General features: G+C 54.7%; 384 protein-coding genes, 12 tRNA genes, 6 rRNA genes, 1 pseudogene and 2 riboswitches (2 of these 405 cut by a window edge). Of the genes and pseudogenes, 246 read left to right on the plus strand and 157 right to left on the minus strand.

Annotation, left to right across the window (positions count from 1 at the left end; genetic code table 11):
* The 10 genes from ACRQ84_RS15655 to ACRQ84_RS15700 form a co-directional block, all read right to left on the minus strand.
* Positions 1-857, minus strand: the 5' portion of a protein-coding gene (locus tag ACRQ84_RS15655; protein WP_483816530.1) for an acyltransferase. Its footprint begins 139 nt before the window's first position; the window shows 857 of its 996 coding nt (coding positions 1-857); its start codon is at positions 855-857; the stop codon falls past the left edge of the window.
* A gap of 202 nt (positions 858-1059) precedes the next feature.
* Positions 1060-2175, minus strand: a complete 1116-nt coding sequence (locus tag ACRQ84_RS15660) for a mandelate racemase/muconate lactonizing enzyme family protein (RefSeq protein WP_483816531.1) — start codon at positions 2173-2175, stop codon at positions 1060-1062.
* Between the two features lie 33 nt (positions 2176-2208).
* On the minus strand, positions 2209-2970 hold the full coding sequence (locus tag ACRQ84_RS15665) for a GntR family transcriptional regulator (protein ID WP_483816532.1): 762 nt from the start codon (positions 2968-2970) through the stop codon (positions 2209-2211).
* Positions 2971-2984: 14 nt separating this feature from the next.
* On the minus strand, positions 2985-4361 hold the full coding sequence (locus tag ACRQ84_RS15670; protein WP_483816533.1) for a dihydroorotase: 1377 nt from the start codon (positions 4359-4361) through the stop codon (positions 2985-2987).
* Entirely contained in the window at positions 4361-5284 is a 924-nt protein-coding gene (locus ACRQ84_RS15675; protein WP_483816534.1) for an ABC transporter substrate-binding protein, read from the minus strand. Before ACRQ84_RS15675 ends, ACRQ84_RS15670 begins: the two co-directional genes overlap by 1 nt.
* Complete coding sequence (locus ACRQ84_RS15680; RefSeq protein ID WP_483816535.1) at positions 5284-6336, minus strand: alpha-hydroxy acid oxidase; 1053 nt, start codon at positions 6334-6336, stop codon at positions 5284-5286. Before ACRQ84_RS15680 ends, ACRQ84_RS15675 begins: the two co-directional genes overlap by 1 nt.
* The gene (locus ACRQ84_RS15685; RefSeq protein ID WP_483816536.1) at positions 6323-7849 is read right to left on the minus strand and encodes an amino acid ABC transporter permease/ATP-binding protein; all 1527 of its coding nucleotides are present in this window, start codon (positions 7847-7849) and stop codon (positions 6323-6325) included. The genes ACRQ84_RS15680 and ACRQ84_RS15685 overlap by 14 nt, the downstream gene beginning before the upstream one ends.
* A gap of 64 nt (positions 7850-7913) precedes the next feature.
* Entirely contained in the window at positions 7914-8810 is an 897-nt protein-coding gene (locus ACRQ84_RS15690; RefSeq protein WP_483816537.1) for a transporter substrate-binding domain-containing protein, read from the minus strand.
* Positions 8811-8926: 116 nt separating this feature from the next.
* On the minus strand, positions 8927-9898 hold the full coding sequence (locus tag ACRQ84_RS15695; RefSeq protein ID WP_483816538.1) for a D-2-hydroxyacid dehydrogenase: 972 nt from the start codon (positions 9896-9898) through the stop codon (positions 8927-8929).
* Positions 9898-10290, minus strand: coding sequence for a RidA family protein (locus ACRQ84_RS15700; protein ID WP_064738236.1), 393 nt, complete (start codon positions 10288-10290; stop codon positions 9898-9900). Before ACRQ84_RS15700 ends, ACRQ84_RS15695 begins: the two co-directional genes overlap by 1 nt.
* 347 nt (positions 10291-10637) lie before the next feature.
* Between ACRQ84_RS15700 and glyQ the strand changes: the two genes are divergently transcribed.
* Both glyQ and glyS read left to right on the plus strand, forming a co-directional pair.
* Positions 10638-11549 (plus strand): glycine--tRNA ligase subunit alpha, encoded by a 912-nt coding sequence (gene glyQ, locus ACRQ84_RS15705; protein ID WP_007893431.1) that lies wholly within the window; start codon positions 10638-10640, stop codon positions 11547-11549.
* Positions 11550-11558: 9 nt separating this feature from the next.
* Complete coding sequence (glyS, locus tag ACRQ84_RS15710; RefSeq protein ID WP_064738235.1) at positions 11559-13628, plus strand: glycine--tRNA ligase subunit beta; 2070 nt, start codon at positions 11559-11561, stop codon at positions 13626-13628.
* Positions 13629-13702: 74 nt separating this feature from the next.
* Here glyS and ACRQ84_RS15715 read toward each other — a convergent pair whose 3' ends face one another.
* The 9 genes from ACRQ84_RS15715 to fdnG form a co-directional block, all read right to left on the minus strand.
* Positions 13703-13990 (minus strand): type II toxin-antitoxin system RelE/ParE family toxin, encoded by a 288-nt coding sequence (locus ACRQ84_RS15715; RefSeq protein WP_483816539.1) that lies wholly within the window; start codon positions 13988-13990, stop codon positions 13703-13705.
* On the minus strand, positions 13977-14261 hold the full coding sequence (locus ACRQ84_RS15720) for a type II toxin-antitoxin system ParD family antitoxin (RefSeq protein ID WP_483817941.1): 285 nt from the start codon (positions 14259-14261) through the stop codon (positions 13977-13979). The genes ACRQ84_RS15715 and ACRQ84_RS15720 overlap by 14 nt, the downstream gene beginning before the upstream one ends.
* Positions 14262-14372: 111 nt before the next feature.
* The gene (gene selB / locus ACRQ84_RS15725) at positions 14373-16226 is read right to left on the minus strand and encodes a selenocysteine-specific translation elongation factor (protein WP_483816540.1); all 1854 of its coding nucleotides are present in this window, start codon (positions 16224-16226) and stop codon (positions 14373-14375) included.
* Positions 16223-17602, minus strand: a complete 1380-nt coding sequence (gene selA, locus ACRQ84_RS15730; protein WP_483816541.1) for an L-seryl-tRNA(Sec) selenium transferase — start codon at positions 17600-17602, stop codon at positions 16223-16225. The genes selB and selA overlap by 4 nt, the downstream gene beginning before the upstream one ends.
* An 8-nt stretch (positions 17603-17610) precedes the next feature.
* On the minus strand, positions 17611-18222 hold the full coding sequence (locus tag ACRQ84_RS15735) for a glutathione S-transferase (protein WP_064738231.1): 612 nt from the start codon (positions 18220-18222) through the stop codon (positions 17611-17613).
* A gap of 69 nt (positions 18223-18291) precedes the next feature.
* The gene (gene fdhE / locus ACRQ84_RS15740) at positions 18292-19218 is read right to left on the minus strand and encodes a formate dehydrogenase accessory protein FdhE (RefSeq protein WP_064738230.1); all 927 of its coding nucleotides are present in this window, start codon (positions 19216-19218) and stop codon (positions 18292-18294) included.
* A complete protein-coding gene (fdoI, locus tag ACRQ84_RS15745; RefSeq protein WP_049852352.1) occupies positions 19218-19859 on the minus strand; it encodes a formate dehydrogenase cytochrome b556 subunit in 642 nt (213 codons plus the stop codon). The genes fdhE and fdoI overlap by 1 nt, the downstream gene beginning before the upstream one ends.
* Positions 19859-20758, minus strand: a complete 900-nt coding sequence (gene fdxH / locus ACRQ84_RS15750; protein WP_483816542.1) for a formate dehydrogenase subunit beta — start codon at positions 20756-20758, stop codon at positions 19859-19861. The genes fdoI and fdxH overlap by 1 nt, the downstream gene beginning before the upstream one ends.
* Positions 20759-20769: 11 nt before the next feature.
* Positions 20770-23817, minus strand: coding sequence for a formate dehydrogenase-N subunit alpha (gene fdnG / locus ACRQ84_RS15755; RefSeq protein WP_483816543.1), 3048 nt, complete (start codon positions 23815-23817; stop codon positions 20770-20772).
* A gap of 120 nt (positions 23818-23937) precedes the next feature.
* Between fdnG and fdhD the strand changes: the two genes are divergently transcribed.
* The gene (fdhD, locus tag ACRQ84_RS15760) at positions 23938-24762 is read left to right on the plus strand and encodes a formate dehydrogenase accessory sulfurtransferase FdhD (protein ID WP_483816544.1); all 825 of its coding nucleotides are present in this window, start codon (positions 23938-23940) and stop codon (positions 24760-24762) included.
* On the opposite strand, the gene ACRQ84_RS15765 is transcribed toward fdhD, so the two are convergent.
* Positions 24759-25535: a DeoR/GlpR family DNA-binding transcription regulator gene (locus ACRQ84_RS15765; RefSeq protein ID WP_483816545.1), complete on the minus strand. Its 777-nt coding sequence runs from the start codon at positions 25533-25535 to the stop codon at positions 24759-24761. The genes fdhD and ACRQ84_RS15765 overlap by 4 nt on opposite strands.
* A gap of 174 nt (positions 25536-25709) precedes the next feature.
* On the opposite strand from ACRQ84_RS15765, the gene ACRQ84_RS15770 reads away from it, so the two are divergent.
* The gene (locus ACRQ84_RS15770) at positions 25710-27050 is read left to right on the plus strand and encodes an aspartate aminotransferase family protein (protein WP_483816546.1); all 1341 of its coding nucleotides are present in this window, start codon (positions 25710-25712) and stop codon (positions 27048-27050) included.
* Positions 27051-27130: 80 nt separating this feature from the next.
* Here the strand turns inward: ACRQ84_RS15770 and alsE are convergent, their stop codons facing one another.
* Genes alsE through ACRQ84_RS15790 form a run of 4 tightly spaced genes read right to left on the minus strand, consistent with a single transcriptional unit; the run spans position 27131 to position 29887 of the window.
* Positions 27131-27808 carry a D-allulose 6-phosphate 3-epimerase gene (alsE, locus tag ACRQ84_RS15775; RefSeq protein ID WP_483816547.1) on the minus strand — a complete coding sequence of 226 codons (678 nt, stop codon included), beginning with the start codon at positions 27806-27808 and terminating at the stop codon, positions 27131-27133.
* A 50-nt stretch (positions 27809-27858) separates the two neighbouring features.
* Positions 27859-29118, minus strand: a complete 1260-nt coding sequence (locus ACRQ84_RS15780; protein ID WP_483816548.1) for a PTS ascorbate transporter subunit IIC — start codon at positions 29116-29118, stop codon at positions 27859-27861.
* Between the two features lie 43 nt (positions 29119-29161).
* Positions 29162-29428, minus strand: a complete 267-nt coding sequence (locus ACRQ84_RS15785; RefSeq protein WP_064738222.1) for a PTS sugar transporter subunit IIB — start codon at positions 29426-29428, stop codon at positions 29162-29164.
* A gap of 15 nt (positions 29429-29443) precedes the next feature.
* Positions 29444-29887 carry a PTS sugar transporter subunit IIA gene (locus tag ACRQ84_RS15790; RefSeq protein WP_064738221.1) on the minus strand — a complete coding sequence of 148 codons (444 nt, stop codon included), beginning with the start codon at positions 29885-29887 and terminating at the stop codon, positions 29444-29446.
* Positions 29888-30180: 293 nt separating this feature from the next.
* Here ACRQ84_RS15790 and ACRQ84_RS15795 point away from each other — a divergent pair, with 293 nt between their 5' ends.
* The 3 genes from ACRQ84_RS15795 (at position 30181) to ACRQ84_RS15805 (ending at position 33136) form a co-directional block, all read left to right on the plus strand.
* The gene (locus ACRQ84_RS15795; RefSeq protein ID WP_483816549.1) at positions 30181-31206 is read left to right on the plus strand and encodes a LacI family DNA-binding transcriptional regulator; all 1026 of its coding nucleotides are present in this window, start codon (positions 30181-30183) and stop codon (positions 31204-31206) included.
* A gap of 160 nt (positions 31207-31366) precedes the next feature.
* Complete coding sequence (gene sodA, locus ACRQ84_RS15800; protein WP_007893384.1) at positions 31367-31984, plus strand: superoxide dismutase [Mn]; 618 nt, start codon at positions 31367-31369, stop codon at positions 31982-31984.
* A 189-nt stretch (positions 31985-32173) separates the two neighbouring features.
* Positions 32174-33136, plus strand: a complete 963-nt coding sequence (locus ACRQ84_RS15805) for a VirK/YbjX family protein (RefSeq protein WP_483816550.1) — start codon at positions 32174-32176, stop codon at positions 33134-33136.
* A 7-nt stretch (positions 33137-33143) separates the two neighbouring features.
* Here ACRQ84_RS15805 and ACRQ84_RS15810 read toward each other — a convergent pair whose 3' ends face one another.
* From ACRQ84_RS15810 to ACRQ84_RS15835, 6 genes are all read right to left on the minus strand, one after another.
* Entirely contained in the window at positions 33144-33506 is a 363-nt protein-coding gene (locus tag ACRQ84_RS15810) for a YibL family ribosome-associated protein (RefSeq protein ID WP_483816551.1), read from the minus strand.
* A gap of 321 nt (positions 33507-33827) precedes the next feature.
* Positions 33828-34373, minus strand: coding sequence for a mannitol operon repressor MtlR (gene mtlR, locus ACRQ84_RS15815; protein ID WP_196762310.1), 546 nt, complete (start codon positions 34371-34373; stop codon positions 33828-33830).
* Between the two features lie 60 nt (positions 34374-34433).
* Positions 34434-35582: a mannitol-1-phosphate 5-dehydrogenase gene (mtlD, locus tag ACRQ84_RS15820; RefSeq protein WP_483816552.1), complete on the minus strand. Its 1149-nt coding sequence runs from the start codon at positions 35580-35582 to the stop codon at positions 34434-34436.
* Positions 35583-35676: 94 nt separating this feature from the next.
* Entirely contained in the window at positions 35677-37611 is a 1935-nt protein-coding gene (locus ACRQ84_RS15825) for a PTS mannitol transporter subunit IICBA (RefSeq protein ID WP_483816553.1), read from the minus strand.
* 483 nt (positions 37612-38094) lie between these two features.
* On the minus strand, positions 38095-38808 hold the full coding sequence (locus tag ACRQ84_RS15830; protein WP_064738215.1) for a DUF3053 domain-containing protein: 714 nt from the start codon (positions 38806-38808) through the stop codon (positions 38095-38097).
* 139 nt (positions 38809-38947) lie between these two features.
* Complete coding sequence (locus tag ACRQ84_RS15835; protein WP_483816554.1) at positions 38948-40546, minus strand: gamma-glutamyltransferase family protein; 1599 nt, start codon at positions 40544-40546, stop codon at positions 38948-38950.
* Positions 40547-41036: 490 nt separating this feature from the next.
* Here ACRQ84_RS15835 and ACRQ84_RS15840 point away from each other — a divergent pair, with 490 nt between their 5' ends.
* The gene (locus tag ACRQ84_RS15840; RefSeq protein ID WP_007893362.1) at positions 41037-41333 is read left to right on the plus strand and encodes an HTH-type transcriptional regulator; all 297 of its coding nucleotides are present in this window, start codon (positions 41037-41039) and stop codon (positions 41331-41333) included.
* Between the two features lie 42 nt (positions 41334-41375).
* Here the strand turns inward: ACRQ84_RS15840 and ACRQ84_RS15845 are convergent, their stop codons facing one another.
* Positions 41376-41969, minus strand: coding sequence for an HD domain-containing protein (locus ACRQ84_RS15845; RefSeq protein WP_483816555.1), 594 nt, complete (start codon positions 41967-41969; stop codon positions 41376-41378).
* 62 nt (positions 41970-42031) lie between these two features.
* Between ACRQ84_RS15845 and ACRQ84_RS15850 the strand changes: the two genes are divergently transcribed.
* From ACRQ84_RS15850 to ACRQ84_RS15935, 18 genes are all read left to right on the plus strand, one after another.
* On the plus strand, positions 42032-42496 hold the full coding sequence (locus tag ACRQ84_RS15850) for a MarR family winged helix-turn-helix transcriptional regulator (RefSeq protein ID WP_064738212.1): 465 nt from the start codon (positions 42032-42034) through the stop codon (positions 42494-42496).
* Positions 42497-42597: 101 nt separating this feature from the next.
* A complete protein-coding gene (locus ACRQ84_RS15855) occupies positions 42598-43026 on the plus strand; it encodes an organic hydroperoxide resistance protein (protein WP_064738211.1) in 429 nt (142 codons plus the stop codon).
* A gap of 267 nt (positions 43027-43293) precedes the next feature.
* Entirely contained in the window at positions 43294-44985 is a 1692-nt protein-coding gene (eptB, locus tag ACRQ84_RS15860) for a kdo(2)-lipid A phosphoethanolamine 7''-transferase (protein WP_064738210.1), read from the plus strand.
* A 149-nt stretch (positions 44986-45134) separates the two neighbouring features.
* Positions 45135-45211 (plus strand) — tRNA-Pro (locus ACRQ84_RS15865).
* An 839-nt stretch (positions 45212-46050) separates the two neighbouring features.
* Positions 46051-47661, plus strand: coding sequence for a dipeptide ABC transporter periplasmic-binding protein DppA (dppA, locus tag ACRQ84_RS15870; protein WP_483816556.1), 1611 nt, complete (start codon positions 46051-46053; stop codon positions 47659-47661).
* A gap of 198 nt (positions 47662-47859) precedes the next feature.
* The gene (gene dppB, locus ACRQ84_RS15875) at positions 47860-48879 is read left to right on the plus strand and encodes a dipeptide ABC transporter permease DppB (protein ID WP_064738208.1); all 1020 of its coding nucleotides are present in this window, start codon (positions 47860-47862) and stop codon (positions 48877-48879) included.
* A gap of 9 nt (positions 48880-48888) precedes the next feature.
* A complete protein-coding gene (dppC, locus tag ACRQ84_RS15880; protein WP_061719333.1) occupies positions 48889-49791 on the plus strand; it encodes a dipeptide ABC transporter permease DppC in 903 nt (300 codons plus the stop codon).
* Positions 49792-49803: 12 nt separating this feature from the next.
* Positions 49804-50790 carry a dipeptide ABC transporter ATP-binding protein gene (dppD, locus tag ACRQ84_RS15885; RefSeq protein WP_064738206.1) on the plus strand — a complete coding sequence of 329 codons (987 nt, stop codon included), beginning with the start codon at positions 49804-49806 and terminating at the stop codon, positions 50788-50790.
* Entirely contained in the window at positions 50780-51787 is a 1008-nt protein-coding gene (dppF, locus tag ACRQ84_RS15890) for a dipeptide ABC transporter ATP-binding subunit DppF (RefSeq protein ID WP_064738205.1), read from the plus strand. Before dppD ends, dppF begins: the two co-directional genes overlap by 11 nt.
* 476 nt (positions 51788-52263) lie before the next feature.
* The gene (bcsO, locus tag ACRQ84_RS15895) at positions 52264-52911 is read left to right on the plus strand and encodes a cellulose biosynthesis protein BcsO (protein ID WP_483816557.1); all 648 of its coding nucleotides are present in this window, start codon (positions 52264-52266) and stop codon (positions 52909-52911) included.
* Positions 52902-53702, plus strand: coding sequence for a cellulose biosynthesis protein BcsQ (bcsQ, locus tag ACRQ84_RS15900; protein WP_483816558.1), 801 nt, complete (start codon positions 52902-52904; stop codon positions 53700-53702). The genes bcsO and bcsQ (ACRQ84_RS15900) overlap by 10 nt, the downstream gene beginning before the upstream one ends.
* A gap of 54 nt (positions 53703-53756) precedes the next feature.
* A complete protein-coding gene (gene bcsA, locus ACRQ84_RS15905; protein ID WP_064738202.1) occupies positions 53757-55862 on the plus strand; it encodes a UDP-forming cellulose synthase catalytic subunit in 2106 nt (701 codons plus the stop codon).
* Positions 55859-58324 (plus strand): cellulose biosynthesis cyclic di-GMP-binding regulatory protein BcsB, encoded by a 2466-nt coding sequence (gene bcsB / locus ACRQ84_RS15910; RefSeq protein ID WP_483816559.1) that lies wholly within the window; start codon positions 55859-55861, stop codon positions 58322-58324. Before bcsA (ACRQ84_RS15905) ends, bcsB (ACRQ84_RS15910) begins: the two co-directional genes overlap by 4 nt.
* 11 nt (positions 58325-58335) lie before the next feature.
* Complete coding sequence (locus ACRQ84_RS15915; RefSeq protein ID WP_483816560.1) at positions 58336-62139, plus strand: cellulose biosynthesis protein BcsC; 3804 nt, start codon at positions 58336-58338, stop codon at positions 62137-62139.
* Complete coding sequence (bcsD, locus tag ACRQ84_RS15920; RefSeq protein ID WP_064738199.1) at positions 62139-62585, plus strand: cellulose biosynthesis protein BcsD; 447 nt, start codon at positions 62139-62141, stop codon at positions 62583-62585. The genes ACRQ84_RS15915 and bcsD overlap by 1 nt, the downstream gene beginning before the upstream one ends.
* Positions 62586-62594: 9 nt before the next feature.
* Positions 62595-63599 (plus strand): family 8 glycosyl hydrolase, encoded by a 1005-nt coding sequence (locus tag ACRQ84_RS15925; protein ID WP_483816561.1) that lies wholly within the window; start codon positions 62595-62597, stop codon positions 63597-63599.
* 251 nt (positions 63600-63850) lie between these two features.
* Positions 63851-64144: a BrnT family toxin gene (locus tag ACRQ84_RS15930; RefSeq protein ID WP_064738197.1), complete on the plus strand. Its 294-nt coding sequence runs from the start codon at positions 63851-63853 to the stop codon at positions 64142-64144.
* Positions 64131-64433, plus strand: a complete 303-nt coding sequence (locus ACRQ84_RS15935; RefSeq protein ID WP_064738196.1) for a BrnA antitoxin family protein — start codon at positions 64131-64133, stop codon at positions 64431-64433. The genes ACRQ84_RS15930 and ACRQ84_RS15935 overlap by 14 nt, the downstream gene beginning before the upstream one ends.
* A 17-nt stretch (positions 64434-64450) precedes the next feature.
* Here the strand turns inward: ACRQ84_RS15935 and ACRQ84_RS15940 are convergent, their stop codons facing one another.
* The 5 genes from ACRQ84_RS15940 to bcsR are packed head-to-tail and all read right to left on the minus strand — an operon-like array spanning position 64451 to position 73488.
* Positions 64451-67669: a cellulose synthase subunit BcsC-related outer membrane protein gene (locus tag ACRQ84_RS15940; protein ID WP_483816562.1), complete on the minus strand. Its 3219-nt coding sequence runs from the start codon at positions 67667-67669 to the stop codon at positions 64451-64453.
* Positions 67662-69953 (minus strand): cellulose biosynthesis cyclic di-GMP-binding regulatory protein BcsB, encoded by a 2292-nt coding sequence (gene bcsB, locus ACRQ84_RS15945; RefSeq protein ID WP_483816563.1) that lies wholly within the window; start codon positions 69951-69953, stop codon positions 67662-67664. Before bcsB (ACRQ84_RS15945) ends, ACRQ84_RS15940 begins: the two co-directional genes overlap by 8 nt.
* A gap of 9 nt (positions 69954-69962) precedes the next feature.
* Positions 69963-72566 carry a UDP-forming cellulose synthase catalytic subunit gene (bcsA, locus tag ACRQ84_RS15950; RefSeq protein WP_064738193.1) on the minus strand — a complete coding sequence of 868 codons (2604 nt, stop codon included), beginning with the start codon at positions 72564-72566 and terminating at the stop codon, positions 69963-69965.
* A complete protein-coding gene (gene bcsQ / locus ACRQ84_RS15955) occupies positions 72563-73294 on the minus strand; it encodes a cellulose biosynthesis protein BcsQ (protein ID WP_483816564.1) in 732 nt (243 codons plus the stop codon). The genes bcsA (ACRQ84_RS15950) and bcsQ (ACRQ84_RS15955) overlap by 4 nt, the downstream gene beginning before the upstream one ends.
* On the minus strand, positions 73294-73488 hold the full coding sequence (gene bcsR / locus ACRQ84_RS15960; protein WP_483816565.1) for a cellulose biosynthesis protein BcsR: 195 nt from the start codon (positions 73486-73488) through the stop codon (positions 73294-73296). The genes bcsQ (ACRQ84_RS15955) and bcsR overlap by 1 nt, the downstream gene beginning before the upstream one ends.
* 142 nt (positions 73489-73630) lie before the next feature.
* On the opposite strand from bcsR, the gene bcsE reads away from it, so the two are divergent.
* The 6 genes from bcsE (at position 73631) to ACRQ84_RS15990 (ending at position 82496) form a co-directional block, all read left to right on the plus strand.
* Positions 73631-75181 carry a cellulose biosynthesis protein BcsE gene (bcsE, locus tag ACRQ84_RS15965; RefSeq protein ID WP_483816566.1) on the plus strand — a complete coding sequence of 517 codons (1551 nt, stop codon included), beginning with the start codon at positions 73631-73633 and terminating at the stop codon, positions 75179-75181.
* Entirely contained in the window at positions 75178-75366 is a 189-nt protein-coding gene (locus ACRQ84_RS15970; RefSeq protein ID WP_064738189.1) for a cellulose biosynthesis protein BcsF, read from the plus strand. Before bcsE ends, ACRQ84_RS15970 begins: the two co-directional genes overlap by 4 nt.
* Positions 75359-76990, plus strand: coding sequence for a cellulose biosynthesis protein BcsG (bcsG, locus tag ACRQ84_RS15975; protein ID WP_483816567.1), 1632 nt, complete (start codon positions 75359-75361; stop codon positions 76988-76990). The genes ACRQ84_RS15970 and bcsG overlap by 8 nt, the downstream gene beginning before the upstream one ends.
* A gap of 230 nt (positions 76991-77220) precedes the next feature.
* Positions 77221-79233: a biofilm formation regulator HmsP gene (gene hmsP / locus ACRQ84_RS15980; protein ID WP_483817942.1), complete on the plus strand. Its 2013-nt coding sequence runs from the start codon at positions 77221-77223 to the stop codon at positions 79231-79233.
* Between the two features lie 228 nt (positions 79234-79461).
* On the plus strand, positions 79462-80742 hold the full coding sequence (locus ACRQ84_RS15985) for a dicarboxylate/amino acid:cation symporter (protein ID WP_064738186.1): 1281 nt from the start codon (positions 79462-79464) through the stop codon (positions 80740-80742).
* Positions 80743-80987: 245 nt separating this feature from the next.
* Positions 80988-82496: a M16 family metallopeptidase gene (locus ACRQ84_RS15990; protein ID WP_483816568.1), complete on the plus strand. Its 1509-nt coding sequence runs from the start codon at positions 80988-80990 to the stop codon at positions 82494-82496.
* A 188-nt stretch (positions 82497-82684) separates the two neighbouring features.
* On the opposite strand, the gene ACRQ84_RS15995 is transcribed toward ACRQ84_RS15990, so the two are convergent.
* Positions 82685-83557, minus strand: a complete 873-nt coding sequence (locus ACRQ84_RS15995; protein WP_064738184.1) for an alpha/beta hydrolase — start codon at positions 83555-83557, stop codon at positions 82685-82687.
* A gap of 397 nt (positions 83558-83954) precedes the next feature.
* Positions 83955-84887, minus strand: coding sequence for a 2-dehydro-3-deoxygluconokinase (locus tag ACRQ84_RS16000; RefSeq protein WP_483816569.1), 933 nt, complete (start codon positions 84885-84887; stop codon positions 83955-83957).
* A 282-nt stretch (positions 84888-85169) separates the two neighbouring features.
* Between ACRQ84_RS16000 and pdeH the strand changes: the two genes are divergently transcribed.
* Together pdeH and ACRQ84_RS16010 are read left to right on the plus strand one after the other, a co-directional pair.
* Positions 85170-85943 carry a cyclic-guanylate-specific phosphodiesterase gene (gene pdeH, locus ACRQ84_RS16005; protein ID WP_064738182.1) on the plus strand — a complete coding sequence of 258 codons (774 nt, stop codon included), beginning with the start codon at positions 85170-85172 and terminating at the stop codon, positions 85941-85943.
* 61 nt (positions 85944-86004) lie between these two features.
* Complete coding sequence (locus ACRQ84_RS16010) at positions 86005-88065, plus strand: AsmA family protein (RefSeq protein WP_064738181.1); 2061 nt, start codon at positions 86005-86007, stop codon at positions 88063-88065.
* On the opposite strand, the gene ppiC is transcribed toward ACRQ84_RS16010, so the two are convergent.
* A complete protein-coding gene (gene ppiC, locus ACRQ84_RS16015) occupies positions 88066-88347 on the minus strand; it encodes a peptidylprolyl isomerase PpiC (protein WP_008105734.1) in 282 nt (93 codons plus the stop codon).
* A gap of 72 nt (positions 88348-88419) precedes the next feature.
* On the opposite strand from ppiC, the gene rep reads away from it, so the two are divergent.
* On the plus strand, positions 88420-90441 hold the full coding sequence (gene rep, locus ACRQ84_RS16020) for a DNA helicase Rep (protein WP_061719352.1): 2022 nt from the start codon (positions 88420-88422) through the stop codon (positions 90439-90441).
* A 69-nt stretch (positions 90442-90510) separates the two neighbouring features.
* Here the strand turns inward: rep and ppx are convergent, their stop codons facing one another.
* Together ppx and rhlB are read right to left on the minus strand one after the other, a co-directional pair.
* Positions 90511-91995, minus strand: a complete 1485-nt coding sequence (gene ppx, locus ACRQ84_RS16025) for an exopolyphosphatase (protein ID WP_483816570.1) — start codon at positions 91993-91995, stop codon at positions 90511-90513.
* Between the two features lie 7 nt (positions 91996-92002).
* Positions 92003-93298: an ATP-dependent RNA helicase RhlB gene (gene rhlB, locus ACRQ84_RS16030; protein ID WP_483816571.1), complete on the minus strand. Its 1296-nt coding sequence runs from the start codon at positions 93296-93298 to the stop codon at positions 92003-92005.
* A gap of 117 nt (positions 93299-93415) precedes the next feature.
* Between rhlB and trxA the strand changes: the two genes are divergently transcribed.
* The 18 genes from trxA to ACRQ84_RS16120 all read left to right on the plus strand — a co-directional run bounded on the left by trxA (position 93416) and on the right by ACRQ84_RS16120 (position 109010).
* A complete protein-coding gene (trxA, locus tag ACRQ84_RS16035) occupies positions 93416-93748 on the plus strand; it encodes a thioredoxin TrxA (protein ID WP_008105741.1) in 333 nt (110 codons plus the stop codon).
* A 345-nt stretch (positions 93749-94093) separates the two neighbouring features.
* Positions 94094-95353: a transcription termination factor Rho gene (gene rho, locus ACRQ84_RS16040; RefSeq protein ID WP_008105744.1), complete on the plus strand. Its 1260-nt coding sequence runs from the start codon at positions 94094-94096 to the stop codon at positions 95351-95353.
* A 278-nt stretch (positions 95354-95631) separates the two neighbouring features.
* Positions 95632-96705 carry a UDP-N-acetylglucosamine--undecaprenyl-phosphate N-acetylglucosaminephosphotransferase gene (gene wecA, locus ACRQ84_RS16045; protein ID WP_064738177.1) on the plus strand — a complete coding sequence of 358 codons (1074 nt, stop codon included), beginning with the start codon at positions 95632-95634 and terminating at the stop codon, positions 96703-96705.
* A 34-nt stretch (positions 96706-96739) separates the two neighbouring features.
* A complete protein-coding gene (gene wzzE / locus ACRQ84_RS16050; RefSeq protein WP_064738176.1) occupies positions 96740-97789 on the plus strand; it encodes an ECA polysaccharide chain length modulation protein in 1050 nt (349 codons plus the stop codon).
* Positions 97790-97799: 10 nt separating this feature from the next.
* Positions 97800-98924: a non-hydrolyzing UDP-N-acetylglucosamine 2-epimerase gene (wecB, locus tag ACRQ84_RS16055; RefSeq protein ID WP_064738175.1), complete on the plus strand. Its 1125-nt coding sequence runs from the start codon at positions 97800-97802 to the stop codon at positions 98922-98924.
* Between the two features lie 2 nt (positions 98925-98926).
* Complete coding sequence (gene wecC / locus ACRQ84_RS16060; protein ID WP_483816572.1) at positions 98927-100186, plus strand: UDP-N-acetyl-D-mannosamine dehydrogenase; 1260 nt, start codon at positions 98927-98929, stop codon at positions 100184-100186.
* Complete coding sequence (rfbB, locus tag ACRQ84_RS16065; protein WP_064738173.1) at positions 100183-101259, plus strand: dTDP-glucose 4,6-dehydratase; 1077 nt, start codon at positions 100183-100185, stop codon at positions 101257-101259. Before wecC ends, rfbB begins: the two co-directional genes overlap by 4 nt.
* A 22-nt stretch (positions 101260-101281) precedes the next feature.
* The gene (gene rfbA / locus ACRQ84_RS16070; RefSeq protein ID WP_483816573.1) at positions 101282-102163 is read left to right on the plus strand and encodes a glucose-1-phosphate thymidylyltransferase RfbA; all 882 of its coding nucleotides are present in this window, start codon (positions 101282-101284) and stop codon (positions 102161-102163) included.
* Entirely contained in the window at positions 102141-102839 is a 699-nt protein-coding gene (rffC, locus tag ACRQ84_RS16075; RefSeq protein WP_064738171.1) for a dTDP-4-amino-4,6-dideoxy-D-galactose acyltransferase, read from the plus strand. Before rfbA ends, rffC begins: the two co-directional genes overlap by 23 nt.
* Complete coding sequence (gene rffA / locus ACRQ84_RS16080) at positions 102836-103966, plus strand: dTDP-4-amino-4,6-dideoxygalactose transaminase (protein ID WP_483816574.1); 1131 nt, start codon at positions 102836-102838, stop codon at positions 103964-103966. The genes rffC and rffA overlap by 4 nt, the downstream gene beginning before the upstream one ends.
* Positions 103966-105219 (plus strand): lipid III flippase WzxE, encoded by a 1254-nt coding sequence (gene wzxE, locus ACRQ84_RS16085; protein WP_483816575.1) that lies wholly within the window; start codon positions 103966-103968, stop codon positions 105217-105219. Before rffA ends, wzxE begins: the two co-directional genes overlap by 1 nt.
* Positions 105216-106286 (plus strand): TDP-N-acetylfucosamine:lipid II N-acetylfucosaminyltransferase, encoded by a 1071-nt coding sequence (locus ACRQ84_RS16090; protein WP_483816576.1) that lies wholly within the window; start codon positions 105216-105218, stop codon positions 106284-106286. Before wzxE ends, ACRQ84_RS16090 begins: the two co-directional genes overlap by 4 nt.
* Positions 106283-107626, plus strand: coding sequence for an ECA oligosaccharide polymerase (gene wzyE, locus ACRQ84_RS16095; RefSeq protein WP_483816577.1), 1344 nt, complete (start codon positions 106283-106285; stop codon positions 107624-107626). Before ACRQ84_RS16090 ends, wzyE begins: the two co-directional genes overlap by 4 nt.
* A gap of 29 nt (positions 107627-107655) precedes the next feature.
* A complete protein-coding gene (gene wecG, locus ACRQ84_RS16100) occupies positions 107656-108390 on the plus strand; it encodes a lipopolysaccharide N-acetylmannosaminouronosyltransferase (protein WP_064738166.1) in 735 nt (244 codons plus the stop codon).
* 159 nt (positions 108391-108549) lie between these two features.
* Positions 108550-108626 (plus strand) — tRNA-Arg (locus tag ACRQ84_RS16105).
* A 92-nt stretch (positions 108627-108718) separates the two neighbouring features.
* Positions 108719-108794: transfer RNA gene (locus ACRQ84_RS16110), tRNA-His, on the plus strand.
* Positions 108795-108810: 16 nt separating this feature from the next.
* Positions 108811-108897: transfer RNA gene (locus ACRQ84_RS16115), tRNA-Leu, on the plus strand.
* Positions 108898-108933: 36 nt separating this feature from the next.
* A tRNA-Pro gene (locus ACRQ84_RS16120) sits at positions 108934-109010 on the plus strand.
* A 585-nt stretch (positions 109011-109595) separates the two neighbouring features.
* Here the strand turns inward: ACRQ84_RS16120 and hemY are convergent.
* The 4 genes from hemY to hemC are packed head-to-tail and all read right to left on the minus strand — an operon-like array spanning position 109596 to position 113627.
* Positions 109596-110792 (minus strand): protoheme IX biogenesis protein HemY, encoded by a 1197-nt coding sequence (gene hemY, locus ACRQ84_RS16125; RefSeq protein ID WP_483816578.1) that lies wholly within the window; start codon positions 110790-110792, stop codon positions 109596-109598.
* Positions 110793-110794: 2 nt separating this feature from the next.
* Positions 110795-111925 (minus strand): uroporphyrinogen-III C-methyltransferase, encoded by a 1131-nt coding sequence (hemX, locus tag ACRQ84_RS16130; RefSeq protein ID WP_483816579.1) that lies wholly within the window; start codon positions 111923-111925, stop codon positions 110795-110797.
* 23 nt (positions 111926-111948) lie between these two features.
* Positions 111949-112689 carry a uroporphyrinogen-III synthase gene (gene hemD, locus ACRQ84_RS16135; protein ID WP_483816580.1) on the minus strand — a complete coding sequence of 247 codons (741 nt, stop codon included), beginning with the start codon at positions 112687-112689 and terminating at the stop codon, positions 111949-111951.
* Positions 112686-113627 carry a hydroxymethylbilane synthase gene (gene hemC, locus ACRQ84_RS16140; RefSeq protein ID WP_064738331.1) on the minus strand — a complete coding sequence of 314 codons (942 nt, stop codon included), beginning with the start codon at positions 113625-113627 and terminating at the stop codon, positions 112686-112688. Before hemC ends, hemD begins: the two co-directional genes overlap by 4 nt.
* A 316-nt stretch (positions 113628-113943) precedes the next feature.
* Here hemC and ACRQ84_RS16145 point away from each other — a divergent pair, with 316 nt between their 5' ends.
* The 9 genes from ACRQ84_RS16145 to ACRQ84_RS16185 all read left to right on the plus strand — a co-directional run bounded on the left by ACRQ84_RS16145 (position 113944) and on the right by ACRQ84_RS16185 (position 124854).
* Complete coding sequence (locus ACRQ84_RS16145; protein WP_064738162.1) at positions 113944-116505, plus strand: class I adenylate cyclase; 2562 nt, start codon at positions 113944-113946, stop codon at positions 116503-116505.
* A 133-nt stretch (positions 116506-116638) separates the two neighbouring features.
* A complete protein-coding gene (lptM, locus tag ACRQ84_RS16150) occupies positions 116639-116842 on the plus strand; it encodes an LPS translocon maturation chaperone LptM (RefSeq protein WP_064738161.1) in 204 nt (67 codons plus the stop codon).
* Between the two features lie 29 nt (positions 116843-116871).
* Positions 116872-117696, plus strand: coding sequence for a diaminopimelate epimerase (gene dapF / locus ACRQ84_RS16155; protein ID WP_483816581.1), 825 nt, complete (start codon positions 116872-116874; stop codon positions 117694-117696).
* Positions 117693-118397, plus strand: a complete 705-nt coding sequence (locus ACRQ84_RS16160; RefSeq protein ID WP_064738160.1) for a DUF484 domain-containing protein — start codon at positions 117693-117695, stop codon at positions 118395-118397. Before dapF ends, ACRQ84_RS16160 begins: the two co-directional genes overlap by 4 nt.
* A complete protein-coding gene (gene xerC, locus ACRQ84_RS16165; RefSeq protein ID WP_483816582.1) occupies positions 118394-119302 on the plus strand; it encodes a tyrosine recombinase XerC in 909 nt (302 codons plus the stop codon). Before ACRQ84_RS16160 ends, xerC begins: the two co-directional genes overlap by 4 nt.
* Positions 119302-120018, plus strand: coding sequence for a 5-amino-6-(5-phospho-D-ribitylamino)uracil phosphatase YigB (gene yigB / locus ACRQ84_RS16170; RefSeq protein ID WP_483816583.1), 717 nt, complete (start codon positions 119302-119304; stop codon positions 120016-120018). The genes xerC and yigB overlap by 1 nt, the downstream gene beginning before the upstream one ends.
* 178 nt (positions 120019-120196) lie before the next feature.
* The gene (uvrD, locus tag ACRQ84_RS16175) at positions 120197-122359 is read left to right on the plus strand and encodes a DNA helicase II (RefSeq protein ID WP_483816584.1); all 2163 of its coding nucleotides are present in this window, start codon (positions 120197-120199) and stop codon (positions 122357-122359) included.
* A 311-nt stretch (positions 122360-122670) separates the two neighbouring features.
* Positions 122671-123624, plus strand: coding sequence for a magnesium/cobalt transporter CorA (corA, locus tag ACRQ84_RS16180; RefSeq protein ID WP_483816585.1), 954 nt, complete (start codon positions 122671-122673; stop codon positions 123622-123624).
* Between the two features lie 177 nt (positions 123625-123801).
* Entirely contained in the window at positions 123802-124854 is a 1053-nt protein-coding gene (locus tag ACRQ84_RS16185) for an AbrB family transcriptional regulator (RefSeq protein ID WP_064738156.1), read from the plus strand.
* Here the strand turns inward: ACRQ84_RS16185 and rarD are convergent.
* Both rarD and ACRQ84_RS16195 read right to left on the minus strand, forming a co-directional pair.
* A complete protein-coding gene (gene rarD, locus ACRQ84_RS16190) occupies positions 124825-125724 on the minus strand; it encodes an EamA family transporter RarD (RefSeq protein ID WP_483816586.1) in 900 nt (299 codons plus the stop codon). The genes ACRQ84_RS16185 and rarD overlap by 30 nt on opposite strands.
* 22 nt (positions 125725-125746) lie before the next feature.
* A complete protein-coding gene (locus ACRQ84_RS16195; RefSeq protein ID WP_064738154.1) occupies positions 125747-126217 on the minus strand; it encodes a thioesterase family protein in 471 nt (156 codons plus the stop codon).
* A gap of 164 nt (positions 126218-126381) precedes the next feature.
* Between ACRQ84_RS16195 and pldA the strand changes: the two genes are divergently transcribed.
* Genes pldA through rhtC form a run of 3 tightly spaced genes read left to right on the plus strand, consistent with a single transcriptional unit; the run spans position 126382 to position 129746 of the window.
* A complete protein-coding gene (gene pldA, locus ACRQ84_RS16200; RefSeq protein ID WP_064738153.1) occupies positions 126382-127260 on the plus strand; it encodes a phospholipase A in 879 nt (292 codons plus the stop codon).
* 23 nt (positions 127261-127283) lie between these two features.
* Complete coding sequence (recQ, locus tag ACRQ84_RS16205; RefSeq protein ID WP_064738152.1) at positions 127284-129110, plus strand: ATP-dependent DNA helicase RecQ; 1827 nt, start codon at positions 127284-127286, stop codon at positions 129108-129110.
* Between the two features lie 12 nt (positions 129111-129122).
* Complete coding sequence (rhtC, locus tag ACRQ84_RS16210) at positions 129123-129746, plus strand: threonine export protein RhtC (protein ID WP_064738151.1); 624 nt, start codon at positions 129123-129125, stop codon at positions 129744-129746.
* Positions 129747-129808: 62 nt separating this feature from the next.
* On the opposite strand, the gene rhtB is transcribed toward rhtC, so the two are convergent.
* Positions 129809-130432 carry a homoserine/homoserine lactone efflux protein gene (gene rhtB, locus ACRQ84_RS16215; RefSeq protein ID WP_064738150.1) on the minus strand — a complete coding sequence of 208 codons (624 nt, stop codon included), beginning with the start codon at positions 130430-130432 and terminating at the stop codon, positions 129809-129811.
* A 104-nt stretch (positions 130433-130536) separates the two neighbouring features.
* On the opposite strand from rhtB, the gene pldB reads away from it, so the two are divergent.
* Together pldB and yigL are read left to right on the plus strand one after the other, a co-directional pair.
* Positions 130537-131529: a lysophospholipase L2 gene (pldB, locus tag ACRQ84_RS16220; protein ID WP_483816587.1), complete on the plus strand. Its 993-nt coding sequence runs from the start codon at positions 130537-130539 to the stop codon at positions 131527-131529.
* Between the two features lie 37 nt (positions 131530-131566).
* On the plus strand, positions 131567-132367 hold the full coding sequence (gene yigL / locus ACRQ84_RS16225) for a sugar/pyridoxal phosphate phosphatase YigL (RefSeq protein ID WP_064738148.1): 801 nt from the start codon (positions 131567-131569) through the stop codon (positions 132365-132367).
* Positions 132368-132400: 33 nt separating this feature from the next.
* On the opposite strand, the gene glpT is transcribed toward yigL, so the two are convergent.
* On the minus strand, positions 132401-133741 hold the full coding sequence (gene glpT / locus ACRQ84_RS16230; RefSeq protein ID WP_064738147.1) for a glycerol-3-phosphate transporter: 1341 nt from the start codon (positions 133739-133741) through the stop codon (positions 132401-132403).
* A 337-nt stretch (positions 133742-134078) separates the two neighbouring features.
* Here glpT and ACRQ84_RS16235 point away from each other — a divergent pair, with 337 nt between their 5' ends.
* Positions 134079-134942 (plus strand): carboxylate/amino acid/amine transporter, encoded by an 864-nt coding sequence (locus ACRQ84_RS16235; protein ID WP_064738328.1) that lies wholly within the window; start codon positions 134079-134081, stop codon positions 134940-134942.
* Between the two features lie 134 nt (positions 134943-135076).
* Here the strand turns inward: ACRQ84_RS16235 and ACRQ84_RS16240 are convergent, their stop codons facing one another.
* Both ACRQ84_RS16240 and metR read right to left on the minus strand, forming a co-directional pair.
* Positions 135077-135556: a YehS family protein gene (locus ACRQ84_RS16240; RefSeq protein ID WP_064738146.1), complete on the minus strand. Its 480-nt coding sequence runs from the start codon at positions 135554-135556 to the stop codon at positions 135077-135079.
* 93 nt (positions 135557-135649) lie between these two features.
* Positions 135650-136582 carry an HTH-type transcriptional regulator MetR gene (metR, locus tag ACRQ84_RS16245; protein WP_064738145.1) on the minus strand — a complete coding sequence of 311 codons (933 nt, stop codon included), beginning with the start codon at positions 136580-136582 and terminating at the stop codon, positions 135650-135652.
* A gap of 213 nt (positions 136583-136795) precedes the next feature.
* Here metR and metE point away from each other — a divergent pair, with 213 nt between their 5' ends.
* The gene (metE, locus tag ACRQ84_RS16250) at positions 136796-139066 is read left to right on the plus strand and encodes a 5-methyltetrahydropteroyltriglutamate--homocysteine S-methyltransferase (protein WP_483816588.1); all 2271 of its coding nucleotides are present in this window, start codon (positions 136796-136798) and stop codon (positions 139064-139066) included.
* 41 nt (positions 139067-139107) lie between these two features.
* Here metE and ACRQ84_RS16255 read toward each other — a convergent pair whose 3' ends face one another.
* Positions 139108-139944 (minus strand): dienelactone hydrolase family protein, encoded by an 837-nt coding sequence (locus ACRQ84_RS16255; protein ID WP_483816589.1) that lies wholly within the window; start codon positions 139942-139944, stop codon positions 139108-139110.
* Between the two features lie 304 nt (positions 139945-140248).
* Here ACRQ84_RS16255 and udp point away from each other — a divergent pair, with 304 nt between their 5' ends.
* The 10 genes from udp (at position 140249) to tatD (ending at position 149564) form a co-directional block, all read left to right on the plus strand.
* On the plus strand, positions 140249-141010 hold the full coding sequence (gene udp / locus ACRQ84_RS16260) for a uridine phosphorylase (RefSeq protein WP_483816590.1): 762 nt from the start codon (positions 140249-140251) through the stop codon (positions 141008-141010).
* Between the two features lie 99 nt (positions 141011-141109).
* Positions 141110-142381 carry a tetratricopeptide repeat protein gene (locus tag ACRQ84_RS16265; RefSeq protein ID WP_483816591.1) on the plus strand — a complete coding sequence of 424 codons (1272 nt, stop codon included), beginning with the start codon at positions 141110-141112 and terminating at the stop codon, positions 142379-142381.
* Between the two features lie 68 nt (positions 142382-142449).
* Positions 142450-143961: a DNA recombination protein RmuC gene (gene rmuC / locus ACRQ84_RS16270; RefSeq protein WP_483816592.1), complete on the plus strand. Its 1512-nt coding sequence runs from the start codon at positions 142450-142452 to the stop codon at positions 143959-143961.
* A gap of 75 nt (positions 143962-144036) precedes the next feature.
* Positions 144037-144795 (plus strand): bifunctional demethylmenaquinone methyltransferase/2-methoxy-6-polyprenyl-1,4-benzoquinol methylase UbiE, encoded by a 759-nt coding sequence (ubiE, locus tag ACRQ84_RS16275; protein ID WP_064738138.1) that lies wholly within the window; start codon positions 144037-144039, stop codon positions 144793-144795.
* 6 nt (positions 144796-144801) lie between these two features.
* Complete coding sequence (gene ubiJ, locus ACRQ84_RS16280) at positions 144802-145407, plus strand: ubiquinone biosynthesis protein UbiJ (RefSeq protein WP_483816593.1); 606 nt, start codon at positions 144802-144804, stop codon at positions 145405-145407.
* Positions 145404-147041, plus strand: a complete 1638-nt coding sequence (gene ubiB / locus ACRQ84_RS16285) for a ubiquinone biosynthesis regulatory protein kinase UbiB (protein ID WP_483816594.1) — start codon at positions 145404-145406, stop codon at positions 147039-147041. Before ubiJ ends, ubiB begins: the two co-directional genes overlap by 4 nt.
* A 110-nt stretch (positions 147042-147151) precedes the next feature.
* A complete protein-coding gene (gene tatA, locus ACRQ84_RS16290; RefSeq protein WP_008105810.1) occupies positions 147152-147406 on the plus strand; it encodes a Sec-independent protein translocase subunit TatA in 255 nt (84 codons plus the stop codon).
* 2 nt (positions 147407-147408) lie between these two features.
* Positions 147409-147936 (plus strand): Sec-independent protein translocase protein TatB, encoded by a 528-nt coding sequence (tatB, locus tag ACRQ84_RS16295; RefSeq protein WP_064738135.1) that lies wholly within the window; start codon positions 147409-147411, stop codon positions 147934-147936.
* A 2-nt stretch (positions 147937-147938) separates the two neighbouring features.
* Complete coding sequence (tatC, locus tag ACRQ84_RS16300) at positions 147939-148697, plus strand: Sec-independent protein translocase subunit TatC (RefSeq protein WP_064738134.1); 759 nt, start codon at positions 147939-147941, stop codon at positions 148695-148697.
* A gap of 84 nt (positions 148698-148781) precedes the next feature.
* Positions 148782-149564 (plus strand): 3'-5' ssDNA/RNA exonuclease TatD, encoded by a 783-nt coding sequence (tatD, locus tag ACRQ84_RS16305; RefSeq protein ID WP_064738133.1) that lies wholly within the window; start codon positions 148782-148784, stop codon positions 149562-149564.
* Here tatD and rfaH read toward each other — a convergent pair.
* Positions 149561-150049 (minus strand): transcription/translation regulatory transformer protein RfaH, encoded by a 489-nt coding sequence (gene rfaH, locus ACRQ84_RS16310; RefSeq protein ID WP_008105818.1) that lies wholly within the window; start codon positions 150047-150049, stop codon positions 149561-149563. The two genes, tatD and rfaH, sit on opposite strands and share 4 nt — an antisense overlap.
* Positions 150050-150258: 209 nt before the next feature.
* On the opposite strand from rfaH, the gene pepE reads away from it, so the two are divergent.
* The 3 genes from pepE to fre all read left to right on the plus strand — a co-directional run bounded on the left by pepE (position 150259) and on the right by fre (position 153289).
* Positions 150259-150990, plus strand: a complete 732-nt coding sequence (gene pepE, locus ACRQ84_RS16315; RefSeq protein ID WP_064738132.1) for a dipeptidase PepE — start codon at positions 150259-150261, stop codon at positions 150988-150990.
* Between the two features lie 73 nt (positions 150991-151063).
* Positions 151064-152548 carry a 4-hydroxy-3-polyprenylbenzoate decarboxylase gene (gene ubiD, locus ACRQ84_RS16320; RefSeq protein ID WP_064738131.1) on the plus strand — a complete coding sequence of 495 codons (1485 nt, stop codon included), beginning with the start codon at positions 151064-151066 and terminating at the stop codon, positions 152546-152548.
* 39 nt (positions 152549-152587) lie between these two features.
* Positions 152588-153289 (plus strand): NAD(P)H-flavin reductase, encoded by a 702-nt coding sequence (gene fre, locus ACRQ84_RS16325; RefSeq protein WP_483816595.1) that lies wholly within the window; start codon positions 152588-152590, stop codon positions 153287-153289.
* A gap of 127 nt (positions 153290-153416) precedes the next feature.
* Here fre and fadA read toward each other — a convergent pair whose 3' ends face one another.
* Positions 153417-154580: an acetyl-CoA C-acyltransferase FadA gene (gene fadA / locus ACRQ84_RS16330; RefSeq protein ID WP_483816596.1), complete on the minus strand. Its 1164-nt coding sequence runs from the start codon at positions 154578-154580 to the stop codon at positions 153417-153419.
* 10 nt (positions 154581-154590) lie between these two features.
* Positions 154591-156774: a fatty acid oxidation complex subunit alpha FadB gene (fadB, locus tag ACRQ84_RS16335; protein WP_483816597.1), complete on the minus strand. Its 2184-nt coding sequence runs from the start codon at positions 156772-156774 to the stop codon at positions 154591-154593.
* Positions 156775-156960: 186 nt separating this feature from the next.
* On the opposite strand from fadB, the gene pepQ reads away from it, so the two are divergent.
* The 10 genes from pepQ (at position 156961) to birA (ending at position 168539) form a co-directional block, all read left to right on the plus strand.
* Positions 156961-158292, plus strand: a complete 1332-nt coding sequence (gene pepQ / locus ACRQ84_RS16340; RefSeq protein WP_483816598.1) for a Xaa-Pro dipeptidase — start codon at positions 156961-156963, stop codon at positions 158290-158292.
* Positions 158292-158909, plus strand: a complete 618-nt coding sequence (locus ACRQ84_RS16345; RefSeq protein WP_483816599.1) for an IMPACT family protein — start codon at positions 158292-158294, stop codon at positions 158907-158909. The genes pepQ and ACRQ84_RS16345 overlap by 1 nt, the downstream gene beginning before the upstream one ends.
* A gap of 27 nt (positions 158910-158936) precedes the next feature.
* On the plus strand, positions 158937-160388 hold the full coding sequence (trkH, locus tag ACRQ84_RS16350; protein ID WP_064738125.1) for a Trk system potassium transporter TrkH: 1452 nt from the start codon (positions 158937-158939) through the stop codon (positions 160386-160388).
* Between the two features lie 17 nt (positions 160389-160405).
* Entirely contained in the window at positions 160406-160942 is a 537-nt protein-coding gene (hemG, locus tag ACRQ84_RS16355) for a menaquinone-dependent protoporphyrinogen IX dehydrogenase (RefSeq protein WP_483816600.1), read from the plus strand.
* Positions 160943-161349: 407 nt separating this feature from the next.
* Positions 161350-162892, plus strand: a 16S ribosomal RNA gene (locus ACRQ84_RS16360).
* Positions 162893-162979: 87 nt separating this feature from the next.
* Positions 162980-163054 (plus strand) — tRNA-Glu (locus ACRQ84_RS16365).
* Between the two features lie 213 nt (positions 163055-163267).
* Positions 163268-166175: ribosomal RNA gene (locus tag ACRQ84_RS16370) — 23S ribosomal RNA — on the plus strand.
* 102 nt (positions 166176-166277) lie between these two features.
* Positions 166278-166393, plus strand: a 5S ribosomal RNA gene (gene rrf / locus ACRQ84_RS16375).
* The 16S, 23S and 5S rRNA genes sit together here with 1 tRNA gene alongside, the layout of an rRNA operon.
* A 149-nt stretch (positions 166394-166542) precedes the next feature.
* Positions 166543-167580, plus strand: coding sequence for a UDP-N-acetylmuramate dehydrogenase (murB, locus tag ACRQ84_RS16380; protein WP_483816601.1), 1038 nt, complete (start codon positions 166543-166545; stop codon positions 167578-167580).
* A complete protein-coding gene (gene birA / locus ACRQ84_RS16385; RefSeq protein ID WP_483816602.1) occupies positions 167577-168539 on the plus strand; it encodes a bifunctional biotin--[acetyl-CoA-carboxylase] ligase/biotin operon repressor BirA in 963 nt (320 codons plus the stop codon). The genes murB and birA overlap by 4 nt, the downstream gene beginning before the upstream one ends.
* 61 nt (positions 168540-168600) lie before the next feature.
* Here birA and coaA read toward each other — a convergent pair whose 3' ends face one another.
* Positions 168601-169551 carry a type I pantothenate kinase gene (coaA, locus tag ACRQ84_RS16390; protein WP_064740323.1) on the minus strand — a complete coding sequence of 317 codons (951 nt, stop codon included), beginning with the start codon at positions 169549-169551 and terminating at the stop codon, positions 168601-168603.
* A gap of 202 nt (positions 169552-169753) precedes the next feature.
* Positions 169754-170311, minus strand: a complete 558-nt coding sequence (locus ACRQ84_RS16395; RefSeq protein WP_483816603.1) for a GNAT family N-acetyltransferase — start codon at positions 170309-170311, stop codon at positions 169754-169756.
* 330 nt (positions 170312-170641) lie between these two features.
* On the opposite strand from ACRQ84_RS16395, the gene ACRQ84_RS16400 reads away from it, so the two are divergent.
* The 13 genes from ACRQ84_RS16400 to rpoC all read left to right on the plus strand — a co-directional run bounded on the left by ACRQ84_RS16400 (position 170642) and on the right by rpoC (position 184830).
* Positions 170642-170717: transfer RNA gene (locus ACRQ84_RS16400), tRNA-Thr, on the plus strand.
* A gap of 7 nt (positions 170718-170724) precedes the next feature.
* Positions 170725-170809: transfer RNA gene (locus ACRQ84_RS16405), tRNA-Tyr, on the plus strand.
* Positions 170810-171001: 192 nt separating this feature from the next.
* Positions 171002-171076: transfer RNA gene (locus tag ACRQ84_RS16410), tRNA-Gly, on the plus strand.
* A 5-nt stretch (positions 171077-171081) separates the two neighbouring features.
* Positions 171082-171157, plus strand: a tRNA-Thr gene (locus tag ACRQ84_RS16415).
* 107 nt (positions 171158-171264) lie between these two features.
* Positions 171265-172449 carry an elongation factor Tu gene (gene tuf / locus ACRQ84_RS16420; RefSeq protein ID WP_180822597.1) on the plus strand — a complete coding sequence of 395 codons (1185 nt, stop codon included), beginning with the start codon at positions 171265-171267 and terminating at the stop codon, positions 172447-172449.
* 227 nt (positions 172450-172676) lie between these two features.
* Positions 172677-173060 (plus strand): preprotein translocase subunit SecE, encoded by a 384-nt coding sequence (secE, locus tag ACRQ84_RS16425; RefSeq protein ID WP_064741592.1) that lies wholly within the window; start codon positions 172677-172679, stop codon positions 173058-173060.
* A gap of 1 nt (position 173061) precedes the next feature.
* The gene (gene nusG / locus ACRQ84_RS16430) at positions 173062-173607 is read left to right on the plus strand and encodes a transcription termination/antitermination protein NusG (RefSeq protein WP_007886300.1); all 546 of its coding nucleotides are present in this window, start codon (positions 173062-173064) and stop codon (positions 173605-173607) included.
* A gap of 148 nt (positions 173608-173755) precedes the next feature.
* Positions 173756-174184 carry a 50S ribosomal protein L11 gene (rplK, locus tag ACRQ84_RS16435; protein ID WP_007886298.1) on the plus strand — a complete coding sequence of 143 codons (429 nt, stop codon included), beginning with the start codon at positions 173756-173758 and terminating at the stop codon, positions 174182-174184.
* A gap of 3 nt (positions 174185-174187) precedes the next feature.
* Complete coding sequence (rplA, locus tag ACRQ84_RS16440) at positions 174188-174892, plus strand: 50S ribosomal protein L1 (RefSeq protein ID WP_007886296.1); 705 nt, start codon at positions 174188-174190, stop codon at positions 174890-174892.
* 348 nt (positions 174893-175240) lie between these two features.
* A complete protein-coding gene (gene rplJ, locus ACRQ84_RS16445) occupies positions 175241-175738 on the plus strand; it encodes a 50S ribosomal protein L10 (protein WP_007886294.1) in 498 nt (165 codons plus the stop codon).
* 66 nt (positions 175739-175804) lie between these two features.
* Positions 175805-176167: a 50S ribosomal protein L7/L12 gene (gene rplL, locus ACRQ84_RS16450; protein WP_007886292.1), complete on the plus strand. Its 363-nt coding sequence runs from the start codon at positions 175805-175807 to the stop codon at positions 176165-176167.
* Between the two features lie 332 nt (positions 176168-176499).
* Positions 176500-180528 carry a DNA-directed RNA polymerase subunit beta gene (rpoB, locus tag ACRQ84_RS16455; protein WP_064741593.1) on the plus strand — a complete coding sequence of 1343 codons (4029 nt, stop codon included), beginning with the start codon at positions 176500-176502 and terminating at the stop codon, positions 180526-180528.
* A gap of 78 nt (positions 180529-180606) precedes the next feature.
* Positions 180607-184830: a DNA-directed RNA polymerase subunit beta' gene (rpoC, locus tag ACRQ84_RS16460; RefSeq protein WP_483816604.1), complete on the plus strand. Its 4224-nt coding sequence runs from the start codon at positions 180607-180609 to the stop codon at positions 184828-184830.
* Between the two features lie 64 nt (positions 184831-184894).
* Here rpoC and ACRQ84_RS16465 read toward each other — a convergent pair whose 3' ends face one another.
* Entirely contained in the window at positions 184895-185083 is a 189-nt protein-coding gene (locus ACRQ84_RS16465; RefSeq protein WP_483816605.1) for a DUF1127 domain-containing protein, read from the minus strand.
* A gap of 175 nt (positions 185084-185258) precedes the next feature.
* On the opposite strand from ACRQ84_RS16465, the gene ACRQ84_RS16470 reads away from it, so the two are divergent.
* Positions 185259-186713 (plus strand): aminotransferase-like domain-containing protein, encoded by a 1455-nt coding sequence (locus ACRQ84_RS16470; RefSeq protein WP_064741596.1) that lies wholly within the window; start codon positions 185259-185261, stop codon positions 186711-186713.
* 153 nt (positions 186714-186866) lie between these two features.
* Here the strand turns inward: ACRQ84_RS16470 and thiE are convergent, their stop codons facing one another.
* The 3 genes from thiE to ACRQ84_RS16485 form a co-directional block, all read right to left on the minus strand.
* Positions 186867-187514, minus strand: a complete 648-nt coding sequence (thiE, locus tag ACRQ84_RS16475) for a thiamine phosphate synthase (RefSeq protein WP_483816606.1) — start codon at positions 187512-187514, stop codon at positions 186867-186869.
* On the minus strand, positions 187511-189436 hold the full coding sequence (gene thiC / locus ACRQ84_RS16480) for a phosphomethylpyrimidine synthase ThiC (protein ID WP_483816607.1): 1926 nt from the start codon (positions 189434-189436) through the stop codon (positions 187511-187513). The genes thiE and thiC overlap by 4 nt, the downstream gene beginning before the upstream one ends.
* A gap of 90 nt (positions 189437-189526) precedes the next feature.
* Positions 189527-189627: riboswitch (TPP riboswitch) on the minus strand.
* A 235-nt stretch (positions 189628-189862) separates the two neighbouring features.
* Positions 189863-190369 (minus strand): Rsd/AlgQ family anti-sigma factor, encoded by a 507-nt coding sequence (locus ACRQ84_RS16485; RefSeq protein WP_064741599.1) that lies wholly within the window; start codon positions 190367-190369, stop codon positions 189863-189865.
* Between the two features lie 88 nt (positions 190370-190457).
* Here ACRQ84_RS16485 and nudC point away from each other — a divergent pair, with 88 nt between their 5' ends.
* The 6 genes from nudC (at position 190458) to ACRQ84_RS16515 (ending at position 194857) form a co-directional block, all read left to right on the plus strand.
* Entirely contained in the window at positions 190458-191231 is a 774-nt protein-coding gene (nudC, locus tag ACRQ84_RS16490) for an NAD(+) diphosphatase (protein WP_483816608.1), read from the plus strand.
* 39 nt (positions 191232-191270) lie between these two features.
* On the plus strand, positions 191271-192338 hold the full coding sequence (hemE, locus tag ACRQ84_RS16495) for a uroporphyrinogen decarboxylase (protein ID WP_064741601.1): 1068 nt from the start codon (positions 191271-191273) through the stop codon (positions 192336-192338).
* A 2-nt stretch (positions 192339-192340) separates the two neighbouring features.
* A complete protein-coding gene (gene nfi, locus ACRQ84_RS16500) occupies positions 192341-193009 on the plus strand; it encodes a deoxyribonuclease V (RefSeq protein WP_483816609.1) in 669 nt (222 codons plus the stop codon).
* Between the two features lie 62 nt (positions 193010-193071).
* Complete coding sequence (locus ACRQ84_RS16505; protein ID WP_008108422.1) at positions 193072-193662, plus strand: YjaG family protein; 591 nt, start codon at positions 193072-193074, stop codon at positions 193660-193662.
* Positions 193663-193850: 188 nt separating this feature from the next.
* On the plus strand, positions 193851-194123 hold the full coding sequence (gene hupA / locus ACRQ84_RS16510; protein ID WP_007886275.1) for a nucleoid-associated protein HU-alpha: 273 nt from the start codon (positions 193851-193853) through the stop codon (positions 194121-194123).
* Positions 194124-194191: 68 nt separating this feature from the next.
* Positions 194192-194857, plus strand: a complete 666-nt coding sequence (locus ACRQ84_RS16515) for a DUF1481 domain-containing protein (RefSeq protein WP_483816610.1) — start codon at positions 194192-194194, stop codon at positions 194855-194857.
* A gap of 44 nt (positions 194858-194901) precedes the next feature.
* Here ACRQ84_RS16515 and purD read toward each other — a convergent pair whose 3' ends face one another.
* Both purD and purH read right to left on the minus strand, forming a co-directional pair.
* Positions 194902-196182, minus strand: coding sequence for a phosphoribosylamine--glycine ligase (gene purD, locus ACRQ84_RS16520; RefSeq protein ID WP_064741604.1), 1281 nt, complete (start codon positions 196180-196182; stop codon positions 194902-194904).
* An 18-nt stretch (positions 196183-196200) separates the two neighbouring features.
* Positions 196201-197790 carry a bifunctional phosphoribosylaminoimidazolecarboxamide formyltransferase/IMP cyclohydrolase gene (purH, locus tag ACRQ84_RS16525; protein ID WP_483816611.1) on the minus strand — a complete coding sequence of 530 codons (1590 nt, stop codon included), beginning with the start codon at positions 197788-197790 and terminating at the stop codon, positions 196201-196203.
* 628 nt (positions 197791-198418) lie between these two features.
* On the opposite strand from purH, the gene ACRQ84_RS16530 reads away from it, so the two are divergent.
* The 8 genes from ACRQ84_RS16530 to aceK all read left to right on the plus strand — a co-directional run bounded on the left by ACRQ84_RS16530 (position 198419) and on the right by aceK (position 209744).
* Positions 198419-199961 (plus strand): 16S ribosomal RNA (locus tag ACRQ84_RS16530).
* An 89-nt stretch (positions 199962-200050) separates the two neighbouring features.
* Positions 200051-200126 (plus strand) — tRNA-Glu (locus ACRQ84_RS16535).
* A 214-nt stretch (positions 200127-200340) separates the two neighbouring features.
* Positions 200341-203248: ribosomal RNA gene (locus tag ACRQ84_RS16540) — 23S ribosomal RNA — on the plus strand.
* A gap of 102 nt (positions 203249-203350) precedes the next feature.
* Positions 203351-203466 (plus strand): 5S ribosomal RNA (rrf, locus tag ACRQ84_RS16545).
* Positions 203467-203762: 296 nt separating this feature from the next.
* Entirely contained in the window at positions 203763-204692 is a 930-nt protein-coding gene (metA, locus tag ACRQ84_RS16550) for a homoserine O-acetyltransferase MetA (protein WP_064737966.1), read from the plus strand.
* A 265-nt stretch (positions 204693-204957) separates the two neighbouring features.
* Positions 204958-206556, plus strand: coding sequence for a malate synthase A (gene aceB / locus ACRQ84_RS16555; protein WP_483816612.1), 1599 nt, complete (start codon positions 204958-204960; stop codon positions 206554-206556).
* A 16-nt stretch (positions 206557-206572) separates the two neighbouring features.
* Entirely contained in the window at positions 206573-207874 is a 1302-nt protein-coding gene (gene aceA / locus ACRQ84_RS16560; RefSeq protein WP_483816613.1) for an isocitrate lyase, read from the plus strand.
* Positions 207875-208010: 136 nt separating this feature from the next.
* A complete protein-coding gene (gene aceK, locus ACRQ84_RS16565) occupies positions 208011-209744 on the plus strand; it encodes a bifunctional isocitrate dehydrogenase kinase/phosphatase (RefSeq protein WP_483816614.1) in 1734 nt (577 codons plus the stop codon).
* Here the strand turns inward: aceK and iclR are convergent.
* Positions 209741-210574 carry a glyoxylate bypass operon transcriptional repressor IclR gene (gene iclR / locus ACRQ84_RS16570; protein WP_064737962.1) on the minus strand — a complete coding sequence of 278 codons (834 nt, stop codon included), beginning with the start codon at positions 210572-210574 and terminating at the stop codon, positions 209741-209743. The genes aceK and iclR overlap by 4 nt on opposite strands.
* 215 nt (positions 210575-210789) lie before the next feature.
* Between iclR and metH the strand changes: the two genes are divergently transcribed.
* The gene (metH, locus tag ACRQ84_RS16575) at positions 210790-214455 is read left to right on the plus strand and encodes a methionine synthase (RefSeq protein WP_483817943.1); all 3666 of its coding nucleotides are present in this window, start codon (positions 210790-210792) and stop codon (positions 214453-214455) included.
* A 217-nt stretch (positions 214456-214672) separates the two neighbouring features.
* On the opposite strand, the gene ACRQ84_RS16580 is transcribed toward metH, so the two are convergent.
* The 5 genes from ACRQ84_RS16580 to pgi form a co-directional block, all read right to left on the minus strand.
* Entirely contained in the window at positions 214673-216763 is a 2091-nt protein-coding gene (locus ACRQ84_RS16580; RefSeq protein WP_483816615.1) for a YjbH domain-containing protein, read from the minus strand.
* On the minus strand, positions 216763-217500 hold the full coding sequence (locus tag ACRQ84_RS16585; RefSeq protein ID WP_064737959.1) for a capsule biosynthesis GfcC family protein: 738 nt from the start codon (positions 217498-217500) through the stop codon (positions 216763-216765). Before ACRQ84_RS16585 ends, ACRQ84_RS16580 begins: the two co-directional genes overlap by 1 nt.
* A complete protein-coding gene (locus ACRQ84_RS16590; RefSeq protein ID WP_483816616.1) occupies positions 217497-218144 on the minus strand; it encodes a YjbF family lipoprotein in 648 nt (215 codons plus the stop codon). The genes ACRQ84_RS16585 and ACRQ84_RS16590 overlap by 4 nt, the downstream gene beginning before the upstream one ends.
* A gap of 73 nt (positions 218145-218217) precedes the next feature.
* Complete coding sequence (gene yjbE, locus ACRQ84_RS16595) at positions 218218-218466, minus strand: exopolysaccharide production protein YjbE (RefSeq protein WP_007891326.1); 249 nt, start codon at positions 218464-218466, stop codon at positions 218218-218220.
* 523 nt (positions 218467-218989) lie between these two features.
* The gene (pgi, locus tag ACRQ84_RS16600) at positions 218990-220636 is read right to left on the minus strand and encodes a glucose-6-phosphate isomerase (protein WP_064737957.1); all 1647 of its coding nucleotides are present in this window, start codon (positions 220634-220636) and stop codon (positions 218990-218992) included.
* A 90-nt stretch (positions 220637-220726) separates the two neighbouring features.
* On the opposite strand from pgi, the gene ACRQ84_RS16605 reads away from it, so the two are divergent.
* The 4 genes from ACRQ84_RS16605 (at position 220727) to panS (ending at position 224926) form a co-directional block, all read left to right on the plus strand.
* Entirely contained in the window at positions 220727-220861 is a 135-nt protein-coding gene (locus ACRQ84_RS16605) for a hypothetical protein (RefSeq protein WP_483816617.1), read from the plus strand.
* 347 nt (positions 220862-221208) lie between these two features.
* Positions 221209-221403, plus strand: a riboswitch (Lysine riboswitch).
* A gap of 111 nt (positions 221404-221514) precedes the next feature.
* Positions 221515-222870: a lysine-sensitive aspartokinase 3 gene (lysC, locus tag ACRQ84_RS16610; protein WP_064737956.1), complete on the plus strand. Its 1356-nt coding sequence runs from the start codon at positions 221515-221517 to the stop codon at positions 222868-222870.
* Between the two features lie 264 nt (positions 222871-223134).
* Complete coding sequence (gene aqpZ, locus ACRQ84_RS16615; RefSeq protein ID WP_064737955.1) at positions 223135-223827, plus strand: aquaporin Z; 693 nt, start codon at positions 223135-223137, stop codon at positions 223825-223827.
* A 175-nt stretch (positions 223828-224002) separates the two neighbouring features.
* Positions 224003-224926 carry a ketopantoate/pantoate/pantothenate transporter PanS gene (gene panS, locus ACRQ84_RS16620; protein WP_483816618.1) on the plus strand — a complete coding sequence of 308 codons (924 nt, stop codon included), beginning with the start codon at positions 224003-224005 and terminating at the stop codon, positions 224924-224926.
* A gap of 93 nt (positions 224927-225019) precedes the next feature.
* On the opposite strand, the gene ACRQ84_RS16625 is transcribed toward panS, so the two are convergent.
* Complete coding sequence (locus tag ACRQ84_RS16625; protein ID WP_064737953.1) at positions 225020-225613, minus strand: YhgN family NAAT transporter; 594 nt, start codon at positions 225611-225613, stop codon at positions 225020-225022.
* Positions 225614-225834: 221 nt separating this feature from the next.
* Between ACRQ84_RS16625 and asd the strand changes: the two genes are divergently transcribed.
* From asd to glgP, 6 genes are all read left to right on the plus strand, one after another.
* A complete protein-coding gene (asd, locus tag ACRQ84_RS16630; protein ID WP_483816619.1) occupies positions 225835-226944 on the plus strand; it encodes an aspartate-semialdehyde dehydrogenase in 1110 nt (369 codons plus the stop codon).
* A gap of 357 nt (positions 226945-227301) precedes the next feature.
* Entirely contained in the window at positions 227302-229488 is a 2187-nt protein-coding gene (gene glgB / locus ACRQ84_RS16635) for a 1,4-alpha-glucan branching enzyme (protein WP_483816620.1), read from the plus strand.
* Positions 229488-231467, plus strand: coding sequence for a glycogen debranching protein GlgX (gene glgX / locus ACRQ84_RS16640; RefSeq protein ID WP_483816621.1), 1980 nt, complete (start codon positions 229488-229490; stop codon positions 231465-231467). Before glgB ends, glgX begins: the two co-directional genes overlap by 1 nt.
* Positions 231468-231477: 10 nt before the next feature.
* Positions 231478-232773, plus strand: a complete 1296-nt coding sequence (glgC, locus tag ACRQ84_RS16645) for a glucose-1-phosphate adenylyltransferase (RefSeq protein WP_064737949.1) — start codon at positions 231478-231480, stop codon at positions 232771-232773.
* A gap of 59 nt (positions 232774-232832) precedes the next feature.
* Complete coding sequence (glgA, locus tag ACRQ84_RS16650; protein WP_064737948.1) at positions 232833-234266, plus strand: glycogen synthase GlgA; 1434 nt, start codon at positions 232833-232835, stop codon at positions 234264-234266.
* Positions 234267-234287: 21 nt separating this feature from the next.
* A complete protein-coding gene (glgP, locus tag ACRQ84_RS16655; protein WP_064737947.1) occupies positions 234288-236735 on the plus strand; it encodes a glycogen phosphorylase in 2448 nt (815 codons plus the stop codon).
* Between the two features lie 109 nt (positions 236736-236844).
* Here the strand turns inward: glgP and ACRQ84_RS16660 are convergent, their stop codons facing one another.
* A complete protein-coding gene (locus ACRQ84_RS16660) occupies positions 236845-237402 on the minus strand; it encodes a DcrB family lipoprotein (protein WP_483816622.1) in 558 nt (185 codons plus the stop codon).
* A 273-nt stretch (positions 237403-237675) separates the two neighbouring features.
* Positions 237676-238341, minus strand: a complete 666-nt coding sequence (locus ACRQ84_RS16665; RefSeq protein WP_483817944.1) for a 7-cyano-7-deazaguanine/7-aminomethyl-7-deazaguanine transporter — start codon at positions 238339-238341, stop codon at positions 237676-237678.
* A gap of 193 nt (positions 238342-238534) precedes the next feature.
* Here ACRQ84_RS16665 and tusA point away from each other — a divergent pair, with 193 nt between their 5' ends.
* Positions 238535-238780: a sulfurtransferase TusA gene (tusA, locus tag ACRQ84_RS16670; RefSeq protein WP_483816623.1), complete on the plus strand. Its 246-nt coding sequence runs from the start codon at positions 238535-238537 to the stop codon at positions 238778-238780.
* Here the strand turns inward: tusA and ACRQ84_RS16675 are convergent.
* A complete protein-coding gene (locus tag ACRQ84_RS16675; RefSeq protein ID WP_483816624.1) occupies positions 238777-241053 on the minus strand; it encodes a zinc/cadmium/mercury/lead-transporting ATPase in 2277 nt (758 codons plus the stop codon). The two genes, tusA and ACRQ84_RS16675, sit on opposite strands and share 4 nt — an antisense overlap.
* A 92-nt stretch (positions 241054-241145) precedes the next feature.
* On the minus strand, positions 241146-241775 hold the full coding sequence (locus tag ACRQ84_RS16680) for a lysoplasmalogenase (RefSeq protein ID WP_064737943.1): 630 nt from the start codon (positions 241773-241775) through the stop codon (positions 241146-241148).
* Positions 241776-241939: 164 nt separating this feature from the next.
* On the opposite strand from ACRQ84_RS16680, the gene ACRQ84_RS16685 reads away from it, so the two are divergent.
* Positions 241940-242296 (plus strand): DUF2500 domain-containing protein, encoded by a 357-nt coding sequence (locus ACRQ84_RS16685; RefSeq protein WP_064737942.1) that lies wholly within the window; start codon positions 241940-241942, stop codon positions 242294-242296.
* Between the two features lie 39 nt (positions 242297-242335).
* Here ACRQ84_RS16685 and ACRQ84_RS16690 read toward each other — a convergent pair whose 3' ends face one another.
* Positions 242336-242605 carry a DUF1145 family protein gene (locus ACRQ84_RS16690; protein WP_064737941.1) on the minus strand — a complete coding sequence of 90 codons (270 nt, stop codon included), beginning with the start codon at positions 242603-242605 and terminating at the stop codon, positions 242336-242338.
* Positions 242595-243194 (minus strand): 16S rRNA (guanine(966)-N(2))-methyltransferase, encoded by a 600-nt coding sequence (gene rsmD, locus ACRQ84_RS16695; RefSeq protein WP_483816625.1) that lies wholly within the window; start codon positions 243192-243194, stop codon positions 242595-242597. The genes ACRQ84_RS16690 and rsmD overlap by 11 nt, the downstream gene beginning before the upstream one ends.
* Positions 243195-243426: 232 nt before the next feature.
* Between rsmD and ftsY the strand changes: the two genes are divergently transcribed.
* The 4 genes from ftsY (at position 243427) to rpoH (ending at position 247619) form a co-directional block, all read left to right on the plus strand.
* Positions 243427-244875: a signal recognition particle-docking protein FtsY gene (ftsY, locus tag ACRQ84_RS16700; protein WP_483816626.1), complete on the plus strand. Its 1449-nt coding sequence runs from the start codon at positions 243427-243429 to the stop codon at positions 244873-244875.
* A 5-nt stretch (positions 244876-244880) separates the two neighbouring features.
* Entirely contained in the window at positions 244881-245549 is a 669-nt protein-coding gene (ftsE, locus tag ACRQ84_RS16705; RefSeq protein ID WP_008109888.1) for a cell division ATP-binding protein FtsE, read from the plus strand.
* The gene (ftsX, locus tag ACRQ84_RS16710) at positions 245539-246522 is read left to right on the plus strand and encodes a permease-like cell division protein FtsX (protein WP_064737938.1); all 984 of its coding nucleotides are present in this window, start codon (positions 245539-245541) and stop codon (positions 246520-246522) included. Before ftsE ends, ftsX begins: the two co-directional genes overlap by 11 nt.
* Positions 246523-246761: 239 nt before the next feature.
* A complete protein-coding gene (gene rpoH, locus ACRQ84_RS16715; RefSeq protein WP_064737937.1) occupies positions 246762-247619 on the plus strand; it encodes an RNA polymerase sigma factor RpoH in 858 nt (285 codons plus the stop codon).
* A gap of 156 nt (positions 247620-247775) precedes the next feature.
* On the opposite strand, the gene panM is transcribed toward rpoH, so the two are convergent.
* Positions 247776-248162, minus strand: a complete 387-nt coding sequence (gene panM / locus ACRQ84_RS16720; RefSeq protein WP_483816627.1) for an aspartate 1-decarboxylase autocleavage activator PanM — start codon at positions 248160-248162, stop codon at positions 247776-247778.
* Positions 248163-248564: 402 nt separating this feature from the next.
* Here panM and ACRQ84_RS16725 point away from each other — a divergent pair, with 402 nt between their 5' ends.
* The 10 genes from ACRQ84_RS16725 to ugpQ all read left to right on the plus strand — a co-directional run bounded on the left by ACRQ84_RS16725 (position 248565) and on the right by ugpQ (position 258664).
* Positions 248565-249692 carry a branched-chain amino acid ABC transporter substrate-binding protein gene (locus ACRQ84_RS16725; protein WP_064737935.1) on the plus strand — a complete coding sequence of 376 codons (1128 nt, stop codon included), beginning with the start codon at positions 248565-248567 and terminating at the stop codon, positions 249690-249692.
* Positions 249693-249758: 66 nt separating this feature from the next.
* Positions 249759-250685, plus strand: a complete 927-nt coding sequence (gene livH / locus ACRQ84_RS16730; RefSeq protein WP_483816628.1) for a high-affinity branched-chain amino acid ABC transporter permease LivH — start codon at positions 249759-249761, stop codon at positions 250683-250685.
* Positions 250682-251953 carry a high-affinity branched-chain amino acid ABC transporter permease LivM gene (locus ACRQ84_RS16735; RefSeq protein ID WP_483816629.1) on the plus strand — a complete coding sequence of 424 codons (1272 nt, stop codon included), beginning with the start codon at positions 250682-250684 and terminating at the stop codon, positions 251951-251953. Before livH ends, ACRQ84_RS16735 begins: the two co-directional genes overlap by 4 nt.
* The gene (gene livG, locus ACRQ84_RS16740) at positions 251950-252717 is read left to right on the plus strand and encodes a high-affinity branched-chain amino acid ABC transporter ATP-binding protein LivG (protein WP_455846184.1); all 768 of its coding nucleotides are present in this window, start codon (positions 251950-251952) and stop codon (positions 252715-252717) included. The genes ACRQ84_RS16735 and livG overlap by 4 nt, the downstream gene beginning before the upstream one ends.
* A 1-nt stretch (position 252718) precedes the next feature.
* A complete protein-coding gene (gene livF / locus ACRQ84_RS16745) occupies positions 252719-253432 on the plus strand; it encodes a high-affinity branched-chain amino acid ABC transporter ATP-binding protein LivF (RefSeq protein WP_483816630.1) in 714 nt (237 codons plus the stop codon).
* Between the two features lie 308 nt (positions 253433-253740).
* Entirely contained in the window at positions 253741-255057 is a 1317-nt protein-coding gene (gene ugpB / locus ACRQ84_RS16750) for a sn-glycerol-3-phosphate ABC transporter substrate-binding protein UgpB (RefSeq protein WP_483816631.1), read from the plus strand.
* Between the two features lie 63 nt (positions 255058-255120).
* Positions 255121-256008: a sn-glycerol-3-phosphate ABC transporter permease UgpA gene (gene ugpA / locus ACRQ84_RS16755; protein WP_483816632.1), complete on the plus strand. Its 888-nt coding sequence runs from the start codon at positions 255121-255123 to the stop codon at positions 256006-256008.
* Entirely contained in the window at positions 256005-256850 is an 846-nt protein-coding gene (ugpE, locus tag ACRQ84_RS16760; protein WP_064737930.1) for a sn-glycerol-3-phosphate ABC transporter permease UgpE, read from the plus strand. The genes ugpA and ugpE overlap by 4 nt, the downstream gene beginning before the upstream one ends.
* Entirely contained in the window at positions 256851-257924 is a 1074-nt protein-coding gene (locus tag ACRQ84_RS16765) for a sn-glycerol-3-phosphate import ATP-binding protein UgpC (RefSeq protein WP_483816633.1), read from the plus strand.
* Positions 257921-258664 carry a glycerophosphodiester phosphodiesterase gene (gene ugpQ / locus ACRQ84_RS16770; protein ID WP_483816634.1) on the plus strand — a complete coding sequence of 248 codons (744 nt, stop codon included), beginning with the start codon at positions 257921-257923 and terminating at the stop codon, positions 258662-258664. The genes ACRQ84_RS16765 and ugpQ overlap by 4 nt, the downstream gene beginning before the upstream one ends.
* Here the strand turns inward: ugpQ and ACRQ84_RS16775 are convergent.
* Positions 258661-258945 carry a DUF2756 domain-containing protein gene (locus tag ACRQ84_RS16775; RefSeq protein WP_483816635.1) on the minus strand — a complete coding sequence of 95 codons (285 nt, stop codon included), beginning with the start codon at positions 258943-258945 and terminating at the stop codon, positions 258661-258663. The genes ugpQ and ACRQ84_RS16775 overlap by 4 nt on opposite strands.
* 202 nt (positions 258946-259147) lie before the next feature.
* On the opposite strand from ACRQ84_RS16775, the gene ggt reads away from it, so the two are divergent.
* A complete protein-coding gene (ggt, locus tag ACRQ84_RS16780) occupies positions 259148-260899 on the plus strand; it encodes a gamma-glutamyltransferase (protein ID WP_483816636.1) in 1752 nt (583 codons plus the stop codon).
* Positions 260900-260979: 80 nt separating this feature from the next.
* Here ggt and ACRQ84_RS16785 read toward each other — a convergent pair whose 3' ends face one another.
* Both ACRQ84_RS16785 and ACRQ84_RS16790 read right to left on the minus strand, forming a co-directional pair.
* A complete protein-coding gene (locus ACRQ84_RS16785) occupies positions 260980-261471 on the minus strand; it encodes a GNAT family N-acetyltransferase (RefSeq protein WP_064737925.1) in 492 nt (163 codons plus the stop codon).
* Between the two features lie 227 nt (positions 261472-261698).
* On the minus strand, positions 261699-263270 hold the full coding sequence (locus ACRQ84_RS16790; protein WP_483816637.1) for an AbgT family transporter: 1572 nt from the start codon (positions 263268-263270) through the stop codon (positions 261699-261701).
* 520 nt (positions 263271-263790) lie between these two features.
* On the opposite strand from ACRQ84_RS16790, the gene gntR reads away from it, so the two are divergent.
* The 3 genes from gntR (at position 263791) to gntU (ending at position 266808) form a co-directional block, all read left to right on the plus strand.
* On the plus strand, positions 263791-264786 hold the full coding sequence (gene gntR, locus ACRQ84_RS16795) for a gluconate operon transcriptional repressor GntR (protein WP_064737923.1): 996 nt from the start codon (positions 263791-263793) through the stop codon (positions 264784-264786).
* 142 nt (positions 264787-264928) lie between these two features.
* Positions 264929-265465 carry a gluconokinase gene (gene gntK, locus ACRQ84_RS16800; protein WP_483816638.1) on the plus strand — a complete coding sequence of 179 codons (537 nt, stop codon included), beginning with the start codon at positions 264929-264931 and terminating at the stop codon, positions 265463-265465.
* Between the two features lie 2 nt (positions 265466-265467).
* The gene (gene gntU / locus ACRQ84_RS16805) at positions 265468-266808 is read left to right on the plus strand and encodes a gluconate transporter (protein ID WP_483816639.1); all 1341 of its coding nucleotides are present in this window, start codon (positions 265468-265470) and stop codon (positions 266806-266808) included.
* Between the two features lie 84 nt (positions 266809-266892).
* On the opposite strand, the gene ACRQ84_RS16810 is transcribed toward gntU, so the two are convergent.
* The 6 genes from ACRQ84_RS16810 to ACRQ84_RS16835 all read right to left on the minus strand — a co-directional run bounded on the left by ACRQ84_RS16810 (position 266893) and on the right by ACRQ84_RS16835 (position 273303).
* Positions 266893-268518, minus strand: coding sequence for a Na/Pi cotransporter family protein (locus ACRQ84_RS16810; RefSeq protein WP_483816640.1), 1626 nt, complete (start codon positions 268516-268518; stop codon positions 266893-266895).
* Positions 268519-268628: 110 nt separating this feature from the next.
* Complete coding sequence (locus tag ACRQ84_RS16815; protein WP_483816641.1) at positions 268629-269621, minus strand: ABC transporter ATP-binding protein; 993 nt, start codon at positions 269619-269621, stop codon at positions 268629-268631.
* Positions 269622-269623: 2 nt separating this feature from the next.
* Complete coding sequence (locus tag ACRQ84_RS16820) at positions 269624-270409, minus strand: ABC transporter permease (RefSeq protein WP_009128570.1); 786 nt, start codon at positions 270407-270409, stop codon at positions 269624-269626.
* Between the two features lie 10 nt (positions 270410-270419).
* The gene (locus ACRQ84_RS16825; RefSeq protein WP_483816642.1) at positions 270420-271265 is read right to left on the minus strand and encodes an ABC transporter permease; all 846 of its coding nucleotides are present in this window, start codon (positions 271263-271265) and stop codon (positions 270420-270422) included.
* A complete protein-coding gene (locus ACRQ84_RS16830; protein WP_483816643.1) occupies positions 271265-272074 on the minus strand; it encodes an alkaline phosphatase family protein in 810 nt (269 codons plus the stop codon). The genes ACRQ84_RS16825 and ACRQ84_RS16830 overlap by 1 nt, the downstream gene beginning before the upstream one ends.
* A gap of 167 nt (positions 272075-272241) precedes the next feature.
* Complete coding sequence (locus ACRQ84_RS16835) at positions 272242-273303, minus strand: ABC transporter substrate-binding protein (protein WP_483816644.1); 1062 nt, start codon at positions 273301-273303, stop codon at positions 272242-272244.
* Positions 273304-273528: 225 nt separating this feature from the next.
* Here ACRQ84_RS16835 and ACRQ84_RS16840 point away from each other — a divergent pair, with 225 nt between their 5' ends.
* From ACRQ84_RS16840 to ubiA, 4 genes are all read left to right on the plus strand, one after another.
* Positions 273529-274227, plus strand: coding sequence for a UTRA domain-containing protein (locus ACRQ84_RS16840; protein WP_064737916.1), 699 nt, complete (start codon positions 273529-273531; stop codon positions 274225-274227).
* 70 nt (positions 274228-274297) lie between these two features.
* Complete coding sequence (gene psiE, locus ACRQ84_RS16845) at positions 274298-274708, plus strand: phosphate-starvation-inducible protein PsiE (RefSeq protein WP_008109934.1); 411 nt, start codon at positions 274298-274300, stop codon at positions 274706-274708.
* A 92-nt stretch (positions 274709-274800) separates the two neighbouring features.
* A complete protein-coding gene (gene ubiC / locus ACRQ84_RS16850; RefSeq protein WP_483816645.1) occupies positions 274801-275319 on the plus strand; it encodes a chorismate lyase in 519 nt (172 codons plus the stop codon).
* Between the two features lie 7 nt (positions 275320-275326).
* Complete coding sequence (ubiA, locus tag ACRQ84_RS16855) at positions 275327-276211, plus strand: 4-hydroxybenzoate octaprenyltransferase (protein WP_483816646.1); 885 nt, start codon at positions 275327-275329, stop codon at positions 276209-276211.
* Positions 276212-276256: 45 nt separating this feature from the next.
* Here ubiA and plsB read toward each other — a convergent pair whose 3' ends face one another.
* The gene (gene plsB / locus ACRQ84_RS16860; RefSeq protein ID WP_483816647.1) at positions 276257-278680 is read right to left on the minus strand and encodes a glycerol-3-phosphate 1-O-acyltransferase PlsB; all 2424 of its coding nucleotides are present in this window, start codon (positions 278678-278680) and stop codon (positions 276257-276259) included.
* A 127-nt stretch (positions 278681-278807) separates the two neighbouring features.
* On the opposite strand from plsB, the gene ACRQ84_RS16865 reads away from it, so the two are divergent.
* From ACRQ84_RS16865 to ACRQ84_RS16880, 4 genes are all read left to right on the plus strand, one after another.
* Entirely contained in the window at positions 278808-279176 is a 369-nt protein-coding gene (locus tag ACRQ84_RS16865) for a diacylglycerol kinase (RefSeq protein WP_064737912.1), read from the plus strand.
* A gap of 105 nt (positions 279177-279281) precedes the next feature.
* Positions 279282-279896, plus strand: coding sequence for a transcriptional repressor LexA (lexA, locus tag ACRQ84_RS16870; RefSeq protein WP_008109941.1), 615 nt, complete (start codon positions 279282-279284; stop codon positions 279894-279896).
* Positions 279897-280031: 135 nt separating this feature from the next.
* The gene (gene dinF, locus ACRQ84_RS16875) at positions 280032-281354 is read left to right on the plus strand and encodes an MATE family efflux transporter DinF (protein ID WP_483816648.1); all 1323 of its coding nucleotides are present in this window, start codon (positions 280032-280034) and stop codon (positions 281352-281354) included.
* Positions 281355-281518: 164 nt separating this feature from the next.
* On the plus strand, positions 281519-281731 hold the full coding sequence (locus ACRQ84_RS16880) for a CsbD family protein (protein WP_483816649.1): 213 nt from the start codon (positions 281519-281521) through the stop codon (positions 281729-281731).
* A 73-nt stretch (positions 281732-281804) separates the two neighbouring features.
* Here ACRQ84_RS16880 and zur read toward each other — a convergent pair whose 3' ends face one another.
* Complete coding sequence (gene zur, locus ACRQ84_RS16885) at positions 281805-282326, minus strand: zinc uptake transcriptional repressor Zur (protein WP_064737909.1); 522 nt, start codon at positions 282324-282326, stop codon at positions 281805-281807.
* 450 nt (positions 282327-282776) lie between these two features.
* Between zur and traF the strand changes: the two genes are divergently transcribed.
* The 3 genes from traF (at position 282777) to pspG (ending at position 285603) form a co-directional block, all read left to right on the plus strand.
* On the plus strand, positions 282777-284027 hold the full coding sequence (gene traF, locus ACRQ84_RS16890; protein ID WP_483816650.1) for a conjugal transfer protein TraF: 1251 nt from the start codon (positions 282777-282779) through the stop codon (positions 284025-284027).
* Between the two features lie 97 nt (positions 284028-284124).
* Positions 284125-285123 (plus strand): tRNA dihydrouridine(20/20a) synthase DusA, encoded by a 999-nt coding sequence (dusA, locus tag ACRQ84_RS16895; RefSeq protein WP_483816651.1) that lies wholly within the window; start codon positions 284125-284127, stop codon positions 285121-285123.
* 213 nt (positions 285124-285336) lie between these two features.
* A complete protein-coding gene (pspG, locus tag ACRQ84_RS16900) occupies positions 285337-285603 on the plus strand; it encodes an envelope stress response protein PspG (RefSeq protein WP_483816652.1) in 267 nt (88 codons plus the stop codon).
* Positions 285604-285798: 195 nt separating this feature from the next.
* Here the strand turns inward: pspG and ACRQ84_RS16905 are convergent, their stop codons facing one another.
* Positions 285799-286782, minus strand: coding sequence for a quinone oxidoreductase (locus ACRQ84_RS16905; RefSeq protein WP_064737905.1), 984 nt, complete (start codon positions 286780-286782; stop codon positions 285799-285801).
* A gap of 73 nt (positions 286783-286855) precedes the next feature.
* Here ACRQ84_RS16905 and dnaB point away from each other — a divergent pair, with 73 nt between their 5' ends.
* From dnaB to ACRQ84_RS16940, 7 genes are all read left to right on the plus strand, one after another.
* On the plus strand, positions 286856-288262 hold the full coding sequence (gene dnaB, locus ACRQ84_RS16910; protein WP_064737904.1) for a replicative DNA helicase: 1407 nt from the start codon (positions 286856-286858) through the stop codon (positions 288260-288262).
* 128 nt (positions 288263-288390) lie between these two features.
* The gene (locus tag ACRQ84_RS16915) at positions 288391-288882 is read left to right on the plus strand and encodes an Lrp/AsnC family transcriptional regulator (protein WP_097095220.1); all 492 of its coding nucleotides are present in this window, start codon (positions 288391-288393) and stop codon (positions 288880-288882) included.
* A gap of 228 nt (positions 288883-289110) precedes the next feature.
* Entirely contained in the window at positions 289111-289725 is a 615-nt protein-coding gene (locus ACRQ84_RS16920; RefSeq protein WP_008109953.1) for a YitT family protein, read from the plus strand.
* A 48-nt stretch (positions 289726-289773) separates the two neighbouring features.
* The gene (locus tag ACRQ84_RS16925; protein WP_483816653.1) at positions 289774-290967 is read left to right on the plus strand and encodes an amino acid aminotransferase; all 1194 of its coding nucleotides are present in this window, start codon (positions 289774-289776) and stop codon (positions 290965-290967) included.
* 182 nt (positions 290968-291149) lie between these two features.
* Complete coding sequence (locus ACRQ84_RS16930) at positions 291150-292685, plus strand: catalase (protein ID WP_483816654.1); 1536 nt, start codon at positions 291150-291152, stop codon at positions 292683-292685.
* 108 nt (positions 292686-292793) lie between these two features.
* Positions 292794-293210 carry a secondary thiamine-phosphate synthase enzyme YjbQ gene (locus ACRQ84_RS16935; RefSeq protein WP_064737900.1) on the plus strand — a complete coding sequence of 139 codons (417 nt, stop codon included), beginning with the start codon at positions 292794-292796 and terminating at the stop codon, positions 293208-293210.
* A gap of 3 nt (positions 293211-293213) precedes the next feature.
* Positions 293214-293564 carry an MmcQ/YjbR family DNA-binding protein gene (locus ACRQ84_RS16940; protein ID WP_483816655.1) on the plus strand — a complete coding sequence of 117 codons (351 nt, stop codon included), beginning with the start codon at positions 293214-293216 and terminating at the stop codon, positions 293562-293564.
* Between the two features lie 6 nt (positions 293565-293570).
* Here ACRQ84_RS16940 and ACRQ84_RS16945 read toward each other — a convergent pair whose 3' ends face one another.
* Positions 293571-294635, minus strand: a complete 1065-nt coding sequence (locus ACRQ84_RS16945; protein ID WP_064737898.1) for an NAD(P)-dependent alcohol dehydrogenase — start codon at positions 294633-294635, stop codon at positions 293571-293573.
* Positions 294636-294852: 217 nt separating this feature from the next.
* The gene (uvrA, locus tag ACRQ84_RS16950; RefSeq protein WP_064737897.1) at positions 294853-297681 is read right to left on the minus strand and encodes an excinuclease ABC subunit UvrA; all 2829 of its coding nucleotides are present in this window, start codon (positions 297679-297681) and stop codon (positions 294853-294855) included.
* 223 nt (positions 297682-297904) lie between these two features.
* Between uvrA and ssb1 the strand changes: the two genes are divergently transcribed.
* Positions 297905-298459, plus strand: coding sequence for a single-stranded DNA-binding protein SSB1 (gene ssb1 / locus ACRQ84_RS16955; protein ID WP_061718369.1), 555 nt, complete (start codon positions 297905-297907; stop codon positions 298457-298459).
* An 88-nt stretch (positions 298460-298547) separates the two neighbouring features.
* Here the strand turns inward: ssb1 and ACRQ84_RS16960 are convergent, their stop codons facing one another.
* Positions 298548-299075, minus strand: coding sequence for an isochorismatase family protein (locus ACRQ84_RS16960; protein ID WP_064737896.1), 528 nt, complete (start codon positions 299073-299075; stop codon positions 298548-298550).
* A 122-nt stretch (positions 299076-299197) separates the two neighbouring features.
* Between ACRQ84_RS16960 and ACRQ84_RS16965 the strand changes: the two genes are divergently transcribed.
* Together ACRQ84_RS16965 and ACRQ84_RS16970 are read left to right on the plus strand one after the other, a co-directional pair.
* Complete coding sequence (locus ACRQ84_RS16965; RefSeq protein WP_483816656.1) at positions 299198-300028, plus strand: AraC family transcriptional regulator; 831 nt, start codon at positions 299198-299200, stop codon at positions 300026-300028.
* Between the two features lie 72 nt (positions 300029-300100).
* On the plus strand, positions 300101-301054 hold the full coding sequence (locus ACRQ84_RS16970) for a DMT family transporter (RefSeq protein ID WP_483816657.1): 954 nt from the start codon (positions 300101-300103) through the stop codon (positions 301052-301054).
* Between the two features lie 932 nt (positions 301055-301986).
* On the opposite strand, the gene ACRQ84_RS16975 is transcribed toward ACRQ84_RS16970, so the two are convergent.
* Positions 301987-302382 (minus strand): IS3 family transposase, encoded by a 396-nt coding sequence (locus ACRQ84_RS16975; RefSeq protein ID WP_008109970.1) that lies wholly within the window; start codon positions 302380-302382, stop codon positions 301987-301989.
* Positions 302383-302908: 526 nt separating this feature from the next.
* Between ACRQ84_RS16975 and ACRQ84_RS16980 the strand changes: the two genes are divergently transcribed.
* Both ACRQ84_RS16980 and ACRQ84_RS16985 read left to right on the plus strand, forming a co-directional pair.
* Positions 302909-304165, plus strand: coding sequence for an oligosaccharide flippase family protein (locus tag ACRQ84_RS16980; protein ID WP_064737893.1), 1257 nt, complete (start codon positions 302909-302911; stop codon positions 304163-304165).
* A gap of 8 nt (positions 304166-304173) precedes the next feature.
* Complete coding sequence (locus ACRQ84_RS16985; RefSeq protein ID WP_064737892.1) at positions 304174-305124, plus strand: ATP-grasp fold amidoligase family protein; 951 nt, start codon at positions 304174-304176, stop codon at positions 305122-305124.
* Positions 305125-305181: 57 nt separating this feature from the next.
* Here the strand turns inward: ACRQ84_RS16985 and ACRQ84_RS16990 are convergent, their stop codons facing one another.
* Both ACRQ84_RS16990 and soxS read right to left on the minus strand, forming a co-directional pair.
* The gene (locus tag ACRQ84_RS16990) at positions 305182-305463 is read right to left on the minus strand and encodes a YjcB family protein (RefSeq protein WP_008109973.1); all 282 of its coding nucleotides are present in this window, start codon (positions 305461-305463) and stop codon (positions 305182-305184) included.
* 257 nt (positions 305464-305720) lie between these two features.
* On the minus strand, positions 305721-306152 hold the full coding sequence (soxS, locus tag ACRQ84_RS16995) for a superoxide response transcriptional regulator SoxS (protein WP_483816658.1): 432 nt from the start codon (positions 306150-306152) through the stop codon (positions 305721-305723).
* Between the two features lie 100 nt (positions 306153-306252).
* Between soxS and soxR the strand changes: the two genes are divergently transcribed.
* From soxR to ACRQ84_RS17015, 4 genes are all read left to right on the plus strand, one after another.
* Positions 306253-306729, plus strand: a complete 477-nt coding sequence (gene soxR / locus ACRQ84_RS17000) for a redox-sensitive transcriptional activator SoxR (protein ID WP_064737890.1) — start codon at positions 306253-306255, stop codon at positions 306727-306729.
* 43 nt (positions 306730-306772) lie between these two features.
* Positions 306773-307438 carry a glutathione S-transferase family protein gene (locus ACRQ84_RS17005; RefSeq protein ID WP_064737889.1) on the plus strand — a complete coding sequence of 222 codons (666 nt, stop codon included), beginning with the start codon at positions 306773-306775 and terminating at the stop codon, positions 307436-307438.
* Between the two features lie 551 nt (positions 307439-307989).
* Positions 307990-309339 (plus strand): NCS2 family permease, encoded by a 1350-nt coding sequence (locus ACRQ84_RS17010; RefSeq protein WP_483816659.1) that lies wholly within the window; start codon positions 307990-307992, stop codon positions 309337-309339.
* Between the two features lie 138 nt (positions 309340-309477).
* Positions 309478-311127 carry a Na+/H+ antiporter gene (locus ACRQ84_RS17015; protein WP_483816660.1) on the plus strand — a complete coding sequence of 550 codons (1650 nt, stop codon included), beginning with the start codon at positions 309478-309480 and terminating at the stop codon, positions 311125-311127.
* Positions 311128-311220: 93 nt separating this feature from the next.
* On the opposite strand, the gene ACRQ84_RS17020 is transcribed toward ACRQ84_RS17015, so the two are convergent.
* Entirely contained in the window at positions 311221-312123 is a 903-nt protein-coding gene (locus tag ACRQ84_RS17020; protein ID WP_483816661.1) for a LysR family transcriptional regulator, read from the minus strand.
* A 104-nt stretch (positions 312124-312227) separates the two neighbouring features.
* Here ACRQ84_RS17020 and ACRQ84_RS17025 point away from each other — a divergent pair, with 104 nt between their 5' ends.
* From ACRQ84_RS17025 to ACRQ84_RS17040, 4 genes are all read left to right on the plus strand, one after another.
* Entirely contained in the window at positions 312228-312650 is a 423-nt protein-coding gene (locus ACRQ84_RS17025) for a CidA/LrgA family protein (protein WP_064737885.1), read from the plus strand.
* Complete coding sequence (locus ACRQ84_RS17030) at positions 312643-313338, plus strand: LrgB family protein (RefSeq protein ID WP_064737884.1); 696 nt, start codon at positions 312643-312645, stop codon at positions 313336-313338. Before ACRQ84_RS17025 ends, ACRQ84_RS17030 begins: the two co-directional genes overlap by 8 nt.
* 85 nt (positions 313339-313423) lie before the next feature.
* The gene (locus tag ACRQ84_RS17035; protein ID WP_483816662.1) at positions 313424-313966 is read left to right on the plus strand and encodes a YfaZ family outer membrane protein; all 543 of its coding nucleotides are present in this window, start codon (positions 313424-313426) and stop codon (positions 313964-313966) included.
* 138 nt (positions 313967-314104) lie between these two features.
* Positions 314105-314650, plus strand: a complete 546-nt coding sequence (locus tag ACRQ84_RS17040) for a YfaZ family outer membrane protein (RefSeq protein WP_008109987.1) — start codon at positions 314105-314107, stop codon at positions 314648-314650.
* 174 nt (positions 314651-314824) lie between these two features.
* On the opposite strand, the gene actP is transcribed toward ACRQ84_RS17040, so the two are convergent.
* The 3 genes from actP to acs form a co-directional block, all read right to left on the minus strand.
* Positions 314825-316477, minus strand: coding sequence for a cation/acetate symporter ActP (gene actP / locus ACRQ84_RS17045; RefSeq protein ID WP_064737882.1), 1653 nt, complete (start codon positions 316475-316477; stop codon positions 314825-314827).
* A complete protein-coding gene (locus ACRQ84_RS17050; protein WP_064737881.1) occupies positions 316474-316800 on the minus strand; it encodes a DUF485 domain-containing protein in 327 nt (108 codons plus the stop codon). The genes actP and ACRQ84_RS17050 overlap by 4 nt, the downstream gene beginning before the upstream one ends.
* Before the next feature lie 298 nt (positions 316801-317098).
* The gene (gene acs, locus ACRQ84_RS17055; protein ID WP_483816663.1) at positions 317099-319054 is read right to left on the minus strand and encodes an acetate--CoA ligase; all 1956 of its coding nucleotides are present in this window, start codon (positions 319052-319054) and stop codon (positions 317099-317101) included.
* A 581-nt stretch (positions 319055-319635) separates the two neighbouring features.
* Between acs and gltP the strand changes: the two genes are divergently transcribed.
* The 7 genes from gltP (at position 319636) to ACRQ84_RS17090 (ending at position 333187) form a co-directional block, all read left to right on the plus strand.
* On the plus strand, positions 319636-320937 hold the full coding sequence (gene gltP, locus ACRQ84_RS17060) for a glutamate/aspartate:proton symporter GltP (protein ID WP_483816664.1): 1302 nt from the start codon (positions 319636-319638) through the stop codon (positions 320935-320937).
* Between the two features lie 297 nt (positions 320938-321234).
* Positions 321235-321315: a type II toxin-antitoxin system HicA family toxin gene (locus tag ACRQ84_RS17065; protein WP_483817945.1), complete on the plus strand. Its 81-nt coding sequence runs from the start codon at positions 321235-321237 to the stop codon at positions 321313-321315.
* Positions 321316-321409: 94 nt separating this feature from the next.
* Positions 321410-321814 carry a type II toxin-antitoxin system HicB family antitoxin gene (locus tag ACRQ84_RS17070; protein ID WP_483816665.1) on the plus strand — a complete coding sequence of 135 codons (405 nt, stop codon included), beginning with the start codon at positions 321410-321412 and terminating at the stop codon, positions 321812-321814.
* A gap of 168 nt (positions 321815-321982) precedes the next feature.
* Positions 321983-322894, plus strand: a complete 912-nt coding sequence (gene murQ / locus ACRQ84_RS17075) for an N-acetylmuramic acid 6-phosphate etherase (RefSeq protein ID WP_483816666.1) — start codon at positions 321983-321985, stop codon at positions 322892-322894.
* Entirely contained in the window at positions 322894-324324 is a 1431-nt protein-coding gene (gene murP, locus ACRQ84_RS17080) for a PTS N-acetylmuramic acid transporter subunit IIBC (RefSeq protein WP_483817946.1), read from the plus strand. The genes murQ and murP overlap by 1 nt, the downstream gene beginning before the upstream one ends.
* 908 nt (positions 324325-325232) lie before the next feature.
* Positions 325233-331310 carry an autotransporter outer membrane beta-barrel domain-containing protein gene (locus ACRQ84_RS17085; protein WP_483816667.1) on the plus strand — a complete coding sequence of 2026 codons (6078 nt, stop codon included), beginning with the start codon at positions 325233-325235 and terminating at the stop codon, positions 331308-331310.
* Positions 331311-331642: 332 nt separating this feature from the next.
* Positions 331643-333187, plus strand: coding sequence for a methyl-accepting chemotaxis protein (locus ACRQ84_RS17090; RefSeq protein ID WP_064737873.1), 1545 nt, complete (start codon positions 331643-331645; stop codon positions 333185-333187).
* Positions 333188-333190: 3 nt separating this feature from the next.
* Here the strand turns inward: ACRQ84_RS17090 and ACRQ84_RS17095 are convergent, their stop codons facing one another.
* Positions 333191-334141, minus strand: coding sequence for a cupin domain-containing protein (locus ACRQ84_RS17095; RefSeq protein ID WP_064737872.1), 951 nt, complete (start codon positions 334139-334141; stop codon positions 333191-333193).
* A gap of 103 nt (positions 334142-334244) precedes the next feature.
* Between ACRQ84_RS17095 and ACRQ84_RS17100 the strand changes: the two genes are divergently transcribed.
* The 4 genes from ACRQ84_RS17100 to ACRQ84_RS17115 all read left to right on the plus strand — a co-directional run bounded on the left by ACRQ84_RS17100 (position 334245) and on the right by ACRQ84_RS17115 (position 339011).
* Positions 334245-335432 (plus strand): MFS transporter, encoded by a 1188-nt coding sequence (locus ACRQ84_RS17100; protein WP_483816668.1) that lies wholly within the window; start codon positions 334245-334247, stop codon positions 335430-335432.
* 339 nt (positions 335433-335771) lie between these two features.
* The gene (locus ACRQ84_RS17105; RefSeq protein ID WP_007888545.1) at positions 335772-335981 is read left to right on the plus strand and encodes a YdgH/BhsA/McbA family protein; all 210 of its coding nucleotides are present in this window, start codon (positions 335772-335774) and stop codon (positions 335979-335981) included.
* Between the two features lie 214 nt (positions 335982-336195).
* Positions 336196-337248, plus strand: coding sequence for a 7-bladed beta-propeller protein YncE (locus ACRQ84_RS17110; RefSeq protein WP_483816669.1), 1053 nt, complete (start codon positions 336196-336198; stop codon positions 337246-337248).
* A gap of 122 nt (positions 337249-337370) precedes the next feature.
* Positions 337371-339011, plus strand: a complete 1641-nt coding sequence (locus ACRQ84_RS17115) for a dihydroxyacetone kinase subunit DhaK (protein WP_483816670.1) — start codon at positions 337371-337373, stop codon at positions 339009-339011.
* 166 nt (positions 339012-339177) lie between these two features.
* Here ACRQ84_RS17115 and sbmA read toward each other — a convergent pair whose 3' ends face one another.
* Complete coding sequence (sbmA, locus tag ACRQ84_RS17120; protein ID WP_483816671.1) at positions 339178-340413, minus strand: peptide antibiotic transporter SbmA; 1236 nt, start codon at positions 340411-340413, stop codon at positions 339178-339180.
* Positions 340414-340694: 281 nt separating this feature from the next.
* Here sbmA and ACRQ84_RS17125 point away from each other — a divergent pair, with 281 nt between their 5' ends.
* The 3 genes from ACRQ84_RS17125 to ACRQ84_RS17135 are packed head-to-tail and all read left to right on the plus strand — an operon-like array spanning position 340695 to position 344547.
* On the plus strand, positions 340695-341429 hold the full coding sequence (locus ACRQ84_RS17125) for a gluconate 2-dehydrogenase subunit 3 family protein (RefSeq protein ID WP_064737867.1): 735 nt from the start codon (positions 340695-340697) through the stop codon (positions 341427-341429).
* 2 nt (positions 341430-341431) lie between these two features.
* The gene (locus ACRQ84_RS17130; RefSeq protein WP_064737866.1) at positions 341432-343216 is read left to right on the plus strand and encodes a GMC family oxidoreductase; all 1785 of its coding nucleotides are present in this window, start codon (positions 341432-341434) and stop codon (positions 343214-343216) included.
* Positions 343217-343227: 11 nt separating this feature from the next.
* Positions 343228-344547 (plus strand): c-type cytochrome, encoded by a 1320-nt coding sequence (locus ACRQ84_RS17135; RefSeq protein WP_064737865.1) that lies wholly within the window; start codon positions 343228-343230, stop codon positions 344545-344547.
* A gap of 98 nt (positions 344548-344645) precedes the next feature.
* Here the strand turns inward: ACRQ84_RS17135 and ACRQ84_RS17140 are convergent, their stop codons facing one another.
* From ACRQ84_RS17140 to ACRQ84_RS17155, 4 genes are all read right to left on the minus strand, one after another.
* Positions 344646-346073, minus strand: coding sequence for an MFS transporter (locus ACRQ84_RS17140; protein ID WP_483816672.1), 1428 nt, complete (start codon positions 346071-346073; stop codon positions 344646-344648).
* 190 nt (positions 346074-346263) lie between these two features.
* Positions 346264-347784, minus strand: a complete 1521-nt coding sequence (abgT, locus tag ACRQ84_RS17145; RefSeq protein ID WP_483816673.1) for a p-aminobenzoyl-glutamate transporter — start codon at positions 347782-347784, stop codon at positions 346264-346266.
* A gap of 192 nt (positions 347785-347976) precedes the next feature.
* Positions 347977-349422, minus strand: coding sequence for a M20 family metallopeptidase (locus ACRQ84_RS17150; protein WP_483816674.1), 1446 nt, complete (start codon positions 349420-349422; stop codon positions 347977-347979).
* Positions 349419-350732 (minus strand): amidohydrolase, encoded by a 1314-nt coding sequence (locus ACRQ84_RS17155; RefSeq protein ID WP_064737861.1) that lies wholly within the window; start codon positions 350730-350732, stop codon positions 349419-349421. The genes ACRQ84_RS17150 and ACRQ84_RS17155 overlap by 4 nt, the downstream gene beginning before the upstream one ends.
* A 113-nt stretch (positions 350733-350845) precedes the next feature.
* Here ACRQ84_RS17155 and ACRQ84_RS17160 point away from each other — a divergent pair, with 113 nt between their 5' ends.
* Both ACRQ84_RS17160 and yjdN read left to right on the plus strand, forming a co-directional pair.
* Complete coding sequence (locus ACRQ84_RS17160; RefSeq protein ID WP_064737860.1) at positions 350846-351748, plus strand: LysR family transcriptional regulator; 903 nt, start codon at positions 350846-350848, stop codon at positions 351746-351748.
* Between the two features lie 78 nt (positions 351749-351826).
* Entirely contained in the window at positions 351827-352258 is a 432-nt protein-coding gene (yjdN, locus tag ACRQ84_RS17165) for a VOC family metalloprotein YjdN (RefSeq protein ID WP_483816675.1), read from the plus strand.
* Positions 352259-352475: 217 nt separating this feature from the next.
* On the opposite strand, the gene ACRQ84_RS17170 is transcribed toward yjdN, so the two are convergent.
* The 3 genes from ACRQ84_RS17170 to ACRQ84_RS17180 form a co-directional block, all read right to left on the minus strand.
* Positions 352476-353342, minus strand: coding sequence for a nucleoside-specific channel-forming protein Tsx (locus ACRQ84_RS17170; RefSeq protein WP_064737858.1), 867 nt, complete (start codon positions 353340-353342; stop codon positions 352476-352478).
* Positions 353343-353727: 385 nt separating this feature from the next.
* Entirely contained in the window at positions 353728-355086 is a 1359-nt protein-coding gene (locus ACRQ84_RS17175) for a sensor histidine kinase (protein ID WP_064737857.1), read from the minus strand.
* On the minus strand, positions 355083-355742 hold the full coding sequence (locus ACRQ84_RS17180) for a response regulator (RefSeq protein WP_007888511.1): 660 nt from the start codon (positions 355740-355742) through the stop codon (positions 355083-355085). The genes ACRQ84_RS17175 and ACRQ84_RS17180 overlap by 4 nt, the downstream gene beginning before the upstream one ends.
* Positions 355743-356031: 289 nt before the next feature.
* On the opposite strand from ACRQ84_RS17180, the gene ACRQ84_RS17185 reads away from it, so the two are divergent.
* The 3 genes from ACRQ84_RS17185 to ACRQ84_RS17195 all read left to right on the plus strand — a co-directional run bounded on the left by ACRQ84_RS17185 (position 356032) and on the right by ACRQ84_RS17195 (position 358801).
* Positions 356032-356400, plus strand: coding sequence for a helix-turn-helix domain-containing protein (locus ACRQ84_RS17185; protein ID WP_007888509.1), 369 nt, complete (start codon positions 356032-356034; stop codon positions 356398-356400).
* Positions 356401-356587: 187 nt separating this feature from the next.
* The gene (locus ACRQ84_RS17190) at positions 356588-357478 is read left to right on the plus strand and encodes a LysR family transcriptional regulator (protein WP_064737856.1); all 891 of its coding nucleotides are present in this window, start codon (positions 356588-356590) and stop codon (positions 357476-357478) included.
* Between the two features lie 111 nt (positions 357479-357589).
* Positions 357590-358801 (plus strand): MFS transporter, encoded by a 1212-nt coding sequence (locus ACRQ84_RS17195; RefSeq protein ID WP_483816676.1) that lies wholly within the window; start codon positions 357590-357592, stop codon positions 358799-358801.
* A gap of 169 nt (positions 358802-358970) precedes the next feature.
* On the opposite strand, the gene ACRQ84_RS17200 is transcribed toward ACRQ84_RS17195, so the two are convergent.
* Positions 358971-361361 (minus strand): glucose/quinate/shikimate family membrane-bound PQQ-dependent dehydrogenase, encoded by a 2391-nt coding sequence (locus ACRQ84_RS17200; RefSeq protein WP_483816677.1) that lies wholly within the window; start codon positions 361359-361361, stop codon positions 358971-358973.
* 285 nt (positions 361362-361646) lie between these two features.
* A complete protein-coding gene (locus ACRQ84_RS17205) occupies positions 361647-362246 on the minus strand; it encodes a hypothetical protein (RefSeq protein WP_483816678.1) in 600 nt (199 codons plus the stop codon).
* A 421-nt stretch (positions 362247-362667) separates the two neighbouring features.
* On the opposite strand from ACRQ84_RS17205, the gene ACRQ84_RS17210 reads away from it, so the two are divergent.
* Positions 362668-363906 carry an MFS transporter gene (locus ACRQ84_RS17210; protein ID WP_483816679.1) on the plus strand — a complete coding sequence of 413 codons (1239 nt, stop codon included), beginning with the start codon at positions 362668-362670 and terminating at the stop codon, positions 363904-363906.
* A gap of 128 nt (positions 363907-364034) precedes the next feature.
* Here the strand turns inward: ACRQ84_RS17210 and ACRQ84_RS17215 are convergent, their stop codons facing one another.
* Positions 364035-365195 (minus strand): Gfo/Idh/MocA family protein, encoded by a 1161-nt coding sequence (locus tag ACRQ84_RS17215; protein ID WP_483816680.1) that lies wholly within the window; start codon positions 365193-365195, stop codon positions 364035-364037.
* A gap of 267 nt (positions 365196-365462) precedes the next feature.
* Here ACRQ84_RS17215 and ACRQ84_RS17220 point away from each other — a divergent pair, with 267 nt between their 5' ends.
* Positions 365463-366341, plus strand: a complete 879-nt coding sequence (locus ACRQ84_RS17220; protein WP_483816681.1) for a glucosamine kinase nucleotide-binding domain-containing protein — start codon at positions 365463-365465, stop codon at positions 366339-366341.
* Between the two features lie 18 nt (positions 366342-366359).
* Entirely contained in the window at positions 366360-367481 is a 1122-nt protein-coding gene (locus ACRQ84_RS17225; protein ID WP_064737850.1) for an ROK family transcriptional regulator, read from the plus strand.
* A 169-nt stretch (positions 367482-367650) separates the two neighbouring features.
* Here the strand turns inward: ACRQ84_RS17225 and ACRQ84_RS17230 are convergent, their stop codons facing one another.
* Positions 367651-368742 (minus strand): ABC transporter ATP-binding protein, encoded by a 1092-nt coding sequence (locus ACRQ84_RS17230; RefSeq protein ID WP_483816682.1) that lies wholly within the window; start codon positions 368740-368742, stop codon positions 367651-367653.
* Positions 368743-368755: 13 nt separating this feature from the next.
* The gene (locus ACRQ84_RS17235; RefSeq protein ID WP_064737848.1) at positions 368756-369355 is read right to left on the minus strand and encodes a GNAT family N-acetyltransferase; all 600 of its coding nucleotides are present in this window, start codon (positions 369353-369355) and stop codon (positions 368756-368758) included.
* 530 nt (positions 369356-369885) lie between these two features.
* Here ACRQ84_RS17235 and ACRQ84_RS17240 point away from each other — a divergent pair.
* The 4 genes from ACRQ84_RS17240 to ACRQ84_RS17255 all read left to right on the plus strand — a co-directional run bounded on the left by ACRQ84_RS17240 (position 369886) and on the right by ACRQ84_RS17255 (position 374460).
* On the plus strand, positions 369886-371226 hold the full coding sequence (locus ACRQ84_RS17240) for an ABC transporter substrate-binding protein (protein ID WP_483817947.1): 1341 nt from the start codon (positions 369886-369888) through the stop codon (positions 371224-371226).
* 59 nt (positions 371227-371285) lie between these two features.
* Positions 371286-372158 (plus strand): carbohydrate ABC transporter permease, encoded by an 873-nt coding sequence (locus ACRQ84_RS17245; protein WP_064737847.1) that lies wholly within the window; start codon positions 371286-371288, stop codon positions 372156-372158.
* Entirely contained in the window at positions 372158-372973 is an 816-nt protein-coding gene (locus ACRQ84_RS17250; protein WP_483816683.1) for a carbohydrate ABC transporter permease, read from the plus strand. The genes ACRQ84_RS17245 and ACRQ84_RS17250 overlap by 1 nt, the downstream gene beginning before the upstream one ends.
* Before the next feature lie 158 nt (positions 372974-373131).
* Entirely contained in the window at positions 373132-374460 is a 1329-nt protein-coding gene (locus tag ACRQ84_RS17255) for a glycoside hydrolase family 28 protein (RefSeq protein ID WP_483816684.1), read from the plus strand.
* 192 nt (positions 374461-374652) lie between these two features.
* Here ACRQ84_RS17255 and ACRQ84_RS17260 read toward each other — a convergent pair whose 3' ends face one another.
* Positions 374653-375723: a tartrate dehydrogenase gene (locus ACRQ84_RS17260; protein ID WP_064737844.1), complete on the minus strand. Its 1071-nt coding sequence runs from the start codon at positions 375721-375723 to the stop codon at positions 374653-374655.
* Positions 375724-375807: 84 nt separating this feature from the next.
* Here ACRQ84_RS17260 and ACRQ84_RS17265 point away from each other — a divergent pair, with 84 nt between their 5' ends.
* The 3 genes from ACRQ84_RS17265 (at position 375808) to ACRQ84_RS17275 (ending at position 379131) form a co-directional block, all read left to right on the plus strand.
* Positions 375808-376713: a LysR family transcriptional regulator gene (locus ACRQ84_RS17265; protein ID WP_483816685.1), complete on the plus strand. Its 906-nt coding sequence runs from the start codon at positions 375808-375810 to the stop codon at positions 376711-376713.
* Between the two features lie 201 nt (positions 376714-376914).
* Positions 376915-377883 carry a glycosyltransferase family 8 protein gene (locus ACRQ84_RS17270; RefSeq protein ID WP_483816686.1) on the plus strand — a complete coding sequence of 323 codons (969 nt, stop codon included), beginning with the start codon at positions 376915-376917 and terminating at the stop codon, positions 377881-377883.
* Positions 377884-379131, plus strand: a complete 1248-nt coding sequence (locus ACRQ84_RS17275) for an O-antigen ligase family protein (RefSeq protein WP_483816687.1) — start codon at positions 377884-377886, stop codon at positions 379129-379131.
* A 56-nt stretch (positions 379132-379187) separates the two neighbouring features.
* Here ACRQ84_RS17275 and ACRQ84_RS17280 read toward each other — a convergent pair whose 3' ends face one another.
* The 5 genes and pseudogenes from ACRQ84_RS17280 to ACRQ84_RS17300 form a co-directional block, all read right to left on the minus strand.
* Positions 379188-380123, minus strand: coding sequence for a glycosyltransferase family 2 protein (locus tag ACRQ84_RS17280; RefSeq protein ID WP_483816688.1), 936 nt, complete (start codon positions 380121-380123; stop codon positions 379188-379190).
* Between the two features lie 273 nt (positions 380124-380396).
* Positions 380397-380687, minus strand: coding sequence for a DUF1330 domain-containing protein (locus ACRQ84_RS17285; RefSeq protein WP_483816689.1), 291 nt, complete (start codon positions 380685-380687; stop codon positions 380397-380399).
* Complete coding sequence (yghU, locus tag ACRQ84_RS17290; RefSeq protein ID WP_064737838.1) at positions 380687-381568, minus strand: glutathione-dependent disulfide-bond oxidoreductase; 882 nt, start codon at positions 381566-381568, stop codon at positions 380687-380689. The genes ACRQ84_RS17285 and yghU overlap by 1 nt, the downstream gene beginning before the upstream one ends.
* Before the next feature lie 101 nt (positions 381569-381669).
* A pseudogene (locus tag ACRQ84_RS17295) lies at positions 381670-381819 on the minus strand (transcriptional regulator); the annotation flags it as partial.
* Positions 381820-382078: 259 nt separating this feature from the next.
* Complete coding sequence (locus tag ACRQ84_RS17300; protein ID WP_064737836.1) at positions 382079-382960, minus strand: sugar phosphate isomerase/epimerase family protein; 882 nt, start codon at positions 382958-382960, stop codon at positions 382079-382081.
* Between the two features lie 369 nt (positions 382961-383329).
* On the opposite strand from ACRQ84_RS17300, the gene ACRQ84_RS17305 reads away from it, so the two are divergent.
* From ACRQ84_RS17305 to ACRQ84_RS17315, 3 genes are all read left to right on the plus strand, one after another.
* Positions 383330-384358: a LacI family DNA-binding transcriptional regulator gene (locus ACRQ84_RS17305; protein ID WP_483816690.1), complete on the plus strand. Its 1029-nt coding sequence runs from the start codon at positions 383330-383332 to the stop codon at positions 384356-384358.
* Between the two features lie 216 nt (positions 384359-384574).
* Entirely contained in the window at positions 384575-385498 is a 924-nt protein-coding gene (locus ACRQ84_RS17310; protein WP_483816691.1) for a TIM barrel protein, read from the plus strand.
* Positions 385499-385508: 10 nt separating this feature from the next.
* Positions 385509-386678: a Gfo/Idh/MocA family protein gene (locus ACRQ84_RS17315; RefSeq protein ID WP_483816692.1), complete on the plus strand. Its 1170-nt coding sequence runs from the start codon at positions 385509-385511 to the stop codon at positions 386676-386678.
* A 194-nt stretch (positions 386679-386872) separates the two neighbouring features.
* Here ACRQ84_RS17315 and ACRQ84_RS17320 read toward each other — a convergent pair.
* The 6 genes from ACRQ84_RS17320 to ACRQ84_RS17345 form a co-directional block, all read right to left on the minus strand.
* Positions 386873-386948 (minus strand) — tRNA-Phe (locus tag ACRQ84_RS17320).
* Between the two features lie 108 nt (positions 386949-387056).
* Positions 387057-387635: a division control transcriptional repressor DicD gene (dicD, locus tag ACRQ84_RS17325; protein WP_064737780.1), complete on the minus strand. Its 579-nt coding sequence runs from the start codon at positions 387633-387635 to the stop codon at positions 387057-387059.
* Positions 387636-387701: 66 nt separating this feature from the next.
* Positions 387702-389402 carry a protein-disulfide reductase DsbD gene (locus ACRQ84_RS17330; RefSeq protein ID WP_483816693.1) on the minus strand — a complete coding sequence of 567 codons (1701 nt, stop codon included), beginning with the start codon at positions 389400-389402 and terminating at the stop codon, positions 387702-387704.
* 83 nt (positions 389403-389485) lie between these two features.
* Positions 389486-390787: an anaerobic C4-dicarboxylate transporter gene (locus ACRQ84_RS17335; RefSeq protein WP_064737778.1), complete on the minus strand. Its 1302-nt coding sequence runs from the start codon at positions 390785-390787 to the stop codon at positions 389486-389488.
* A 117-nt stretch (positions 390788-390904) separates the two neighbouring features.
* Positions 390905-392341 (minus strand): aspartate ammonia-lyase, encoded by a 1437-nt coding sequence (gene aspA / locus ACRQ84_RS17340; RefSeq protein ID WP_064737777.1) that lies wholly within the window; start codon positions 392339-392341, stop codon positions 390905-390907.
* A gap of 345 nt (positions 392342-392686) precedes the next feature.
* Positions 392687-393604: a hypothetical protein gene (locus ACRQ84_RS17345; protein WP_483816694.1), complete on the minus strand. Its 918-nt coding sequence runs from the start codon at positions 393602-393604 to the stop codon at positions 392687-392689.
* Positions 393605-393979: 375 nt separating this feature from the next.
* On the opposite strand from ACRQ84_RS17345, the gene ACRQ84_RS17350 reads away from it, so the two are divergent.
* From ACRQ84_RS17350 to ACRQ84_RS17365, 4 genes are all read left to right on the plus strand, one after another.
* Positions 393980-394432: an FxsA family protein gene (locus tag ACRQ84_RS17350; protein WP_064737775.1), complete on the plus strand. Its 453-nt coding sequence runs from the start codon at positions 393980-393982 to the stop codon at positions 394430-394432.
* 193 nt (positions 394433-394625) lie between these two features.
* On the plus strand, positions 394626-394919 hold the full coding sequence (locus ACRQ84_RS17355; protein WP_064737774.1) for a co-chaperone GroES: 294 nt from the start codon (positions 394626-394628) through the stop codon (positions 394917-394919).
* A gap of 46 nt (positions 394920-394965) precedes the next feature.
* Complete coding sequence (groL, locus tag ACRQ84_RS17360) at positions 394966-396618, plus strand: chaperonin GroEL (protein ID WP_064737773.1); 1653 nt, start codon at positions 394966-394968, stop codon at positions 396616-396618.
* 197 nt (positions 396619-396815) lie between these two features.
* Positions 396816-397163, plus strand: a complete 348-nt coding sequence (locus ACRQ84_RS17365; RefSeq protein WP_097095130.1) for a DUF4156 domain-containing protein — start codon at positions 396816-396818, stop codon at positions 397161-397163.
* 38 nt (positions 397164-397201) lie between these two features.
* Here the strand turns inward: ACRQ84_RS17365 and epmB are convergent, their stop codons facing one another.
* Complete coding sequence (gene epmB / locus ACRQ84_RS17370; RefSeq protein WP_483816695.1) at positions 397202-398230, minus strand: EF-P beta-lysylation protein EpmB; 1029 nt, start codon at positions 398228-398230, stop codon at positions 397202-397204.
* A 43-nt stretch (positions 398231-398273) separates the two neighbouring features.
* Between epmB and efp the strand changes: the two genes are divergently transcribed.
* Both efp and ACRQ84_RS17380 read left to right on the plus strand, forming a co-directional pair.
* Positions 398274-398840: an elongation factor P gene (efp, locus tag ACRQ84_RS17375; protein ID WP_084934332.1), complete on the plus strand. Its 567-nt coding sequence runs from the start codon at positions 398274-398276 to the stop codon at positions 398838-398840.
* 143 nt (positions 398841-398983) lie between these two features.
* Positions 398984-399118: an entericidin A/B family lipoprotein gene (locus ACRQ84_RS17380; RefSeq protein WP_007886592.1), complete on the plus strand. Its 135-nt coding sequence runs from the start codon at positions 398984-398986 to the stop codon at positions 399116-399118.
* 39 nt (positions 399119-399157) lie between these two features.
* On the opposite strand, the gene ACRQ84_RS17385 is transcribed toward ACRQ84_RS17380, so the two are convergent.
* Positions 399158-399682: a lipocalin family protein gene (locus tag ACRQ84_RS17385; protein WP_483816696.1), complete on the minus strand. Its 525-nt coding sequence runs from the start codon at positions 399680-399682 to the stop codon at positions 399158-399160.
* Positions 399683-399818: 136 nt separating this feature from the next.
* Between ACRQ84_RS17385 and epmA the strand changes: the two genes are divergently transcribed.
* Entirely contained in the window at positions 399819-400796 is a 978-nt protein-coding gene (epmA, locus tag ACRQ84_RS17390; protein WP_483816697.1) for an elongation factor P--(R)-beta-lysine ligase, read from the plus strand.
* Between the two features lie 23 nt (positions 400797-400819).
* Here the strand turns inward: epmA and degS are convergent, their stop codons facing one another.
* The 3 genes from degS to zapG all read right to left on the minus strand — a co-directional run bounded on the left by degS (position 400820) and on the right by zapG (position 403864).
* On the minus strand, positions 400820-401896 hold the full coding sequence (degS, locus tag ACRQ84_RS17395; RefSeq protein WP_483816698.1) for an outer membrane-stress sensor serine endopeptidase DegS: 1077 nt from the start codon (positions 401894-401896) through the stop codon (positions 400820-400822).
* Between the two features lie 86 nt (positions 401897-401982).
* The gene (gene degQ / locus ACRQ84_RS17400) at positions 401983-403353 is read right to left on the minus strand and encodes a serine endoprotease DegQ (RefSeq protein ID WP_483816699.1); all 1371 of its coding nucleotides are present in this window, start codon (positions 403351-403353) and stop codon (positions 401983-401985) included.
* A 106-nt stretch (positions 403354-403459) separates the two neighbouring features.
* Positions 403460-403864: a Z-ring associated protein ZapG gene (gene zapG, locus ACRQ84_RS17405; protein ID WP_064737767.1), complete on the minus strand. Its 405-nt coding sequence runs from the start codon at positions 403862-403864 to the stop codon at positions 403460-403462.
* Between the two features lie 190 nt (positions 403865-404054).
* Between zapG and zapE the strand changes: the two genes are divergently transcribed.
* From zapE to sspB, 5 genes are all read left to right on the plus strand, one after another.
* On the plus strand, positions 404055-405182 hold the full coding sequence (gene zapE / locus ACRQ84_RS17410; protein ID WP_064737766.1) for a cell division protein ZapE: 1128 nt from the start codon (positions 404055-404057) through the stop codon (positions 405180-405182).
* 238 nt (positions 405183-405420) lie between these two features.
* Positions 405421-405849: a 50S ribosomal protein L13 gene (rplM, locus tag ACRQ84_RS17415; protein WP_007886599.1), complete on the plus strand. Its 429-nt coding sequence runs from the start codon at positions 405421-405423 to the stop codon at positions 405847-405849.
* A gap of 15 nt (positions 405850-405864) precedes the next feature.
* Positions 405865-406257: a 30S ribosomal protein S9 gene (gene rpsI, locus ACRQ84_RS17420; RefSeq protein WP_007886600.1), complete on the plus strand. Its 393-nt coding sequence runs from the start codon at positions 405865-405867 to the stop codon at positions 406255-406257.
* Between the two features lie 329 nt (positions 406258-406586).
* Positions 406587-407228 carry a stringent starvation protein SspA gene (sspA, locus tag ACRQ84_RS17425; protein WP_008104394.1) on the plus strand — a complete coding sequence of 214 codons (642 nt, stop codon included), beginning with the start codon at positions 406587-406589 and terminating at the stop codon, positions 407226-407228.
* A gap of 3 nt (positions 407229-407231) precedes the next feature.
* Positions 407232-407720, plus strand: a complete 489-nt coding sequence (gene sspB / locus ACRQ84_RS17430) for a ClpXP protease specificity-enhancing factor (protein ID WP_064737765.1) — start codon at positions 407232-407234, stop codon at positions 407718-407720.
* 64 nt (positions 407721-407784) lie between these two features.
* Here sspB and ACRQ84_RS17435 read toward each other — a convergent pair whose 3' ends face one another.
* Positions 407785-409533 carry a sulfite reductase subunit alpha gene (locus ACRQ84_RS17435; RefSeq protein ID WP_064737764.1) on the minus strand — a complete coding sequence of 583 codons (1749 nt, stop codon included), beginning with the start codon at positions 409531-409533 and terminating at the stop codon, positions 407785-407787.
* 69 nt (positions 409534-409602) lie between these two features.
* The gene (locus ACRQ84_RS17440; RefSeq protein ID WP_064737763.1) at positions 409603-415134 is read right to left on the minus strand and encodes a glutamate synthase-related protein; all 5532 of its coding nucleotides are present in this window, start codon (positions 415132-415134) and stop codon (positions 409603-409605) included.
* Between the two features lie 900 nt (positions 415135-416034).
* On the opposite strand from ACRQ84_RS17440, the gene arcB reads away from it, so the two are divergent.
* Positions 416035-418389 (plus strand): aerobic respiration two-component sensor histidine kinase ArcB, encoded by a 2355-nt coding sequence (gene arcB, locus ACRQ84_RS17445; RefSeq protein WP_483816700.1) that lies wholly within the window; start codon positions 416035-416037, stop codon positions 418387-418389.
* Between the two features lie 877 nt (positions 418390-419266).
* Positions 419267-419989 (plus strand): monofunctional biosynthetic peptidoglycan transglycosylase, encoded by a 723-nt coding sequence (gene mtgA, locus ACRQ84_RS17450; RefSeq protein WP_483816701.1) that lies wholly within the window; start codon positions 419267-419269, stop codon positions 419987-419989.
* Positions 419990-419994: 5 nt separating this feature from the next.
* Here the strand turns inward: mtgA and npr are convergent, their stop codons facing one another.
* The 11 genes from npr to ACRQ84_RS17505 all read right to left on the minus strand — a co-directional run bounded on the left by npr (position 419995) and on the right by ACRQ84_RS17505 (position 427996).
* Complete coding sequence (npr, locus tag ACRQ84_RS17455; RefSeq protein ID WP_008104379.1) at positions 419995-420267, minus strand: PTS phosphocarrier protein NPr; 273 nt, start codon at positions 420265-420267, stop codon at positions 419995-419997.
* Positions 420264-421118 (minus strand): RNase adapter RapZ, encoded by an 855-nt coding sequence (gene rapZ / locus ACRQ84_RS17460; RefSeq protein WP_064737760.1) that lies wholly within the window; start codon positions 421116-421118, stop codon positions 420264-420266. The genes npr and rapZ overlap by 4 nt, the downstream gene beginning before the upstream one ends.
* Before the next feature lie 51 nt (positions 421119-421169).
* Positions 421170-421652 (minus strand): PTS IIA-like nitrogen regulatory protein PtsN, encoded by a 483-nt coding sequence (gene ptsN, locus ACRQ84_RS17465; protein ID WP_175501705.1) that lies wholly within the window; start codon positions 421650-421652, stop codon positions 421170-421172.
* 160 nt (positions 421653-421812) lie between these two features.
* The gene (hpf, locus tag ACRQ84_RS17470) at positions 421813-422100 is read right to left on the minus strand and encodes a ribosome hibernation promoting factor (protein WP_064737759.1); all 288 of its coding nucleotides are present in this window, start codon (positions 422098-422100) and stop codon (positions 421813-421815) included.
* Between the two features lie 21 nt (positions 422101-422121).
* Positions 422122-423561 carry an RNA polymerase factor sigma-54 gene (gene rpoN, locus ACRQ84_RS17475; RefSeq protein ID WP_483816702.1) on the minus strand — a complete coding sequence of 480 codons (1440 nt, stop codon included), beginning with the start codon at positions 423559-423561 and terminating at the stop codon, positions 422122-422124.
* 48 nt (positions 423562-423609) lie between these two features.
* Positions 423610-424335: an LPS export ABC transporter ATP-binding protein gene (lptB, locus tag ACRQ84_RS17480; RefSeq protein ID WP_007886624.1), complete on the minus strand. Its 726-nt coding sequence runs from the start codon at positions 424333-424335 to the stop codon at positions 423610-423612.
* A gap of 5 nt (positions 424336-424340) precedes the next feature.
* Positions 424341-424895 (minus strand): lipopolysaccharide ABC transporter substrate-binding protein LptA, encoded by a 555-nt coding sequence (gene lptA / locus ACRQ84_RS17485; RefSeq protein WP_064737757.1) that lies wholly within the window; start codon positions 424893-424895, stop codon positions 424341-424343.
* Entirely contained in the window at positions 424870-425442 is a 573-nt protein-coding gene (gene lptC / locus ACRQ84_RS17490; RefSeq protein ID WP_064737756.1) for an LPS export ABC transporter periplasmic protein LptC, read from the minus strand. Before lptC ends, lptA begins: the two co-directional genes overlap by 26 nt.
* Positions 425439-426005 (minus strand): 3-deoxy-manno-octulosonate-8-phosphatase KdsC, encoded by a 567-nt coding sequence (kdsC, locus tag ACRQ84_RS17495; RefSeq protein WP_064737755.1) that lies wholly within the window; start codon positions 426003-426005, stop codon positions 425439-425441. The genes lptC and kdsC overlap by 4 nt, the downstream gene beginning before the upstream one ends.
* Before the next feature lie 13 nt (positions 426006-426018).
* Positions 426019-426999, minus strand: coding sequence for an arabinose-5-phosphate isomerase KdsD (kdsD, locus tag ACRQ84_RS17500; RefSeq protein WP_064737754.1), 981 nt, complete (start codon positions 426997-426999; stop codon positions 426019-426021).
* A gap of 13 nt (positions 427000-427012) precedes the next feature.
* Complete coding sequence (locus tag ACRQ84_RS17505) at positions 427013-427996, minus strand: calcium/sodium antiporter (protein WP_483816703.1); 984 nt, start codon at positions 427994-427996, stop codon at positions 427013-427015.
* A 227-nt stretch (positions 427997-428223) separates the two neighbouring features.
* Between ACRQ84_RS17505 and mlaF the strand changes: the two genes are divergently transcribed.
* The 7 genes from mlaF (at position 428224) to murA (ending at position 433001) form a co-directional block, all read left to right on the plus strand.
* Complete coding sequence (mlaF, locus tag ACRQ84_RS17510) at positions 428224-429039, plus strand: phospholipid ABC transporter ATP-binding protein MlaF (RefSeq protein ID WP_064737752.1); 816 nt, start codon at positions 428224-428226, stop codon at positions 429037-429039.
* Between the two features lie 4 nt (positions 429040-429043).
* Positions 429044-429826: a lipid asymmetry maintenance ABC transporter permease subunit MlaE gene (mlaE, locus tag ACRQ84_RS17515; RefSeq protein ID WP_064737751.1), complete on the plus strand. Its 783-nt coding sequence runs from the start codon at positions 429044-429046 to the stop codon at positions 429824-429826.
* A 4-nt stretch (positions 429827-429830) separates the two neighbouring features.
* Positions 429831-430367: an outer membrane lipid asymmetry maintenance protein MlaD gene (mlaD, locus tag ACRQ84_RS17520; RefSeq protein WP_064737975.1), complete on the plus strand. Its 537-nt coding sequence runs from the start codon at positions 429831-429833 to the stop codon at positions 430365-430367.
* An 18-nt stretch (positions 430368-430385) separates the two neighbouring features.
* Entirely contained in the window at positions 430386-431018 is a 633-nt protein-coding gene (mlaC, locus tag ACRQ84_RS17525; RefSeq protein ID WP_064737750.1) for a phospholipid-binding protein MlaC, read from the plus strand.
* Positions 431018-431323 carry a lipid asymmetry maintenance protein MlaB gene (gene mlaB / locus ACRQ84_RS17530; RefSeq protein ID WP_064737749.1) on the plus strand — a complete coding sequence of 102 codons (306 nt, stop codon included), beginning with the start codon at positions 431018-431020 and terminating at the stop codon, positions 431321-431323. Before mlaC ends, mlaB begins: the two co-directional genes overlap by 1 nt.
* Positions 431324-431437: 114 nt before the next feature.
* Positions 431438-431695: a BolA family iron metabolism protein IbaG gene (ibaG, locus tag ACRQ84_RS17535; protein WP_008104351.1), complete on the plus strand. Its 258-nt coding sequence runs from the start codon at positions 431438-431440 to the stop codon at positions 431693-431695.
* A gap of 46 nt (positions 431696-431741) precedes the next feature.
* On the plus strand, positions 431742-433001 hold the full coding sequence (gene murA, locus ACRQ84_RS17540; RefSeq protein ID WP_064737748.1) for a UDP-N-acetylglucosamine 1-carboxyvinyltransferase: 1260 nt from the start codon (positions 431742-431744) through the stop codon (positions 432999-433001).
* A gap of 67 nt (positions 433002-433068) precedes the next feature.
* Here murA and ACRQ84_RS17545 read toward each other — a convergent pair whose 3' ends face one another.
* Positions 433069-433350: a helix-turn-helix domain-containing protein gene (locus ACRQ84_RS17545; RefSeq protein ID WP_483816704.1), complete on the minus strand. Its 282-nt coding sequence runs from the start codon at positions 433348-433350 to the stop codon at positions 433069-433071.
* Between the two features lie 232 nt (positions 433351-433582).
* Entirely contained in the window at positions 433583-434554 is a 972-nt protein-coding gene (gene ispB / locus ACRQ84_RS17550) for an octaprenyl diphosphate synthase (RefSeq protein WP_064737746.1), read from the minus strand.
* 252 nt (positions 434555-434806) lie between these two features.
* Here ispB and rplU point away from each other — a divergent pair, with 252 nt between their 5' ends.
* The 3 genes from rplU (at position 434807) to cgtA (ending at position 436816) form a co-directional block, all read left to right on the plus strand.
* On the plus strand, positions 434807-435118 hold the full coding sequence (rplU, locus tag ACRQ84_RS17555; RefSeq protein WP_007886644.1) for a 50S ribosomal protein L21: 312 nt from the start codon (positions 434807-434809) through the stop codon (positions 435116-435118).
* Positions 435119-435133: 15 nt separating this feature from the next.
* On the plus strand, positions 435134-435391 hold the full coding sequence (gene rpmA, locus ACRQ84_RS17560) for a 50S ribosomal protein L27 (protein ID WP_007886647.1): 258 nt from the start codon (positions 435134-435136) through the stop codon (positions 435389-435391).
* A gap of 249 nt (positions 435392-435640) precedes the next feature.
* Positions 435641-436816 carry an Obg family GTPase CgtA gene (gene cgtA / locus ACRQ84_RS17565; RefSeq protein ID WP_064737745.1) on the plus strand — a complete coding sequence of 392 codons (1176 nt, stop codon included), beginning with the start codon at positions 435641-435643 and terminating at the stop codon, positions 436814-436816.
* Between the two features lie 42 nt (positions 436817-436858).
* Here the strand turns inward: cgtA and ACRQ84_RS17570 are convergent, their stop codons facing one another.
* Genes ACRQ84_RS17570 through ACRQ84_RS17590 form a run of 5 tightly spaced genes read right to left on the minus strand, consistent with a single transcriptional unit; the run spans position 436859 to position 441712 of the window.
* Positions 436859-437275 (minus strand): hotdog fold thioesterase, encoded by a 417-nt coding sequence (locus ACRQ84_RS17570; RefSeq protein ID WP_483816705.1) that lies wholly within the window; start codon positions 437273-437275, stop codon positions 436859-436861.
* A gap of 3 nt (positions 437276-437278) precedes the next feature.
* Positions 437279-438034, minus strand: a complete 756-nt coding sequence (gene dhbA / locus ACRQ84_RS17575; RefSeq protein ID WP_064737744.1) for a 2,3-dihydro-2,3-dihydroxybenzoate dehydrogenase — start codon at positions 438032-438034, stop codon at positions 437279-437281.
* Positions 438031-438885 (minus strand): isochorismatase family protein, encoded by an 855-nt coding sequence (locus ACRQ84_RS17580; RefSeq protein ID WP_064737743.1) that lies wholly within the window; start codon positions 438883-438885, stop codon positions 438031-438033. Before ACRQ84_RS17580 ends, dhbA begins: the two co-directional genes overlap by 4 nt.
* An 18-nt stretch (positions 438886-438903) precedes the next feature.
* Positions 438904-440520 (minus strand): (2,3-dihydroxybenzoyl)adenylate synthase, encoded by a 1617-nt coding sequence (locus ACRQ84_RS17585; RefSeq protein WP_064737742.1) that lies wholly within the window; start codon positions 440518-440520, stop codon positions 438904-438906.
* A 10-nt stretch (positions 440521-440530) separates the two neighbouring features.
* A complete protein-coding gene (locus ACRQ84_RS17590; protein WP_064737741.1) occupies positions 440531-441712 on the minus strand; it encodes an isochorismate synthase in 1182 nt (393 codons plus the stop codon).
* A gap of 176 nt (positions 441713-441888) precedes the next feature.
* On the opposite strand from ACRQ84_RS17590, the gene fepB reads away from it, so the two are divergent.
* Positions 441889-442854 carry a Fe2+-enterobactin ABC transporter substrate-binding protein gene (gene fepB, locus ACRQ84_RS17595; RefSeq protein WP_483816706.1) on the plus strand — a complete coding sequence of 322 codons (966 nt, stop codon included), beginning with the start codon at positions 441889-441891 and terminating at the stop codon, positions 442852-442854.
* Here the strand turns inward: fepB and entS are convergent.
* Positions 442849-444099 carry an enterobactin transporter EntS gene (gene entS, locus ACRQ84_RS17600; RefSeq protein WP_483816707.1) on the minus strand — a complete coding sequence of 417 codons (1251 nt, stop codon included), beginning with the start codon at positions 444097-444099 and terminating at the stop codon, positions 442849-442851. The two genes, fepB and entS, sit on opposite strands and share 6 nt — an antisense overlap.
* 141 nt (positions 444100-444240) lie before the next feature.
* Here entS and fepD point away from each other — a divergent pair, with 141 nt between their 5' ends.
* From fepD to ACRQ84_RS17615, 3 genes are read left to right on the plus strand one after another with little or no spacing between them, the layout of a single operon-like run.
* Complete coding sequence (gene fepD, locus ACRQ84_RS17605; RefSeq protein ID WP_483816708.1) at positions 444241-445230, plus strand: Fe(3+)-siderophore ABC transporter permease; 990 nt, start codon at positions 444241-444243, stop codon at positions 445228-445230.
* Positions 445227-446210, plus strand: a complete 984-nt coding sequence (fepG, locus tag ACRQ84_RS17610; RefSeq protein ID WP_483816709.1) for an iron-enterobactin ABC transporter permease — start codon at positions 445227-445229, stop codon at positions 446208-446210. Before fepD ends, fepG begins: the two co-directional genes overlap by 4 nt.
* Positions 446207-447004, plus strand: a complete 798-nt coding sequence (locus tag ACRQ84_RS17615) for an ATP-binding cassette domain-containing protein (RefSeq protein WP_483816710.1) — start codon at positions 446207-446209, stop codon at positions 447002-447004. Before fepG ends, ACRQ84_RS17615 begins: the two co-directional genes overlap by 4 nt.
* A gap of 70 nt (positions 447005-447074) precedes the next feature.
* Here ACRQ84_RS17615 and ACRQ84_RS17620 read toward each other — a convergent pair whose 3' ends face one another.
* The gene (locus ACRQ84_RS17620; protein WP_483816711.1) at positions 447075-450986 is read right to left on the minus strand and encodes an enterobactin synthase subunit F; all 3912 of its coding nucleotides are present in this window, start codon (positions 450984-450986) and stop codon (positions 447075-447077) included.
* Complete coding sequence (gene fes / locus ACRQ84_RS17625) at positions 450971-452200, minus strand: enterochelin esterase (protein ID WP_483816712.1); 1230 nt, start codon at positions 452198-452200, stop codon at positions 450971-450973. The genes ACRQ84_RS17620 and fes overlap by 16 nt, the downstream gene beginning before the upstream one ends.
* A 259-nt stretch (positions 452201-452459) precedes the next feature.
* On the opposite strand from fes, the gene ACRQ84_RS17630 reads away from it, so the two are divergent.
* Positions 452460-454730 (plus strand): TonB-dependent siderophore receptor, encoded by a 2271-nt coding sequence (locus ACRQ84_RS17630; RefSeq protein ID WP_483816713.1) that lies wholly within the window; start codon positions 452460-452462, stop codon positions 454728-454730.
* A 6-nt stretch (positions 454731-454736) separates the two neighbouring features.
* On the opposite strand, the gene pmrB is transcribed toward ACRQ84_RS17630, so the two are convergent.
* Genes pmrB through dacB form a run of 3 tightly spaced genes read right to left on the minus strand, consistent with a single transcriptional unit; the run spans position 454737 to position 457890 of the window.
* Complete coding sequence (gene pmrB, locus ACRQ84_RS17635) at positions 454737-455798, minus strand: two-component system sensor histidine kinase PmrB (RefSeq protein ID WP_483816714.1); 1062 nt, start codon at positions 455796-455798, stop codon at positions 454737-454739.
* The gene (gene pmrA / locus ACRQ84_RS17640; RefSeq protein WP_064737731.1) at positions 455795-456457 is read right to left on the minus strand and encodes a two-component system response regulator PmrA; all 663 of its coding nucleotides are present in this window, start codon (positions 456455-456457) and stop codon (positions 455795-455797) included. Before pmrA ends, pmrB begins: the two co-directional genes overlap by 4 nt.
* Positions 456457-457890 carry a serine-type D-Ala-D-Ala carboxypeptidase gene (gene dacB, locus ACRQ84_RS17645; RefSeq protein ID WP_176970222.1) on the minus strand — a complete coding sequence of 478 codons (1434 nt, stop codon included), beginning with the start codon at positions 457888-457890 and terminating at the stop codon, positions 456457-456459. The genes pmrA and dacB overlap by 1 nt, the downstream gene beginning before the upstream one ends.
* A gap of 246 nt (positions 457891-458136) precedes the next feature.
* Here dacB and greA point away from each other — a divergent pair, with 246 nt between their 5' ends.
* Positions 458137-458613 carry a transcription elongation factor GreA gene (gene greA / locus ACRQ84_RS17650; RefSeq protein ID WP_008104312.1) on the plus strand — a complete coding sequence of 159 codons (477 nt, stop codon included), beginning with the start codon at positions 458137-458139 and terminating at the stop codon, positions 458611-458613.
* A 126-nt stretch (positions 458614-458739) separates the two neighbouring features.
* Here the strand turns inward: greA and yhbY are convergent, their stop codons facing one another.
* Positions 458740-459033 carry a ribosome assembly RNA-binding protein YhbY gene (gene yhbY, locus ACRQ84_RS17655; RefSeq protein ID WP_007886683.1) on the minus strand — a complete coding sequence of 98 codons (294 nt, stop codon included), beginning with the start codon at positions 459031-459033 and terminating at the stop codon, positions 458740-458742.
* Between the two features lie 125 nt (positions 459034-459158).
* Here yhbY and rlmE point away from each other — a divergent pair, with 125 nt between their 5' ends.
* A complete protein-coding gene (gene rlmE, locus ACRQ84_RS17660; protein WP_007886684.1) occupies positions 459159-459788 on the plus strand; it encodes a 23S rRNA (uridine(2552)-2'-O)-methyltransferase RlmE in 630 nt (209 codons plus the stop codon).
* A gap of 175 nt (positions 459789-459963) precedes the next feature.
* A protein-coding gene (gene ftsH / locus ACRQ84_RS17665) for an ATP-dependent zinc metalloprotease FtsH (RefSeq protein ID WP_064737730.1) crosses the window boundary here: on the plus strand, positions 459964-461373 show its 5' portion. Its footprint extends 498 nt past the window's final position; only the first 1410 of its 1908 coding nucleotides appear in the window; it begins with the start codon at positions 459964-459966; its stop codon lies beyond the right edge, outside the window.

Here is a 461373-nt window from a genome sequence, read left to right on the forward strand (position 1 = left end):
TGGATGAACAGCGCGTGAAAGCCGTAGATCGGTAGCGAGTAATGAGAAATGGTGGCGAGAATCGGCAGCGCACGCTGATTAAGCGTATTTTTGAACAAGATCAACAGGCTGATAGCAGCGATAAACACCAGCGGCCCGCAATAGAGATACCAGGTATCGTTGAACGCGCCGTTGATTTTCAGCATCTGCTTGGTGCCGAGCGCAATGCCAAGCACACAGGCGAGAAAGCCCAATCCCGCCAGCCAGCTCACGCTACGCCTGTCAGTTTCCATGCAGCCAATCGCACGTCCGAGCAGTGCATACAACAAATAGTAAATGCTGTCGCCGCTAACATACAGGTTCACCGGCAGCCAGTGGAATGGCCCGAGCGATTGGCTCACGGTATTTGGATTCGCCAGCACCGCCAGCACGATTACCAGCATGGCCACATAACGCGGTGCCACGCTTTTTACCTGAATCAGCGGTGATAACAGATAGATGCCGATGATGGCGAAGAAGAACCACAGGTGGTAAAACACCGGTTTTTGCAGCAGCTTGAGCAACGTTCGCCCTTCGCTGATCGGCGTTAGCCAGGTGATATACGCCAGCGCCACCCCGCTATAGAACAGCAGGCACAGCACGATGCGCAGCAGATGACGCCCTTGGGCGCTGCGTTCACCGAAAAACAGGTAACCTGAGATCATAAAGAACAGCGGAACGCAGACGCGTGACGCCGAGTTTAGCAGGTTCGCCACATCCCAGCTCATACCCGATGCAGCCATTGGTCCGGTGATATACCAGGTCGTGGTGTGGATGACGATCACCATCAGGCAGGCAACCGCACGTAAGTTGTCGATCCAGTAAATTTTTTGCTGCATGGCGTCCTCTTGCATTAGCTGCGAAGAAGGGTAGCCAGTGAGCGGCACGGCAACAACCTTTTGCGTTGGAATTCAGATCGCTCTGATGTTTGGTACAGGATTCAGTTACCGCACATGCCGTAGCGGCGCGATTCATCGCGCAATAAATTGCGCCGCTACGATGTGTGCGTCTTGATATATCGGTGTTTTGCCATGACGGACTTTAATCACGCACCAAAAACTTCTCGATCACCGCTTCGTCCGGTTCCACGCCGAGGCCTGGCTCGCTTGGCAGCCACGCGTAACCGTCGGCGATGCGCACCGGATTTTTCGCCAGCGAGCGGCTGATTTCGCCCGGCTCGACGCAATACTCCATCACCAATGCATTCTCAATTGCACACAGGAAATGCAGCGAGGCGGCGGTATTGATGTCGGTAGTGAAGTTGTGATTGCACACCTTGCGTCCGCGGCTGTGCGCGTAGCTGGCAATCTCCATCGCCTGAGTGAAGCCGGTGCGTGTCAGATCAATCTGCACTATGTCGATGCCGCCTTCATCAATCAGGCGCTGGAAGCCGACGACGGAACACTCTTGCTCTCCGGCGGCGATATGCTGCTGGCAGGCGGCGGAAACCTGGCCGTAACCGGCGTAGTTATCGGGATGCAGCGGCTCTTCGATCCAGAACAGATTGAGATGCTCGTAACGCTGACTGCGTCGAACGGTGGTTTTGGCGTCCCACACATGGCCGACATCCAGCATCAGATCCACGTTATCGCCCATCGCTTTACGCAGTGCTTCGAGATAGCGCAGATCCAGCGCTTCGTCGGTGCCAAACGGCTCCCAGCCAAACTTCACGCCGCTATGGCCGGTATCAATGGCGTGTTGCGCGCGAGCAACGGTCTCTTCCACGCTGAACTGAAACATGTTGGAGGAGTAAACGCGCATCTTGTCGCGCAGCGCGCCGCCCAGTAGTTCCACAATCGGCTTGCCGAGCGCTTTGCCTTTGATGTCCCATAACGCAATGTCGATACCGGCCATCGCCTGCAATACCGCGCCGCTGCGTCCGTAATAGATCGTGGCGCGGTGCATTTTCTTCCACAAACGGCCAGTTTCCAGCGGATTTTCGCCCATCAGCAGCGATTTGAGGCCAGTGACCATGGTGTGCGAATAGGGCGCTTCGATAATGGCTTTGGTGACATACGGGCTGCCATCCACTTCGCCCCAGCCGATGATGCCGGCATCGGTGGTGATTTTGATCAGCAGCGCATCCTGAGAACTGTCGGTGCGCTGCTCAATAACGGGCAGGCGCAGGTAAAACGCCTCAACGTTGATGATTTTCATGGTGTTTTCCCTGGTGTAAAGGCAATTCAAAAATTAGCCGAGAGCGGAACGGTGCTGTCGGCGCTGTGTTATCAGGGTTTCGTAATCCACGTCCAGCGCTTGAATGCGGATGTGGTTCTCAACCTCGTCGGTCATTTTGGCGATGTCGCCATCGGCAAAGACATTAATCAGCCGCTGGTGCTCCTCAATGATGTCGCTCATTGATTTGCCCATGGTGGAAAGGCCGAAAATCACCGTCAGCTGACGGGCAATCGACTCCCACAAATTGCTCAGCACCGGGTTGAGCGCAAAGCTGCACAGCGTGCGGTGGAAATCGGTATCGGCGGAGGCAAAGCCGTAAACATCGTCGTTTTGCATCATCGCCTGCATCTGCGCCACGCCTTGATAGAGCTGATTAAGCTGCTCGGTGCTGTTGCGGCCAGCCTCAATCGCGCGGCGACAGGCCAGGGTCTCCAGCGGGATGCGCACATCGATAATCTGCTCCAGCCGCTGATGGGAAATCTCCATCAGGCGGATGCCTTTATACGGCTCGCTGGTGACAATGCCCTGGCTCTCCAGAATGCGCAGCGCTTCACGAATGGGGACGCGGCTCATGCCGAGTTTGGCCACCAACTCCGGTTCAGCAATGCGATCGCCGGGCAGGATCAGGCCGCGTGAGGCGGCGCTGAGAATCGCATCCACCGCGTGATCGACCAGCGTGCGCGGACGCGCCGCATTCCAGCTGTGATCCGTCACCGTTTCCTGCGCCAGTGGGGCGCTGTTTTTACGCGTTGCGCTAGAAGGTTTTCCTGCCATGTTGTTTGTCCTGTTTAAACCTGTCGGGTCACGAACTGACCGAAGCCGGGCTCAACCTGCATCTGGTCATCCTGGAATACCGTGACGCCACGAATCATTGTGCGCACCACTTTACCCTGACAGCGCATCCCTTCAAATGCGCTCCACTTGCCAAGTCCCTGGAAATTTGCGCCGCTCACCGTCCAGCGCTGGCTGGCGTCGTAGAACACTAAATCGGCGTCAAAGCCGGGTGCAATCGCTCCTTTTTTGCCCCACAGCTGGAAAGCTTTGGCCGGGCCACTGGCGGTCATGCGCGCAAACTCGCTGAGCGCCACGCCGCGCTCGATATGGGCCGCGCTGAAGAACATCGGGCTGAGCGTTTCAACGCCGGTCAGGCCCATGCCGGCATCCCAGATGCTGGCTTCACCCGCCTGTTTTTGTGCGGGCGTGTAGGGGCAATGGTCGGAGGCGATCATGTCGACATCGCCGCGCAGCAGCACCTGCCACAGCGCATCCACCACTGGACGCGGGCGGATCGGCGGGCCGCAGCGCGCGTTAGGGCCGATGCGCACCAAATCGTCTTCGTCGAGCAGTAAATAGTGCGGGCAGGTTTCGAAGCTGGCACGCACGCGGTTTTTGGCAGCAACGATGGTTTCCGCCGCGCGCGCCGAACTCACATGCACGATATGGCAGCGTGCGCCGGTCTCTTCGGCGATGGCTAACACGCGTCCCACCGCTTCAATCTCTGCGATTTCCGGTCCTGCCTGCGCGTGAGCGCGGGTATCTTTGCGTCCGGCACGGCGCAGTTCACTACCGGCACCGATCAAAATGTCGTGATTCTCGGCGTGTACGCCAATCAGCCCGTCGAAGGTTGCCAGCTCACGCATCGCGCGCAGCAGGCCGTCATCATCGAGGCGCGGTAAACCTTTCTCGTCGGTGGCTTCACCGTTAGGCGCGCCGCTGCACAGGAAGGCTTTGAACGCCAGCGCACCGGCCTGATCCAGCGCCGCCAGTTCATGCAGGTTGCGGCCATCCAGCCCGGCCCACATGGCGTAATCCACCGAACAGTTGTCAGCCAGCCAGCTTTTTTTGGCGCTGAAGTTAGCCAGCGATGTTGCCGGTGGCAGTGAATGCGGCATCTCGACGATGGTGGTGACGCCGTGCGCCGCCGCACCGCGCGTGCCTTCACGCAGCTCCTGTTCGGGGAAATCGTGTGAGCCGGTGAAATGGGTATGCACATCAATGGCGCCGGGCACGATGATCAAGCCATGCGCATCGATCACCTCGTCAACGCCGTCGGTAAGTGCGCCCGGCGTCAACAAGCCACTGATTTTGCCGTTTTCCAGTAACAGATCGGCGGGGGCCGCGCCGTTTTCGCTGACTACCAAGCCGTTAATAATTAATTGTTTCATCACTCTGCTCCTGCCTGCGTCACCAGCGCCGTATAGGGCAACGGCTGTGAAGGATCGAGCCAACCGATAGCGCCCAATAGCTGGCTGAAATGTTCAAACTCAGCGCGTGGAATCACGCTGTCTGGCGCAAATACATTGGCGTGTTGATAGGCGGCGAGGCCGCGTTCCAGCGCATCACGCGGATAATCGGGATAAAACGCCTGCACTTTTTCTGCCAGTTCGGCGGCATCATGCGTAGCCATCCACGCCAGCGCCTGCGCAATAGCGTGGGAGAAGGCAGCAAAGGCGGCGGCTTTCTCCTGCAGCACATCGGCGCGTGCGATGTAGGCGCTCCACGGCACGTGACCGCATAAGCTGGCGAGGCTGCTGATGCTGCTGAGTTGTCCGGCGGCGATGGCGGGTGCCAGCATATGCATGGCGTGCAGTGCATAATCGGCGTCACCGTTGGCAACGGCGGCGAAATCACGCGCCTGATCGCCGCTGCCCGCGATTAACTCAACATCATCCTGCAAACCGTGGCGCGCCAGCAGCCAGCGGAATGTCAGCGTTGCGGTGCCGACATTGCCGATATCCAGCACGCGTTTGCCGCGCAGGTCGCTGAGCTGAAAATCCGGCTGCGCCTGCGCCGCCGCGAGAAACCACGGGTTGGCGGCGACCGAGGCGCAAAAACACTGCAACTCTGCGCCGTGCTGCTGAAAATGCTTCATGACCACCATCGGACCGCCAAGCGTGAGATCGGCATCGCGGCTTAATACCGCCGGCACTTGTCCACCCTGCACGGTATGTCCGCCCGATTCGCTGGTGGTGAAGATCACCTGCAACTGCTGCGCGGCGAACAGGCCGAGGCTGTGCGCCAGATAGTGAGCGCAGTAATAGATGCGTGATTCGCTGGCATCGCCCTGATTGAAAATTAAGGTCTGCATCAGCTGCGCACCTCAGTGATAAAGCTGCCATTGAGTGCCACCATGTCGCTGACGCCACACCAGTGACCGATGGCTGTGATCTCATTAATCCAGCCGGAAAGCAGATCAAAAACCGCGCTTTCGCCACCGGCGACTAACGCACTGATGATCGGCCGCACGCTGAGTGACAGCGACGCGCCGAGACAGCGCGCCACCACCGCATCGCTGCCGCTGCGTACGCCGCCATCCAGCAGCAGCGGCAGACGCGTCACCGCCTGTAAATCCGGCAGCTGATCAACCGGCGTGGCCCAGCGCGCGCTTTGGCGCAGACCAATATTCGAGGCAATCAAACCGCTAACGCCGTGCTGGGTCGCCTGCGCCGCATCGTCATGATGCAAAACGCCTTTTAGCCACAGCGGCAAGTGGCGATCGGCACAGTGCGCCGCCACCTCAGCAATCTCCTGCCAGCGCCACACCGGCAAAGCCGGCAGTGGCGCAACGCCCGGCTGCGTGCCGCCGATGGTGTGCCAGCCGCGCTGTTTTAATGCGTCGCCGATGGAGAAACCGCCGGGCTGCAATCCGGCCACCGGATGCACCGGTGCCAGCACCGTCAGCACGATATTTTTAAATCCGGCCTGCGCAGCTTGATCGATCAAGGCTTTGATGCGGCCGACATCGCCCGCCGCTCGCAGTTGTAGCCAGCAGCGATCGTACTCCGCGCCAATTTGCTCCAGCGGCGTGACGGTCTCCTCAGAGATCACCAGCGGTAGCTGCAGCCGTTTGCAGGCGCGCGCAATCGGCAGCACACCTTCTTCGTGGAAAATGCGGTCACCGGCAAAGGCGCCGACGCCAATCGGCGCAGACCAGCTTTGCTCATGCAGTGAAATCTGGGTGTTGATGCTTTCATTACCCTGCAACACGCGCGGCAGCAGACGATAGCGGCGCAGCGCTTGCTGGTTGGCATCCGCTTCGTTGCCCTGGGCATCGGCAGGCTGGCCCTGCATGTAGCGGAACAGCGCATCGCCGAGGCGCTCACGCGTGGTCAGTTCAAACGGCAGTTCAGGCGTTGGCATGCTGTACCTCCGCCGCATTTTCATGTTCCAGGAAGGTGGCAAAAGCCGGCGTTTGCGGATTTTGCAGAATCGCCGGTGGACCTTCTTCAATCAGCGCACCGTTTTGCAGGAACACCACGCGATCGGCGACGCCGGCCGCAAAGGCGATGTCGTGGGTGCTGATGATCATGGTGATGCCGGTTTGCGCCAGGCTGCGCATGGTTTGGTTCACTTCGCGCACCAGTTCAGGATCGAGCGCCGAGGTCGGTTCATCAAACAGCAGAATTTGCGGCTCTGCCGCCAGCGCACGCGCAATGCCGACGCGCTGTTTCTGTCCGCCGGACAGTTCATGCGGCAGCGAGGCGGCGAAATCACCGAGTCCTACCATTTTCAACGCGCGCATCGCTTTACCCCGCGCGATCTCCGGCTGCGCGCCCTGTACGCGCAGCAGAATGCTCATCACATTTTCCAGCGCGGTGAGGTGATCGAACAGTGCGAAGTGCTGAAACACGATGCCGATGCCCGATTTAGCACGGTTCAGCGGCAGATGACGTTGCGCCAGCGCGCGACCGTTTTCATCGCTGCCCATGAAATGTCCTTCGGTTTGAATCGTGCCGCTGCTGCGTGGCGTCAGCGCCAGAATCGATTTCAGTAGCGTACTTTTGCCCGAACCGGAGCGACCCAACAGCACCACCACTTCGCCGCGACGTACGGTTAACGACAGTGATTTCAGCACCGCTTTACCCGCGTACTCGACGCACAGCTGATCCACTTCCAGCACCGGCGCGGCGGTTTGCGTGTCCCAGCGCCGTTTCGGCAGCTGCATTGGCATCACGTCCGCCTCCGGCGGCAGTTTCGCCAGGCGCGCGCGTGCCCGGCGCGCACGTTCATCGAGGTTGTAGAACTTCTCCAGCCACCACTGACCGCCCGCCAATAGCGTAGAAAGAATCAGGTAGATGCCGCCCGACGCGACCAGCACCGGAATAAACAGGAAGTTTTGCGACACTATCGCCTGGCCGCGCATCGTCAGCTCATTGACGCCCACCACCGAAGCCAGCGAGGTGGATTTCAGCAGCCCGACGGTTTCATTGCCCATGGTGGGCAGAATGGCGCGCAGCGCCTGCGGAATCACCACGTGAATCATCTCTTTGCTGCGCGAATAACCGAATGCCTGCGCCGCCATGCTCTGATCGCGATCGGTCGCCATAATGCCGCCGCGAATGATTTCGGCGCAGAAGGCGGTTTCATTGATCATCAGGGCGAGCAGCGCGCTGGTGAACGGACTCAAGCGCAGACCAAATTCCGGCAGCACGTTGTACAGCAGAATCAGCTGCAGCAGCACCGGCGTGCCGCGCAGCGTATAGATGTAAATTTTCACCGGCAGGCGAATAAACCAGTGCTTTGAGTTGCTGGCTAACGCCAGGAAAAAACCAATCAAAATGCCGCCCGCCAGCGCGCCAACCAACAGCTGCACGGCGATAACAGCGCCTTCCCACAAGTAGGGGAAAGTCAGGTACTTAAGAAAATCATCCAAGGCGTTATCCTCCTCAGCGCCTCGAGTGCGTTGTTCACTCAAACGAGGCGGCTGAGTTTATGCATTAACCACGCGCTACAACCGGACGTTCGGCAGCGCTGCCCTGGCCCCAGTAATCCAGCAGTTTTTTCTGAGCGCCGCTTTCCTGAATCACCTTCATCGCATCCAGCACCGCAGCGCGCAGCGTGGCGTTGTCTTTGGCGATCGGGAAGCCGACCATGATCGGCAGATCAACGGTGAAGCCGCTCTGGAGGGATTTGTCAGCTTTGGCGATGGCAATCGCTGATCCGGCTTCGGTCAGATAGACGTCGGCACGACCGCTTTTCACCGCCTGGATGCTGTTGTCGGTGTTTTGCACCATCAGCATGCTGACTTCCGGTTTTCCGGCGGCACTGCATTTGGCGCTCTGTTCAGGTACCAGTTTGTTGGCTTCATAGGAACCGGCAGCGGCGGCGACGGTTTTGCCGCACAGGTCGTCAACGCTGTTGATTTTCTTCGGGTTGCCTTGCGCCAGCACCGAGCCATCCTGCACTTGCATCGAGGCGACAAAGGCGATCTGTTTCATGCGCTCTTCGGTGACGTACAGCATCGGGCCGATGTCGGCGCGTCCGCTGGCGATCGAGGTGAGCAGCACGTTGAACGAGCCGCTTTGGTAACTGTGTTTCGCGCCGAGGCAGCTGCTAATGCGCTCGAACAGCGAGGGATCGAGACCTTCAATGATGCTGGGATCTTTTTCCGATGGCGCTTCAAAGCCTTTGGTGTAGCCGCCGAGGCCAACCACCAGATCTTTGCCTTTCAGCGACGGATACTTGGTTTGTAGCGCTTTGCACTGCGCCATGGCGGCAAAGTCGCTGGCGGTGGGCGTAATGGGATCGGTGCTGGCGGCGTGGGCGCTGGAGATGCCCGCCAGTAAGCTGCCGGTGAGACCAGAGATTAACAAAGCAGTGCGTGCAAATTTCATAATAAGGTTTCCCTGATGCTGGTGAATGAGAAAGCGATGACCTTGTGATTTATGAACGTCTTTGGTGCTTTTTTTGGTGGTCGCCATAAATGGCGACCCTACGGAAATGGCGAGGCTCAGTATCCTCTTGCTGCATCAACCTGGTTGCGCAGCGCTTGCCCGTGGCGGAAACGCGTCAGGTTATCGATAAACACCTCAAGACAACCGGCGAGGTAAGCGCTGTGATCGTCGAGGCTGCAGTGTGGTGTCATCACCACGCCAGGCGTGTGCCACAGCGGGTCGTCTGACGGCAACGGCTCCTGCGGATAGACATCCAGCACCGCGCCAGCCAGTTCGCCTGCGTTCAGTTTTTCGCGCATCGCACGGTAATCGAAGACATCAGCGCGACCGACAATCACGATGCCAGCACGCGAGGGCAGCAGATCGAGACGGCGGCGATCGAACAGGTTGTGGGTTTGCGGCGTCAGCGGCAGCGTCGACACCACCACATCAACCTGCGGCAACACATCGTCTAGCGCATCAATCCGGATGCAGCGCGCCACGATGGCATCGCACTGACCGCTGCGCGTCACGCCAATCACGCGATAGCCTTGTGCGGTCAGCAGTTTTGCTGCCGCGCTGCCAATTCCGCCGACGCCCAGCAGTAAAACCGTTTTGCCACGCGCGCAGCCGCCAAATGTTGGACGCCACAGACGCTGCGCCTGATCCTGCAGAAAACCGGGGATGCCGAAGTTAAACATCAGCGCCGCCATTAAAATGAACTCGGCCCCTTTATCGCCGTGCACGCCAGATGCATTGGTCAGCGTTACGCCTTGTGGCCAGCGCGCCAGCCACTGTTCAACGCCAGCGGACATCACTTGCACCCAGCCAAGACGGGGCGTGCTGAACTGATCGAGCGCCAGCTTGCGGCCGCTCCACAGAATGTCGCAGCGGGTGAGAAAGTCGGCGGTCTGTGCCGGATCGCTGTTTTCGCTCAGTGTGAAGTGGCTGCGCAACGGCGGATGCGCGTCCAGCTGCAGTTGCAATTGCTCGATTGAAAGGTGGAGAGCGTGCGGGGCGCTGGCATCATTTTCGATATGAATATGCATCAGCGCATCGCCGTGACTTCCATCTCGACCAGCAGGTCAGGATGGTTGAGCTGAATGCCGACGGTGGCACGTGCCGGGAAGGGAAACTGGAAGAATTCGCTGTAAGCGGCGTTCATCTCGCTGAAAGTGCTGAGATCGGTGAGATAAATGGTGACGCGAACCACGTTGTCGAAGGTCATTTGCGCTTCGCTCAGCAGATCGCCGACGTTTTTCAGCACCTGACGCGTCTGGCTGGCAATGTCGTGGCCAATAATCTCGCCGCTGTAGGGATCAATAGCCACCTGGCCGGAAATAAACAGCATCGGTTCGTGCAACACGGCGGCGGAGAGCGGCGCAGGTCCCATTGGGCGGTCGCTGGCGTTCATTCCTGGGTAACTAAGCGCAATCTTCATGGTGAAATCTCAAGCGAATCTGTTTCACCGCAATTTCGTATACGATCACACGAGTGTCAATGCGCAATTTTTAACCATCGGGTCAAAAAGGTGATGTATATCACGTAATAAGATTCGCTGATATGTCGGTCAAAATAATGAAATTTAAGGTTTTAATGGGATTTTTATTGCAGTGGCGGAGGATGAGTGTGAATCGTATACGATTTTCTTATTGTTCTGTTTTAGCCCGCTAAACCCTGCCGCAATCGCCTGATCGCTGGCCTGGATTTCCGGCTGCACAATCTGCGGTCAAAGGGTATACTGGCGCACTCTTTTTTTAACCGATGCGTATCGCGTGCGAATTCAACATGCAAAAGTTTGATACCAAGACCTTTCAGGGCCTGATCCTGACCTTGCAGGATTACTGGGCGCGCCAGGGCTGCACCATTGTCCAACCGTTGGACATGGAAGTGGGCGCCGGCACCTCACACCCGATGACTTGCCTGCGCGCCTTAGGCCCAGAGCCGATGGCGACCGCCTATGTGCAGCCATCTCGTCGTCCAACTGATGGACGTTACGGTGAAAACCCGAACCGTTTGCAGCACTATTACCAGTTCCAGGTGGTGATTAAGCCGAACCCGGACAACCTTCAGGAGCTATACCTTGGGTCGCTGAAAGAGCTGGGTATGGATCCCACCATCCATGACATTCGCTTTGTCGAAGACAACTGGGAAAACCCAACGCTTGGCGCATGGGGACTCGGTTGGGAAGTGTGGCTGAATGGCATGGAAGTGACGCAGTTCACTTACTTCCAGCAGGTTGGCGGCCTGGAGTGCAAGCCGGTGACCGGTGAGATCACTTACGGCTTAGAGCGCCTGGCGATGTACATTCAGGGCGTCGACAGCGTTTACGATCTGGTGTGGAGCGACGGTCCGTTCGGTAAAACCACTTACGGCGAAGTGTTCCATCAGAACGAAGTGGAACAATCGACCTACAACTTCGAATACGCCGACGTCGACTTCCTCTTCACCTGCTTCGAGCAGTATGAAAAAGAAGCACAGCAGCTGCTGGCGCTGGAGAAACCGCTGCCGCTGCCGGCTTACGAGCGCATTCTGAAAGCGGCGCACAGCTTTAATCTGCTGGACGCACGCAAGGCGATTTCGGTTACCGAACGTCAGCGCTATATCCTGCGTATCCGCACCCTGACGAAAGCCGTGGCGGAAGCCTATTATGCGTCCCGTGAGGCGCTTGGCTTCCCGTTGTGCAATAAAAACAAGTAAGAGGCAGCCATGACCGATAAAACTTTCCTGGTGGAAATTGGCACCGAAGAGTTGCCTCCGAAAGCGCTGCGCAGCCTGGCCGAAGCCTTTGCTGCGCACTTCACCGCTGAACTCGATAGCGCCGGTCTGGCGCACGGCGAAGTGAGCTGGTTTGCTGCTCCGCGCCGTCTGGCGCTGAAAGTCGCCCAGCTGGCTGCCGCGCAGCCGGATCGTGAAGTTGAAAAACGTGGCCCGGCGATTGCCGCCGCGTTTGATGCTGAGGGCAACGCCACCAAAGCGGCCGAAGGTTGGGCGCGGGGTAACGGTATCACCGTTGCTCAGGCTGAACGTCTAAGCACCGACAAAGGCGAATGGCTGGTGCATCGCGCCGCGATCACCGGTGAAAGCGCGCAGGCGCTGCTGCCAGCCATGGTGGCCACCGCGCTGAGCAAGCTGCCGATTCCTAAGCTGATGCGCTGGGGCGCGAGCGACGTGCAGTTTGTGCGTCCGGTGCACACCGTTACGCTGCTGCTGGGTGACGAGCTCATTCCCGCGAAGATTCTCGGAATCACCTCTGATCGCGTGATTCGCGGTCATCGCTTTATGGGCGAGCCAGAGTTCACCATCGACAACGCCGATCAGTATCCGCAGCTGTTGCTGGAACGCGGCAAAGTGATGGCGGATTACGCCGCGCGTAAAGCCAAAATCAAAGCGGATGCGGAAGCAGCGGCACAGCAGATTGGCGGCATCGCCGATCTGAGCGAAAGCCTGCTGGAAGAAGTGACCTCGCTGGTGGAATGGCCGGTGGTGCTGACGGCAAAATTCGAAGAGAAGTTCCTCGCGGTACCGGCTGAAGCGCTGGTTTACACCATGAAAGGTGACCAGAAGTACTTCCCGGTGTATGACGCGGCGGGCAAGCTGCTGCCGAATTTCATCTTCGTCACCAACATCGAATCCAAAGATCCACAGCAGATCATCTCCGGTAACGAGAAGGTGGTGCGTCCGCGTCTGGCGGATGCCGAGTTCTTCTTCAACTCCGATCGCAAAAAGCGTTTGGAAGATAATCTGCCGCGTCTGGAAACCGTACTGTTCCAGAAAGAGCTGGGTACGCTGCGTGACAAAACGGATCGCATTCAGGCGCTGGCTGGCTGGATTGCCGCGCAGATTGGCGCTGATGTGAATCACGCCACCCGCGCGGGCTTGCTGTCGAAATGTGACCTGATGACCAACATGGTCTTCGAGTTTACCGACACGCAGGGCGTGATGGGCATGCACTACGCGCGCCACGATGGCGAAGCGGAAGATGTGGCTGTAGCGCTGAACGAGCAGTATCAGCCGCGCTTTGCCGGTGACGATCTGCCATCGAATCCGGTGGCCTGTGCCGTGGCGATTGCCGACAAGATGGACACCCTCGCGGGTATCTTCGGTATTGGTCAGCATCCGAAAGGCGACAAAGATCCGTTTGCACTGCGCCGTGCCGCGCTGGGTGTGCTGCGCATCATTGTGGAGAAAAACCTGCCGCTCGATCTGCAAACGCTGACCGAAGAAGCGGTGCGCCTGTACGGTAGCAAGCTGAGCAACGCCAAGGTTGTCGATGAAGTGATCGACTTTATGCTGGGCCGTTTCCGTACCTGGTATCAGGAAGAGGGCCACAGCGTTGACACCATTCAGGCGGTGCTGGCGCGTCGTCCAACGCGTCCAGCTGATTTCGATGCGCGCATGAAGGCGGTTTCGCACTTCCGCACGCTGGAAGCCGCAGCCACACTGGCCGCTGCTAACAAACGCGTGTCGAATATCCTGGCGAAGTCGACCGAAACCCTGAATGACAGCGTGCAGGCTTCCCTGCTGAAAGAGAACGAAGAGATCCAACTGGCGACCTTCGTGACCGCGCTGGGCGACAAGCTGCAGCCGTACTTTGCAGAAGGTCGCTATCAGGATGCGCTGGAGGAACTGGCGCAACTGCGTGAAGCGGTGGACAACTTCTTCGATAAAGTGATGGTTAACGCTGACGATCAGGCGGTGCGTATTAACCGTTTGACGCTGCTGGCACAGCTGCGCCAGCTGTTCCTGCAGGTGGCGGACATTTCGCTGCTGCAGTAATTGGCCAGGTCGCCATGAATGGCGACCCTACAAAGGCTTATCAACAAAAGGGACGAGAAATCGTCCCTTTTGTTTTAGAACCATTGTGGAGTTGTCATGTGAAAGAGAGCGTCCTGGGAATGATGCAAAATACGCAGAACCATCACTTTGTCTGGCTCGGTTCGATAAAAAATCACATGCTCGCGATGAGGCATCGCAAAAAATCGCTCGCCTAAATCAACACGTCGGCGACCTAATTCATGCTCTGAGAGCTGGTTGAAACGTTGATAAAGTTTCAATATATATAGTTCGGCTTTCTTCAGGCCAAAGTTCCAATACCCGTACAGCCAGATTGATGCCAGATCGGTTTCAGCTTCCGGCATTACTCTTATCGTCCTTTTCATCTATGCCCACCCTGGCTCTCATTTTTTTAAGGAAAACATCGATATCCAATTCGATAGGCTCTCCACTATCTAAGCCCTCCTGTATCAACTGCTTTAACTTTTCATATTTGGTCGACGCCTGCTTTTCACGCAGCAAACGCAGCGAGTCGCGTACCACTTCGCTTTGCGTACGGTAGTCGCCGGACTCCACCAGAGATTCAACAAACTCGCGCAGTTCATCGCCTAAATCGATCGTCATGGTACGTGCCATCATCATTATCCAATGTAAGAGTATTTCTTACATTCTGGCACTTTTTTGCGCAACAGGGAACGTGCGTTGCAGCGCAGTTACAAGTTGAACTGCGAGGCAACGCGAGAAAATTCAGCGGGAAGAAGCGGGAAACAGGCGCGCGTCGCGCAGCAGATGATCGTTACCCCGGCGACGGGTGAAGCCGCTGCGGTCGAAGAATTCGAGAATTTGTACCGCCACTTTACGGCCGGTTCCCAGCTGATTGCGGAAATCGGCGGCGCTGGTGCTGCCACCTTGCCCGGCACGCTGACGAATCAGATCGGCGAAGATCTGGATCTGGTCGCTGCGATAGTAGCGATCGCGCACGATCGCGGTGATATGTCCGAGGCGTGCCGCGGTAAGCAACAGCGAGCGAATCGCCTGCTCATCCTGCTGCAGCGTCAGCGCGATATCACGCACCCACAGCGGCTGATCGCCAAATAGCGGGCCAACCTGCTGCCACAGTGTTGCTTCCTGCGGGTTAAAGCGCGGTTCGAAATCGGGCAGATGCAGCCAGCCTTGTCGCTGTTGCAGCTGACCTTGCGCCAGCAACTGATCTATCAGTTCTAACACCCATTCAGCAGGCTGATGCGGCATTGCCACACGACGCAGGCGATCGTGGCCAATGCCCGGTACTTCCGGATGCTGCTGATGAAAATGTGCTAAAGACTCCAGCAGCATCTGTTGCCATTGCGCGGCCTGCGCCGGACTCATCAACGCGCTGCCAAGCTGCACTGGCGCGATGTCCTCGATTAACGTGTCCAGCGCTGGCTCGGTGAATTGCCGTGCCCAGCCCAGCTCACGCACCTCGATAGGTTGATATGCCAGATGTGCGCGTAGGCGGGCGTCGTCATCGTCTGCAGCAGCGAGTTGTTGCAGCCAGGCCAGATAATCCGTCTGACGTTTGCCGCGTTTTTTACTGTCGAGCAGCAGCACGCGCGCACCACCCAGCGTTTGCTGCGCGTTGCTGTCGCGAATAATCAGCCGATCGTTTTCAGCGAGCCACAGCGGCTCATTCAGTACTATTTCCGCTATGTCATCCGCCAGCAGCGTGACGCGTCCGGTGACGTGGCTGGCGGCGTGGTGGATATGAATCGGCTGTGATGCGCTTTTCAGCGGCTGCAGCAAACGCAGCGCCACCGTTAAGCGCGTGATGCCTTCCGGTTTTGCCTGAGACAGCAGCCAATCACCGCGCGCGATCTGTGCTTTTTCTACGTCACCGACGATATTTAGCGCAATACGTTCTCCAGCCTGCGCCCGCGTCACCGATTGGTTCTGCGCATGCAGCGCACGCACGCGTAGCGGCAGGTTCAGGCTGCTGAGCCAGAGTGTATCGCCGACGTTCACTTCGCCAGCAAGCGCGGTGCCGGTGACCACTAAGCCAGTCCCTTTCAACGTGAAGGCGCGATCGATGGCGAGGCGGAAACGGTAACGATCGTCGAAAGCAGGCTCTGGCAGGCTGCTGAGATGCAGGCGCAACGCATCAATACCTCGCTGCGTGTGACTGCTGGTGACAAATTGCGGCACCGCCTGCCAGCCAAGTTGCTGCGTGAGCTGCGCCACCTGCTGCTGCACGTCGGCGATGCGCAGCTCATCCACGCGATCGGCTTTGGTCAGCGCTACGCTGAGCGGCGGCTGCCCGGCCAGACTGAGCAGCTGCAGATGTTCACGGGTTTGCGGCATCACGCCGTCGTCGCAGGCCACCACCAACAGCGCATGATGAATGCCGCCGATACCGGCCAGCATGTTGGCGAGAAATTTTTCGTGGCCCGGCACATCGATAAATCCGAGCACGCGACCCTCCGGCTGCGGCCAGTAAGCGTAGCCGAGATCGATGGTCATGCCGCGCCGTTTCTCCTCCGGCAGGCGATCGGCATCGACGCCAGTTAAGGCCTGTAACAGCGCGGTTTTGCCATGATCGACGTGTCCAGCGGTGGCAATAATCATGGTGCTAAGGCCTGAATCAGCGCGGCTTCATCGTCAAGGCAGCGTAAATCCAGCCACAGTTTGCCTTCCTGAATGCGGCCAATCACCGGCCGCGCTAAGTTGCGCCAGCGCTGTGACAAACTGGCAAGCTGGCTGCCGCGACCATCGCGTGGCGCGAAGGTAAGCGCAAAACTGGGAATGCGCTCGACCGGCAGCGATCCGCTACCGATTTGTGATGAACAAGGGGCGATCGCTAGCGAAAAATCGGCGCCATAAGCCTGTTGTAATGCCGGCATCAATCGTTCGGCCTGTTGCTGAATGTCATGGGCGGAACGCGTGAGCAGTTGCAGCGTCGGCAGGGCTTCGCGCAGCGTTTCCGGCTGGCGATAGAGTTGCAGTGTGGCTTCAAGCGCCGCGAGCGTCATTTTATCGACGCGCAGCGCACGCTTAAGCGGATGCGACTGTAGCTGATCAATCAGCGCTTGTTTACCGACGATGATGCCCGCCTGCGGTCCGCCGAGCAGCTTGTCGCCGGAGAAACTCACCAAACTGACGCCTGCGGCAATCAGCTGTTGCGGCATCGGCTCGGCGGGCAGGCCATATTCGGTCATATCGATCAGTGAACCGCTGCCAAGATCGGTGATCACCGGCAATTGATAAGCTTCGCCCAGCTCAACTAACTCCGCTTCTGTTACTGCGTGAGTAAAGCCCTGAATCTGATAATTGCTGGTGTGCACTTTCATCAGTAGGCCGCTGTTTTCGCCTATCGCCGCACGGTAATCTTTCAGGTGGGTGCGATTAGTGGTGCCGACTTCGACCAGTTTACAGCCCGCCTGGCGCATTACGTCGGGAATACGGAAGGCGCCGCCAATCTCTACCAACTCGCCGCGCGAGACAATCACTTCGCGCCCCGGTGCCAGGGCGGCCAGCATCAATAATACTGCGGCGGCGTTATTGTTAACGATGCATACCGCTTCCGCACCGGTTAATTCGCACAGCAGCGCGCTGACGACGCGATCGCGATGGCCGCGCGCTGCATCATCCAGCGCGTATTCCAGCGTCACGGGCTGGCGCAGGCAGTTAACCACGGCATCAATAGCGCGATCGCTCAGCTGTGCGCGACCGAGATTGGTGTGCAGCACGGTGCCGGTGAGATTAAATACCGGACGCAGCGCACTTTGCTGCTGTTGCTGACTGCGGCGCAGCGCTTCATCTGGCCAGCTCGCGTGCCAGGCTGGCAAGGTTTGATGCTGCTGGATGTGCTCGCGCGCTTCCTGCTGCAGGGTGCGCAGCTGGCGCGTGGTAAAAGCGGTGCCGAGATCAGCAAGCAGCGGCTGCAGCGCCGGATCGCGCAGCAGGCTGTCGATAGCGGGTAATTGACTGTACAGGGTTTTCATCGCGTGACTTAGAGAGTGGGCGGAACGGTGCGGGCAAAGCTTTCGCGCGCAAACAGGTTTTCGGCCAGTTTCACCAGCGCCGGGCGATTGACGCACCAGTTTGGCAGCACGCGGCGAAAGTTGAGATAACCAATCATGCAGCCGGTGGCGATATCGGCCAGATTTAGCGTGCCGCTATTCAGCCATTCACCCTGCGCAGCGGCGGTTTCTAATGCATCGAGGCCGCGCTGGATTTTATCGCGATTGCGCAGCAGCACCTCTTCAGACTGCTGATCGCCGGGCCGCATTTGCTCGCGCACGATCATCACTGCGGCATCATTGATGCCGTCGGCCAGTTTTTCCAGCTGGCGGATTTGCAAGGCATGAAGGGCGTCGTTGGGTAGCAGAGCAGGCAGATCGCCGCGCAGTTCAATAACCTGCGCGATGATCGAGGAGTCGAACCATGTCAGCTGATTATCATCAATTAGCGCCGGGACTTTACCCAGCGGATTGTATTGCGGCACGTGACTTTCATCGGTCCACGGCGACTGGTTGATGAATTCAAAAACCAGACCTTTTTCCAGCAAGATCACTGAAATTTTGCGTACAAAAGGGCTGGTGTAGCTGCCAATCAGTTTCATCGTTCGCCTCCGTGTTGAATGAATTCATGAAGAAGGTCGCCATGAATGGCGACCCTACAAACGGAACATTTAATCGCCGGGGAACATAAAGGGATTCAGGCTGCTGCGCGCGAATCCTTCCTGTTCCATGCGGGCATCCAGCACCAGCGACGCCAAATCATCGGCGACCGGCTCCACGGCGGGATCCTTCTCCTGATACAACATCTTCAGGTACGTGCCGCAGTCGCCGCAGCTCTCTGCTTTTACCGCCGCTTTTTCACTGTCCAGCGACCAATAATGCAGATCGCCGGTTTGTTCGCAGTTGGAGCACTTGCTGCGCACCACATACCATTCGCTCTCACACAGATTGCAGTGCAGATAGCGTAATCCCTGCTGGCCCACGCTCATGTGAACCACGCTGGTGACCGGCACGCTGGCGCACACCGGGCAGAACTGACGATGCTCGCCATATTCCGCGCGCGCTTTGCCGGGAATTAATGCTGCCATCTGCGCCCAGTAAATCGACAACGCCGCCCAGATAAAGGGTGATTTATCGCTGCTGACCTGCGCGAAATCGCCTTCCAGTAACGCCTGCGCCATATTTTCTAGCTCGGTGGTGGAGGCTTTTTCCAGATTCTCCAGCACCGCTAGCGCCTGGCCGCTCATCTCCGGCTTCAGCTCGGCGATCAGCGAATGCAACAGACGCTGCCAGTGCGCATCGCGGGGATAAGTGTGGATGTCGAGCGGCGGTTTGCCCTGCTCAGCGCTTTGCGCCAGCCGCTGCTGCAGGTCGAGCTGCAGCGGATGGTCATACAGCACGATCTCCTGCGCTTCGGCAATCACTGCGGCAAAGCGCAGATAATCACCCAGCGGATTCTTCGCGGCCAGATCGCGCAAACGTGCCGCGCGGCGGCTATACAGATTTTTCAACCGGGGGAAAAGTAACGGCGGAACCTGCTCCGCCGTGTGCTTTTCGCCTTTCTCCAGCTGGTCCTGCGGGATGATGCGAATACTCATCAGGGACGTTTTTCCTGTTGTGTTTGGCGTTGGCGCTGCTCGCGATACCAACGTGGGTGATGTTTCTTCGCCCACGCGGCCGGAACCCAGCCCTCAACCATGGCGGTTATCGTGCCTTTTACCCACAACGCGGCGTAAATGTGCACCATAATCACCATGATCAGCGCCACAGCTGAGACCGAATGCACCACTAACGCGATGCGAATCAGCGGAATGGTAAAGGCGCCGGCAAAGTAGGGGCGCCAGATAACAATTCCGCTCACCAGCAGCAAGACTAAGCTGATGATAGCAGCCCAGAACACACACTTCTGCCCGAAGTTGTATTTGCCGGTGTCGCCCACCTCTTCGTTTTGCACGATTTTGTGGATATTTTTCGCCCACACCAGGTCTTCGCGATTGATCAGATTATGTTTCCAATAGCGTAAGAACATGATGATAAAGGCGGCAAACATCACCACACCAACGAACGGGTGCAGGATGCGCGCCAACTGCGGCGTGCCGAGGACGTGCATCAGCCAGTTGAATGACGGGAAAAAGAAACCCAGCCCACTCAGCGCGGCGAAGACAAAACAGAACGCCACAATCCAGTGATTGATGCGTTCCGGTGCGCTGTAGCGCACCAGACGATCGCGTTTTTTCATTATTCGCGCTCCTCTTTTTCGTGCAGATTCTCGTCGTCATCCTCTTCCACCCGGTTCGGCCCCACGCCGACGTAATGGAACACCGAGGCGGCGAAGGTGGCGGCAAAGCCGATGGCGGCCAGCGGTTTCCAGATACCTTTCCAGAACGTCACCGCTGGGCTGATGCTCGGGTTTTCCGGCAAACCGTGATAGAGCTGCGGTTTATCGGCGTGGTGCAGCACGTACATCACGTGCGTGCCGCCCACGCCTGCCGGATCGTACAAGCCCGCATTGGCATAGCCGCGCGTGTTGAGCTCGGCCACGCGTTCACCTGCCAGCGCCTGCATATCGCTTTTGCTGCCGAAGTGAATCGCACCGGTCGGACAGGTTTTCACGCATGCCGGTTCCTGACCCACATTGACACGATCGACGCACAAGGTGCATTTATACACGCGGTTGTCGTCTTTATTCATACGCGGCACGTCGAATGGACAGCCGGCAATGCAGTAGCCGCAACCAATGCACTGTTCTGACTGAAAATCGACGATGCCGTTAGCGTACTGAATGATCGCGCCTTCAGACGGACAGGCTTTCAGACAGCCGGGATCGGCACAGTGCATGCAGCCGTCCTTGCGGATTAGCCACTCTAACTTGCCGTTCTCCTCCACTTCTGAGAAGCGCATCACCGTCCAGGATTTGGCGGTCAAATCGGCGGGGTTGTCGTACACCCCCACGTTATGTCCCACTTCATCGCGGATGTCATTCCACTCCGAACACGCCACCTGACACGCTTTGCAGCCGATGCAGGTGGTCACATCGATCAGTTTTGCCACTTCCTGCTGATGGTTACGCGCCTGCGGGGCAGGCGTGAGTCCATTGGTGGCGGAGCGGCGGATAATGTCTTGAGATTGATAAGCCATATTCGTTCTCCTTACACCTTCTCGACGTTGACCAGGAACGCCTTGAATTCCGGCGTCTGCGTGTTGGCATCACCGACAAATGGCGTCAGGGTGTTGGCGATAAAGCCTTTTTTCGCCACGCCCTGATAACCCCAGTGAATCGGAATGCCGATGGTATCGACAATTTTGCCGTCGACGTTCAGTGGACGGATGCGCTTGGTGACCACCGCTTTGGCTTTGATGTAGCCACGATTGGAGCTCACTTTCACCGTATCGCCTTGGGCGATGCCGAGCTTGTTCGCCAACTTCTCGCCGATCTCGATAAACTGTTCCGGCTGTGCGATGGCGTTAAGCCGCGCGTGCTTGGTCCAGTAATGGAAATGTTCGGTAAGGCGATAGGTGGTGCCGACATACGGGAACTGCTCTGCCTTGCCCATTGAGGCCAAATCATCCTTGAACACGCGCGCCGCCGGGTTAGACACCACGTTTGGATGCAGCGGGTTGGTGCCGATCGGCGTTTCAAACGGCTCGTAGTGTTCCGGGAACGGACCTTCGGCCATTTTGTCGAGTGCAAACAGGCGACCAAGCCCTTCCGGCTGCATGATGAACGGCCCGACATCGCTGCCTGGCGCGGCGGCGCTGTAGTCCGGCACATCCATGCCGCCCCATTTGCTGCCATCCCACTTCAGGATCTGACGTTTCGGATCCCACGGATTACCTTGCGGGTCGGCTGAAGCGCGGTTATAGAGTATGCGGCGGTTGAGCGGCCATGCCCAACTCCAGTTCAGCGTGTTGCCGAGTCCGGTGGGATCGGTGTTATCGCGGCGCGCCATCTGGTTGCCTTCCGGCGTCCAGCTGCCGGCAAAGATCCAGCAGCCGCTACTGGTGCTACCGTCATCTTTCAGATGGGCAAAGGTGCTGAGCTGCTGGCCTTTTTTCACCAGCAGCGTGCCTTTATCATCGAACACGTCCGCCAGCGCTTTGCCGTTGTTCTCCATCGCCACTTCTTCTGGCGCAGGATTGTCTGGCGTTTTGTAGTTCCAGCTCATGTTCAGCACTTGTTCTGGCAGCGCGCCGCCTTCACTGGCGTACATCTTGCGCAGGCGAGAGTAAATGCCGGAAAGAATCTCGCCATCATTCAGCGCTTCACCCGGTGCATCCTGACCTTTCCAGTGCCACTGCAACCAGCGGCCGGAGTTGACGATGGAACCGTTCTCTTCGGCGAAGCAGGTGGATGGCAGGCGGAATACTTCGGTTTGAATCTGCGACGGATCAACATCATTGAATTCGTCGTGATTCTCCCAGAAGGTCGATGTTTCAGTGTTGAGCGGATCGATGGTGACCAGGAATTTTAGCTTCGACAGCGAGGCGATCACTTTGCGCTTGTTCGGGAATGAGGCCACCGGGTTAAAGCCCTGGCACAGATAGCCATTGACCTTGCCTTGCGACATCATCTCGAAGTACTGCAGCACGTCGTAACCTTTATCCCACTTCGGCAACCAGTCGAAGCCCCAGCTGTTTTCCGCCTGAGCTTTGTCGCCGTAGAACGCTTTCATCTGGCTGACAAAGAATTTCGGATAGTTGCTCCAGTAGTTGACCTGGCCTGGCAGCAGCGCTTTAGGCGTGTTAGCGGCCAGATAGGTTTGCAGATCGGCTTGTTTCTCCGATGGCAAGGTCATGTAGCCCGGCAAACTTTGCGACAGCAAGCCGAGATCGGTCAGACCCTGAATATTCGAGTGACCACGCAGCGCATTGATGCCGCCGCCAATCATGCCCATGTTGCCGAGCAGCAGCTGAATCATCGCCATGGTGCGGATGTTCTGCGCGCCTACCGAGTGCTGCGTCCAGCCGAGCGCATACAAGAACGAGGTGGTGCGATCGCGCGCGCTGGTTTCGCCAATCAGTTCGCAAACGTGCAGGAAATCGGCTTTTGGCGTGCCGCAGATACGTTCGACGATTTCCGGCGTGTAGCGGCTGACGTGTTGTTTCAGCAGGTTCCATACGCAGCGCGGATGGGTGAGCGTGGCGTCGCGTTTGGCAAAGCCGTCCGCGTCCAGCTCGTAATTCCAGCTGGTTTTATCGTATTTACGGTTCTCTTCGTCGTAGCCGCTGAACAGACCATCTTCAAAGTGATAATCCTCACGCACAATCAGGCTGGCATTAGTGTACGCCTGCACATATTCATGCTGGATTTTGTCGTTTTGCAGCAGCCACAGCAGTACGCCCGACAGGAAGGTAATGTCGGTGCCCGAGCGAATCGGCGTATAGAAATCAGCTACCGATGCCGTACGCGTGAAGCGCGGATCGATAACAATCAGTTTGGCTTTGTTGTGAATCTTGGCTTCCATCGCCCAGCGGAAACCGACAGGATGCGCTTCAGCCGCGTTCCCGCCCATCACAACGATCAGATTGGCATTACGGATGTCGACCCAGTGATTGGTCATCGCACCGCGACCAAATGTTGGAGCAAGACTTGCTACCGTTGGTCCGTGTCAAACGCGTGCCTGGTTATCAACCGCTAACATGCCGAGCGATCGGGTAAATTTCTGGGTTAAGTAGCCGGTTTCATTGCTGGATGCCGAAGCACACAACATGCCGGTGGAGAGCCAACGGTTTACCGTCACGCCCGCCGCATTTTGCGCGATGAAGTTAGCATCGCGGTCGGCTTTCATCAGTTTGGCGATGCGGTCAAAGGCATCGTCCCAGCTAATGCGCTGCCATTTATTGGAGCCTGGCGCGCGATATTCCGGGAATTGCAGACGGCTATCGCTGTGGATGAAGTCGAGCAGGCCCGCGCCTTTTGGGCACAATGCACCGCGGCTTACCGGATGGTCCGGATCCCCTTCGATGTGAAAAATGGTCTCTTTGGCGTTTTTCGCGCCGTCACCGAGGCTGTACATTAACAAGCCACAGCCGACTGAGCAGTAAGTGCAGGTATTACGGGTTTCGCGGGCACGCAGCAGTTTGTACTGTCGTGTTTCCGCCAATGCCACTTCCGGCGCAAAGCCGAGCAGTGCCGCCGTTGTCCCTGCCATACCGCCAGCGCATACTTTGAAGAATTTTCTTCGGCTGACATTCATGGATTACTATCCTTCTAAATTCTTGCAATATACGGTGCAAGAATGACCCGACTAAACTTGTGACAATAGCGGCCAAATATTACCACAGCTTTAATGTGGTTGTTGTGCGAGACAAAAAAAGTGAAAGCGAATCAGCCAGAATGTAACCAAAATGTGAATAAGATCTCAGGTGCGGTGCAGTCGCAGGTGTGGCAGCGCCGTACTATCGATATCGCCGAAAGCGATTGGCTGGCGCAGGAAGTACCGATAGCGCTGGTCTATAACGGTATTTCGCACGTAGTAATGATGGCGACACCCAACGATCTCGAAGCCTTTGCGCTCGGTTTTTCGCTATCAGAAGGAATTATTGAGCAGCCGAACGAGATTTACGGCATCGATGTGGTGCCAGGCTGTGATGGCATCGAAGTGCAGATTGAGCTCTCCAGCCGCCGCTTTATGGCGCTAAAAGCGCAGCGTCGTGCGATGGCCGGACGCACCGGCTGCGGCGTCTGTGGCGTGGAGCAACTCGATCAAATCGGTAAGCCGCTGCAGCCGCTGCCGTTCACGCAATCCTTTGATTTAGCGCATCTGGACAAAGGCCTGTCGCAGCTGCGTGACTTCCAACCGATCGGCAATCTTACCGGCTGCACGCACGCGGCGGCATGGATGTCGCCCGAGGGCGAATTGCAGGGTGGCTATGAAGATGTCGGACGTCATGTGGCGCTGGATAAACTGCTGGGTAATCGCAGCCAACAAGCGTGGCAGCAGGGCGCGGTGCTGGTTTCCAGCCGCGCCAGCTATGAAATGGTGCAGAAATCCGCCATGTGCGGCGTGGAGATTCTGTTTGCGGTATCCGCTGCGACACAGCTCGCTGTTGAGGTGGCCGAACGTTGCAATCTCACGCTGGTTGGCTTCAGTAAACCGGGCCGCGCCACGGTTTACAGTCATCCGCAGCGTCTAGGTTAAACCACCTGCACCTGCGGCAGCGCCTGTTGCAGTGCTGCCAGCGCGCCGGATTTTGCTGGGCCGCCGTCGCAAATCAGCAGCTCAACTTCCGCAATCGGCGCGTAAACGGTGCGACTCATCACGCCGAGTTTGCTGTGATCCGCCAGTAAAATGGTGCGATTCGCCTGCTGCACCATGGCGCGGGCAATCGCCGCTTCATGAGGATGAAAACTGCTGGCGCCGTTTTTCGCTTCAATACCGACTGGTGAAAGCAATGCCACATCGGCGCGATAACGATAAATCTCTCCAATCGTCATTTCCCCGCGCGTTTGCTGTGCGCCCGCCATCATCATGCCGCCAAGCAAAATCACCTGATTATTTAGCGTCTCATGCTCTTCGGCGCTGCTCAATGCCAGCGCCGCTTGCAGGCTATTGGTGATGATGGTTAAACCCGACATGGTGCGCAGTTCCTCCGCCAGCATCGTCGTGGTGGTACCTGCATCAAGAAACAGTGTTTGGCCCGACTGGAGATGCTGCGCTGCGGCGACGGCAATCGCGCGTTTCTCTTTCGCCTGCGCGTTGCGGCGCACCTGTAACGGCGGCTCCGCCTGGTTATCGACTGCCACTAAACCGCCATGTACACGCCGTGCAAGTCCTTGTGCTTCCAGCTCAATAATGTCGCGCCGAGCGGTTTCGCGTGAGATGCCAAGCTCTTTGATGATGCGTTCGGTGCTGACCTGATGCTGCGTGGTCAGCAGCGCGCGAATGCGGTGTAAGCGGGTTTCCTGCAGCATGACTTTTCCCTGTGACGTGTTCAACCTGGGCCTAAGCTTACCTGAGTGTCATAACATCGTCATGTGTATTTGGTTGTATTTGTGTATTTTGTTGCATTTGTCATTAATGCAGGCATGATATGGGTAAATGGCGATATCGCATGCACCCCTTTCACCTTCGCAACGGGAGTTACCATGGCTACACGTTCTACCATCATGGATACCAACAGTTTTCGTGCTGAGCACGCCGACGGTCTGGATGCGGCAACCCGCAAGCTAACCGATAAGCGCAGCAAAGTGTTGGGCGAGTCGTATCGCCTGTTTTACCGCAAGCCGGTGCATTTAGTGCGCGGCGAAGGGCAATATCTGTGGGATGCTGCCGGTGATAAATATCTTGATGTGTACAACAACGTGGCGAGTATTGGACACTGCCACCCGGCGGTAATTGAGGCGGTGAATCAGCAGATGAAGATGCTGAATACCCACACGCGTTATCTGCATGAGCGTATTCTCGATTATACCGAAGAGCTGCTGGCCACCACGCCGGATGCTATCGATCGCGCCATGTATATGTGCACCGGCTCGGAAGCCAATGATTTGGCGATCCGCGTGGCGCGCGCTTTCAGCGGCGGCACTGGCATTATCGTCTCGCAGGAGGCATATCATGGCACCAGCGATCTCACTTCAGGCGTTTCACCGGCGCTCGGCAGCGGTCAGCCGCTGGCGGCGACCACGCGTCTGGTGTCGCCGCCGGATGCGTATCGCGTCAATGCGCCCGATCTGGGCGAGTGGTTTGCCAATGAAATCCAGAAACAGATCGAAGATATGAAAGCGCACGGCATTAAGTTTGCCGGTTTCCTCGCAGATTCCATCTTCTCTTCCGATGGTGTGTTGCCGAACCCGCGCGGTTTCCTGCAGAAAGCCGTCGATGTGGTACACGCTAACGGCGGTATTTTTATCGCCGATGAAGTGCAGCCGGGCTTTGGTCGTACTGGCGATGCGTTCTGGGGCTTTGCACGTCACGACGTGGTGCCCGATGTGATCACCACCGGCAAACCGATGGGCAACGGCATTCCGGTCTCGGGCCTGCTGGCGAAAAGCGATGTGCTGGCGGCGTTCAGCGATGAAATTCCTTACTTCAACACCTTTGGCGGTAATCCGGTGGCGATGGCTGCAGCGCAGGCGGTGTTAACGGTGATTAAAGAAGAGGGCTTGCAGGAGCACAGCCGCGTGGTGGGTGCTAAGCTGCTGGCCGAATTGCAAAAACTGATGGATCGCCACGCATCGATCGGTGACGTACGTGGTGCGGGTCTGTTTATTGGTTTCGAACTGGTGCAAGACCGCGCCAGCAAAACGCCCGATAAAGCGCTGGCGCTGGATTTGATTGAGAAGCTGCGTGAACACCGCGTGCTGACGTCGGTGGCGGGCCCTTACGGTAACGTGCTGAAACTGCGTCCGCCGTTGGCGTTCCAGGAAGCGGATATCGATTGGCTGGTGGGCGCGCTGGATAAGTCGTTGAGTGAGTTGGGGCGGTAGCTGAGCATAGATTGCGCACATTTTTGTAGCGGCGCGATTTATCGCGCAATAAATTGCGCCGCTACGTTATGTGCTTGTATTTAAACAGCGGTTTCCTCGGCGAAAATGCGCTCCATCTTCTGCCACGCCTGCGCTACATCGTCATGCAGATTAAATAATCCCGATGTCCCGACGATAAATACATCCACGCCCGATGCGGCAATCTGTTTGAAGGTGCGCGCATTGCACGAACCATCAATCTCGGTCAAATAGTGATAACCCTGTTCTTCGCGCATCGCAATCAGCTGGCGTATTTTATTCAGCGTTTCCGGGATAAATTTCTGTCCGGCAAAGCCAGGATCCACTGACATCACCGTCACTTTATCCAGTAAATGTGCATATTCACGAATACTTTCCGCCGATGTGGCCGGATTTAACACCACGCCGCAGCGCCTACCCGCCTCTTTAATCTGCGTCAGCAAGCGAAATATTTTATTATTAGCGGTTTCAGGGTGGAAGCTAATAATATCTGCGCCCGCCTCAATGCACATCGGAATAATATCTTCCGGATGATTCACCATCAAATGCACATCAATCGGCACATCCGTAATTTTACGCAGGTTCTCAATAAAGAACGGCGATAACGTAATGTTTTTAACGTAGCTGCCATCCATAATATCGACATGATAAAAGGCGGCCGTTTTATTCATGGCTTCAACTTGTTCGCGAAAGCGGGTGAGGTCCATACACATTAAGGACGGTGAAAACTTTGCGTTCATTTTTTAATTCCTCATTACTTGCGCAGCGCCAATAAGCGCTGCGCAAGACATCAATGGAAGAACGAAATAATATGGCCGAGCACGATACCGACAATGCCGAAATCGGCGTCACCGAAGGTGGTGGAGGCAAAGCCCAGGTCGCCCATGAGCGGCAGCAATATTGCCGGCAGGAAGGAGATGAGTAGCCCTTGCACAAAGGCGCCGATCACCGCACCACGACGTCCGCCGGTAATGTTGCCGTAAACCCCCGCCGTAGCGCCACAGAAGAAGTGCGGCACTAAGCCCGGAACGATCACGCTCAAACCAAACAGCGGACACAGGAACATGCTGATCAGACCGGCGGAGAAGCTCGACAGGAAGCCGATAATCACCGCGTTTGGCGCAAACGGGAAGACGGTCGGGCAATCCAGCGCCGGTTTGGCGTTGGGCACCAGCTTATCGGCGATGCCTTTAAATGCTGGGACGATCTCCGCAATCACCATGCGCACACCGGCGAGGATGATGTAGACACCCGCGGCAAAGGTAATCGACTGAATGATGGCGAACACAATGTAGTTCTGGCCGCCACTAATGCTTTCGGTGAACGCTTTACCTGCGACTAATACCAGCGCGATAAACAGAATCATCATGGTCAGCGAAATCGCGACCGATGAATCGCGCAGGAAGTTGAGGGTTTTCGGCACCTTCAGCTCTTCAATCGACGGGCTGCCTTTACCGACCACTTTGCCTACTAACGCGGAGAGCAGATAACCGGTTGAGCCAAAGTGGCCGAGTGCCAGATCGTCCGAATTAGTGATTTTGCGGGTGAAGGGCTGCAGAATTGCCGGGCAAACCACCATCATGGTGCCAAGAATCAGTGAACCAATCACCACCAACCAGAAGCCGTGTATGCCACCTACCGACAAAATCACCGCCAGCATCGCCGACATATATAGCGTGTGGTGACCGGTCAGGAAGATGTATTTCAGTGGTGTAATGCGCGCCAGCACAATATTCACCAGCATGCCGAACACCATGATCATGGCCGTTTCGGTGCCATAACTTTTCTGTGCCAGCGCAGCCATCGCATCGGTGTTGGGCACCACGCCCTGAATATTAAACGAGTGCTCAAACAGCTGACTGAAGATGGTCAGCGTGGCCGCAATTAAATTGGCCCCGGCGATGAGAATAACAAAACCCATAATGGTTTTAAGCGTACCGGAAATAACATCAGAAACCGGTTTCTTTTGCAGTAATAAACCAAACAGGGAGAAAAGGCCGACAAGTATAGCGGGTGTTCCAAGAACATCCTTAATTATAAACTGCAGCATAACTTACTCCATAGTGAGTAAAGTTTTTCGGGATGAAGTGTTATTAGATATTTTCAGCCAAAATTTCTTTAATCTTTGCATTATCCAGCAGATTAGTCAGACCAACAACGTTGGCGCTGTGTCCGGCTAATTGATCGGCAATGTCTTTAGCGGCGATAATTAAATCAGCATGCTCAGATTTAGCCGAGGTTAAATCGGTGTGGCCTACTTCAGCTTCTTTACCTAATTCCGCCACAATTTTTTTCACATTCATTTCAACAATGAAGCTGCTACCTAAACCATTTCCACACACAATCAGGACTTTTTTCATCTTAGGGTTCTCGGGTTATTTATTTTGAATGACAGCTTCAATGGCTGACAGGGTAGAAGCCGACAGCAACTGCTGCAGGCGGGATTCGTCGCTGAACACGTCCGCTAATGCGGTAATCATCTGAATATGATCGTCGCCAGATACCGCGCACAGCATAATGACCACATAAACCGGATCGTTCTCATCAGACTGAAAGTTCACGCCATTTTTCACGTGCAGCAGCGACAGGCCATTTTTGCGCGCACCTTGTTCCGGTCGGGCATGAGGCATTGCTAAGCCCGGCGCCAGCACGTAATAGGGTCCAAGCTCGGCATGCGAGGTAAAGATGGCATCAAGATAAGTTGCGCTGATCGCCCCTGCGGCCAGCAGCGGTTCGGCGGATAAGCGCACCGCTTCCTGCCAGTCGCTAACGTGCTCTACGACACGAATATGTTGCGGTGTTAGCCATTGAGTGAGCATCAGTCATTCCTGTTTATTCGTCGATGGAGTGCAATGTAGGTTATTTTCTCAGCGGTTTTCTGTGATGATTGTCGCAAAAGTTAGCGCTAACACTGAGATTGTTAAAAAACGTGTTATCGCTAACATTTTCTTGCGCTGCGTTTGTCATGGCCGCAAACACCTGACATGCTCAATCATTCTGGAAAGAACCGTGGGTAAGGGATGCCCGAATCTGTGGTTTTTCGCATGGCGCGTTAACAGATTTGGTTTTAAGCTGCGTCCTGGCAAAAGTAGCGAGTAATGCAGGAGATCGCATGACAGAAAAAAAACGGCGCAGTACCGGCAAAAGTACCCTGGCCGATGTTGCCCGTTTGGTGGGCGTAAGCACCATGACAGCCTCGCGCGCGTTGCGCATGCCGGAGAAGGTTTCGTCCGAAATTCGCGCCAAAATTGATGCCGCAGTGATTGAGTTGTCCTACGTACCCAACGTGCAGGCCAGCAATCTGGCATCGGCGACATCGCGCCTGATCACCATGGTGGTGCCCTCGTTTGCCACGCCGGGCAGTGCGATTGTGTCGGAAGCGCTGCAAGAGGTGCTACGGCCGCAGGGCTACAACATGATGCTGGCGGAGGCCAATCATTCGGCTGCGGAAGAGAGCGAGCTGATCGAAATGCTGCTCTCCTATAATCCCGCAGCGATGGTGCATTTCAACTTCGATAACGCTGCCGAAGCACATCGCCTGCTGAGCAATTCCGGACTGCCGGTGATGGATATTGGCGGCGTGCATCCGGATTCGGCGGGGATCAGCATTGGTGTCGATTATGCCAAAGCGATTCGCCAGCTGGTGCAGAGTCTGGTCGAACGTGGCTATCGCCATCTCGGTTTGTTATGCACGCAGAGCAATAACACCATCTTCCGCCAGCTGCTAAATGGCTGGCACAGCGGGATGCTGGCGATGAATCAGGCGCCGCATCGCGTAGTGACGTCGCCGAAAATGCCGACCTTTGCCGCCGGGCACAGCTTACTGGCGGAAATTCGGTTAACCTGGCCGGAGCTGGATGTGCTGATTTGCACCAGTGATGAAGTGGCCTGCGGCGCTATCATGGCCTGCCACGCGGCGGGAATTTCGATTCCCAGCCAGTTGGCGATTGCCAGTATCGGCGGCGGCCCGTTAGCCGCGGTATGTTCGCCTCCGCTTACCAGCATTGTGCTGCCGTATGAAGAGATGGGACGCATGGCGGGTAAACGTTTACTGGCTGCGCTTAAGGGCGATGAACCCTCTGCTATCAATGAGCTGCCGGTGCAGCTTAAACTGCGTGCCAGTACGCACAAGGTGTAGCCGTGTGTGCGCACCTTTTCCCAGATTCATCAAATCCTTATCAAATCTAAGGCATTGATAACCCTTTTACGGATCATGTTTTTAACTATAATGATCCGACTGCTTACGCGGCACACCCAGTGAGGTGCTGCTGCAAAACACTAAAATGGAGAGGAAGAACATGAGTTATTCACTGCCATCCCTGCCGTACGCATACGACGCACTGGAACCGCACTTCGACAAGCAGACGATGGAAATCCATCACACTAAACACCACCAGACCTACGTTAACAACGCTAACGCCGCGCTGGAAGGTACCGAATTCGCTAACCTGCCGGTAGAAGAACTGATCACCAAACTGGATCAGCTGCCAGCAGATAAAAAAGGTCCACTGCGTAACAACGCAGGCGGCCACGCTAACCACAGCTTCTTCTGGAAAGGTCTGAAACTGGGCACCTCGCTGCAGGGCGACTTGAAAGCGGCAATCGAAAAAGATTTCGGTAGCGTTGAAGCTTTCCAGGCTGAGTTTGAAAAAGCAGCCACCACTCGTTTCGGTTCAGGCTGGGCGTGGCTGGTTAAGAAAGGCGACAAACTGGCTGTGGTTTCTACCGCAAACCAGGATAGCCCGCTGATGGGCGAAGCGGTTGCAGGCGTTTCAGGCTTCCCGATTATCGGTCTGGACGTGTGGGAACACGCTTACTATCTGAAATATCAGAACAAACGTCCTGATTACATCAAAGCGTTCTGGAACGTTGTGAACTGGGACGAAGCGGCAGCGCGTTTCGCTTCTGCTAAGTAAGTTCAGGCTTAAGCCGCAACGTACACAACCGGTGATCTCTTCACCGGTTTTTTTTCGCCCTTTTTAAACCTTTTTTAAACGACCTGAATATTTCCGCGCACAACTATTTCGCTGAGAAATCTATTAACCTGCCGTTGATAATTTGGGGCATATAGTGACGATAATTTGTCTCGCTAAGCCTAAATAATCATGTCTACTATCATAACTTCTGTGGCGAATGATGATTCGTCAGCTTCGCTGTTTTTACCTTTAATAAGCGGAAAATTCAGGCCGAATAAATTATGGAATAGCGGAAGGTTTCGCGCAAAATTTGCCTTAAGGTCGTTGGTATTTCCAGTTACTACTTTTCATTATCTGCATCAGTTAGCGGAATTATCTGCGTTGCCGCAGCTTTTAACTATGCAGGGTTTACTGCCAGCGAAGCCCCATCGGCCTTATCTGCGTGCGGGATTCAGTGTGGCACAGCGTGCGCAGGCGATCATCGATCACTATACGCTAATGGATCAGCTGGATAACGCGGCGCTGCGTCAGCTGTTGCAGAGTCCGGGCGATAATTTACTGGCTAATTTGAGCGGTAAAAATGACGAGGCGTTTGTGATTCACTGCTGTCCAGGTCGCTTCGACCGTGAAGGTGAAATTACCCTGGAATTGCATTATGAAACGCAATTAATCGCTTCGCTCTCATTCTCGATTATTCAGGAACAGCGGAAACGTACCTTATTAATTGGTGGGTTGCAGGGGCCGCGCAAACATATTTCCAACGATGTTATTCGCGATGCGACTAAAGCGGCACATGGCGTATTCCCGAAACGTCTGCTGATGGAAGCGGTTTTTAATCTGGCGGAGCAGTGTGGTGTTGAGACGATTACCGCCGTTGGTGATACCACACACGTATTCCGCAGCCTGCGTTATCGTCACAGTAAGAGCGATAAGTTTTTTGCCAGCTACAGCGAGTTTTGGTTGTCGCTGGGTGGCGTGGCGCGTGGCGATGAGCTGTTTACGTTGCCATTACGTGCGGAGCGAAAAAATCTGGAAGAGATTGCCAGCAAGAAGCGCGCCGAGTATCGCCGTCGCTATGTCTTGCTGGACAGTCTGAATGAACAAGTTCATCAGGCAGCTGGCATCCTACGCGACGTCTCACACGCCGCGTAAGTAAAGATTAGAACGGCTGCTTCGCGTAGCCGGTCATCACTTTCAGTCCCATCTCACGTCCGAGCGCGGTCATTGGGTGTACCACCACCAGGCCGCGCACGCTTTTCTTGAATGCGCCCATGTTGGCCTGTTCTTTCTTGGTGATTTCGCGGCTAAAGCCCAGCTTCTGCAGCTGTTGCGCTTCTTTACTCAGCTTCTCAGTGCGCACACCGCGCAGGCGCTCAATTTCCAGCTCCAGCTTCTCTTTTTCACGCAGCAGCTCGCCGAGCTTTTCGGCATCGCCAGAGGCTAAAAGTGGGGCTTCTTTGCGATTGAGTGCATCCAGCTGATCGCTCAGAACTTTGATCTCGGCTTTTTCTTGTTCTTTCATTGGGGGAAAACTCGTTAAGGAAAACAGGCAAAGGATACATCAAATTCAGGCAATTTTGCAGCGTGGAGCGTAGGGTGCGCATTCATGCGCACCTGGTCACCATGAATGGCGACCCTACAATGGTTTGGCGAGGTTTTCGTAGGGTGCGCATTCATGCGTACCTGGTCACCATGAATGGCGACCCTACAGTGGTTTGGCGAGGTTTTCGTAGGGGGCGCATTCATGCGCACCTGGTCACCATGAATGGCGACCCTACAGTGGTTTGGCGAGGTTTTCGTAGGGGGCGCATTCATGCGCACTTGGTCACCATGATTGGCGACCCTACACAGCGGGCTTTTTAAACACCTGCTTGTGTGAAATCCGCGAAATGAGCTCGGTGAGCGACAGCACCATGGTGGAACGTACCATCTGCAGATAACGCTGCTGCTGCATTGACCGCAGTTGATCGTCGTCGCGGTTGAAATCCGGCTGCGGCGGCCAGGCAACGACGCAGTGCAGCTCACCAAACGGGCCGAGGATCTCATCGTCGGTAAAACGATAGTCGCTGATGTCGTGATTCAGCTCCTCACGTAGCGCCAGCAGCAGTTCACAGTCTTCGTACTCATGCCGGTTTATTACGCCAAGGCCGTAAATTAACTTGAGACGAACGGAGAGTTCGCCCAGCGGGCCATTACCGAGCAGCAGAGGTTCGACGGCGTATTTAACCGCGTAATCGTCCTTACGAAACACTTGCAGCACCAGCAGGTTAACCGCTTCGGTCAGCAGCTCAACGGCGGCGATCAGGAAGCTTCTCACCGAACGACCGGCGTTCAGGCGCTCAAGCACCCGGTTTTCAAAAGCCTGCTTCTCTTCCATCATTGCCTGCATCGTTCAGCTACCGCCAGCGGGCACGTAAACGTGCCCGAGTTAACCACTAAAGGGCGCGCATTATGCCATAGCGTTGTAAGCGCTCACCACTGAGGTGACCACTTCGCTATTGGCATCCAGGCCAGAAATTTCTGCCAGCGTGGCCTGCGGACCTTTTTCTGCTAGCAGCGCGACCAGCTCCTGCGCCTGCGGATCGGCTTCGCTGCGATAGTGCATCGCGGCGGCAATGCCCTGAACCAGATTGGCGTGCGGCAGCTGATACTCCAGCGTACCTAGCGTGGGTTTGATCAGGCGATCGCCCGCGCTCAGTTTACGCAGCGGCTGACGGCCTACGCGCTCAACGTCATCTTTCAGGTACGGGTTTTCAAAACGGGTGAGGATTTTCTGGATGTAAGCAGCATGTTTATCAGCTTCAAAACCATAACGCTTGATCAGCACCGCGCCACTCTCCTGCATCGCGCCTTGCACCACTGCACGCACTTTTTCATCAAGAATCGCGTCGCGGATGGTCGCGTGGCCGGCAAGCTGGCCGAGATAAGCCGTGATCGCGTGACCGGTATTGAGGGTGAAGAGTTTGCGTTCCACAAAGGCCATCAGGTTGTCGGTCAATTCCATGCCGGGAATGTTCGGCAACTCACCTTTGAATTGAGTTTTATCAACAATCCACTCGCTAAAGGTTTCAACCGTGACTTCCAGCGGATCGGTGGTGCCGGCTTCAGACGGTGGCACGATGCGGTCAACCGCCGAATCAACGAAACCAACATGCTCTTCAACCCATGCGTGATATTGCGCTGGCAGCGCTTTCAGCACGTGCTGTTTCAATTGGCTGGTGCCGCGCACCATATTTTCACAGGCGATGATGTTCAAAGGACGGACATTACCGCTGTCGCTGCGCTTGGCCAGACCTTTGGCGACGCCGCCGGCGATGCGCTCCAAAATCTGCGGGCCCACCGCCGTAGTAACGATATCAACCTCAGCAATCAACGTAACGATGTCATCGCTGGTGCTGTTCACGGCGCTCACGCCTTTTACGATTTCGACTTTCGCCTGCTCGCCAACCACATGAACCGGATACTCATGACGGGCGTTAAGGGCATCAAGTACCACCTGATTGACGTCAGCAAACACCAGCTCGATGCCGGCATCTGCCAGTAACTTACCGATAAAACCGCGACCGATGTTACCTGCTCCAAAATGTAACGCTTTCATAAATTTGACCCATATCAAATGACGAAAGGGCGGGCAAGTCCGCCCCGGAAATGTGGGACGGGCTTACCCGCCCCAGGGAAGGTAAAACGTGGTGTTACGCTTTGACGGTGTTGCCCGAAAGCAGGTCCAACACGTCCTGCACGCTGGTGGTGTTTGCCAGCTTCTCAATCACGCTATCGTCGTCCAGTGCGTTGGTCAGGCTGGTAATCACCTGAATGTGCTCGTTGTTGCGAGCGGCGATACCGATGACCAGACGCGCTACGTCTTCAGCTTCTTCACCAAACTGCACACCGGCTGGATACTGGCAGAACACCACGCCAGTTTTCAGCACGCGATCTTTTGCTTCCACGGTGCCGTGCGGAACAGCGATTGATTCGCCGAGGTAAGTTGGCGTCAGCTTCTCGCGTTCCAGCATCGCTTCCACATATTCCGGCTGAACATAGCCGCCTTTCACCAACTGCTCACCGGCAAAGCGAATCGCTTGCTCTTTATGCGTCGCGCTCAGGCCAAGGAACACGTTGTCTGCGCCCAGTTTGAACAGGTGCGCGTTGCCTTCGTCATAGCTGTCCGCCAGCGTAGTCTTTACCGTTTCACGATGCGCTTCGCTGCGATTGGCGGTAACCAGACGTTCAGTCAGGTTGCTGTACAGCGCGCTATCAAGGAAGTTATTCAGAGAAATGTGCTGCGCATGCGGTGCCTGGCGCATCGCACGTTCAGTCAGATCGCGGTGCGTAATCACCAGGTCTACGTCGCCCGGCAGCGAGTTGATCGCCGTGTTAGTGACAGAGATATTGCTCAGACCTGCGTCCTGCACTTTCTTGCGCAGTACGCCTGCACCCATCGCACTTGACCCCATACCGGCATCACAGGCTACGATGATTTTGCGTACGTGGTTCAGGTCAACGCTCATCGCATCGCCAGCCACCGGGGAACCGGCAACTGCCTGACCTTTTGACTGCGCTTTCATATCTTGCATGCGCTGAGTCGCGGCTTCGATATCGTCATCTTCTTTCACTTTGCTGGTTTTCAACAGCACCGCTGAGACGACGAAGGAGACCGCAAACGCAGCAATGATGGCCGCGATGTTCGCGAAGTAAGCCCCTTTTGGCGTCATCGCCAACACCGCCAGGATCGAACCTGGAGAAGCCGGAGAAACCAGGCCGCCGTTCAGCAGCGTCAGGGTGAACACGCCCGTCATACCGCCGAGGATAACCGCCAGCAACAGACGCGGCGCCATTAGCACGTATGGGAAGTAAATTTCGTGGATACCACCGAGGAAGTGGATGATCGCTGCACCGCCTGCGGACTGTTTGGCGCTACCGCGACCAAATACCATGTAGGCAACCAGCACGCCCATGCCCGGACCTGGGTTGGCTTCAATCAGGAAGAAGATTGATTTGCCCGCCTCGCTCGCCTGCTGGATACCCAGCGGAGAGAAGATACCGTGGTTGATAGCGTTATTGAGGAACAGGATTTTCGCCGGTTCAACAAAGATTGAGGTCAGAGGGAGCAGGTTGTTCTGCACCATCAGATTCACGCCCGCAGCGAGAATGTGCGACAGACCTTCAACCAGTGGACCGATGGCTACGAACGCCAGCAGCGCCAACAGCATACCGATGATACCGGCCGAGAAGTTGTTAACCAGCATCTCGAAGCCGCTTTTGATCTTGCCATCAACCACGCGGTCGAAGGATTTAATCGCCCAGCCGCCCAGCGGACCAGCAATCATCGAACCGAGGAACATCGGCATATCGGCGCCGACGATCACGCCCATGGTAGTGATCGCACCGACCACGCCACCACGATCGCCGCCGACCAGACGTCCACCGGTGAAACCAATCAGCAGCGGCAGCAGGTAAGTGATCATTGGGCCGACGAGCTTCGCCAGCGTTTCGTTTGGAATCCATCCGGTTGGGATGAACAGCGCAGTGATGATACCCCATGCGATAAACGCACCGATGTTAGGCATCACCATATTACTCAGAAAGCGACCAAAGCTCTGAACCTTGACCTTTACTGATGAGGACATAAACCCACCCCTTATTGAGACGCGCTGCAATAAGAGAGCGCGTTTGTTTTTGTTTGAACGTTACGGCGCGGGCCGTGGCATTACTGTATGCACGCGGACTCTAGCACTAGTTTATTACGCTGCGTAGAGCAGCGACTAAGTGTGATGTAGATCACGCCAAGGTGGGGTGTTTGGGGTGCAATAAGGTGACTTTGATCACAAAAAGTGGCTGTAAGAAAGCAACGGTGACGAAAAATCATGCAAAACAGGGTGATGAATGTGACTTAAGTCACCTTTTTAATCGGGTGCTTTGTTGTGTAAGTGTGATCAATGTCACAAACTATTTTTGGTCGAAAATGCGCCAGATCACAATATGCCGCATCAGGAAAATGAGCTGTAAGGAAGTGACGTAATTCCGAAAAGAGACGAACAGAAGAGGAAGCTAAAAGGGCGCTTATGTAGGGTCGCCCTTCATGGCGACCACTAGCAATTGGCTTAACTGTATTACAAACCGCCTTGCACCGCGTTTTGCGCCTGCGTCAGCGCCTGCGCGTTACTGGAGAGATTGCTCATCAACGTGTTGTACTGCGTTGCCTGATCCTGAGTGGGGAACTGCACGCCGCCGTCATTGAAGGTGACGCGAGTGCCTTGCGATTGCAGATAGTCGCCGGTTTGCACTGCGGCCTGGCTCAGCGCTTGCAGCTGTGGCAACAGCGGAATCAGCGTGCTGGCGGGCTGTGTTACCACTTTGGTAAACGCGGCATCGTAGACTTTCTTCAAATCATCCGGCTGCTTCAGCGTGGCTTTGCTGCTATCCGCCTGCATTTTGGCGCTCTGGATCTGCTGCGTCAGCACACTCAGATTGCCGCTGGCCTGGCGCAGGCTATCGCGACGCGTCAGGTAGTCTTGTGGAACGCGAATCGCCGCCAACTCATCGACTACCGGACGCATGCCTTGATCGATTGCCTGATTGGTCTGCTGCGAGAAACCATAAAGGATGGCGTAATCGCTGGCGTAATTACCGAAGGTCTGTTTTTGGTTTTCACTGAGGCTTGGCAGATGTTCGCCGCTGCGCATCACGGTGTTCTGAAGGAAATCAGTGAAAGCTTTACGCTGATCGCCTTCTTTGTCGCCACAGGCCGTAAGTTGCAGCACGACCAATGCACTGACCATCAGCATGCCGGTACGCATCCAGATGCGGGATAATCCTGACGCCATAATTCAACTCCTGTGATAATGGCTCTCTCCCTTCATAATCCAGGCTACTGCTTAAATTATTCGGGATAAAAATTTTTGCGAAAATGGTCCTAAAGAATAGTGCAATGGTCTGGTGTGTACAACGGGCGCACCGGGCAAATTAAAACACCAGCGCCTGGCCATCTTTGCGGCTTTCGGTGGCGGCAATATAGAAGCCTTGCGGATCGCGGACTATCGCCTGCGCACCCCCGAAGTTATAGCCCAGCAGCGGATCTTCGAGTGCTATCTGATGCCCCATTTCACGCAGCTTCGCCAACACGTTGCGGTCGATGCCCGGCTCAACCACCACTGAACGTCCCTGCTCAACGCGCCAACGCGGTGCATCAATGGCCGCCTGCGGGTTTTGCTTATGCTGCATGATGCGCAGCGCCATCTGCAAATGACCTTGCGCCTGCATCGTGCCGCCCATCACGCCAAATGACATCAGCGGCTGGCCGGCACCATCAAGGGAAAATGCTGGGATGATGGTATGGAACGGACGCTTACTGCCCGCCACCACATTGGGATGTTGCGGATCGAGTGAAAAACCGCAGCCACGATTTTGCAGGCTGATGCCGGTGCCCGGCACCACCACGCCAGACCCGAAGCCCATAAAGTTGGACTGTATAAAGGACACCATCATGCCGCTGGCATCAGCGGTGGAGACATAAACCGTGCCGCTCTGCTGCGGTGCACCATAGGTAAAATCACCGGCTTTATCAGGATCGATCAGCTGCGCACGCTGTTTAAGATAGCCATCGCTCAGCAGCAATTCGGCTGGGAACTCAAGGTGATCGTAATCGCTGACGTAGCGATCCAGATCGGCCAGCGCCAGCTTCATCGCTTCAATCGACAAATGCAGCCACGGCACTGAATCCGGCGTATAGCGGCCAATTTCCCACTGTTCGAGAATGCCCAGCGCAATCAAGGTGGCGATACCCTGACCGTTAGGCGGCAGTTCCTGCACCGATCCACCCGCAAACGGTCGCGACAGCAAATCAACCCAGTCAGCGCGATGGTTGTTGAGGTCCGCCATGCTCAGCGCTGCGCCATGCTGCGCAGCAAACGCCACCATCTTTTCAGCAAGATCGCCACGATAGAAGGCTTCTCCGCGCGTCTCGGCGATTTTTTGCAGCGTTTCGGCTTGCGCCGGATTGCAGAATAGTTCGCCGGCACGCGGCGGTCGGCCATTGGGCGCGAAGCACTCGGCGAAGCCGGGTTGATCTTTCAGCTTGTTGTAGCCGCGCTGCCACAGGTGACCAATTAGCGGTGAAACCGGGAAACCCTCACGCGCAAAGTCAATCGCCGGTTGCGCCAGCGTGGTGAGCGGAAGCGTGGCAAAACGTTCGGCCAACGTGACCCACGCCGACACCGCGCCCGGCACGGTGACCGCTTCCCAGCCAATTTCCGGCATGGCATCACGGCCGGCAAAGCGTTCAGGGCTCCATAAAGCAGGGGAGCGACCGGAGGCATTCAGGCCGTGCAGCTGTTTTCCATCCCAGATAATAGCGAAGGCATCGCTGCCTAAACCGTTGCCGGTCGGCTCCAGCACCGTGAGCGCCATGGCGCTGGCAATGGCGGCATCCACCGCATTGCCGCCCTGTTGCAGCATGCGCATGCCGGCTTGTGCCGCCAGCGGCTGTGAAGTGGCTACGGCATTGCGCCCCATCATGGGCACGCGATGTGAGGCATAACTGACCGTCAAATCTAGATCGCTCATAAATTTCTCTTTGCGTCGTGCTGGTGCGTGTGTGCTGCAGCACCGTGCAGCATGCGCGGTGATGTTGGAGAAGAGTTTAATATTAAGTCAGATATTTCATGTGCATATCGAGTTGGCACTTTTTTTGAATAGTATTTACACAATGCAGAGGCAATGTCCGGTTTTTCATTGATTGTTATCGTTGGCAGAGTAGCAAGTGCAGGCAGGTCAATCGCTTAAAGTGATCGAATTTTTTTAGCATAAGTAAGAATAAAAAATAATCAGGAATCAGGCAGCAAAGTCGGAAATCTGACCCATACTTAGAAACCCGAACTATTGTTGCATTGCTCGGACATCTTTTGCAGTGCTCAACAGGCTGTGTCCCGCATCGGTTTGATAATAACTATGCGAAACCGCTTCGGGATACAGCCTGCTCGTCCGGTTTCAGCGCCTGGTGGCGCTTACCTCTCTACTTTCACGTGCTTCATAGTGAGTTTTTAAGGAGTTCTCTATGGAATTTAAAGATCCAATGGTCGAGTTGCTCAGCAGCCTTGAGCAGATTGTTTTGACACGTGATGCTCAGCCTTCCGTATCAGAAATTACACTCAATCAGGCTTCAGTTCCCGAGCCGCAGCGTTTACGCGAGATGACTGGCATGCAGGTGGATGAATTCGCCCGCGTGATGGGGGTGAGCGTCTCGTCAGTTAAAAGCTGGGAGGCGCAACGTACACGTCCTTCCGCTACGGCACGCAAACTGATGAAGCTGTTGCAGGCCAACCCTTATTTAGGGCGTCAACTGCTGGAGTAATCGCTATTTTGGATGCTCCAACCCGCCTATACGGCGGGTTTTTTAATTTATGGCACCATATTTTGCCGCCTGTTTCACGAACCAGCTTTCCGGTACGCTGTGCGGCGGCTGTGCTAACTGCGCCAGCCCTTGTTTGATGGTCTGATCTGCTTGCTGCCACAAATGTCCATCGCCCTCACGCAATAGCTGAATTTGAATCTGTTTTTCTACCAAATACACGCGTGCAAAGTCGGCATCGTACTGCACGATGGCGCGGGTGTTATCAATGATGTCGGCCAGTTTGATGGTTTGCGCCTCGGGCGAGGCATCGGCGGTATGACGGAAATGCGCCAGCTTGCGCGCAGCACGATTTTTCGCCGTGGGCTGTGCGCTGTCGGTAAGCATATCGACCAACTCCGCCACGCGTGGGCCAAAATGGCGTTCGATATCGTCAAGAGTGCTGGGGGTGTCTTCAACCGTGTCATGCAGCCAGGCGGCGGCAATCATCTGTTCATCATCGGTGACGCTACGCACTATCTCGGCGACGGCTGCCGGATGCACAATGTAAGGCTCGTCAGTGTATTTGCGGCGCTGACCCGCAGCAGCATGCGCCTCAGTGGCATAACGGCGCGCTTGCTCTTCCAGTGAATCCCGCATATTTCACTCTCCCAGAGAAAAGTAGCTTGCAATTATCTAGCGCGCTATTTATATTGAAAACCATGAACAGTAATCAAGATGACAAAAAAGTGAAGCAGGCGCCACTTCAGTTAGATCAGCAGCTCTGCTTCGCGCTGTATTCGGCGAATCTCGCGATGCACAAAGTCTACCGCCAGCTGCTATCAAAGCTGGAGATTACTTATCCGCAATATCTGGTGATGCTGGTGCTGTGGAATCAAGACGATGTGACGGTTTCTGAAATTGGCGAGCAGTTGTTCCTTGATTCAGCGACGCTAACGCCGCTGCTGAAACGTCTGGAGATCGCGGGATTATTGCGTCGCCAGCGTTCACGTCAGGATGAGCGTCAGGTGGTGGTAACGCTGACCGATGAAGGCCGTGCGTTGCGCGATAAGGCCGAAACGATTCCAGAAGCCATTCAGTGTGCAACCGCCTGCAATGATGAGGCGCTAGCGTTACTAAAAGGTCAGTTAGACGAGTTGCGCGCAAGTCTGAATAGCGCCAACTAATACGCATTCGGGAAGTCGCTGTCTCGACATCCCATAATAAGAAGTTCAGGTTAGCGCATAATAAGTAGTGCGCGATTATATAGCGAATTAATGAGGTAATGATGTCTTTAGAAAAAGTTGTTTATACTGCAAAAGCTAAAGCTACCGGCGGTCGTGATGGTCGTGCTACTTCCTCTGACAACGTGCTGGATGTGAAACTGGGCGTGCCAAAAGAGATGGGTGGCGCAGGTGGCGAAGTAACCAACCCAGAGCAGCTGTTTGCTGCGGGTTATTCAGCCTGTTTCCTCGGCGCAATGAAGTTTGTGGCTGGCCGCGACAAGATTGCGATGCCAAAAGATGCATGGATTGAAGGCGAAGTCGGCATCGGTCCAATTCCGAACGGTTTTGGCATTGAAGCCAGGTTGAATATCCATCTGCCAGAGATGGACGCAGCTGAAGCGCAGAAGCTGGTTGATGCCGCCCACATCGTCTGCCCATACTCAAACGCGACGCGTGGCAACATTGACGTCACGCTGAACATCATTAACTAATCGTTATTGATGGCAATTTAAGGCTCCTGCGGGAGCCTTTTTTACATCAAAAAAAACGCTTTCCACTTCGATTAGAAAATTTATCTGGTCTTACCATTGGTTAAATGTTCTACTGCTCGGCTTCGCGCCATCGCCCTTTCGCCAGTCGGAATCGTCCCGATCCTGCACGTTGCGTCACGCTTTTTCCGCGGTTTAGCGAACTCTGCTGTCTTTAAACAGTCACATTACGGTTGATACAACGACACCAGGTCGGGAATACATATTTTCATGAATTATATTAAAAGTTTAACGCAGCAAAAGCTTTCTCTGCTGCTTGCGTTATATCTCGGTATCTTACTGAATTTACCGATATTTTATCGCCGCTTTGACGGCTTTTTAACGAAATCAAATATCTCTAATTGGCTCTCTGCAGCAGCGGAAGTGATGGCGGCTGTGCTGCTGACCTTCTTCCTGATGCGTCTGCTGTCGCTAGGTGGGAAATGGGCTTATCGCATTCTCGCCACGCTTACCGTGATTATTTCTGTTGCCGCCGCCTATTACATGGCGTTTTTCAACGTGGTGATTGGTTACGGCATTATCGCCTCGGTGATGACTACCGATATCGATCTTTCCAAAGAAGTGATTGGCCTGCATTTCGTGGTGTGGATGGTGCTGGTTAGTGCGCTACCGCTGCTGCTGATCTGGCGCAATAATCTGAGCCATACGCTCATTGAACAACTTAAAACACCTGGGCAGCGTCTGAAGCCAGTAGCCATCATGCTGCTGAGCGTTGCGTTGGTGTGGCTGCCGATTCGCTACTTTGACAAGTTGCAGAAAGTAAATGAAGAGATCACCAACATAGACTTGCCAAGTTATGGCGGCGTGGTGGCGCACTCCTATCTGCCTTCAAACTGGATCGCCGCACTCGGCCTGTTTGCCTGGACCAAAGTGGATGAAGAGTGGGATGGCAAAGCGCTGCTCGATCCGGCAAAAGAGTTTACTTACGTCGCGCCGCCAGGCATCGACGATACCTATATGGTGTTTGTGATTGGCGAAACCACGCGCTGGGATCATATGGGCATGCTCGGCTACGACCGTGATACCACGCCGAAGCTGTCGAAAGAGAAGAACCTGGTCGCGTTCCGCGGCGAATCTTGTGATACCGCCACCAAGCTGTCGCTGCGCTGCATGTTCGTGCGCGAAGGCGGCACCATGGATAATCCGGGCCGCACCCTGAAAGAACAAAACGTTTTCGCGGTACTGAAGGAACTGGGATTCACCTCAGAATTGTTCGCGATGCAGAGCGAAGTGTGGTTCTACGATAACGCTGACACCAACAACTTCTCGTTCCGTGAGCAGATTGGTTCTGAGAAGCGTAATCAGGGTAAAGCGGTCGATGACATGCTGTTAGTGCCGGAGTTACAGGCATCGTTGCAGCGCTTCCCGAAAGGCAAGCATATGGTGATTCTGCATACCAAAGGCTCGCACTACCTTTACTCGCAACGTTACCCGCGTGATTTCGCACGCTATAAGCCGGAATGCATGGGCGTTGATGAAAAGTGCAGTAAAGCGCAGTTGATTAATGCGTATGACAACTCGATTTTGTACGTTGATACCATGCTGGACAGCGTGCTGGATCAGCTACGTGATAAGAAAGCGATTGTGTTCTATGCCGCCGATCATGGTGAATCGATCAGTGAGAATATGCACTTACACGGTACGCCGCGCGAGATGGCACCGCCGGAACAGTTCCGTGTGCCGATGATGGTGTGGGCGTCTGATAAGTATCTTGAGGACCCCACCAACCGCAGCAATTTCGAACGTTTACAGGCACAACAGCGCGTGGGTAAAACCCATCGTCATGTTGAGCTGTTCGACACCATCATGGGTTGCCTCGGTTATACCTCGCCGGACGGTGGGATTAAAGCTGCCAATAACTGGTGTTCGGCACCTGCGGCCACGCCGGCCAAAACGCTTTGATTTCGTAGAGTCGCCATTTACGGCGACTGTTGCTCTGAACCCATTAAGCCGCAGAAGTTTAAGGCACTGTTTGCTTTCCAGGCGATCAGTTGGGTTTTCAGTAAAAGGCATTGACGCTTTTTTAGCAGCGCAGTAATATGCGCCCCCATCGGCGAGTAGCGCAGCTTGGTAGCGCAACTGGTTTGGGACCAGTGGGTCGGAGGTTCGAATCCTCTCTCGCCGACCATATTTGAAGAAACCTGCTTTTATAAGCAGGTTTTTTTTCGTCTGTAATTTGAGGGATCTGCGCCGATAAAGCGAAGCCAAACGTTCAGGCGATGGGAAGGCGGCTTGGTTAGCAAAGCGTCCGCCGCAGGGATGGGGCGGCCGAGGCTACAGGGACGTATTCACGCCGTCTTTGCGTTCGAGCCGCCTTTCCTGAGCAACGCACCGAGCAAAACGCAAAATCCAAAACGCAAAACGCAAAACTCATCAATTCGCCCATTCTATCCCTTAAAACCTGAATCCCTACCATTATCCCAACTCAATCCTCTGCATCCCACGCCAAATCGAAGCCGCACGCTTATTTCGTGACACATTCTTCTTATGACCGGTTTATGCATCATGCTGATTTCTTATGCCATTTCACTAGCACATTCCGCTGCCTGAACGTCATAACGCACGCATAATCGTTCAGATATTCAACATTTACCAATAAGTTTTGTGTGTTTTTTAGCGGTGATAATCACTGTCATTTGGCTAGATAGCCAGATAATCACGCGGCATTGAGTGCTTTATCACCTTTTTTAATTTTGGCTTACGCCTGGAAGGGTGTTTTTTATCGTTGCTTGCACTTACTCACACTCTGTGTAAATAACCCCACACTGTATTGACGTTCATTGCAACTGTTGACAAATTGATGCGTCAATAAAATGTAGAGACGGACGTGTCTGGTAGATTCCACGGTGCCAGTGCAACAACTATAACCGCTCACATTTTGCTTACGCTTAATTGACCTGCCCGAACCGCATAAAAAAATCAGAGGTCGGGCGACGCACACAACATCACATCACAATGGAGCAAAACATGATCAACTCCCTGGCTAAATCCAGGATGCTGAAGGTCGGTCTCAGCCTGATTGCTATGACCGTTGCCGCTGGTGTCCAGGCGAAAACCCTCGTTTATTGTTCAGAAGGTTCGCCGGAAGGCTTCAACCCGCAGCTCTTCACTTCGGGCACCACCTACGACGCAAGCTCCGTGCCGATCTACAACCGTCTGGTTGAGTTCAAAACCGGTACTACCGAGCTGCAGCCAGGCCTGGCAGAAAAATGGGATGTCAGCGCGGACGGTAAAACTTATACCTTCCACCTGCGTCAGGGCGTGAAGTGGCAAACCACGAAAGATTTCAAGCCAACCCGTACCTTTAATGCCGATGACGTCGTGTTCTCCTTCGAGCGTCAGCTCGACAAAAACAACAAATATCACGGTGTTTCTGGCGGCAGCTACGAATACTTCGAAGGCATGGACATGCCAAAGCTGATCGCCAAAATCGAGAAAGTTGACGATCACACCGTACGCTTCACCTTAACGCGTCCCGAAGCGCCGTTCATCGCTGACCTCGGCATGGACTTCGCCTCCATTCTGTCTAAAGAATATGCGGACAACATGCTGAAAGCGGGCACGCCTGAGAAGCTGGATCTCAATCCAGTGGGCACCGGTCCATTCGTACTGCAGCAGTATCAGAAAGATTCGCGCATTCTGTACAAAGCCAACCCAGACTTCTGGGGCACCAAGGCGAAGATTGATCGCTTAGTGTTCTCCATCACGCCAGATGCTTCTGTGCGTTATGCGAAACTGCAGAAGGGCGAATGCCAGGTGATGCCGTATCCGAACCCGGCCGACATCGCCAGCATGAAGAAAGACGACAAAATTAACCTGATGGAGCAGCCGGGTCTGAACGTCGGTTACCTGTCGTTCAACACCGAGAAAAAACCGCTGGATAATGTGAAAGTGCGTCAGGCACTGACCATGGCGGTAAACAAACAAGCCATTATCGATGCCGTTTATCAGGGTGCTGGCCAGGCCGCGAAAAACCTGATCCCACCAACAATGTGGAGCTACAACGACGACATCAAAGATTACGCTTACGATCCTGAGAAAGCGAAAGCGCTGCTGAAAGAAGCCGGTATGCCGGATGGTTTCTCAATCGACTTGTGGGCAATGCCGGTTCAGCGTCCATACAACCCGAACGCACGTCGCATGGCGGAAATGGTTCAGGCTGACTGGGCGAAAATTGGCGTGAAAGCCAAAATCGTCACCTTCGAATGGGGCGAGTACCTGAAACGTGCGAAAGCCGGTGAACACCAGACCGTTATGATGGGCTGGACCGGTGATAATGGGGATCCGGATAACTTCTTCGCCACGCTGTTCAGCTGTGCAGCGGCGAAAGACGGTTCTAACTACTCACGTTGGTGCTACAAGCCGTTTGAAGATCTGATTCAGCCTGCGCGTGCTGAAGCCGATCACAACAAACGTATTGAACTGTACAAACAGGCTCAGGTAGTGATGCATGACCAGGCTCCGGCGCTGATCATCGCTCACTCAACCGTATACGAGCCAGTGAGCAAGAAAGTCTCTGGTTATGTGGTAGATCCATTAGGTAAACATCACTTCGAAAACGTCGATATCCAGGAATAACCTTTCGGATTATCGCGGTTAGGGCCAGCGTTGCTGGCCCTCGGGCGGCCTCTTCGTCGCCCGCACTCCGCACTTTTTTTCCGGTAAATTCTACTATTGAAGCGCTTCTTGCGTCGCGTCCGCCCATGGCTGGCTGCGAGTGTTGAGCAATGTTGTCCCCGGCGGTAACGCTATGGGAAATGTCAGAGAACCAGGCTTATGCTGCAATTCATACTCCGACGTTTGGGCCTTGTCATCCCAACGTTTATCGGTATCACGTTATTGACCTTCGCGTTTGTCCACCTGATCCCCGGCGATCCGGTACTGATCATGGCCGGTGAACGCGGTATCTCCCCCGAACGTCACGCGCAATTGATGGCGCAGTTTGGCCTCGATCAGCCGATGTGGAAGCAATACATCACTTATATCAATGGCGTATTGCACGGCGATCTTGGCATCTCGCTGAAAAGCCGTATCCCGGTCTGGGACGAATTCGTACCACGCTTTAAAGCCACACTGGAACTGGGCATCTGCGCCATGTTGTTCGCAGTGGCAGTCGGCATTCCGGTCGGCGTGCTGGCGGCGGTAAAACGCGGCTCAATCTTCGATCACACCGCAGTGGGCATCTCGCTGACCGGTTACTCCATGCCGATTTTCTGGTGGGGCATCATGCTGATCATGCTGGTTTCGGTGCAGTGGAACCTCACGCCGGTCTCCGGGCGCGTCAGCGACATCATCTTCCTTGATGATAGCCATCCACTCACCGGCTTCATGCTGATCGATACGCTGCTGTGGGGTGAACCGGGTGATTTCAAAGATGCAGTGATGCACATGATTCTGCCTGCCATTGTGCTCGGCACCATTCCGCTGGCGGTGATTGTGCGTATGACGCGCTCCTCGATGCTGGAAGTGCTGGGCGAGGATTACATCCGCACCGCCCGCGCCAAAGGTCTGACGCGTATGCGTGTGATTGTGGTGCATGCGCTGCGCAATGCCATGCTGCCGGTGGTCACCGTGATTGGCTTGCAGGTCGGTACGCTGCTGGCCGGTGCGATTCTGACCGAAACCATCTTCTCGTGGCCGGGACTCGGCCGCTGGCTGATTGAAGCGCTGCAACGCCGTGACTATCCGGTGGTGCAGGGCGGCGTGCTGCTGGTGGCGATTCTGATCATTGTGGTCAACCTGCTGGTTGATCTGTTGTACGGCGTGGTCAATCCACGTATCCGTCATAAAAAATAAGGGGGAATCATGTCTGCTGTTGATCCCGCAAGCGTAACTGCTGCACCCAAGCCGATGACCCCGTTGCAGGAATTCTGGCACTACTTCAAACGTAACAAAGGCGCGGTGATTGGCCTGGTTTACATCGTTCTGATGCTGTTGATCGCCATCTTTGCCGATGTACTGGCTCCGCACGCACCGGCTGAACAGTTCCGCGATGCCTTGCTGCATCCACCGGTCTGGCAGGAAGGCGGCAGCTGGAGCTATATCCTCGGTACCGATGACGTTGGCCGTGATGTGCTGTCGCGCTTGATGTACGGCGCGCGCCTGTCGCTGCTGGTCGGCTGCATGGTCGTCGTGCTGTCGCTGATTCTTGGCGTGATCTTTGGCCTGATGGCCGGCTACCTCGGCGGCGTGGTCGACGCCATCATCATGCGCGTGGTCGATATTATGCTGGCGCTGCCAAGCCTGCTGCTGGCGTTGGTGCTGGTCGCCATCTTCGGACCGTCGATCGTCAATGCCTCGCTGGCCATCACCTTCGTCGCCTTGCCGCACTACATTCGTCTGACGCGTGCTGCGGTGCTGGTGGAAGTCAACCGCGACTACGTCACCGCGTCGAGCGTGGCGGGTGCTGGTACGCTGCGCCAGATGTTCATCAATATTTTGCCTAACTGCCTGGCACCGCTGATCGTGCAGGCATCATTAGGTTTCTCCAACGCCATCCTCGATATGGCGGCGTTGGGCTTTCTCGGTATGGGGGCGCAGCCGCCAACGCCGGAGTGGGGCACCATGCTCTCCGACGTGTTGCAGTATGCGCAAAGTGCCTGGTGGGTGGTGACATTCCCTGGAGTGACCATTCTGCTAACGGTTCTGGCATTCAACCTCATGGGCGATGGTTTGCGTGATGCACTCGACCCGAAACTCAAGCAGTAAAGAGGCACCGAGATGGCGTTATTAAATGTAGATAAGTTATCGGTGCATTTCGGCGACGAAAAAACACCGTTCCGTGCAGTTGACCGCATCAGCTATCAGGTCGAGCAAGGCCAGGTGGTGGGTATTGTGGGTGAATCCGGTTCCGGTAAATCGGTCAGCTCGCTGGCGATAATGGGTCTGATTGATTATCCCGGCCGCGTGATGGCGGACAAGCTGGAATTCAACGGGCGCGACCTGCAGAAAATCTCCGAAAAAGAGCGCCGCCAACTGGTGGGCGCTGAAGTGGCGATGATCTTCCAGGACCCAATGACCAGCCTCAACCCGTGCTACACCGTTGGTTTCCAGATTATGGAAGCGTTGAAGGTGCATCAGGGCGGCAGCAAACGCACGCGTCGTCAGCGTGCGATTGATCTGCTGGACCAGGTCGGCATCCCCGATGCAGCATCGCGTCTGGATGTCTATCCGCACCAGCTTTCAGGCGGCATGAGCCAGCGCGTGATGATCGCCATGGCGATTGCCTGCAAGCCGAAACTGCTGATTGCCGATGAGCCGACCACCGCGCTCGACGTGACCATTCAGGCGCAAATCATTGAACTGCTGCTGGAGTTGCAAAAGCAGGAGAACATGGCGCTGATCCTGATTACGCACGATCTGGCGCTGGTGGCCGAAGCAGCACAGCACATCATCGTGATGTATGCCGGACAAGTGGTGGAAAGCGGTAAAGCGGTGGATATCTTCAAAGCGCCGCGTCATCCCTACACGCAAGCGCTGCTGCGCGCGCTGCCGGAATTTGCCGCAGACAAAGCGCGTCTGGCGTCACTGCCAGGCGTGGTGCCGGGTAAATACGATCGCCCAATGGGCTGTTTGTTGAATCCGCGCTGTCCGTATGTGACCGATCGCTGCCGCCGCGAAGAGCCGGAGCTGCGCGACATTCCTGGCCGCCAGGCCAAATGTCACTTCCCACTGGATGATGCCGGGAGACCGACTTATGAGTCTTGAGAACGAAAAGCAGGATTACCTGCTACAGGCGATTGACCTGAAAAAACATTACCCGGTGAAGAAAGGTCTGTTTGGTCAGGAACGCCTGGTCAAAGCGCTGGACGGCGTCTCGTTCAACCTCGAACGTGGCAAAACGCTGGCAGTGGTGGGTGAGTCCGGTTGTGGTAAATCCACGCTGGGCCGCTTGCTGACGATGATTGAAACGCCGACCGAAGGCCAGCTGTTCTGGCACGGACAGGACCTGTTAAAACACGATCCGCAGGCGCAGAAACTGCGTCGTCAGAAAATTCAAATCGTGTTCCAGAATCCGTACGGTTCGCTCAATCCGCGTAAGAAAATCAGCCAGATTCTTGAAGAACCGCTGGTGATCAACACCTCGTTGACCAAGGCGGAACGCAAAGAGAAAACGCTGGAAATGATGGCGAAAGTCGGCCTGAAAACCGAGCATTACGATCGCTATCCGCACATGTTTTCGGGCGGCCAGCGTCAGCGTATTGCTATCGCGCGTGGCTTGATGCTCGATCCCGATGTGCTGATTGCCGATGAACCGGTGTCCGCGCTCGACGTCTCGGTGCGTGCGCAGGTGCTAAATCTGATGATGGATTTGCAGCAGGATTTAGGGTTGTCCTACGTCTTTATCTCGCATGATTTGTCCGTGGTGGAGCACATCGCTGATGAGGTGATGGTGATGTATCTCGGCCGTTGTGTAGAGAAGGGCAGTAAAGAGGCGATCTTCAGCAATCCTCGCCACCCTTATACGCAGGCGCTGCTGTCGGCGACGCCACGCCTCAACCCGGACGATCGCCGCGAGCGTATCAAGCTGACGGGCGAACTGCCGAGCCCGCTTAATCCGCCGCCGGGCTGTGCGTTTAACGCGCGCTGCCGCCGCCGTTTTGGTACCTGCGTGCAGCTGCAGCCGAAACTGAAGCAGTATGGCGATCAGCAAATCGCCTGCTTCGCGGTTGATCAGGATGAAAACCAGCCAGTAGGCGTGTAATTAACGCACGCCATTAATGGATAAAGGCTCCTGCGGGAGCCTTTATTTTCTCTTCTTTAATACTTCAGGGAAATTAACGGCCGAAACCCGTTATGTCTTCCTTGGCATAAAAGCATTACGCGCCTGCATCAGTGAACGATTGGTCCTAATCAGGATATAAAGCGTAAAGGCAAATTCTTATTTTTGTAAGGATTGCGTGAGCTTTGCCACGCCGGAATAAAACCAAAATTTGCGCTACTATCGCGTTTTTTCAGTGGGTTAGCCAAAAGCCACCTGCGTGATTATTTCAGTTAATTGATACTAATTAATTTCTGACAATAAATAATTGCACACTTCTTGCATCTCCGCTTTTTCAATCTTAAAGATAGAATTCTTTTGTAGAATGCGATGGTTTAATAATCAGAATTTTCTCACCGTCTTTTAATGTGTGTGATATATTCGCGGAAAATTCCCTCCCGTTTTTACAGGCTCTGATCATGAAGAATTACGACGATCTGCAGCGTTTTAAAGAGAAAACGCAGACGCTTGACATCGCTTTTAAGGATATGTCCGGTCAATCGCAGGAAGCCGATCACAGTCAGTGGGCATTACTGCGCCAATTGACCACCGATCAAGAGCCTGACTTAGGCAGCGGTCAGCGAATCGATATGCTCCAGCCGCATCCCATTAGCGGTGATGAATTTAGCGCACCGCCGGAGCCCGCTCAGGCGGCACCAGCCAGCACGTCGCGCGGATCGATTCTCGACAGTTTAAGCACAGCTGCAGCCGCACCCCCGGCGAGCAGTTCATCGCTGTTTCCACCCGCGAAATCTGCCTCATCGGCTATGCCGTTAGCGCCGAAAGCGACGCGGGTGGAGCGCCAGGCCGCAACTTCACTCTTTCCGCCGGCGAAACCTGCCGCTGTGCCGATTGAGCAACCTGCTACTGTTGCCACGCCTGCGCCGATCGCGCCTGCACCTGCACCAATACCCACCTTTGCTGCACCGGTTGAACCGGCACATGCGGCAGCGTCTGCACCGTCCCGTTTTGGTGCTCTGTTCCGCTCGCGTCCAGCGGAGCCGGCTAACCTTGCCAAAGAAACACCGTTAAAACCGCTATTGGAGAAGATTGCGCTATGCCGTTAGTTTGTGTGTGCTCGCCAAAAGGGGGAGTAGGGAAAACCACCATGGCGGCCAACCTTGCGTGGAGTCTGGCTCGCGCTGGCAGCAAGGTATTGGCAATCGATTTTGATGTTCAGAACGCCCTGCGCCTGCATTTCGGTGTACCGCTGAATGATGGTCGCGGCTTTGTGGCGCGCTCTGAAGATCAGGCCGACTGGAGCCAATCCATTCTGACCACTGGCGGCAATATTTTTGTCATGCCTTATGGCGATGTCACCGAAGCGCAGCGTGAACGATTCGAAGAGAACCTGGTAAAAGATCCGCATTTCCTGAAGCGTGGATTGGACACAGTGCTGAATTATCCTGGACTAGTGATTATTGCCGATTTTCCTCCAGGTCCGGGTCCTGCGCTTAAAGCCATGACTGCACTTGCCGATATGCATTTAGTGGTGATGTTGGCCGATACCGCCTCGGTCTCTTTACTGCCGCAAATAGAAAATGATCGCATGATAGGTCAGCCACTAAATAATAAACATGGTCATTATTTTGTCCTTAATCAGAGCGATAATCGCCGCAATATTAGCCGTGAAGTCACGGAATTTATGCAGCAGCGTCTGGGTGAAAATTTATTAGGCGTGGTACATCGCGATGAAAGCGTCGCGGAAGCCAATGCTTCGCAACAATCTGTTTATGATTTCAGCCCGGCTTCTGCCGCCGCGTTTGATATCGAATTAGTGGCGAAACGCGTAGCTAATATCCTGAATATAACCGTGGGTAACGGTGAAGTTCAGGCACCGATTCGCAGCCATAATTAATAATGAGGCCGTAACCGGCCACATAAAAACAATACAGCTCCTTCAGGGTGAATCATGAGTAAACTCGGATTTTACCTGCTGCTGCTGGTGCTTGCACCGGTAGCAGCGGTAATCGTCATCACGCCTATGGACAGCCAGAAGCAATATATATTTGGCTTAATCAGCATCGGGATGATGTTTTTATTGGGCTTCAGCAAGAGCCGAAAAATAACCGTGGTGATGGTTATCCTTTCTGCGCTGATGTCGACTCGATATATCTGGTGGCGCACCACCGCGACGCTGCAGTTTAATTCAGAGATTGAAGCGATTCTGGGTATCGGCTTATATCTGGCTGAACTCTACGTCTGGCTGATCTTAATTCTCGGCTTCCTGCAAACGACCTGGCCATTAAAACGCACCATCGAACCCTTGCCGGATGATACCCGCCTGTGGCCGACGGTTGACGTCTACGTGCCGACCTACAACGAAAGCCTCGACGTGGTACGTGATACCGTGCTGGCGGCGCAGTGTATCGATTACCCGCGTGACAAGCTGAAGGTCTATTTGCTGGATGACGGCAAACGCAGCGAGTTTGCGGTATTTGCCGCCGATGTGGGTGTGGGTTACATCACCCGTGACGACAATAGTCACGCTAAAGCCGGTAACCTCAACCACGCCATGAAGATCACCAAAGGTGAGCTGATTTGCATCTTCGATTGCGATCACGTGGCCACACGCACTTTCCTGCAGGCAACGGTGGGTCCCTTCCTGAAAGATCCGAAGCTGGCGCTGTTGCAAACCCCGCACTACTTCTATTCACCGGATCCGTTCGAACGTAACCTGCGCGCGGCGCGCAGTATCCCGAATGAAGGTTCGCTGTTCTACGGCCCGGTCCAGCAGGGTAACGATAACTGGAATGCCACCTTCTTCTGCGGCTCCTGTGCGGTGATACGCCGTAGCGCGCTGGAAGAGATTGGTGGTTTTGCCGTGGAAACCGTGACCGAAGATGCACATACCGCACTGAAAATGCAGCGCCTTGGTTGGGGTTCCGCCTTCCTCGCGATTCCGCTGGCCGCTGGTCTGGCAACGGAACGTCTCGGCCTGCACGTAGTGCAGCGTAACCGCTGGGCGCGCGGCATGACGCAGATCTTCCGCGTCGATAACCCGCTGTTTGGTCGTGGTTTGAAGTGGCAGCAACGTTTGTGCTATCTCAACGCCATGCTGCACTTCCAGTTCGGCTTGCCGCGCGTGGCGTTCCTGACGGCACCGCTGGCGTACCTGCTGTTTAACCTGAACATTATTCACTCGTCGGCATCGCTGATTTTCGCCTACGTTTTGCCGCATCTGGTGATGTCGCTTTACGTCAACTCGCGCATGAACGGCAAGTTCCGCTACACCTTCTGGGGCGAAATCTACGAAACCGTGATGTGCTTCCACCTCATTATCCCAACGCTATTGACCATGCTGGCACCCAAGCGCGGAAAATTTAACGTAACGGATAAAGGTGGCTTACTCGATCAGGGGTTCTTCGACTTCCACATTGTGCGTCCACACGTCATTGTCGCGGTGCTGCTGTCGATTGGCATTATCGCTGGCGTGGTGCGCGCCACCGCGCATGACTACTTTGGTGTCGATCCTTACGTTATTGCGCTTAACGTTGGCTGGGCGGTGTTCAGCCTGATTATCCTGATGGCGGCGATTGCCGTGGCGCGTGAAACCAAGCAGGTGCGCAAAACCATCCGTATCGAGGTGCAAATCCCGGCAGTGATTCACTATGCCAGCGGCATCTCTTCACGCACGCAAACCAGCGATCTGTCGATGGGCGGCGCGCAGCTGGATGCGCCGGACAATCGGCACGAGCAGGATGAAATCGAAGAGATCGATCTGCTGCTGAAATCGGGCACCATCACTATTCCGGTCAGTAAAATCTCCGGCGATGAAGAGAGTATTCGTCTGCGCTTTGGCGATATGCCGCTGTCGCGCCGCCGTGAGCTGGTGCGCGTGGTGCTGGCGCGTGCCGATGCGTGGATTCAGCCCGAGTACAAGCAGGACAACCCGCTGGTTTCACTGGGCACCATTATTCGTACCGTATTTGAGCTGTTCTGGCTGACTTGGAAAGATCGCCGTGAGAAGCGTAAGCGTGACAACCCGCCCGCGGTAAAAGAGGACAGCGCTGCATGAAGAATTTGACGCAAACGTTGCTGGCAAGTTCGCTGGCAACGGCGCTGCTGCTCGCGCCAGCGTGGGCCGAAACCCCGCCAGTCACTCAGGATAGCTCTGTACTCTCTGATGTGCCGCCACCGCAAGGCATTGAAAGCGCAGCCGATCAGCAGCTGCAACAGGCGGCAGGCGCTGCTCCGTACGCGCCAGCGGAAACCGCTGCGCCAGCAGAGCCTGAGGCAGCGCCAGAAAGGGTGCTGCCAACGGTTACGCCAACCGCACCGGCGGAAATGCCAGACACCTCTTCTGTGACGCTGCTCAACCAGCCGATCAGCAGCACTGTTTCGGTGGCGCAGATGGGCCAGCCGCGCGGCATTACGCTCACCGGCGGTCAGCTGCAATCCGGCATCGTGTTTACGCTGCCAGGCGATGAAGTGATCACCAACGCGCGCCTCAATCTGTCGTTGCGCGTCTCGGCGGCACTGGCAGCGCGTAACACTTCGCTGCAACTGATGCTCAACGGTCAGCCGCTTGGCACCTTGCCGCTCGGCTCCAGCGACAGCGATGTCAGCGACTACCAGCTGGATATTCCCGCGGCGATGGTGGTGGCGAGTAACAACCTCAGCTTCAAGATTAACGATGCCGATAAGTTGCTGTGTGAGAAAGAGAGCGCGCAGCAGTATCAGGTAACCATTTTGCCCAAAACCACGCTGAGCCTTGAAGGCCAGCAGCTGAACATTGGCACCAGTCTGCGCAACTTCCCGCGTCCGTTTATCGATGCGCAGCGCATGACGCCAGCCAGCGTCACCTTTGGCTTTGCCGCCAATGTCGCGCCGGATAGCATCAGCGCGGCTGTGCTGGTGGCATCGTGGATGGGCATTCAGTCGGATTATCGTGGCATCCGTTTCCCGGTGGTGCGCGGCGATCTGCCTGAACACAACGGCATTCTGATCGGCCATCCGGGCGATAAGATTGGCACCGTGACCTTGCCAGCGACCAACGGTCCGCTGTTGCAGGTGATCGATAATCCCAACAATCCGATCTATAAACTGCTGTTGGTTGTTGGCGCGAACGACGATCAACTGCGTCAGGCCGCCAACCGCTTAACCACGCAGCCGCTGGCCACCGATGCTAACAGCCTCACCGTGCAGCCGCAGCCGATTGGCGTGCGTAAACCTTACGACGCGCCACGCTGGATCAACACCACGCGTCCGGTGCGCCTGAGCGAACTGCTGCGTAAAGATCAGAGCCTAACCACTACCGGCATCTGGCACGATGCGCTGCGCGTTAACTTCCGCGCCGCGCCGGATCTGTTTATGTGGGATGGCGACACCATTCCGGTGGAGCTGCACTATCGCTTCCCATCAGAAAGCTGGATTGACGAAAACAACTCCTTCCTTAACGTGACGATTAACGGCACTTTCCTGCGCAACCTGACGGTTAACAAAGTCGGCTTGCTGGAAAGCGCCTGGCATCGGCTGGGCGGCGATGCGCGTCAGGAGCATTACACCCTGAAGCTTGAGCCGTACCTGATTTACGGTGACAACCAACTGGCGCTTTATTTCAACATCAAACCGAAGGCGGACGCACCGTGCGGCGTGCTGCTGAACAACAACATTAAGAGCCGCATTGAAGAGGATTCGTGGATCGATCTGAGCCATACGCGCCACTTCACCATGCTGCCAAACCTCTCTTACTTTGTCGGCGCCTCGTTCCCATTCTCACGTCTGGCGGACTTCTCGCAAACCACGCTGCTGCTGCCAGAAAAACCGAGTGATGCGGAGATCGCCACGCTGCTGGATATGGCGTCACGCGCCGGTAACGCCACCGGCGTGCCGCTGCTGCAGAACCAGGTGCTGTTTGGCCTGCCGAAGGGCGGCACCCATATGGCGCGTGTGCAGCAGAGCGATTTGCTGGCGGTGAGCACCACGCAGAACAACGACTTCAACCAGACGATGCTGGCCAACACGCCGTATGAAACCAGCGGCAATACGCTGGGCGTGAAAGAGCCGAACACCTGGGACAAGCTGCGCGGCTGGCTGACCGGCGACTGGTATCGTCAGCAATTAGATGCCGATCGTTACTTCTCGTCTAACGAAGCGTGGCGCGGCTTTGTCAGCTATCGCTCACCGTGGAACCCGGATCGTCTGGTGGTGATGACGGTGGCGACCAGCGATCAGCAACTGCTGCGCCTGCATGAAGACCTGAATTCTGCGCGCATCAACGCCGGTATTCGCGGCGATACCGCCATCATCACCGATGAGAACGGCATTCGTAGCTTCCGCGTCGGCCCGCAATTCCCGAGCGGCGAAATGCCGTGGTACATGATGGTGGTGTGGTATGCCAACCAGCACTCGGTGCTGATGGCGTTGGCGGCATTCCTGCTTTCAGCGTTGGTCGGCGGTGGTGCCTGGGTGATGTTGAAACGTCATGCGTGGCGTCGTCTCAACCCAAAAGTTGATAGCAAGTCCGGCAAGAAGTAAGGATTAAAATAATGAAAAAACACCTGTTAAGTGCCGGTATTCGTTCTGCCCTGATTCTGGGTGGGGCACTGACGCTCTCTCAGCCGCTGCTGGCGGCGGAGAGTAGCAATCCTGCGTTGCAGGCGCTGTTCGATCAGGCGGCTTACTGGCATCAGAAAGCGCATGACGATCTGGCAAAAGCGTCGCTGCAGAAAGTGCTGATGGTTGAGCCGAACAACACCCAGGCGCTGTATCTGCTGGCGCTCTATTCGCAGCAGAGCGGTGGCACGGCGGAAGCGGCACAGTGGCGTGCGCGCCTGAGCGCGGCGTCGCCGAACGATCCGCATCTCAGCGAGCTGGACAACGCGCGCCAGCTGCAAACGATCCCGCAGGCGCAGCTGCAGCTGGCACGCCAGCAGGCACGCAGCGGCAACATCGCGGCGTCGCTGCAAACCTGGCGTAATACTTTCAGCGGCAACGAGCCGCCGCCGAGCGTGGCAGCCGAATATTATCTGACCATGGCGGGCGATCGTTCGCTGCTGCCGCAGGCCGTAGAAGCGCTGCGTCAGTTCTCTGCCGATCACCCGCAGGATACCGGCGCCAAACTGGCGCTGGGTAAAGCATTGACCTATCAGGAATCGACACGCCGTCAGGGCATTGATGTGCTCGGTAGTCTGGCTGACGGGAATAAAGAAGCCGACCGATCGTTGCGTCAGGCGCTGCTGTGGCTTGGTCCGCAGGCATCGGATGCGTCACTGTACCAAACCTGGCAACAGCGCCATCCGCAAGACAACGCGGTGCTGGATTACTACCGTAAAAACGTCGGCGGCGCCGAGAAGGGCGCGGGCTTTACCGCGCTTAACAGCGGTGACGTCAGCAACGCGCAAAACAATTTTGAGAAAGTGCTGCAAGCCAACCCGCAAGATGCGGATGCATTAGCCGGTATGGGCTATGTCGCCCAGCGTGCCGGACGTTATGCCGAGGCGGCGGATTACCTGACGCGCGCGGCGCAATTAGGTGGCGATCAGAGCGATACGCGCCAGAAACAGGCCGCCGATGCGCGCTTCTACGCGCAGCTAGCGACCGCGCAGCAGGCGCTGAAAAATGGCGACAGCGCGCAGGCGTTGGCGCTGAGCGAGCCGCTGGCGCAAGCCGAAGGCGAGAAAGGGGTATCTGCCAAACTGTTCCGCGCTGACGTGCAGCGTCGCAGCAATCAGCTCGATCAGGCGGAGCAAACTTACCGCGCCATCCTGCAAAGCGATGCAGACAATCGTAGCGCCAAAGAAGGCCTGTTCTATGTGCTGCGCCAGCAAAACCGGAGCGCTGAAGCGAATACGCTGCTGGCATCACTGCCTGATAGCGTGCGTCAAAGCGTGGCACCACGCGGCAGCAGCACCGATCCGATTCGTGCGCAGGCCAGGCGTGAAGTGGCGGCGGGCAATAACAGCGCGGCGATTGCCACGCTAACCAGCGGCATTCAGCGCTATCCCAATGATGGCTGGCTGCGTCTCGATCTGGCGCGACTCTACCGCGCACAGGGCAATAGCATGATGGCGGCAAATATCATGCAGCCAACCCTGCGTAGCGGCGCCAGCACCACGGAACTCTATGCGGGCGCGTTAAATGCCAGCGAAAGCGGCGCCTGGCAGCAGGCGAGCCAGTTACTGTCGCGCATTCCTAACGGCAGCAAGAACAGTGCTATGCGCGAGCTGGCGCAGCGTGTGAACTTCAATCTGCAGATGGCCACCGCCGATCAGTATCTGGCGCAGGGTTCGAATGCGGCGGCGGCCAACACCTTGCGTGCGCTGGCAGCAACACCGCCAGCTAATCCGGTTGATGCCGGTAATTTGGCAGAAAAGCTGGCGAAAGCGGGCGATCTCACCACTGCGGTTTCCGTGGTGCGCAGCAACCTGCAGCGTGGCGTTCAGGGTAACGCCGGTGATTACGCTGCGCAGGTGGCGGTGCTGAATCAGGCCGGTCTCAACACTGAAGCGCAGAGCTTCCTCAGCAGCCCAGAACTGCAGGCACGCAGCACGCCAACGCAGCTGGCGGGCATTCGCAACGGCTATGTCATTAACGAAGTGGATCGTCTGCGTGAGCAGAAACAGTATGCCGCCGCTTATGACAAGCTGGTGGGCGCGCTACAGCACGATCCGCAGAACCGCGATCTGATGTTCGCCATGGCGCGACTGTATCAGTCCGGCAAGATGAACAAAGAAGCCGGCGTAGTTTACGACTACCTGATGACGCAGGACACCGCGACCCAGGACGCGCGTACCGGTGCTATCAACGTGGCGCTGGCACAGAATGACGTCAACAAAGCCAATACCTTAACGCGCGGCCTGCGCAATGAGCAGTCGCCGGATCGCTTGCTGCTGTTAGCCCGCGTGGCCGAAGCCAACGGCGAACACAGCCAGGCGATGAGCTATTTGCGCACCGCGCGCGGTCAGCTGATTGGTCTGCAAGGCGCAGAAACGGGCAGCGTGCCGAGCGTTGGCGGGTTGGCATTAGCCGACAATCCGTTTATCAATCGCGGCACCTCGCCAGTGGGACGCACGCCATCCAGCTATGGCGCGGTGATGCCGTGGCAGTCGGCACCGGCGGCCACCAGCAGCGCCGCAGGCGTGACGCTAGCGAGCAACACGCCTGCCGTGCAGCAGAGCCAGACGCTGCGCCAAATCGACAACATGATGGATGATCTGCAAGAGAAAACCGGCACCTGGGTGCAGGGGCAAATGCAGGTGCGTGGACGCGATGGCGAATCGGGTTTAAGCAAGCTGACCGAAGCCAAAGCGCCACTGACCTTCTCCACCGTGCCGTTTGGCGAATCGCGTTTCGATTTCACCATGACGCCGATTTCCCTCACCGCAGGCAGCGCGGGTGGCGACGCATGGCGCCGTTTCGGCACCAACGCGCTGGAACAGGGCAAAGTGGTGGCGGCAGGTGGCGCGAAAATTGATGATGTACCTAACTCCTCTACTGATTCGCAATCGGCGACCGGCGTGGAGCTGAACATGGCGCTGAAGGGCGACAGCTACAAAATCGACATCGGCAGCACGCCGCTCGGCCAGGACTTGAGTACGCTGGTGGGCGGCGTGCAGTGGTCGCCGAAGCTGACCGACTTCCTGACGCTGATCCTCACCGGTGAACGCCGCGCGATGACCGACAGCCTGCTGTCGTATGTCGGCGTCGAAGACAAAACCAGCGGTAAACGCTGGGGTCGCGTCACCAAAAACGGCGGTAACGCCTTGCTGAGCTATGACAACGGCGATGCCGGTTTCTACGTCGGCGGCGGGGCGTACAGCTATATCGGCGAAAACGTGGCGAGCAACAACAGCGTGCAGGCCACGGCGGGTGCCTATGTGCGTCCGTATCACCTTGACGATCGCGAGCTGAAAGTCGGCATGAGTTTGTCGTGGATGGATTACTCGAAAAACCTCAGCTACTTCAGCTATGGTCAGGGCGGTTACTTCAGCCCGCAGAACTATGCGTCGGTGTCGTTCCCCATCGAGTTCAGCCGCAAGTTTGACGATCTGAAAGTGAATGTCGGCGGTTCGGTGGGTTATCAATCCTACAGTCAGGATAAGAGCGACTACTTCCCTAACAATCCGTCGTTGCAGGCGCAACTGCAAAGTCTGGCCGATCAAGGCTATGTGCAGAATGCGGTTTACAGCGGCGACAGCAAAAACGGCATTGGCTACAACCTGCATGCCGGTGCGGATTACAAGATTAACAAAGATGTCACCGTGGGCGGTCAGTTAGGCTACGACACCTTTGGCGATTACAACGAAAGCACAGCCAATCTGTACTTCCGTTACCTGTTCGGAGATTACTAATGAGTGAACAAGTGGCAGCACGCGTCAGCCATCCGCATCAGCCGGGCTGGTTTGATCTGGTGAGCGCGATGATTGAAAGCATGCTGGACAACGCGGGCGAGGAAGCAGAAGGCTTCCTCAACGGGGTCGGCGTATCGCTGGCAACGCGCTATCCTTTACCAGAAGCGCGCACCGTGCAGGATCTGGAGCGTGAAATGAATTTGCAACTGGCGCGATTTAACTGGGGCTTTGTGCAATTACAGCCGCAGGAGAATGCCATTCTGATTCAGCACTATGCGTTGCCTCAGGGCGACAGCAATGTGGGTGTTGAACGCTGGCAGCTGGCATTAAGCGCGGTGTTAGCCGGCGTGTATGCGCAGTGGCTGCAGGCACAAGGTGGCAGCGCGACGGTACCGGTAACGCTTGAGAAGAACGACGGCGGCACGCTGCACTATCGATATCAATAGGATGCTGTAATGAGAGTGATGCGGTTTTGGCGTCAATGGATGCTGTGTTTCATGGTGATGTTTTTTAGCGCTCAGGCAGCTGCAGATGGCTGGAGTACTTACAAAAGCCGTTTTATGGACAGCGATGGCCGTATCAGTGATACGGCAAACAACAACGTTAGCCACACCGAAGGCCAGGGCTACGGCATGTTGTTGGCGGTGGCGCATGACGATCGTGCCACCTTCGATCAGCTGTGGCAGTGGACGCGCACCCATCTACGCAATCCGCAGAATGAGCTGTTCTACTGGCGCTACACGCCAGGCGCTGCCGATCCGATTGCCGATAAAAATAACGCGTCCGATGGTGATGTGCTGATTGCCTGGGCGCTGCAACGTGCAGCGCAGAAGTGGGGCGGTGATTACCAACAGGCGTCCGACCGGATTCAGCGTGCGATAGTGAAGCTGAATGTGATCAGCTACGGCGGGCATAAAGTGATGCTGCCGGGCGCGCAGGGTTTCAATAAAACCAGCTATGTGGTGCTCAATCCGTCGTATTTCCTGTTCGAGGCCTGGCGAGAGTTTGCCGAGCACAGCCATCTGCGCATCTGGAATGAGCTGATTGATGACGGCATGGTATTGCTGAGTGATATGCACTTCGGCAAAACCGGCCTGCCGCTCGATTGGGTGGCGCTGAATGCCGATGGTTCGGTGGCACCGGCGGTCGGCTACTCTAACCGCTTCAGCTATGACGCGATCCGTATTCCGCTGAACATCTGGTGGTACGATCCGCAAAGCCTGCGGCTGGTGCCATTCCAGCGCCTGTGGCAAGGTTCGGCGCGCATGACCACGCCCGCCTGGTATGATGTGCTGGGCAACACCCCCGCGCCATACAATATGGAAGGCGGGCTGATCGCGGTGCGCGATTTAACCCTGAATCAAACTCAGTATCTCAACGACAAGCTGGCAGCGGATCAAAACTACTTCTCCGCCAGCCTGCAGCTGCTCACCTGGATGGCGTATCAGGAGAAGCGTTAAGTCTCATCTTTGACCTGGTCGCCATGAATGGCGACCCTACAAAAAACTGCACTTCATCCGTAGGGTCGCCATTCATGGCGACCTATACGCTTTACCGCCATTTATTTCATTTCAAATCTATTACGGCCTTTGTCTGAATCTCATTTCAATGCACGTTTAATCCTTCATTGTAGGGATCTGATCAATGCACGCCCATTAGCGTCTATGCAAATTTGTCATGCTAAAATGTATAGACAAAAGTGTATGGTAAAATGTATACGGAACTTGAATTCGAGTGGGATCTCAGCAAAGCGGAATCGAATTACCGCAAGCATGGCATTCGCTTTGAAATTGCCGTGCGAATATTTGACGATCCTTTTCATTTATCTAATCAGGATCGTTACGAGAATGGCGAGTATCGCTGGCAATCGATAGGTAGTGTTATGGGACACATCGTTATATTGGTGGCACACACGGTCCGTTTTGAGCAGGGCACCGAGATTATGCGAATCATCAGTGCACGTCCTGCCACGCGCAATGAGAGGAGGCGTTATGAGCAAGGTTAGAGTTAAACGTAGCGAATTACCGGCGTTAACCGATAAACATTTATCTGAGCTGGAAGCGCTGAGTCAAAAACCAGATTGCGAGATTGATTGCAGTGAAATTGAGCCTTTAGCCGAAGGGTTTTGGAACACATCTTCCAGCGGGCGATTTTACCGTCCGATTAAAACGCAGGCTTCAGTCAGAATTGATGCAGATGTGCTTGAGTGGTTGAAAGCGCCGGGAAAAGGGTATCAGACGCGTTTAAATGCCATATTGCGGGCAGCTATGCTTCGTGAGTTACAAAGTAAGTAGCAGCCTCACGGCCACTACTATTTAAAATCCGCATACGGCGTGAGCGGCTGCGGAGGCATGTCCATATCGCCGTTCCAGCCGGACATAGAATAGCGCATAAAAATCAAACCGTGGCTCGGGGTGTAATCCTTCGCCTGCTGAATATCCATCGCCAATCCTACTGACCAATGCGGCGTAATGCGGCGCTCCACCAGCGCCTGCAGCGTATAACCAAACCCCCTTCCCGAGCTGCTGTCTGAGGTGGGATTCGACGCCAGCGCAAAGCCCGGATTGACCGGATAACGCTGCTGACCATCGGTATGCGATTGCGACCAGGAAACCGAGCCGCCGAGGTCAAATGACCAGTTGTCGAAGCGCTGGCGATAGGTGACCGGCAGCGACAGCGAGAAATACTGCTGCGGGCTGTAATAGCCGCTCTGGCCGAAGGTATAGTCGCTGAGGTCTTTCTGGTAATGCCACAGCATGCTGTTCAGGCCAACGGTGGCGCGGCGATTGTCTTGATTAATCAGCTTGTAGTAATAACCCGCCATCAGGCGTTCGCGGCTGTTATCCGCGACGTTTTCACCGCTAAGTTGATGCGCACTGAGATCGGCCCACACGCCATGCGCGCCGCCTTGATCATAACTCAGCCCCAGCGCGCCGCCGGTTGCGACCACGCCGCCCCAGGTTTTGCCGCCGTTAGCCGCGGGATCGCGTGCGCCTGCGTACGCCAGCAGCGAGCTGGAGATCGGTCGCCGTGATGCAGTGAACGTCAGGCCAATGTCATTGACGTCGGTTTTCCAGCTGACACCGCCGACCCAGTTGCGGGTCTCAAAGCCGAGCGGCGTAGTGCCGAGATCTGCCGACCAGCGATCGTTATGCCAGCCCACGCCCAGCGCGGTGCCTTCATCACGCTGCGTAAAGTCGCGGCGACAACCGCCGGAATTGTCATCATTACAGCTGCCGAACTGCGCGCTGTGGCTGCCGTTCTCGGTGGAGAAGGTGCCCGCTGAAACCAGCACATGATCTACGCGCACAAAGCTACGCCCATCTGCCAGCGGCGTTTCCGCCTGCATCATGGTGGTGTGTGCGGTGAAATCGGAGGTGCCGCCGTTGCCTTTATTGCGCGAGTAATCCTGCTCGAGGGTGAAAGTGGTGTCTTGCTGGCGATAAAGATCGGCGGCGTCGCTGCGGATGCTGCGTTTTAGCCAGTTATCCTGCACCTGATTGCGGGTTAACGCCGTATAACGATCGCTATCCTGCGGCACATCCGGGCTGATGCCGCTTGCAGCCATCGCCAGCTGATAATCCAGCTGCGCTTGTGCGGATTGGTGCAGCTGGGTTTCCAGCCGCGCCGCGTCGCGGTACACCAGCGCTTTTTCCTGTGATGGGGCTTGTTTCGCCGCTTGGGTTTTCAGCTCAGCAAAAATCTGTTGAGCACGAACTGCATCGCCACTGTTTTGCCAGGCGAGCGCCACGCGCCGACCGCTGTTTACACTTTGCCGTGCCACGCTCGCTGGTAAGGTTTCTAGCGAGCGGCGCGCTTCCGCTGTGCGGTGCAACGCCAACTGTGCTTCGATGCGATCCAGCGCCTCTTCGCCGCGCGCCAATACTTTCTTCTGCTCCAGACGGTTGGCCAACTCATGCATATTGCTGTCCCAGCGCGCGGTGGGCAGGCGATGTAAGGTCGTTAGTGCGGCATCATCGCGGTCGACGGAAGCCAGCCACAACGCAGATGCATACAGCGCTGCCGGTTCATGTGGATGCTGGCGCACCATTGCGTCCATGATCTGCGCACCCTGAGTTTCTTCGCCGCCATTGCGCAGCGCGCCAGCCAGTCGATAAGCCAGCCAGATATCATCGGGATTCGCCTGCGCCAGCTGGCGATATTTCTCCGTAGCCTGATGCCATTGGCCTTGTTGCGCCAGCGCATCGGCTTCGGCCATCAGCGCATCGGTGCGCAGCTGTACCAGACGACTTTTCGCCGTGCTATTGCTGCGATCCAGCCGCAGCGCCTGCTGCCAATAGTTTTCTGCCTGAGCGCTGTTTTTCCGCGCCTGCGCCACATCGCCGAGACCAACTAACGCCCAGCTGTCACGATTATCCAACGCTTGCGCGCCGCGATAATAGCGTTCTGCCGCGGCCATATCGCCGTTTTTCAACGCCGCATCGCCGTTGTTGATGGCCAGCCAATAACGGCTGGTTTGCAGCAGTGACTGCCACTTGCCGATTTGCGTGCTGGCCTGGCCGGCCTGAATCGCCTTCTCCAGCCAGCGAATAGCGGCGGTGCGATTGTTGGCCCGCGCCTGCGCCTGGCCCATCGCGCCCATCAGTTCAGCATCGTTTGGATTGGCTTTTAGCGCCGCATTAAGCGCGGCAATGGCATCCGCGCCGCCGCCGGCATCCACCAGCGCTAAGCCCTGCATACGCTGACGATACGCCGGATCGGCGAGCATTTTTTGCTGACGTGCCAGCTCTTGCTGACCGCGCTGCTGGGCATCGCCTTCGGTAAAGGTTTGCAGATATTGCTGCAGGCTGGCGACACTACGCTCGCTCACCGGCTGATTCTGGATTTGCTGCAGCCACAGCTCGGAGGCGGCATCGCGTCCGCCGTTACGATTCGCGAGACGGCGCAGCTGCGTGAAGGCTTCTCCTGGCTGATTGTTATCAAACGCCATGCGCGCCAGCTGCAGTTCTACGCCGATGTTGCCGGGATAGCGCAGCTCCAGCGCCTGCAACTGTTGATACGCCTGCGGTTGCTGGCCGGGTAGACGCGCCACCAGTCGCCAATACTCCAACTCGGTATTCACATCCGGGAACACGCCGTGGAACAGCGCATCCCACGCGGTTTTGGCGTCGGCGAGGTGTCCGGCAGTGGCCAGTAATCGCGCCTGCTGCAGCTGTTGACGACCTTCCGTGGTCACCAGACGCAATCCGGCTGCGGATTCGTGCGTGGCGGCAGCATTCGATGCCACGCGCTGCAGTTCATCCAGCAGTTTTTGCGCTTTGTCCTGATCGCCCTGACGCAGCGCCATGCGGATTTGCGCCGCCAGCACCTGCGGATTATCCGGATCGATTTTCTCCAGCCGATACAACGATTGCTGCACCAGATCGAGTTTGTTGGTCGATTCGCCGGTGCGAATCTGCATCAGCAGCCACTCAACCGGCGCAACCTGTGGACCGATTGGCGCGGCAATCGAACTTGCCCATGCCCCGAGCGTGCTGCCAATCAGTAATCCCAGCCGCAGCTTATTCATCGTCATCCAGCTCGGCCAGACGGCGACGGCTTACCATGCGCATCAAGCGCCAGGCCATCAGCGCAAACAGCACCACGACAACGACCGCGCAAATCGCCAGCCACACCGGATGCGTCGCCAGCAGATTCCATAAGCGCTCCCACCACGGCAGGTGACCAACGAAATAGGTGTCGCCGACGCGCACGCTGTTCACGCCTGATTCACGGATCACCGTGGCGGAACCGAACACCGCCGCGCGTTTGCCGCTGTCGAGCAGCGCGTTATTCAGCAATTCCCAGCCGCGCGGGCTGTCGGCCAGCAGCGCCACGACGCTACGCTGATCGTTGAACGGCGACTGGAAGCCGATAATGGCGCCCATCGGCCCGCGTGAGCTGATGGTGGTTTGGCTTTCCACTGCGCGTTCGCTGGCGGAAACCGGCACGTTAGCCGCCGCATTTGATCGCGCGGGCATGCTGATCCAACTGCGTGCGGCATCGGCCAGCAGCGGGATCTTCGTATCGTCCTGCAGATCCTGCGGAATGCCGCCGATCATTAGCACATCGGCATCGGTTGCTTTCGCCTTGCTCCAGTCATCGCTCATCTGCACGCGCAACGCGGGATAGCCGGTTTGCGCGCCGATGCTGCCCAGCGCATTCAGCATAGTGGTTACTTCGTCTTTACCCGGCTTCGGCTGCACCAGCACCAGCGTTTGCGCCAGATCGGCGTAGCGGCTGTAAGGGAAACCGGCGTTGGCGAACGCACCCAGCGACGGCATTTCGATGTAATGACGATAGCCGGAGAAATCGATGCTTGAGGTATCGTCGATAACCACGTGATGTCCCACCGCGGTGACGGTTTCGCAGCGGCCATCGGCGGTACCGCCAATAAAGGTGTTGGCGTAATCAAAGTTGAAGCGCAGCTGATTCACGACACCGAGGCGCAGTGCCGGAATGGTCAGCTGACGATTGCTGTCCTGCAAACCCTGCATCAGCGGAATGTGCATCAGCTGTTGAGCGGCGGTATCTTTTTGCGTCAGCGGGTAATCCTGCATGAACTGGTTGTTGAGATGCACCGCCAGGCGCGAACCATCCTGCTGAATCGGCGAGGTATAGCGGTAGCGCAGGTCCATATCAATGCCGCGCGCACGCACCAGGAACAGATCCGGCGGCAGATTCAGCGTCAGGCTAATCGGATTTGGCTGCAAGCCGTCGCCCTGCAGCTGGTTTTGATACTGCGTCAGCTCGGCAAAGGTGGTGCGGCGATCGGTGCGTACCCAGTTTGGCGCATCGTAAGCCTCGCGGGCTGCCAGCAGTTTCACGCTGTCGATGGTTGAGCTGTCGCCGCGCAGCAGTAGCTGACCTTGGGCAATGCCTTCGACGGCGGTCAACAGATCGTTGTCATCCCGACCGAGAATCAGCAGCATCTTCTCGTACGGATTGTCCGGCTGATTCACCATTTCCACCGTCGGTTTCTCCACCGGCGGCAAATCTTTCAGGAAGTCGGGACGATGCGCGTTGGTGGCAAACGCCACCGCATGCTGATCGTTGGGGAGCTGGTTATACAGCACCGGGAAGGATTGTCCGCGCCACTGCGCTTTGCTGCCAAACCAGGAAGCCAGAATCCCGGCCGCACGCTGTTGCAACAAATTGGGTTGCGCATCGAACACCATTGGCAGCTGCAGCGGACGGCTGTCGCGCGTATCAAAGAACGGCTCCGGGAAATGCGACAGATCGTTCTGTAGCGGCAGCTTTTGCAGCGTCAAATCGAGTTGGCTGGCTTTGCCGATATCCAGCCAGATGGTGCTGTTGGCCGGGTTTTCACACACGTTGGCGTAGTGACCAACCAGTTCGAGGCGCACGCGGTTAAAATCGCTAATAAAGCGTGGATCGATGGGAATTTGCGTTTGATTCTCTTTGCCGAGCTGATCGGCGGTGACAGTAACCAATCCCACCAGTTCGTCGTTGAGATAGACCTTGAGCTGCGACAGCGTCGGAATCAGCGCCGGCGAGGGACGATAGCTCAGATTCAGCAGCGCGCGCGTCACCACTTCATCGCTGCGCACGCCGAACTCAATCTGGCTGCTCGGTACGGTACCGCGCAGCGTCATGCTGCCCGGCGGCGGTGCGACCTGGTTAAACACCAGCTGACTATCACGCAGCGGTGCGTTGGCATCGACCAGCGCGTTCATCTCCTGCAGCGGCTGGGGTGCGCTCATCCCCCCATTGGACTGCGGCGCGGCCTGCGCCAGAGATACGCAGCCCAGCAGCAGCGCGGTGAACCAACTCAGTTTTCTCGTCATGGTCATATCGTCAACTTAAGTGAAATCGGTATTGATCGTCGCAGGCTGGCGCGCAATACGCTGCGGCAGCAGCGTCGCCAGCCAGCTCACCAGCGCGGTGAGCGCACGGAATAAACGGCGTAGTGGTGCAGGCCCATACTCGGCCAGACGCAGATAGCCTTTAAAACCCAGCACCATAATGTCGGCCAGACTTTGCACCGGTTTATCTTCCGGGAAGCCGTCCTGCCACAGCGCCCAGGTGTCGGCGCGGGCGAAGGTGCACTGAATAAATTCGATGTGTTGGCGCGTGGTGAGTTGATGCAGGCGAATCCCGGCGCGACGGCCAAACACCCGCTGCACCTGACACGGGAAGCTGAACTCTTGCTGACCACGGCGCAGCAGCAGCGACACAGTTTCGTCTTCTTTCAACGCATCGGCCTCGCGCAACTCAACGCCCACGCCGCCGTCGGAGTAGTCGCGCAGTGTACAGGGCACCATATGTCCATCCTCACGCGCGATGGCGGCGGGCATGGCGATCTCCACACGATGTGCTTCGCGGATTTGACGTGCTTCGACGGAAACCGCCACCGCGCCGCCAAGGATAATCATGTTGTAAAGCACCCAGACCAGGCTGACCCAAATGGTGAGCATTTCGTTGGCCGGACCGTAAGCCATACGCCAGAAGGCCATGCCGATACCGGCAATATTCAGCAACACCAGCATCATGTACGGCTTGGTAATCACCCAGTCAAGATGACGTTCCGCCACCAAACCGCCTTTGGCGGTGACGTTGAACTTGCCTTTGTGCGGATTGAACAGCGCCACCGTAGTGGGCCGCGCGATGTACCACGCCAGCACGGTTTCATACACTTCGCTCCAGAACGAATGACGCCAGCGGCCCTGAATACGTGAGTTGGTCAGGCTGGTGTGCAGCATATGCGGCAGTACGTAGATGGCTATTGCCAGTGCGGGTGCATAGATGATGTAGGCGTGGAACAGCAGAAACGCCAGCGGTGCCAGCAGGAAGATCAGGCGCGGAATCCCGGCGAGAAAGTGCAGCATGGCGTTGGCGTAACACAGGCGCTGCACCAGCTTTAACCCTTTGCCGAACAGCGGGTTATCGAGGCGGAAAATCTGCACCATGCCGCGCGCCCAGCGGATACGCTGGCCAATATGCGCCGATAGACTCTCGGTGGCCAGACCCGCGGCCTGCGGAATGCGAATATACGCTGAGGTGTAACCCTGGCGATGCAGGCGCAGCGAGGTGTGCGCATCTTCGGTGACGGTTTCTACCGCAATGCCGCCGATGTGATCCAGCGCGGTACGGCGCAGCACCGCGCAGGAGCCACAGAAGAACGCCGCATCCCAGGTATCATTGCCATCCTGCACCAGGCCATAAAACAGTGAACCTTCGTTAGGCGTCTGACGGAAGCGACCGAGGTTGCGCTCGAACGGATCGGGCGAGAAGAAGTGGTGCGGCGTTTGCAACATCGCCAGCCGATGATCTTTCAGGAACCAGCCCATCGTCAGCTGCAGGAACGAGCGGGTCGGCACATGGTCACAGTCAAAAATCGTCACATATTCGCTACGGCACACCGCTTTCAGTGCATGGTTGATGTTGCCCGCTTTGGCGTGTTCGTGAGTAGGGCGCACCACATAATTGACGCCAATGCTGGCGGCAAACGCGCGGAACTCCTCGCGTGTGCCATCATCCAGCAGATAAATGTTGAGCTTCTCCTGCGGCCAGTCGATGCCCATCGCCGCATAGAGGGTCGGTTTCACTACGCTGAGCGGTTCGTTGTAGGTCGGCACCAGAATATCGACGCTCGGCCACGCGGTAATGTCCGGTGGCATCGAAACCGGCTGACGATTGAGTGGCCACAGCGTCTGAAAATATCCCAGCACCAACACCGCCCACGCATAGGTTTCGGCACCAATCAGCAGCAGGCCAAACGTCAGGCTGAGCGGATCGTCCCAGTTGAGGGTTTCGGTGTAGCGCCACCACAAATAACGGCAGGAGATAGTCAGCGACAAGACGATCAGCATGATGGTGGACAAGCGGCCCGGCACGCGACGCACCAGCATCGCCAATCCCCATAGCAGCAGCACGAAGACGAATTGCGTGGTGATGCCGAAAGGTTGCGAGATACACAACAGCGCCAACAGGCTGGCGACAATCGCCGCCACGATAAACAGCAGCTGGCGCAACCACGCTGGCAGCGCCTGAATACGTTGTTCGCTGCGCTGAGCAAAACGGGTTTGTTCCAGCCGTGCCGGTAGCGCGCCGAGCCACTGATACAGCGGCTCACGCCAACGCAACAGCGGCTTGACGCTGAAACCTTTGCGCGTGCGCTTATCAAGCGGTAATACCAGCATCAGCCACAGGCTTTGCGTGGCGTAGCGTAGCGCATCCAGCGGGCGCGGGCGCAGCGGCGAAATTTGCGGGTAGTAACGTTGACGATGCTGCAGGATGCGCTGCCAGCTGGGTGTTTCCAGCCGCAACAGCGACCAGGCGAGCACGCACCACATGAGATGTAGCGCGATGGTGAAGCGGCCCGCGCCATGCTGATGCGCCAGCTGAGCGCGGCGCTGTAGCGCCTGCCACGCCTGTGGCATCAGCAGCCAGCGTAATGGATTCACGCTGCGCCTCCCGCCACGTGCAGCAGCAGCCAGTTGGCCAGCGTGTTGATCTCTTCACTGGCCAGCGCATGTGGCCGATATTCGCCCACCGGCTGTTTCATCATTAGCGCTTCCGCCAGCGCTTCATCGCGATGAATCACCTGCGGAATCAGGTTTTTCAGCGAACTTATCCACAGCTGGTGCAGATCCTGCTGTAGCTGGCTGTTGGCGTTGAACTGGTTGATCAGGAACAGCGTGTGCGGGGAAAAGCGGGTGTGATGCAGACGCAACTGACAGTTGGCATCCAGTGTCAGCACCTGCAGCAGACGATCGGCGACGGCAACAACGGATCGCTGCCACGGCAATAGATCCGCGGGGAGGTCAAAAATAATCCAGTCGTAGTGCGCTTTCAGGACCGGCAATGCGTGCAGCAGCGGTGCGGCAAATGCTGCGTCGATAGTGTTGATGCTGGCGCGCTGTTGCGCCGTTAGCGCGCCAAACGGCAGAAAATCCAGCCCCGCTTGATAGCGCTGTGCGCACTGTTGCCACGCGTGTTGTTCACACAGCGCGGGCGCCCAGCCCTGAGGACGATCAAGTGGCATATTAAAATGGGCAGCCAGCTGATTTACCGGGGAAAAATCGATAACCAGCACCGATTGCTGCAGCGCGTTGAGCGCCCAGCCGAGCGCGGCGCTGAGGGCCGTGGCGCCACAGCCGCCGCGTAGTCCTTGAAGGGCAATAACCGGCATTAACGATCACTCTCCTGTGCCGCGCTTATTTCACGCAGCAACGGCCAGCGCGCCATAATGGTATTCAGGCGTGCTTCGCGGGCTATATCGATGTAGCGAAATGCGTTGAGAGAAAAGGCGTCACTCAACGCATTAATATCATCGTGTTCTTCAGCCTTGATTGCGATCGGTGAAAAGGCATTTTCATGTTTCATTACTTTTTTGCCACCCAAATTCGACAACGGATGAATTGTGGTTCTATTTTTTGTAAAGTCGGAGCCAAAATATTATTTCAGCAGTTCCCATCGGCGCCGTCTAGATTAAACTAGCCTGGAATGTATCGATCGTGAATAAAAGATGAAAAATCACTATGCGCTCGGCCTGCAACAGCTTCAGCAGGAATTAAATACCCTGCAGAAACCAGGGTTTTACTGGATTACCAGCCAGCGTCAGGAAGATGCACGAGCACTGCTGCGTCAGGTGGTTAGCCAACAAGATGCCGCTACGCTTGTCAGCGCCGACGAGAAACCGCAGGCGCTGCTAACGCCCGATCCGATTGGCGGTCCGGCGCGCATGCCGTTATTTTCGCTGCCGGCCAATAAAACCAGTTTAAAACGGCTAGAGAGTGATTTTTCCCGCGTGCTGAATAGCCGCAGTGGTTTAGTGCTGTTTTATAGTAATGCCGCGTTGTGGGGGAAATTATCGCAGGATGAGCTGGCTATTTGGCTTAAGCGCATACGCCGTTTGTTAACGCAAAAACAAATCACGCTGTTAATGATCACGTCTGGGACAGCAATTATTCACCTGCGTAATCATCTGCAAGCTTATTTTCGCCAGCTTGATGGTCTCGCACATTTAGAATTTCAGCAGGACAGTTGGCAATATCGAATTAACTGGTGGTACGCCGCCAATAAATTACTGGCCGATCGCGCAATCCGTTTGAGTTATGTCGACAATCAATTTATTGCCGTTAATGAAGCGGAACAACATATTCCATTAAGCCGCAACGATGAAAACCAATTCCTGGCGCATGAAGGTGTGCTGGAAGGTGCGCCACCGCTTTCTGTGCAGTGGCAATTATTTAGTGACAATGAAAGCGTATTTTCGCGCGCCCAGCAGGCGAACGCGGCAACCGTCATCTTTAGCCTGGCCCATAATCAAGACATGAATACGCTAGCGAAGATGGTCCATAGTTTGCGGCGTTCACGCGGTAGTGCGCTAAAGATGGTGGTACGCGAAATGAGTACCACGCTGCGCTACAGTGATGAGCGTTTGCTGCTGGCCTGTGGCGTAAATGCCATCGTGCCGACGGCGGCCAGTTTGTCGCGCTTTCTGACCACGCTGGAGGGAATACAGGGCCAGCAATTCTCGCGGCATGTACCCGCCAATCTCAACGCCCTGATGCAGGCGCTTCAGCCACTGCAGCAGAGAGGTTATTTGCCGCTGGAACCGTTTTGTGCGGCGGTGCAGCAGCTAATGAGCAACACGCTGCTGCCGGAAAATGACAAAGGGTTAATGGTGGCGCTGCGTCCGGTACCGCAACTGAAACCCGAACAGATTCTGACGTTGTGCAAACCACGACGTTTTGGCGATTTGGTGACGCTGGTAAACGACCGCCTCTATCTGTTCCTCTCTTCGTGCCGATTTAATGATTTGGATATCGCGCTCAAATCGATCTTCTCTCTGCCGCACGATGAGCTGTTTAGCAACCGCATTGTCTGGTTTGAAGACAATCAGATCGTTTCGGAGGCGGACAACATTCGCCAACTCACGCCGGTGGTACAGCGTGATGTGCAAGCTGATCCCCTTGTCGCCGCACCTGCCAGCGAGAATGCAGCCGCACCGGCTCGCGGCGCACAAACGCCGCAGCCGATTACCCTCAACCTTGATGGAGTAGGACACTCATGACGTTGATGGATTGGGTACAGGTGGCGATCTTGCTGTTATTGATTTTGCTGCTCCTGAAGTCACTGTTTGGACGCGGGCTCACGCGCAGCAGCACCCATCCGCTGCTGCGTTTGTTGCCGACCCGCGCTTTGAAATCCGAAGGGCTGTGGCAACGTAAAGTGAAAAAAACGGATAAACATGGATAACAGATTCACGATGCACGGTGCCTGGTGGCGCGGCCTTGGTGGTTGGAACTTTTATTTTCTGATCAAGTTTGCGCTGCTGTGGTACGGCTACCTCAATTTTCACGCGCTGAGTAATCTGGTGTTTCTGGCGTGGCTGCTGATCCCGTTGCCGGGCGCGCGGCTGCATCGCCTGCGCCAGTGGATTTCGCTGCCGATGGGCTTTGCGCTGTTCTGGCACGATACCTGGTTGCCGGGCCTCAATTCGATCATGAGCCAGGGCAGCCAGCTGGCGGGCTTCTCGCCCAGCTATCTGCTCGATCTTGCGAATCGCTTTATCAACTGGGAGATGATTGGCGCGGGCTTTGTGCTGCTGGTGCTGTATCTGTTTGTCGCGCAGTGGATTCGCGTCACCGTGTTGGTGTCGCTGATGCTGATCTGGCTCAATGTGCTAACGATCGCCGGACCAGCGATGAATTTATTGCCGAGCAGCGCGGCAACGCCGACGGTGAAGCTCAATGCTACGCCGGCGGCGAAAGCGCCAGATGGCCTCGACCAATCCGCGCCGCCCACCAGCGCCAATCTGACCGCCTGGCTCAACCGTTTTTACGACGCCGAGCGTCAGCGATCTACGCACTTCCCAGACGCATTGCCAGCCGATTCGCAGCCATTCGATATTCTGGTGATCAACATCTGTTCGCTATCATGGTCAGATTTGAATGTTGCGCAGTTGCGTAATCATCCGCTGTTGCAGCACTTCGATATTCTGCTCAACAACTACAACTCCGCTACCGGGTACAGCGGTCCGGCGGGGATTCGTCTGTTGCGCGCCAGCTGCGGCCAGAGTTCGCACAGCGATTTGTATAAAGCCACCGATCAGCGCTGCTATCTGTTTGATAATCTGGCCAGGCTTGGCTTCAGGCAGCAACTGATGATGGATCACACCGGCGTGTTTGGTAACTATCTCAAAGAACTGCGCGAAGAGGGCAATCTGCAAGCACCGCTGATGTCACAGGCCGGCATTGCGCCGGAAGTGACGTCGTTTGATGGCTCGCCGGTATTTAATGATGCGCAACTGATGCAGCGCTGGCTCGACGATCGTAGCAAGAGCAGCGATGCGCGCTCCGCGACCTTCTATAATCTGATTCCGCTGCATGACGGGACGCGCGAGCTGGGCAGCACGCGCAGCGCGGACTGGCAGCCGCGCGCCAAAGTGCTGTTTGATCAGCTCGATGCTTTCCTGACCAATCTGGAGAAATCGGGCCGCCGCGTGATGGTGTTGGTGGTGCCGGAACACGGTGCGGCGCTGCAGGGCGACAAGATGCAGATGTCGGGTTTACGTGACATCCCCAGCCCGGATATCACCCATGTGCCGGTCGGCATCAAGTTTGTTGGCATGAAAGCGCCGCACCAGGGTCAGCCGCTCAGCGTCGAGACGCCAACCAGCCTGATGGCAATCTCTGAAATCGTGTCGCGCGTGGTGGATGGCCAGGTGTTTAACGCGCCGAACGTCAATATGTCGGTGCTGACCGATAATCTGCCGCAGTCGCCGGTGGTGTCGGAGAACGATAACGCGGTGGTGATTATGTATCAGGGCAAGCCGTGGATCCGCCTGAACGGCGGCGATTGGGTGGCGTATCCGCAGTAAGTATCGATTTCAAATTTTTCATCTGCCGTAGCGGCGCAATTTATTGCGCGATAAATCGCGCCGCTACACATCCCTGCACTTTTATCACCTGCATAATTCCGAATCGCTGCGCAAATAACCAAACTTGCCTATTTTTCGCCTTTATCCCGGCGAAAAAAACGCGTGAACTGGGATATACTCGCTGCGAATTTCATCTCATTACACGCCTTTAATGGCCTGGAGAAGTTTTGTTGCGCGTCAGTCGTTCTCTAACGATAAAGCAGATGGCGACGGTGTCCGCCGTGGCGATGGTGACCATCTGCATCTTTATTGTCATCCAGCTCTTTCACTTTGTGCAGCAGCGCAGGATTGACTACGCCCAACAAATGGAAAATGTGGCGCACACCGTGCGTCAGCCGCTCTCCGATGCGGTATTGAAAGCCGATATTCCGCAAGCCGAGCGCATCCTCAATACCCTGAAACCGGCCGGTATTTTATCGCGCGCCGATGTGGTGCTACCGAACGCGTTCCAGGCATTGCACGCCGATTTCGCGCCAGAAAAACCGGTGCCGCGCTGGGTAGCGCGCCTGTTTGAGCTGCCGGTACAAATCACGCTGCCGCTCTATTCGGTGGAGCGATCGGGCTTGCCGAAGCCGATTGCCTATCTGGTGCTGCAGGCTGACTCTTCGCGCGTCTATCAGTTCCTGCTCAGTACGTTGTCGACCATGATCACCACCTATCTGCTGCTGGCGCTGATTCTCTCAATCGCCATTAGTTGGTGTATCAATCGTTTGATTGTGCATCCGCTGCGCGATATCTCGCGTGATTTACAGGAGCTGCCGCCGCAGGCGATTCTGACCCACAAAATGACGCTGCCGAATAACCATCGCGATGATGAAATCGGTATGCTGATTCGCAGCTACAATCGCAATCAGCAGGTGCTGGAGTCAATTCATGACGAAATGAGCCGCATGACGACCCATTTCGCCGTCACGGATCTGCCCAACCGCGCGCTGTTCCTGGCACTCCTCGAACAGCATATGAGCCATCGCCATAATCGTCAGGCGTGGGGCTTGATGGTGATTCGCATTGAGACGCTGCAGGAAGCCAACGGCGTACTGAGCGATGAACAGCGCGATACGCTGATGTTGACGCTGGTTGAGAAGATTCGCAGTACCGTAGACGATCACTCGCTGCTGGCACAAACCGGTCCCAGCGATTTTGCCTTGTTGATGAAGCGCGCGCACAATCCATTCCGTGCCATGCGCCTGGCGCGCAATCTGATGATTCGTATCAATCAGCCCGTTAACCTGCAACAGCTGCAGCTGCGTCCGAATGCCAGTATCGGCCTGGCGTTGCACGAAGAGAACAGCATCTCGGCCAGCGAACAGCTCGATCGCGCGACCTCGGCGATGATGTCGGCGCGCCATCAGGGCAAAAATCAGATTCTGTTCTTCGATCCGGCGCTGACCGAGCGTGCGCAAAAGCGTTTAACGCAGGAGCACGACATCTTGCAAGGCTTGCAGGACGAGCAGTTTGCCCTTTATCTGCAGCCGCAAATCAACATGGAAACCGGCGAGCTGGCCGGTGCCGAAGCGCTACTGCGCATGCGCATGCCGGATGGCAGCTACGGTTTATCGGAAGAGTTTATCGCCAGCGCCGAAGAGATTGGCGTGATTTCGGCGATTGGTCGCTGGGTGTTTGAAGAGGCCTGCCGCATTCTGGCTGGCTGGCAGAAGCAGGGAATTAACATTCCACTCAGCGTTAATATCTCGGCGGTGCAGCTGCGTGATGCCAGCATGGTTAGCCATTTGCAGGGCTTGCTTGAGCGCCATCGCATTGCGCCGGGCAATTTCGTGCTGGAAATCACCGAAACCGCACAGATTGGCGATGCCGAGCAGGCGATTGCGCTGCTGCGTTCGCTGCAGCAAACCGGCGTGGCCGTTGCACTCGACGACTTCGGCATGGGCTACTCCAACCTCAACTATCTGCATCAGTTCAAAGCGCTGCCAGTGAATAAGCTGAAAATGGATCGCAGCTTTGTTGCCGCGCTGCCGGATGATGACACCATGGTGCGCATTGTGGCGGCCATTGCCGACATCATTCACCTCGACGTGATTGCTGAGGGCGTTGAAACCGCCGAGCAGCGCGATTGGCTGCTGGCGCGCGGAATTACTATAGGGCAAGGCTACCTATACGCTGAAGCGCTGCCACTTAACGTCTTCAATCAACGCTGGCTCAAACGCTCGCAACTCCCTGAATAATCACCTTGGTTATTGATTTTCCTTACAAAATTGTAGCGAAGCGCTAAGCTGAAGCGTTTCAGTTCATAGTTAGAGTTTTGTAACTTTTGTAAGGAATGTTAGGGGATATTAATCTTGTTAACAGGGTGTTATTTTCCTCGCCATCGGTAAGGTTTTACGCTTCTGGCGGCTTGCCGCATGCGTTCTCCACAACAATGGCGGTGTAAACCGTCTCACTGGACACCTGTTATGAAAATCTTAAAAAGCCTCTATTTTCAGGTACTGGTTGCCATTGGCATCGGCGTCCTGTTGGGCCATTTCTATCCTGAGTTAGGCGCGCAAATGAAGCCGCTCGGCGATGGTTTCGTTAAGCTGATCAAGATGATCATCGCCCCCGTAATTTTCTGTACGGTGGTGACCGGTATTGCCGGCATGGAGAGCATGAAAGCCGTTGGACGTACCGGCGCAGTGGCGCTGCTGTACTTTGAAGTGGTCAGCACCATCGCGCTGATTATCGGTTTGGTGGTCGTCAATGTGGTGCAGCCAGGCGCGGGCATGAATATCGATCCGGCCACGCTGGATGCCAAAGCGGTCGCGGTTTACGCCCAGCAGGCAGAGCAGCAGGGGATTGTCGCCTTCTTACTGGATGTCATCCCGAATAGTGTGATCGGGGCTTTCGCCAGCGGTAACATTCTGCAAGTGCTGCTGTTCGCCATTCTGTTCGGCTTTGCATTGCATCGTCTTGGCAGTGCGGGCACGGTGATGTTCAACGTTATTGAGAGCTTCTCGAAAGTGATTTTTGGCGTGATCAACATGATCATGCGTCTCGCGCCCATCGGTGCGTTCGGTGCCATGGCCTTTACCATCGGGAAATATGGCGTCGGATCGCTGGTGCAACTCGGTCAGTTGATCATCTGCTTCTATCTCACCTGCGTGCTGTTTGTGGTGGTGGTATTGGGTCTGATCGCCCGTTTTGCTGGCTTCAACATCTTTAAGTTCATTGCTTACATCAAAGAAGAGCTGCTGATTGTACTGGGCACATCGTCATCCGAGTCTGCGCTGCCGCGCATGCTGGATAAGATGGAGAAGGTCGGCTGTAAGAAATCGGTAGTGGGATTGGTGATTCCAACCGGCTATTCGTTCAATCTTGATGGCACCTCGATTTACCTCACCATGGCGGCGGTGTTTATTGCGCAGGCGACCAACGCGCATATGGATGTGTTCCACCAAATCACGCTGTTAGTGGTGCTGCTGCTCTCCTCAAAAGGCGCAGCGGGCGTGACCGGCAGTGGCTTTATCGTGCTGGCGGCAACCTTGTCGGCGGTGGGACATCTGCCGGTCGCTGGGTTGGCGCTGATTCTCGGGATTGACCGCTTTATGTCCGAAGCGCGTGCGCTGACGAATCTGGTGGGTAATGGCGTGGCGACGATCGTGGTGGCGAAGTGGGTCGGTCAGCTGGATGAGAAACAGATGAATGCGACGCTTTCTTCATCGAAAAAGGTGAATAACGCACCAGAAACCGCCGCATAACCTGCTATTTGCGTTAATTTGCCGAGAAATGCCCGCTGTCGCTTGCCCTGACAGCGGGCATTTGCATAATAAACCCCATTGATTTTTTTCCCGATTTTTTACCTCGTTGCGCGACATCCTGACCTTCTTGTGGTCAAAGAGTCTGTTATTAAATAAACGTGGCGGCAGAATGCCGCACCGGTCACCCCAGATGTGACCGAACATGCCGCGCTAACGAGCGTTGATCTGTTTGAGTAGGGGTTCACATGCAGGGCACCAGAATTCGGCTTTTGGTTGGCGGATTGCTTCTGGCAGCGTCCGGTTTTGGCGTGCACGCCGAGACGCTCCAACCCGATCCCGCCTGGCAAGAAGGCAAACTGGACAATGGTTTTAGCTGGCAGCTGCTGACCACGCCACAACGTCCAAGCGATCGTATTGAGCTGCGCCTGATTGTTAACACCGGTTCGCTGGTGGAGAGCGCGCAACAAACCGGCTATAGCCATCTTTTACCGCGTTTAGCGATGGTGCATAACGCCACGCTGGACACCAATCAGCAACGTGCGCTGTGGCAACAAGCCATGGATCCGCAACGTCCGCTGCCGCCCGCCATCTCGTCATACGATTACACCCAATACAACCTGAGCTTGCCGAACAACCGCCCAGATCTGTTAAAAGAAGCACTCAGCTGGCTGGCGGCGACCGCCGGTAAAATGACGATTAATGAGCAGATTGTCTCTACAGCGTTAACGGCCACCGATCCGATTGCGACCTGGCCCGCCAATACGCAGGATGTCTGGTGGCGCTATCGCCTGAAAGGTTCGGCGATGCTGGCGCACGATCCGGGCGAGCAACCGCGCGCGCCAGTTGATATCGCCCAGCTCAACCGCTTCTATCAACAGTGGTACACGCCCGATGGCATGACGCTGTATGTGGTGGGGAATGTCGATAGCCGCAGCATGGCGGAACAGATCAACAAAGCCTTCTCGCCGCTGCAAGGCAAACGTGTAGCGCCAGCCGTGTTACCGACGCTGTCACCGCTGCCGCATCAGCCGGTTAATCTGGTGAATGGTGGCATGAGTCAGGATCGTCTGTCGCTGGTGTGGGACACCGCGTGGCAACCGATTCGTGATTCACAGAATCTGCAGCGTTACTGGCAGAGCGATTTAGCGCGTGAAGCGCTGTTCTGGCACGTGCAGCGCACACTGGCTGATAGTAAAGCGCAAAGCGTGCAGGTTGGCTTCGATTGCCGTGTGCTCTATCAGCGCGCGCAGTGTTCGATCAACATGGACAGCCCAAATGCCTCGTTGCCGCAGAATATGAATCAGGTGGCGAAAGAGCTGGCGGCCGTGCGTGACAAAGGGTTACCGCAGGAAGAATTTGATGCGCTGATGGCGCAGAAGCTGCTGGAACTCAATAAGCTGTTTGCCACTTACGCCCGTACCGACACCGATATTCTGATGGGGCAGCGTCTGCGCTCGCAACAAAACTCGGTTGTAGACATTGCGCCTGAGCAGTATCAGAAGCTGCGTCAGACCTTCCTCAGCGAGATGACGCGTGATCAGCTCAATCAGGAACTGCGCCAGCAATTGTCGCAGGAGCTGACCATGGTGCTGATTCAGCCGCAAGGTGAAGCCGAGACTAACGTGAGAATGCTGCAGGAAGGCTGGGATAAAGTGATGAAGCTTCCTGATGCACCTGCTGCGCCTGCCGCTCCGGATGAAGTAAAACCGGATAACAGTGCAGGCGCGGCGGAACAGGCCCAACCTTCTTCGTGATATCCCCTAAATAATTCGAGTCGCAGTTGCGGCTCGAATTATTGCGTAATGCCCATCGGTTAGTCACATCGCACATTCTGTAGCGGCGCGATTTATCGCGCAATGAATTGCGCCGCTACGATTTATGCGCGCTGCAATGTTGGTTTTCATCCCTTAACTGATGAGCATGACTCGAATTTTGGTGGGGATTACGTTTTGGCTCTAAGCCATTCGGTGACGAGCATCGGCCAGCTGGCGAGCGGTAAATCTGCCACGCCACGAATACCAAATCCGTGGCCGCCTTTCTGATAGAAATGAATCTCTACCGGCACCTTGTGCTCGCGCAGCGCGCTGAAGAACACCATGCTGTTATTCACCGACACCGATTCATCATCGGAGGCGTGAATCAGCAGCGTCGGTGGCGTTTGCGCATGCACGCGCGTCTCCAGTGAATACGCCTCAATCATTTTTTGATCCGGCCACGCGCCGAGCAAGCGGGTGCGTGCGCCTTCATGTGCCAGACCTTCGCGCATGCTGATCACCGGATAGAGTAATACCATCGCATCCGGGCGCGGCGAGAAGCTGTCGGCCTGATCCTGAACCGGATAGAGTTTGTCACCAAAGCGCGTGCCAAGGCTGGCGGCAACGTGTCCGCCCGCCGAGAAGCCCATCATCACGATATATTTGCCGTTCATACCCCGTTGTGCGCGTTCACGCAGCACACGCACCGCACGCTGCGCATCGGCCAGTGGGGCGTCTGGGCCTTCATGGTGTCCGTCATACGGCAGGCGATAGGTCATCACCGCCAGCGTGTAACCCATGGAGGTGAAAAAGGTAGCGAGCGCGCTGCCTTCACGATCGATTAACACGCGTTGATAACCGCCGCCCGGCGCCACCAGCAGCGTAATACCGTTCGAGGTTTCTGGATGCCAGATGGCAATCTCCGGGCAGCGCACGCCGGTGGCTGCGCGATCGTAAGGTTCGTACTCTTTGGCGAGATCGACGATCTGCGGCTGAGCGCGCGAATCGCTCGCGCCTGGCGCATCACCGTGGGGCCAGATATTGATAATTTCTGTGTGCATAAGTCAGTCCTGAGCGAGTCATGTTGTCGTTATTCTTTTCGCGGCCGGAGAAACAGCATCCTGCTGTTATTGATTAAAACATGGTCTTTTTTGACGCTGACGTCCAGCCGAAAACCGCTGATTCCGCCAGTTTCGGACTATGCCTGGCGGCCCCTTTTCGGCCCATAACACGTTGAATTTAAATCGCTATGTTAAGCCAGGTTAAAGCCATTTGGCGGGTGATGTTACAGAAGTGGATGAGCTGGGCGATTAGCAGAAATTGGCAGGAAAAAATGCTGCGTTAAGCCAAACTTTGAGGGTGGGTTTGTTAGCATAGGTAATGAATAGTGCAGGGATTGTAGCGGCGCGATTCATCGCGCAATAAATTGCGCCGCTACGGTTGGTACAGTTTGTTAATTTATTTCGGCATCGCGCTCAGCGGGATAATCGCGCCGCGATGCTGGATCACCGTGCTGGCGGTGAGATGACCGCGTGCGGCGGCATCCTCGGCGCTGCCGCCGGCCAAACGCACCGCCAGATACCCAGCACTGAATGAGTCGCCTGCCGCCGTGGTATCGATCACTTTCTCTTTCGCCAGTTTGATGGCAGCCACTTCTCGCAGCGGTTCATCACCGACCGCCACCAGACAGGAATCAGCGCCGCGTTTGATGGCAATCTCCTGCACGCCGGCTGCGCGTGTGCGAGCAATCACCGCGTCCAGCGGCTGTTCGCCCCACAGCAGATCTTCGTCGTCGAGCGTCAGGAACGCCATGTCGGTATGGCGCAGCATCTCGGCATAGGCTTGCTGAGCGCTGGGTTTATCGGCCCACAGACGCGGACGATAGTTGTTGTCGAAAATCACCTTGCCGCCGTTTTGACGACAGGCGCGGAGCAGCGCCATTAATTTGTCGCGGCTGGCCGCCGGCAGAATCGCCAGGCTGATACCGCTCAAATAGAGATAATCGTAGTGCGCCAGCTGCTGGCAGATCTCATCCGCTTGCGCACTATCCAGCCAGAAACGGGCGGCGGCGTCGTTGCGCCAGTACCAGAAGGTACGCTCGCCATGTTGGTCGGTTTCGATGAAATACAAACCTGGCATTTTATTGTCGAGGCGCTGAATCAGCGCGGTTTGTACTTGTTCCTGCTGCCAGGCTGCGATCATCTGATCGCTGAAACTGTCGGTGCCAAGTGCGGTGACATAATCGACACGCAGTTGCTGACTATCTGACTGACGCGCCAGATAAACCGCCGTGTTTAGCGTATCGCCGCCAAAACCGCGTTTGATATTCTCACCTTTCTCGGACAGCTCAATCATGCATTCGCCAATAATAGCGATTTTCTTCTGCGTCATGGTCTTCGGCCTATAGTGAATTCTGCCTTAGTCTCGCGTCTGGTATGGCAGTCGTCAATGATTTTTAAAACGATGTTTTGATTTAACTTAAGGCTGTAAACGCGCCACACTACGGTGATTTAACGGCCAAAGCGCGGTTTGTTTTGCCGATTAAGCGTGAAGCAGGCTGTTACACTCAACTATTCATGGGACTAACGAGATCGATAAAGTTATCCCTGCGATCGCCGATACTTGCCGCTGAGATGCTATTTGCAGGCACTCAACACCAACCAGGAAAAAACCATGGTGATGAAGAATTTGAGTCATCGGCTGCCTGTTTTAAATGAACTGGAGCAACAACAGGAAACGCGTCTCTTCTGGCAGCAGTGCCAACGATTCTATACTTTCCAGCCGATTTACCAGGTCTCAGGCCGCTTGCTGGCCATTGAATTATTGACAGCGGTGACCCATCCCTCGGCGCCAGAAAAAAGGCTGTCGCCTGAAGACTATTTTGAAGCACTGAATATCGCGCAGCGGCTCGGTGTCGTCGAGGAACAACTGCAACTGCTGATAAAATGGTCACAATTTTTCAATCAGCATCAGCTGGTGGCATCGGTAAATATTGACGGTCCAACGTTGATGGAGATTGAGCAGCATGAGTCGATTCGCTCTCTGATCGCCCAGCTGCCGTGGGTGCGCTTCGAACTGACGGAACATCATGCGCTGCCGCAGGAAGAGATGGTGGCGAAGATGCCAGAACTCGGCCCGCTGTGGCTGGATGATTTTGGCTCCGGCATGGCGAACTTCTCCGCGCTGACCGAACTGCGTTACGACTACATCAAACTGTCCCGCGAGCTGTTTATGCTGCTGCGCGCCAGTGATGAAGGTCGCTCGATGTTTTCAATGCTGCTGGCGTTAATCAACCGTTACTGTAACGGCGTTATCGTGGAAGGCGTAGAAACTGAAGAGGAGTGGCAACAGGTGCGCAGCTCGCCCGCCATGGCGGCGCAGGGCTATTTCTTCTCGCGTCCGGTGCCGTTTAGCGAGCTGGAACGCATGGCACTTGAGCTTCCCTGATCCCGTTCCGCGGCGTCTCGACTATCCTTAGTCAGACGTGGAAGGGCAAGGAGGAAGCAATATGTCACGTACTCGAAAGATCCTGAGCTGGGTGTTCGGGATTTTTTTGTTATTGGTTGTAGTGATTGTGGTGATCATCGCCACCTTTGACTGGAACCGCCTGAAACCAACGATTAATCAAAAAGTTTCAGCCGAGCTGAACCGACCTTTTGCCATTCGCGGCGATCTCGGCGTGGCTTGGGTACGCAATCGCGAAGAGCCCGGCTGGCGCAGTTGGGTGCCGTGGCCGCAGGTGCATGCCGACGATGTGATGCTTGGTAATCCGCCAACCCTTGCTGACGTCACCATGGTGCATTTGCAGCGGGTCGAAGCGACGATTGCGCCGCTGGCGCTGCTGCACAAGCAGATTTACCTGCCATGGATCAAAATGCAAAAGCCGGATGCGCGGCTGGTGCAAACCGCTGACAAAAAGAACAACTGGACCTTCGATTTAGCCAGCAGCGATAGCAGTGATGCCAATGCTGCGCCTTCTGCCTGGTCCTTCCGCCTCGACAACATCCTGTTCGATCAAGGACAAGTGCGCTATCGCGACGCGATCAACAAAGCCGATGTCACGGTAACGATTAATCCGCTGGGCAAACCGGTGCCGTACGCACAGGTTGCGGGTGGTGACGATCAGCAAAAAGGCGCAGGTGATTTTGTCTTTGGCTGGCAGGCGAACGGTACTTACAACAATCAGAAGCTGGATGGCGAGGGTAAAATTGGCGGCATGTTATCGCTGCGCAGTAAAAACACGCCGTTCCCGCTGCAGGTGGATGTACGCAATGGCACCACGCGCGTGCGCATTGATGGCACCTTGCAGGATCCGCTTAATCTTGGTGGGCTGGATGTGCGTCTGCGCTTCGCCGGTGACACGTTGGCCAATCTGTATGGCCTGACTGGCGTGCTGTTGCCCGATACGCCGCCGTATGAAACCGACGGTCATTTGATTGCGCGTTTCAACGAGGAGAAAGGGCCGCTATTCCGTTACGAGAAGTTTAACGGCCACATTGGCGATAGCGATATTCACGGTTCGCTTAGCTATCGTCAGGGCAAACCGCGTCCAACGTTAACCGGTGAACTCACCTCGAATCAGCTGCGTATGGAAGATTTGGGGCCGCTAATTGGCGTCGATTCGGGCAAAGGCAGCGAGAAAACGCAGCAGGCCAAAGCGCAGCGCGGTGACGCAGCATCGCAGCCAGCCGATCGCGTATTGCCGCATGACAAGTTCGATACCAAAAGTTGGGACGTGATGGATGCGGATGTGAAGTTCAGCGGTAAACGCATTGAACACAGTAGCAAGCTGCCGTTAAGCGATCTCTACACGCATCTGCAATTGAAAAAGGGTGACTTACTGCTCGATCCGTTGCGCTTCGGTATGGCGGGCGGCAGCATTAACTCCACTATTCATCTGGAAGGCGATCGCAGCCCAATGCGCGGACGCGCCGATTTGCATGCGCGTAAGCTGCGCCTGCGTCAGTTGTTCCCGGATGTCACCGCGATGCAAAACAGTTTGGGCCAGCTTAACGGCGATGCCACGCTGAGCGGCACCGGCAATTCGGTGGCAGATCTGCTGGGCACCAGCAATGGTGAGCTGAAGTTACTGATGAATGATGGCCTCATCAGCCGCAGCCTGATGGAAATTGCCGGACTGAATGTCGGCAACTATGTGGTGGGTAAACTGTTCGGCGATGATGAGGTGAAAATCAATTGCGCGGCCACCGATCTGAATATCCGTCAGGGCTTAGCGACGCCGAAGCTGTTCCTGCTGGATACCGAGAATGCGGTGATCAATGTGGACGGCAATGTCAACTTCGCTAATGAACGACTGGACTTGTCGATCAATCCGGAGAGTAAAGGGATTCGCATTATCACGCTGCGTTCGCCGCTTTATGTGCGCGGCACCTTTAAAAATCCGGATGCCGGTGTGAAAGCGGGGCCGCTGATTGCGCGCGGAGCCGCAGCGATCGCGCTGGGTGCCGTCGTTGCACCTGCCGCCGCCCTGGTCGCACTGATTTCGCCAAGCGACACTGACGAAAATCAATGCAGTAAGGTACTGCAGCAGATGAAGAATCAGAAGTAATCAGTTACGCCACAACACTTTTATGATGTGGTAACCAAAGGCGGTTTTCACCGGTCCATAAGGCTGTAATAGCGGACAGGAGAAGACCGCCTTATCAAATGCCGGCACCATTTGTCCTTTACGGAACTCCCCCAAATCACCGCCGTTGCGCCCGGATGGGCAAGTGGAATGTTTCTTTGCGAGCTGCTGGAAGTTCGCGCCTTTCTCAAGCTGCGCCAGCAGGGATTTGGCCTGCGCTTCCTCTTTCACGAGGATATGTAAAGCCGCCGCGGTTTTCGCCATGATATCGTCCTAATGTGTATAATCCGCCCATTATACCCTCCTTTCATTTGATTCAACTGAGCGAATTCCGTTATGCGTTTAAACCCCGGCCAACAACGGGCTGTCGAATTTGTCACCGGTCCTTGCCTGGTGCTGGCCGGTGCTGGTTCAGGTAAAACCCGCGTGATTACCAATAAGATCGCCCACCTGATCCGCGAATGCGGCTATCAGGCGCGCCATATCGCCGCCGTGACCTTTACCAATAAAGCCTCGCGCGAGATGAAAGAGCGTGTGGCACAAACGCTGGGACGTAAAGAGGCGCGCGGCCTGATGATTTCAACCTTCCATACGCTGGGGCTTGAGATCATCAAGCGCGAGTACAAAGCGCTGGGAATGAAAGCTAGCTTTTCGCTGTTCGACGATCAGGACCAGCTTGCGCTATTAAAAGACCTGACCAAACAGTGGCTGGAAGAGGACAAAACGCTGTTGCAGCAGCTGATTTCCACCATCTCCAACTGGAAGAACGATCTGGTCGATCCACAGGGCGCGGCAGGCCTGGCGCAATCGCAGCGCGACCAGATTTTTGCGCACTGTTATCAGCTGTATGACCAACACCTGAAATCCTGCAACGTGCTGGATTTCGACGATTTAATTGCGTTGCCAACGCTGTTGCTGCAGCGCAATCAGGAAGTACGTGAACGCTGGCAGCAGCGCATTCGCTATTTGCTGGTGGATGAGTATCAGGACACTAACACCAGCCAATATGAGCTGGTGAAGCTGCTGGTGGGTGCGCGGGCGCGCTTTACCGTGGTCGGCGACGACGATCAGTCAATTTACTCATGGCGAGGTGCGCGTCCGCAAAACCTGGTGCTGTTGCAACAGGATTTCCCGGCGCTGGAAGTGGTGAAGCTGGAGCAAAATTACCGCTCGACGCAGCGCATCCTGAAATCCGCCAACATCCTTATCGCTAACAATCCGCACGTGTTCGAGAAGCGCCTGTTCTCTGAACTGGGGCAGGGTAGCGAGCTGAAAGTACTGAGCGCTAACAACGAAGACCACGAAGCGGAACGCGTGGCGGGCGAACTGATCGCGCATCACTTCATCAATAAAACCGCCTACAAAGATTACGCTATTCTCTATCGCGGCAATCATCAGTCGCGCGTGTTTGAAAAGCAGTTGATGCAGAACCGTATTCCCTATCGCATCTCTGGCGGCACGTCGTTCTTCTCGCGTCCGGAAATCAAAGATTTACTGGCTTACCTGCGCGTGCTGACCAATCAGGAAGATGACAGTGCGTTTCTGCGTATCGTGAATACGCCGCGCCGTGAGATTGGACCGGCCACGCTGCAAAAACTGGGCGAATGGGCCAACCTGCGCAATAAAAGCCTGTATCACGCCAGCTTTGATATGGGGCTGGAGCAAACGCTAAGCGGGCGCGGGCTGGAGCATCTGCAACGCTTTACGCACTGGCTGAATGAGATCGTTCAACTGACCGAGCGTGAGCCGGTTAATGCGGTGCGCGATCTGATTCGTGGCATCGATTACGAAAGCTGGCTGTTTGAAACTTCGCCCAGCCCGAAAGCGGCCGAGATGCGCATGAAAAACGTCAACCTGCTGTTCCAGTGGATGACCGAGATGCTGGAAGGGGATGAGCTGAACGAACCGATGACGCTGGCGCAGGTGGTGACGCGCTTTACGCTGCGCGACATGATGGAGCGCGGTGAGAGCGACGAGGAGCTTGATCAGGTGCAGCTGATGACGTTGCACGCATCGAAAGGGCTGGAGTTCCCGTATGTCTATCTGGTCGGCATGGAAGAGGGTTTGCTGCCGCATCAGAGCAGCATCGATGAGAACAATATCGAAGAAGAGCGTCGTCTGGCCTATGTGGGCATTACGCGTGCGCAGAAAGAGCTGACCTTTACGCTGTGTCGCGAACGCCGCCAGTATGGCGAGCTGATGCGCCCGGAACCGAGTCGCTTCCTGTTGGAACTGCCGCAGGACGATGTGGTGTGGGAGCGTGAGAAAAAAGTGGTGAGTGCAGAAGAGCGCGTGAAGACCGGACAGACGCGCGTTGCCGGGTTAAGAGCGATGCTTGAGAACGCGAAGAAGGGTTGAGGTTGTGGTGGTCGCCATGAATGGCGACCCTACGTTGAGTGTAGGGGCGGCATTTATGCCGCCTGACCATCAGGAAATCGTCAATAACCAGTGCACATACGACTGATAATGACTCTCCTGCTCCAGCAGCTCAGAACGCAGCGGATGCGCTTCGCGCCAACCGGCAGGCAGCGTCAAATGCAGCGCATCATCATCTGCCTGTAAACGCACAGCGGGTAAGGTGTCATCACGACGTCGGCTCGAGAAAATAATCGCTAAGCGCAGCAAACGACTCAAACGTTCGGCCATGCGCGGCGGCACCGCGTTTTGCTGTGTCAGCAATGCGAGATCAATGCTGCCACTTTGGTTCTGCAACAGGCAGGCCAGCATTTTTTTCTGTGCGGGAGTAAAGCCAGGAAGATCAAGATGACGAATCAGATAAGCGGCGTGCTGCGGGGCCTGGCGGAAATCGACGCTCAGGCCAATTTCGTGGATAGAGCAGGCGCTCAGTAGCAGATCGCGACATCGGTTATCCAGCTTCCAGCTGCTGCTGACCTGACGGAAGAAACTCTCCGCCAGCTGGCGTACGCGACTGGCCTGATCAATATCAATGGCAAAACGGCGTTGTACATTTTGCAGCGTGCGGCTGCGGATATCACGATCAACCGGCAGATGCAGCATGCCATACACTAAACCTTCGCGCAGTGCGCCACCGGCCAGCGTCATGCCTTCAATGCTCAGTTCCTCGAAGATGGCGATGAGGATCGATAATCCGCTGGGGAACACTAATGCGCGCTCCAGCGTCAATCCTTCAATTTCCAACTCTTCCAGCTTGCCGCATTGAATCGCGCGCTGTTTCAGCTGTTGCAGCTTGCTCAGGGTGATGCGTTCATCCATACCCTGCGCCATCATAATTTCCTGCAACGCTTGCACGGTGCCTGAAGCACCCACGCAGATCTGCCAGCCTTTTTCACGCAGCGCAGCGGCTACCGGGCGGATCATCGCGCGCGCGGCCTGTTCAGCCTGCTCGAAATTCTCTTTTGCCAAATGACGATCGCTAAAATAGCGTTCAAGCCAGGTTACGCAGCCCATCGACAAGCTAAACAGCGTGGTCGCGTGCGAACCTTCGCCAGTCACCAGTTCGGTGCTACCACCGCCGATATCGACCACTAAACGCTGATCGGAACCGCCGGTTGTGTGCGCAACACCCTGATAAATCAGACGTGCTTCTTCTTCGCCGCTGATAACATTTACCGCGCAGCCAAGAATTTGTTCAGCCGTCGTGAGGAAATCCTGCGCATTGTTCGCAATGCGCAGCGTGGCGGTTGCCACCACGCGGATTTGTTCGGGAGGAATATCCTGTAGCTGTTCAGAGAACAACTTCAGGCATTGCCAGCCACGTTGCATCGCCTCTGCAGAGAGATGATTGGCTTTGTCGAGGCCCGCAGCCAGACGCACTTTGCGTTTAATCCGCGCGACGGTCTGAATACTGCCAGATACCTCGCGCACCACCAACATATGAAAGCTGTTAGAACCTAAATCAATCGCTGCATAAAGTGACGATGCGCTTAGCATGGTGTGCTTAACCCGAACGTTTACGGTTGCTATTGCGCGGCGCGCCGCTCCGACGGTTACTGTTGTTCCCGCCACGGCGTGGGCCGTTTCCTGAACGACTGCGTTGCAGACGTTTCGGCGGTGGCAGCTCGCTCATCAACGCATCGCTGTTGTACTTGCTGACTGGAATACCGTGACCGATATACTCTTCGATCGCCGGCAGGTTCAGCGCGTACTCTTCGCATGCCAGGCTGATTGAATGTCCGCTGGCACCCGCGCGGCCCGTACGACCAATGCGGTGAACGTAGTCTTCGCGATCGTCAGGCAAATCGTAGTTGAACACATGCGTTACCGCAGGAATGTGCAGTCCACGTGCCGCAACGTCGGTGGCAACCAGGATATCCACATCACCTTTGGTGAAATCATCGAGGATACGCAGACGTTTTTTCTGTGCCACATCGCCGGTCAGTAGGCCAACGCGATGACCATCGGCAGCCAGATGGCCCCAAATGTCTTCACAGCGGTGTTTAGTATTGGCAAAGATGATGGCGCGATCCGGCCACTCTTCTTCAATCAGCGTTTGTAGCAAACGCATTTTCTCTTCGTTTGAAGGGTAGAAAAGCTCTTCTTTAATGCGGTGACCGGTTTTCTGCTCGGGTTCCACTTCCACGTATTCGGCGTTGTTCATGTGCTCAAACGCCAGTTCACGCACGCGGTAAGACAAGGTAGCAGAAAACAGCATACTCAGGCGTTGGGTGGCCGGCGGCATGCGGCGGAACAGCCAACGAATATCTTTAATAAAACCGAGATCGAACATGCGATCGGCTTCATCCAGCACAACAACCTGAATCGCGCCCAGATTGACGTGGTTCTGCTTGGCATAGTCGATTAAACGGCCGGTGGTGCCCACCAGAATATCGACGCCATCAGCCAGCACTTTCAGCTGTTTATCGTAGCCGTCGCCACCATATGCAAGGCCCAGCTTTAAGCCAGTGACCTTCGCTAACGGTTCAGCATCGGCATGAATTTGTACGGCGAGCTCACGCGTTGGGGCCATGATCAGCGCACGGGGCTGATTGATCTGGCGGCCTTCTGCGGCAGGATGAGAAAGAAGATAATGAAACGTTGACGTAAGGAACGCCATCGTTTTGCCGGTACCGGTTTGCGCCTGACCCGCAACATCACGCCCTGTAAGCGTAAGAGGCAACGCGAGCGCCTGTATAGGCGTGCAGTGGCTAAAGCCTTTAGTATCAAGGGCTTCTATCACCTGAGGGTGCAGGGCGAAGTCGGAAAACTTCTGTTCAGTTAAGTGTGTTTTGCTCATAGTGTGGTAGAATATCAGCTTACTAGCGCTTTACGAAAGCGTATCCGATGAAATAAAGTCAACCTACGTTGGTATCATTTCCGCCAATTCGCCAGGCGCAATCTTTTGGAGTTAAACATGAGCAGCGATAAGATCGTTCACTTGACCGATGACAGTTTCGACACAGACGTACTGAAAGCAGACGGTGTCACTCTGGTTGATTTCTGGGCTGAATGGTGTGGTCCTTGCAAAATGATCGCCCCAATTCTCGACGAAGTCGCAGAAGAGTACGAAGGTAAACTTACCATCGCTAAGTTGAATATTGATGACAACCCGGGTACTGCGCCAAAATATGGCATCCGCGGTATCCCAACTCTGCTGCTGTTCAAGAACGGCGAAGTGGCAGCAACCAAGGTTGGCGCACTGTCAAAAGGGCAGCTGAAAGAGTTCCTGAACGCCAACCTGGCCTAAGCCCGGCGCGGTGTTTGTTCAGCAGTGGTGAATTTTTTCTCCACTGCTGGACGTCTCACTTTAAGCGTGTTAAGTTGAGTTCACTGCATTACGCTCTTACCTTGTAGTTTGCATCTAAGTTTTCCCTTGTCAGACCCTACTCGCAATGAACGTTATCGTGGTTTGGCAATCTGATGACTAGCACATTCGGCATCATCTTTCGACCGTCTCCTCGTTTCCTATCGCCACATCTGACGATAATCGTCGAGTTGAGTTGAAAAAGAGCCATTAACAGGCATGGAATTTTTGCCATACCACTCACGACAATCATTTCGAGAATTACCCCGAGTTTAAGAACCCATCACTATGAATCTTACCGAATTAAAGAATACGCCGGTTTCTGAGCTGATTACCCTCGGCGAAAATATGGGGCTGGAAAACCAGGCGCGTATGCGCAAGCAGGATATTATTTTCTCTATCCTGAAACAGCACGCAAAAAGCGGCGAAGACATCTTTGGTGATGGTGTGCTAGAGATATTGCAGGACGGATTTGGTTTCCTCCGTTCTGGAGATAGCTCCTACCTCGCCGGTCCCGATGATATCTACGTCTCTCCTAGCCAAATCCGCCGTTTCAACCTCCGCACGGGTGACACCATTTCTGGCAAGATTCGCCCGCCAAAAGAAGGTGAACGCTACTTTGCGCTGTTGAAAGTTAACGAAGTTAACTATGACAAGCCGGAAAACGCACGTAACAAAATTCTGTTTGAAAACCTTACGCCGCTGCACGCCAGCAAGCGTATGCGTATGGAGCGCGGTAATGGCTCGACTGAAGACCTTACTGCACGCGTACTGGATTTGGCTTCACCGATTGGTCGTGGTCAACGTGGTCTGATTGTAGCGCCGCCGAAAGCGGGTAAAACCATGCTGCTGCAGAACATCGCGCAGAGCATCGCTTACAACTATCCAGATTGCCTGCTGATGGTGCTGCTGATCGACGAACGTCCGGAAGAAGTCACCGAGATGCAACGTCTGGTTAAAGGTGAAGTGATCGCTTCGACCTTTGATGAGCCAGCGTCACGTCACGTGCAGGTTGCTGAAATGGTGATCGAGAAGGCTAAGCGCCTGGTTGAGCACAAGAAAGACGTGATCATCTTGCTTGACTCCATTACGCGTCTGGCGCGTGCCTACAACACCGTGGTTCCAGCATCAGGTAAAGTCCTGACCGGTGGTGTGGATGCTAACGCCCTGCATCGTCCGAAGCGTTTCTTCGGTGCGGCACGTAACGTGGAAGAGGGCGGCAGCCTGACCATCATCGCGACCGCGCTGGTTGATACCGGTTCGAAGATGGACGAAGTGATTTACGAAGAGTTTAAAGGTACAGGTAACATGGAATTGCACCTCTCGCGTAAAATCGCCGAGAAGCGTGTATTCCCTGCGATTGATTACAATCGTTCCGGTACGCGTAAAGAAGAGCTGCTCACCACTCAGGAAGAGCTGCAGAAGATGTGGATCCTGCGCAAAATCATCCATCCAATGGGTGAAATTGACGCGATGGAGTTCCTCATCAATAAACTGGCAATGACTAAAACTAACGACGAATTCTTCGATATGATGAAGCGTTCCTAAGTTGCGAAAGGCGAGTCGCTAAGCCAAGCGGTGATTCGCACAATTTGCCAGGAAATATTGCTAACGCCACGTCTTAACGTGGCGTTTTTTATTTATGGGCATTAGGATTAGCGCAGTCAGGAAGCTTTTATAATGACTGTGGCAGAGATTCGTTTGTTTTTTCAGCATTCAGACTTTTCTGCAGCAGAATTCGGAATAGGGATATACGGCAATGGCGGGTGTTTTGCATATTGTTGTCCACGATTTTAGCTGAGAGCATTAACGTGAATTTACTCACTATGAGTACTGAGCTTGGTTTAGTTTTTCTTTTTACTTTAGTGTTCCTATTTTTTGCTCGTAAAGCAGCTAAAAAAATTGGGCTAGTGGACACACCAAACTCCAGAAAACGGCATCATGGCGCCATTCCGTTAGTGGGCGGTATTTCCGTGTATGCGGGAATCTGCTTCGCTTTTGCTATCTCAAACTATTATTTGCCGCATGCGATGCTTTATCTGAGCTGCGCGGGCGTATTGGTGCTGGTTGGCGCATTGGATGATCGCTTTGATATCAGCGTCAAAATCCGCGCGCTGGTGCAGGCAGTTGTTGCCCTTGTCATGATGATCGGCGCCAAACTCTATTTACTCAGTCTGGGCTTTATTATTGGGCCGGTAGAGCTGATCGTCGGTCCCTTTGGTTATGTATTGACGCTTTTTGCCGTGTGGGCAGCGATCAACGCCTTCAACATGGTGGATGGGATTGATGGCCTGCTTGGCGGCCTCTCCAGCGTCACCTTTGCCGCCATCGGCATCATTCTCTATTTCGATGGCCAAACCAGCCTCGCCATGTGGTGCTTTGCGATGATCGCCGCCACCATTCCTTATATCTTGCTCAATCTCGGCTTGATTGGCCGTCGCTACAAAGTGTTTATGGGCGATGCCGGCAGTACCATGATCGGTTTCACCATCATCTGGATTCTGCTGGAAACGACCCAAGGCCTGAGCCATCCGATCACACCTGTCACCGCGCTATGGCTGATCGCTATTCCGCTGATGGACATGGTGGCGATTATGTATCGCCGTTTACGTAAAGGCATGAGCCCGTTTTCCGCTGACCGTCAGCACATTCACCATTTGATCATGCGCGCTGGCTTCACTTCACGTCAGGCATTTCTACTGATTACCGTGGCCGCGGCGATTTTGGCGGGGATTGGTGTGCTCGGTGAATATCTGGCATTTATCCCGGAATGGGTGATGCTGGTGCTGTTCATGATGGCGTTCCTCCTTTACGGCTACTGCCTGAAACACGCCTGGCGCGTGGCGCGCAAAATCCGTCGCATCAAACGTCGCTGGCAAAGCAGTGAAGATAAAAAATAAATTGCCCAGAAAGTACCCTGATAAGGATTTTGTTATGACCTCTGTCGATGTGGAGAACGAGCTGGATATGCGTGGCCTTGGCTGCACGCTCTGGCGTGGTAAACGCTGGATTGTCGGGCTGGCGCTGCTGTTTGCGTTGATTGCCTGGCTGGCGTCGATGCTGATGAAGCAAGCGTGGAGCACGACGGCGGTTACCGATCGTCCAACCGTCAATATGTTGAGTGATTTCTTTGTGCAGCAACAATTCCTCAATAACCTGGATGTACGCACTAACACGCTCAATCTCAGCTCGCCGAAGCCCACCGTGATGGATGAGGTCTATCAGGAGTTCACCATGCAGTTGGCATCCTGGGATACACGTCGTGATTTCTGGCAGCAGACTGAATACTTCAAAAGTCGCAAAAGCGGCAACGCACACAACGATGCGGCGCTGCTGGACGATTTGATCACCAACATCCAGTTCACGGCAGCCGATCCGGCACGCAACATCATGGATAACATCAAGCTGGTTGCTGAAACCGCTGGCGATGCTAACAATTTGCTGCGTCAATATATTGCTTACGCCAGCGAGCGAGCGGCGCGTCACCTCAATGCGGAACTCAACGGGGCCTGGCAGGCGCGTAGTGTGCAGCTGCAATCACAGGTCAATCGTCAGCAGGAAGTGGCTCAGGCGGTGTTTGAACGTCAACGCCAGCGCATTGAACAGGCATTGAAAGTGGCGAGTGAGCAGGGCATCAAAGAGAACCGCGCACCAGCAACCGGCGAGGCGCTGCCAGACAGCGATCGTTTCCTGCTGGGACAGCAAATGCTGCAGGCGCAGCTCGACACCTTACAAGCCAGCGGACCTGCTTATGATTTAAGCTATGATCAAAACAGAGCGATGCTGAGTACGCTGCAGGCCGGGCCGCGTCTGGATAAACAATTCCAGACTTACCGCTACTTGCGCACTCCGGAAGAGCCGGTGTCGCGCGATAGTCCACGCCGCCTGTTTATGATGATCATGTGGGGCGTGATTGGCGCGCTGGTCGGTGCGGGAGTGGCGCTGGTGCGTCGTCCGCGTTCAACGTTAGCAACGAGCCATTAAGAGAAGCCACGTGAAAGTTCTGACCGTATTTGGCACGCGTCCTGAAGCGATCAAAATGGCTCCGCTGGTGCAGGCGCTGGCGCAGGATGCTGCGTTCGAGTCGCGCTTATGCGTCACCGCACAACATCGTGAAATGCTTGATCAGGTGCTGCGTTTATTCCAACTGCAGCCTGATTATGATCTGAATATCATGCGCCCGGAACAAGGGCTGACGGAGATCACCAGCCGCATTCTGCAGGGCATGAAAACCGTACTGGCCGACTTCCAGCCGGATGTCGTGTTGGTGCACGGCGATACCACAACCACTTTGGCGGCTAGCCTGGCGGCGTTTTATCACCAGATTCCGGTCGGGCACGTGGAAGCGGGTCTGCGCACCGGCAACCTGATGTCGCCGTGGCCTGAAGAGGCTAATCGCACGCTCACCGGCCATCTGGCCAGCTATCACTTCACGCCCACGCAAAATTCGCGGCAGAATTTGCTGCGTGAGAACCTGCCGGATGCGCGCATTTTTGTTACTGGCAACACGGTGATTGATGCACTGCTGTGGGTGCGTGATCGCGTGCTGGATGATGCCGATCTCAATGCACGTCTCGCGGCGCGCTATCCCTTCCTCGATGCTGATAAAAAGCTGATTCTGGTCACGGGTCATCGCCGCGAAAGCTTTGGCGACGGCTTCGAACGCATTTGCAGTGCGCTGGCGCAGATTGCGCGCCAGCATCCGCAGGTGCAAATTGTCTATCCTGTGCACCTCAACCCCAACGTCAGCGAGCCGGTTAATCGCATTCTTAGCGGTATCGAAAACATCATCCTGATTGAACCGCAGGAGTATCTGCCGTTTGTCTGGCTGATGAATCGCTCATGGCTGATTCTTACCGATTCCGGCGGCATTCAGGAAGAGGCGCCATCGCTGGGCAAGCCTGTGCTGGTGATGCGTGATACCACCGAGCGACCAGAAGCGGTCGACGCCGGTACGGTGAAACTGGTCGGCACCGATATCAGTAAAATTGTCGCTGAAGTCAGCCTGCTGTTGCAGGACGATGACGCCTGGCAGGCAATGAGCCGCGCGCACAATCCCTATGGCGACGGCCATGCTTGCGCGCGCATCTTGCAGGCCCTAAAACAACACAGAGTATAACCATGCGTTTTGAAACCATTTCCGTCATCGGACTGGGCTACATTGGGCTGCCAACGGCAGCCGTTTTTGCCTCACGGGGAAAAAAAGTTGTTGGTGTGGATATTAATGTCCGCGCCGTCGAAACCATTAATCGCGGCGATATCCACATCGTTGAACCCGAGTTAGGTGATGTGGTGCGCGAAGCGGTGCGTGCCGGTCATCTGCGCGCGACTACGCAAGCCGAAGCCGCCGATGCTTTTCTGATTGCCGTGCCAACGCCATTTATCGGCGATCATCAGCCGGATCTCAGCTATGTGCAGGCCGCAGCGCTGTCGATTGCGCCAGTGTTAAAAGCGGGCGACCTGGTGATCCTCGAATCGACCTCGCCAGTGGGTGCCACCGAGCAAATGGCGGAATGGCTGGCGGCAGCGCGTCCCGATCTGCGTTTTCCGCAGCACGGTGATGCGTGCGATGTGTTTATCGCTTACTGTCCAGAGCGCGTATTGCCCGGCAAAGTGATGGTCGAACTGCTGGAAAACGATCGTGTGATTGGCGGTATGACGCCAGCCTGCTCTGCACGCGCCAGCGAGCTATACCGTATTTTCCTGCGCGGCGAGTGCGTGGAAACCAATGCGCGCACTGCCGAGATGTGCAAACTCACGGAAAACAGCTTCCGCGATGTGAATATTGCCTTTGCGAATGAGCTGTCGCTGATTTGCGCGGCGCAGGGCATTAATGTGTGGGAGCTGATAGCGCTGGCAAATCGCCATCCACGCGTCAATATCCTGCAGCCTGGGCCTGGCGTTGGCGGGCACTGTATCGCCGTGGATCCGTGGTTTATCGTGGCGCAAAACCCCGAGCAGGCGCGACTGATTCGCACTGCGCGTGAGGTGAATGACGCTAAACCCGGCTGGGTACTGGATCAGGTAAAACAGGCGTTAGCAGAATGCCTTACCGCCAGCGGCAAACGCGCCAGTGACGTCACCATTGCCTGCTTTGGTCTGGCATTTAAACCGAATATCGATGATCTGCGCGAAAGCCCGGCGATGAGCGTTGCCCACCGAATTGCCGAGTGGCACAGCGGCGAAACCTGGGTGGTTGAACCGCATGTGGCTGATATCCCGCCGCGTCTGGCCCATGAGGCCACGCTGGTTGCCACCGAAAAGGCGCTGCAACAGGCCGATATTCTTGTGATGTTGGTCGATCACGCCCAGTTCCGCGCAATTGATGCGGCCCAAATTGCCCAACCGTGGATTGTCGATACCAAAGGCGTCTGGCGATGAAACAGTTTCTGGTCACCGGGGGCGCTGGATTTATCGGTTCGGCGCTGGTGCGTTTTCTGCTTGAAAATACCGATCATCGCGTGGTGGTGGTCGATAAGCTGAGCTATGCCGGTAATTTGGCCTCGCTGGCACCGGTGCAACAGAATGCGCGTTTCGCCTTTGAGCAGGTGGATATTTGCCATCGCGCTGAGTTGGACCGCGTAATGACGCAATATCAGCCAGATTGCATTATGCATCTGGCGGCGGAAAGCCATGTTGATCGTTCGATTGATGGTCCTATTGCCTTCATCGAAACCAATATTGTTGGCACCTATCAACTGCTGGAAGCGGCGCGCCATTACTGGAATGGCATGGCTGATGAGCGCAAAAAAGCGTTCATTCTGCATCATATCTCCACCGATGAAGTGTTTGGTGATCTGCACGGTAGCGACGATTACTTTACTGAAAACACGCCGTATGCGCCGAGCAGCCCGTATTCAGCGACCAAAGCCAGCAGCGATCATCTGGTGCGCGCCTGGCTCCGCACCTATGGTTTGCCGGTGATCATCACCAACTGCTCCAATAATTACGGTCCATATCATTTCCCGGAGAAGCTGATCCCGCTCACCATCATCAATGCGCTGGCGGGCAAACCGCTGCCGGTGTATGGCAACGGCAGCCAGATTCGCGACTGGCTGTATGTGGAGGATCACGCACGTGCGCTCTACAGCGTGGTGAGCAGCGGTACAGTGGGTGAAACCTACAACATTGGCGGCCATAACGAACGACGTAATCTTGACGTTGTAGAGACATTATGCGATCTGCTGGATGAACTGGCGCCGCAGCAGCGTGCGCCGCATCTGGCTCGCTATCGTGACTTGATTACCTTTGTCACCGACCGTCCCGGCCACGACCAGCGCTACGCCATCGACGCCAGTAAAATCGCCCGCGAGCTGGGCTGGACACCACAGGAAACCTTTGAGAGCGGTATCCGCAAAACGGTGCAGTGGTATCTGGCGAACCCGCAATGGTGGCAGTCGATTCTTAACGGCAGTTATCGTGGCGAGCGCTTAGGCTTAGCCACGCCGCGCTGAAACCCATGCAGAAGGAGCAGCGATGAAAGGCATCATTTTAGCCGGAGGTTCGGGCACGCGTTTGCATCCGATTACCCGCGCCATCTCGAAACAGCTGTTGCCGGTGTATGACAAGCCGATGATTTACTATCCGTTATCGGTGCTAATGCTGGCAGGGATTCGTGAAATTCTGATCATCACTACGCCGGAAGATCGTGCCCACTTCGAACGCCTGTTGGGCGATGGCAGCGAATTTGGGGTGCAGCTGGCCTATGCCGAGCAGCCCAGTCCGGATGGATTGGCGCAGGCGTTTATGATTGGTGAATCCTTTATCGGTGATGATCACTGTTGTCTGGTACTGGGCGACAATCTTTATTTCGGTCAGGGCTTCAGCCCCAAATTGAAGAAAGTGGCGGCACGCAGTAGCGGTGCAACCGTATTTGCCTATCAGGTAATGGATCCGGAACGTTTTGGCGTGGTGGAGTTTGATGATGACTTCAACGCGCTTTCAATTGAGGAAAAGCCGCAGCAGCCGAAATCGCGCTGGGCGGTGACAGGGCTCTATTTTTACGACAATCGCGTGGTCGAGTTTGCCAAACAGGTTAAACCTTCCGAGCGAGGTGAGCTGGAAATCACCGCCATCAACCAGATGTATCTCGATCAGGGCGAGCTTTCGGTTGAGTTGCTGGGGCGCGGGTTTGCCTGGCTGGATACCGGCACGCATGACAGCCTGATTGAGGCGAGTATGTTTGTGCAAACGGTGGAAAAACGTCAGGGCTTTAAAATTGCCTGTCTTGAAGAGATTGCGTGGCGCAACGGCTGGCTGAGCGATGCTCAGCTGTTAGCCGCAGCACAGGCGCTAACCAAAACCGGCTACGGCCAGTATCTGCTGGATGTCCACAATGCCCGTCCGCGTCAATATTGATCCCCTCACGTGGGAAAATGACTTCTTTGGTCAGCACAGCGCTCGCTTAATGCTGGATGGCGATCTGCCGCTGGCTGAAGCGCTGAAACACCCTTATTCATTGTGGCAAACCAAAGTGCCTGCCGAGCGGGTTGATGTGATCGATGCGCTGAGCCAGCACGGTTTTCAGCTGGTCGAAGGCGAAGCCGATCTCACCCTCAGCATCAAAGATACCGCGCGGCAACCCGGCGTACGTATCGCGCGGGAAGCCCAAATCCCGGCATTACGTGATGCTGCTGCCCAGGCGTTTAGCCAAAGTCGCTTCCGGGCGCCGTGGTTTGATGCGGCAGACAGCGGACGTTTTTACGCACAGTGGATTGAAAATGCGGTGCGCGGCACCTTCGATAATCAATGTCTGGTGGCCTGCGATGAGCAGGGTGCGCTGCAAGGTTTCGTCTCGATGCGCGAAGTGGACGGTGATATGCGTATTGGTCTGCTGGCGGTGTTGCCCACCGCGCAAGGTTGTGGCGTTGGCCAGCGTTTACTGCTCGCTGCCGCTGACTGGGGCCGCGTGCGTCAGCTCGCACATCTGCGCGTGGCCACTCAGCTCAGCAATCTCACGGCGATGCGCCTCTATTTACGCAGCGGTGCGCGGCTGGAAAGCACCGCTTACTGGTTCTACAGGAAAGCCCCATGATCCCATTTAATGCGCCGCCGATTGTCGGCAGTGAAGTTGAGTATATGCAGTCGGCGATGGCCAGCGGCAAGCTGTGCGGCGATGGCGGTTTTACCCGTCGCTGCCAGCAGTGGATGGAGCAGCATTTCGGCAGCAAAAAAGTGCTGCTAACGCCATCATGCACCGCATCATTGGAGATGGCCGCGTTACTGATTGATTTGCAGCCTGGCGATGAAGTGATCATGCCGAGCTATACCTTTGTCTCTACCGCCAACGCTTTTGTGCTGCGCGGCGCGACCATTGTGTTTGTCGATGTGCGTCCCGATACGCTGAATATCGATGAAACGCTGATTGAAGCGGCGATCACAGCAAAAACCCGCGCCATCGTACCGGTGCATTACGCGGGCGTGGCCTGTGAAATGGACAGCATCATGGCGCTGGCGGCGAAGCATCAGCTGTATGTGATCGAAGATGCCGCGCAAGGCGTGATGTCCCAGTACAAAGGGCGTGCGCTCGGCACCATGGGTCATATTGGCTGCTTTAGCTTCCACGAAACCAAAAATTACACCGCCGGCGGCGAAGGCGGCGCAACGCTGATTAATGATGCGAAACTGGTGGAGCGGGCCGAAATCATTCGTGAAAAGGGCACTAACCGCAGTCAGTTTTTCCGTGGTCAGGTTGATAAATATACCTGGCGCGATATTGGCTCCAGCTATTTGATGGCGGATCTGCAAGCGGCCTTTTTATGGGCGCAGCTGGAAGCGGCAGAGCAGATTAATCAGCAACGTCTGCGTTTGTGGCAGCGCTATTACGATGCGCTGCAGCCGCTGGCTGCTGCCGGTCGTATTGAACTGCCAGTGGTGCCAAAAAATTGTCGCCACAATGCGCATATGTTCTACATCAAACTGCGCGACAGCAACGATCGTCAGGCGCTGATCAACTGGATGAAAGAGGCGGAGATCCTCACGGTGTTCCACTACATTCCGCTGCATTCCTCGCCAGCGGGTGAACGCTTTGGGCGCTTACACGGTGATGATGTGTTTACCACGCGTGAAAGTGAGCGTCTGCTGCGCCTGCCGCTGTTCTTCAATTTGTCGGATAACAACCAGCGCACGGTGATCAGTTCGCTGCTGAGTTTCTTTGCCTGATGTCATTAGCAAAAGCGTCAGTCTGGACCGCTTCTTCTACGTTGGTAAAAATCGTTGCCGGTTTGCTGGTGGTGAAATTATTGGCGGTGAGCTTTGGGCCGGAAGGGATTGGGCAAGCGGGTAACTTCCGCCAGTTAATTACTGTACTCGGCGTATTGGCGGGCGCGGGCATATTTAACGGCGTCACCACCTTAGTTGCCCAGCATCAGCAACAGCCGCAACAGTTACGTGCGGTAACCGGCACGGCATCGGCGATGGTGCTGGGCTTTTCAACGCTGTTGGCATTGGTATTTTTGCTGGCGGCAACGCCCATCAGCAAGGCGCTGTTTGGTCATGCGGCATACGCTAACGTGGTGCGTATTGTTGCCTTTCTGCAGCTTGGTATTGCCTGGGCCAACCTGACGCTGGCATTGCTGAAAGGGTTTCGCGATGCACGCGGCAATGCGCTGGCGCTGATTGCCGGCAGTTTGATTGGCGTGCTCGGCTATGTAGTGTGTTGGTGGCTGGGCGGTTATGCCGGTGCGTTAGTGGGTTTGGCGCTGGTGCCGGCGCTGCTGGCGTTTCCGGCATTGCTGATGCTGCGCCGCCATCGCGATCGGCTGCCGTTGAGTTGGCTCACGCCAATATGGCATCCCGACCTGGCACGCAATCTGGCGAAATATACGCTGATGGCGCTGATTACCTCGTTCACCTTGCCGGTAGCGTGGGTGATGATGCGAAATCTGCTGGCTGAGCAACAAGGTTGGGCACAGGTCGGTTTATGGCAGGGCGTGACCAGCATTTCCGATGCGTATTTGCAATTTATCACGGCAACTTTCAGCGTGTGGCTGCTGCCCACGCTGGCGCGGCTGGAGCAGAAGGCGCACATCGCCCGGGAGATTCGTCGTGCGCTGCGCTTTGTGTTACCTATCGTCGCAGCGGCCAGTTTCTGTGTATGGTTGCTGCGCGATGTCGCTATCTGGCTACTGTTTTCACCGCAGTTTAGCGCGATGCGTGATCTCTTCGTCTGGCAGTTGTGCGGTGATGTGTTTAAAGTCGGCGCCTATGTTTTCGGATATCTGGTGATCGCCAAAGCATCACTGCGCTTCTATATTCTGACTGAAATCAGCCAGTTTGCGCTGTTAACCGGTTTTTCCCATTGGTTGATTCCGCTACACGGGACAGCCGGCGCCGCGCAGGCTTACATGGCAACCTACGTTCTCTATTTCGCCCTTTGTTGTGGCGTCTTCATGATTTATTACCGGAAAAAATGACGACTTTTCACGTGTTGGGATCGGATATCCCGCATCACAATCATACGGTGCTGCGCTTTTTTAATGACGTGATGAGCGCCGACATGCCTGGCGATGCGCCACGTCAATTTATGGTGGTTTCCCGCGCGCCGGAAACGCTGCAAGCGTATTCCTCATTGCAGATTGAAACCTTTGCCAGCAAGCGTGCGCTGGCGCAGGCGGTGATTGCGCGTGCCGCCAATCGATCGCAGCGTTTCTTCTTTCACGGCCAGTTTAACCCCCAGATTTGGTTAGCTTTACTGAGTGGCAAACTGCGTCGTCAGCAGGCGTTCTGGCATGTGTGGGGCGCTGATCTCTATGAAGAAGGGCGCGGCCTCAAGTATCAGCTGTTTTATCTGCTGCGCCGGCTGGCGCAGGGACGCGTGGCGCACGTATTTGCAACTCGCGGTGATTTACACCATTTCCAACAACGCCATCCGCGCGTACCGGCTTCACTGCTCTATTTTCCGACGCGCATGCCAGATGTGGCGGTGCCCGCGCCGGTGAAAAGCGCCGATTTCACTATCCTGCTTGGTAACTCTGGCGATCGCAGTAATCGTCATATTGCCGGTTTAGAGGCGATTCGCGCCCAGTTTGGCGAACAGGTGAAAATCGTCGTGCCGCTAGGTTATCCGCAGAACAATAACGTTTACATCGATGAGATTGCTGCCGCCGCACAGCGGCTATTCCCAGCAGGCCAGGTGACGTTGCTGCGTGACAAGATTGACTTTGATGCCTATCTGACATTGCTCAGCCACTGCCAGCTCGGCTATTTTATGTTCGAACGGCAGCAAGGCATTGGCACCCTTTGCCTGCTGATTCAGGCCGACATTCCATTTGTGCTCAACCGCAAAAATCCATTCTGGCGCGATCTCAGTGAGCAAGGCTTGCCGGTGTTGTTTAGTGAAGATGCGCTAGATGCTGCCAGCGTTGCTGAAGCACAGCGGCAATTAGTGCAATGTGATCATTCATCGATTGCCTTTTTTGCCCCAGGCTTTTTGGCAGGCTGGCGCGACGCGCTAACCCTGAGTGAAAGGGAGAGAACATGAGCCTGATGCAGTTTAGTGGTCTGCTGGTGGTTTATCTGTTTTCGCTGGGTTTCATTCTGACCCTAACCTGGCGAGAATTTAAACGGGTGCGCTTCAACTTCCACCTGTTTTTCACCATTCTCTTTTTACTGACCTTCTATTTCGGTTTCCCTCTGACCAGCGTGCTGGTGTTCCGCTTTAATGTGGCGGTGGTACCGCCCGAATATTTGCTGCAGGCGCTGTTGGCGGCTACCAGCTTTTATGCCATTTATTACGTTAGCTACAAGGTGCGACTGCGGCCGGCCAATTCGGCTCCGCGTAAACCCTGGCTGCAAATGAACCGGGTTGAAACCCATCTGACCTGTCTGCTGCTGGCGCTGGTGGCGATTGGCACCGTGACGGTGTTTTTTATGCACAACGGCCTGCTGCTGTTCCGTCTATCGGCGTACAACCAGATTTTTTCCAGTGAAGTGTCCGGCGTGGCGCTTAAACGCTTCTTCTATTTCTTTATTCCGGCGATGCTGATTCGCTACTTCCTCAAGCCAACCCAGCGTCAATGGTTGTGGTTTTTGCTGGTGTCGGTGGCGTTTGGCTTGCTGACCTATGCGCTGGTGGGCGGTACGCGCGCCAATATCATTATCGCTTTCGCGTTGTTCCTGTTTATTGGCATTACGCGCGGCTGGATCACGCTGTGGATGCTGGTCGGCGCCGGTGTGATGGCAATTGGTGGCATGTTCTGGCTGGCGCTGCGCCGCTATAACCTCGACGTGGTCGGCGATGAGGCGTTTTACACCTTCCTTTATCTAACGCGCGATACCTTCTCGCCGTGGGAAAATCTGGCGCTGTTACTGCAAAACTACGACAAGATCGATTTTCAGGGCCTGGCACCGATTTGGCGAGACTTCTACGTGTTCATCCCCAGTTGGATGTGGCCGGGACGTCCATCAGCCATTCTCAACAGCGCCAACTACTTTACCTGGGAAGTGTTAAATAACCATTCCGGCCTAGCCATTTCTCCCACGCTGCTCGGCTCGCTGCTGGTGATGGGCGGCGTGTGGTTTATCCCCATCGGTGGGGTTGCCGTGGGCCTGTTGATGAAAGGCTTCGATAACCTTTATCTGTACGGCCGCGATACCAGCAACCGTTACAGCGGGGCGATTTTGCAGAGTTTCTGTTTCGGCGCGGTGTTTAATATGATCGTGCTGGCGCGTGAAGGGCTGGATGCTTTTGGCTCGCGCGTGGTGTTCTTTTGTCTGATTTTTGCTGCCTGCATGTGGGTGGCTAAATTGCTTTACTGGCTGTTGGCGCGCGCGGGGCTGATTCGCCCGCGCAGCGAGCCGGCTTTACATAGCCCTTCTTGACGTCTGGGCACAACGGGAAAATTCATACCATGCAAACCGAGAAGCCGCGCTATAGCCTGCGCGGAGTCGATCTTCACGCCTTCAACGATATGGCGAGTTTTTTGCGTTTTTTGCTGCCGGAGGGCAAGCCGCGCTGCGGCACGCTGGTGGCAATGAATGCCGAGAAAATGCTGACGCTGGAAGAAGACGCGCAGGTACGCGCGCTCATTGCTGAGGCGGAGTTCAAATATCCGGATGGCATCAGTATTGTTCGCTCATTGCGTAAGAAGTATCCCCAACTGCAGGTTAATCGCATCGCCGGTGCGGATCTTTGGGAAGCGTTGATGGAGTGTGCTGGGCGCAACGGCATTCCGGTGTTTCTGATTGGTGGACGTCAGGCTGTGCTGGATGAAACTTGCGAAAAACTGCGTCGTCAGTGGAGTGTGAATATTGTTGGCAGCCAGAATGGTTACTTTGCGCCTGAGGATCGCGATGCGCTGTTTGCGCGCATTGCGGCCAGCGGTGCGCAGATTGTTACGGTGGCGCAGGGCTCGCCACGTCAGGAGCTGCTGATGCGTGATTGTCGCGCCCATTGGCCACATGCGCTCTATATGGGCGTGGGCGGCACGTATGATGTTTTTACCGGGCACGTTAAGCGCGCGCCGATTTGGTGGCAAAAATCCGGGCTGGAATGGCTGTATCGTTTAATCCGTCAGCCTTCGCGTTTGCGTCGCCAATTAAAGTTGCTCAAATATCTACGCTATCACTGGCGAGGCGATCTGTGAAATTGCTGGTTTTTCCAGCAAAAAGGATCGGGTAAGCGCCTCAAACTGCAGTCATTATCGATAGAATGCACAAAGCGTAATCAAACGCGTTTTTTTTATAAAAAAGGGCTGGACAGTATGAGGTCAAGCCCGTAGTATGCCCATCCGCAACGGCGCTACGCGCCCGTAGCTCAGCTGGATAGAGCGCTGCCCTCCGGAGGCAGAGGTCTCAGGTTCGAATCCTGTCGGGCGCGCCATTTAATTTGTGCGCAAGAGCTTCGGTGGTTGGTTTAACCGCGTTATGCAGTGAATTTAAGTAAGCGTGACACGCTTACGCACCAGAATTATGGTGGCTATAGCTCAGTTGGTAGAGCCCTGGATTGTGATTCCAGTTGTCGTGGGTTCGAGTCCCATTAGCCACCCCAGATTTTGCTCGGTCACGCGATGGTGGCGGAATTGGTAGACGCGCTAGCTTCAGGTGTTAGTGTTCTTACGGACGTGAGGGTTCAAGTCCCTCCCTTCGCACCAGGCAAAATTACGCAGTAGCGTTAAGAAGTAAAAAATCGGCGAGTAGCGCAGCTTGGTAGCGCAACTGGTTTGGGACCAGTGGGTCGGAGGTTCGAATCCTCTCTCGCCGACCATATTCGAAAAGCCTGCTTGAAAAAGCAGGCTTTTTTCGTTTGTACCCCACCTTCGCATTGTTAGTTCTCCCTCATATCTCCTTTGCGCTTAATTCTGCAGGTTGTCGCTATTCAGATACATATAACTCACTGATTAATATAGGAATGACCATTCCTTGCATAGCTTGTCGCTCTGTGGAGACAGCTTCTCAGGCATTCGTCGCGATTTACCGACAGTGGCTAACACTCGGATCGCGGGGGATATTATATCTTGTTGATATAAAATAAATTATTGCGCGATCTGCAGTTTTGGCACGGCTTGTGCAATAATCTATCTGTAGATGCTCATTCCACCTCTTATGTTTGCTGATGCTACATAAACCTGGGAATGATGCAGAGCCCCTTACGGCATCCGTTGTCCAGCTGGCAGTATTTGCGCACGCTTTACTGCAGTAAGAAGGACATTACGTTGAGTCGGATGCCATCAGTTGTCTTAACGACCTGATCTTACACCTGCTTATGGCAGGTGTTTTTTTGTCTGCAGGTTATGACAGGCAAAAAAAAGCCGGGACGAGCCCGGCGTGCACAAAAGTAACAATCGTAAAATCAGGCGCTGGGATTAGTCTTCAGCGTAAGTAACAGGCCTTCGCGACGCATTTTGGCGGCGTCTTCCGGACGATGCAGGCGGTCGTAGACATCGGCCAACCAGGCATAATCAAACGCATCAGGACGCTGAGCCAGCGCTTGCTGGAACGCTTCTGCTGCCTGCTGCCATTCACCATGACGCATCAGCATCTGTCCAAGCGTGCTATGCAACAGCGGCGTGGCGCCGTGCTGTTTAATTTGCTGACGCAGCGCTTTCTCCAGAGATTGCGGATCGCCACTCTTAATACGCGGCATCAATAGCACCAGACGATCGTCATACTGACGTTTCAGCCCGTCCAACACGATACTCTGCGCTGTATCCGGGTCGTCACACTCAATCAGATGTTCCGCCATCGCCACTTGCAGCGCGGTTTCCTGACGCGTTTTGCGGCTCTGACTCTGCCACCATTTTTTCAAACCGTCACTGCCCTGGTCAGCCATCGCCTGATTCATCAGGCCCAGCCAGGCTTGCTGTTGCAGGGCTTCGCGTTGTACTTCATCGTTAATTTGCACTTTTTGCATTGAAGGCAAGATATCGAGCAGTGCGCCCCACGCGCCAGTACGAATGTAGGCTTGTTCTGCCAGACGCAACACTTCCGGATGGCGCGGCGCGACTTCCAGCAGGCGATCAACGCCGTGACGTGCAGCATGATCTTCGTTACGTGCCAGTTGCAGACGTACACGAGTGATTTCAACCGGAATGGTGTCGTTAACCGACAGCTCAGCAGCACGCTCCAGATGCTGATTAGCACGGATTTCGTCACCGCGTTGCTGCGCTGCTTCGGCAGCCAGCAAGTAGTTTGCCACCGGCTGATCGGCGTGATCGGCATTTTTCGACAGCAGTTTTTCTGCCTGTTTGAAATCGCCTTCCGCCAGCTTCATCAGCGCGCTTTGCGTATGGCGCTGCGCGCTACGACGCTTGCGGCCCGTGAACCAACCGCGCGTGCGTGCGCCGGTGCGGAATAAGCGACGCAGAATCCATTCCACCAACAGAATCACCAGCAAACTGAGAATCAAAATGATCGCCAGGCCAGTAACGCTGGTTTCAATGTTCCAGTTGTCGGTTTGGATCAGCACATAACCTTGATGACCTGCCACCATCGGTCCAACCACAATGCCCGCAATCAGCAGCAGGAAAAGCACCAATACTTTCAGCATGGTTAGCCTCCCTGTTGATCAGCGGCAACCGATGGCTGGGCCAGCAAATTACGCACGCGGGTTTGCATCAGTTTTTCCAGCAGCGGCTGGCTTTCCAGCGTATCGGGTACATCCATCGATATGCTTTGCTGACTCAGCTCATCCAACTGTGCCAGGAAGGCTTTAGTCGCGGCATCGTTAGTGTCGTACCAGGCGCGCACCCAGGTTGATACCGCATCGATAGACTGTTTGTAAATCTCATCCTGGTGACGTGGTACGGCTTGAGCCGCAATCAGCAGGCGCGAACGAATGTTTTCACGCAGGTAAACGTCTTGATTCGGCGCCAGCAGCGGCTGTGCGGTGTTATCGCGACGGCGGATGGTGATGAAATCATCCATAAAGTTGTGCCAGCTTTTCACCAGGTTTTGGCGCCACTCGTGCAGTGAACTGGAGAGCTCACCGCCATCGGCGTCCATGGGTGAATCATCGCTGTCGTTATCGGCCAGGCGCAGATTATCAACGCCGTTTGATAGTTGATTCAACTTGAGGATGGTGCCGTCATAATCAATCTGGCTGACGGCGGAGAGCGAACTGATATCCTGCGTCAATGCGCGACGCACGTTCATCACGCTCGGATCGTTCATGTCTGCCAGGCTGGTATCGGCACTTTTCAGTAACGCTGCCGCAGTGGTGACATCCTGATCGCTCCACAGTTTACGGCCCGCCAGTTTGACGAGGTAATCCGCCTGAGCCAGCAGCCAGGTACGCGTATCGTTACCGGAAATGGTCGCAACTTTATCACGCAAGGTTTCCAGCTCTTTGGCGCTGTTATCCTGCTGCGTGCGGGTTTCCTGCAAAGCGCTGTTGGCGCTATCCAATTGCTGCGTCAGTTGCTGTTTATCACTACCCAGTTGCTGCTGCAAGGCGCTCAGCTGCTCACTTAGATTCTGGTTTGTTTGAGCCTGTAAATCGGCCTGGTGTTTCCCATTAAGGTAAAGTCCCGCCCCAATCGCCAGCGCAATTACAATCGCCACTGCACTCAACACTTTGCCATCGCTCTTTTTATCGCGAGGTGGCTTAGTGGCTGGAGAGGGAGAATTGTCCGCTGGGGTGGTTTCTTCAACCATGGCGGAGGAGGCTTTTTGTTCCGTCATTATGGCTCATCCCATTGTTAAGTTCAGCGTAACGCGCGCAGCAGCGCATCGTTATCGGCACCATCGGCTACATCAATGTCCTGCCAGCCTAGTTCAGCGGCTTGTGTAGCCAAACGTTCACTGACGACCACAAGCCGACAGTGCAGTAACCATTCCCGTCGATCAATCGGCGAAAACAGAGAAAAGAGTTGTTGTAACATTTCACCGCTGGTAACTACCAGCGTTGTAATACCCCGGTCACGCCAGCGGCGGCCTTCAGTCGCGCCGTTGTAGTACTTTTCGCAGCGCTGATAACATTCGCAATACTGTACCTCCGCGCCGCGTTCAATCAGCGTTTCCGCCAGTAATTCGCGTCCCGGGCTGCCGCGCAGAATCAGCGCGCGTTTGCCGTTCACTTGCTGCAGGCGATTCAGACGCACCAGTTCTTCACTGGTCTCACGCGCATGAGGATAGTCTACTTTTAGATTACTGACGGTATGCAGGGCTAAAGCGGTGCTGCGGCCAATAGCATAATAGTTGAGGCCTTCAGGCCACGCAGTCGCGCTGTGTTGTAAAGCGGGTTGGGCGAAAGTGACGACCTGCTGCGACAGCAAAAACACCAGATCGCCCGGTTGTAGCGCGGCAAGTTGGTTTGGCAGATGAACAAGATCGCGACCCGGCGTGAATTCTATCAGTGGAAGGCTCCATGCCAGCTTGCCCAGGTTTCGCAAACGCGAGACCAGGTCTGTGGCAGCCGGTTCCGGACGGGTCACGAGGATGGTCATGCTGGCGGTTGACCTTGATAGACTTCACGCAGGATGTCGCGTGCGCCGCCATCAAGCAGCTCTTCAGCCAGCGAAATGCCCATTTTTTCGGCGTGATCGCGGGGGCCACGACGCTCGCCCACTACCATTTGATTGCCGTCCGGTGAGCCGACCAAGCCGCGTAGCCACAGTTGATCGTCTTCCAGCACGGCGAAGCTGCCGATGGGCACCTGGCAACCGCCTTCCAGCCGCGTGTTCATTGCGCGTTCTGCACGCACGCACACGGCGGTATCGTCGTGATTCAACGCCTGTAGCAGCGTAATTAATTGTTCATCATCGACACGGCATTCAATGCCAACCGCACCCTGGCCCACGGCTGGCAGGGAAATCTCCGCAGGCATTGCCTGACGAATGCGCTCTTCCAGACCTAAACGCTTTAATCCCGCTGCGGCAAGAATGATGGCGTCGTATTCACCCGCATCAAGTTTACCCAGACGCGTGCCGACGTTGCCGCGCAGTGAGCGAATCACTAAATCCGGACGACGGGCGCTGAGCTGACACTGGCGACGCAGGCTGGAAGTCCCGACAACCGCGCCTTGCGGCAGCTCATCAACACTGTTGTAACGATTGGAGACGAAAGCATCGCGCGGATCTTCACGCTCGCAAATAGTCACCAGACCAAGGCCTTCTGGAAAATCGATCGGCACATCTTTCATTGAGTGCACGGCAAGATCGGCGCGGCCTTCCAGCATTGCCAGTTCAAGCTCTTTAACGAACAGCCCTTTGCCGCCAACCTTTGCCAGTGGCGTATCAAGGATGACATCACCTTTAGTGACCATCGGCAGCAGCTCAACTTGCAGACCCGGATGAGCCGCCATCAGACGCTGTTGGACATATTGTGCCTGCCACAGAGCAAGGGGGCTTTGTCTGGTAGCAATTCTGAAAATTTTGTTTAACATGCTGTTAACCATTTTGATCGTTCATCGAATATCCTATCATTGATAGGGGAATGCTGTCAGTTTCAACGGATTGAAAAGGCCGCGATGTCAGACTGCTTCTGGATTTTGAGGGTCGCAGTTTAGAGTCGAAGTCTGAAAAAAGCAGGGCTACGGTCGGAACATGCTAAACTGTTAAGTAGCGCAACTTTCTTTACGGTCAATCCTCCGGGTGTTAGATTGATCACGTTTCCAGCAATTATTTGCCCAATATCTTTATTATTAAGCGGCAGAATTCGGAAACAGGGTGCTTAACACTGGGACAATCAGGCGAAACGTCTTGTACCTCTACATTGAGACACTGAAACAGAGACTGGATGCTATTAACCAGCTGCGCGTTGATCGCGCACTGGCTGCCATGGGACCTGCTTTCCAGCAAGTCTACAGTCTGCTGCCAACATTATTGCACTACCATCATCCGCTGATGCCGGGCTACCTCGAAGGTAGCGTTCCACACGGCGTCTGCCTCTACACGCCCGATGAAAATCAATTTCAACTGTTGCAGAACTTAGCGGGCGGTCAATCACTCGAACTCAACACTGCCGCAGCCGGCGAACGTCCGATTACCGGTATTTACTCAATGGGCAGTACGTCGTCCGTTGGGCAAAACAGCATCTCCGATCTCGACATTTGGGTGTGCCATCAATCCTGGCTGGATAATGAAGAGCGCCTCAATCTGCAGCGTAAGTGTACGCTGTTGCAAAAATGGTGTGTGTCGATGGGTGTGGAAGTCAGCTTCTTCCTGATCGATGAGAACCGTTTCCGCCATAACGAAAGCGGCAGCCTCGGCGGCGAGGACTGCGGTTCTACCCAACATATTTTGCTGCTGGATGAGTTTTACCGTACCGCCGTGCGCATGGCGGGTAAACGCATCCTGTGGAACATGGTGCCTGGCGAAGAAGAGCATCATTACGACGATTACGTCATGTCGCTCTATTCACAAGGTGTGCTGACGCCAAATGAGTGGCTGGATCTCGGCGGCCTTGGCACGCTGTCGGCGGAAGAGTACTTCGGTGCCAGCTTGTGGCAACTCTATAAAAGCATCGATTCGCCGTACAAAGCGGTGCTGAAAACCCTGCTGCTGGAAGCCTATAGCTGGGAATATCCCAATACTCAGTTGCTGTCGATGGACATCAAACAGCGCCTGCACGATGGCGAAATTGTCTGCTTCGGCCTCGATCCCTACTGCATGATGCTGGAGCGCGTGACCCGCTACCTCACCAGCGTGGATGACATGGCGCGCCTCGATTTAGTGCGTCGATGTTTCTACTTAAAAGTGTGTGAAAAGCTCTCCAGCGAAGATCACCATCATCAGCGCACGGGCTGGCGTCGCGAGATTCTTTCGCAGCTGGTGAAAGAGTGGGGCTGGGATGAAGAGAAGTTAGCGGTATTGGATAACCGTGCGCAGTGGAAAATCGAACGGGTACGTGAAGCGCACAATGAGCTGCTGGATGCGATGATGCAGAGCTATCGCAACCTGATTCGCTTTGCACGTCGTAACAATTTAAGCGTCAGTGCCAGCCCGCAGGATATCGGCGTGCTGACGCGTAAACTGTATGCCGCTTTTGAGGCGCTGCCGGGTAAAGTCACCTTAGTGAACCCGCAGATTTCACCCGATCTGTCAGAAGAGAATCTCACCTTTATTCACGTTCCGGCGGGCCGCGCTAATCGCGCCGGTTGGTATCTGTATAACCAATCGCCGGACATGAGTTCGATCATCAGCCATCAGCCGCTGGAATATAACCGCTATCTGAACAAATTGGTGGCATGGGCGTGGTTTAACGGTTTGCTGACTAGCAAAACGCGTCTGCATATGAAAGGCAACGATCTGTGCGATCTGCCGCGGCTGCAGGAACTGGTTAATGATGTGTCGAGCCACTTCCCGCTGCGCGTGCCGGCTCCGACGCCGAAAGCGCTCTACAGCCCGTGCGAAATTCGTCACTTAGCCATTATCGTTAACCTCGAGCACGATCCCACTTCGGCGTTCCGCAATCAGGTGGTGCATTTTGATTTCCGTAAGCTGGATGTGTTCAGCTTCGGTCAGCAACAGCAATGCCTGATTGGCAGCATCGATCTGCTGTATCGCAACTCATGGAACGAAGTGCGTACGCTGCACTTCAACGGCGAGCAGGCGATGATTGAAGCGCTGAAGACCATTCTCGGCAAAATGCATCAGGATGCGGCACCGCCAGACACGGTGGAAGTGTTCTGCTACAGCCAGCATCTGCGTGGCTTGATTCGTACCCGCGTGCAACAGTTGGTTTCTGAATGCATTGAGCTGCGCTTGTCGAGCACGCGTCAGGAACCTGGTCGCTTTAAAGCGTTGCGAATGGCGGGCCAAACGTGGGGCTTATTCTTCGAGCGCATGAGCGTGTCAGTGCAGAAGCTGGAAAACGCCGTTGAATTCTATGGCGCGATTTCTAATAACAAGCTGCACGGCTTGTCGATCAAAGTGGAATCGAACCAGACGCCGCTGCCGCCGGTGGTGAACGGTTACGCCAGCGAAGGCATTATTCAGTTCTTCTTCGAAGACACCAATGACGATCGCGGTTTCAACATTTACATCCTCGACGAAACCAATCGCGTTGAGGTTTACCACCATTGCGAAGGCAGCAAGGAAGAGTTGGTGCGCGACGTGAGTCGATTCTATTCGTCGTCACATGACCGTTTTACTTACGGCTCCAGCTTTATCAATTTCAACCTGCCGCAGTTCTACCAGATTGTGAATACTGGCGAACGTTTCCAGGTGATTCCTTTCCGCAGCCAAACGCTGACGCAGCTCTGCGCCACGCAGCCTGACAACGACAACGGCGACTTCCAGCCGCGCTACCAAATGCATTGATCCCGCTCGCGTTCGCGCGGCGGGATGCGCTGTTACTCTGACCTGCCGCAGGAAATGCGGCTATTTCCTGTTGCTTTTACAACGTCAACTGCGATGATAAGCAACCATGGCTTAAGGACAGAAGAGCAGAAGAATGATACGAGTGATAAGTCAGCTGGGTATAGCGCTGGCACTGGTCAGCCTGGTAGGCTGTGGCCTGAAAGGACCGCTATATTTCCCGCCGAAAGATCAGCCAAATAAGCCGAAACAGCAGGTCACCGAGCAGCAGCAAAAAGCCGCTCAGGATGCTGATGTCGGTGGTTTGGTCACCAGCAAGCCTGGTTCGCAGGCAAACTAAACTCTATGAGTAATCCGGCGGAGCAGAAAATGCAGTTCTCAAAAATGCACGGTCTCGGCAACGACTTTATGGTCGTGGATGCTGTGACGCAAAACGTCTTTTTTTCGCCGGAACTGATTCGCCGCCTGGCGGACAGAAATCTGGGGATCGGTTTTGATCAGCTCCTGATCGTCGAACCGCCCTACGATCCGGATCTCGATTTTCATTATCGCATTTTCAATGCCGATGGCAGCGAAGTCGCGCAGTGCGGTAATGGCGCACGCTGCTTCGCCCGCTTTGTGCGTCTGAAAGGGTTAACCAACAAAAACGACATCCGCGTCAGTACCCAGACCGGCCGCATGGTGCTCAGCGTCACCAATGACGAGCTGGTGCGCGTCAATATGGGCCTGCCCAACTTCGAACCGCAAAGTGTGCCGCTACGTGCGAATAAAGCAGAGAACCTTTATTTGCAGCGTGTTGCCGAGCAAACCGTGATGTTTGGTGCGGTATCGATGGGCAATCCGCACTGCGTGATTCAGGTGGAAAGCGTGAAAACCGCGCCGGTGGAAACGCTCGGTCCGGAGCTGGAAAGCCACGAACGTTTCCCGGAGCGCGTCAATGTTGGCTTTATGGAAGTAGTCAATCGTGAACATATCCGTCTGCGGGTGTACGAACGCGGTGCAGGCGAAACCCAAGCCTGCGGCAGCGGCGCATGCGCGGCGGTGGCGTGTGGCGTTCAGCAAGGTATTTTGGCGGAGAATGTCCGCGTCGATTTGCCAGGCGGCACGCTGCATATTGCCTGGAAAGGGGAAGGGCAACCGCTGTATATGACCGGTCCTGCCACACACGTCTACGATGGGTTTATTCATCTATGAAAAATGTCGAAGAGCAAACCGAAAATGAGGTTTTGCTGGACGATCAATCGGTAAGCGCATTTCTGCGTCAACACCCCGATTTCTTTATTCGCAATGCGCGCCAGGTTGAGCAGATGATGGTGCCGCATCCGGTGCGCGGCAGCGTTTCGCTGGTGGAGTGGCATATGGCGCGTCAGCGCAACCACATTCAGCAGTTGGAAGAGGAGATCACGCTGTTGATGGAGCAAGCCACGGCTAACCATCAGCTGTTTGATCGCCTGCTGGCGCTGCAGGGCTACCTCGCCGCCGCAGACAGCTTGCAAGAGATGCTTACGCGTCTGCATCGCTGGGCGCGCGAACTGGGTCTGGCGGGTGCGCATGTGCGGGTATTCAATGATAAATGGCACATTGGCGCGCCATCGGATTTTACCCAACTCGGTTTGTCACGTCAGGCATTTGAACCGCTGCGTATTCAGCGCTTCGGTAATGAACATCACTATCTTGGTAGCCTGAACGGCCCGGAATTGCTGCTGCTGTTGCCGCAGGCCAAAGCGATTGGCTCGGTAGCGATGTCGCTGATGGGTGAGCGCGGTGAATTGGGCGTATTGATGTTTACCAGTCGCGATAATCAGCATTATCAGGCGGGCATGGGCACGCTGCTGCTGCAGCATCTGGCACAAATGCTGCCGGATTTGCTGTCACGCTGGATTGAACGCGCATGAGTAACGCCAGTCCGCTGCTGCCGGCCGTGGATGACTTTCTGCGTTATCTGAAGGTTGAACGCCAGCTCAGTCCGCTGACGCAAAAGAATTACCAACGGCAATTGCAGGCGATTATGGCAATGGCTGATGAGATGAAGCTGACGAGCTGGGCGCAACTTGAACCCGCGCAGGTGCGCAGCCTGGCGGCACGCAGTCGCCGTGGCGGCTTGGGCGCCAGCAGCCTGGCGCTGCGTATGTCGGCGCTGCGTAGTTTTCTCGACTGGCAAGTCCATCAAGGCATGTTGAGCGCCAATCCCGCCAAAGGGATTTCCACGCCGCGTAACGCGCGCCATCTGCCGAAAAACATGGATGTCGATGAAGTTAACCAATTGCTGGAGATCGACCTCAACGATCCGCTGGCGGTGCGCGATCGCGCCATGCTGGAAACCATGTACGGCGGCGGATTGCGTCTGTCCGAGCTGGTGAATATGGATTGTCGTCACATGGATTTAGACGCTGGCGAAGTACGGGTGCTGGGTAAAGGCAGTAAAGAGCGTCGGGTACCGATTGGAGGCACGGCGGTGACGTGGATCCAGCATTGGTTACCGTTGCGCGATAGCTTTGCGCCGCAGGATGATGCGGTGTTTGTCTCCAGCCGCGGCAGCCGTATTTCAACGCGCAATGTGCAGAAGCGTTTTGCCGAATGGGGCATTAAGCAAGGCGTTGCCAGCCATATTCATCCGCATAAATTGCGCCACTCATTTGCCACGCATTTGCTGGAATCGAGCGGCGATCTGCGCGCGGTGCAGGAACTGCTCGGTCACGCCAATCTGGCGACCACGCAAATTTACACCCATCTGGATTTCCAGCATCTGGCTACGGTTTATGATGCGGCCCATCCGCGTGCCAAACGAGGAAAGTCTTAATGAAGTTTTATCGTCCACTCGGCCCGATCAAAGCGATCACCTTTGATCTCGACGACACGCTGTATGACAACCATCCCGTGATCCGTAAAACCACCGCCGAATCGCATGCTGCATTGCAGGCGTATCATCCGGCGCTGCGTGAGTTTACCCCAGCGGATTATCAGGTGCTGCGTAATGAATTGCTGGCGCGCGAGCCGGAAATTTATCACGACGTGTCTGAATGGCGCCGCCGTTCGGTGGAGCTGGCGCTGCTCAATGTTGGCTTATCGGCAGCGGAAGCGACTGCCGGTGCCAGCGACGTAATGAGCGTGTTCCACCAGTGGCGCAGCGAAGTGACGATGCCGGAAGAGACGCATCAAACGCTGACGTGGCTGGGCGAGCGCGTGCCGCTGGTGGCGATCACCAACGGCAATGCCTGCCCGGAAAAACTCGGTATCAACCACTACTTCCAGTTTGCACTGCGTGCTGGTCCGCACGGTCGCGCTAAGCCGTGGCAGGATATGTATCATCTGGCCGCAGAGCGGTTAAACATCGCGCCGCAAAACATTCTGCATGTTGGAGACGATCTCACCACCGATGTCGCCGGTTCGCTGCGCGCGGGCATGCAAGCCTGCTGGATCAACCTGCGCGCAGGCAATCTGATGAAGATTGATGATGCGCGTGTGCTGCCGCACGTGGAAATTGATCGGTTGGCATCTTTAACCTCGCTGCTATAATCCACACATGTAAATATATACAGCGGTATCCCTCGCTCTTCGATTTGCCGTAGCGTTGGCTGCGCGCGTTCACCCCGGCCACTTACTCATGTAAGCGCCCGGGGATCCTCGCACTGGCCGCTTTGCTGCAAATCGAATGATTTTGGATACCGTCAAATTCCTCTCGAGAACGGTGCTTATGGACGTTTCTGAACTGCTTGACGGCTTGAATGACAAACAGCGCGAGGCGGTCGCCGCACCGCGTAGCAATCTGCTGGTGCTGGCCGGAGCAGGCAGTGGCAAAACCCGTGTGCTGGTGCATCGCATCGCCTGGCTGCTGTCGGTCGAGAACTGCTCGCCGTATTCGATTATGGCGGTGACCTTTACCAACAAAGCGGCGGCGGAGATGCGTCACCGTATCGACCAGCTGATCGGCACCAGCCAGGGCGGTATGTGGATTGGTACCTTCCACGGCCTGGCACACCGTTTATTGCGTGCGCATCATCTCGATGCCGGCTTGCCGCAGGATTTCCAGATTCTCGACAGCGACGATCAGCTGCGTCTGCTGAAGCGCCTGATCAAAGCCATGAACCTTGATGAGAAGCAGTGGCCTGCACGTCAGGGCATGTGGTACATCAACGGCAAAAAAGATGAAGGCCTGCGTCCAAAACACATCGAAAGCTACGGCAATCCGGTGGAGCAAACCTGGCTACGCATCTATCAGGCGTATCAGGAAGCCTGCGATCGCGCTGGCTTGGTAGATTTTGCCGAGCTGCTGCTGCGCGCCCATGAACTGTGGCTCAACAAGCCGCACATCCTGAATCATTACCGCGAGCGTTTCAGCAACGTGCTGGTCGATGAATTCCAGGATACTAACAACATTCAGTACGCGTGGATTCGCATGCTGGCGGGCGATACGGGCCGCGTGATCATCGTCGGCGATGATGACCAGTCGATTTACGGCTGGCGCGGTGCGCAGGTAGAAAACATCCAGCGCTTCCTGCAGGATTTTCCCGGTGCAGAAACCATCCGTCTGGAGCAGAACTATCGCTCGACCAACAATATTCTTAAAGCCGCTAATACACTGATCGCCAATAACAATGGCCGCCTCGGCAAAGAATTATGGACCGACGGCAGCGACGGCGAAAAGATCTCACTCTACTGCGCGTTCAACGAGCTGGACGAAGCGCGCTTTGTGGTGAACCGTATCAAAAGCTGGCATGAGAACGGCAACGCGCTGCAGGATTGCGCCATTCTCTACCGCAGCAACGCCCAATCGCGTGTGCTGGAAGAGGCGCTGCTGCAAGGCAGCATGCCGTATCGCATTTATGGCGGTATGCGCTTCTTCGAACGTCAGGAAATTAAAGATGCGCTGGCCTATCTGCGTTTGATGGCCAATCGCAATGACGATGCGGCCTTTGAACGTGTGGTCAACACGCCGGTGCGCGGCGTAGGCGATCGCACCCTTGACGTAGTACGTCAAACCGCGCGCGAGCAGCAGCTAACGATGTGGCAGGCAACGCGCGAGCTGTTACAGAATAAAGCCTTAGCGGGACGCGCCGCGTCGGCATTGCAACGCTTCTGCGAACTGGTGGATTCACTGGCCACGGAAACCGCCGAGATGCCGCTTCATGTCCAGACCGATCGGGTAATTAAAGACTCCGGTTTGTGGATCATGTACGAACAGGAGAAGGGCGAAAAAGGTCAGGCGCGAATTGAAAACCTTGAGGAATTGGTGACGGCCACGCGCCAGTTCAGTTATCAGGATGAAGACGAAGATTTGATGCCGTTGCAGGCGTTCTTATCGCATGCGGCGCTGGAAGCGGGCGAAGGCCAGGCCGACAAATGGCAGGATGCAGTGCAGTTGATGACCATGCACTCGGCGAAAGGGCTTGAGTTCAGCCAGGTGTTTATCGTCGGCATGGAAGAGGGGATGTTCCCGAGCCAGATGTCGCTGGATGAAGGCGGTCGACTGGAAGAAGAACGCCGTCTGGCTTACGTCGGTGTGACGCGCGCGATGGTGAAACTCACGCTGACCTACGCCGAAACCCGCCGTCTTTATGGTAAGGAAGTCTATCACCGCCCATCGCGCTTCATCGGCGAGCTACCGGAAGAGTGCGTGGAAGAGGTGCGTTTGCGCGCCAGCGTCAGTCGTCCGGTGAGTCATCAACGCATGGGCACGCCGATCGCGCATAACGACAGCGGCTTCTCACTCGGCCAGCGCGTGCGTCATGCTAAGTTCGGCGAAGGCACCATCATCAACCTCGAAGGCAGCGGCGAACACAGTCGTTTACAAGTGGCGTTTCAGGGCCAGGGAATCAAGTGGTTGGTGGCGGCTTACGCCCGTCTGGAAACGGTGTAGCGCGGTTGCGCTACCTTGACGACTTTTTCGTCTCAGCGTAACATGCGCGCACTATTATCATGAGAGGACAATGCCTTGGACGCGCCCAGTCGATGCTGGCTCAATCACCTGTTTAACAGGAACTCCTAAGGTTACCTCTTTGAGCTGGTAGCCTTAGCGGTTATCAGCGACCTCCCTTTTTTACTCTCGTCGCATGAGTTAGCACTGATTTACCCTTGAAGCGAAAGTTTCCGTGTTCAGGCTTCGCCGTGCCCGTAATCTAAAGTGGTCACTGCTATGTCCCATTACGTCTGCAATGGGGAGTTATTGCTATGCTGAGCGCATTTAAACTCGATCGTAATCGCCTGACGCGCATCGAGCTGGAAGAAGACAACGACAAACTCAACACTTCGGTGTGGGTCGATCTGATCGAACCCGACGACAGCGAACGCGATCGCGTGCAGTGTGAGCTCGGCCAGAGCCTGGCAACGCGTCCGGAACTAGAAGACATCGAAGCCTCGGCGCGTTTCTTCGAAGACGAAGACGGTCTGCACATTCACTCCTTCTTCTTCTTTGAAGATGCTGAAGACCATGCGGGCAACTCCACCGTGGCCTTTACCATTCGTGAAGATCGTCTGTATACGCTGCGCGAACGCGAACTGCCGGCGTTCCGCCTGTATCGCATGCGTGCGCGTAATCAGACACTGACCGATGGCAACGCCTATGAGCTGCTGCTGGATCTGTTTGAGACCAAAATCGAGCAGCTGGCGGATGAGATCGAGAACATCTATAGCGCGCTGGAGAAACTCAGCCGCGTGATTATGGAAGGCCAGCAGGGCGAAGAGTATGACCAGGCACTGTCACGCTTAGCCGAGCTGGAAGATATCGGCTGGAAAGTGCGTTTGTGTCTGATGGATACCCAGCGCGCACTCAACTTCCTGGTACGCAAGGCGCGTCTGCCGGGCAATCAGCTGGAGCAGGCGCGTGAAATCCTGCGCGATATCGAATCGCTGTTGCCGCATAACGAATCGCTGTTCCAGAAAGTGAACTTCCTGATGCAGGCGGCGATGGGGTTCATCAACATCGAGCAGAACCGCATCATCAAGATCTTTTCGGTGGTTTCCGTGGTATTCCTGCCGCCAACGCTGGTGGCGTCAAGCTACGGTATGAACTTCGAGTTTATGCCAGAGCTCAAATGGAGCTTTGGTTATCCGGGCGCGATTAGCCTGATGATCCTCGCCGGGCTGGCGCCGTACCTCTATTTCAAGCGTAAAAACTGGTTGTAACCTGCCGAGTATCCCGGTCGTCATGAATGACGACCCTACAAAATCGCTCCTGAAAACGTAGGGTCGCCATTTATGGCGACCGGAAAGCGCTTAAGCGATTAGCATTAGCTCATAAACTAGCGCTGTTCCTCATTTCTGCGTAACCTGTTGGTTCTGTTTTCTTTCTGATTCCACCTTATGGCGCGCTTCTCATTGCGACTTCAGTGGACACTTCTGCTGATTGCATCGTTAGTGCTGGGGATTATCCTTCAGCTGTTCCACCTGCCTGCGGCCTTGCTACTGGGTCCGATGATCGTCGGCACCTTTATGGGCTTGTCCGGCGCAACCGTTCGCATCGATAAACGTTTCTTTGTGCTGGCACAGGCGGTGCTCGGCTGCATGATCGGCCAGAGCTTATCGCCCGGCATTCTCACCCCGCTGATCCAGGATTGGCCGGTGGTGCTGGCGGTGCTGGTGCTGACGCTCGCGGCCAGCGGTTTGTCCGGTTTTCTCCTGGTGCGCTTCAGTCATTTGCCAGGGCCCACCGGCGCGTGGGGATCGTCGCCCGGCGGCGCGTCGGCGATGGTGGCGATGGCCGGTGATTTCGGTGCGGATGTGCGGCTGGTGGCGTTCATGCAGTATCTGCGCGTGTTATTCGTCGCAACGGCGGCCGCCGTGGTGGCGCGCATTGGTTTGGGCACCAACGGCGGTGCCGCTGAGCTGGTATGGTTTCCCGCGCTGCAAAGCAGCTTTCTGCTAACCCTGGTGGTGATGGTCGCCGGTGCCTGGCTCGGGCAACGATTACGCATTCCGTCGGGCGCATTGCTGCTGCCCGCGCTGATTGGCGCGGTGCTGCACGGTACCGATGTGGCGACCTTGCAGGTACCGGAATGGCTGCTGGCGCTGGCCTATTCATTGATTGGCTGGAGCGTGGGATTGCGCTTTACCCGGCCGATCTTTCTGTTAGCGCTGCGTACGCTGCCGCAAATGCTGGTGTCGATTTTTGGCTTGATGCTGCTGTGCGGCGGCTTAGCCTGGATGCTGACGCGCGTTCTGCACGTCGATCTGATGACGGCCTATCTGGCAACCAGCCCGGGCGGGCTGGATACCGTGGCGATTATTGCGGCCGGCACACGCGTCGATATGGCATTTGTGATGGCACTGCAGACGCTGCGTCTGTTCACCATCCTGCTGACCGGCCCGGCGCTGGCGCGGTTTATCTCACGCTACGCGCACGCGCGAACGCGCTGAAAACGTCACTGCATCAATAATGAATACGGCGAGTGCCAGCCAGATAAAGCCGAAGGTCACCATTTTATCTGGCGTCAGGCTCTCGCCGTAGAAGATCACCGCCAGCAGGAACATCAATGTCGGGCCGAGATACTGGAAGAAGCCGACGGTCGATAAGCGCAGACGTGCACAGGCTGCAGCAAACAGCATCAGTGGAATGGTGGTGAGAATACCCGCCGCGACCAGTTTCAGATTCAGGCTCATCGCATTAGCGCTGAGATGGCTGGTGGCGCTATCGGCGAAGCCAAACAGGTAAATCGCCGCCAGCGGGAACAGCCACATTGTCTCGATTAACATGCCGCTCTGCGCATCCACCTGAATCTTTTTACGCACCAGACCATACAGAGAAAAACTCAACGCCAGGCCAAGGCCGATAATCGGTAGCGATCCAAATTGCCACAGCTGTACCAGCACGCCGGTGGTCGCCAGTAACACCGCCAGCCACTGTAAGCGGCGGAAGCGCTCGCGCAGAAACAGCATGCCAAACACCACGTTAATCAGCGGGTTAATAAAGTAGCCGAGGCTGGCTTCCAGCATATGCTGATTATTCACCGCCCAGATAAACAGTAGCCAGTTGCCGCCAATGGTAACGGCGGTCAGTGCCAGCAACATCATTTTTTTGGGCTGAGCCAGCACGCTGCGCACCTGTGTCCAGCTGCGGGTTAACGTGATCAGTAGCAGCATAAAAAGTGCTGACCAAATCACGCGATGCGTCATGATTTCGGGGGCGGGTACCTCTTTCACCAGCTTGAAGTAGGCCGGTGCGATGCCCCAAATAAAGTAAGCGCCGAGCGCGTAGCCAATACCCTGGCGAGTTTGTTGCGTATCCATTTTACATCCGAAAAGGTGGCGATCAGCCAATCATATAAGTCGCGGTAGCGGTGGCGATATAATCGCCTTGCTGGTTATGTAACTCTACGCGCGCCACGGCGACTTTGTTGCCACCGCGTAGCAGGCTGCTCGTGGCGACAAAGCGTTCACCGCGCCCGGGACGCAGGTAATCAACGCGCATATCAATGGTGCCCATACGTGACAGGCGCTGACGAAGCTCTTCCTCGGTAATGCTCTCCTGGCGCGTCAACGCATAGCTGACACACACCAGACCGGCGGCGACATCCAGCACTGAAGCAATCACGCCGCCGTGCAAAATCTGCTGCGCCGCGTTGCCGACCAACATGGTTTTATTGGCGAAGCCGAGCTCGGCGTAATCCGCTTCCAGTCGATCCAACTCTAATCCGAGCGCCTGATTAAAGGGCATGTGATAAACAAAGATTTCACCAATCAGACGGCGCGCGTCCTGCGGCGTCAGCAACGGGGATGACATAATGCCTGCCTTAAAATGTTAACGAGTTGTGTATATTATGCCGCGTTCGAGCCGCTTTCCAGTTTCGAAAATCGGCGCTGATCAACCGCAGGTTTTGCGTGTAGAATGGCCTGCTTTTTGAACCGTCCTTGACGATTACGACACGCAGTTCTCTGGAGAATTCTATGCGTAAGCATTACGCCTTGCTGGCCGCGGCACTGATCCTTCCTGGCCTGGCGCAGGCCGACGAAGCCACGATAAAAGAGGTTCATGATGCACCGGCAGTGAAGGGCAGCATTATCGCTAACCTGCTGGAGAAACACGATAACCCGTTCGTGCTTTATCCTTACGAAAACAACTATCTGCTTTACACTTACACCACAGACATGAACAAAGAGGCGATCTCTTCGTACAACTGGGCAGACAAAGCAAAAAATGATGAAGTAAAATTCCAGCTCAGCCTGGCGTTTCCCTTGTGGCGCGGCATTTTAGGCGATAACTCGGTGCTGGCCGCGTCTTATACTCAGCGGTCGTGGTGGCAGCTCTCAAACCGTGGCGCTTCATCACCGTTTCGTGAAACCGATTATGAGCCGCAGATTTTCCTCGGCTGGGCCACCGATTACACCTTCGCGGGCTGGACCTTGCGTGACGTGGAAACCGGCTTAGTACACCAGTCGAATGGTCGTAGTGAACCGACCTCGCGCAGCTGGAACCGCGTTTATGCCCGCTTGATGGCAGAGAATGGCAATCTGCTCGCAGAGATCAAACCCTGGTATCGTCTGCCGGAAAGTGAAAGCAATGACGATAATCCGGACATCACCAAATACATGGGTTACTACCGCGCCAAGCTCGGCTACATGATGGGCGATAGCATTTTCAGCGTGGAAGGCAACTACAACTGGAACAGCGGCTTCGGTGGTGCAACTTTCGCCTGGAGCTATCCGATCTCTGAGCACGTGCGTTTTTACACGCAGGTCTTCAGCGGTTATGGTGAGTCGTTGATCGACTATAACCATCGCCAGACACGCTTCGGCGTGGGCGTGACGCTCAACGATCTGTTCTAACCCGCAAAAAATACAGGATTACCGTGGCAACATCGGCAGTGCTTAATCAGGAAATGCTGGCGCAGCAGGTATTACAAGATACCTTCGGCTATCAGCAGTTCCGCCCAGGTCAGCAGAACATCATCGAAACCGCCCTGTCAGGACGCGATTGTTTGGTGGTGATGCCGACCGGCGGCGGCAAATCGCTATGCTATCAAATCCCGGCGCTGGTGCGCGAAGGACTGACGCTGGTGGTTTCACCGCTGATTTCACTGATGAAAGATCAGGTCGATCAGCTGCTGGCTAACGGCGTCGCCGCGGCGTGCCTCAACTCGACGCAGACGCGCGAACAGCAGCAGCAGGTTTTTGCGGATTGCCGCACTGGCAAGCTCAAGCTGCTGTATATCGCGCCTGAACGCCTGATGATGGACAACTTCCTCGACAGCCTGCACCAGTGGAATCCGGTGATGCTGGCGGTGGATGAAGCCCACTGTATTTCGCAATGGGGCCACGATTTCCGTCCGGAATATGGCTCGATCGGTCAGCTGCGTCAGCATTTCCCTGATCTGCCGGTGATGGCGCTAACCGCCACCGCCGATGAAACCACGCGCAACGACATCGCTCATTTGCTGCAGATGGACGATCCGCTGATTCAAATTAGCAGCTTTGACCGCCCGAATATTCGCTACACGCTGGTGGAGAAATTCAAACCCACCGAGCAGTTACTGCGTTACGTGCAGGATCAGCGCGGCAAAAGCGGCATTATTTACTGTAACAGCCGCGCCAAAGTGGAAGACACTGCCGCGCGCCTGCAAAGCCGGGGCTTGAGTGTTGGCGCTTATCACGCCGGCATTGATAGCGCGCAGCGAGCCAGCGTGCAGGAAGCCTTCCAGCGTGACGATCTGCAAATTGTGGTCGCTACCGTGGCGTTTGGCATGGGCATCAACAAACCCAACGTGCGCTTTGTGGTGCACTTCGATATCCCGCGTAACATTGAATCCTATTATCAGGAAACCGGGCGCGCCGGACGAGATGGCCTGCCTGCCGAAGCGATGATGCTGTACGATCCCGCCGATATGGCGTGGTTGCGTAAATGTCTGGAAGAAAAAGTGCCCGGACCGTTGCAGGATATAGAACGCCACAAGCTCAACGCGATGGGGGCGTTTGCGGAAGCACAAACCTGTCGTCGTCTGGTGCTGCTGAACTATTTCGGCGAAGGGCGTCAGCAGCAGTGCGATAACTGCGATATCTGCCTCGATCCGCCGCGTCGCTACGACGGCTTGCTGGAAGCGCAAAAGGCGCTGTCGAGCATCTATCGTACCGGCCAGCGCTTTGGTATGGGCTATATTGTGGAAGTTTTGCGCGGAGCCAGTAATCAGCGTATCCGCGACAACGGCCATGACAAACTGCCGGTGTACGGTTTAGGCCGCGAACACAGCCATGAACACTGGATCAGCGTGCTGCGCCAACTGATTCACCTCGGAATGGTGACGCAAAACATCGCGATGCATTCGGCGCTGCAACTTACCGAAGCGGCGCGTCCGGTTTTACGTGCCGAAGTGCCGCTGATGCTAGCGGTGCCGCGTATCGTAACGGTGAAAGCGCGCGGCAGCAGTTCGCCGAAAGTGCACAGCGGCAATTACGATCGCCAATTATTTGCCAAGCTGCGTAAGCTGCGCAAAGCGATTGCGGATGAAGAGAATATTCCGCCGTACGTGGTATTTAACGATGCCACGCTGATTGAAATGGCAGAACAAATGCCGATAAGCGCGTCAGAAATGCTCAGCGTGAACGGCGTCGGTCATCGCAAACTGGAACGTTTTGGTAAGCCGTTCCTGGTGATGATCAAAGAACATGTTGATGAAGGCTAAAGGAAAAATTTCATGCTGATGTTATTCGCTACCGTCGCGCTAGTGCATTTGGTTGCGCTGATGAGTCCCGGCCCAGACTTCTTCTTTGTGTCGCAAACGGCGGCAAGTCGGTCCCGCAAAGAGGCGATGATGGGTGTTCTGGGCATCACGTTAGGCATTGTGATTTGGGCCGGCGTGGCGTTGATGGGCCTGCACCTGATCCTGGAAAAAATGGCCTGGCTGCATGAAATTATTATGGTTGGCGGTGGATTGTATCTGCTGTGGATGGGCTGGCAGCTAATGCGCTCAGCGCGTCAACGTCATAAGCAGCCGCAGACAGATGCGCCAGTGGTTGAACTGCCGAAAAGAGGCATGAGCTTCCTGAAAGGTTTTCTGACGAACTTGTCGAACCCGAAAGCGATCATCTACTTCGGTAGCGTATTCTCGCTGTTTGTGGGTAACGACGTGGGCGCGATGGAGCGCTGGGGTTTGTTCCTGCTGATTATCGGTGAGACGTTCGCGTGGTTTACGCTGGTGGCGGCGATATTCGCCATGCCGTGGATGCGTGATAAGTATCAGCGTATGGCGAAGTGGGTGGATGGCATGGCGGGCGTGTTATTTGCCGGGTTTGGTATTCATTTAATCATTTCGCGATAAACCAGGTCACCATGAATGGCGACCCTACGTAGGGTCGCCATTCATGCGCACCTGATCGAAAATCACGCCATTTTACGAGCGCTGGCCAGCAGCGCACCTACCGCCATAAACAATCCACCAAAGGTGCGATTGAGCAGCTTCATCTGCTTCGGGCCTTTAATCCAACCGGCGATGCGCGTCGCCAGCGTGGCGTAACCAATCATCACGATGATGTCGACCACGATGGTGGTGACGCCCAGTACCAGATATTGCATTAACTGCGGCTGGTGCGGCTGAATAAACTGCGGAAACAGTGCGGCAAGAAACACGATGCTTTTCGGGTTGGTGAGATTCACCAGCACTGCGCGCTTGAACAGGCGACGACGCGGCATCGCTTTAGTAACGGCGTCGAGATCGATGCCGCCAGCGGAACGCCACTGCTGAATGCCTAGCCACACCAGATAGGCCGCACCCGCCCACTTCAGGACTTCAAAGGCCAGAAGTGATTGGGAAAACAACGCACCTAAACCGGCGCCGACCAGCACGATATGAATGGCCAGGCCAAGCTGCAAGCCAGTAATCGATGCTGCCGCCCCGCGATAGCCGTGGCTGATGCCGGTGCTCATGGTGTTAATTGCGCCGGAACCGGGTGAAAGGCTGAGGATGGTTGTGGTCAGCAGGTAGGTTAACCACCATTCAATGGTCATGTGTGACATTCCCTGAAGTTAGCGAAGTGTGACACAATACGACAGAAAATCGCCGCACGCTACGCAGTGCAGACGCGCAAATCACGTTTTTTTCAGGGGGACGAATGCAGCATCATAAACAGGGGTGGCTCGGACGTGAGCGAGGCTTTTCGGCCTTTGCTACCGGTCCGCTGCTCGACTTCTGGCGTCGCCGTGAAGAGTGTGAATTCACCGGCGTGGGTAACCTGAAGATTCGCTACGTCCGTTTCACCTCACCGCAACATCGTCGTGTCATTCTGGTCGTGCCTGGCCGCATTGAGAGCTATATCAAGTATCCCGAACTGGCCTACGACCTGTTCATGTGCGGCTACGATGTGGTGATTCTCGACCATCGTGGTCAGGGGCGATCTGAACGTCTGCTGGAAGATTCGCATCGCGGCCATGTGGTGGAATTTGGCGACTACGTTGACGATCTGGAAACGCTGTATCTGAAAGCGATCGTCAGCCCACATTACCAGCAGCGCTACGTGCTGGCCCATTCGATGGGCGGCGCGATTTTAGCGCTGTTTCTGGCGCGTCAGCCGCAGGCGTTTCATGCCGCGGTGTTTTCCGCGCCAATGTTTGGCATTGTGCTGCCGCTGCCCGACTGGATGGCGCACCGCATTCTCGACTGGACAGAAAAACTGCCCGCGCTGCGCGAAGGCTACGCGCTGGGCACCGGGCGTTGGCGCGCTAATCCGTTTGGCATTAATCGCCTGACGCATAGCCGCGAACGCTATCGCCGCAACCTGCGTTTTTACGCCGACGATCCGGCGATTCGCGTCGGTGGACCGACGTATCACTGGGTGCGCGAAGGCGTACAGGCCGGTCGAGACATCTTCAACCAGGTGGCAAAAATTACTACGCCGACCTTGCTGCTGCAGGCCAGTGAAGATGATGTGGTGGATAACCGCTCACAAAATCTATTTTGTACGGCGATGGCCGAAGCAGGACATCCCTGCGCCGGTAATGCGCCTTATGTAATCAAAGGAGCGCGTCATGAGATCTTGTTCGAAACAGACGCGATGCGCGCCGAAGCGCTGAACGCGGTGATCGATTTCTTCGAGCATCACGCTTAATTCATTTTACTTTCCGATATCAACACCCGAGGTTTACATGTATCACATCGTCGCATCCGACCTGGATGGCACGCTGCTCTCTCCGGACCACCGTCTTACATCGTTCGCTCGTTCTACGCTGCAGGAGCTGGTGGCGCGTGACATTCACTTTGTTTTTGCCACCGGCCGTCACTACATCGACGTCGGGCAGATGCGCGATAAACTCGCCATTCCGGCTTACATGATCACTTCGAACGGTGCGCGCGTGCACAACGCCGAAGGCGAATTGGTGTTCAGCCACAACCTGGATGCCGACATCGCCAGCGATCTGTACGGCCTGCAATATCATGACGAGCACATCCTGACGCATGTCTATCGCGACGATGAATGGTTCATGAGCCGCCATCGCCCGGACGAGCAGGACTATTTCCGCGAATCCGTCTTTAACTATCAGGTTTACCAGCCGGGCATGCTGCCGACCGACGGCATCAGCAAAGTATTTTTTACCTGCGAAGATCCAGAGCGTTTGATTCCAATGGAACAAGCGATTGAAGCGCGTTGGGGCGATCGCGTGAATGTCAGCTTCTCGCTGCCGACCTGTCTGGAAGTGATGGCGGGCGGCGTTTCTAAAGGCCACGCGCTGGAAGCCGTCTCGAAACAACTCGGCCACTCGCTGAAAGAGTGCATCGCCTTCGGCGACGGCATGAATGATGTGGAGATGCTGAGCATGTCAGGCAAAGGCTGCATCATGCGTAATGGGCAGCAACGTCTGAAAGACACCTTGCCAACGCTGGAAGTGATTGGCAGCAACGCGGATGATGCGGTGCCGCACACTTTGCGTAAACTGTTCCTCGCCTAAAAAAACGGGCCGGCGATGACCGGCCCGCTCTGGTTATACCAACTGTTTCTTGTGCTTATGTTCGCTCACCATGGTGAGCAGCAGCAGGATCACCGCCAGCACTGAGCCGCCAATCATCACGATGAACCCGCCGTCCCAGCCGAAGTAATCGACGGTGTAACCAACAATCGCACTGGCCGCCACCGACCCACCAAGATAGCCAAATAGCCCGGTAAAGCCCGCCGCCGTTCCCGCCGCTTTTTTCGGTGCCAGCTCCAGCGCGTGTAAGCCAATCAACATCACCGGACCGTAAATCAGGAAGCCGATCACAATCATGCACAGCATGTCGATGCCTGGATTGCCCGGCGGATTCAGCCAATAGACCACGGTGGCGATGGTCACCAGCGTCATAAAGAACACGCCGGTCGCGCCACGATTTCCTCTAAATACTTTGTCCGACATCCAACCGCACAACAGCGTGCCGGGAATACCGGCATATTCGTAGAGGAAGTAGGCCCACGATGATTTATCCAGCGTGAAATGCTTCACCTCTTTCAGGTAGGTCGGCGACCAATCGAGAATGCCGTAACGCAGCAGGTAAACAAACACGTTCGCCAGTGCGATGTACCACAGCAGTTTGTTGGGCAGAATGTACTGCATGAAAATCTGTTTCGCCGTCAGCTCCTGCTCGTGATCTTCGTTGTAATCCGGCGGGTAATCATTCTTCCACGCTTCAATCGGCGGTAAACCGCAGGACTGTGGCGTATCGCGCATCAGAGCGAAAGCGATAATCGCGATGAGAATGGCACCAAACGCTGGCATATACAGTGCGGCTTTCCAGTCGTTAAACCACGCCATACCGAGCAGGAACAGCAGCGGTGGAATGCCGCCGCCGACGTTATGCGCGCAGTTCCACACTGATACAATGCCGCCGCGCTCTTTCTGCGACCACCAATGCACCATGGTACGCCCACACGGCGGCCAGCCCATGCCCTGGAACCAGCCGCACAGGAACAGCAGCACGAACATCACCATGATGCTCGATGTCGCCCATGGCACGAAGCCCATAAACAACATCACCGCCGCAGCCAGGATCAACCCGGCAGGTAAAAACACGCGCGGATTCGAGCGGTCTGATACCGAACCCATAATGAATTTTGAGAAGCCGTAAGCGATGGAAATTCCCGACAGCGCAAACCCGAGATCGCCGCGCGAGAAACCTTGTTCAACCAGATAAGGCATCGCCAGCGCAAAGTTCTTACGCACTAAATAGTAGGCGGCATAGCCGAAAAATATTCCCAGGAAAATTTGCCAGCGCAGGCGACGATACAGTGGATCAACACGATCATCTGCCACCTGGGGCCGATGCGGTGCAGGTTTGAAGATACTCAACATGAGTTGGCCCTCCAGGGCGCGATATTGTTATAAATTCCCAGCAGGTTGGGGCAAATACGGCGAATGTTTAAACGGAAAAGCGATGTTTCCATTTCGCGCAAAGGATAGTGATGGTCACGTTCTGTTACTGTGACATGTGACACAACTGTTACAGTTTTATGACAATGAAGTGCGATAAAAACCAGGGAATGTTGGATTTCGCGCATTTTTAGCCGAGCTGAAAGGGAGGCGATGAGAATTATTTGGCGTAATTTCGTACAGTTGTAAATCAGATAGTTCAGCCCGATTGCGACAGTTTGTTTACACTAGCCGCACTGTTTATTTTGAGATCGTTACCGTGCCGTTACTGATCGTTACCACCATTCTGTGGGCCTTTTCCTTCAGTTTAATCGGGGAATACCTTGCAGGTCAGGTGGATTCCTGGTTCTCCGTATTAATGCGTCTGGCGCTCGCCGCCATCGTCTTCTTACCGTTTCTGCGCTGGCGCGGTTATCGTGCTTCAACCCTTTTGCTGTATATGCTGGTGGGCATGCTGCAGCTTGGCATCATGTATTTGCTGAGCTTTGAAGCCTATCTGTACCTGAGCGTGACCGAGTTCCTGCTGTTTACCGTGATGACGCCGCTGTATGTCACGCTGATCTACGATTTGCTGAGCCGACGTCCACTGCGCATTGGCTATGCCTTCAGTGCATTGCTGGCGGTCATCGGTGCGGCGATTATTCGTTATGACAAAGTCAGCGACCATTTCTGGTTCGGCTTGTTGCTGGTGCAGGCGGCCAATATCTGCTTCGCCATCGGCATGGTGGGTTACAAACGCCTGCAGGAAACCCGTCCCATGCCACAGCACACCGCGTTTTCGTGGTTCTATCTGGGCGCGGTGATCATCGCGGTGATTGCCTGGAGCCTGTGGGGCAATCCCAATAAACTGCCAACGACATCGCTGCAGTGGGGCATTTTGGTGTGGCTGGGCGTGGCAGCTTCAGGTTTGGGCTACTTCATGTGGAACTACGGCGCTACGCAGGTGGATGCCGGCACCTTGGGGATTATGAACAATATGCATGTGCCGGCGGGCTTACTGGTGAACCTGGCGATCTGGCAGGAAAAACCGCACTGGCCGAGTTTTATCGCCGGTGCCGCCGTAATCTTCGCATCACTTTATGTGCATAAACGCTGGGTGCTAGGTAAGAAAAGCATCGCATAAAGCCAATAGGGAAGGGATAGCGCGGCAGAGGAGCAAAGCATCCGAGCCATGGATGGCGAGGCTGATCCACAAGGAAGTGGTTTCCCTTTGCGATCTGCCGCGCTATCCCTGACCTGGCGCGAATAAAGAAGCGATTAAGTCTTCTTAACCGGCCCCGGACGATGGATCATCGTCAAACCTTTCAGGAAATTACGCAGAATCTGGTCGCCGCACTCGCGGAAGTTCTTGTGTTCCGGGTTGCGGAAAATCGCACCCACCTCAGCCTGCGAAATCTTAAAGTTCGCTTTCAGCAACACATCCGGAATGTCGGTGGTCTTCAGCGCAAAGGCGATACGCAATTTCTTCATGAAAATATTGTTATTCATGCGACGCTCAATCGAAGGCGCGGGCGCATCTTCACTCTTACCGCGACGGTAAAAAATCAGACCGTTAAGGAAATAACCCATCAACACATCCGGCAGCTTGCGAAACGCGGCATCGTCATCCTTCTTCATCCACGCCTGCACATCTTCCAGCGGCACTTCACTGCCCGCCAAGGCAAAAATCTCCACCACTTTGCTATCGCTCAAATCAAGCATATAGCGCACGCTGCGCAGAACATCGTTACTCATCATGGTGAAACTCTCTTGGTCGCGGGTTGAGGCGGCGCATTATAGAGCAGGCGGGGCAGGGATAACAGCGTGGGCGACCTTCGTCGCCCAACATCATCAGGATGAGGTGGTTTGCAGTGAGCCCGGACGCGCGGCATCGCGCACGAAAGGCAAATGTTCACAGGCATGCTGACGGGCAAACCGCACAAAGGCTTCCATCACCGGCTGACGTTGCTCGCCTTCGCGTACGGCGGCATACAAGCGGCTCCACAAGCCATCGCCCAACGTCTTCGTCACCACCAAACCCTGCTGCTCAAAATTCTCTACCACCCAATGCGGCAGCGCGGCGATGCCCATGCGCGCCGACACCATTTGAATCAGCAACAACGTGTTATCCACGCTCTTCAAGGCCGGACTCACGCCCGCAGGTTGCAGGAAATGGCGCCACACATCTAAACGCTGACGCTGCACCGGATAGATCATCAGCACCTCATCGGCCATATCTTCTGGGGCAATATGTTCAAGCTGCGCCAAAGGATGATCCGGCGCCATCACCAAACGCACTTCAAAATCGAACATCGGTGAATAGAACAACCCGCTGCGCGGCAATATATCGGAGGTCAACACCACATCCAACTCGCCCTGCTGCAACGCGGGCTGCGGATCAAAGGTCACGCCGGATTTGAAATCCATCACCACCTGCGGCCAGCTCTGGCGGAAATTATTCAGCGCGGGCGTGAGCCATTGAATGCAGCTATGACACTCAATAGCGATACGCAAGGTGGTCTGATGCGGCTCATGGCACGCCTGCAAAGCCTGCTGAATCTGTGGCAAAACCTGCTCAGCCAGCTGCAATAAAATCTCTCCCTGCGGCGTAAAACGCAGCGGCTGGCTTTTACGCACAAACAGACGAAAGCCCAGCCGCTGTTCCAGATCGCTGAACTGGTGGGACAACGCGGATTGCGTCTGATGAAGCTGTGAGGCGGCGGCGGCTAATGAGCCGGTATTCCGTAACGCCTGCAGCGTCCGCAGGTGTTTGAGTTCGATCATGAGAATCCTTCACATCGAGATTGAACAAATTGCGCTTGAGGAACATACAGTACCCGCAGATTATGGCGGTGTAAACATCTGGACGGCTAAACATCCCGGACAAACGTCGCGGCCACTTTACGTTTGTCCAGCCACATTGCTCAGCGAAGGGAATCGTGACTCGCTGGATGAACGTAAATCGGTTGTACCTCAAGAATATCTGGAGAACAGAAAATGACCATTCTGAACCATACACTCGGTTTCCCTCGCGTCGGTCTGCGTCGTGAACTGAAGAAAGCACAGGAAAGCTATTGGGCAGGTAACAGCTCACAGGAAGCGCTGCTGGCGGTGGGGCGCGAGTTGCGTGCCCGTCACTGGCAACAGCAGAAAGAGGCGGGCATCGATCTGCTGCCGGTTGGCGATTTCGCCTGGTACGATCACGTTCTCACCACCAGCCTGCTGCTGGGTAACGTGCCCGCACGCCATCAGAACAAAGATGGATCCGTCGATCTCGATACGCTATTCCGCCTCGGCCGTGGCCGCGCACCAAGCGGGGAACCTGCGGCGGCGGCGGAAATGACCAAATGGTTTAACACCAACTATCACTACATGGTGCCGGAATTCACTCAAGGGCAGCAGTTCAAACTGACCTGGCCCCAATTGCTGGATGAAGTTGACGAAGCGCTGGCGCTCGGCCACAAGGTTAAACCGGTGCTTCTCGGCCCGCTCACCTATCTGTGGCTGGGTAAAGTCAAAGGCGAGCCATTCGATCGTCTGTCACTGCTCAAAGACATTCTGCCGGTTTACCAACAGGTGCTGGCCGAACTGAAAAAACGTGATATCGAATGGGTGCAGATCGATGAGCCAGCACTGGCGCTGGAGCTGCCACAAGCGTGGCGCGCTGCATACAAACCGGCTTACGACGCGCTGCAGGGCGAAACTAACCTGCTGCTCACCGCCTATTTCGACAGCATCGGCCAGAACATTGACGTCATTAAAGCGCTGCCGGTGCAAGGTCTGCACGTTGACCTGGTTCACGGCAAAGACGACATCCAACAGTTGAACCAGCAGATTCCCGCGGATTGGCTGCTGTCTGTTGGGGTGATCAACGGCCGTAACGTCTGGCGTGCGGATCTCAGCAGCTGGTTTGAGCGTTTGCAGCCGCTGCTCAGCCAGCGCAAACAGCTGTGGATCGGCTCCTCTTGCTCACTCCTTCATAGCCCAATCGATCTCAGCGTGGAAACCCGCCTTGATGAAGAAGTGAAAAGCTGGTTCGCCTTTGCCCTGCAGAAGTGTGCTGAGCTGTCGCTGCTGAGCAACGCGCTGAACAACAATGATGCGGCTTCGCTGGTTGCGTGGAGTGCGCCGATTCGTGCGCGCGCCCACTCAACACGCGTTCACAATGCTGCAGTCGGCGAGCGTCTGGCGAAAATCCAGACCAAAGACACTGAACGCGCCAGCAGCTACACCGAGCGTGCGAAAGCGCAGCGTCAGCGCTTCAACCTGCCCGCATGGCCGACCACCACCATCGGTTCATTCCCGCAGACCACTGAAATTCGTGGGCTGCGGCTCGACTTCAAAAAAGGCAACATCGATGGCGGTAATTACCGCACCGGCATCGCTGAACACATCAAACAGGCGATTATTGAGCAGGAACGTTTAGGACTCGACGTGTTAGTGCACGGAGAAGCAGAACGTAACGACATGGTTGAATACTTCGGCGAAAACCTCGACGGCTTCGTGTTCACCCAAAACGGCTGGGTGCAGAGCTATGGTTCACGCTGCGTCAAACCGCCGGTTATCATTGGCGACGTAAGCCGTCCACGGGCGATCACCGTTGAGTGGGCGAAGTATGCGCAGTCGCTGACCGATAAACCGGTTAAAGGCATGCTGACCGGTCCGGTGACCATTCTCTGCTGGTCGTTCCCGCGTGAAGATGTGAGCCGTGAAACCATTGCCAAACAGATTGCGCTGGCGCTGCGTGACGAAGTGGAGGATCTGGAAAAAGCCGGTATCGGCATCATTCAGATTGATGAGCCGGCACTGCGTGAAGGCCTGCCACTGCATCAGTCCGATTGGGCCGCGTATTTGACCTGGGCGGTGGATGCGTTCCGTCTCAATGCCGCAGTGGCGCAGGATGACACGCAAATTCACACCCACATGTGTTACTGCGAGTTCAACGACATCATGGATTCGATTGCCGCACTGGATGCGGACGTCATCACCATCGAAACGTCACGTTCCGATATGGATCTGCTGGATACCTTTAAGGCGTTCGATTACCCCAATGAAATTGGTCCGGGCGTGTATGACATTCACTCACCGAACGTGCCGAGCGTGGAGTGGATGGAAGAGTTGCTGCGTAAAGCGGCGCAGAGCATTCCGGAGGAGCGTCTGTGGGTTAACCCGGATTGTGGCCTGAAAACCCGTGGCTGGACGGAAACCCGTCAGGCATTGGCAAACATGGTAAAAGCAGCGCAGAACCTGCGGGGTGAAACGGCTTAGTCGCCGCCCATGAGATTGGGGCGCCTATGCGCCCCTTTTTATTACGCGTTCGGTGCTACACCAGATTGCGCGAACCACGCCAGCATGCGTTGCCAGCCATCTTTGGCGGAATCGGCGTGATAACTTGCACGATAATCCGCGTTGAAAGCATGTCCCGCATCCGGATACACCACGATCTCCGCTTTGGCGTTGGCGGCGTGCAGCGCCTGACGCATCTTATCGATGCTTTCCAGTGGAATGCTCTCATCCTGCCCACCGTAAAGACCCAGCACCGGCGCATTCAGATCCACCGCAACATCAATCGGGTGCTTCTGCTGCTTCAGTGTTTTCTCACCGTCTAAGCGGCCATACCATGCCACTGCGGCTCGCACCTGCGGATTGTGCGCGGCAAACAGCCAGCTAATGCGTCCGCCCCAGCAGAAACCGGTAATTGCCAGACGACGCGCATCGCCACCATGACTTGCCGCCCAGTTAGCCACATGATCAAGATCGGACAGTACCTGCGTATCCGGAACCTTGCTCACCAACTCTTTGAACAGCGTGGGAATGTCGTGGTAATCGTTGGGATCGCCTTCGCGGAAATAGAGCTCAGGGGCGATCGCCAGATAACCTTCCAGTGCCAAACGCCGGCAAACATCGCGGATATGTTCGTGCACCCCAAAAATTTCCTGCACCACTAACACCACCGGCAACGTACCTTGATACTCTTTTGGACGGGCATAATAGGCGGGCAGATTTTCGCCCTGGCTCGGAACTGAAGTCTCGCCAGCATGAATCGCCTCGCTGGCGGTAATAATGGTACTGCTTGCGGTGGGCTGAACAGCAGGCGCAAAGCCGCCGGGTGCCGTTTTTTGTGCCATATTGTCTTCGGTTTTCATGGTTCTCTCCGTGCTAGCAAATGCGCAATCACGTAACTATAGCCTGGCGAAGTAAAGCAAGGCTGACGTAGGGTGCAGAGGGATTTTTTTTCACGTGTGCAGCTTCTCTATTAACATTGCCACCAACACTTACACAGCACCGCTTGTAGCAATTCAGAATTGCACAGCGCTAATGTGTGATGTAAATCACATAATATTTTTCTGATAATGTAAGTTTCATTATTGATGGTGAATTGAGTCACATATTTATGCCGCCTGCTCACGTAGAGTGGCGCGCACATCCCCACTCTATCAGGAGTCTGTTATGGCCCAGTCTGACGTTTTCCACCTTGGTATCACCAAAGCTGATTTGAAAGGAGCCACCCTGGCCATCGTGCCGGGCGATCCTGAGCGTGTGAAGAAAATCGCCGCGCTGATGGACAATCCTCAGCATCTGGCTTCGCATCGTGAATTCACCACTTACCTTGCCGAAGTTGATGGCAAACCGGTTGTTGTCTGTTCTACCGGTATTGGCGGACCTTCAACCTCGATTGCGGTTGAAGAGCTGGCGCAGCTTGGCGTGCGCACTTTTCTGCGCGTCGGTACCACCGGCGCTATCCAGCCGCATATTAATGTCGGCGATGTGCTGGTCACCACCGCATCGGTACGCCTTGATGGCGCCAGCCTGCATTTTGCGCCGATGGAATTCCCGGCCGTGGCTGATTTCAGCTGCACCACCGCGCTGGTGGCAGCAGCAGAAGCCTGCGGTGCGAAAACCCACATTGGTATTACCGCCTCCTCTGACACCTTCTATCCAGGCCAGGAACGCTACGACACCTTCTCAGGTCGTGTCGTTAATCGTTTCCAGGGTTCAATGAATGAATGGCAGCAAATGGGCGTTCTTAACTACGAGATGGAATCCGCTACACTATTAACCATGTGCGCCAGTCAGGGACTGCGTGCCGGCATGGTGGCTGGCGTCATCGTGAACCGTACACAAAAAGAGATCCCAGATGCCGTGACCATGAAGCAGACCGAAAGTGATGCGGTGAAAATTGTGGTTGAAGCCGCGCGTCGCTTAATTTAATGCGCCAGTCAGGGATGAATTCGAGACCAGACTTATAAGGAACTCCGCTATTTCCTGATTAGAATGCGCGCAATTTCAGCAGCTACTGAGAAATTTCTTATGCGCAAAATGGTTTCTGTCTCACGTCCTAATTTCATGAACAATCCCGCTGCTTCGCAATCTCGTGTTGAGGGCGCAGCAGCGAGATTTCGCCAGGCGATGGCGGCCAATAACTATCCTCTTGCGCGTCAGTGCTGCGAAGAAGTGCTGCGCGTCTTGCCCAATCATATGCAAGTGCTTAGCGACTACGCGTTAACCCTAATGCGCGTCGGCGAATATAAAAAATCGTATAAAATTTACCAGAAGATCTATCAGGCTCCGGCCGCCCAGCTTGCGCAGGCGTCGGAAACCTGGCTGGATGGATTGACCGAAGTCTGCGGCTGGCTGAATAAAGAGGATGAAGTGGCGCGTTATGGTCTTGAGTCGCTACAGAAATCCGATGTGACTTTCAGTAAAGGGACGAAAGTGGCCTTTCCGGCCGATGCACCTTCACCGCTCAATCGCAGCAATCCCGCGGAAAACATCATCTCCTTTAGCCTGTACGGCGGTCAGCCACGCTATTGTGAAACGCTGATTAAAAACATCGAAGTGGCGCGCGAACTCTATCCTGACTGGATCTGCCGCATCTATCTCGACGACAGCGTGCCGCAGCACGTCTGGCAGCGCTTGCAGCAGCCCAACACGCAGCTGGTGGATATGTCGCAGGAGAAAACCATCTTCCCAACGCTATGGCGCTTTCTGGTGATGGACGACGCTAGCGTCAAACGTTATATCGTGCGTGACGCGGATTCATTGCTGTCTGAACGCGAAGTGGTCGCGGTAGAGGCCTGGCTGAATTCACCCTACTGGTTCCATCATATGCGCGATTACTTCTCGCACACCGAATTGTTGTTGGCAGGCATGTGGGGCGGCTGTCACGGCGTGTTCCACAATGTTGAACAGCAGATGCGTGACTTTATCGCGCAATATCAAGGCAGCGAACGCTTTACCGATCAGTACTTTCTTAAGGTGGCGCTGTGGCCGACGGTGCGTGAAAGCCTATTGAGCCATGACGATATTTTCCGTTTCCATCAGGCAGAGCCGTGGCCGGCACATCAGCCGATTCGTTGGAAAACCGACAGCTTCCATGTTGGCAGCAACGCGGGGTTCGCCAGCATGGCCGGTAAAGTGGAGAATGTGGAAAACGGTTGGCAGCAGGTTGAGATCACCTACGACGGCAAAAGCTGGACCTATCCCGCGAAAATCCACAATGAAACCGAATGGGTGCTGCCGATGCCATTCTTCCTGATTGATGCATGGAAAGCTGGCGATCTGACTGTCAAAGCCCTGTAAATTAAGTCTGGACATTCATACAGTACACCTCTACCTTTTCCCTCAGCGAGTCGATCCGCGGGGGGATTATGGATCAGCAACTTATCATTAGCGGCGCGCTGGCGCTGGCCGGTTTAGGCATTGGCTGGATCATAGCCCAACTGCGTGCCGGCCATCAGCACGCCAGCTTCACCACCGAGCGTCGCCTGTTAGAAGAGGCGCAACAGCGCCAGCAGCAGCAGCTCGAACATCTACAGCAGCAAATCCAGCAACGCGAACAGGAGCTGCGCCAACTGCACGGCGCGCTCAGCGGTGCGCAGGAACGCTTGCAGCAGCTTGATTATTGGCGCGGAGAAAGTGAACAGCTCAGCCGTGAGCTGCGTAATCAGCTGGAAGTGAACAGTGCGCAGGAAGCCGAATTGCGCGAAGTGACCATCCGCCTCGAAGAGACGCGCTACGGCGCTGAAGAGAAGCAGCGCCTGCTCACCAACAGCGAACAGCGTCTCAGCGCGCAGTTTGAAAATCTGGCTAACCGTATCTTCGAAAACAGCGGGCGGCGTGTTGATGAGCAAAATCGTCAAAGTCTGAACAGCCTGATTGGTCCGCTGCGGGAACAACTGGACGGTTTTCGCCGGCAGGTTACCGATAGTTTTGGCGTGGAAGCACGTGAACGGCATACGCTGACCCATGAAATTCGCCAGTTGCAGCAACTCAACGCGCAGATGGCGCAGGAAGCGGTTAATCTCACCAAGGCGCTCAAGGGCGACAATAAAATTCAGGGCAACTGGGGCGAAGTGGTGTTGGCACGTGTGCTGGAAGCTTCTGGTTTGCGTGAAGGCTACGAATACCAAACGCAGGTTAGCGTGCAGCTGGAGCAACAGGGTCGAATGCAGCCGGATGTGATCGTCCGCTTGCCGCAGGGCAAAGATGTGGTAATTGACGCCAAAATGACCCTGGTTGCCTACGAACGCTATTTCAACGCCGATGATGAAGCCACGCGTGAGCAGGCAATTCAGGAGCACGTTAACGCGATGCGCGGACACATCCGCTTGCTGAGCCGAAAAGATTACCAACAATTGCCCGGTTTACGATCGCTGGATTATGTGTTGATGTTTATCCCGGTGGAACCGGCGTTTCTGCTGGCGATTGATCGTCAGCCTGAGCTGATCAGCGAGGCATTGCAGCAGAACATCATGCTGGTGAGTCCCACCACGCTGCTGGTGGCGCTGCGTACTATCAACAATCTCTGGCGTTATGAGCATCAAAGCCGCAACGCGCAGCGCATCGCCGACCGGGCAACGCGGCTGTACGACAAAATGCGGCTGTTTGTCGATGACATGAGCGGCATTGGGCACAATCTCGACAAAGCGCAGCAAAGTTATCATCAGGCGATGAAAAAATTGTCTGAAGGGCGCGGCAACCTGATTGCGCAAAGTGAGGCCTTCCGTTCACTTGGCGTAGAGATCAAACGCCCGATCAATCCGCAATTGGTCGAACAGGCGCAGCCGGAAGAGGCGGATGAAGATTGGGCAGACGATCGCACTGAGGATGAAAACGTTGCAGATCCAACAACGGACTCGCTGCGCCGCATCAACGAATAGCACGGTGGTCGCGTGCTCGTGTAGCGCGACTCTGATACACTTCGGCAAGAATTGTTTGTGGAACAGGTAAAACCGATGGCAGATGAATCACAGCAGGAAACTACCCATTTTGGCTTCCAGACCGTCGCGAAAAGCGAAAAGGCCGATAAAGTCGCGGACGTGTTTCACTCCGTCGCGGCAAAATATGACCTGATGAACGATTTGATGTCGTTTGGCATCCATCGTGTCTGGAAGCGTTTTACCATTGACAGCAGCGGCGTGCGCCGCGGTCAGCGCGTGTTGGATCTGGCGGGTGGTACCGGCGATCTGACGGCAAAATTCTCACGTCTGGTGGGCGAAACCGGCCAGGTTGTGCTGGCAGACATCAACAGCTCCATGCTGAAGATGGGCCGTGAAAAGCTGCGTAATCTTGGCGTGTCAGGGAATGTTAGCTACGTTCAGGCTAATGCCGAAGCGCTGCCTTTCCCGGATAACTATTTCGATTGCATCACTATTTCGTTCGGCTTGCGTAACGTGACCGAAAAAGAGAAAGCGCTGGCATCAATGTACCGCGTGCTTAAGCCGGGCGGACGTCTGCTGGTGCTCGAGTTCTCGAAGCCGTTGCTGGAGCCGCTGAGCAAAGCTTACGATACCTATTCATTCCACATTCTGCCGCGTATTGGTCAGCTGGTGGCGCAAGATGCCGAAAGCTATCGCTATCTGGCGGAGTCGATTCGTATGCATCCCGATCAGGAAACCCTGAAAGCGATGATGAACGATGCAGGTTTTGAAAATACCACCTACTTCAACATGACTGGCGGTATTGTCGCGCTGCACCGCGGATTTAAATTCTAATCCATCATGACTTTAACTCCTCTCATCACCGGCGGTCTTGAGACCGCCCTGAACCGTGTTCTCTATCGCGATCGCAGCCTGAAAGCCGCGCGCCAGCGTCTGGCGGGCAAGGTATTGATGCTGCGTCTGCAAGAGCTCGATTTTCCTTTGGTACTGGTGTTTAGCGAATCCCAGCTTGATGTGTTGAGTGATTGGCAAGACAGCAGCGACTGTACGGTGAGTTTGCGTGTGAGTACGTTGCCGAAATTGCGCGATCGCCAGCAGCTCACCAGTTTGATTCGTAGCGGTGAACTGGAGGTAGACGGCGATTTGCAGGTGGTACAGCAATTCTCTGCGCTGATGGATCTCGCTGAGCTGGATCCGGCGGAATATCTGGCGCCGTGGATTGGCGATATCGCCGCGCAAGGCGTGAGCCAGGCCGCACAGCAGGCGCTGCAATTCGTGCAGCAGCAGTTCACTCGCCGTCAGGATTATCTGGGGCAGGTGCTGACGGAAGAGTGGCGTGTCGCGCCGGGCGCACTGGAACTGGCATGGTTCTGCGAGGAAGTGGAAGCGATAGAACGTTCGCTCAATGCGTTTGACACGCGTTTAGCACAGCTGGAGGCGAAATGACGCTGGGAGAAATTCGGCGCTTATACTTTATCATCAAGATCTTTCTGACCTACGGTCTTGATGAACTGATTCCCCGCATGCGCTTCACGCTGCTTTTACGCTTGTGGCGGCGCTGCATCTTCTGGATCCCTAATCAGCACAAAGAGGCTTCCGCCGGCGTGCGCATCCGTTTAGCCATGGAGCAGCTGGGGCCGGTGTGGATCAAATTTGGCCAAATGCTCTCCACACGCCGCGATTTATTCCCGCCCGCGATTGCCGATGAACTGGCCGTGCTGCAGGACCGCGTTGCGCCGTTTGATGGCTTCAAAGCTAAGCAGCAGATTGAACAGTCGATTGGCGGCCCGGTGGAAACCTGGTTTGAAGATTTCGATATCAAACCGCTGGCATCCGCCTCTATCGCGCAAGTTCATACCGCGACGCTGAAGTCCAACGGCCGCGCGGTGGTGATCAAAGTGATTCGTCCCGACATCCTGCCGGTGATCAGAGCCGACATGCGGCTGATTTATCGTCTGGCGCGTTGGGTGCCGCGTTTACTGCCGGATGGACGTCGCTTGCGTCCGCTCGAAGTCGTGCGTGATTACGAAAAGACTTTGATAGATGAGCTGAATTTGCTGCGTGAAGCGGCGAATGCCATCCAGCTGCGCCGTAACTTCGACCAAAGCCGCATGCTGTATGTGCCGGAAGTGTTCTCCGATTATTGCAGTGAAACGATGATGGTGATGGAGCGCATTTACGGTATTCCAATCTCGGATATCGCTACGCTTGAGCAGCACGGCGTCAATATGAAACTGTTGGCAGAGCGCGGTGTGCAGGTGTTCTTTACCCAGGTGTTCCGCGATAGCTTCTTCCATGCCGACATGCATCCCGGCAATATTTTCGTCAGCTATGATCATCCGGAAGATCCGCAATATATTGGCATTGACTGCGGTATCGTCGGCTCGCTGAACAAAGAAGATAAGCGCTATCTGGCAGAAAACTTCATCGCCTTCTTCAACCGCGATTATCGCAAAGTGGCCGAGCTACATGTGGATTCAGGTTGGGTGCCGCTGGATACGAACGTCGAAGATTTTGAGTTTGCTATTCGTACCGTGTGTGAACCGATTTTCGAAAAGCCGTTGGCCGAGATCTCGTTTGGTCACGTGCTGCTTAACCTGTTCAATACCGCGCGCCGCTTTAATATGGAAGTGCAGCCGCAGTTGGTGCTGCTGCAGAAGACGCTGCTGTATGTCGAAGGGATTGGCCGCCAGCTTTATCCACAGCTCGATCTGTGGAAAACCGCCAAGCCGTTCCTCGAAGATTGGATCAAAGATCAGATTGGTATCCCGGCGATCATGCGGGCGGTGAAAGAGAAAGCACCTTACTGGGCGGAAAAACTGCCGGAGTTGCCAGAGCTATTTTACGACAGCATGCGCCAGCACAAATTATTGAAGCACAGTGTCGATAAACTCGTCACCGATTTAAATGTACAGCGAACACGCAATCATCAGGCGCGCTATCTCTTTGGTGTAGGCGCTACACTGTTATTAAGTGGCACCGCCGTGCTGTTAAGTCGACCGGATTGGGATTTCTTCCCGGCGCTATTAATGGCCGCTGGCATCGTCACCTGGCTTATTGGCTGGCGCAAGACAAACTGATTGTCTGCCTGGTACAAATCGCGTAATGTCGCAAGCTAAAGCCCGAAATCATACGGGCTTTCTGTGCGTTACAGTCAACAGTTTTTCACAGAATATTAGAGGCATATCTCATGGGCGGTATCAGTATTTGGCAATTGTTAATCATTGCCGTCATTGTTGTTCTTCTGTTCGGTACCAACAAACTTCGTAATCTGGGTTCGGATTTAGGATCTTCCATCCGCGGCTTCAAAAAAGCCATGGGCGATGAAGACGATAAAAAGGATCAACCGAAAGAGCAGGACGCTGACTTCAACGCCAAAACTCTGGCAGACAAACAGCAAACCACGGCGACTAAAGACGACGCCCGGAACGACAAGCAGGTATAACTGTGTTCGACATTGGTTTTAGTGAACTGGTATTGGTGTTCGTGATCGGGCTGATTGTACTTGGCCCGCAGCGATTACCGGTTGCGGTGAAAACCGTCGTCGGCTGGATTAGAGCCATTCGCTCGCTGGCCGCGAATGTACAAAACGAACTGGCGCAGGAACTGAAACTGCAAGAACTGCAGGACAGCCTGAAAAAGGTGGAAGAAGCGGGCCGTGGCACGCTGTCACCTGAGCTGAAAGAGTCGATGGAAGAACTGCGTAAAACCGCCGACTCTATGAAGCGTTCGGTTCAGCAGAGCATCGATATCGAAAAAGAGGAAGATGAAGCCAACACCATTCATCAGACTCCGCCAGCAGCAGTGCAGCCCGTGACTTCACCAGCGGTCACACCGGCTACAGCAGAACATCAAACCAGTGCGCCTGCACAGACTCCGCAGCCGACTGACGAAATTTCTGCCGCTGAACATTCTCCTGTCGCCAGTGCTCCACAAAGCACCGCGAAGATTTCTCTCGTAAAAGATGAACGATAAACATGGCCGTTGAAGATACCCAACCGCTCATTAGCCATTTGATTGAGCTGCGCAAGCGTTTGTTGCATTGCATCATCGCTGTTTTAGTCATCTTTCTGTGTCTGGTCTACTTCGCGAATGATATTTACCATTTGGTTGCATCACCGTTGATCAGCCAGATGCCGGCCGGGGCGAGCATGATCGCTACCGACGTTGCATCTCCCTTCTTCACGCCTATCAAGCTCACCATTATTGTTTCGGTATTTCTTGCCGTGCCGGTGATTTTGTATCAGGTGTGGGCGTTTGTCGCGCCAGCGTTGTATCGCCACGAGCGTAAACTGGTGATGCCGTTATTGTTTTCCAGTACGTTGCTGTTTTATGTCGGCGTGGCCTTTGCTTACTTTATCGTGTTCCCGCTGGCGTTTGGCTTCTTCGCTAAAACTGCGCCGCAGGGCGTGACCATCGCCACCGATATCACCAACTATCTTGACTTCGTCATGACGATTTTCATGGCATTTGGTGTGGCGTTTGAGGTGCCGATTGCGATTGTGCTGCTGTGCTGGACGGGCATCACCTCGCCGGAAGATCTGCGCAAGAAACGGCCTTATATGCTGGTTGGCGCGTTCGTAGTTGGGATGTTGCTCACACCGCCGGATGTTTTCTCGCAAACTTTGCTCGCTATTCCGATGTACTGCCTGTTTGAAGTCGGCGTATTCTTCTCCCGCTACTATGTGGGTAAAGGACGTCAGTCTTCGGATGAGGAACAGAACACCGAATCCTGATGTCCTTAATGCAGGGCATCCCGCAGCGCGCGGGAAGATGAATCTAAACCGCCCCGTTGGGCGGTTTTTTATTGGGGAGAAAACATGTTTGATATCGGTGTAAACCTGACCAGCACGCAATTCGCAAAAGATCGCGAGCAGGTTGTGAAACGTGCGCGCGAAGCAGGCGTCACCGGCCTGTTAATTACCGGCACCAACGCGCTGGAAAGCCAGCAGGCGCGTCAGCTGGCGGCATTACATGCCGGCTTTTGCTGGTCGACGGCGGGCGTCCATCCGCACCATGCCAGTGAATGGTCGGCGGAAACGGCGAATACGTTACGCCGTCTGGCGGAAAGCGAGCAAGTGGTGGCGATTGGCGAATGCGGCCTGGATTTCAATCGCAATCTCTCTGCCCACGATCAGCAGGAATATGCTTTTGATGCGCAGCTCGCGTTGGCCGCAGAGTTGCAACTGCCGGTATTTCTGCATTGTCGTGAAGCGCACGATCGTTTTGTGGCAGTACTGAAGCCGTGGCTGCCAAAACTTGTTGGTGCGGTGGTGCATTGCTTTACCGGTACGCGTGAGGAGCTGCAAGCGTGTCTGGCGCTGGGATTATCGGTGGGGATTACCGGTTGGGTGTGCGACGAACGTCGCGGTATGGAACTGCGTGAATTGCTGCCGCTGATTCCCGCTGAGCGCCTGTTACTGGAAACCGATGCGCCATATTTACTGCCGCGCGATATGCACCCGCGTCCCACTTCGCGCCGCAATGAGCCGTGCTTCCTGCCGCATATTGTGCAGCAAGTGGCGAACTGGCGTGGTGAAGAGGCAGAAGCGCTGGGTGCGCAGGTCAATCTTAATGCGCGTCAGCTGTTTAAACTGGCTTAGAGTTTACGGAACTGCTTGTTATCGACGCTACGCATCACCTGTTTGTTCAGCATGTTGAGCAGCAGAACGGAGCGCGTTTCACCATCTGGCTCGGCAAAAATCGCGCGGAGTCCTTCGAAGGTGCCATCGGTGATGATCACTTCATCACCGCTCTGCGGGGTTTCCGGATCGAGAACGATCTGCGGCGCGTCGGTTTGCAGGGCTTCGATCACATCATGCGAAACGGTGGCCGGCATAGTGCCAAAGCGCACGAAGTGGCTGACGCCGCGCGTGCTGCTGATGGTGGTGGTGTGAATCGCTTCGGGATCGAACTCGATAAACAGATAATTAGGGAACAGCGGCTCACTCACGGTGGTGCGTTTACCGCGCACAATCTTCTCCAAAGCGATCATTGGGCTGAGGCAATTCACCTCTTGCCGCTCAAGATGCTCTTTCGCGCGCAATAGTTGTCCACGTTTGCAATAGAGTAAGTACCAGGATTCCATAACCGCTCCCAAATAATGGACGCTAAGAATATCAAATCAGTTGTCAGAGTTATAGCGCATCGGCGATGGGAAACAGGGTGTTGAAAACAATTTCACTACGATTTTTCCGATTGATGCGGCTTCTTAACGCTTTCTTGCAAGAAAATTGACGGCTGGCGACTATCTGTATCAGACTCCATCCCCATCTTTCGATTGAAAAGGAGTGGCTGATGGAACTGTTCCTGTTGAGTAACGGCAAAGTGGCTGACGATGCGCCGCTATTAAGTTACGCCCACCCGCAGCTGCACGCGATGATCGCTCAGCGCGGCATCACCTCGGCTGTGCTGGTGCCCTATGCGATTATTCGTGGCGATCATGCGCAGCGTGCGCAGGATTTATCCGCGTCACTAGGCATTGAAGTGCGCACCGTGCACGAGTTCGCATCGCCCGTTGCGGCGATTGATCAAGCCGAACTGATTCTGGTGAGCGGCGGAAATACCTGGTTCCTCAATCAAATGCTGCATGAGCACGGCCTGATCGTCGCCATCCAACGCGCGGTACGCGAGCGTGATGTGCCGTATGTTGGCTGGAGCGCCGGTTGCAATGTGGCAACGCCTTCAATCCGCACCACCAATGACATGCCGGTACGCAGCAGCGTGGTGTTGCCTGCGCTTGGCTTGTTTCCGGTGCAGATCAACCCGCACTATCTTGATGCGCACGTCAGCGGCCACATGGGCGAAACGCGCGATGAACGTCTGGCCGAGTTCTGTGCTGTTAATCCTCATGAGTCGGTGATTGCACTGCGCGAAGCCAGCTTCCTGCACGTGAGCGAGAATCGCCTGCGCTATTACAGCGCGCGCGGCGAAGACTTCAAAGTGTTCCGCCACGGCGAGCCGATTGCTGCTTATCACGATGTACTGGCGATTCAGTCGCTGGTGCCATTTTCATGTCAGCCAGCCTGACGCAAAACCTCAACATGTCAGCGTAAAACGCCCCTATAATAGCGCTTCACTCTGGCCGGAAAGCTAAAGCCGCATGAAATATCAGGATTTACGAGACTTCCTCGCGTTGCTGGAACAGCGTGGCGAGTTAAAGCGCATCACTCAGGAGATTGATCCTGAGTTAGAAATGACGGAAATTGCCGATCGCACGCTGCGTGCCGGCGGCCCAGCGCTACTGTTCGAAAACCCGAAAGGGTACGACATGCCGGTGCTGTGTAATCTGTTTGGCACACCGAAGCGCGTTGCGATGGGCATGGGCCAGGAAGAGGTCAGTGCGCTGCGTGAAGTCGGTAAGCTGCTGGCGTTCCTGAAAGAGCCGGAACCGCCGAAAGGCTTCCGCGATCTGTTCGATAAAATGCCGCAGTTCAAGCAAGTGCTGAACATGCCCACCAAGCGTCTGCGCAATGCGCCATGCCAGGAAGAGATTTTCAGCGGTGATGAGGTCGACCTGTCTCGCATCCCGGTGATGAAATGCTGGCCGGGCGATGCTGCGCCGCTGATTACGTGGGGATTAACCGTCACACGCGGCCCGCATAAAGAGCGGCAAAACCTTGGGATCTATCGCCAGCAGGTGATCGGCAAAAACCGCGTGATTATGCGTTGGCTGTCGCATCGCGGCGGCGCACTTGATTTCCAGGAGTGGTGCAAGGCACATCCGGGCGAACGTTTCCCGGTATCGGTGGCGCTCGGTGCCGATCCTGCCACCATTCTCGGCGCGGTGACGCCGGTGCCAGATACGCTGTCCGAATACGCCTTTGCCGGTTTGCTACGCGGCAACAAAACTGAAGTAGTGAAGTGCGTTTCAAATGAACTCGAAGTACCCGCCAGCGCGGAAATCGTGCTGGAAGGTTACATTGAGCCAGGTGATTTGGCGCCGGAAGGTCCGTACGGCGACCACACAGGCTACTACAATGAAGTAGACAGCTTCCCGGTGTTTACCGTGACGCACGTAACGCAACGTCGCAATCCGATTTATCATTCAACCTACACCGGACGTCCACCGGATGAACCGGCGGTGTTGGGCGTAGCGCTGAATGAAGTGCTGGTGCCGATTTTGATCAAGCAGTTCCCGGAGATTGTCGATTTCTATCTGCCGCCCGAAGGCTGCTCCTATCGCCTGGCGGTCGTCACGATCAAGAAACAGTATGCCGGCCATGCCAAGCGCGTGATGTTCGGCGTGTGGTCATTCCTGCGCCAGTTCATGTACACCAAGTTTGTGATTGTGTGCGATGACGACGTCAACGCGCGCGACTGGAATGATGTGATTTGGGCGATTACCACGCGCATGGATCCGGCGCGCGATACGGTGCTGGTTGAGAACACGCCAATCGATTATCTCGACTTCGCCTCGCCGGTTTCTGGCTTAGGTTCGAAGATGGGACTTGATGCCACTAATAAGTGGCCAGGCGAAACCACGCGCGAGTGGGGCACGCCGATTGTTAAAGATCCGGCGGTGACTGCGCGCATTGACGCCATTTGGGATGAGTTAGCTATCTTTGCCGAGCCGCCGCAGCGCTAAAGGCGGCAGACCAATTTGACCCGAAGAAAAAGGGAACGCATGACAACGTTAAGCTGCAAAGTGACTTCGGTTGAAGCGATTACGGATACGGTTTATCGCGTCCGTTTAATTCCGGCTGCGGATTTTAACTTCCGCGCAGGACAGTATTTGATGGTGGTGATGGATGAACGCGACAAGCGTCCCTTCTCACTGGCGTCCACGCCGATGGAAAAGGACATCATTGAACTGCACATCGGCGCATCGGATCTCAATCTCTATGCAATGGCCGTGATGGATCGCATCAAGAACGACCGCCAGATTACGGTTGATATGCCGCATGGTGATGCCTGGCTGCGCGAAGAGAGCGATCGTCCTATCATTCTGATTGCGGGCGGCACCGGATTCTCCTACGCGCGTTCTATTCTGTTGACCGCGCTGGCACAGAAACCCGATCGCGAGATTGCAATTTACTGGGGCGGCCGTGAATTGATGCATCTGTACGATCTGGACGAGTTGAATGCGCTGGCCGTGAAGCATCCAAACCTGAAAGTGATTCCGGTGGTGGAACAGCCGGCGGATGACTGGACCGGACGCAGCGGCACAGTGCTGACGGCGGTGATGCAGGATTTCGCGTCACTGAGCGAGCACGATATCTACATTGCCGGTCGTTTTGAGATGGCGAAGATTGCGCGTGAGCGCTTCTGTGCCGAGCGTGGTGCGCTGGAAGCGCAGATGTACGGCGATGCGTTTGCGTTTATTTGATGATCAACAGAACGCGATAATTTGCGCATATCCCGTTCAATAAACGTAGGGTCGCCATTCATGGCGACCGATGTATTGCGCAAAAAAGCCCGCCCCTTCGGGCGGGAACACGTGCAACATTAACGTATTAAACCCGTTCGAACACCGTGGCGATGCCCTGGCCTAAGCCAATACACATGGTTGCCAGGCCAAATTGCGCATCGCGACGCTCCATCAGATTTAGTAGCGTGGTACTGATACGCGCGCCGGAACATCCCAGCGGATGACCGAGCGCAATCGCGCCGCCATGCAAATTTACTTTCTCATCCAGCTGCGCCAGCAAACCCATGTCCTTAATGCATGGCAGCGCCTGCGCGGCAAAAGCCTCGTTGAACTCGAATAGGTCAATATCCTGTACGCTGAGTCCGGCGCGTTTTAGCGCCAGTTTGCTAGCAGGAACCGGGCCATAACCCATGATGGACGGATCGCAGCCCACCACCGCCATGCTGCGAATGCGCGCACGCGGCGTCAGGCCGAGCTCACGCGCGCGACTTTCGCTCATGATCAGCATCGCGGCTGCGCCGTCGGAGAGCGCGGAGGAACTGCCTGCGGTCACGGTGCCGTTAACCGGATCGAATGCCGGGCGCAGCGCGGCCAATCCTTCGAGGCTGGTCTCTTCGCGAATCACTTCATCGCTATCAAAACGTTTCAACACGCCATCGGCGTCGTGGCCATAGGTCGCCACAATCTCACGCTTAAAGTCACCGCGTTGGGTAGCCGCCCAGGCGCGCTGGTGTGAACGCAGCGCAAAAGCATCCTGCTGCTCACGTGTAATGTGATGCATGCGGGCCAACATCTCAGCGGTTAAGCCCATCATGCCCGCCGCTTTCGCCACCGTGCGGCCCAGGCCAGGATGGAAATCCACGCCGTGACTCATCGGCACGTGGCCCATATGTTCTACGCCGCCGATTAGACAGCTATGCGCGTCGCCAACCATAATGGCGCGCGCCGCATCGTGCAGCGCCTGCATCGAGGAACCGCAAAGACGGTTGACGGTGCTGGCAGGCACGCGATGCGGAATCTCCGCCAGCAGCGCGGCGTTACGTGCAATGTTGAAGCCTTGCTCCAGCGTCTGCTGCACGCAGCCCCAGATAATGTCATCCAGTGTGGCGGGATCGACCATCGGGTTGCGGCTCAGCAATTCGCGCATCAAATGCGCCGACAGATCTTCCGCGCGAACCTGACGAAACGCGCCACCTTTGGAGCGGCCCATTGGCGTGCGTACCGCATCAACAATGACTACTTTTTCCATTTTCATTACCTCAGGCACTTTGCAGCGCCGCTTCGTCAATCGGTTGCACCGCGGGATACCAGCTCTGATGCTGATGAGCTTTTTGCAACAGCAGCGCCGGCAGCGCATACAGCGGGCCCAGCGCGGTATAACGTTTGGCCTGATCGACCACGTTGCTATTGCCCAGCGTATCCATGTAGCGGAACGCGCCGCCGCGGAACGGCGGGAAGCCTAAACCGTACACCAGCGCCATATCAGCTTCGGCCGGTGAAGCAATGATCTTCTCTTCGAGGCAGCGCACCACTTCGTTGAGCATCGGCAGCATCATGCGGTTGGCGATCTCTTCATCGCTGAATACGCGCTTCGGCTGGCAAATAGGCTCCAGCAAGGCATCGACAGCCGCATCGGCTTTCTTCTGCGCTTTGCCTTTTTTGTCCTGTTCCCAGCGGTAAAAGCCCTGGCCGTTTTTCTGACCATAACGTTTGGCTTCGAACAGCACGTCGATAGCGTCGCGATAATCTTTCTGCATGCGCGATGGGAAGCCATGCGCCATCACCTGTTGGGCGTGATGTGCGGTATCAATGCCCACCACATCCAGCAGCCAGGCAGGACCCATCGGCCAGCCGAACTGTTTTTCCATCACTTTATCGACCTGGCGGAAGTCCGCGCCGTCGCGCAATAGCAAACTAAATGCGGCGAAGTAGGGGAACAGCACGCGATTGACAAAGAAGCCGGGGCAGTCATTCACCACAATCGGCGTTTTGCCCATTTTGCTTGCCCAGGCCACCACTTTACTGATGGTGGATTCCGAGGTTTGTTCACCGCGAATCACCTCGACCAGCGGCATTCTTGGTACCGGATTGAAGAAATGCATGCCGCAGAAGTTTTCTGGGCGCTTTAAGGCTTTCGCCAGCTGGCTGATCGGAATAGTTGAGGTGTTAGAGGCGAGAATGGCGTCCTCGCGCAGATGCTGCTCGGTTTCGGCCAGCACTTTGGCTTTGATCTGTGGATTCTCCACCACCGCTTCAACCACCACATCGGGGCGGTCGAATCCGGCGTAATCCAGCGTCGGCTGAATGGTGGTGAGGACGCTGGCCAGCTTCGCGCCGTCAATTTTGCCGCGCTCAAGCTGTTTGTTCAGCAGCTTACTGGCTTCGGTCATGCCCAGCGTTAACGCCTGTGGATTAATATCTTTCATCATCACCGGCACGCCTTTCCATGCCGATTGATAGGCAATGCCGCCGCCCATAATGCCTGCGCCCAATACGGCGGCTTGCTGCGGTGCACCGGTTGCGCTGCTGTGCTTCTTCGCCAGGCCTTTGACGTATTGATCGTTCAGGAAGATACCGACCAGCGCGCGTGCCACATCACTTTGGGCCAACGGCACAAACGCGGCGGTTTCCAGCTTCAGCGCATCATCACGTCCGAGGCTGGCGGCGGCTTCAATGGTTTTCACAGCGGTAATGGGTGCCGGATAGTGTTTGCCCGCAGTTTGCAGCACCATGCTTTTGGCGATGGTGAAGCTCATGGCGGCTTCAATCGGGCTGAGTTTCAGCGGCGCCAGCTTCGGCGCACGACGCGCCTGCCAGTTGCCCTGCACGATGGCGTCCTGCAAGACGCTTAGCGCCGCTGCGCGTAATTTGTCGCTGCTGACAACGGCATCGACCAAACCGAGTTTCAGCGCGCTATTGCCATCCACATCTTTGCCCGCCGCGATAATCTCCATCGCGCTATCGGCCCCAAGCAGACGCGGCAAACGTACGCTGCCGCCAAAGCCCGGCATGATGCCTAATTTGGTTTCCGGCAGGCCGATGCGCGCGGTTGGCGTGGCAATGCGGAAATCGGTGGCGAGCACGCATTCGCAGCCGCCGCCTAACGCATAGCCATCGATGGCGGCCATGGTTGGCACCGGCAAATCTTCTAAACGATTGAAGATGCTGTTGGCAAACGCCAGCCACTGGCTCAACTTCTCTTCTGGCGCATCAAACAGCGACAGGAATTCGGTGATATCGGCACCGACAATAAATGCCGGTTTGGCCGACGAGAGCAGCAAACCGCGCAGAGCCGGTTGTTGTTCCAGCACGCTCAACGCTTCGCCTAACGAAGCAACGGTTTTGGTATCAAGTTTGTTCACCGAGCCGGGCGCATCGAATATGAGCTCCGCGATGCCATCGTCAAGCCAGTGAACTGAAAGGGTATCGCCTTGGTAGAGCATGTTCATCTCCTGAAACCGCGAAAGTTGATCTGGTCATACCAGATGGTTTGGAGTGTGAGTGTGATGTTAATTTTTTGCAAACGAGAGTTTGATTATTTGATACGGCGATCACAGCGCGCGCAGCACGGCATCGCTAACACGGCTGTGCTACACTGCGGCCACTTTCGCGACATTGGAGACAAGTCCATGGATTCACTGAAAACCCTGTATCACGCGCACATCAATACGCTGCAGCAGCGAGCGCAGCAGGTGCTGGCTCGCTTTAAGCTTGATGCCATGCTGATTCATTCCGGCGAGTTGCTGACCGTTTTTCTCGACGATCACGACTATCCGTTTAAGGTGAATCCCCAGTTTAAATCGTGGGTACCGGTGACGCAGGTGCCAAACTGCTGGTTATGGATCGATGGCGTGAATAAACCCAAGCTGTGGTTCTATTCGCCAGTGGATTACTGGCACAACGTTGAGCCGCTACCCAATAGTTTTTGGACCAACGATGTCGACGTGATTGGCCTGAAGAGTGCCGATGAGATCGTGCAGTTGCTGCCTGCACAGCGCGAAAACGTGGCCTATATCGGTCCGGTGCCGTCACGCGCTGCCCAGCTCGGTATTAACAGCGAGCAGGTGAACCCGCAAGGCGTGATCGATTTCCTGCATTATCATCGCAGTATCAAAACCGAGTACGAACTGGCGTGTATGCGTGAAGCGCAGAAGCTGGCGGTGGCGGGGCATCGCGCTGCCAAAGAGGCGTTCTTCTCTGGCATGAGCGAGTTCGATATTAATATTGCGTATCTCACCGCAACCGGTCATCGCGATACCGATGTGCCTTACGGCAATATCATCGCGCTCAATGAGCATGCTGCGGTGCTGCACTACACCAGGTTGGATCATCAACCACCGGCTAAACGCCACAGCTTCCTGATTGACGCCGGGGCGGAATATCTGGGTTATGCCGCTGACCTGACGCGCAGCTATGCAGCGCAGAGCAAATCGCGCTATGCCGAAATGGTTGCAGCGATGAACAAGGAAGAGCTGGCGCTGATCGCCACCTTGAAAGCCGGCGTGCGCTATACCGATTATCATCTGCAGATGCATCAGCGCATTGCGCGCCTGCTGCTGAAATTCGAGCTGGTTAAAGGGCTGACTGAAGAGACGCTGGTGGCGGAAGATTTAACCGGCCCGTTTATGCCGCACGGCCTGGGACATCCGCTCGGCTTGCAGGTGCACGACGTAGCGGGCTTTATGCAAGACGACAACGGCACACATCTCGCTGCACCGTCGCAGTATCCGTACTTGCGTTGTACTCGCGTGCTGGAACCTGGCATGGTGCTGACTATCGAACCGGGCTTCTATATTATCGATTCGCTGCTGGCGAAGCTGCGCGGCGGCAAGTTCAGCCAATACTTTGACTGGGCGGCAATCGATGCATTAAAACCGTACGGCGGCATTCGTATCGAGGATAACGTAGTGATCCACGCTAATCGTATTGAAAACATGACGCGCGATCTGCACCTTGCCTGATGGATGCTTACGACATTCCCGCTGAGGCCGTGAGTCTCAGCGAGGAAACCATCAAGAAAAGCCGCTTCATTACTTTGCTGGCGCACACGGCGGGCGTGGAAGCGGCGCGCGCGTTTGTGCAGCAGATGAAGCAAGAACATCCCACTGCGCGGCATCACTGCTGGGCGTGGGTGGCGGGTGCGCCGGATGATTCGCAGCAGTTGGGTTTCTCCGATGATGGCGAACCTTCTGGCACCGCGGGTAAACCGATGCTGGCCCAGCTGATGGGCAGCGGCGTCGGTGAGATTACCGCGGTGGTGGTGCGTTATTATGGCGGCATCATGCTTGGCACCGGCGGATTGGTAAAAGCTTATGGTGGCGGTGTACAACAAGGGCTGAAGCAACTGGCGCGTCTTCGTAAAGTGCCGATGGAATCTTTTACCCTGCACTGTGATTACGCCCAACTCAGCGATATCGAGCGCCTGCTGCAACGTTTTGACGGCATTATAGAAGAGAGCCATTATCAGGATCGCATTGCGCTGCGTTTAGCGTTGCCACATGCACAGATTGATGGCTTTCGCCAAAACCTCTCTGATTACAGCCGGGGCGCGCTGACGCTCATCCCGCTGACAAACTAAAAGCTTCTGTTTAAAGGAAACGGCTGAATGCATTTTCGCGCCATTACCCGCATCGTGGGCCTGCTGGTGATTCTGTTCTCGGTGACCATGATCTTACCGGGCCTCGTCGCCTTAATTTACCGGGATGGTGCCGGGCGCGCGTTCAGTCAGACCTTTATGATGGCGATCGTCATCGGTTCACTGCTGTGGTGGCCTAACCGCAAGCAGAAAAGTGAACTCAAACCGCGTGAAGGTTTCTTGATTGTGGTGCTGTTCTGGACCGTGCTGGGCAGCGTGGGTGCGATGCCGTTTATCTTTGCTGAGCAGCCACATCTTTCAATTACCGATGCGTTCTTTGAATCCTTCTCCGGTCTTACAACCACTGGCGCCACCACGCTGGTGGGGCTGGATACGTTGCCAAAAGCGATTCTATTCTATCGTCAGATGCTGCAGTGGCTTGGCGGGATGGGGATCATTGTGTTGGCGGTGGCGATTCTGCCGATTCTTGGCGTCGGGGGTATGCAGCTCTATCGCGCCGAAATGCCGGGACCATTGAAAGATAACAAGATGCGCCCGCGCATCGCGGAAACAGCGAAAACGCTGTGGCTGATCTATGTCTTGCTCACTGTGGCGTGCGCCGTGGCGCTGTGGTTGGCGGGCATGCCGATGTTCGATGCTATCGGTCATAGCTTTTCAACCATCGCGATTGGCGGGTTCTCAACCCATGATGCCAGCATTGGCTACTTTAACAGTCCAACCATCAATACCATCATTGCGGTATTTCTACTGATTTCGGGTTGTAACTACGGCCTGCACTTCTCTTTATTGAGTGGTCGCAACCTGAAAGTGTATTGGCGCGATCCCGAATTCCGTATGTTTATTGGTGTACAACTGACGTTGGTGCTGATCTGTACCATCGTGTTGTGGTTCCATAATGTGTACGCCAGCGGCTGGCAAACGTTAAATCAGGCGTTTTTCCAGGTGGTATCGATGGCAACCACGGCGGGTTTCACTACAGACAGCATTGCGCGTTGGCCACTGTTTCTGCCGGTGTTGCTGCTCTGCTCGGCCTTTATCGGCGGGATGGCCGGCTCAACTGGCGGTGGTTTGAAGGTGATCCGTATTCTGTTGCTGTTTAAGCAGGGCTCGCGTGAACTGAAACGTTTGGTGCACCCGAATGCTGTCTACACCATCAAACTAGGTAACCGCGCGCTACCGGAACGTATCCTTGAAGCGGTGTGGGGGTTCTTCTCAGCTTATGCGCTGGTGTTCCTGCTCAGTATGCTGGCCATCATCGCGACTGGCGTCGATGATTTCTCTGCTTTTGCTGCCGTGGCCGCGACCCTGAATAACCTCGGGCCCGGATTGGGTGTGGTAGCCGATAACTTCACTTCAATGAATGATGTGGCGAAGTGGATTTTGATTTTGACCATGCTGTTTGGACGCCTTGAAGTGTTCACGCTGCTGGTGCTGTTTACGCCGACCTTCTGGCGCGAATAATAAAATAGGATTGAATAATGAAAGCGTTGATTCTGTATTCCAGCCGCGATGGGCAAACCCGTGACATTGCCGCGCGCATTGCGCAGACGTTAGTGCCGCATCAGCTGTGCGACGTGATCGATTTGCTTGAGGCGCAAAAAGTTGATTGGTTGCAGTATGATCGCGTGCTGATTGGGGCATCAATTCGCTACGGTCATTTTCATCCAGCATTGCTGAAGTTCGTAACGCAGCACAAGGCGCCGCTGCAACAGCGCGTAAGTGGTTTCTTTAGTGTTAACCTGACGGCGCGTAAAGCGGATAAGTGCACACCAGAAACCAATGCATATACACGCAAGTTTCTGGAGCAATCACCCTGGCAACCAGATTGCTGTGCGGTTTTCGCCGGTGCACTGCGTTATCCTCGTTATCGCTGGTTCGATCGCGTCATGATTCAGTTCATTATGCGAATGACTGGCGGCGAAACCGATACATCGAAAGAAGTGGAATACACTGACTGGAATAAAGTGGTGCTTTTTGCTCAGGATTTTGCGCAGTTACCAGGCAAATCGTTGTGAAATACAGCGTTGTGGTGAAATTTAGGCCGAACGATTATTTATTTGCAATAAACCCTTGTCAGCTCCGAATAACTCCCTATAATGCGCCACCACTGAGACGGCAAAGCGGCAACGCAGACGGCTCAGCAGGGAGTGAAGAAATTCACCCCGCCGGATGAAAACGCTGAAAAAAGTGTTTGACTCCGAAGGAGGAAAGCGTAATATACGCCACCTCGCGACAGACGGTTAACCCGCTGCTCGCAACGCTCTTTAACAATTTATCAGACAATCTGTGTGGGCACTCGCAGGATTGATATCAGCGTCTCCGGACGCAAAAAATATCAAGTCTCACGAGTGAACACATAATGAAATTCATTATGACGTTTTACAGATGAGCATCGCTGCACTCGTTGCAGCAAATCAAACTTAAATTGAAGAGTTTGATCATGGCTCAGATTGAACGCTGGCGGCAGGCCTAACACATGCAAGTCGAACGGTAGCACAGAGGAGCTTGCTCCTTGGGTGACGAGTGGCGGACGGGTGAGTAATGTCTGGGAAACTGCCCGATGGAGGGGGATAACTACTGGAAACGGTAGCTAATACCGCATAACGTCGCAAGACCAAAGTGGGGGACCTTCGGGCCTCACACCATCGGATGTGCCCAGATGGGATTAGCTAGTAGGTGGGGTAATGGCTCACCTAGGCGACGATCCCTAGCTGGTCTGAGAGGATGACCAGCCACACTGGAACTGAGACACGGTCCAGACTCCTACGGGAGGCAGCAGTGGGGAATATTGCACAATGGGCGCAAGCCTGATGCAGCCATGCCGCGTGTATGAAGAAGGCCTTCGGGTTGTAAAGTACTTTCAGCGGGGAGGAAGGCGGTGAGGTTAATAACCTTACCGATTGACGTTACCCGCAGAAGAAGCACCGGCTAACTCCGTGCCAGCAGCCGCGGTAATACGGAGGGTGCAAGCGTTAATCGGAATTACTGGGCGTAAAGCGCACGCAGGCGGTCTGTCAAGTCGGATGTGAAATCCCCGGGCTTAACCTGGGAACTGCATTCGAAACTGGCAGGCTAGAGTCTTGTAGAGGGGGGTAGAATTCCAGGTGTAGCGGTGAAATGCGTAGAGATCTGGAGGAATACCGGTGGCGAAGGCGGCCCCCTGGACAAAGACTGACGCTCAGGTGCGAAAGCGTGGGGAGCAAACAGGATTAGATACCCTGGTAGTCCACGCCGTAAACGATGTCGACTTGGAGGTTGTTCCCTTGAGGAGTGGCTTCCGGAGCTAACGCGTTAAGTCGACCGCCTGGGGAGTACGGCCGCAAGGTTAAAACTCAAATGAATTGACGGGGGCCCGCACAAGCGGTGGAGCATGTGGTTTAATTCGATGCAACGCGAAGAACCTTACCTACTCTTGACATCCAGAGAACTTAGCAGAGATGCTTTGGTGCCTTCGGGAACTCTGAGACAGGTGCTGCATGGCTGTCGTCAGCTCGTGTTGTGAAATGTTGGGTTAAGTCCCGCAACGAGCGCAACCCTTATCCTTTGTTGCCAGCGGGTTATGCCGGGAACTCAAAGGAGACTGCCAGTGATAAACTGGAGGAAGGTGGGGATGACGTCAAGTCATCATGGCCCTTACGAGTAGGGCTACACACGTGCTACAATGGCGCATACAAAGAGAAGCGACCTCGCGAGAGCAAGCGGACCTCATAAAGTGCGTCGTAGTCCGGATCGGAGTCTGCAACTCGACTCCGTGAAGTCGGAATCGCTAGTAATCGTAGATCAGAATGCTACGGTGAATACGTTCCCGGGCCTTGTACACACCGCCCGTCACACCATGGGAGTGGGTTGCAAAAGAAGTAGGTAGCTTAACCTTCGGGAGGGCGCTTACCACTTTGTGATTCATGACTGGGGTGAAGTCGTAACAAGGTAACCGTAGGGGAACCTGCGGTTGGATCACCTCCTTACCTGAAGATACCTTCCCGCGTAGTGCTCACACAGATTGTCTGATAGAAAGTAATGAGCAAGACGGCTGCGAAGTCGTGACACATCGTGTCCCCTTCGTCTAGCGGTTAGGACTCCGCCCTTTCACGGCGGCAACAGGGGTTCGAATCCCCTAGGGGACGCCACTTGCTTGGTGACAGGTGAAAGGTGTCTCCACGAAGTATCTCAAAACTGACGTAACCGTCATGTTTGAGATATTGCTCTTTAACAATCCGGAACAAGCTGAAAATTGAAACGACGTGTTGGTTCATTTCTCCGTAATAAGAAATGAATAACGACATGTTCGAGTCTCTCAATGCCTGCAGTCCCAAGCGTTGCAAAACGCCTGTGGGTTGTGAGGTTAAGCGACTAAGCGTACACGGTGGATGCCCTGGCAGTCAGAGGCGATGAAGGACGTGCTAATCTGCGTAAAGCGTCGGTAAGGTGATATGAACCGCTACAGCCGACGATGTCCGAATGGGGAAACCCGGTGCACTCAGTGCATCATCGCAACATGAATACATAGTGTTGCGAGGCGAACCTGGGGAACTGAAACATCTAAGTACCCAGAGGAAAAGAAATCAACCGAGATTCCCCCAGTAGCGGCGAGCGAACGGGGAACAGCCCAGAACCTGAATCAGTTTGTGCGTTAGTGGAAGCGTCTGGAAAGTCGCGCGATACCGGGTGATAGCCCCGTACACGAAAGTGCACATTCTGTGAGTTCGAAGAGTAGGGCGGGACACGTGGTATCCTGTCTGAATATGGGGGGACCATCCTCCAAGGCTAAATACTCCTGACTGACCGATAGTGAACCAGTACCGTGAGGGAAAGGCGAAAAGAACCCCGGCGAGGGGAGTGAAACAGAACCTGAAACCGTGTACGTACAAGCAGTGGGAGCCTTCTTTATGGGGGTGACTGCGTACCTTTTGTATAATGGGTCAGCGACTTATATTCTGTAGCAAGGTTAACCGTATAGGGGAGCCGCAGGGAAACCGAGTCTTAACTGGGCGTTAAGTTGCAGGGTATAGACCCGAAACCCGGTGATCTAGCCATGGGCAGGTTGAAGGTTGGGTAACACTAACTGGAGGACCGAACCGACTAATGTTGAAAAATTAGCGGATGACTTGTGGCTGGGGGTGAAAGGCCAATCAAACCGGGAGATAGCTGGTTCTCCCCGAAAGCTATTTAGGTAGCGCCTCGTGAACTCATCTTCGGGGGTAGAGCACTGTTTCGGCTAGGGGGCCATCCCGGCTTACCAACCCGATGCAAACTGCGAATACCGAAGAATGTTATCACGGGAGACACACGGCGGGTGCTAACGTCCGTCGTGAAGAGGGAAACAACCCAGACCGCCAGCTAAGGTCCCAAAGTCATGGTTAAGTGGGAAACGATGTGGGAAGGCACAGACAGCCAGGATGTTGGCTTAGAAGCAGCCATCATTTAAAGAAAGCGTAATAGCTCACTGGTCGAGTCGGCCTGCGCGGAAGATGTAACGGGGCTAAACCATGCACCGAAGCTGCGGCAGCGACGCGTATGCGTTGTTGGGTAGGGGAGCGTTCTGTAAGCCGTTGAAGGTGGCCTGTGAGGGCTGCTGGAGGTATCAGAAGTGCGAATGCTGACATAAGTAACGATAAAGCGGGTGAAAAGCCCGCTCGCCGGAAGACCAAGGGTTCCTGTTCAACGTTAATCGGAGCAGGGTGAGTCGACCCCTAAGGCGAGGCTGAAAAGCGTAGTCGATGGGAAGCAGGTTAATATTCCTGCACTTGGTGTTACTGCGAAGGGGGGACGGAGAAGGCTAGGTTATCCGGGCGACGGTTGTCCCGGTTTAAGCGTGTAGGCTGACATCTTTGGTAAATCCGGGGTGTCTTAAGGCTGAGGCGTGACGACGAGCCACCACGGTGGTGAAGTAACTGATGCCCTGCTTCCAGGAAAAGCCTCTAAGCTCCAGGTAACACGAAATCGTACCCCAAACCGACACAGGTGGTCAGGTAGAGAATACCAAGGCGCTTGAGAGAACTCGGGTGAAGGAACTAGGCAAAATGGTGCCGTAACTTCGGGAGAAGGCACGCTGGCGCGTAGGTGGAGGGACTTGCTCCCCGAGCCGAAGCCAGTCGAAGATACCAGCTGGCTGCAACTGTTTATTAAAAACACAGCACTGTGCAAACACGAAAGTGGACGTATACGGTGTGACGCCTGCCCGGTGCCGGAAGGTTAATTGATGGGGTTATCCGCAAGGAGAAGCTCTTGATCGAAGCCCCGGTAAACGGCGGCCGTAACTATAACGGTCCTAAGGTAGCGAAATTCCTTGTCGGGTAAGTTCCGACCTGCACGAATGGCGTAATGATGGCCAGGCTGTCTCCACCCGAGACTCAGTGAAATTGAAATCGCTGTGAAGATGCAGTGTACCCGCGGCAAGACGGAAAGACCCCGTGAACCTTTACTATAGCTTGACACTGAACATTGAGCCTTGATGTGTAGGATAGGTGGGAGGCTTTGAAGCGTGGACGCCAGTCTGCGTGGAGCCAACCTTGAAATACCACCCTTTAATGTTTGATGTTCTAACGTAGGCCCGTAATCCGGGCTGCGGACAGTGTCTGGTGGGTAGTTTGACTGGGGCGGTCTCCTCCCAAAGAGTAACGGAGGAGCACGAAGGTTGGCTAATCCTGGTCGGACATCAGGAGGTTAGTGCAATGGCATAAGCCAGCTTGACTGCGAGAGTGACGGCTCGAGCAGGTGCGAAAGCAGGTCATAGTGATCCGGTGGTTCTGAATGGAAGGGCCATCGCTCAACGGATAAAAGGTACTCCGGGGATAACAGGCTGATACCGCCCAAGAGTTCATATCGACGGCGGTGTTTGGCACCTCGATGTCGGCTCATCACATCCTGGGGCTGAAGTAGGTCCCAAGGGTACGGCTGTTCGCCGTTTAAAGTGGTACGCGAGCTGGGTTTAGAACGTCGTGAGACAGTTCGGTCCCTATCTGCCGTGGGCGCTGGAGAATTGAGGGGGGTTGCTCCTAGTACGAGAGGACCGGAGTGAACGCACCACTGGTGTTCGGGTTGTCATGCCAATGGCATTGCCCGGTAGCTAAGTGCGGAAAAGATAAGTGCTGAAAGCATCTAAGCACGAAACTTGCCCCGAGATGAGTTCTCCCTGACTCCTTGAGAGTCCTGAAGGGACGTTGAAGACTACGACGTTGATAGGCCGGATGTGTAAGCGCAGCGATGCGTTGAGCTAACCGGTACTAATGACCCGTGAGGCTTAACCTTACAACGCCAGAGGCGTTTTGGTCTGAGAGACCTGAAATTTTCAGCTTGTTTTACCGGATAGATTTGCGCGGCCCGCGAGGGCGGCGTGAGCAAAAGAATTTGCCTGGCGGCTTTAGCGCGGTGGTCCCACCTGACCCCATGCCGAACTCAGAAGTGAAACGCCGTAGCGCCGATGGTAGTGTGGGGTCTCCCCATGCGAGAGTAGGGAACTGCCAGGCATCAATCAGGTGAAGAAGCCCCGGACGTAAGTTCGGGGCTTTTTTACGTCTGCAGATCGGCAATATCCCAACAAGAAATATGAAAACATCAAACTAGCAACCTGCCGATCAGGTAAACTACGGCCAGATTAATTAGTTAAGGCCGTGACATGTCCAGCCCCCAAACATCCTTAAAAACTTTCAACACCCTCGGTCTTAAGATCGATGCACATAAATTGATCATCGCAGAAAGTCCTGACGCTATTAGTGTTGCCTGGAAAGATACTCAGCAAACAAATCTTCCCTTTATTGTATTGGGTGAAGGGAGCAACGTGCTCTTTCTGGAGGATTTTAGCGGCACGGTAGTCGTAAATGCGATCAAAGGTATCGCTATTGAAGAGCATGATGAAGCATGGCACTTGCATGTTGGTGCCGGCGAGAATTGGCATGCTTTAGTTGAGCAGACCTTAAAGAAGGGTATTACAGGGTTGGAAAACCTGGCGCTGATTCCTGGTATGGCTGGCTCAGCACCGATTCAAAATATCGGTGCATATGGTGTGGAATTTAAAGATATCTGTCACTACGTTGAAGCTATACATCTTCCAACGCAAAACATTATTCGTTTGCACCGTGAAGAGTGCCAGTTTGGCTACCGCGATAGTATTTTCAAGCATGCAATGAAGAATGACTATGTCATCGTTGCAGTGGGATTACGTCTGGAAAAACAGTGGAAACCTGTTCTGACGTATGGCGATCTGACTAAATTAAACCCGGCTACAGTCTGTGCCTGGGATGTATTCAATGCTATTTGCCATATGCGCCAAAGCAAACTGCCCGATCCCAAAATTACAGGCAATGTGGGGAGCTTCTTCAAAAATCCGCTCATCACGGCTGAGCATGCATTCGCGCTAATTAAGCAGTGGCCATCAATTCCTCATTATTCACAGGCCAGTGGTGAAGTGAAATTAGCAGCTGGTTGGTTGATCGACCAATGTGGTCTTAAAGGCTTTCGTGTGGGCGGTGCCGCAGTTCATCGTCAACAGGCTTTAGTGCTGATTAATGAAGATCATGCCACTCCACAGGATATTGTTGATTTGGCGCATCAGGTTAGAAATAGAGTCGGTCAAAAATTTGATGTTTGGCTCGAGCCAGAAGTGCGCTTTATTGGCGCTCAAGGCGAGCGTAACGCCATTGAGGTGATTTCATGAAAGATAATGGCGTGCCATTAAAATTAGTGGCATTGATGTCAGATGGTGAATTTCATTCTGGTGAGCAACTAGGTGAAGCACTTGGCATGAGTCGTGCGGCCATCAATAAACATATACAGACTTTAAAAAGTTGGGGTCTGGATGTATATACGGTGACGGGTAAAGGCTATAGCTTGCCGGGGCCAATTCAGTTACTGGATGAAGAAGTCATTCTGTCTCACCTGCATCAGCCTAATCTGGCGGTTATACCAGTTATTGATTCCACCAACCAGTATTTGTTGGATCGGATGGATCAATTGCCTTCTGGCTACGCATGTATTGCGGAATATCAACAAGCTGGCCGTGGACGTCGTGGACGCAAGTGGTTTTCTCCATTTGGCTCCAACCTATATATGTCAATGTATTGGCGCCTGGAGCAGGGACCAGCAGCGGCGATGGGCCTGAGTCTGGTCATTGGTATCATTATGGCAGAAGTGATCCAGTCGTTAGGTGCAGCTGATGTACGTGTTAAATGGCCAAATGATCTCTATCTCAAAGATCGTAAACTCGCGGGTATATTGGTTGAGTTGACAGGTAAAACGGGCGATGCCGCTCAGATTGTCATTGGTGCTGGCGTCAATTTGCTGATGCGCTCTGAAGGCGCGACAGAGATTAATCAAGGTTGGATTAATCTCCAGGAAGCTGGCGTTGATATTGATCGCAACGAGTTGGCTGCGAAATTGATTAATAGCCTGCGTCAGGCTCTACCTATTTTTGAGCAAGATGGTTTAACCCCTTTTATTTCTCGATGGGAAGCCCTTGATAACTTCATTAATCGTCCAGTAAAACTACTTATTGGGGATCGTGAGGTATATGGTATTGCTCGTGGTATTGATAAGCAGGGAGGTTTATTACTGGAGCAGGATGGAGCCATTAAATCATGGGTCGGCGGCGAGATTTCACTGCGTCCAGACACCTGATACAGGTAGTCTCAAAAGAATAAAATGCCCAAAATATCGTATGGGCATTTTTATTAAAAAACTATTTTCTCAATCGTAAGCTTTGCACTGCATGATCTGCCGACTTGGTCATTATAAGACTGGCTCGTTCACGTGTAGGAAGAATATTTTCCTTTAAATTAAGCCAGTTAATCTCTTTCCATAGTCCACGCGCAATATTGAGTGCATCCTCTTCTGGCAACTGCGAGTAGTGATGGAAATAAGAGTCTGGATCGCTAAATGCGCCCTCGCGGAATTTTAAGAATCGACTTACATACCAGCTTTCGAGTAATGACTCTGGCGCATCAACGTAAATTGAAAAATCCACGAAATCTGACACAAATACATGATGAGGATCGTGAGGATAGTCCATGCCGCTTTGCAGCACATTCAATCCTTCCAAAATAAGAATATCGGGTTGTTGTACTACCTTATCGCCATCCGGAATAACATCGTAAATCAGATGAGAATAAACCGGCGCTGTAACCTGACTGGCACCCGATTTAAGATCGGAAACGAAGTTAACCAAGCGATGCATATCGTAAGATTGCGGGAACCCTTTTTTCTTCATCAAGCCGCGTTCTTTGAGCACTGCATTCGGATGTAAAAAACCATCAGTAGTGATCAGTTCTACTTTACGATGTTCAGGCCAGCGACTAAGGAGCGCCTGAAGCACACGAGCGGTGGTGCTTTTACCTACCGCAACGCTGCCTGCAATACTTATGATGTAGGGGATTTTCTGCCCGTTGGTGCCAAGAAATTGCTCGAGCACTGCCTGACGACGCAGATTAGAACTGATGTAAAAATTAAGCAGTCGCGATAGCGGCAGATAAATCTCGGCCACTTCTTCTAATGAAAGGTCTTCATTGATACCACGCAGACGTTCAATTTCACTTTCAGCCAGCGTCATTGGTACTGAATCGCGCAGTGCTGCCCATTGTTGACGATTAAACTGCAAATAGGGCGTAGTAAGAGGTATCGTTTTTTTACTCATAAGCATGCATCTGAGTGCAAATTAGGACTCATCAACACCTTGCTGCATTAGGCATACAACGATGTATCAAACTCAATTGCACTTCACAGGGGTAATTAACGAGAACAATGGGCTGGAGGGTAACACCAGTGTGACTTTAAAAAGAAGTAAAATGATAAACAGCAGCACGCTTTCGCAAGCGTGCCCGCATTTTTCTTGTCGGTCAGTAGCTTGTCGCTACATTTTCTGCTGGGCTGGTGCGCAGACGTTTATAATAAATCGCGCCGGGATGAGGATGCCCATTAGCGCATAACGCGTAATCAGGCAATTCTCCTAAGTAGTGGTAGCCATGCGATCGGTAAAAATTTTCTGCGGCCGAACCAGCAATGACGTCCAAATAAAGCAGTCCTCGCTGATAGCTATCAGCCTTATGCTCAAGCGTTTGTATTAATCTTCGCCCAATCCCTTCACGCTGAGCGCTAGAGTGTACGAGCAGCTGTAAAACTTCCGCGCGATTCTGTCCATCTGGGCGCTGACAAATATTGAGCTGCACACTTCCCACCACAACAGAGTCGATGATGGCGATCCATAATAGCAACTCATGGCGTGCCATTTGGTTGCGCAAGCTATGAAAATAGCGTTCAGCGTCCTGATACTGTTGCATCCCTTGTGAAGGTTGAAATGCCGATGTCATATTGTTTTTTACCGCGTCTATCATCAGTGCAGCCAAAGCCTGGCGGTAAAGAGGTAATGTTTCTGATGTTAGCTGAACAATATTCATGCGGCATCCTCAATGTTTGGTCACATTAAATAGATAAGCAAGAAGCGGGCCAGCAAAAAAAACACAGGGTGTTAGGATATTTTCGCAAAAAAATTTCCACGATTTGCACAGCAGAAAGGCAGCATGCTTCCAAAATGTGCATTGGAAATGAGGGTGGCACACAGAAGCTTACCCCTTCAGATGAAGTAAAAGTGCACGTATTTTGGGTGATTTTTCTGCAGGTGATGACTAATTTGCGAGGATTTGCACAAATAGTAAGCGATAGAACAAATTTGACGATTTTTTTGTTGCATCCTTCTTCGGGTCTTCCTAGAATGCGCTCCACTTGATGCCGGCTTAGCTCAGTTGGTAGAGCAACTGACTTGTAATCAGTAGGTCACCAGTTCGATTCCGGTAGCCGGCACCATCAAGTAGGTGGGATTCCCGAGCGGCCAAAGGGAGCAGACTGTAAATCTGCCGTCACAGACTTCGAAGGTTCGAATCCTTCTCCCACCACCATCTCAACCTCCTGGTTGGGCGTCAGATAAAGTCTTTATCTGATGGGTGAGTTCTTCATCTCTCACCTTCGAATTTCAGATTGCGCATTAGCGTAATCAAAGTTGGTCAGAAACTCTGACCGGCTCGAATAATAGAAGGTCTTCTTTTATTATTCATAAGCTACAGAAAGAACAGGTAGCCGAGTTCCAGGATGCGGGCATCGTATAATGGCTATTACCTCAGCCTTCCAAGCTGATGATGCGGGTTCGATTCCCGCTGCCCGCTCCAGATGTGCTGATATGGCTCAGTTGGTAGAGCGCACCCTTGGTAAGGGTGAGGTCCCCAGTTCGACTCTGGGTATCAGCACCACTTCCTTTATCTCTCTCCTGATTCTCTCTCTGTAAACCAAACAGTCAGGTTTTGCCTGGTTGATATGACGATATCTTCGATATATCCGTGTCTTAGAGGGACTAGCGATGGCTAAAGAGCAATTTCAGCGTAACAAACTGCACGTAAACGTGGGTACCATCGGTCACGTCGACCACGGTAAAACCACCCTGACTGCAGCAATCACTACCGTTCTGGCTAAAACCTACGGTGGTAAGGCAAGCAAATTCGACGAGATCGATAAGGCGCCAGAAGAGAAAGCACGTGGTATCACCATCAACACTTCTCACGTTGAATATGAAACCCCGACTCGCCACTATGCGCACGTTGACTGCCCAGGCCACGCCGACTATGTGAAAAACATGATCACCGGTGCTGCGCAGATGGACGGCGCGATCCTGGTTGTTGCTGCGACTGATGGCCCTATGCCTCAGACCCGTGAGCACATCCTGCTGGGTCGTCAGGTTGGTGTTCCTTACATCATCGTGTTCCTGAACAAGTGCGACATGGTTGATGATGAAGAGCTGCTGGAACTGGTTGAGATGGAAGTACGTGACCTGCTGTCAGCATATGACTTCCCAGGCGACGACACGCCAATCGTTCGTGGTTCTGCTCTGAAAGCGCTGGAAGGCGAAGCAGAGTGGGAAGCTAAGATCATTGAACTGGCTGAGCATCTGGATACCTACATCCCAGAGCCAGTACGTGCAATCGACCTGCCGTTCCTGCTGCCAATCGAAGACGTATTCTCAATCTCAGGCCGTGGTACTGTTGTTACCGGTCGTGTTGAGCGCGGTATCGTTAAAGTGGGCGACGAAGTTGAAATCGTTGGTATCAAGGCGACTGTTAAGTCTACCTGTACCGGCGTTGAAATGTTCCGCAAACTGCTGGACCAGGGTCAGGCAGGCGAGAACTGCGGCGTTCTGCTGCGTGGTATTAAGCGTGAAGATATCCAGCGTGGCCAGGTTCTGGCTAAGCCGGCTTCAATCAAGCCGCATACCAAGTTCACTTCAGAAGTGTACGTTCTGTCTAAAGATGAAGGCGGCCGTCATACTCCGTTCTTCAAAGGCTATCGTCCACAGTTCTACTTCCGTACCACTGACGTGACCGGCAACGTTGAGCTGCCAGAAGGCGTTGAGATGGTAATGCCAGGCGACAACGTTCAGATGACCGTTGAGCTGATCCACCCAATCGCGATGGATGAAGGCTTGCGCTTCGCTATCCGTGAAGGCGGCCGTACTGTTGGTGCGGGTGTTGTTGCTACAATTATCGCTTAATTACGATAACATTTGACGCAATGCACAAGGAAAGGGCATCATTTGATGCCCTTTTTGCACGCTGTTACATAGAACCTGGCTCATCAGTGATTTTCAATCATAATCATTGTTGAGACAGGCTCTGTTTCACGGCGTTGGATACCGAGTTACGCTCAACAGCTCATTCGGTTTGGATGCCTCGCTCTGCGGGGCAGAATAGTTTCTGAATTATTGTGGCAGGTTGGTTTATGAGTGCGAATACCGAAGCTCAAGGAAGCGGGCGCGGCCTTGAAGCGATGAAATGGGTAGTTGTGATCGCATTGCTCCTGGTAGCAATCGTCGGCAACTATATTTATCGCGATGTTACACTGCCTCTGCGCGCACTGGCTGTGGTAGTGCTGATCGCTGCAGCGGGCGGCATTGCATTGCTGACAATTAAAGGCAAAGCGACCGTGGCATTTGCTCGTGAAGCTAAAACCGAAATGCGTAAGGTCATTTGGCCGACTCGCCAGGAAACATTGCACACCACGTTAATCGTTGCCGCGGTAACTGCCGTGATGTCACTGATTTTGTGGGGGCTGGATGGTATTCTGGTCCGTCTGGTATCGTTTATCACTGGCCTGAGGTTCTGAGATGTCTGAAGCTCCAAAAAAACGCTGGTACGTCGTTCAGGCGTTCTCCGGTTTTGAAGCCCGCGTAGCTAAGTCGCTGCATGAGCATATCAAACTGCACAACATGGAAGAGCTTTTTGGCGAAGTCATGGTGCCGACTGAAGAAGTCGTCGAAATCCGTGGTGGCCAGCGTCGCAAAAGCGAACGTAAATTCTTCCCTGGCTACGTACTGGTTCAGATGGTAATGAATGACGCCAGCTGGCATTTAGTACGCAGTGTACCGCGTGTAATGGGCTTTATCGGTGGTACTTCCGACCGTCCTGCGCCAATCAGTGATAAAGAAGTTGATGCGATTATGAACCGCCTGCAGCAGGTAGGTGATAAGCCGCGTCCAAAAACGCTGTTCGAGCCAGGCGAGATGGTACGCGTCAGCGACGGCCCGTTTGCCGACTTCAACGGTGTGGTCGAAGAAGTGGACTACGAGAAGAGTCGCTTGAAAGTGTCTGTTTCCATCTTTGGCCGCGCAACGCCAGTGGAACTCGACTTCGCTCAGGTGGAGAAAGGTTAACCCTTTTGTTCACTTTTTAGCTCTTGCGGAAGGCGCGAAATTTACCTATAATTTCGCGCCTTTTGTTTTTATGTGCCGGTAACGGCGTATAAATCGTTATCACGGGGAGCCTGTTTTTCAGGCGTTATAACCCAATTGAGGAATTATCATGGCCAAGAAAGTACAAGCCTACGTTAAGTTGCAAGTTGCAGCTGGTATGGCTAACCCAAGTCCACCTGTTGGTCCAGCTCTGGGTCAGCAGGGTGTTAACATCATGGAATTCTGCAAAGCGTTCAACGCTAAGACTGAATCCCTGGAGAAAGGCCTGCCTACTCCTGTTGTTATCACCGTATACAGTGACCGTTCTTTCACCTTCGTTACCAAAACGCCTCCGGCTGCCGTACTGCTGAAAAAAGCAGCGGGCATCAAGTCTGGTTCTGGTAAGCCGAACAAAGACAAAGTCGGTAAAGTTTCCCGTGCTCAGGTACGTGAAATCGCAGAAACTAAAGCTGCGGACATGACTGGTTCTGACGTAGAAGCGATGACTCGCTCTATCGAAGGTACTGCTCGTTCCATGGGCCTGGTAGTAGAGGATTAAGAAATGGCTAAGCTGACCAAGCGCATGAGCGTAATCCGTGACAAAGTTGATGCTACTAAGCAGTACGACATCAACGAAGCTGTTGCTCTGCTGAAAGAACTGGCTACTGCCAAGTTCGTAGAAAGCGTTGATGTTGCTGTTAACCTCGGCATCGATGCACGTAAATCTGATCAGAACGTGCGCGGCGCGACCGTTCTGCCACACGGTACTGGTCGTTCAGTACGTGTTGCCGTCTTCACCCAAGGTGCAAATGCTGAAGCTGCTAAAGCAGCTGGCGCAGAGCTGGTTGGTATGGAAGACCTGGCTGAGCAGATCAAAAAAGGCGAAATGAACTTTGACGTTGTTATTGCATCTCCAGATGCAATGCGCGTTGTTGGCCAGTTGGGCCAGGTTCTGGGCCCACGCGGTCTGATGCCAAACCCGAAAGTTGGTACTGTAACTCCTAACGTTGCTGAAGCAGTTAAAAATGCTAAAGCTGGTCAGGTTCGTTATCGTAACGACAAAAACGGCATCATCCACACCACCATCGGTAAAGTGGATTTTGACACTGACAAATTGAAAGAAAACCTGGAATCTCTGCTGGTTGCGCTGAAAAAAGCGAAACCTTCACAGGCTAAAGGCGTGTACATCAAGAAAGTCAGCATCTCTACCACCATGGGCGCCGGCGTTGCCGTTGACCAGGCTGGCCTGAGCGCATCAGCAAACTAATTGCTGCTTGTAACGGGCGAAAAATTCATCTAGAATCTTACGCCCGTTGTTCTGGTTGAGTAATCAAGCCAGAACCCAGATTCAAAGTGATGGAATTGCCAGGTCTAAACGCTTAGCTGTTCAATCACTTAGGTTGGAGCCAGGCCTTATCCTGGCCTCCGTCCAAGACCGCAGGAGCGGAATATTTTCGGATATTTTGCTTAATACCCTGCGTAGACGGTGACAGAACCAAAAAGAATTTTTTCTTCACTGGATTCTGCTCACCGTGTAATAGCGCTTATCGCCTTCGGGTAAATAAGTGAAGTGAGTTCCGGGAAATCTTTCCCGGTCAATCCAGGAGCAAAGCTAATGGCATTAAATCTTCAAGGCAAACAAGCGATTGTTGCTGAAGTTAGCGAAGTAGCCAAAGGTGCGCTTTCAGCGGTTGTTGCGGATTCCCGTGGCGTGACCGTTGATAAAATGACCGAACTGCGTAAAGCAGGTCGTGAAGCTGGCGTTTACATGCGTGTTGTTCGTAACACCCTGCTGCGCCGCGTCGTTGAAGGTACTCCTTTCGAGTGCCTGAAAGACACGTTTGTTGGTCCGACCCTGATTGCATACTCTTTAGAACACCCGGGCGCTGCTGCTCGTCTGTTCAAAGATTTCGCTAAAGCGAATGCAAAATTTGAGGTCAAAGCTGCAGCCTTTGAAGGTGAGCTGATCACGGCGGCCAATATTGACCGTCTGGCAACTCTGCCGACTTACGAAGAAGCACTGGCACGTCTGATGTCGACCATGAAAGAAGCCGCTGCTGGCAAACTGGTCCGTACTCTGGCTGCTGTGCGCGATGCAAAAGAAGCGGCTTAAGGCCAAATTCTTTTCCTTCGTGCTTGCTAACGTATAATCTTTTTCTGATTTTTAGGAACAATCGATATGTCTATCACTAAAGACCAAATTCTGGAAGCTGTTGCCGCTATGTCCGTAATGGAAGTAGTTGAGCTGGTTTCTGCTATGGAAGAAAAATTCGGCGTTTCTGCTGCTGCCGCTGTAGCTGTTGCTGCTGGCCCAGCTGAAGCTGTTGAAGAGAAAACTGAATTCGACGTAGTTCTGAAAGCTGTTGGCGCTAACAAAGTCGCAGTAATCAAAGCAGTACGTACTGCAACTGGCCTGGGCTTGAAAGAAGCTAAAGACCTGGTTGAAGCGACTGGTACTATCAAAGAAGGCATCAGCAAAGATGACGCAGCCGCTCTTGAAGCTGCTCTGAAAGAAGCTGGCGCTGAAGTTGAAGTTAAGTAAGACAACCTTCGGGTTGCAGCCTGAGTAACATTAGGCTGATGGCTGGTGACTGTTTAGGTCACCAGCCTTTTTGCGCTACAGGGGAATGATGGCGTTTCGCACTGTTTGTCCGTCATTCCTCTTCAATATCTTTTTCTATCGACGCCTTAATATATCGCTCTCCTGCAAAGGTTCCCTGCCTGAACAACGGCGATGAAATGATTTAAGAGTGATAGAAAGATGTATTGCATGGGGTGCGAAGCATCGCATGAAAAACAAAAAATAGTGTTGCATGAACTGTCCTTTTCAGGACGGACAGCGTGGTTCGACATGTCAGCTAGCTGAGGAACCCCATGGTTTACTCCTATACCGAGAAAAAACGTATTCGTAAGGATTTTGGTAAACGTCCACAAGTTTTGGACATACCTTATCTCCTTTCTATCCAGCTTGACTCGTTCCAGAAGTTTATCGAGCAAGATCCAGAAGGCCAGTACGGTCTGGAAGCAGCCTTCCGCTCCGTATTCCCGATCTCTAGCTACAGCGGCAATTCTGAGTTGCAGTATGTAAGCTACCGTTTGGGTGAGCCTGTCTTTGACGTAACTGAATGTCAGATCCGTGGCGTGACCTATTCGGCACCGCTGCGCGTGAAACTGCGTCTGGTGATCTACGAGCGCGAAGCGCCGGAAGGCACCGTAAAAGACATTAAAGAACAAGAAGTCTACATGGGTGAGATTCCACTCATGACTGACAACGGTACCTTTGTTATCAATGGTACTGAGCGTGTTATCGTTTCTCAGCTGCATCGTTCTCCAGGCGTGTTCTTTGACAGCGATAAGGGTAAAACGCACTCTTCCGGTAAAGTGCTTTATAACGCACGTATTATCCCTTACCGCGGTTCATGGCTCGATTTCGAGTTTGACCCGAAAGACAACCTCTTCGTCCGTATTGACCGTCGTCGTAAGCTGCCGGCCAGTATCATTCTGCGCGCGTTAAGCTTTACTTCAGAACAAATCCTCGATCTGTTCTTTGATAAAGTCGTTTATGAAATTCGCGACAATAAACTGCAGATGGAACTGGTGCCTGAGCGCCTGCGTGGTGAAACCGCCTCCTTCGATATCGAAGCAAACGGCACGGTCTACGTTGAGAAAGGTCGTCGCATCACTGCGCGTCACATCCGTCAGCTAGAAAAAGACAACATTCAGCACATCGAAGTGCCGGTTGAATATATCGCTGGCAAAGTCGTTGCTAAAGACTACGTCGATCTGAACACCGGCGAGCTGATCGTTCCTGCAAACATGGAACTGTCATTGGATCTGCTGGCGAAACTGAGCCAGTCAGGCCACAAGCGCATTGAAACGCTGTTCACCAACGACCTGGATCATGGTGCGTACATCTCCGAGACTCTGCGTGTTGACCCAACCAACGATCGCTTAAGCGCGCTGGTTGAGATCTACCGCATGATGCGTCCTGGTGAGCCACCAACGCGTGAAGCGGCTGAAAACCTGTTCGAGAACCTGTTCTTCTCTGAAGATCGTTACGATCTTTCTGCGGTTGGCCGCATGAAGTTCAACCGTTCTCTGCTGCGTGATGAGATCGAAGGTTCAGGTATTCTGAGCAAAGACGACATCATCGAAGTGATGAAAAAACTTATCGGTATCCGTAACGGTATCGGTGAAGTGGATGATATCGATCACCTCGGTAACCGTCGTATTCGTTCCGTTGGCGAAATGGCAGAAAACCAGTTCCGTGTTGGTCTGGTGCGTGTTGAGCGTGCAGTTAAAGAGCGTCTGTCTCTGGGCGACCTCGATACACTGATGCCGCAGGATATGATCAACGCCAAGCCGATTTCGGCGGCGGTGAAAGAGTTCTTCGGTTCAAGCCAGCTTTCTCAGTTTATGGATCAGAACAACCCATTGTCTGAGATTACGCACAAACGTCGTATCTCTGCTCTGGGCCCTGGCGGTCTGACCCGTGAGCGCGCCGGCTTCGAAGTACGTGACGTACACCCAACCCACTACGGTCGTGTATGTCCTATCGAAACTCCGGAAGGCCCGAACATCGGTCTGATCAACTCACTCTCTGTTTACGCGCAGACTAACGAATACGGCTTCCTTGAAACCCCATATCGTCGCGTTGTTGACGGTAAAGTGAGTGACGAAATCCATTACCTCTCTGCTATTGAAGAGGGTAACTACGTTATCGCTCAGGCGAACACCAACCTTGCAGAAGATGGCAGCTTTGTTGACGATCTCGTCACCTGCCGTAGCAAAGGTGAGTCAAGCCTGTTCAGCCGCGATCAGGTTGATTACATGGACGTTTCCACCCAACAGGTGGTTTCTGTCGGTGCGTCACTGATCCCGTTCCTGGAGCACGATGATGCTAACCGCGCCTTGATGGGTGCGAACATGCAACGTCAGGCGGTTCCAACTCTGCGTGCTGATAAGCCGCTGGTTGGTACCGGTATGGAGCGTGCAGTTGCGGTTGACTCCGGTGTAACTGCCGTCGCGAAACGTGGTGGTACCGTTCAGTACGTTGATGCTTCTCGTATCGTTATCAAAGTTAACGAAGAAGAGATGTATCCGGGCGAAGCGGGTATCGACATCTACAACCTGACTAAGTACACCCGTTCTAACCAGAACACCTGCATCAACCAGATGCCTTGTGTGAATCTGGGTGAGCCGATTGAGCGTGGCGACGTGCTGGCAGATGGCCCGTCTACCGACCTCGGTGAACTGGCGCTGGGTCAGAATATGCGCGTGGCGTTCATGCCATGGAACGGTTACAACTTCGAAGACTCCATCCTCGTATCCGAGCGTGTGGTTCAGGAAGACCGTTTCACCACTATTCACATCCAGGAACTGGCATGCGTGTCGCGCGACACCAAGCTGGGGCCAGAAGAGATCACCGCTGATATCCCGAACGTGGGTGAAGCAGCGCTCTCTAAACTGGATGAATCCGGCATCGTGTATATCGGTGCGGAAGTGACCGGTGGCGACATTCTGGTTGGTAAGGTAACGCCGAAAGGTGAAACCCAACTGACGCCAGAAGAAAAACTGCTGCGTGCGATCTTCGGTGAAAAAGCCTCTGACGTAAAAGATTCGTCACTGCGCGTTCCGAACGGCGTATCCGGTACTGTCATCGACGTGCAGGTCTTCACCCGTGATGGCGTGGAAAAAGACAAGCGCGCGCTGGAAATCGAAGAGATGCAGCTGAAGCAGGTTAAGAAAGACCTGTCTGAAGAACTGCAGATTTTCGAAGCTGGCCTGTTTGGCCGTATCCAGGCAGTACTGATCTCAGGTGGCGTTGAAGCTGACAAGCTGGACAAACTGCCACGTGAGCGCTGGTTGGAGCTGGGCCTGACTGATGAAGAGAAACAAAATTCTCTGGAGCAGCTGGCTGAGCAGTACGACGAGCTGAAGCACGAGTTTGAGAAGAAACTTGAAGCTAAGCGTCGCAAGATCACCCAAGGCGATGATCTGGCCCCTGGCGTGCTGAAAATCGTTAAGGTGTATCTGGCTGTGAAACGTCAGATCCAGCCTGGTGACAAGATGGCAGGTCGTCACGGTAACAAGGGTGTTATCTCTAAGATCAACCCTATCGAAGACATGCCTTACGATGAGCATGGTACGCCGGTCGACATCGTACTGAACCCGCTGGGCGTACCATCGCGTATGAACATCGGTCAGATCCTGGAAACTCACCTCGGTATGGCGGCGAAAGGCATTGGTGAAAAAATCAATGCGATGCTGAAGAAGCAGGAAGAAGTCTCCAAACTGCGTGAGTTTATCCAGCGTGCTTACGATCTGGGCACTGATGTGCGTCAGAAAGTTGACCTGAACACCTTCACAGACGACGAAGTACTGCGTCTGGCAGAAAACCTGAAGAAGGGTATGCCAATCGCGACTCCGGTGTTTGACGGTGCGAAAGAGAGCGAAATCAAAGAGCTGCTTCAGCTCGGCGGTCTGCCTTCTTCCGGTCAGATCACCCTGTTCGACGGCCGTACTGGTGAGCAGTTTGAGCGTCAGGTAACCGTAGGTTACATGTACATGCTGAAACTGAACCACTTGGTCGACGACAAGATGCACGCACGTTCTACCGGTTCTTATAGCTTGGTTACTCAGCAGCCGCTGGGTGGTAAAGCGCAGTTCGGTGGACAGCGCTTCGGTGAGATGGAAGTGTGGGCACTGGAAGCATACGGTGCCGCGTATACCCTGCAGGAAATGCTTACTGTTAAATCTGATGACGTTAACGGCCGTACGAAGATGTATAAAAACATCGTCGACGGTAACCATCAGATGGAACCGGGCATGCCGGAATCCTTCAACGTACTGTTGAAAGAGATTCGCTCGCTGGGTATCAACATCGAGCTGGAAGACGAGTAAGTACTCGCAAGTACTGGTTACGGGACGTGCACTTCGGGTGCGCGTCCCTGAGAGTTCCACTCCGACGGGAGCTAATCCGTGAAAGACTTACTTAAGTTTCTGAAAGCGCAAACTAAGACCGAAGAGTTTGATGCGATCAAAATTGCTCTGGCCTCGCCAGACATGATCCGTTCATGGTCTTTTGGTGAAGTTAAAAAGCCGGAAACCATTAACTACCGTACCTTTAAGCCTGAGCGTGACGGTCTTTTCTGTGCCCGTATTTTTGGACCGGTAAAAGACTACGAATGCCTGTGCGGTAAGTACAAGCGTTTAAAACATCGCGGCGTGATCTGTGAGAAGTGTGGCGTTGAAGTTACACAGACCAAAGTACGTCGTGAGCGCATGGGCCACATTGAGCTGGCTTCACCAACTGCGCACATCTGGTTCCTGAAATCACTGCCTTCGCGTATCGGCTTACTGCTGGATATGCCACTGCGTGATATCGAGCGCGTGCTGTACTTCGAATCTTATGTGGTGATCGAAGGCGGCATGACCAACCTGGAAAAACGTCAGATTCTGACGGAAGAGCAGTACCTTGACGCGCTGGAAGAGTTCGGTGACGAATTCGACGCGAAGATGGGTGCGGAAGCTATCCAGGCGCTGCTGAAAAATATGGATCTGGAGCAAGAGTGCGAGCAGCTGCGCGAAGAGCTGAACGAAACTAACTCCGAGACCAAACGCAAAAAGCTGACCAAGCGTATCAAGCTGCTGGAAGCGTTCGTTCAGTCTGGCAACAAGCCAGAGTGGATGATCCTGACCGTTCTGCCGGTTCTGCCGCCAGATCTGCGTCCGCTGGTACCGCTGGATGGTGGTCGTTTCGCAACGTCAGATCTGAACGATCTGTACCGTCGCGTGATCAACCGTAACAACCGTCTGAAACGCCTGCTGGATCTGGCTGCGCCAGATATCATCGTACGTAACGAAAAACGTATGTTGCAGGAAGCGGTTGATGCACTGCTGGATAACGGCCGTCGCGGTCGCGCCATCACTGGCTCGAACAAGCGTCCGCTGAAATCTCTGGCAGACATGATCAAAGGTAAGCAGGGTCGTTTCCGTCAGAACCTGTTGGGTAAACGTGTTGACTACTCTGGTCGTTCAGTTATCACCGTTGGTCCATACCTGCGTCTGCATCAGTGCGGTCTGCCGAAGAAAATGGCGCTTGAGCTGTTCAAACCGTTCATCTACGGCAAGCTGGAACTGCGTGGCCTGGCCACCACCATCAAAGCCGCTAAGAAAATGGTTGAGCGCGAAGAAGCTGTCGTTTGGGATATCCTGGACGAAGTGATCCGCGAACACCCGGTACTGCTGAACCGTGCACCAACTCTGCACCGTTTGGGTATCCAGGCGTTTGAACCGGTTCTGATCGAAGGTAAAGCGATCCAGCTGCACCCGCTGGTTTGTGCGGCCTATAACGCCGACTTCGATGGTGACCAGATGGCTGTTCACGTACCGCTGACGCTGGAAGCCCAGCTGGAAGCGCGTGCGCTGATGATGTCGACCAACAACATTCTGTCACCTGCGAACGGCGAGCCAATCATCGTTCCTTCACAGGACGTTGTTCTGGGTCTGTACTACATGACCCGCGACAAAGTGAACGCCAAAGGCGAAGGCATGGTGCTGACTGGCCCGAAAGAAGCTGAGCGTGTTTATCGCGCTGGTTTGGCCGAGCTGCATGCACGCGTCAAAGTGCGTATTACTGAATACGCAAAGAACGAGCAGGAAGAGTTGGTTGCGAAAACCAGCATTATCGACACCACCATTGGTCGTGCGATTCTGTGGATGATCGTACCGAACGGCCTGCCTTACTCCATCGTCAACCAGGCGCTGGGTAAGAAAGCGATTTCCAAGATGCTGAACACTTGTTACCGCATCCTTGGCCTGAAGCCGACCGTTATCTTTGCTGACCAAACCATGTACACCGGCTTTGCTTACGCAGCCCGTTCAGGTGCCTCTGTAGGTATCGACGACATGGTAATCCCAGCGAAGAAAGCGGAAATCGTAGCGGAAGCGGAAGCGGAAGTTGCTGAGATTCAGGAACAGTTCCAGTCTGGTCTGGTAACTGCTGGCGAACGTTATAACAAAGTTATCGATATTTGGGCCGCTGCTAACGAACGCGTTTCCAAAGCGATGATGGACAACCTGCAAACTGAAACGGTGATTAACCGTCACGGCGAAGAAGAGCAGCAGGTATCGTTCAACAGCATCTACATGATGGCCGACTCCGGTGCGCGTGGTTCTGCTGCACAGATTCGTCAGCTGGCCGGTATGCGTGGTCTGATGGCTAAGCCAGATGGCTCAATCATCGAAACGCCGATCACCGCGAACTTCCGTGAAGGTCTGAACGTACTCCAGTACTTCATCTCCACGCACGGTGCGCGTAAAGGTCTTGCGGATACCGCCCTGAAAACCGCTAACTCCGGTTATCTGACGCGTCGTCTGGTAGACGTAGCGCAGGACTTGGTTGTTACCGAAGATGACTGCGGCACGTTCGAAGGCATCATGATGACTCCGGTTATCGAAGGTGGCGACGTTAAAGAGCCACTGCGTGAGCGTGTACTGGGTCGTGTAACGGCAGAAGACGTTCTGAAGCCAGGTACTGCGGACATTCTGATTCCGCGTAACACCCTGATCGATGAGCACTGGTGTGATGTGATCGAACTGAATTCAGTCGATGCGATCAAAGTGCGCTCGGTTGTTGGCTGTGAAACCGACTTCGGTGTGTGTGCACACTGCTACGGTCGCGATCTGGCACGTGGTCACATCATCAACAAAGGTGAGGCCATCGGCGTTATCGCAGCACAGTCCATCGGTGAGCCGGGTACTCAGCTGACGATGCGTACGTTCCACATCGGTGGTGCGGCATCTCGTGCGGCTGCTGAATCCAGCATCCAGGTGAAGAACAAAGGTACTATCAAGCTGACCAACGCGAAGTCTGTAACCAACTCCTCAGGGAAACTGGTTATCGTTTCGCGTAACGTTGAGCTGAAGATGATCGACGAGTTCGGTCGTACTAAAGAGAGCTATAAAGTGCCTTACGGTGCGGTCATGGCTAAAGGCGATGGTGAGCAGGTTGCAGCGGGCGAGACCGTAGCAAACTGGGATCCACATACCATGCCGGTCATCACTGAAGTGGGCGGTTTCATTCGCTTCACTGACATGATCGACGGTCAGACCATTACCCGTCAGACTGACGACTTAACCGGTCTGTCATCGCTGGTGGTTCTGGATTCTGCAGAACGTACTGCGGGTGGTAAAGATCTGCGTCCTGCGCTGAAAATTATCGATGCCAACGGAAATGATGTTCTGATTCCAGGTACCGATATGCCAGCTCAGTACTTCCTGCCGGGCAAAGCGATTGTTCAGCTGGAAGATGGCGTTAAGATCAGTGCCGGTGACACGCTGTCGCGTGTGCCGCAGGAATCTGGCGGTACCAAGGATATTACCGGTGGTCTGCCACGCGTTGCTGACTTGTTCGAAGCGCGTCGTCCGAAAGAGCCAGCAATCCTGGCGGAGATCAGCGGTATCATCTCCTTCGGTAAAGAGACCAAAGGTAAGCGTCGTCTGGTGATTACGCCGGTTGATGGTAGCGAGCCGTACGAAGAGATGATTCCAAAATGGCGTCAGCTTAACGTATTCGAAGGTGAGCGCGTGGAACGTGGTGACGTCGTATCTGACGGCCCAGAATCTCCACACGACATCCTGCGTTTGCGTGGCGTCCATGCTGTGACCCGTTACATCACTAACGAAGTGCAGGAAGTTTACCGTCTGCAAGGCGTTAAGATTAACGATAAACACATCGAAGTCATCGTTCGTCAGATGCTGCGTAAAGCAACCATCTCGAGCGTGGGCAGCACCGACTTCCTGGAAGGTGAGCAGGCTGAATACTCGCGCATCAAGATCTCTAACCGTGAACTTGAAGCGAATGGCAAAATCGGCGCAACATTCATGCGCGATCTGCTGGGTATCACCAAAGCGTCACTGGCAACCGAATCGTTCATCTCTGCAGCATCGTTCCAGGAAACCACGCGTGTCCTGACCGAAGCCGCAGTAGCAGGCAAGCGCGACGAACTGCGCGGCCTGAAAGAGAACGTTATCGTGGGTCGTCTGATCCCAGCCGGTACCGGTTATGCTTATCACCAGGATCGTATGCGTCGCCGCTCTGTAGGTGAAGCTCCGGTTGCACCGCAGGTTACTGCGGATGAAGCCTCTGCTAGCCTGGCAGAACTGCTGAACGCAGGTCTGGGCGGAAGAGACGACGAGTAATTCGTCTGCTAAAGCTGACCTACAAAAAACCCTGCCTCGGCAGGGTTTTTTTTATCTAATTCTGTCAAAACTTGCGGCAGACATCTGCACGCGTCAGCCCGATGTCGCGCAGCTGGCTATCCGTTAAATGTGACAGGATACGGCGGGTTTCACGCCGCGCTTGCCAGTTTTTAACCATGCGCACCACGCCGCGAAAGATATCCAGTAAAGTCACATCGAAAGGTCTTGCTGCGCGGTTTTGATCAAATTCCATAATCCTTGCCCTCATTAGGTTGCCTGAGAAGCATTGTCCAATTTCACGTCATTACAATACAGATGCACAAAACACATATCTTTAACATACAGATTGCAATCTTAGGGATCTGAATGGTAATAATAGATCCTAACTGTACTGGTTTTCTGTCATTAATGACTGGGTGAAGCATACTATGACGCGCTACCAACATTTGGCATGTTTGCTTTCGGATCGTATTGAGCAAGGATTGTATCGCAGCGGCGAGCGGTTGCCGTCAGTGCGTACGCTCAGTCTGGAGCATGGCGTAAGTATCAGCACCGTGCAGCAGGCATATCATCTGCTGGAAGAGAAACAACTGATCGTGCCGCAGCCACGTTCTGGATATTTCGTTGCGACACGAAAAGCCACACCGCCCATGCCCGGTATAACCCGACCCGCACAGCGTCCAGTGGAGATTACCCAGTGGGAGTCGGTGCTGGAATTGCTCAGCAGCCGTACTAATAGCGATGTGTTGCAACTCGGAAGCGGTATGCCCGATTTGACTCAACCCACATTGAAACCACTGTGGAAAATTCAAAGCCGCATGGCGCAGAAACAGGATGTTGATCAGCTCAACTATGACAGCTTGTTGGGCGTTGCAGCATTGCGTGAACAGGTCGCGCGACTGACGATCGACAGCGGTTGTCAGCTGACTTCAGAAGATATTGTAATCACCACCGGCTGCCATGAAGCATTGTCGATTTCTATTCGTGCAATATGCCAGGCGGGGGACATCATTGCTGTCGAATCCCCCACTTTCCACGGCACCATGCAGACCTTGCGCGGCTTCGGCATTCGCGCCATTGAGATTCCCACCGATTCGGTGACGGGCATTAGCCTTGAAGCGCTGGAACTTGCCTTCGAGCAGTGGCCGATTAAAGCGGTGGTGGTAGTACCAAACTGCAATAATCCGCTAGGATTCATCATGCCCGAATCCCGTAAACGTGCGTTGGTAACGCTGGCGCAGCGTTTCGATGCCGCGATTATTGAAGACGATGTGTATGGGGAACTGGCGTGGGAATATCCTCGTCCCGTTACCATCAAGTCGCTGGACCAGGATGGCCGCGTGTTGCTGTGCAGTTCGTTCTCCAAGACGCTGGCACCGGGATTGCGCGTGGGTTGGGTGGCGCCGGGGCGCTATCGCGATCGCGTGCTGCATATGAAATACATCAGCACCGGTTCGACGGCAACACAGCCTCAGCATGCGGTCGCTGAATTTATTCGACTTGGTCATTATCTGCCGCATTTGCGGCGCATGCGTCAGGTGTATCAACGCAACTATGAAACGTTCAGTTGCTGGGTGCGGCATTATTTTCCGTGCGGTATTTGTGTGTCTCGCCCGCAGGGTAGTTTCCTGATGTGGATTGAATTGCCAGAGGCGTTTGACGCGGTAAGGCTCAATACCGAATTGCGTGAGCTGAATATGCAGGTTGCGGTAGGTTCGCTGTTTTCGGCTTCGGGTAAATATCGCAACTGCTTGCGCCTGAATTACGGCTTGCCAATGAATGAGCATACCGAGCAGGCGATAGCCCAACTCGGAGCCGCTGTAGAACGGGCCATGCTGGCCTGTAGTGTGGAAACCGTGCATACCTCCTCCTTAGCATTGTAAAGAAAGGCAGGGCTGGGAGAGGTTAAGACCAGCCCTGGCCCGCTGCAAGCGACAGCGGGCAGGGACACTTTAGCCTTATCAGGAAATGACGCTAGCCGTTACATCACGCTGCTGCGCGACAGATTCCAGCGTTTTCTCCTCACTTACCACGCATTACATTGCTTCTGCAGGTTCGATTCCATTTTCCACTAATGCCAGCAACTGCTGCGTTGCCTCACGCCAGTCTCCGGCCTGGGTAATCGCGCTCACCACCGCAATGCTGCCAACGCCTGTAGCCAGTACTTCAGGCACGCGCGCCAGTGAAATACCGCCAATTGCCACGGTTGGCACATCCTGCAAACGCGCCAAATGACGCTTCAACTCCATCACGCCCTGTGGCGCAGAGGGCATGTCTTTGGTTTGCGTCGGATAGATGTGGCCAAGTGCAATGTAAGATGGGCGCAGCGCCAGAGCCCGATCCAGCTCGGCATCATCGTGCGTCGATAAACCCAGACGCAATCCCGCCTCACGAATAGCCGCCAAATCGGCCACATCAAGATCCTCTTGACCGAGGTGTACGCCATAAGCGTGGTATTTGATGGCTAAGCGCCAGTAATCATTGATAAACAAGCGGGCGCGATACTGTTTGCCGAGCGCAATCGCCTCGCGTACGGCATCTTCTACCTCATGATCCTCGCAATCTTTAATGCGCAGCTGAATGGTGCGCACACCGGCTTCCAGCAAGCGCGCGATCCAATCCACGCTATCAACAACGGGATACAGCCCCAATTTTGGCGCTGTGGCAGGAAAGGCGTCGGTCATACATTGTCCTCTTTAAGGGTATCGGCAGCGTGATAGAGCTCGCCGCCACGATGGCGGAAGGCATCCGACATTTGCGCCATACCCATTTCAATCGGCTGAGCTTCAGCCTGTTGGCGGGCGGCAAACTCACGCACTTCCTGAGTAATTTTCATCGAGCAGAATTTCGGGCCGCACATCGAGCAGAAGTGTGCCACTTTTCCCGATTCCTGCGGCAGAGTTTCATCGTGATAGGCGCGTGCGGTGTGCGGATCGAGCGCCAGATTGAACTGATCTTCCCAGCGGAATTCAAAACGCGCTTTCGACATCGCATTGTCGCGGATCTGCGCACCCGGATGACCTTTCGCCAGATCTGCCGCGTGTGCGGCTATCTTGTAGGTAATTAGGCCTTGCTTCACATCTTCTTTATTCGGTAAACCGAGGTGCTCTTTCGGCGTCACGTAGCACAACATCGCACAGCCAAACCAGCCAATCATGGCGGCACCGATACCGGAAGTGAAATGGTCATAACCGGGTGCGATATCCGTGGTGAGCGGGCCAAGTGTGTAAAACGGTGCTGCGTGGCAGTGCTCGAGTTGTTCAGTCATATTGCGACGGATCATCTGCATCGGCACGTGTCCAGGACCTTCAATCATCACCTGCACATCATATTCCCAGGCGATTTTGGTCAGTTCACCCAGCGTATGCAGTTCGGCAAATTGCGCCTCATCGTTGGCATCCTGAATCGAACCGGGACGCAGGCCATCGCCAAGCGACAGGGCCACATCGTAGGCGGCGCAAATTTCACAAATCTCGCGGAAGTGCAGATAGAGGAAGCTTTCGGTGTGATGTGACAAACACCATTTCGCCATAATCGAGCCGCCGCGCGACACAATACCGGTCAGACGTTTGGCCGTCATCGGCACGTAGCGCAGCAGCACGCCAGCGTGGATGGTGAAGTAGTCGACACCTTGTTCCGCCTGTTCCAGCAGCGTGTCGCGGAAAATCTCCCAGGTGAGGTCTTCCGCAATTCCATTTACTTTTTCCAGCGCCTGATAAATCGGTACCGTACCGATCGGCACCGGGCTGTTACGCAAAATCCATTCACGCGTTTCATGGATATAGCGGCCGGTGGAGAGATCCATCACGGTATCTGCACCCCAGCGCGTTGACCACACCAGCTTCTCCACTTCTTCTTCAATTGACGAACTTACCGCCGAGTTACCGATGTTGGCATTCACCTTTACCAGAAAGTTACGACCGATGATCATCGGTTCGGTTTCCGGATGGTTAATGTTGCTCGGGATGATGGCACGGCCGCTGGCCACTTCCTGACGGACAAATTCCGCGGTGATATTGTCCGGCAGATTGGCGCCAAAGCTGTAACCGGCATGCTGCTGTAGCAGCACTTCACCACGAATACGCTCGCGGCCCATGTTTTCACGCAGCGCAATAAACTCCATCTCCGGCGTGATGATGCCCTGACGTGCATAGTGCAGTTGAGTAACGCAGCGACCCGCTTTGGCACGGCGCGGTTGTGGCAGATGCTCAAAGCGCAGGTGATCGAGCCCTTCATCGGCCAGACGTTGTTGGGTGTAGCGTGAACTCAGCTGGTGGATGGTTTCGCTGTCGCCGCGTTCTTCGATCCAGTCGGCGCGCAGCCTGGCGAGTCCCTGATGTACATTGATCGCCGCTTCAGGATCGCCGTAAGCACCGGCAGTGTCATAGACCGGTACCGCTTCATTCTGTTCGTACTGTGGATTATCTTTGCTGCCGCCGATGTGCGTCGGGCTCAGCTGTATCTCGCGCATCGGTACACGAATATCCGCGCGGCTGCCGGTGATCCAGATGCGTTTCGAGTTAGGGAAAGCGGTTCCCTGCAGGGAATCGATAAATTCTTGTGCCTGGGCACGTTGTTCACGACGAGAGGTTTTAACAGCAGACATAGCAATTTTCCTGTGAAAGTTGGAAGTTGCTTGTCCAGAGTTCGGAAGGAGTAACAGAAACGATGCTGGGCGCCAACGTACATCGTGCTGATGATGTCTACTCTTGTTCCCTTCGCAGGTACTAACCTGATCAGGTTCCGCGGATCCCGAATTAACGGTCTCAGCCCCATTGGGCACTCCGACAAGTTGATGTTTTACGATATAAGCTACTTTGCTTGCTATTTCACGCCTGGGCAGTGCTCGTGACCGTCACGTACTACGTGTACGCTCCGGTCCCTGCGCGCTGTCCGAGCGTGAACTCGCTGCGCACGCTACGCTTATATCGCAAAATTTGACTCTTTATTGTCGTTAAAGAAGACATTAAAAAAGCCCTTTCAGCATAAGAGGGCTTTTCTGGAATAACAAGTTTTTTACAACTGAAGGCATTCAGGCCGGGCGGGCAATGATGCTGTCGTTGGCAACCGGCAGTCTTGCGAGCTGATTATCCCATGCGAGTTGCACCAGTTTATCTTCAAGCGTGAAGCGCGACTCCAGCACTTCACCGACTTCAGAGAGCGCCGTTTGAAAATCTACGCAATTATCGTCGTTGATAGCTTGCTGCAGGTGGCTGTCATAGAGCTGCATCATGTGGTCTGTATTCGCCTCGAGTGCCGGATAGATCTGCGCAGCAACCATCAGTGGGTTATCTCCCTGCATCTCGCTGATGATGTGTTCATACACGCTGAAATGACCGGTTGAAAGGTAGTCCACCAGATTGTGGCAGAAGGCATCAAGCGCCTGTTCATCCAGCGTGGTTAACGCATCTTTTTGCGGCTTCATGCCAACAAGCTCATAGTACGTGACGAGCAACTGTCTGCGGGCACGCAACCATGAATCAACCAATTCATTTCCGCCGCCTACACGCTGTGTCAGGTCATCTAACTGGTTAAGCATATGGGGCTCCAGGTAGGTTATAGTTGTTTATTACACACTTAATATTAGGGTTTCAGCGTGCGGTTTGACGCTAAGGACAACGATTAAGATGCAACGTGAGATCTCAAGCTTAGACGCTGGATGGTGGATTGTCAGCCATGAGCAAAAACTTTGGTTGCCGCAAGGCGAGTTGCCGTATGGCTTATCCATTGAGTTTGGACTCAGTGGTAGCAGCGGTATGTTAATTGGCGAATGGCAGGGCGAGAATGTCTGGCTGGTACGCGAATCGCGTCCGGACAGCATGGGCTCAGTGCGCCAACTGATTGATGAGGATGTGGGCCTGTTCCAAATTGCCGGGCGTGGCGTGCAGTTGGCGGAGTTTTACCGATCGCATCGCTGGTGCGGCTATTGTGGCCATGAGATGCACACCAGTAAGCGCGAATTTGCCTGTTTGTGCAATCACTGTCGCGAACGCTATTACCCGCAAATTGCACCGTGCATCATCGTCGCCATCCGCCGTGGCGATGAGATCCTACTCGCTAATCATGCGCGTCATCGTAACAACATCTATACCGTGTTGGCGGGTTTCGTCGAAGTTGGCGAAACATTAGAACAAGCGGTGGCGCGGGAAGTCATGGAGGAGAGCAACGTCCGGGTCAAAAATGTGCGTTACGTAACCTCGCAGCCCTGGCCGTTTCCGCAGTCATTAATGGTGGCATACATGGCTGAATATGACGGCGGCGATCTGCAACACGATGGCAAAGAGCTGCTGGATGCCGGTTGGTATCGTTATGACGATTTGCCGCTGCTGCCGCCGCCCGGCACGGTTGCACGTCGTCTGATTGAAGATACCGTTGCCCTGTGTCGCGCCAGCGCGACGTGAAAATGCTACACTGCCGGCCTTAGCATGAGAGAGCCCATTATGAGTGAACTGAAGAACGATCGTTATCTGCGCGCCCTGTTACGTCAGCCGGTAGATGTCACGCCGGTATGGATGATGCGACAAGCCGGGCGTTATTTGCCGGAGTACAAAGCCACGCGCGCTGAGGCCGGTGATTTTATGTCGCTGTGTAAGAATGCTGAGCTAGCGTGTGAAGTCACGCTGCAACCGCTGCGTCGCTATGCGCTGGATGCGGCGATCCTCTTCAGCGACATTCTTACTATTCCAGATGCGATGGGCCTTGGGCTCTACTTTGAGACCGGCGAAGGCCCGCGCTTCTCCAATCCGATTACCTGCCGTGCGGATGTCGATAAGCTGCCAGTGCCGGACCCCGAGCAAGAACTGGGTTATGTGATGAACGCGGTGCGTACCATTCGTCACAACCTGAAAGGCGAAGTGCCGCTGATCGGCTTCTCCGGCAGTCCGTGGACGCTGGCGACCTACATGGTTGAAGGCGGCAGTAGCAAAGCCTTCACCAAAATCAAAAAGATGATGTATGCCGAACCGCAAACCCTGCACAAGCTGCTGGATAAGCTGGCGGACAGCGTGATTCTCTATCTGAATGCGCAGATCAAAGCCGGTGCGCAGTCAATCATGGTGTTCGATACCTGGGGCGGCGTGCTGACCGGACGCGACTATCGCGAATTCTCGCTGTATTACATGCACAAAATCGTTGATAGCGTGCTGCACGAGAACGAAGGCCGTCGTGTACCGATTACGCTGTTCACCAAAGGTGGCGGCCAATGGCTGGAAGCGATCGCCGCGACTGGCTGTGATGCGCTGGGACTGGACTGGACTACCGATATCGCGGATGCGCGTCGTCGTGTAGGAGACAAAGTGGCGCTGCAGGGCAACATGGATCCCTCCATGCTGTATGCTCCGCCAGCGCGCATTGAGCAGGAAGTGGCGGGTATTCTTGAAGGTTTTGGCGCCGGCGAAGGTCACGTATTTAACCTTGGTCACGGCATCCATCCCGACGTACCACCGGAACATGCTGGTGCGTTTGTGGAAGCGGTGCACCGCCTGTCACGTCCTTATCATCAGGCCTGATCGTGGATTTAGCCGCACTCCGCCAGGAACAGTTACAACGCGCTGCTGATGTGGTGCGGCAGGATGATTTCGACGTGCTGCCGCCGCGCTTTATTGGTGGTGCCGATGTCGGTTTTGAGCAGGGCGGGGAGATCACTCGTGCTGCCCTGGTTATCCTCGAATACCCTTCTTTAACGCTGGTAGAGCATCGCATTGCGCGCGTGGCCACCACCATGCCGTATATTCCAGGCTTCTTATCCTTCCGTGAAATGCCGGCGCTGCTGGAAGCGTGGCAGCAGCTCTCCCAACTGCCCGATCTACTGTTTGTTGATGGCCATGGTATTTCCCATCCCCGTCGGCTTGGCGTGGCCGCGCATTTTGGTTCGCTGGTGGATGTGCCGACCATTGGAGTGGCGAAGAAGCGTTTGTGTGGGCGCTTTGCGGAACTGGACGCTGAGCCTGGCAGCCGCCAGCCGCTGATGGACAAGGGTGAACAGATTGGCTGGGTGTGGCGCAGTAAAGCACGCTGTAATCCGCTGTTTATCTCAACAGGCCATCGCGTCAGCCTGGATAGTGCATTGCATTGGGTTGAAACCTGTACGGCGGGTTACCGTTTGCCGGAACCGACGCGCTGGGCGGATGCCGTAGCCTCTGGACGCCCGGCCTTTCTGCGTTGGCAAAATACGCCTTAACGCTGTTTGCGCCCGGCTTTTGCGGTACACTGCCGCCAGCTAACCTATTGAGAGTAAGTTTGATGTTACAGAATCCCGTCCATTTGCGTCTGGCGAAGCTTGAAAGCTGGCAGCATATGACTTTTATGGCCTGTCTCTGCGAGCGTATGTTCCCCAACTATTGGGCTTTCTGTCAGCAGACCGAATTCGCCGATCCGCAACTCTATCGTCGTATCCTCGATCTCATTTGGGAAAGCCTGACGGTCAAAGATGCCAAAATCAATTTCGACGGTCAGCTGGAGAAATTTGAAGCGGCTATCCCTGACGGTGACGATTTCGAGGTTTACGGTGTGCATCCAGCGATCGATGCCTGCGTGGCATTGAGTGAATTACTGCATGCTCAACTCAGCGGTGAAACGCTGGAGCACGCGGTTGAAGTTAGCCGCACCTCGATCACTACCGTAGCGATTCTGGAAATGACCCAGGCTGGCCGCGAAATGACCGACGAAGAGCTGCGTGAAAATCAGGCCGTCATCGATGAATGGGACCTGCAGTGGGAGATTTTCCGCCTGCTGTCCGAGTGCGAGGAGCGCGACCTGGAATTGATTAAAGGCCTGCGTGCAGACCTGCGCGAAGCGGGAATCAGTAACATCGGTATACTTTTTCAGCAATAAGGCAATAAAACGTGACTTCAGGCCCGAATTACCGCGCCTGGAGGCTTCACATCGGCCCCCTGTCTGGTCTACATTTGGGGGGCTGAAAATTGTGGCTATCGGTGCGTGCTGGCTGAACAAGGCCTGAGAAGGGCTTTTCCCTCGCACTCGTTGCTTAGCAAGCGATAAATACACTTTAAGGATAACTTATGAACAAGACTCAACTGATTGATGTGATCGCAGAGAAAGCTGACCTGTCTAAAACCCAGGCTAAGACTGCGCTGGAATCTACCCTGGCTGCGATCACTGAGTCTCTGAAAGAAGGTGATGCTGTACAACTGGTTGGTTTTGGTACTTTTAAAGTGAACCACCGCGCTGAGCGTACCGGTCGCAATCCGCAGACTGGCAAAGAGATCAAAATTGCTGCGGCTAACGTGCCAGCATTCGTTTCAGGCAAAGCTCTGAAAGACGCTGTTAAGTAAGTTTCCGCATTGCGGTTTAGCTTGAAAAGAGGGGGCGTTAGCGCCCCTTTTTGTTGCCGGGACCTGCCATGCTGAATCCATTTTCACAGCGCATTTGCGCCCTGTTGTTCGGTGCGCTGCTCACGGGCTGTAGCTCCACTTCTGATCTTCCTGCCTTTACGGCGAGCGGCTATCTGGCCGACCGCGGCACCGTGCGCATTTGGCGCAAAAATAACGATCATCAAGCTGTGCATCTGCGCACTGTTTTCACACCGTTCAATGGCGATGCGATGGAGACAACCGATTACAACTGGCAGCAGCAGAAGCTGATTAGCGTTGAACGGCGCATTGCTGGCGCACAGCCAGACGATGTCACCTTACGCTTCGATCACCAGGGCAATCTTAATTTCATGCAGCGCCAGTTGGCGGGACGACGTGAGGCGGTTAGCGCTGATAGTGTTGAGTTATACCGTTTCGATGCGCAGCGCATGTTGGATCAAAGTAATGCGTTGCTGGAAGGTCGTGTACTGCTGCGGCAGGGGCACTGGTGGGGCGGCAATCAGGTACGAGCGTGCGACGACAAGGTGGTGAATGCGGCCTTTGATCGCGACACGATTTATGCGCTAGCTCGCCAGCAAAAGATGCAGTCTGCGCCATTGATGGTGTCGTGGCTGGAAGCGCCGGAAGGCGTGCAGCTGCTACGTGCTACGCCAGATGACGAATGCAGCTGGCAGCCAAAAGAGAGCGATTTCTGACGTGTGAATAAGATAAGGGGCACGTGCTGTGCCCCTTTGCATACTTATTTGCGGTTAATCGCGCGGTAGCCGATATCGCGACGGCAGAAGCTGCCATCCCATGAGATATGTTGCGCCAGCGCATAAGCGTTTTTCTGCGCCGCGGCAACGTCGTCACCCAGCGCAGTTACGCACAACACGCGGCCACCGTTGGTTACCACCAAATCGTCTTTCATGGTAGTACCGGCGTGGAAGACTTTCCCGTCCGGCACTTCTTCCAGCGGCAGACCGTGAATCTGATCGCCAGTGGTGTAATCGCCCGGATAACCACCTGCCGCTAATACCACGCCTAATGATGGACGCGGATCCCATTGCGAGGTCTGCTGATCCAGTTTGCCATCTGTAGCAGCCAGACACAGCGCAACCAGATCCGACTGCAGACGCAGCATGATGGGCTGAGTTTCGGGATCGCCAAAACGGCAGTTGAACTCGATCACTTTTGGCTGACCGGCTTTATCGATCATCAAACCGGCATACAGGAAACCGGTGTAGATGTTGCCTTCTGCTTTCATGCCGTTAACGGTTGGCCAGATGATTTGATCCATCACGCGCTGGTGGATCTCATCGGTCACCACGGGTGCCGGAGAGTAAGCGCCCATGCCGCCGGTATTCGGACCGGTATCACCATCGCCAACGCGCTTGTGATCCTGGCTGGTGGCCATCGGCAGCACATTGTTGCCATCAACCATCACGATGAAGCTGGCTTCTTCGCCATCCAGGAACTCTTCGATCACGATGCGGTGACCGGCATCGCCGAACGCATTGCCAGCCAGCATGTCTTGTACTGCTGCTTCTGCTTCAGCCAGCTCCATCGCCACGATCACGCCTTTACCTGCCGCAAGGCCGTCCGCTTTGATGACGATCGGTGCGCCTTTCTCACGCAGATATGCCAGCGCAGGCTCCACTTCGGTGAAGTTTTGGTATTCGGCAGTGGGAATCTGCTGACGTGCGAGGAAATCTTTGGTGAAGGCTTTTGAGCCTTCTAACTGGGCAGCGGCTTGCGTTGGGCCAAAAATCTTCAGACCTGCAGCACGGAACGCATCAACTACGCCAATCACCAGTGGCGCTTCCGGTCCCACGATGGTCAGATCGATTTTTTCCTGCTGCGCAAAAGCCAGCAGCGCGGGAACGTCGGTAGCGCTGATTGCCACGTTTTGCAGAGCCGGTTCCAGCGCGGTGCCCGCATTGCCTGGCGCGACAAACACCGTTTCCGCCAGTGGCGACTGTGCTGCTTTCCACGCCAGTGCGTGTTCACGTCCGCCATTACCAATCACTAAAATTTTCATCAGTACTGCTCCCAACAATTAATGGCGGAAATGACGCATGTCGGTAAAGATCATCGCGATGCCGTGCTCATCAGCGGCGGCAATCACTTCATCATCACGGATTGAACCACCCGGTTGAATCACGCAGCTGATGCCGACCGCTGCTGCGGCATCGATACCGTCTCGGAATGGGAAGAAGGCGTCAGAAGCCATCGCTGAACCTTTCACTTCCAAACCTTCGTCACCCGCTTTAATGCCGGCAATTTTGGCCGAGTAAACGCGGCTCATCTGACCGGCACCAATGCCGATGGTCATATTGTCACGCGCATAAACGATGGCATTGGATTTAACGAACTTCGCCACTTTCCAGCAGAACAACGCGTCACGCAGTTCCTGTTCAGTTGGCTGACGCTTGCTAACAACGCGCAGCTGGCTGGCATCAACCATGCCCAGATCGCGATCCTGGACCAGCACGCCGCCGTTTACACGTTTGAAATCCAGCGCAGCGACACGGCCTTGCCACTGACCACACACCAGAACGCGTACGTTCTGCTTGGCGGCGGTGACTTTCAATGCAGCTTCGCTGGCGGATGGGGCGATGATCACTTCAACAAACTGACGGCTGATGATCGCCTGCGCGGTGGCTTCGTCCAGCTCGCGGTTGAAGGCGATGATGCCGCCAAAAGCAGAAGTCGGGTCAGTCTTGTAGGCTCGCTCGTAAGCGTCGAGAATCGAACCGCCAACCGCCACACCGCAAGGGTTAGCATGTTTGACGATCACGCAAGCGGCTTCGTCGAACTCTTTCACACATTCGAGTGCGGCATCGGTATCGGCGATATTGTTGTAGGAAAGTGCTTTGCCCTGAACCTGCTGCGCGGTGGCAACAGACGCTTCAGCCACATTCTCTTCTATATAGAAGGCTGCATCCTGATGGCTGTTCTCGCCGTAACGCATATCCTGCTTCTTAATGAAGTTAAGGTTGAGCGTGCGCGGGAAGCGGCCAGCAGGTTCTTTGCTATCGCCATGATAGGCTGGTACCAGGCTACCGAAGTAGTTGGCAATCATGCTGTCGTAAGCGGCGGTATGTTCGAAGGCTTTAATGGCCAGATCAAAACGTGTTTCTAGCGTCAGCGAGTTTTCGTTGGCATCCAGCTCAGCAATAATCGCCTCGTAATCGCTGCTCTTCACCACAATCGCCACGTCTTTGTGGTTCTTCGCCGCGGAGCGAACCATCGTTGGGCCACCAATGTCGATGTTCTCGACCGCATCCGCTAATGAGCAATCGGGTTTGGCAACGGTTTGGGCAAAGGGATAAAGGTTCACTACCACCATATCGATAGGATTAATGGCGTGTTCAGCCATAATCGCATCATCCTGACCACGACGCCCCAAAATGCCGCCATGCACTTTTGGGTGCAGCGTTTTGACGCGTCCATCCATCATTTCCGGGAAACCGGTGTAGTCAGAAACTTCGGTGACGGGCAGGCCCGCATCTGCCAGCAGACGTGCAGTACCGCCTGTGGAGAGCAGCTCAACACCACGACTGGAGAGTGCCTGAGCAAATTCGAGGATACCGGCTTTATCAGAGACACTGAGCAGAGCGCGGCGTACAGGACGACGTTGTTGCATGGTGGTTTTATCCCTTGGCTTTGTTTCGCGTAAAAAAGAGCGTTACATCAAGCTCAGTGCTTCTCTTCTATATAGAAGGAATCACTTGCCTCATGTAACGCCCCAAAAGGGGCATCCTTGACGTCGCCGGGCATTGTAGCGAAAACGTTTGCGTGATGCTCGCCTAAATTCATTTGTGCAGCAGAGTGTGGATAACTATGTGTGTAACTGCGTATAAGGCGGGGTTTTGCTGTGGAATGCAGCGAACGGTTGTTTTTATTGAATTTAGCGGTTGCGCCCTGAGAACAACTCCCTATAATGCGCATCCATCAACACGGCACAACGGTTTACGAAATGTGGTGTTGATGAGGAAGTTTCGAAAGAACTTCCGCCGGATGAAAACGCTGAAAAAAAGTGTTTGACTCCGAAGGAGGAAAGCGTAATATACGCCACCTCGCGACAGACGGTTAACCCGCTGCTCGCAACGCTCTTTAACAATTTATCAGACAATCTGTGTGGGCACTCGCAGGATTGATATCAGCGTCTCCGGACGCAAAAAATATCAAGTCTCACGAGTGAACACATAATGAAATTCATTATGACGTTTTACAGATGAGCATCGCTGCACTCGTTGCAGCAAATCAAACTTAAATTGAAGAGTTTGATCATGGCTCAGATTGAACGCTGGCGGCAGGCCTAACACATGCAAGTCGAACGGTAGCACAGAGGAGCTTGCTCCTTGGGTGACGAGTGGCGGACGGGTGAGTAATGTCTGGGAAACTGCCCGATGGAGGGGGATAACTACTGGAAACGGTAGCTAATACCGCATAACGTCGCAAGACCAAAGTGGGGGACCTTCGGGCCTCACACCATCGGATGTGCCCAGATGGGATTAGCTAGTAGGTGGGGTAATGGCTCACCTAGGCGACGATCCCTAGCTGGTCTGAGAGGATGACCAGCCACACTGGAACTGAGACACGGTCCAGACTCCTACGGGAGGCAGCAGTGGGGAATATTGCACAATGGGCGCAAGCCTGATGCAGCCATGCCGCGTGTATGAAGAAGGCCTTCGGGTTGTAAAGTACTTTCAGCGGGGAGGAAGGCGGTGAGGTTAATAACCTTACCGATTGACGTTACCCGCAGAAGAAGCACCGGCTAACTCCGTGCCAGCAGCCGCGGTAATACGGAGGGTGCAAGCGTTAATCGGAATTACTGGGCGTAAAGCGCACGCAGGCGGTCTGTCAAGTCGGATGTGAAATCCCCGGGCTTAACCTGGGAACTGCATTCGAAACTGGCAGGCTAGAGTCTTGTAGAGGGGGGTAGAATTCCAGGTGTAGCGGTGAAATGCGTAGAGATCTGGAGGAATACCGGTGGCGAAGGCGGCCCCCTGGACAAAGACTGACGCTCAGGTGCGAAAGCGTGGGGAGCAAACAGGATTAGATACCCTGGTAGTCCACGCCGTAAACGATGTCGACTTGGAGGTTGTTCCCTTGAGGAGTGGCTTCCGGAGCTAACGCGTTAAGTCGACCGCCTGGGGAGTACGGCCGCAAGGTTAAAACTCAAATGAATTGACGGGGGCCCGCACAAGCGGTGGAGCATGTGGTTTAATTCGATGCAACGCGAAGAACCTTACCTACTCTTGACATCCAGAGAACTTAGCAGAGATGCTTTGGTGCCTTCGGGAACTCTGAGACAGGTGCTGCATGGCTGTCGTCAGCTCGTGTTGTGAAATGTTGGGTTAAGTCCCGCAACGAGCGCAACCCTTATCCTTTGTTGCCAGCGGGTTATGCCGGGAACTCAAAGGAGACTGCCAGTGATAAACTGGAGGAAGGTGGGGATGACGTCAAGTCATCATGGCCCTTACGAGTAGGGCTACACACGTGCTACAATGGCGCATACAAAGAGAAGCGACCTCGCGAGAGCAAGCGGACCTCATAAAGTGCGTCGTAGTCCGGATCGGAGTCTGCAACTCGACTCCGTGAAGTCGGAATCGCTAGTAATCGTAGATCAGAATGCTACGGTGAATACGTTCCCGGGCCTTGTACACACCGCCCGTCACACCATGGGAGTGGGTTGCAAAAGAAGTAGGTAGCTTAACCTTCGGGAGGGCGCTTACCACTTTGTGATTCATGACTGGGGTGAAGTCGTAACAAGGTAACCGTAGGGGAACCTGCGGTTGGATCACCTCCTTACCTGAAGATACCTTCCCGCGTAGTGCTCACACAGATTGTCTGATAGAAAGTAATGAGCAAGACGGCTGCGAAGTCGTGACACGAATCGTGTCCCCTTCGTCTAGAGGCCTAGGACACCGCCCTTTCACGGCGGTAACAGGGGTTCGAATCCCCTAGGGGACGCCACTTGCTTGGTGACAGGTGAAAGGTGTCTCCACGAAATATCTCAAAACTGACGTAACCGTCATGTTTGAGATATTGCTCTTTAACAATCCGGAACAAGCTGAAAATTGAAACGACGTGTTGGTTCATTTCTCCGTAATAAGAAATGAATAACGACATGTTCGAGTCTCTCAAATGCTTGCAGTCTGCAGCGTTGCAAAACGCCTGTGGGTTGTGAGGTTAAGCGACTAAGCGTACACGGTGGATGCCCTGGCAGTCAGAGGCGATGAAGGACGTGCTAATCTGCGTAAAGCGTCGGTAAGGTGATATGAACCGCTACAGCCGACGATGTCCGAATGGGGAAACCCGGTGCACTCAGTGCATCATCGCAACATGAATACATAGTGTTGCGAGGCGAACCTGGGGAACTGAAACATCTAAGTACCCAGAGGAAAAGAAATCAACCGAGATTCCCCCAGTAGCGGCGAGCGAACGGGGAACAGCCCAGAACCTGAATCAGTTTGTGCGTTAGTGGAAGCGTCTGGAAAGTCGCGCGATACCGGGTGATAGCCCCGTACACGAAAGTGCACATTCTGTGAGTTCGAAGAGTAGGGCGGGACACGTGGTATCCTGTCTGAATATGGGGGGACCATCCTCCAAGGCTAAATACTCCTGACTGACCGATAGTGAACCAGTACCGTGAGGGAAAGGCGAAAAGAACCCCGGCGAGGGGAGTGAAACAGAACCTGAAACCGTGTACGTACAAGCAGTGGGAGCCTTCATTTATGGGGGTGACTGCGTACCTTTTGTATAATGGGTCAGCGACTTATATTCTGTAGCAAGGTTAACCGTATAGGGGAGCCGCAGGGAAACCGAGTCTTAACTGGGCGTTAAGTTGCAGGGTATAGACCCGAAACCCGGTGATCTAGCCATGGGCAGGTTGAAGGTTGGGTAACACTAACTGGAGGACCGAACCGACTAATGTTGAAAAATTAGCGGATGACTTGTGGCTGGGGGTGAAAGGCCAATCAAACCGGGAGATAGCTGGTTCTCCCCGAAAGCTATTTAGGTAGCGCCTCGTGAACTCATCTTCGGGGGTAGAGCACTGTTTCGGCTAGGGGGCCATCCCGGCTTACCAACCCGATGCAAACTGCGAATACCGAAGAATGTTATCACGGGAGACACACGGCGGGTGCTAACGTCCGTCGTGAAGAGGGAAACAACCCAGACCGCCAGCTAAGGTCCCAAAGTCATGGTTAAGTGGGAAACGATGTGGGAAGGCACAGACAGCCAGGATGTTGGCTTAGAAGCAGCCATCATTTAAAGAAAGCGTAATAGCTCACTGGTCGAGTCGGCCTGCGCGGAAGATGTAACGGGGCTAAACCATGCACCGAAGCTGCGGCAGCGACACTATGTGTTGTTGGGTAGGGGAGCGTTCTGTAAGCCGTTGAAGGTGTGCTGTGAGGCATGCTGGAGGTATCAGAAGTGCGAATGCTGACATAAGTAACGATAAAGCGGGTGAAAAGCCCGCTCGCCGGAAGACCAAGGGTTCCTGTTCAACGTTAATCGGAGCAGGGTGAGTCGACCCCTAAGGCGAGGCTGAAAAGCGTAGTCGATGGGAAGCAGGTTAATATTCCTGCACTTGGTGTTACTGCGAAGGGGGGACGGAGAAGGCTAGGTTATCCGGGCGACGGTTGTCCCGGTTTAAGCGTGTAGGCTGACATCTTTGGTAAATCCGGGGTGTCTTAAGGCTGAGGCGTGACGACGAGCCACCACGGTGGTGAAGTAACTGATGCCCTGCTTCCAGGAAAAGCCTCTAAGCTCCAGGTAACACGAAATCGTACCCCAAACCGACACAGGTGGTCAGGTAGAGAATACCAAGGCGCTTGAGAGAACTCGGGTGAAGGAACTAGGCAAAATGGTGCCGTAACTTCGGGAGAAGGCACGCTGGCGCGTAGGTGAAGGGACTTGCTCCCCGAGCCGAAGCCAGTCGAAGATACCAGCTGGCTGCAACTGTTTATTAAAAACACAGCACTGTGCAAACACGAAAGTGGACGTATACGGTGTGACGCCTGCCCGGTGCCGGAAGGTTAATTGATGGGGTTATCCGCAAGGAGAAGCTCTTGATCGAAGCCCCGGTAAACGGCGGCCGTAACTATAACGGTCCTAAGGTAGCGAAATTCCTTGTCGGGTAAGTTCCGACCTGCACGAATGGCGTAATGATGGCCAGGCTGTCTCCACCCGAGACTCAGTGAAATTGAAATCGCTGTGAAGATGCAGTGTACCCGCGGCAAGACGGAAAGACCCCGTGAACCTTTACTATAGCTTGACACTGAACATTGAGCCTTGATGTGTAGGATAGGTGGGAGGCTTTGAAGCGTGGACGCCAGTCTGCGTGGAGCCAACCTTGAAATACCACCCTTTAATGTTTGATGTTCTAACGTAGGCCCGTTACCCGGGCTGCGGACAGTGTCTGGTGGGTAGTTTGACTGGGGCGGTCTCCTCCCAAAGAGTAACGGAGGAGCACGAAGGTTGGCTAATCCTGGTCGGACATCAGGAGGTTAGTGCAATGGCATAAGCCAGCTTGACTGCGAGAGTGACGGCTCGAGCAGGTGCGAAAGCAGGTCATAGTGATCCGGTGGTTCTGAATGGAAGGGCCATCGCTCAACGGATAAAAGGTACTCCGGGGATAACAGGCTGATACCGCCCAAGAGTTCATATCGACGGCGGTGTTTGGCACCTCGATGTCGGCTCATCACATCCTGGGGCTGAAGTAGGTCCCAAGGGTACGGCTGTTCGCCGTTTAAAGTGGTACGCGAGCTGGGTTTAGAACGTCGTGAGACAGTTCGGTCCCTATCTGCCGTGGGCGCTGGAGAATTGAGGGGGGTTGCTCCTAGTACGAGAGGACCGGAGTGAACGCACCACTGGTGTTCGGGTTGTCATGCCAATGGCATTGCCCGGTAGCTAAGTGCGGAAAAGATAAGTGCTGAAAGCATCTAAGCACGAAACTTGCCCCGAGATGAGTTCTCCCTGACCCCTTGAGGGTCCTGAAGGGACGTTGAAGACTACGACGTTGATAGGCCGGATGTGTAAGCGCAGCGATGCGTTGAGCTAACCGGTACTAATGACCCGTGAGGCTTAACCTTACAACGCCAGAGGCGTTTTGGTCTGAGAGACCTGAAATTTTCAGCTTGTTTTACCGGATAGATTTGCGCGGCCCGCGAGGGCGGCGTGAGCAAAAGAATTTGCCTGGCGGCTTTAGCGCGGTGGTCCCACCTGACCCCATGCCGAACTCAGAAGTGAAACGCCGTAGCGCCGATGGTAGTGTGGGGTCTCCCCATGCGAGAGTAGGGAACTGCCAGGCATTAATCAGGTGAAGAAGCCCCGGACGGAAGTTCGGGGCTTTTTTACGTCTGCAGATCGGCAAGATTGCAGGATTTTGGCGCAATTATCTGCATAAAATTAACGTAAATAGCTAAAAAACCAGCCCCTATACGCCTCAAATATTTATAAACTCTTAGCGCTTCATCCCAAAACAACTTAAAGCTGAAACATTTTCATAAACTGCATGAAGACTCGACATTCGCAGCATACCAGGCTAATGTCGGGCATCTGGATGTCTAAACGTTTATATGGTTATAAGTAAGAGGTGAGCAGGTTATGCCAATCAGGATTCCCGACGAATTACCGGCAGTGAATTTTTTGCGTGATGAAAACGTCTTTGTCATGACGTCGTCGCGCGCCAGTGTTCAGGAGATCCGTCCGCTAAAAGTGCTGATTCTTAACCTGATGCCAAAGAAGATTGAAACGGAAAACCAGTTCCTGCGTCTGCTCTCTAACTCACCGTTGCAGATTGATGTACAGCTACTGCGCATCGATAGCCGCGAGTCGCGCAACACGCCGACGGAGCATTTGAACAATTTCTACTGCAACTTTGAAGACATCCAAAACGATAACTTTGATGGACTGATTGTGACCGGCGCGCCGCTGGGATTGGTCGATTTCAATGATGTCGCTTATTGGCCGCAGATTCAGCGCGTGCTGCATTGGGCGAATGAACACGTTACCTCCACGCTCTTTGTCTGTTGGGCGGTTCAGGCAGCACTGAACATTCTGTATGGCATTCCTAAACAAACACGACAGAACAAACTGTCCGGCGTTTATGAACATCAAATTCTGCATCCTCACGCCTTGCTGACGCGTGGTTTTGACGACAACTTCCTGGCGCCCCATTCACGCTATGCCGATTTCCCAAGCCAACTGATCCGCGATTACACTGATCTTGAGCTATTTGCCGAATCGGAATCCACCGGCGCGTACCTTATGGCAAGCAAAGACAAGCGTCTGGCGTTTGTCACCGGCCATCCTGAGTACGATGCCTTGACGCTCTCAGGCGAATATCACCGCGATTACGATGCTGGCCTGTTACCGGAAGTGCCCTTCAACTACTTCCCGCAGGACAATCCAGAACTGCCGCCGCGTGCCACCTGGCGCAGCCATGGTAACCTGCTGTTCTCCAATTGGCTGAACTACTACGTTTATCAGATCACGCCGTTCGATCTGCGCCGTATGAATCCAACACTCGAATAAACCCAATACCTCGTTCGAACCTGCCGCGATAGCCAAAAGCTAGCGCGGCTTTTTTTTATCTTCTGTTCTTGAGTGGAATCTATTGCCTTTAATTCGAGAGTTTAAATTACATATTTATCAATCGTATAAATTGCTATAAGAATTAAAATGGAAATAGTTTTTGAAAATAAAATAAAAACCATTATGCTCTGATCCTGCAGGTTAAAAAACACCCTACATCCGGATCCAGTCGTTACACGACAGATCAACCCAGGAGGCAGCCCGCATGACAGACTCGGTTATCAGCAATACGCTAACCTTCAGCCAGCCCTTTACCCACGCGGAAAAGCAGCTGCTTACCCCAGAAGCAATCGACTTCGTCCACGCATTAGTGGTGCGCTTTGCACCCGAGCGTGAGCGTCTACTGAAAGCACGCCAGCAACGCCAGCAGCGTTACGATCAAGGTGATCTGCCTGGATTTGATTCGGAAACCACTTCCATTCGTGAAAGTGCATGGCAGGTTCGTCCGATTCCATCGCTGTTACAAGATCGCCGCGTGGAGATCACCGGCCCGCCGGATCGCAAAATGGTGATCAACGCACTCAATGCGAACGTCAACGTCTTCATGGCGGACTTTGAAGATTCACTGGCGCCAACGTGGCAGAAGCTGGTTGATGGGCAATTAACCCTGCGCGATGCGGTCAATGGCACGCTGAGTTTTACCAGCGAAACCGGCAAGATCTACCAGCTGCGCGCCAATCCCGCGCTGCTGATGTGTCGGGTACGTGGTCTGCATCTGAATGAAAAGCATGTTGAGTGGCGCGATCGGGCCATTCCCGGCGGATTGTTCGACTTCGCGCTCTACTTTTTCCACAACGTTGACGCGCTGCTGGAGAAAGGTCACGCACCGTGGTTCTACTTGCCGAAAACTGAATATGCCGCTGAAGTCGCATGGTGGCGTGAGATCTTCCGCTTTAGTGAAGATCGCTTCGATCTGCCACGCGGCACCATCAAAGCCACGGTGTTGATCGAAACGCTGCCGGCGGTATTCCAGATGGATGAGATCCTGTGGGAATTGCGCGATCACGTGGTTGGCCTGAACTGTGGCCGCTGGGATTACATCTTCAGCTACATCAAAACGCTGGGCCAGCATCCTGATCGTATCCTGCCGGATCGCCAGCAAATCAGCATGGATCAGCCATTCCTCGATGCCTATTCGCGCCTGCTGATCCGAACCTGCCATCGTCGTGGCGCACTGGCGATGGGCGGCATGTCGGCGTTGATTCCGAGCAAAGATGCAGAGCGCAATTTATGGGTGACGCAGAAGGTGCAGGAAGATAAAGCGCGCGAAGCGGGCAACGGTCACGACGGAACCTGGGTGGCGCATCCCGGCCTGGCAGACATCGCGATGGAGGAGTTTGACCGTCGGCTGGGCGATAAGCCCAATCAACTGCAGGTCACGCGCGAGCAGGATGCACCGATCACCGCCGAACGTCTGTTGGCACCGTGTCGCGGCAAGCGCACCGAAGCGGGCATGCGTGCCAACATTCGCGTGGCGCTGCACTATCTGGAAGCCTGGATCAGCGGCAACGGCTGCGTACCGATTGATGGTCTGATGGAAGATGCCGCCACCGCTGAAATTGCCCGCACCTCTATCTGGCAATGGATTCATCACAAACAAATTCTCAGCGATGGCCAGCCGGTCACGGTAGCGCTGTTTGAACGGCTGCTGGAGGAAGAGCTGGCCGCGTTGCAGCACACCGTTGGCGCGGAACGTTTTCAAAATGGACGCTTCGACGATGCCGCCGCGCTGATGGCGCAAATTACCACCGATAACCAGCTGGTTTCCTTCCTCACTCTGCCGGGCTACCGCCTGCTGCCTTGAACCTGGAGATATGACGATGAATCGTACGCAACAGATCAAACAACTGGAATCGAGCTGGACAGATACACGCTGGGAAGGCATTACCCGTCCGTACAGTGCGGAAGACGTTATCAACCTGCGCGGTTCGGTCAATCCCGCCTGCACGCTGGCGGAGCGCGGCGCTACCAAACTCTGGTCGTTGCTCAATGGTGAATCGAGCAAAGGTTATATCAACAGCCTCGGTGCGTTAACCGGCGGACAAGCGGTGCAGCAGGCAAAAGCTGGCATAGAAGCGATTTATCTCTCCGGCTGGCAGGTGGCAGCGGATGCTAACCTGGCCGGGCAGATGTATCCCGATCAATCGTTGTATCCGGTGAATTCAGTGCCGAATGTGGTGGAGCGCATAAACCAGAGCTTCCAACGTGCCGATCAGATTCAGTGGGCCAGCGGCATATCGCCAGACGATGAAGCCTTCATCGATTACTTCCTACCGATTGTCGCCGATGCGGAAGCGGGCTTTGGCGGCGTACTCAACGCCTTTGAGTTGATGAAAGCGATGATTCAGGCCGGTGCGGGCGCGGTGCATTTTGAAGACCAACTGGCGGCGGTGAAGAAGTGCGGCCACATGGGCGGCAAGGTATTAGTGCCAACGCAGGAAGCGATTCAGAAACTGGTGGCGGCACGTTTGGCCGCAGACGTAATGAACGTGCCGACGGTATTGCTGGCGCGCACCGATGCCGATGCCGCCGATCTGATCACCTCAGACTGCGACCCGCGCGATGCGGCGTTCATTACCGGCGAGCGCACCTCGGAAGGCTTCTTCCGCACGCATGCCGGGATTGAGCAGGCGATCAGTCGCGGGCTGTCGTATGCGCCCTATGCCGACGTGCTGTGGTGTGAAACTTCAACGCCGGATCTCGACATGGCGCAGCGCTTTGCCGACGCGATTCATGCGCAGTATCCCGGCAAGCTGCTGGCCTATAACTGTTCGCCATCATTTAACTGGAAGAAGAACCTCGACGATCGCACCATCGCGCGTTTCCAGCAGGCGCTGAGCGAAATGGGCTATCGCTTCCAGTTCATCACGTTGGCCGGTATTCACAGCATGTGGTTCAACATGTTCGATCTGGCACACGCGTATGCGCAGGGCGAAGGCATGCGTCATTACGTGGAAAAAGTGCAGCAACCGGAGTTTGCGGCGCGCGATAAGGGCTACACCTTCTCATCGCATCAGCAGGAAGTCGGCACTGGCTATTTCGATCGCGTAACCAACGTGATTCAGGGCGGAGCATCTTCAGTCACCGCGTTAACCGGCTCCACCGAAGCCGCTCAGTTCTAGTACTGAGTGCAGACATCGTAGCGGCGCAATTCATTGCGCGATAAATCGCGCCGCTACGGAATGTGCGGGGATTGAACGCAGTGTTTCGACCCACTCACTGGTCCACGGATGGGCATTATCTGCCGGAGCGTTGCCGATGACACCGAGAGAATCGCTGATCGCCTACACCATTCTGCAAGGTTTTGACGCCCAGTATGGTCGCTTTCTGGATATCACCGCCGGCGCGCAACAGCGCTTCGAGCAGGCTGACTGGCACGCGGTGCAGCAGGCAATGAAGGCGCGCATCCATCTTTACGATCACCACGTTGGCCTGGTCACTCATCAACTGCGCGTGCTCAACGATACGTCGCACTGGGACGAAGCGTTCTGGCTGCGGGTGAAAAGCCATTATGAAACCTTACTGCCCGGTTATCCACGCCATGAAATCGCCGAAAGCTTCTTCAATTCGGTCTATTGCCGCTTACAGGGCCACAGCCATCTGTCGCCCGAACGCTTGTTTATCTTTCCGTCACAGCCTTATGCGGCGGCACCCGTTGCGCAGCGCCCGTTGTCGCGACTCTATCGCCCACAGCAGAATTGGCAGGAGACGCTGCGTCAGGTGCTGAATGACATGCCGCTGCGCCTGACGTGGCAGGATCAAACGCGCGACATCGGCTGGATTGTGCGTCATCTGCACGAGCAGTTTGGGGCTGCACAATTAGCGACGGCGACGCTGGATGTCGCCAGCGAGCTGTTTTACCGTAACAAAACCGCGTGGATTGTTGCACGGCTGCAGCTCAGCGACGGCATGGTGCCCTGTTTACTGCCGATTCAGCGCGATGATGCCGGTCGTTTATGGATCGATACGTGTCTTACTGATAGTGATGATGCCAGCATCGTGTTTGGCTTCGCCCGCGCCTATTTCATGGTTTATGCGCCGGTACCGGCTGCGCTGGTGGCGTGGCTGCACCCGATTCTGCCGGGGAAAACCGTGGCTGAGCGCTACATGGCGATTGGCTGTCAGAAGCACGGTAAAACCGAATGTTATCGTGAATATCTGCACTATCTGGCGCATAGCGAGGAAGATTTCACCATTGCACCCGGCATTCGCGGCATGGTGATGATGGTGTTCACGCTGCCAGGTTTTGATCGCGTATTTAAGGTGATTAAAGACCGCTTCGCACCGCAAAAAGAGGTTACCGATGCGCAGGTGCGCGATTGCTATCGCATGGTCAAAGAGCATGATCGCGTCGGTCGCATGGCGGATACGCAGGAGTTCGAACACTTTGCGTTACCGCGCGCGCGTATTCCCGCCGAGCTGATGGCGGAGTTTGCACGCGACATACCTGAGAAGCTGGAGGTGCGCGACGATGTGGTGATCATCCGCCATTTGTGGCTGGAGCGCCGCATGGAGCCGCTCAATCTGTGGCTGGCTCAGGCTTCGCCGGAACAACGGCAGCACGCAATTGGCGAATATGGCGATGCGATTCGCCAGCTGGCGGCAGCGAATATTTTCCCCGGCGACATGCTGTATAAAAACTTTGGCATGACGCGTCACGGCCGCGTGGTGTTTTACGATTACGATGAAATCCGTCCGATGAGCGAACTGGTGTTCCGCGATGTACCGCAGGCGCGCTACGAAGAAGATGAGCTGCAGGCCGAGCCGTGGTACAGCGTGGGGCCGGATGATGTGTTCCCGGAGACCTTTCGCTATGCGCTATGCAGCGAACCGGCGACCGGCAAACTGCTGCAGGCTTTGCATCCGCAGCTGTTTGATCCCAACTGGTGGCGCGCGCTACAAACGCGCATCCGCGAAGGGCATATTGAAGAGGTGATTGCCTGGCGCGCCAGCCAGCGTTTCAGCGCGCGCTATGCCTCGGTGGCCGCTTAGCGGCCAGAATAGGTTTGCGTCACCTGTTTGGCGGCGCGGATCACCAGCGCCCCCAATTCAGTGATGCGGTCGTCGGTCATGCGTGCAATCGGGCCAGAAATGGAAATAGCGGCGAAGGGTTCGCCGTGCTCGTCATAAATCGGTGCCGCCACGCAACGCAGGCCGAGCGCGTGTTCTTCATCATCATGTGAAAAACCCATCTTACGAATCAGCGCCAGATTTTCCTTGAGGCTGTGCGGGGAGATCAGCGTTTTCGGCGTGTAATGGTGCAGCCCTTTTTGATGCAGCAGCGCGGTCACTTGCTCATCGCTAAGATGTGCCAGGAACGCTTTACCCGCGCCGGACGCATGCATCGGCAGCTTGCCGCCAATCGGCGCGGACATGCGCATCAACTGGGTACACTGTACCTGGTCGATAATTACCGCCTGATAATCGCTGAGATCCAGCACCGCCAGATTCACCGTTTCGCCCGCATCCTCCATCAGCTTGCGCAACAGCGGATGCACAATCGCCAGCAGATTGCGACTTTGCAGAAAGCTGCTGCCCACCACAAAAGCATGCGAACCAATAGTCCATAAGCCTAAATCACCGACCTGATGCACAAAGCCCTGTTGCTGCATGGTGGAGAGCAGACGATGCGTGGTGGAGTTGGGTAAACCGGCCTGTTGCGCCAGTTCGGTAAGCGCCACACTGCCATGCGATTCGGCAATCAGCTCCAGCAGGCGCAAGCCGCGCGTAAGAGATTGAACTTGCCCGCCGACGGGCGCGCTGGTGGTGGTGGTTGTAGCACGAGGTTTCTTGCCGCGTTTCACGGGCACAGGGGTTGCCATAACTTCTCCACAATCGCATTAATGCTGGAAACCATTTTCGTTTTTAATGGTATGAATGCAAACGTTCACTTTCTGGTCGGATCTGTTGGCTATTATTCCTGAAAATGTCTCATCTGACCTGACTTTTGCTGACCTGAAAGTTATGCCAGTATGTCTGGCTGGTATTTAGCCAACGCAATGACGTGGACGGGGCAAGAGTGAGCAACAAAACAGCAATGCTGCAGCAGCAGCTGGCGCAACGCATCATGATTCTGGACGGTGGTATGGGCACCATGATCCAGAGTTATAAACTGAGCGAGCAGGATTTTCGTGGCAGCCGCTTTGCCGACTGGCCGTCCGATTTGAAGGGCAACAACGATCTGTTGGTGCTGACCAGGCCGGATGTGATTCGCGAAATCCACGATGCCTATCTCGCTGCCGGCGCGGATATTCTGGAGACCAACACCTTCAACTCCACCCCCATTGCGATGGCAGATTACGCGATGGAAGCGTTGTCGGCGGAGATCAATTTCGAAGCGGCTAAACTGGCGCGTGCCAGCGCAGATGAATGGACGGCGAAAACGCCACATCGTCCGCGCTACGTGGCGGGCGTGTTGGGCCCCACCAACCGTACCTGTTCCATCTCGCCGGACGTCAACGATCCTGCCTACCGTAACGTCACCTTCAATCAGCTGGTGGAAGCCTATCGTGAATCCACCCATGCGCTGATTGCGGGTGGTTCCGACCTGATCATGATCGAAACGGTGTTCGATACGCTGAATGCCAAAGCGGCGATTTATGCGGTGCAGACCGAGATGGAAGCGATGGGCGTTAAGCTGCCGCTAATGATCTCGGGCACCATCACCGATGCTTCTGGTCGTACGCTCTCCGGCCAAACCACCGAAGGTTTCTATAACTCGCTACGCCACGCCGAACCGCTGTCGTTCGGACTGAACTGTGCGCTCGGTCCGGATGAACTGCGTCAATATGTGGCGGAGCTGTCGCGCATTGCCGAAGGCTACGTGACTGCGCACCCGAATGCCGGTTTGCCCAACGCGTTTGGTGAATACGATCTCGATGCCGCGATTATGGCCGAGCAAATTGGTGAGTGGGCGCGCGCTGGTTTCCTCAATATTATCGGCGGTTGCTGCGGCACCACGCCGGAACACATCGCGGCAATGGCGGCGGCGGTGGACGGTGTTGCACCGCGCCAGTTGCCCGAGATTCCAGTGGCCTGCCGCCTCGCCGGGCTTGAGCCGCTGAATATTCAGGCTGATTCATTGTTCGTCAACGTTGGCGAGCGTACCAATGTCACCGGTTCGGCCAGGTTCAAGCGCCTGATCAAAGAAGAAAAATACAACGAAGCGCTGGATGTGGCACGCCAGCAGGTTGAGAGCGGTGCGCAAATCATCGATATCAACATGGATGAAGGCATGCTGGATGCGGAAGCGGCGATGGTGCGCTTCCTCAATCTGATTGCCGGCGAACCCGATATCGCACGCGTGCCGATCATGATCGACTCATCCAAATGGGAGGTGATCGAGAAAGGCCTGCAGTGCATTCAGGGCAAAGGCATTGTTAATTCCATCTCGATGAAAGAGGGCGTTGAACCTTTCATCGAGCACGCGCGTAAAGTGCGTCGCTACGGCGCGGCCATGGTCGTGATGGCGTTTGATGAAGTCGGTCAGGCGGATACGCGTGCACGCAAAATAGAAATCTGTCGTCGTGCCTACAAGATCCTGACGGAAGAGGTCGGTTTCCCGCCAGAAGACATCATTTTCGACCCCAATATTTTCGCCGTTGCCACCGGCATCGAAGAGCATAACAACTACGCGATGGACTTTATCGGTGCCTGTGAAGACATCAAACGCGAGCTGCCGCACGCGATGATCTCTGGCGGCGTGTCCAACGTCTCTTTCTCGTTCCGTGGCAATGAACCGGTACGCGAAGCGATTCACGCCGTGTTCCTCTATTACGCCATCCGCAACGGTATGGATATGGGCATCGTGAACGCCGGTCAGCTGGCGATTTACGACGATCTGCCTGCCGAGCTGCGCGACGCAGTGGAAGATGTGGTCCTTAACCGCCGCGACGATGGTACCGAGCGCTTACTGGAACTGGCGGAGAAGTATCGCGGCAGCAAAAGCGACGGCGAGCAGGAGAAACAGCAGGCCGAATGGCGCAGCTGGGACGTGGTAAAACGTCTGGAATACTCGCTGGTGAAAGGCATCACCGAGTTTATTGAGTTAGACACTGAAGAAGCACGTCAGGCAGCAGAACGCCCGATTCAGGTGATTGAAGGGCCGCTGATGTCCGGCATGAACGTGGTGGGCGATCTGTTCGGCGAGGGCAAGATGTTCCTGCCGCAGGTGGTGAAATCAGCGCGCGTGATGAAGCAAGCGGTGGCCTATCTTGAACCTTACATTCAGGCCAGCAAAGAGGCCGGGCGCAGCAACGGCAAAATCGTGCTGGCGACGGTAAAAGGTGATGTGCATGACATCGGCAAAAACATCGTCGGTGTGGTGCTGCAATGTAACAACTACGAAATTATCGACCTCGGCGTAATGGTGCCGAGCGATAAAATTCTCAAAACCGCGATTGCCGAGAATGCCGATATTATCGGGCTTTCCGGGCTGATCACGCCGTCGCTGGATGAAATGGTCAACGTAGCGAAAGAGATGGAGCGTCAGGGATTCACCATCCCGCTGTTGATTGGCGGCGCCACCACTTCGAAAGCGCATACCGCAGTGAAGATCGAGCAGAACTACAGCGGCCCCACCGTTTACGTGCAGAACGCCTCGCGCACCGTTGGCGTGGTGTCTTCGCTGCTCTCCGATACGCTGAAAGAGGATTTCGTGGCGCGCACCCGCAAAGAGTACGACACGGTGCGCATTCAGCATGCGCGTAAGAAGCCGCGTACACCGCCGGTGAGTCTGCAGACCGCGCGTGATAATGATTATTCCATTGACTGGGAACGTTACACGCCGCCGGTGGCGCATCGCCTCGGTGTGAGTTCCGTTGAAGCCAGCATTGAAACGCTGCGCAATTACATCGACTGGACGCCATTCTTTATGACCTGGTCGCTGGCCGGCAAATATCCGCGCATTCTGGAAGATGACGTGGTGGGCGAAGAGGCCCAACGCTTGTTTGCCGATGCTAACGCGATGCTCGATATGTTGAGCAGCACCGGCACGCTTAAACCGCGCGGTGTGGTGGGGATTTTCCCGGCCAACCGTGTCGGCGATGACATTGAAATTTACAGCAACGAGAACCGCAACGAGGTGCTGTGCGTGAGCCATCACTTGCGTCAGCAGACCGAGAAAACCGACTTCGCCAACTACTGTTTAGCGGATTTCGTGGCACCGAAATCGAGCGGAAAAGCCGATTATCTCGGCGCGTTTGCCGTCACTGCCGGGGTAGAAGAGGATGCGTTGGCTGAGGCGTATGACAAGCAGCACGATGATTACAACAAAATCATGGTTAAAGCGGTGTCAGATCGTCTGGCAGAAGCGTTTGCCGAATATCTGCATGAGCGGGTGCGTAAAGTGATTTGGGGCTTCGCTGCTAATGAAAACCTGAGCAACGAAGAGCTGATTCGCGAGAATTATCAGGGCATTCGCCCGGCGCCAGGTTATCCGGCTTGTCCGGAACATACTGAGAAAGCGCCGATCTGGCAGTTGCTGGATGTGGAAAAACATACCGGCATGAAGCTGACCGAATCTTTCGCCATGTGGCCCGGCGCCGCGGTTTCCGGCTGGTATTTTAGCCATCCCGAGAGCAAGTACTTCGCCGTGGCACAGATTCAGCGCGATCAGGTTGAAGATTACGCGGCGCGTAAAGGCATGAGCGTCACCGACGTCGAGCGCTGGCTGGCACCGAACCTGGGTTATGACGCGGATTAACGCTTTCTCGCGGTCGCCATAAATGGCGCCCCTACAAAACCTGCTCCGTGGGTCGCCATAAATGGCGCCCCTACAAAACCTGCTCCGTGGGTCGCCATAAATGGCGCCCCTACAAAACCTGCTCCGTAGGGGCGCCATTCATGGCGACCTTCTTAAATGTATGCACAAAAAAAGGTCGGCATACATGCCGACCCTACGATTAATGCTGATGAATCAATTAATTAAACCGCGCATCGCGATCTGACGTCAGGTCATACAGCTGATATTTGCGACCCAGCATCTGGCCGCCATCACGCGTTAACGGCACCCAGTTCACCTGCGCACGACCACGCGTTGGCGTCACGGTGAACAGATCCATCGGCACCGAAATATAGAAGCCTTTGGTGAAGTCGCCTTCGCCATACGCTTCCGCCGACACGTTGGTTTTGGTGGCGTAGAAGCCAACCATCACGCCGCTGTCAAAGCGCTTCGATACATCAACCGTTACGCCTTTATCCTTCGCCAGATATTCACCGACGCTGGCTTTGACCAACACGTCCTGCATAAACCACGGACGCCAGTACGCGGTGAAATGCCCGGTCGGCGCTTTGTAATCGGTGAACTGCATCATGTTGTCCCAATCACGCTGTTTCACGTAGTTGGCATCAACGCCGAAAGCCCAGTTGCTATCAATCGGACGATACAGCACTTCGCCGCCGACGCCGCCGTACATGGTTTCCAGATAACCGCCGTAAACCTGGCCATAGAAACCGTTGCCGAGCGACTGCATGTAGTTGGCTTGCAGATCGTTAACGTAAACGTTGTTCTCAACGTAATCACGAATATGGGTACGCACGCGCGGCAGTGTGGAATCCGCTGGCGCGCCATTGTAATTGAACCTGTCATAGTTATTGGCAATATTACCGAACAGGCTGCCGCCGACTAACAGGTGATCGGTAAGCCAATAATCAGCGTTAGCCATCACGCCAACCTGATACATGTAGAAGCTTTCCGGTCCGCCCACCGACTGATTCAGCACCGGCGACAAGCTGTAGTTCAGACGGTCTTTGCGGATAAAGAAACCTTGCTCGGTGGTACCAGGATCGCGCGGATTTTCACGCGTCTGCTGCAGCGGCTTTTCATGTCCCAGCGGATAACCGGCCAGTTCATTGTGCAGGCTGGCCACATTGGTACGTGTGCTCACCTGCGGCATATTGAAGCGTGACTCGGTGACATCGATGGTATCGATGCCAGCGGGAAGATTGTTCATGATAATGCGATTGGCGCGATCGACACCTTCGCGCGTGTCGCGATATTTGGTCTGCTCGCCAGACACATAGAGCGTGCTGCCTTTGGTCTGAATATGCGGGCCATTCAAACCCGCGTTGTACTTCAAATCCGTTAGCTGGTTTGCTACTACCGTTGGCTGCAACAGATCGCCCTGCGGCTGAGGGTTATACGCTGGTTTCTCGCTATCGATATGCGACTGATGCAGATCGTTGAAGTTGGTGCGCAGGGTAAAGCCGAACATAAAGGTGTTACCGCGCTCGTAGCTGGCGTTAATGTCCGCCCAGTCGGTGATGCGATAAATCGCGCCGACGTTGACCTTGCTGCGTTGATCCAGACGACCAGCAAAATCATCCTGATAATCGTTACCTTCGTATTCAACCTTCAGGCGCAGCGGCTGCCACGGCGTTTGATACTCCACGCCGCCAAACAGTGCTGAAGGACCGTGGAACATCTGCGAGCCGTTAATCGAACCCGCTTCGCCACCGCCGGTACGGCTACAGAAACTGTCGCTGTAGGAGCAGAACGGATTCTTGATGGTGCCGCTGTTGCCGAGGTAGCCCCAGCCCAGACCTAAGGTGAAATCGAACGGGCCCCATGCCTTGCTCGCCACCAAATATTCACTGTCGAACAGGCCGGTGCCGCCTAAATCGCGTGAACCCACCGCCACTTCCGGCAGCCAATAGCTCTCCTGCCACAAACGCAGCTTCACATCGAAGGCTTTATCTTTATAGCTTTGGTTGCCGCTGAAACCTTCGACCGCGCTGTATCTGCGGGTACGTACGTCGGTATAGCGCACGGTGGTTTCCAGCCACGGGAACAGCTGCAGTGAAGCAGAATAGTAGCGATATTGATCGTTATCACGGAAGTTAACGCTAAATTCACCCTCTTTCGCCATACGCGCGGTAGGCGTCTGCATCAGACCAACGCCGCCGAAATCCGATTGAGAAGGGCCGACCGGTTCAGGCCAGGTTTCCGCATGCACCTGGCAAGCGGCGGAAACAGAAGCAGCCAACAGGCTGATAAGTAATTGTTTTTTCATCACTCTGGTATCCGGTGAGTCAGAACGGAAAGCATGCGCGCATTCAAATCGCTTTGGCCCCAAGGCAGGCTCCATGAAGTGAAACCGAGCCAGATAATGCTGCCGGGCTCCACTTCGATGTGGCGATGATTCCAGTAAGCGACCGGAACTTGCTGCGTGCTGCCAGACGGTGCAATCACCGTGGCATAGCTGCGTTCCGCGCCGGACAGACGATCGTGGCCGTCGAGGTAATCACGCACTTCGCGGCCCGGCTGCCAGCTCTCTTTACCCGGATTGCTTAATGCACCCAGCACCAGCACCTGCGTGGGTTGCGTCAGCGTGTAGAGGTCGTAGCTGCCTTGCAGCGTGCGGTTATCTTGTTGACGCAGGCGCACCTCGTCGGGATCAAGCGAGGTGAACTGGCGGCCCGTCACCTGCACCGTGCCAAGCTGGTGGATAACGGAGCCGATGGTCGCGGCCAGCGACTCACCGCTGTCGGCTTGCCAGGCGCGCAGATCTGCCAGCAGCTGTTTCTGCTGTTGCTGTGCTACCGCAGTTGCGCCACGTTCGGCAATCACCGTGCCCGGCCACCAGCTGCGCAGTGCTGGGTTGGTAAGTAACTGACTGAGATTCTGCGCATCGTTGATTTGCAGTGTGTTTTTGCCCTGCACGTCGTGCACGGTCACTTGAGCCGCGGCAAGCGCGTGGCCAGCCGTGAGCAGCGTCAACGCTGCCAGCATTGGAGTTGTTTTTTTCATGATTTCGCCGGCTTCAGAATAGTGATTTCAACTGGGAAGGCATCGGCGGCCAGCATCTGGTTGGCCTGCAGCACCGTGCCATCGCGGTTATCGATCCAGAAGGTGTTCTGCCACTCCGCGCCTACGCTCTCCATGCGCACGGTTTCATGCCAGACGCGACACGGTACACGTTCACCGGCGATATCCAGCACCGTATCGTCACCGCGTTCGAAATGGGAAACGGCCGTGGCGGCACGTACTTTATCTTGCTCGCGCCACTGCACCACGCGCGTCCAACTGGCACCGTTTTGCAGATGCAAGCCATCGGCGAGCGGATCCTGCGCCAGGTTACTGACGTCAGCGAGATTGCTCGGTAAACCCAGCGTTTTGACCAGACGGCCATGCTGCATCACCAGCATCGCTTTATCCTGGGTGATCCACTTCTGTTGGTCGTTTTCGTTGTAACCGAGCACCACGAAGATGCGCGGACCTTCATTGATGCGGGCATAGAGGCTGGCGTAGGGCAGGTTAGCAACCTGTTCGTCGGTGACCGTGACATCATCCGGACCGTTCACGGCCAGCATCACGGTTTGTTCGAGGCCTTTTTGCGTTTGTGTGCAGGCCTGCAACAACAGGCAAAGAAGTAGCAAAGAGAGTCGGCGCACTGTGTATCCCTGTCTAAATAAGCCAAGCAAAAAATAACCACACGGATGTGTGGTTATGCTTAAAGGTGCTACATCAACGAGTGGTGCTCGTTGTGGTGGTTGTTGTTGTACCGGTATTTGCACCGTCACCGCCGCCAGAAGCAGCAATGCCGAGACCCACTAACGCACCGAGCGCGCCGATACCCACAGCGGTAGACGCACCGGCAGAGATTGCTCCCGCCTGCGCGCCTGCTGCAGCACCAGCTTCTTCCGGCGCGGCAATCGCAGCGGAAGAAACGGCAACGTAAAGTAAGGCTGCACCAGCAACCATCAGTTTTTTCATAACAACGTTTCCTGCATTTATATGAATCAATGAATGTAGGATTTACCCAGATTTCGGGCGCGTTCAGTATAGGGCAACAAATTACCAGAGTTCAGCAACAGAAAAAGAGGGCGGAAAGTACAGGCGTGTCTGGTGATAAATGCGGCGAATTGGCGTTAGCTGCTTTTTTTAAATGCAGTTTTTTCTCAGGGTGGAATAATTACGTGGTTGGGCTTATCAAGGCAGGATTTTTCACTTTTTCATTAACTATTGGTACGGAATAGGAATAATCAGATTTTCCTGAAGTGGCTTAAATAAAAATGATAAATCAATCATACGGATAGCCGATGGTTAATAACGAAATAGGACCATTTTTTAATTAATAGTGTAGGCGTCAATCAAATAAAGTTCCGATTTTCCTTAGCCTATTTTAAGAATTTTCTAAGCGGCAAAGCGGGAAGAAATAGCAATATTGCGCGGATTGTCGACTGGCTGGCAGAAAAAAGGCGGCAATCACGCCGCCTTATTCATATTGGCCGAGAAATTAACGCCAGGATTTGTAGCGATTAATTAAGCCATTGGTGGAGCTATCGTGGCTGCTAATTTCCGCTTCATTTTCCAGCTCTGGCAGAATGCGGTTTGCCAGCTGTTTACCCAACTCAACACCCCATTGGTCAAAGGTGAAGATGTTGAGAATCGCGCCTTGGGTGAAGATCTTGTGCTCATACAGCGCAATCAGTGAACCCAGGCTGAACGGGGTAATTTCACGCAGCAGGATTGAGTTGGTTGGGCGGTTACCTTCGAATACTTTGAACGGCACGATGTGCGCGACCGATTCGGCAGATTTGCCGGCATCGGTGAACTCTTTCTCTACCACATCGCGTGACTTACCAAACGCCAGCGCTTCGGTCTGTGCGAAGAAGTTCGACAGCAGCTTCGGATGGTGATCGGTCAGCACGTTGTGGCTCAGCGCCGGTGCGATAAAGTCGCACGGAATCAGTTTGGTGCCCTGATGAATCAGCTGGTAGAACGCGTGCTGACCGTTGGTGCCTGGCTCGCCCCAGATGATTGGGCCAGTCTGGTAATCCACCGGATTGCCTTCGCGATCGACATATTTACCGTTGGATTCCATGTTGCCCTGCTGGAAGTAAGCAGCAAAGCGATGCATGTATTGGTCATACGGCAGAATGGCTTCGGTTTCGGCACCAAAGAAGTTGTTGTACCAGATACCAATCAGCGCCAACAGCACCGGCAAGTTCTGCTCGGCAGGCGTGTTAGCGAAGTGCTTATCCATCGCATGCGCGCCACTCAGCAGCTGCTCGAAGTTCTCGAAGCCGATAGACAGAATGATCGACAAGCCGATTGCTGACCACAGTGAATAGCGACCGCCAACCCAATCCCAGAACTCGAACATATTATCGGTATCAATACCGAATTCACCCACCGCTTTACCGTTGGTCGACAGCGCAGCGAAGTGCTTCGCCACATGCTGCTGATCGCCCGCGGTTTTCAGGAACCAGTCACGCGCGCTATGGGCGTTGGTCATGGTTTCCTGGGTGGTGAAGGTTTTTGATGCCACGAGGAACAGCGTGGTTTCCGGGCTGAGATCTTTCAGCGTTTCGGCGATGTGCGTGCCATCAACGTTAGACACAAAGTGCATGTTGAGGTGATTTTTGTACGGACGCAGCGCTTCGGTCACCATGAAGGGGCCGAGGTCTGAACCACCAATACCGATGTTCACCACATCAGTAATGGCTTTACCGGTATAGCCTTTCCAGTCGCCGCTGATGATGCGCTCGGAGAAGCCTTTCATCTTCGCCAGCACCGCGTTGACTTCCGGCATCACATCTTTGCCGTCCACCACAATTGGCGTGTTGCTGCGGTTACGCAAGGCAACGTGCAGTACCGCACGCTCTTCGGTGCGGTTAATCTTCTCGCCAGAGAACATCGATTTGATGGCGCCGGCCAGATCGGTTTCTTTAGCCAGCGACTGTAATTTTTCGAGGGTTTCCTCGGTGATGCGGTTTTTTGAGAAATCCACCAGCATCTGGTCATCGAAAGTGGCAGAGAATTTCGCAAAACGATCGGCATCTTGCGCAAACAGGTCGGCGATTTGCACCGATTTCATCTGCTCAAAATGCTGCTGCAGCGCTTTCCAGGCTGCGGTTTGTGTCGGATTGATATTTTTCATGGCAACACTCTAGTTGATATAAGAACCGTCATTCCATCCGGGGCATCCTGCTCGCCCGGCATCCATAGCATTCTTGCGACGGGAATGAGTATGACCACAGTTACAAGCGAAGGGAAAAAATTTGTGACCGTGGCCGCAGTGTTTCAGGTAAATCCGGCGGCGATTGTCAGCGTAGCGCCAGGAAAATTCCCTGTGCCGCATCAGCAAAAAGCCGCATTTGTCTGATTCGGACTCTACTTTAGGTCGACGTGGGACACCGCGTTTGTTCAACGATGCGTTTACCGAAGTGTAAAAGTGAGCAAATCCTCGACCTAAAGCAAGTCTACCCAAAATTATTCGAGGTTCAGGAAGGCGGCAAGTGTATGACAAATCGGCTTGGCCGATTTGAACAGCGCTAGCGCTGGCCCGAAGGGTGAGGCTCATTATGAGCCTCATAATCCTCAGGAGCTTACTGAAGTAAGTGACTGAGGTGAATACACGCAGCCAACGCACCTGAAACTTGAAGTATGAAGGGTATGGACAGGGGGGGAAAATAATCAGTACTTTATGCGCGCTACTTACACCTCCGGGTGTAAGCCAGAAGAGGCGCGTCGCCCAGGCAGTGTGTTTGAGGATCCGTATCCGCAGATAACACATCAGGGGGTGTGACGCCGAGGTGGGGCAACACGCGGGGTGTTGCACTGTCGGCTGCAGGGGCTGAATCCTCTGGGTTGTCACCAGAATCGTCCACAGTCGGACGCTTCGCAAGGTGAAGCGCTTCTGGGTGACTTGTCTCCTGATCTTGTCTGCCCAATTCTGCTCTTCTCTTGTGCCTAGGCTGCTACTATGTCTTCCGCCCCAAAAACGGAAGAAAGATAACCTGACACGGGGTTCGTAACATGTCTCAAAATCTTATCGTGGCTAAATTTGGCGGCACCAGCGTTGCCGATTTTGATGCTATGAATCGCAGCGCAGATGTTGTGCTGTCGGATGCCAATACCCGCTTAGTGGTGCTCTCTGCTTCCGCTGGCGTAACCAATTTGCTGGTTGCCCTTGCTGAAGGCCAGGAACAAGCGCAGCGCGCTTACCTGCTGGATGAAATCCGCCGAATTCAATACGCCATCATCGATCGTTTGCAGTCGCCGGATGTCATCCGCGACGAAATTGATCGCATGCTGGAAAACATCACCATGTTATCTGAGGCCACCTCGCTGGCGACGTCGCACGCGCTGACCGATGAGTTGGTGAGCCACGGTGAGCTGATGTCGACGCTGCTGTTCGTAGAGATTCTGCGCGAGCGTCAGGTGAACAGCGAATGGTTTGACGTGCGTAAAGTGATGCGCACCAGCGATCGTTTTGGTCGTGCGGAGCCGGAAGTGGCTACGGTGAAAGCGCTGGCAGCGACCCAACTGCAGCCGCGTATTGCACAAGCGCTGGTGGTGACTCAGGGCTTTATCGGTAGCGAAATTAAAGGCCGCACCACCACGCTCGGCCGTGGCGGCAGTGACTACACCGCTGCGCTGCTGGGCGAAGCGCTGCAGGCCGCGCGTATCGATATCTGGACCGATGTTGCCGGTATCTACACCACCGATCCACGCGTGGTTTCCACGGCTAAACGCATCGAAGAGATTACCTTCGAAGAAGCGGCGGAAATGGCGATCTTTGGTGCTAAAGTGCTGCATCCGGCCACCTTGCTGCCGGCTGTACGCAGCGATATCCCGGTGTTTGTCGGCTCGAGTAAAGATCCGGCCGCGGGCGGTACGCGCGTGTGCAATGAAACCAAAAATCCACCGCTGTTCCGCGCGCTGGCACTGCGTCGCAAGCAGACATTGGTCACGTTGCACAGCTTGAATATGCTGCATGCACACGGCTTCCTCGCCGAGGTGTTTAACATTCTGGCGCGCCACAGCATCTCCGTTGATCTGGTGACCACTTCTGAAGTGAGCGTGGCGCTAACATTGGATAGCACCGGTTCGACCACCACGGGTGACAGTTTGCTGACGCAGGCGCTGCTGACCGAGCTCTCTTCGCTGTGCCGTGTGGAAGTGGAAGAGAACCTGGCGCTGGTGGCGATCATCGGCAACAACCTGTCGAAAGCCTGCGGCGTCGGTAAAGAAGTGTTCGGCGCATTGGAACCGTTTAATCTGCGCATGATTTGCTACGGTGCCAGCAGCTATAACCTTTGCTTCCTGGTGCCAACGCCGGATGCGGAAGAAGTGGTACGCGCGCTGCACAAGAATCTATTTGGTTCCTAAGTCAAATTGTTAGCATGCTGCATCAAGCCGGACCTGGTCCGGCTTTTTTATTGGTTAATTTTATTAAACAATAATTCAAGCGCAGCGGCAGCCAGTCATTCTATCCAGACGTTTCTGATGATCCCCATTATCACTCGCGAGACATGTCTTGTTTTCGCTGAAATCGCCTAAAAAACACACTGTTCTCTCATTGAGTGGTTGCGCTTCGATCGCTAAAAACGATAATCCCGCCGCGAAAACATTAAATTATCTGAGGGAATAGCGTTGAAAAGATTAGTGGCTGAAACACTTGGCACCTTTGTGCTGGTGTTGGGCGGTTGTGGTAGTGCGGTGTTGGCCGCGGCGTTTCCAGAATTGGGTATCGGTTTTGCCGGCGTCGCGCTGGCATTTGGTCTGACAGTGTTGGTGATGGCATTTGCCGTTGGCCATATCTCAGGCGGCCATTTTAACCCGGCGGTCACCATCGGCCTGACGGTTGGCGGACGTTTCCCGGCGGCGCAGGTCGTACCTTACATCATCGCGCAACTGGTTGGTGCGATTGCGGCGGCAGGCGTGCTGTATCTGATTGCCAGCGGTAAAGCCGGTTTCGATGCAGCGGCGAGCGGCTTCGCGTCGAACGGTTACGGTGTACATTCCCCGGGCGGCTTTAGCCTGCAGGCAGGTATGATCGCCGAGCTGGTGCTGACCGCAGTGTTCCTGATTGTGATCATGGGCTCGACCGATAAACGTGCTCCGGCCGGTTTTGCGCCGATGGCTATCGGTCTGGCATTGACGCTGATCCACCTGGTGAGCATTCCTGTGACCAATACCTCAGTTAACCCGGCGCGCAGTACGGGTGTGGCCATCTTCCAGGGCGGCTGGGCAGTGGAGCAGCTGTGGATGTTCTGGTTGTTACCGATTATCGGTGCTGCGATTGGTGGTGCGATCTACCGCTTTGTACTGGAAAAAGCAGAGTAACTTCGCCGTATTTCAGCGGATCGGCAGCAGCCGATCCGCATTTTCCCCCGCAAGCGACTTCCCGCCTTACGTCAAGATAATGAAATGTTATGATCCCGCGTCCGTCGCTGTGGTCGTTCCCTGCGCGACATTTCATCTGTGGCAATATTAAAAAAATCCCTAAGGAAGTCTGGTTATGCTCGGCACACTTACCCGCTTGTTCCCGCTCTGGGCCGTACTGCTCTCGGTCGCTGCTTATTATTCTCCCACCACCTTTCTCGGCATTGGTCCGTGGGTAACGTATCTGCTGATGCTGATTATGTTCGCCATGGGCGTGACGCTAAATATTGACGATTTCAAACGCGTGCTGGTACGTCCGGCGCCGGTGATTGCCGGTACCTTCCTGCACTATCTGGTGATGCCGCTGGCCGCATGGGGTTTGGCGAAGCTATTCCAGATGCCACCGGACCTCGCAGCAGGCATGATCCTGGTCGGCAGTGTGGCCAGCGGCACTGCGTCTAACGTGATGATCTATCTGGCGAAAGGCGATGTGGCGCTGTCAGTGACCATCTCATCCGTATCGGCGCTGGTGGGGGTTTTTGCCACGCCGCTGCTAACGCGTTTCTACGTTGATACGCACATTCAGGTGGATGTGGTCGGCATGCTGCTCAGCATCGTGAAAATCGTGGTGGTTCCGATCAGCCTCGGCCTGATCATCCACCACTCAATGAACAGTGTGGTGCGCCGCGTTGAGCCTTATCTGCCGGCGTTTTCGATGGTGTGTATTCTGCTGATCATCAGCGCCGTGGTAGCCGGCAGCCAGGGTTTTATCGGTTCTGTCGGCTTGATGGTGATTGTGGCGGTCATACTGCATAACGCCATTGGTCTGTTGGGCGGGTACTGGGGCGGCAAGCTGTTTGGCTTCGATGAATCCACCTGCCGCACGCTGGCGCTGGAAGTGGGCATGCAGAACTCGGGACTGGCGGCCACGCTGGGCAAACTCTACTTCTCGCCGTTGGCAGCACTGCCGGGCGCACTGTTCTCGGTATGGCATAACTTGTCAGGTTCGCTGCTGGCCGGCTATTGGTCAGGTAAACCGATCGATAAAAAGAAGAAATAATCGCGGTCGCCATGAACAGTGGTCGCCATGAATGGCGACCCTACGATCGCACCGGTTTATCGTAGGGTGCGCATTTATGCGCACCGTTTTGCACTACAGCTTCAGATAAGTGCGTATCCCATCCAGAAACATCTGCGTTGCCAGCATAATCAAAATCAACCCCATCAGACGTTCCAGCGCGTTAACGCCTTTGTCACCCAGCAGACGTAAAAACAGTCCCGACATCAGCAAAATTCCTACTGTTACACCCCAGGCAATCAGCAGCGCCCCCACCAGGTGCGTCATTTGATTGGGATATTGATGTGATAACAGCATCAGCGTCGCCAGCAGCGAAGGGCCGGCAACCAGCGGAATCGCCAACGGCACCAGAAATGGCTCTTCACCAGCCGGAAGTCCGCTGCTGCTGCTCTCCTCGGAGGGAAAAATCATGCGAATGGCAATCAGGAACAGAATGATGCCGCCGGAGATCGACACGGTTTCGGTGCGCAGATTCAGAAACGTCAGAATGCGTTCACCGGCGAAGAGAAACAGCAGCATCAGAATCAGCGCGATCAGCATTTCGCGCATCAGCACCACGCGGCGGCGCTTGGGCTCCAGATGCTTCAATACCGACATAAAGATCGGCAGGTTGCCCAGCGGGTCCATAATTAACAGCAGCAATATGGTCGCGGATATCATTTCAGTCATGTCAGGTAAACCATCCTATCCATTTGGCCAAGGCCATTATTAGTTGTACTGCTGAAAAAGTTAGCGCAATCGAATTAATTCACTTGCCAGAAGTGCTGCATTTTGTAGAGTTGACGGTCATAGGTAAACCTGATTATTACGCAGACGGGCAGGATTATCCGGCCCGTCTTTTCCTCGCACCACTTAGGGCTTCCTTCGAGAACACCCGAGACGGACAGAAAATGAAGAATGTAGGTTTTATTGGTTGGCGTGGCATGGTCGGCTCAGTGCTGATGTCACGTATGAGCGAAGAACGCGATTTTGATGTCATCAATCCGGTCTTTTTCTCCACGTCACAGCTTGGTCAGGCGGCGCCGACGTTCGGCGGTAAGTCGACCGGTGCGCTGCAGGATGCTTTTGATATCGAGGCGCTGAAGGCGCTGGATATTATTATCACCTGTCAGGGCGGCGATTACACCAGTGAAGTCTATCCGAAGCTGCGCGAAAGCGGCTGGCAGGGTTACTGGATTGATGCGGCTTCCACGCTGCGCATGAAAGATGACGCGATCATCATTCTCGATCCAGTTAACCATCATGTGATTCGTCAGGGCCTCGACAACGGCATCAAAACCTTCGTCGGCGGCAACTGCACCGTGAGTCTGATGTTGATGTCACTGGGTGGCCTGTTTGCCAACGATCTGGTTGAGTGGGCGTCGGTTGCCACTTATCAGGCGGCATCGGGCGGCGGTGCGCGCCATATGCGTGAATTGCTGACGCAGATGGGCATGCTGCATGACCACGTGGCCAGCTCGCTGCAGAATCCGGCTTCCGCCATTCTGGATATCGAACGCAGCGTCACCGATTTCACCCGCTCTGGCACCTTGCCAACCGACAACTTCGGCGTACCCCTGGCGGGCAGCCTGATTCCGTGGATCGACAAACAGCTGGATAACGGCCAGAGCCGCGAAGAGTGGAAGGGCCAGGCGGAAACCAACAAGATTCTGCGTACCCGCAATGTGATTCCGGTTGATGGCTTGTGTGTGCGTGTTGGCGCCCTGCGCTGCCACAGCCAGGCCTTCACCCTCAAGCTGAAAAAAGACCTGCCGCTGAGCGAAATCGAACAGCTGCTGGCTTCCCACAACGAGTGGGTGAAAGTGGTGCCAAACGACCGTGAAATCACCATGCGTGAACTGACGCCAGCCGCCGTCACTGGCACGCTGACTACGCCAGTGGGTCGCCTGCGCAAACTGAACATGGGGCCGGAATACCTTTCTGCCTTCACCGTGGGCGATCAGTTATTGTGGGGCGCCGCTGAACCGCTGCGTCGCATGCTGCGTTTGTTGATCGACTAAGCGCAGCGGTAAACCAGACAGGCCGGGGTTTCCCGGCCTTTTTTTAGTTATCCAGGCTGCAAAAAATTATGCAAATTGCGCCTGACAAGTGATCCGCTTCCCTTTTTTGCTCGCCCGACAACAATATTTCACGATCCTCCATGGCTTCTGCCATCCCCAAGCTATGATTTAACAGAGATGTGCCGGTTGTTAACTGTTTTCGTTTTTTCGAACTGAATGGTTGTTGTACACGGTGAAGATCTTTCCCACGGACGGTTGTGTCCTCGCGGTGTACCTATGGCTCAATGAAAAGCAGCGCACCCGAGGCGATAATCCTGCCGACTCTGGTCGCCTGCGCAAAATCATAGGAAGAAAGTCATGTCAGAGCTTCCCGATCGCCAGGCGATCAATGCCCTTTTTGCCGGGAATTACGCCGATCCCTTTTCATTACTGGGGATGCACCAAACGGCCGCAGGCCTTGAAGTTCGCGCGCTGCTGCCCGATGCCTCCGATGTATGGGTGATTGAAACCAACACTGGACGCAAATGCGCCCAGCTTACGTGTCTCGACTCGCGCGGATTTTTTTGTGGCGTGATCCCACGCCGTAAAAACCTGTTCGGCTATCAGCTGGCGGTAAATTGGCACGGCCAGCAAAACCTGATTGATGATGCCTATCGCTTTGGCCCGCTGCTGGCAGAGATGGATGCCTGGCTGCTGGGCGAAGGTACGCACCTGCGTCCTTACGAAACCCTTGGCGCGCACGGCACCACCATTGATGGCGTGCATGGCACGCGCTTTGCCGTTTGGGCACCGAATGCGCGGCGCGTGTCGGTGGTAGGCGAGTTCAATTTCTGGGATGGCCGCCGCCATCCTATGCGCTTCCGGCGCGAACTCGGTGTCTGGGAACTGTTTGTTCCGGGCGCGGTGAATGGCCAGCTGTACAAATTTGAAATCGTTGATAATAGCGGTCAGATGCGCATCAAAGCCGATCCTTTTGCCTTCGAAGCACAGATGCGGCCGCAAACGGCGTCGATGATCTGTGGTTTACCGCCGAAAACCGAAATGCAGCCGCAGCGCAAAGCCGCCAATGGCTTTGACCAGCCAATTTCTATTTACGAAGTCCATCTGGGTTCATGGCGCCGTCATACCGATGACAACTTCTGGTTAAGTTACAAGGAGCTGGCCGAACAGCTCATCCCTTACGTCAAAGAGATGGGCTTCACCCATATCGAACTGATGCCGATTAACGAACATCCGTTCGACGGCAGCTGGGGCTATCAGCCGCTTGGCATGTATGCGCCCACGCGCCGTTTCGGTACGCGCGATGAGTTTCGCCATTTTGTTGCGGCTGCGCATGACGCCGGCATCAACGTGCTACTTGATTGGGTGCCGGGCCACTTCCCCAGCGATGACTTTGGCCTGGCGAAGTTTGACGGTACCGAGCTGTATGAACACAGCGATCCACGCGAAGGTTTTCATCAGGACTGGAACACGCTGATCTACAACTTTGGTCGCCGCGAGGTGAGCAATTACCTTTCCGGCAATGCCTTATATTGGATGGAGCGCTTCGGCATTGATGGATTACGTGTGGATGCGGTGGCCTCGATGATCTACCGCGACTACAGTCGCGCCGAAGGCGAATGGGTACCCAATCAATTTGGTGGGCGAGAAAATCTCGAAGCGATTTCATTCCTGCGCCATACCAACCGCGTATTGGGCCACGCCGCGCCGGGCAGCGTCACGGTGGCGGAAGAATCCACCGATTATCCTGGCGTGACGCGTCCCTCTGAGGATGGCGGCCTCGGCTTTTGGTTCAAATGGAACCTCGGCTGGATGCACGACACGCTGGATTACATGAAGCTCGATCCGGTGCATCGCCGCTACCATCACCAGCTGATGACCTTCGGCATGCTCTACAACTACACCGAAAACTTTGTGCTGCCGCTGTCGCATGACGAAGTGGTGCACGGCAAGCGCTCGATCCTCGATCGCATGCCGGGCGATGCCTGGCAGAAGTTCGCTAACCTGCGTGCCTATTACGGCTGGATGTGGGGTTTCCCCGGCAAGAAGCTGCAGTTTATGGGCAACGAGTTTGCGCAAGGGCGCGAGTGGAATCACGACAGCAGCCTCGACTGGCATCTGCTGGAAGGTGAGGATAACTGGCACAACGGCGTGCAGCGTCTGGTACGCGATCTTAACCACACCTATCGCCACTATGCGCCGCTGCATCAGCTCGATTTTGATGGGCAAGGTTTTGAGTGGTTGGTGGTCGATGATCATGAGAACTCGGTGTTTGTCTTTGTGCGCCGCGATCGCGACGGCAATGAAATCATCGTGGTCAGTAACTTTACGCCGGTGGCGCGTCACAACTATCGCTTTGGGGTAAATCAGCGTGGCGGCTGGCGCGAGATAATGAATACCGACCAACACGATTATCACGGCAGCGATACGCGTAATCACGGCGTGGTACATACCGATGAAATTGAAAGTCACGGTCGGTCGCAGTCGCTGAGCTTGACCTTACCGCCGCTGGCAACACTTTGGCTGGTGCGGGAGAGCGACTGATGCTGGAGCAGGGACAGCCGAAACCGTTAGGTGCGCATTACGATGGGCACGGCGTCAATTTCACGCTGTTTTCCCAGCACGCCGAGCGTGTTGAACTGTGCCTGTTTGATGCGCACGGTGCGGAGCGCCGTTTTGCGCTGCCCGCGCGCAGCGGTGATATCTGGCACGGCTATTTTCCCGCACTGAAGCCCGGCCAGCGCTACGGCTATCGCGTGCATGGCCCGTGGGCACCGCAGCAGGGACATCGGTTCAATCCTGCCAAGCTGCTGGTCGATCCCTGCGCCAAAGCAGTTGCGGGTGAGGTAACGGATGACGCGCGTTTTCACGGCGGCGACCGTGAACCCGATGCGCGGGATAACGCCGCCATCGCGCCGAAATCGCTGGTGATTGCTGAAGATTTCGCCTGGGAAGACGATCAGGCGCCGCGTACGCCGTGGGGTAACACGGTGATTTATGAAGCGCACGTGCGCGGATTAACGATGCAGCATCCGGAAATTCCGGAAAGGCTGCGTGGCACTTATGCGGCGCTGGGTCATCCTGCTATGGTGAAGTATCTGCGCCATCTTGGCATCACCGCGCTGGAGCTGTTGCCGATTGCCCAGTTCACCAGCGAACCGCGTTTACGCCGTCTGGGGTTGAGTAATTACTGGGGCTACAACCCGTTTGCTCTGTGGGCGGTCGATGCTCGTTACGCGTCGGGTGAACACGGTTTATCGCCGCTGCAGGAGTTTCAGCAGGCGGTAAAAGTGCTGCATGCGGCGGGCATTGAAGTGATTCTGGATGTGGTGTTCAACCACACCGCAGAACTGGAAGAGATAGGGCCGACGATTTCACAGCGCGGCGTGGATAACGCCAGTTATTACTGGCTCGATGGCAACGGCGATTATCAAAACTGGACTGGCTGCGGCAACACGCTAAATCTCAGCCATCCGCAGGTGATGGAATGGGTACTGGAGGCGCTGCGCTATTGGGTTCGTGCGTGCCACATTGATGGCTTCCGTTTCGATCTTGCCAGCGTATTAGGCCGCACGCCGGAATTTCAACAGGATGCGCCGCTGTTTGCCGCCATCAAAGCCTGTCCGCTGCTCTCACAGGTGAAGTTGATTGCGGAGCCGTGGGATATCGGGCCTGGCGGTTATCAGGTTGGCAATTTCCCGTCCGACTTCGCCGAGTGGAACGACCATTTTCGCGATGCGGCGCGCCGTTACTGGCTCCATGGCCAGCTGAATAACGGCGATTTTGCCCGTCGTTTTGCTGCATCCAGCGACGTATTTCAGCGTGAGGCGCGTCTGCCGCACGCCAGCATTAATCTGATCACTGCTCACGACGGCTTCACGCTGCGTGATGTGGTGAGCTTCAACAACAAACACAATCAGGCCAACGGCGAAGACAATCGTGATGGCAGCAGCAACAACTTCAGCCATAACCACGGCAAAGAAGGGCTGCAGGTCCATTTCGATATTGTCGAACGGCGGCGGCGCAGCGTGCATGGCTTGCTCACCACGCTGCTGTTGGCGCAAGGCACGCCGATGCTGCTGGCAGGTGACGAGCGGGGTCACAGTCAGCACGGTAATAACAACGCTTATTGCCAGGACAATCCGCTCACCTGGCTCGACTGGCAACAAGATGATTTTGGGCTGGTCGACTTCACTGCCGCATTAATCCACCTGCGCCAGCGCATTCCCGCGTTGACGCTGGATGGCTGGTGGCAGGAAGGCGACGGCAATGTGCAGTGGTTCAATGCCAGCGGCAAACCACTGGAGAAAGATCAGTGGGAACAGGGGACGCACAGAATGCAGATCCTGCTCTCCGGCCGCTGGTTAATAACAATAAACGCCACGGAATCGGTGAGTGATATCGCCTTACCAGACGGAGAGTGGCATGCCATTCCTCCTTTCGCCGGGGAAGATAACCCCATTCATACAACTGTCTGGCACGGTCCCGCACACGGTGTGTGCGTGTTCCTAAAGCAATCATAAGGAGTCAGACATGGTTAAATTAGATAGAACAGATCATCTGATGCTGGCGCGCCAGCTCCCTACACAAACGGTTGCCTTGATCCTTGCTGGCGGGCGCGGTACGCGTCTGAAAGATCTCACCGCGAAACGCGCCAAACCTGCCGTGCACTTCGGTGGCAAGTTCCGCATCATCGACTTTGCGCTGTCCAACTGCATCAACTCGGGCATACGGCGCATCGGGGTGATCACCCAATATCAGTCACATACGCTGGTGCAGCACATTCAGCGTGGCTGGTCGCTGTTCAACGAGGAGATGAACGAATTTGTCGATCTGCTGCCGGCGCAGCAGCGCGCCGCCACCGAACATTGGTATCGCGGTACCGCCGATGCGGTGACGCAAAACCTCGACATCATTCGCCGCTACAACGCGCAGTACATCGTGATTCTCGCCGGGGATCACATCTACAAAATGGACTACTCGCGCATGCTGCTCGACCACGTCGATCGCGGTGCCAAATGTACCATCGCCTGCTTGCCGGTGCCGTTAGCCGAAGCCACCGCATTTGGTGTAATGGCGGTTGATGCCGAAAACAACGTGATCGATTTTGTCGAAAAGCCGCCGAAACCGCCGTCAATGCCGGGTGACGACAGCCGAGCGCTGGCCAGCATGGGCATTTATGTGTTTAACGCCGATTATCTTTATCAACTGCTGGAAGAAGATCTGCAAGTGGCTGATTCAAGTCACGATTTCGGTAAAGATTTGCTGCCAAAAATCGTCGCTAGCGGCGAGGCGTACGCGCACTCCTTCACGTTATCCTGCGTGCAGATCGACGAGAACGCTGAGCCATACTGGCGCGACGTCGGGACGCTGGAGGCTTACTGGCGCGCCAATCTCGATTTAGCCTCGGTAACGCCCGAACTGGATATGTACGACCACAGCTGGCCGATTCGCACCCATATGGAGCCATTACCACCGGCGAAATTTGTGCAGGATCGTTCCGGCAGCCACGGCATGACGATGAATTCGCTGGTCTCTGGCGGCTGCATCATCTCGGGCTCGGTGGTGGTGAATTCGGTGCTATTCCCACGTATCCGCATTAACTCGTTTTGCAATATTGATTCTGCAGTGCTGCTGCCCGACGTAGTGGTTGGCCGATCTTGTCGTCTGCGTCGCTGCGTGATCGATCGCGCCTGCGAATTGCCAGAAGGCATGGTCATTGGCGAAAACCCTGATGAAGACAGCCGACGTTTTTACCGTTCAGAAGAGGGCATCGTACTGGTGACGCGCGCCATGTTGGCCAAATTGGCCGGAGCGGTCAGTAAGTAACGAAAGAGCATAGAGAAAATTGCCGCGTGGAACGCATGCGATAACAATAGGGGTTCAGGATGCTGGTTTTACATGTCTGTTCAGAGCTTTTCCCGCTGTTAAAAACGGGCGGATTGGCTGATGTGGTCGGTGCATTACCACAGGCGCAAATAGCCGAAGGTGCGGATGCGCGGGTGCTGATTCCCGCCTATCCGGATCTGCGTAAAGGGATTCCTGATACTGAAATTGTGGCGGAGCTACAAACTTTTGCCGGGCCGGTTCGTTTACTTTTTGGACAATTCAACGGCGTTGGTATTTATTTAATTGATGCGCCGGGATTGTATGAACGTCCCGGCAGTCCTTATCACGACACATCGCAATTTGCTTATGTCGATAATTACCTGCGCTTTGCGCTGCTCGGCTGGATGGGCGCGGAGATTGCCAGCGGATTGGATATGAACTGGCAGCCCGATATCGTGCACGCGCATGACTGGCACGCCGGCTTAACCTGCGCCTATATCGCCGCGCGCGGAGGCCCGGCGAAAACGGTGTTTACGGTGCACAATCTGGCGTACCAGGGGCTGTTTTCTGCGCGCCATCTGGATGAGATTCAGATTCCTCGCGCCTACTTTGATATGCATGGCCTGGAATTCTTCGGGCAGATTTCCTACCTCAAGGCGGGGCTATTTTATGCCGATCATATTACGGCGGTCAGCCCCACTTACGCGCTGGAAATTACCCGACCAGAATTTGGTTACGGCATGGAATCCCTGCTTGAACAGCGGCTGCGTGAAGGGCGGCTGAGCGGCATTCTGAATGGCGTCGACCCGGGGATTTGGGATCCGGCGCATGACTTGTTGCTCACCGCGCGCTACGACAGTGAAACGCTGGAGAGCAAAGCCGAGAACAAGCGCCAGCTACAGATTGCTATGGGTCTGAAGGTGGATGACAAAGCGCCAGTGTTCTGCGTCATCAGCCGTTTGACTAAACAGAAAGGGCTGGATTTAGTGCTGGAAGCGCTGCCGGGCTTGCTGGCCCAAGGCGGCCAACTGGTGCTGCTTGGTCAGGGAGACGCAGAGCTGCAGCAAGGTTTCCTTGCCGCGGCGGCAGAACATCCGGGCCGCGTTGGCGTGCAGATTGGTTATCACGAAGCTTTCTCGCACCGTATTGTTGGCGGTGCGGATGTCATTATGGTGCCGAGCCGCTTTGAGCCGTGTGGCTTAACGCAGCTATACGGTTTGAAATATGGCACGTTGCCGCTGGTACGTCGCACCGGTGGGCTGGCGGATACGGTGCAAGACAGTTCGCTGGAGAACCTGGCAGACGGCGTCGCCAGCGGCTTTACCTTTGAAGACAGTAATGCCTGGTCGCTGCTGCGGGCGATTCGGCGTGCATTTGTTCTGTGGTCTCGTCCTGCACTCTGGCGTTACGTCCAGCGCCAGGCGATGGGGATGGATTTTAGTTGGCAGGTGGCGGCACAAGCCTACCGCGATCTTTATCAACGTTTGCTGTAATGAGAGATTGGGATACTTGATATGAATGCACCTTTCACCTATGCCTCACCCACGCTGACGGTTGATGCGCTAAAGCACTCAATCGCCTATAAGCTGATGTTTACTATTGGTAAAGATCCCTCGATCGCAAATAAGCATGAGTGGCTCAATGCCGCGCTGTTGGCGGTGCGAGATCGTATGGTGGAACGCTGGCTGCGCTCCAGCCGCGCACAGCTCTCACAGGATGTGCGGCAGGTTTACTATCTGTCGATGGAATTCCTGATGGGCCGCACGCTGGGTAATGCCTTGCTGGCGATGGGCATTTACGACGATCTCAATCAGGCACTGGACGAGATGGGCCTCGATCTCAGCGAACTGATGGAAGAGGAGAACGATCCTGGCCTCGGCAACGGCGGTTTGGGACGTTTAGCCGCCTGCTTCCTCGATTCACTCGCCACGCTCGGTTTACCCGGGCGCGGCTATGGCATTCGTTACGATTACGGCATGTTTAAGCAGAATATCGTCGACGGCCAGCAACGCGAATCACCGGATTACTGGCTGGAATACGGTAATCCGTGGGAATTCCAGCGCTTTAACACGCGCTACAAAGTCCGTTTCGGCGGCCGTTTACAGCATGAAGGCGCGCGGGTGCGCTGGGTGGAAACCGAGGAGATCGTGGCGATGGCTTACGATCAAATCATTCCCGGTTTCGATACCGACGCCACCAATACGCTGCGCCTGTGGGGCGCGCAGGCCAGTAACGAAATTAATCTTGGTAAATTTAATCAGGGCGATTACTTCGCTGCAGTAGAAGATAAAAACCACTCGGAAAACGTCTCGCGCGTGCTCTACCCCGATGATTCAACCTATTCGGGCCGCGAGCTGCGTCTGCGTCAGGAGTATTTCCTCGTCTCCTCAACGGTGCAGGATATTCTCAATCGCCACTGGCAGATGCATGAAACCTGGGACAATCTGCCCGACAAAATCGCCATTCACCTTAACGATACCCATCCGGTGCTGGCCATCCCTGAACTGATGCGTTTGCTGATCGACGAGCAAAAATTCAGCTGGGACGATGCGTTTGAAGTGACCTGTCAGGTGTTCTCCTATACGAACCACACGCTGATGACCGAAGCGCTGGAAAGCTGGCCGGTGGACATGATCGGCAAGATCCTGCCGCGTCATCTCAGCATCATCTTTGAAATCAACGATTATTTCCTGAAAACCATTCAGGAATACTATCCGGATGATTGGGATCTGATGTCGCGTATCTCGATCATCGACGAGAACGATGGCCGCCGCATTCGCATGGCGTGGTTGGCGGTGGTGGTGAGCCACAAAGTTAATGGTGTGTCGGAGCTGCACTCCAATTTGATGGTGCAATCGCTGTTCGCTGACTTCGCGCGCCTGTTCCCGGGCCGTTTCTGTAATAAAACCAACGGCGTGACGCCACGTCGCTGGCTGGCGCTGGCCAACCCGGCGCTGTCCGAGGTGTTGGATGAAGCGATTGGTCGCAATTGGCGCACCGATCTCGGTCAGCTCAATGAGTTGACGGCGCAAGTCGATTATCCGGCATTTATTGAACAGATCGCCGATGCCAAGTTTGCCAACAAAAAACGTCTGGCGGATTGGGTAGCGAAGAATTTGGATATCGTGCTCGATCCGCATGCGCTTTTTGACGTGCAGATCAAACGCATCCACGAATACAAACGTCAGCTGCTGAACGTGCTGCACGTGATTACGCGCTACAACCGTATTAAGGCCGATCCCACCGCTGAATGGGTGCCGCGTGTTAATATTTTCGCCGGCAAGGCCGCATCGGCGTATTACGTGGCGAAGCACATCATTCATTTGATCAACGATGTTGCCAATGTGATCAATAACGATCCTCAGGTGAAAAACAAGCTCAAGGTGGTGTTCATTCCCAACTATGGCGTGAGTCTGGCGCAGATCATTATTCCGGCGGCGGATCTCTCTGAGCAGATCTCTACCGCCGGCACTGAGGCATCGGGCACCAGTAACATGAAGTTTGCACTGAATGGCGCGTTAACCATCGGCACGTTGGATGGCGCCAATGTGGAGATGCTGGAGCACGTCGGCAAGGAGAATATCTTTATCTTTGGTAACACCACACCGCAGGTGGAGAAACTGCGCACCGATGGCTACAACCCACGTAAGTATTACGAGGACGATCCTGAGCTGCATCAGGCGCTGACGCAAATCGCCAGCGGGCTATTCAGTCCGCAGGAGCCCGGGCGCTATCGCAATCTGTTTGATGCCTTGGTCAACTTCGGCGATCACTACCAACTACTGGCGGATTATCGCAGCTATGTGGATACGCAGGACAAGGTGGACAAGCTTTATCGACAACCGGATAAGTGGCAGCGCAGCGCGGCGCTGAATATCGCCAACATGGGCTATTTTTCGTCGGATCGAACCATTCAGGAATATGCGGATGAGATCTGGCACATTTCGCCAGTGAGGTTGTAAGGCGGGGCTTACAGAACCAGGTCGCCATGAATGGCGACCCTACCAAACTGCACTGAACCCTTGTAGGGTCGCCATTCATGGCGACCGATAAACGTTCAGATTTTAAGGATTATTTCAGGGTGATGCTTTTGATAATCCCATCAGCATCGCTCTGCGCTTGCTGTTGGTTATCCGCTGGTAAGGTAATTTGCAGCGTCAGCAACTTACCGTCCACTTTCGCCAGAATCACCGAAGACCATGACGTCTGATTATTAGCAGAAATCACCGTGTCCAGCTGCTGTGCTGGCTGGTCTTTCAACGTGACCGCTTTGTTTGAAACCACTTGCAGCTGTGGATCGCGACCGCGCTGCTGCTGTTCCAGACGCTGTGCCAGCGCATCAAGCGCTTCATTAGTGGGATCACCCGCAATCACAATAATCGCACGCTGACCGGTTTCGTCGGCGTAAACGTGCATATTGGTGGATTCAGAGCCGAGTTTTCCGCTTTTGTCAGACATGCCAGCAGGCAGTGAGAAGCTCAGTTTGCCGTCCATCAGATTGACCGTCTGGGCCGACTGGCTGGCGCTCGCACCGTTGCTGTTCGCTGCCGCATCATCTTTCTTCTGGTCACATGCCGCCAGACCGATAACCAACAGGCCAATACCCACATATTTCACTACGTTACGCATTCTTTTCCCTTTTACATGATTCCAGTCAGGCGTTATCAAAACGGAATCGGCAGTCAAAAGCAACTGCCGGAGTGTCAGGAAATCTTAGCGTGCCGTAGCGTTTCGTGTATACCCGTCATACTTCAAGCTGCAAGTGCGTTGGCTGCGTGTATTCACCCCAGTCACTTACTTATGTAAGCTCCTGGGGATTATGAGGCTCATTACTGATTCTCTCCCTACGGGCCAGCGCTTGCCGCCTTCCTGCAACTTGAATTATTTAGGGTATGTGTGTAATTAGCCGAAATTGATCTGCTGCTGCGCGGAACGCTCAGCTAATCGCTTCAGCATGGCATTCAGTAACACGCCGTAAGCTGGCAGGAAGAAGATCATGCAGATCAGCACTTTGAAGCTGTAATCCACCAAAGCGATCTCGACCCAATGCGCCGCCATAAACGGGTCTGGACTCTTGTAAAAGGCGATGAAGAAGAAGGCCAGTGTATCGCTGATATTGCCGAGGAACATCGCTGCTGCCGGGGCAATCCACCACTGTGATAAACGGCGCAAACGGTTAAAAACGTGCACGTCGAGAATCTGACCCAGCGCATAAGCCATAAAGCTGGCGCAGGCGATACGCGCAACAAACAGATTCACCTCTTCCAGAGAAGCCCACCCTTGCCATGCGCCCTGATAAAACACGCACGAAACAATGTAGGAGATCACCAGCGCTGGAATCATCACCGCCAGAATAATGCGACGGGCGAGCGGCGCGCCAAAAATGCGCACGGTCAGATCGGTGGCGAGGAAAATAAACGGAAAGCTAAACGCGCCCCATGTGGTGTGAAAGCCGAAGATCGAAATCGGCAGCTGCACCAGATAGTTACTGGAGGTGATCACCAGCAGATGGAAAAGCGATAGCCAAAACAGCGCATGCATGCGCTGACGTGCAGAGAAAGCAATCATCATAAGCCTTTTTAGTGATGGGGTGAGGGAACCCAGGTTCGTGTGTTAACACGATGGTAAATAAAAAATCGGCGGCATCTTAACGCGTTGCGCAATTTATGCAATGGTTAATTTTAACGCAATCGTTATCGCCTTGCGTTGCCTAATTCGCGCGCTAGAATGAGCGCCCATCATCAACTATTGACAGAGAATCATGAGCGATCCCTTTTCTGCGCCTGACCATCAGCTTGATGCCCTTGGCTTGCGCTGCCCGGAGCCGGTAATGATGGTGCGTAAAACCGTGCGCAGCATGCAGACCGGTGAAACCTTGCTGATCATCGCCGACGATCCAGCCACCACGCGCGATATCCCCGGTTTCTGCCGCTTCATGGAGCATCAGCTTCTGGCACAGCAGACCGAAAGCCTGCCGTACCAGTTTTTGATTAAGAAAGGCGCTTAACGCTGGCGCAGCAATCGCAGGGCGTTGGCCGTCACCAGCGCGGTGGCACCGGAGTCTGCTAATACTGCCAACCACAAACCAGTGAAGCCGAGTAGCGTGGTGACCAGAAAAATCACTTTTAATCCCAACGCCAGCGCCACGTTCTGACGAATGATGGCGCGCGTGCGCCGTGCCAGCACAATAGTGCGTGGCAGAATCGCCAGCTGGTTTTGCGTTAATGCTACATCCGCGGCTTCCAGCGCCACATCGGTGCCGCTACCCATCGCAATACCAATCGTCGCCGCTTTCATGGCGGGCGCATCGTTGATGCCGTCGCCGACCATCGCCAATGATTGCTGCTCACCCAATTTCCTTACCGCCTCAACTTTATCGGCAGGCAGCAAAGCGGCGCGATAATCAATGTTGAGTTCAGCCGCAATGGCGGCGGCCGCGCGTGGGTTATCGCCGGTTAGCATCACGCTATTCACCCCGAGCTTCTGCAACTCAGCCAGCGCGCCAGCGGCTTCGGTACGCAGCTGATCCCGCAACGCCAGCGCGCCGAGCACCTGTTGCGCCTGCAACAGCAGCACCACAGTTTGGCCTTGTGCTTCGAGATCAGCGATGTGCTGCTGCTGCGCGGCGTCGAGGTTGCGGGCTTCGCGCGGCGTAAGCAATTGATACGTCACGCTATCGATCTCGGCACGAATGCCGCTGCCCGCCAGCGTTTGCTGCTGCGAGGCTGACGGAATCGTGAGCTGACGGCGCTCGGCTTCGTTAACAATCGCCTGCGCCAGCGGATGGGTGGAACCCTGCTCAACGGCAGCAGCGATGCTCAGCAACGCGTTTTCTGCTATCGCGCTAAATGGCTGGATGTGGGTAAGCTGCGGCTTACCGGCCGTCAGCGTGCCGGTTTTGTCGAACGCCATCATGCTAACGCGACTGAGACGTTCTAGCGCCGCGCCGCCCTTAATGAGTGCGCCCTGACGCGCCGCAGCGGCCAGGCCGGAGGTAATGGCGGCAGGCGTGGAGATTACCAGCGCGCATGGACAACCAATCAGCAGCAGCGTTAGCCCTTTATAAATCCACGGCAACCAATCGCCAAAGCCCAGCAGCGGCGGCAATACCATCACCAGCAGCGCCAGCAGCATAACGGCGGGCGTGTAAATGCGACTAAAGCGATCGATAAACCGCTCTACCGGCGCACGATGGGTTTCGGCTTCCTCAATCAACTGCAGAATACGGTCAATGGCACTTTGGCCTGGCTGGGAAACCACTTTCAGCATTACCAGGCGATCAAGGCTGGTGGCGCCGGCCATGATCTGTTCGCCAGGCTCACGCGCTACCGGCAACGATTCGCCGGTGAGGGCGCTTTCATCAAAGCTGGCGCCGGCGTGCAGCAGCTCACCATCCGCCGGTAAACGACCGCCGGCCGCCACTTCAATCACATCGCCAGGTTGCAACGCTTCTAAGCGGACATTTTCCCGCTGCGTGCCCGTAATGCGCGTGGCGGTATCGGGACGTAACGCCATCAGCGCGGTGACGCCGCGACGTGCGCGTGCGGCGGCATAGGCTTCCAGGCGTTCACCCAGCTGGAACAGCAGCAGTACCATCGCGGCTTCGGCGTGCGCGCCGATAACCAGCGCACCGGCAGCGGCGATAGTCATTAGCATTTCAATACTGAACGGCGAGCCGTTGCGCAGCAGCTGCCACGCGCTACGGGCGATCGGCGCCAGACCCACCAGCGTGGTGGCGATAAACAGGCGATCGCCCCAAACGGGAGAAACCTGGCTCAGCAGCCAGCTGGCGGCCATCAATACGCCAAGCAGCAGCAATCCGGCATTCTCCCGCCAGCGGCTTTCAACCGGTGTTGGCGAGGCGGAATCGTTAGCGGTCAGCGTGAAGCCGGCATTTTTCACGGCTTGTTCAATCGCGGCGCGGATATCCTTTTCGGCATCAACCACCAGTTTTTCACTGGCGAAAATCACCCGCGCTTGCTGCACCTGCGGTACGCGTTGTACAGCGGTTTCAATTTTTCGTGCACAGCTGGGGCAATCCATACCGGCAATCTGCCAGCGGAATTGGTGCGAGGTGAGCGACGGCCTGTCGCTTTCGCCGTCAGTTTCGCCGCCGGGCGATCCGCTATCGCTGTCACAGCAGCCGCAGTCGCTGTCGGGTGTGACCGGCTGCACGGCTGAGATTTTCAATGCTGAGGGTTTTACGCTGCGAATGGAGCATAGCGGCTGCGGCTTACTATGGGATTTTCCACAGCCGCAAGAGTGGGCATGTTGATGCATATAACCTCCGGAATCAGGGGCGGGCTAATGCCCGCGCCCTGATGCTACACTCTGGAGTCCACTCCAGAGTCAAGCGTAAGGTTACATTATCTTCAGTACAGCCACAGTGAACGCGCAATCATAAAGTGACCGGCAAAATAACATGCGGCGACGATGGCGCTATCGGCGCTGAAACGGCGGCGATAATGCGAGATAAACCAGACAATGTTGGCCAACAGCAGCAACGCGGCACCTACAAGCAGTGAGAAGCTGAAGTCAGTTGGACGGAAGAAGTAATTCTCCGCCGCCATCCAGTTCATCACTAGCGTCATGCCAATCAGGGTGCAGATGGGCCAACGCAGATCTTCCAGCTTGCTCCACAGGATACCGATGACGATCACGCCAATAATCAGGAAGGTGAGAGGAATCGGCCAGAAGAAACTCATGGTCATGTGCGCGGCAAAACTGATGGTATACAACAGATGCGACAGAAAGAACGCACCCAGCGCATAGAGCATTTGCTGACGCGGTAAAAGCATCAACGCGTCACCCACCAACGTGGCAACAAGGCCGGCCACAATTAAATAATCAGTGGTGTTAAAGGTTGGCGCTTGCCATGCCCAGGCAACAAGCAACAGTAAGGTGACAGGTTTAAATAGCCAGCGCTGCCATTGCGGACCGCGGTATGAAGCATCGACGTAGAGCCAGCCTGAAAAAAGTACGGCAAGGAAAGACCAAAGCATGTTTTCTCCCTTTTTTGGACGAAATGTCCGCCAATTTGATGAATTTTCCCAAAATCACCCTTTCAGTGTAAGTTACCGGCGCAGAATGTGACAATCAGCCGACTCTGGTTGTATGCTTTGTCGTCTTTACCCGTTCCGAATTAACGCAAAGCACGAGATAAATCATGAGCAAACCACCGCTAATCTTTTTCATCGTACTGGCCATTATTGCCGTTTTGGCCACCCGTCAGTTTATCAAACAGCGACGCGAAACCGCGGTGAACGATGCCTCGCCGGTGCGCTCGCTCAGTGTGGAAGTGAAAACCAAACGCGAATTTCCGTCGCCCAATCGCCGTTCACGCCAGCGCGAGGAGATTGTGGCTGAGGATATGAAGTACGAAGCCTGGTTCCATCCGCTGAATGGCGCGAGCGATATTAAAGTGACGGTGAAAGCCGATGATTATCACCAGATCGATAAGGGTGCGAAGGGCGAGTTGAAAATGAAAGGGACGCGCTTTGTCAGTTTTACCCCGGCTCCGTAGGGTCGCCATTCATGGCGACCTGGTCATAAACCGCACTTTTTACATCTTCGGATAATGCTTCTTCTGCCATGCCAGCAGCTCAAATACGCCAAAAAAGAAGATCTTCGCTTGGGTTGTGCCGCTCAGTTTCGGGGCGTCTTTCGGCTGCGTCGCACGCAGCAACACCAGCTGCAAGCCGTGCATAATCACCATAAAGAACAGCGCAACGTGCACGAAATAGCGCAGCGGCGTCGGGAAAGGCTGCACCAGATTGAGCAGCAAAAATGCCCAGACGCAAATCATCAATAAACGTCCCAAATTAAGCCACATCGTGCGTCTCCAGTTGGCGTTGATATAAGCGATAAGCCACCTGACCGGCAATTTTCTCGCGGTACAAATCCCAATTCGATGGGGCGACAGGTGTGCCGTTTTCCACTTCGCTTTCTACATAAATCAGCGCTTCAACCGCTAACCAGCCATTTTGCTCCAGCAGCGTTAAAGTTTCCTGTAACAGTCCTTTACGGAACGGTGGATCGACAAACACCACGTCAAACGGTTCACCCGGCTGGCTCAACCACTGCAGCGTGTTGGTCTGCACCACTTTCGCCTGCGTGGCGCGCAGCGTTTGCAGGTTCTGTGACAGCTGTTGCGCCACCGAACGCTCCAGCTCCAGCAGCGTAGCCGAAGCCGCATAACGGGACAGCGCTTCCAGCCCTAATGCGCCGCTGCCGGCGAAGCAATCGAGGCAGCGCGCTTGCTGGATATCCGGCGCCAGCCAGTTGAACAGGGTTTCACGTACGCGATCGGTGGTCGGGCGCAAACCTGCGCTATCCGGCACCGGTAATTTACGGCCACGCCACTGACCGCCGATGATGCGGATCTGACCAGCAGCGCCGCTGCTGCGGGGGGATTTACTCATTTCGCTCACAACTCGTCATAATTTGTTGCGTAGTTTAACGGGCGTAGCGGGCAGAAGAAACGTTAAAAAAGGGTGCTGTGGTGCGCTGGCTGGAAAGTGTTAGACTACTGAGTTGGTATAGCGCGCGTAATTACCTGATTTTTACGCCGCTCACCCGCTTAAAATTGAATATTTTATCCCCTGGGAACAAGCGTGCTACCGGGAATAAGCCATCGAGGAGTAGGGTCACACAATGGCAAAAGAGAAAAAACGCGGCTTTTTTTCCTGGTTAGGCTTTGGCAAAGAAGAAGAGACGCAACAACCCGCTGAAGAACAGCAGCAAACTGCCGAGGCGGTGGTCGCTGAGCCTGCCGTTGAAGAGAGTGCGCTCGATCGCGCCGAAGCGCAGGCTGTCGAAACCGTCGCCGTTACCGAACAGGTGGCGGAACAGCAGCAGGTTGAACCGCAACTGATTGCAGAGCCGGTCGTCGAGCAGCAGGAACCTGAGTTGGTTACCGCTATCGAAGAAGAAGTACTGCCGGAAGAGATAACACCGCCGGATGTGGCGCCGATCGAAGAAGAGCCGCAGCTGGAAGAGCTGGCGATTGATGAGCCAGAACGTGATGAAGACGCGCCATTAAGTGACGAAGAACTGGAAGCGTTGGCGTTAGCGGAAACCTATGCGGAAGATGCTGAACTCGCCGAAGAAACTCAGGATACCGTTAGCGACCTGCCGCTGGCCGCTGCGCCGATCATTGCGCAGGAGCAGGAGCGTCCTACCAAAGAGGGCTTCTTCGCCCGTCTGAAACGCAGCCTGGTTAAAACCCGCGAAAACCTCGGTTCGGGTTTTATCGGCCTGTTCCGCGGTAAGAAAATTGATGACGAGCTGTTTGAAGAGCTGGAAGAGCAGCTGCTGATCGCTGACGTTGGCGTCGAAACCACGCGCCGTATTATCACTAATTTAACGCAACAGGCTAACCGTAAGCAGCTGCGCGATGCCGAAGCGCTGTATGGTCTGCTGAAAGCTGAAATGTCCGGCATTCTGGAAAAAGTGGATCAGCCGCTGGAAGTGGGTGGCAAAATGCCATTCGTCATCCTGATGGTTGGCGTGAATGGCGTGGGTAAAACCACCACCATCGGAAAGCTGGCGCGTCAGTATCAGGCACAGGGCAAATCAGTCATGCTGGCCGCGGGCGATACCTTCCGTGCTGCAGCCGTCGAACAGCTGCAGGTTTGGGGCCAGCGCAACAACATTCCGGTGGTGGCGCAGCATACCGGCGCGGATTCAGCCTCGGTAATTTTTGATGCCATTCAGGCCGCTAAGTCGCGCAACGTGGATGTACTGATTGCCGATACCGCCGGTCGTCTGCAGAACAAATCGCACCTGATGGAAGAGCTGAAGAAAATTACCCGCGTGATGAAGAAGCTGGATGAAGATGCGCCGCATGAAGTGATGCTGACGCTCGACGCCAGCACCGGGCAAAACGCCATCAGCCAGGCCAAACTGTTCCATGAAGCGGTGGGCCTGACCGGCATCACCCTGACGAAACTGGATGGCACCGCCAAAGGTGGTGTGATCTTCTCGGTTGCCGATCAGTTCGGTATTCCGATTCGTTATATCGGTGTTGGGGAAGGCATCGAGGATTTACGGCCGTTTAAGGCCGCAGACTTTATTGAGGCACTGTTTGCCCGAGAGGAATGATTGGGATGATTCGCTTTGAAGAGGTCAGTAAAGCTTACCTGGGAGGACGTCAGGCGCTGCAGGGAGTGGATTTCCATCTGCGTCCCGGCGAAATGGCGTTCCTGACCGGCCATTCCGGTGCGGGGAAAAGTACCTTACTGAAGCTGATTTGTGGCATTGAGCGCCCGAGTGCCGGGCAGATCTGGTTTAGCGGTCACGACATTTCGCGTCTGCGTCACAGCGAAGTGCCTTTCCTGCGGCGTCAGATTGGTATGATTTTCCAGGATCACCACTTGTTAATGGATCGTTCGGTTTACGACAACGTGGCGATCCCGCTGATTATTTCCGGTGCCAGCGGCGAAGATATTCGTCGTCGCGTGTCGGCAGCGCTGGATAAAGTCGGCCTGCTCGACAAAGCGAAAAGCTATCCGATTCAGCTCTCTGGCGGTGAACAGCAGCGCGTCGGCATTGCCCGCGCGGTGGTGAACAAGCCTGCGGTGCTGCTGGCGGATGAACCAACCGGTAACCTCGACAATGCGCTGTCCGAAGACATTCTGCGCCTGTTTGAAGAGTTTAATCGCGTTGGCGTCACGGTGTTGATGGCAACGCACGATGTCGGGCTGATCGCACGGCGGAATTACCGCGTGATGACGCTCAATCAGGGACGTCTGCACGGAGGCCACGATGGTCAATAAACGCAACAAGCGCGCGCCTGCGCCGAAAGCGAAGCAGCCTTCTAAAAGCAAGGCGCTGAAAGGCGGTTGGCAGGAGCAGTGGCGCTATGCGCTGCGCGGCACGCTGTCGGATATGTGGCGTCAGCCGCTGGCGACGTTGCTAACGGTGATGGTGATTGCCATCTCGCTGACACTACCAAGCGTGTGCTACATGGTGTGGAAGAACGTTAGCCAGGCAGCGACGCAGTGGTATCCCGCGCCGCAGTTAACGGTTTATCTGGATAAAGCGCTGGATGATACCGCGGCGGAAAACGTCACCGCCCAGCTCAAACAGATTGATGGCGTGGATAACGTTAACTATCTGACGCGTGAAGAAGCGCTGAATGAGTTCCGCAACTGGTCTGGCTTTGGCGGCTCGATGGACATGCTGGAGCAGAATCCGTTGCCGGCCGTCGCCATCATCACCCCAAAGCTTAATTTCCAGAATTCGGACACCATGGCGAATCTGCGCGATAGCGTGGCGAAAGTGCAGGGCGTGGATGAAGTCCGCATGGATGACAGTTGGTTCGCGCGTTTAGCGGCGCTTACCGGCTTGGTCGGACAGATTGCGTCGATGATTGGCCTGTTAATGGTCGTGGCGGTGTTCCTGGTAATCGGCAACAGCGTGCGACTGAGTATCTTTGCGCGCCGCGATACTATTAACGTGCAGAAGCTGATTGGGGCTACCGATGGCTTTATCCTGCGCCCCTTCCTGTATGGCGGTGCGCTGCTCGGTTTTGGTGGCGCGGTGTTGTCGCTGATTCTTTCCGAGGTGCTGGTGTTGCGCCTGCAATCAGTGGTCGCGCAAGTTGCCACCGTATTCGGTACCACCTTTGTGCTGGAAGGTTTTTCGTGGGATGAAGGGCTGTTGTTACTGCTGATTGCCGCCATCATCGGCTGGATTGCCGCCTGGCTGGCAACGGTGCAACATTTACGCCGATTTACGCCGCAGTAACCAAAAGCAACGTTTTTTGATATACTCTTCCTCTGCTGCCGACGACCTGGGAGCAGAGGAATTCTCCTATATCCCCCGCCGTCATCTGTGTGTAAAATATTCACTGCTATAATTGAACTTGTGGATAACTTTGTCGTCCAAGTAGCACAGATTGCTTCTGGTTTTCTCGCGACGTTGACATAATGTAACGTCTGCGCAAGGAACTGTGCAGCAAGTCCATTGAATTTGTGAGGGTTTGAATGACCAAAGAAATGCAAACTTTAGCGATTGCTCCTCTGGGTAACCTGGAATCTTACGTCCGGGCTGCTAACAACTGGCCGGTGCTGACGGCAGAAGAGGAAAAAGCATTGGCTGAGCGGCTGCATTACCAGGGTGACTTGGATGCAGCTAAGACGCTGATCCTGTCTCACCTGCGCTTTGTTGTTCATATTGCTCGTAACTACTCCGGTTACGGCTTGCCGCAGGCGGACCTGATTCAGGAAGGTAACATCGGCCTGATGAAGGCGGTGCGTCGCTTCAATCCTGAAGTCGGTGTCCGTCTGGTGTCATTTGCCGTGCACTGGATTAAAGCAGAGATTCACGAATACGTGCTGCGTAACTGGCGTATCGTGAAAGTCGCAACCACCAAAGCACAGCGTAAGCTGTTCTTTAATCTGCGTAAAAGCAAACAGCGTCTCGGTTGGTTCAACCAGGACGAAGTAGAAATGGTTGCACGCGAGCTTGGCGTGAGCAGCAAAGACGTGCTGGAAATGGAATCGCGCATGGCCGCGCAGGATATGACCTTCGATATGTCGTCTGATGATGAAGCGGGCGAAGGCAAAGCGATGGCCCCCGTGCTGTATCTGCAGGATAAAACCTCTGACTTCGCCGATGGCATTGAAGAGGATAACTGGGATGCACACGCTGCGGACAAGCTGAGCGATGCGATGCTGAGCCTCGACGAGCGTAGCCAGGACATCATTCGTGCCCGTTGGCTGGATGATGACAACAAAACTACGCTGCAGGAGCTGGCCGATAAATACGGCGTCTCTGCGGAGCGCGTACGTCAGTTAGAAAAGAACGCCATGAAGAAACTGCGTGTGGCGATTGAAGCCTGATAGACATCAGGTGGAAAAACGGGGCGACTTGATAGTCGCCCTTTTTATTGCCTGCAAATCGGTCGCCATAAATGGCGCCCCTACAAACTACGCATGGTGCGCGGGTTCGTAGGGTGCGCATTTATGCGCACCGTTTCACCAACCGCACGAAATCCTTCAACGCACCCAACCATCAACCTGCGCCCGAAAACCGCAGGCCTGCATAAAGGCCGCGCGCACGCCCTGATCGGCGTCGCCGTCATCGGCTATCCACCAATCCGCTAACGCGCCATTCTGCGCGATGGTCTCTTCCAGCAAGTATTGTCCCACGCCACGACGTCGCGTGACTTCGCGTACGTTGAGGCAGGTGATTTTCCCCAGCGTGCCGCTGATCGTCAGCTGTAGCGCTGCCAGTACCCTATCGTTAAAACGCGCCACATACAGACGCTGCGTTTCGCTGAGTTGTGCTTCAAGTTGCACAATATCGATTTCGGTCCAGACTTTAGCTAAATCGATACGGTCCTGAGCGGTTAACGATGCTAAGCGCTGGATTGTCAGCTTCATACCTAATACCTGTACTAGTGCAAAGGCGATAGTGTAGCGAATTTAGACAGTCAGAGCGCTGTCACTTTTTTCTGATGAAAATAGGTCAAATGCCAGCCAGTTTGCCAGGATTGTGGAGTAAGCCATCAACGAACGCTGAAAAAGCCAGCATAACGCGCTGGTATCCTGCTGAAAAATCGGCCATAACAACCAGACGATTCTGCTGATCCACTCAGTCAATTCTGAATATGTCAGTTGCTTTACAGAAGAAAGTTCCTGTTTAATAACCTGAAAAATAAAGCCTTATTACCTATAAATGCCAGAAAAGTGTGCTAACCCATTATTGCAGAATGAGTTTTCCTCTTTGACTGGCAGAAAATAAACAATCACAACAGACACGACACAACAGATGGGGAAGTTCGCATGAATATGAGTAAAGGACGCGCATTACTGGCGGGCTGCATCGCCCTGGCAATGAGTCACGCGGCGTTGGCAAAAGACATCAAAATTGCCATTGTCGGCGCATCAACCGGTCCGGTCGCGCAGTACGGTGACATGCAGTTTACCGGTGCCGCGCAAGCGATTAAGGACATCAACGCTAAAGGCGGCGTTAACGGTGACAAACTGGTTGGCGTGGAATATGACGATGCCTGTGACCCGAAACAAGCGGTTGCGGTGGCCAACAAAGTGGTTAACGACGGCATTAAATACGTTATCGGCCATTTGTGCTCCTCATCTACGCAGCCCGCTTCAGACATCTATAACGATGAAGGCGTGCTGATGATCACGCCAGCCGCTACCGCGCCGGAGCTGACTGCGCGTGGTTATGCTGACGTGCTGCGTACTACTGGTCTGGATTCCGATCAGGGTCCAACGGCAGCGACGTACATCCTTGACCACATCAAACCAAAACGTATCGCTGTGGTGCATGACAAGCAGCAATACGGCCAGGGTCTGGCGGAATCCGTGCAGAAAACCCTGAAAGCCAAAGGCGGCAACGTGGTGTTGTTTGAAGGGATCACCGCCGGTGATAAAGACTTCTCCACGCTGATTGCGCGTCTGAAGAAAGAGAACGTCGATTTCGTTTATTACGGTGGTTACTACCCGGAGTTGGGCCAGATCCTGCGTCAGGCAAAATCCGCGGGTCTGAAAGCCGGCTTCATGGGCCCAGAAGGCGTGGGCAATGCTTCACTGTCTAACATTGCCGGCGATGCGTCTGAAGGCCTGTTTGTCACCTTGCCGAAGCGTTATGACCAACTGCCAGAGAACAAGGCGATTGTTGATGCGATCAAAGCCAACACCGCGTCTAACCGTAAAGATCCAACCGGTCCGTTCGTTTGGACCACCTACGCCGCGATTCAGTCGCTGGTGGCAGGTATCGAACGTAGCAAGAGCGATGAGCCTGATGCGATTGCGAAGAACCTGAAAGAGGGCGCAGCCGTTCCAACCGTGATGGGTAACCTGAACTGGGATGAGAAAGGCGATCTGAAGGGCTTCGAATTTGGTGTCTTCACATGGCACAAAGACGGTTCTTCTACTGCAGTTAAGTAATCCTAAAAAATTCCCTCTTCTGCACACGGGAGAGGGAATTATTCAGCTCCAGAGCAGGTCCTCACTATGTCCGAGCAGTTTCTCTATTTCATTCAGCAAATGTTCAACGGGGTTACCCTCGGGAGCACTTACGCGCTGATCGCCATTGGTTACACCATGGTCTACGGCATTATCGGCATGATCAACTTCGCCCATGGCGAGGTGTACATGATCGGTAGCTATGTCTCCTTTATCGTGATTGCCGCCCTGATGATGATGGGCATCGATACTTCGTGGCTGATGATCGCCGCCGGTTTCGTGATGGCGGTGATCATCTCTAGCGCCTATGGCTGGAGCATCGAACGCGTGGCGTATAAGCCGGTGCGATCGTCGAAGCGCCTGATCGCGCTGATCTCGGCGATCGGGATGTCGATCTTCCTGCAGAACTACGTCAGCCTGACACAAGGCTCACGCGATCTCGCACTGCCCAGTTTGATCACCGGCCAATGGACGCTGGGCGAGAGCAACGGTTTTGCCGCCACACTCTCCACCATGCAACTGGTGATCTGGGTGGTGACCTTCCTGTCGATGCTGGCGCTGACGCTGTTTATCCGTTATTCGCGCATGGGACGCGCCTGCCGCGCCTGCGCAGAAGATTTGAAAATGGCCAGCCTGCTGGGCATCAATACCGACCGCGTTATCTCTCTCACCTTTATCATCGGTGCGGCGATGGCGGCGGTTGCGGGCGTATTACTCGGGCAATTCTACGGCTCCATCAACCCGTTCATCGGCTTTATGGCCGGAATGAAAGCCTTCACCGCCGCGGTATTGGGCGGCATTGGCAGCATTCCCGGCGCGATGATTGGCGGCTTGGTGCTGGGCATTGCGGAAGCGCTGACCTCGGCGTATCTGTCGACCGAATATAAAGATGTGGTCTCCTTCGCGCTGCTGATTGTGGTGCTGCTGGTGTTGCCAACCGGGATTCTTGGCCGTCCGGAGGTGGAGAAAGTATGAAACGCCTCGGTTTGGTCAACGCCGTGATCTCCACGGTGATGTTGCTGATACTCGCCACCTTCTTTATGGGCGTCCGCCTCGATTTGGATGGCACCAAACTGGTGGTCGCCAACGCAGGCGCGGTACGCTGGAACTGGATCTTTATTGGCTGTGCGGTGGTGTTTGTCTTCCAGCTGCTACGTCCGCTGGTGCAGGGCAATTTCAAACGCAGCGGCAAAGGTTTTGTCCTGCCGGGTTTTGATGGTTCGACGCCAAAGCAGAAGTTATTGATGGCGCTAGTGATTGCCGCCGCCGTAATCTGGCCGTTTCTGGTGTCGCGCGGCAGCGTGGATATCGCCACGCTGACGCTGATCTACGTGATGCTCGGCCTCGGGCTGAATGTGGTGGTGGGTTTGTCGGGGTTGCTGGTGCTCGGCTATGGCGGTTTCTACGCTATCGGCGCTTACACCTTCGCGCTGCTTAATCACTATTACGGCTTTGGTTTCTGGGAAAGCCTGCCGCTGGCTGGTTTAGTCGCGGGGGCTTTTGGTTTGCTGCTCGGCTTCCCGGTGCTGCGCCTGCGCGGCGACTATCTGGCAATTGTGACGCTCGGCTTCGGCGAAATCGTGCGTATTCTGCTGCTGAATAACACCGCCATCACCGGCGGTCCGAACGGTATCGCGCAGATTCCCAAGCCAAGTCTGTTTGGTCTGGAGTTTGGTCGTCGCGTCAGTGAAGGGGGCTGGAGCACGTTCCATGATTTCTTCGGTCTGAAATACGATCCCAGCGACCGCGTGATTTTCCTCTATCTGGTGGCATTGCTGCTGGTGGTGCTGACGCTGTTTGTTATCAACCGCTTGCTGCGTATGCCGCTGGGCCGTGCGTGGGAAGCGCTGCGTGAAGATGAGATCGCCTGCCGCTCACTCGGCCTGAGCCCCACACGCATCAAACTGACCGCCTTCACCATCAGTGCCGTATTCGCGGGCTTTGCGGGGACGCTGTTCGCGGCGCGTCAGGGCTTCGTCAGCCCGGAATCCTTCACCTTCGTTGAATCGGCCTTTGTGCTGGCGATTGTGGTGCTGGGCGGCATGGGTTCGCAGCTGGCGGTGATCCTTGCAGCGATTCTGCTGGTGGTCTCGCGCGAGCTGATGCGTGATTTGAACGAGTACAGCATGCTGGTGCTCGGCGGTTTGATGGTGCTGATGATGATCTGGCGTCCGCAAGGTCTGCTGCCAATGAAGCGTCCGCATCTGAAGTTGAAGAGCAGTAAACAAGGAGAGCAGGCATGAGTCAGCCTTTATTAGCCGTTGAAGGCCTGATGATGCGCTTCGGCGGCCTGTTAGCCGTCAACAACGTGGCGCTGGAGCTGCATCCGCAGGAAATTGTTTCGCTGATCGGCCCAAACGGTGCCGGTAAAACCACGGTATTCAACTGCCTGACCGGTTTCTATAAACCTTCCGGGGGCACCATCAAACTGCGCGATCAGCAGCTGCAAGGTTTGCCGGGCCAGAAGATTGCGCGCATGGGCATTGTGCGTACCTTCCAGCACGTGCGTCTGTTCCGCGAAATGACGGTGATTGAAAATCTGCTGGTGGCGCAGCATCAGCACCTGAAAAGCGGCGTATTCTCCGGCCTGTTCAAAACCCCGGCGTTTCGTCGTGGCGAGAGTGAAGCGCTGGATCGCGCCGCCACCTGGCTGGATCGTATCGGTTTGCTGGATTTGGCTAACCGTCAGGCGGGCAATCTTGCGTACGGTCAGCAGCGTCGTCTGGAGATCGCGCGCTGCATGGTGACGCGCCCGGAAATCCTGATGCTGGATGAACCGGCCGCCGGGCTTAACCCGCGCGAAACCCACGAACTGGATGAGCTGATCGCCGAACTGCGCGGTGAGCACAAGGTTTCCGTGCTGCTGATTGAACACGATATGAAGCTGGTGATGGGCATTTCTGACCGCATTTACGTGGTCAATCAGGGAACGCCGCTGGCCAACGGCACGCCGGAACAGGTGCGTAACAATCCGGATGTGATCCGTGCTTATTTAGGTGAGGCGTAACATGGCAAACCCGATTTTAACCTTGCAGGGTGTCAGCGCCCATTACGGTCCGATTCAGGCGCTGCACAACATTAATCTGCACATCAATCAGGGCGAAATCGTTACCCTGATTGGTGCCAACGGCGCGGGTAAAACCACGCTGCTCGGCACCTTGTGCGGCGAACCGCGCGCCACCAGCGGCAGTATCACTTTTGATGGTAAAGCGATCACCGACTGGCAAACGGCGAAAATCATGCGCGAAGCGATTGCCATCGTGCCGGAAGGTCGGCGGGTGTTTTCGCGTATGACGGTGGAAGAGAATCTGGCGATGGGCGGCTTCTTCGCTACGCGACAGCAGTATCTGGAGCGTATCGATCGCGTCTATCAGCTGTTTTCACGCCTGGCAGAGCGTAAAGCACAGCGTGCGGGCACCATGTCCGGCGGTGAGCAGCAGATGCTGGCGATTGGCCGTGCGCTGATGAGCCAGCCGCGTTTGCTGCTGCTGGATGAACCGTCGCTGGGATTGGCGCCAATTATCATCCAGCAGATCTTCGATACCATTGAGCAACTGCGCAAAGAGGGCATGACCATTTTCCTCGTCGAGCAGAACGCCAACCAGGCGCTAAAGCTGGCAGATCGCGGTTATGTGCTGGAGAACGGCCACGTGGTGCTGGAAGACAGCGGCGAAGCGCTGCTATCAAATGAAGCGGTGAGAAGCGCGTATTTAGGCGCGTAATTGGTGCTCGCTGTCCCCCTGGATAGGGGCTCGCTGTCCCCCTCCTCGGTCCTCCCCCATAAATGGGGGAGGAAGATGCTGCCATATGTGAGTGCTGAAGCAGCAAGTGGCAGCGTTTCCTTCCCCCGCTAGCGGGGGAAGGCCGGGATGGGGGACAGCCAGCACGGACGAATATATAAACCTATCCCATCCCGCTGTCACATCCCCGTAATCAACCTGTTATTAATCCGTCATTTTCCCGTGTCATGTTACGTCGCGAACTACAAAATGCGCGAATTCGCGCGTCGCTAACAGCACAGGAAAACTTTATGTCCGCTTTTACGCTTCGTCCCCGCCTGATGAGTGTCGTACTCGGTCTGGCGCTCAGCGGTAATGCGCTGGCTGCAACTGAGATCCCTTTCTGGCACTCAATGGAAGGCGAGTTAGGCAAAGAAGTTGATTCTCTGGCACAACGTTTTAACCAGGCTCACCCCGATTACAAGATCGTTCCGACATACAAAGGCAACTACGAGCAGAGCTTAGCGGCGGGTATCGCGGCGGTGCGCGCCGGTAAAGCGCCTGCGCTGCTGCAGGTGTATGAAGTCGGTACGGCGACGATGATGGCGTCAAAAGCGATTGTACCAGTCAATCAAGTGTTCAAAGACGCTGGCGTGCCGATGGATCCGCAACAGTTCGTGCCCGCCGTTGCGGGTTACTACAGCGACAGTAAAGGCCAGCTGATCTCTCAGCCGTTCAACAGCTCAACGCCGGTACTGTACTACAACAAAGATGCTTTCAAAAAAGCCGGTCTGAACCCGGATCAGCCACCAAAAACCTGGCAGGCGCTGGCGAAAGATGCCGAAGCGCTGCGTAAAGCGGGCCTGACCTGCGGTTACGCCAGTGGCTGGCAGGGCTGGATTCAGATTGAAAACTTCAGCGCCTGGCATGCGTTGCCGGTCGCCACCAAAAACAACGGCTTTGACGGTACCGATGCGGTGCTGGAATTCAATAAGCCGGTGCAGGTGCGCCACATCGAAATGTTGGAAGCGATGAATAAGAAGGGGGATTTCACCTACTTCGGTCGTAAAGATGAATCTACCGCCAAGTTCTACAACGGCGATTGCGGCATCACCACTGCCTCTTCCGGTTCACTGGCCGACATCAAACACTACGCCAAATTTAACTTCGGCGTTGGCATGATGCCCTACGATGAAACCGTACCGAACGCACCGCAGAACGCCATCATTGGCGGCGCGAGCCTGTGGGTGATGAAAGGCAAAGATGCCAACACCTACAAAGGCGCGGCGGAGTTCATGAAGTTCCTCGCTCAGCCGGAAATCGCTGCCGAATGGCACCAGAAAACCGGTTACCTGCCAATTACCACCGCAGCGTATGAGCTGACTAAGCAGCAGGGCTTCTACGACAAGAACCCAGGCGCAGACATCGCCACGCGCCAGATGCTGAACAAAGATCCGCTGCCGTTCACCAAAGGCATGCGTCTGGGCAATATGCCGCAGATTCGTACTATTGTGGACGAGGAGCTGGAAGGCGTGTGGACCGGCAAACAGGCGCCGCAGGCTGCGCTGGATAACGCTGTGAAACGCGGTAACGAGCTGCTGCGCCGTTTTGAGCAGCAAGTGAAGTAATGCTGTTATCTCGGGGCCGGCGCCTGGCGTTCGCCCCGATTTTTCTCTCAGATTGAGCCTGCTATGTCCTCATCGCGCCCCGTATTTCGCTCCCGTTTTCTGCCCTATTTGCTGCTGCTGCCGCAGTTGGTGATTACGGCCATTTTCTTCCTGTGGCCTGCCGGTGAAGCCTTGTGGTATTCGCTGCAAAGCATTGATCCTTTTGGCATCTCCAGCACCTTCGTTGGGCTGGCGAACTTCAAACGCCTGTTCAGCGACGACTATTATCTGGCGTCCTTCTGGACCACCATTGAGTTCAGTGCGCTGGTCACGATTTGCGGCATGACTTTTTCCCTGCTGCTGGCGGCGCTAGTGGATTACGTGATTCGCCTGCGCAGCCTCTACCAAACCTTGCTGCTGTTGCCGTACGCGGTCGCGCCGGTGGTGGCTGCGGTGCTGTGGATGTTCCTGTTCAATCCGGGCCTCGGTTTGTTTAGCCACCTGCTGAACCAAATGGGCTACAACTGGAACTACGCGCAAAATAGCGGTCAGGCGATGTTCCTGATTGTATTGGCGTCGATCTGGCAGCAAATGAGCTACAACTTTCTGTTTTTCTTCGCCGCGCTGCAGTCGATTCCCAAATCGCTGGTGGAAGCGGCGGCGATCGATGGCGCCGGTCCGGTGCGTCGCTTCTTCAATTTGTCGCTGCCGCTGATTACGCCGGTGAGCTTCTTCCTGCTGGTGGTGAATCTGGTGTATGCCTTCTTCGATACCTTCCCGGTGATCGATGCCGCCACCGGCGGCGGTCCGGTGCAGGCCACCACTACGCTTATCTACAAAATCTATCGCGAAGGTTTTACCGGCCTGGATCTCTCTTCGTCCGCCGCGCAATCGGTGGTGCTGATGCTGCTGGTGATTGGCCTGACCATTCTGCAATTCCGCTTTGTCGAGCGTAAGGTGCAATACCAATGATTGAGAATCGACGCGGGCTGGATATCTTCAGCCATACCTTGCTGGTGCTGGGCGTGCTGACCATTCTGTTCCCGCTCTACATCGCTTTTGTGGCGGCGACGCTGGATAACGAGGCGGTGTATCAGGTGCCGATGACGCTATTGCCGGGCACGCATTTGTGGGAAAACATCTCGCGCATCTGGACGCACGGTGTGAATGGCAACGGCCCGGCATTTGGCATGATGATGCTCAATAGCCTGCTAATGGCGCTCGGCATCACCGTCGGCAAAATCACGGTGTCGATGCTCTCCGCCTTTGCGCTGGTGTGGTTCCGCTTCCCGCTGCGCGCGCTGTTTTTCTGGCTGATATTCATCACCCTGATGTTGCCGGTTGAAGTCCGTATTTTCCCAACCGTGGACGTGATTTCGACGCTGAATATGCTCGACAGCTACAGCGGCTTAACGCTGCCGCTGATGGCATCAGCTACCGCCACTTTTCTGTTTCGTCAGTTCTTTATGTCGCTACCGGACGAGCTGATTGAAGCGGCGCGTATCGACGGTGCCAGCCCAATGCGCTTCTTCTGGGACATCGTGTTACCGCTATCCAAAACCAACCTCGCCGCGCTCTTCGTGATCACCTTCATCTACGGCTGGAACCAATATTTGTGGCCGCTGCTGATCATCAACGATGCCAGCCTCAGTACCGCAGTAGCCGGGGTGAAAAGCATGATTAACAGCAGCGGCGGGCCTACGCAGTGGAATGAAGTGATGGCGGCAATGTTATTAACCCTGATTCCACCGGTGGTGGTGGTACTCGTGATGCAACGTGCGTTTGTGCGTGGCCTGGTGGAGAGTGATAAATAAATGGCAGGCGTAACCCTTCAGACCGTTACCAAATCGTATGACGGCAAAAATCAGATCATTCAGCCACTGAATATCACCATCAACGATGGCGAGTTTATGGTGATGGTCGGCCCTTCCGGCTGCGGTAAATCGACGCTGCTGCGCATGGTGGCGGGGCTTGAGCGCGTATCGTCCGGTGATATTTACATTGATGATAAACGTGTCACCAACATGGAGCCGAAAGATCGCGGCATCGCCATGGTGTTCCAGAACTACGCGCTTTATCCACACATGACGGTGGGCGAAAATATGGCGTATGGCCTGAAAATTCGCGGCATGGGCAAAGTACAGATCGAGCAGCGCGTCATGGACGCTGCGCGCAGTCTGGAGCTGGATCATCTGCTGCATCGCCGTCCGCGCGAGCTGTCGGGCGGACAGCGTCAGCGTGTCGCCATGGGCCGCGCCATCGTGCGTGAACCGGCGGTATTTCTGTTTGATGAGCCGCTCTCGAATCTCGATGCGCGCTTGCGCGTGCAGATGCGTCTTGAGCTGCAACAGCTGCATCGCCGCCTGAAAACCACCAGCATTTACGTGACCCACGACCAAGTGGAAGCGATGACGCTGGCGCAGCGCGTGATGGTGATGAACAAAGGCGTGGTGGAGCAGGTGGGCACGCCGGTAGAGGTGTACGAGCGTCCGGCCAGCCAGTTTGTCGCCTCATTTATCGGCGCACCCGCCATGAACCTGCTAACGGGACAAATCAGCAGCGATGGTACGCACTTTACGCTGGATGCGCTCAACGGCTTGCTGCTGGGCGAAAGCAAAGCGAAATGGGCCAATCGTCCGCTGACGCTGGGCATTCGTCCCGAGCACATTACACTCAGCAGCCGCGACGCCGGCGGCATTCCGCTGGTGGTAGAGACGCTGGAGATGCTCGGCGCGGATAATCTGGCGCACGGGCGCATCGGTAACGCGCGCATGGTGGTACGTTTACCGCATAGCGAACGTCCGCAGGCGGGCAGCACCTTGTGGCTGCATCTGCCGTCAGATGCGTTACACTTCTTCGATTCAACTTATGGAAAGCGTCTGGAATGAGTCAACACAACTGGCCTTATCCGCACATTGTCGCGCATCGCGGCGGCGGCAAACTGGCCCCGGAAAATACCCTCGCGGCGATTGATGTCGGTGCGCAGCTTGGTCATACCATGATCGAATTTGACGCCAAGCTGTCGGAAGATAAGCAGATTTTCCTGCTGCACGATGACACGCTCGATCGCACCAGCAACGGCTGGGGCGTGGCGGGCGCGCTGTCGTGGCATAAGTTGTCACAGCTGGATGCCGGCGGTTGGTTTAGCCGCGATTACGAAGGCGAGCCGCTGGCGTTGCTCAGCGAAGTGGCTGAACGTTGTCGCCAGCATCAGATGATGGCGAACATCGAGATCAAACCGACCACCGGACAGGATGTGGAAACCGGGCGCAACGTGGCACTGGCCGCGCGCGAGCTGTGGCAAGGTCAAACCGCGCCGCTGCTCTCGTCCTTCTCATACACCGCGTTGGAAGCCGCCATGCAGGCGGCACCGGAACTGCCGCGCGGTTTGCTGCTGGATGAGTGGCACGATGACTGGCAGGCGCTGACTGAACGTCTGGCATGTGTATCGATCCATCTGAATCATAAATTACTCGACGCCGAACGCACTGCGCTGCTGAAAGCGGCCGGTCTGCACATTCTGGTGTATACCGTGAATCAGCCCGCGCGGGCGCGCGAGCTATTAAGTTGGGGCGTCGACGCGATCTGCACCGATCGCATCGATATTATCGGCCCCGATTTCCGCTAGTTCTGCTGCTGTTTTTGGCCCGGCTGCGACTGAATCACTTGCTGCTGGGCACTATTCCGTTGTTCCTGCACCTTGCGCTGTACATCCTGACTTTGCTGCTGCTGATTCTGCTGCAACTTGAGCTTCTGCTGTTGCTGCTGATTTTGCATTTGCGACTGCATCCGTTGCTGGCTCGGGTTATAGCCAGGTTTGTTTGGGTCGTTGGTGCTGTTCAACATATTTGCCATGCTGCTTAACGGCAGCAACGCTGCGATCATAATTAACCATTTATTTTTGTTCATGGTGTTTCCTCCATCAATGCAGCCTGCTGTGTGTTGCCGCCCTCAGGCCGCAACGGCTACTCACATAAGTTTATGCTATATCTCAAACCCCTCATCCAGGAGTGCACCTAATTTAACTTTACTGCTACGCTTTTTACTGTATTTGCAAACACTTGCATCAATTAATAACAAATGTAAATAACGTTAAAAGGGTGGTAACAGGATGAGGATACAGGGCAACGTACGTCAGTTAGGCTGGGCATTGCTGATGAGTTTCACCGTGGTGCAGGGGGGACAAGCCGCGCCCGCCAGTGCGCCACCGGTCTCTTATGGTGTGGATAGCGATACTTTTCACCCGGTAAAAGCCAAACATGGCATGGTGGCATCGGTGGATGCGATGGCGACGGACGTCGGTGTCGACATTCTTAAGCAGGGCGGTAATGCCGTGGATGCAGCGGTTGCAGTGGGCTTTGCGCTGGCGGTAACGCATCCGCAAGCCGGTAACCTTGGCGGCGGCGGCTTCATGTTGTTACGCACCGCATCCGGTCGCACCACCGCCATCGACTTCCGCGAAATGGCACCGGCGCGCGCGTCACGCGATATGTTCCTTGATAAGCAGGGCAACGCTGACAGTAAGTTGTCACTTACTTCTCATTTAGCATCGGGCACGCCGGGTACTGTAGCCGGCTTTGCGCTAGCGGCACAGAAATACGGCACCTTACCGCTGAGCAAATTACTGGCGCCCGCCATCAAACTGGCGCGTGACGGCATCGTAGTGAACGATGCTTTAGCTGACGATCTCGCCACTTACGGTAAAGAGACGCTGATCAACCACGACAACAGCCGCGCGATTTTCTACAAAGCGGACGGTAAGCCGTATCAGAAGGGCGAACGTCTGGTGCAGAAAAACCTCGCACGCAGTTTGCAGCTGATTGCCCAGCAAGGCCCGGATGCGTTCTACAAAGGCAAAATCGCCGATGAAATTGCCGCAGAAATGGCGCAGCACGGCGGACTGATTGGTAAACCGGATCTGGCGGCCTATCGCGCGGTGGAGCGTAAACCGGTCAGCGGCACCTATCGCGGCTATGAAGTGTTCTCCATGCCACCGCCATCGTCCGGCGGAATTCACATCGTGCAGATCCTCAATATTCTGGAAAACTTCGATTTGGCGAAAGCGGGCTTTGGCAGCGCCGATGCGATGCAGGTGATGGCGGAAGCGGAAAAATATGCCTATGCCGACCGTTCGGAATACCTTGGCGATCCTGATTTCGTCAAGGTGCTGCAGCAGGCGCTGACCAGCAAAGCCTACGCCAAAACCCTGGCGCAGCAGATTGACGTCAACAAAGCGCGTCCATCCAGCGAGATCAAGCCGGGCAAACTGGCCCCGTATGAAAGCAATCAAACCACCCATTTCTCGGTGGTGGATAAAGATGGCAACGCGGTCGCGGTAACTTACACGCTGAATACCTATTTCGGCAGCGGCATTGTCGCCGGACAAAGCGGCATCCTGATGAACAATGAAATGGATGATTTCTCGGCTAAACCGGGCACGCCAAACGTTTACGGCTTAGTCGGCGGCGAGGCGAATGCCGTGCAACCGGCTAAGCGCCCGCTGTCATCCATGTCGCCAACCATCGTGGCGAAAGACGGTAAAACCTGGCTGGTCACCGGCAGCCCAGGCGGCAGCCGTATCATCACCACCGTGCTGCAAATGGTGGTAAACAGCATCGATTTCGGCATGAACGTAGCGGAAGCGACCAATGCGCCACGTTTCCATCATCAGTGGCTCCCGGATCAGTTGCGCGTTGAGAAAGGCTTTAGCCCGGATACACTGCGTCTGCTTGAAACCAAAGGCCAACATGTGAAAGTGATGCCCGCAATGGGTAGCACGCAGAGCATTATGATTGGGCCAGATGGCATGCGCTATGGTGCATCGGATCCCCGTTCGGTGGATGATTTGAGCGCAGGATACTAATTAATAATGCGCAATAAATTGCGCCGCTACGGTATATGCACGCATGTGTAGCGGCGCGATTTATCGCGCAGTTTTCAGGGTTATTTCAAGCGCGCCATATAATGCGTATCCACCATTTCGCCGTCGCGCATAGCATGTCGCCGCGCGGTGCCTTCAATCTCAAAGCCAAACTGCTGATATAAGCCAAGCGCTTTATGGTTATCGGCGAACACCGTCAGTTCAATACGCGTCACCTGCAGCCAGTTGTCACACAAATCTATCATCGCTGACATCAGTGCTTTACCGACGCCGCGCCGCTGATAGGCAGCATCGACGCCCATCCCAAAGGTCGCCGTATGGCGACGGCGCGCCACCGACAGCACTTCCAGAGTCAGTTGTCCGGCGATCTGATCGTCAATACACGCCACTAGCATATGCACACCCGGACGCAGATTGCTGAGGCGTTCCTGCCACAGCGTCGGCGATTGAAACGGTAGATGCAGCGTGCTGGCCTGCGGCTCAGGCTGGCAGTACATGCGCGTTAACGCGGCGGCATCTTCGGGAACAGCATGGCGAATGACGATCTGACTCATAGCGCGACTCCTTGTGCAAAATGGATAAAATCCCCTTTAACATCAAGGAATTCTCGCGCTTCGTCAATGCAAAATATTTCGCAAAAGGGCTTTACAGACGAGAATGATAATGATTATTATTGTCATGCGAGCTCGGAAACGTCTCCTGACTCCCGGGTAAGCACGACATTGCTCACATTGCTTCCAAGTATTATTTAGCCAGCTCGGGTGCTGGCTTTTTTTTGCTTTTACATTGTGTACCAGGTGGCGGCACCGGGCCCAACCGGCAGATTAAACACAAACACCCACAGGACAAACAGTAGCGTCCAGCCAATCATAAACACCACCGAATAGGGCAGCATCATGGCAACCAGTGTACCGATGCCCATGTCGCGACGATAGCGCGACGCCACCGCCATAATCAGCCCAAAGTAACTCATCATCGGCGTAATCACGTTGGTCACCGAATCGCCGATGCGATAAGCCGCCTGAATCACTTCTGGCGCAAAGCCTACCAGCATCAACATCGGCACAAAGATCGGTGCCGTAACGGCCCATTGTGCCGAGGCGGAACCAATCATCAGATTGATAAAGCCACAAATCATGATGAAGAAAACGAACAGCAGCGGTGCGCCCATATCCAGCGATGCCAGCAGATTGGCACCTTTTATCGCGACGACGGTGCCAAAATTGCTCCAGTTAAAGAACGCAACGAACTGCGCGGCAAAGAACACCAATACAATGTACATTCCCATGCTGCTCATGCTGGCAGACATCGCGTTGATCACGTCGCGATCGTTGCGCATATTGCCAATCATGCGGCCGTAGACCATGCCTGGAATGGCGAAGAAGACAAAGATAAACACCACAATACCTTTCAGGAACGGCGAGCCTGCCAGTGTTCCGGTTTTCGGGTTAAGCAATACGCCATAACCCGGAATGACGGCCAGTATCAGCAGCAGCGTGACGCCGAGAACCGCCCAGCCAGCCCCTTTCAGCGCACGCCGTTCCAACGCTGTCAGCGCACCCATATCGCCACGCACCGCGTCGCCCTCGCTATCCTGATACACGCCCAGCTTAGGTTCGACAATGCTATTGGTAATCCATGTTCCCAGAACGGAAATCACGAAGGTGCTGACAAACATGAAGTACCAGTTCACTTCCGGGCCAACGTGGTAATTCGGGTCAATAATCTGCGCGGCGCTTTGGGTAATGCCCGACAGCAGCGGATCGATGGTGCCAAGTAGCAAATTGGCGCTGTAGCCACCGGAAACGCCGGCAAACGCCGCTGCCAGTCCCGCCAGCGGATGACGGCCCAGCGAGTGGAAAATCATCGCGGCCAGTGGAATCAGCACTACATAGCCCAGTTCGGAAGCCGTGTTGGAGATAATGCCGGCGAAGACAATGGTAAACGTGATGAGCTTTTTCGGTGCGTTAAATACCAGCGCACGCATTGCCGCCGAGAGCAGACCGGAATGTTCGGCGATACCCACGCCGAGCAGAGCGACCAGCACGGTGCCGAGCGGGGCGAAGCCGGTAAAGTTGGTGACCAGATTACTGACGATACGTTGCAGACCTTCGGCACTCATCAGGCTAACGACATGAATCACGCCATCTGGCGCGCGGCCCGCAGCGCCAGCGGGGCGCGGATCCATGACGTTGACACCAAACGCTGCGGCAATGGCTGACGCGATGATGATGAACAGTGAAAACAGCGCAAATAAGGTAATGGGATGGGGCAACAAGTTACCTAGCCACTCAACGGTATTGAGAAAACGCTCAATCGGGCGCTTGGCTGGTGTAGAAGAATGGTCCGTCATAATGGTCCTTGTTTTGTCATTTAATCTACGGTGCAGGACTGCCGATGCTCTTTGTTCTCTCTCTGGTTAGCTACAAGACCATTCTCGTAAGTGATGAGAAGCCAGGTGCGCATGAATGCACACCCTATAAAACCCCCCGCCAATAACCTTAGGGTCGCTATTAATGGCGTAATGCCGATCAGTTAAGCACCAAGCCACTTTCGTTCGCCATCGGCTGGGGCAGTTTCAGCTATGCCGTGCGGCGACCGAGCAGAGGACGCCTGGCCGCGCCCTGGAATCCTTCACTCGCTCAGCGGGCTGGGATGTCGCCTCAACACCCACGCTGGAGCATCAATGCTTATTTATTAATCAATGTCGCTGTAACGGCTGTAGGGCCGCCATTCATGGCGACCAGGTTATCGAGCCAATGCGCTGCTTAACTGACGAGCATTGCGCTATTAATGGCGACCGATTTCCCGCAAAACCTGAACCTAACAAAAAAATGATAAACTTGGGTTATCTCTGATCTCAGGCGCATACGATGAAGAAGAAAAGACCGGTATTACAGGACGTTGCCGATCGCGTCGGCATCACAAAAATGACCGTTAGCCGTTACCTGCGCAACCCCGATCAGGTCTCTGCGGCCCTACGTGACAAAATCGCCGTGGCGCTGGACGAGCTCGGCTACATTCCTAATCGCGCTCCCGATATGCTGTCTAACGCCACCAGCCGCGCCATTGGCGTCTTGCTGCCTTCGCTGACGAACCAGGTTTTTGCCGACGTACTACGCGGCATCGAAGCGGTTACGGATGAAGCGGGGTATCAAACGCTGGTGGCGCACTTCGGTTACAACGCGCAGAAAGAGGAGCTACAGTTGCGCTCGCTGCTCGGTTGGAATATCGACGGCGTGATCCTCACTGAACGCACCCACACGCCGGGCACGCTACGCATGCTGGAAGTGGCGGGCATTCCGGTGATTGAAATGATGGACTCAGTGACGCCGTGCCTTGATATGGCGGTGGGCTTTGATAACGTCGAAGCCGCGCGGCAGATGACGCGTGCTATTCTGAAAAAAGGCCATCGCCACACGGTTTATCTCGGCGCGCGTCTTGATGAACGTACTTTGCAGAAGCAGCAGGGCTACGAAAAAGCGATGCGCGAAGCGGGGCTCACGCCACACAGTGTGATGATGGAAGATGCCTCCTCTTTCAGCGCCGGCGCACAACTGCTGTGCGAAGCTCAAAAGCGTTATCCTGAAACCGATAGTCTGTTCTGTACCAACGATGACCTGGCGGTGGGCGCGATGTTTGAGTGTCAGCGTCAGGGATTGCAGGTGCCGCAGCAGATGGCGATTGCCGGTTTCCACGGCCACGACATTACGCAAGTGGTGAATCCACGCCTCGCTACGGTGTTAACACCGCGCGAGCGTATGGGACGGGAATCGGCCGCGATGCTGCTGGCGCGGATTGGCGGCGATCGCACGGTTAGCAAACCGTTGGATGTCGGCTTCGAAATTGCCGAAGGTGACAGCATCTGATTTTGATGAATTTATGAGTCAGCTCACACTTTCGTGCTTTTCCGCCTGAGAAGGGTTGTCAGCTTTCGAATCGGCTCCGACAATGATGACTGAATTTGTTATCGGTAACATTGGGCAGAATTCACTGCCGGAGCGCAAAAAAATGACAACGCCATCTCCATCGCACCACGTCTTTATCCTGATGGGCGTTTCCGGCAGCGGAAAATCTGCCGTCGCCAATCAGGTCTCACATGCGTTAAACACGGCATTCCTTGATGGAGATTTCCTCCATCCACGCAGCAACATCATGAAAATGGCCGACGGTCATCCGCTGGACGACAACGATCGTCAGCCGTGGCTGCAGGCACTCAATGATGCAGCGTTTGCCATGCAGCGCACGCAGGAAATCTCCATCATCGTCTGTTCCGCGCTGAAAAAGTCCTATCGCGACATCCTGCGTCAGGGCAATGAGAACCTGAAATTTATCTACCTGCAGGGCGATTTCGAAACCATCGAATCCCGCCTGAAAGCGCGTAAAGGTCACTTTTTCAAACCGCAGATGCTGGTGACGCAGTTCGCCACGCTGCAGGAACCCGGCGCGGATGAGCCCGATGTACTGGTGGTTGATATCAATCATTCACTGGATGAGGTAGTTGCGGCCACGGTTGCGACCATTGAGGGTGCAACCAACAAGGGTTAGTCATGAGTACCGCAACGCTAGTGTTAACCGCAGCAGGCTCTGTCCTGCTGCTGCTGTTTTTGGTGATGAAAGCGCGTATGCACGCCTTTGTTGCCCTGATGTTAGTCTCCATTGGTGCCGGTCTCTTCTCCGGCATGCCGCTCGATAAAATCGCTGAAACCATGGAAAAAGGCATGGGCGGAACGCTCGGCTTTCTCGCCATTGTGGTGGCGTTGGGCGCGATGTTCGGCAAGATCCTGCATGAAACCGGGGCTGTTGATCAGATCGCCATCCGCATGTTGAAAACCTTTGGTGAAAGTCGCGCGCACTATGCGATGGGCGTCGCGGGATTGATCTGTGCGTTGCCGCTGTTCTTCGAAGTGGCGGTGGTGTTGCTGATCAGCATTGCGTTCGCCGTGGCGCGCCGCACCAAAGTCAATTTAGTTAAGCTGGTCATCCCGCTTTTTGCCGGCGTTGCCGCTTCCGCCGCGTTTCTGCTGCCGGGTCCCGCGCCGATGCTGCTGGCTTCGCAGATGCACGCTGATTTTGGCTGGATGATCCTGCTGGGCCTGTGCGCAGCGATTCCGGGCATGCTGATTGCCGGTCCGCTGTTTGGTAACTTTATCGCGCGTCATGTCAGCTTTAGCGCACCGCCGGAAGATCATCAGCCGGAAGTGGAAGAGGGCAAACTGCCGTCGTTTGGCTTTAGCCTGGCGCTGATTCTGTTCCCGCTGCTGCTGGTCGGCCTGAAAACCATCGGCGCACGCTTTACCACGCCGGGTTCTCATCTGTATGAGTGGCTGGAGTTTATCGGCCATCCGTTCACCGCGATTCTGCTGGCCTGCCTGGTGGCGATTTATGGCCTGGCTTATCGGCAGGGCATGGATAAAGAGAAGGTGATGCAAGTGTGCGGCAGCGCGCTGCAACCGGCGGGCATTATTCTGCTGGTGATTGGTGCGGGCGGCGTGTTTAAGCAAGTGCTGGTGGATTCGGGCGTTGGCCCGGTGCTGGGACATGCGTTAACCGGCGCAGGCATGCCGATTGCGCTGGCGTGCTTCATCCTTTCTGGCGCGATTCGTGTGATTCAGGGATCGGCCACCGTGGCGTGTTTAACCACCGTTGGTTTAGTGATGCCGGTGATTGAACCGCTGCACTACAGCGGCGCGCAACTGGCCGCGCTGTCGATCTGTATCGGCGGCGGCTCAATCATTATCAGTCACGTGAATGATGCCGGTTTCTGGCTGTTTGGTCGCTTTACCGGCGCTTCCGAAGCGGAGACGCTGAAGACCTGGACGCTGATGGAAACCATCCTCGGCACCACCGGCGCGATTGTCGGCATGATTGCGTTTAGTTTGCTGTCGTGATGTAAACCTGCGCAATAAATTGCGCCGCTACGGAACAATGCAGATGTTTGTAGCGGCGCGATTTATCGCGCGACGTTAACCTTCTTAATCCTCATCCCGCTCATCATCCGGCTGATCTAACACCGTGTATGCCACGGCGCAGAACAACGAATTCAACCGCTTCATATCGCCCAGCAAACCTAAATGCAGCGAGCTGGTTTCGATACTTTGCACATTCTGCAGATGCAAACGCTCGACGTGCGCATGGGAGAAACGGCGAATCAGAATACGGAAGCGATGCTTGGAGCGGCGCAGGCGTTTGGCGCTGGTGACGTCGTGCGACAGAAACACCGACAAACTCAGACGCAGGTTATACAGCACTTGTTCCTGCAAGGTTTGCAGCTCTTCCAGTCCTTCCGCCGAGAAGGCCCGGCGCGCGGTCAGCGATTTATCCGCCACGTCGGCGCACATACGTTCGATAATATCCCCGGCCTGCTCAAGATTGAGCGCCATTTCAATGATCTCCGCCCAGCGGCGTGAATCATCCTCCGGCAAATCTTCTCTTGGCATGCGCGCCAGATAGAGTTTGATTGCGGTGTAGAGCACATCAACATCATCATCCAGCCGCCGCACCGCGCGTTCTTCGCGCAGGTCGCCGTGCACCACTTTATTAAACGACTCAATCATCTGTTCAACGACATCGCCGATGCGCAGCGTTTCGCGTGAGGCATTAGCGAGTGCTAACGCGGGTGTATCTAATGCGCTGCTGTCGAGGTGTTTAGGCTTAAGGTGCAGCTCATTTTCCGCATCGTCGTCAATCATGCGGCGGCAAAGACGCGCCATCGGATCGGCGAACGGCACCATAATTACGCAGCGAATCAGGTTGTAGAACACGTGGAAAAAGATCACCAACTCTTCATCATTGACCGGCAACTTATCCAGCACGTCAGCGACAAAATTGACGAACGGCAAAATAGCGATGCTGCCAATCAGCTTGAACAGCAGGCTGCCGAGCGCGACGCGTTTGCCCGCTGCATTGGAGCCGCTGGCGTTGATCATCGCCAACAAGCCGCTGCCAAGGTTGGCACCAATCACCAGGCAGAGTGCCACTTTGAAGGAGATGACGCCGGTTGCCGTCAGCGTAGCGGTAATCAGCACCGCGGCGAGGCTGGAGTAACTGATGATGGCAAACACCGCGCCAATCAGCGCATCCAGCATCACGTCGCCGGTCAGCGTGGAGAACAGGACCTGCACGCCTGCCGCCTGAGTGATCGGTTTGGCGGCCGCCACAATCAGTTGCAGTGCCAACAAAATCAAGCCAAGGCCTATACTGGCGCGGCCCAGCTGCCCCACGCGCGTTTGCTTGCGGCTGAGAAAGAACACCACGCCAAAGAAGATAAACAGCGGTGAAAGCCACGACAAATCGAAGGTCAGGATACGCGCCATGATCGCGGTCCCGACATCGGCACCGAGCACGACCACCAGCGCGGGCGTCAGGCTCACCAGATTCTGCGCGACAAACGAAGTGACTAATAGCGTGGTGGCGTTACTGCTTTGCACCAGCGCTGTGACGCCAATACCGGCAAGAAACGCCATCGGTTTTTTTTCAACGCTGCGACTCAGTACGCGACGCAGATCGGCGCCGTAAACGCGCATGATGCCGGTACGCACAATGTGCGTGCCCCACACCAACAGCGCAACGGCAGAGAGTAGATTTAGCAGAGTTAACACGTATAAAGGCTCCTCATCCGTCAGGCTCAAACAATACCGATTGCCAGCCTGACGGTGAGCACAACCGGTAAAACCTTCGCCGCGTTGCGTTGCCCATTTTTTCGTTAAAATTAAGCGACCTGGCGCAACGTCGACATCTCTAACTGTAGCCCAATCTGCATGCCAGCGGGGTGCAAATCTGCCACGCTGCGGTTTAGCACATCAATGGAGAGCTCGACGTTTTGCGCTTTTACACGATAGCGGATCACGTTGCCGAGCAAGCTGTGACTGAGGATGGTGGCGGGAATACCAGCCTGCGGTGCGCACAGTTGGATCGACTCGGGGCGAATGGCCACCTGGCCGCAAAACGTCTGACCGGTAAGCTGCGTCGCCTGTTCCGCACTCAGCAGGTTGTAGTTGCCAATAAAACCGGCGGCAAACAAATCGGCCGGTTGGGTATAAAGCATTTCAGCGTTGCCGTTCTGCACGATCTTGCCACGGTTCATCAACACGATGCGATCGGACATCGTCAATGCCTCCTCCTGATCGTGGGTGACGAACAGGGTGGTGAGTTTTAGCTCTTTTTGAATATTGCGGATTTGCTCGCGCAGGTGGCGACGAATACGCGCATCCAGCGCCGACAGCGGTTCATCCAGCAGCAGCAAGCGTGGACGCGTCACCAGCGAACGCGCCAGCGCCACGCGCTGACACTGTCCGCCGGAGAGCTGATGCGGATAACGCCGCGCAAAGTCGGTGAGTTCCACCAGCGCCAGCACCTCCATCACGCGTTTTTGAATATCGCCGCCCGGCAGTTTCTGCATCTTCAGGCCAAATGCGACGTTTTTCTCCACCGTCATATTCGGGAACAGCGCGTAGCTCTGAAACACCATACCGATGGTGCGCTTCTGCGGCGGCAGCGGCACGATATCCTGGCCTTGCAGCAGCACTTTTCCGCTATCAACCTCGGTCAATCCGGCGATGCAGCGTAGCAACGTCGATTTACCGCAGCCGCTGGGGCCGAGCAGTGTGACAAACTCGCCTTCCTCAGCACTGAAATCGATGTTTTCAAAAATGGCGGTCGGGCCGTAGCTTTTATTCAACTGAGTGACGTTCAGGTAACTCATGATCAGCCTCGTTCAGGATTGAGGGCATTCGCCAGCCAGGTGACCAGCAGGACGACAGCAAAATAGGAGATCACCAGCGCGCTGGTAAAGTGGCCGCTGCCGTTGCGCATGTTAAACAGGTAAACCTGCAAGGTTTCATAGCGAGTACCGACCAGCATATTAGCGAAGACAAACTCACCAATCAGGAAGGAGAAGGAGAGCAACACAGCAATAAACACGCCTTTGCGCAGGTTTGGCAGTACCACAAACAGCGCCGCTTGCCACGTGCTGGCACCGAGCAACTGCGCGGCATCAATCAGCTCTTTCAGGTTGATCGCCTGCATATTGTTGGAGATGGCGCGATAGATAAACGGTAAGGCGATGGTGAAGTAGCAGCCGATCAAAATCCACGGCGTGCCAGTCAGCATCAGCGGCGAAGACGAATAAAGCTGCAGCAGGCCGACCGATGAAACGACCGGCGGCACGGCGAACGGCATCAGGATCAGCACGTTCATCACCGCATCCAGTTTTGGATAGTAGTAAGCAATCACAAACATGGCAGGCAGCACCAGCACCAGCGAGAACAGCAGCGCACCAAAACAAACCAGCAGCGAATGACCGAGCGCAGTCAGGAAACGCGGATCGCTCCACAGCGCGGTGAGCCACTTCAGCGTAAAGCCCTGCGGCAGGATGGTGTCGCTCCAGCTGGTGGAAATGCCGTAGAGCAGCGTCGCCAGCAGCGGTGCGGCTAAGATGCACAGCAGCAGCCAGACAATCAGGCGATGGTAAAATTTTTCCGCGCGCGACAAGAGTGGCTCCTCAGGAAGGTTTGGCGTTGAGATAGCTGCGGCGCACCAGATACTGCTGCACCACGGTAATCAGCGCCATGATTAGCACCAACAGCATCGCCAGCGCGCCGCCGGTGTTGGGATCAAGCGAGATGTCGCCCGATACCAGCGCGGCAATGCGCACCGGCACCACGTTAAAGTTACCGGTGGTGAGCGCATAAATGGTGGCATACGCGCCGAGCGCATTAGCCAGCAAAATCACGAAAGTACCGAGCAGCGCCGGGAACAGAATCGGCAAACCGATGTGCCACCAATAGCGCCAACGGCCCGCCCCCAGCAGCGCGGCGGATTCTTGCCAATCCTGCCGCAAGCCATCAAACGCCGGATAGAGCAGCAAAATGCCGAGTGGGATTTGGAACCAGGTATAAACCAGCACCATGCCATCCCGCGAGAACAGCTTGAAGCCTTCCAGCACGCCGTAATGGCGCAGCAGCAGTGTCAGACAACCGTTCAAACCGAGCAGGATGACAAAGGCAAACGCCAGTGGCACGCCGGCAAAGTTGCTGGTCATATTGGTAAATGACATCAAAAAGCGCTGAAAACGTCCGCTGCCGAGCTGATGCAGCGAATAGCCGGCCACCAGTGAAATCAGCAGGCCATAAATGCTCGACCAGATGGAGATATCCAGCGACAGACGAAATGCCTGCAAATAGAACGGCGAGGTGAGAATATCGCTATAGTTATCAATACCCCAACGCGCGTTGATGTCGCTCCAGAAACTGTTGATGGCAATCCACAGCAGCGGCGCGAGCTGGAAGGCCACCCAAAACAGGGCAAAAGGCAGCAGCAGCAGGGACGCGAGCGTTTTGCCCTTCATTACTGCGGCTCCGCCAGTAACGCATGACATACCGGCTTGTCATGTTCAACGCCGAGCAAGGTGCAAACGATGCCGCACAGTTCGGTTTGTTGCGGCTGAAGATTCGGTTGCAGTGAGAAGCCCTGGCCAAAAACAAACAGCGGCACCTGCGTCTCTTCCGGCAGAATGCCGCCGTGTGAGCGGTCATCATTCATGCCGTGATCGGCGGTGACAATTACCTGATAACCCGCCGCCAGCCAGCCCGGCATCCACTGCGACAGATAACCATCGGCCATGCGCGCGCGGTTACGATATTGCGGCGATGACAGGCTGTGCTTGTGCCCGGCATCATCAATGTTCATCGGGTGAATCAGCAGGAAGTCGGGATCGTGCCGCAAGCGCAGGCTTTCTGCGTCCTCAAACAGGTGGGAATCCGGGTAACCGTCATCCCAGTAAAAATGCCCAAATTGAATTGGCAGCTCGGGCGCGACCGTATGCCGGTCACGCGCCGCGTTGAATGGGGATTGATTGTAGAGTTCACTCACCCAGTGATAGGCGGCCGCTGCGGTGATGAGACCGGCAGCACGCGCGTAATGGAAGATGCTGCGCTGATTACTCAAGCGATTGACGCCGTTGTGAATAATGCCGCTGCGCACCGGTGGAATGCCGGTGAGAATGCATTCGTACAGCGGTCGCGACAGCGAAGGCAGCTCGCAGGTCAGCGTGTAATATTGGCCGTTGCCCTGCGCGCATTCGGCAAACAAATAGCCCATTGCATGCTGCGCCACCTGATTACTCAGCCCATCCAACACCACCAGGATTGTTTTCATCCCTTGCTCCCCTTTGGCAATCAATCATTCAGGTGCGCATAAATGCGCACCCTACGAAACCGTGTGCCTGCGCGCATAAATGCGCACCCTACGAAACCGCGTGCCTGCGCGTATAAATGCGCACCCGACAAAGCCGTCGTAGGGTCGCCATTCATGGCGACCACCGGTTACTGCTTCATATTAATGATCACGTTCTCTTGCCACAGGCGCGGCAGCATTTTGGAGGTTTTATCCCATGCGGCCTGGTCTTTAATTGGACGCGCATTTTTATACTCAGATTGCGGCAGCAGTTTGGCCTGCACGTCCGCTGGCAGGGTTAAATGCTCGGCACGAATCGGACGCGCATAGCCTTTTGCCAGGTTGATCTGACCTTCGTCAGACAAGATGTATTCCCGCGCTAGCTTGGCCGCGTTCGGATGTTTGGCGTATTTGTTGATAATGGTGGTGTAGCCAGAAGTGACAGAGCCATCTGACGGGATAACCACTTCGTAGCGATTTTTATCGATCTGATCGCGGTAGTTGAGACCGTTGAAGTCCCACACCACAGCAACCTGGATCTCGCCTTTCTCGATGTTAGCGATCACGGGATCGGTCACGCCAAGACGACCTTCTTTTGCCAGATCGCCGAAGAAACTCAGCGCCGGTTTCACATTCTTCTCGTCACCGCCCAATGCATAGCTGGCCGCTAATACACCGTTAGCCGCCTGAGCAGCGGTGCCGACATCACCGATAGTGACCACATACTTACCTTTTTTCAGATCGGCCCAGCTATGCGGCACATCTTTAACCTGCTGCTTATCCACCAGGAATGCGATGGTGCCGGTATAGGCCAGCATCCAGTTACCATCCGGGTCTTTCGCCCAGCTCGGGATTTGATCCCAATGCGTGGGTTTATACGGTTGCGCCACGCCTTTAGCGACGGCAATCGGACCGAAAGCCGCACCCACATCACCGATATCGGCGCTGGCGTTCTCTTTCTCTGCAGCAAATTTTGCCAGTTCCTGGGCGGAGGACATGTCGGTGTCGCTGTGCTTCAGGCCATATTTGCTGTTGAGGTCACTCCAGGTATCTTTCCAGTTAGCCCAACTGTCGGGCATGCCGACGCTATTAACCTGACCTTCGGCGCGCGCGGCCTTCTCTAACGCGGCGAGGTCATTATCTGCGGCTTGCGCGGCAGGCAGCGCAAGCAGTACGGCACTGGCTACTACAGAGGCGATAAACGCTTTCATCTCGATTGCTCCCGGTATATGTTGTGGGACTTCTTGGTCTAGTCCAGCAAGAACCGAGCCAATGTAGCCCGTGTAGATGAAGGTTTTATGACCATGGTGGTGAAATGGGGTGTGGCGTGACAATCCACATGCGGTTACAGCGCGCTAATGCGTGGGATGACTCTTGTCACATTGTAGTCATCGAACTGTCATAGTGCAGATTTGCCCCAAAATGAGGCTGAAAAAATGTTATCGAAAACGGCGGATGTGATTGCGGCAGGTCTGCGGGAACGTATTGAAAACGGTGAATTTGCCAGCGGTCGCTTGCCAGCCGAACGTAGCTTAAGCGAACAATACTCCACCACGCGCATCACGCTGCGCGAGGCGCTGGGTTTGCTGGAAGCGCAAGGCGTTATCTACCGTGAATTGCGTCGTGGTTGGTTCCTTGCACCGCCGAGGCTGGTATATAACCCTTCGCATCACAGCCATTTTCACGCCATGGCCGCCGAGCAAGGGCGCATTGCCAGCACTGAAGTGCTGGAGGCGCGTGAAGTGCCGGCGCAGCTGGCGATTGCGCGTCATCTGCAACTATTCGAAGGCGACAAGGTTTACCGTATTCGCCGCTTGCGTCGCATTGATGGTCGTGCCGTGTTGTATGTTGAACACTACCTTAATCCCCTTTATTTTCCGGGATTGCTGGATGAAGATCTCACGCGCTCACTGACCGATCTCTATGACCAGCGTTACGGCATTCGTTACGGTGGGGCGCGCTTTACTATTTTGCCGGGGCCGCTGCCGGTGCGTGCTGCGCCCGCACTGAATGTGGCGAGCGGTACGCCGGGTTTGCTGATCACGCGCATCAACCGCGATCAGCATAAGCGGGTCATTGACTGCGACTGCGAGTTCTGGCGCTACGATGCACTGTGCGTGGATGTCGAAGTATAAATATTGTGATTTTGATCACACTGCAGCATGATAGCGCCAGAGAGTTCTTGAGAGGCTAAGGCGCAAAAAAATGACAATAAAAACAGGGGTTGGGCAATATATTTCATTAGCACTGCAGTGGGTGCTTAACATTGGCCTGATCATCCTGGCCATTATTCTGGTGGTGTTCCTGGGTAAAGAAACCATTCATCTGGCCAATGTGCTGTTCAGCACCGGCGAGCAGACCTCTTCATATCTGCTGATTGAAGGCATCGTCATCTATTTCCTTTATTTCGAATTTATCGCCCTGATTGTGAAGTACTTTCAGTCGGGCTATCACTTCCCACTGCGCTATTTTATCTACATTGGCATCACCGCCATTATTCGCCTGATCATCGTCGACCATAAAAATCCGTTTGATACGCTCTATTACTCTGCGGCGATTTTGATTTTGGTGGTGACACTGTGGCTGGCGAACAGTAATCGCTTGAAGCGCGAGTAATTACCCTTCTTTTGATGACGTGGCACAACGAGCAGTGCCACGCATTCTCCTCTGCGTTAGACTAGGGCAACTTTTTTTCCGGAGATGTCCTGATGTCGCATGACGCGCTGCGCCAGTTACGCGCACTGCACTGGCTGCCAGCCTCTTCCCCGCAGCTTTCAGCCCCGCTACTTGATTGGTTAATGGAAGAAGATTCCATGACGCGTCGCTTTGAGCAGCATTGCCAGCACGTAACGGTAGAACTCATCCGCGAGGCGTTCATTGGTGCCAATGAGGTAACGGATGAAGCTGAATTCCTGCCCGCTGACCAACGGTTTTGGCTACGCGAAATTGTGCTGTGCGGCGATGGTGAACCCTGGCTGATCGGCCGCACCGTGGTGCCGGAAAGCACCTTGAACGGCCCTGAGCAGATGCTGCAACAGCTCGGCACAAGACCGCTTGGGCGCTATCTGTTTTCTTCATCGACCTTGAGCCGCGATTTTATCGATCCGGGTCAGGTTGGCGATTTGTGGGGACGCCGTTCCCGCCTGCGTTTGTCGGGCAAACCGCTGCTGTTAACTGAACTGTTTTTACCCGCGTCGCCGCTTTATCGCGCGCTGGATCAAGGATAAAACCACTGTGCAAAATACCTTACCCATGACCAAATGGCAGGCATACTGCCGTCTGATGCGTATCGATAAACCGATCGGCACGGTCCTATTGCTGTGGCCTACCTTGTGGGCGCTGTGGCTTTCGGGCATGGCGATTCCGCCGCTGCCGGTGCTGCTGGTATTTGTGCTCGGTGTGATTGTGATGCGTGCTGCGGGTTGCGTGATCAACGATTACGCTGACCGCAAAATCGATGGTCACGTCAAGCGTACCGCATCGCGTCCGCTGGCCAGTGGCCTGGTAACGGAGAAAGAAGCCAAACTGCTGTTTGCCGGCCTCGGCTTGTTGGCGTTTATGCTGGTGTTGACCATGAACACCATGACCATTTTGCTGTCATTTGGCGGACTGGCGCTAGCGTGGGTGTATCCGTTCATGAAGCGCTATACGCATTTGCCGCAAGTGGTGTTGGGCGCAGCATTCGGTTGGGCTATTCCAATGGGGTGGGCGGCAGTTAGTGAGTCCTTACCTTTAGTTTGCTGGTTGGTGTTTCTGGCCAATATTTGCTGGACGGTGGCCTACGACACGCAATATGCGATGGTTGACCGCGATGACGATTTAAAGATTGGCGTGAAGTCGACGGCGATTCTGTTTGGTCGTTACGACAAACTGATTATTGGCTTGCTGCAGCTGGCTACGCTTGGTCTGATGGCGCTAGTGGGCATGATGCTCAATCTGAACGGCGCGTTTTATTGGTCGCTGCTGCTGGCTGCAGGCTTGTTTGTGCATCAGCAGAAGCTGATTGCCCAGCGAGAGCGCGATCCCTGTTTCCAGGCATTCCTGAATAACAACTATGTTGGCATGGTGCTGTTTCTTGGCATTCTGCTCAGCACCGTGCCGTTTGCGGATTTGCTGTAAACAAATAAGGCGCACCGAAGTGCGCCTTATTTGCCTGTCGCCGCGTTAATCGTGGGCGACGGCACTTTCAATTGTCAGACGCACGTCGCTGGTCACTAACTCCGCCAGCATCTGCCACATCATATGGCTACGTTCAGCATCGGCATCGCCTTTATCACTGATGTAGCCTTCATCACGTAGCGTGAGTACCAGCGCAGTGAACACCGCTTTATCAAAGAACTCGGGTGCGTTGATGCCGTGCAGCACAGACAAGCGCTGAGCCAGCGTGCGGCTCTCTTTCTCCAGCGTGCCGCGGTTGATGGCAGGTTTCGCGCTGAGAATGGCGAAGGTAATCGCGAAGCGCTGTAGCGTCTCACGAATACCCGCCGCCAGCAGTTGCAGCGAACGGTGACGTGCCGGCGTCATTTTCAGCATGCCGTCTTGCAGGGTGATCAGCCCCTGACGCGCCATCTCTGTACAGAGTGCGTTAAGCAGCGCAGGCAGTTCCGCTTTGTCCCAACGCAGGAACAGCTCACTCTTCAACATCGGGTACACCAGGCTAACCTGGCGCAGTAGTTCTGCTTCGCTGATTTCACGATGCTGCTGCACGATAGCGGCTATCAGCGACGGCATCACCAGCATATGATGGATGTTATTGCGATAGTAGGTCATCAGCACCGCTTGCTCACGCGGCAGAATGATGATGTCGCCAATATTATCTTGCTCGGTCTCGAACTTGTTCATGCCCATGGCGTGGTCAAGCAGCGCTTCCGCACTCATATCGGGCACGGTAGCTTCTGGCGAATACGGCACGTTGCGCAGTAGCTGGGTGTAGCACTCTAATTGCTCAATCAACTGTTCACGGGTCAGTGAACGCTGACGTGATGCCAGCAGCGCGGTAACGCACAGGTTCATGGCGTTGGCCGCTCCAGCTTCGTTGATGCGCACCATCAGCTTCGCCGCAATATCATTTACGGCGGGCGTCATCCAGGCTGGACGTTGTTGTTCGATAGGATCGATCGCATCACGCCACTCTGGCACGTTTTTGTTCAGGTAGTTCATCAAGGGCAGCGGTTCGCCAAAATTGACGTAACCCTGACCGAGGTTACGCAGTTTACGCAAGCCCCGAACCATCTGCAGGAAGCTCTCTTTCTCTTTGGCAGCGCCACGCAGCTCTTTAGCGTAAGTCCCCACCTCCATCACGTGCTCGTAGCCAATGTAAATCGGCACGAAGGTGATCGGACGGCTGCCGCCGCGCAGCATCGCCTGCAGCGTCATTGATAAGGTACCGGTTTTCGGGTCCAGCAAACGGCCGGTACGCGAACGTCCGCCTTCCACGAAGTATTCAACCGAGTAACCACGGCTAAACAGCTCGCCGAGGTACTCACGGAACACGGTGGAATAGAGTTTGTTGCCCTTAAAGGTACGACGAATAAAGAACGCGCCTAAACGCCGGAAAATCGGGCCGGCCGGCCAGAAGTTCAGGTTGATCCCCGCCGCGATATGCGGCGGTACAAGTCCTTGATGATAAAGCACGTAGGAGAGCAGCAGATAATCCATGTGGCTGCGGTGGCACGGCACATAGACAATCTCATGACCATCCTGCGCCAGCTGACGCACGCGCTCACCGCCATGAACGTTGATGCCCTGATACAGGCGGCTCCACAGCCATCCCATCACGCGGTCAGTGACTTTAATGGCTTCATAAGAGAAGTTCGCCGCCACTTCTTCCATCATTTCAATGGCATTCTGCTGGGCTTTCTCATGGGAAATCTTTTTACTGCGCGCTTCATCTTCTACCGCTTTTTCAATCGCTTTGGACTGCAAAAGTTTATTGAAGAGATCCTGACGCGCAGGCAGACGCGGACCGACTGCGGCCAGACGTTGGCGGGCAAAGTGAATACGCGCCACGCGAGCCAGCTTCTGCGCAATCGACTTATCGGTGCCGTGTTCGGTCGCCATTTGGCGCAGCGAAACGGTTTGCGAAAAGCGCACAAAGCTGTCGCGGCCGTGCCACAAAATAGCGAAGAACTTCTGAACACCATTGAGAATACGCAGATGTGGCGTGGACTCACCGGATGTTTCACGTCCCGGCGCGCGACCAAACATCACCGCAACCGGCAGCATTTGCACATCAAGATGCGGGTTGCTGCGGTGCAAATCCAGATAATCGTGGAACAGCTTTACCGATTCGGGATTTGCCACGAAATAGGGAATGACGCGTGGGCCATCGTGAATAAACACGTGACGCGGCAGCAGGGTGCCATCGATCTCCAGCGGAGCCAGCGGATCGGGCAGATCATGTTTCAGGCATTGAGCACGCAGCGTGAGTAGGTCAGCCTTTGAATCATAAGGCAAAACATACATCACAGGACGTGTCGGATCGATCCCGTGCTCAGAGACGGGATCGGTCGGAATGACCTTACTTTTTACCAAAATAGAGAGTGGTAAATTCAATAATTTGTAATAGAGTTTACGCCAACCTGACATAGACAACTTTAAGCCTCTTGTTAGCAAAGCGCGGCAAGCATACCAGAAAGCGCAGCGAAGGTCTGTGGCTCTGCCGCCTCAAACTGCCCTCACATTGACGTCAAAATAGTTCAAGGGTTCCATAGACATGGCAAATAACGTCACCGGTTTAGTAAGAATAGTGAAAGCCGCCGGTTATTCCTGGCAGGGGTTACGCGCCGCATGGCAGCACGAAGCCGCATTTCGGCAGGAAGCCGTTGCCGCGCTGGTGGCTATTCTTGTGGCCTGCTGGCTGGATGTAGATACCATCGCCCGCATCTTAATGATTGGCTCGGTGGTGCTGGTTATCATCGTTGAGATCCTTAATAGCGCTATCGAAGCGGTGGTGGACCGCATTGGTCAAGAGCAACATCCGCTCGCGGGCCGTGCCAAAGACATGGGATCGGCTGCCGTATTACTGACTATCTTACTGGCTCTGTTCGTCTGGATCGCGCTGCTCTGGACGCATTTGAGATAGGGATTCCAGATTCATCAAACCGCTGATTTTTCCCTCTGTTACGGTTTTCATTTCGCCAATACCTGTATATACTCACAGCGACTGTATAAACAACCAGGGGGCGGGATGAAAGCGTTAACTGCACGGCAGCAACAGGTCTATGACCTGATTCGCGACCATATTAACCAGACGGGCATGCCGCCAACGCGTGCGGAAATTGCTGCGCAACTGGGTTTTCGCTCGCCCAATGCTGCTGAAGAGCATCTGAAAGCGCTGGCGCGTAAAGGCGTAATTGAAATTGTTTCCGGCGCATCGCGCGGGATTCGCCTGTTGATGGAAGAAGAACCGAGCGAAGGTCTGCCGCTGATTGGCCGCGTCGCTGCCGGTGAGCCCTTGCTGGCACAGGAACACATCGAAGCCCACTACCAGGTGGATGCTAACCTGTTCAAACCGAGCGCTGATTTTCTGTTGCGCGTGAGCGGTATGTCGATGAAAGACATTGGCATTATGGATGGCGATCTGTTGGCGGTGCATAAAACTCAGGAAGTGCGTAACGGCCAGGTTGTAGTGGCGCGCATTGATGATGAAGTCACCGTGAAACGCTGGAAAAAGCAGGGTGCGATTGTTCATCTTCTGCCAGAAAATACCGATTTTCAGCCGATTGTCGTTGATACCCGTGAGCAGTCGCTAACCGTTGAAGGTTTGGCTGTCGGGATTGTGCGCAACGGCGAGTGGCTCTAATCAGTTTCTGAGCCTCACCCACTGCGGTGGCGTATCATGCGCTAACCGCAGTCTGCTGTTTTACTTCTCTGTGACTCTTTCTGCGGCTCACTCTGGCGCCATTACGCTGATTACCGCAAACAACGGAATGGGCGAATGCAGCTGTTTTCCTCTTCAGATAAAACGCTCTGGCGGCTGGCGCTGCCGATGATCCTTTCAAACATCACCGTCCCGTTATTGGGCGTGGTGGATACTGCCGTTATTGGTCATCTCGATAGCCCTATCTATTTGGGCGGTGTCGCGGTTGGCACGACGGCAACCAGCTTCATCTTTATGCTCCTATTGTTCCTGCGCATGAGCACGACCGGACTCACCGCTCAGGCATTTGGTGCTAATGATAAAACCGCGCTGGCGCGCGCCTTAACGCAACCGCTGCTGATTGCGCTGGTTTTTGGGGTGCTGTTTATGGTGCTGCGGACGCCGGTAAGCAGTTTGGCTGCAGCCTTGATGGGTGGCAGCCCGGAAGTGCAACACCAGGCGAAAATATTCATTGAGATTCGCTGGCTAAGTGCGCCAGCGACCTTAGCCAATCTGGTGATTCTCGGCTGGCTGCTGGGCGTGCAGTATGCACGTGCGCCGATGGTGCTGCTGATCATTGGCAATCTGGTCAACATCCTGCTTGATCTGCTGTTTGTCCTCAAACTGCATTGGGGCGTGGCCGGGGCGGCGGCGGCAACCGCACTGGCAGAATATGTCACGCTGGGCGTGGGGCTGTGGATGGTGGCGCGTGTGCTGAAAATGCGCGGTATCCACTTTACTCTGCTAAAAAGCAGCTGGCGCGGCGATGCGGCACGGCTGTTCCGCCTTAATCGCGACATTATGCTGCGCTCCTTAATGCTGCAAATCTGTTTTGCCTCGCTCACGATTCTTGGTGCGCGTATTGGACCGGATGTGGTAGCGGTCAATGCTGTACTGCTGATGTTCCTCACTTTTACTGCTTACGCGCTGGATGGTTTTGCCTACGCAGTTGAAGCCTGCTCCGGTGAGGCCGTTGGGGCCAAAGATCGCAGTCGATTATTGCTTATCTGGCATGCGGCCTGCCGTCAGGCCTGTTTTGTTGCGGTGATATTTGCGCTGATTTATGCCTTTACGGGTCCGCAGATAGTGGCGATGCTGACTTCACTGGAAGCGCTGCGCGAAATGGCCGATCGCTACCTTATCTGGCAAGTGATTCTGCCGCTGGTTGGTGTTTGGTGCTATCTGCTGGATGGCATGTTTATTGGCGCAACGCGTGGCCGTGAAATGCGTAACAGCATGGTGATAGCGGCAATCGGCTATGGCTTATCACTATTGACGCTGCCGTGGCTGGGCAACCACGGTTTATGGCTGGCGGTGACGGTATTTCTCGCGTTACGTGGGCTCTCGCTGTGGGTAATCTGGCGTGGGCACTGGCAACGTAATAGCTGGTTCAATGCCTGAATAAGCGAAGCGTAAACTACAGATTAATCTGTAATTCTCTGCAAACTACGAAACGGCTACTACAATTACCTTATACGGCGCAAATGAGTAGCGCGTTGTGTGGGTATATCGCCTGATAGGCAGGCAATATATCTATCTCACTCAGGATGAAGTGGAGGATTATTATGAGCAAAGACGAAGCGAGCGGAAACTGGAAGCAGTTCAAAGGTAAAATGAAGGAAAAGTGGGGCAAGCTTACGGATGATGATATGACCGTAATCGAAGGTAAACGCGAGCAGCTTGTCGGTAAAATCCAGGAACGCTACGGGTATGCGAAAGACCAAGCAGAGACCGAAGTGAAAGAATGGGAAACCCACAACAAAGATTACCGCTGGTAGTCGATTTCCCCTATTACGGATGATGCTCCTACCCACCGGTCGTTATGATCGGGTCGGCACATGGAAGTGCCCATTACGCCTTTCTCACCCGTTTTTTACCTTCAACCTGATGGTCGTGTTCGCAACTTTCATGATGCGTACAAGCCGCAACCTCTGCACAATTCTCACACAAGCCATGAGCTTCAATCACCGTATGACGCAGTGAAAATCCCGCCTGATCTGCCAGCGCCGCTATGGTTTTTTCTACGCCATGAGCATGTTTTTCGCTTACCGCCGCGCAACCGTCGCACACCAGCATTACCGAAGTATGTGCCGGCTCATCAAAATGATGGCAAACCACATAACTGTTATTCGACTCAACACGATGAATGAACCCCTGTTCCAACAGGAAATCAAGCGCGCGGTAAATGGTGGGGGGCTTAGCTTGGGGCTCACTGACGCGTAATTGATCCAGCAAATCGTAAGCACTTATCGAACCATTCTGCTCTGCCATCAAACGCAACACTTCGGCGCGTTGAGGGGTGAGGCGCACGCCGCGGTCAAGACACAGTGATTCTGCCTGAGTAAGAAGTTGTTCGGGCGTGAGGTTAGACATAAGTATTCTCCGGGTAGCAGGTGATGTTATTTTATCACACAAATTTTTGCCCTGCTGTGATTGCTTATTATCCTTAAAATCCGCAAGAAAATTCTCATCAATCAATAAATTATCAGCCTATTTTGTCCGCTAATGTTGCCTCAACGGTTTAACCTGTAAAAAGCGTCCCGCCAGACAGCGTAACGGTAGCAGGCTTTTGCGTTGCAACTCACCTGGTTAGCGGCTATGGTTCAAAAGGCCTTAAGTAATTTCTGGTATCAAACTACCCACTAGTAATTTTTCTGCATATAAAAACAGCGGAGTGGTGCTTACGCATCCAATTCTGCGAATAGCAGTGCTATTTCCTTTCAATTCACAGCAATGAAGCGTTAGCCAGCGTTCAGAATAGCGGCTAACTAAACTTTCAGTCGGTGAGTGATTCAGCGACATTTCAAAGGTGATGGCAGGCTCATGGTGAAGACATTATTCAGGCACAAAAAAGTAGCTTATCTTGTTGGTTTGAATGCAGTATTTCTTTCTTCCTCAGCGCTGGCAGCAGGTACATGGTATGACGCACGTAACGACGCAATGGGCGGTACGGGCGTAGCTTCTTCTACCTGGAGTTCAGCAGTGCTGGCTAACCCCGCATTGATGACCAAAGCGCAGCCTGAAGATAACGTCAGCATCATCTTTCCTTCAGCGGGCGCGCAGGTTACCGATAAAGACAAATTAATTGATCGGGTCGATGACATTACCGATACCGTCGATCGTTATCAGGATGTAATCGATAAACTGACCTTTGCTGATTACCTCAATGGTTATCCGCAACTGAAGGCCGCCGCAGGCGATATGGCCAATCAGCTCAGCGATCTGCGCGGCAATAAAGCCCATGCAAATGCAGGTGTGGCGCTGGCCGTCACCGTCCCGAATGAAACGTTACCTTTTGCTTTTATTACTAAAGCCTACGGCAGTGCGATCGTACGCGCCAACGTCGCAGACAGTGATATTGCCTACCTGCGGGCTGTTGCCAACGGCACGCGAATTCCTGTTCCGGGCGATGAGGATAACTTGCGTTCCAGCGCTAACGGCCTGGCTGCGCTAGTCACCGATTATGGTGTGTCAGTCGCGCATGAGTTCTCGGTTGCAGGCCATCCAGTCTCGATTGGCGTAACACCAAAGCTGCAGAAAACCTGGCTGTATAACTACACCGCCAGTATCTACAACTACGACAAGAGTGACATCAACAGCAGCCGCTATCGTAGCAGCGATACCGGTTTTAACATGGATGCCGGTATTGCCACCGATTTCGGCGATAACTGGACCTTGGGTGTTACGGGCCAGAACCTGATTTCGCGTGATATCGACACCAAAGAGGTGAACGGCTACCGCGATACTTACCAAATTCGCCCGCTGGTCACTACCGGACTTTCCTGGAATAACGGGCCATTCACGCTGGCGGGTGATGTTGATCTGACTGAAACCAAGCGCTTCAAATCGGAAGATACCAGCCAGTATGCCGGCGTGGGTGCGGAATACCGTGTGCTGGATTGGCTGGCGCTGCGTGCCGGTTATCGTGCCGATCTGAAGTCAACCGATACCGATGTGTTCACCGCCGGCTTGGGCGTTTCACCGTTCAACAATACCGTCCATCTCGACCTGGCCGGGTCGGTAGGTAAGGACAATACCGTGGGTGCGATGTTGCAGCTCGGATTTAACTTCTAATCGCCTGACTGATAACGGGCGGCTGTGTCGCCCGTTTTGCTGTGATATGATTGCGCAGTTTCTCATCACTTAACTTACTGCGGATTTACTGCGTTTCATGACCGATACTTTCTCCTCGCAACGTTTCTCCATCGCCCCCATGCTCGACTGGACCGATCGTCACTGTCGTTATTTCCACCGTCAGCTGAGTGGTGACACGCTGCTGTACACCGAAATGGTGACGACCGGCGCGATCATTCACGGCAAAGGCGACTATCTGGCCTACAGCGAGGAAGAGCACCCGCTGGCGCTGCAATTGGGTGGCAGCGATCCGGCTGCGCTGGCGCAGTGCGCTAAGCTGGCAGAAGCGCGTGGCTACGATGAGATCAACCTGAACGTGGGTTGTCCGTCCGATCGTGTGCAGAACGGGCGTTTTGGCGCCTGCCTGATGGGCGACGCGGCGCTGGTGGCCGACTGTATTAAAGCGATGCGCGATGTGGTGAGCATTCCGGTAACGGTAAAAACCCGTATCGGGATTGATGAGCAGGACAGCTATGAATTCCTGTGTGATTTTATTGGCACCGTGGCGCAACAGGGCGGCTGCGATACCTTTATTATCCATGCGCGAAAGGCGTGGCTGTCGGGTTTGAGTCCAAAAGAGAATCGCGAGATACCGCCGCTGGATTATCCACGCGTTTATCAGCTTAAGCGTGACTTCCCGGGGCTGACCATGGCCATTAATGGCGGCATTAAGACGCTGGAAGAAGCAAAACTTCACTTGCAGTATATGGATGGCGTGATGATGGGGCGCGAAGCCTATCAGAACCCAGGCATTTTGGCGCAGGTCGACCGCGAACTGTTTGGCCGCGATACACCGAGCGTGGATCCGGTCGCGGTGGTGCGCTCAATGTATCCTTACATTGAAGCTGAATTGTCCAAAGGGATGTATCTCGGCCATGTTACGCGTCATATGCTCGGCCTGTTCCAGGGGATTCCGGGTGCTCGTCAATGGCGTCGCTATTTGAGTGAAAATGCCCATAAACCTGGCGCGGATGTGCGTGTACTGGAAGCGGCGTTGGCTTTGGTTGCGGATAAAATCCCTCAGGAAGCGCTTTAAGCATTGATGTAGAGGTCGCCATGAATGGCGACCCTACAAAAGTGGGTGTTCTGGTTTTTGTTCTGGTTTTTTTTACGCCAATAGTTAGTAATTTTCATCACTCTTGAAACCTCGCATTTTTCCTCTACATAATACTTTCAAAGAGTTAGCTATTTTTAAAGGTTGGCACGCATCTTGTAATGTTCCTGATGTTATTTACACAGGAGAGCCTTTATGGAAATTCTATTTGTTCTTGGCTTTTTTCTGATGCTGCTTTTCACCGGTGTTTCGCTGCTGGGCGTTATTGCGGCATTGGTAGTGGCCACCGCTTTAATGTTCTTCGGTGGATTGCTGGCGATTGTTATTAAAGTGTTGCCTTGGCTGGTGCTGGCGGTTATCGCTGTCTGGCTGTACCGGGCATTTACCACGCCATCAGGCGAGGCTAAATTGCGCAGCCTGAAAAGAAAAATCAGTGACTTAGAGCGAAAAGGTTGGCGCTAATTGCGGTAACGATCACAGACTCAGAAATTGCTTAGACCTATTTCGCAATTAAACATATTTTTTACTTATGTTTTCTGTCAGGATGATTGGCGTTGTTTAAAACCAATTCATCGCCGCTGTCCCTACACCAGCGCGAACTATAAAAAAGAAAGAAAAAAGGGGCTTCCTACGGGAAGCCCCTTTTGCTTTTAGCGTTCAGGGAATCAACAGGCTTGAACCTTGAGTCGCACGGCTCTCCAGTACCTGATGCGCGCGCACTGCGTCGCTCAAGGCAAATTTCTGCTGGTCGGGGACGTTAAGCTGAATGGCCCGACTGGCGATCAGTGAGAACAGTTCGTTGCTGGCAGCATCCAGTTCTTCACGGTTGGTGATGTAACCAAACAGCGAAGGTCGGGTGACAAACAGCGACCCCTTCTTATTCAGGATACCGAGATCGATACCGGTTACTGGGCCCGATGCATTGCCAAAACTCACCATCAATCCGTGGCGACGCAGGCTATCCAGCGAAGGTTCCCAGGTATCTTTACCTACTGAGTCGTACACCACTGCCACTTTCTCACCGTTGGTCAGCTCGCTGACGCGCCTGGCGATATCCTCTTCGCGGTAGTTGATCGTCGCCCATGCACCGGCATCTTTGGCAATCTGCGCTTTCTCAGCCGATCCCACTGTTCCAATCAAATGTGCGCCCAGCGCTTTTGCCCACTGGCAGGCAATCAAACCCACGCCGCCGGCAGCAGCATGGAACAGGAAGATTTCATCGGCCTTCACTTTGTAGGTTTGACGCAGCAGATATTGAACGGTTAAGCCCTTGAGGAAAGAGGCCGCACCTTGCTCGAAGCTGATGCTGTCCGGCAAAACGACCAGACGATCTTCCGCCACGTTATGCGCTTCGCTGTAGGCGCCGAGTGCAGACTGGCAATAGACCACGCGGTCGCCAGCCTTGAAACGCGTCACTGCCGATCCGACCCGCTTCACCACGCCTGCCGCTTCAGTGCCCAAACCGGAAGGGAAGGTGCTTTGCGGATATAAGCCGCTGCGCACGTAGGTATCGATGTAGTTAATGCCAATCGCCTTATTTTCCACCTGCACTTCATGCTCGGCGGGATCGGCTAATTCGAAATCGACCCATTGCAGTACGGAAGGCGCCCCGTGTTGGTTGAATTGAATACGCTTTGCCATTCTGACTCCTGTGATTGTTCATCCTGGGACGTTATACTTGCGCGTCCCTTTCACGATCGGTAATGCATTCACTATGGCAGGAAATAAACCCACCAACAAATCGAACGAACCCCGCGATCGGCAGCTGGAAGGCGTAAAAATGCCGCCGCATTCCATAGAAGCGGAGCAGTCGGTGCTCGGTGGGTTGATGCTGGATAACCAGCGCTGGGATAACGTCTCTGAGCGCGTCGTTGCCAACGATTTCTTTAACCGCTCGCACCGCATGATCTTCACGGAAATGCAGCGCTTGCTGGAAGCTGGCCAGCCGATCGATTTGATTACGCTGTCTGAATCGCTGGAAACGTTGGGCGAATTAGAGATGGCGGGCGGCTTTGCCTATTTGGCTGAGTTGGCAAAAAACACGCCAAGTGCGGCAAATATTGGCGCTTATGCTGATATCGTCCGCGAACGTGCAGTGGTGCGTGAAATGATCTCGGTAGCGAATCAAATTGCCGATGCCGGTTACGATCCGCAAGGCCGCAGCAGCGAAGATTTACTCGATTTCGCCGAATCCAACGTTTTCAAAATTGCGGAGCAGCGCGCTAATAAAGATCAGGGTCCGCAGAATATCGAGCAGATCCTCGAAGCGACGGTATCACGCATTGAGGCGCTGGTCTCAACACCGCACGATGGCGTCACCGGCGTCGATACCGGTTATCAGGATTTGAACAAAAAAACTGCCGGATTGCAGGGCTCGGACCTGATTATCGTTGCAGCGCGTCCTTCGATGGGTAAAACCACCTTCGCCATGAATTTGTGCGAAAACGCGGCCATGTTGCAGGAGAAGCCGGTGCTGATTTTCAGTCTGGAGATGCCCAGCGAGCAGCTGATGATGCGTATGCTGGCATCGCTGTCACGCGTGGATCAGACGCGAATTCGTACCGGCCAGCTGGAAGATGAAGATTGGGCGCGCATTTCTGCCACCATGGGGATTTTGCTCGAGAAGAAGAACATGTTTATTGATGACTCTTCTGGCCTGACGCCAACCGAAGTGCGCTCGCGCGCGCGCCGTATCTACCGTGAAAACGGCGGGTTGAGCATGATCATGATCGACTACTTGCAGCTGATGCGCGTGCCTGCGCTGTCGGATAACCGCACGCTGGAGATCGCTGAGATCTCGCGCTCGCTTAAAGCGCTGGCGAAAGAACTGAATGTACCGGTGGTGGCGCTGTCGCAGCTGAACCGCTCGCTGGAGCAGCGCGCCGATAAACGCCCGGTGAACTCGGATCTGCGTGAATCAGGTTCGATCGAACAAGATGCCGACTTGATCATGTTCATCTATCGCGACGAGGTCTATCACGAAAACAGCGATCTGAAAGGCATCGCCGAGATCATTCTTGGTAAGCAGCGTAACGGCCCAATCGGTACCGTACGTTTGACCTTTAACGGTCAATGGTCGCGTTTTGATAACTACGCCGGCCCGCAATACGACGACGAATAATCCTTTCAATACCGATGCATGCACGATTTGTGCATGCATTTCACGTCATCAGAAAATAGTGTTGGACAACCCCGGCTTTAATCAGGTTATCTGTAGCAAAGCGCCCCCCATTACGCTGTGGAAACAGAATGACTCAGGTAGACGATCACGACCTTAAGATATTGACATTACTGCAATCTAACGGACGCCTCACTAACCAGGAACTGAGTGATTTAGTCGGACTGTCGGCGTCGCAATGTTCACGCCGCCGCATCAATCTTGAGCAGGCAAATCTCATTCTTGGCTATCACGCACGTCTATCACCCGACGCAGTTGGCCTCGGTATGGTGGGATTGATTGAAGTTCGATTGAAAAATCATACGCCGGATTATGAAGAGAGTTTCCATCGTATGGTGGAAGAAGAAGCCGCCATCGTTGATGCGTTCAAAACTACCGGCGATGCCGATTATCTGCTGAAAGTGGCGGTGGCCGATTTAGCGTCGCTGAGCGCGCTGATTAGCCAGTTAGTGGCGGGCCATCAAAGTGTGGCGCATGTGAAAACGTCAGTGGTATTAAGCCGTTTAAAAGAGAACGGTCTGATGATCATCCCTCAGCACAAAACGCGCCAAAAAAGTGCGTGACGTGCTAATCTGGTGCAATTATTGCCTTATTAATGCAAAAAACGCGCACCAGAAAACAGATTTGTGCATGAGTTGATGGTTTGATTCTCAGTTGATGTACAAAAACCTGCAATAAAGCGCCTTAGTTATCAATTGGATAATCACTGGCACCCATCGGCGGCGAACCTACGTCGCCGATGTGGTGCGTTTTTTGCATTTGAACCGCATCATTTGCAATGAGATTAACCCATGGATAACGTTGTTCAACCCACCAAAGTTCCCCATTCGCTGATTGAAGATGCGCTGGCGATCGTTCTCGGCACGCTAATGGTCTCTTTCGGCGTAATTATGCTGAAGCAGGCCGGCGCGCTGACCGGCAGTTCGGCGGGGATTGCCTTCTTGATTAGCTATTTGTCGCCGCTCTCCTTCGGCAGCGCATTTTTCCTGATTAACCTGCCATTTTATTGGCTGGCGGTGCGCCGCATGGGCTGGGAATTCACACTGAAAACCTTCTGTGCTGTGGGCCTGGTCTCGCTGTTTACCCACCTACATCCGCTGTTTGTACATTTTTCTGCGCTAAATCCGTTTTATGCGACACTGTTCGGTAACGTGGTGATGGGCATTGGGTTTATAGTGTTGTTCCGTCACAAAGCCAGCCTTGGCGGCATCAATATTTTGGCGCTGTGGTTACAGGATCGTATCGGTTTGCGCGCGGGGAAATTGCAAATGGCGGTGGATACCTGTGTGGTATTAGCGTCACTGTTTGTGGTGTCGTTACCCATGCTATTTGCTTCAATCGCGGGTGCGGTGATCCTCAATCTCATCATTGCAATGAATCATCGTCCCGGCCGTTACATGGTTTGATGACGCATTTTTACCTCTTAACTATGACCAATCATGGAGATCTGCACCGTGTTTCAAAACGTTGATGCCTATGCCGGCGACCCGATTCTGTCGTTGATGGAAACCTTCAAACAAGATCCGCGCGATAACAAAGTAAACCTGAGCATTGGTCTTTATTACAACGAAGCGGGCATCATTCCTCAGCTGCAGGCGGTTGCCGCAGCAGAAGAGCGCCTGCAGGCGCAGCCGCATCAGGCATCGCTTTACCTACCGATGGAAGGTCTGAACGCTTACCGTAATGCCATTGCACCGCTGCTGTTTGGTAAAGACCATCCGATGCTGCAAGCGGGTCGCGTGGCGTCCATCCAGACGTTGGGCGGTTCGGGCGCATTGAAAGTCGGTGCTGATTTCCTCAAGCGTTACTTCCCCAACTCCAACGTGTGGGTAAGCGATCCAACGTGGGAAAACCATATCGCAATCTTTAATGGTGCCGGTTTCGACGTGGATACTTACCCGTGGTACGACGCGGAAACCAAAGGCGTGAAGTTTGATGCGTTCATTGCCAAGCTGAAAACCTTGCCGAAGCAGGCCATTGTGCTGTTGCATCCATGCTGCCATAACCCAACCGGTGCCGATCTGACCAACGCGCAGTGGGATGAAACGACTGAAGTTCTGAAGGCGCAAGAGCTGATTCCTTTCCTCGATATCGCGTATCAAGGCTTTGGTGCAGGCATGGAAGCGGATGCTTATGCGATTCGCGCGATTGCGGCTGCCGGTCTGCCTGCGCTGGTGAGCAACTCGTTCTCCAAGATCTTCTCACTGTACGGTGAGCGCGTTGGCGGCTTGTCGATTGTCTGCGACAGCGCCGAAGAATCTTCGCGCGTGCTCGGCCAGTTGAAAGCCACCGTGCGTCGTAACTACTCCAGCCCGCCAAACTTTGGTGCACAGGTGGTTTCCTGCGTGCTGAACGATGAAGCGCTGCTGAATAACTGGCTGGCCGAAGTGGAAGCGATGCGTCTGCGCATTATCGAAATGCGTCAGGCATTGGTGAAGGTATTGAGCACCAAGTTGCCGGGTCAAAACTTTGATTACCTGTTGAAGCAACGCGGGATGTTTAGCTACACCGGTTTGAGCGCACAGCAGGTTGATCGCCTGCGCGATGAGTTCGGCGTGTACCTGATTGCCAGCGGCCGCATGTGCGTGGCGGGCCTGAACAGCCGCAACGTTAATCAGGTGGCTGAAGCCTTTGCTGCGGTGATGTAACATCCTCTTCGACGATGAAAACCGTCAGCCCAGGCTGGCGGTTTTTTTATAACGTTTTTATTAAGTATAAACCAGACCAGTCTTGCCGGTGTTTAACTCGTTGAATGTAAAGATCCTCGGGCCGAAAACGGCCCTACGCGATAACTCATCGCGATCTTTACTCTTCACAAGGAAGCAGGCTTATGATCCGGACAGGCAGTTCATTTCTACTCAATCCATTGGCGATTGCTCTCGCGTTAACCCTCTCTAACCCGGCTTACAGTACCGAACTGACGCGTGATAATGGCGCCCCGGTTGGTGATAACCAGAACTCACAAACGGCGGGCGAGCACGGTGCGGTGTTATTGCAGGATGTGCAGCTGATTCAAAAACTGCAACGCTTTGACCGTGAACGTATTCCCGAGCGTGTGGTACATGCGCGTGGCACAGGGGTACACGGCGAATTTCGTGCCAGCAAAGACATCAGCGATTTAACCATTGCCGAAGTGTTCAAGCCTGGCAGCGTAACGCCGGTCTTCGTGCGTTTCTCCTCGGTGGTGCACAGCAAACATTCACCGGAAACGCTGCGCGATCCGCGTGGTTTCGCCACCAAGTTCTACACCAGCCAGGGCAACTGGGATTTAGTCGGTAACAACCTGCCGGTGTTCTTCATTCGTGATGCGATTAAATTCCCGGACATGGTGCATGCCTTTAAGCCCGATCCACGCACCAATCTCGATAATGACGCACGCACTTTCGATTTCTTCTCTCATGTACCGGAAGCCACGCACGGCCTGACCATGTTGTTCTCCAACATGGGCACGCCAGCAAACTATCGCCAAATGGATGGCAACAGCGTACACGCCTATAAATTCGTCAATGCCAAAGGTGAAGTTCACTATGTGAAATTCCACTGGAAAACGCTGCAGGAAGAGAAAAACCTCGATCCTAATGAAGTTGCGGCGATTCAAAGCGCGTCCTACAGCCATATGACGGAAGACTTAGTCGCGGCGATTAACCAAAAAGCCTTCCCGAAATGGGATCTCTATATCCAAACCATCAAAGCCAGCGATATCGATAAGTTCGACTTCAATCCTCTGGATGCCACCAAAATTTGGCCGGGCATTGCAGAAGTGAAGGTCGGCCAGATGGAGCTGAACCGTAACGTCGATAACTTCTTCCAGGAAACCGAGCAGGTGGCAATGGCGCCTTCGAATCTGGTGCCGGGCATTGAAGCTTCAGAAGATCGTCTGCTGCAGGGGCGTTTGTTCTCCTATGCCGATACGCAGATGTATCGTGTTGGCACCAATGGTTTGAGTTTGCCGGTCAATGCGCCGCGCGTGCCGGTAAGCAACGGTAATCAGGATGGTGCGATGAACAGCGGTAAAGCTGATGATCATGGTGTGAACTATCAACCAAGCCGTATCTATCCACGAGAAGAACTGCAAAGTGCGCGTTACAGCCACAGCCCACTGAGCGGTACCACGCAGCAGGCGATAATTGCTAAAACGCAGAACTTTAAGCAGGCGGGCGAGCTGTATCGTTCCTTTAATGACAAAGAGAAAACCGATCTGATCAATTCTCTTGGCGGCGCGCTGAAAGGTGTGGATGTACAGAGCCGCGCCATGATGCTGTCGTACTTCTACAAAGCCGATAAAGAGTATGGCGAGCGTCTGGCTGCTATCACCAAAGACGATGTGGGCAGCATCAAAACTATGGCCGCTAAGCTGAGCGACTAACTTTCAGGCGGCAGACTTCACGCTCTGCCGCTTTTTCCTCTCTTCAGGGTTTACCTTTCGCCGACATGCTGCACACTTAAACGGTGTGTTCAATTTTGGGATTCTGGCATGTGGCATCAACAAACTTTTACGCTGGGCGCCAAAGCGCGCGGCTTTCATCTGATTACCGACGAGATTGTCAGCCAGCTTCACGGCTTATCCGATGTGCGCGTCGGCCAGCTGCATCTTCTGCTGCAACACACGTCGGCATCACTGACGCTCAATGAGAATTGCGATCCTACGGTGCGCAGCGATATGGAGCAGCATTTCTTACGCCATGTTCCAGAAAGTGCGCCTTATCAGCATGACTACGAAGGGGCTGACGATATGCCCGCACATATCAAATCGTCGTTACTCGGTGTTTCGCTCCTGATTCCGGTTAATCGCGGTCGTCTGATGTTAGGCACATGGCAGGGAATCTGGTTGGGTGAACATCGTATAAACGGCGGTGCGCGGCGTATCGTGGCGACCTTACAAGGGGAATAAAACATGAATACTTCGGATTTACTGACTTACTGCATGGGAAAGCCGGGCGCGGAGCAGAGCTACAAAGATGCCTGGCAGGCGACGCAAATCAAAAGTGGAGGTGTGTTATTTGCCATGCTTTATGAGGTAAAAGGTCGTCCCGCATTGTCACTGAAAGCGTCACCTGCGCTGGCAGATTTACTCCGTGAGGAACATAGCGATGTGTTTCCCAGTGAGCATCTAAACAAATCGCACTGGAGCACGCTGTGGCTGGATGGATCGCTGAAAGATTCGCAGATTTACTATTTGGTGGATGCTTCATGGCAACAGGCTGACGCCACGCGTGCAGCGGGCGTCAACCATGATGAACACTGAGGCGAATTAGGCCGCAGATTCCTCACGCAGAGTATTGATATCAATCACGAAGCGATATTTCACGTCGCTCTTCAGCATACGTTCGTAGGCTTCGTTGATTTGATTCATCGCGATCAGTTCGATATCAGAAGTGATGCCGTGCTTGCCGCAGAAATCCAGCATTTCCTGGGTTTCCGCGATGCCGCCAATCAGTGAACCGGCGATGCTGCGGCGTTTAAAGATCAGGTTAAATACCTGTGGTGCCGGATGATCGTGTTCCGGCGCGCCGACCAGCGTCATATTGCCATCACGCTTCAACAGGGCAATGAACGGGTTGAGATCATGCTGCGCCGCGACGGTGTTCAGGATGAAGTCAAAGCTGTTGGTGTGCTCAGCCATTTGATCGGCATCTTTCGAGATCACCACTTCGTCTGCGCCAAGGCGCTTGCCATCTTCAATTTTTGACGGTGAAGTGGTGAAGAGCACCACATGTGCGCCCATGGCATGAGCCAGTTTCACACCCATGTGACCGAGGCCGCCTAAACCGACGATGCCCACTTTTTTGCCGGGACCGACATTCCAGTGGCGCAGCGGCGAGTACGTGGTGATACCGGCACACAGCAGTGGCGCAACGCCCGCCAGATCGAGATTTTCGGGTACGCGCAGCACGAAGCTTTCATCTACCACCATATTGGTGGAATAACCGCCGTAGGTGATGGCGCCGGTTTCGCGATCTTCGCCGTTATAGGTCCCAACGAAGCCATTTTCGCAATACTGCTCCAGTCCTTCCTGACAGCTAGGACAGCTGCGGCAGGAATCAACCATACAACCAACACCGACCAAATCACCCACTTTGTAGTTGTGCGTGTGAGCGCCCACGGCCGTCACGCGACCCACAATTTCATGACCCGGCACCACCGGGAAAACGGTGTTACGCCATTCGTTGCGCGCGGTGTGCAAGTCAGAGTGGCAGACGCCACAGTACAACACTTCAATCTGCACATCATGAGCGCGCAGTTCGCGTGGCTTGAAGTCGAACGGAGCGAGTTTTGCTTTCGCGTCCTGTGCGGCATAGGCATGCGTAATATTCATGGTGTCTCCAAGGATGTGTCGTGAGTTTTATGCGGGATCCCGTTCAGCGCACTGAAGGGATAAAGGGCGTAAGGACGCCAAAAGGAACGTTGTAAGGATAGTCAGCAGACGGGAATGCGTATATGCCTGAAGTTGTCTGATTCTTGCCTGTTCCTGCATTTCGTTGCGGAATTCGACAGAAAAAAATCAGGCCCGCAATCGCGGGCCTGAGAGAAAATTACTTCTTCAACATTGGCTTAAGGAAACGCGCCGTGTGTGATTTTTCACACTCGGCCACCGTTTCGGGGGTGCCGGAAACCAGGATTTCACCGCCACCGCTGCCGCCTTCTGGGCCGAGATCGACAATCCAGTCAGCAGTTTTTACCACGTCGAGGTTATGCTCAATCACCACGATAGTATTGCCCTGATCGCGCAACTGATGCAGCACTTCAAGCAATTGTTGAATATCCGCAAAGTGCAGACCGGTGGTCGGCTCATCAAGAATGTAGAGCGTTTGACCGGTGCCACGTTTTGACAGCTCACGGGCCAGTTTGACGCGCTGCGCTTCACCACCCGAGAGCGTGGTAGCGGACTGACCAAGACGGATATACGACAGGCCAACATCGATCAGCGTTTGCAACTTACGCGCCAGCGCCGGAACGGCATCAAAGAACTCGCGGGCTTCTTCGATGGTCATCTCCAGCACTTCGTGGATGCTCTTGCCTTTGTATTTAATCTCCAGCGTTTCGCGGTTATAGCGTTTGCCTTTGCACTGGTCGCACGGCACGTAAATGTCCGGTAAAAAGTGCATTTCTACCTTGATCACGCCGTCGCCCTGACAGGCTTCGCAGCGTCCGCCGCGCACGTTGAAGCTGAAGCGTCCCGGATTGTAACCGCGTGAACGCGCTTCCGGCACACCGGCGAACAGTTCGCGCACCGGCGTGAAAATGCCGGTATAAGTGGCGGGATTCGAACGCGGTGTGCGACCAATCGGGCTCTGATCGATATCGATCACTTTGTCGAAATGTTCCAGGCCGGCGATCTCACGATAAGGCGCGGCTTCGATGGTGGTCGCGCCGTTGAGCTGGCGCTGCGCAATCGGGAACAGCGTATCGTTGATCAGCGTCGATTTACCGGAGCCGGACACGCCGGTGATACAGGTAAATAAGCCGACCGGAATCGTCAGCGTGACATCTTTAAGGTTGTTACCGCGCGCACCCGTCAGTTTCAACACTTTCGCGGGATCGCCTTTGACGCGCTCTTTTGGAATGGCGATCTCACGTTTGCCGCTGAGGAACTGGCCGGTCAGGGAATTTTCATTCGCCATGATGGCATGCACATCGCCTTCGGCAACCACCTGACCACCGTGCACGCCGGCGCCCGGACCGATATCGATCACATGATCAGCGGCTCGAATCGCATCCTCATCGTGCTCCACCACAATCACCGTATTGCCGAGATCGCGCAGGTGAATCAGCGTGCCGAGCAGACGTTCGTTGTCGCGCTGATGCAAGCCGATGGACGGTTCATCCAGCACGTACATAACGCCGACCAGGCCAGCACCAATCTGGCTGGCCAGACGGATACGCTGCGCTTCACCACCAGACAACGTCTCCGCCGATCGTGACATCGACAGATAATTCAAGCCGACGTTAACCAGGAAGCTCAGGCGATCGCCAATTTCCTTAAGAATTTTTTCTGCGATCTGCGCACGCTGACCGCTCAGCTTCATATTGGCGAAGAAGTCCATCGCATGCCCGATGCTCATCTCGGAGATGGTTGGCAGATTGGTATCTTCCACAAAGACATGACGCGCTTCACGACGCAGACGCGTGCCTTCACAGCTGGCACAGGCGCGGTTGCTGATAAATTTCGCCAGCTCTTCGCGCACCGCGTTGGATTCCGTCTCTTTATAACGGCGCTCCATGTTGTGCAGCACGCCTTCAAACGGATGGCGACGCACGGAGGTGTCACCGCGATCGTTGATGTATTTGAATTCAATATTCTCTTTGCCGGAGCCGTACAGAATCACTTCGCGCGCTTTATCGCTCAGGCTGTTGAACGGTGCTTCGACATCGAATTGCAGATGCTCTGCCAGCGAGCGCAGCATCTGGAAGTAATAGAAGTTACGACGATCCCAGCCGCGAATAGCGCCGCCCGCCAGTGACAGCTCGGGGTTTTGCACCACACGATCGGGATCAAAGTATTGCTGCACGCCCAAGCCATCGCAGGTCGGGCAAGCGCCGGCTGGGTTATTGAAGGAGAACAGGCGCGGTTCGAGTTCACGCATGCTGTAGCCACAAATCGGGCAAGCAAAGTTGGCAGAAAAGAGCATCTCTTCGGCGCTGGTATCATCCATATCAGCGACGATTGCCGTGCCCCCGCTGAGTTCCAGCGTGGTCTCGAAGGATTCAGCCAGACGCGTGGCCAGATCGTCGCGCACGCGGAAGCGGTCAATCACCACTTCAATGGTGTGTTTCTTCTGTAATTCCAGCTTCGGCGGGTCTGACAGGTCACACACTTCGCCATCAATACGCGCACGGATATAGCCCTGCGCGGCGAGGTTTTCCAGCGTTTTGGTGTGTTCGCCTTTGCGATCTTTCACCACCGGTGCCAGCAGCATCAGACGACGGCCTTCTTCCTGCGACAGCACCTGATCAACCATTTGGCTCACGGTTTGTGCGGCCAGCGGGACATCATGATCCGGACAGCGCGGTTCCCCCACGCGTGCAAACAGCAGGCGCAGATAGTCATGAATTTCGGTAATGGTGCCGACGGTAGAACGCGGGTTATGCGAAGTCGATTTCTGCTCAATGGAGATGGCGGGCGAAAGACCTTCAATATGGTCAACGTCCGGTTTCTCCATTAATGAAAGAAACTGGCGCGCATAGGCCGACAGCGACTCGACATAGCGACGCTGGCCTTCAGCATACAGCGTATCAAACGCCAGCGAAGACTTACCGGAACCTGACAGACCGGTGACCACAATGAGCTTATCGCGAGGGATGATCAGGTTGATGTTCTTCAAATTATGGGTGCGAGCACCGCGGACTTCGATCTTATCCATTCACCTTTCCCGGATTGAACAACACTCGCCATGCCTTGCCAGCACGACCAGCAGAAACGCTCCATTATGGCACAAAAAATAACCTGAATAAATATCCAGTGTTTTTTGCTATTCTGTCCGCTGTTGAAATTTGGAATCCCGCTCTAAAGTGAGCACACGACAATGTGACGTGATACAATTTTTCGCTTAGACTTTTAGCATCAACTCATCGGGAGACAGCAACATGGCCAGTCGTGGCGTAAACAAAGTGATTCTAGTCGGGAATCTGGGTCAGGATCCGGAAGTGCGCTACATGCCAAATGGTGGCGCGGTAGCCAACATTACGCTGGCCACGTCAGAAAGCTGGCGCGATAAGACAACCGGTGAAAACAAAGAGATCACAGAATGGCACCGTGTGGTGCTGTTCGGCAAGCTGGCGGAAGTGGCTGGCGAATACCTGCGTAAAGGTTCTCAGGTTTACATCGAAGGCCAGCTGCGTACCCGCAAATGGACCGATCAGGCCGGTCAGGAAAAATACACCACTGAAGTGGTGGTCAACGTCGGCGGCACCATGCAGATGCTGGGTGGACGTCAGCAGGGCGCGAACGCAGGTGGCGCACCGGCGGGCGGTCAGGGCGGCGGCAATAACAACGGTTGGGGCCAGCCACAGCAGCCACAACAGCAGCCGCAGGGCGGTGGTAACCAGTTCAGCGGTGGTGCGCAACAGCGTCCACAGCAGCAGAGCGCACCAGCCAACAACGAACCGCCAATGGATTTTGACGACGATATTCCGTTCTGATTATCTGCTTGAGCAATCAGGCAGAACGTTATCGAATACAAAAATGCCACTCTGCGAGGAGTGGCATTTTTTTTGTCTGGCGCGTGGGTTAATGCGGGCGCCATTCCCTCAATAGCGCTTCCGTCTCACGTACCAGCACCGGATTGCCCGGCATAATCAAATCCGCCCACACTTCGTTGTGCTGATTGATCTGTTGTTGTGCGGAAACATAAGTACGGTCGGCGGTGGTATGTGCATCAGCGGCGACAGTAATGTGATAGCCGAGGCTGGCACCGACTTTGATGGTGGTATCGACACAGTAATCGGTCGCGCAGCCGCAAATCACAAAGCTTGTTATGTCGAGCTGGTTGAGGTGGGCGGCGAGATCGGTTTGCCAGAAGCTGTCGCAGGCGGTTTTATTGACAAAAATGGCGTTGGCCGGCTGCTGCAATTCGGGCACGACTGCCCAGCCTTCAGTATTTACGTCTAAACCAGGTCCAACGTGCTGGATGAAGATCACCTGATCGGCCGCGGCGGTTAACTGATTGATGCGCTCGCAGCGTCCGGCCCGATCAAAACGCGGCGTTGCCAGCACGCCATTTTGCATATCCACTACCACAACCACGCGATTAGCCATATTTATCTCCTGTTAAGTCATGCCAGTGTCCGGTGAACGTGCAAAGAGGTAAAGCAATTCCGCTTTGCATTTATCGCCCCTGCCGCGCATGCTTATAAACACTTTTAATCTGGAGGTGTGTCGTGAAGGTGGTTCCTGAAATCTTTCCCTGTGAGCAAGATCGTGCGCAGTTTCAGCATTTCGCTGAGCTGCCGGGCGTTGAGCTTTATCAGGCACACATCACCCGCTACGCCTTTGAGCCGCATACCCATGAAGCATTTGGCATCGGTACCATCGAGTCCGGCGCCCAGCGCTTTCGCTATCGCGGCGCCAATTACACCGCGCCCCAGCATTCGTTAGTGATGATGAATCCCGACGAACTGCACACCGGTGAATCTGCCTGCGACGAAGGCTGGCGCTATCGCATGATCTATATCGACCCACAGGAAATGGATCGTCTAACCGGCGATCGTCATTGGTGGTTCACTGATGCGTTGCGCACCGATGCGCTTCTGGCGCAGCCGTTTTCTCAACTGCTGGCGCAGATGTGGCGTGCGGAAAGCACGCTGGAGCGCGAAAGCATTCTACTTGAGCTGCTGGAATTGATGCGTCCGCTGGCGCGTCAGGGGCAGCAGCGGCCTGTCGAAGGCGCACATCGCTTTGACGCAGTGAGAGAGTATTTACGCGAAAATCTCGCCGAACCGGTGCGACTCGACGAGCTTGCTGCGTTGGCATCGCTATCGCCGTGGCATTTCCTGCGTAGTTTCAAGCAGCATTTCCATGTCACGCCGCATCAAATGCTGATGGCTTTCCGTTTGTTTGCGGCGAAACAGCAGCTGGCGCGCGGTGACAGTGCAGCAATCGTCGCGGCATCCGTTGGGCTTACCGATCAGGCGCATCTCACCCGTGCCTTCGCACATCGCTACGGCATCACACCCGGCCGCTACCAAAAACAAGTTTTCCCCTTACGCTAACCGCAATCTGCTACAAGCCTTTAGCATCAGCCTGCGTCACACTGCAGCGGAATGCTTATAAAGGAAGAGTTTATGTTTGCTGGAATACTGTTTGCGCTGGCAGCGGGGCTGATGTGGGGATTGATCTTTGTTGGGCCGCTGCTGATACCGGATTATCCGGGCACCCTACAATCAGCCGGGCGCTATGTCGCCTTTGGTTTAGTGGTGTTGCCGCTCGCCTGGCTGGATCGCCGCCGTTTGCGTCAGCTGGCGCGCAAGGATTGGATCGAAGCGCTAAAGTTGTCGCTGATTGGTAATTTGCTCTATTACGCGTTTCTCGCCAGCGCAATACAACGCACCGGCGCGCCCATCTCTACCATGATTATCGGCACCTTACCGGTGGTAATTACCGTGACGGCAAATATCTGTTATGGCCATCTGGAAGGGCGTTTGTCGTGGCGTAAGCTGATGCCAGCGCTGCTGATCATTGCCGCGGGGCTGGTTTGCGTGAATGCCGCCGAACTCAAAACACAAGGTCCCAATGTTGATTGGTCACGCTATCTCACTGGCTTAGTGTTAGCGGTGATGGCAGTAGCATGCTGGACATGGTATCCGCTGCGTAATGGTTTATGGTTACGCGCGCACCCCCAGCACAAGCCTTCCAGCTGGGCAACGGCACAGGGTTTGGTGACATTGCCGCTGGCGTTGGTGTTCTATCTATTAGTCTGCGTGCAGCTCCACTGGCAGCAACCTGAGTTTGCGCTGCCATTCGGGCCGCAGCCGCAACGCTTTCTATTATTAATGTTAGGTATCGGACTGATTTGCTCATGGTTGGGTACGCTCTGCTGGAATGCCGCCAGTCAACGCGTGCCCACCGTGATCATGGGGCCGCTGATTGTGTTCGAAATCTTAGCCGGTTTGCTGTGGACGTTCCTTTGGCGACAAAGCTGGCCGCCGCTGTTAACCGCTGTCGGTATTGGTTGTCTGATTATCGGCGTCATCTACGCGATGCGCATTAAACCGCAGCCGCACATCACTGCTGTCTAAGTCACCAAAATCACGCTGCTGAAAAATCTATTCGGCAGCGCATGAGGCTGTTTTTAAGAATTTGACCAACCCCTTTCACGCGCCTAATCACCCTTTCGGGCTTTAACCTCGCCGTCGATATACCCTTTCTGCTCATTGCAGCTGCGTTTTTAGCCCTGATTTGTCATAAACAATCATGCTGCGCTGCCCGAAGGACGTGTGATCAAGGTGATTCAGGCACCTTAAACCTTAATTAATCTGCGATCTTCCTGGCTATAGCAGGCCCTAATGGTGAAAAACCGGGCGTGATAAGGCAGAAAAACATGCATCTAACCTACCGTTTATTGGCCTTTGGCACTGAAGATTGGCGCTAGAAAGCCACTTTTTGCTTAAGGGAATAGGCTGAAGTTAAGACACATGCGATCAAACGGATGAAAAAAACCATTAAGCGTGGCGATGAATTAGGTGCAGGAATTTAACTTTTACCCTGCTTTTTTGTCGTTATTGTTTAGGGTAAATAACGTTTCTTATCAGGATTATTCCTGGCTGCTTAATGAGGGTTTATGGGCTACGCGCGTCAAATTTATGATGAGTGAATCTCATAACAGATCCACCTTAAAGAAGAGGTTGTGTGTGAGCGGTTACACAGCGTTGTTCATTAATGCTTAACAGAAATGTCTGCATTCAGGACTGATGATTAATGTTGGTAAAGTAATCCTCGAAGCGCCAATCTCACCGAAATGAGATTGGACTTCGTTTGAATGGCTTGAATAGAGAGACTTTTGCTGATGTGAATCTATTTTACCGCAAAAAAGGAAGCAATTCCGCGATGGTATTCATCAGGAAAAATTGGTTCGAATTGTTATGTTGTGAACGCCGAATTAAATGATCTTCATATCTTCTGGTAAGAACAAATCTCAGCATTAAGTCAAATAACATCGGCCTTAATGGTGTTAGCGATTATCTGTTCCTGCAGGATAATGATAAACGCTACGGCTAATATCCAACAAACGACAGCTGCGACGGGTACCTATGTCGAATGTAGTTTGTAGAAAGTTAACCGCTTGACGCTTTTCATTGGTGGTGAAGAAATTTTTCAGTACGCTTTGCAGCATCTCTTTATCGGAACTCAGAGATTGCAGCTCACGCGTGAGGTTAAGTAGCTGATCTTCTAGCTCCTTGATTTTGCGGCCTTCTTCGGAAGAGAGCCCAGAAAACTTCTTCTTCCAGCTATAGAAAGTGGCCTCGGAAATGCCAAGCTCCTCACAAATTTCCCTGACTTTCACTCCTGTTTCAGAAGCTTTAATGGCATTTGTGATTTGCTCTTCGCTATATCGTGACTTTCTCATAAATGCTATTACCTTTCTTATCAATTAGTGGATGAGAATTACTGTATTAATATCTGGCACTGCAAAAACACTATTAATGCAGTATTAAAGTGCGCGATTTGAATTGCGAGGGTTAAATTAAGATATTTAGAAGAAATATCATCATGGGATAAATCTTATTTTATTCCGAATGGCATTGAACGCCTTCCTGGCTTTAGGTTTTTGATATAAATTCTCTCCATCCCAAATGCAGAAAAATACTACATTCATTGGAAAATCGGCATAAACCACTTGCAGAAATGTCAGGGTGTGCCAGTAAACGTTTGCTTAGAATTTAGGCTGAAATCGTTTACATCCACTGAGTTTCGCACCGGATATAATCGGAATTTTCCTGAATATAATTTCTATTTGCTGACGCGAGTCTCATTTTTCGGACCAGTTTGGTTTGAAGTTAATAAATTAAGTCAGGCCCACTGAGCGCTTGTTAATTCATTTCAAGGACGTTGTACCGAAAGTTGTTGTAGTTCGTAATACTAAGGATCAGTCAATGAAATTGAGCGTAATGTCTAATGCCGCCTGGATGATGTCTGAAAAGATCGTCTCCGTGTTCGGCGTCATATTTGTGACCTCCTACGTGGCAAAATCCTTTGGCCCAACCATCTTTGGCCAAATGGCGTTTTCGACCTCACTTTTTTCCATGGTGCAGACCGTGGCGATCTTCGGTACGGAAACCATTCTGTTTAAACGCATCAGTAAGAGTGCGCCGAAAGGGCTGCGGTTGATGGCCGTAGCACGCAACATGCGCATGGTTTTGCTGTTGCTCACATCGCTGCCGGTGTTGATTTGGGTCTGGTACAACATGCAGGAAAATTTCCTCGCTTTTGCACTGGCCTCGTTTATCTCGTCGGTTTTCGTGACACAGGACACTTTCAGTGTTTACAACAATGCGCGTTTAGCTTCACGGCTGAATACCCTCGCGAACTCTGTCGGTTTGCTGCTGGGCTTCACATTGAGCTTCGCCATTGCCTGGCTGCATCTCAATCCGCTGTGGCTAACCGTTTCGATTGTCGCCGTCACGCTGGTGCCGTATGTCATTAAGCGTTTTAACTTTTACCGCGAAAATCAGGATGTGGCGCCGCCGCAGGAGAAGCGCAACACCTATCTGCGCTACTTGCTGTACGCCGGGTTGCCGTTGGCGATCTCCAGCATCTTTATCTCGGTGCAGGTGAAAGCAGCACAGATGTTCCTGGCAGGCATCGCGTCGGCGCGCGATCTTGGGTTGTTCGCTGCCGCCAATACCATTTCGGCTTCCTGGATTTTTATCCCGGTCGCCATCATCACTTCCTGCTTTTCGGAAATCTTCCGCGAGCGTGGAGAAGCCGCTATCAAGCTGACAGCCCGGCTTAATGGCTATGTCATGGGTGTTTCATTGTTGTTGTTAGCGGTGATCGCGATGTACGGCGAGAAAATCATCATCGCTTTGTATGGTCACGAGTACACACAGTCAGGAAGTCTCATTACGTTGTTGTCGTTAGCAACCTGCTTTTCGGCGATGGGGACCGTAGCGTATCGCTACATGGTCAAAGAAGGCGGGTTTAATTATCTGTTGAAGAAAATCGTATGCCTGATGGTTATCAGCTTGCCGCTGTCATGGTGGCTGATCCAGAGCTACGGCATCATGGGTGCCGCCTGGAGCGTTTTCCTCTCAGAATTGCTGTCTCTTACCGTAATGAATTACTTCTTCAGAAACGGCGTCATTCAAAAAATCCAGGTTTCCTCACTCAACTACAAAACCTACAAATGAGGTCAGATATGCTCAAGTTGAAAGATGAACTCAGAAGAAGCGTGCAGTACTTCATTAAGAAGATGCCCTGGGCTACCCAGGATCGTATCTACTACTTTCATAAATTCCGCAGATTGCCCAATCTGCGTGAACCGAAGGTATTTAACGAGAAAGTGCTGTACCGCAAATTCGTGCATGGCGATTATCAGATCTATGGTCGTCTGTCGGACAAATATTCGGTGCGCGAATACATCGCCGAAAAAGTGGGTAGCGAATACCTGATCCCGCTGGTGTACGAAACCAGCGATCCGAGCTCGCTGCATACGCTGCCGAGCTGGAAAAATACCGTTATCAAGCCGAATCACGCCTCCAACATGGTAGAGATCCTGCTGGAAGAGCCGGACGCGTTGAAGAAGCAGCAGATTATCAGTGACTGTCATCGCTGGTTGAAGACCGATTTCGCCAATGAAGCGCGTGAAATTCACTATCGCTACATCAAGCCACGCATTCTGGTGGAGCAGTATATTGGTGATGGTAAAACGGCGCCGATTGATTACAAATTCCACATGTTCAACAAGCGCGACGGCACTTTTGAGTATGTGCTGCAGGTGATCTACAACCGCTGTAATCCGCTGTTGTCGATGAACTTCTACGTTAACAACCTCAACGAGGCGTATCACAAAATTCGTGATACCGGCCTGGACGTTACGCCACAAATGGCCTCGCTGCAGCACGCGTTAGCGTTGAGTAAAAAGCTGGCGAGTGATTTCGATTATGTGCGCGTGGATTGGTACATCGATAACGATCAGATCTTCTTCGGCGAGTTAACGTTCACGCCGGGCGCGGGTTTAGTGACCGGTCTGGATCGTGGTCTTAACCAAATGATGGGTGATATGTGGATTCAGGATCGTCGCGGTACGAAGATACCGGGCATCTCGGTTGCGGAAGTTACCATTCCGGCCGTATTGAAGAAAATTTAAGAATCACACAGCAAAATAAAAAACCCCGCTTATGCGGGGTTTTTTTATTGGCGGCGATTAAGGCATCGGCCAATCGGTTGGCGTTTGGCTCATCACTTCAATAAAGGCGTTTTTAGAGATTTCCATAAAGTTATGCAGATTCTCCATGCTCAACGTGATGCCAAGCAGGCCGGTAACAAACCAGCAGGACATGCCAACACCAATGCCGCCGCACAGCAGCGCCATCACGTGATGACTGTTCTGACGCAGTCGAATTTTCATGGTGCTGGCGAAAAACATCATTACCGCACTCAGGAGTTCCCAGCGCATTACAATCAAACTGGTGGTTAACGTAGCCATCTGCAAAAAACCTCTTAGAATCAGTGATATCCCCGACATTCGATCGACATCACTGGCGGCTAAGAAGAGGGGTCAGGGAGGCCCTTCTGGCCGTCTTGCTGCATACGGAAAAGTGTGACTTGGCTCACATTATATCACTCGATTTTAAATTTTGAACAAAATTTATACCTTGTATGGTAGAAAGATTTTTATCGAACTGGCGGGGGAAAAGCGGGCGGGGAAAGGGAGGTGCGCCCGCGAGGGGCGCGCAGAAAAGCTTAGCTGACCGGGCAGCACTCGCCGGTGGTACGCTGGGCAAAACTGGTCATGGTGTTGTCAGCGCAGTCAAAATTGAGCACGCGCGGACGCTGAATCATCGCCTGACGACGCATGGTGTGACGATAAGCAGTTGGCGTTTGCGAAAACTGACGGCGGAATACGCGTGAAAAGGTCTGCTGCGAATCGTAACCGTATTGCATGGCGATATCGAATACCGGACGTTGAGTTTGGCGCAGCGCTTCTGCAGCCAGCGTCAGGCGACGCTCGCGAATATAGCCACCCAGCGTTTGTTTCGTGACGGCACGGAACATACGCTGCAGGTGCCATTTTGAGTAACCTGATTTTGCGGCGACTTCATCAATAGACAGCGCTTTATCCAGATTCTGATCGATCCAGTTGGACAGCGAATGAATGATTTCCTGTTGCATCATAGCCTCATCCTTCTGATGTTTTTTTTACCTGGTGAGAAATTCGAAGTTTTGCTGGGGTGCGAGTATAATTCCTCAAGTTAACTTGAGGTAAAGGCCCTAAATGAAAAAAGAACGCAATTACCCGAAGCCGGTTTTGACGCCGGGCGAAGTGGCGAAACGCAGCGGCGTGGCGGTCTCGGCGTTGCACTTCTATGAGACCAAAGGATTGATTTTTAGCTCGCGCAACGGCGGCAACCAACGCCGTTATAGCCGTGACGTGCTGCGCCGCGTTGCCATCATTAAAATCGCGCAACGCATCGGCATTCCGCTGGCCACGGTGAGTGACAGCCTGACGCACGTACCCGCCAACAAGCGTATGTCGACGCAGGAGTGGGACGCGTTAACGCAACACTGGCGCGAGGAATTGGATAAACGCATCGAAACCCTGACGCGCTTGCGTAACGATCTTGATGGCTGCATTGGCTGCGGCTGTTTATCAATGCGTGATTGCCCGCTGCGCAATCCCGGAGACCGATTGGCCGAGCAAGGTTCGGGTGCGGTGTTACTCGATCCCGAACAGGACGAGCAAAAACGCTGATCGACTATACTTGTCGGGACTCTTTTACCGGCAAGGAAACCGTATGATCACCGTTCACCATCTGGAAAATTCCCGCTCGCATCGCGTGTTATGGCTGCTGGAAGAGCTCGCGGTGCCTTACCAAATCAAACGCTATCAGCGTGAAAACAGCTTGCTGGCCCCTGATTCGTTAAAAAAAGTGCATCCACTGGGTAAATCACCGGTGATCACCGATGGCAATCGCGTTATTGCTGAATCGGGCGCCATTCTTGAATATCTGCAACTGAAGTACGACAGCGAACATCAGCTCACGTTAGTCAACGAAGAGGAGCAGATTCAGTCCCGTTACTGGCTGCACTATGCCGAAGGATCGCTGATGCCACTGCTGGTCATGAAGCTGGTATTTGCGCAGTTGGGTAAGAAACCGGTGCCCTGGCTGCTGCGTCCGGTGGGTAATGTATTGAGCAAAGGGATCCAGAAAGCCTGGCTGAACAAACAGCTGGCTTTACACGGCAGCGTGATCGAACAACATCTCACGCAGCATCCCTTTTTTGCCGGCGCACGTTTTAGCATCGCCGATGTGCAGATGAGCTTTCCGCTGCTGGCGCTGCAGATGCGGGGTTCGCTGCGTGATACGCCAGCCACCGCACGCTGGCTGGAAACCATGCAGCAGCGCGCCGCCTGGCAACGCGCATTAGAGCAGGGCGGCCCGATTCAGCTGCAAAGTTGATTACGGCCAGGTCGCCATCACCCCATGATCGTAGGGTCGCCATCACCCCATGATCGTAGGGTCGCCATTTATGGCGACAAGGACATTACCATTGTGCGGCCCTCGAAACGGTCGTCATTAATGACGACCTTACAATTCTGGCAGCAATTACGCGGTTAAATAGGCACCGCGTAGCGGCGGGTTGGGCTGGCGCAGGGCCCGGGAGTGAAGAGGGCGTGGCCAGACGCCCTCTTCTTGGTCGCCGCACGGTTTAACTGCAACTGCCACAGCCAATGGCGAGCGAAAGTCGCTCTGCGGATCGGCATTACGCCATTTATGGCGACCTGAACAACCGATGGCCTGGATTTATCCTGTAATACCCGTGATTAGTGGTTGAAAACCCCATGCCAAACGCCAGATAATCGTTTGCCTTTTTCCGCGTCCCCTTCTATGGCCTGGAATACGCGGCGACGTAAACGTTTGCCTGGATTTTCATTATGAAAATTTTCACCAGAGGACGGCAAGCGTGCGCCGTGCGGCGACGCACATCACAAAAATATTGAGGAAGAATTATGTCTGGCGAATCGCGCCCGGCCAGTGGAAAACTGGACGCCTGGTTCAACATTTCTGCACGCGGCAGTAGCGTGCGTCAGGAAGTATTGGCGGGTCTGACGACGTTTCTGGCGATGGTGTATTCCGTCATCGTGGTACCCAGCATGTTGGGTAAAGCGGGCTTCTCGCCAACGGCGGTGTTCGTTGCGACCTGTCTGGTGGCAAGTGTCGGTTCGATCATCATGGGCTTGTGGGCCAATCTGCCGATGGCAATTGGTTGCGCCATCTCGCTGACGGCGTTCACTGCCTTTAGCCTGGTGCTCGGCCAGCACATTAGCGTGCCGGTGGCGCTCGGCGCGGTGTTCCTGATGGGATTATTGTTCACGCTGATTTCGGTTACCGGTATTCGTGCGTGGATTCTGCGTAACTTACCGATGGGCGTGGCGCATGGAACCGGCGTCGGGATCGGCTTGTTCCTGTTGCTGATCGCTGCCGACGGTATTGGTTTAGTGGTAAAAAATCCGGCGCCGGGCTTGCCGGTGGCATTGGGCCACTTTGTCTCGTTCCCGGTGATCATGGCGCTGGTGGGTCTGGCGGCCATTTTCGGCCTGGAAAAACGCCGCGTGCCAGGTGGCATTTTGCTGACTATCATCGCCATTTCGATGATGGGTTTGATCTTCGATCCGGCGGTGACTTATCAAGGCCTGTTTGCCATGCCAAGCCTGAAGGATGCCAATGGTCAATCGGCCATGTTTAGCCTCGATATCATGGGCGCGCTGCAACCTGTGGTGCTGCCAAGTGTGCTGGCGCTGGTGATGACAGCGGTATTTGATGCCACCGGCACCATCCGTGCGGTAGCGGGGCAGGCAAATCTGCTGGATAAAGAGGGGCAGATCATCAACGGCGGCCGTGCGCTGACCACGGACTCTATCAGTAGCGTGTTTGCGGGTTTGGTGGGTGCGTCGCCTGCTGCGGTCTATATCGAATCGGCGGCTGGCACCGCGGCCGGTGGTAAAACCGGCCTGACGGCGATTGTGGTCGGTTTGCTGTTCCTGCTGATTCTGTTTATGTCGCCGCTGGCCTATCTGGTTCCCGCTTACGCGACAGCGCCGGCGCTGATGTACGTTGGCCTGCTGATGTTGAGCAATGTGGCAAAAATTGACTTCAACGATTTTGTTGATGCGATGTCTGGTTTGCTGACGGCGGTGTTCATCGTGCTGACCTGCAACATCGTAACCGGCATCATGCTGGGCTTCGCTTCGCTGGTGATTGGTCGCTTGTTTGCCGGTGAGTGGCGCAAGCTGAACGTTGGCACCGTGGTGATTGCTGTCGCGCTGGTGGCGTTCTATGCCGGTGGCTGGGCCATCTGACTTTAAAGCTGAATAATTCCAGGATTATTCGCTTTCTGCTCCACGCCGCACATCGGGTTGCCCGCTGTGCGGCGTTTTGTTTTACACTTTCCCCCGCAACAACATCGCTTTAATGAAATTGATTCGCCTAAGGACAGCATGGAAATCTTCTTTACTATTCTCATCATGACGCTGGTGGTTTCACTCTCCAGCGTGGCGGCACGAATTCTGCCGTTTCAAATTCCCCTGCCGCTGGTGCAAATTGCCGCCGGTGCATTACTCGCGTTTCCCGTCTTCGGCCTGCATGTCGATTTTGACCCGGAACTGTTCCTCGTGCTGTTCATTCCGCCGCTGCTGTTTGCCGATGGCTGGAAAACGCCGATTAATGAGTTTCTGCATCACGGTCGCGAAATCATGGGGCTGGCGCTGGTTCTGGTGCTGATCACCGTGGTCGGGATTGGTTACCTGATTTACTGGCTGGTGCCGGGGATTCCGCTGATTCCCGCCTTTGCGCTGGCGGCGGTGCTTTCACCAACCGATGCCGTGGCGCTATCTGGCATTGTGGGTGAAGGACGCATCCCCAAAAAAATCATGTCGATTGTGCAGGGCGAAGCCCTGATGAACGACGCATCCGGTCTGGTATCGCTGAAGTTTGCTGTCGCCGTGGCGATGGGCACCATGGTATTTACGTGGGGCGGTGCCAGCGTCGAGTTTCTCAAAGTAGCCGTCGGCGGGTTGGTCGCTGGTGTGGCGATATGCTGGCTGTATGGCCGCTCGCTGCGTCTGCTGAGCCGCTGGAGTGGGGATGACCCGGCAACACAAACCGTGCTGCTGCTGCTGTTACCGTTCGCCTCCTACCTGATCGCCGAACACCTTGGCGTGTCAGGCATCCTTGCCGCCGTGGCCGCCGGTATGACCATCACGCGTTCCGGCATTATCCGCCAGGCACCGCTGGCGATGCGTCTGCGTGCGAACAGCGTGTGGCAGATGCTGGAGTTCGTCTTCAACGGCATGGTGTTCCTGATGCTTGGCCTGCAGCTGCCCGATATCCTCTCCACCTCGATTGCGCAGGCTAACGCCGATCCCAACGTGGAACTGTGGATGCTGTTTACTGACGTTCTGTTAGTTTACGCTGCGCTGATGGTGGTGCGTTTTGGTTGGTTGTGGATCATGAAGCGCACCAGCATGCGCCTGCTGAAGAAAAAGCCGCTGGAGTTTACCAACTACTCGCTGCGCGAACTGCTGATTGCCTCCTTTGCCGGCGTACGCGGTGCCATCACGTTGGCGGGTGTGTTGTCGATTCCGCTGTTCCTCAGCAACGGTGATCCATTCCCGGCGCGCTATGAATTGGTGTTCATCGCCACCGGCGTGATTCTGGTTTCGCTGCTGGTTGGTGTGGTGCTGCTGCCGATTCTGCTGCGCGACGTGGAAAGCATCGATAAGGTCGGCCATCGTCGTGAAATTCAGTTTGCGCGTGCTGCCATGGCGGGCGTAGCGATCGAGAGCCTGCATAAAATGGAGCAGCGTCTGGAGAACGACACGCAAGAGAACATCGATCCTGAACTGTTGAAAGAAGTCAGTTTGCGCGTCATTGGTAATCTGCGACGTCGCGCTGAGGGCAAAAACGATATTGAACAGGCGCAATTTGCCGAGAACCTTGAACGTCGTTTCCGCCTCAATGCGCTGCGTGCGGAGCGCGCCGAAGTTTATCATCTGCGTGCCACTCAGGAGATCTCCAACGAGACGATGCAGAAACTGCTGCACGATCTTGATCTGCTGGAAGCGCTGCTGATTGAGAAAGAGGAATAGCAGTCGCTGCGTCATCCGGGTGCGCATGAATGCGCACCCGGATGACATAGCTAAATAACGTAGGGTCGCCATTCATGGCGACCGATGCAGAATTTACACCGATAGCCGCGGCGCACTATCCGGCCAGTGTTGACGGCAACATTCGATCCACGCCTCGGCGCTGCGCGACAGGTAACTGCCTTCCCGCCAAATCAACCCTAAGCTCCACTGCAGCTCTGATTCCAGCGGCAGCCACAGCAGCGATTGCTTATCCAGCCGCTGACAAATCGGCTGCGGCAGAATCGCCAATCCCATGCCTGCTTGCACCATCGCCGCGAGAAAATCCCACTGCGCGCTGCGCAGCGCAATATTCGGCGTTAGGTTCTGGCGTTGAAACGCTTTGCGGATCTGACGATTGAGTGCGAACTCTTCATTGAGGATAAGCAGCGGGTGCTCGGCGAGCTCTTTCAAACCGACTTTCGTGTGATTAAGCCAGCGTTCACTGCGCGGCAGCAGTACGCAAAGCGGATGGTACATCAGCTCCAGCGTATTCAGCGGCTGGTCTGATTCAATCGGCAGCGCGGTAAGCGCAATATCCAGCGCGCCACTCAGCACCGCTTGCTGTGCCGTCAATCCGCCGAACTCGGATATTTTCAGCTGTACGCCCGGATAGCGACGGCGAAAGGCAGAGATCGAGCCCGCAATCTGCATGCCGACCATCGGCGGAATACCGAGCCGCAGCTCGCCGGTTTTCAGCTGGTTAATGTCAGCTAACTGCGCCTCCAGCTGATGAAACTCCTGCAGAATCGCCAATCCGCGCTGATAAACCGCCTGACCGCTGTCGGTGAGATGCAGCTTGCGGCCTTCGCGCAGCAGCAAGGTACAGCCGAGCTCCTCTTCCAGCTGGCGCAGCATTTTGCTGATGGTGGGCTGCGTCACGTAGAGCTTCTCAGCTGCGCGAGTGAAGCTTTGCTGGCGCACCACTTCCGTGAAGTAGCGCAGAGCGCGCACGTCCATAAGCATTCCTTTTTGGCATAGTTTGAATGATTTTAATTCATTTCTTTCACAGTTTGCGGCGGATTTATACTGAACGCCTCAATTCTTCAACAGGGTGAAAGGCAATGATGGCGTTAAGTCCGCGCAGAACGGATCTCCTGCAACGTACTTTTATTCCGCTGCAGCTGATGCTGTACGTTGGTTTATTTATTTTCAGCGACAAGCTGGTGAGCTGGCTGCATCTGCCGCTGCCCGCCAATGTGGTCGGCATGGTGTTGCTGCTGATCTTGATTATGACCCGCATTGTGCCGCTGCGCTGGGTGAAGGCCGGTGCCAACTGGCTGCTGGCGGAAATGCTGCTGTTCTTTATTCCGGCGGTAGTGGCGGTGGTGAATTACAGTGATTTACTGCGCAGCGAAGGCTGGCGCATCTGCGTGGTGATTGGCGTCAGTACTTTGCTGGTGCTGGCGTCTACGTCATTAGTAGTCGATCGTTTATATCGCTTCGAACTGGCGCGCGCCGCGCGCAAGCAGGCACTTCATGAATGATCTGCTGATTAGCCTGCTGTGTCTGGCGTTTACACTGCTGGTCTATTACATCAATAAAATGCTCTACCGTCGCTGGCGTACGCTGCTGCTGATGCCGCTGGTATTGACCCCGCTGGTGTTGGTGGCGCTGCTGTTGCTCACCCACGTGAGCTGGAAAAATTACATCGCCGAAAGCCACTGGCTGATTTGGTTGCTCGGCCCGGCAACGCTGGCGTTTGCCGTGCCGGTGTACGAGAACCTCGAGATCATCAAGCGCCACTGGCTGTCGCTCAGCGTCGGCGTGCTCACAGCAACGCTGGTGGCGGTATGCAGTTCGGTGTGGCTGGCGCGCTGGCTGACGCTGCCGGAAACCATCCAGCGCAGCCTGGCGGTGCGCTCAATTACCACACCGTTTGCGCTGGCGGCTGCGCAGCCCATTGGTGGCCAGCCGGATCTGGTGGCGCTGTTTGTGGTGATCACCGGCGTGTTCGGCATGGCGGTGGGGGATGTGCTGTTTCTGCGTATTGCCATCAAACAGGGCGTCGCCAAAGGTGCGGGATTCGGTGCAGCATCACACGGCGCAGGTACCGCGCGTGCTTACCAACTTGGCCAGCAGGAAGGCGTGGTGTCTAGCCTGGTGATGATGCTGTCTGGCGTGGTCACCGTCATTCTCGCGCCGCTGTTAAGCCACTTATTGTGGGCGGCGTAATGCGCTTGTTTTGAGTCAAGGCTCATACAGCCACCTCTTCGCTTTGCTTATTGTTTGCTCGCTCAAACAATAAGGAAGCGAAAAAATGAAAGGTAATTATTTTGCAATGGGGCTCCTGTTGGCCTCCGCTGGGGTAAACGCTCAGGAAATCGGTGTAAAGGGAGGGAGTGATTTCTTTGCTGCCGCCATCAACAGCCAAAAAACCGCGCCAGGTCTGCAATACGGTGTGGAATATGTGAATGCAAAACATCAGTCAGAATTGCTGGACGCTAATGTGGGTTACGGCGTAGCGCTGGGGGCACTGCGCGTCGTGCCACGCGTTGGGTTGTTCTGGGCTGAGTTGAACCACGATAAAACATCCAGCTATGGCGTCAATGCCGGTATACGGGCGATGGCACCGCTGCCACAAGCTCGCCATACCTGGCTCTACCTCGATTTTAGCCTGGCGCCAAATTTCAGCACCTACAAGCTGGATCACCTGCATCAGTTTGAAGCGGGTATCTACTACCAACCCGCACACTGGTTAACGCTGAGCTCCGGCTATCGTTATCTCGGCAGTGGCCTGCATGAGTACCACACCCAGCGTTCAATCGATGGATTGTTTATCGGCACAGCCTGGCGTTTCTAATCTGACCAGTGGCCTTTTGCGGCCACTTTTCCCCGCTGTAATCCATTTTTACGTAAAGCTTTCCAAATAATGTTGTCTCTCGTCGCCAGGCTGGTACCCTTGCCGCCGAATTAATTGTCCTTCATGGAGTGGAATCACATGTTAAAGCAACTTGTTACTGGAAGCGTATTGGGTCTGGCACTGCTGAGCAGCGGCGCGCAGGCAATTGAGGGCAGTGTTGACGTGGGTGAGCATAGCACCAACCTGAACCTTGGCCTTGGCACCACTTCACCAGGCCTGTTCCTGAAAGGCAACTGGTTGCGCAGCGATCACGATGGCAGCACCTATGGTGCGGGTCTGGGCTACAACATCGATGTGGGCGATTTCCGCATTGCACCTACCGCGAAAGCGCTGTTCACTCATCCGGAAGATGGCCGTGATGGCTTCACCGTGGCAGTGGGTGGCGCCGCGCAATACAGCTTCAACAGCATGTGGGGCCTGTACGGCGAATATTACTATGCGCCAGAAGCCTTCTCCGATCGTCTGGATAGCTACCAGGAAGCGTCAGGCGGCCTGAGCTTCACGCCGATTTCTCTGCTGAACCTGCGTGTGGGTTACCAGTACATCGAGCTGAACAACAAAGGCAGCCGCAAAGATAACGTCCTGGTCGATGGCCCTTACGTCGGCGCATCACTGCGTTTCTAATGATTTAACCAGGTGCGCATTAATGCGCACCCTACACAGTAGGGTCGCCATTCATGGCGACCTGGTCAATCACCGCACCCTACGGTGTAGGGTCGCCATTCATGGCGACCTGGTCAATCACCGCACCCTACGGTGTAGGGTCGCCATTCATGGCGACCTGGTCAATCACCGCATCTAATGCGATTTACCCTGCGAAATCCCAATTCCCGTCTGCGAGCGAATAAACTGTCCGCGGAAGCGGGCACGTTCCTGCGCACCGCGTGCTGAGTGGTCGGTAATCGAGAACAGCCAGATACCGATAAACGCCGCCAGCATGGAGAACAGTGCCGGGTATTCATACGGATAGATCGGCTTCTCGTGCCCCAAAACCTGCACCCAAATCGTCGGGCCGAGAATCATCAGCAGTACCGCCGTCACTAACCCCAGCCAGCCGCCGATCATCGCGCCGCGCGTGGTAAGTTTCGACCAGTACATCGATAGCAAGATGATCGGGAAATTACAGCTGGCGGCAATTGAGAATGCCAGTCCGACCATAAAGGCGATGTTCTGCTTCTCAAACAGGATCCCCAGCGCAATGGCCACGACGCCCAACACCAAAACGGTAATCTTCGAGATGCGCAACTCATCGCGTTCCGTCGCCTTACCTTCGCGGATCACGCTGGCATAGAGATCGTGTGACACCGCGGAAGCTCCCGCCAGGGTCAAACCTGCCACCACCGCCAGAATGGTGGCGAAAGCCACAGCCGAGATAAAGCCGAGGAACAGGCTTCCGCCGACCGCGTTGGCCAGATGCACCGCCGCCATGTTGGTGCCGCCGAGCAGCGCGCCGCTGGCATCTTTAAAGGCCGGGTTCGATCCCACCAGCAAAATTGCGCCGAAGCCGATGATAAAGGTCAGGAAGTAGAAGTAGCCCATAAAACCGGTGGCCCAGAACACACTCTTACGTGCTTCACGCGCATCGGCGACGGTGAAGAAGCGCATCAGAATATGCGGCAAACCGGCGGTACCGAACATCAAGCCCAGGCCAAGTGACAGCGCCGATATCGGATCTTTGACCAGGCCGCCAGGCTGCATAATCGCCGCGCCTTTCGGATGCACCGCCATCGCTTCGGTGAACAGCGTGTTGAAGCTGAAGCCGGTGGCTTTCATCACCATAATCGCCATAAAGCTGGCGCCAAACAGCAGCAGTACCGCTTTGATGATCTGCACCCAAGTGGTGGCCAGCATGCCGCCGAACAGCACGTACAGCACCATCAAAATACCGACCATCACCACCGCGATATGATAATCGAGGCCAAACAGCAGCTGTATGAGTTTACCGGCACCCACCATCTGCGCGATCAGGTACAGCGCCACCACCACCAGCGAACCGCAGGCTGACAGCGTACGGATCGGTTTCTGCGCCAGGCGATAAGACGCGACATCGGCAAAGGTATAGCGTCCGAGGTTACGCAGGCGTTCGGCAATCAAAAACAGAATCATCGGCCAGCCGACGAGGAAGCCAAGCGAATAAATCAGCCCGTCGTAGCCGGAGGTGTAAACCAGGGCAGAAATACCGAGGAAGGAGGCGGCAGACATAAAGTCGCCGGCAATGGCCAGTCCATTCTGAAAACCGGTGATATTGCCGCCCGCGGTGTAGTAATCGCTGCGCGAGCGGGTGCGTTTCGAGGCCCAATAGGTGATACCGAGCGTCGCCGCGACAAACACCACGAACATAATAATGGCTTCATAGTTGGTGGCCTGGCGTTGCACCGCGCCGGTAATGGCATCGGCGGCAAATACGCTGGCGGGCACGATGGCCAAAAACATCGAGAGTAAGCGCTTCATGATTTTATCTCGCTCAGGATCTGTTTGGTCAGACGATCAAATTCGCCATTAGCGCGCCACACGTAGACGCCGGTCAGTACAAACGACATCACGATCAAACCGACGCCAATCGGTATGCCGCGCGTGACGTTCGTGCCCGCGTGCAGCGGCGTGCCGAGCCAGCCGGGTGCGAAGGCGATCAGCAGAATAAAGCCGATGTAGAGCACCAGCATGATCACGCTCAGCAGCAGCGCAAACGCCTGGCGCTTGTGCACCAGTTCATTAAAGCGCGGATTACGCTCAACTTGTTGCCAGATTGCTTCCTGTTCAGGGGTTTCGTTCATCACATTTTCTCCAGAGGCAAGGCAGACGGAAATCTCACGGTAAAGTGATTTAACTGGCTGAATATTCTAGTTATATATACCCTTCATACTTCAAGCTACAGGTGCGTTGGCTGCGTATGACTCATCCCAGTCACTTACTTCAGTAAGCTCCTGGAATTCTCATCCTTGCCGCCTTCCTGCAGCTCGAATTATTTTGGGTATGGGTTGTGCGATGTTGAAAAGCATACGGCGTAAGGTAAAGGTGACGGAGAGGAACCTGTCGTGGACAAGCTGACACTCTCCGTCGGGTCGCTGCCGACTACGGCATGGTGATGGACTGTTTCTCCTCCAGCAATTTCTCTACCACGCCCGGGTCGGCCAGCGTAGAGGTATCGCCGAGATTGCTGGTATCGCCGGCGGCAATTTTGCGCAGAATACGGCGCATAATCTTGCCGGAGCGGGTTTTTGGCAGCGAGTCGGTCCAGTGCAGTACATCCGGTGTGGCAATCGGGCCGATCTCTTTACGCACCCAGTTACGCACTTCGGTATACAGCTCAGGCGACGGTTCTTCGCCGTGATTCAGCGTGATATAGGCGTAGATTGCCTGGCCTTTGATGCTGTGCGGAATGCCTACCACCGCGGCTTCGGCAATCTTCGGATGCGACACCAGCGCCGATTCAATCTCGGCGGTGCCGAGGCGATGGCCGGAAACGTTGAGCACGTCATCGACGCGACCGGTGATCCAGTAATAACCGTCTTCATCACGGCGCGCGCCGTCACCGCTGAAATAGCGATTTTTGAAGGTGGAGAAGTAGGTTTGTTCGAAACGATCGTGATCGCCATACAGCGTACGCGCCTGGCCTGGCCAGGAATCAACGATCACCAGGTTACCCTCGGTTGCGCCCTCCAGCGCGTTCCCTTCGTTATCCACCAGCGCGGGCTGTACGCCGAAGAACGGTTTGGTGGCGGAACCGGCTTTAAGCTCGGTCGCGCCCGGCAACGGGGTGATCATGAAGCCGCCGGTTTCGGTTTGCCACCAGGTATCAACAATCGGGCAACGGCTGTCGCCAATCTTTTTGTAATACCACTCCCAGGCTTCCGGGTTGATCGGTTCGCCCACCGAACCCATGATGCGCAGGCTGCTGCGATCGGTACCTTCAATCGCTTTATCGCCTTCGGCCATCAGGGCGCGAATCGCGGTTGGCGCGGTATACAGCAGCGTCACCTTATGTTTATCCACCACTTCCGCCATGCGGCTTGGTTTCGGCCAGTTCGGTACGCCTTCAAACATCAGCGTGGTAGCACCGCACGCCAGCGGACCGTAAATCAGATAGCTGTGACCGGTGATCCAGCCGACATCAGCGGTACACCAGTAAACATCATCAGGATGGTAATCAAACACATACTTAAAGGTACTGGCGGCATACACCAGATAACCGCCGGTGGTGTGCAGCACACCTTTCGGCTTGCCGGTGGAACCGGAGGTATACAGAATAAATAACGGATGTTCGGCATCAACGGCGACCGGTTCGTGCTGATCGCTGGCCTTTGCCACCAGATCGTGCCACCACAAATCGCGGCCTTCACGCCAGCCGGAATCTTTACCGGTGCGCTTAAACACCACCACATTTTTCACCGTGGTGACGTTCGGATTGTTCAGGGCATCATCAACATTTTTCTTCAGCGGAATGCTGCGACCGGCACGCACCCCTTCATCGGCGGTGATGATCAGTTTCGCGTTGGAATCGACTACGCGTCCGGCCACCGCTTCCGGTGAGAAGCCACCGAAAATCACCGAATGCACTGCGCCAATGCGCGCGCAGGCCAGCATGGCGACGGCAGCTTCGGGCACCATCGGCATATAAATTGCGACCACATCGCCTTTCTTGACGCCAAGGCTTACAAGCACATTGGCAAAGCGACAGACGTCCGCATGCAGCTCGCGGAAGGTGATGGTTTTGCTTTCGCTGGCGTCGTCACCTTCCCAGATAATAGCGGGATGATCGCCACGGGTGGCCAGATGACGGTCGAGACAGTTAGCGGCGAGATTCAGCGCGCCATCTTCGTACCAGCGAATCGAAATATTACCGGGGGCAAAGGAGGTATTTTTCACTTTGCTGTAAGGCTTAATCCAGTCAAGAATTTTGCCTTGCTCACCCCAGAAGGTGTCGGGATCGTCAACCGATTGTTGATACAGCGCCGCATACTGATCGGCATTAATAAGAGCATTCGCTGCAATGGCAGCGGGTACGGGATGCTTATGTATTTGGCTCATGGCTGACCTCCTTGAAGATGTTAATCATATGTCAATCAATGGTTAATTGAAGACCACGACAGGGCTTTGTTTCTGTTTTGTAGTCTGGATCACGACCTTTTAGCACGGCCAAATTCCCCGTCATTGCCTGGTAAAAACGTCGCGCGAGCAGCGCGATCTGCTGCTTTAAGCCTAAGAGATCGCTGCCTCTATTGTGCAAATAATCAGCAAACGAGCCGGGCCGCTTTTTGCGCAATCTTGCATAGCTATGCTGAAAATTATCGAATTAACACTTTTCATAACAGCGAGTTATGGCCGCTCACCTTTGTCAGCATTTTATGCTACTAACCTGAATAAGATTTGCGCTATCGCGCCGGGGGTTGCATTTACCGTAGTGAAAATGGTACTTATCTCGGCCCTGTTCAGCAGGTATCAACTCAGACTGCATCACTACGCAGGCGTAAAATGCCTGCACAGCTGTAACCGACGCAGTCATAAATAACCCTCTATTTTATCGGGCTTTTGCTCACTTCCCTGTGTGACATTTCTCCTGCACCTTCGCAGCAGAGCAAAGGGGTTTTTTACTGAGGAAATAACGCGTTATGAAAGGTTTTAAGTTCACCCTTGCATGGCAGATTTTAGTTGCGCTGATTCTGGGCGTGATTGTGGGAACCGTGCTGCATAATCAGCCCGACGATCGTGAATGGTTAATCACTAACATTCTGACGCCAGCGGGTGACATCTTTATTCATCTGATCAAGATGATCGTGGTACCGATTGTTATCTCCTCTCTGATTGTCGGCATTGCTGGCGTCGGCGATGCGAAAAAGCTCGGACGTATTGGTGTCAAAACCATCGTCTATTTTGAAGTGATCACCACCCTTGCCATTGTGGTCGGCATCACGCTGGCCAACGTATTCCAACCCGGCAGCGGCATTGATATGTCAACGCTGGCAACGGTGGACATCTCTAAATACGAAGCCACAACGGAAGCTGTGCAGGGCGCTCCACACGGTCTGGTGACCACCATTCTGTCGCTGATCCCGCAGAACATCTTCGCCTCGCTGGTGAAGGGCGACATGCTGCCGATTATCTTCTTCTCGGTGCTGTTTGGTATGGGGCTGTCGGCGCTGCCATCGGAACATCGCGATCCGCTGGTCACGGTATTCCGTTCTATTTCCGAAACCATGTTTAAAGTGACGCACATGATCATGCGTTATGCGCCGGTCGGCGTATTTGCGCTGATTGCCGTCACCATTGCCAACTTCGGTTTTGCCTCGCTCTATCCGCTGGCCAAGCTGGTGCTGCTGGTGTACGTGGCGATTCTGTTCTTTGCTTTCGTGGTGCTCGGCACGGTGGCGCGCTTCTGTAAGTTGCGCATTACGACGCTGATGCGCATTCTGAAAGACGAGCTGATTCTTGCCTATTCCACTTCCAGCTCAGAAACCGTGCTGCCGCGCATTATGCAGAAGATGGAAGCCTACGGTGCGCCGAAAGCCATCACCAGCTTCGTGGTGCCGACCGGTTACTCGTTCAACCTTGATGGTTCAACGCTGTACCAGAGCATCGCGGCGATCTTTATCGCCCAGCTGTATGGGATTGATCTGTCGCTGACTGACGAGATCATTCTGGTGCTGACGCTGATGGTGACCTCCAAAGGTATCGCCGGCGTGCCGGGCGTCTCCTTTGTGGTACTGCTGGCGACACTGGGCAGCGTGGGCATTCCGCTGGAAGGCCTGGCGTTTATTGCTGGTGTGGATCGCATCATGGACATGGCGCGTACCGCGCTGAACGTGATCGGTAACGCACTGGCGGTATTGGTGATTGCGCGCTGGGAAGACCAGTTCGACACCAAAAAGGCTGCCGCCTACGAACAGCAGCTGCGCACGCAAAGCGCCAGTTAATGTAAGCCGTAGGGTCGCCATTCATGGCGACCGCTATGCATCAAAACCCGCCATCGGCGGGTTTTTTTATGCCCGCTGCAGACATGTCTCATAACCTCTAAACACGCACCTGTTTAAAATCAATACCCACTATAACCATAAATATTGTTGAACGTGGTTATGGTGGGTATAATAACTGCATGCCAGGGTTCAGGGAGGTTGGATTGACCAGTGGCGAATTAATAAAGCTATTAGAGCGAAAATGGGTGGGTGCAAAAAAGGGTGAAAGGAAGTCATCACATTTTCAAAAAGGACGGAGTGAGGTATGCAATTGCGGTCCCTCACCCGACAAAAGATATTTCAACGGGCACGTTGAACACCATACTTAAACAGATGTGAAAACAGGCGCGCTTTGCGCGCCAAATTTCGGCAATAAATTATTCCAGTGCTTTGCACGTTATAGCAAGCCAGCCAAAGCTGGTGGGGGTTGCAAATGAGATATCCAATTTACATCCACAAGACAGAAAGTGGCACTTACTCAGGGTTTGTACCCGATGTGACCGGATGCTATTTCGCAGGTGATACCTTCGAGAACACAATACAAGATGCAGCGGAAGCGATAGACGCGCACGTAGAGTTCACTGTCGATGACGGTGGTTCAATTCCTGAGGCGAAAACCTTTGATGCACATCTTGATAATGAAGATTGTCAGGGCGGTGCCTGGGCTTATGTGGATGTCGATTTAAGCAAATATGATGGCAAGGCAATTAAGTTAAACATCACCATTGCACAAAACTTGTTGGCGCGTATCGATCGTTACGTTGAGGAACATCGGGAGTATGGTTCAAGAAGTGGATTCTTAGCGGAGTTAGCGCGCAGAGAGTTGGCCAAGACATAAACACATTATCCGCAACTTCGCATCATCAATTCAGCCTGCTTATGCAGGCTTTTTTGTTGGCACATGGCATCCAGACCTATGAACAAAAAATCTCAGATGCCGGAGGAATTAACAATTCTTTTTGATATATAGTTTATAGAATAAATTATTCTCTCACAGGAGCATTCCATGCAGATCGATCTCAGCCAGATGATTACCGAAGGGCGTAACCCCGCCAGCCAAAACATTGATGAGCTGACGACAGAAGCCATGCTGCGCGTGATCAATGATGAAGATAAAAAAGTGGCGCTGGCGGTAGAAGCCATCGTGCCGCAGATTGCGCAGGTGGTGGATACGATTGCCGAGGCATTCAGTAAAGGCGGCCGTCTGATCTATTGTGGCGCGGGTACATCGGGTCGTTTGGGGATTCTGGATGCCAGCGAATGTCCACCGACCTTTGGCACGCCGCGCAGCCAGGTGGTGGGATTGATTGCCGGTGGCCACACCGCGATTTTGCAAGCGGTGGAAAACGCTGAAGACAATGTGGAGCAGGGCGCGCAGGATCTGCGGGATATCCAGTTTAATGCGAACGATGTGCTGGTGGGCATTGCTGCCAGCGGCCGCACGCCATATGTGCTGGGCGCATTGGCGTATGCACGTCAGCAGGGCGCGTTTACGGCGGCCTTGACCTGTAATCCGAACAGCCCGATGTCGCAGGCCGCTGATGTGGCGCTCACGCCGGTAGTCGGCCCGGAAGTGGTTACCGGTTCATCACGTATGAAAGCCGGTACCGCCCAGAAGCTGGTACTGAATATGCTCACCACCGGCGCGATGATTCGCCGCGGCAAAGTGTATGGCAATTTGATGGTGGACGTTGAAGCGACTAATCAGAAGCTGGTGCAGCGCCAGGTGAATATCGTCAAACAAGCCACCGACTGTGATGATATTACCGCGCAGCAGGCGCTGGCAGCATGTCAGGGGCATTGTAAAACCGCGATAGTGATGGTGTTGGCAGGATTAAATGCCGATGACGCGAAATCACTGCTGAATCAAAATCAGGGCTTTATTCGCAACGCATTACGTGACGCAGGAGCACAATGATGGCCGCCATCACTGAAGGTGTGGTACGCGACATTCTGCATGCGGTGGGCGGTGCCGACAACGTTGTGCAGTGCGGCAACTGCATGACGCGCCTGCGTTTGACGCTGGCCGATGCCGCTCGGGTGGATAGTGCGAAGCTCAAAACGCTGCCGGGCGTGCTGGGTGTGATTGATAGCGACGCGCAGTTGCAAATCGTACTGGGTCCCGGCAAAGCACAAACCGCCGCCGAGAAGATGCAGCTGCTGCTCAATACCGCATCCACCGGCGATCTGCACAGCATTGCCAGCGCGCAAAAGCAGCAGATGAAGGCGAAGCAGACCAGCGCACTGCACCGCTTTCTCGCCTGTTTCGCCACCATCTTTACGCCGCTGATCCCCGGATTTATCGGCGCGGGTTTACTACTGGGTTTTGCCACGCTGATTGAGCAGATTTTCCACCTCAATCAGCCCGGCGAACATGCGCGCTGGCTGCTTGATAGCGTGGCGTACATGAAAGTCTTCGGTAAAGGGCTGTTCACCTTCCTGAGTATTTTGATCGGTTACAACGCGCAGAAAGCCTTTGGCGGAACCGGCGTAAACGGGGCCATTATCGCCTCGTTGTTTGTGCTGGGTTATGTACCTGATGCGAAGGTTGGCTATTACAGTGGGATGCAAGATTTCTTCGGCATGGTGATCGATCCGCGCGGCAATATTATTGGCGTGCTGCTGGCGGCCATATTCGGTGCCTGGGTTGAAAAACAGCTGCGCAAAATCATTCCTGACAATCTCGATATGATTCTGACATCGTTGCTGACATTATTAATTACTGGTGCCGCCACCTTCCTGGTGATTATGCCGATTGGCGGCGAATTATTTAAAGGCATGTCGTGGTTATTCATTCATCTGAATAACAATCCGTTCGGCTGTGCCATTCTCGCCGGACTGTTTTTAATCGCGGTGATGTTCGGTATTCATCAGGGCTTTATTCCGGTCTATTTTGCGCTGATGGAAACCCAGGGTTTTAATTCGCTATTTCCCATATTGGCGATGGCCGGGGCGGGCCAGGTCGGCGCAGCGTTGGCGCTATGGTGCAAAGCAGATAAAAACTCACTGCTGCGAAAGCAGATCAAAGGCGCGATAGTGCCGGGTTTGCTTGGCGTCGGCGAACCGCTGATTTATGGCGTTACGCTGCCGCGACTTAAGCCGTTTATTACCGCCTGTTTTGGCGGCGCGCTGGGCGGCTTCTTTATTGGGCTGGTGGCCTGGCTGGGATTGCCGGTGGGCATGAATACCGTGTTTGGGCCGTCTGGCTTAGTGACATTGCCGCTAATGACTTCATCACAGGGCATTTTTGCCGGTATGGCGGTTTATCTTGCCGGGCTGATAGTGGCGTGGATTGGCGGATTCGCCATTACCTGGTGGGCGGGCACCCGCAATGTCGATCTGAGTTAATTTCAACCCGCTGCCGTAGGGGCGCCATTTATGGCGTAATGCTCGTCAATTAAGCAGCGCATTGGCTCTGCGGGGGTTACCTGGTCGCCATGAATGGCGACCCTACAGGCGTTACAGCGATGGTGATTCAGAAATACGCATTGATGCTGCAGCGTGGGTGTTGAGGCGACATCCGAGCCCGCTGAACGAGTGAAGGATTCCAGGACGAGTCGCAGGGATGCGGCGAGAGGCGGCGCTGAGCAGGAGCGAATCGCCGCCGGTCCGTCAGGAATCGTGAGCGAGTGAAGGAACCGCGTAGCGGCGGGCTGGGCTGGCGCAGGGCCGCGGAGTGCAGAGGGCGCGGCCTGGCGCCCTCTGCTCGGTCGCCGCACGGCATAGCTGAAACTGCCCCAGCCGATAGCGAACGAAAGTCGCTCGGCGCTTAGCTTAACTGATCGGCATTACGCCATTCATGGCGACCAAATTAAACGTGATGCTAATCACATTTTTGCACTCCATCGTATCGCTTACCCCGGCACTGACAGTTTTACGGGGTACGGACCATTTGTAAGTAAAGCATCAGGAATAAATAAAGGATTTATTAAGGGGATAGCAGATGAGCACTTAACTTTAAAATGGTATTAATTTATTTATATTATTTAACCAACCTCGCAAATATTTATCCATTATCACAATAAGTTATCCTTAATTCCTTTTTGCATCACTGGATAAAAAAGTCTATACCTACAGCCAATAAATCTATAACGACTCTCGATCTCCTTTTTTCGCTGCACCGTATTTCTTCACACAGTTGTTCTCGAATGAGATTGCTAACCGGGATTGGTATTAACCTGCCGTTTTATCCCCTCGCGATGAATTTAACGCTGTTGCAATAACAGCGTGGACGCTGCACGCCCACTGGAGGAAGTATGAGGTTTCAATTAAATCCTATCGCTTTAGGGATGTTGGCGGCGCAGTTGCTGTTCATTCCAGCAATGCAAAGTCAGGCTGTTACATTGGGGACTTACACACCGCAAGATAATGACAATCAAACCGGCAGTCTTATTGTCAATGGAGGCAGCCAAACCCTGACCGGTAACCAGGCGTTCACGGCCGGTAGCGATGGCGCGGTGACCACCACGCTCGGACAAGTGGCGATTACCTCAGGCGCGCAATATCTTAATCAGGATCGTCTCGATCCCGGCCCGCAAAACTTCGCCATCACTACACCCGATCCCGCCACCGGCACCAACAGTACCTTCCAGGTTTATAACTCGGCCAGTTTGGTTGCTCTGGCGCCCGTTAGCAGCGAGACCAGCGTGCCGGATGTGCAGAACGTCAATGATGGACAATACATTGATGCCCGCGTGGCAGATGTCACGGGCGGCGGCACGCTGGATGTGAATATCGGCCAGACCAATGCGGCCAGCAGCGCCGCCACTAACAGTTGGACGATGGCTGCCAAACAGACCGAACTGTTTACGGTCGGCGCGAACAGTACGGTGAACTGGAACAGCAATAATCGCATCAGCTTTTTTGGCTCAACCGCCACGCCAGACGGCACGGGATCGGCGACCAGCAGCTATCAGGTACAAAACCTTGCCACCTACAACGGTGCCTTCAATGTGCAAACGCTGGATGGCAAAAGCACCAGCATCACTGTTACCAACGCCAGCCAACTGCAAAGCTACAACAACTGGCTGATAAGCCAATTGCAGTCGGGCAATCTCGATAAAACCCGCTATCTCACCGAATTTAACAAAGCCGTCACTTTCACCAATGCCAACATCGTTTACAACGTCAGCGCCACGCCACCGGATGAAGTCACCGAATCCATCGGCAATCGCATTGTGATTGAGGCCAATGGCAGCGGCGCGAAAGTGAACCTGGCCGCAGGCAAAACGCTGGAAGTGGTGGGCGCGACCGGCGGCGCGATCAGAGCCGCAAACGGCGCAGAAGCGGTGATTGATGGCAAACTGGCCAGCCGTGGCAGCGTCACCAATAACGGCACCCCGCTGGTATTAACCGATAACAGTACCGGCACCAATAACGGCGTGATCAACGGCGGTTTTCTCAATCGTCAGGATGGCACCGGCATTGGTTCAACCGGCTACGGCGCCAACGGCGTCTCCGTGCAAACCGGCAGTACTTTTAACAACAACGGCATTCTTAATCTCGCGACCACCGGCAGTAATTCGCAATATGGCGTCGCGGGAATCAATCTCGGTGCCAGCGCGACGGCGAATAACAGCGGCAATATTAATGTGGGTGTGAACGGTTCCAGCGCACGCGGCACCACCTCTGGCGTACTGCTTACCGATGCCACTGCCAGTTTTACCAATAACGCCAGCGGCAATATTTACATTGGGCGTGGGCCGCAAAACAGCGTGAGCGATGCGGTTGCGGACACGGCAATGAACCAGAGTGGCCTCACCAGCGGTATCGCCTTGGTCGCCAACGGCAACGCCGTGAACGACGGCAACATCACCATCGGGACAAAAACGCAAAACGCAGCGGGGATGTCGGCGACCGGCGCGAATAACGCCACCCTGATCAACCGCGGTGTGATCAATGTGAATGGTGCCGCAGCCACAATACCGCGTGAAAACGTCGGGATGCTGGTGACCAACAGCGGCGGGAACATTGATAACGCCGGCACCATTAATCTGAATGGCGTCAACGGCACCGGCTTGAAAGTGCTGGCGACCAACGGCAATAGCGCCAGCGCCACCTCAACCGGCACCATCAACGTGGCGGGAGGGGCAGATCCAGCCAGCGGCACGCGTAACTATGGCGTGTGGGTTGAGGGACAAGGCGCGACGGGTAGCGCACAGGCCACAGTCGATGGCCCAATCAATCTCAGCGGTAATGGCGCGATTGGCGTGCATGCACGGGGTAACTCCACGGTGACGGTTGATCCAGCGGCGGTGCCGACCTTCTCCAGCGGCACCAATCAAATCGCGTTCTTCGCTTACGGCCCAAATGCGCTGATTAATGTACTGGGAAATAATCCGTTTGATGTGACGACGCAGAACTCCACGCTGTTCCGCGTTGAGCAGGGCGCGGACTTTAACGGTAACGCCTTGTCATTGATCGCCTCGGGTGCCGGTTCGACAGCGGTACTTGGCAGTGGCGCAGGCACAGATGTGAATACGGATGCGGCGGTAATTAACGTCAGCGGCACCGGCGCTAATGGCATCACCGTTGAAGGCGGAGCAAAAGGCGTCATTGATGCCGCCACCACCATGAATCTCACCGGTAGCAACGCGATTGGCGCGATTGTTGATGGGCAAAAACACGATATCTTTGGCAAAAACAGCGGCTCGCCGGTGGCCAGCACCAGCCTGAACTCCGCCGCATCACTCAATGCAGCGCAGAGCGGATTAACCGGTTATCTGGCACGTAATCGCGCGCAGTTGACCAACACCGGCGATATTACCTTCAGCGGGGCCAATTCCACTGGCATTCGCGTGGAGAGCGGCGCAACCGGCACCAATAGCGGCAATATCAACATCAACGATGGCGGCACCGGCATCGCGGTGAACAGCAGCGGTAGCACCTCAGCCACCACCGCTAATAATACGGGCACGATTAACGTCAACGGCGGCAGCACCACCAGCCGCAGCCGTGGCGTCAGCGCCAGCGGTAATCGTGCGGTAGCGAACCTGAATGGCGGCACGCTGAATCTCAACGGTACGGGCGCGATCGGGGCGGAAGCGCTGAATGGCGCAGCGGTGAATATCGCCGCCGGTTCAGCGCCGATATTCAATAACACCGATCAAATTGCCTATCACGCAGCGGGCAGCGGATCACGCATCAGCTCAGCCACCAACGCTTTAGATATCAACAGCAGCGGCTCAACCGGCTATCGCATTGATGATGGTGCGGCGCTGAGTTTTACCAATCCCACAACTATCTCTACCCGCGCCAGCGGTACGACCGGCGCGATTATTTCGGGCAGCGGCAGCAGCCTGAATAGCAGCAACGCCAACTTCACCGCCAACGGTCAGGGCAGCACGGCGATCCGCGCGGAAGGCGGGGCTAACGCCACGCTGGATAGCGGCAGCAGCATTAATCTAAGCGGCAGCAACGCGGTTGGCGTACTGGTCAACAATCTGCGCACCGACCTGAGCAACGCGCTGGATGGCAGTGCAGCGGCCACCACTGTGACAAGCAATGGCAACGTGAGCGGTGCAGGGAACGGGGCGATAGGTTTTGATGTCACCAACGGTGCTCAACTGGTCAACACTGGCAATGTAAATCTTACTGGCAGTAACAACATCGGCATTCGCTCACGCGCGGGCAGCACGCTGACCAACAACGGCGTGGTGAATGTGGCAAACGGTACCGGACTGGATGTGTCAGGCAGCGGCAGCACGCTGGCGAAAGGCGGCACCATTAACGTTGATAACGGCATCGCGGGCGTGCGCATCAGCGATGGCGCGCAACTGGCGCTGACCGGCAGCGACACGGTGATCACCACGCGCGGCGACGCGCACGGCATCTTGCTGGATAGCGGGGCGACAGCGCTGAGCGCCAGTGACGCTACGGTAAATGTGCTCGGCAGCGGAAATGGTATTGAGAACCGCGCTGAGCTTAGCAACGTAGGCCTGAGTAATCTCACCATTAACGTCGGCAACGGTAACGGTATTCGCACCGCGGTACCGTTCGACCCTGCCTCCACGGTGACCACCAATGTGTCCGGCAGTGGCACCGGCCTGAATATCGTTAATGCCGATGGCTCCACCACTAACGGCGATTTAACCCTGGGCTCCGGTTACCAGTTTAATGTTACTGGCGCAGGCGGCACTGGCATCCGTGCTAATACCACCGGCAATGTCACCACTGCCGCCAACGTCAATATTGATAATGCAGCAGGTGGATCGGCGCTGATTTCCAGCACCGCCGGCACCATCGTCAATACCGGCAACTTCACCTCCAACAGCCTGACATCGCCGGTGGTCGATTTACGCGGCGGTAAAACCATCTTCGAGAACCTCGGCACCATCACCACCGCCAGTCCACAAACCGTGGCGGTGGCGGGTAGCAACGCCGATGACGAAATCTTGCTGACCGAAGGGGCGGTGCAGGGCGATATCAATCCAGGCGGCGGATCGGATGTGTTCCGCTGGACCGGCGGCACGCTCAACGGCAGCCTGACCATGGGCAACGACAACAACAACCTGGCAGAGGTGAGCAACGTCGATCTCGGCACCACCTACCACCTCACCAGCGGTACCGGCACCGGCAACACCTTAACCTTCAATAACATTGCATCACGCGGTGGCTCGTTCAGTACCGACGATCTTAGCAAAGGGGTGAATCTCGGCAGCGGCTGGAGCACCATCAACTTCAACAATTCACAGTGGACCTTGACCGACAACCTCAAGCTTGCGCACAGCGATATCAACATCGGCAGCGGTTCAACGCTGTATGCCGGTAACAATGTCAATCCAACGTTGGCGGGCGGCTCTGACAACTCGCTGGTGGTGAATAACGCCGGGATCATCGATCTAACCAATGGCAGCGGTTCGCCAGGTAATACGCTGAATATCGATGGCTCGCTCGCGTCACAAGGGGGTGAGGCGAATATAGTCACTAACCTGAATCAGGGCGGCGCGCTGAGTAATCAGTTCACCGACCACATCAATGTAGAAGGTGATGCCAGCGGCACGACTTTACTGAATGTGAAGCTGGATGCTGCCAGCACCGGTGCACTGACCGATGTTAACCGCTCCGGCGCTATCGATGCGTACGAAGGTATTTCTCTGGCGCAGGTGGCTGGCAGCGGCAGCGGTAGCAGCTTCGGCTTGCAGGGCGGATATCTGGCGGCGGGGCCGTGGCAGTATCAGCTTTACAGCTTCGCGCCGGGTGCCAGCGATCCTGGCCAGCGTTTAGTCAGCGGTACAGGCAACAATTACTGGGACTATCGTCTGGCGAACACCTACGTGTGTCAGGGTGAAACCAGCTGTTCACCATTGGTCACCACGCCGTTTAGTTCTGCTCCACGGGTAAACAACAATGCGCGTCCGGCCGTGGTACCGCAGGTGCCATCCTACGTATCTGCACCGGTTGGCCTGGCGTACTACACGGCGGCGATCATTGATGACTTGCATAAACGCTTGGGTGAACTGCGCCATGAACAAACCCGTCCGGAAGGCAAGGGGGGGGAAATGTTTGTGCGCTACATCGGCTCGAATCTCAAGTACAAAAGCGATCGCACGTTCCGGGATTACGGTTATGACTTTGACCTCGATTACAGCGCGGTGCAGATCGGCGGTAACCTGTTAAAACTCGACGGCGAGAAAGACAGTCTGCGTGGCGGCTTGGCCTATACGCGTGGCAATACCCGTCTGCGCCCACACGCTGCCGATGGCTACAGCAGCACCACCTTCGACAGCGACAGTCTGGCATTTTACGGCACCTGGCAGCGCCAGAACGGCTTCTATCTGGATGGCGTGTTGTCATTCGACTGGCATCGTGGTGAAACTGACATTGCGCGTAAGCAAGAGGTGGCAAAGCTGAAAGGTCACGGCTGGACGGCCTCGCTGGAGAGCGGTTATCCGTTTGAGTTGGGCGAGGGTTATAAGCTGGAGCCGCAGGCGCAGTTAATGTACATGAAGCTCAACATGAACGACTTGGTTGATGAAGATGGTAATCAGGTGCGCTATAGCAACTACAACCAAACGATCGGTCGTTTAGGCGCGAGACTGGATCGCACCTGGACCGACGAAAGCAATCGTCAATACACGCCATATCTGCGCGCCAACTATTACAAAGGTTGGGGTGGCACAGCGAAGACCTCGGTGTCATCGGTGGATAATCCGGCGTTTAATGCGAGCTTCGAGAGCGGTCACTTTGGTCAAATGTGGGAAGTGGGCGCGGGTGGCACCGCCACCTTGCAAAAGGACGTGTCGTTGTATGCTGAAGCTGATTATCGCAAAGAGATTGACGGCAACGGCGCCAGAGGATGGCGTTATAACGTGGGCGTTCGCTGGCAGTTCTGATTTGCCGGCGCCCTTCACGCTGCAGCGGCGTTGGCTGCGCCTCCTCACCCCGGTCACATAGTAAACTATGCTCCCGGGGATGAGTCGGCTTGCCGCCTTGCTGCAACGGGAATGGCTTTGGCAAATGCCGTGAGGTAAAAGATTGATTTGGTTTACTGTAAAACCAGATTAATAGATGACATGGGTGACAAAAATGTGAAAGCCGCTGCATAGCGGCTTTTTTATTGTGGTTAATTTGAAATGGACGCTAAAGCCAGGCCATCGCAGTGCCGAAAAGGTAAAAAACCGTTATCAATTTTTTCTTTTAGCCTGCTTCTGGCAAGGACACACACATGCGTAACAACCAGCCCGTCACTCAGCGCGAATTCGCCTTTGCCGATGACGCCACACTGATGTCGACCACCGATCTTAGCAGCCACATCACTTACGCGAACGATGCCTTTATTGAAGTCAGCGGCTTTAGCCCGGAAGAGGTGAATGGCCAACCGCATAACATGGTGCGCCATCCCGATATGCCACCTGAAGCCTTTGCCGATATGTGGTCGACCCTCAAGCAGGGCGAGCCGTGGACGGCGCTGGTGAAAAACCGTCGTAAAAATGGCGATCACTACTGGGTGCGGGCCAACGCCATTCCGGTGGTGCGCGAGGGCAACGTTCAGGGCTTTATGTCGGTGCGCACCAAGCCGTCAGCCGAGGAAGTACGACAAACTGAAGCGCTCTACCGCGATTTCCGCGAAGGCCGCGCGAAAGGGCGTCGCTTTCATAAAGGATTGATTGTCGGTACCGGCTGGCGTCGCATGGGCTCAATGCTAAAAACCCTGCCGCTGCGCTGGCGTATTCGCTCAACCTTGCTCACGCTGCTGCCGCTCTCGGTGCTGGGCGTTTGGTCGTTGGGCATGGCACCGCTGGCGATGGGCTGCTTTGCCGGCGGCATGGCGGCTATTTTGCTGTTGGCGAGCCTGTGGCTCGAACAGCAAATTTCGCGTCCAATGGAACGCATGTGCCGCCAGGCGTTAAGCGTGGCGACCGGTGCTAGCCATAAAGTGGAACAGATTGATCGCGTCGATGAGATTGGCGTCACGCTGCGCGCCATCGGCCAGCTGGGTCTGATGTTTCGCTGGCTGGTGGATGATGTTAGCGGCCAGGCCATTAACGTTCTTGGCGCCAGCGATGCCATTGCGCGCAGCAACGACGAACTGAGCCGCCGTACCGAACAGGCCGCTGCCAATGTGCAGCAAACGGCCGCAACCATGAACGAAATGACGGCGACGGTGAAGAGCAACACCGAAACGGCCAAAGAGGTGAATGGTCTATCGGAAAACACCAGCTTTGCGGCAATTAAAGGCGGCGAGGTGATGAAGGAGATGATGGGCATGATGGCCGAAATCGCCGATAGCTCGAAGCGCATCGCCAACATTACCAGCGTAATTGACGGCATCGCCTTCCAGACCAATATTCTGGCGCTGAACGCGGCGGTAGAAGCGGCGCGTGCCGGCGAGCAAGGCAAAGGATTCGCGGTGGTGGCCGGTGAAGTACGCAGCCTGGCGCAGCGTAGCGCCAAAGCCGCCAGTGAAATCAAACATCTGGTGGAAACCAGCGCTAACCGCGTGCAGTCGGGTAGCGATCATGCCGATGCGGCCGGGCAAACCATGCAGGAGATTGTCGACCAGGTGCAGAATGTCACTGCCTTGATCGCGCAAATCAGCGGTGCCACTGCTGAACAGGCCATCGCGCTGACACAGGTCAGCACGGCGGTCGAGGATCTGGACGATATCACCCACCAAAATGCTGCCCGTGTGGCCGAAAGTGCCGAGGCGTCGGGCCGCATGACGCATCAGGCTAATCGCCTGGTAGAAGCGATTAGCGTATTTCGTTGATATTTATCGAATTTCCCGCTCGGCGCGCAGTGCGCCGGGGGGCGTGCCGACAATACGTTTAAACGCGCGGCTAAACGCTGCCAGTGATCCGTAACCGAGGTGGAAAGCAACGCTTTCCACCGCTTCGCCCTCATTGACGATACGTTCCACCGCCAGCCGCATGCGCAGTTCGGTAAGATAGCGCAGCGGCGTCATGCCGGTTGCCGTCTGGAAGCGCGCGGCAAACACCGAACGTGAGCTGCCGGATTCACGCGCCAGCCGTTCCACCGTCCAGTTTTCACCCGGTGCGCGATGCATCGCTGCCATCGCCAGGCTGAGACGCGGATCGCGCAGCGCCTGCACCAATCCACTGCCTTTACCGCAGCCATTCTCCACCCAGCCACGCACAATCTGTGCCGCCACCACATCTGCCAGCCGTGACAAAATCCCGGCGAAACCGGCTTTGCGCTGGCGCGTTTCGCGCTCCATCGCATCGAGAATGGGCTGAATCTCCGGGTACTGCGCCAGAAGTGTGCTGACCAACATGACATCTGGCATGGTATGCACCAGCGGCTGCATGCCGCCCAATTCAAATGCCATGCAAGCGCTGAACAGAATCACATCGCTATTATCCGGGCAGAGCTCTGTGCTGTCGTCGATGGCGCAGACGCTGGCGCAAATCGGCCGACTATTAAAGGTCGAGATGGGTTCGCACATCGCCTCTTCGCTGGAGATCAGCGCGTGTGGCTTGCCGTGGGGGATCAGCAACGCATCGCCGGCCTGGAGCGGATAGATCACGCCTGACGCTGAGCGGATCAGTAACGATCCGCGCCCAACAAAATGCAGTTGCGCACGGCCTGGCGCATCGTCATATTGCAGGCCAAAAGGCGCATGCAGTGCAATGCGCTGATATTTGACGCCATAAAGGCGCATGCCCATTAGCAATTCACTGGTCAGATCTTCATAGCGGCTCATATCAATCCAGACGAATAATCAAAAAACAAAGTTTCTGCATCATAGATCGTCTTATGATCAGTCACTATGCTTAACGCTAAATATTTTGTGATGGGGATCACAGATGAGCCTGGATACTGAAATAGTCGAAACACCCTTAGAAGTGGACAAACCGGCGTGGGGCGCCGTATTTGCCATGGCGTTTGGCGTGTTCGGCCTGATTACCGCAGAATTTCTGCCGGTAAGCTTGCTGACGCCGATTGCCGACACGCTGCATATTAGCGAAGGGCAGGCGGGACAAACCGTTACCGTCACCGCGCTGGTGGCGCTGCTGACCAGTTTGGTGATCGGCAATGTGACGCGTCAGCTCGATCGCCGCTTAGTGATGCTGGCGTTTACCTTGTTGCTGATTGCCTCTGCGCTGCTGGTGGCCTTTGCCGAGAATTTGCCGATGATTCTGCTGGCCCGTGTGCTGCTGGGCATTGCGATTGGTGGCTTCTGGACGCTTTCCACGGCGATTACCATGCGTCTGGTGCCGAGCGATCAGGTGCCGCGTGCGCTCTCTATCGTGTTTAGCGGTATTTCGTTGGCGACCATTATTGCTGCACCGCTCGGGAGCTATCTGGGTGGCATTATCGGCTGGCGTAACATCTTCATACTGACGGCCGCGCTCGGCGTGCTGGCACTGTTGTGGCAGTTCTTCACGCTGCCCGCGATGCCGCCGGTCAATAAAGCGCGCAGCGGTGGCGTGTTGGATCTGCTACGTAAAAGCGTGATGCGTTGGGGCATGTTGGCGGTGATCATGATGTTTACCGGCCACTTCGCCTTCTTTACTTACCTGCGTCCGTTCCTCGAAGGCACAGCGCAGCTCAACGTTAATCAGCTGTCGCTGGTGCTGCTGGCGTTCGGCGTGGCGAATTTCTTCGGTACGTCGCTGGCCGGTTATCTGGTGACGCGCAGCGTATCGTTGACGCTAACGGCGATGGCGCTGGTAATGAGCGTGACGGCGCTGCTGCTGGTGAGTTTTGGCGATGTGTCGTGGCTGGTGGCGGCGGGTGTCGCGCTGTGGGGCCTGGCGTTTGGTTCGATGCCTACCGGTTGGTCAACGTGGATTTCCCGCGCGGTGCCGGACGATGCGGAATCGGGCGGCGGTTTACTGGTCGCCACCATTCAGTTGGCAATCACCGCCGGTGCCGCCGCCGGTGGCTGGATGTTTGATCTGCAAGGTGCAGGCGGCGTATTCCTCGCCAGCGGTGTGCTGATGCTGCTCGCTGCCATCACCATCTTTACCCGCGTACGTCATCACGGTTAATAACGACCAGGTCGCCATAAAATGGCGTTCCTACCACACCGCCAGGTCGCCATAAATGGCGACCCTACAACACCGTAAGGTCGCCATTTATGGCGACCTGATTGATAGCCGCATGAATTTTTATAAACACCTATCACAGCCATTCATCCTGCCTTCTAACTAAATGTCAGTTTTTTAACCGTTTGTATAAAGGTTAATCCAAATGTGCTATTTACGTTCAAAATAATCGAACAACTACGGCAAATCTCTCCGCTTTTTACTGATCAATTCTGCGCCTATTATATCTCTCAACAAGGCGATGACGCCTTACTCAATCAAACGTACATTAAGGAATTGACCATGAAATCTATCAAAACTTTTGCTGCTGTTGTTGCTCTTACCGTTCTGCCATTCGCTAGCTTTGCACAAAGCATCACTGCAACAGCTTCAACGCTGGATGGTGCAGAAGCGCAAATCGCTGCTCAGGCGCACGAAGCTGGTGCTTCCTATAAAGTGACCGAAGCCAACTTCAACAACGGCGTGCACATGACTGCTGAACTGACCAAATAAGTTGCGTTAACGTTCTGTGCTGACAGGGTGCCTTTGGGCGCCCTGGCGGCGTTTGTCAGCGGATAAAATCCTGTCACTCCTCCTCCGAAATGATTACTATTCTCAAACAATAAAACCCTTTGTCGGCTCGCCTTGAGCTGTCTTTTTACCATTGGTTGTAATGTCGAGCTTTCACTTCACTGCCATCAGGCGGTGTTTTTGCTATGGAGAAGTTATGAAGGCGAATAAAAAATCGTGGGCGCTGCGTCCACTGCTGCTGGCAACGGCGCTGTTCTCAACCTCTGCGGTCATGGCGGCGGAGTCTCAGCCGTTGAACCAGGTGATCTCAAAAGGAGCTTACGAGCTGGCGTTCAGCAACAGCGATAACGCGCTGTTCCTCGCGACCGCACAGAGCACAACCGACAAAAAAGGCGGCACCGTTTATCGCCTCGATCCGCAGGATCTGGCGGTGAAGCAAACCATCAACACCGATCTGCCGACTTTTGGCGCGGCGATTAATCAGAAAACCAATATTCTCTATCTCGGCAACACGCGCGATGCTGCACTGACCGCAGTGGATGCGACCAGCGGCAAAGTGATCAACACGCTGGTGCTGGATGGCCGCAAGCGGAGCGAAAGCGTGCGTCCGCTGCAGCCGCGCCAGCTGGCCGTCGATCCGGCCACCGATCGCGTTTATATCACCGGGCTTGGTGAGCAGAGCGTGGTGTGGGTGGTGGATGGCAAAACCCTGAAACTGATCAGCACCGTGCCGAACACCGGCAAAATGGGCACCGGTTTGGCGATCGATTCTGCCGCGCAGAAACTCTACGTCACCAATGCGAATAACGAGCTGGTAACCATCAATACGCGCCTGAACGCGATTGAAAAGCGCCAAAAAATTGAGGGCGATAAAGAGCACTTCTTCCTCAATATCTCGCTGGATACTCAAGGCCATCGCGCGTTCCTCAGCGACTCTAAACAAGCGCAGGTGCTGGTGTTGGATACCCGTACGCAGCAGGTGATCCACAAGATCGATGTACCGGAATCGCTAGCGGTATTGTTCAATGCCGATCGTGATGAGCTGTATGTCACTCACCGTAAAGCCGGCGAAATCAGCATCATCGACGCCAGTAGCTACAAAGTGAAACGCACGGTGAAAGCACCAGGCTTGCCAAACAGCCTGGCGCTGTCTGCTGATGGCAAAACCCTGTTTGTCAGCATCAAACAGCCGGGTTCACGCAAAGAACCGCCGAAGAATCCGGATAGCGTTCTTCGTATCGCCTTATAAGCGGTAATAGTCTGAATTAGTGGGCGGCTTGTGCCGCCCTCTGCATTTCCGCACTTCGCACAGCCAATTTTCCCCGCACATACGCTACCTTGTAGAGCAACAACACCATAAGAGAGGACGCTATGAGCCAGTTTTTTATGCACGAAAAAAACGATCTGGTGAACCAGGCCATCGAAGGGATTTTACTCAGTACGCCGTGGCATAACCTCAGTCGCCTCGATCTCGGTGATGAGATTCGGGTGGTGGTGCGTTCGGACTGGGATAAGAGCAAAGTGGCGCTGATCTCGGGTGGCGGTTCCGGTCATGAACCGGCCCATGCCGGATTTGTCGGGAAGGGCATGCTGACGGCCGCAGTGTGCGGCGATATTTTTGCTTCGCCAAGTGTCGATGCGGTGCTGAATGCCATTGTGAACGTCACCGGCGACGCCGGTTGCCTGCTGATTGTGAAAAACTACACCGGCGACCGCCTCAACTTTGGTCTGGCGGCCGAGAAAGCCAAAAACCTGGGCTACAAGGTTGAGTTGGTGATGGTGCAGGATGATATCGCGCTGCCAGAAAACCCGCAGCCGCGCGGCATTGCCGGAACCGTGCTGGTACACAAAATCGCTGGCTTTGCGGCAGAGCAGGGACAATCGCTGGATGAAGTGAAAGCGCTGGCACAGCGCGCGATTGATGCCACATCGTCAATAGGTTTGGCTTTTGGCACCTGTCATGTGCCAGGCGAAAAACGTGATGAACGCGTCGAGCCGGGGCACAGCGAACTTGGCATGGGCATTCATGGCGAACCGGGCGTGGTGACGCTTGATACGCAAAACAGCCGCCAAATCACCAGCATCATGTCCGACAAACTGGCGCAGGCGCTGCCCGACGGCAAGCAGGCGCTGTTGTTGATCAACAATCTGGGCGGCTTCTCGCAGCTGGAGCTGGCGCTGTTAACGCGCGAAGTCTTGCAGTCGCCGCTGGCGGCGCGCATCACGCATCTGATTGGCCCGGCGACGCTGGTCAGCGCGCTGGATATGAAAGGTTTCTCGCTCTCGCTGCTGGCACTGGAAGAGCCGTTTCTGGCCGCATTAAACGCGCCGGTTCAGGTGCTGGGTTGGGTGCCGGTGTATGACTTTGCGCCGATCAGCCTGCAACGTGCCGAGAAAATCGGTAGCGTGCTGGATTTTGATGCGTCAGAAAATGCCGATGTGGCAAAGATTATCGAGAACGTCACGCAGACGCTGATCGATCTGGAAAGTGAGCTGAACGCGTTGGATGCCAAAGTGGGCGACGGCGATACCGGTTCAACCTTTGCCGCCGGGGCGAAGAAGATTCAGCGCGGCCTGCGTGATAAACAGCTGCCGCTGAATGAGCTGCCCACCTTACTGGCACTGATTGGCGAGCAACTGGCCACGGTGATGGGCGGATCGAGTGGCGTATTGATGTCGATTCTGTTCACCAGCGCCGGTCAGCAGTTGGAAGAGGGCCGCGCGCTGCCGCAGGCGCTGATGCACGGGCTGGAACGCATGAAGCATTATGGCGGCGCTCAGCCGGGCCATCGTACGTTGGTGGATGCACTGCAACCGGCGCTGGAAGCGCTAGTGGCGGGTGAGTCGCTGGCGGCGGCGGCAGACGCGGCTCAACAAGGCGCGGATGCGACTGCGCAGATGCAGAGCGCCAAAGCGGGACGCTCGGCCTATCTGAATCAGCAAAGTCTGGATGGGGTGAAAGATCCCGGCGCGTATGCGATTGAGACGGTGTTTGCGGTGTTGGCGCGTTGATGAAGCTGTAGCCAGGTCGCCATTAATGGCGACCCTACGATGTAGGGTGCGCATTCATGCGCACCGTTCCAATGGACGCAGAATGGGTTAACGCATTCATGCGCACCGTTTCAATGGACGCAGAATGGGTTAACGCATTCATGCGCACCGTTTCAACATCCGCACCTTATTCCGCCGCTTCGCGCATCATCTCGTCGTGCGGGATATCATTCAGAATCTGCTCGAAACTGCGCAGACGTTTGTAGATCGACATTAGTTCCACCAGTGTCGACCACGAGGTAATGAGATACTGGAATGACGAACGCACCTGGTCAAACACGTTATTGATCTGGTTCATCAAACCTAACGTAATCGATGCGGTAACGATCGAAGGTAATAGTAAAAACAGGCCAAACAGGTTATCGACCTGCAAATAGAGAATGCGGGTGATGTTGAAGTACAGGTAATGAAAATAGAGGCGGAAATAGTTATAGCGTACGCGGCTGAACAACTCGGCTACCGTTGGTGGTGCCGCACGATCGGCATTATCTTCACCGTACACCAGCTCTTTACGGTATGCCGCTTCAACCCGTTGATTACGGAACTCCAGCCCCGGTAATTTGATGCCTACCAGCGCCAGCAAACCGGTGCCAAATATCGACCACAGCAGCGCAGCAATCACCAATGCATAAGGCAGGTTGCCCAGAATCGGCACCTCTTTTACGTGGGGCGATAGCGCAACCAGCACCGGCAAGAAAGCCACCAGCGTCATAATTGCCTGGATAAAATTAACGCCCCAATCTTCAAGCGTGCTGGCAAAACGCATGGTGTCTTCCTGCACACGCTGCGCCGCACCTTCAATGTGACGCAATCGCTGCCAGTTGTGCATATAGTAGTTGTTCATGGCCGTTCGCCAGCGGAATATCCAGTGGCTGATAAAGAACGAACTCATCACGCCAATTACCACCGCAATCAGCGCAATGCCGAGGAAAGCGGTGAGCTGATGGTAAAAATCGTCAATGGTCACGGCATTCGCTTTGCTCAGCGCTTTCTGAATCATGTCGCCAAACGGATTATACCAGGCGTTAATCGCCACGCTCACCTGGACGCTGAACCACGTAATAAAGATGATTAATGCGGCTCCCCACACCGACCAGCGCTGCCACGGATGGTTATCGATCACTCGCCACGCAAGGCCAAAGATACCGGCAACAATCCAGTAATAAGCATAAAACCACAGTTGGCTGGCGTGAATGAAACGGCTGGCATTAGTCGGTAAGGGCTGCTGCATGGCCGCCTGCAACGCAGGCCAGCGTGCTGGGAAGTCACTGAAATAGCCAAACCACGCAAATATTGCTAACAAACTCCAAATCGCAGCTGAGCTGAAAAACAGCGTTGGCCGCGGAAAAAAGGACTTAAACATAGGCACTCCGCTGTTGAGTAAATGATTTTATAACGCTTTTATCATTCTTTGTCTGTTTTGAGACGTTTCTTGCAGTAACAAGGCGAATCAGTACCAGAAGATGATGTTAATGAATTTGTGCTTATTTGTATCTGTGAGCTAAATCTTTAGATGTTGAAGTGTTAAACTAACGCGCATTGTTACCGGTAACAGTCACATTTCTGCCCCGTAACAGCAAAAAAATCATTACCAGGCTTGTAGTTAACGTTTATTCCGCGCCTTGTGCGGATAGAGGCAATGTCATGTCAGAACAAAAAAATGGTCACACTCGCAGAGACTTTCTGCTGAGAACCATCACCCTGGCGCCGGCAATGGCGGTGGGCAGTACGGCGATGGGCGCACTGGTGGCACCGATGGCCGCCGGGGCAGCAGAGCAAGATTCGTCATCACAACAGGCGCGCAGCTACCAGCCAAACTGGTTCACCGCCGAAGAGTTTGCCTTTATCACTGCGGCCGTGGCGCGCCTGATCCCCAGCGATGAACGCGGTCCTGGCGCACTTGAAGCCGGCGTGCCGGAGTTTATCGATCGCCAAATGAACACGCCGTATGCCACCGGTAACAACTGGTATATGCAAGGCCCGTTCAATCCCGATCTGCCTAAAGAGTTGGGTTATCAGCTGCCGCTGGTGCCGCAACAGATCTACCGTCTCGGCCTTGCCGATGCCGATGGCTGGAGCAAAAAACAGCACGGCAAAGTGTTCGCTGAATTGACAGGCGAACAGCAGGACGCGCTGCTCACGGCTTTTGAAAGCGGTAGCGCTGAGTTCCCGCAGCTGCCGGCAAAAACCTTCTTCTCTTTCCTGCTGCAGAATACCCGTGAAGGTTACTTCAGCGATCCAATCCACGGCGGCAATCAAGGCATGGTGGGCTGGAAGCTAATTGGCTTCCCTGGCGCACGTGCTGACTTTATGGATTGGGTGGAACGCGGTGAACGTTATCCGTTCCCGTCAGTGGATATTCGCGGGGAGAGGACGTAAGCGTGGCAAATGAATTGAAAAAAGTAGATGCGGTAGTCGTCGGTTTCGGCTGGGCGGGCGCCATCATGGCGAAAGAGCTGACCGAAGCGGGCCTGAATGTGGTCGCGCTGGAGCGCGGTCCGCATCGCGATACCTATCCGGATGGATCGTATCCGCAATCGATTGATGAACTGACCTATAACATCCGCAAAAAGCTGTTCCAGGATCTGTCGAAAAGCACCGTGACCATCCGTCACGATGCGTCGCAGACCGCTGTGCCGTATCGTCAGCTGGCGGCATTCCTGCCGGGCACCGGCACCGGCGGCGCAGGGCTGCACTGGTCAGGCGTGCATTTCCGCGTTGACCCGGTAGAACTCAACCTGCGCAGCCACTACGAGCAGCGTTACGGTAAAAACTTCATCCCGGAAGGCATGACGATTCAGGATTTCGGCGTCAATTATGACGAACTGGAACCGTTCTTCGATCAGGCCGAGAAAGTGTTCGGCACTTCGGGCAGCGCCTGGTCAATCAAAGGCAAGCTGCTGGGCAAAGAGAAGGGCGGCAACCCCTACGCGCCAGACCGTTCCAGCGACTTCCCGTTGCCGGCACAAAAGCGCACCTACTCGGCGCAGCTGTTCGCGCAGGCGGCGGAATCTGTCGGTTATCATCCTTATGATATGCCATCTGCCAACACCTCTGGCCCGTACACCAACACCTACGGCGCACAGATGGGCCCGTGCAACTTCTGCGGTTTCTGCAGCGGTTACGCCTGCTACATGTATTCCAAAGCGTCGCCGAACGTCAACATCCTGCCGGCGCTGCGTCAGGAGCCAAAGTTCGAGCTGCGCAACAACGCTTACGTGCTGCGCGTTAATCTGACTGACGATAAAAAGCGCGCCACCGGCGTGACCTATCTTGATGGTCAGGGCCGTGAAGTGGTGCAGCCGGCGGATCTGGTGATCCTGTCGGCGTTCCAGTTCCACAACGTGCATTTGATGCTGCTGTCCGGCATCGGCAAGCCGTATAACCCGATTTCCAACGAAGGTGTGGTAGGCCGTAACTTTGCCTACCAGAACATCTCGACGCTGAAGGCGCTGTTCGATAAAAACACCACCACCAACCCGTTTATCGGTGCTGGTGGTGCAGGTGTGGCGGTGGATGATTTCAACGCCGATAACTTCGATCACGGCCCGCACGGTTTCGTCGGCGGTTCGCCATTCTGGGTGAATCAGGCCGGTACTAAGCCGATCTCCGGTTTGCCGACGCCGAAAGGCACGCCAAACTGGGGCAGCCAGTGGAAAGCCGCAGTAGCGGATACCTACAACCATCACATCTCGATGGATGCGCACGGCGCGCATCAGTCTTATCGCGCCAACTATCTCGATCTCGATCCGAACTACAAAGATGCCTACGGCCAGCCGCTGCTGCGTATGACCTTTGACTGGCAGGATAACGACATCAAGATGGCGCAGTTCATGATCGGCAAGATGCGCAAAATCACCGAAGCGATGAACCCGAAAATGATCATCGGCGGCGCGAAAGGGCCGGGCTCGCACTTCGATACTACCGTGTATCAAACCACGCACATGAGCGGCGGGGCGATCATGGGTGAAGACCCGAAAACCAGCGCAGTGAACCGTTATCTGCAGAGCTGGGATGTGTCTAACGTGTTTGTGCCAGGCGCTTCGGCGTTCCCGCAGGGACTCGGCTACAACCCGACCGGCATGGTCGCCGCGTTGACCTATTGGTCAGCCAAAGCGATTCGTGAACAGTATCTGAAAAACCCCGGCCCGCTGGTACAGGCATAAGGAACACGGCGATGATCAAAAGCATTTTAGCCCTGTTTCTGGGCACGATGACGTTCGCCGCAGTGGCGGACGAAGCAGGTTCGGACGCGTTGGTGAAGCGCGGTGAGTATCTGGCGCGTGCGGGTGACTGCGTGGCGTGTCACAGCGCGCAAGGCGGCCAGCCGTTTGCCGGTGGACTGCCAATGGCAACGCCGATCGGCACCATTTATTCCACCAACATCACGCCGGACAAAGCGACCGGTATTGGTGACTACAGCTACGATGACTTCCAGAAAGCGGTACGTCACGGCGTAGCGAAAAATGGCGACACGCTCTATCCGGCGATGCCCTATCCGTCGTACGCGGTGGTCAGCGATGACGACATGAAGGCGCTGTATGCCTACTTCATGCACGGCGTGCAGCCGGTGGCGCAGGCCAATAAAGAGAGCGACATTCCGTGGCCGCTGTCGATGCGTTGGCCGCTTTCGATCTGGCGCGGCATCTTTGCGCCGGACGTAAAAGCGTTCCAGCCAGCAGCACAGGAAGATCCGCAACTGGCACGCGGTCGCTATCTGGTGGAAGGCCTCGGTCACTGTGGCGCCTGCCACACGCCGCGCAGCATCACCATGCAGGAAAAAGCGCTTAACAACGACGAGGGCAATAACTATCTCGCCGGCAGCAGCGCGCCAATTGATGGCTGGACCGCCAGCAATCTGCGTGGCGACAACCGCGATGGTTTAGGCCGCTGGAGTGAAGACGATCTCAAGCAGTTCCTGCGCTTTGGCCGCAACGATCACACCGCCGTGTTTGGTGGCATGACCGATGTGGTGCAGCACAGCCTGCAATATCTGAACGATGAGGATATCAGTGCGATTGCTAAGTATCTGAAATCACTCGGCGCGAAAGATCCAAATCAGGCGGTGTTTAAGCAGGATGATGCGGTCGCGAAAGCGTTGTGGAAAGGTGACGACAGCCAGCCAGGCGCATCGACTTACGTCGATAGCTGTGCGGCGTGCCACAAAACCGACGGCAGCGGTTATCAGCGCTTCTATCCAGCGCTGCGCGGCAATCCGGTGGTGATGGCGGATGATCCGACCTCGCTGATTCATATTGTGTTGGTCGGCGGCACCTTGCCAGGCGTGCAAGGCGCACCAACGGCGATCACCATGCCGGCATTCGGCTGGCGCATGAACGATCAGCAGGTGGCGGATGTAGTGAACTTTATCCGTGGCAGCTGGGGCAATGGTGTGAAGTCGAGCGTATCTGCTAAGGATGTGGCGGAATTACGTAAAGACGAAACCGTGCAGTCGAAACAGGGCAGTGCGGATATTAAGGTGTTAGAGGGGCAGTAAATGTGAGTTGGTGCGGTTTGTGAACCGGTCGGCATAAATGCCGACCCTACAAAACCGCACCGCACATGTAGGGTGCGCATTCATGCGCACCTGGATCCTCAAATATTCTCCAAATCCATCCCCCGGGTTTTCGGCCCGTAAATTCCCACCGACAGCATCACAATCAACATGCTCAGCACGATAAAGGCGATCACGCCCTGGCTGCCGGCATACTGCAAAATAATGCCAATCAAAATACTGCTGAACACCGTCGACAGGCGGCTGAACGAGTAGCAGAAGCCCACCGCGCGGGCGCGAATGTGCGTTGGGAAAATCTCGGTCTGATAAGCGTGATAGCTGAAGGTTAGCCATGCATTGCTGTAGGTGATCAGGAAACCGCAGATGATCATCAGCACCGGATTCGTCATAAACGCAAACAGCGTGCCGAACACTACCGTCATCAGCGATGAAAATACGATTTGCCATTTGTTCTCGAGTTTATCGGCGTAGCGGCTGCAAATCAGCGAGCCGAGCGGGTAGGCCAGCGTAATGAAAAACGCATACAGCAGGCTGTGCGTAACGGTAGCGCCTTTGCCCGACAGCAGCGCCGGCAGCCAGTTGCCGAAGCCAAAGAAGCCAATTGCCTGGAAGAAGTTCATCACCACCAGCATCAGCGTGCGCTTGCGATACGCCGGAGCCCAAATCTCACTGAAGCGGCCATGTTTAGGTTGGCTCGCTGCCTGCTGTCCCCCATCCCGGCTTTCCCCCACCAGTGGGGGAAGGGGAGAAGAGATACCACAGCGTTGCTCCATCGCACTCAGCACCTGATGCGCTTCCTGATGGCGCCCTTGCTGCGCTAGCCAGCGTGCCGATTCCGGCAGGTTTTTACGAATCAGCCAGATCACCAGCGAGCAGACCGCACCGGCAATCACTACCCAGCGCCAGCCTTCAAGGCTGAGGATGGTTTGCGGTACCAGCCACCACGACATCAGTGCCACCGTCGGTACCGACAGGAACTGGATAAAGAACGAGTAGGCGAACGCGCGGCTGCGCAGATGCGCCGGCACCCATTCGGAAAGATAGGTGTCGATGGTCACCAGCTCGACGCCAAGGCCAATCCCCACCAGGAAGCGGAACAGGATGATCATCTCCGCGCTCTGCTGGAACGCCATTAGCAGCGAAAATGCGCCGTACCATGCCAGCGCGCACATAAAGGTGAGGCGGCGGCCAAAGCGGTCGGCGTAAGGTGCCAGCAGGCTGGCGCCGACAAACAGACCGAGGAAAGTGGCGGAGGCAAATGCGGCCTGATCGGCGATGCCGAATACACCCGCAGAACCGGTATGAAACACGCCCGCCGCAACCAGGCCGGAGCTGATGTAGCCAGTTTCAAACAGGTCGTAGAGCTCAAAGAAGCCGCCCAGCGCCAATAGCGTGATAAAACGCCATAAGCCGGCGGATGAGGGCAGCGCATCTATGCGCCCGGCTAAGGTGCGGCGATCCGCGCTCATGTGATCGTTCGCCATCCCTGTCGACGTGATGGTTGTCATTGTTATGTAAACCTCGGTGTTTGCAAAACTCGCTGACGGCTGAGAGTGGTTTTAAAAATAATTAACCGTTAGCAAGCGAAGGAATAGCAGGATAATAAATTCAGTACGGGTTGCCGAGAGGCAGGACGGTGACATTTTGGCAACATACGTTGCAGTTCACAGAAAAGTGATCGCCATCCGTGGCGCAGGGTTAGTGCAGGCTGGGATAGACGCCCGGACCGATCGGTAAGCCGAGCGCATACCATGCCAGCAACAGCACAATCCAGGTGCTAAAGAACACTAAGGGATAGGGGAAGATCAGCACGTAATAAGTGCCGAGTTGTGCATCTTTTTGATAGCGCTGCAGGAAGCCGAGGAACAGCGGCAGGAAGGGCGACATTGGTGCCAGCGGCAATACCGCAGAATCGGCGATGCGGAAGATCATCTGCGCAAACGCCGGATGGAAGCCAAGCAGCATAAACATCGGCACAAACACCGGCGCGAGAATCGACCAGATGGCCGATCCGCTGGCGATAAACATGCACAGGAACGCTGACAGGAACATCAAGCCCATAAACGCCGGTGCACCGCTAATGCCCGCGCTCTCCAGCACATCGGTCAGGCCGATGGCCATAAATTTGCCCATGTTGCTCCAGTTGAAGAAGGCAACAAACTGCGACAGCGGAAACACCATCACAATAAAGCCCGCCATGCTCTTCATCGGATCTACCAGCAGCTGCGGGATATCATCCGCGCGGCGAATCTGCTTCGTTACCGCGCCATAGGCAATCGCCACCACAAAGAAGAACAGGATGATGATCGGCACAATGCCCTGAATAAACGGCGAGGGAATGATGCCGCCGGTTTTTGGATTGCGCAGTGGCGCGTGTTCTGGCACCACCAGCAGCGCCAGCAACGCGATAAATATCAGCGCGGCGATACCGGCGGCTTTCAGGCCGCGATTCTCCAGCGCGGTGAGCGGCGGCAGACGATCGTTGTTGCCGCCGTTCCACGCGGGCAGGCGCGGCTCGACAAACTTATCGGTCAGCAGCGCCCCGGCGATGGTTAGCACAATCACCGAGCTGGCCATAAAGAACCAGTTGTCGATAACACTAACGTGCACGGTGTCGCTCACCGCTTTGGCGGCTTCGGTGCTAATGCCCGACAGCAGCACATCGGTGGTAACAATCAGCAGGTTGGCGGTAAAACCGGACGCCACACCGGCAATCGCCGCCATTAAACCCGCCACCGGATGACGTCCCACTGCGAGGAAGATCAGCGCGCCGAGTGGCGGCATCACCACCAGCGCGGCATCGGAAGAGATGTGGCTGAAGAAAGCAATAAACAGCACCATGTAGCTGGCGTAACGACGGCTCACGCGTGAGGCCATTTTCACCATCAACGACTGCAGCAGGCCAACTTTTTCCGCCAGACCGGCACCAATCACCAGCGCCAGAATCGATCCCAACGGCGTGAAACCGCTGAAGTTTTTGATGATGTTGGGCAGGATCCACTGGATCCCGGTCGTGCTCAGCAGGTTGTTCACCCGCACCATTTCGCCGTTGGCTGGGTTTTTCACCGCCACATCGAGGCTGCTGAGAAGGGCAGTCGCGACCATCAGCACCACAATCAAATAGACGAACAGTAAAAATGGGTTTGGCACTTTATTGCCAACGCGTTCAATCCAGCTAAACAGCTTTCCGGGGCTGCGGTTCTCCGTGGTGGCTTCCATAGGTCAATCCTCGTTAGTCGTCTTGTGATGTTTGCATGCCCGCTTGGGGGCTATATTTTTTTGTTTTAAGGTCGTTTTTACTGCTCGTACATATCGTAGCGGCGCAATTTATTGCGCAATATCTGGATGGGCACGGAGTCGCCATTCAAATGCGCGATGAATCGCGCCGCTACGGATGGTGCTTATTACTGCTTAGGACGCTAATTTCGACGGTGTTACGTCAGCAGGAATCGGACAAACGTATGCCTGCTCGCGGCGCACGCGCTGGAACTCATCGCGGCAACGCGCCAGCGCCTCGTCATCCTGCAGCAAGGTCAGCGCGGTGGCGGCCATCACTTTGGCGGCCAGACACATGCCTTTGTGCGCGATAGACGTGCGGCCCTGCGCCACCAGTTGCCAGGTGTGCAGCGGCGTACCAAAGGCGAAGCAGGGCGCAAAACACTGCGCGGTTGGCGTCACCCAACTCACATCGCCCACATCGGTTGAGCCATAAAGGATCTCGCGTGTCACTGCATAAGGCGCCACTTCATCCATTAACACCTTATCGCCCAGCGCCTCGGTCCAGGCGATGCCCGCTTCACCGCCGGTGCGCGCCGCATTGAGGCGCGCGTTGCGCAGATCGTCTTTGCTGAGCGTGGATCGAATCTCGCTGGCAAATGCCTGTTCCGCTTCACTGTAGTCAGGCAAACCAAACTGATGCAAATAGCGCTCCATCACGCTCTCCAGCGCGCGATTCGGGACGTAATTGGAGCAGGCTTTATCGAAGCGCACCGTCATCTGCGTGTCGGTCATCAGGGCCGCGCCCTTGGCGATGTTGATGACGCGCTGATAAATGTCCTGCGCCTGATCGAGCTGTGGCGCGCGAATCAGGTACAGCACTTCGGCATCGGCTTGCACCACATTGGGGGAGACGCCGCCCGCGTTGGTCACCGCATAGTGCAGCCGTGCTTCCTGCACGATGTGCTCGCGCAGGAAGTTGGCACCGGTGTTCATCAACGTCACCGCATCCAGCGCACTGCGTCCTAAATGCGGTGAGTTGGCCGCGTGCGCCGCCACGCCTTTGAAGCGGAAGGCGGCCTGGATATTGGCCAGCGTGCTGAGGTTAAACATGCCGCTGAAGCCTTCGGGATGCCAGGTGATTGCCGCGTCCACATCGTCAAACAGGCCTTCGCGCACCATAAAGGTTTTGCCGGATCCGCCTTCTTCGCCCGGACAGCCGTAAAAGCGCAGCGTGCCGCGCTGGCCGTGCTCTGCCCACCAGGCTTTGATGGCGAAAGCGGCGGCCAAACCGGCGGTGCCGAGCAGATTGTGGCCGCAGCCGTGACCGTTGCCGTTCTCCACCAGCGGCTGCGGCGTGGCGCAACCCGATTGCTGGCTCAAACCGGCCAGCGCATCGAACTCGCCAAGAAGGGCGATCACCGGTTTACCGCTGCCAATGCTGGCGACAAAGGCGGTGTCGATGTTGCCGACGCCGCGCTCAACGGTAAAGCCTTCCTGCTCCAGCGCATCGGCCAGCAGTGCGGAGGATTGGGTCTCTTCAAAGCGGGTTTCCGGCACGTCCCAGATGGCATCGCTCAGGGCGGTAAAACGCGGCTGGTTTTGGTTGATGTAGCGATCGATAAATTCGCTGTGGCTCATCGCTGGCCTCCAAACTGTGCTTGATTGAGTGCCAGCGTCGCCAGCGTGTAAACCGCGGTCGCCATGATCGCTTCGTCGAAATCAAACTTCGCGTTGTGATGGCCCGCCGCCAGTGCGCAGCCGAAAATCACATAGGAGGATTGGCCGCCGCGCTGCTGCACGCGCTCTAGCATGTAAGTGGCATCTTCGGAACCCGCCGCCTGTTTTTTCGTATCGACCACCGAGGTGAAAATGCCCAGCGTTTCGGCCTGCTGGTGGATGAACTCAACCCATGGCTGGCTCGGTGTGCAGCTGCGCGCGCCGCCCATCAGCTTGACGTCATACTCCACGCCGTACATCGCCGCCGCACCGGCAATCACACGCAGCGCCTGCTGATAGATATCGTCGTTAACCTGATTGCTGACGCCGCGCGTTTCCACCTTCATCAGCGCGCAGTCGGGCACCACATTGCGTCCAGTGCCCGCTTGTAATACGCCCACGTTGACGCGCGCCACGCCACCGCTGTGTTGTGGCAGATTGTGCAGCGCCAGCGTGGCCTGCGCCGCCGCCAGCAGGGCATTGCGGCCCTCTTCCGGTTTGCCGCCCGCGTGTGCGCCAACGCCGGTGAAATTCACATCCAGCTTGGTCGTGGCGAGGAAGCTGTCGCTGCCGCAGACGATTTCTCCGGCTGGCACGCCAGTGCCGAGATGGATGGCGGTAAACAGATCGACATCATCCACCACGCCCGCCGCCACCATGGCTTTGGCGCCGCGTACGCCTTCTTCAGCTGGCTGGAAGATGATTTTGAGGGTGCCGCTCAGCTGCGCTTTCATCTCCATCAACACACCCGCCAGCGCCAGGCCGATGGTGGTGTGTCCATCGTGGCCGCAGGCGTGCATCATGCCGGGATTGCAGGAGGCAAAGCCTTCCCGCGTTGGCAGATGATCGGCGGCGCGGCTTTCGTTTTGATCGAGCGCATCCATATCAACGCGGAAACCCATCACCGGCCCCGGACGACCGGTCTCTAGCGTGGCGACCACGCCACAAAATCCGCCTGAGAAGTGTTTAATCCACTGCGGCAATGCGCCTTGCTCCAGCGCGCGCGCTTCCTGCTGCGCCAGCACCTCAGCAGAGGGCAACCCCATGCGCGATTCAGCATCGATGACCTCGCGGCCCAGCTTGAGTTGATAACCAAGACGATGCAGCTCTTCTGCCACCAGCGTGGCGGTACGGAACTCCAGCCAGCCCGATTCGGCAAAATGATGCAGATCGCGACGCCAGGTTTGCATCTGCGGGATGCGCGCGTTGACGAGGTCAGACAGGGTTTTCATCGGCATTTCCTTTGTGTTGGTTTTTTATGCATTCATCCGAATCTACACATTGGTTTTAGCGCGCATAAGATGCGAATATCTTGCTACTGATAAACAACGGTTATCACCAAACTATGTCTGCGAACCTCAAACTTCATCAGCTGCGCGCGTTTGTTGACGTGGCGCGTCAGGGCAGCATTCGCGCCGCCAGCCGTTTGTCCGGGCTTTCACAGCCTGCGCTGACCAAAGCAATTCAGGAACTGGAGCTGGCGCTGGGCGCACGCCTGTTTGAGCGGCGTCAGCAGGGCGTTACGCTGACCGATATCGGTGATAACTTTTTTCAGCATGCCAGCCTGGTGCTGGAAGAGTTGCGGGTGGCGCAGGAAGATATTCAGCAGCGGCTGGGATTAGCCGGTGGGCGCGTTAATATCGGCGTGGGCGGCAGCATTGCACGCACCGTCATGCCGCAGGTGATCAATCAGTTTCACCGCGAGTATCCGCTGGTGAAGGTGCGGATTGTTGAAGGTCAGCTGGTTTCGATGGTGCATGAGCTGCGCCAGGGTGAGCTGGATTTCACTATCAATACCTACGATAAAAATCATCTCGATCAGGAGTTAGTTTTTGAACGGCTGATGGAGCGCGATTACCAGGTGGTGATGCGCAAAGGGCATCCGCTGGCGCATGCCCGCACGCTGGCCGAGCTGCAGCATTGCGACTGGACGATGCCGACACCGCAGGGGAGCTATTATCGGCTGCTGCACGATCTGTTCGGCGAGCGAGGTATGGCGCCTAACATCATCGTTACCTGCGAGACCTTTATGGCTTGCACCAGCCTGGTGGCGCGGAGCGATTTTGTCAGCATTATTTCGCGCGACGTGATTGAAGACCCCACGCACGGCGGCCAGCTAATTTCTCTCGAACTTGATGAACCGCTGCCGAAAGCCACGTTCTATTTAATTCAACGCAAAGACACCGCGCTGACGCCGATGAGCGCCTATATGGCGCAACTGTTCCGTCGCTATTGTCAGCAAAGGTAAGAGTGCGGCCCGGCTCGCAACGGTATAAATAATGCACACTACACTTGCAACTGGCGTTCCCTTTTTGGAGTACAGACCATGCAAGTTACCCCGTATGTGTTCTACAGCGGCCGCTGTGAAGAGGCGATTGCTTTCTATCTTGCTGCCACCGACGGCGAGCTACTGTTTAAGATGACCTATGGCGACATGCCGGATGAGACGCCGGTGGAAGATGAAGGTTGCCTCTCGGGTGTGCACTTTTCGCCGGAGCAGATCATGCATGCCCATCTGCGCATCGGGCAGGGCGAAATTATGCTAAGTGACGGCGCGCCACAGGCGGCGTATGGCGGTTTTGCTGTGAGTTTATCGACGCCGGATGAAGCGCAAGGGAAGCGTTGGTTTGATGCGTTGTCGGCGGGCGGTGAAGTGACAAAAAGCTGGGCACCCACGTTCTGGGCCAATGGCTTTGGCATGCTAACCGATAAGTTCGGCGTGCCGTGGATGGTGAATGCGTATAAACCGCAGAGTTAAGAGGGTACGATTTGCGACAAGGTGCGCGTAAATGCATTGGCTTTCTTCACCGACCTTAAAACGGTGCGCATAAATGCGCACCCTACATTGTAGGGTCGCCATTAATGGCGACCGTTTAACCAACCGCACCCTCTAATGGCGACCGTTTAACCAATCGCACACTCTCATGGCGACCGTTTAACCAACCGCATCCTCTAATAGCGACCGTTTTACTCGATTAGAAGTTGTAACCCACCACCAGGTAGTAACCCCAGCCGGTTGATTTCACTTCAAATGGACCTTTGCCGAAGTTCAGCTCCTGGCCGTCAGCCCATTGGCCGCCGTTGTGGAAGTAACGCGCCACGGTGGAAACATGCCAGTGATCATAGTTCAGCGACAGTATGTGGCTGGACGCAATCGAGTTGCTGGTGCGTGAACGATCTGACTTGTCACGCAGATCCGAACCCCAGTCGAAGTTGGTGAAGCCGATGTAGCTCAGCTTGCCGCCCCACAGGTCGGTAATCGGTACAAAGTATTTCACCTTGAAGCGATAACCATCCCAGCTGTTCTCGTTCGCCGCACCGTAGTTTTCCCACTGGTATTTAGCGTAAACGTTCAGCGACAGGCCGATATCGCTGTGCGTATCGATGTCGGTGCCAAGACCCATGTACCAGGTGTTCTGACGGTTATCGCTGTTGCGACCCATGTCATAGATGTAGTTGTTGGCGAAATACCACTCTTTAAACGGACCAAAAGAGAGATCGGTGCCGGTCAGCTTATCGATAGAGAAACGTGGCTCAATTTCCATGAACATCGGCGAACCGTGGTCGAACACGCCGTTAGCGTTGCTGTTGCCCACGCCGAAGAAGTTGGTGAGATCGAGGTAGCCGTAGAAATCGAACCAATCCTTTTTGGCAAAGGCTTCATATTCGAGGTACACGTCGTTATTGAACTGAGGTCCAAAACGGGTGTGGTAACTGCCCACCACGTTAACGCTCTGATGCCACCAATCAGAAACGTATTGCGGATCGCTTTCTGCCGCTTGTGCTGTACCAGTTAAGCCACTGGCCAATAAAGCGCCTGCTATCAACGATTTATATTTCATTATTTTACCACATGCTTGTGATCGCCGGGCTGACGCCGCGATCGGGTGAAATCGATCCCAGGGATGGGCAGTGTGTTGTCGTATCCGGTCTGCAGCGCCAGATTTTCAAGTTTGCGTAATGTGCCTGTAACAGAGGCATAGAAAATAGATTTTGGTCACGTTTGTCAAAAAGTGTTGCAGTTTGATTCACTGGAAATGTGATCGTTATCACATAAATGTCGTGTGGCGAACGGAACCCCGCAACCGTTTACGTGTCGCGTACAGCTGGAAACGTGTTAGATGTGGGAAAAGGATGTAGCGGCGCGATTTATCGCGCGCCCTTTTGATGAGCACCGTTTCGCTGCAATAAGGCGCAATAAATTGCGCCGCAACGGCACGGTGTGAGTTATGGCAAGGTCACGCGCACCTGCAGGCCAGCAATCTGACCTTGTGGATCATGGCGGTTCGACAGCGCAACCTGCATCTGATGTTTCTGCGCCACGCTGCGCACTATCGACAACCCTAAACCGCTGCCTTGCGCCTGAACATCCGGCGAACGAGTAAAGCGGTCGAAGGCGCGCTCAATAAAGGATTCTGCCATGCCGGGCCCGTTATCCACGATATCCACCACGGTATGATTGCCGACGCGATGCAGCAGCACATCCACCAGACTGCCTTCCGGTGTATGCAGCATCGCATTGCCGATAAGGTTATCGAACAGGCTGCGCAGATCGGAGCGGCTGGCGTGCAGACGATAGTGCGTCGTGCCGTTGAAACCGATATCAATACCGCGCTTATCCGCCACCACCATCAGCTGCTCAATGCTCTCTTTCAGCAGATCGTCCAGCTCGATGCTTTCCACCGTGGCGACCACCGATTGATCTTCCTGACGTGAGATATTCAGTAGCTGCGTCACCAGATGGCGCGTACGCGTAACGCCCGCTTCCAGCTGATCGAACTGGCGGCTGGCTTCACCGGGTTGAATATGTTGCCGCAGGTTCTCCAGCTGCAAGGTTACTGCGGTGACCGGCGTGCGCAGTTCGTGCGCCGCATCCTCAAGGAACTGACGCTGTGATGACCAGGCCGCGCGCAGTTTATCCAGCAAAGCGTTGTAAGCCGCCACCAGCGGCAGCACTTCATCCGGCAAGCCATCGGGAGAAACCGTATGCGGATGCAGTGTTTCCTGCGCAGCGATATGACGTGAAGCCACGCGTAAATCGCGCGTAATGGCACGCACCACCAGCCATATGACCAGCAGTGAGAGCGGCATCATGAGCATCAACGGAATGATGGCCGACAGCGCCCGTTTTAGCATCAGGCTTTTCATGTAGCCGATGTTGTGCAGGACCTGAATATTCCCGATCTCACTGCCCAGCTCGCCGGGACGCGTGTATACGCGCCATTCGCAGTCATCTCCGCAGTCACCGACCTTGAGATCGTGCCAGCCTTTTTTCATTTGCAGCGGCGCGTGTAAATCAGGCCACGAGCTGGCGCGCAGTTTATTATTGGTATCCCATAACTGGACAATGTAGGTGCTTTTTAATTTTTCGGCATGCATCACCATCGGCATCAGGGCGGGCATACGCTGGCTGGTGGCCCACGCATCGGCAATCTTAGCGAGCTGGTCGTCCTTCATGGTGCCCATCATATCGCCGTAGCAATGATAGAAATACCAGGTTACACCGCCAATCATGGCCAGATGCAGAATCACCAGCGTGGTGAGCAGTTTGTTACGCAGTGAGCGCATAAAGGTGAAAGGTTTCATATTGCCGGAACCCGCCAGCCGAGCCCGCGTACGTTGCGAATCACTTCGTTATCCAGTTTACGGCGCATACCGTGAATCAGCACATCAACCGCGTTGCTGCTGACTTCTTCGCCCCAGCCGTAAATGCGGTTTTCTAACTGTTCACGTGAAAGAATGGCGCCCGGTCGCTCCAGCAAGGCGTAGAGCAGGGCATATTCGCGCGCGGTAAGCTGCTCGCGTTGGCCTTTGTACAAGACTTCACGCGTCATGATGTCGATCTGCACATCGCCGCTGCCCAACAGGGAATCCGCCGCACCGTGGCGACGTCGGGTTATAGCTCGCATGCGTGCCAGTACCTCTTGCAGATCAAAGGGTTTCAGCAAATAGTCATCCGCGCCGCTGTCCAATCCCTGAATACGTTGCTGCACGGTATCGCGGGCGGTGAGCACCAGCACCGGCGTCATGTCGCCGCGCGTGCGTGCGCGACGCAGCACCTGCAGGCCATCTTCACGCGGCAAGCCGAGATCCAGCAACACGCAGGTATAACCGCCTTCCGCCCAGGCATTACTGGCAAACACGCCATCACGTACCCAATCCACCGACCAACCCGCCGCTTCCAGCGCTTGCTGCAGGTTCGCGCCAATCATTTCGTCATCTTCTACCAGCAGCACACGCATGATGCCCTCCAACTTAACTGAACGCAGTTTAGCGCCAGATAATTAGCGCAGAATTACCCTCCGTCATACTTCAAGCTGCAGATGCGTTGGCTGCGTGTGTTCACCCCAGTCACTTACTTTTGTAAGCTCTTGGGGATTCTCACACTTGCCGCCTTTCCGCATCTTGAAGTATTTAGGAGGGCCGGATTTCTCGCCTTGCTAATTCTGCGCTAATTTTCCGCTAATTAAGGGATAAATTTAACGCGCTACAGTGGCTGCACTGGACAAATCGTTTAAGCAGGAGAATCCCATGAATCAGCGCGAGTTTATCCGTAGTTTGCTGGACTGGATAGAGAACAACTTAGGACACGATCTGCATCTGGATGAAGTAGCACGCCGCTCGGGATACTCCCGCTGGCATCTGCAACGTCTGTTTCGTCAACACACCGGTTTCTCACTGGCTGAGTACATTCGCCAGCGTCGGTTGACGGAATCCGCGCTGACGCTGATCAACAGCGATGAAGCGATTCTGCAGGTGGCGATGAGCTACGGCTTTGATACCCAGCAGGCTTATACCCGCACGTTTAAAAACTATTTTCTCGTCACGCCAGGCCAATTGCGCCGCCAGCGTCGCGTTGAACCGGATCGTCTGCTATTCCCGCTGGCGATGGCGAGTTGAGATAGGGGCACCGATATTCCCTTGGGTGCGTTTCGTAGCGGCGCAATTTATGGCGCAATATCTGGATGGGCAAGCTGCCGCCATTGATACGCGCGATAAATCGCGCCGCTACGGAATGTGCGATGATGGATTATTGCAGGCTTAGCTTTTAATCTACGGTTCTCACTCATCCAGCCCGTCAGAGAACATGGACAACCGCGACAATCTCTCCGCCATGATGCTGTTTGCACGCGTGGTGGAACGGCAAAGCTTTAGCGAAGCCGCACGCACCCTGGGCGTCTCCAAATCGCACGTCAGCCGTGAAGTGGCCCGGCTAGAAGTGCGACTCGGCATCAAGCTGCTGCAACGCACCACGCGCAAAGTGGTGTTGACCGAGCTCGGCCAGGCTTACTATCCCTTCTGTGTGCGTATGCTGGAAGAGATGCATCGCGCCGATGCCTTCGTACAGCAGGTGCATCAGCTTCCGGCCGGTAATGTGCGCTTGCAGGCACCGATCACCTACGGCTGTCAGTGCGTGGTGCCAACGCTCAATGACTTTATCCGCCGCCATATTCACATCAACGTCGATCTCGAACTCACCACCCGCGATGACCCGCAACCCAGCGCCGATGTGGCGATTGTCATCCGTGCGCGTGCGCCTGATGCGGCCAATTATCGTGAACTCGCCAGCATTGATTGGGGCTTGTACGCCACGCCCGATTATCTGACGGCACATGCGCCGATTGATCACCCTAACCGTCTGACGCGCCACGATTTGTTGCTGTTTCACGGTCCGGCGCACACGGCGGCGCTGCCGTTTCGTCGTGATAAACAGCGGCTGGCGCTGGATGTGCACAGCCGCTTCCGCGCTAACAACAGCATGGCGCTGCTGAATGCCGCGCTGGCCGGTACCGGCATCGCGTATCTGCCCGCTTATATGACGCAAGACGCCTTAGCGCGCGGCGAAATCCAGCAGGTGTTGCCGGAATGGCAAATGGACCGTCTGCACAGCTATCTGTTGCTAAAAGAGCAGCCACAGCCCTCATCGCCGGTGACCTTGCTGTGTGATGCGCTGATCAACGCGCTCAGCACGACGTGATTGTTGTTATCTGGCAACAATAATGCGCCGCCTGACAATTATCCGCGCAAGGCTGTTTTCTCCAAAGAGTCACTGTTAGCCTGCTAAAAAAGCAAAAACAGGGATTTCACCATGCAGCAACCCTCCATCGCGTTAGCGCCCGAACAGCAACACTGGAAGCGAAATTTATTTGTTTGCGTGCTGGGATCGTTCAGCACCATTGTGGCGATGACGCTACTGTTGCCGTTTCTGCCGCTCTACGTGCAGCAGCTTGGCGTGCAGGAACCGGCGGCGATTGCGCGCTGGTCAGGCGCGGCCTACGGCGCCACCTTCCTTAGCGCCGCCCTGACCGCGCCGCTGTGGGGTAAGCTGGCCGATCGTTATGGCCGCAAACTGATGTTGATCCGCGCCAGCCTCGGCATGGCGATTGCGATGTCGCTGATTGGTATGGCCACCGCGCCGTGGCAACTGGTGGCGCTGCGCTTGCTGGCGGGTTTACTTGGCGGTTACGCGTCGGGATCAACCATTCTGGTGGCGGCGCAAACGCCAAAAGAGCAAACCGGCTGGGCGCTGGGTGTGCTGTCGTCCGGCATTATGGCGGGCAACGTGGTGGGGCCGCTGCTGGGCGGCGTGTTGCCACCGCTGATTGGCATTCGTCATACGTTCTGGCTGACCGGCGCGGTGATTTTTCTCGCGTTTCTGGCGACCACCTTTTTGCTGAAAGAGGTGCCGCGTCCCTCCGGCAGGAAAACCCCGCAAAGCGCCGCAGATGATGCGCAGTCGATGAATTTGCCGGTAGTGCGCCTGATGTGGCTGTCGGGCATGCTGCTGATTTTCGCCAACATGTCGATTGAACCGATTATCACGCTGTATATCGGCCAGTTTGTCAGTGGTGATCACGCGGTGACGGTCACTGCCGGATTGGTGATGGCAGCCGCTGCGCTTGGCAGCATTATCTCCGCGCCGCGTTTAGGACGGCTGGCCGACCGCGTCGGGCATGGCCGAGTGCTGGTGTATGGACTGATTGCCTGCGCGCTGCTGCTGATCCCGCAGGCATTTATTAGTGAAGCATGGCAATTGGTGGTATTACGCTTTTTGATGGGAATGGCGCTGGGTGGCCTGATGCCGTGCGTGACGGCGCTGATTCGTCACAGCGTGCCGCAATCGCAGGTGGGTAAAATGCTCGGTTATTCCACCTCGGCGCAGTATGTCGGCCAGGTTTCGGGTCCGCTGTTCGGCGGTTTTATTGGCGGCGCATTTGGCATGCGTCCGGTGTTTCTGGCGACTTGCGTGATTATGGCGCTGTGCGCGCTGTTAAACGCGCGGGTGCTGCGAAAGCGTTAACCGTACGACATGATGACCACTCGGGCCCGTGGGATCGCCCTTCATGGCGACCGTTATGATGGGCACACCGCAAGTTTGTGCGGTTTTTGCACAGGTCACCATAAATGGCGACCCTACAAAAAAAGGCGGACTTCACAGTCCGCCTTTCTCATTACATCAACGCGAAAACTTACTTCGCGTCTGGCAGTGCATAAGCAATCACATAATCACCCAGCTTGGTACCAAACGAACCGTGACCACCTGCCGCGATAACAACATACTGCTTGCCATCCACTTCATAGGTCATCGGCGTTGCCTGGCCGCCTGCTGGCAGACGTGCCTGCCACAGCATTTCACCGGTGTTGGTGTCGAATGCACGCAGATAGTTATCTGCGGTAGCACCAATGAAGAACACGTTACCCGCGGTGGTGATTGGGCCGCCCAGCATTGGCATACCCATTTTGAACGGCAGTGGCACTGGTGCGCTATCACGCACCGTACCAATGCGTTTTTTCCACACGGTTTCGTTGGTCTTCAGATCAACCGCTGAGACATAGCCCCACGCCGGTTGTTTACATGGCAGACCAAACGGTGACAGGAACGGATTCAGCTCCACGCCGTACGGTACGCCGTACTGCGGTTGGATGCCGGTTTCGGTACCTGAACCGCCTTTGTCATCAGCCGGTGGCTCGATCGGGTTGCCCGGACCGCGCGGAATCAGCTTCGACACAAACGGCAGCGCCATTGGGTTAGCAATCGCAATCTGACGATGTGGATCCACCGCGATACCGCCCCATTCGAACATGCCGAGGTTGCCTGGGAACACCAGCGTGCCTTGCTCAGACGGTGGCGTGAACGGACCTTCATAGCGCAGACGCTTGAAGATCACGCGGCACACCAGTTGGTCATACATCGTCGCGCCCCACATGTCCTTGTCCGACAAATTATTTTTCGGACGGAAGGTCAGTTCGGAGTACGGCTGAGTAGGTGAAACGTGGTCACCTTTAGCAGCACCCTGTGGCACCTGGGTTTCAGGCGCAGGGACAACCGGCTCGCCGGTACGACGATCCAGCACAAAGATGTTACCGGTTTTCGCCGGTGCATAAATCACCGGTACGGTTTTACCCTCTTTGTCAGTGATATCAGCCAGCGTCGGCTGCGACGGCAAGTCCATATCCCACAGGTCGTGATGCACGGTCTGATATGACCACACCAGCTTACCGGTGGTGGCGTTCAGAGCCAGCACACTACTCGCATAACGCTCTTGCTCTGGCGTGCGGTTGCCGCCCCAGATATCCGGCGTCGAGACACCCATTGGCAGATAAACGATATCCAGTTTCGGATCGTATACCGCCGGCGCCCACGAGTTCGGTGAGTTCATGGTGAAGGTGTGTTCATCGGCCGGAATCGCGTTAGGATCTTTAGCGCCCGGATCGAATACCCACAGCAGTTTACCGGTGTTCACATCGAAGCCACGGATGGCGCCAGACGGTTCACGGGTTGAGTAGTTATCGGTGACCGCACCCGCTACCACGATGGTGGTATCGGTGATAACCGGCGGCGATGTCGGCTCGTACTGACCTGGAGTTAATACAGGCTGCTTGTGCTGCAGATCCAGTTCACCGTTATTGCCAAAGGCGGCACAACGTTCACCGGTTTCTGCATCCAGCGCGAACATGCGGCCATCATTTACCGGCAGGTAAATACGGCGTGAGCACAGCGCAGGTTGGGTGTTTGCCGCATCGGCAGCAGCTGGCACTTCGTGGTAAGAAACACCACGGCAGGTGACGTGCTGGAAGGTTGGATTCGGCTTCAGGCCCGGATCAAATTTCCACTTCTGCTTACCGGTTTTTGCATCCAGCGCAAACAGAATCTGGTGCGGTGAGCAGAGATAAAGGGTGTCGCGGATTTTGATTGGCGTCACTTCATCCGTGATTTCACCCGGATCGTTCGGTGTCTTCATATCGCCGGTCTGGAACTGCCAGGCAACCTGCAGCTCTTTAACGTTACCGGTGTTGATCTGTTTCAGCGGCGAGAAGCGGGTGCCTTGCTGATCACGCGCATACGCGGGCCAGTCAGCATCATCGATGTTGCTGAGCGGCTGCGCCTGCGGAGCATTGGATGCTGCCGCTGGAATTTCACCGTTCAGCTCTTGTGGATCGTTGAACACTGCCCATGCCAGCACCAGCGCACTGGCAACCAGCGCCACCGCCAGCAGGCCAAGCGCGCCTTTGCTGGCATTATTCAGACCGCGATAGACAAACGGCAGAATCAGCCAGACGCCGAAGATCACCAGCACATCGGTACGCGGTGCCAGCGCCCAGAAGTCGAAGCCGACTTCCCACACGCCCCACACCAGCGTTGCCAACAGCAGCAATGCATACAGCAGTAACGCTGAGCCGCTACGGCGCCACAGCAGAATAGCGGTGATCAACATGACCACACCGCCAATAACGTAGTACCAGGAACCACCAATGGCGGCTAACCAAACGCCACCAACCAGCATAAACGCGCCCGTCAGCAGTGCAAAAAGCACTGTGAGAAAACGGATTACGCCAAAAGATGAGGAAGCTTTCCCCATAATATTGACCTCTTTCTTTGCCATTAAAAACTAAAAAGGAAACAACGCGTTGGGTTGCTTCCCGACATAGAGTACGAAATAACGAAAACGGTTCGAACGACGCTTTCCGTGCGGCGAGTTGATCCCTTTGCGTTAAATTTTATCTTAAAAACGTTAAAGGGTTTGATATTTTTAGTGCTTTGCACTCGTTGAGGGGAAGTAGTGCGACATTTTATGAGGGAATAAAGGCGTTATGTCCGGTTACATCGGGCCATAACACCTTAGAACAATACTTTGTGTAAACGTTTACCCTTCAAGCAGCGAGCTGTGGGTACGTTGTTCTTGCCAGCCGCTTAAATTAAGTTCCGCATAGTGAGCAGCGGGCAGTGTTAACTGCGGCGTGCGTAATATTACTTCTGCTTCTCTTTCCCGACAGGACTCGAGTAGAAATGGGAAGCTGAACTTGAGGTAATTATCGTTAAAAAATTCCTCGGTCAGCACTAATCCTTTTAAAGGAAAAGCCGCGATATTCTTCCAACAGGTGCCGGGCGGTGCCAAATCATAAAGCCAGAAAGAGAAATGCTCAGCCGCCTGGCGTAACGCACTATCTTCCTGAACTAAATCGGCATAATTGATCGCCAGATGCACATTATCATTTTGCAAGCTGGAATAATTTTCCGGTGCCTGTAAAAAGCGCTGCAGATTATTTCCTGTAAACGGGATGATTATTAATTCAGGTGAATTCGGCAACTGATTATGCAGCGAAATTATGTTGCGTTCATTAAGTAATGCCTTGTTGTCCTGTTCAACATGCATAAAGGGCGCTGAATAACACACACCGGTTAGCGCGCCGTCGAAACGTCGGATGCGCTCAGTAACATAAGGATTATAAGAACTGTTTTCCATTTATCTCTGTGAATAAATTAATTGGCTGGAACGTCTTAACTATTATAAGGACGGCGAGATTAATGAAATCTTGACGCAGCCAATATAAACAGATTTGCTTAGGGATTTCACCTTTTTTAACTCTGTCTGCTAGATAAATATTAGGCGTTTAAATATTGTTAATTTAGATTTTACTGGAACATTAGGAATTATTTGGATATTTGCAGTTGAAAACCATCAGCCTGCTAATATTAAGAGCGCAATACTTAGCTAAAATTTAGATAAGCTTCTGTTTTTAAACAGCACTGCTAGCCATTGTCTGGCTCATCAAGATGTCGCACTCTGTGGCCTGTAAAAAATAAAGCGGAAGCCATTAGATGGCTTTTCACCAGGTTGGTGCAACGACGCCAACTGAAGTCATTATTTTAGGATGGGATAAACTATGGGTTCACCAGTATCCGCAGCTGAGGATTCGTTGCTGCGGCACAGGTCGTTTGTCGCCTTTTGGCTGGCACGCACTTGTTCATCGTTTGGTTTTCAAATGTTCTCGGTCGCGGTCAGCTGGCAAATCTATGCTTTGACCCACAGTGCATTGGCGCTGGGCATGATCGGTCTCATGCAATTTCTTCCTTCTGTATTGCTCGCGCTACCCGCCGGGCATCTGGCGGATCAACTCGACCGGCGCCGCATCGTGTTACTCGGACAATTCATTGAGTGGCTGGCGCTGCTTGGGCTCGTTGCGCTCACGCTGATGAACTGGGCGGGCAAGATTGAGATTTGGGGATTGGTATTCCTGATCTCCGTGGCGAAGGCGCTCGAGTGGCCAGCGATTACCTCCATGTTGCCAGCACTGGTGCCGCCACCGATTCTGGCGCGCGCCATGGCCGCCAGTTCGGTGGGCGGACAGGCGGCAGTCATTATCGGCCCTACGCTTGGCGGCTTCCTTTATGTCGCCGGTCCGCATGTGGTGTATGGCGTCTCGGCGCTGTTTTATCTGTTCTCAATCGTGCTGGTGAGCCGACTGCGCTATGAGCGTCCGCCGCAGGCGCGCTTGCCGATGAATCTGCCTAACCTGTTTGCTGGCGTACGCTTTATCCGTGACCGCAAAGATGTGCTTGGCGTGATTTCACTCGATCTGTTTGCAGTGCTGCTCGGCGGTGCGACCGCGCTGTTGCCGATCTTCGCGCAAGATATTCTGCATACCGGACCGTGGGGATTGGGCATTCTGCGCGGTGCGCCATCAGTCGGTGCATTACTGGTCGGCGTGTGGCTCAGCCGTCACAAGCTGGAAAAGCATGTTGGCATGATCATGTTTGGTTCGGTGGCGGGTTTTGGCGTGGCGACGCTGGTATTCGCGCTCTCCACGCAGCTGTGGCTATCGGTAGTGGCGCTGGCTGCGCTGGGTGGCTTCGATATGGTGAGCATGGTGATTCGTGGTGCGCTGGTGCAGTTGGATACGCCGGATGACATGCGCGGCCGCGTTAATGCGGTCAACGCCATCTTCATTAATACTTCGAATCAGCTCGGCGAGTTTGAGTCAGGTTTGCTGGCGGCGTGGATGGGCGCTGTGCCTGCGGCGGTGATTGGTGGTATTGGCACATTGGTGGTGGTTGGCGTATGGATGACGATTTTCCCGCACCTGCGCAAACGGCAGAAGCTGGAAAACGAAACGGTGGTTTGAGGTATTTTCGTGCAGTCTGTAAAACGGTGCGCATAAATGCGCAACCTACGTTGTAGGGTCGCCATTTATGGCGACCGTCATGATGGCCGCACCCTATATGGCGACCGTCATGATGGCCGCTTGATCTACTACGCTGTCGCTCTTTTCCCCAGGCTGGCGTCAAAGTTTTTCCAGCTATCGGTCATATCCACCACGGTTCTCGATTTTCGCGCTTCATCGATTTTAATCGCGGTGAGTCCTGCTTCCAGTGCATCCACCACTGAAACCTTCAGCGGCGTTCCCTGTTTAATGTGTTTTACAATCTCTTCAGCCATCAACGCATCGGCACCGTAATGGCCGTCGTAGGCGTTGCCGTCATAGGCGGTATCCACTTCGCGATCACCGGTGCGGGCGTTGTGTACGCGGAAGTAGTTCCGCACAAAGTCACCTTCGGCCATGCCATCGGTGCCCATTACGCAGAAGCGGCGAAACTCGTCCGGCACGTTAAGGTTGGCGTGGAAGGCGAGGGTGGCGCCACCGGCATACTCAATCAGCGCGGTTTGGTAATCGACGATATCCGCATCGCCATCAAACACCGCATCGGTACTTGACCAGCCGCTCGGTTTAACGTGATACACCTCAGACTGCGGCGTTACCGCACCTTTAGGCGCGTGCTGCGGCGTAAAGTTTTTGCGTCCGCCGAAGCTGGCAACCCGCACTGGACGCTGGCCCACCAGACCTTGATAGAGGTCGATATCGTGACAGCACTTTTCCAATATATACGGGCCGGCGTACTTCTCCAGACGACGCCAGTCGCGCTGGAAGAACGCACCGTGATAAGGCTTGATGTGTTCGGTGGCTTCAATCGAGGTGATTTCGCCGAGGCGGTTTTCATCGCGCGCGGTAAGCAGATCGCGATAGAGCGGCGAGTAACGCAGCACCAGACCGACCAAAATGCGCTCGTGACCATATTGCTGCACCAGGCGTGCCATCGCCATGGTCTGTTCTTCGTTGATCACCACCGGCTTCTCGGTGAACACGGTGTAGCCTGCGGCTAAACCCTGACGAATGTGCTCAAGGTGCATAAAGTTCGGCGAACCCACCAGCAGCAGGTCAAAGCCGCCGTGCTGTAGCAGCGCATCCACGCTGTCAAACGCGGTGCCCGCATCGATGCCAAAGCTGTGCAGATTGGGTAACCCCGCCGGAGCCGGATCGATATAACCCACCACGGAAAAATCTGTGTCGGCTTTGTTGAACTCTTTCACCACGTGGGAAAGACGAAAGCCCAGACCAATAATGCCCACTTTCATGTTGTACCCCTGAAGCCCGTTGCCTGTTAGCCGCCCGACCTGTCAGGCTGCTGATAATCTGACCGCTAACTTATTACGACAGAAAAACTAATGTCAATCCGTGTGGCGGATCTCAATTGGTGAAAAATTGTTATTCATTTGATTTTTATCTAATTTAATTAACTATACGGATTGCCTATTTATTTGTTATTGCGATTTAAGTTTTTTTCCCCTATCTTTCGCACATCTATAGGCGTCATACCGTTTCGGGCTGGCAGGAGGAAGCGCGTGCAATCACTAATGCTGGGTATTGATGGCGGTGGTACGCACTGTCGTGGACGCCTGACCGACAGCGCCGGACACTTGCTGGCGGAAGCCAAAGGCGGTCCTGCCAACGTTTGGTCGCAGTTTGATGCCGCCATCGTGGCCATCGAGCAAGTCATCGACGATCTGTTTAGGCAAGCGAATTTACCCGCTGAAGCGCGCAATCGCACCGTGATTGTCGCCGGTCTGGCGGGCGCGAACGTCGCCTCGGTGCAAACCCGTCTCGCCCGCTGGCAGCCACGCTGTCAGGCGCGCTTTCTGTTTACCGATGTCGAAATCGCCTGTGCCGGTGCGCACGCGGGTGCGCCGGGTGCGGTCTTTATTATCGGCACCGGCAGCCAGGGCGCGGCGTGGGATGGCGCACACTTCACACTGCTCGGCGGCTGGGGCTTTGCCCTGTCAGATGCCGGTTCGGGTGCGATTCTCGGCCAACGCGCGCTGCGGCTGGCGCTGCTAGCGCACGAAGACATTGTGCCTGCCTCGGCGCTAACGCAACGCATCATGGCAAACTATCAACACAGCCCGGAACAGCTGCTGATCTGGTCGAAGCAAGCGACGCCTGCCGATTGGGGCCGCGTGGTGCCTGAGGTCTTTGCAGCTGCACAGCAAGGCGATGCACACGGCATCGCGCTGGTACAACAATCTGCAGCGGATATCGTGCAGATGGTGCAGCCGCTGCTGGCACGCAGTCACGGCAAACTGGCCTTGATGGGCGGATTAGCCGAGCCCATTCAGGCGTGGTTGCCGGCGGATATCGCTGCGCTGCTGGTGCCGCCGCAGGGCGATGCGCTAAGCGGTGCGATTCGCCTGGCCACGCAATTCAGCCTGACACTTCCCGCATAACTTCAAATAAAGAGGCTCATGAGCGCTCCCAACGTAACCGCGCGCATTCTGCGGCTGATTGTCGAAAATGCGCCTATTAGTCAATCCGATCTCAAAGTGCGCAGCGGCCTAAGCATGTCGACGGTGTCGCAAGCCACCAATCGTCTGCTGACCGGCGGCATCGTGCAGGAATTGGGTCTGCGTCGCGTATCGATGGGGCGGCCCAAGACGCTGCTCGGCCTCAATCCGGATCACGCCAGCGTGGTGGGTATTCAGCTCAACGCCGAGCGCAATTTGATGGTGCTGACCGATCTCAGCGGCAATATTATCGGTGAGCAACAGATTCCTTCCGGCGCGATGACGCCCAAACAGCTCGGTGATGCGCTGGCAAAGTTCCTGCGCGGCGTTGAGGGCAAAAAGGTGGGAGCCATTGGCCTGGCGCTATCCGGTTTAGTGGATGCCAGCAACGGCGTTTGCGTGCTGTCGCGCGCGCTGGGCTGGGATAACGTACCGATTGCCCGTCTGCTGGAGGATCGTTTCTCGCTGCCGGTATTTATCGAAAATGATGCTAACGCGTTGGCGATGGCGGCGCTGGTATTTGGTCAGCTCGGTCACGCGCAGTCGGCGGTGATCGCTACGTTTGGTAAAGGCATCGGCGCGGGAATTCTGCTGGATCGCCAACTCTATCGCGGTCGTCACGGTAAAGCCGGTGAGATCGGCGTTTCGCTGCTGGGCGATGGTTCAGAGCGTTTGCTCGAAGATGTAGCGTCGTCACAGGCGATTCTGCAACGCGTGGCGGCCACCACAAAAGATGAGGTGCCGCAAACGCTGCGCGATTTGGATGTGCGTCCCACGCCGGACGTGCTGAGCGCGCTGGCCGAGGCCGGGCAGCATTTGGGCATGTCGCTGGCGAATCTGTCGGTGGCTTACGATCCGGACGTGGTGTATCTGGCGATGGAGCCACAAATGGCCTCGCGCATTCTGCTCGATCACATCACCCAGAGTTTCCAGACCTACCGTTTGAAGCTGACGCCGCACATGACGCCGCTGCAATTTCTCACCGAGTCGAACCGCATGTGGGCGCAGGGCGCGGCTGGGTTTGCGGTGAATAAGTTGCTGGATTTGTTGGCAGCTAAGGCGGATGAAGATATTGCGTTGTAATCTTGTGCGCGTATTGGGAAGGTCGCCATTTATGGCGTAATGCCGCACACTTAAGCAAATAATTGCCTTGTTAAGCAGGTGCGCATGAATGCGCACCTTACGAAAGCCCAGCTCTGTAAACGTAGGGTCGCCATTTACGGCGACCGTAAAAATGAACGCACCGCAGCCATCACCGCAGCCGCAAACCCTGCTCATCAAACAACAAGCAGTTCTCAGCACGCAGCTGGTAATTCAGTCTCTCGCCAATCGCATGCTCCGCCACGTTACGTTCCTCAATCACCAGCAGTTTCTCTTCACCGATGTCGAGATAGAGATAGTTGGTGTGCCCTAGCATCTCACTAAACGACAACTCGCCGCTGAAACTCAGTGCATCATCGTTGCTGCTCACCGGCTGGAAATGCTCCGGGCGCACGCCCAGCGTGATTTTTTGCCCTTCGCGGCACGGCGCGGCGATCGGCAGCGTGAGCTGATGGATGCCCAGCGCCGGCACACGCAGCTGCACCGCACCCGGCGTGATTGCGGCCACTTCGGCGTTGAGGAAATTCATCTTCGGCGAGCCAATAAATCCGGCGACAAACAGGTTGTCGGGATCGCGATACAGCGCCATCGGCGCGCCAACTTGCTCAATGCGGCCCTGACGCAGCACCACGATGCGGTCCGCCAGCGTCATCGCCTCCAGCTGATCGTGCGTCACGTAGATCATGGTGTTGCCCAGCGAGGCATGCAGGCGGGCAATTTCAATGCGCATCTGCAAACGCAGTTCGGCATCAAGGTTCGACAGTGGCTCATCAAACAGGAAGATGCGCGGATGGCGGATAATCGCGCGGCCAATGGCTACGCGCTGACGCTGCCCGCCTGACAGTGCGCGCGGTAAGCGGTCAAGGAATTCAGTCAGATGCAGGCGCGCGGCCGTCTGTTTTATCGCCTGTTCAATCTCGGCCTTGGGGCGCTTCATCACTTCCAGCGGATAGGCCAGATTGCCGCGCACCGTCATATTCGGGTAGAGCGCATACGACTGAAACACCATGGCGATGCCGCGCTCGGTGGCGTGTTGATCGGTCATGTCGGCGCCTTCAATCAGCAACTTACCGTCACTGATCTCCTCCAGTCCGGCAATCATACGCAACAGCGTGGATTTCCCGCAGCCGGATGGCCCCACAAACACCACGAATTCGCCGCTGTTAATGGTGAGATCGATGCCGTGAATGACGTTTACATTCTCGTAGGACTTCTTAACGTTTTGCAGATGCAGGCTGGTCATGCGGTGCCTCGAATCAGAGAAGTTGGCCCATATAAATGGCGTTGCTACGCATAATCGGCGTGAAGCCGAGGCGCTGATAGAAACCGCATACCTGCTCGTTTTGCAGGCTGACGCCGAGGTAAACGCCCGGCACGCCGGCCGCACGCAGATCGTGCAGCAACTGTGCGATCAGCTTGCGGCCCCAGCCACCTTGCTGTGCGGTGGGCAGCAGATTGATATGCAGATGTGCAGGCCACTGTGTCACCAGCTGTTCGGCGGCCGCATCGGGTTGATGAATGGCCTCCAGCACTTTGCTGTCGAGCGCAGCCCGCGGCGCGTAATCGCGATATTGCTGCTGCAGCTGTGGCCACCAATCGGTATTCAGCTGCGCTTCAAAGGCGCGCGTATCCGGCGCCGCGACCGCATAGCCGACGACGTCGCCGTGCTGCTCCAGCACATAAGCAAACTCGGGCGCAAAGCGCGCGTAGGGAATGACAAAGCGCAGGCCGGGCAGCGCGGGATCAGAGTAGAGCGCGCTGGCATCGGTCCCGGCATTGGCGGTCTCTAAACAGATGCGCGATAAGGCAGGGAAATCTGCCTCGCTGGCGCGACGAATAACACCTTCAGCCGTCATGGTGGAGCCTCTGTGGTCAGGAGATGAACAGATTTTACGGTAAAGAAAGCCGACTTAGTTTTCAAGGTGTAATAATTGCGCTGGCGCACAAAGCTGATGTGAACTATCACCACAAAGCATGACTGAGCGCCTCATCAACCCGCGCAGAATGCCCGCTGCTAAGGGCTGTTGACCGTCGAGCACCGCCAATGTCCTGATGCTATTCGCTGAGCTATAGGATTTTCATATGCTCTATCAGCAAGTTAAAGCACTTTATTCGCCTGGGTGATTTATACTGAAGGTCGCGCTTTAATCCCGGGGCTATCTGGTTTGCGGCGCTGTTCACAGCATCCTCTGCTACTCAGGGGGCTTTTCTTCTTACTCTTTGCACTGTATCACAGAGCAAAAATTCCGCAGTGACGATGTTTGACTTTCTTTTGTGCATAAAGTAAGTATGAATTATGTGCGTTGTTGCCGCTGAATCAACCTGCCAGGAATCGCAGGTGTTGAGATGAAGGGATGCCAGTCATCTGTTGGAGAAACCGAGCATGATGTGTGATTCAACCAATCGTTCTTCCCGTTTGCAAAGCTCACTGCGCACTGTGTCGCGTCTGGTCTCCGCCGGGATGTTGCTCGGTGCGACCATGGCAGCTGCGCAGGCCGTTACCCTGAATGAATGGGACATTTACAACTATCCGCAGCAGACCGAAGCCGTGGATGAAGCGGTAAAAGCTTTCCAGCAAAAGAATCCCGGTATTGTGATTCAGCGTTCGGTGCACTCCTTCGAAGACACACGCATTCCACTTAAACTGGCGTTGACTGCCGGTGATGGCCCGCAGATTGCCCAGGTGAATCAGGGTGGCGGCGATATGGGTTCGCTGGTGAAAGACAAACTGTTGTGGCCGCTGGATGATTACGCCAAAACCTACGGCTGGACCACGCGCTTCCCGGATTCGATCCTGAAACGTAACCGCTGGTCAGATAAACAAGATTTTGGCAGCGGCAAACTGTACGGCGTAGCCAGCCTCGGTGAGATGGTGGGGTTGTACTACAACAAAGCGCTGCTGGATAAAGCCGGTGTCGCGGTACCCAAGACTTTGCCGGAGCTGGAACAGGCGATGGAAAAACTCAAAGCTGCCGGTACGCCGCCCATGATGTTGGGCCTGCTTGACGGCAACATGGGCCAGCAGCTGCTGAGCACCTTGTGGGAAGCGCAGATTGAGAGCAGCGACCGTAAAAAACTCGACGATCTGATTTATGACGTGGGCGGCACGTTCAAAGACGACAAGCTGGTAAAAGCCGCCAACCTGATGAAAGGCTGGAACGATAAAGGCTACCTGTTCCCGGGCTTCCAGGGCATTGGTCACGACGATGCCGCCACCTTATTCCAGAATGGTCAGGCCGCATTCCTCGTGAGCGGAACCTGGTATCTCGGCCAGTTTAAAGACAACAAAGATCTGCATTTCGCCGCGATGCCAGCAGGCGAGGGTGTGCAGCATCCGCTGATGGTGGGCGGCACCGATCTGGCGTTCTCGATTACCAGCACTGCTAAAGACAAAGCGCAGCAAGATGCAGCAGCGAAATTTATTGATTACATCGTCTCAGATGAGATGGCCAACCGTTGGCTGAAAGTTGGCTTTCTGCCTGCCGGCACCAGCAAAAATGCACAGATTCCCGCTGACAATCCGCTATTAGCGGAAGCGTATCAGGTGTGGGTCGCGCTCAATGAGAACGATGGTCTCGGCCATTATCTCGACTGGGCCACGCCAACCATGAATGCCGAACTGAACCAGAACGTGCAGCTGTTATTGGCGGGACGTCAAACTGCCGATCAGATGGTGGCAAACTTCGATAACAACTATCAACGTTACCAGAAAACCCTCAAGCACTGATCACGTTCGGCCCGGTGTAAGTAGCCGGGCCGCGAACAGGCCCGCAAGCGAGTACGGTTATGCTGAATAAATCTGCCTGGCGCAATGCGCTTTATCTTCTGCCCGCAGTGCTGGTGTATGCGGTGTTTTTGCTGCTGCCGCTGTTGGCCTCGTTAGGGATCAGCTTTACCGAATGGGATGGTACCTCATGGCCGATTTTCATCGGCATTGGCAACTATCTGCGCATGTTCCAGGATCCGATATTCTGGGTGGCGCTCGGTAATAATGCCCTGCTAATGCTGTTCTACACGCTGTTTCCGATTGGCGTTGGGCTGCTGCTGTGCAGTTTCCTGTATGAGACGCGCAATAACAAAGAGCGCAGCGTGCTGCGTATCCTCTTCTTTCTGCCGTACATCATGCCGATGGCGGTGCTCGGCGTGGTATGGCGCTGGCTGTATAACCCGGCATTTGGTCCGATCGATCAGTTCCTGCGTGCCGTCGGTTTGCCGCAGCTGGCGCTGTCATGGCTGGGTGATTTTACCTGGGCGCTACCTGCCGTCGGCTTTGTCGCCACGTGGTACTTCTTCGGTTTCTGCTTAGTGCTGTTTATGGCGGGCTTGCAGCGCATGGATCCCTCGCTGCTGGAAGCGGCCGATTTAGATGGGTCATCACGCCGCCAGAAGTTTATGCGCATCACGCTGCCATCGCTGCGTCCCGAACTGCGTATCGCGCTGCTACTGACGGTGATCGCCAGCCTGAAAGCCTTCGATTTAGTCTACGTAATGACGCAAGGCGGACCGGGCACTTCCACCATGGTGACCAACATCTTTATGTATAAGCAGGGCTTTGACCTGCACTACTTCGGCTATGCTTCCGCCGTGGCGGTGTTCAGTATGATGATTGTGTTGATAATCAATGGATTAATTCATTTATGCTTACGGGAGCGTCACTGATGCGCGGCACGCCTTTTGCCCCACGCGCGCTGATCTGGATTGTGGCGCTGATGACCATTCTGCCATTTTTAATGGCGCTAATGACGTCGTTCAAAACCCAGATGGAGCTGTTTCAGGGCGTGTTCACTTTGCCCTCTTCGCTTAATTTTAAAAACTACGTCACCGCGTGGCAGCAGGGACATTTCAACGTCTACTTCATGAACTCGGTGCTGGTGGTGATTCCGGTGGTGATCTGCAGCGTCCTGCTCGGCATTCTGGCGGGATTCGGTTTTGCCTGGCTGAAGATCCCCGGCAAAACGATCGTTGCCGCGCTGCTGGGTCTTGGCATGGTGCTGCCGAGTGAAGCCTTTATTATTCCGCTCTATCACGAGCTGCGCTGGATGGGGCTCACCAACACCTATCTGGCGCTGATTCTGCCGCAAATCGCCTTATCGCTGCCGTTCACCACGCTGATGATCGCCACCGCGCTGCAGCAGGTGCCGCGCGAGCTGGTGGAAGCGGCGGTGATGGATGGTGCATCGCGCCGTAAAATTCTTTGGGGCTTGCTGGTGCCGGCGATTTGGCCGACGTTATCAACACTGGCGCTGTTGCTGTTTATCTGGACGTGGAACGAGTTCCTGATCCCGCTGATTTTGGTGAATAAAGATGAGTTGCGCACCTTGCCAATCGGCATGATGTTTTTCCAGAACAAAAACACCATCGATATTCCGGTGCTGATGGCGGGGGCGATGATTGTCATCTTGCCGCTGGTGGCGGTGTTCCTGGTGTTCCAGCGCAAATTTATCAGCGGTGTCACCGAAGGCGCGGTTAAGTAGTTGGTCGCCCATGATGCTGATCAACCGCACGTGCGTTCTGGGGTGTCGATCTTCATGTCGTAACTGATCTGCATTACGCCATGGATTGTCCATCAGCAAAAGGTTTGGTCGTGCGGCGCGTGCTGCAATAGCGCATCGCCGCTATTCAGGAGAACTGCATGCACGTTTCACTGGCTGATTTCTATCCCATCGCCGATGGCGAAACGCTCGATACTTACTGCTTCCAGCGCGCTTTAGATCATCTGGCGTCGCGCGGCGGCGGCACCTTATCAGTACCGCCTGGTCGCTATCATCTCGGCACGCTCACGCTGGGTTCCAACATCCATTTGCATCTTGAAGGGGGGGCCACGCTGCTCGCTAGCTCGCGCGTTGAGGATTATCAGCAGCAGCTGGCGCAGAGCCAGGCTGAGCTGTCGCAACATGTGCTGCTCTATGCCTGTGGTCAGCGCAATATTCGCATCAGTGGTAAAGGGGTAATTGATGGTAACGGCGAGGCCTGGTTTGCCGCTGAAAAGGATGAGCAAGGTTATCGCTTGCCGCGTCCTCTGCGTCCGCGCATCGTGGTGTTTGAGGATTGCGAGCAGGTGACGCTTGAAGATTTCACCATTATTCAGGCACCGATGTGGACGGTGCATCTGGTGAGTTGCCGCCATGTGCATGTCGATCATCTCACCATTGATAACAGCATGAGCATGCCGAACACCGATGCGCTGGATATCGATAGCTGCGAGGCGGTGTTCGTGAGTAACAGCTATCTCAGCGCTGCCGATGACGCCATCTGCATCAAAACCACCAATAAACCCGCGCATCTGCGGCGTGCCGCACGACAAATCATGATCAGCAACTGCCTGCTGCGTTCTTATAGCTGCGCGTTCAAAATGGGTACCGAAACCTTTGATGATATAGAAGATGTCACCGTTTCCGGCTGTACCATCTTTGATTCCAACCGCGCGATTGGCTTGCTATCACGTGATGGCGGCCAGTTCCGCCGTTTGCTGTTTAGCAATATCACGCTGGCCTGTCGCCACGCGCCGCCCTGCCATTGGGGCAAAGCCGATGCGCTGTTTGTCTCGGTGCGGGCGCGCGATCCGGCGATAGCGCCAGGTCGCATCGAACAGCTGCAGTTCAGCAACGTTAGCGGTGTGATGGAAGGGGCAATTAACCTGCATGCTGAGCAGCCAGGACAGATTCGTGATGTGATGCTGGCAAATGTGCAGTTGCGCCAGGTGGTCGCGGAAGAGGCAGAGCAGGGACATTACGATGTGCGCCCGCCGTGTAATCCGGAATCACCGACCGGTATGGGATTGGACAATGCGTATAAACTGGATAGCGCATCCGGCTTAGCCTATGGCGTTGCCGCGTATCCGCATGGCTTGCCGGGCGTGTTTGCTCGCGGGGTGGAGAATCTACAGCTGCATAACGTGGTGATCGCCCGTCCGCAACCGCTACCGCACGGCTGGCATGCGGAAACGGTGCAGATTTTGTAGGCTGCGCGAGAAGATCCAGGTCGCCATGAATGGCGACCCTACGCACAACGGTAGGGCTTTTGTAGGGTGCGCATTCATGCGCACCTGGGAATATCGGTCGTTATAAATGGCGACCCTACGCGCAACGGTAGGGCTTTTGTAGGGTGCGCATTCATGCGCACCTGGGAATATCGGTCGTTATAAATGGCGACGCTACAATGCCGCCGCGATCGCCGCGCCCAGCTCTTCGGTTGAAGCGCTGCCGCCGAGGTCGCGCGTCAAGCTGTTGCCCGCCGCCAGCGTGCGCTCGATGGCGTCCAGCACCGCTGCACCGGCTTCGGCATAACCCAGATGCTCCAGCATCATCGCGCCACACCAAATCTGGCCGATCGGATTAGCCACGCCTTTGCCGGCGATATCGGGTGCCGAACCGTGCACCGGCTCGAACAGGCTGGGGAATTTGCCTTCCGGGTTAATGTTGGCCGATGGCGCGATACCGATGGTGCCGGTACACGCCGGACCGAGATCCGACAGAATATCGCCAAACAGGTTGCTGGCGACCACCACATCGAACCAGTCCGGATGCAGCACGAAATTGGCGGTAAGAATATCGATATGATATTTATCGACTTTCACTTCGGGATAGCCTGGCGCCATGGCTTCCACGCGACTGTCCCAATACGGCATGGTAATGGCGATGCCGTTGGATTTGGTGGCGGAAGTAAGGTGTTTCTTCGGCCGCTTCTGCGCCAGTTCGTAGGCAAATTTCAGAATGCGATCAACGCCGACTCGCGTCATGACCGTTTCCTGAATCACCACTTCACGATCGGTGCCGGGGAACATGGTGCCGCCCACCGACGAATATTCGCCTTCGGTATTTTCACGTACCACGTAGAAATCGATATCGCCTGGCTGACGATTCGCCAGCGGCGCTTTCACGCCTGGCATCAGACGTACCGGGCGCAGGTTGACGTACTGATCAAACTCGCGACGGAACTGCAGCAGCGATCCCCAGAGCGACACATGATCCGGCACCACATCCGGCCATCCCACCGCGCCAAAGTAGATCGCATCAAACTGGCTTAACGTTGCGAACCAGTCGTCGGGCAGCATTTTGCCGTGCTGCTGCCAGTATTCGGCGCTGGCGAAATCAAACCATTGCCACTCCAGTGCAATATCAAATTTCTTTGCCGCTGCATCCATCACACGGATGCCTTCCGGCATCACTTCTTTGCCAATGCCATCGCCAGGGATGACGGCGATTTTATAGGTTTTGCCGCTCATAGGGTTCTCGCAGGTTGCTGTTGATGTTCTGGAAGCAGTATAACCATGCATCTGTAGGAAATAATTAGCCTGAGCGATAAGCCAATGTTGAATAAAAGTAGAGAATCGCGCACCTCATCCGACGATCTGGCCTTCTTCGTGCGCGTGGCGGCGCTGGACAGCTTAACCGCCGCCGCACGCGAACTCGGCTTATCGTTACCGGCGGTGAGTAAGCGCCTGAGTCAGCTTGAGCAGCGGTTGGGCGTGCAGTTGCTGAAGCGCACCACGCGGCGGCTAGAGCTGACGGCGGAGGGCAAACGTTATCTCGATGGCGCGCGTCCGTTGCTCGACCAGCTGGCGGAGCTGGAAGAAGCGGTTAGCAGCCAAACGTCGGTGCTGCGCGGCTCGCTCAACATCAACGCCTCTTTCGGCTTTGGTCGGCGTCATGTCGCACCGTGCGTGTCGCGCTTTGCCACGCTGCATCCCGAATTGGCCATCAGTTTGCAGCTCAGCAGTCAGCCGCTCAATTTTCTTGATGCGCGCGTGGACATTGATATCCGTATCGGTGAACCGCCGGATGCGCGGCTCATTGCACGCAAGCTGCGGACTAATCCGCGCGTGCTGTGCTGCTCGCCGGATTACGCCACGCGCCACGGCTTGCCGGACAATATCGCGGCGCTGGCGCAGCACAACTGTATTCTGTTAAGACAATTTGACGGTGACTTTGCGCTGTGGCGTTTAGGCGATGGCACGCAGCAGCTTACGCAAAAGGTACGCGGCAGTTTCATCACCAACGATGGTGAAGTGGCGATGCAAATGGCGTTGGATGGGCATGGCATTCTGCTGCGTTCATGGTGGGATGCACAGCACAGTATCAAGCGTGGTGAATTGCTCCATGTACTGCCAGAGTGGACGGCACCCGACGGCGATATTTTTGCCGTCTGGCAGTCTCAGCGTCAGCTGCCGGCGCGAATTAGTGCGTTTGTGAATTTTTTGCAGATGGCGTTGTAATCGCGATCGTTTCTCCTCACTTTTGCTCGGTTAGCTGGAGAGATTTACACTTAAAAGCAGAATTGTTCCCTGGCCGCTTCGCTTTATTTGCCAAACTCTGACTGATAAACTCCGGCAGCAACCAGAATCATCCCTGGTTAATCATTGTTCAGGCTAGATGCATTGACAGAACGCATGCGTTCTACCGGAGAAAAGTGCAGGATGGATAAAGACATTCTTAATACCATAAATTCTCAGCACCTTTTTCCCGCTCAAAGCGACCGGCATATTATTTTTGGTGTTGACGGAAAATTCATTGCACATTCGCTAATTACCATCATGTCGTTAATTAAGCATGCCGGTGATGGCCGTTATCACTTTCATCTTATCTCTTCAGAATTATCTGCGATTAATATTGCGCATCTGGAAAAAATATTTGCCGGATCGCCACATGGATTAACGCTGCATCATATTCAGGATAGTCTGTTTAGCGCCTTTCCTACCACAGAGTTGTTCACCCGCGCGACCTATTATCGTTTTCTCGCGCCGCTAATATTGCATCATGCTGATACACTTCTCTATCTCGATGCAGATATGGTTTGTCTGAATCCTATTGACGAATTATGGCAGATTACTATGTCACCTGAGGTGATTGCGCTGGTGGTTGGTGAAATTGGAGCACTGCAACCTCAGTTGGCTGAAAATATTGCGCTGCGTGGAAAACGCTATTTTAATGCTGGCATGATGTTCATGGATGTTCAAAAATGGAACCGAGAGCAGGTAAGTGAACGTGCTTTCTGTTTGCTCAGCGAAAAGGGAAAACATTTCCAGTATCTTGATCAGGATGCATTAAACACCTTGCTTGAGGATCGTGTGATATTTACTGAAGCGCGCTTCAATACTATCAACATGCTCTCACACGATGATGAAGGTTATACGCAGGATGTGCCAAAAGATACCTGCTTATTACATTACGCGGGTGCCGATAAACCCTGGCAACAATGGAATCAACAATACGTTGGCCATTACTATCGCGATCTTTATCAGATTTCTCCGTTAGCCGATATTCCTTTTGAAACCCCTAAAAATGCTCAGCAAGCGAAGAGAATGTACAAATTTCTGTTCCGTAGCCATCAACGGGTTCGGGCACTCTATTGGCGCATTAAGTATTTTAAAATGAGGTATTTTTGAGTGCGGACTTTACGTATTAAGCCCCTGCTAAACGAAAGTAACGTTTATCAGCTTTGTTTTCTGTTGCTAACAATGGCGTTTGCGACCTCATTAGTTGTCCCCGCGTATCCTAAGAAAACATTCTATTTGGTGGGTTATTTAACCCTGTTTTTTCTGCTTGCTCAGGGCGTAAAAAGAAAAATCATCCTGGATAAGTGTGCTCTGCTAGTCGCCATTCCCATTTTACTGTTGGGTTTGGTCAGGGTCATTTGGTCGCGTATTTATGCCGATGCTTATTTCAGTGACGTCGTTGACAACTATTTTCAGGGCGGAAAGCTGTTCATTATCTCTGCTTTTGTCAGCTATTTTTTCATTGCGTGGCGCCACTGTCTTTCAGCTAAAGTCATGCGGATAAGTGTTTGTTTGATAATTTTTGGGCTGCTGCTGACGCTTGCTGCAGGCTTTTACGAGCATGCTCAGACTCAGCAACGCATTAGATTACTCACAGATTCAGCCGGTACGGTTTCATACCTCATGACGGCATTGGCGTTAACCGCACTGTTAATTGTGAATAAGGTGATAGTTGGCCGTATCAATCAAATATTGCTGTTCACGGCTATTTTTGTGGTGAATATGGTGTTGATGTTCCTCACTGAGTCTCGTGCGGCTGTGTTAGTGCTGCCCGTGTTATACCTGTTATGTTTTTATGTTGTTCATCGTTGGGCGGGGAAATATTCGCTGGTGATGTTAGTGCTGCTTATTGCCGGTGGTTTGTACTTCATGCCAAGCTCGATTATGCATCGATTGGACAATATTCAGAACGAGATAGACAGTTATCAAAAAAATAATGATACCTCTATTGGCGCGCGTTTCTCGATCTGGAAAAGTGGTTATCACAGTGTTTCATGGCGTTTACTGGGGCAAAGTCCTGATGATAGAACGGACAAAGCCCGCGCTTATATTAAAGCGAATGAACGCGCTAACCCCGAAGCGTATAAAAATGTGATGTATCACTTGCATGATGACTTCCTGGAAACCCTTTCACTACAAGGTATCGCGGGTGCAGTTTCTCTGATTATTTTTTATGTGGGTTTGATTTTGACAGCAATACATCGTCGGGCATGGGATATCCTACTGCTTCCTGCTTCCCTGATTTTATTTGGTTTGACAGATACGGTATGGATTCAAAGCAGTTCGGTGTTTATTCTGATGGCGTCGATTATAATTAGCTATGCGCTGCTGCAGCTTAAATCCATAAATAACAGGTAATCGTCAGGATGGTATTGGGTGCGCATTAATGCGCACCTTATAGCATTCTTATCTGCTTAATCCATTCCTCTCAGCTTCATCCTCAGATATTTTTTCTTGAGGCTAAATCTGACTTTACTGTCCATCAGGAACGATGCGGAAGAGACATTATCTATCGCTTGCTTCACCACACGTTTCTCATGTTCATCGCTAATCAGCGGGTAATACTTATGCGCAAGATTGATCCAATGGCAAGAGAGCAAGTTGCCGTATGTTTCGTCGAGCACCGCATCCATCTGTTGTGTCGCTTTTATCAGCATCGATATTTTATCGGCATCGAGCGCGCTGGAGAGGCTTTTCTCGCGTTTGAAATAGAGATAAGGCCCTAATTTCGTCAAAAATATTTTCTGACTGCCTTTCAGAATCGAGGGGAATAAATACGCATCCTCGTAGCAGGTGAAGTCAGGAAAGTGGTTTTCTGTTAAAAGCGAGCGTTTAATAAACTGACCAATAAAATGCGCCTGAATATCACGATGGATGAGGAATTTTTCAATGACCTGATGCTGCGACAGGGCGGTGACCTGCAAACCTTTCCACTGCAGTGGTTTGGTCTTCTTTTCATAAATTTCATTCAGCGGCGTCAGCAGAATATCGGGTTGTTCTAGCTGTAAAAACCGCACGATGTCAGCAAAAGAGTTCTGCAGTAGCTGATCGTCACCATCCAGCATCGTGACATACTGTCCGCTGCATTTGCTGACGCCAAAATTTCTGACTTTGCCGATGTTGCGCAGCGTCACGTCAAAAATTTTCACATGGTTGAATGAAGCGGCAAAGGTGTGCATCAACTCGCGGGTATTATCCGATGATGAGTCATTCACCAAAACAATCTCGACCACCTCCTCAACGCCAGAGCAGGCTTTTTTTAGACTGCTTAACGTCTCAGTAATATACTTTTCGCAATTGTGAGCCGTAACCAGGACGCTGAGAGAGCAGGGTGAATCCATAATTAGCATCTATCCGTTAAGGTTCAGAGAGCATTCATTGCTAACAAGTCTATCGCTTTCTGCGCTGAAGGGAATGAAATTGTGTTGCAGGTCTTAGCTAATCATACTCACAGCTCTAAACGTTGTTAATTAACGCAATCTAAACTCCCTTGCTCCACCGCGATTTTACCTACTGCGTGCGTGCAGCAGCACGCTCATGCGCTGATGCAGGCGATGTTATTGTGCAGGGGAGGACAAGGTCGGCACTGAGGCCGACCCGGTTGAGAAATGCACAGTTGCGATTTACTCTACGCCGTTCACCAGCAACACGCGGTACTTCGCGCCTTTCAGGCGATGCGCTTTGGCTTCCTGATACGCCGGGCTGTAATACCAGCCTTTCGCCGCTTCAGCATCGGGGAACTCCAGCACCACCACACCTTCGGCTTCTGGGCCTTCCAGTGTTTCCAGCGCGCCATAAAACGCCAGTGGCGTGATCGGATGGTCACCCCGTGCCTGTCCCGCTTTTTCGGCGTAGGTGGCCAGCTCGTCTTTGTCTACGGTTTCGTCCTTAATAAACACCACATATGCAGCCATTACTTTTCTCCTCGCGCCTGACGTTTGTCTTCGGTGTTGTTATCAAAATCTGACGCATCATGACGTTCCAGCAGCTGATCTTGCGGCTCGGCGCCAAAGGCGCGATTCACTTTACGACCACGAATCACCGCCGGACGCTCGGCAATCTCTTTCGCCCAACGCACCACGTTTTTGTACGACTGCGCATCGAGGAATTCGCTGCCGCCATACTGATTGTTCAGCACCAGATTGCCGTACCACGGCCAGGTCGCGATATCGGCGATGGTGTATTCGTCACCGGCAAGGAAGCGATTATCCGCCAGTTGACGATCCAGCACGTCGAGCTGACGTTTGGCTTCCAGCGTGAAACGGTTGATGGCGTATTCAATTTTTTCTGGCGCGTAGTGATAAAAATGACCAAAGCCGCCGCCGAGATAAGGTGCTGAGCCTTGCAGCCAGAATAGCCAGTTCAGGGTTTCGGTGCGGCCCGCCAGTGACGTTGGCAGGAAATGACCGAACTTCTCAGCCAGATACAGCAGGATGTTGCCGGATTCAAATACGCGCTGCGGCGGCGTTACCGAATGGTCGCTCAGGGCCGGGATTTTCGAGTTCGGGTTTATATCGACAAAGCCGCTAGAGAACTGATCGCCGTCGCCGATGCGGATCAGCCAGGCATCGTACTCGGCGTCTTTGGCGCCAACCGCCAGCAACTCTTCAAGCAGGATGGTAATTTTCTGGCCGTTGGGCGTCCCGAGCGAATAAAGCTGCAGCGGATGTTTGCCGACCGGCAGAGTTTTCTCGTGCGTCGGCCCGGCGGTTGGACGGTTGGTTTTCGCGCCGTTACCTTTGGCTTCCGGGTCCCAGGTCCAGACTTTCGCGGGCTGATACTGATGTTCCGACATAGTGATTTCGCCTTGTTGTGTTTGTATTTTTGCTGCTATTGAGTGTAGCAGTGCGTGATACAGGCGATTTAACCGCGCTGGCGGTGAGTGACAAAGTCGGATTATGTAAAGTTCTCTTGCGTATACAGCATAAAGTCGACTTTGCCGGGTTGATAAGTGTCGGGGATGTCGCCCTCTTCCAGGTGACGCAACATCAGTGTTAAGGCGAGTTGGGCATGACGCAGAGTGTTTTGATCGAGGGTTAACGTCAGTACGCGATCCTTCAGTAGCCGGCGCGCCCGGCTTTGTATGGATCGATGCCGAGGTGGCACCGTCGCGCAGCATCCGGCAGATCGGCGACCAACGTGATAACCGGAACGCCGCGCGCTTGATATGCGGTGAGTGCATCATAAAACAGCGGATTTCATGGGCGAAGACGATCAGCGCACGTCACCGCGTTCATGTTGTGTGCATTTCCTTAGCTCGGTCCTTTATCCCACCAGCGCGAGAAGCGACCGATCGCGCTAATCATTACCCCAACAATTCACGCTCAATCAGTTCGCGCGTTTCAACCGCCTGATATTTCATCTTTTCCGGATAACCAAACAGCGCCGCCGAGATAATCGACTCGCCGCCGACTTTAAACCTGCGGTTAGCAAAATTCATCTCGCGCAGTGCTTCAAACAGCGCATCGAAATTGACTTCGCCTTCACCCACCGCGACGTGCTGGTGGATGGTGGCATCCACGCCCGGCGGGTTGACGATGTAGCGGCAATGCTTAGTGTGGTTCATGGTATCGGCAATCAGCATATGCGACAGATCGTCACCGGCGTAATGCAGCATGTTCTTCACATCGCCCACGCCTTTGTCGTAATAGAAGGTGTGGGGTGCGCTGTAGATGTACTTCACATTTTCGCTGCGAAAAGATTTCACAATGTCAGCGGTTTCGTTGCTCTGCTCGCAGAAATCCCATGGATGTGCCTGAATTTCGACGCGGATGCCTTCACGTTCGATGATTGGCAGCAGCTCTTCCATCGAGCGATAGAACATCTCTTCACAGATTTCCGGTTCATTGGGATTACCCGACAGCTCGGTATTGATCACCTGCACGCCCATTTCGACGGCAATCTCGATCATGCGTTTCCAGTTTTTCACCGCCGCCTGACGACGCAGTTCATCTGGGCCAGACCAGCGATAAACCGTAATGAACGAAGAGATTTCCAGCCCGGTGGCACTTAGCGCGTTTTTGTATTCGCGCATGATTTCGCGGCTGGCCTTCGGGTGTTTATAGAACGGGTTGATCTGCGGATGCGGCGACTGTTCGATGTACTTGTAACCCCATTCCGCCACCTGATGCACCATGCGCGTAATACCAAGATCCCTGATGACATCAACATCAAAAGCGATTTTCATTGTTTTCTCCTGAGCGTTAGGGGATTTCCCATTTATCGGTAAAGGCTTGTGCTTACGTTTTTTACGACCTTTTTTAGGGCAGATCGCGTTAACTGTAGGAAGAGCCAGCCGCAGCCTCTACTGTTTTTCTGATGGCAATCCCTCAACCAAAGCGCCGTAATCAGACAAATAAATATCAAACATTTATTCTGAATGGCACTGTAATGAAATTAAACATTTCATTTTTGCGAGTGCGATCAAAATACTGAGAGATTATCTATCAAAAATAGCGATTTAATAATGATTCATGAGTGGTTACATTGGCGCTTTAGGGTCAGTTAAGGCATTATTTTTGATAATTTATTATCATTTTAATCTGGGAATGTGAGCATGAGTAAAATCACCCTGAACGCCATTGCCGCCGCCGCGGGTGTCGGTGTGGCAACGGTGGATCGCGTGTTAAACCGCCGCGCGCCGGTGCGTGCCGCCACCGAGCAGAAGGTACTGGAAGCCGCAAACCGACTCGGTTATCGCATGGGAGCAACATCGTTATCAAGCAACATCGCGCCGGCCTCGCACGTGACGCTGCGCATGGGCTTTATCCTGCTATCAAAATCCTACTCGCTCTATCATTCCCTCAGCGATGCGCTGCGCCAGCATACGCAACCCTTTCATCCGGCAGGCAGCGAACCGCTGTTTACCTGGCACGATATTGACGATGTTGCGGCGGTGGTGACCTCGCTGTATGCGCTGGCCGAGCAAGTCGATGCCATCGGTTTAGTCGCGCTGGATCACCCGCTGATTCGCCACGCGATTGAACACATATCACGTCAGGGCGTGCGGGTTTATGCGCTGTTCTCCAACTTTTCACCGTGCGGTCACGCCGGCTATGTCGGTCTGGATAACCAGAAAGCCGGGCGCACTGCCGCCTGGATTGCGACGCATTTGTTGCACCAACCCGGCGCGGTGGGCGTGTTGGTAGGCGACCATCGCTTTATCTGCCAGGAAAGTAATGAGATCAGTTTCCGCTCTTATCTGCGTGAACAGGACAGCGCGCGGCGGGTACTGGAACCGCTGAAGACCCATGAATCAATTGATGGCGGCTATCGTTCGACGCGTCAGTTACTGGATGAACATGCCGATTTGGCGTTGATCTTTGCGCCGTGCGGCGGTATCGAGGGCGTGATTCACGCCTTGCGCCAGCAGCCGCAGCGCAAGGTGGCGTTGATTTGTCATGGTCCGGTGAAAGAGGGCGAACTGGCGCTGATTGATGGCACCATTACGGTGATGATCCGCAATCGCATCGACGAGATGGCCATGCGGCTGGCGCAGATGGTGCAGCAGCACCAAGCTGAACCGGGCGATCATTTCACGCAAATCATCCTGCCGTTCGATATCGTGACGCGGGAGAATCTGTAGCGGGCGGGTCGCCATGAATGGCGACCCGACAAAAGCGCGAATTTGTTGGTTGCGCCTTTATGCGCACCAAGCCGCACCCTGGCTTGGTTTGATAAGTTTCTATCATTTTACTGATGTGAAATAACATGATCGCTATCAAAAAATGAATATTTCATGGTTGTTTGTGATGAAATATTTATTTGATACTTGCGCCATCCATTACCGCAAGGAACGATCATGACCATTTATATTGCTAACGCGCCCTGTAGCTGGGGCGTCGATGATCCAAAAAACCCTTTCCTGCCGCCGTGGCAGAAAGTGCTGAGTGAAGCATCGCAGGCCGGTTACCAAAGTATTGAGCTGGGCCCGTGGAGCTACCTGCCGGTCGATCCTGCCGAGCTGCGTCAGCAGCTGGAAGCGCACCAACTGTCGCTGGTGGCGGGCACTATTTTTGATGATTTGGTGAGTGAAGCCAATTTCCCGGCGATGGTAGAACTGACACACAACATCTGCCGCAATCTGTCATTAGTGCCGACCGCCACCAAAACCCACGCGGACAACAAACCCGCGCCCTATCTGGTGATTATCGATTTTGGTAACCCAGAACGCGCCAAATACGCCGGCCAATCTGACAAGGCACCGCGCCTGTCAGATGTAGAGTGGCAGCGCATGATGCAGCACATCACTACGCTGAGTCAGATTGCCTGGAACGAATATGGCGTGCGCGCGGTTATCCATCCGCATGCCGGCGGTTGCATTGAATTTGCCGATGAGCTGCAACGGCTGGTGGAAGACATTCCGCATGAGGTGGCCGGTTTGTGCCTCGACACCGGCCATCTGTACTACGCCGGCATGGATCCGATTCCTTACCTCCGCCGCTATTGGGATCGCATCGATTACCTGCACTTCAAAGACGTTGACCACGCGGTGTGGCGCGACGTGATTGCGCGCGGCGTGGATTTCTTTGCCGCCTGCGCGGAAGGCGTGATGTGCCCGATTGGTAAAGGGGCGATTGATTATCCGGCGGTGCGCGCCTTCCTGGCGGAGCGCCATTATCAAGGCTGGATCACCGTGGAACAGGAGCGCGATCCGCGCAATGCAGACACCAGCCTGCGTGACGTCACCGCCAGCCTGCACTATTTACAATCGGTCGGATTCTGAGGAGCGCAGCATGATTAACGGTATTAAAGCACTGGATCGTTCACTGCGCTGGGGCATGGTCGGCGGCGGCGGCACCAGCCAGATTGGTTATATTCACCGTTCGGCGGCAACGCGTGACAATAATTTCACCTTGCTGGCGGGCGCCTTCGATCTCAACGCCGAGCGTGGTCGTGCCTTTGGCACCTCGCTGGGTATCGACGCCGAACGCTGCTATGCAGATTACGAAACGATGTTTGCGGCGGAAGCGGCGCGCGCGGATGGCATTGAAGCGGTGTCGATTGCTACGCCAAACAATACGCACTTCACCATTTGCCGTGCCGCGCTGAATGCCGGCTTGCATGTAGTGTGCGAGAAGCCGCTGTGCTTCACCGCGGCAGAAGCCGATGAGCTGGAACAGCTGTGCGCCGAGAAGAAGAAAATTATCGGCGTCACCTACGGCTACGCCGGACATCAGCTGATTCATCAGGCGCGCGAGATGATCGCTGCAGGCTTGCTGGGCGAAATCCGCATCATCAATATGCAGTTCGCGCACGGCTTCCATAACGAAGCGGTTGAGCTGCAGAATGAAAGCACCAAATGGCGTGTCGATCCGCGCTTCGTTGGGCCCAGCTATGTGCTGGGCGACCTGGCGACGCATCCGCTGTTTATCGCTGAAACTATGGCGCCGCATCTGCAGGTAAAACGCTTGCTGTGCAGCTGCCAGAGCTTTGTCAAAACCCGCGCACCGCTGGAGGATAACGCCTTCGTGATGATGGAGTACGACAATGGCGCGGTCGGCACAATGTGGGCTTCTGCGGTGAACTGCGGTTCGATGCACGGTCAGAAAGTGCGCGTGATTGGTGAGAAAGCCAGTCTTGAGTGGTGGGACGAGCAGCCCAATCAGCTGCGCTATGAAGTGCAGGGCGAGCCGGTAAAGATTCTCGAGCGCGGCATGGGTTATCTGCATCAGAGTGCGCTGGCAGATGACCGTATTGGCGGCGGCCATCCGGAAGGGTTGTTTGAAGCCTGGTCGAATCTCTATCGCCGTTTCGCGCTGGCGATGGATGCCACCGATCGCGGCGATCATGCTTTCCTGCAGGAGTTCTGGTATCCCGGCGCGCATGCTGGCTTGATGGGGGTGCGATGGGTAGAGCAGTGCGTGAAATCCGCCGATGCCGGCGCGGTATGGGTGGAGTGCTGAGTTAGACATCACTCCTCAATATGGTTGTTACTTTATTGAAAGAGGCGATGAGCTGAGTCTGAACATCGAACTTCCCACCGGCGAAGGGCGGTTATTTCAGATCTGATGTGGATGAAGATGCCCGTGAGATACCGGCATCATTTTCTGAACGCAGAAAAGCAAAAACCCAGCCATAAGCTGGGTTTTCTAAATGTTGGTGCCCGGACGCGGAATCGAACCACGGACACGGGGATTTTCAATCCCCTGCTCTACCGACTGAGCTATCCGGGCAACGGGGCGCATTAAACCCTAATGGCTCACAGCCGTCAACGGCTTTCGTCAAAAAAGCGTAGCAATCGTGATTGATTGCTTGCTTTTCAGACAAGGTGAGCGAAAAGGCTACGCCAGCGCACCGTTCTGGCGACACAGCGCGATGCCGAGCACATCTTCCGCCAGACGCCGCGCGGTGGCGACATCCTGAACGTTGCGTTTCACCAGCAGTTTGCTCAGACAACCTTCCAGAATCAGCTCCATCTGATCGGCCACCATGGTGGGATTATCTAATGCCAAATCGACCAGGATTTCGTGGGTAAACTGCCAGGAGCTGCGCTTTTGCTGTTCGGCTAACTGATGTACCGGATGATCGGATTGCGGATAGAAACTGCAGGCGGCAATAAACAAACAGCCAGGGAAGCGGCCTTTGCTGACGTATTCGCTCAGCACCTGATAGCGCGCCAGCAGCTTTTGTTCGGCACTAAGATGTTCATCGAGCTGAACCTGGCGGCGCCAGCTGTCAATTTGCTGGCCATGATAGCGCAGCGCGTCATACAGCAAGGCATCACGATCGGGCCAGAAGCGCGTCAACTGCTCGGCTTCAAGTCCGGTTTCGCCAGCAAGCTGGGTTAAAGAGGTGGTGGCGGCCAGGCCGCTTTGTTCGAGCACATTCAGCGCATGCTCGAGTATTTGTTCACGTTGCAAGTGACTCTCCTCTGGAATGCGGGCCCGCTCGCGGACGAACGGGCAGTGTCCTGCAGACAGTGTCGTTTAACGCGACACATTGTGCAAATGCGCGCGGAAATCGGCGGCGTTGAGGAAGCCGGTGACACGCGAATCGGGAATCTCTTTGCCTTGCGCATCGAAGAACAAAATGGTCGGCAAGCCTAAAACCTGCAGATGCTGCAACAATGCGTTGTCCTGTGCGTTATTGGCGGTGACATTGGCTTGCAGCAGTTGTACCTGACTTAATGCGTTACGCACGCCCGCATCGCTAAAGGTGTATTTCTCGAACTCTTTGCAGGCTACGCACCAATCGGCGTATAAATCGACCATGGTGATGCGGCCTTGCGCCTGCTGCAGTGCGCTATCAAGCTGCTCGCTGCTGGCGATGGTCTGGAACGGCAAATGCGCCACAGCGTGCGCGCTGTTGCTGCTACCAAACGCCCAATCCTGTAACGGGCGAGCACTGACCAGCGCGGCGGCGAGCATGATGATCTGCAGCACGCGCCATTTACCGCTGGCGCGCAGGCTGAGGCTGAACGCCCAGGCAAAAAATGCCACGCCGAGCAGGCTCCACAGGCGCAGGCCCCAGAGATCGCCCATCACCCGTTCCAGCAGGAATACCGGTAGCGCCAGAATCACAAAACCAAAACCTTCTTTAACGGTTTGCATCCATGGCCCGCTTTTCGGCAGCAGCTTGTTACCAAACATCGTTACAGCAATCAGCGGTAGCCCCATACCGAAGGCATACAGCCACAGCGTGCCGGCCCCGGCCCACAGATTACCGCTCTGGGCGATGTACAGCAGAATGGCGCTGAGCGGTGCGGTGGTGCAGGGCGAACAGATCAAACCCGCCAGTGCGCCCATCATAAATACGCCAGGCAGCGATCCACCTTGCTGGCGGTTGCTCCACAACGCGAGCCGCGTTTGCAAGGCGGAAGGCAATTGCAGCGGGAACAGGCCAAACATCGAGAGCGCCAGCACGATAAACAGCGTCGACAATCCCATTAACACGTAAGGATGCTGCAGCGCCGCCTGGAAGCGTAATCCGGCCGCCGCAACGACCATACCAAGCACGGTATACGTCAGCGCCATGCCCTGCACATACACCATCGCCAGCGCGAACAGCCGTCCCATCGAATAGCGGCGCGGGCCACCTAAGATGATGCTGGAGATCAGCGGATACATCGGCAATACACACGGCGTGAAAGCGACGCCAATACCAATCAGCAGCGCCCAAAGCGGGGAAAACGGCAGCGGCGTGCTGTGATTCGTTGGCTGCGCGCTGGTCGCGGCTACATCCTGATTGGCGGCAACTGCGCTGAGCGGCACACTGCGGGTTTCGGGCGGATAGCAGAATCCGGCGGCAGCGCAGCCTTGATAGGTGACGGTGACGGTCGCGCCGGCATCAGCCTGACGCAGCGTAATCGGCAACTGCAGATCCTGCGGGTAGATTTCGCTTTTACCGTAGAATTCATCTTCATGCGGCTGGCCCGGCGGCAACGTGAGCGGGGCAATCTGCGCTTTTTGTGGCGTGACGTGAATTTGCTGGCGATAGAGATAGTAGCCATCCTTCACTTTCCAACTCAGCGTCAGCCGATTCCCCTGCTGAGCGAAATCAAAGCTAAATGCCTGATCAACCGGCACAAAGCGGCTGTTGTTGTTCGGAGAGAAGAGAGAGGCTTGTGCCGAAAGGCAGAAAACCAGCGCCAGGCAAAAGCCGGCAAGGCGAAAGAGTCGTGCAGCCATAGCGAATGAATGAGCTCCGGTGGCGAATAGGTCGCGATAATAGCACGACCGCTTCGCCACAAGGTTTTCAGGATGTAACGGCGCTACAGGATCAGGCTACCAAACAGGAAGCCAAACGCCACTGAGAAGGCAATTGCCAACACGCCGGGGATAATAAAGGAGTGGTTAAAGACAAACTTGCCGATACGGGTTGAACCGGTGTCATCCATCTCCACCGCGGCCAACAGCGTAGGATAGGTCGGCAGCACAAACAGGGCGGAAACCGCCGCAAATGAAGCCACTGCCGCCAGCGGCGAGACGCCGAGCATCAGCGCGGCAGGCATCAAGGCTTTAGTGGTTGCGGCCTGCGAATAGAGCAGCGTGGCGGCGAAGAACAGCACCAGCGCCAGCATCCACGGATAACCTTGCAGCATGTCACCGGCTAGCGCCTGGATATCGTTGAGGTGCGCTTTGACGAAGGTATCGCCGAGCCATGCCACGCCCATCACGCAGATACAGGCGCTCATGCCAGATTTAAAGGTACTGGCACTGAGAATTTCTCCGGTATCGACTTTGCAGGTCAGGCAAATCAGTGTGGCAACGGTCAGCATAAACACCACGATGGCCTCGTTGCGTGGCAGCACCGGGTTACTGATGAGGCCAACGCTGTCGCTGATGGCGGTGGCGTAAAGCACCACGGCGGCGATGCCGATCAGGAACAGCAATACGGCACGCTTCGCACCCGGTTTAATGTCGTAAACCTGCTCACCGCGCAGTTTCACTTCTCCTTTGGCCAGACGTGCCTGATAGACCTCATCATCTTTTAACTCTTTACCCAGGAAGCTGGTGATGATGGCGGCGCAGAAGATCGCCGCCATGGTGGAAGGAATCGCCACGCCCAGCAGCGCCAAATAGCTCACGCCGCGCGGTTCAAGGATGGAGGCGAAGAACACCACCGCCGCCGAGAGCGGCGAGGCTGTGATAGCAATCTGCGACGCCACTACCGCAATCGAGAGCGGACGCGAAGGGCGCACGCCTTGCTCTTTTGCGACTTCGGCAATCACCGGCAAGGTGGAGAACGCGGTGTGACCGGTACCGGCCAGCAGCGTCATCATATAAGTGACCAGCGGCGCGAGGAAGGTGACGTAGCGCGGATGGCGGCGCAGCAGGCGTTCCGCTAATCCCACCAGATAATCCAGACCGCCAGCGATCTGCATCGCGGCAATCGCGGCAATCACCGCCATGATAATTTCGATCACGTCGAAGGGAATCGCACCGGGCTTTAAGCCGCAAATCAGCGTCAGCGCCAGCACACCTAAACCGCCCGCGAAACCAATGCCGATGCCGCCAAGACGCGCACCGAGCCAGATCGCCAGCAGCACAATAATCAGTTCTACTACTACCATTCGTTCCACTCCCTGAGCCGCGGAGAAATCCCGACCCTTAACGTTGTCGCCGCCAAAATGAAAAAAGCACGCCGCATTGTAAACGGGCGTGCTTTTGGCAACGTGATCTGGAGCGGATTACTGTTCGTTTTCGTCGGTGTAGCGTTTGGCTTTGTAGGTTGGATGCATCAGGTTCTGGATGGAGAAGATATCGTCCAGTTCAGTTTCCGTCAGCAAGCCGCGCTCCAGAACCACTTCACGCACGCTCTTACCGGTTTCGGCACAAATTTTCCCGACGATATCGCCGTTGTGATGGCCGATGTAGGGGTTGAGGTAAGTGACGATACCAATTGAGTTGAATACGTACGCTTCGCACACCGCTTTATTGGCGGTGATGCCATTAACGCATTTTTCCAGCAGGTTGAAGCACGCGTTAGTCAGAATGCTAATTGACTCGAACAGCGCCTGGCCAATCACGGGCTCCATCACGTTGAGCTGCAGCTGACCCGCTTCTGACGCCATGGTGACGGTGATGTCATTACCGATCACTTTGAAACACACCTGATTCACCACTTCCGGTACGACCGGATTCACTTTAGCGGGCATGATGGATGAACCGGCTTGCAGTTCTGGCAGGTTAATTTCATTCAGGCCCGCGCGCGGACCGGAGGAGAGCAGGCGCAGGTCGTTACAGATCTTCGACAGTTTTACCGCCAGACGTTTCAGCGCCGAGTGCACCATCACATACGCGCCGCAGTCGGAGGTGGCTTCAATCAGATCTTCTGCGGGTACCACCGGCAGATTACTCACTTCTGCCAGGCGCTGTACCGCCAACTGCTGATAGCCATCCGGCGTATTGAGACGCGTACCAATGGCGGTGGCGCCAAGGTTCACTTCCAGCAGCAGTTCGGCGGTACGCAGAATGCTGCGGGTCTCTTCATTCAGCAATACATTAAAGGCGTGGAACTCCTGACCGAGGGTCATTGGCACCGCATCCTGCAGCTGGGTACGGCCCATTTTCAGGATATTTTCAAACTCGACCGCTTTACGCTGGAAACCTTCGCTCAGTTGGCTAATGCCATCGAGCAGTTTCAGGATTGAGGCATAAACCGCGATGCGGAAACCGGTGGGATAAGCATCGTTGGTCGACTGACACTTATTCACATGATCGTTGGGATTGAGGTACTGATATTCGCCCTTCTGGTGGCCCATCAGCTCCAGACCGATGTTAGCCAGCACTTCGTTGGTGTTCATGTTGACCGAGGTGCCCGCGCCGCCCTGATAGACGTCAACCGGGAACTGATCCATGCATTTGCCGTTATTCAGCACTTCATCACAAGCCTGAATAATGGTGTTTGCGATATTACGCGGGATTGTTTGCAGCTCTTTATTGGCGAGCGCGGCTGCTTTCTTCACCATCACCATACCGCGGACGAATTCCGGTATGTCACTGATTTTGCTGTTGCTAATGTAAAAATTTTCTATCGCACGCAGAGTGTGAACGCCGTAATAGGCATCCGCCGGTACTTCGCGCATACCTAACAGGTCTTCTTCGATACGAATGTTGTTCGCCATGATAACCTTCTTGTTGTGGCCGCTAACCATCAGGAATGATGTGTTTTATTTTGTCGTAGAGCATCAGAACCGACATTTTATCTGTCTTTGATCGCGCGAGCACGATCCTATTCTGATTCCGCAAAAAAGCACGAATGCAGATCGCGTTAAGCAGGATTTTCGGCAGTTGCATGTTGAAAAAATGTGAATTTTGTTACAAAAGTAAATCGCGGCACGGCGAATGGCAAGTATGCAAAGAAATTAATGTAGAAACATCAGCTGCACCAGGCAGCTGATGTCAGGGGTTTTTTAAGCGGCTAGCCACTGTGTGTCATGTGAAAAAATAAATTCTAACTCATTGTTAATTTAGCCAGAATCAATCTCAACACCTTTTCCAACCGGCAGCTCCTGATAAAGCGCTTCTGCAATATCATCAAAATCCAGTTTCGCTTCGTTTTCGCTGATATTTTCAGCCGATGAACTAAACAGATCTCCCGTTTCACGGGCCAACAGCGCATCGATTCCTAATGATGCTTCGCCTTGATCATCAAAGGCTAGGGTATTAATGGCAGAGGTTTTATTCAATTGATCGGCATTCTGCTTATAAGCGATTGAGAATACATCACTCCAGTTGCCATCGTTGTTAGTGCTGGCGCGGTAATAGGCGGTATAGCCATAGAAGCCAAAAGCATCAAACTCCCAGTTGCCATTGGCGTCGGCCTTCACGGAACCAGCAAATTCAAAATGATCAGCTGAATTCAGGGATAGCTGGATATAGACATTGCTGCCTGGTGTGGTGGTGCCATGCAGCACAGAGTAACGATCGTCAGTGGCTGCACCACTTTGAAAATCGCCTTTAATTTTGCCGAAATCATCAGAAAAACTTTCGATGGTGGTGGTTTTCTCTGGCTGTGGATCAACCGGTGAATAGCCAAAGTGGAAATCGTTAGACCAGGTCGTTGGCGTTTCTGCATATGCAACACGCGCATGCCAGGTTCCTTCCAGCAGCATACGTGTTTCTAACTGCCAGTGACCATTTGCATCCGCAACCGCTTTACCATAAGCCAGGTTGCTATTGTCATCAAAATACATGATGGTTAAGTGGGCTCCGGGCTCGGCGGTACCCTGCAATACTGGCTGTTTGTCATCAGAAACCTCACCTTTTCCACGCTGGCCTTGTGAAGAGCCTACATTGTCATAGAAGTAATCGATCGCAGGCTGAATGCGCGATGCAGCAAACGAGGTTAGTGTTGGCGTTTGTTGCTGGTCGTTTTCCGCTAACAACGCTTGAACCTCGAAAGCATTATCACCGAGATGGGTAGTGCCTGCACTGTTACTCGGGCGGCGGCTATCGAAAGCAAAATCCCAATCAATTACGGTTACGAAGTTAAAAGATTAATCATCATTGCTTAAAATCATGTGCTATCTCGCATTTTGTTAATGAATTGTTTTTTAAGGTTTTTTGTTGCGTTTTTATTTTTAGTTGATCCGGTAATCGTACATAGGCGAATAGTCTCGAAATCACCATCGCCAGTTTTTTATAAACAGTTTGTTTAATGACAGATGTTGAAATTGCGAGAAGAGCCCCAACCTTTTTATTTCTGTTAAAAGATTTTTTCCTTTTTGCTTAATAGCGAAAGGCGTAATGAGGAGCACATTGTGCGCTGGATACCGTTACTGGTTTTTTTTGTTTTAGCCTGGATTGAGATTTCAATCTTCATTCAGGTCGCGCATGCGCTGGGCGTGCTGCTCACCATGTTGCTGGTGATTTTCACCTCGGCTATTGGGGTGTCGCTGGTGAAGAATCAGGGCATGAAGAACTTCCGGCTGATGCAGGAGAAGCTGGCGCGCAATGAAAGCCCAGCGGCAGAGATGACGAAGAGCGTTTCGCTGATCATCTCCGGCTTCCTGCTGCTGTTGCCCGGTTTCTTCACTGACTTCCTCGGTTTACTGCTGCTGTTACCGCCGGTGCAGAAGCACCTGACGTTGAAGCTGATGCCTCATCTGCGCGTGTGGCGCGGACCGGGGGCAGGTCCCGACGCGGGTTTCACCGTCGATGGTGAATACGAGCGGAAAGATCAGGACAAGATTGGTCACGATAAAGACCTATAAACTTCAGAAGGCGGCGCAAGCCGCCTTTTTGCTGCATTTTTCACCATCTGTTGCAGAAACGAAAATATTTATATTTTTTGCCCTTGAAACCCCACTTATTGCCCCTATCTCTTCCAGCACGAGGCCGGAAGCCAAGCAGTCCGGTTCTAACCCAAAAAATGAATGATTGGACTTCTCAAAGGAGAGCTATCAAATGAAAATTCGTCCATTGCACGATCGCGTCATCGTCAAGCGTAAAGAAGTTGAAGCTAAATCAGCGGGCGGCATCGTGCTGACCGGTTCAGCTGCCGGTAAATCTACCCGCGGTGAAGTCCTGGCTGTCGGCAAAGGCCGCATCCTGGAAAACGGTGAAGTTAAGCCATTGGACGTGCAAGTAGGTGATCTGGTGATTTTCAGCGAAGGCTACGGTGCTAAAACCGAGAAAATCGACAACGAAGAAGTTCTGATCATCTCCGAAAGCGACATCCTTGCAGTTGTTGAAGCGTAATTTACGCGTAATTCACTGAACGAAACGAATTTAAGGGATATTTGAAATGGCAGCTAAAGACGTAAAATTCGGTAATGACGCACGCGTAAAAATGCTGCGTGGCGTAAACGTACTGGCAGATGCAGTAAAAGTTACCCTGGGCCCGAAAGGCCGTAACGTGGTTCTGGATAAATCTTTTGGTGCACCGACCATCACTAAAGATGGTGTTTCTGTAGCACGTGAAATCGAGCTGGAAGATAAGTTCGAAAACATGGGCGCGCAGATGGTGAAAGAAGTGGCCTCTAAAGCGAACGACGCAGCAGGCGACGGCACCACCACCGCAACCGTTCTGGCTCAGGCGATCATCACTGAAGGCCTGAAAGCCGTGGCTGCGGGCATGAACCCGATGGATCTGAAGCGCGGTATCGATAAAGCCGTTATCGCTGCGGTTGAAGAACTGAAAACCCTGTCTGTGCCTTGCCAGGATTCACGCGCGATTGCACAGGTTGGTACCATCTCTGCTAACTCCGATGAAACCGTGGGCACCCTGATTGCCGACGCGATGGATAAAGTGGGCAAAGAAGGCGTTATCACCGTTGAAGAAGGCACCGGCCTGCAAGACGAGCTGGACGTGGTTGAAGGTATGCAGTTTGACCGTGGCTACCTGTCTCCGTACTTCATCAACAAGCCAGAAACAGGTGCAGTTGAGCTGGAAACCCCGTTCATCCTGTTAGCTGACAAGAAAATCTCTAACATCCGCGAAATGCTGCCAGTGCTGGAAGCCGTTGCGAAAGCCGGTAAGCCACTGCTGATCATTGCAGAAGATGTTGAAGGTGAAGCGCTGGCAACGCTGGTGGTGAACACCATGCGCGGTATCGTGAAAGTCGCTGCGGTTAAAGCACCGGGCTTCGGTGACCGTCGTAAAGCCATGCTGCAGGATATCGCTATCCTGACCGGCGGTACCGTCATCTCTGAAGAGATCGGTATGGAGCTGGAGAAAGCTACCCTGGAAGATCTGGGTCAGGCTAAACGCGTTGTGATCAACAAAGACACCACCACCATCATCGATGGCGTGGGCGATCAAGGCGCCATCTCTGGCCGCGTAACGCAGATTCGTCAGCAGATCGAAGAAGCGACTTCTGATTACGACAAAGAGAAACTGCAGGAGCGCGTTGCGAAACTGGCAGGCGGCGTTGCCGTTCTGAAAGTGGGCGCAGCAACTGAAGTTGAAATGAAAGAGAAGAAAGCACGTGTTGAAGATGCTCTGCACGCAACCCGCGCTGCGGTAGAAGAAGGCGTTGTTGCTGGTGGTGGTGTGGCGCTGGTTCGCGTTGCCGCGAAAATCGCCGCTTCTGGCCTGAAAGGCGATAACGAAGATCAGAACGTGGGTATCAAAGTTGCGCTGCGCGCAATGGAAGCTCCACTGCGTCAGATCGTTTCTAACGCCGGTGAAGAGCCTTCCGTTGTTGCTAACAACGTGAAAGCAGGCGACGGTAACTACGGTTACAACGCGCAGACCGAAGAGTACGGCAACATGATCGACTTCGGTATCCTGGACCCAACCAAAGTGACCCGTTCTGCGCTGCAGTACGCTTCATCTGTTGCGGGCCTGATGATCACCACCGAAGCGATGGTGACTGACCTGCCGAAAAGCGACGCACCTGATTTAGGCGGCGCTGGCGGTATGGGTGGCATGGGCGGAATGGGCGGCATGATGTAATTGCCCCTGACTGCTTAAGTCATCTGGAAAACCCCCGATCGGAAACGGTCGGGGGTTTTTCTTTTGCTGGGGAACAAGGTATAAGTAAGGGCGCAATACTTCGGCTTTACGGGTTTAGGGCAATGAATGTTCAGAAAAAAAGTGCGCTTTTCTGCTACGCTGCCGCCCGACACTGATGATAATAAATGGGGATTACAATGCGGATTAACCTCTTGCTCGGTCTTGCAGTCGGAACGTTACTGCTGGCGGGCTGTAGCAGCTCCAATCAATTGAGTGCTGGCGGCGAACGTGTGACCTTCGTCGACCAACAACCCGCGAGTCAATGTCAGCTTCTGGGAACGCTTACTGGCTCACAGAGCAACTGGCTGAGCGGTTCAGGCGGTGAAGGCAGTTCATTGCGTGGCGCGGCTAACGACCTGCGCAACCGCGCGGCAGAAATGGGCGGCAACGTGATTTATGGCGCCACCAGTCCAACGCAAAATCTGCTGTCAGCTTTCGCGCCGCTCGACAGCAAAATGAGTGGCCAGGTGTATAAGTGCCCTTAAGGCGCAGCCGTAAAAAAAAGCCGCTTATGCGGCTTTTTTTATTCCTGACGCAGCTGCAAATCCAGCGGCGTCTTGCTGGGCTCTCCGCCGATTTCCCGCGCCAGTTTCGGTACCATATAACCTGAAACCATCGCCAGCAGCTGACGCACTAATCCGCGAGCTTCCTCATCCGAAACAAAGAAGTGCGCCGCGCCTTGCACTTTATCCAGCACATGCAGGTAGTAGGGCAAAATGCCCACATCGAATAACGCATTGCTGAGATTCGCCAGCGCCTGCGCATCATCATTCACCCCGCGCAGCAGCACGCTCTGATTGAGCAGCGTAACGCCCGCCCGCTTCAGCATCTGCATGCCATAACGCAGCTCGTCATCAATCTCTTGCGCGTGATTAATATGGCTCACCATCAGAACCTGAAGACGTGTGTCTGCCAGAATCTGACACAAGCTTTCTGTGATACGCGCCGGGATCACCACCGGCAAGCGGCTGTGGATGCGCAAGCGTTTCAGATGGGGGATTTTTTCCAGCGAGGCCACCAGCCACGCCAATTCATGATCTTTCGCCATCAGCGGGTCGCCGCCGGAGAAGATGATCTCATCCAGCTCCGGATGCGCGGCGATATAATCGATGGCAGCTTGCCAGTTACGCTTATTGCCCGGGTTATCCTGATACGGGAAATGGCGGCGGAAACAGTAGCGGCAATTGACGGCACAACCGCCTTTTACCAGTAGCAGCGCACGGTTTCTATACTTATGCAGTAAACCCGGCACGACACTGCTTTGTTCATCCAGCGGATCGGTGCTATAACCTGGCGCATCTATAAATTCCTGACGGCTGGTCAGTACTTGCAGCAGCAAGGGGTCTGTCGCATCACCTTTTTTCATGCGAGAGATGAAGGCGCGAGGAACGCGCAAAGCGAAAAGCTTGCGCGCATCCGCACCTTCAGCCAGATCTGCGTGCTGATCAAGAGCTAAAAGTTGCAGTAATTCAGCAGGTTCGGTCACAACATCAGCTAGTTGCTGCAACCAATCTTCTCTGGAAGGGGTTTTTAGGGTTACAATGTTTGCCATTTTTTTGGCTTAGTACCAGTATCAATTTTCGTAGAGGGCCTTCATGGCGACTTATTCTAGCAACGATTTCCGTCCCGGTCTTAAAATCATGTTCGAAGGCGAGCCTTATGCCATCGAATCCAGTGAGTTCGTTAAACCAGGCAAAGGCCAGGCATTCGCGCGCGTGAAGATGCGTCGTCTGTTGACCGGTTCTCGCGTTGAGAAAACCTTCAAATCTACTGACTCTGCCGAAGGCGCAGACGTTCGTGATATGACGCTGCAGTATTCTTACAACGATGGCGACTTCTTCTACTTCATGCACCCGGAATCTTTCGAGCAGTATCAGATCGAATCTAAAGTACTGGATGAAGTACAGAAGTGGCTGCAGGACAATGCAGATTGTATCGTTACCCTGTGGAACGATAAAGCTATCGCTGTTCAGCCGCCAAACTTCATCGAAGCTGAAGTGACCGAAACTGACCCGGGCCTGAAAGGTGACACCGCCGGCACCGGTGGCAAGCCAGCGACGCTGTCTACTGGCGCAGTGATCAAAGTGCCACTGTTCGTGCAGATTGGCGAAGTGGTAAAAGTTGATACCCGTTCTGGCGAATACGTTTCACGCGTAAAATAATCGTCAAAAAAGGCGCATCATTGATGCGCCTTTTTTCTCTCTGTGTGTCCCTTCTCTTTTTTCATCCGCCTAATCCGCAGTTTTTCAGATCAAGACTATGCTTTAAGAGCTGTACTTTTACTGCAACCAAAAAGGATATGGCTATGTTAAAGAAAAGTATTGTCGCGATATTTTCCGTGCTGGTGCTCTCGTCCGTTCTGACCGCCTGTAACACCACGCGTGGTGTTGGCGAAGACGTTTCGGCGGGCGGCAAGGCAATTCAGCGCAGCGCACAGTAAGATATTCCGGTGCGAAAGCCGCTTTCGCACCGGATCTCTCTATTTCTGCTCGACCCAAATCAATTCATCAACCGGGAATCCGGCATTTCTTGCCTGTTCAACCAGACGCTGTTTAACGCCTTCATCCAACTGTGGCGTACGTGACAAAATCCACAAGTAGCTGCGATTCGGTCCGCACACCAGCGCATAGCGATATTCTGGATCCAACGCAATCACGTTGTAGCCGCCATAGAACGGGCCAAAAAATGACACTTTCAGCGACGCGCGCTGCTTATCACCGGTGAAGTAAGCTTTGCCAACGCTCTCCTGCCAACGTTGTTTCTGCTGATTGTAGCCGCGGTTAATTACCTTCAAACCACCATCGTCACGCGGACTATAATTGGCGGTAACCTGTTGTAAGCCGCGTTCAAAACGGTGATCGAGGCGGGCAATTTCATACCATTGACCGAGATAGCGCTGGCTATCGAAACCTTCCACCACCTTGACGTCTTTGGGCGGCGTAGTCGAGCAGGCCACAGAGAGAAAGGCACTCAGGCTGGCGAGCAGGGTTTTCCATGGGGACATTGTGTGATTCCTTTACGATTTTAACGAGTTAAGTATAGCTGCCCGACACCAAACTGCTGCCTGCGCCCACTGACGTTGTTTGCCATCGCCAATGCGGGTAGACTTCCACCCCTTATTTGTATGAGGAGTCATCAACATGAGCGAAACGGCAAGCTGGCAGCCGAGCGCACCCATTGCCAATTTGTTGAAACGGGCCGCCATTATGGCGGAAATTCGTCGTTTCTTTGCCGATCGCGGCGTGCTGGAGGTCGATACCCCGGCGATGAGCCAGGCGACCATCACAGACATCCATCTGGTGCCGTTTCAGACGCGTTTTGTTGGGCCAGGCGCAGCCGAAGGGCGCGATCTCTGGCTGATGACCAGTCCGGAATATCACATGAAGCGCCTGCTGGCGGCCGGTAGTGGCCCGATTTACCAGATGGGTCGCAGCTTCCGTAATGAGGAAGCCGGACGTCACCACAATCCCGAGTTCACCATGCTGGAATGGTATCGTCCACACTACGATATGTACCGCCTGATGAATGAGGTGGACGATTTGATGCAACAGGTGCTGGAGTGCGACAGCGCTGAATCCCTGTCATATCAGCAGGCGTTTATCCGTCATCTGGAGATCGATCCGCTGTCGGCTGATAAAGCGCAACTGCGTGAAGTGGCAGAGAAGCTGGGTGAGGGCGAACTGGCCAATCGCGAAGAAGACCGCGATACGCTGCTGCAGCTGCTGTTTATGTTGGGCGTTGAACCGAAGATTGGCAACGATAAGCCGTGCTTCGTCTACCACTTCCCGGCCACGCAGGCTGCGCTGGCGGAAATCAGTACGGAAGATCACCGCGTCGCCGAGCGCTTTGAGGTCTATTACAAAGGTATTGAACTGGCGAACGGTTTCCGTGAGTTAACTGATAGCCGTGAGCAGCGCCAACGTTTTGAGCAGGACAATCGTCGTCGTGCCGCGCGTGGCTTGCCGCAACATCCTATCGATACGAATTTGCTGGATGCGCTGGCGCACGGTATGCCGGCATGCTCCGGCGTGGCGTTGGGCGTGGATCGTTTGATCATGCTGGCGCTGAAAGCCAGCTCGCTGAGCGAAGTGATCGCCTTCCCGGTCGATCGCAGTTAAATCATAAGGGCGCGCAAGCGCCCTTATGGCGTGGTGGTGGGCGCGGTAACTTCCGGAAATTCCTGAATTGTCACCGGCAAGGTCATTTTCTTTTCATTGCGTAAAATCTGCACGTCAATCACCGAGCCTGGACGAATTTCTGCCACCTGATCCATGGTTTCCTGCGCCGAGAGCGCCGGTTTACCATTCACTTCCAGCAGCACGTCATTCGCCTGAATGCCGGCGCTATCCGCGGGGCCGCCAGGCGCTACATCGCTGACGATAATGCCCTGTACGCGATCGAGATTACTGCCCTGACCGTGCAGGGGCGGCAATTCGCGTCCGGTGATGCCGATATAGCCGCGAATCACCCGACCATCACGAATCAGCTTATCCATAATTTTGCTCGCCAGCGCGGTAGGGATAGCAAAACCAATCCCTTCTGGGGTTTCGCCATCGCTACTTTTATCAAACGTCAGGGTGTTAATGCCCATCAGTTCGCCAAGCGAGTTGATCAACGCGCCGCCCGAGTTGCCTTGATTGATGGAGGCATCGGTCTGCAGAAAGTTTTGCCGGCCAGATGAGCTGAGGCCAACGCGTCCGGTGGCACTGATAATGCCTTGCGTCACGGTTTGGCCGAGGTTGTACGGGTTGCCGATCGCCATTACCACGTCGCCAATGTGCGCGATGCGTTTGGCGTTGATGGGGATAACAGGCAAGTTTGAGGCGCTGATTTTCAGCACTGCCAAATCAGTCATCGCATCGGAACCTACTAAGGTGGCTTCGAAGAAACGTCCATCCTGCAGCGCCACGATGATCTGGTCGGCATTATTAATTACGTGTTTGTTGGTGAGGATATAACCTTTGCCGTTCATGATCACGCCAGAGCCAAGCGTGGTAATACCGCGATTATTGTTGCCGTGGGCGCTTCGGTTGTAGACGTTAACTACCGCAGGCACGGCACGTCGCACCCCCTGATTAAAACTGACGGGTGCTTCATCATCGCTGTTGTCATGTTCAAAGGTGACGTTGCTGCCCATACGCAGCGCAGGGATCGCGACAAGCAGTAAGCCAGCCACGATCAGGCCCATCACCACAGAACGCAAAAGTTTAAGAAACATGGTGTTATTTCAAGCCAGGTGAGATCGCAGGGCAGAATAGCATGAGAAAGGCGGACAAACACCTGCTTGTCCGCCTGATGCGAGGATTATCGCAGAAGCAGGTAAATACTCTCTTCGCCGCGCACGACGTTCAGTGCCAGCACCGGCGGTTTGCCTTCCAGCACTTTGCGCATTTCGGCAATCGATGCCACGCGATTGCGGTTCACGCCAATGATCACATCGTCTTTCTGCAAACCAACTTGCTCCGCTGGCGTGCCTTTTTCAATGGCATCGACTTTTACGCCTTTATCACCGGTTTTCGTCGCGCCGTCGCTCAGCGTTGCGCCTTGCAATGCCGGAGACATCAGCTGCGCGCTGGCGGTAGTCTGCGCGCTTTGTTCCAGCGTGACAGTGACGTTTATCGGTTTGCCTTCACGCAGCAGGCCGATTTTCACGTCCTGGCCTGGCGGCGTAGTGCCGACTTTGACACGCAGCTCAGCAAAGCTGGTAATCGGCTTATCATTGATAGAAGTAATGATATCGCCGGCTTTGATGCCCGCTTTCTCGGCGGCAGATTTCGGCAGCACTTCCGAAACAAAGGCACCGCGCTGCGCATCAACGTTAAACGCTTTGGCGATATCGGCGGTCATTTCCGTGCCTTTAATGCCCAGCTGACCCCGCTTCACTTCGCCGAACTGGATAAGTTGCTGCGCGAGGTTCATCGCCATGTTGGCGGGAATGGCGAAGCCAATGCCGATGTTGCCGCCGCTTGATGCCAGAATCGCGGTGTTGATACCAATTAACTCGCCATTCAGGTTAACCAATGCACCGCCGGAGTTACCGCGGTTAATGGCGGCATCGGTCTGAATAAAGTTCTCCAGCCCTTCCAGATTCAGGCCGCTGCGTCCCAGCGCTGAGATAATGCCGGACGTAGCCGTTTGGCCGAGACCAAAGGGATTACCGATGGCCACCGCAAAATCACCCACTTTCAGTGAATCAGAGTCGGCGATCTTCACCTGCGTCAGGTTTTTCGCGCCCTCGATTTGAATCAGGGCGATGTCGGTTTGCTCATCGTGACCAATCAGCTTAGCGTCATATTCGTTGCCGTCGCTCAGCTGAACGTTGATTTTGTTGGCGCCGTTCACCACGTGATTGTTGGTGAGGACGTAGCCTTTCGCCGCGTCAATGATGACGCCGGAACCCAACCCTTCAAACGGCTGCGGTTGGGATTGCCCTGGCGCCTGGCCAAAGAAGCGTTTCAGTGGCTCGGGGATATCCTGTGCCTGCTGGCCGGAATCGGTACCCTCAACATGCACACTGACCACTGCAGGCAGAACTTTTTCCAGCATCGGTGCCAGACTTGGCAATGCTTGTCCCTGAATCTGGGCGGGTAGCGTGGCCAGCGCGCTCGGCGCCGCGGCCAGACTCATGCCAATGCTCAAGGCTAATGCGCTCAACAGTCGTGCTTGTTTTTTCATTATGACAACGCTCTCGCTGCGAAAAGGAGATAAAAAACTGTGACAGTTGTTTGGGGCAAGGGTTCGACAAACTAAAAGGGCACAGCCAAGCTGTGCCCCAAAAGGATTAATTACGCGGTGCGCGGTCGCTGCCACGTAACAGGCCGGATGCGCCTTCAGAGTAATCACGCGGCATTTGTACCGGTGCCTGATCGTTATCCGCTTCGGCTTCCGTTAGTTGGTAGGCAAACGGATTTTTCTCGCCTGGCAGATTGGGCAGCAGGTCGTTCGACCCTTTCGCCATGTGCTGATACAGTTGGCGATAATCATGCGCCATATTGTCCAGCAGCTCGGCGCTGCGTGCGAAGTGGTTCGTGAGCTCCTCGCGGTAATCCGCCAGCTCAGCCTTCGACTTTTCCAATTCATACTGCATGCTACGCTGCTCACGCAGCTTTTTGTTGCCAAAACGCATGACGACTGCGCCGACAATAATGCCAATCACTAAACCAATCAGCCCGTATTCCCAGGTCATAATGACTCCCGTGTAATTTCCGTTGTTTCGTAGGGCATTGCTTCTGTTGCAACATCAACTTCAATAGCTGCCACTATACCCAATAATCCATTGGAAGTGGAACTATCAGGCAGCATCGCTTAGTGTAGAGCGGCCTAATTTTCGTCAACCAACCCGTGAATCGGACTTTTTCAGGGATTCTGAGAGAACCATGCAAACCTCATCTCCGCTTGCACGCTACGAGCAGGCGCTGTCGCAGGGCGAATTTCGCCCGGATGACGTACAACGAGAAGCGATTACCCGCTTAGATACCATCCAGCAAGGATTGATTGCCCGTCAGCAACACATTGAACCGGTTGCAAAAGGTCTGTTCGGGCGCTTGTCTAAGATGATCAGTAAAGAGAAAAGCACCAGCGATGCGCCGGTGCGCGGCCTCTATATGTGGGGCGGTGTGGGGCGCGGTAAAACCTGGGTAATGGACCTGTTTTTTCAGTCAATTCCTGGTGATCGCAAGCTGCGCCTACATTTTCACCGTTTTATGCTGCGCGTTCATCAGGAGCTGACGCAGCTGCAAGGCCACAGCGATCCGCTGCTGATTGTCGCCGATCGCTTTAAAGCGGAAACCGACATTCTCTGTTTCGATGAGTTTTTTGTCTCGGATATCACCGATGCCATGCTACTGGGCACGCTGATGGAAGCGCTGTTTGCACGCGGCATCTCGCTGGTGGCAACCTCAAATATTCCGCCGGATGAGCTGTATCGTAATGGCTTGCAGCGTCCGCGTTTCCTGCCTGCCATCGAACAAATCAAGCGTCATTGTGAAGTGATGAACGTGGACGCGGGTATCGATTACCGCTTGCGCACCTTAACCTCGGCGCATTTGTGGAACTTCCCACTGAACGATGCCACGCATACCGAAATGGAGCGCATGTTCCGCGCGCTGTCAGGCAAAGCGCGTGAAGACGCGCCGGTACTGGAAATTAACCATCGCCAGATGCCCACGCTGGGCGTGCATGAAGGCGTATTGGCGATTGATTTCCTGACGCTATGTGGCGAAGGGCGCAGTCAACACGACTATATTGAGCTCTCACGCCGATTTCACAGTGTCTTGCTGTATGATGTGCCGGTGATGATTTATAAGACCGAGGATCAGGCGCGTCGCTTCCTTGCGCTGATCGATGAGTTCTACGAACGCCACGTAAAACTGGTTGTCGCGGCAGAAACATCACTGTTTGAAATTTATCAGGGCACACGCTTGAAGTTTGAGTATCAGCGCTGCTTGTCGCGTTTGCAGGAGATGCAGAGCGAAGAGTATTTGCGTCTGCCGCATCTGCCCTGATGACGTGGCAGAAATCGCAGGAATTAGATGCAAAAAGGTTCGATCTTTGAGTTCGACTTCTCTATAATCTTGCGACCCCACGTTACAGCATCGGTTTTCTTTCCCAAGAACTCGATGTGATCCGGTAACTCACTTGAAGGGGTGGCTTGCTGGGCAAAATGGTCGTGTGAGCCTCAATCGTTTACTTAGCGTTTGGGATTTCACCAACGTGTAACTTTTTATTTGGGTAAGCTTTTCAATGAAAACTTTTACAGCTAAACCAGAAACCGTACAGCGTGACTGGTATGTTGTTGACGCAACGGGCAAAACCTTGGGTCGCCTGGCGACTGAACTGGCGCGCCGTCTGCGTGGTAAGCACAAAGCGGAATACACTCCGCACGTTGATACCGGTGATTACATCATCGTTCTGAACGCAGAAAAAGTTGCTGTAACCGGCAACAAGCGTACTGACAAGATTTACTATCACCACACTGGCCACATCGGTGGTATCAAGCAAGCGACCTTTGCAGAGATGATCGAGCGCCGTCCTGAGCGTGTGATTGAAATCGCGGTTAAAGGCATGCTGCCGAAAGGCCCACTGGGTCGTGCTATGTACCGTAAACTGAAAGTTTACGCAGGCAACGAGCACAACCACGCGGCGCAGCAACCGCAAGTTCTTGACATTTAATCGGGATTATAGGCAATGGCTGAAACTCAAAACTACGGCACTGGTCGCCGCAAAAGCTCTGCCGCTCGCGTCTTCATCAAGCCGGGTAGCGGTAACATCGTAATTAACCAGCGCTCTTTGGAGCAATACTTCGGTCGCGAGACTGCACGCATGGTCGTGCGTCAGCCGCTGGAGCTGGTTGATATGGTTGGTAAATTTGACCTGTACATCACTGTTAAAGGTGGTGGTATTTCTGGTCAGGCTGGTGCGATCCGTCACGGTATCACACGCGCTCTGATGGAGTACGACGAGTCTCTGCGTTCTGAACTGCGTAAAGCGGGCTTCGTTACCCGTGATGCGCGTGAAGTTGAACGTAAGAAAGTCGGCCTGCGTAAAGCACGTCGTCGTCCACAGTTCTCCAAGCGTTAATTGTTTGCTGCTTCGGCAGCGGCAGTTGGCTCAAAAAACCCGCTTCGGCGGGTTTTTTATTGCCTGTATTTATGATTTTTTCCCACAAAAAACGCGAGCTTTGCCCGCATTTTGCCTGCAAATCATCACGCCCGCCCCACAAGCTGCTTAAAATCTGGTAAACTCACTGTCACTTTGCGCCTGCGAGACGCAGCGTTGTGCTTGTCGTTCCTGTCGGGAAGACCGGTCGATGCTTCTAACGCTGACGGTAGGCGAATCTGATGAGCCGGTGAGTCGCCGCGTGGTTGGCTATTCGCAGTATCTTTTTGTGAACAAACTTGGAGGTTTTCATGGCTGTCGCTGCCAACAAACGTTCGGTAATGACGCTGTTTTCTGGTCCGACTGACATTTTCAGCCATCAAGTACGTATTGTACTGGCTGAGAAGGGCGTCAGCGTGGAGATCGAGCAGGTTGAAACGGATAACCTGCCGCAGGATCTGATTGACCTCAACCCGTATCGCACCGTACCTACGCTGGTCGACCGTGAACTGACGCTGTATGAATCACGCATCATCATGGAATACCTCGATGAGCGTTTCCCACATCCTCCGCTGATGCCGGTTTATCCGGTTGCGCGTGGTGAAAGCCGTCTGATGATGCACCGCATTGAGCAGGATTGGTACAGCCTGATGCGCACCATCGAAACCGCCAACGGTGCCGAAGCTGATGCAGCGCGCAAGCAACTGCGTGAAGAGCTGCTGGCGATTGCGCCACTGTTCGCGCGCACGCCATTCTTCATGAGTGAAGAGTTCAGCCTGGTGGATTGCTATCTGGCGCCGCTGCTGTGGCGTCTGCCGCAGATGGGTGTTGATCTGTCTGGCGCGGGTTCTAAAGAGCTGAAAGGCTATATGACGCGCGTGTTTGAACGTGACTCTTTCCTTGCGTCACTGACGGAAGCAGAACGTGAAATGCGCCTGCAAGCTCGGGGCTAATGTATGGAAATGTCGCAACTAACGGCGCGTCGTCCCTATCTATTGCGGGCATTCTACGACTGGTTGCTTGATAACCAGTTGACGCCGCATCTGGTGGTCGACATCAATCTGCCTGGTGTGCAGGTGCCGCTGGAATATGCGCGTGACGGACAGATCGTTCTGAACATCGCGCCGCGTGCAGTAGGCAACCTTGACCTCGCTAATGATGAAGTGCGTTTCAATGCGCGTTTCGGTGGCGTACCGCGTCAGGTTTCTGTGCCAATGGCTGCGGTGCTGGCGATTTATGCCCGTGAAAACGGCGCTGGCACCATGTTCGAGCCTGAACCGGCTTATGAGCTGGCGACGGATGAGCAAGAGGGTAGCGGTCAGGAAGAGACGATGATGTCTGTGATTGATGGCGATCGTCCGGATGATGCGACTGATGACGATCACTCACCAGATGATGAACCGCCGCCGCGTGGCGGACGACCTTCACTGCGTGTAGTGAAGTAAAGCGTCTAAAAAGATGTGCAATAAAAAACGGGCCGATTGGCCCGTTTTTTTATGCCTGCGCGTCTTAGTAGACGTCGCGCAGGTAGCGTTTATCTTTCTTCAACTGATCAACGTAAGCCGCAGCGCGCTCGCTAGATAAGCCACCGAACTGACGAACCACTTCATACAGCGCCGCATCAACGTCTTTTGCCATGCGTGAGGCATCGCCACACACGTAGAAGTAAGCGCCATCCTGCAGCCAGGCATACAGCTCAGCGCCTTTTTCCAGCATGCGGTTCTGCACGTAAATCTTCTCTTCCTGATCGCGAGAGAAAGCCAGATCGAGGTTAGTGAGCAGACCTTTCTCCTGCCACGCACTCAGCTCATCTTCGTAGATGTAATCATGTGCCTGATGCTGATCGCCGAAGAACAGCCAGTTTTTGCCTTCCGCGCCGGTTGCCTGACGTTCCTGCAGGAAGGCGCGGAACGGTGCGATACCGGTGCCTGGGCCAACCATGATCAGCGGCGCATTGCCATTTGCCGGCACACGGAACGCTTTGTTTGGCGAAATGAAGATCGCCGGCTTTTCGCCACGACGCACACGTTCAGCCAGATAGGTTGAGCACACGCCTTTACGTTCGCGACCGCCGCTGTGATAGCGCACGGACGCAATGGTCAGATGCACCTGATTGGGATGGGCTTTCGAGCTCGACGAGATCGAGTAGGCGCGATGCTGCAACGGACGCAGCATGGCAACGAATTCTGGTACCGACAGGCTGCGCGTCAGCTCAAGCTGCAGCAGATCCAACGTGTCTTTGCCCCACAGCCAAACGGCAAGGGTATCTTTATCGTCATGCTGCAATACGTGACGCAGTTCCTGGTTGGTGGTGTGCTGCCCAACCCACTCAATCAGTTTGCGTGACGGCTCGGAGATTTCGAACTGATAGGTCAGTAGATCGCCGAGGTTACGATCAAAGCTGGGTACGGGCGTTTCGTAATCCGCTTTCAGCTGAGTCAGCAGCAGTGAAACCAATGCCGCGTCGTTCACTGGAATGACACCCAGCGCATCGCCCGCTTCGTATTTCAAACCGCTGTCAGTAAGGTCGAACTCAAAGTGACGAATGTCTTTCGCCGATTCTTCTGCCGAGAGACGTTTGTTGGTCGCCAATGCGGCCGCATAAGGGTTCTGCTTATTGCTGCCCGGAATGACCGGCGCTTCTGGCGCGCTCTCAAGAGCGGTACCGCTGCTGCCCGCACTGGCGGCAAATTGCGGCATGGCCGTACCAATCCATTCACTGGAAGGCTCTTCGAAATCGATATCGCAGTCGATACGATCGGCGACGCGTTTCGCGCCGAGCTGTTCCAGACGCATATCAATGAATTTACCTGCCTGGCAGAAACCGTCGTAGCCGGTATCGCCAATCGCCAGTACCGCAAAGTGCATCTGCTCCAGACGCGGCGCGGTGCTGGCCGAAATGGCTTGCCAGAACAGCTGTGCGTTGTCTGGCATTTCGCCTTCGCCGTACGTTGAGGTAACAATCAGCACGTGACGCATGGTGGCAAACACATCCAGATCCACTTCGCCCAGCGCCTGCACCACCGGCACCAAACCTTTGGCACGTGCGGCTTTAGCAGCTGTTTGCGATAGGGCTTCAGCATTACCAGTCTGTGAACCAAACAGGATATGCAGCTGGGTGTTGGCACCGGCAGCCGGCGCGCTCTGCTTATCTTCTAATACCAGCAGGCGCGAATGGAGACCGGCGAGAAAGCCCGCCAGCCAGTATTTCTGCTCACCGTTAAACGGTGCATCTTCAGGAATGTAAGGAATTTTCATCGGTACGACACTCAATCCTGTTCAATCAAAATATAAAGTCTAAATTACACATGTTCAGTAACGCTGTAATCAGGAAAGTTTCCCGACTGCAGCAGCGATTTCTGGCAGTGCAGCACGCGCAAACAGCTCTTCAAAATCAGGCAGATGGCCGAGAACTTCACGGTTGCAGGCATCCTGATAAATGATCCAGCCATAAGTCGCCAGGCTGTCCATGGAGCGAATGTTGCGCTGCGTTAATGCTGCTTTGTAATCCGCCATACGTTTAGCGGCGATCAGGCTGGCCAGCTCGTCATCGCTGTAGCTCTCAATCGCTGAGCGAGCATGGCGTTGCAGCCGGCTTATCAACGTGAAATCTTCGGTCATCAGCAGATTACGTACCGCTTTTTCGACTGCTGGATCTTCCACCGCCGTGCCTTTCGGCAGTTTGCCCAGCGCCAGCTGCTGCGCGAGGCTCAGAACGGTGTAGTTATTCAGCAGAACAAACATCTCCAGCGTATCGGTCGCGCCGTAAGCCGGTACCGCACCGTTGGCAATGGTTTTACCGTCACGCCAGGCCGATTTGAATTTCGTGACCTGATGCGCAGCCAGCGACGTTGACAGCTCTTCCAGCAAGTCTTTGCGTGATTTGGCTTTCAGGATCTCGGTGCCATCCTGATACAGCAGCAGCGAACGCGGCATCACGTAAACAAAGTGGTGGCACTCGGTTTCCCAGTTATCCAGCAACCAGGCAGCGCGTGGCGATTGGGTCGCTTCCAGATGCCAGTTCAGCATGGTCAGCACCGCTTGTTTGTGCACCTGCGCCATTTCGTCTTCATCAGCGATAGAGCCAAACAGCACTGAGTCACCTGCCGCGTGGGCAGCCAGCGATCCGTACGGATCGTACTGATAAGCAAAACCGCCGCTCATGCCGTTGCCGAAGCCTTTACCAAAAGTGCCGAGGTTAAGGATGGCGCCGTTGGTCATGTATTCGCAACAGAAGTCGCCAACACCTTCAACCACGGCGGTTGCGCCGGAGTTACGCACGGCGAAACGGTCACCCGCCTGGCCCTGCACGAACAGACGACCGCCGGTTGCGCCAAATAGCGCGAAGTTACCGATCAGCACGTTGCCGTCACTATCCTGTGCACCGCCGCCTGGTGACATCACCACCAATTCGCCGCCGCACTGGCCTTTGCCAACACCGTCGTTACAGGTGCCGTAATGCTTCATCTGCATGCCGTCGTTGCAGAACGCGCCAAACGACTGACCGGCAGAACCGCTGGTGTTAATCAGCACGGTGGCGGGTGCCAGATAGTGACGACCGCGATCGTCTTTCAACACCGCTGGCAATGCTGCCAGCTGCTCTTTCGAGAGTTCATGGTTCAGCATGCGCTCTATATCGATCGCCAGCTGGCCACCCACGCTCTTGTTACGGTTGTTCAGCGTGATGCCCGCGCCCAGCGCGATTTCACGGCTCGCTTCGCCAACCAGCTGGGTTTTCAGCTCGCTGACCCAGCCATCATCCAGCTCAAAGTCTTTTTCCAGATACACCGGCTTGGCAATTTTCTGCTCTGGCACCACGGTCAACATGGCGCGCAGATCGAGTTTGCCAACTTCCAGCGGGTGATCCATCAAGTGCAGCAGATCGGAACGGCCACGCGCTTCACGCAGCGAACGCAGACCGAGACGCGCGAGGAATTCACGTACTTCCTGCGCCACGTTGATGAAGTACTGCGCCAGCTGGCGTGGATCGCCATCAAAGGCTTCGGCATTGGTGGTTAAACCGGCCGGGCATTTGACGTTACAGTTTTTCGCCATCACGCATTTCAGCATCATCAGCGCAGTGGTGCCGAACTCGAAGCTGTCGCCACCGAGCAGAGCAGATTTGATCACATCGCTGCCGGTCTGTTGCGCGCCGGAGCAGCGCAGCTGCACTTTGTCGCGCAGGCCGTTGGCACACAGCGCCTGATGCACTTCGGCAATACCGATTTCCGCGACGCGGCCGGTATATTTCAGGCTGGTAACCGATGCTGCGCCGGTGCCGCCGGTATTACCCGCCACGTTAATCACATCGGCGCCAGCTTTCGCCACGCCGACGGCGATGGTGCCGATACCTTCGGACGACACCAGTTTGACAATGACGCGCACGCGCGCGGCTTTGCAGTCGTGGATCAGCTGAGCCAAATCCTCGATTGAGTAAGTATCGTGGTGCGGCGGCGGTGAAACCAGCTCAACACCCGGTGTACCGCCACGTGCTGCGGCAATCTCAACGGTCACTTTTGCTGCTGGCAGCTGACCGCCTTCACCGGGTTTTGCGCCCTGACCGATTTTGATCTCCAGCTCTTCCAGCATTGGGTCAGCCAGATAAGCCGCCCAAACGCCGAAACGACCGGATGCCAGCTGTTTAATGCGCGAGGCACGGATGGTGCCGTGACGTGAATAGTGTTCACCACCTTCACCACAGTTACTCATGCCGCCAACCATGTTCGTTCCGTGCGCGACGGCTTCGTGCGCAGGTGCAACCAGCGCACCGTGGCTCATGGCACCGGAAGCAAAGGTGCGCGTGATTTCATGTGCCGGTTGAATCTCTTCCAGCGGCAGCGATGGCAGGGCGGTGAAGATCAGCGACAGATAATCCGCGGCTTTACCATAAGCGGTAATGTGCAGCACGCCATCCGCCACGTTACTGCTCTCGATATCGTCGGTGAAACGGGTTTTCAGCGCACGTGACAGCGCTTCCAGACGCTCGTTCTCTGGTTTCAGGCCAGCAATCGCATCGATCAGGCGCAGTTCGAACTGGTTCAGGCTGCCGTTCACCGCTTCGCATTTCAGACCACGCGTGGCGAAGCCGTTGTTCACCAATGAATAGCGACCCAGTTTGCGACCAAATTCGGCTTCGCTATCCACGTGGGTCAAATCGCACGGCAGCGCGAGGATATCGCGCAGCGCCGCAGGACGACGTTTACGTTCGGCATGCATCAGGCCGGAGAACTGACGGTAATCTGGCGTGATGGCAAAGGTATCGATCACCTCATTCGGAATGCGCTCGAAGCTGCTGTCTTTAAAGGCTTCTGCTTTAATGTTGAAAGCGTTATCCAGTTTGGCCAGCGTCATCAAACGAATAAAGTTGTCCTCTTCGCGCTCTTTGTTAGCAAAGCGAATCGGTTGTTCCGTCATATCAATAAAGGTACGCACCGCGATGGTACCGTACGAGTGGCCAGCACCTTCAGCACGCTCTTTGAACAAGCCGAGCAGAGGCACTTCCGCTTCGCCCTGAATTTTCAGCGAGCTTTGATGCCAATCTACCGCCATCTGAGCGATTGCCGGGAAGCCCGCGCCGCCAACCGGGGTTTTGATATTCGGGAAGTACTTTTTCAGTACCGGATCGTCGGTATTCAGGAAGTTTGGCTCGAAGAACTCGCCGCAGCTGTAGCTCTCAACGGTACACAGGCCAACTTTGCCCATGGTTTTCATCAGCGCTTTTTCGGCTGCCTTGGCATAGCGTTTAAAGGCTTTGTTGCCTTCCTCGCCTTCACCGAATTTCTCTTCTGCACGCATCTGCACGCCGAGTGGGTAAACAGCGGAGGCGCCAAAGCCCAGCGTCGCCGCAATATGGTGTGAAGAGATGCTTTGACCGCTTTCGACCACCAGCGAAACATCCAGACGCAGACCTTCCTGCACCAGACGTTGGTTGATCGCCGACACCATCAGCAGCATAGGGATCGCCGCGTGTGTTGACGAGATGTGGCGATCGGTGATCACCGCGATGCCACCTTGCTGGCGTGCGAAATCCACCACTTGCTGCGCTAAGTCATCAATGGCTTTTTCCAGCGCGTTGGCGTTGGCTGCACGGCTGACGATATCTTTGCCGACTACAGGCTCGTACAACATCTCGAAGCGCGCGTAAGGGGCAACGGTTTGCTCGCGCAGGCGCAGCATGTCGAGGTGCGTCAGGATCGGCGTTGGAACAATGATTTGCTGGCCTTTGCTGCGGCCGAGATGCGGTTTTGCACCTAAAGCGACGCGTAGCGTCATGCCATCCGCTTCACGAATTGAATCAAGCGGCGGGTTAGTGACCTGCGCAAAGCGTTGTGAGAAGTAGTGGGCCATGCCGCCTTCATGGTCTGACAGGCCGTTGATGGCGTTGCCGTAACCCATCGCCGAGATCTTCTCAGCGCCGGTTTGCAGCATCGGATCCATCATGAATTTGAAGCTTTCCTGGTTGTAGTAGTAAGCGACAAAACGCTGATAGGTTTTGAGGTCACCACGATAACGCAGTGGCGAGCCGAGTTGTTCGGCCTGAATCTCTGGCAGATCCCCCAGATCGACGCGCGCTTTGCTCAGCAGCGAAAGGTAATCTTTCTCGGCCGCCAGTTTTTCCAACGCTTCTACCGTGGTGTAAGAGCGTTTCTCTTTGTGATCGTAATAGAGCATGCCGCCCGCTTCGATACGGCCGCGACGCAGTACGCTTTCTGGCGGAAAGGCGATCTGGCCCGCTTCAGACATCGCACCGATGTATTCCGCGGTTTCAACGGAGCGCAGTGGACGCAGGCCGAGGCGGTCAAGACGTGCACCAATCACTTCGCCGTTACCGAAGATCAGGGCAGCCGGGCCATCGTTCTTCTCTTCATATAGAGAGAAGTATTCGAGCATGGCGCGCACTTCGTTAGAGAGTGATGTGTCGTTCTCCCACGCTGGCGGCATCATGGAAACCACCGCGTTGATCAGGTCGAGGTTGTCTTCCATCAAACGGCTGTGAATGCTCTGGTCGAGACGTGAGCTGTCTGACTGACCTTTTGGACGCACGATTTTTTTACCGCGCGCCAGCATCAGCGCCGCTTCGGCGATGCGGTTTTTACGATCGGTATTCAGCTCGCCGTTGTGCGCCATTAAGCGGAACGGTTGCGCCATGGTGGTGTGCGGATCGGTGTTGGTAGAGAAGCGGGTGTGGAAGAACAGCCCGCGCACCTGATGGTCCGCATCGGTCAAATCTTTGAAGTAAGGAATCACTTCATTGGAGTTCAGGCGTGCTTTAAATACCTGCGTGCGCGAGGAGAGCGACAGCGGATAAAGACCGCCGAATTCGCTTTCGGTAAAGGCGCGAGCTTCGATATCCAGCAGCGCGCGATAGATCTGACGCTCGAATTCGAGTTGTTCAGTCACTTCCTGCGGCGCAGCAAAAATCCACTGCACAATCGGCAGCTGGAATTGCAGGGCGGCTGGGCGCGTCACGCTGCTGTCCAGCGGCATATCGCGTTTCACTAATACCGGGAAGTTGTGCGCTGCCAGCGTTTCTTCAACCAGGCGCTCAGCGTTAGCACGCAACTCCGCGTCTTTTGGCACAAAGAAGTTACCCACGCCAAAGCGACCCGCTTCTAGCGCCAGGCCGGTGACTTTGCGGAAGAAGTTCAGGGAGAGATCGACGTTCACACCCGCGCCATCGCCCACGCCTTCGGCAGACATACCGCCACGGTGCGGTACCGTGCACAGCGCGCTATGGGCCATCCGCAGAATTTCATGAGTCTGCTCGCCGTCCTTACGGGTAATGAAACCTACACCACAGCTGTCACTTCCGGCTGATGGGTCATACAAACCATAGGGATTCGGTTTTTGCGTGGACATTGAGAGTCTCCTTAAACTTCTTTTGACATTACCTGCATTATTTCGTGTACCGCAGCGTGACTGATTCAGGCTGCGCGGCGGTATCAATTCTTGTGCCGCTCAGTAATAAGCGGGCGTCGCAACACCGAGCAAGGGCTCTTAAGACACTGTTGTCACGTCCTTAATGAGCTGCTCTTAATTCCGGTCTCTTTCGGTAGATAGCTTGCATCTAGAGGGAGTCTTCTTGCTGCATAGATATGCCGAGACACAGGCCCACCAGGAAAGCTCCCAGTGGAATTCCAACTTATCGGGAAAGCGAACTCAGGTCAAATAGCCAGCTTTGTTGAGGGTAATCGGCTTTATTGTGGGTTAATACAATGATTAGTAAGGAAATGTCGCGTAAATATATGTCAATCTCACGCTGAGTATTACCCCAGGAAGTGTGAGCCGTCTCACTGTGACCCAGCCCTCTAATATCCAAACAATGCTGGCAGGCATGCTTATAACAGCATTTAATTCTGTAAGGGGCAGTTGATACACAGCATGTATCTGTTTTTCTTATGGCGTCATATTTGAATTAAAATGGCGCTGCCATTAGTAAAATTAATCACGTGAGTCTTGCTTAAAAAATCATTAAAGTTGAATGGGTATGCAATAAGGGTGTGCGGCCATCAGGACAAATGGCTGCCAGGGTGCTGATTAGCACAGGATGTTGAGAAAAGGGCCGCAAAAGCGCGGCCCTCCAGATTATTCAGTTGGCAGAATTAGTCAAGCGCTTTGCGCATATAGAAGGGAACGTCGGCGAAATCACGCTGTGATGCACCATTACAGGGCATAACCCGCGCGATACTGTAGGGTGAAGCGGCGCAGCGTAGCGATAATTACGCTATTATGGGCCAGATTTCGTTCAGGGAGCTCGTAATGAAACAGATTCGTCTTTTAGCGCAGTACTACGTTGATTTGATGGTCAAACTCGGCCTGGTACGCTTTTCGCTGCTGTTAGCCTCGGCGCTGGTGGTGCTGGCGATGGTGGTGCAGATGGCCGTCACCATGGTGTTGCGCGGACATGTGGAAAGCATCGACGTTGTACGATCTATCTTCTTCGGTCTGTTGATTACGCCCTGGGCGGTCTATTTCCTCTCGGTGGTGGTCGATCAGCTGGAAGAGTCGCGCCAGCGTCTATCGAAACTGGTGGATAAGCTTGAAGAGATGCGCACGCGCGATCTTGAGCTGAACCAGCAGATGAAAGAGACCATCACCCAGCTTAATCAGGAAATTAACGATCGTATTAACGCTGAGCAGGCGCGTGAGCAGGTGATGGATAAGCTGCGCGAAGAGATGGCACGCCGCGAGCAGGCGCAGATTGAGCTGGAACAGCAATCCTCTTTCCTGCGCTCTTTTCTTGATGCGTCACCGGATTTGGTGTTTTACCGCAACATTGATAAGCAGTTTTCAGGCTGTAACCGCGCCATGGAGCTGCTGACCGGCATGAGTGAAAAGCAGCTGATTGGCCTGACTCCGCGTGATATCTATGATGATGAAGCCGCCACCAAAGTGCTGGAAACCGATGAGAAGGTGTTCCGCCACAATGTGTCGTTGACGTACGAGCAGTGGCTGCAATATCCCGATGGGCGCAAAGCCTGTTTCGAAATCCGTAAAGTGCCCTATTACGACCGTGTGGGTAAACGCAGTGGTCTGATGGGCTTTGGTCGCGATATTACCGAGCGTAAGCGCTATCAGGACGCGCTGGAGAACGCCAGCCGTGAGAAGACCACCTTTATTTCTACTATCAGCCACGAGCTGCGTACGCCGCTTAATGGCATCGTCGGGCTGAGCCGTATCCTGCTGGATACCGATCTCAATCAGGAGCAGCTGAAGTACCTCAAAACCATCCATGTTTCGGCTATCACGCTGGGCAACATCTTCAATGATGTCATCGAAGTAGACAAAATTGAGCGCCGCAAGGTGCAGCTGGATAATCAGCCGCTGGATTTCACCGGCTTCCTCGCCGATTTGGAAAATCTCTCCGGCCTGCTGGCGCAGCCAAAAGGACTGAAGTTTGTCATGGCACCGGAACTGCCGCTGCCGCATAAAATCTCGGCAGATGGTACGCGTCTGCGTCAGATTCTGTGGAACTTGATTGGCAACGCCGTGAAATTTACCCAGCAGGGCGAGATAGTGGTGCGCGTGGCCTATCGTCAGGATGAAACGTTGCACTTTGAAGTGCAGGATTCCGGTATGGGCATTCCACAGGAGGAGCAGGATAAGATCTTCGCCATGTATTACCAGGTGAAAGATCAGCACGGTGGCAAACCGGCGACGGGCACCGGCATTGGTTTGGCGGTATCGCGTCGTCTGGCACAGGCGATGGGTGGCGATATCAGCGTTAGCAGCATCGCGGGGCAGGGTTCTTGCTTTACCGTCGAGATCAACGCGCCACGCGTCGCTGAGGAAGTTGAAGACGATAATCTGGATGACAGCATGCCGTTACCGGCGCTGCATGTCTTGCTGGTGGAAGATATCGAACTCAACGTCATTGTGGCGCGCTCGGTACTGGAAAAGCTGGGCTGCAGTGTAGACGTCGCGATGACCGGCACGGATGCGCTGGCGATGTTTGATCCGCAAGAGTTTGATCTGGTTCTGCTCGACATTCAGTTACCGGATATGACGGGTCTTGATGTGTCGCGTGCCATCCATCAGCGCTATGCGGGTTCATCATTGCCGCCGCTGGTAGCATTGACGGCGAACGTGTTGAAAGACAAAAAAGAGTATCTCGATGCCGGCATGGACGATGTGTTGAGCAAACCGCTCGCCGTAACGGCGCTAACAGCGGTGATCAAGAAGTTCTGGGATTATCAGCAAGAGGCGGAAGAGATTGTTAATGACGCCGCTGACGAGCAGTCACGCACGCTATTAGATGTGCCAATGCTTGAGCAATACATTGAGCTGGTTGGCCCAGGCTTGATTACACAAAGTCTCACTATGTTCGAACAGATGATGCCGGGTTATCTCGACGTGCTGGATTCCAACATGATGGCGCGCGATCAAAAAGGCATTGCTGAAGAAGGACACAAGATTAAAGGCGCAGCAGGCTCGGTTGGCTTACTACATCTGCAGCAGTTGGCGAAACAGATTCAATCACCGGAATTACCAGCGTGGTGGGACAACGTGCAGGAGTGGATAGACGAACTAAAACAGGAATGGCTGAAAGACGTAAACGTATTACGTGAGTGGGTAGCGGAGCGGGAAAAATTACAGGACGTTAGAAAAAAATGACCCCAGTCGAAACTGGGGTGCGCGAATACTGCGCCAACACCAGGGAAATGGGTACTGCTGCTATGATTAGAAATCGAATAAGAAAGCAGCAGTTCGGTATTGGTTAACGCTATAAAATCACCTTAACAAATTCGCCAACGCTTGTGACAAGATTCATTAAATTGTGTGATGTTGAGCAGCGATTAAATACAGAAAACATTAATTTGCTGACACAGTCAAGCAAGGAATTAATTTCTTTGCCATATTGCATCTTTTTTGACCAATTGTTCTGCTTTTTGCCTGGTTTTGCTTCAGTTACTCGCAGGAAAAGCCAGGCAGAAGCATAGAAAATCTGATTCTGACATAAAATAGGATTTAAGTAAGGTTAACGTGCTGATATTCATCGGTAAAACGAGTTTTTTTGATGGGTTATCCAAAACGTTTTGGAAACCTTCGGTAGAAAGTTCCAGTTTCCAGTTTAATGAATAATGTAAACCAAATGAGAGATAAATCGCTTTACCATCAATGAGGGTGAATTAAGGCGATAAAGGGTGAATTCTGCCAGTTTTTTCAGAATGGTCTCGGTTATCAATGAGCATCTTCGAACGCTACTAAAAATGATAGTTAAGTATTGTGAAAGGTTTTGCGTGATCGATATCACATTCAGTTAAGGGTTTAGACAGGCAGCTACTGTTGTATTAGTCATCATGGAACCGATTCCTTTTTTATGGAAGTGCTTGATGTGATTGGCTCTAATAGAGCAACGTTGATTGCGCAGGCAACAATCTCCCCTGAAGGTTTTGCCGTTCTGAGGATAAATTTTGGTGGTTAATGGTAGGTGCTTGCTATTGTGACTTGGGTAATTGATTAATGCCGGGAACAGGTAAGAGAAAATTGCATGAGTAAGAATAAAGGGACGTTGGGAAAAAAGATAAAAGTGCTGATTGCAAAAGTGCTGCTGGCTTGGCTAGGCATCTGGTTAGCGGGTATTTTGCTGTTTGCCTTTTTGCCTGTGCCGTTCTCGGCGGTGATGGTGGAGCGGCAACTCGGCGCCTGGTTTACAGGGCGCTTCGATTATGTCGCACACTCCGATTGGGTTGGCATGGATGAGATCTCGCCGTGGATGGCGTTAGCGGTGATCGCCTCGGAAGATCAAAAGTTTCCTGAACACTGGGGCTTTGATGTTGACGCTATCCAGTCTGTACTGGATAACGATGGCAATGAGCGCATGCGCGGGGCTTCAACCTTGTCTCAGCAGACAGCAAAAAACCTGTTCCTGTGGGATGGCCGCAGTTGGATGCGTAAAGGGCTGGAAGCGGGGTTGACGGTAGGAATTGAAACCGTCTGGACTAAGCGACGTATCCTCACGGTTTATCTCAATATCGCTGAATTTGGCAATGGCGTGTTTGGCGTCGAAGAGGCTTCGCAGCGCTACTTCCATAAACCGGCCAGCCGGCTGACCATGTCTGAAGCGGCGTTACTGGCGGCTGTCTTGCCTAATCCGATCCGTTTCCGCGCCGATGCACCCTCGGGCTATACGCGCCAGCGTCAGCAATGGATTATGCGGCAGATGCGACAATTGGGCGGCGAGGGCTTCCTGAATCGCTATAAGCTGCACTGAAAGGATTAATCTTCGTCAAATCCTGCTTCAAACAGTTCAATGACTGCCGCCAGCGCCTGCTCTTCCTGCGGGCCGCTGGCTTCGATTTCAATATGGCCGCCTTTTGCTGAATCGAGCATCAGCAGTGCAATCACGCTGCTGGCTTCGGCTTCGGTGCCCGATTCGTTTCGCAATAACACTTCAGCATCGAAACTCTGAACCAATTCAAACAGCTTCATCGCCGGGCGCGCATGCATGCCCAGTTTATTCCGAATTTCAACGGTTTGCTTCACGGTCATGATTTACGTTTTTCCAGAGTGCGATGACGAGACTGCACATTTTTACCGCGTGAGCGGAAATAGTCCGCCAGTTGTTCAGCAATATACACAGAACGATGCTTCCCGCCGGTACAACCGATGGCGACGGTAAGATAGCTGCGGTTATTGGTTTCCAGCATTGGCAGCCACAGTTCCAGATAGCTGCGCGTTTGATAGATGAAGTTGTGCACTTCGGTGTGGCGATCGAGGAAAGCGGCAACCGGGCGATCCAGGCCGGTCATCGGACGCAACTTGGGATCCCAATGCGGGTTAGGCAGGAAGCGCACATCAAACACATAATCGGCGTCGATTGGGATGCCGTGTTTAAAGCCAAAGGACTCAAACACCATCGTCAATTCACGCTCGCGTTTGCCCAGCAGGCGCGTACGCAACATTTCTGCCAGCTCGTGAACCGACATTTCTGAAGTATCGATAATCAGGTCAGCGCGCGAGCGCAGTGGCTCCAGAAGATCGCTCTCTTCATCGATGGCGCTCTCCAGTGACAGATTTTTGCTAGAGAGTGGATGCAGGCGACGCGTATCGCTATAACGTCGGATTAGCGTATTGCGATCGGCATCGAGAAACAGCAACTGCGGCGAGAAAGTATCGGGCAGATTATTGAGTGCGGCTTCAAAAACTTCCGGCGATTCGGGCATATTACGCACGTCAATGCTCACCGCCGCAGAGATATTACGTTCGGTTAAGGTATTTGCCAGTTCCGGCAGCAGCACCACCGGCAAGTTATCGACACAGTAAAAGCCCATATCTTCAAGGGCACGCAGCGCAACTGATTTTCCTGAGCCTGACCGACCGCTAACGATCATCAGCACCATCACATTTCTCCCGTTTTAAACCGGCGAATACGCCGGTAAAGTGTTTGTCGCTTAAGAGTGTGCTTCCTGAGCTTCTGTGATAATGGCGTAGAGCTCTTCGTCGCTTTGTGCCGCACGTAAACGACGGCAGACGGTTTTATCCGCCAGACGTTTGGCCACTAGCGAAAGCGTGTGCAAGTGGGTCTTACACTGGTCCGCTGGCACGAGCAGAGCAAACAGCAGGTCAACCGGCTGATTATCTACCGCATCAAAGGCGATGGGTTGATCAAGGCTGATAAACACGCCTACAGCACGTAACGTGTCCTCTTCCAGCTTGCCATGTGGAATGGCGATGCCGTTGCCGATACCGGTACTGCCCATACGTTCGCGGGTCAGGATGGCTTCGAAAAGCGTCTGGTGTGGCAGATTGAGCTGCTTCGCTGCCAGCTCGCTGATAATTTCCAGCGCGCGTTTTTTGCTCTGGCAGTGTACGCCGCTACGGGTACAGTCCAGCGAAAGGACCGAGCTCAATTCCAGTGTTAGATCGTTGTTCATCATCGTTTCACTTGCGAGTTCACTGTGCCGTGAGGTTCAGGCAATTGATTTCATTGCCGTTCGCCCGTTGGCGCTTGCGCAGATGACAAAACGGGGCGGTAATATCCGCCCCATTTTTGCTCTAAGTGCCGAATCAGTCGGCACTCTGCAAGCGTGAAGGTTAGTGTTTTTTCAGTTTGTCTTTGTGTTTGGTCAGCTGACGGGAAAGCTTATCGATTAACCCGTCGATGGCCGCGTACATATCTTCCGCTTCCGATGTGGCGTGCAGCTCCCCGCCGTTGACGTGCAGTGTTGCATCCGCAATCTGCGTCACCTTCTCTACTTTTAGAACAATATAAACCTGATTGATACGATCAAAATAGTGTTCCAGTTTGGCAAATTTGCTATTTACAAATTCACGCAGAGGTTCGGTTATCTCAACATTAAGTCCGGTAAGGTTTAGCTGCATAGGTCTTCCTTCTTCGTTCGGTCAAACCAATTGCTTACGCTGGTTTGATGGCGGTATCGATAAAGACTCGCGATATTTAGCAACCGTACGTCGCGCTACCATGATGCCCTGTTCGGATAACATGGAGGTCAGTTTGCTGTCGCTCAAGGGTTTTGCGGGATTTTCCGCCGAGATTAATTTTTTCACCAGTGCACGAATCGCCGTAGAAGAGGCTTCGCCGCCGCCTTCGGTGTTGACGTGACTGGAGAAAAAATACTTCAGTTCAAAGATGCCACGCGGGCTGTGTAGATACTTCTGCGTGGTGACGCGGGAAATGGTGGACTCATGCATATCAACAGCCTGAGCAATGTCTGCCAGCACCATTGGACGCATATACTCCTCACCCTGCTCAAAAAACGCCTGCTGCTGTTCAACGATACAGCGTGTCACTTTCAGCAGCGTATCGTTACGGCTCTCCAGGCTCTTAATCAGCCACTTGGCTTCCTGTAAGTTGCTGCGAATAAACTGATTATCGCTGTCATTACGTCCTGCTCCGCCCATCGCAGCATACTGCTGATTGATTTTCAGGCGCGGCATGCTGTCGGAGTTGAGTTCAACCGTCCAGCGCTTGCTGATTTTACGAACCAGCACATCGGGAATGACATATTCGGGTTCGCTGGTATTGATCGACTGGCCTGGGCGCGGATCGAGCGACTGAATCAGCAGCATCGCGTCCTTAAGCACTTCTTCCTTGAGACGCGTCACGCGCATCAGGCTGCGGAAGTCATGATTGGCCAGCAGATCGAGGTGTTCACTAACAATCAGACGTGCTTCAGCCAGCATCGGCGTTGCGGCGTCGTATTGCGATAGCTGTACCAGCAGGCAATCACGTAAATCGCGTGCACCCACGCCGACCGGATCGAAACGCTGCACGCGTTTGAGCACGGCTTCTACTTCTTCCAGCGCCAGCTCTTCATCGCCAATACTGTCATAAATGTCTTGTAAGCTGACGGTGAGATAACCGGTGTCGTCAATAGCATCAACGATTGACGTGGCAATCGCGCGATCGGTATCAGTGAACGGTGTTAACTCAACCTGCCACATCAGGTAATCCTGCAGCGATTGGGTGGTTTCGCCCTGATAGATGGGCAGTTCGTCGTCCTGGTAATCGGTGCCCGTGCCTGAAGGTGTTCCAGCGGTGTAGATTTCGTCCCAGGTTGCATCGAGAGGAAGCTCATCGGGCATTTCTTTCTGTTCAAGTGCCTCGCGCGTGTCTAAAGAATCACTTTCCTGATCCTGAAATTCGCGTGCGTCGACTTCTTCATGCAGATCGGTTTGCTCAAGCAGCGGATTGCTTTCCAACGCCAGTTGCAGTTCTTGCTGGAGTTCAAGCGTAGAAAGTTGCAGCAAGCGAATTGCTTGCTGCAACTGTGGAGTCATCGCCAGCTGTTGGCTGAGCCTGAGTTGCAAACCTTGCTTCATAATTCGGTAAGAATTTCCTAAGCAAACGTAGGGTGTTACAACACCTTATCAGAGTCTGAACTCTTCGCCCAAATAAACACGCTTAACCTGCTCATCTACAAGAATTTCATCAGGCGTGCCATGGGCAATCAAATGTCCCTGGCTAACGATATAAGCGCGTTCACACACCGCGAGGGTTTCACGCACGTTGTGGTCAGTAATCAGCACGCCAAGGCCGCTGTCACGCAAATGCTCGATGATTTTCTTGATGTCGATAACCGAGATCGGATCAACACCGGCAAATGGCTCATCCAGCAAGATAAATTTAGGATTAGCGGCCAGCGCGCGCGCAATTTCCACACGACGACGTTCACCACCCGATAGCGCCTGGCCCATGCTGTCTCGCAGATGGGCGATATGGAACTCCTCCATCAGCTCGTTGGCACGATCCTGACGCTGCTCTTCCGTCAAATCATCACGAATCTGCAGAACCGCCATCAGGTTGTCGTAGACGCTCAGGCGGCGGAAGATCGAGGCTTCCTGCGGCAGATAGCCGATGCCGCGACGCGCGCGCGCATGCAGAGGCAGAATGCTGATATCTTCATCATCAATCACAATGCGGCCCGCATCGCGCGGCACAATACCGACCACCATGTAAAACGTGGTGGTTTTACCGGCACCGTTTGGACCCAGCAGGCCGACAATCTCGCCGGACTTTACCTGCAGGCTAACATCTTCCACCACGCGGCGGCCTTTGTAGGCTTTCGCCAGGTTCTCAGCGATTAGTGTAGCCATAGCAATCAGTTACTCTTTTTAGGGCTCGCGGACGAACCGTTTTTGTCCTGCAGCTGCGACGGTACCAGAACGGTGGTCACGCGCTTGCTCTCACCCTGGCTGAAGGCCTGCATCTTCTGCTCTTTCACCAGGTAAGTGATGCGGTCGCCTTTGATATTGCTGTCCTGCTGCTGAATAAAGGCATTACCTGTCAGCTCAACAAAATCATTCGCCAATTCGTAATGCAGCTTACTAGCATGCCCTTGCACTGGCTTGCCGCTGTCCTGCATCTGATAGAAGGTGGCTGGCGTACCGTAAGCATCAACGATGGTTTTTTTACTGTCACCGCCCGGACGGGTGACCACCACTTTATCGGCGGTAATCTTGATGGAACCCTGAGTCACAATCACGTTGCCGGTAAAGGTCGCGACGTTGCCCTGTAAGTCCAGCGCCTGGTTGACCGAGTCAATATTCACCGGTTTATCGGAATCGCCGGTTAACGCCAGCGCAGGCAGGCTCGTTGCCAGCAGCGTAGTCACCAGCAATAACTTAAGGCTATTTTTTTTCATTTTGAATTTCATAGGAAGTTTTGACCTTTTCAAGCAGCTCAGCATGTTTCGTCCGTAAATTGCCGCGCATTTTCATGCCAGTGGAATTAAAACTGCGGCCAAAAAGGGTGACTTGATCGTCAGATGTCACATCCTGGGTGACCAGATTAACCTGAGCGTTATCGGTAAGGATGCGCTCAAGCTGTGAATCCTGGGTCAACGAATTAACCACAACGTTACCGTATAGATAAAGCATACGATCTTTAGTCAGCTTTGCCTTATCAGCGCGTACTGACCATGTTGCCACTTTATTTTCGTCATACGTGGTCATCACCGGATTATCAAACCAACTTATCTCATCGGCAGCAAAGTAGGTCACTTTATCCGAGACCAGTTTATAGCCCAGCGCACCCGTAGGGTTATACACCACCGTATTCGATTTCTCGCTGGTATAGGTCGGGGCTTGATCGTTGGTCGCCATCGGCGTTTTGTCGTCATCCTGGTTGGTGAGATTCCAGCCGATCAGCACTAAGGCGATCAAGGCCAAAATCAGCGTCATCCAACGCCTGCTCTTACTCATATTGATTGCCCTTTGGCATCCTCAAACTTGTTTTGCGCCATCAAAATCAGATCGCACAACTCACGTACTGCGCCGCGCCCGCCCGCGATGCGGGTAACATAATGCGCGCGCGGCAGCAAAATTGGGTGAGCATCGGCAACGGCAACACTTAAACCCGCCTGCGCCATTACCGGCCAGTCGATCAAATCATCGCCAATATACGCAACCTGCTCGGCAGATAATGACAGTTTATCCAGAAGTTCACGCCAGGCCAAAAGCTTATCCGATTGTCCCTGGTAAAGATGCGTAATGCCAAGCGTCTTGCAGCGATCTTCCAGCAGTTTTGCCTTACGGCCGGTAATAATAGCCACTTCAACGCCTGAGGTCAGCAGGCAACGCACGCCGTAACCATCGCGCACGTTAAAAGCCTTTAGCTCTTCACCGCTGTTACCCATATAAATCACGCCATCGGACATCACACCATCAACGTCGCAAATCAGCAGGCGAATCTGCGCAGCTCGCGCCATGACTTCTGCGTTCACCGGACCGTAGCAAGTCTCGACCATCGCCGTTTCAGCACTCATTATTTATTCCTGTTCAGACCACGCCAGCGCGCAGCATGTCATGCATATGTACCACACCGAGCAGGCGATCGTCATCGGCCACCAGCAGGGCGGTGATGTTTTTGTTTTGCATCAAATTAAGGGCGTCAACTGCCAGCATATTGGGCCGCACGCGAATGCCGCCGCTGGTCATAACATCCTGAATACTGGCCGTCTGGAAATTGATGCCCATATCGAATACGCGGCGTAAGTCACCATCGGTGAAGATGCCTTCAATTTTCATTAGGTCATCAACAATTACCGTCAAGCCGAGATTCTTGCGGGTAATTTCCAGCAGCGCGTCGCGCATCGACGCATCACGGCTAACGTGTGGAATTTCATCGCCGCTGTGCATGATATCGCTGACGTGCAGCAGCAGTTTGCGGCCCAGCGCACCGCCAGGATGCGACAGCGCAAAATCTTCCTGAGTAAATCCGCGCGCTTCCAACAACGCCACGGCCAGCGCATCGCCCATCACTAATGTGGCGGTGGTGCTGGTGGTTGGTGCCAGGCCGAGCGGACAGGCTTCCTGCGGCACTTTCACGCAGAGATGCACATCAGCGGCGCGCGCCATCGCACTCTCCGGACGACCGGTAATACAAATCAGCTGCACTTTCTGGCGCTTTAATACGGGAACTAAGGCGAGGATTTCGCCGGATTCACCGCTGTTGGAAATCGCAACCACCACGTCATTGGTGCTGACCATGCCGAGATCGCCGTGGCTGGCTTCGCCGGGATGAACAAAAAAAGCGGGTGTGCCGGTGCTGGCAAACGTCGCCGCCATTTTTTTACCAATATGCCCGGATTTGCCCATGCCCATTACCACCACTTTGCCGCGGCAGGCAAAAATCATCGCGCAGGCGCGATCGAAATCGTCATTGATATATTGATCAAGCTGCTCCAGCCCTTCGCGTTCGATGCGCAGCACCGCTTTACCCGCATGCTGAAAATCGAAATCCGGTTGCTGATGTGACATGGTCAGTCCGTCCTTAATAGCTTGTGATAAGCATGGGGCTGAGCCACAGCCACAGCACCCACGCGACAAATCCACCTAATAATAGTGTGCCTGCGATGCGACCAATACGCCGTTTGCGCAGCAGGCAGAGCAGGGCGAATAGTACGCTGACCGCCAGCATCACCCAGTAATCACGTGCAAAGGCATGGGCATCAATGCTGCCGGGATGAATCAGCGCCGGCAGGCCGAGCACAATCGCCAGGTTAAAAATATTCGCGCCAATTAAGTTGCCGATGGCGATATCGTCTTCACCTTTTAGCGCACCAGCGACTACCGTGGCCAGTTCAGGCAAGCTGGTTCCGACGGCAATTAGCGTCAAGCCCATCACCAACTCGCTTACGCCGAAGTAATCGGCAAATACGGTTGCATTGTCGATTACCATGCGCGTCGACATTGGCAAAATAATCAGCGCCACCGCCAGCCAAAGAAAAGCCACGGTATTGCCAGCTTCATCACGCGGCAGTTCGGCCAGCTGTTCACGCGTTAGCGTGTCGTTGTTGTCGCGTTCGGCACGGCGAGCAATGCGGATCACCACCAGCAAATAACTCAGCGCAATCAGCAGCAATGCGATGCCATCGATACGGCTAAGGTGATTATCAAACAGCATGATGCCGCTGAGCAGTGTGACCAACAGCATCAATGGCAATTCGCGCCGAATCAGATTGGAGTGTACTGTCAATGGGTGCAGCAGCGCCGCGCCGCCAAGAATTAAGAGAATGTTGGTAATGTTTGAACCCAGCGCGGTGCCTACCGCTAAATCCATCTGTCCATGCTGTGCAGCCGAAAAGGAAACAATCAATTCCGGTAAGGAAGTGCCAATGCTCACCACGGTCATGCCAATGATCAGCGGTGGAATGCCGAAGGATCGACAGAGGATCGCGGCACTGAACACCAAACGATCGGCGCCGTAGACCAGTAAAATCAATCCGATAAACAGCAAGGCTGAGGCTACGAACATTAATAATCCTTGATGGATGGAGGTGTCGGCGAACCTTATCCGACAAGTAAAAACATGCTGCACGCGGTTAGAAGCGCTGATTTTGACTGTGTGAGAGGCAAAAGTAAATTTTAAGGCCGTTTTCGCCACACATAGTGGGTAAGTTTCTGTAAAACTATCGTGCATTTGAGGTTAACAGGCTAACATCCACAGCTTTAACCACGCCCGATCCGCATAAAGAGGTAAAGATGATTCAGCAGCAAACGAATCTGGTTGAGGTTCGTGGCGTCAGTTTCACGCGCGGCAATCGTACCATCTTCGATGACATCTCGTTAACAGTACCCGCCGGCAAGGTCACTGCCATTATGGGACCGTCCGGTATAGGTAAAACCACGCTTTTGCGACTGATCGGCGGGCAGCTGCAGCCTGATAAAGGCGAGATTTGGTTTCGCGATCAGAATATCCCGACGCTTTCCCGCACCAAACTGTATGAAGCACGCAAAAAGATGAGCATGCTTTTTCAGTCGGGTGCACTTTTTACCGACCTCAACGTTTACGAAAACGTTGCGTGGCCATTGCGTGAACATACGCAGCTCCCTCCAGAATTATTGCACAGCACCATATTGATGAAGCTGGAAGCGGTAGGTTTGCGTGGGGCGGCTAAACTTATGCCCGCAGAGCTCTCTGGCGGCATGGCACGTCGCGCTGCGCTGGCGCGTGCGATCGCGCTGGAGCCAGAACTGATCATGTTCGATGAGCCTTTTGTGGGCCAGGATCCGATCACTATGGGCGTGCTGGTGAAGTTAATTGATGAACTTAATCATGCATTGGGTCTGACCTGTATTGTGGTTTCACACGATGTGCCTGAGGTCTTGAGCATTGCCGATCATGCCTATATTGTTGCCGGACAAAAAATTATTGCTCAGGGCAGCGCGCCGGAACTGCGGGAAAATCCCGATCCGCGTGTGCGCCAGTTTATTGAGGGTCATGCGGATGGCCCGGTGCCATTCCGTTTTGCTGCGGGTGATTATCTCAGCGACTTGACCCGCTCAGGGAGAACGTAAACTGATGTTGTTACAGGCGCTAGCGTCATTTGGACGTCAGGGAATTAATACCTGTGCCGCTTTTGGCCGCGCAGGCCTCATGCTATTTCATGCGCTGGTGGGTAAGCCCGCGTTTCGTCGACATGCGCCGCTGCTGATAAAACAGCTGTACAGCGTAGGCGTGTTATCGTTGCTGATCATCGTGGTATCCGGCCTGTTTATTGGCATGGTGCTGGGTCTGCAGGGTTATCTGGTGCTCACTACCTATAATGCTGAAACCAGCCTTGGCATGCTGGTGGCGCTCTCGCTGCTGCGTGAACTCGGACCGGTAGTAACGGCATTACTTTTTGCGGGCCGAGCAGGTTCAGCCTTGACGGCAGAAATTGGTTTGATGAAAGCCACTGAACAGCTCTCCAGTATGGAGATGATGGCCGTTGATCCACTACGTCGCGTAGTATCACCGCGTTTCTGGGCCGGCTTTATCAGCATGCCGCTGCTGGCGCTGATCTTCACTGCGGTAGGTGTTGCTGGTGGCGCGTTGGTTGGCGTGAGCTGGAAAGGGATCGATCCCGGCTTCTTCTGGTCGGCGATGCAGAACGCGGTAGATTTCCGCACTGATGTCGTCAACTGCATGATCAAGAGCGCAGTCTTTGCCGTCACGGTAACCTGGATTGCGCTATTTAATGGCTATGATGCCATCCCGACCTCGGAAGGGATCAGTCGGGCGACAACGCGTACCGTGGTGCATGCTTCACTGGCGGTACTCGGTTTGGATTTTGTGCTGACAGCACTGATGTTTGGGAATTGATGCAATGCAAAGCAAGAAAAACGAAATCTGGGTTGGCGTCTTTATGCTGGCTGCGCTGTTGGCGCTGTTGTTCCTCGCCCTGCGCGTCGCCGATCTCAAATCCTTTGGCACCCAGCCGACCTGGAAGCTGTATGCCACCTTCGATAATATCGGCGGATTAAAAATCAGTTCACCGGTTAAAATTGGTGGTGTGCTGATAGGCCGGGTGGCGGATATTTCGCTGGATCAGAAAACATTGTCACCGCGCGTGACCATGGATATTAGCGAAGACTACGCTGACAAAATCCCGGATACCAGTTCGCTGGCAATCCGCACCCAAGGTCTGCTCGGCGAACAGTTCCTGGCGTTAAATCTGGGTTTTGACGATCCGGAACTCGGTTCCGCGATGCTGAAAAATGGCGGCACCATTCGTGACACCAAGTCAGCCTTGGTGCTGGAAGACCTGATCGGTCAATTCCTCTATAAGAGCGGCGATAACAAACCTGACGACAAATCACAGGGTGCCGAGAGCGCACCAGCTACACCTGCTACAACGGAATAACTTACGAGGTAAAACATGATGTTTAAGCGTTTACTGATGATTGCCCTGTTGGCAATTGTACCGCTGGCTGCCACTGCAGCAGACCAGAGCAATCCTTATAAGCTGATGAACGAAGCGGCGGATAAGACCTTTACGCGCCTGAAAAACGAACAGCCAAAAATCAAGCAGGATCCGAACTATCTGCGAGAAGTAGTGCGTCAGGAACTGATGCCTTACGTACAGGTAAAATATGCCGGTGCCTTGGTGCTCGGTCGCTATTATCGCGACGCGACGCCTGCACAACGTGATGCCTACTTTGCCGCGTTTGGTGATTATCTGGCGCAGGCTTACGGCCAGGCGCTGGCGCTTTACAACGGTCAAACCTACCAGATTCAGCCGGAGCAGCCGATTGGCGATGCCAAAATCGTGGCGATCCGTGTCACCATTATCGATCCGAATGGTCGTCCACCCGTGCGCCTCGATTTCCAGTGGCGTAAGAACAGCCAAACGGGCAACTGGCAGGCGTATGACATGGTGGCAGAAGGCATCAGCATGATTACCACGAAACAGAATGAGTGGGGCGACCTGCTGCGTACCAAAGGCATTGATGGCCTGACTGCTCAGCTGAAAAAATACGCCGCACAGCCGATCACCCTGGATAAAAAGCAATAATGAGTGAACCGTTACGCTGGCAGCGCACTGCCAGCACGCTGGCTTTAAGCGGCAAATTAGATCGTGATACCTTGCTGACCTTGTGGCAGGAACGTGACACTGCGATGGCGGATATCACCACGATTGATGTCGCGGGGCTGGAAAGGGTGGATTCGGCAGGTTTAGCGCTGCTGGTGCATCTGCGTGAAATCGCGCGTGCCCAAGGCAGCGCACCGCTTTTCTCCGGGATCTCCGATAAACTCCAGTCACTGATAACGCTGTATAACCTGCAGCAGATTATTGTTTCTGCGGAAAAAATCGCCTGATTGTCGGATGTCGATGCTAAGCCCCTGATTTTTTCAGGGGCTTTTGCGTATTTAAGAGTCAGACGCTTTCCTCTAAGATGTCTGCCTTATTATTATTAAGTGAAGTAACGAGCGATGGAAAATAGTGAAGTTCAGGCCGTGCTGATGCAGGCGCTGGCATTAGAAGAAGTACACGTACTCAGCAACGATGGCAGCCATTTTCAGGTCATCGCGGTGGGCGAAATGTTCGGCGAACTGAGTCGTGTGAAGAAGCAGCAGGCTGTGTACGCGCCGCTGATGGAATATATTGCGGATAACCGTATTCATGCGGTTTCCATCAAAACTTATACCCCAGCCGAGTGGGCGCGCGACCGTAAACTCAACGGTTTCTAAGCGCCTCACCGGTTGTTTTTTTGATAGATAATTGAGAGCCGTGTTAATGGACAAATTTCGTGTGCAAGGCCCCACCCGTTTAAGTGGTGAAGTGACCATTTCCGGGGCGAAGAATGCTGCGTTGCCGATTCTGTTTGCTGCACTGCTGGCAGAAGAGCCGGTAGAAATTCAGAACGTGCCGAAGCTGCGTGATATCGATACCACCATGAAGCTGCTGAATCTGCTGGGTGCGCGCGTTGAGCGCAATGGTTCGGTCCACGTTGATGCTCGCGAAGTTAATGTCTTCAGTGCGCCATACGATCTGGTGAAAACCATGCGTGCTTCGATCTGGGCGCTGGGTCCGCTGGTGGCGCGTTTTGGTCAAGGCCAGGTTTCGCTACCGGGCGGTTGTGCCATCGGTGCGCGTCCGGTTGATCTGCATATTACTGGCCTGGAACAACTGGGTGCGGAAATTAAGCTGGAAGAAGGCTACGTTAAAGCTTCTGTGAATGGCCGCCTGAAAGGCGCGCACATCGTGATGGACAAAGTGTCTGTCGGCGCGACCGTTACCATCATGAGCGCCGCCACGCTGGCGACCGGCATCACCATCATTGAAAACGCTGCGCGTGAGCCGGAGATTGTCGATACAGCAAACTTCCTCAACACGCTTGGCGCGAAAATCACGGGCGCAGGTACAGACAAAATCACCATCGAAGGGGTTGAACGTCTGGGCGGCGGTGTTTATCGCGTACTTCCAGATCGTATCGAAACCGGTACTTTCCTGGTTGCAGCGGCGATTTCACGCGGCAAAGTACTGTGCCATAAAACTCAACCAGATACGCTGGATGCGGTATTGGCCAAACTGCGTGATGCCGGTGCGGATATTGAAGTGGGTGAAGATTGGATCAGCCTGGATATGCATGGCAAGCGTCCAAAAGCGGTGAATATCCGCACGGCGCCGCATCCGGGCTTCCCAACTGACATGCAGGCGCAGTTCACGCTGCTGAACCTGGTGGCAGAAGGAACCGGTGTGATTACCGAAACTATCTTCGAAAACCGCTTCATGCATATTCCCGAGCTGATTCGTATGGGCGCGCATGCTGAAATCGAAAGCAACACGGCGATTTGTCACGGTGTTGAAACGTTGTCGGGTGCGCAGGTGATGGCAACCGATTTACGAGCATCAGCGAGCCTGGTGCTGGCGGGTTGTATTGCAGAAGGCACTACCTTGGTTGATCGCATCTATCACATCGACCGCGGTTATGAGCACATTGAAGATAAGTTGAAAGCGATGGGTGCCAATATTGAGCGCGTAAGCGGCGAGTAATCTCTTCCTTCGCAGATAAAAAAACCAGTCACGGTAACGCGGCTGGTTTTTTTTCACGTGTTCACCATCAGACCTGTGTACGATCCTTCAGCGATCGTATGCGCTTCTTCCGATCCCGCAGCAGGCCAGTAACGGGGTCATAATAGCGGCTTGGCCAGATCTCTGCCGGGTGTACTTTAATCGCATTAGCAATCAGCCATTCACCCTTGGGCCAGGGCCGCGACAGCGCATTGGCCAGCGTCGAGGAACTCAGCCCTGAGTCACGAGATAATGCTGCCAGTGATGTGCCTTTCTTGCGCAGTGCAGCAATGATGTCAGCCGGGTGCCAGTCCTCTTTCCTTGTGTACATAACTTCTTCTCCGTGTCCGTGTTGTTACTTCATCTCTACTGCAAAATCTTTCCCGTTGCAGAGATTTCTGGAAAAAATCCGCATTTTTATAGCAAATGTTTCCTATAAATTTCCAGTAATTGTTTGCTCGGCGCACGAAACTGCGTCGCTTTTCTCAAAAGCGATGTAAGGAATGTAAGAGGAAGGAGGGCGGTTGAGAAAGGAAACGGGGCCAATTGAGGCCCCGCTGAAATCAGAAGTCGCGCTGCACGGACATGTGCGCCAGAGCCTCGAGCGCGCTGCGCCACGGGGTTTCAGGCAATGCCTGCAGTGCTGCGATCGCTTTATCAGCTTCCTCTTCAGCACGTTTACGCGTCCACTCTAGCGAGCCAGTTTGTTGCATCGCCGCCAGCACCGGTTCCAGAAGATGACGACCGTTGCCTTCTTCAATGGCTTGGCGAATCATCTGCGCCTGCTCAGGCGTTCCGTTGTGCATCGCGTGCAGCAATGGCAGCGTGGGCTTGCCTTCGCTCAGGTCATCACCGGTATTTTTGCCCAGTGTTTCGCCATCGGCACTGTAATCCAGCAAATCATCAATGAGCTGAAAAGCGGTGCCAAGATAGCGACCATAATCCTGCAGCGCTTTCTCCTGCGCTGGCGTAGCCTCGGCTAATATTGCCGACGCCTGCGAAGCGGCTTCGAACAGGCGGGCGGTTTTGCTGTAAATCACCCGCATGTAGCTCTCTTCAGTGATATCGGGATCGTTGCAGTTCATTAACTGCAGCACTTCGCCTTCCGCGATCACGTTGACCGCTTCCGACATTAGCGCAAGGATCTTTAAGGATCCCATACTGGTCATCATCTGGAAGGAGCGCGTATAGATAAAATCGCCCACCAGCACGCTAGCCGCATTACCAAACGCAGCATTAGCGGTAGCTTTGCCACGGCGCATATCGGATTCATCCACCACATCATCGTGCAGCAGCGTCGCCGTATGGATAAATTCGATCAGCGCCGCATTGGTGATGTGCAACGAACCCTGATAATTCAATGCGCGTGCTGAAAGCACAGCGATCATCGGACGGATGCGTTTGCCCCCGCCGCTGATGATGTAATAGCCCAACTGGTTAATCAGTGAGACTTCTGAATTCAGCTGTTCGAGGATGGTCTGGTTGACGGCCGCCATGTCCTGCGCGGTTAATTCATTAATCTGTTCTAAGTTCATTCGTCTTTTCAGCTTTACTCGTTTTTTGCATGGTAAGCGCTTTACACAGCGTGAGTTCAGGTAATCTGTTACTGATTGTACTTGAAAAATCGGGTTGCGAAACGTTTGCATTCGCCTTGCGCTTTTTTTCTGCAAGAGAGTGCAAAGTGCTCTTGTCTTCTGCTGGAGTATTGCGTAGAATTCGCGCCCTATTGTGAATATTTATCGCGCCGCCTGATGAATAGAAAGGCACGCGCAGAAGCGGAGTTTTATATGTACGCGGTTTTCCAAAGTGGTGGTAAACAACACCGAGTAAGCGAAGGTCAGACCGTTCGCCTGGAAAAGCTGGACATCGCAACCGGTGAAACCATTGAGTTTGACCAGGTTCTGATGATCGCAAATGGCGAAGACGTGAAAATCGGCGCGCCACTGGTTTCAGGCGGTGTGATCAAGGCAGAAGTTGTTGCTCACGGTCGTGGCGAGAAAATTAAAATCGTTAAGTTTCGTCGTCGTAAACACTACCGTAAGCAAGCTGGTCACCGTCAGTGGTTCACAGATGTGAAAATCACTGTGATCGGCGCGTAAGAGGAGATCTGACAAATGGCACATAAGAAGGCTGGTGGCTCGACCCGTAACGGTCGCGACTCCAACGCAAAACGTCTGGGTGTAAAACGTTTCGGTGGTGAATCTGTTCTGGCAGGTAGCATCATCGTTCGTCAGCGTGGCACCAAATTCCACGCAGGTAGCAACGTAGGTTGTGGTCGTGACCACACCCTGTTTGCCACCGCAGACGGCAAAGTAAAATTCGAGATTAAAGGCCCGAACAACCGTAAATATATCAGCATCGTTGCTGAGTAAGGTTGTCGTGCTGCAGGCGTTTAACGTCTGAATACACGAATGAAAGGCCCCGCAGCTTTGCGGGGCTTTTTACATTCTGCTACTGAGCTTACTGGATAACAGTTACGCTTTAGCACAGTTGCTGTACAATTTATGTACTCTTGGCTTTGCCAATCTTGTATTATCCGCCGTCGGTCAGCGCAGAAGACCCTGGCGGACCCGTTCGCGGCCTGCAAGCTGCCGTGAACGACAGCGTGACGGAGAAATAAAATGAAGTTTGTAGATGAAGCGACGATCCTTGCGGTCGCGGGTGATGGCGGCAACGGTTGCGTAAGCTTCCGCCGTGAAAAATATATTCCAAGAGGCGGCCCGGATGGCGGCGACGGCGGCGACGGCGGCGATGTGTATCTGTTGGCGGATGAAAACCTCAACACCCTGATCGATTATCGCTTTGAAAAGTCTTTCCGTGCCGAACGTGGCCAGAATGGCCAAAGCCGTGATTGCACCGGTAAACGTGGTAAAGACATTATCGTTAAAGTGCCCGTCGGTACGCGTGTGATTGACCAAGGCACGGGCGAGACGCTGGGCGACATGACGCGTCATGAGCAGAAGCTGATGGTGGCGAAGGGCGGTTGGCATGGACTTGGCAATACCCGCTTCAAATCATCGGTTAACCGCTCCCCACGTCAGAAAACCATGGGCACGCCAGGCGAAAAGCGTGACCTGCAGCTGGAACTGATGCTGTTGGCAGACGTTGGAATGCTGGGTCTGCCCAATGCCGGTAAATCGACCTTTATTCGTTCTGTATCAGCCGCTAAGCCAAAAGTAGCGGATTATCCGTTTACTACCCTGGTGCCAAGCCTTGGTGTGGTGCGAATGGATAACGAGAAGAGCTTTGTCGTCGCTGATATTCCTGGCCTGATTGAAGGCGCAGCGGATGGTGCGGGCTTGGGTATTCGCTTCCTGAAGCACCTTGAGCGTTGTCGCGTTCTGTTACATCTCATCGACATCGCGCCAATCGACGAATCTGATCCGGTCGAAAATGCCCGAATCATTCTTGGCGAGCTGGAAAAATACAGCGATAAGCTGTTCCAGAAGCCGCGCTGGTTGGTATTTAACAAGACTGACCTGCTGAGCCGTGAAGAGGCGGAAAGCCGCGCTAAGGCAATTGCAGAAGCGCTGGGTTGGGAAGATAAGTATTACCTGATCTCTGCCGCAAGCCGCGATGGCGTGACTGACCTGTGCTGGGATGTGATGAGCTTTATCATCGACAATCCTAAAGAAGCTGAGCTGGAAGAGAAGCAGCCGGAAAAAGTGGCCTTCATGTGGGATGACTATCACCGTGAAGCCATGGAAACGGCGCAGGAAGTTGAAGAAGATGATGATTGGGATGACGACTGGGACGAAGAGGACGACGAAGGCGTCGAAATCATTTACCAGCGTTAATCGCATAAGAGAAAGCGGCCAGATGGCCGCTTTTTTTACGCCTTAACCCAGCACCGCCACCGTCAATCGCGAGGTGCAGCACAGCTGATCGCGGGCGTTGCGGATCTCAATCTGCCAGCTCTGATTGCGCGCACCCAGGTGAAGTGGACGGCAAATTCCGCGTACTTCACCGCTGCTTACCGCACGATGATGGCTAGCGCTGACCTCAATTCCCACCACACTTTTCCCTTCCTCGATGCTGAGATAACCGGCAATCGATCCCATCGACTCCGCCAGTACCACAGAAGCGCCGCCGTGCAGCAGGCCAAACGGCTGCTGCGTGCGCGTATCCACCGGCATGGTGGCTTCCAGATAATCTTCGCCAATGACAGTAAACACAATGCCGACGTGTGCCACCAGCGAGTTCTCACCCATTTTATTCAGCGTTTCAAGATCGACCGTTCGTTTCCAGATTGCCATAACTTAGGATCCCAGCGTTGCGCCACCGTCGACCACAATATCCTGCAGTACCACGTGGCTGGCAAGATCCGAGGCGAGGAACATCACGTTAGCGACGATCTCCTGCGGTTTGGCGATCTTACGCAGTGGGATCCCTAATTTGTACTGATCCGGGAAACCGTTGATCATCTCCTGCTCGGCTTCCGGCGTATGCCACAGGCTGCGTTGCATATCGGTATCGGTGGAGCCCGGCGACACGATATTACAGCGCACGCCGAACGGTGCCATTTCTAACCCGACGGTTAAACACAAGCTGCGCAGCGCGGCCTTGGAAGCGCCATAGGCCGACATACCGAGACGCGGCGCATGCGCGGCGTTGGATGCGATGGTGACGATTGCGCCCGCACGCTGCTGGCGAAACACCGGCAAAGTTTGCTGGAACATATTGAACGCGCCACCGGCATTCACCGCCAGACAAGCCTGCCAATCTTCGAAAGAGAGTTCATCGGTGCTGCCGATGCGGAGGATGCCGGCACCGTTCACCAGCACATCCAGACGTGGCTGATCCGCCAGCAAATGCTGGCACACGGCTTTCACCTCGGCGGCATTGGCCACATCCAGCACCTGAGTGGTAAACGGATAGTCAGCCTGATCGAAACGCAGATCGAAGCCGATCACCTGTGCGCCGGCCTGATGAAAGCTCAACGCGGTATGATAACCAATGCCTTTGCCCGCGCCGGTGACCCAAACGATTTTTCCACTGAAATCAAAGGTATTCATTTGGCTGGCACCCGTGACAGCAGCGCCCACCAGCCATCGATGGTCGGATTTTTTGCCAGACTAACGAAATCGATATCGCTGTGCACCTGACGCCAGCGCGCCGCCAGCGCCATCACACGCACTGAATCCAGACCGTAATCGATCAGGTTCTCATCATCTTCCGGCACATCGTCATCTTCCAGCAGCGGCAGAATCAGCGCACGCAGATCGTCTTTGCTCAGCGGCAGCGGCATCAGATCGGCGGTCATCACCACTTTACCGCTGCGACCGGCAGTATAAGTCAGCGCCATCATGTGCTCTTCGCGCGTGAAGTCGGCCAGCGCATCCGCCACCATAAATGGCTGGATATTACGCATAAAGGCGTCGGTGGCGGTGGTGAGGCAGCCGATGTGTGCATAGACGCCGGTGATAATCAGCTGATCGCGCCCCATTTCCTGCAGGATCGATTCCAGCGGAGAACGTACGAAGGCGCTGTAACGCCATTTGGTGAGTACCTGATCGTCCTGATCTGGCGCCAGCGCATCAACGATTTTCTGCTGATCCGGATGCTTATTCAGGCCCGGTCCCCACATGTCGTTAAGCAGCGCGCGATCGGCGTCGCTCTGCTCATTCGGTTGGGCGGTATAGAACACCGGAATGCCCTGCGCTTTACAGTAGGCGCGCAGGCGCGCGATGTTCTCGACGACCTGGTTCACCAGCGGGCTATCTTCACCCCAGAAATTGAGGAAGTAAGCCTGCATATCGTGAATCAGCAGCGCGGCACGCTGGGGTTCCACTGCCCACTTCACTTTATTGGTTGGCAGTTCAGTCGCTGCAGGCAGCGCGTAAGAATTCAGTTTTGGAATAGCCATTGCAATCTCCGGAACAGGTCAGGCTTGCGCTTGTTGATCGGCAAGCTGTTGGCGTAAACGTTTTTTATCCACCTTGCCGACAGGCGTCAGCGGCAGGGCATCTACGCAGGTAATACGGTCAGGTAATTTGAACTCGGCCACGCCCAGCTCACGCAGATGGCGACGCAGCGCCACGGCTTTAAGCGGTTGGCTGGCGACAATAAAGGCGCAGCTCTTTTCGCCCATCAGCTCGTCGTTCATTGACACCAGCGCGGCGTGGATCACATCAGGATGACGCTGTAGCAGGTTTTCGATCTCTTCCGCAGCGATCTTCTCGCCACCACGATTGATCTGATCCTTTTCGCGCCCTTGCACGGTGATGTAGCCTTGCGCGTTGATCTCAATCAGATCGCCCGAACAGTAAAATCCGTTGGCATCGAAGCTGGCAGCGTTGTGTTCCGGGCTCTTGTAGTAGCCACGGAAGGTGTAGGGGCCACGCGTCATCAGGCGGCCAACGGTGCCGGTTGGCAGCGCATTGCCGTGCTCATCAGCAACCCACACTTCGTCGTCTTCAGAAATCGGACGGCCTTGCGTAGTGAGAATGGTTTCCTCATCGTCACCAAAGCGGGTGTAATTCACCAGCCCTTCGGCCATGCCGAACACCTGCTGCAACTGGCAACCGATTTCGGTCTGAATACGTGCAGCCAGCGTTTCGCCCAGTTTGGCGCCGCCCACCTGAATGCGCTGCAGCGAGGCCAGCTGTTTATTGCTGCCCCATTCCTGAATCGCCTGTAACCACAAGCTCACCGCAGGCGGCACTAAACCGGTATCGGTGACCTGATGCTTCTCAATCAGCGGGAAGCACAACGTGGCGCTGGGATCGGCGGCCAGAATCACCTGCCCACCGGCGTAGAACACGCCCAACGATCCGGGTGAGCTCATCGCAAAGTTGTGCGGTGCGGGCAGGGCGATAAGATAACGCGTTTCGGCGGTCACCTCGCAGATCTCATCACTGGCGCGAATGCTGTAGTAATAGTCATTATGCGTGCGTGGAATCAGCTTCGGTGTGCCGGTGCTACCACCGGAGAGCTGGAAAAACGCCACTTCATCGGCGGCGGTTGGCGACGCGACGAAATCCGCTGCGGCTTCCGCCATCAGCGCTTCCAGCGTGTTTTCCGGCTGATTGTCATTACGCAGAATGACCTGTTGTAGTGAAGGCTGCGCGGCGCACAGCGCGCTAATAAAGGTGTCGTCAGCAAACAGCGCGTGGGTGCGATCGGCAATCAGCAGTTTCGGCTCGATCTGCGCGGCATAGGCGCTCAGTTCGGTGCGCTGATGACTGAACAGCGCGAAGACTGATGCTACGCCGAGCTTGAACAGCGCAAACACCGTGACATAAAAATCGGCCACGTTGCCGAGTTGCACCAGCGCAGTATCACCGTTTTGCAGGCCACGACGCTGTAGCGCGGCGGCCAGGTTGCTGCTCAGTACATCCAATTCGCGATAGCTAATTTGACGATCGCCATCAATCACCGCAATGGCATCGTTGTGCTGATGGCGCGCCAAAATGTCGGTCATCGGCACATCCAGCCAGTAGCCTTTTTCACGGTAGCGCGCAGCCAGATCGTCCGGCCAGCGAGTATAGGGAATGCTCATGCTCTTTCCTTTATTGCAGTCCAAAGGCGCGCAACATGGTGTCCAGCTTCACGCCGGTTTCGCGCCACTCTGATTCGGGTTGTGAATCGGCAACAATGCCCGCGCCGGCAAACAGGCGCACGCGGGTGCCCTGTACGGTGCCGCAGCGGATGGTGACCACCCATTCGCCATTGCCCTCGCTATCGCACCAGCCAACGATGCCGCCGAACAATTGACGATCAAAAGGTTCCAGCTGCTGGATGAGCTGCTGCGCGCGTTGATGCGGGAAGCCGCTCAGCGCCGGGGTGGGATGCAGCAAGCAGGCCAGCGACAGCGCATTTTCGCGCTCATCCTGCGCTTCGCCATCGATTTGCGTGGCCAGATGCCACAGCGTGGCAGTGGTAATCAGCGAAGGAATGGTTGGCACCGACAGCAAACGGCTGCGCGGCTGCAACGTGTCGCGCATCGCGTCGGTCACTAGCTTATGCTCATGACGATCTTTGCGGGAATCCATTAGCGTTTCGCCAGCGGCGCGATCCTGCTGTGCATCGTCATGACTGCGCCGCGCCGAGCCCGCCAGCGGGCAAGAGCTAAAATCGCGCCCCTGTTTGCGCAGCATCAGTTCCGGACTGGCGCCAATCAGCGCACCGCCTTGCGGCAGCGGCAGATGGAAATGGTAGCTGTTGGGGTTCTGCGCAATCACGCGCTGCATCAGTGCTGCGGTATCAACCGGCTGTTCGGTAACGATATCCATCAGACGCGACAGCACCACTTTATCCAGATCGCCGCGCTGCGTGGCCGCCACCGCATCTGCCACCATCGTGGTAAACACATCGTGGTCCGGCACCGCGGTGCGACGACGCACCTGTGGCAGATCGCTGACGTTTTCCGGCAGCGCGTTTTGCAGGTCGACGCGATTAAACGTCTGATAGGATTCAGGAATAAACAGCGCAGCAGGCTGGCTGACGTCAAACGGGATCGCCCCGACCAGAATCGGATTATCGATGCCCTGTTTTTTCGCCGCCGCAAAGTGCTGCCGCAGCTGTAGTTGAAAATCACCATCAAGCGACGCAGCATCCTCTACCGGTGCAGTCACAGTGGTATAGCATCCTTGCGTTGCCAAACTACGCCACGGCGAGGTAAAGAGGAAACCACGGCTTAGCGCGGAATAATCCTTCAGCCAGGCATTTTCAAACGTGGAAGATTCCACCATAATTTTCACCTATAAATGATAAGATTATTAAGAATGATTATCATTTTTATTATGGGCCAGTAACCTACGTCGATTGGATAAACGTGTCAATCCATTCGCGGGATTTCACGCGCGTTTAGACGTAATCAGGCGCTGACGCTAAGCAGGGCAATATGCTAAAAAGTGGACCAAAACTTATGAATAAATGCGGTTTTTGGGGCCTTGCAGCCCTTATGTGTGTTTTCCAGATTTTCACCAACGTCGCGCATGCCGAGCAAGGCTGGCCGCGCACCGTGCAGGGCGCTAACGGATCGATCACGCTGAACAAAGCGCCGCAGCGCATTGTGTCGACCAGCGTTACGCTGACCGGATCGCTGCTGGCCATTGATGCGCCGGTGATCGCTTCCGGCGCGACGGCGCCGAACAGTCGCCTGGCTGACGATCAGGGATTCTTCCGCCAGTGGAGCGATGTTGCCAAAAAACAGCATCTTCAACGTTTATACATCGGTGAGCCGAATGCCGAAGCGGTTGCTGCGCAAGCGCCGGATCTGATTATTGTCAGCGCCACCGGCAACGATTCCGCCCTCAAGCTCGCCGACCAGTTTTCCGCCATCGCCCCGACGCTGGTGATCAATTACGACGACAAAAGCTGGCAGGATGTCGTCACGCTGTTAGGTCAGGCGACCGGTCATGACGCGCAGGCGGCGCAGCGCATTAACGCTTTCGACGACCGTGAGGCGGCGCTGAAAAAAGCCATCACGCTGCCGCCGCAGCCGGTCTCCGCCATGGTGTGGAACGGCGGCGGACGCGCCGTCAATCTGTGGACCGCCGCCTCGGCACAGGGCAAGTTGCTGGAACAGTTGGGCTTCACTCTGGCAGCGCCACCCGCCACGGTTGAGCAGGGGCACAGCATGGGTCAGCGTAAAGACATCATTCAGCTGTCGGGCGAAAATGTCGCCAGCGGCCTGACCGGTAAAACCTTCCTGCTGTTTGCTGCTGACGATAAAACCACGGCGTCGGTGCTGAGCAATCCGTTCCTCGCGCAAAACGCCGCGGTGCAAAACAAGCAGGTTTACGAAATGGGTGTCGATTCGTTCCGTCTCGATTACTACAGCGCCAGCAATTTGCTCGCGCGTTTGGAAAAGCTGTTCGTTAAATCATGATGCCTGTTCCGCCAGCGCTGGCGCTGGCGGATGGTAACGACGTAAACGCCCCATCACCCACCACATCACAATGCCCAGCAGCGCCGCCGCAAAGCCAAACACTGCGGCGGCCTGCGGTGGCAGCAGCCATGAACCCATTGCGCCAATCACCGCCGCACCAATCGCATCACCGGTCACGTTCTGCGCGGTCCACAAGCCGTTGATGCGGCCTAACAAATGATCCGGCGTTAATGCCTGAATCATCGCGTATTGCACCAGGCTGTTGATGGCGCTGAAGTAACCAAACGCCACCAGACAGGCTAACGCCAGCGGCAGATTCGGCATCAGGCTAAACAAACCCAACGCGATAAACGCCGCAATGGCGCTACCAAGCACCAGTTGTCCAGGACGCGCAGCGTGTTTCAGTTTACCGCTGGTGAACGCGCCGATCGCGGCCCCAAGCGGCACCGCGGCGTACATTAAGCCAAGCTGGTCAGCGCTCACTGACCAATGCGGTGCGAGAGAGGGATAGAGCACGCGCACCGCGCTGGCTAAGGTCACCAGCGCCCCAATCAGCGCCACCATGCCGACAATTGGACTGGCGAAGAGAAATTGCACGCCAGCCGCGAGGGATTTCAGCGGATGTTCACGCGGCTGCGGTGGAGGCGGCAAGGTGGGCAATTTCAGCAGCGTTAGCACGGTGAGCAGTGTACCGAATGCGGCAAGTGCGTAATTCCACATCACGCCGCCGTGGGCAATCACCAGACCGGCAATCGCCGGTGATAAAATCGAACCAAAGCGCACCGTTAACATGGTGATAGCGCCTGCCTGCATAATGTTTTCCCGACCCACCAGGGCCGGCGTCGCTGCCAGCAGCGCGGTGACGCCAATCGCGCCGAAGAAGCCATCCCAGAAGCCGAGCAGATAAACGGCGATTAATGAAGGTTCCGGCAGCGCGGCGTTGATCGCCAGTGCGATAAAGCCTAAGCCGCAGGTGGATCGGGCAAACAGGATCAGCTTCTTACGCTCATGGCGATCCGCTAATACGCCGCCGGTCAGCAGGCCGATAAACATGCCAGCAGCAGCCAGCGTCACCGCCAATCCCACCAGCAGCGGTGAATGGGTCAGGTGCTGAATCTGCACCGGCACCGCCACGGCAAGCATGCCGAGCGCGACAATCGAGATAAAACGCGCGATAAACACCGCGCGAAAAGCCGGATGGGTTTTCAGCAGCGAGAGATCGATAAAGTGGGAAGATTTGTTCATGTGTTCGCCTTATTGCACCAATTTTCCTCATCGTCCGCGAGGCGAGTCATGGTAACATAGCTAAACGCGAGTAATAACGATAACCATTATCAAGTTACATCGCGCATGCGACGACGTTGAACAGTGAAGGTTTAGAACGCTATGCGCCAGATTCGTGCATTAGCAGGCTCAGGGATTCTGCTCTTGCTCCTCATCGCGCTCAGCTTAATGCTGGGGGCAAAATCAATACCGCTTCCCGATGTATTTCATTCGCTTACCTCCAGCTGCAATAGCGCGGAGTGCGTGATTGTGCGCGACGCGCGCCTGCCGCGCACCTTGGCCGGTTTGCTGGCGGGCGTGGCGCTGGGGCTGGCCGGTGCGTTGATGCAGAGCCTCACGCGTAATCCGCTGGCCGATCCCGGCATTCTTGGCGTCAACGCCGGCGCAGGTTTCGCGGTGGTGATGGGTATTGCGCTGTTCGGTGCTGACTCTCCAGTGGATTGGCTGGGTTTCGCCTTTGGCGGTGCATTGTTGTCTTCATTGCTGGTGGCGATGACCGGCGCGATTGGCGGTGGGCGCGTCAATCCGGTGCGTCTTACCTTAGCGGGCGTGGCGCTGGGCGCGGTGCTGGATGGGTTAACCTCTGGTTTGTCGCTGCTCAATCCCGACATCTACGATCATCTGCGCTTCTGGCACAGCGGCTCGCTGGATATTCGCAATTTCGCCACGCTGCGCACGCTGTTCCCGGCGGTGCTGATCGGCAGTGTAGTCGCTATCGCGCTGTCGCAGGCGCTGAACAGTTTGAGTATGGGCGGTGACATGGCGACCGCGCTCGGTACGCGGGTGGCGCGCACCCAATTGCTGGGTCTGCTGGCGATTGCGCTGCTGTGCGGGGCAGCCACGGCGGCAGTGGGGCCGATTGCCTTTGTCGGTTTGATGACGCCGCACTTTGCCCGCTGGCTGGTGGGCAACGATCACCGCTGGATGCTGCCCGCAACTGCGCTGATCACCCCGATTCTGCTCCTCGCCGCCGATATTCTTGGACGCCTGCTGGTGGCGGGCGAGCTGCGGGTTTCCATCGTTACCGCGATGCTCGGTGCGCCAATGCTGATTGTGCTGGTGCGCCGTAAATTAGGCCGAGGTGCGCTATGACGCGTCGAGCCTGGTTACATACCTTGTGGCTGCTGTTCGCTTGTGGCTTGCTGGCATATTTAGCGATGACGCGCGGTGCATTGCCGATCAGCGGTGAACAAATCTGGCAAATTCTGCTCGGGCAGGGCGCCAGCAACGTCAAACTGATCGTGCTGGAGTGGCGCTTGCCACGCGTACTGATGGCGCTGCTGATTGGTGCGGCGTTAGGCATCAGTGGCGCGATTTTTCAGTCGCTGCTGCGTAACCCGCTGGGTAGCCCCGACATTCTTGGCTTTAACACCGGCGCGTACAGCGGCGTATTAGTCGCGCTGGTGCTGTTCAATCAAAGCGTCACGGCGATGACCGGCGCAGCGTTGATGGGCGGTATCGCCACGGCGGCGTTGGTTTATCTGTTTGCCTGGCGCAACGGCGTGGAGACCTTCCGTCTGATTATCGTCGGCATCAGCGTGCGTGCGCTGCTGATGGCGTTAAATTCATGGCTGATTATCAGCGCCTCGCTGGAGTCGGCGCTGAGTGCCGGCTTGTGGAGCGCCGGATCGCTCAACAGCATCACCTGGGCGAAAACCCCGCCGGTCATTGCGGTATTGCTGGTGGCGTTATTGCTGATGGCGTTGCTGGCGCGGCGGATGCGCTTGCTGGAGATGGGCGACGATACCGCCTGCGCGCTCGGCGTGCCGGTAGAGCGTAGCCGCATGTGGTTGATGCTGATTGGCGTGGTGCTCACGGCAGCGTCAACGGCGCTGGTCGGGCCGATTTCGTTTGTTGCGCTGCTGGCACCGCAGATTGCCCGCCGTCTGGGCGGCGGCGTTAAAGGCGCTTTGCCGCTGGCGGCGCTGTGCGGCGCGCTGTTACTGATTGCCGCAGACTTCGCCGCACAGCATCTGTTCCTGCCTTATCAATTACCGGTTGGCGTGATTACCGTCAGCCTCGGTGGACTTTATCTGATTGTTTTACTGGTGCGGGAGGCGCGACGCCAATGACTGATATCCCTTCACGTCTGCGCGGCGATGGCCTGACGCTGGGCTACGACAAAAAGGTGGTGGCAGAGAATCTGTCGGTGGCGATTCCGCAAGGTGAGCTGACGGTGATTATCGGTCCTAACGCCTGCGGAAAATCGACGCTGCTGCGCACGCTGAGTCGCCTGCATACGCCGCTGAAAGGTGAGGTATTGCTGGATGGTGCGGCGATTGCCGGCTATCCCACTAAAGAGGTGGCGCGGCGTCTGGGTCTGCTGCCGCAAAGTTCCAACGCGCCGGCGGGCATTAGCGTCACCGAGTTGGTGGCGCGCGGACGTTATCCACATCAGGCGTTATTTGGGCGCTGGCGTGCGGAAGATGAAGCGGCGGTACAGAGCGCGATGCGAGCCACCGGCGTGGCCGATTTGGCTCAACAATCGGTGGATACCTTATCGGGCGGGCAGCGTCAGCGCGTGTGGATTGCCATGGTGCTGGCGCAGGAAACGCCGCTGCTGCTGCTGGATGAACCCACCACCTGGCTGGACATCACCCATCAGATTGAGCTGCTGGAGCTGATGCAGGAGCTGAATCAACAGCATGGACGCACGCTGGTGGTGGTGCTGCACGATCTCAATCACGCCTGTCGCTATGCCACGCATTTGATCGCGATGCGTTACGGGAAGATTGTCGCCGAAGGGAAGCCGTCGGAGATCGTGACGCCCGCGTTGATCGAGCAGGTGTATGGCTTGCGCTGCGTGATTGTGGAAGATCCGGTGGCACATACGCCGATGATTGTGCCGTTGGGGCGCGGAGGATAATCAAGATTGCGCGATAAATCGCGCCGCTACGAATATGTTCATTATTCCGTAGCGGCGCAATTTATTGCGCTTATTGCAATATATCCCTGAGCAGCGGTCCAATCTGCTCAAACATCTGTGGTGAAATGATCTCGACGTGGGCGCAATCCATCGGCCACACCTGCAGTTCGCCCACATACGGCGCCCAGGCGCGACGTGCATCCTGGCCTGGCTGCTGCGTCTGTTCAGCGAGGAACAGCGTGGCACGACCGTTGAAACGGGCGCTGCGTGCCGTTGCCAGCAGACGCACCGAACTGGCGTAGTTGGCCTCAATGGTGTCGAACATCGCGCGCATCTCTTCGCCGGCTTGATGGCGCTGCGCGGCGATAAACTGCTCGCGTTCACGGTTCACTTCTTCCAACACCGCGGGATCCAGCATATTCTCGCCGCGTTTCTCATCCCAGTTCTGCGTTTCTGGTGGCCAGGTATCCAGCAAGCCGAGGAACGCCACTTTTTCACCCGCCGCTTCCAGCCGCGCCGCAATACCTTGTGCCAGCGTGCCGCCCAGCGAATAGCCAAGGAAATAATAAGGTCCGTGCGGTTGCACCTCGCGCAGGGTTTGCAGATGGGCATCGCAGACTTCATCCAGATGCGCGCTTTGATTCAGCGGGCTGTTGGGATCGGGCGACTGAATGCCCATCAACGACCACGACTTATCGAGATAACGTTGCAGGATGCTGAACTGCCAGGCAAAACCGGAAGCGGGATGGAAGCAGAACAGTGTCGGGCCGTTGCTCTGACGCAGCGGCAGCACCGCTTCGAAGCCAGCCTGCTGATGTGATTGTGCATTACTGAGCAGCGTGGCCAGCTTCTCTACCGTCGAGGCCACCATAATCTGCCCCACCGAGACCGGCTGTTGCAGCTCACGACGCAGTTGCGCTGCCAGGCGCATCGCCAGCAGCGAATGACCGCCGAGGGCAAAAAAGTCATCCTGCGCGCTGATTGCCTCACGCGCCAGCAGCTTACAGAAGGCGTTTGCCAGGTTAGTTTCCAGTCCAGCATGCGGCGCGCGGCCTGTGCTCACGCCAGCGGATTCGGGTAGCGGTAACGCTTTGCGATCCAGCTTGCCATTGCTGCTGAGTGGGAAGGCGTCGAGTTGCACAATCGCCACCGGCACCATATGCGCCGGCAAGCGCTGCGCCAGCGCCTGACGTAATGCTTCACCATTAACCGGCTGCTCAGCAATCACATAACCGACCAGCTGACGCGCATCACCTTGCGCCGCTGCAGCGCCAAGCACTACCGCGTGTGTGACCGCTTGTTCAATACCCGGCTGCGCGCTGAGTACATGATCGATTTCATTCAGTTCGATGCGCTGACCGCGAATCTTCAACTGATCGTCGCTGCGGCCGAGATATTCCACTGCACCGTTATCCAGCCAGCGCGCCACGTCGCCGGTAAGATACATGCGCTCGCCGGAACTGAAAGGATCGGCGATAAAGCGGCTAGCCGTCAGGTCAGGACGCCCCAGATAACCCTGCGCCAGCTGTACGCCGGTTAAGTAGAGATCGCCCGCCACGCCCGGCGGCACCGGTTGCATGCGGGCATCGAGGATGCGCAGGCCGGTATTCCACACCGGGAAGCCAATCGGCACGCTGGCACCTTCGACGGCGGCCAATGCCGCACCAAACGCCGGATACCAGCTGACATCCACCGCGGCCTCAGTTGGGCCATACAGATTGTGCAGTGGCACTTGCGTCAGTTTTTCCCACTCGCGCGACAAATCGGTCGGCAGCGCTTCACCGCTGCAGAACACGTTACGCAGGCTGGCGCAGCAGGCAATCGCCGGTTGATCATTAAGGGCCGCGACAAAGGCCGCCAGCATTGAGGGTACGAAATGCGTGGTGGTGACTTTGTAGCGGGCAAACAGCTGCTGCAGCGCCTCGGGATCGCGGTGGGCCTCTGGCGGTGCCATCACCAACTGCGCGCCAACCAGCAGCGGCCAGAAGAATTCCCACACTGAAACGTCGAAGCTGCTCGGGGTTTTCTGCAACACCACGTCATCGGCTTGCAGCGGGTAGCGATCCTGCATCCATAACAGGCGATTGACGATGGCTTCATGCCCCACCAGCACGCCTTTGGGGCGACCGGTCGAACCCGAGGTGTAAATAATGTAGGCCGCATCCTGCGGCGTCGGCGTGCTGGCCGGTGGCGGCGCATCGAGGTTGCGATAAAGCGCATCAAAATGCAGCTGATTAACCGGCGCGATGGCGCTAAAGCGTGCGCTGAGCGCTGCGCAGGTGATCAGCGTTGTCGGCGCGGCATCGTCCAGCATCAGCTGCAATCGCTCGTCTGGATAACCGGTATCAAGCGGCAGATACGCCGCGCCGAGCGAAACAATCGCCTGCAGCGCCAGTGACAGCTGTACGCAGCGCGGCAGCGCCACCGCAACGATATCGCCGCGCTGCACGCCGGCGGCGCTGAGATCGGCTGCCAGCGCAAACACCTGTTGCTGCATCTCCCGATAGCTCAGCTGGTGCTGCGCATCAGCCAGCGCCGGTGCATCGGGCGTGCATGTCGCCTGCTGCGCTAACAGGGAAGCGAGCGTTTCTGCCGGCAGCGGATAGGCGGTGTGGTTGATCGCGGCAATCTGCGCGTGCTCATCGGCAGTGAGCAGATCGAGTTCACTACACGGACGTTGCGGCTGTTCAGCCAGTTGATTCAGCAGCAGAGCAAAACGGCTGGCGTGACGCTGCAAAGTTTGTGCGCTGTAGCGTTCGGCATTGGCCAGCAGCTCCAGCGTCAATTCACCGTGCTCGCTGATATAAATGGCGATTTCGAGATCGCGCACCGGCCCGGATGCCAGTTGATGCGTGATGCCTTCTACCCCGGCGAAATCGAGCTGGTAATCAAACATCTTCAGGTTGATCACTGGACCGTAAAGCGGATCGGCATCACCAAGGCGGCCCAGATCGCGCTGTACCTGTTCGGCGTCATAGCGCTGATGACGGCGCATTTTTTTCACTTCGCCTGCCAGCTGTGCGGCAAGGGCGCTAAGCGGCTGCGTCGGATCGTAATGTACCGCCATCGGCAACACGTTGATCACCGGACCGGTGGCGCACAAGGCGGCTGAGCCGATGCGACGCATAAAGATAAAACCGGCGGCAAAGTCGTTTTGCCCGCTAAGACGCGCCAGCCACAGCGCCACCAGCGCGAAGGCGAGATCGGCGGCGCTGGCGTGCGGATGCTGCTGCACCAGCGTCTGGAAGGTGCTGCGCTCCAGCGTCACGCTGTGGCGCAGCAGATCGGTGCTGGCGTGCTGTCCGGCGAGCGGCAGCGGTGAGAGCGAAGCCGGTGAGGGCAGCGCCGCGCCTTTTTCGCGCCAGAACTGACTGTCACGCGCGAAAGAGGAGGATTCGCGGTAGCGCTGATACTCTTCCACGACGTCGCTAAACGGGATAAACGGCGTTGGCTCTGCCGCCTGCTGGCGTACCGCTGCGCTGTACAGGTTAGCGATGCGGCGCGTCAGTGCGGTAAAGCTGAAACCATCCACCACCAAATGGTGATAGCGCTGATACCAGAACCAGTGTTGATCGCCGAGGCGGAATAGGCGGTGATGCCATAGCTTTGCACCGCTCAGCACGCGCAGATCGCCGTTCATATCATCGCGCATCAGCGCGCGCGCGGTCGCTGGCGCATCGGCCTCACCCCGTAAATCGACAATCTGCGGCAGGCTAAAGGATTGTGGCTGCGGCCACTGTAACGCTTCGCCTTCTACCTCGCCAAAGGCCATGTTCAGCGTGTCGGCTTCCTGCATGCCCGCGACGATCGACTGAGCCAAAAGGGCGCTGTCAATATCACCGCGCAGTTCGACAAAGTGCGCCACCGCATAGGCGTTGTGGTGCGGTGACAGCTGATCGGCAATCCAGATGCCGGGCTGTGCCGCGACTAACGGCAAGGTTTGTTGGTCGGTCATAGGCTTATTCTTCAGGGATTCGGACATGAATGCTCCGGTTTGCTCCACAGCGCTTGTAGACCACTCAGCAGGCCGCCGCGCCAACAGAGCGCGTCATGGCCGCCTTCCACCGGCAGGTAATTCACCTGATAACCGGCGGCGTTAAGCTGCTGTTGCAGTTGTTGATTAGCTTGCAGAATCAAGCCTTCGCGTTTACCCGCTTCGAGCCAGAAACGCAGCGGTTGGCGCGGCGCAAGACCGTTATCCAGCGCCTGCAGTAGCCAGCCGTGCGGATTGCCGCGTTCCGGCCACCAGAAGGAGCCGGATAAGCTGAGCGCATTGCCAAAGGTTTCCGGCCAGTGCAGCGCCGCATACACCGAAGCCAAACCGCCAAAGCTTTGTCCGGCGACGATGGTGCGATCCGCCTGCTGGCGATAAGGCGTTGAGAGCGCAATCTGCGGTAACAGTTCTTGCTGGATAGCTTGCCAAAACTGTGGGTTGCACGGCAGCTCGCGGCTGCGGTGCTCGCGGTCGATGATGTCGATAAACACATACACCGCCGGTGGTAAGGTGCCAGCGTCGGTGAGCTGCTGTAGCGGCCCGGCAATCGGCATGCTGTGCGCCCAGAATTGCCCATCAAGTAGGATGGCCAGCGGTCGCTGTGCAGGATTAGCCTCGCCGGTGGTGTAAGTCCACACGGTGCGGCTGTTGCCCAATATTGCGCTATTCCATTGCTGCTGTTGCAGTTCAATGGCTGGCGCGGTGCCTTGATCTATCGCTTGCCACACCTGTTGATTGGGCGCGTGGGGCAGATGTAGCGGCGATACGCCCATGCCGCGGCCACCGGACCAGCCACGTAAGGTGTTCAGTGGATCGGCCTGCGCGGTAGGGAATTTGTCGCGCCACCACGTGCGCAGTGAGGACATGTCGGCTTCACCGGAGAAGTCAGTGGCCTGCTCATCGGGCATCAAACAGTAACTGCCGCGCCAGTTGGCGGGCAGCGCGGTCTGCCAATACCAGACGTTGGTGCCTGCCACGCGCATCAATGATTGCGGCGGGCGGCGCTGGTGGTGATCGGTAACGCCAGTAATGTTGATCCACACGCGCTGGGTCGACGATTGTGTTTCATCGCCTTGCGGGTCACGCCAGAAGAAGGTGACCTGACATTGGCCATCGTCTGCTAACTCAATGCGGGGAATGCCTTGGGATTGTTGCGCCTGCCACCAGGCTTCACTGCCGGTTACATCATTTCGCCAGGTCATAGGGCTGCCAGTCGGTGTTTACGCGGAGATTTACATAAGCTTGATGAATAATACTATTGATAATAATTTGCATTTGCAATAGGGTGGCTGCGCTCAAAAATGAGCACGCTCGTTCCGCCTGATGCTTACCGTTCGGTAAGGTTGCGCTACGGAGGGTTTGAAGGGTCTGGAACGAGGCGCGATAGGAACAGGGATCTTCTCACCGGCGCGCCAGTTAAGCCTGTTGCGGCTTTTTCTGGCCATCCAGGAACGCAAAAAAATGAAAAAGCATTCACGGTTATCTGTAGCCATTTTAATTGAACTGGGGCTCAGCGCCTCACTGCTCTCTGGCGGCGCCTGGGCAGCGGACACTTCTTCCAGCAAAACCTCAGCCAGTTCGACCGACGCTCAATCCATTGACGGCGGTACCTTGATGGTCACCGCGCAGCAGCAGAACCTGCAAGCGCCGGGCGTCTCCACCATCACCGCCGACGAAATCAAAAAACATCCGCCCGCGCGTGATGTGTCAGAAATTATCCGTACCATGCCGGGCGTTAACCTGACCGGTAACTCCACCAGCGGCCAGCGCGGCAATAATCGCCAGATCGACATTCGTGGCATGGGCCCGGAAAACACCTTGATCATGGTGGATGGTATGCCGATCACCAGCCGCAACTCAGTGCGTCTTGGCTGGCGTGGTGAGCGTGATACGCGCGGCGATACCAATTGGGTGCCGCCGGAGATGATCGATCACATTGACGTGATTCGCGGACCCGCAGCGGTGCGTTACGGCAACGGCGCGGCGGGCGGCGTGGTGAATATCATCACCAAAAAACAGACCGATCAGCAGTGGCACGGTTCATGGAACACCTATTACAACGTGCCGGAACACAAAGCGGAAGGCGCTACCAGACGCACCAACTTCAGTCTCGAAGGGCCGTTGGGCGATGATTTCAACTTCCGTTTGTACGGCGGTTTAGCCAAAACGCAGGCAGATGCTTACGACATTAACGAAGGGCATGCGGCAGCGCGCACCGGCACCTATGCGGGCAGTTATCCATCGGGGCGTGAAGGCTCGGTCAATAAAGACATCAATGCCTTGCTAAGCTGGGCGTTTGCGCCAATGCAAACGCTGGAACTGCAGGCTGGCTTCAGCCGTCAGGGCAATCTGTATGCGGGTGATACCCAGAACACCAACACCAGCGCGCTGGTGAAAAGTCTGTATGGCGATGAAACCAACCGCTTATATCGCCAGAACGTCTCATTGAAGTGGACCGGCGCATGGGATAACGGCGTCAGCACCAATACCTACGCGCGTTATGAGAAGACGCGTAACTCACGCATTAACGAAGGTTTAGCGGGCGGCACCGAAGGCATCTTCTCCAACAGCAATTTCAACACCATTCAGCTGGATGACGTGCTGCTGCACAGCGAAGTCAGTATTCCGTTTGAACTGTTATTTAATCAAACTGCGACTCTGGGTACCGAATGGAACCAGCAGCGCATGAAAGATGGATCGTCAACCGCGCAGGCGGCGAGCTACGGTTCGGTGCCAGGCATCGACAACACCGGCCGCAGCCCTTATTCGCAGGCGGAGATTTTCTCGCTATTTGCTGAAGACAATATGGAGCTGACCGATAGCACCATGCTGACGCCAAGCCTGCGTTTTGATCATCACTCGATTGTCGGCAATAACTGGAGCCCGTCTCTCAACCTGTCGCAAGGTTTGGGGGATGATTTCACGCTGAAGATGGGCATTGGCCGCGCGTATAAAGCGCCGAGCCTGTATCAAACCAACCCGAACTATCTGCTGTACAGTAACGGTCAAGGTTGCGCGGCCAGCACTGGCGCCTGTTATCTGCAGGGTAACAGCGATCTGAAAGCGGAAAACAGCATTAACAAAGAGATTGGGCTGGAGTGGAAACATCAGGGTTATCAGGCCGGTTTGACCTGGTTCCGCAACGATTACCGCAACAAGATTGAAGCCGGTTACGCGCCTGCGAGCAAAGCCTCTAATGGCACCACGGATATTTATCAATGGGAAAACGTACCGAAAGCAGTGGTTGAAGGACTGGAAGGCACCGTCAACGTGCCGTTCTCTGACAGCGTGACGTGGAACAACAACTTCACCTATATGCTGCAGAGCAAGAACAAAGAGACCGGCGATCGTTTATCGGTGATTCCTGAGTACACGCTGAATTCGACGCTGAGCTGGCAGGCTACGCAGGATCTTTCGCTGCAAACCACGTTGACCTGGTACGGCACGCAAACGCCGAAGAAGTATGATTACAAAGGCAATGCTTCGACCGGCAGCGCGATCGACAAAGTGAGTCCGTACTCAATTATCGGCATGAGCGGCACTTACGATATCAACAAGTACGCCAGCGTAACTTTAGGTATCGATAATCTTTTCGATAAACGTCACTATCGCGAAGGTAATGCACAAACCACCGGTAACGCCAACACCAACTCGTATCTGTATGGCGCGGGCGCCAACACTTACAACGAATCCGGGCGTACCTACTTTATGAGCCTGAATACCCACTTCTAACGGCATTTAGCCAATCAGTTGATGCGGTAAATAGCAGCGGGCAATCAGCCCGCTGCAATCTTCACGGTTCACCAACTCCAGCCTGCCGCGATGCATCTGTACGATGCGCAGCACAATATTCAAACCCAAACCGCTGCCGCCATAACGCTGATCGCGACGACGAAACGCCTGCGTCAACTCTTCGGCTGCGGTGGCTTCAATGCCCGGACCTTGATCCCACACTTCGATAATCACCTGCTGCTTGTCCTGCTGCATCTTTACCGCAACTTCGCTGCCTTCCGGGCTATAGCGCGAGGCGTTTTCCAGCAGATTGCGCAGCATCAGACGTAGCAACACCGCTTCACCTTGCTGCGGGACATCGTGGTTCTGCGGCCAGTGCAGTTTTTGCTGACGCTGGAGATACATCTCCGCCATTTCTGGCTCCAGCGGCTGCATGATGTCTTTCTGCCACAGCAACTGCTGATAGTGACCGCCCGCCAGCGCTTGCCCCGCGCGCGACAGCATCAGCAACTGTTCAACGGTGTGCATCAGCTGATCGATGCGTTCAATCAGCATTTCGCTCTGCGGCACGTTTTGCTGATGCAGCAGCTCAAGATGCAGGCGCAATCCGGCCAGCGGCGTGCGCAGCTCGTGCGCCGCGTCGGCGGTGAATAATCGCTCCTGTTGCAGCGTGTGATCGAGGCGTGAAAACAGATGGTTGATCGAGGTCGTCACCGCTACGATCTCATCCATCTCGGAGTAGATCGGCAACGGCGTCAGGTTATCCGCTGAACGGTGCGCCAGGCTGTCTTGCAGGGATTTCAGTGGACGGATAATCCAGTTAATCGCCCAAAACGACAGCAGTAAGGTGAGGGCGACCATCACTAACGACGGTAGCAGCAACGAGGCAATCGCTTCGCGAATCTCATTCTCGACACGATCGTTACGCGCCTGGGCGGAGAGCGTTTCGTTGACTAAAAAACTGATCTGCTCGCGGCTTTCGTGCCACAGCCAGATGGCGCTCATCACCTGACAGGTGAGGAGAATCAGCGCCAGCATGATCAGTAACCGCTGACGCATGCTGTTCATTCGCGGATTTCCAGGCGGTAACCAACGCCGCGCACGGTTTTGATGCGATCTTTCCCGAGCTTGCGGCGTAAATTGTGGATGTGAACTTCGAGGGTGTTGGAACCGGGATCGTCATTCCAGCTATAAAGATCCTGCTGCAGCGTTTCACGGTGCACGTTTTGTCCCACGCGCATTAACAAGCGGGTGAGAAGCGCGAACTCTTTCGGCGTAATCTCCAGTGGAATGCTTTCCAGCAGCACCTGCTGTGAACTGAGATTAAGCGTCAGATCGCCCTGTTGCAGCAGGTTATCGCTGTGGCCTTGATAGCGGCGGATCAGCGCCCGTACACGCGCCTGCAGCTCAACCAGCGCAAACGGCTTGACCAGATAATCATCGGCCCCAGCATCCAGACCATCGACGCGATCCTCCAGCGCATCGCGCGCCGTGAGGATCAACACCGGCACCGCAATGCCGTCGCGCCGCCATTGTCGCAGCAATGAAGCGCCATCGCGATCCGGCAAGCCGAGATCGAGCACGATCAAGCTGTACTGACCGCTACGCAGCAACGCATTGCTCTCCGCGGCAGTGCTGGCGCAGTCAATAGCGTAACCTTGCGAACTGAGCGCCTGCGCAAGGCCGGATTGCAACAGCGTATCATCTTCAACAATGAGCAGTTTCATCAGTTGTTCTTGTTGATATCCGTATAGAGGCGGCTCTCAAAACGTACCAGCGGAATACGGCGCGTTTTCTGATCTTCCGGCGGCACAGCATAGCCGGACAGGAACTGGACAAAGGCTACGCGCGCACCGCTGGAAGTGGTGATGAATCCTGCCAGATTATAGACGCCCTGCAGCGAACCGGTTTTCGCCGACACTTTGCCATCCAGTCCCGCTTCATGCAGTCCGCCACGATATTGCAGTGTGCCGTCATAACCGGCCAGCGGCAGCATCGAAATGTAATTTAGCGTCGAATCATTTTTCGCAATGTATTGCAGCACCTGCATCATGGTATCTGGCGCGATCAGGTCATGACGCGAAAGCCCAGAGCCATCAACCTGAATGCTGTTACCGAGATCGACGCCGGCTTTCTCACGCAGGATGCGACGTACCGCATCCGAACCGGCGCGGAAGGTGCCCGGCACATTGAAGTAGTGATGGCCAATAGTGCGGAACACGGTATCGGCAATCATGTTGTCCGATTTCTTCAACATGGTGTGCAGCAGCGTATGCAGCGGCGCAGATTGTGTTGAAGCCAATACGGTACCCGGCGATGTGACTTGCGCCTGGCGGACCAGATGACCGCTGTAATCAATATCGGCGGCGCGCAGCTCGGCCTTTAGAATCTCACCGGCCCACGCAGCACCATCCTGTACGGCAAACGCCAGCGGCAGCGGTTCGGAACGCTGGCGCATACAGCCGGTTAAGGTGTAGCGATTGAGCTCGCCTGGCACCACATCCAGTTCGCAATATTGCCCGTCACCGCTGTTACGACCGATGGTGCGCACCTGGCTGAACATGTGGGCGGGATAATACGACGCGATGCGCACGAAGGCATTTTCGCCCGGCGTGTTGGCGCTATACAGCGAAACAGAGAAGCAGTTTTTATCAACAATCGCCGCAGCAGGTGGCGCACTGAAGCACTGCGTCAGGTCATTCCACGGCCAGCCGGGGGCCATATCGTGGCTGGCGAATACCGAGGTGTCGATCACCAGATTGCCTTTGATATGGGTGATGCCCTGCTTTTTCAGCGCCGCGACCATATTGCGTAGATCCTGACGGCTCAACGTTGGATCGCCGCCAAAGCGCGCCACCAAATCGCCATTCAAGGTGCCATCGTTAACTGCACCCTTGGTCTCCATGGTGGTCTGGAAACGGAAATCGGGCCCGAGCTCTAACAAGGCCGCCAGCGCTGTCACCACTTTCATGGTGCTGGCCGGTAACGCCATCTGCTTGCCGTGATAATCGATTATCGGGGTGGATGCGCCCACTTTTTGTACCATCAGCGCCAGGTTTGCGCCGTCTGGCAAATACTGCATGTATTCTTCAACGGGAGCTGCTTGTGCCTGCAGCATAAACGCACAGGTTAATCCGGTAACAAGTCGTGAAAATCGCATAATCTCGCGGTAACTGACGGGTGAAGGCGTCAATACTACGTCCCCGGACGGTGCAAAGTAAACGATGACCCACAGGGAACTCTGGGGTAAAATACGTATCAAAATGCAAAACCGAACCTGACCCGGAAAGCTTTCTGGGTCAGGCTTCTTTTGCTTGTGAAAAGAGGTAACGCGCCGCAGAAGCTGTTTTCTGCTGTCACCGGTCAGGATGACGCCGTTAACCAGGATAGATGACGAGGAGCCAAAATGAATCAGATTCCGATGACGTTGAAAGGCGCTGAGAAGCTGCGCGAAGAGCTGAACGAACTGAAATCCGTGAAGCGTCCGCGCATTATCGCCTCCATCGCCACAGCCCGTGAGCACGGCGATTTGAAAGAGAATGCCGAATATCATGCGGCTCGCGAAGAACAGGGTTTTTGCGAGGGGCGTATTCAAGAGATCGAAGCCAAACTCTCCAATGCGCAGGTCATTGATGTGACCGCCATGCCGAAAACAGGTCGCGTTATTTTTGGCGCGACTGTGACCATCCTCAATGTGGATACGGATGAAGAATTCACCTATCGCATCGTGGGTGACGATGAAGCTGACTTCAAACAGAATCTGATTTCAGTGAATTCGCCGATGGCGCGTGGATTGGTTGGAAAATCAGCAGATGATGTGGCGATTGTGAAAACCCCGGGTGGGGACGTTGAATATGAAGTGCTGAAGGTGGAATACCTTTAAGATATTGCTACGCTTTGCAATATGTCGCTGCATTTTGTAAAGAAAGGAAAAAGGCCGCATTGCGGCCTTTTATCACATGCAGGAGCGTGGCACTTTCTTTGCCCGTCGCCGCCTTTAAAGGCATGATTAACGCGGAAGAGTGATTTTACGCTCTTTGGCAGGGCGATACAGCACCAGCGTGTTGCCGATGACCTGTACGTTGCCTGCTTTAGTTTCACGCACGATAGCGTCCACGATCAGCTGCTTAGTTTCACGATCTTCCGAGGCAATTTTTACCTTGATCAATTCGTGATGCTCAAGCGCCAGTTCGATTTCGGCGAGCACGCCTTCAGTCAGGCCATTACCGCCCAGCATGACAACCGGCTTAAGCGGATGGGCAAGGCCTTTTAGGTGCTGTTTTTGTTTGGTACTCAGATTCATCGTATTTTTTGCTTACTCAGGGATTGAAAACGGTTCATTCTACCGCCATCTCGGGTATATCGCCAAATCAACGCGACCATTGCGTGCTGATTTATCGCTACGATGACGATTTAATTGGAAATATTATGACGGGTAAAAAGCGTTCGGCCAGTTCCAGTCGCTGGCTACAGGAACACTTTAGCGATAAATATGTGCTGCAGGCACAGAAAAAAGGGTTACGTTCGCGTGCCTGGTTTAAACTTGAAGAAATTCAGCAGGGTGACAAGATTTTCAAACCCGGCATGACGGTTGTAGATTTGGGTGCAGCACCCGGCGGTTGGTCGCAATATGTGGTACAGCTTATCGGATCAAGTGGTCGTATCATCGCCTGTGATCTGTTACCAATGGATCCCATTGTCGGCGTTGATTTTTTACAGGGCGATTTTCGTGATGAGGCGGTACTTAACGCCTTGCTGGAGCGCGTAGGCGACCAAAAGGTGCAGGTGGTGATGTCCGATATGGCACCCAACATGAGCGGTACACCTGCGGTTGATATTCCACGTTCGATGTATTTGGTAGAATTGGCGCTGGAAATGTGTCGGGATATCCTGGCCCCAGGCGGCAGTTTTGTCGTGAAAGTGTTTCAGGGAGATGGCTTCGATGAATACCTGCGGGAAATTCGCTCCCTGTTTACGAAAGTGAAAATTCGTAAGCCGGACGCTTCGCGATTACGTTCGCGTGAAGTGTACATTGTGGCGACGGGGCGCAAACTTTAGCCCGAATTATCGGAATCAAAGCAAGACGACCAATGCGTTTACTCTGATGTCTAATTCTGAGTTTTAGGGTAAACAAGCAAAATCATCCGCACTGCGATTCCAGGTATGAAGGATCTATAGTACCCTACGCTGTCTGTTAACATCGTTGTAATATGAGGTTAATCCCTTGAGTGACATGGCGAAAAACCTGATTCTCTGGTTAGTCATCGCGGTCGTGCTGATGTCTGTATTCCAGAGCTTTGGGCCCAGCGAGTCGAATGGCCGTAGGGTTGATTATTCAACTTTCCTATCGGAAGTGAACCAAGATCAGGTCCGCGAGGCACGAATTAACGGGCGTGAGATTAACGTTGTCAAAAAAGACAGCAATAAATACACCACCTACATCCCCGTCAACGATCCTAAGTTACTTGATAACCTGTTGACCAAAAACGTCAAAGTAGTTGGCGAACCGCCTGAAGAACCAAGCCTGCTGGCTTCAATCTTCATCTCATGGTTCCCGATGCTGCTGCTAATTGGCGTGTGGATTTTCTTTATGCGGCAGATGCAGGGCGGCGGCGGCAAGGGCGCGATGTCCTTCGGCAAAAGCAAAGCCCGCATGTTGACCGAAGATCAGATTAAAACCACTTTTGCTGACGTGGCCGGTTGTGATGAGGCCAAAGAAGAAGTCGGTGAGCTGGTCGAGTATCTGCGTGAACCGAGCCGTTTCCAGAAACTGGGCGGTAAAATTCCGAAAGGCGTCCTGATGGTCGGCCCTCCGGGTACCGGTAAAACGCTGCTGGCAAAAGCCATTGCTGGCGAAGCGAAAGTGCCATTCTTTACCATTTCTGGTTCTGACTTCGTTGAAATGTTTGTGGGTGTCGGTGCATCACGTGTGCGTGACATGTTCGAGCAAGCGAAGAAAGCGGCGCCGTGCATCATCTTTATCGATGAAATCGATGCGGTTGGCCGTCAGCGTGGCGCCGGTTTAGGCGGTGGTCACGATGAACGTGAACAAACGCTAAACCAGATGCTGGTTGAGATGGATGGCTTTGAAGGCAATGAAGGCATCATCGTTATCGCAGCAACGAACCGTCCAGACGTACTGGATCCGGCGCTGCTGCGTCCAGGCCGCTTTGACCGTCAGGTTGTGGTAGGTCTGCCAGACGTTCGTGGTCGTGAACAGATTCTGAAAGTGCATATGCGTCGTGTGCCGCTGTCTACCGATATGGATCCGTCGGTTATCGCACGTGGTACGCCAGGCTTCTCCGGTGCTGATTTGGCTAACTTAGTCAACGAAGCTGCGCTGTTTGCTGCGCGTGGCAATAAGCGTGTTGTTTCGATGGTTGAGTTTGAAAAAGCCAAAGACAAAATCATGATGGGTGCGGAACGTCGCTCCATGGTGATGACCGAAGAGCAGAAAGAATCAACTGCCTACCATGAAGCGGGGCATGCCATTGTGGGTACATTGGTGCCGGGTTACGATCCGGTGCACAAAGTCACCATCATCCCGCGCGGTCGTGCTTTAGGTGTGGCGTTCTTCTTGCCAGTGGGCGATGAGATTAGTGCTAACCGTCAGAAGCTGGAAAGCCGTATTTCTGTCGCTTAC

It is taken from the genome of Pantoea sp. E2023-21, assembly GCF_051302795.1.
Lineage (GTDB): Bacteria > Pseudomonadota > Gammaproteobacteria > Enterobacterales > Enterobacteriaceae > Pantoea > Pantoea ludwigii_A.

Coding starts and splice junctions, on each gene's coding strand:
- ACRQ84_RS15660 (WP_483816531.1), bottom strand. CDS start 2,175: ATGAAAATCATCAACGTTGAGGCGTTTTACCTGCGCCTGCCCGTTATT.
- ACRQ84_RS15665 (WP_483816532.1), bottom strand. CDS start 2,970: ATGGCAGGAAAACCTTCTAGCGCAACGCGTAAAAACAGCGCCCCACTG.
- ACRQ84_RS15670 (WP_483816533.1), bottom strand. CDS start 4,361: ATGAAACAATTAATTATTAACGGCTTGGTAGTCAGCGAAAACGGCGCG.
- ACRQ84_RS15675 (WP_483816534.1), bottom strand. CDS start 5,284: ATGCAGACCTTAATTTTCAATCAGGGCGATGCCAGCGAATCACGCATC.
- ACRQ84_RS15680 (WP_483816535.1), bottom strand. CDS start 6,336: ATGCCAACGCCTGAACTGCCGTTTGAACTGACCACGCGTGAGCGCCTC.
- ACRQ84_RS15690 (WP_483816537.1), bottom strand. CDS start 8,810: ATGAAATTTGCACGCACTGCTTTGTTAATCTCTGGTCTCACCGGCAGC.
- ACRQ84_RS15695 (WP_483816538.1), bottom strand. CDS start 9,898: ATGCATATTCATATCGAAAATGATGCCAGCGCCCCGCACGCTCTCCAC.
- ACRQ84_RS15700 (WP_064738236.1), bottom strand. CDS start 10,290: ATGAAGATTGCGCTTAGTTACCCAGGAATGAACGCCAGCGACCGCCCA.
- glyQ (WP_007893431.1), top strand. CDS start 10,638: ATGCAAAAGTTTGATACCAAGACCTTTCAGGGCCTGATCCTGACCTTG.
- glyS (WP_064738235.1), top strand. CDS start 11,559: ATGACCGATAAAACTTTCCTGGTGGAAATTGGCACCGAAGAGTTGCCT.
- ACRQ84_RS15715 (WP_483816539.1), bottom strand. CDS start 13,990: ATGCCGGAAGCTGAAACCGATCTGGCATCAATCTGGCTGTACGGGTAT.
- ACRQ84_RS15720 (WP_483817941.1), bottom strand. CDS start 14,261: ATGGCACGTACCATGACGATCGATTTAGGCGATGAACTGCGCGAGTTT.
- selB (WP_483816540.1), bottom strand. CDS start 16,226: ATGATTATTGCCACCGCTGGACACGTCGATCATGGCAAAACCGCGCTG.
- selA (WP_483816541.1), bottom strand. CDS start 17,602: ATGAAAACCCTGTACAGTCAATTACCCGCTATCGACAGCCTGCTGCGC.
- ACRQ84_RS15735 (WP_064738231.1), bottom strand. CDS start 18,222: ATGAAACTGATTGGCAGCTACACCAGCCCTTTTGTACGCAAAATTTCA.
- fdhE (WP_064738230.1), bottom strand. CDS start 19,218: ATGAGTATTCGCATCATCCCGCAGGACCAGCTGGAGAAAGGCGAAAAG.
- fdoI (WP_049852352.1), bottom strand. CDS start 19,859: ATGAAAAAACGCGATCGTCTGGTGCGCTACAGCGCACCGGAACGCATC.
- fdxH (WP_483816542.1), bottom strand. CDS start 20,758: ATGGCTTATCAATCTCAAGACATTATCCGCCGCTCCGCCACCAATGGA.
- ACRQ84_RS15765 (WP_483816545.1), bottom strand. CDS start 25,535: ATGCTGCAGGAAACCCGCTTACACCGCATTCGCGCGCTGCTGACCACG.
- ACRQ84_RS15770 (WP_483816546.1), top strand. CDS start 25,710: ATGGCTACACGTTCTACCATCATGGATACCAACAGTTTTCGTGCTGAG.
- alsE (WP_483816547.1), bottom strand. CDS start 27,808: ATGAACGCAAAGTTTTCACCGTCCTTAATGTGTATGGACCTCACCCGC.
- ACRQ84_RS15780 (WP_483816548.1), bottom strand. CDS start 29,118: ATGCTGCAGTTTATAATTAAGGATGTTCTTGGAACACCCGCTATACTT.
- ACRQ84_RS15785 (WP_064738222.1), bottom strand. CDS start 29,428: ATGAAAAAAGTCCTGATTGTGTGTGGAAATGGTTTAGGTAGCAGCTTC.
- ACRQ84_RS15790 (WP_064738221.1), bottom strand. CDS start 29,887: ATGCTCACTCAATGGCTAACACCGCAACATATTCGTGTCGTAGAGCAC.
- ACRQ84_RS15795 (WP_483816549.1), top strand. CDS start 30,181: ATGACAGAAAAAAAACGGCGCAGTACCGGCAAAAGTACCCTGGCCGAT.
- sodA (WP_007893384.1), top strand. CDS start 31,367: ATGAGTTATTCACTGCCATCCCTGCCGTACGCATACGACGCACTGGAA.
- ACRQ84_RS15805 (WP_483816550.1), top strand. CDS start 32,174: ATGTCTACTATCATAACTTCTGTGGCGAATGATGATTCGTCAGCTTCG.
- ACRQ84_RS15810 (WP_483816551.1), bottom strand. CDS start 33,506: ATGAAAGAACAAGAAAAAGCCGAGATCAAAGTTCTGAGCGATCAGCTG.
- mtlR (WP_196762310.1), bottom strand. CDS start 34,373: ATGCAGGCAATGATGGAAGAGAAGCAGGCTTTTGAAAACCGGGTGCTT.
- mtlD (WP_483816552.1), bottom strand. CDS start 35,582: ATGAAAGCGTTACATTTTGGAGCAGGTAACATCGGTCGCGGTTTTATC.
- ACRQ84_RS15825 (WP_483816553.1), bottom strand. CDS start 37,611: ATGTCCTCATCAGTAAAGGTCAAGGTTCAGAGCTTTGGTCGCTTTCTG.
- ACRQ84_RS15830 (WP_064738215.1), bottom strand. CDS start 38,808: ATGGCGTCAGGATTATCCCGCATCTGGATGCGTACCGGCATGCTGATG.
- ACRQ84_RS15835 (WP_483816554.1), bottom strand. CDS start 40,546: ATGAGCGATCTAGATTTGACGGTCAGTTATGCCTCACATCGCGTGCCC.
- ACRQ84_RS15840 (WP_007893362.1), top strand. CDS start 41,037: ATGGAATTTAAAGATCCAATGGTCGAGTTGCTCAGCAGCCTTGAGCAG.
- ACRQ84_RS15845 (WP_483816555.1), bottom strand. CDS start 41,969: ATGCGGGATTCACTGGAAGAGCAAGCGCGCCGTTATGCCACTGAGGCG.
- ACRQ84_RS15850 (WP_064738212.1), top strand. CDS start 42,032: ATGAACAGTAATCAAGATGACAAAAAAGTGAAGCAGGCGCCACTTCAG.
- ACRQ84_RS15855 (WP_064738211.1), top strand. CDS start 42,598: ATGTCTTTAGAAAAAGTTGTTTATACTGCAAAAGCTAAAGCTACCGGC.
- eptB (WP_064738210.1), top strand. CDS start 43,294: ATGAATTATATTAAAAGTTTAACGCAGCAAAAGCTTTCTCTGCTGCTT.
- dppA (WP_483816556.1), top strand. CDS start 46,051: ATGATCAACTCCCTGGCTAAATCCAGGATGCTGAAGGTCGGTCTCAGC.
- dppB (WP_064738208.1), top strand. CDS start 47,860: ATGCTGCAATTCATACTCCGACGTTTGGGCCTTGTCATCCCAACGTTT.
- dppC (WP_061719333.1), top strand. CDS start 48,889: ATGTCTGCTGTTGATCCCGCAAGCGTAACTGCTGCACCCAAGCCGATG.
- dppD (WP_064738206.1), top strand. CDS start 49,804: ATGGCGTTATTAAATGTAGATAAGTTATCGGTGCATTTCGGCGACGAA.
- dppF (WP_064738205.1), top strand. CDS start 50,780: ATGAGTCTTGAGAACGAAAAGCAGGATTACCTGCTACAGGCGATTGAC.
- bcsO (WP_483816557.1), top strand. CDS start 52,264: ATGAAGAATTACGACGATCTGCAGCGTTTTAAAGAGAAAACGCAGACG.
- bcsQ (WP_483816558.1), top strand. CDS start 52,902: ATGCCGTTAGTTTGTGTGTGCTCGCCAAAAGGGGGAGTAGGGAAAACC.
- bcsA (WP_064738202.1), top strand. CDS start 53,757: ATGAGTAAACTCGGATTTTACCTGCTGCTGCTGGTGCTTGCACCGGTA.
- bcsB (WP_483816559.1), top strand. CDS start 55,859: ATGAAGAATTTGACGCAAACGTTGCTGGCAAGTTCGCTGGCAACGGCG.
- ACRQ84_RS15915 (WP_483816560.1), top strand. CDS start 58,336: ATGAAAAAACACCTGTTAAGTGCCGGTATTCGTTCTGCCCTGATTCTG.
- bcsD (WP_064738199.1), top strand. CDS start 62,139: ATGAGTGAACAAGTGGCAGCACGCGTCAGCCATCCGCATCAGCCGGGC.
- ACRQ84_RS15925 (WP_483816561.1), top strand. CDS start 62,595: ATGAGAGTGATGCGGTTTTGGCGTCAATGGATGCTGTGTTTCATGGTG.
- ACRQ84_RS15930 (WP_064738197.1), top strand. CDS start 63,851: ATGTATACGGAACTTGAATTCGAGTGGGATCTCAGCAAAGCGGAATCG.
- ACRQ84_RS15935 (WP_064738196.1), top strand. CDS start 64,131: ATGAGCAAGGTTAGAGTTAAACGTAGCGAATTACCGGCGTTAACCGAT.
- ACRQ84_RS15940 (WP_483816562.1), bottom strand. CDS start 67,669: ATGAATAAGCTGCGGCTGGGATTACTGATTGGCAGCACGCTCGGGGCA.
- bcsB (WP_483816563.1), bottom strand. CDS start 69,953: ATGACCATGACGAGAAAACTGAGTTGGTTCACCGCGCTGCTGCTGGGC.
- bcsQ (WP_483816564.1), bottom strand. CDS start 73,294: ATGCCGGTTATTGCCCTTCAAGGACTACGCGGCGGCTGTGGCGCCACG.
- bcsR (WP_483816565.1), bottom strand. CDS start 73,488: ATGAAACATGAAAATGCCTTTTCACCGATCGCAATCAAGGCTGAAGAA.
- bcsE (WP_483816566.1), top strand. CDS start 73,631: ATGAAAAATCACTATGCGCTCGGCCTGCAACAGCTTCAGCAGGAATTA.
- ACRQ84_RS15970 (WP_064738189.1), top strand. CDS start 75,178: ATGACGTTGATGGATTGGGTACAGGTGGCGATCTTGCTGTTATTGATT.
- bcsG (WP_483816567.1), top strand. CDS start 75,359: ATGGATAACAGATTCACGATGCACGGTGCCTGGTGGCGCGGCCTTGGT.
- ACRQ84_RS15985 (WP_064738186.1), top strand. CDS start 79,462: ATGAAAATCTTAAAAAGCCTCTATTTTCAGGTACTGGTTGCCATTGGC.
- ACRQ84_RS15990 (WP_483816568.1), top strand. CDS start 80,988: ATGCAGGGCACCAGAATTCGGCTTTTGGTTGGCGGATTGCTTCTGGCA.
- ACRQ84_RS15995 (WP_064738184.1), bottom strand. CDS start 83,557: ATGCACACAGAAATTATCAATATCTGGCCCCACGGTGATGCGCCAGGC.
- ACRQ84_RS16000 (WP_483816569.1), bottom strand. CDS start 84,887: ATGACGCAGAAGAAAATCGCTATTATTGGCGAATGCATGATTGAGCTG.
- pdeH (WP_064738182.1), top strand. CDS start 85,170: ATGGTGATGAAGAATTTGAGTCATCGGCTGCCTGTTTTAAATGAACTG.
- ACRQ84_RS16010 (WP_064738181.1), top strand. CDS start 86,005: ATGTCACGTACTCGAAAGATCCTGAGCTGGGTGTTCGGGATTTTTTTG.
- ppiC (WP_008105734.1), bottom strand. CDS start 88,347: ATGGCGAAAACCGCGGCGGCTTTACATATCCTCGTGAAAGAGGAAGCG.
- rep (WP_061719352.1), top strand. CDS start 88,420: ATGCGTTTAAACCCCGGCCAACAACGGGCTGTCGAATTTGTCACCGGT.
- ppx (WP_483816570.1), bottom strand. CDS start 91,995: ATGCTAAGCGCATCGTCACTTTATGCAGCGATTGATTTAGGTTCTAAC.
- rhlB (WP_483816571.1), bottom strand. CDS start 93,298: ATGAGCAAAACACACTTAACTGAACAGAAGTTTTCCGACTTCGCCCTG.
- trxA (WP_008105741.1), top strand. CDS start 93,416: ATGAGCAGCGATAAGATCGTTCACTTGACCGATGACAGTTTCGACACA.
- rho (WP_008105744.1), top strand. CDS start 94,094: ATGAATCTTACCGAATTAAAGAATACGCCGGTTTCTGAGCTGATTACC.
- wecA (WP_064738177.1), top strand. CDS start 95,632: ATGAGTACTGAGCTTGGTTTAGTTTTTCTTTTTACTTTAGTGTTCCTA.
- wzzE (WP_064738176.1), top strand. CDS start 96,740: ATGACCTCTGTCGATGTGGAGAACGAGCTGGATATGCGTGGCCTTGGC.
- wecC (WP_483816572.1), top strand. CDS start 98,927: ATGCGTTTTGAAACCATTTCCGTCATCGGACTGGGCTACATTGGGCTG.
- rfbB (WP_064738173.1), top strand. CDS start 100,183: ATGAAACAGTTTCTGGTCACCGGGGGCGCTGGATTTATCGGTTCGGCG.
- rfbA (WP_483816573.1), top strand. CDS start 101,282: ATGAAAGGCATCATTTTAGCCGGAGGTTCGGGCACGCGTTTGCATCCG.
- rffC (WP_064738171.1), top strand. CDS start 102,141: ATGCCCGTCCGCGTCAATATTGATCCCCTCACGTGGGAAAATGACTTC.
- rffA (WP_483816574.1), top strand. CDS start 102,836: ATGATCCCATTTAATGCGCCGCCGATTGTCGGCAGTGAAGTTGAGTAT.
- wzxE (WP_483816575.1), top strand. CDS start 103,966: ATGTCATTAGCAAAAGCGTCAGTCTGGACCGCTTCTTCTACGTTGGTA.
- ACRQ84_RS16090 (WP_483816576.1), top strand. CDS start 105,216: ATGACGACTTTTCACGTGTTGGGATCGGATATCCCGCATCACAATCAT.
- wzyE (WP_483816577.1), top strand. CDS start 106,283: ATGAGCCTGATGCAGTTTAGTGGTCTGCTGGTGGTTTATCTGTTTTCG.
- wecG (WP_064738166.1), top strand. CDS start 107,656: ATGCAAACCGAGAAGCCGCGCTATAGCCTGCGCGGAGTCGATCTTCAC.
- hemY (WP_483816578.1), bottom strand. CDS start 110,792: ATGCTGAAAGTATTGGTGCTTTTCCTGCTGCTGATTGCGGGCATTGTG.
- hemX (WP_483816579.1), bottom strand. CDS start 111,925: ATGACGGAACAAAAAGCCTCCTCCGCCATGGTTGAAGAAACCACCCCA.
- hemD (WP_483816580.1), bottom strand. CDS start 112,689: ATGACCATCCTCGTGACCCGTCCGGAACCGGCTGCCACAGACCTGGTC.
- hemC (WP_064738331.1), bottom strand. CDS start 113,627: ATGTTAAACAAAATTTTCAGAATTGCTACCAGACAAAGCCCCCTTGCT.
- lptM (WP_064738161.1), top strand. CDS start 116,639: ATGATACGAGTGATAAGTCAGCTGGGTATAGCGCTGGCACTGGTCAGC.
- dapF (WP_483816581.1), top strand. CDS start 116,872: ATGCAGTTCTCAAAAATGCACGGTCTCGGCAACGACTTTATGGTCGTG.
- ACRQ84_RS16160 (WP_064738160.1), top strand. CDS start 117,693: ATGAAAAATGTCGAAGAGCAAACCGAAAATGAGGTTTTGCTGGACGAT.
- xerC (WP_483816582.1), top strand. CDS start 118,394: ATGAGTAACGCCAGTCCGCTGCTGCCGGCCGTGGATGACTTTCTGCGT.
- yigB (WP_483816583.1), top strand. CDS start 119,302: ATGAAGTTTTATCGTCCACTCGGCCCGATCAAAGCGATCACCTTTGAT.
- uvrD (WP_483816584.1), top strand. CDS start 120,197: ATGGACGTTTCTGAACTGCTTGACGGCTTGAATGACAAACAGCGCGAG.
- corA (WP_483816585.1), top strand. CDS start 122,671: ATGCTGAGCGCATTTAAACTCGATCGTAATCGCCTGACGCGCATCGAG.
- ACRQ84_RS16185 (WP_064738156.1), top strand. CDS start 123,802: ATGGCGCGCTTCTCATTGCGACTTCAGTGGACACTTCTGCTGATTGCA.
- rarD (WP_483816586.1), bottom strand. CDS start 125,724: ATGGATACGCAACAAACTCGCCAGGGTATTGGCTACGCGCTCGGCGCT.
- ACRQ84_RS16195 (WP_064738154.1), bottom strand. CDS start 126,217: ATGTCATCCCCGTTGCTGACGCCGCAGGACGCGCGCCGTCTGATTGGT.
- pldA (WP_064738153.1), top strand. CDS start 126,382: ATGCGTAAGCATTACGCCTTGCTGGCCGCGGCACTGATCCTTCCTGGC.
- rhtC (WP_064738151.1), top strand. CDS start 129,123: ATGCTGATGTTATTCGCTACCGTCGCGCTAGTGCATTTGGTTGCGCTG.
- rhtB (WP_064738150.1), bottom strand. CDS start 130,432: ATGACCATTGAATGGTGGTTAACCTACCTGCTGACCACAACCATCCTC.
- pldB (WP_483816587.1), top strand. CDS start 130,537: ATGCAGCATCATAAACAGGGGTGGCTCGGACGTGAGCGAGGCTTTTCG.
- yigL (WP_064738148.1), top strand. CDS start 131,567: ATGTATCACATCGTCGCATCCGACCTGGATGGCACGCTGCTCTCTCCG.
- glpT (WP_064738147.1), bottom strand. CDS start 133,741: ATGTTGAGTATCTTCAAACCTGCACCGCATCGGCCCCAGGTGGCAGAT.
- ACRQ84_RS16240 (WP_064738146.1), bottom strand. CDS start 135,556: ATGATGAGTAACGATGTTCTGCGCAGCGTGCGCTATATGCTTGATTTG.
- metR (WP_064738145.1), bottom strand. CDS start 136,582: ATGATCGAACTCAAACACCTGCGGACGCTGCAGGCGTTACGGAATACC.
- metE (WP_483816588.1), top strand. CDS start 136,796: ATGACCATTCTGAACCATACACTCGGTTTCCCTCGCGTCGGTCTGCGT.
- ACRQ84_RS16255 (WP_483816589.1), bottom strand. CDS start 139,944: ATGAAAACCGAAGACAATATGGCACAAAAAACGGCACCCGGCGGCTTT.
- udp (WP_483816590.1), top strand. CDS start 140,249: ATGGCCCAGTCTGACGTTTTCCACCTTGGTATCACCAAAGCTGATTTG.
- ACRQ84_RS16265 (WP_483816591.1), top strand. CDS start 141,110: ATGCGCAAAATGGTTTCTGTCTCACGTCCTAATTTCATGAACAATCCC.
- rmuC (WP_483816592.1), top strand. CDS start 142,450: ATGGATCAGCAACTTATCATTAGCGGCGCGCTGGCGCTGGCCGGTTTA.
- ubiE (WP_064738138.1), top strand. CDS start 144,037: ATGGCAGATGAATCACAGCAGGAAACTACCCATTTTGGCTTCCAGACC.
- ubiJ (WP_483816593.1), top strand. CDS start 144,802: ATGACTTTAACTCCTCTCATCACCGGCGGTCTTGAGACCGCCCTGAAC.
- ubiB (WP_483816594.1), top strand. CDS start 145,404: ATGACGCTGGGAGAAATTCGGCGCTTATACTTTATCATCAAGATCTTT.
- tatA (WP_008105810.1), top strand. CDS start 147,152: ATGGGCGGTATCAGTATTTGGCAATTGTTAATCATTGCCGTCATTGTT.
- tatC (WP_064738134.1), top strand. CDS start 147,939: ATGGCCGTTGAAGATACCCAACCGCTCATTAGCCATTTGATTGAGCTG.
- tatD (WP_064738133.1), top strand. CDS start 148,782: ATGTTTGATATCGGTGTAAACCTGACCAGCACGCAATTCGCAAAAGAT.
- rfaH (WP_008105818.1), bottom strand. CDS start 150,049: ATGGAATCCTGGTACTTACTCTATTGCAAACGTGGACAACTATTGCGC.
- pepE (WP_064738132.1), top strand. CDS start 150,259: ATGGAACTGTTCCTGTTGAGTAACGGCAAAGTGGCTGACGATGCGCCG.
- ubiD (WP_064738131.1), top strand. CDS start 151,064: ATGAAATATCAGGATTTACGAGACTTCCTCGCGTTGCTGGAACAGCGT.
- fre (WP_483816595.1), top strand. CDS start 152,588: ATGACAACGTTAAGCTGCAAAGTGACTTCGGTTGAAGCGATTACGGAT.
- fadA (WP_483816596.1), bottom strand. CDS start 154,580: ATGGAAAAAGTAGTCATTGTTGATGCGGTACGCACGCCAATGGGCCGC.
- fadB (WP_483816597.1), bottom strand. CDS start 156,774: ATGCTCTACCAAGGCGATACCCTTTCAGTTCACTGGCTTGACGATGGC.
- pepQ (WP_483816598.1), top strand. CDS start 156,961: ATGGATTCACTGAAAACCCTGTATCACGCGCACATCAATACGCTGCAG.
- ACRQ84_RS16345 (WP_483816599.1), top strand. CDS start 158,292: ATGGATGCTTACGACATTCCCGCTGAGGCCGTGAGTCTCAGCGAGGAA.
- trkH (WP_064738125.1), top strand. CDS start 158,937: ATGCATTTTCGCGCCATTACCCGCATCGTGGGCCTGCTGGTGATTCTG.
- hemG (WP_483816600.1), top strand. CDS start 160,406: ATGAAAGCGTTGATTCTGTATTCCAGCCGCGATGGGCAAACCCGTGAC.
- murB (WP_483816601.1), top strand. CDS start 166,543: ATGTCCAGCCCCCAAACATCCTTAAAAACTTTCAACACCCTCGGTCTT.
- birA (WP_483816602.1), top strand. CDS start 167,577: ATGAAAGATAATGGCGTGCCATTAAAATTAGTGGCATTGATGTCAGAT.
- coaA (WP_064740323.1), bottom strand. CDS start 169,551: ATGAGTAAAAAAACGATACCTCTTACTACGCCCTATTTGCAGTTTAAT.
- ACRQ84_RS16395 (WP_483816603.1), bottom strand. CDS start 170,311: ATGAATATTGTTCAGCTAACATCAGAAACATTACCTCTTTACCGCCAG.
- tuf (WP_180822597.1), top strand. CDS start 171,265: ATGGCTAAAGAGCAATTTCAGCGTAACAAACTGCACGTAAACGTGGGT.
- secE (WP_064741592.1), top strand. CDS start 172,677: ATGAGTGCGAATACCGAAGCTCAAGGAAGCGGGCGCGGCCTTGAAGCG.
- nusG (WP_007886300.1), top strand. CDS start 173,062: ATGTCTGAAGCTCCAAAAAAACGCTGGTACGTCGTTCAGGCGTTCTCC.
- rplK (WP_007886298.1), top strand. CDS start 173,756: ATGGCCAAGAAAGTACAAGCCTACGTTAAGTTGCAAGTTGCAGCTGGT.
- rplA (WP_007886296.1), top strand. CDS start 174,188: ATGGCTAAGCTGACCAAGCGCATGAGCGTAATCCGTGACAAAGTTGAT.
- rplJ (WP_007886294.1), top strand. CDS start 175,241: ATGGCATTAAATCTTCAAGGCAAACAAGCGATTGTTGCTGAAGTTAGC.
- rplL (WP_007886292.1), top strand. CDS start 175,805: ATGTCTATCACTAAAGACCAAATTCTGGAAGCTGTTGCCGCTATGTCC.
- rpoB (WP_064741593.1), top strand. CDS start 176,500: ATGGTTTACTCCTATACCGAGAAAAAACGTATTCGTAAGGATTTTGGT.
- ACRQ84_RS16465 (WP_483816605.1), bottom strand. CDS start 185,083: ATGGAATTTGATCAAAACCGCGCAGCAAGACCTTTCGATGTGACTTTA.
- ACRQ84_RS16470 (WP_064741596.1), top strand. CDS start 185,259: ATGACGCGCTACCAACATTTGGCATGTTTGCTTTCGGATCGTATTGAG.
- thiE (WP_483816606.1), bottom strand. CDS start 187,514: ATGACCGACGCCTTTCCTGCCACAGCGCCAAAATTGGGGCTGTATCCC.
- thiC (WP_483816607.1), bottom strand. CDS start 189,436: ATGTCTGCTGTTAAAACCTCTCGTCGTGAACAACGTGCCCAGGCACAA.
- ACRQ84_RS16485 (WP_064741599.1), bottom strand. CDS start 190,369: ATGCTTAACCAGTTAGATGACCTGACACAGCGTGTAGGCGGCGGAAAT.
- nudC (WP_483816608.1), top strand. CDS start 190,458: ATGCAACGTGAGATCTCAAGCTTAGACGCTGGATGGTGGATTGTCAGC.
- hemE (WP_064741601.1), top strand. CDS start 191,271: ATGAGTGAACTGAAGAACGATCGTTATCTGCGCGCCCTGTTACGTCAG.
- ACRQ84_RS16505 (WP_008108422.1), top strand. CDS start 193,072: ATGTTACAGAATCCCGTCCATTTGCGTCTGGCGAAGCTTGAAAGCTGG.
- hupA (WP_007886275.1), top strand. CDS start 193,851: ATGAACAAGACTCAACTGATTGATGTGATCGCAGAGAAAGCTGACCTG.
- ACRQ84_RS16515 (WP_483816610.1), top strand. CDS start 194,192: ATGCTGAATCCATTTTCACAGCGCATTTGCGCCCTGTTGTTCGGTGCG.
- purD (WP_064741604.1), bottom strand. CDS start 196,182: ATGAAAATTTTAGTGATTGGTAATGGCGGACGTGAACACGCACTGGCG.
- purH (WP_483816611.1), bottom strand. CDS start 197,790: ATGCAACAACGTCGTCCTGTACGCCGCGCTCTGCTCAGTGTCTCTGAT.
- metA (WP_064737966.1), top strand. CDS start 203,763: ATGCCAATCAGGATTCCCGACGAATTACCGGCAGTGAATTTTTTGCGT.
- aceB (WP_483816612.1), top strand. CDS start 204,958: ATGACAGACTCGGTTATCAGCAATACGCTAACCTTCAGCCAGCCCTTT.
- aceA (WP_483816613.1), top strand. CDS start 206,573: ATGAATCGTACGCAACAGATCAAACAACTGGAATCGAGCTGGACAGAT.
- aceK (WP_483816614.1), top strand. CDS start 208,011: ATGACACCGAGAGAATCGCTGATCGCCTACACCATTCTGCAAGGTTTT.
- iclR (WP_064737962.1), bottom strand. CDS start 210,574: ATGGCAACCCCTGTGCCCGTGAAACGCGGCAAGAAACCTCGTGCTACA.
- metH (WP_483817943.1), top strand. CDS start 210,790: ATGCTGCAGCAGCAGCTGGCGCAACGCATCATGATTCTGGACGGTGGT.
- ACRQ84_RS16580 (WP_483816615.1), bottom strand. CDS start 216,763: ATGAAAAAACAATTACTTATCAGCCTGTTGGCTGCTTCTGTTTCCGCC.
- ACRQ84_RS16585 (WP_064737959.1), bottom strand. CDS start 217,500: ATGAAAAAAACAACTCCAATGCTGGCAGCGTTGACGCTGCTCACGGCT.
- yjbE (WP_007891326.1), bottom strand. CDS start 218,466: ATGAAAAAACTGATGGTTGCTGGTGCAGCCTTACTTTACGTTGCCGTT.
- pgi (WP_064737957.1), bottom strand. CDS start 220,636: ATGAAAAATATCAATCCGACACAAACCGCAGCCTGGAAAGCGCTGCAG.
- ACRQ84_RS16605 (WP_483816617.1), top strand. CDS start 220,727: ATGACCACAGTTACAAGCGAAGGGAAAAAATTTGTGACCGTGGCCGCA.
- lysC (WP_064737956.1), top strand. CDS start 221,515: ATGTCTCAAAATCTTATCGTGGCTAAATTTGGCGGCACCAGCGTTGCC.
- panS (WP_483816618.1), top strand. CDS start 224,003: ATGCTCGGCACACTTACCCGCTTGTTCCCGCTCTGGGCCGTACTGCTC.
- ACRQ84_RS16625 (WP_064737953.1), bottom strand. CDS start 225,613: ATGACTGAAATGATATCCGCGACCATATTGCTGCTGTTAATTATGGAC.
- asd (WP_483816619.1), top strand. CDS start 225,835: ATGAAGAATGTAGGTTTTATTGGTTGGCGTGGCATGGTCGGCTCAGTG.
- glgB (WP_483816620.1), top strand. CDS start 227,302: ATGTCAGAGCTTCCCGATCGCCAGGCGATCAATGCCCTTTTTGCCGGG.
- glgX (WP_483816621.1), top strand. CDS start 229,488: ATGCTGGAGCAGGGACAGCCGAAACCGTTAGGTGCGCATTACGATGGG.
- glgC (WP_064737949.1), top strand. CDS start 231,478: ATGGTTAAATTAGATAGAACAGATCATCTGATGCTGGCGCGCCAGCTC.
- glgA (WP_064737948.1), top strand. CDS start 232,833: ATGCTGGTTTTACATGTCTGTTCAGAGCTTTTCCCGCTGTTAAAAACG.
- glgP (WP_064737947.1), top strand. CDS start 234,288: ATGAATGCACCTTTCACCTATGCCTCACCCACGCTGACGGTTGATGCG.
- ACRQ84_RS16660 (WP_483816622.1), bottom strand. CDS start 237,402: ATGCGTAACGTAGTGAAATATGTGGGTATTGGCCTGTTGGTTATCGGT.
- ACRQ84_RS16665 (WP_483817944.1), bottom strand. CDS start 238,341: ATGATTGCTTTCTCTGCACGTCAGCGCATGCATGCGCTGTTTTGGCTA.
- tusA (WP_483816623.1), top strand. CDS start 238,535: ATGAGCGATCCCTTTTCTGCGCCTGACCATCAGCTTGATGCCCTTGGC.
- ACRQ84_RS16675 (WP_483816624.1), bottom strand. CDS start 241,053: ATGCATCAACATGCCCACTCTTGCGGCTGTGGAAAATCCCATAGTAAG.
- ACRQ84_RS16680 (WP_064737943.1), bottom strand. CDS start 241,775: ATGCTTTGGTCTTTCCTTGCCGTACTTTTTTCAGGCTGGCTCTACGTC.
- ACRQ84_RS16685 (WP_064737942.1), top strand. CDS start 241,940: ATGAGCAAACCACCGCTAATCTTTTTCATCGTACTGGCCATTATTGCC.
- ACRQ84_RS16690 (WP_064737941.1), bottom strand. CDS start 242,605: ATGTGGCTTAATTTGGGACGTTTATTGATGATTTGCGTCTGGGCATTT.
- rsmD (WP_483816625.1), bottom strand. CDS start 243,194: ATGAGTAAATCCCCCCGCAGCAGCGGCGCTGCTGGTCAGATCCGCATC.
- ftsY (WP_483816626.1), top strand. CDS start 243,427: ATGGCAAAAGAGAAAAAACGCGGCTTTTTTTCCTGGTTAGGCTTTGGC.
- ftsE (WP_008109888.1), top strand. CDS start 244,881: ATGATTCGCTTTGAAGAGGTCAGTAAAGCTTACCTGGGAGGACGTCAG.
- ftsX (WP_064737938.1), top strand. CDS start 245,539: ATGGTCAATAAACGCAACAAGCGCGCGCCTGCGCCGAAAGCGAAGCAG.
- rpoH (WP_064737937.1), top strand. CDS start 246,762: ATGACCAAAGAAATGCAAACTTTAGCGATTGCTCCTCTGGGTAACCTG.
- panM (WP_483816627.1), bottom strand. CDS start 248,162: ATGAAGCTGACAATCCAGCGCTTAGCATCGTTAACCGCTCAGGACCGT.
- ACRQ84_RS16725 (WP_064737935.1), top strand. CDS start 248,565: ATGAATATGAGTAAAGGACGCGCATTACTGGCGGGCTGCATCGCCCTG.
- livH (WP_483816628.1), top strand. CDS start 249,759: ATGTCCGAGCAGTTTCTCTATTTCATTCAGCAAATGTTCAACGGGGTT.
- ACRQ84_RS16735 (WP_483816629.1), top strand. CDS start 250,682: ATGAAACGCCTCGGTTTGGTCAACGCCGTGATCTCCACGGTGATGTTG.
- livG (WP_455846184.1), top strand. CDS start 251,950: ATGAGTCAGCCTTTATTAGCCGTTGAAGGCCTGATGATGCGCTTCGGC.
- livF (WP_483816630.1), top strand. CDS start 252,719: ATGGCAAACCCGATTTTAACCTTGCAGGGTGTCAGCGCCCATTACGGT.
- ugpB (WP_483816631.1), top strand. CDS start 253,741: ATGTCCGCTTTTACGCTTCGTCCCCGCCTGATGAGTGTCGTACTCGGT.
- ugpA (WP_483816632.1), top strand. CDS start 255,121: ATGTCCTCATCGCGCCCCGTATTTCGCTCCCGTTTTCTGCCCTATTTG.
- ugpE (WP_064737930.1), top strand. CDS start 256,005: ATGATTGAGAATCGACGCGGGCTGGATATCTTCAGCCATACCTTGCTG.
- ACRQ84_RS16765 (WP_483816633.1), top strand. CDS start 256,851: ATGGCAGGCGTAACCCTTCAGACCGTTACCAAATCGTATGACGGCAAA.
- ugpQ (WP_483816634.1), top strand. CDS start 257,921: ATGAGTCAACACAACTGGCCTTATCCGCACATTGTCGCGCATCGCGGC.
- ACRQ84_RS16775 (WP_483816635.1), bottom strand. CDS start 258,945: ATGAACAAAAATAAATGGTTAATTATGATCGCAGCGTTGCTGCCGTTA.
- ggt (WP_483816636.1), top strand. CDS start 259,148: ATGAGGATACAGGGCAACGTACGTCAGTTAGGCTGGGCATTGCTGATG.
- ACRQ84_RS16785 (WP_064737925.1), bottom strand. CDS start 261,471: ATGAGTCAGATCGTCATTCGCCATGCTGTTCCCGAAGATGCCGCCGCG.
- ACRQ84_RS16790 (WP_483816637.1), bottom strand. CDS start 263,270: ATGACGGACCATTCTTCTACACCAGCCAAGCGCCCGATTGAGCGTTTT.
- gntR (WP_064737923.1), top strand. CDS start 263,791: ATGAAGAAGAAAAGACCGGTATTACAGGACGTTGCCGATCGCGTCGGC.
- gntK (WP_483816638.1), top strand. CDS start 264,929: ATGACAACGCCATCTCCATCGCACCACGTCTTTATCCTGATGGGCGTT.
- gntU (WP_483816639.1), top strand. CDS start 265,468: ATGAGTACCGCAACGCTAGTGTTAACCGCAGCAGGCTCTGTCCTGCTG.
- ACRQ84_RS16815 (WP_483816641.1), bottom strand. CDS start 269,621: ATGAGTTACCTGAACGTCACTCAGTTGAATAAAAGCTACGGCCCGACC.
- ACRQ84_RS16825 (WP_483816642.1), bottom strand. CDS start 271,265: ATGAAGGGCAAAACGCTCGCGTCCCTGCTGCTGCTGCCTTTTGCCCTG.
- ACRQ84_RS16830 (WP_483816643.1), bottom strand. CDS start 272,074: ATGAAAACAATCCTGGTGGTGTTGGATGGGCTGAGTAATCAGGTGGCG.
- ACRQ84_RS16835 (WP_483816644.1), bottom strand. CDS start 273,303: ATGAAAGCGTTTATCGCCTCTGTAGTAGCCAGTGCCGTACTGCTTGCG.
- ACRQ84_RS16840 (WP_064737916.1), top strand. CDS start 273,529: ATGTTATCGAAAACGGCGGATGTGATTGCGGCAGGTCTGCGGGAACGT.
- psiE (WP_008109934.1), top strand. CDS start 274,298: ATGACAATAAAAACAGGGGTTGGGCAATATATTTCATTAGCACTGCAG.
- ubiC (WP_483816645.1), top strand. CDS start 274,801: ATGTCGCATGACGCGCTGCGCCAGTTACGCGCACTGCACTGGCTGCCA.
- plsB (WP_483816647.1), bottom strand. CDS start 278,680: ATGTCAGGTTGGCGTAAACTCTATTACAAATTATTGAATTTACCACTC.
- ACRQ84_RS16865 (WP_064737912.1), top strand. CDS start 278,808: ATGGCAAATAACGTCACCGGTTTAGTAAGAATAGTGAAAGCCGCCGGT.
- lexA (WP_008109941.1), top strand. CDS start 279,282: ATGAAAGCGTTAACTGCACGGCAGCAACAGGTCTATGACCTGATTCGC.
- dinF (WP_483816648.1), top strand. CDS start 280,032: ATGCAGCTGTTTTCCTCTTCAGATAAAACGCTCTGGCGGCTGGCGCTG.
- ACRQ84_RS16880 (WP_483816649.1), top strand. CDS start 281,519: ATGAGCAAAGACGAAGCGAGCGGAAACTGGAAGCAGTTCAAAGGTAAA.
- zur (WP_064737909.1), bottom strand. CDS start 282,326: ATGTCTAACCTCACGCCCGAACAACTTCTTACTCAGGCAGAATCACTG.
- traF (WP_483816650.1), top strand. CDS start 282,777: ATGGTGAAGACATTATTCAGGCACAAAAAAGTAGCTTATCTTGTTGGT.
- dusA (WP_483816651.1), top strand. CDS start 284,125: ATGACCGATACTTTCTCCTCGCAACGTTTCTCCATCGCCCCCATGCTC.
- pspG (WP_483816652.1), top strand. CDS start 285,337: ATGGAAATTCTATTTGTTCTTGGCTTTTTTCTGATGCTGCTTTTCACC.
- ACRQ84_RS16905 (WP_064737905.1), bottom strand. CDS start 286,782: ATGGCAAAGCGTATTCAATTCAACCAACACGGGGCGCCTTCCGTACTG.
- dnaB (WP_064737904.1), top strand. CDS start 286,856: ATGGCAGGAAATAAACCCACCAACAAATCGAACGAACCCCGCGATCGG.
- ACRQ84_RS16915 (WP_097095220.1), top strand. CDS start 288,391: ATGACTCAGGTAGACGATCACGACCTTAAGATATTGACATTACTGCAA.
- ACRQ84_RS16920 (WP_008109953.1), top strand. CDS start 289,111: ATGGATAACGTTGTTCAACCCACCAAAGTTCCCCATTCGCTGATTGAA.
- ACRQ84_RS16930 (WP_483816654.1), top strand. CDS start 291,150: ATGATCCGGACAGGCAGTTCATTTCTACTCAATCCATTGGCGATTGCT.
- ACRQ84_RS16935 (WP_064737900.1), top strand. CDS start 292,794: ATGTGGCATCAACAAACTTTTACGCTGGGCGCCAAAGCGCGCGGCTTT.
- ACRQ84_RS16940 (WP_483816655.1), top strand. CDS start 293,214: ATGAATACTTCGGATTTACTGACTTACTGCATGGGAAAGCCGGGCGCG.
- ACRQ84_RS16945 (WP_064737898.1), bottom strand. CDS start 294,635: ATGAATATTACGCATGCCTATGCCGCACAGGACGCGAAAGCAAAACTC.
- uvrA (WP_064737897.1), bottom strand. CDS start 297,681: ATGGATAAGATCGAAGTCCGCGGTGCTCGCACCCATAATTTGAAGAAC.
- ssb1 (WP_061718369.1), top strand. CDS start 297,905: ATGGCCAGTCGTGGCGTAAACAAAGTGATTCTAGTCGGGAATCTGGGT.
- ACRQ84_RS16960 (WP_064737896.1), bottom strand. CDS start 299,075: ATGGCTAATCGCGTGGTTGTGGTAGTGGATATGCAAAATGGCGTGCTG.
- ACRQ84_RS16970 (WP_483816657.1), top strand. CDS start 300,101: ATGTTTGCTGGAATACTGTTTGCGCTGGCAGCGGGGCTGATGTGGGGA.
- ACRQ84_RS16975 (WP_008109970.1), bottom strand. CDS start 302,382: ATGAGAAAGTCACGATATAGCGAAGAGCAAATCACAAATGCCATTAAA.
- ACRQ84_RS16980 (WP_064737893.1), top strand. CDS start 302,909: ATGAAATTGAGCGTAATGTCTAATGCCGCCTGGATGATGTCTGAAAAG.
- ACRQ84_RS16985 (WP_064737892.1), top strand. CDS start 304,174: ATGCTCAAGTTGAAAGATGAACTCAGAAGAAGCGTGCAGTACTTCATT.
- ACRQ84_RS16990 (WP_008109973.1), bottom strand. CDS start 305,463: ATGGCTACGTTAACCACCAGTTTGATTGTAATGCGCTGGGAACTCCTG.
- soxS (WP_483816658.1), bottom strand. CDS start 306,152: ATGATGCAACAGGAAATCATTCATTCGCTGTCCAACTGGATCGATCAG.
- soxR (WP_064737890.1), top strand. CDS start 306,253: ATGAAAAAAGAACGCAATTACCCGAAGCCGGTTTTGACGCCGGGCGAA.
- ACRQ84_RS17005 (WP_064737889.1), top strand. CDS start 306,773: ATGATCACCGTTCACCATCTGGAAAATTCCCGCTCGCATCGCGTGTTA.
- ACRQ84_RS17010 (WP_483816659.1), top strand. CDS start 307,990: ATGTCTGGCGAATCGCGCCCGGCCAGTGGAAAACTGGACGCCTGGTTC.
- ACRQ84_RS17015 (WP_483816660.1), top strand. CDS start 309,478: ATGGAAATCTTCTTTACTATTCTCATCATGACGCTGGTGGTTTCACTC.
- ACRQ84_RS17020 (WP_483816661.1), bottom strand. CDS start 312,123: ATGGACGTGCGCGCTCTGCGCTACTTCACGGAAGTGGTGCGCCAGCAA.
- ACRQ84_RS17025 (WP_064737885.1), top strand. CDS start 312,228: ATGATGGCGTTAAGTCCGCGCAGAACGGATCTCCTGCAACGTACTTTT.
- ACRQ84_RS17030 (WP_064737884.1), top strand. CDS start 312,643: ATGAATGATCTGCTGATTAGCCTGCTGTGTCTGGCGTTTACACTGCTG.
- ACRQ84_RS17035 (WP_483816662.1), top strand. CDS start 313,424: ATGAAAGGTAATTATTTTGCAATGGGGCTCCTGTTGGCCTCCGCTGGG.
- ACRQ84_RS17040 (WP_008109987.1), top strand. CDS start 314,105: ATGTTAAAGCAACTTGTTACTGGAAGCGTATTGGGTCTGGCACTGCTG.
- actP (WP_064737882.1), bottom strand. CDS start 316,477: ATGAAGCGCTTACTCTCGATGTTTTTGGCCATCGTGCCCGCCAGCGTA.
- ACRQ84_RS17050 (WP_064737881.1), bottom strand. CDS start 316,800: ATGAACGAAACCCCTGAACAGGAAGCAATCTGGCAACAAGTTGAGCGT.
- acs (WP_483816663.1), bottom strand. CDS start 319,054: ATGAGCCAAATACATAAGCATCCCGTACCCGCTGCCATTGCAGCGAAT.
- gltP (WP_483816664.1), top strand. CDS start 319,636: ATGAAAGGTTTTAAGTTCACCCTTGCATGGCAGATTTTAGTTGCGCTG.
- ACRQ84_RS17070 (WP_483816665.1), top strand. CDS start 321,410: ATGAGATATCCAATTTACATCCACAAGACAGAAAGTGGCACTTACTCA.
- murQ (WP_483816666.1), top strand. CDS start 321,983: ATGCAGATCGATCTCAGCCAGATGATTACCGAAGGGCGTAACCCCGCC.
- murP (WP_483817946.1), top strand. CDS start 322,894: ATGGCCGCCATCACTGAAGGTGTGGTACGCGACATTCTGCATGCGGTG.
- ACRQ84_RS17085 (WP_483816667.1), top strand. CDS start 325,233: ATGAGGTTTCAATTAAATCCTATCGCTTTAGGGATGTTGGCGGCGCAG.
- ACRQ84_RS17090 (WP_064737873.1), top strand. CDS start 331,643: ATGCGTAACAACCAGCCCGTCACTCAGCGCGAATTCGCCTTTGCCGAT.
- ACRQ84_RS17095 (WP_064737872.1), bottom strand. CDS start 334,141: ATGAGCCGCTATGAAGATCTGACCAGTGAATTGCTAATGGGCATGCGC.
- ACRQ84_RS17100 (WP_483816668.1), top strand. CDS start 334,245: ATGAGCCTGGATACTGAAATAGTCGAAACACCCTTAGAAGTGGACAAA.
- ACRQ84_RS17105 (WP_007888545.1), top strand. CDS start 335,772: ATGAAATCTATCAAAACTTTTGCTGCTGTTGTTGCTCTTACCGTTCTG.
- ACRQ84_RS17110 (WP_483816669.1), top strand. CDS start 336,196: ATGAAGGCGAATAAAAAATCGTGGGCGCTGCGTCCACTGCTGCTGGCA.
- ACRQ84_RS17115 (WP_483816670.1), top strand. CDS start 337,371: ATGAGCCAGTTTTTTATGCACGAAAAAAACGATCTGGTGAACCAGGCC.
- sbmA (WP_483816671.1), bottom strand. CDS start 340,413: ATGTTTAAGTCCTTTTTTCCGCGGCCAACGCTGTTTTTCAGCTCAGCT.
- ACRQ84_RS17125 (WP_064737867.1), top strand. CDS start 340,695: ATGTCAGAACAAAAAAATGGTCACACTCGCAGAGACTTTCTGCTGAGA.
- ACRQ84_RS17135 (WP_064737865.1), top strand. CDS start 343,228: ATGATCAAAAGCATTTTAGCCCTGTTTCTGGGCACGATGACGTTCGCC.
- ACRQ84_RS17140 (WP_483816672.1), bottom strand. CDS start 346,073: ATGACAACCATCACGTCGACAGGGATGGCGAACGATCACATGAGCGCG.
- abgT (WP_483816673.1), bottom strand. CDS start 347,784: ATGGAAGCCACCACGGAGAACCGCAGCCCCGGAAAGCTGTTTAGCTGG.
- ACRQ84_RS17150 (WP_483816674.1), bottom strand. CDS start 349,422: ATGAGCCACAGCGAATTTATCGATCGCTACATCAACCAAAACCAGCCG.
- ACRQ84_RS17155 (WP_064737861.1), bottom strand. CDS start 350,732: ATGAAAACCCTGTCTGACCTCGTCAACGCGCGCATCCCGCAGATGCAA.
- ACRQ84_RS17160 (WP_064737860.1), top strand. CDS start 350,846: ATGTCTGCGAACCTCAAACTTCATCAGCTGCGCGCGTTTGTTGACGTG.
- yjdN (WP_483816675.1), top strand. CDS start 351,827: ATGCAAGTTACCCCGTATGTGTTCTACAGCGGCCGCTGTGAAGAGGCG.
- ACRQ84_RS17170 (WP_064737858.1), bottom strand. CDS start 353,342: ATGAAATATAAATCGTTGATAGCAGGCGCTTTATTGGCCAGTGGCTTA.
- ACRQ84_RS17175 (WP_064737857.1), bottom strand. CDS start 355,086: ATGAAACCTTTCACCTTTATGCGCTCACTGCGTAACAAACTGCTCACC.
- ACRQ84_RS17180 (WP_007888511.1), bottom strand. CDS start 355,742: ATGCGTGTGCTGCTGGTAGAAGATGACGAAATGATTGGCGCGAACCTG.
- ACRQ84_RS17185 (WP_007888509.1), top strand. CDS start 356,032: ATGAATCAGCGCGAGTTTATCCGTAGTTTGCTGGACTGGATAGAGAAC.
- ACRQ84_RS17190 (WP_064737856.1), top strand. CDS start 356,588: ATGGACAACCGCGACAATCTCTCCGCCATGATGCTGTTTGCACGCGTG.
- ACRQ84_RS17195 (WP_483816676.1), top strand. CDS start 357,590: ATGCAGCAACCCTCCATCGCGTTAGCGCCCGAACAGCAACACTGGAAG.
- ACRQ84_RS17200 (WP_483816677.1), bottom strand. CDS start 361,361: ATGGGGAAAGCTTCCTCATCTTTTGGCGTAATCCGTTTTCTCACAGTG.
- ACRQ84_RS17205 (WP_483816678.1), bottom strand. CDS start 362,246: ATGGAAAACAGTTCTTATAATCCTTATGTTACTGAGCGCATCCGACGT.
- ACRQ84_RS17210 (WP_483816679.1), top strand. CDS start 362,668: ATGGGTTCACCAGTATCCGCAGCTGAGGATTCGTTGCTGCGGCACAGG.
- ACRQ84_RS17215 (WP_483816680.1), bottom strand. CDS start 365,195: ATGAAAGTGGGCATTATTGGTCTGGGCTTTCGTCTTTCCCACGTGGTG.
- ACRQ84_RS17225 (WP_064737850.1), top strand. CDS start 366,360: ATGAGCGCTCCCAACGTAACCGCGCGCATTCTGCGGCTGATTGTCGAA.
- ACRQ84_RS17230 (WP_483816682.1), bottom strand. CDS start 368,742: ATGACCAGCCTGCATCTGCAAAACGTTAAGAAGTCCTACGAGAATGTA.
- ACRQ84_RS17235 (WP_064737848.1), bottom strand. CDS start 369,355: ATGACGGCTGAAGGTGTTATTCGTCGCGCCAGCGAGGCAGATTTCCCT.
- ACRQ84_RS17240 (WP_483817947.1), top strand. CDS start 369,886: ATGTGTGATTCAACCAATCGTTCTTCCCGTTTGCAAAGCTCACTGCGC.
- ACRQ84_RS17245 (WP_064737847.1), top strand. CDS start 371,286: ATGCTGAATAAATCTGCCTGGCGCAATGCGCTTTATCTTCTGCCCGCA.
- ACRQ84_RS17250 (WP_483816683.1), top strand. CDS start 372,158: ATGCGCGGCACGCCTTTTGCCCCACGCGCGCTGATCTGGATTGTGGCG.
- ACRQ84_RS17255 (WP_483816684.1), top strand. CDS start 373,132: ATGCACGTTTCACTGGCTGATTTCTATCCCATCGCCGATGGCGAAACG.
- ACRQ84_RS17260 (WP_064737844.1), bottom strand. CDS start 375,723: ATGAGCGGCAAAACCTATAAAATCGCCGTCATCCCTGGCGATGGCATT.
- ACRQ84_RS17265 (WP_483816685.1), top strand. CDS start 375,808: ATGTTGAATAAAAGTAGAGAATCGCGCACCTCATCCGACGATCTGGCC.
- ACRQ84_RS17270 (WP_483816686.1), top strand. CDS start 376,915: ATGGATAAAGACATTCTTAATACCATAAATTCTCAGCACCTTTTTCCC.
- ACRQ84_RS17280 (WP_483816688.1), bottom strand. CDS start 380,123: ATGCTAATTATGGATTCACCCTGCTCTCTCAGCGTCCTGGTTACGGCT.
- ACRQ84_RS17285 (WP_483816689.1), bottom strand. CDS start 380,687: ATGGCTGCATATGTGGTGTTTATTAAGGACGAAACCGTAGACAAAGAC.
- yghU (WP_064737838.1), bottom strand. CDS start 381,568: ATGTCGGAACATCAGTATCAGCCCGCGAAAGTCTGGACCTGGGACCCG.
- ACRQ84_RS17300 (WP_064737836.1), bottom strand. CDS start 382,960: ATGAAAATCGCTTTTGATGTTGATGTCATCAGGGATCTTGGTATTACG.
- ACRQ84_RS17305 (WP_483816690.1), top strand. CDS start 383,330: ATGAGTAAAATCACCCTGAACGCCATTGCCGCCGCCGCGGGTGTCGGT.
- ACRQ84_RS17310 (WP_483816691.1), top strand. CDS start 384,575: ATGACCATTTATATTGCTAACGCGCCCTGTAGCTGGGGCGTCGATGAT.
- ACRQ84_RS17315 (WP_483816692.1), top strand. CDS start 385,509: ATGATTAACGGTATTAAAGCACTGGATCGTTCACTGCGCTGGGGCATG.
- ACRQ84_RS17330 (WP_483816693.1), bottom strand. CDS start 389,402: ATGGCTGCACGACTCTTTCGCCTTGCCGGCTTTTGCCTGGCGCTGGTT.
- ACRQ84_RS17335 (WP_064737778.1), bottom strand. CDS start 390,787: ATGGTAGTAGTAGAACTGATTATTGTGCTGCTGGCGATCTGGCTCGGT.
- aspA (WP_064737777.1), bottom strand. CDS start 392,341: ATGGCGAACAACATTCGTATCGAAGAAGACCTGTTAGGTATGCGCGAA.
- ACRQ84_RS17355 (WP_064737774.1), top strand. CDS start 394,626: ATGAAAATTCGTCCATTGCACGATCGCGTCATCGTCAAGCGTAAAGAA.
- groL (WP_064737773.1), top strand. CDS start 394,966: ATGGCAGCTAAAGACGTAAAATTCGGTAATGACGCACGCGTAAAAATG.
- ACRQ84_RS17365 (WP_097095130.1), top strand. CDS start 396,816: ATGCGGATTAACCTCTTGCTCGGTCTTGCAGTCGGAACGTTACTGCTG.
- epmB (WP_483816695.1), bottom strand. CDS start 398,230: ATGGCAAACATTGTAACCCTAAAAACCCCTTCCAGAGAAGATTGGTTG.
- efp (WP_084934332.1), top strand. CDS start 398,274: ATGGCGACTTATTCTAGCAACGATTTCCGTCCCGGTCTTAAAATCATG.
- ACRQ84_RS17380 (WP_007886592.1), top strand. CDS start 398,984: ATGTTAAAGAAAAGTATTGTCGCGATATTTTCCGTGCTGGTGCTCTCG.
- ACRQ84_RS17385 (WP_483816696.1), bottom strand. CDS start 399,682: ATGTCCCCATGGAAAACCCTGCTCGCCAGCCTGAGTGCCTTTCTCTCT.
- epmA (WP_483816697.1), top strand. CDS start 399,819: ATGAGCGAAACGGCAAGCTGGCAGCCGAGCGCACCCATTGCCAATTTG.
- degS (WP_483816698.1), bottom strand. CDS start 401,896: ATGTTTCTTAAACTTTTGCGTTCTGTGGTGATGGGCCTGATCGTGGCT.
- degQ (WP_483816699.1), bottom strand. CDS start 403,353: ATGAAAAAACAAGCACGACTGTTGAGCGCATTAGCCTTGAGCATTGGC.
- zapG (WP_064737767.1), bottom strand. CDS start 403,864: ATGACCTGGGAATACGGGCTGATTGGTTTAGTGATTGGCATTATTGTC.
- zapE (WP_064737766.1), top strand. CDS start 404,055: ATGCAAACCTCATCTCCGCTTGCACGCTACGAGCAGGCGCTGTCGCAG.
- rplM (WP_007886599.1), top strand. CDS start 405,421: ATGAAAACTTTTACAGCTAAACCAGAAACCGTACAGCGTGACTGGTAT.
- rpsI (WP_007886600.1), top strand. CDS start 405,865: ATGGCTGAAACTCAAAACTACGGCACTGGTCGCCGCAAAAGCTCTGCC.
- sspA (WP_008104394.1), top strand. CDS start 406,587: ATGGCTGTCGCTGCCAACAAACGTTCGGTAATGACGCTGTTTTCTGGT.
- sspB (WP_064737765.1), top strand. CDS start 407,232: ATGGAAATGTCGCAACTAACGGCGCGTCGTCCCTATCTATTGCGGGCA.
- ACRQ84_RS17435 (WP_064737764.1), bottom strand. CDS start 409,533: ATGAAAATTCCTTACATTCCTGAAGATGCACCGTTTAACGGTGAGCAG.
- ACRQ84_RS17440 (WP_064737763.1), bottom strand. CDS start 415,134: ATGTCCACGCAAAAACCGAATCCCTATGGTTTGTATGACCCATCAGCC.
- arcB (WP_483816700.1), top strand. CDS start 416,035: ATGAAACAGATTCGTCTTTTAGCGCAGTACTACGTTGATTTGATGGTC.
- mtgA (WP_483816701.1), top strand. CDS start 419,267: ATGAGTAAGAATAAAGGGACGTTGGGAAAAAAGATAAAAGTGCTGATT.
- npr (WP_008104379.1), bottom strand. CDS start 420,267: ATGACCGTGAAGCAAACCGTTGAAATTCGGAATAAACTGGGCATGCAT.
- rapZ (WP_064737760.1), bottom strand. CDS start 421,118: ATGGTGCTGATGATCGTTAGCGGTCGGTCAGGCTCAGGAAAATCAGTT.
- ptsN (WP_175501705.1), bottom strand. CDS start 421,652: ATGAACAACGATCTAACACTGGAATTGAGCTCGGTCCTTTCGCTGGAC.
- hpf (WP_064737759.1), bottom strand. CDS start 422,100: ATGCAGCTAAACCTTACCGGACTTAATGTTGAGATAACCGAACCTCTG.
- rpoN (WP_483816702.1), bottom strand. CDS start 423,561: ATGAAGCAAGGTTTGCAACTCAGGCTCAGCCAACAGCTGGCGATGACT.
- lptB (WP_007886624.1), bottom strand. CDS start 424,335: ATGGCTACACTAATCGCTGAGAACCTGGCGAAAGCCTACAAAGGCCGC.
- lptA (WP_064737757.1), bottom strand. CDS start 424,895: ATGAAATTCAAAATGAAAAAAAATAGCCTTAAGTTATTGCTGGTGACT.
- lptC (WP_064737756.1), bottom strand. CDS start 425,442: ATGAGTAAGAGCAGGCGTTGGATGACGCTGATTTTGGCCTTGATCGCC.
- kdsC (WP_064737755.1), bottom strand. CDS start 426,005: ATGAGTGCTGAAACGGCGATGGTCGAGACTTGCTACGGTCCGGTGAAC.
- kdsD (WP_064737754.1), bottom strand. CDS start 426,999: ATGTCACATCAGCAACCGGATTTCGATTTTCAGCATGCGGGTAAAGCG.
- ACRQ84_RS17505 (WP_483816703.1), bottom strand. CDS start 427,996: ATGTTCGTAGCCTCAGCCTTGCTGTTTATCGGATTGATTTTACTGGTC.
- mlaF (WP_064737752.1), top strand. CDS start 428,224: ATGATTCAGCAGCAAACGAATCTGGTTGAGGTTCGTGGCGTCAGTTTC.
- mlaE (WP_064737751.1), top strand. CDS start 429,044: ATGTTGTTACAGGCGCTAGCGTCATTTGGACGTCAGGGAATTAATACC.
- mlaD (WP_064737975.1), top strand. CDS start 429,831: ATGCAAAGCAAGAAAAACGAAATCTGGGTTGGCGTCTTTATGCTGGCT.
- mlaC (WP_064737750.1), top strand. CDS start 430,386: ATGTTTAAGCGTTTACTGATGATTGCCCTGTTGGCAATTGTACCGCTG.
- mlaB (WP_064737749.1), top strand. CDS start 431,018: ATGAGTGAACCGTTACGCTGGCAGCGCACTGCCAGCACGCTGGCTTTA.
- ibaG (WP_008104351.1), top strand. CDS start 431,438: ATGGAAAATAGTGAAGTTCAGGCCGTGCTGATGCAGGCGCTGGCATTA.
- murA (WP_064737748.1), top strand. CDS start 431,742: ATGGACAAATTTCGTGTGCAAGGCCCCACCCGTTTAAGTGGTGAAGTG.
- ACRQ84_RS17545 (WP_483816704.1), bottom strand. CDS start 433,350: ATGTACACAAGGAAAGAGGACTGGCACCCGGCTGACATCATTGCTGCA.
- ispB (WP_064737746.1), bottom strand. CDS start 434,554: ATGAACTTAGAACAGATTAATGAATTAACCGCGCAGGACATGGCGGCC.
- rplU (WP_007886644.1), top strand. CDS start 434,807: ATGTACGCGGTTTTCCAAAGTGGTGGTAAACAACACCGAGTAAGCGAA.
- rpmA (WP_007886647.1), top strand. CDS start 435,134: ATGGCACATAAGAAGGCTGGTGGCTCGACCCGTAACGGTCGCGACTCC.
- cgtA (WP_064737745.1), top strand. CDS start 435,641: ATGAAGTTTGTAGATGAAGCGACGATCCTTGCGGTCGCGGGTGATGGC.
- ACRQ84_RS17570 (WP_483816705.1), bottom strand. CDS start 437,275: ATGGCAATCTGGAAACGAACGGTCGATCTTGAAACGCTGAATAAAATG.
- dhbA (WP_064737744.1), bottom strand. CDS start 438,034: ATGAATACCTTTGATTTCAGTGGAAAAATCGTTTGGGTCACCGGCGCG.
- ACRQ84_RS17580 (WP_064737743.1), bottom strand. CDS start 438,885: ATGGCTATTCCAAAACTGAATTCTTACGCGCTGCCTGCAGCGACTGAA.
- ACRQ84_RS17585 (WP_064737742.1), bottom strand. CDS start 440,520: ATGAGCATTCCCTATACTCGCTGGCCGGACGATCTGGCTGCGCGCTAC.
- ACRQ84_RS17590 (WP_064737741.1), bottom strand. CDS start 441,712: ATGGTGGAATCTTCCACGTTTGAAAATGCCTGGCTGAAGGATTATTCC.
- fepB (WP_483816706.1), top strand. CDS start 441,889: ATGAATAAATGCGGTTTTTGGGGCCTTGCAGCCCTTATGTGTGTTTTC.
- entS (WP_483816707.1), bottom strand. CDS start 444,099: ATGAACAAATCTTCCCACTTTATCGATCTCTCGCTGCTGAAAACCCAT.
- fepD (WP_483816708.1), top strand. CDS start 444,241: ATGCGCCAGATTCGTGCATTAGCAGGCTCAGGGATTCTGCTCTTGCTC.
- fepG (WP_483816709.1), top strand. CDS start 445,227: ATGACGCGTCGAGCCTGGTTACATACCTTGTGGCTGCTGTTCGCTTGT.
- ACRQ84_RS17615 (WP_483816710.1), top strand. CDS start 446,207: ATGACTGATATCCCTTCACGTCTGCGCGGCGATGGCCTGACGCTGGGC.
- ACRQ84_RS17620 (WP_483816711.1), bottom strand. CDS start 450,986: ATGTCCGAATCCCTGAAGAATAAGCCTATGACCGACCAACAAACCTTG.
- fes (WP_483816712.1), bottom strand. CDS start 452,200: ATGACCTGGCGAAATGATGTAACCGGCAGTGAAGCCTGGTGGCAGGCG.
- ACRQ84_RS17630 (WP_483816713.1), top strand. CDS start 452,460: ATGAAAAAGCATTCACGGTTATCTGTAGCCATTTTAATTGAACTGGGG.
- pmrB (WP_483816714.1), bottom strand. CDS start 455,798: ATGAACAGCATGCGTCAGCGGTTACTGATCATGCTGGCGCTGATTCTC.
- pmrA (WP_064737731.1), bottom strand. CDS start 456,457: ATGAAACTGCTCATTGTTGAAGATGATACGCTGTTGCAATCCGGCCTT.
- dacB (WP_176970222.1), bottom strand. CDS start 457,890: ATGCGATTTTCACGACTTGTTACCGGATTAACCTGTGCGTTTATGCTG.
- greA (WP_008104312.1), top strand. CDS start 458,137: ATGAATCAGATTCCGATGACGTTGAAAGGCGCTGAGAAGCTGCGCGAA.
- yhbY (WP_007886683.1), bottom strand. CDS start 459,033: ATGAATCTGAGTACCAAACAAAAACAGCACCTAAAAGGCCTTGCCCAT.
- rlmE (WP_007886684.1), top strand. CDS start 459,159: ATGACGGGTAAAAAGCGTTCGGCCAGTTCCAGTCGCTGGCTACAGGAA.